Origin of the sequence: Clostridium sp. UBA4548 (genome assembly GCF_002387895.1) — a bacterium.
Lineage (GTDB): Bacteria > Bacillota > Clostridia > Clostridiales > Clostridiaceae > Clostridium_J.
Window position 1 is genome coordinate 1 of sequence record NZ_DGLI01000044.1, and the last position, 375708, is coordinate 375708.

General features: G+C 31.1%; 317 protein-coding genes, 13 tRNA genes, 5 pseudogenes, 2 riboswitches and 4 other annotated features. Of the genes and pseudogenes, 85 read left to right on the forward strand and 250 right to left on the reverse strand.

What is annotated here, in order from left to right:
- Nucleotides 1-468: 468 nt before the first annotated feature.
- The 4 genes from B3040_RS15440 to B3040_RS15455 all read right to left on the reverse strand — a co-directional run bounded on the left by B3040_RS15440 (nucleotide 469) and on the right by B3040_RS15455 (nucleotide 5649).
- Nucleotides 469-1248, reverse strand: coding sequence for a serine hydrolase (locus B3040_RS15440; RefSeq protein WP_017416676.1), 780 nt, complete (start codon nucleotides 1246-1248; stop codon nucleotides 469-471).
- Between the two features lie 303 nt (nucleotides 1249-1551).
- Nucleotides 1552-2676, reverse strand: a complete 1125-nt coding sequence (locus tag B3040_RS15445; RefSeq protein WP_291575075.1) for a hypothetical protein — start codon at nucleotides 2674-2676, stop codon at nucleotides 1552-1554.
- A gap of 326 nt (nucleotides 2677-3002) precedes the next feature.
- The gene (gene pckA / locus B3040_RS15450) at nucleotides 3003-4577 is read right to left on the reverse strand and encodes a phosphoenolpyruvate carboxykinase (ATP) (RefSeq protein WP_291575078.1); all 1575 of its coding nucleotides are present in this window, start codon (nucleotides 4575-4577) and stop codon (nucleotides 3003-3005) included.
- 208 nt (nucleotides 4578-4785) lie between these two features.
- The gene (locus B3040_RS15455; protein WP_291575080.1) at nucleotides 4786-5649 is read right to left on the reverse strand and encodes a DMT family transporter; all 864 of its coding nucleotides are present in this window, start codon (nucleotides 5647-5649) and stop codon (nucleotides 4786-4788) included.
- A gap of 322 nt (nucleotides 5650-5971) precedes the next feature.
- Between B3040_RS15455 and B3040_RS15460 the strand changes: the two genes are divergently transcribed.
- Both B3040_RS15460 and B3040_RS15465 read left to right on the forward strand, forming a co-directional pair.
- Nucleotides 5972-7330, forward strand: a complete 1359-nt coding sequence (locus B3040_RS15460; RefSeq protein WP_291575996.1) for a Mur ligase family protein — start codon at nucleotides 5972-5974, stop codon at nucleotides 7328-7330.
- A gap of 14 nt (nucleotides 7331-7344) precedes the next feature.
- On the forward strand, nucleotides 7345-8064 hold the full coding sequence (locus B3040_RS15465; protein ID WP_291575998.1) for a type 1 glutamine amidotransferase: 720 nt from the start codon (nucleotides 7345-7347) through the stop codon (nucleotides 8062-8064).
- 41 nt (nucleotides 8065-8105) lie between these two features.
- Here B3040_RS15465 and B3040_RS15470 read toward each other — a convergent pair whose 3' ends face one another.
- The 10 genes from B3040_RS15470 to B3040_RS15515 all read right to left on the reverse strand — a co-directional run bounded on the left by B3040_RS15470 (nucleotide 8106) and on the right by B3040_RS15515 (nucleotide 18426).
- Nucleotides 8106-9374: a helix-turn-helix domain-containing protein gene (locus B3040_RS15470; protein WP_291575084.1), complete on the reverse strand. Its 1269-nt coding sequence runs from the start codon at nucleotides 9372-9374 to the stop codon at nucleotides 8106-8108.
- Between the two features lie 6 nt (nucleotides 9375-9380).
- A complete protein-coding gene (locus B3040_RS15475) occupies nucleotides 9381-10694 on the reverse strand; it encodes a helix-turn-helix transcriptional regulator (RefSeq protein ID WP_291575088.1) in 1314 nt (437 codons plus the stop codon).
- 492 nt (nucleotides 10695-11186) lie between these two features.
- On the reverse strand, nucleotides 11187-11357 hold the full coding sequence (locus B3040_RS15480; protein ID WP_291575090.1) for a hypothetical protein: 171 nt from the start codon (nucleotides 11355-11357) through the stop codon (nucleotides 11187-11189).
- Nucleotides 11358-11468: 111 nt separating this feature from the next.
- Nucleotides 11469-12398: a ribonuclease H family protein gene (locus B3040_RS15485; protein ID WP_291575092.1), complete on the reverse strand. Its 930-nt coding sequence runs from the start codon at nucleotides 12396-12398 to the stop codon at nucleotides 11469-11471.
- 18 nt (nucleotides 12399-12416) lie between these two features.
- Nucleotides 12417-13439 (reverse strand): YkvA family protein, encoded by a 1023-nt coding sequence (locus B3040_RS15490; RefSeq protein ID WP_291575094.1) that lies wholly within the window; start codon nucleotides 13437-13439, stop codon nucleotides 12417-12419.
- Nucleotides 13440-13635: 196 nt separating this feature from the next.
- Nucleotides 13636-14694 carry an HD-GYP domain-containing protein gene (locus B3040_RS15495; protein WP_291575096.1) on the reverse strand — a complete coding sequence of 353 codons (1059 nt, stop codon included), beginning with the start codon at nucleotides 14692-14694 and terminating at the stop codon, nucleotides 13636-13638.
- A 216-nt stretch (nucleotides 14695-14910) separates the two neighbouring features.
- Nucleotides 14911-15309, reverse strand: a complete 399-nt coding sequence (locus B3040_RS15500) for a DUF6762 family protein (RefSeq protein WP_291575098.1) — start codon at nucleotides 15307-15309, stop codon at nucleotides 14911-14913.
- Nucleotides 15310-15795: 486 nt separating this feature from the next.
- The gene (locus B3040_RS15505) at nucleotides 15796-16221 is read right to left on the reverse strand and encodes a Fur family transcriptional regulator (protein ID WP_291575103.1); all 426 of its coding nucleotides are present in this window, start codon (nucleotides 16219-16221) and stop codon (nucleotides 15796-15798) included.
- A 177-nt stretch (nucleotides 16222-16398) separates the two neighbouring features.
- The gene (locus B3040_RS15510; protein ID WP_291575105.1) at nucleotides 16399-17859 is read right to left on the reverse strand and encodes an aminoacyl-histidine dipeptidase; all 1461 of its coding nucleotides are present in this window, start codon (nucleotides 17857-17859) and stop codon (nucleotides 16399-16401) included.
- A gap of 15 nt (nucleotides 17860-17874) precedes the next feature.
- Complete coding sequence (locus B3040_RS15515; protein WP_291575107.1) at nucleotides 17875-18426, reverse strand: manganese efflux pump; 552 nt, start codon at nucleotides 18424-18426, stop codon at nucleotides 17875-17877.
- Between the two features lie 172 nt (nucleotides 18427-18598).
- Here B3040_RS15515 and B3040_RS15520 point away from each other — a divergent pair, with 172 nt between their 5' ends.
- Nucleotides 18599-19537: a magnesium transporter CorA family protein gene (locus tag B3040_RS15520; protein ID WP_291575109.1), complete on the forward strand. Its 939-nt coding sequence runs from the start codon at nucleotides 18599-18601 to the stop codon at nucleotides 19535-19537.
- Between the two features lie 255 nt (nucleotides 19538-19792).
- Entirely contained in the window at nucleotides 19793-20527 is a 735-nt protein-coding gene (locus tag B3040_RS15525; RefSeq protein ID WP_291575111.1) for a DUF4397 domain-containing protein, read from the forward strand.
- Nucleotides 20528-20790: 263 nt separating this feature from the next.
- Here B3040_RS15525 and B3040_RS15530 read toward each other — a convergent pair whose 3' ends face one another.
- The 9 genes from B3040_RS15530 to B3040_RS15570 all read right to left on the reverse strand — a co-directional run bounded on the left by B3040_RS15530 (nucleotide 20791) and on the right by B3040_RS15570 (nucleotide 29851).
- Nucleotides 20791-22821 carry an ABC transporter ATP-binding protein gene (locus B3040_RS15530; RefSeq protein WP_291575113.1) on the reverse strand — a complete coding sequence of 677 codons (2031 nt, stop codon included), beginning with the start codon at nucleotides 22819-22821 and terminating at the stop codon, nucleotides 20791-20793.
- 3 nt (nucleotides 22822-22824) lie between these two features.
- Nucleotides 22825-24576, reverse strand: a complete 1752-nt coding sequence (locus B3040_RS15535) for an ABC transporter ATP-binding protein (RefSeq protein ID WP_291575117.1) — start codon at nucleotides 24574-24576, stop codon at nucleotides 22825-22827.
- Between the two features lie 301 nt (nucleotides 24577-24877).
- Nucleotides 24878-25327, reverse strand: coding sequence for a PadR family transcriptional regulator (locus tag B3040_RS15540; protein WP_291575123.1), 450 nt, complete (start codon nucleotides 25325-25327; stop codon nucleotides 24878-24880).
- A gap of 4 nt (nucleotides 25328-25331) precedes the next feature.
- Nucleotides 25332-26180, reverse strand: coding sequence for a DegV family protein (locus B3040_RS15545; protein WP_291575125.1), 849 nt, complete (start codon nucleotides 26178-26180; stop codon nucleotides 25332-25334).
- A 244-nt stretch (nucleotides 26181-26424) separates the two neighbouring features.
- Nucleotides 26425-26646 (reverse strand): DUF1450 domain-containing protein, encoded by a 222-nt coding sequence (locus B3040_RS15550; protein WP_291575127.1) that lies wholly within the window; start codon nucleotides 26644-26646, stop codon nucleotides 26425-26427.
- 132 nt (nucleotides 26647-26778) lie between these two features.
- The gene (gene cobS, locus B3040_RS15555) at nucleotides 26779-27528 is read right to left on the reverse strand and encodes an adenosylcobinamide-GDP ribazoletransferase (protein ID WP_291575130.1); all 750 of its coding nucleotides are present in this window, start codon (nucleotides 27526-27528) and stop codon (nucleotides 26779-26781) included.
- Between the two features lie 18 nt (nucleotides 27529-27546).
- Complete coding sequence (cobU, locus tag B3040_RS15560; RefSeq protein WP_291575136.1) at nucleotides 27547-28095, reverse strand: bifunctional adenosylcobinamide kinase/adenosylcobinamide-phosphate guanylyltransferase; 549 nt, start codon at nucleotides 28093-28095, stop codon at nucleotides 27547-27549.
- Between the two features lie 18 nt (nucleotides 28096-28113).
- Nucleotides 28114-28701 carry an alpha-ribazole phosphatase gene (gene cobC, locus B3040_RS15565; protein WP_291575138.1) on the reverse strand — a complete coding sequence of 196 codons (588 nt, stop codon included), beginning with the start codon at nucleotides 28699-28701 and terminating at the stop codon, nucleotides 28114-28116.
- A 220-nt stretch (nucleotides 28702-28921) separates the two neighbouring features.
- Nucleotides 28922-29851, reverse strand: coding sequence for a metal ABC transporter solute-binding protein, Zn/Mn family (locus tag B3040_RS15570; protein WP_291575140.1), 930 nt, complete (start codon nucleotides 29849-29851; stop codon nucleotides 28922-28924).
- Between the two features lie 239 nt (nucleotides 29852-30090).
- On the opposite strand from B3040_RS15570, the gene B3040_RS15575 reads away from it, so the two are divergent.
- Both B3040_RS15575 and B3040_RS15580 read left to right on the forward strand, forming a co-directional pair.
- Nucleotides 30091-30744: a metal ABC transporter ATP-binding protein gene (locus tag B3040_RS15575; RefSeq protein WP_291575142.1), complete on the forward strand. Its 654-nt coding sequence runs from the start codon at nucleotides 30091-30093 to the stop codon at nucleotides 30742-30744.
- A gap of 14 nt (nucleotides 30745-30758) precedes the next feature.
- Nucleotides 30759-31553 carry a metal ABC transporter permease gene (locus B3040_RS15580; RefSeq protein WP_291575148.1) on the forward strand — a complete coding sequence of 265 codons (795 nt, stop codon included), beginning with the start codon at nucleotides 30759-30761 and terminating at the stop codon, nucleotides 31551-31553.
- A 106-nt stretch (nucleotides 31554-31659) separates the two neighbouring features.
- Here B3040_RS15580 and B3040_RS15585 read toward each other — a convergent pair whose 3' ends face one another.
- The 5 genes from B3040_RS15585 to B3040_RS15605 form a co-directional block, all read right to left on the reverse strand.
- Nucleotides 31660-31806 (reverse strand): clostri-philic family protein, encoded by a 147-nt coding sequence (locus B3040_RS15585; protein WP_291575150.1) that lies wholly within the window; start codon nucleotides 31804-31806, stop codon nucleotides 31660-31662.
- Entirely contained in the window at nucleotides 31790-31948 is a 159-nt protein-coding gene (locus tag B3040_RS15590) for a hypothetical protein (protein WP_291575152.1), read from the reverse strand. Before B3040_RS15590 ends, B3040_RS15585 begins: the two co-directional genes overlap by 17 nt.
- A gap of 833 nt (nucleotides 31949-32781) precedes the next feature.
- Nucleotides 32782-33453 (reverse strand): tRNA (guanosine(46)-N7)-methyltransferase TrmB, encoded by a 672-nt coding sequence (gene trmB / locus B3040_RS15595; protein WP_291575154.1) that lies wholly within the window; start codon nucleotides 33451-33453, stop codon nucleotides 32782-32784.
- A 20-nt stretch (nucleotides 33454-33473) separates the two neighbouring features.
- Complete coding sequence (locus tag B3040_RS15600; RefSeq protein ID WP_291575156.1) at nucleotides 33474-34127, reverse strand: site-2 protease family protein; 654 nt, start codon at nucleotides 34125-34127, stop codon at nucleotides 33474-33476.
- Between the two features lie 155 nt (nucleotides 34128-34282).
- A complete protein-coding gene (locus tag B3040_RS15605) occupies nucleotides 34283-35659 on the reverse strand; it encodes a PhoH family protein (protein WP_291575159.1) in 1377 nt (458 codons plus the stop codon).
- Nucleotides 35660-35849: 190 nt separating this feature from the next.
- Between B3040_RS15605 and B3040_RS15610 the strand changes: the two genes are divergently transcribed.
- Together B3040_RS15610 and B3040_RS15615 are read left to right on the forward strand one after the other, a co-directional pair.
- The gene (locus B3040_RS15610) at nucleotides 35850-36266 is read left to right on the forward strand and encodes a Fur family transcriptional regulator (RefSeq protein WP_291575164.1); all 417 of its coding nucleotides are present in this window, start codon (nucleotides 35850-35852) and stop codon (nucleotides 36264-36266) included.
- 106 nt (nucleotides 36267-36372) lie between these two features.
- Complete coding sequence (locus B3040_RS15615) at nucleotides 36373-37317, forward strand: hypothetical protein (RefSeq protein WP_291575168.1); 945 nt, start codon at nucleotides 36373-36375, stop codon at nucleotides 37315-37317.
- A gap of 357 nt (nucleotides 37318-37674) precedes the next feature.
- On the opposite strand, the gene B3040_RS15620 is transcribed toward B3040_RS15615, so the two are convergent.
- The 12 genes from B3040_RS15620 to B3040_RS15675 form a co-directional block, all read right to left on the reverse strand.
- Entirely contained in the window at nucleotides 37675-38490 is an 816-nt protein-coding gene (locus B3040_RS15620; RefSeq protein ID WP_291575170.1) for a hypothetical protein, read from the reverse strand.
- Nucleotides 38491-38686: 196 nt separating this feature from the next.
- Nucleotides 38687-38911: a hypothetical protein gene (locus tag B3040_RS15625; RefSeq protein ID WP_291575176.1), complete on the reverse strand. Its 225-nt coding sequence runs from the start codon at nucleotides 38909-38911 to the stop codon at nucleotides 38687-38689.
- A gap of 67 nt (nucleotides 38912-38978) precedes the next feature.
- Nucleotides 38979-39215, reverse strand: a complete 237-nt coding sequence (locus tag B3040_RS15630) for a hypothetical protein (RefSeq protein WP_291575179.1) — start codon at nucleotides 39213-39215, stop codon at nucleotides 38979-38981.
- Nucleotides 39216-39388: 173 nt separating this feature from the next.
- Nucleotides 39389-39799 (reverse strand): hypothetical protein, encoded by a 411-nt coding sequence (locus B3040_RS15635; protein WP_291575181.1) that lies wholly within the window; start codon nucleotides 39797-39799, stop codon nucleotides 39389-39391.
- 436 nt (nucleotides 39800-40235) lie between these two features.
- Nucleotides 40236-40964 (reverse strand): CPBP family intramembrane glutamic endopeptidase, encoded by a 729-nt coding sequence (locus B3040_RS15640; protein WP_291575183.1) that lies wholly within the window; start codon nucleotides 40962-40964, stop codon nucleotides 40236-40238.
- A gap of 262 nt (nucleotides 40965-41226) precedes the next feature.
- Nucleotides 41227-41832, reverse strand: a complete 606-nt coding sequence (gene yihA / locus B3040_RS15645; RefSeq protein WP_291575185.1) for a ribosome biogenesis GTP-binding protein YihA/YsxC — start codon at nucleotides 41830-41832, stop codon at nucleotides 41227-41229.
- Nucleotides 41822-44155, reverse strand: coding sequence for an endopeptidase La (gene lon / locus B3040_RS15650; RefSeq protein ID WP_291575187.1), 2334 nt, complete (start codon nucleotides 44153-44155; stop codon nucleotides 41822-41824). Before lon ends, yihA begins: the two co-directional genes overlap by 11 nt.
- A 703-nt stretch (nucleotides 44156-44858) precedes the next feature.
- Nucleotides 44859-46550 (reverse strand): ATP-dependent protease LonB, encoded by a 1692-nt coding sequence (gene lonB / locus B3040_RS15655; protein ID WP_291575193.1) that lies wholly within the window; start codon nucleotides 46548-46550, stop codon nucleotides 44859-44861.
- 237 nt (nucleotides 46551-46787) lie between these two features.
- Nucleotides 46788-48080 carry an ATP-dependent Clp protease ATP-binding subunit ClpX gene (gene clpX / locus B3040_RS15660; protein ID WP_291575195.1) on the reverse strand — a complete coding sequence of 431 codons (1293 nt, stop codon included), beginning with the start codon at nucleotides 48078-48080 and terminating at the stop codon, nucleotides 46788-46790.
- A gap of 18 nt (nucleotides 48081-48098) precedes the next feature.
- Nucleotides 48099-48683, reverse strand: coding sequence for an ATP-dependent Clp endopeptidase proteolytic subunit ClpP (gene clpP / locus B3040_RS15665; protein ID WP_291575197.1), 585 nt, complete (start codon nucleotides 48681-48683; stop codon nucleotides 48099-48101).
- Between the two features lie 137 nt (nucleotides 48684-48820).
- Nucleotides 48821-50113 carry a trigger factor gene (gene tig, locus B3040_RS15670; protein WP_291575199.1) on the reverse strand — a complete coding sequence of 431 codons (1293 nt, stop codon included), beginning with the start codon at nucleotides 50111-50113 and terminating at the stop codon, nucleotides 48821-48823.
- Between the two features lie 203 nt (nucleotides 50114-50316).
- Complete coding sequence (locus B3040_RS15675) at nucleotides 50317-51126, reverse strand: hypothetical protein (protein WP_291575201.1); 810 nt, start codon at nucleotides 51124-51126, stop codon at nucleotides 50317-50319.
- A gap of 672 nt (nucleotides 51127-51798) precedes the next feature.
- Here B3040_RS15675 and pflB point away from each other — a divergent pair.
- From pflB to B3040_RS15695, 4 genes are all read left to right on the forward strand, one after another.
- Entirely contained in the window at nucleotides 51799-54027 is a 2229-nt protein-coding gene (gene pflB / locus B3040_RS15680; RefSeq protein WP_291575208.1) for a formate C-acetyltransferase, read from the forward strand.
- 199 nt (nucleotides 54028-54226) lie between these two features.
- Nucleotides 54227-54976, forward strand: a complete 750-nt coding sequence (pflA, locus tag B3040_RS15685) for a pyruvate formate-lyase-activating protein (protein WP_291575210.1) — start codon at nucleotides 54227-54229, stop codon at nucleotides 54974-54976.
- A gap of 266 nt (nucleotides 54977-55242) precedes the next feature.
- Nucleotides 55243-55692 carry a YbjN domain-containing protein gene (locus tag B3040_RS15690; protein WP_017416726.1) on the forward strand — a complete coding sequence of 150 codons (450 nt, stop codon included), beginning with the start codon at nucleotides 55243-55245 and terminating at the stop codon, nucleotides 55690-55692.
- Nucleotides 55693-55828: 136 nt separating this feature from the next.
- Nucleotides 55829-56914 carry an AI-2E family transporter gene (locus tag B3040_RS15695; protein ID WP_291575213.1) on the forward strand — a complete coding sequence of 362 codons (1086 nt, stop codon included), beginning with the start codon at nucleotides 55829-55831 and terminating at the stop codon, nucleotides 56912-56914.
- A 239-nt stretch (nucleotides 56915-57153) separates the two neighbouring features.
- Here the strand turns inward: B3040_RS15695 and B3040_RS15700 are convergent.
- From B3040_RS15700 to B3040_RS15775, 16 genes are all read right to left on the reverse strand, one after another.
- A tRNA-Arg gene (locus tag B3040_RS15700) sits at nucleotides 57154-57230 on the reverse strand.
- Between the two features lie 107 nt (nucleotides 57231-57337).
- Nucleotides 57338-57411, reverse strand: a tRNA-Gly gene (locus B3040_RS15705).
- A 14-nt stretch (nucleotides 57412-57425) separates the two neighbouring features.
- Nucleotides 57426-57501 (reverse strand) — tRNA-Pro (locus tag B3040_RS15710).
- Nucleotides 57502-57508: 7 nt separating this feature from the next.
- Nucleotides 57509-57585, reverse strand: a tRNA-Arg gene (locus tag B3040_RS15715).
- Nucleotides 57586-57590: 5 nt separating this feature from the next.
- Nucleotides 57591-57664 (reverse strand) — tRNA-Gly (locus B3040_RS15720).
- A gap of 3 nt (nucleotides 57665-57667) precedes the next feature.
- Nucleotides 57668-57742 (reverse strand) — tRNA-Gly (locus B3040_RS15725).
- Between the two features lie 31 nt (nucleotides 57743-57773).
- Nucleotides 57774-57857, reverse strand: a tRNA-Leu gene (locus B3040_RS15730).
- A 7-nt stretch (nucleotides 57858-57864) separates the two neighbouring features.
- Nucleotides 57865-57940 (reverse strand) — tRNA-Lys (locus B3040_RS15735).
- A 4-nt stretch (nucleotides 57941-57944) separates the two neighbouring features.
- A tRNA-Gln gene (locus B3040_RS15740) sits at nucleotides 57945-58019 on the reverse strand.
- A 5-nt stretch (nucleotides 58020-58024) separates the two neighbouring features.
- Nucleotides 58025-58100, reverse strand: a tRNA-His gene (locus tag B3040_RS15745).
- A 4-nt stretch (nucleotides 58101-58104) separates the two neighbouring features.
- Nucleotides 58105-58181, reverse strand: a tRNA-Arg gene (locus B3040_RS15750).
- A gap of 7 nt (nucleotides 58182-58188) precedes the next feature.
- Nucleotides 58189-58262, reverse strand: a tRNA-Gly gene (locus tag B3040_RS15755).
- Between the two features lie 13 nt (nucleotides 58263-58275).
- Nucleotides 58276-58351: transfer RNA gene (locus B3040_RS15760), tRNA-Pro, on the reverse strand.
- A gap of 543 nt (nucleotides 58352-58894) precedes the next feature.
- Nucleotides 58895-59368 carry a metallophosphoesterase gene (locus B3040_RS15765; RefSeq protein WP_291575215.1) on the reverse strand — a complete coding sequence of 158 codons (474 nt, stop codon included), beginning with the start codon at nucleotides 59366-59368 and terminating at the stop codon, nucleotides 58895-58897.
- A 16-nt stretch (nucleotides 59369-59384) separates the two neighbouring features.
- Nucleotides 59385-59981 (reverse strand): XTP/dITP diphosphatase, encoded by a 597-nt coding sequence (locus tag B3040_RS15770; protein ID WP_291575217.1) that lies wholly within the window; start codon nucleotides 59979-59981, stop codon nucleotides 59385-59387.
- Between the two features lie 121 nt (nucleotides 59982-60102).
- Entirely contained in the window at nucleotides 60103-61077 is a 975-nt protein-coding gene (locus B3040_RS15775; RefSeq protein WP_291575223.1) for an AIR synthase family protein, read from the reverse strand.
- Between the two features lie 101 nt (nucleotides 61078-61178).
- Between B3040_RS15775 and B3040_RS15780 the strand changes: the two genes are divergently transcribed.
- Complete coding sequence (locus tag B3040_RS15780) at nucleotides 61179-62558, forward strand: hypothetical protein (protein ID WP_291575225.1); 1380 nt, start codon at nucleotides 61179-61181, stop codon at nucleotides 62556-62558.
- 418 nt (nucleotides 62559-62976) lie between these two features.
- Here the strand turns inward: B3040_RS15780 and B3040_RS15785 are convergent, their stop codons facing one another.
- The gene (locus tag B3040_RS15785) at nucleotides 62977-64545 is read right to left on the reverse strand and encodes a peptide ABC transporter substrate-binding protein (protein ID WP_291575227.1); all 1569 of its coding nucleotides are present in this window, start codon (nucleotides 64543-64545) and stop codon (nucleotides 62977-62979) included.
- Between the two features lie 198 nt (nucleotides 64546-64743).
- Between B3040_RS15785 and B3040_RS15790 the strand changes: the two genes are divergently transcribed.
- A complete protein-coding gene (locus B3040_RS15790) occupies nucleotides 64744-64992 on the forward strand; it encodes a hypothetical protein (RefSeq protein WP_291575229.1) in 249 nt (82 codons plus the stop codon).
- Between the two features lie 164 nt (nucleotides 64993-65156).
- Here the strand turns inward: B3040_RS15790 and B3040_RS15795 are convergent, their stop codons facing one another.
- The 32 genes from B3040_RS15795 to B3040_RS15950 form a co-directional block, all read right to left on the reverse strand.
- On the reverse strand, nucleotides 65157-65426 hold the full coding sequence (locus B3040_RS15795; RefSeq protein WP_291575235.1) for a hypothetical protein: 270 nt from the start codon (nucleotides 65424-65426) through the stop codon (nucleotides 65157-65159).
- Nucleotides 65427-67424, reverse strand: a complete 1998-nt coding sequence (gene ligA / locus B3040_RS15800) for an NAD-dependent DNA ligase LigA (protein ID WP_291575237.1) — start codon at nucleotides 67422-67424, stop codon at nucleotides 65427-65429. It abuts the gene before it with no gap.
- 20 nt (nucleotides 67425-67444) lie between these two features.
- Nucleotides 67445-69685: a DNA helicase PcrA gene (gene pcrA / locus B3040_RS15805; protein WP_291575239.1), complete on the reverse strand. Its 2241-nt coding sequence runs from the start codon at nucleotides 69683-69685 to the stop codon at nucleotides 67445-67447.
- Between the two features lie 154 nt (nucleotides 69686-69839).
- Nucleotides 69840-70145: a YerC/YecD family TrpR-related protein gene (locus B3040_RS15810; RefSeq protein ID WP_017416737.1), complete on the reverse strand. Its 306-nt coding sequence runs from the start codon at nucleotides 70143-70145 to the stop codon at nucleotides 69840-69842.
- A 228-nt stretch (nucleotides 70146-70373) separates the two neighbouring features.
- Nucleotides 70374-70610 (reverse strand): preprotein translocase subunit SecG, encoded by a 237-nt coding sequence (gene secG, locus B3040_RS15815; protein WP_017416738.1) that lies wholly within the window; start codon nucleotides 70608-70610, stop codon nucleotides 70374-70376.
- Nucleotides 70611-70729: 119 nt separating this feature from the next.
- A complete protein-coding gene (eno, locus tag B3040_RS15820) occupies nucleotides 70730-72028 on the reverse strand; it encodes a phosphopyruvate hydratase (protein ID WP_291575242.1) in 1299 nt (432 codons plus the stop codon).
- 179 nt (nucleotides 72029-72207) lie between these two features.
- The gene (gpmI, locus tag B3040_RS15825) at nucleotides 72208-73737 is read right to left on the reverse strand and encodes a 2,3-bisphosphoglycerate-independent phosphoglycerate mutase (protein WP_291575248.1); all 1530 of its coding nucleotides are present in this window, start codon (nucleotides 73735-73737) and stop codon (nucleotides 72208-72210) included.
- 24 nt (nucleotides 73738-73761) lie between these two features.
- Nucleotides 73762-74508 carry a triose-phosphate isomerase gene (gene tpiA / locus B3040_RS15830; protein ID WP_291575250.1) on the reverse strand — a complete coding sequence of 249 codons (747 nt, stop codon included), beginning with the start codon at nucleotides 74506-74508 and terminating at the stop codon, nucleotides 73762-73764.
- Between the two features lie 22 nt (nucleotides 74509-74530).
- Complete coding sequence (locus B3040_RS15835; RefSeq protein WP_291575252.1) at nucleotides 74531-75727, reverse strand: phosphoglycerate kinase; 1197 nt, start codon at nucleotides 75725-75727, stop codon at nucleotides 74531-74533.
- A gap of 222 nt (nucleotides 75728-75949) precedes the next feature.
- Nucleotides 75950-76957: a type I glyceraldehyde-3-phosphate dehydrogenase gene (gene gap / locus B3040_RS15840; RefSeq protein ID WP_291575255.1), complete on the reverse strand. Its 1008-nt coding sequence runs from the start codon at nucleotides 76955-76957 to the stop codon at nucleotides 75950-75952.
- A 48-nt stretch (nucleotides 76958-77005) separates the two neighbouring features.
- Entirely contained in the window at nucleotides 77006-78049 is a 1044-nt protein-coding gene (locus tag B3040_RS15845) for a sugar-binding transcriptional regulator (protein ID WP_291575263.1), read from the reverse strand.
- Nucleotides 78050-78391: 342 nt separating this feature from the next.
- The gene (rpoN, locus tag B3040_RS15850; RefSeq protein WP_291575265.1) at nucleotides 78392-79774 is read right to left on the reverse strand and encodes an RNA polymerase factor sigma-54; all 1383 of its coding nucleotides are present in this window, start codon (nucleotides 79772-79774) and stop codon (nucleotides 78392-78394) included.
- Between the two features lie 336 nt (nucleotides 79775-80110).
- Nucleotides 80111-80854 carry a DUF429 domain-containing protein gene (locus B3040_RS15855; protein ID WP_291575267.1) on the reverse strand — a complete coding sequence of 248 codons (744 nt, stop codon included), beginning with the start codon at nucleotides 80852-80854 and terminating at the stop codon, nucleotides 80111-80113.
- Between the two features lie 196 nt (nucleotides 80855-81050).
- The gene (locus tag B3040_RS15860) at nucleotides 81051-81983 is read right to left on the reverse strand and encodes an ABC transporter permease (protein WP_291575269.1); all 933 of its coding nucleotides are present in this window, start codon (nucleotides 81981-81983) and stop codon (nucleotides 81051-81053) included.
- Nucleotides 81976-83052, reverse strand: coding sequence for an ABC transporter permease (locus tag B3040_RS15865; protein ID WP_291575274.1), 1077 nt, complete (start codon nucleotides 83050-83052; stop codon nucleotides 81976-81978). Before B3040_RS15865 ends, B3040_RS15860 begins: the two co-directional genes overlap by 8 nt.
- Nucleotides 83042-84586: an ABC transporter ATP-binding protein gene (locus tag B3040_RS15870; RefSeq protein ID WP_291575277.1), complete on the reverse strand. Its 1545-nt coding sequence runs from the start codon at nucleotides 84584-84586 to the stop codon at nucleotides 83042-83044. Before B3040_RS15870 ends, B3040_RS15865 begins: the two co-directional genes overlap by 11 nt.
- A 212-nt stretch (nucleotides 84587-84798) precedes the next feature.
- On the reverse strand, nucleotides 84799-85896 hold the full coding sequence (locus B3040_RS15875) for a BMP family lipoprotein (RefSeq protein WP_291575280.1): 1098 nt from the start codon (nucleotides 85894-85896) through the stop codon (nucleotides 84799-84801).
- 292 nt (nucleotides 85897-86188) lie between these two features.
- Nucleotides 86189-87352 carry a glycine/sarcosine/betaine reductase complex component C subunit alpha gene (gene grdD, locus B3040_RS15880; protein WP_291575283.1) on the reverse strand — a complete coding sequence of 388 codons (1164 nt, stop codon included), beginning with the start codon at nucleotides 87350-87352 and terminating at the stop codon, nucleotides 86189-86191.
- A 146-nt stretch (nucleotides 87353-87498) separates the two neighbouring features.
- Nucleotides 87499-89037 (reverse strand): glycine/sarcosine/betaine reductase complex component C subunit beta, encoded by a 1539-nt coding sequence (grdC, locus tag B3040_RS15885; RefSeq protein ID WP_291575285.1) that lies wholly within the window; start codon nucleotides 89035-89037, stop codon nucleotides 87499-87501.
- 197 nt (nucleotides 89038-89234) lie between these two features.
- Nucleotides 89235-90539, reverse strand: coding sequence for a glycine reductase complex selenoprotein B (gene grdB / locus B3040_RS15890; RefSeq protein WP_291575291.1), 1305 nt, complete (start codon nucleotides 90537-90539; stop codon nucleotides 89235-89237).
- A 94-nt stretch (nucleotides 90540-90633) separates the two neighbouring features.
- Nucleotides 90634-91101, reverse strand: a complete 468-nt coding sequence (gene grdA, locus B3040_RS15895; RefSeq protein WP_082206847.1) for a glycine/sarcosine/betaine reductase complex selenoprotein A — start codon at nucleotides 91099-91101, stop codon at nucleotides 90634-90636.
- 54 nt (nucleotides 91102-91155) lie between these two features.
- On the reverse strand, nucleotides 91156-92442 hold the full coding sequence (locus B3040_RS15900) for a glycine/sarcosine/betaine reductase component B subunit (RefSeq protein ID WP_291575296.1): 1287 nt from the start codon (nucleotides 92440-92442) through the stop codon (nucleotides 91156-91158).
- Between the two features lie 84 nt (nucleotides 92443-92526).
- Nucleotides 92527-92856 carry a thioredoxin family protein gene (locus tag B3040_RS15905; RefSeq protein ID WP_021281494.1) on the reverse strand — a complete coding sequence of 110 codons (330 nt, stop codon included), beginning with the start codon at nucleotides 92854-92856 and terminating at the stop codon, nucleotides 92527-92529.
- A 92-nt stretch (nucleotides 92857-92948) separates the two neighbouring features.
- Complete coding sequence (gene trxB, locus B3040_RS15910) at nucleotides 92949-93875, reverse strand: thioredoxin-disulfide reductase (RefSeq protein ID WP_017416818.1); 927 nt, start codon at nucleotides 93873-93875, stop codon at nucleotides 92949-92951.
- A gap of 13 nt (nucleotides 93876-93888) precedes the next feature.
- Nucleotides 93889-94266 (reverse strand): GrdX family protein, encoded by a 378-nt coding sequence (locus tag B3040_RS15915; protein ID WP_291575304.1) that lies wholly within the window; start codon nucleotides 94264-94266, stop codon nucleotides 93889-93891.
- A gap of 114 nt (nucleotides 94267-94380) precedes the next feature.
- A riboswitch (glycine riboswitch) is annotated at nucleotides 94381-94495 on the reverse strand.
- 372 nt (nucleotides 94496-94867) lie between these two features.
- The gene (locus tag B3040_RS15920) at nucleotides 94868-95719 is read right to left on the reverse strand and encodes a DegV family protein (protein ID WP_291575306.1); all 852 of its coding nucleotides are present in this window, start codon (nucleotides 95717-95719) and stop codon (nucleotides 94868-94870) included.
- Nucleotides 95720-95732: 13 nt separating this feature from the next.
- The gene (locus tag B3040_RS15925; protein WP_291575308.1) at nucleotides 95733-96200 is read right to left on the reverse strand and encodes a tRNA (cytidine(34)-2'-O)-methyltransferase; all 468 of its coding nucleotides are present in this window, start codon (nucleotides 96198-96200) and stop codon (nucleotides 95733-95735) included.
- A 136-nt stretch (nucleotides 96201-96336) separates the two neighbouring features.
- A complete protein-coding gene (locus B3040_RS15930) occupies nucleotides 96337-97173 on the reverse strand; it encodes a Cof-type HAD-IIB family hydrolase (protein WP_291575314.1) in 837 nt (278 codons plus the stop codon).
- A 10-nt stretch (nucleotides 97174-97183) separates the two neighbouring features.
- Nucleotides 97184-99550: a transglutaminase-like domain-containing protein gene (locus B3040_RS15935; protein ID WP_291575316.1), complete on the reverse strand. Its 2367-nt coding sequence runs from the start codon at nucleotides 99548-99550 to the stop codon at nucleotides 97184-97186.
- 24 nt (nucleotides 99551-99574) lie between these two features.
- Complete coding sequence (locus B3040_RS15940) at nucleotides 99575-100744, reverse strand: DUF58 domain-containing protein (RefSeq protein ID WP_291575318.1); 1170 nt, start codon at nucleotides 100742-100744, stop codon at nucleotides 99575-99577.
- The gene (locus B3040_RS15945) at nucleotides 100737-101687 is read right to left on the reverse strand and encodes an AAA family ATPase (protein WP_291575320.1); all 951 of its coding nucleotides are present in this window, start codon (nucleotides 101685-101687) and stop codon (nucleotides 100737-100739) included. Before B3040_RS15945 ends, B3040_RS15940 begins: the two co-directional genes overlap by 8 nt.
- Before the next feature lie 298 nt (nucleotides 101688-101985).
- Nucleotides 101986-103320, reverse strand: coding sequence for a VanW family protein (locus tag B3040_RS15950; RefSeq protein ID WP_291575322.1), 1335 nt, complete (start codon nucleotides 103318-103320; stop codon nucleotides 101986-101988).
- Between the two features lie 152 nt (nucleotides 103321-103472).
- On the opposite strand from B3040_RS15950, the gene B3040_RS15955 reads away from it, so the two are divergent.
- Complete coding sequence (locus tag B3040_RS15955; protein ID WP_291575328.1) at nucleotides 103473-104513, forward strand: M42 family metallopeptidase; 1041 nt, start codon at nucleotides 103473-103475, stop codon at nucleotides 104511-104513.
- 66 nt (nucleotides 104514-104579) lie between these two features.
- Here the strand turns inward: B3040_RS15955 and B3040_RS15960 are convergent, their stop codons facing one another.
- On the reverse strand, nucleotides 104580-105842 hold the full coding sequence (locus B3040_RS15960) for a magnesium transporter (protein WP_291575330.1): 1263 nt from the start codon (nucleotides 105840-105842) through the stop codon (nucleotides 104580-104582).
- A gap of 537 nt (nucleotides 105843-106379) precedes the next feature.
- Here B3040_RS15960 and B3040_RS15965 point away from each other — a divergent pair.
- Nucleotides 106380-108311, forward strand: a complete 1932-nt coding sequence (locus B3040_RS15965; protein ID WP_291575332.1) for a YgiQ family radical SAM protein — start codon at nucleotides 106380-106382, stop codon at nucleotides 108309-108311.
- A gap of 151 nt (nucleotides 108312-108462) precedes the next feature.
- Here B3040_RS15965 and B3040_RS15970 read toward each other — a convergent pair whose 3' ends face one another.
- From B3040_RS15970 to B3040_RS15990, 5 genes are all read right to left on the reverse strand, one after another.
- On the reverse strand, nucleotides 108463-109767 hold the full coding sequence (locus B3040_RS15970; protein ID WP_291575334.1) for a S41 family peptidase: 1305 nt from the start codon (nucleotides 109765-109767) through the stop codon (nucleotides 108463-108465).
- 151 nt (nucleotides 109768-109918) lie between these two features.
- Nucleotides 109919-110995 (reverse strand): ribosome small subunit-dependent GTPase A, encoded by a 1077-nt coding sequence (gene rsgA, locus B3040_RS15975; RefSeq protein WP_291575336.1) that lies wholly within the window; start codon nucleotides 110993-110995, stop codon nucleotides 109919-109921.
- 472 nt (nucleotides 110996-111467) lie between these two features.
- A complete protein-coding gene (locus B3040_RS15980; protein WP_291575344.1) occupies nucleotides 111468-112112 on the reverse strand; it encodes a hypothetical protein in 645 nt (214 codons plus the stop codon).
- A 66-nt stretch (nucleotides 112113-112178) separates the two neighbouring features.
- Nucleotides 112179-113066: a YegS/Rv2252/BmrU family lipid kinase gene (locus B3040_RS15985; RefSeq protein ID WP_291575346.1), complete on the reverse strand. Its 888-nt coding sequence runs from the start codon at nucleotides 113064-113066 to the stop codon at nucleotides 112179-112181.
- Between the two features lie 398 nt (nucleotides 113067-113464).
- Nucleotides 113465-113884, reverse strand: coding sequence for a CBS domain-containing protein (locus B3040_RS15990; RefSeq protein WP_291575348.1), 420 nt, complete (start codon nucleotides 113882-113884; stop codon nucleotides 113465-113467).
- Between the two features lie 206 nt (nucleotides 113885-114090).
- Between B3040_RS15990 and pssA the strand changes: the two genes are divergently transcribed.
- Nucleotides 114091-114603: a CDP-diacylglycerol--serine O-phosphatidyltransferase gene (pssA, locus tag B3040_RS15995; RefSeq protein ID WP_291575350.1), complete on the forward strand. Its 513-nt coding sequence runs from the start codon at nucleotides 114091-114093 to the stop codon at nucleotides 114601-114603.
- A gap of 14 nt (nucleotides 114604-114617) precedes the next feature.
- Here pssA and B3040_RS16000 read toward each other — a convergent pair whose 3' ends face one another.
- From B3040_RS16000 to B3040_RS16020, 5 genes are all read right to left on the reverse strand, one after another.
- The gene (locus B3040_RS16000) at nucleotides 114618-114947 is read right to left on the reverse strand and encodes a hypothetical protein (RefSeq protein WP_291575356.1); all 330 of its coding nucleotides are present in this window, start codon (nucleotides 114945-114947) and stop codon (nucleotides 114618-114620) included.
- A 107-nt stretch (nucleotides 114948-115054) separates the two neighbouring features.
- Nucleotides 115055-116155, reverse strand: coding sequence for a calcium/proton exchanger (gene cax, locus B3040_RS16005; RefSeq protein WP_291575360.1), 1101 nt, complete (start codon nucleotides 116153-116155; stop codon nucleotides 115055-115057).
- Between the two features lie 65 nt (nucleotides 116156-116220).
- Nucleotides 116221-117093, reverse strand: coding sequence for an L-serine ammonia-lyase, iron-sulfur-dependent, subunit alpha (gene sdaAA, locus B3040_RS16010; protein WP_291575362.1), 873 nt, complete (start codon nucleotides 117091-117093; stop codon nucleotides 116221-116223).
- Nucleotides 117094-117096: 3 nt separating this feature from the next.
- Nucleotides 117097-117777: an L-serine ammonia-lyase, iron-sulfur-dependent subunit beta gene (sdaAB, locus tag B3040_RS16015; protein WP_291575371.1), complete on the reverse strand. Its 681-nt coding sequence runs from the start codon at nucleotides 117775-117777 to the stop codon at nucleotides 117097-117099.
- 268 nt (nucleotides 117778-118045) lie between these two features.
- On the reverse strand, nucleotides 118046-119701 hold the full coding sequence (locus tag B3040_RS16020; RefSeq protein ID WP_291575374.1) for a nucleoside kinase: 1656 nt from the start codon (nucleotides 119699-119701) through the stop codon (nucleotides 118046-118048).
- A 124-nt stretch (nucleotides 119702-119825) separates the two neighbouring features.
- On the opposite strand from B3040_RS16020, the gene B3040_RS16025 reads away from it, so the two are divergent.
- The 3 genes from B3040_RS16025 (at nucleotide 119826) to fba (ending at nucleotide 122069) form a co-directional block, all read left to right on the forward strand.
- Nucleotides 119826-120536 (forward strand): DUF421 domain-containing protein, encoded by a 711-nt coding sequence (locus tag B3040_RS16025; protein ID WP_291575377.1) that lies wholly within the window; start codon nucleotides 119826-119828, stop codon nucleotides 120534-120536.
- 24 nt (nucleotides 120537-120560) lie between these two features.
- Nucleotides 120561-120959 (forward strand): DUF4363 family protein, encoded by a 399-nt coding sequence (locus tag B3040_RS16030; RefSeq protein WP_291575379.1) that lies wholly within the window; start codon nucleotides 120561-120563, stop codon nucleotides 120957-120959.
- 162 nt (nucleotides 120960-121121) lie between these two features.
- Nucleotides 121122-122069: a class II fructose-1,6-bisphosphate aldolase gene (gene fba / locus B3040_RS16035; protein WP_291575381.1), complete on the forward strand. Its 948-nt coding sequence runs from the start codon at nucleotides 121122-121124 to the stop codon at nucleotides 122067-122069.
- Nucleotides 122070-122244: 175 nt separating this feature from the next.
- Here the strand turns inward: fba and B3040_RS16040 are convergent, their stop codons facing one another.
- Together B3040_RS16040 and B3040_RS16045 are read right to left on the reverse strand one after the other, a co-directional pair.
- Nucleotides 122245-122559 carry a YciI family protein gene (locus tag B3040_RS16040; RefSeq protein ID WP_291575383.1) on the reverse strand — a complete coding sequence of 105 codons (315 nt, stop codon included), beginning with the start codon at nucleotides 122557-122559 and terminating at the stop codon, nucleotides 122245-122247.
- An 8-nt stretch (nucleotides 122560-122567) separates the two neighbouring features.
- Nucleotides 122568-123602, reverse strand: coding sequence for a nucleoid-associated protein (locus B3040_RS16045; protein WP_291575389.1), 1035 nt, complete (start codon nucleotides 123600-123602; stop codon nucleotides 122568-122570).
- Between the two features lie 367 nt (nucleotides 123603-123969).
- Here B3040_RS16045 and B3040_RS16050 point away from each other — a divergent pair, with 367 nt between their 5' ends.
- The 4 genes from B3040_RS16050 (at nucleotide 123970) to leuS (ending at nucleotide 129445) form a co-directional block, all read left to right on the forward strand.
- Nucleotides 123970-124518, forward strand: a complete 549-nt coding sequence (locus tag B3040_RS16050; protein WP_291575391.1) for a class IV adenylate cyclase — start codon at nucleotides 123970-123972, stop codon at nucleotides 124516-124518.
- Nucleotides 124518-125399 (forward strand): DUF5685 family protein, encoded by an 882-nt coding sequence (locus B3040_RS16055; RefSeq protein WP_291575393.1) that lies wholly within the window; start codon nucleotides 124518-124520, stop codon nucleotides 125397-125399. Before B3040_RS16050 ends, B3040_RS16055 begins: the two co-directional genes overlap by 1 nt.
- On the forward strand, nucleotides 125383-125961 hold the full coding sequence (locus B3040_RS16060; protein ID WP_017416849.1) for a J domain-containing protein: 579 nt from the start codon (nucleotides 125383-125385) through the stop codon (nucleotides 125959-125961). The genes B3040_RS16055 and B3040_RS16060 overlap by 17 nt, the downstream gene beginning before the upstream one ends.
- A gap of 800 nt (nucleotides 125962-126761) precedes the next feature.
- Nucleotides 126762-126963, forward strand: a binding site (T-box leader).
- A gap of 43 nt (nucleotides 126964-127006) precedes the next feature.
- Nucleotides 127007-129445 carry a leucine--tRNA ligase gene (gene leuS, locus B3040_RS16065; protein ID WP_291575401.1) on the forward strand — a complete coding sequence of 813 codons (2439 nt, stop codon included), beginning with the start codon at nucleotides 127007-127009 and terminating at the stop codon, nucleotides 129443-129445.
- Between the two features lie 191 nt (nucleotides 129446-129636).
- Here leuS and B3040_RS16070 read toward each other — a convergent pair whose 3' ends face one another.
- Entirely contained in the window at nucleotides 129637-130428 is a 792-nt protein-coding gene (locus tag B3040_RS16070; protein ID WP_017416852.1) for a GTP pyrophosphokinase, read from the reverse strand.
- A 399-nt stretch (nucleotides 130429-130827) separates the two neighbouring features.
- Between B3040_RS16070 and B3040_RS16075 the strand changes: the two genes are divergently transcribed.
- Nucleotides 130828-131730: a DUF2225 domain-containing protein gene (locus tag B3040_RS16075; protein ID WP_291575404.1), complete on the forward strand. Its 903-nt coding sequence runs from the start codon at nucleotides 130828-130830 to the stop codon at nucleotides 131728-131730.
- A 91-nt stretch (nucleotides 131731-131821) separates the two neighbouring features.
- On the opposite strand, the gene B3040_RS16080 is transcribed toward B3040_RS16075, so the two are convergent.
- From B3040_RS16080 to B3040_RS16105, 6 genes are all read right to left on the reverse strand, one after another.
- Nucleotides 131822-132508 (reverse strand): metallophosphoesterase, encoded by a 687-nt coding sequence (locus B3040_RS16080; protein WP_291575406.1) that lies wholly within the window; start codon nucleotides 132506-132508, stop codon nucleotides 131822-131824.
- 11 nt (nucleotides 132509-132519) lie between these two features.
- Nucleotides 132520-132783 (reverse strand): EscU/YscU/HrcU family type III secretion system export apparatus switch protein, encoded by a 264-nt coding sequence (locus tag B3040_RS16085; protein WP_291575413.1) that lies wholly within the window; start codon nucleotides 132781-132783, stop codon nucleotides 132520-132522.
- A gap of 175 nt (nucleotides 132784-132958) precedes the next feature.
- Complete coding sequence (locus B3040_RS16090) at nucleotides 132959-134596, reverse strand: hypothetical protein (protein WP_291575415.1); 1638 nt, start codon at nucleotides 134594-134596, stop codon at nucleotides 132959-132961.
- Nucleotides 134597-134875: 279 nt separating this feature from the next.
- Nucleotides 134876-136102 (reverse strand): tyrosine--tRNA ligase, encoded by a 1227-nt coding sequence (gene tyrS / locus B3040_RS16095; protein ID WP_291575417.1) that lies wholly within the window; start codon nucleotides 136100-136102, stop codon nucleotides 134876-134878.
- 306 nt (nucleotides 136103-136408) lie between these two features.
- Nucleotides 136409-136613, reverse strand: a binding site (T-box leader).
- Between the two features lie 69 nt (nucleotides 136614-136682).
- The gene (locus tag B3040_RS16100; RefSeq protein WP_291575419.1) at nucleotides 136683-137093 is read right to left on the reverse strand and encodes a hypothetical protein; all 411 of its coding nucleotides are present in this window, start codon (nucleotides 137091-137093) and stop codon (nucleotides 136683-136685) included.
- A gap of 343 nt (nucleotides 137094-137436) precedes the next feature.
- A complete protein-coding gene (locus tag B3040_RS16105; RefSeq protein WP_291575422.1) occupies nucleotides 137437-138585 on the reverse strand; it encodes a helix-turn-helix domain-containing protein in 1149 nt (382 codons plus the stop codon).
- Nucleotides 138586-138850: 265 nt separating this feature from the next.
- Here B3040_RS16105 and B3040_RS16110 point away from each other — a divergent pair, with 265 nt between their 5' ends.
- Nucleotides 138851-139018 carry a zinc-ribbon domain-containing protein gene (locus B3040_RS16110; protein ID WP_291575430.1) on the forward strand — a complete coding sequence of 56 codons (168 nt, stop codon included), beginning with the start codon at nucleotides 138851-138853 and terminating at the stop codon, nucleotides 139016-139018.
- Between the two features lie 352 nt (nucleotides 139019-139370).
- On the opposite strand, the gene B3040_RS16115 is transcribed toward B3040_RS16110, so the two are convergent.
- Nucleotides 139371-139937: an ECF transporter S component gene (locus tag B3040_RS16115; RefSeq protein WP_291575432.1), complete on the reverse strand. Its 567-nt coding sequence runs from the start codon at nucleotides 139935-139937 to the stop codon at nucleotides 139371-139373.
- Between the two features lie 434 nt (nucleotides 139938-140371).
- Nucleotides 140372-141970, reverse strand: coding sequence for a peptide chain release factor 3 (locus B3040_RS16120; protein WP_291575435.1), 1599 nt, complete (start codon nucleotides 141968-141970; stop codon nucleotides 140372-140374).
- Nucleotides 141971-142342: 372 nt separating this feature from the next.
- Here B3040_RS16120 and B3040_RS16125 point away from each other — a divergent pair, with 372 nt between their 5' ends.
- Nucleotides 142343-142930, forward strand: coding sequence for an AAA family ATPase (locus tag B3040_RS16125; RefSeq protein WP_017417135.1), 588 nt, complete (start codon nucleotides 142343-142345; stop codon nucleotides 142928-142930).
- Nucleotides 142931-143021: 91 nt separating this feature from the next.
- On the opposite strand, the gene trpS is transcribed toward B3040_RS16125, so the two are convergent.
- Together trpS and B3040_RS16135 are read right to left on the reverse strand one after the other, a co-directional pair.
- A complete protein-coding gene (trpS, locus tag B3040_RS16130) occupies nucleotides 143022-144029 on the reverse strand; it encodes a tryptophan--tRNA ligase (protein WP_291575446.1) in 1008 nt (335 codons plus the stop codon).
- 118 nt (nucleotides 144030-144147) lie between these two features.
- Nucleotides 144148-144382, reverse strand: a binding site (T-box leader).
- Nucleotides 144383-144502: 120 nt separating this feature from the next.
- Nucleotides 144503-144877 carry a desulfoferrodoxin gene (locus B3040_RS16135; protein ID WP_291575448.1) on the reverse strand — a complete coding sequence of 125 codons (375 nt, stop codon included), beginning with the start codon at nucleotides 144875-144877 and terminating at the stop codon, nucleotides 144503-144505.
- A gap of 237 nt (nucleotides 144878-145114) precedes the next feature.
- Between B3040_RS16135 and B3040_RS16140 the strand changes: the two genes are divergently transcribed.
- Entirely contained in the window at nucleotides 145115-145378 is a 264-nt protein-coding gene (locus B3040_RS16140) for a hypothetical protein (protein ID WP_291575450.1), read from the forward strand.
- Between the two features lie 296 nt (nucleotides 145379-145674).
- On the forward strand, nucleotides 145675-146205 hold the full coding sequence (locus B3040_RS16145; RefSeq protein ID WP_291575457.1) for a hypothetical protein: 531 nt from the start codon (nucleotides 145675-145677) through the stop codon (nucleotides 146203-146205).
- A 130-nt stretch (nucleotides 146206-146335) separates the two neighbouring features.
- Here the strand turns inward: B3040_RS16145 and B3040_RS16150 are convergent, their stop codons facing one another.
- Nucleotides 146336-147637: a M18 family aminopeptidase gene (locus B3040_RS16150; protein ID WP_291575460.1), complete on the reverse strand. Its 1302-nt coding sequence runs from the start codon at nucleotides 147635-147637 to the stop codon at nucleotides 146336-146338.
- Nucleotides 147638-147934: 297 nt separating this feature from the next.
- Here B3040_RS16150 and B3040_RS16155 point away from each other — a divergent pair, with 297 nt between their 5' ends.
- Nucleotides 147935-149119, forward strand: coding sequence for a cation diffusion facilitator family transporter (locus tag B3040_RS16155; protein ID WP_291575462.1), 1185 nt, complete (start codon nucleotides 147935-147937; stop codon nucleotides 149117-149119).
- A gap of 330 nt (nucleotides 149120-149449) precedes the next feature.
- Complete coding sequence (locus tag B3040_RS16160) at nucleotides 149450-150550, forward strand: PRK06851 family protein (RefSeq protein ID WP_291575464.1); 1101 nt, start codon at nucleotides 149450-149452, stop codon at nucleotides 150548-150550.
- 287 nt (nucleotides 150551-150837) lie between these two features.
- On the opposite strand, the gene B3040_RS16165 is transcribed toward B3040_RS16160, so the two are convergent.
- From B3040_RS16165 to lepB, 6 genes are all read right to left on the reverse strand, one after another.
- Nucleotides 150838-152991: a HelD family protein gene (locus B3040_RS16165; RefSeq protein ID WP_291575467.1), complete on the reverse strand. Its 2154-nt coding sequence runs from the start codon at nucleotides 152989-152991 to the stop codon at nucleotides 150838-150840.
- Between the two features lie 179 nt (nucleotides 152992-153170).
- Entirely contained in the window at nucleotides 153171-154262 is a 1092-nt protein-coding gene (locus B3040_RS16170) for a mandelate racemase/muconate lactonizing enzyme family protein (RefSeq protein WP_291575473.1), read from the reverse strand.
- Nucleotides 154263-154523: 261 nt separating this feature from the next.
- Nucleotides 154524-155915, reverse strand: a complete 1392-nt coding sequence (gene pepV / locus B3040_RS16175) for a dipeptidase PepV (RefSeq protein ID WP_291575475.1) — start codon at nucleotides 155913-155915, stop codon at nucleotides 154524-154526.
- On the reverse strand, nucleotides 155916-156317 hold the full coding sequence (locus B3040_RS16180; RefSeq protein ID WP_291575477.1) for a PqqD family protein: 402 nt from the start codon (nucleotides 156315-156317) through the stop codon (nucleotides 155916-155918). It lies immediately after the preceding gene.
- A gap of 136 nt (nucleotides 156318-156453) precedes the next feature.
- On the reverse strand, nucleotides 156454-158373 hold the full coding sequence (locus tag B3040_RS16185) for an OPT family oligopeptide transporter (RefSeq protein WP_291575483.1): 1920 nt from the start codon (nucleotides 158371-158373) through the stop codon (nucleotides 156454-156456).
- A 359-nt stretch (nucleotides 158374-158732) separates the two neighbouring features.
- The gene (gene lepB, locus B3040_RS16190; protein WP_291575485.1) at nucleotides 158733-159248 is read right to left on the reverse strand and encodes a signal peptidase I; all 516 of its coding nucleotides are present in this window, start codon (nucleotides 159246-159248) and stop codon (nucleotides 158733-158735) included.
- Between the two features lie 390 nt (nucleotides 159249-159638).
- Here lepB and B3040_RS16195 point away from each other — a divergent pair, with 390 nt between their 5' ends.
- Nucleotides 159639-160364, forward strand: coding sequence for a pirin family protein (locus tag B3040_RS16195; RefSeq protein ID WP_291575487.1), 726 nt, complete (start codon nucleotides 159639-159641; stop codon nucleotides 160362-160364).
- 85 nt (nucleotides 160365-160449) lie between these two features.
- Here the strand turns inward: B3040_RS16195 and B3040_RS16200 are convergent, their stop codons facing one another.
- Complete coding sequence (locus B3040_RS16200) at nucleotides 160450-161019, reverse strand: hypothetical protein (protein ID WP_291575489.1); 570 nt, start codon at nucleotides 161017-161019, stop codon at nucleotides 160450-160452.
- A 383-nt stretch (nucleotides 161020-161402) separates the two neighbouring features.
- A complete protein-coding gene (locus B3040_RS16205; protein WP_291575491.1) occupies nucleotides 161403-162563 on the reverse strand; it encodes a CD0519/CD1768 family membrane protein in 1161 nt (386 codons plus the stop codon).
- A 776-nt stretch (nucleotides 162564-163339) separates the two neighbouring features.
- Here B3040_RS16205 and B3040_RS16210 point away from each other — a divergent pair.
- On the forward strand, nucleotides 163340-165091 hold the full coding sequence (locus tag B3040_RS16210; RefSeq protein WP_291575498.1) for a phosphoenolpyruvate carboxykinase: 1752 nt from the start codon (nucleotides 163340-163342) through the stop codon (nucleotides 165089-165091).
- 81 nt (nucleotides 165092-165172) lie between these two features.
- Here B3040_RS16210 and B3040_RS16215 read toward each other — a convergent pair whose 3' ends face one another.
- From B3040_RS16215 to B3040_RS16245, 7 genes are all read right to left on the reverse strand, one after another.
- A complete protein-coding gene (locus tag B3040_RS16215) occupies nucleotides 165173-165919 on the reverse strand; it encodes an acyl-[acyl-carrier-protein] thioesterase (protein WP_291575500.1) in 747 nt (248 codons plus the stop codon).
- A 214-nt stretch (nucleotides 165920-166133) separates the two neighbouring features.
- The gene (locus B3040_RS16220; protein WP_291575502.1) at nucleotides 166134-166958 is read right to left on the reverse strand and encodes a polysaccharide deacetylase family protein; all 825 of its coding nucleotides are present in this window, start codon (nucleotides 166956-166958) and stop codon (nucleotides 166134-166136) included.
- A gap of 82 nt (nucleotides 166959-167040) precedes the next feature.
- Nucleotides 167041-168954, reverse strand: coding sequence for an LTA synthase family protein (locus B3040_RS16225; RefSeq protein WP_291575504.1), 1914 nt, complete (start codon nucleotides 168952-168954; stop codon nucleotides 167041-167043).
- 306 nt (nucleotides 168955-169260) lie between these two features.
- Nucleotides 169261-169776 carry a phosphatase PAP2 family protein gene (locus tag B3040_RS16230; RefSeq protein WP_291575512.1) on the reverse strand — a complete coding sequence of 172 codons (516 nt, stop codon included), beginning with the start codon at nucleotides 169774-169776 and terminating at the stop codon, nucleotides 169261-169263.
- Nucleotides 169777-170394: 618 nt separating this feature from the next.
- Nucleotides 170395-170970, reverse strand: a complete 576-nt coding sequence (locus B3040_RS16235) for a manganese catalase family protein (protein WP_017417113.1) — start codon at nucleotides 170968-170970, stop codon at nucleotides 170395-170397.
- A gap of 13 nt (nucleotides 170971-170983) precedes the next feature.
- Nucleotides 170984-171241, reverse strand: a complete 258-nt coding sequence (locus B3040_RS16240) for a spore coat protein CotJB (RefSeq protein ID WP_017417112.1) — start codon at nucleotides 171239-171241, stop codon at nucleotides 170984-170986.
- Nucleotides 171242-171244: 3 nt separating this feature from the next.
- On the reverse strand, nucleotides 171245-171433 hold the full coding sequence (locus tag B3040_RS16245) for a spore coat associated protein CotJA (protein ID WP_017417111.1): 189 nt from the start codon (nucleotides 171431-171433) through the stop codon (nucleotides 171245-171247).
- A 619-nt stretch (nucleotides 171434-172052) separates the two neighbouring features.
- Here B3040_RS16245 and B3040_RS16250 point away from each other — a divergent pair.
- Complete coding sequence (locus tag B3040_RS16250) at nucleotides 172053-173597, forward strand: M4 family metallopeptidase (protein ID WP_291575517.1); 1545 nt, start codon at nucleotides 172053-172055, stop codon at nucleotides 173595-173597.
- Between the two features lie 81 nt (nucleotides 173598-173678).
- Here the strand turns inward: B3040_RS16250 and B3040_RS16255 are convergent, their stop codons facing one another.
- Nucleotides 173679-174665 carry an HD-GYP domain-containing protein gene (locus B3040_RS16255; RefSeq protein ID WP_291575525.1) on the reverse strand — a complete coding sequence of 329 codons (987 nt, stop codon included), beginning with the start codon at nucleotides 174663-174665 and terminating at the stop codon, nucleotides 173679-173681.
- A gap of 503 nt (nucleotides 174666-175168) precedes the next feature.
- Here B3040_RS16255 and B3040_RS16260 point away from each other — a divergent pair.
- A complete protein-coding gene (locus B3040_RS16260; protein WP_291575527.1) occupies nucleotides 175169-176158 on the forward strand; it encodes a D-cysteine desulfhydrase family protein in 990 nt (329 codons plus the stop codon).
- 319 nt (nucleotides 176159-176477) lie between these two features.
- On the opposite strand, the gene B3040_RS16265 is transcribed toward B3040_RS16260, so the two are convergent.
- Nucleotides 176478-177233 carry a sugar phosphate isomerase/epimerase family protein gene (locus B3040_RS16265; RefSeq protein WP_291575529.1) on the reverse strand — a complete coding sequence of 252 codons (756 nt, stop codon included), beginning with the start codon at nucleotides 177231-177233 and terminating at the stop codon, nucleotides 176478-176480.
- 449 nt (nucleotides 177234-177682) lie between these two features.
- On the opposite strand from B3040_RS16265, the gene B3040_RS16270 reads away from it, so the two are divergent.
- On the forward strand, nucleotides 177683-178399 hold the full coding sequence (locus B3040_RS16270; RefSeq protein WP_291575530.1) for a lysophospholipid acyltransferase family protein: 717 nt from the start codon (nucleotides 177683-177685) through the stop codon (nucleotides 178397-178399).
- A gap of 138 nt (nucleotides 178400-178537) precedes the next feature.
- Nucleotides 178538-178927: a bacteriohemerythrin gene (locus tag B3040_RS16275; protein ID WP_291575532.1), complete on the forward strand. Its 390-nt coding sequence runs from the start codon at nucleotides 178538-178540 to the stop codon at nucleotides 178925-178927.
- A gap of 257 nt (nucleotides 178928-179184) precedes the next feature.
- Here B3040_RS16275 and B3040_RS16280 read toward each other — a convergent pair whose 3' ends face one another.
- On the reverse strand, nucleotides 179185-179823 hold the full coding sequence (locus B3040_RS16280; protein ID WP_291575538.1) for an HD-GYP domain-containing protein: 639 nt from the start codon (nucleotides 179821-179823) through the stop codon (nucleotides 179185-179187).
- A gap of 550 nt (nucleotides 179824-180373) precedes the next feature.
- Here B3040_RS16280 and nifJ point away from each other — a divergent pair.
- Nucleotides 180374-183898, forward strand: a complete 3525-nt coding sequence (gene nifJ, locus B3040_RS16285) for a pyruvate:ferredoxin (flavodoxin) oxidoreductase (RefSeq protein WP_291575540.1) — start codon at nucleotides 180374-180376, stop codon at nucleotides 183896-183898.
- A gap of 86 nt (nucleotides 183899-183984) precedes the next feature.
- Here nifJ and B3040_RS16290 read toward each other — a convergent pair whose 3' ends face one another.
- Nucleotides 183985-184152 (reverse strand): DUF3787 domain-containing protein, encoded by a 168-nt coding sequence (locus tag B3040_RS16290; RefSeq protein ID WP_291575541.1) that lies wholly within the window; start codon nucleotides 184150-184152, stop codon nucleotides 183985-183987.
- Nucleotides 184153-184354: 202 nt separating this feature from the next.
- Nucleotides 184355-186112 carry a helicase-related protein gene (locus tag B3040_RS16295; RefSeq protein WP_291575543.1) on the reverse strand — a complete coding sequence of 586 codons (1758 nt, stop codon included), beginning with the start codon at nucleotides 186110-186112 and terminating at the stop codon, nucleotides 184355-184357.
- Between the two features lie 241 nt (nucleotides 186113-186353).
- Here B3040_RS16295 and B3040_RS16300 point away from each other — a divergent pair, with 241 nt between their 5' ends.
- From B3040_RS16300 to B3040_RS16310, 3 genes are all read left to right on the forward strand, one after another.
- On the forward strand, nucleotides 186354-187022 hold the full coding sequence (locus B3040_RS16300) for a response regulator transcription factor (protein WP_291575545.1): 669 nt from the start codon (nucleotides 186354-186356) through the stop codon (nucleotides 187020-187022).
- Nucleotides 187023-187285: 263 nt separating this feature from the next.
- Nucleotides 187286-188626, forward strand: a complete 1341-nt coding sequence (locus tag B3040_RS16305; protein ID WP_291575551.1) for a sensor histidine kinase — start codon at nucleotides 187286-187288, stop codon at nucleotides 188624-188626.
- Between the two features lie 351 nt (nucleotides 188627-188977).
- Nucleotides 188978-189523, forward strand: a complete 546-nt coding sequence (locus B3040_RS16310) for a hypothetical protein (protein ID WP_291575553.1) — start codon at nucleotides 188978-188980, stop codon at nucleotides 189521-189523.
- Nucleotides 189524-189580: 57 nt separating this feature from the next.
- On the opposite strand, the gene B3040_RS16315 is transcribed toward B3040_RS16310, so the two are convergent.
- From B3040_RS16315 to B3040_RS16380, 14 genes are all read right to left on the reverse strand, one after another.
- The gene (locus B3040_RS16315; RefSeq protein ID WP_291575555.1) at nucleotides 189581-190522 is read right to left on the reverse strand and encodes an ROK family glucokinase; all 942 of its coding nucleotides are present in this window, start codon (nucleotides 190520-190522) and stop codon (nucleotides 189581-189583) included.
- A 259-nt stretch (nucleotides 190523-190781) separates the two neighbouring features.
- Nucleotides 190782-193157 carry a glycogen/starch/alpha-glucan phosphorylase gene (locus B3040_RS16320; protein ID WP_291575557.1) on the reverse strand — a complete coding sequence of 792 codons (2376 nt, stop codon included), beginning with the start codon at nucleotides 193155-193157 and terminating at the stop codon, nucleotides 190782-190784.
- 20 nt (nucleotides 193158-193177) lie between these two features.
- Nucleotides 193178-194653 (reverse strand): 4-alpha-glucanotransferase, encoded by a 1476-nt coding sequence (gene malQ / locus B3040_RS16325; protein WP_291576002.1) that lies wholly within the window; start codon nucleotides 194651-194653, stop codon nucleotides 193178-193180.
- 17 nt (nucleotides 194654-194670) lie between these two features.
- A complete protein-coding gene (locus B3040_RS16330) occupies nucleotides 194671-196830 on the reverse strand; it encodes a TIM-barrel domain-containing protein (RefSeq protein ID WP_291575559.1) in 2160 nt (719 codons plus the stop codon).
- A gap of 87 nt (nucleotides 196831-196917) precedes the next feature.
- On the reverse strand, nucleotides 196918-197745 hold the full coding sequence (locus B3040_RS16335) for a carbohydrate ABC transporter permease (protein ID WP_291575564.1): 828 nt from the start codon (nucleotides 197743-197745) through the stop codon (nucleotides 196918-196920).
- Nucleotides 197745-198611, reverse strand: coding sequence for a carbohydrate ABC transporter permease (locus B3040_RS16340; RefSeq protein ID WP_291575566.1), 867 nt, complete (start codon nucleotides 198609-198611; stop codon nucleotides 197745-197747). The genes B3040_RS16335 and B3040_RS16340 overlap by 1 nt, the downstream gene beginning before the upstream one ends.
- A gap of 171 nt (nucleotides 198612-198782) precedes the next feature.
- The gene (locus B3040_RS16345; protein ID WP_291575568.1) at nucleotides 198783-200135 is read right to left on the reverse strand and encodes an ABC transporter substrate-binding protein; all 1353 of its coding nucleotides are present in this window, start codon (nucleotides 200133-200135) and stop codon (nucleotides 198783-198785) included.
- A 195-nt stretch (nucleotides 200136-200330) separates the two neighbouring features.
- On the reverse strand, nucleotides 200331-201431 hold the full coding sequence (locus B3040_RS16350) for an ABC transporter ATP-binding protein (protein WP_291575571.1): 1101 nt from the start codon (nucleotides 201429-201431) through the stop codon (nucleotides 200331-200333).
- Nucleotides 201424-202461, reverse strand: a complete 1038-nt coding sequence (locus B3040_RS16355) for a LacI family DNA-binding transcriptional regulator (RefSeq protein ID WP_291575580.1) — start codon at nucleotides 202459-202461, stop codon at nucleotides 201424-201426. Before B3040_RS16355 ends, B3040_RS16350 begins: the two co-directional genes overlap by 8 nt.
- 604 nt (nucleotides 202462-203065) lie before the next feature.
- Nucleotides 203066-204397, reverse strand: a complete 1332-nt coding sequence (locus tag B3040_RS16360; protein ID WP_291575582.1) for an MATE family efflux transporter — start codon at nucleotides 204395-204397, stop codon at nucleotides 203066-203068.
- A gap of 163 nt (nucleotides 204398-204560) precedes the next feature.
- Nucleotides 204561-204659: riboswitch (guanidine-I (ykkC/yxkD leader) on the reverse strand.
- A 309-nt stretch (nucleotides 204660-204968) separates the two neighbouring features.
- Entirely contained in the window at nucleotides 204969-206015 is a 1047-nt protein-coding gene (locus B3040_RS16365; protein WP_291575585.1) for an anti-sigma-I factor RsgI family protein, read from the reverse strand.
- Complete coding sequence (gene sigI, locus B3040_RS16370; protein WP_291575587.1) at nucleotides 206012-206716, reverse strand: RNA polymerase sigma-I factor; 705 nt, start codon at nucleotides 206714-206716, stop codon at nucleotides 206012-206014. Before sigI ends, B3040_RS16365 begins: the two co-directional genes overlap by 4 nt.
- 254 nt (nucleotides 206717-206970) lie before the next feature.
- Nucleotides 206971-209100, reverse strand: coding sequence for a sensor domain-containing protein (locus B3040_RS16375; RefSeq protein ID WP_291575593.1), 2130 nt, complete (start codon nucleotides 209098-209100; stop codon nucleotides 206971-206973).
- Nucleotides 209101-209454: 354 nt separating this feature from the next.
- Nucleotides 209455-211215, reverse strand: coding sequence for a putative bifunctional diguanylate cyclase/phosphodiesterase (locus B3040_RS16380; protein WP_291575595.1), 1761 nt, complete (start codon nucleotides 211213-211215; stop codon nucleotides 209455-209457).
- 431 nt (nucleotides 211216-211646) lie between these two features.
- Here B3040_RS16380 and B3040_RS16385 point away from each other — a divergent pair, with 431 nt between their 5' ends.
- Nucleotides 211647-212177, forward strand: coding sequence for a GGDEF domain-containing protein (locus B3040_RS16385; RefSeq protein WP_291576004.1), 531 nt, complete (start codon nucleotides 211647-211649; stop codon nucleotides 212175-212177).
- A 525-nt stretch (nucleotides 212178-212702) separates the two neighbouring features.
- Here the strand turns inward: B3040_RS16385 and B3040_RS16390 are convergent.
- From B3040_RS16390 to B3040_RS16400, 3 genes are all read right to left on the reverse strand, one after another.
- Nucleotides 212703-213569 carry an anti-sigma-I factor RsgI family protein gene (locus B3040_RS16390; RefSeq protein ID WP_291575596.1) on the reverse strand — a complete coding sequence of 289 codons (867 nt, stop codon included), beginning with the start codon at nucleotides 213567-213569 and terminating at the stop codon, nucleotides 212703-212705.
- Nucleotides 213570-213985: 416 nt separating this feature from the next.
- Entirely contained in the window at nucleotides 213986-214498 is a 513-nt protein-coding gene (locus tag B3040_RS16395) for a hypothetical protein (RefSeq protein WP_291575598.1), read from the reverse strand.
- Between the two features lie 106 nt (nucleotides 214499-214604).
- A complete protein-coding gene (locus B3040_RS16400) occupies nucleotides 214605-215243 on the reverse strand; it encodes a DUF6398 domain-containing protein (RefSeq protein WP_291575600.1) in 639 nt (212 codons plus the stop codon).
- Nucleotides 215244-215439: 196 nt separating this feature from the next.
- Between B3040_RS16400 and B3040_RS16405 the strand changes: the two genes are divergently transcribed.
- Nucleotides 215440-216405 (forward strand): ribonuclease Z, encoded by a 966-nt coding sequence (locus tag B3040_RS16405; protein ID WP_291575608.1) that lies wholly within the window; start codon nucleotides 215440-215442, stop codon nucleotides 216403-216405.
- A gap of 23 nt (nucleotides 216406-216428) precedes the next feature.
- Nucleotides 216429-217382: a magnesium/cobalt transporter CorA gene (gene corA / locus B3040_RS16410; RefSeq protein ID WP_291575610.1), complete on the forward strand. Its 954-nt coding sequence runs from the start codon at nucleotides 216429-216431 to the stop codon at nucleotides 217380-217382.
- 33 nt (nucleotides 217383-217415) lie between these two features.
- Here corA and B3040_RS16415 read toward each other — a convergent pair whose 3' ends face one another.
- The gene (locus B3040_RS16415; protein ID WP_291575612.1) at nucleotides 217416-218726 is read right to left on the reverse strand and encodes a hemolysin family protein; all 1311 of its coding nucleotides are present in this window, start codon (nucleotides 218724-218726) and stop codon (nucleotides 217416-217418) included.
- A 1335-nt stretch (nucleotides 218727-220061) separates the two neighbouring features.
- On the opposite strand from B3040_RS16415, the gene B3040_RS16420 reads away from it, so the two are divergent.
- Nucleotides 220062-222038, forward strand: coding sequence for a diguanylate cyclase domain-containing protein (locus B3040_RS16420; RefSeq protein WP_291575614.1), 1977 nt, complete (start codon nucleotides 220062-220064; stop codon nucleotides 222036-222038).
- A gap of 255 nt (nucleotides 222039-222293) precedes the next feature.
- On the opposite strand, the gene B3040_RS16425 is transcribed toward B3040_RS16420, so the two are convergent.
- From B3040_RS16425 to B3040_RS16445, 5 genes are all read right to left on the reverse strand, one after another.
- A complete protein-coding gene (locus tag B3040_RS16425) occupies nucleotides 222294-222620 on the reverse strand; it encodes a DUF1904 domain-containing protein (RefSeq protein ID WP_291575625.1) in 327 nt (108 codons plus the stop codon).
- Between the two features lie 90 nt (nucleotides 222621-222710).
- On the reverse strand, nucleotides 222711-223580 hold the full coding sequence (locus B3040_RS16430) for a RelA/SpoT domain-containing protein (protein ID WP_291575628.1): 870 nt from the start codon (nucleotides 223578-223580) through the stop codon (nucleotides 222711-222713).
- A gap of 225 nt (nucleotides 223581-223805) precedes the next feature.
- The gene (locus tag B3040_RS16435; RefSeq protein ID WP_291575630.1) at nucleotides 223806-224843 is read right to left on the reverse strand and encodes a hypothetical protein; all 1038 of its coding nucleotides are present in this window, start codon (nucleotides 224841-224843) and stop codon (nucleotides 223806-223808) included.
- A 321-nt stretch (nucleotides 224844-225164) separates the two neighbouring features.
- Nucleotides 225165-225314, reverse strand: coding sequence for a hypothetical protein (locus B3040_RS16440; RefSeq protein ID WP_291575633.1), 150 nt, complete (start codon nucleotides 225312-225314; stop codon nucleotides 225165-225167).
- 193 nt (nucleotides 225315-225507) lie between these two features.
- Nucleotides 225508-227187 (reverse strand): glutamine--tRNA ligase/YqeY domain fusion protein, encoded by a 1680-nt coding sequence (locus B3040_RS16445; RefSeq protein ID WP_291575641.1) that lies wholly within the window; start codon nucleotides 227185-227187, stop codon nucleotides 225508-225510.
- Between the two features lie 76 nt (nucleotides 227188-227263).
- Nucleotides 227264-227528 (reverse strand) — a binding site (T-box leader).
- A gap of 155 nt (nucleotides 227529-227683) precedes the next feature.
- Here B3040_RS16445 and B3040_RS16450 point away from each other — a divergent pair.
- Both B3040_RS16450 and B3040_RS16455 read left to right on the forward strand, forming a co-directional pair.
- On the forward strand, nucleotides 227684-227971 hold the full coding sequence (locus B3040_RS16450) for a hypothetical protein (RefSeq protein ID WP_291575645.1): 288 nt from the start codon (nucleotides 227684-227686) through the stop codon (nucleotides 227969-227971).
- A 183-nt stretch (nucleotides 227972-228154) separates the two neighbouring features.
- Complete coding sequence (locus B3040_RS16455; protein ID WP_291575647.1) at nucleotides 228155-229006, forward strand: GNAT family N-acetyltransferase; 852 nt, start codon at nucleotides 228155-228157, stop codon at nucleotides 229004-229006.
- Between the two features lie 170 nt (nucleotides 229007-229176).
- Here the strand turns inward: B3040_RS16455 and B3040_RS16460 are convergent, their stop codons facing one another.
- Nucleotides 229177-230604, reverse strand: coding sequence for a potassium/proton antiporter (locus B3040_RS16460; RefSeq protein ID WP_291575650.1), 1428 nt, complete (start codon nucleotides 230602-230604; stop codon nucleotides 229177-229179).
- Between the two features lie 491 nt (nucleotides 230605-231095).
- Here B3040_RS16460 and B3040_RS16465 point away from each other — a divergent pair, with 491 nt between their 5' ends.
- Nucleotides 231096-232982 carry a S8 family peptidase gene (locus tag B3040_RS16465; protein ID WP_291575652.1) on the forward strand — a complete coding sequence of 629 codons (1887 nt, stop codon included), beginning with the start codon at nucleotides 231096-231098 and terminating at the stop codon, nucleotides 232980-232982.
- 114 nt (nucleotides 232983-233096) lie between these two features.
- On the opposite strand, the gene B3040_RS16470 is transcribed toward B3040_RS16465, so the two are convergent.
- The 9 genes and pseudogenes from B3040_RS16470 to frlB form a co-directional block, all read right to left on the reverse strand.
- Nucleotides 233097-235106 (reverse strand): sensor histidine kinase, encoded by a 2010-nt coding sequence (locus B3040_RS16470; RefSeq protein WP_291575654.1) that lies wholly within the window; start codon nucleotides 235104-235106, stop codon nucleotides 233097-233099.
- Entirely contained in the window at nucleotides 235084-235776 is a 693-nt protein-coding gene (locus tag B3040_RS16475) for a response regulator transcription factor (protein WP_291576006.1), read from the reverse strand. Before B3040_RS16475 ends, B3040_RS16470 begins: the two co-directional genes overlap by 23 nt.
- 213 nt (nucleotides 235777-235989) lie before the next feature.
- Nucleotides 235990-236592, reverse strand: a complete 603-nt coding sequence (locus B3040_RS16480) for an SOS response-associated peptidase (RefSeq protein ID WP_291575665.1) — start codon at nucleotides 236590-236592, stop codon at nucleotides 235990-235992.
- A gap of 154 nt (nucleotides 236593-236746) precedes the next feature.
- A complete protein-coding gene (locus tag B3040_RS16485; RefSeq protein WP_291575667.1) occupies nucleotides 236747-237442 on the reverse strand; it encodes a hypothetical protein in 696 nt (231 codons plus the stop codon).
- A 303-nt stretch (nucleotides 237443-237745) separates the two neighbouring features.
- On the reverse strand, nucleotides 237746-238516 hold the full coding sequence (locus tag B3040_RS16490; protein WP_291575670.1) for a GntR family transcriptional regulator: 771 nt from the start codon (nucleotides 238514-238516) through the stop codon (nucleotides 237746-237748).
- A pseudogene (locus B3040_RS19505) lies at nucleotides 238503-238679 on the reverse strand (PfkB family carbohydrate kinase); the annotation flags it as partial. The gene B3040_RS16490 and the pseudogene B3040_RS19505, both read right to left, overlap by 14 nt.
- 35 nt (nucleotides 238680-238714) lie before the next feature.
- On the reverse strand, nucleotides 238715-239287 hold the full coding sequence (gene frlD, locus B3040_RS16495; protein WP_349679183.1) for a fructoselysine 6-kinase: 573 nt from the start codon (nucleotides 239285-239287) through the stop codon (nucleotides 238715-238717).
- A 14-nt stretch (nucleotides 239288-239301) separates the two neighbouring features.
- Nucleotides 239302-240018, reverse strand: coding sequence for a GntR family transcriptional regulator (locus B3040_RS16500; protein WP_291575673.1), 717 nt, complete (start codon nucleotides 240016-240018; stop codon nucleotides 239302-239304).
- Between the two features lie 141 nt (nucleotides 240019-240159).
- Nucleotides 240160-241185 carry a fructoselysine 6-phosphate deglycase gene (gene frlB / locus B3040_RS16505; protein ID WP_291575680.1) on the reverse strand — a complete coding sequence of 342 codons (1026 nt, stop codon included), beginning with the start codon at nucleotides 241183-241185 and terminating at the stop codon, nucleotides 240160-240162.
- 395 nt (nucleotides 241186-241580) lie between these two features.
- Between frlB and B3040_RS16510 the strand changes: the two genes are divergently transcribed.
- Nucleotides 241581-242432, forward strand: a complete 852-nt coding sequence (locus tag B3040_RS16510) for a GNAT family N-acetyltransferase (RefSeq protein WP_291575682.1) — start codon at nucleotides 241581-241583, stop codon at nucleotides 242430-242432.
- A gap of 62 nt (nucleotides 242433-242494) precedes the next feature.
- On the opposite strand, the gene helD is transcribed toward B3040_RS16510, so the two are convergent.
- Nucleotides 242495-244780: an RNA polymerase recycling motor HelD gene (gene helD / locus B3040_RS16515; RefSeq protein ID WP_291575684.1), complete on the reverse strand. Its 2286-nt coding sequence runs from the start codon at nucleotides 244778-244780 to the stop codon at nucleotides 242495-242497.
- A 513-nt stretch (nucleotides 244781-245293) separates the two neighbouring features.
- Between helD and B3040_RS16520 the strand changes: the two genes are divergently transcribed.
- From B3040_RS16520 to B3040_RS16530, 3 genes are all read left to right on the forward strand, one after another.
- The gene (locus B3040_RS16520; RefSeq protein ID WP_291575686.1) at nucleotides 245294-245437 is read left to right on the forward strand and encodes a hypothetical protein; all 144 of its coding nucleotides are present in this window, start codon (nucleotides 245294-245296) and stop codon (nucleotides 245435-245437) included.
- Nucleotides 245418-246182 carry a MerR family transcriptional regulator gene (locus tag B3040_RS16525; protein WP_291575688.1) on the forward strand — a complete coding sequence of 255 codons (765 nt, stop codon included), beginning with the start codon at nucleotides 245418-245420 and terminating at the stop codon, nucleotides 246180-246182. Before B3040_RS16520 ends, B3040_RS16525 begins: the two co-directional genes overlap by 20 nt.
- Nucleotides 246183-246248: 66 nt before the next feature.
- Nucleotides 246249-246722, forward strand: a complete 474-nt coding sequence (locus B3040_RS16530; protein WP_291575690.1) for a flavodoxin — start codon at nucleotides 246249-246251, stop codon at nucleotides 246720-246722.
- 493 nt (nucleotides 246723-247215) lie between these two features.
- Here the strand turns inward: B3040_RS16530 and B3040_RS16535 are convergent, their stop codons facing one another.
- Nucleotides 247216-247986, reverse strand: a complete 771-nt coding sequence (locus B3040_RS16535; protein WP_291575699.1) for a DUF2087 domain-containing protein — start codon at nucleotides 247984-247986, stop codon at nucleotides 247216-247218.
- Between the two features lie 518 nt (nucleotides 247987-248504).
- Between B3040_RS16535 and B3040_RS16540 the strand changes: the two genes are divergently transcribed.
- Together B3040_RS16540 and B3040_RS16545 are read left to right on the forward strand one after the other, a co-directional pair.
- Complete coding sequence (locus B3040_RS16540) at nucleotides 248505-249146, forward strand: lactate utilization protein (protein ID WP_291575702.1); 642 nt, start codon at nucleotides 248505-248507, stop codon at nucleotides 249144-249146.
- A gap of 87 nt (nucleotides 249147-249233) precedes the next feature.
- Nucleotides 249234-249707 (forward strand): GNAT family N-acetyltransferase, encoded by a 474-nt coding sequence (locus B3040_RS16545; protein ID WP_291575704.1) that lies wholly within the window; start codon nucleotides 249234-249236, stop codon nucleotides 249705-249707.
- Between the two features lie 211 nt (nucleotides 249708-249918).
- Here the strand turns inward: B3040_RS16545 and B3040_RS16550 are convergent, their stop codons facing one another.
- The 6 genes from B3040_RS16550 to B3040_RS16575 form a co-directional block, all read right to left on the reverse strand.
- The gene (locus tag B3040_RS16550; protein ID WP_291575706.1) at nucleotides 249919-250746 is read right to left on the reverse strand and encodes an undecaprenyl-diphosphate phosphatase; all 828 of its coding nucleotides are present in this window, start codon (nucleotides 250744-250746) and stop codon (nucleotides 249919-249921) included.
- A gap of 13 nt (nucleotides 250747-250759) precedes the next feature.
- Nucleotides 250760-251497, reverse strand: coding sequence for an ABC transporter permease (locus tag B3040_RS16555; RefSeq protein ID WP_291575717.1), 738 nt, complete (start codon nucleotides 251495-251497; stop codon nucleotides 250760-250762).
- A complete protein-coding gene (locus B3040_RS16560) occupies nucleotides 251490-252410 on the reverse strand; it encodes an ABC transporter ATP-binding protein (protein ID WP_017416522.1) in 921 nt (306 codons plus the stop codon). Before B3040_RS16560 ends, B3040_RS16555 begins: the two co-directional genes overlap by 8 nt.
- Before the next feature lie 88 nt (nucleotides 252411-252498).
- A complete protein-coding gene (locus B3040_RS16565) occupies nucleotides 252499-253401 on the reverse strand; it encodes a sensor histidine kinase (protein WP_291575722.1) in 903 nt (300 codons plus the stop codon).
- 4 nt (nucleotides 253402-253405) lie between these two features.
- Nucleotides 253406-254107: a response regulator transcription factor gene (locus B3040_RS16570; RefSeq protein WP_349679184.1), complete on the reverse strand. Its 702-nt coding sequence runs from the start codon at nucleotides 254105-254107 to the stop codon at nucleotides 253406-253408.
- A gap of 367 nt (nucleotides 254108-254474) precedes the next feature.
- Nucleotides 254475-255047 (reverse strand): flavin reductase family protein, encoded by a 573-nt coding sequence (locus B3040_RS16575; RefSeq protein WP_291575728.1) that lies wholly within the window; start codon nucleotides 255045-255047, stop codon nucleotides 254475-254477.
- 442 nt (nucleotides 255048-255489) lie between these two features.
- Between B3040_RS16575 and B3040_RS16580 the strand changes: the two genes are divergently transcribed.
- Nucleotides 255490-256797 (forward strand): alpha-L-fucosidase, encoded by a 1308-nt coding sequence (locus tag B3040_RS16580; protein ID WP_291575739.1) that lies wholly within the window; start codon nucleotides 255490-255492, stop codon nucleotides 256795-256797.
- A 187-nt stretch (nucleotides 256798-256984) separates the two neighbouring features.
- Here B3040_RS16580 and B3040_RS16585 read toward each other — a convergent pair whose 3' ends face one another.
- From B3040_RS16585 to B3040_RS16595, 3 genes are all read right to left on the reverse strand, one after another.
- The gene (locus B3040_RS16585; protein WP_291575741.1) at nucleotides 256985-257326 is read right to left on the reverse strand and encodes a nuclear transport factor 2 family protein; all 342 of its coding nucleotides are present in this window, start codon (nucleotides 257324-257326) and stop codon (nucleotides 256985-256987) included.
- A gap of 1 nt (nucleotide 257327) precedes the next feature.
- Nucleotides 257328-258710 carry an MATE family efflux transporter gene (locus B3040_RS16590; protein WP_291575743.1) on the reverse strand — a complete coding sequence of 461 codons (1383 nt, stop codon included), beginning with the start codon at nucleotides 258708-258710 and terminating at the stop codon, nucleotides 257328-257330.
- Between the two features lie 440 nt (nucleotides 258711-259150).
- Entirely contained in the window at nucleotides 259151-259786 is a 636-nt protein-coding gene (locus B3040_RS16595) for a hypothetical protein (RefSeq protein ID WP_291575745.1), read from the reverse strand.
- A gap of 826 nt (nucleotides 259787-260612) precedes the next feature.
- Between B3040_RS16595 and B3040_RS16600 the strand changes: the two genes are divergently transcribed.
- The gene (locus tag B3040_RS16600; RefSeq protein ID WP_291575747.1) at nucleotides 260613-261788 is read left to right on the forward strand and encodes an MFS transporter; all 1176 of its coding nucleotides are present in this window, start codon (nucleotides 260613-260615) and stop codon (nucleotides 261786-261788) included.
- 393 nt (nucleotides 261789-262181) lie between these two features.
- Here the strand turns inward: B3040_RS16600 and B3040_RS16605 are convergent, their stop codons facing one another.
- The 4 genes from B3040_RS16605 to B3040_RS16620 all read right to left on the reverse strand — a co-directional run bounded on the left by B3040_RS16605 (nucleotide 262182) and on the right by B3040_RS16620 (nucleotide 266724).
- Entirely contained in the window at nucleotides 262182-264155 is a 1974-nt protein-coding gene (locus B3040_RS16605; protein WP_291575752.1) for an ABC transporter permease, read from the reverse strand.
- A complete protein-coding gene (locus B3040_RS16610) occupies nucleotides 264148-264915 on the reverse strand; it encodes an ABC transporter ATP-binding protein (protein WP_017416534.1) in 768 nt (255 codons plus the stop codon). The genes B3040_RS16605 and B3040_RS16610 overlap by 8 nt, the downstream gene beginning before the upstream one ends.
- Nucleotides 264916-265037: 122 nt before the next feature.
- Nucleotides 265038-266051 carry a sensor histidine kinase gene (locus tag B3040_RS16615; RefSeq protein ID WP_291575755.1) on the reverse strand — a complete coding sequence of 338 codons (1014 nt, stop codon included), beginning with the start codon at nucleotides 266049-266051 and terminating at the stop codon, nucleotides 265038-265040.
- Nucleotides 266029-266724 (reverse strand): response regulator transcription factor, encoded by a 696-nt coding sequence (locus B3040_RS16620; RefSeq protein ID WP_291575757.1) that lies wholly within the window; start codon nucleotides 266722-266724, stop codon nucleotides 266029-266031. Before B3040_RS16620 ends, B3040_RS16615 begins: the two co-directional genes overlap by 23 nt.
- A gap of 172 nt (nucleotides 266725-266896) precedes the next feature.
- Here B3040_RS16620 and B3040_RS16625 point away from each other — a divergent pair, with 172 nt between their 5' ends.
- Nucleotides 266897-267772, forward strand: coding sequence for a PHP domain-containing protein (locus tag B3040_RS16625; RefSeq protein ID WP_291575759.1), 876 nt, complete (start codon nucleotides 266897-266899; stop codon nucleotides 267770-267772).
- Between the two features lie 284 nt (nucleotides 267773-268056).
- Here B3040_RS16625 and B3040_RS16630 read toward each other — a convergent pair whose 3' ends face one another.
- Both B3040_RS16630 and fliB read right to left on the reverse strand, forming a co-directional pair.
- Entirely contained in the window at nucleotides 268057-268503 is a 447-nt protein-coding gene (locus tag B3040_RS16630) for a GNAT family N-acetyltransferase (RefSeq protein WP_291575764.1), read from the reverse strand.
- A gap of 22 nt (nucleotides 268504-268525) precedes the next feature.
- Entirely contained in the window at nucleotides 268526-269683 is a 1158-nt protein-coding gene (fliB, locus tag B3040_RS16635; RefSeq protein ID WP_291575766.1) for a flagellin lysine-N-methylase, read from the reverse strand.
- Between the two features lie 395 nt (nucleotides 269684-270078).
- Between fliB and B3040_RS16640 the strand changes: the two genes are divergently transcribed.
- The 9 genes from B3040_RS16640 to B3040_RS16680 all read left to right on the forward strand — a co-directional run bounded on the left by B3040_RS16640 (nucleotide 270079) and on the right by B3040_RS16680 (nucleotide 282215).
- A complete protein-coding gene (locus B3040_RS16640) occupies nucleotides 270079-270645 on the forward strand; it encodes a winged helix-turn-helix transcriptional regulator (protein WP_291575768.1) in 567 nt (188 codons plus the stop codon).
- Entirely contained in the window at nucleotides 270629-271864 is a 1236-nt protein-coding gene (locus B3040_RS16645) for an MFS transporter (protein WP_291575770.1), read from the forward strand. Before B3040_RS16640 ends, B3040_RS16645 begins: the two co-directional genes overlap by 17 nt.
- A gap of 144 nt (nucleotides 271865-272008) precedes the next feature.
- Entirely contained in the window at nucleotides 272009-273325 is a 1317-nt protein-coding gene (locus B3040_RS16650; protein ID WP_291575772.1) for a GNAT family N-acetyltransferase, read from the forward strand.
- Nucleotides 273326-274225: 900 nt separating this feature from the next.
- Nucleotides 274226-275365 (forward strand): GGDEF domain-containing protein, encoded by a 1140-nt coding sequence (locus B3040_RS16655; RefSeq protein WP_291575778.1) that lies wholly within the window; start codon nucleotides 274226-274228, stop codon nucleotides 275363-275365.
- A gap of 67 nt (nucleotides 275366-275432) precedes the next feature.
- Entirely contained in the window at nucleotides 275433-276590 is a 1158-nt protein-coding gene (locus tag B3040_RS16660; RefSeq protein ID WP_291575780.1) for a PucR family transcriptional regulator, read from the forward strand.
- A gap of 280 nt (nucleotides 276591-276870) precedes the next feature.
- A complete protein-coding gene (locus B3040_RS16665; protein WP_291575782.1) occupies nucleotides 276871-277788 on the forward strand; it encodes a DMT family transporter in 918 nt (305 codons plus the stop codon).
- A 443-nt stretch (nucleotides 277789-278231) separates the two neighbouring features.
- Entirely contained in the window at nucleotides 278232-280070 is a 1839-nt protein-coding gene (locus B3040_RS16670; RefSeq protein ID WP_291575784.1) for an acyltransferase family protein, read from the forward strand.
- 252 nt (nucleotides 280071-280322) lie between these two features.
- Nucleotides 280323-280943: a TetR/AcrR family transcriptional regulator gene (locus tag B3040_RS16675; RefSeq protein ID WP_291575786.1), complete on the forward strand. Its 621-nt coding sequence runs from the start codon at nucleotides 280323-280325 to the stop codon at nucleotides 280941-280943.
- Between the two features lie 18 nt (nucleotides 280944-280961).
- The gene (locus tag B3040_RS16680; protein WP_291575804.1) at nucleotides 280962-282215 is read left to right on the forward strand and encodes a cation:proton antiporter; all 1254 of its coding nucleotides are present in this window, start codon (nucleotides 280962-280964) and stop codon (nucleotides 282213-282215) included.
- A gap of 212 nt (nucleotides 282216-282427) precedes the next feature.
- Here the strand turns inward: B3040_RS16680 and B3040_RS16685 are convergent, their stop codons facing one another.
- Together B3040_RS16685 and B3040_RS16690 are read right to left on the reverse strand one after the other, a co-directional pair.
- Nucleotides 282428-282970, reverse strand: a complete 543-nt coding sequence (locus B3040_RS16685) for a GNAT family N-acetyltransferase (RefSeq protein WP_291575806.1) — start codon at nucleotides 282968-282970, stop codon at nucleotides 282428-282430.
- 350 nt (nucleotides 282971-283320) lie between these two features.
- Nucleotides 283321-283845 (reverse strand): dihydrofolate reductase family protein, encoded by a 525-nt coding sequence (locus B3040_RS16690; RefSeq protein ID WP_017416552.1) that lies wholly within the window; start codon nucleotides 283843-283845, stop codon nucleotides 283321-283323.
- 126 nt (nucleotides 283846-283971) lie between these two features.
- Here B3040_RS16690 and B3040_RS16695 point away from each other — a divergent pair, with 126 nt between their 5' ends.
- The 3 genes from B3040_RS16695 (at nucleotide 283972) to B3040_RS16705 (ending at nucleotide 287925) form a co-directional block, all read left to right on the forward strand.
- A complete protein-coding gene (locus tag B3040_RS16695) occupies nucleotides 283972-284919 on the forward strand; it encodes a helix-turn-helix transcriptional regulator (protein ID WP_291575810.1) in 948 nt (315 codons plus the stop codon).
- 223 nt (nucleotides 284920-285142) lie between these two features.
- A complete protein-coding gene (locus B3040_RS16700; RefSeq protein ID WP_291576008.1) occupies nucleotides 285143-285952 on the forward strand; it encodes a ZIP family metal transporter in 810 nt (269 codons plus the stop codon).
- Between the two features lie 284 nt (nucleotides 285953-286236).
- Nucleotides 286237-287925, forward strand: a complete 1689-nt coding sequence (locus B3040_RS16705; protein WP_291575814.1) for a YncE family protein — start codon at nucleotides 286237-286239, stop codon at nucleotides 287923-287925.
- Between the two features lie 155 nt (nucleotides 287926-288080).
- On the opposite strand, the gene B3040_RS16710 is transcribed toward B3040_RS16705, so the two are convergent.
- The 4 genes from B3040_RS16710 to B3040_RS16725 form a co-directional block, all read right to left on the reverse strand.
- On the reverse strand, nucleotides 288081-288446 hold the full coding sequence (locus B3040_RS16710; RefSeq protein WP_291576010.1) for a hypothetical protein: 366 nt from the start codon (nucleotides 288444-288446) through the stop codon (nucleotides 288081-288083).
- A gap of 387 nt (nucleotides 288447-288833) precedes the next feature.
- Nucleotides 288834-289235, reverse strand: coding sequence for a RidA family protein (locus B3040_RS16715; protein ID WP_291575816.1), 402 nt, complete (start codon nucleotides 289233-289235; stop codon nucleotides 288834-288836).
- 274 nt (nucleotides 289236-289509) lie between these two features.
- On the reverse strand, nucleotides 289510-290244 hold the full coding sequence (locus B3040_RS16720) for a MerR family transcriptional regulator (RefSeq protein ID WP_291575820.1): 735 nt from the start codon (nucleotides 290242-290244) through the stop codon (nucleotides 289510-289512).
- Between the two features lie 26 nt (nucleotides 290245-290270).
- Nucleotides 290271-291131 carry an Hsp33 family molecular chaperone HslO gene (locus B3040_RS16725; protein WP_291575822.1) on the reverse strand — a complete coding sequence of 287 codons (861 nt, stop codon included), beginning with the start codon at nucleotides 291129-291131 and terminating at the stop codon, nucleotides 290271-290273.
- Nucleotides 291132-292168: 1037 nt separating this feature from the next.
- Between B3040_RS16725 and B3040_RS16730 the strand changes: the two genes are divergently transcribed.
- Nucleotides 292169-293341, forward strand: coding sequence for a hypothetical protein (locus B3040_RS16730; RefSeq protein ID WP_291575830.1), 1173 nt, complete (start codon nucleotides 292169-292171; stop codon nucleotides 293339-293341).
- A 282-nt stretch (nucleotides 293342-293623) separates the two neighbouring features.
- On the opposite strand, the gene B3040_RS16735 is transcribed toward B3040_RS16730, so the two are convergent.
- The 17 genes from B3040_RS16735 to B3040_RS16815 all read right to left on the reverse strand — a co-directional run bounded on the left by B3040_RS16735 (nucleotide 293624) and on the right by B3040_RS16815 (nucleotide 310827).
- Complete coding sequence (locus B3040_RS16735; protein ID WP_291575832.1) at nucleotides 293624-296236, reverse strand: cation-translocating P-type ATPase; 2613 nt, start codon at nucleotides 296234-296236, stop codon at nucleotides 293624-293626.
- Between the two features lie 724 nt (nucleotides 296237-296960).
- Nucleotides 296961-298691 carry a beta-N-acetylhexosaminidase gene (nagZ, locus tag B3040_RS16740; protein ID WP_291575834.1) on the reverse strand — a complete coding sequence of 577 codons (1731 nt, stop codon included), beginning with the start codon at nucleotides 298689-298691 and terminating at the stop codon, nucleotides 296961-296963.
- 487 nt (nucleotides 298692-299178) lie between these two features.
- On the reverse strand, nucleotides 299179-299943 hold the full coding sequence (locus B3040_RS16745) for an ABC transporter permease (protein ID WP_291575837.1): 765 nt from the start codon (nucleotides 299941-299943) through the stop codon (nucleotides 299179-299181).
- Nucleotides 299944-300705 carry an ABC transporter ATP-binding protein gene (locus B3040_RS16750; RefSeq protein WP_291575839.1) on the reverse strand — a complete coding sequence of 254 codons (762 nt, stop codon included), beginning with the start codon at nucleotides 300703-300705 and terminating at the stop codon, nucleotides 299944-299946. It abuts the gene before it with no gap.
- Nucleotides 300706-300820: 115 nt separating this feature from the next.
- Nucleotides 300821-301009 (reverse strand): cysteine-rich KTR domain-containing protein, encoded by a 189-nt coding sequence (locus B3040_RS16755; RefSeq protein ID WP_291575843.1) that lies wholly within the window; start codon nucleotides 301007-301009, stop codon nucleotides 300821-300823.
- Between the two features lie 144 nt (nucleotides 301010-301153).
- Nucleotides 301154-301504: a DUF1048 domain-containing protein gene (locus tag B3040_RS16760; protein ID WP_291575846.1), complete on the reverse strand. Its 351-nt coding sequence runs from the start codon at nucleotides 301502-301504 to the stop codon at nucleotides 301154-301156.
- Between the two features lie 9 nt (nucleotides 301505-301513).
- Nucleotides 301514-301861 (reverse strand): DUF1048 domain-containing protein, encoded by a 348-nt coding sequence (locus B3040_RS16765; protein ID WP_291575848.1) that lies wholly within the window; start codon nucleotides 301859-301861, stop codon nucleotides 301514-301516.
- On the reverse strand, nucleotides 301861-302184 hold the full coding sequence (locus B3040_RS16770; RefSeq protein WP_021283817.1) for a PadR family transcriptional regulator: 324 nt from the start codon (nucleotides 302182-302184) through the stop codon (nucleotides 301861-301863). The genes B3040_RS16765 and B3040_RS16770 overlap by 1 nt, the downstream gene beginning before the upstream one ends.
- A 451-nt stretch (nucleotides 302185-302635) precedes the next feature.
- Nucleotides 302636-303157: a VOC family protein gene (locus tag B3040_RS16775; protein WP_291575857.1), complete on the reverse strand. Its 522-nt coding sequence runs from the start codon at nucleotides 303155-303157 to the stop codon at nucleotides 302636-302638.
- Between the two features lie 92 nt (nucleotides 303158-303249).
- A complete protein-coding gene (locus tag B3040_RS16780) occupies nucleotides 303250-304212 on the reverse strand; it encodes a helix-turn-helix transcriptional regulator (RefSeq protein WP_291575859.1) in 963 nt (320 codons plus the stop codon).
- Nucleotides 304213-304522: 310 nt separating this feature from the next.
- On the reverse strand, nucleotides 304523-305398 hold the full coding sequence (locus tag B3040_RS16785; protein WP_291575861.1) for an AraC family transcriptional regulator: 876 nt from the start codon (nucleotides 305396-305398) through the stop codon (nucleotides 304523-304525).
- 166 nt (nucleotides 305399-305564) lie between these two features.
- Nucleotides 305565-306710, reverse strand: a complete 1146-nt coding sequence (locus B3040_RS16790; protein WP_291575862.1) for an RNA-guided endonuclease InsQ/TnpB family protein — start codon at nucleotides 306708-306710, stop codon at nucleotides 305565-305567.
- The gene (locus tag B3040_RS16795; RefSeq protein ID WP_291575864.1) at nucleotides 306688-307311 is read right to left on the reverse strand and encodes an IS607 family transposase; all 624 of its coding nucleotides are present in this window, start codon (nucleotides 307309-307311) and stop codon (nucleotides 306688-306690) included. Before B3040_RS16795 ends, B3040_RS16790 begins: the two co-directional genes overlap by 23 nt.
- Nucleotides 307312-307487: 176 nt before the next feature.
- On the reverse strand, nucleotides 307488-307934 hold the full coding sequence (locus tag B3040_RS16800; RefSeq protein ID WP_291575870.1) for a DUF5946 family protein: 447 nt from the start codon (nucleotides 307932-307934) through the stop codon (nucleotides 307488-307490).
- A 68-nt stretch (nucleotides 307935-308002) separates the two neighbouring features.
- Nucleotides 308003-308182, reverse strand: a complete 180-nt coding sequence (locus B3040_RS16805) for a hypothetical protein (protein WP_291575872.1) — start codon at nucleotides 308180-308182, stop codon at nucleotides 308003-308005.
- A 126-nt stretch (nucleotides 308183-308308) separates the two neighbouring features.
- Nucleotides 308309-309922, reverse strand: coding sequence for an ABC transporter permease (locus tag B3040_RS16810; protein WP_291575874.1), 1614 nt, complete (start codon nucleotides 309920-309922; stop codon nucleotides 308309-308311).
- Between the two features lie 23 nt (nucleotides 309923-309945).
- Nucleotides 309946-310827, reverse strand: coding sequence for an ABC transporter ATP-binding protein (locus B3040_RS16815; RefSeq protein WP_291575876.1), 882 nt, complete (start codon nucleotides 310825-310827; stop codon nucleotides 309946-309948).
- Nucleotides 310828-311160: 333 nt separating this feature from the next.
- Between B3040_RS16815 and B3040_RS16820 the strand changes: the two genes are divergently transcribed.
- Complete coding sequence (locus B3040_RS16820) at nucleotides 311161-311757, forward strand: TetR/AcrR family transcriptional regulator (RefSeq protein WP_291575884.1); 597 nt, start codon at nucleotides 311161-311163, stop codon at nucleotides 311755-311757.
- A 340-nt stretch (nucleotides 311758-312097) separates the two neighbouring features.
- Here the strand turns inward: B3040_RS16820 and B3040_RS16825 are convergent, their stop codons facing one another.
- On the reverse strand, nucleotides 312098-312634 hold the full coding sequence (locus B3040_RS16825; RefSeq protein WP_291575886.1) for a DUF4256 domain-containing protein: 537 nt from the start codon (nucleotides 312632-312634) through the stop codon (nucleotides 312098-312100).
- A gap of 205 nt (nucleotides 312635-312839) precedes the next feature.
- The gene (gene ppsA / locus B3040_RS16830; RefSeq protein ID WP_291575888.1) at nucleotides 312840-315455 is read right to left on the reverse strand and encodes a phosphoenolpyruvate synthase; all 2616 of its coding nucleotides are present in this window, start codon (nucleotides 315453-315455) and stop codon (nucleotides 312840-312842) included.
- A gap of 371 nt (nucleotides 315456-315826) precedes the next feature.
- On the opposite strand from ppsA, the gene B3040_RS16835 reads away from it, so the two are divergent.
- Complete coding sequence (locus B3040_RS16835) at nucleotides 315827-316342, forward strand: DUF4825 domain-containing protein (protein ID WP_291575890.1); 516 nt, start codon at nucleotides 315827-315829, stop codon at nucleotides 316340-316342.
- A 414-nt stretch (nucleotides 316343-316756) separates the two neighbouring features.
- Nucleotides 316757-318034, forward strand: a complete 1278-nt coding sequence (locus B3040_RS16840) for a S8 family serine peptidase (RefSeq protein WP_291575892.1) — start codon at nucleotides 316757-316759, stop codon at nucleotides 318032-318034.
- Nucleotides 318035-318238: 204 nt separating this feature from the next.
- Here B3040_RS16840 and B3040_RS16845 read toward each other — a convergent pair whose 3' ends face one another.
- The 6 genes and pseudogenes from B3040_RS16845 to B3040_RS16870 all read right to left on the reverse strand — a co-directional run bounded on the left by B3040_RS16845 (nucleotide 318239) and on the right by B3040_RS16870 (nucleotide 324176).
- Nucleotides 318239-319027, reverse strand: a complete 789-nt coding sequence (locus B3040_RS16845; RefSeq protein WP_291575896.1) for an SDR family oxidoreductase — start codon at nucleotides 319025-319027, stop codon at nucleotides 318239-318241.
- Between the two features lie 485 nt (nucleotides 319028-319512).
- Nucleotides 319513-319635: pseudogene (locus tag B3040_RS16850) on the reverse strand (Hsp20 family protein); the annotation flags it as partial.
- Nucleotides 319634-321055, reverse strand: a complete 1422-nt coding sequence (locus tag B3040_RS16855; RefSeq protein ID WP_291575899.1) for a 4Fe-4S dicluster domain-containing protein — start codon at nucleotides 321053-321055, stop codon at nucleotides 319634-319636. The gene B3040_RS16855 and the pseudogene B3040_RS16850, both read right to left, overlap by 2 nt.
- Nucleotides 321056-321066: 11 nt before the next feature.
- A complete protein-coding gene (locus B3040_RS16860; protein WP_291575901.1) occupies nucleotides 321067-322239 on the reverse strand; it encodes a SpoIIE family protein phosphatase in 1173 nt (390 codons plus the stop codon).
- On the reverse strand, nucleotides 322239-323927 hold the full coding sequence (locus B3040_RS16865; RefSeq protein ID WP_291575903.1) for a [Fe-Fe] hydrogenase large subunit C-terminal domain-containing protein: 1689 nt from the start codon (nucleotides 323925-323927) through the stop codon (nucleotides 322239-322241). Before B3040_RS16865 ends, B3040_RS16860 begins: the two co-directional genes overlap by 1 nt.
- A 3-nt stretch (nucleotides 323928-323930) precedes the next feature.
- Nucleotides 323931-324176, reverse strand: coding sequence for a (2Fe-2S) ferredoxin domain-containing protein (locus tag B3040_RS16870; protein WP_291575905.1), 246 nt, complete (start codon nucleotides 324174-324176; stop codon nucleotides 323931-323933).
- A 134-nt stretch (nucleotides 324177-324310) separates the two neighbouring features.
- Here B3040_RS16870 and B3040_RS16875 point away from each other — a divergent pair, with 134 nt between their 5' ends.
- Nucleotides 324311-325279 carry a LysR family transcriptional regulator gene (locus tag B3040_RS16875; protein WP_291575913.1) on the forward strand — a complete coding sequence of 323 codons (969 nt, stop codon included), beginning with the start codon at nucleotides 324311-324313 and terminating at the stop codon, nucleotides 325277-325279.
- Here the strand turns inward: B3040_RS16875 and B3040_RS16880 are convergent.
- The 12 genes and pseudogenes from B3040_RS16880 to B3040_RS16935 all read right to left on the reverse strand — a co-directional run.
- A pseudogene (locus tag B3040_RS16880) lies at nucleotides 325277-325420 on the reverse strand (transposase); the annotation flags it as partial. The gene B3040_RS16875 and the pseudogene B3040_RS16880 sit on opposite strands and share 3 nt — an antisense overlap.
- A 384-nt stretch (nucleotides 325421-325804) precedes the next feature.
- Nucleotides 325805-326446 carry an NAD(P)H dehydrogenase gene (locus tag B3040_RS16885; protein ID WP_291575915.1) on the reverse strand — a complete coding sequence of 214 codons (642 nt, stop codon included), beginning with the start codon at nucleotides 326444-326446 and terminating at the stop codon, nucleotides 325805-325807.
- Nucleotides 326443-326925 (reverse strand): flavodoxin family protein, encoded by a 483-nt coding sequence (locus tag B3040_RS16890; protein WP_291575917.1) that lies wholly within the window; start codon nucleotides 326923-326925, stop codon nucleotides 326443-326445. Before B3040_RS16890 ends, B3040_RS16885 begins: the two co-directional genes overlap by 4 nt.
- Before the next feature lie 531 nt (nucleotides 326926-327456).
- Nucleotides 327457-329154, reverse strand: a complete 1698-nt coding sequence (locus tag B3040_RS16895; protein ID WP_291575919.1) for a molecular chaperone HscC — start codon at nucleotides 329152-329154, stop codon at nucleotides 327457-327459.
- Nucleotides 329155-329156: 2 nt separating this feature from the next.
- The gene (locus B3040_RS16900; protein ID WP_291575920.1) at nucleotides 329157-332510 is read right to left on the reverse strand and encodes a tetratricopeptide repeat protein; all 3354 of its coding nucleotides are present in this window, start codon (nucleotides 332508-332510) and stop codon (nucleotides 329157-329159) included.
- A gap of 830 nt (nucleotides 332511-333340) precedes the next feature.
- Nucleotides 333341-334117 carry a GNAT family N-acetyltransferase gene (locus B3040_RS16905; RefSeq protein WP_291575926.1) on the reverse strand — a complete coding sequence of 259 codons (777 nt, stop codon included), beginning with the start codon at nucleotides 334115-334117 and terminating at the stop codon, nucleotides 333341-333343.
- Between the two features lie 43 nt (nucleotides 334118-334160).
- Nucleotides 334161-334328, reverse strand: a complete 168-nt coding sequence (locus tag B3040_RS16910; protein WP_291575928.1) for a DUF5692 family protein — start codon at nucleotides 334326-334328, stop codon at nucleotides 334161-334163.
- Nucleotides 334321-334629 carry a nucleoside triphosphate pyrophosphohydrolase gene (locus tag B3040_RS16915; RefSeq protein WP_291575931.1) on the reverse strand — a complete coding sequence of 103 codons (309 nt, stop codon included), beginning with the start codon at nucleotides 334627-334629 and terminating at the stop codon, nucleotides 334321-334323. The genes B3040_RS16910 and B3040_RS16915 overlap by 8 nt, the downstream gene beginning before the upstream one ends.
- Nucleotides 334630-334681: 52 nt before the next feature.
- Nucleotides 334682-335626: an alpha/beta fold hydrolase gene (locus B3040_RS16920; RefSeq protein ID WP_291575933.1), complete on the reverse strand. Its 945-nt coding sequence runs from the start codon at nucleotides 335624-335626 to the stop codon at nucleotides 334682-334684.
- Between the two features lie 166 nt (nucleotides 335627-335792).
- Nucleotides 335793-336374: a histidine phosphatase family protein gene (locus B3040_RS16925; RefSeq protein WP_291575935.1), complete on the reverse strand. Its 582-nt coding sequence runs from the start codon at nucleotides 336372-336374 to the stop codon at nucleotides 335793-335795.
- Between the two features lie 133 nt (nucleotides 336375-336507).
- Nucleotides 336508-337671 (reverse strand): HNH endonuclease domain-containing protein, encoded by a 1164-nt coding sequence (locus B3040_RS16930; RefSeq protein WP_291575937.1) that lies wholly within the window; start codon nucleotides 337669-337671, stop codon nucleotides 336508-336510.
- Between the two features lie 108 nt (nucleotides 337672-337779).
- Nucleotides 337780-339150 (reverse strand): Sau3AI family type II restriction endonuclease, encoded by a 1371-nt coding sequence (locus B3040_RS16935; RefSeq protein WP_291575938.1) that lies wholly within the window; start codon nucleotides 339148-339150, stop codon nucleotides 337780-337782.
- A 111-nt stretch (nucleotides 339151-339261) separates the two neighbouring features.
- Here B3040_RS16935 and dcm point away from each other — a divergent pair, with 111 nt between their 5' ends.
- Complete coding sequence (dcm, locus tag B3040_RS16940) at nucleotides 339262-340545, forward strand: DNA (cytosine-5-)-methyltransferase (RefSeq protein ID WP_291575939.1); 1284 nt, start codon at nucleotides 339262-339264, stop codon at nucleotides 340543-340545.
- A gap of 57 nt (nucleotides 340546-340602) precedes the next feature.
- On the opposite strand, the gene B3040_RS16945 is transcribed toward dcm, so the two are convergent.
- The 7 genes from B3040_RS16945 to B3040_RS16975 form a co-directional block, all read right to left on the reverse strand.
- A complete protein-coding gene (locus B3040_RS16945) occupies nucleotides 340603-341733 on the reverse strand; it encodes a hypothetical protein (RefSeq protein WP_291575941.1) in 1131 nt (376 codons plus the stop codon).
- A 41-nt stretch (nucleotides 341734-341774) separates the two neighbouring features.
- Nucleotides 341775-342461, reverse strand: a complete 687-nt coding sequence (locus B3040_RS16950) for a nuclease-related domain-containing protein (RefSeq protein WP_291575943.1) — start codon at nucleotides 342459-342461, stop codon at nucleotides 341775-341777.
- 562 nt (nucleotides 342462-343023) lie between these two features.
- Nucleotides 343024-346941 (reverse strand): AAA domain-containing protein, encoded by a 3918-nt coding sequence (locus tag B3040_RS16955; RefSeq protein WP_291575945.1) that lies wholly within the window; start codon nucleotides 346939-346941, stop codon nucleotides 343024-343026.
- A gap of 418 nt (nucleotides 346942-347359) precedes the next feature.
- The gene (locus B3040_RS16960) at nucleotides 347360-348520 is read right to left on the reverse strand and encodes a DUF697 domain-containing protein (protein WP_291575947.1); all 1161 of its coding nucleotides are present in this window, start codon (nucleotides 348518-348520) and stop codon (nucleotides 347360-347362) included.
- 186 nt (nucleotides 348521-348706) lie between these two features.
- Complete coding sequence (locus B3040_RS16965; RefSeq protein ID WP_291575949.1) at nucleotides 348707-349681, reverse strand: helix-turn-helix transcriptional regulator; 975 nt, start codon at nucleotides 349679-349681, stop codon at nucleotides 348707-348709.
- 55 nt (nucleotides 349682-349736) lie between these two features.
- Nucleotides 349737-350321, reverse strand: coding sequence for a GGDEF domain-containing protein (locus B3040_RS16970; RefSeq protein WP_291575951.1), 585 nt, complete (start codon nucleotides 350319-350321; stop codon nucleotides 349737-349739).
- Between the two features lie 263 nt (nucleotides 350322-350584).
- Nucleotides 350585-351028: a hypothetical protein gene (locus B3040_RS16975; protein WP_291575953.1), complete on the reverse strand. Its 444-nt coding sequence runs from the start codon at nucleotides 351026-351028 to the stop codon at nucleotides 350585-350587.
- Nucleotides 351029-351101: 73 nt separating this feature from the next.
- On the opposite strand from B3040_RS16975, the gene B3040_RS16980 reads away from it, so the two are divergent.
- The gene (locus tag B3040_RS16980; RefSeq protein ID WP_291575954.1) at nucleotides 351102-352472 is read left to right on the forward strand and encodes a hypothetical protein; all 1371 of its coding nucleotides are present in this window, start codon (nucleotides 351102-351104) and stop codon (nucleotides 352470-352472) included.
- Between the two features lie 489 nt (nucleotides 352473-352961).
- Nucleotides 352962-353444 (forward strand): hypothetical protein, encoded by a 483-nt coding sequence (locus tag B3040_RS16985; RefSeq protein WP_291575956.1) that lies wholly within the window; start codon nucleotides 352962-352964, stop codon nucleotides 353442-353444.
- Nucleotides 353445-353630: 186 nt separating this feature from the next.
- Here B3040_RS16985 and B3040_RS16990 read toward each other — a convergent pair.
- Nucleotides 353631-353741: pseudogene (locus tag B3040_RS16990) on the reverse strand (transposase); the annotation flags it as partial.
- A 219-nt stretch (nucleotides 353742-353960) separates the two neighbouring features.
- Between B3040_RS16990 and B3040_RS16995 the strand changes: the two are divergent.
- The 3 genes from B3040_RS16995 to B3040_RS17005 are packed head-to-tail and all read left to right on the forward strand — an operon-like array spanning nucleotide 353961 to nucleotide 355142.
- On the forward strand, nucleotides 353961-354119 hold the full coding sequence (locus B3040_RS16995) for a hypothetical protein (RefSeq protein WP_291576012.1): 159 nt from the start codon (nucleotides 353961-353963) through the stop codon (nucleotides 354117-354119).
- Nucleotides 354073-354510 (forward strand): PD-(D/E)XK nuclease family transposase, encoded by a 438-nt coding sequence (locus B3040_RS17000; RefSeq protein WP_291575958.1) that lies wholly within the window; start codon nucleotides 354073-354075, stop codon nucleotides 354508-354510. Before B3040_RS16995 ends, B3040_RS17000 begins: the two co-directional genes overlap by 47 nt.
- Before the next feature lie 59 nt (nucleotides 354511-354569).
- Nucleotides 354570-355142 (forward strand): Uma2 family endonuclease, encoded by a 573-nt coding sequence (locus tag B3040_RS17005; RefSeq protein WP_414632545.1) that lies wholly within the window; start codon nucleotides 354570-354572, stop codon nucleotides 355140-355142.
- A gap of 61 nt (nucleotides 355143-355203) precedes the next feature.
- On the opposite strand, the gene B3040_RS17010 is transcribed toward B3040_RS17005, so the two are convergent.
- The 4 genes from B3040_RS17010 to B3040_RS17025 form a co-directional block, all read right to left on the reverse strand.
- Complete coding sequence (locus tag B3040_RS17010) at nucleotides 355204-355356, reverse strand: hypothetical protein (RefSeq protein WP_291575960.1); 153 nt, start codon at nucleotides 355354-355356, stop codon at nucleotides 355204-355206.
- A 6-nt stretch (nucleotides 355357-355362) separates the two neighbouring features.
- Nucleotides 355363-357102 carry an ABC-F family ATP-binding cassette domain-containing protein gene (locus B3040_RS17015; protein WP_291575961.1) on the reverse strand — a complete coding sequence of 580 codons (1740 nt, stop codon included), beginning with the start codon at nucleotides 357100-357102 and terminating at the stop codon, nucleotides 355363-355365.
- 649 nt (nucleotides 357103-357751) lie between these two features.
- The gene (locus B3040_RS17020) at nucleotides 357752-358693 is read right to left on the reverse strand and encodes a hypothetical protein (RefSeq protein WP_291575963.1); all 942 of its coding nucleotides are present in this window, start codon (nucleotides 358691-358693) and stop codon (nucleotides 357752-357754) included.
- A 140-nt stretch (nucleotides 358694-358833) separates the two neighbouring features.
- Nucleotides 358834-358968, reverse strand: a complete 135-nt coding sequence (locus tag B3040_RS17025) for a hypothetical protein (RefSeq protein ID WP_291575965.1) — start codon at nucleotides 358966-358968, stop codon at nucleotides 358834-358836.
- Nucleotides 358969-359217: 249 nt separating this feature from the next.
- On the opposite strand from B3040_RS17025, the gene B3040_RS17030 reads away from it, so the two are divergent.
- Nucleotides 359218-359490, forward strand: coding sequence for a hypothetical protein (locus tag B3040_RS17030; protein ID WP_291575967.1), 273 nt, complete (start codon nucleotides 359218-359220; stop codon nucleotides 359488-359490).
- Nucleotides 359491-359962: 472 nt separating this feature from the next.
- On the opposite strand, the gene B3040_RS17035 is transcribed toward B3040_RS17030, so the two are convergent.
- The 4 genes from B3040_RS17035 to B3040_RS17050 form a co-directional block, all read right to left on the reverse strand.
- On the reverse strand, nucleotides 359963-360709 hold the full coding sequence (locus tag B3040_RS17035; protein ID WP_291575969.1) for an alpha/beta hydrolase: 747 nt from the start codon (nucleotides 360707-360709) through the stop codon (nucleotides 359963-359965).
- 352 nt (nucleotides 360710-361061) lie between these two features.
- Nucleotides 361062-361643 (reverse strand): hypothetical protein, encoded by a 582-nt coding sequence (locus B3040_RS17040; RefSeq protein ID WP_291575971.1) that lies wholly within the window; start codon nucleotides 361641-361643, stop codon nucleotides 361062-361064.
- Nucleotides 361644-362200: 557 nt separating this feature from the next.
- Nucleotides 362201-363208 (reverse strand): hypothetical protein, encoded by a 1008-nt coding sequence (locus B3040_RS17045; RefSeq protein ID WP_291575973.1) that lies wholly within the window; start codon nucleotides 363206-363208, stop codon nucleotides 362201-362203.
- A 265-nt stretch (nucleotides 363209-363473) separates the two neighbouring features.
- Nucleotides 363474-363866 (reverse strand): YgaP family membrane protein, encoded by a 393-nt coding sequence (locus B3040_RS17050; protein WP_291575976.1) that lies wholly within the window; start codon nucleotides 363864-363866, stop codon nucleotides 363474-363476.
- 456 nt (nucleotides 363867-364322) lie between these two features.
- Between B3040_RS17050 and B3040_RS17055 the strand changes: the two genes are divergently transcribed.
- Complete coding sequence (locus tag B3040_RS17055; RefSeq protein WP_291575977.1) at nucleotides 364323-364787, forward strand: GreA/GreB family elongation factor; 465 nt, start codon at nucleotides 364323-364325, stop codon at nucleotides 364785-364787.
- A gap of 184 nt (nucleotides 364788-364971) precedes the next feature.
- On the opposite strand, the gene B3040_RS17060 is transcribed toward B3040_RS17055, so the two are convergent.
- The gene (locus B3040_RS17060; protein WP_291575979.1) at nucleotides 364972-365121 is read right to left on the reverse strand and encodes a hypothetical protein; all 150 of its coding nucleotides are present in this window, start codon (nucleotides 365119-365121) and stop codon (nucleotides 364972-364974) included.
- 255 nt (nucleotides 365122-365376) lie between these two features.
- Nucleotides 365377-365838, reverse strand: a complete 462-nt coding sequence (locus tag B3040_RS17065) for a pyridoxamine 5'-phosphate oxidase family protein (protein WP_291575981.1) — start codon at nucleotides 365836-365838, stop codon at nucleotides 365377-365379.
- Nucleotides 365839-366096: 258 nt separating this feature from the next.
- Here B3040_RS17065 and B3040_RS17070 point away from each other — a divergent pair, with 258 nt between their 5' ends.
- Complete coding sequence (locus B3040_RS17070; protein WP_291575983.1) at nucleotides 366097-367521, forward strand: PLP-dependent aminotransferase family protein; 1425 nt, start codon at nucleotides 366097-366099, stop codon at nucleotides 367519-367521.
- Nucleotides 367522-367596: 75 nt separating this feature from the next.
- Nucleotides 367597-367815, forward strand: a pseudogene (locus B3040_RS17075) (RidA family protein); the annotation flags it as partial.
- 194 nt (nucleotides 367816-368009) lie between these two features.
- Here the strand turns inward: B3040_RS17075 and B3040_RS17080 are convergent.
- The 4 genes from B3040_RS17080 to B3040_RS17095 form a co-directional block, all read right to left on the reverse strand.
- Nucleotides 368010-369929 carry a sensor histidine kinase gene (locus B3040_RS17080; RefSeq protein WP_291575985.1) on the reverse strand — a complete coding sequence of 640 codons (1920 nt, stop codon included), beginning with the start codon at nucleotides 369927-369929 and terminating at the stop codon, nucleotides 368010-368012.
- Nucleotides 369930-370431: 502 nt separating this feature from the next.
- Entirely contained in the window at nucleotides 370432-370632 is a 201-nt protein-coding gene (locus B3040_RS17085; RefSeq protein WP_291575987.1) for an Arc family DNA-binding protein, read from the reverse strand.
- A gap of 208 nt (nucleotides 370633-370840) precedes the next feature.
- Nucleotides 370841-371863, reverse strand: coding sequence for an SPFH domain-containing protein (locus B3040_RS17090; RefSeq protein WP_291575989.1), 1023 nt, complete (start codon nucleotides 371861-371863; stop codon nucleotides 370841-370843).
- A 44-nt stretch (nucleotides 371864-371907) separates the two neighbouring features.
- Nucleotides 371908-372096: a hypothetical protein gene (locus tag B3040_RS17095; RefSeq protein ID WP_291575991.1), complete on the reverse strand. Its 189-nt coding sequence runs from the start codon at nucleotides 372094-372096 to the stop codon at nucleotides 371908-371910.
- A gap of 153 nt (nucleotides 372097-372249) precedes the next feature.
- Here B3040_RS17095 and B3040_RS17100 point away from each other — a divergent pair, with 153 nt between their 5' ends.
- A complete protein-coding gene (locus B3040_RS17100; protein WP_291575993.1) occupies nucleotides 372250-374346 on the forward strand; it encodes a PocR ligand-binding domain-containing protein in 2097 nt (698 codons plus the stop codon).
- Nucleotides 374347-374616: 270 nt separating this feature from the next.
- Here B3040_RS17100 and B3040_RS17105 read toward each other — a convergent pair whose 3' ends face one another.
- Entirely contained in the window at nucleotides 374617-375459 is an 843-nt protein-coding gene (locus tag B3040_RS17105) for a nitroreductase family protein (protein ID WP_291575994.1), read from the reverse strand.
- Between the last annotated feature and the right edge of the window lie 249 nt (nucleotides 375460-375708).

Sequence of the window (375708 nt, forward strand, 5' to 3'; positions counted from 1 at the left end):
TTAATTTTCAAAGACCAATTTCTCAACCCATCGCCTTTAACTAAACTATGGATGACTTGTATAAGGTTATCATCAACCACTTAGTATATCAAGGTTTCTAGTAAAATTATTTGTTTCAATTCACTTGACTTTCTGACGACGAAATTTATTTTATCAAAAAATCAAAACTGTAGCCATCTTCTTTAATTTACAACACTAAGTTATCTTTTATATTCTTTAAAATACTAAAAATTACTTATTTTATCTATTAAAGATACACTTGGATGCATTGATGTTTACTATAAGTGTATAAATAGTAATTTTTATTCTAAATAAAGTTTTAGGGTTAAATAATAGCTTGATTATGAGACCCTCATAATCAAGCTATTATTTTCTAAGTCATTCAAGGAAAGTGTCAGTATTTATAACCTAAAATTAGTTTTTATATAAAGTTCAGAAAAAAAAGTATGAAGCTATAAACTTCACACCTTAATTCCAATCCTTATCAACCATATCAAACATCATTTTACCGCTACGTGCTATAGTGGTAATTCCGTATACATTAGTTGGTAAATTATTAGACATTACTGTATATACAAAATCACCTTTAGAGAAATTTAGCAGTGCTGTATCGTTTTCAACTGTTTCAAGTGTTCCAATCTTATTAGCAGTATTAGCTTGAATCTCTCTTTGAAAGTAAAATGGTATTCTTGTATTTAATTGATGTCTTTTTAGAGTTTCTATTATTAATCTACTATGCTCTTTACTTAAAGCAGTGTTATTGTGAAGTAATTTAAAACATTGAGATAAATCATAGCTTGTTGTAATATTTTCTTCATTATCACTCAATTTAACCTCTGATGGATACTTGTTAACTTTTGTGGACTTTAGTCCCATATCATTTATAAGGCTATTAACTTTATCCATGCCTAGTATATTAATAATTTTACAAGCTGCGGTATTATCACTTTGAATAAGCATAGCTACTAACAGTTCCTTTAATGTATATTGTTTTTCTGAAAATTCATGAATAATTCCGAAAAATCCAGAAACTTTATCTTCATCACCAATACTAATCAAATCATTTAAGGATACTTTCCCATTTTCAACTTCTTTCAATAATGCCATAGCAATGGGTAACTTTATACATCCTGCAGCAGGCATTTTGACATTTTCGTTAAACCCATAAATAAATCCACTTTTTAAATCCTCAAAATAAAAACTATAATTCCCTTCTCTTGATTCTAAATAGCGCTTAATCTCTTTCATAAACAGCCTCCAACCTCTAACCTAGTTAAACTAAAATAATTATAATTTTCTTTAAATATAATGTCAACTAAACATTGTTTACTTCTTTACTATAATCCTTTTAAATTATTCTTCATTAACTCTTAAATTCCTCTTTTAATTAACTAAATTATCAAAAAAATAACCCAGAACTTTCTAGGTTATTAATTTAATGCAATAAAACTGTTATTTCCAATAAAATTCAGTTCTAAACACATTATTGACATAGTTCTACAGTGATATTCATACTTAAGTCATTAACTTAAATTTTACTTGAACTATATATTATTTTTTATACTTTTCTAGTTCTACAGTTCTAATTGGAGCTTTTCCATCTAAAGATATTGAAATGCTTGTTATTCCCACTGGCAAAGACAAATCATAGTAATTTTTTACTGGAACATACTCTTTTCCATTTATACTTATATAGTAATCCTCAACCATATAGCTATTTATAAATGCGCCTACAGTAAATTTAACATAGTCTTCCGTATCATCCTTGATATTACGCTTGGCAAATATAATGTTTGGTATTTTGTCACTATTATCATTTTGGTATACAATTTCAGGATTAATATTAAACACATCATCTTTCATTACAAAAATAGTCGGTTGAATATATCCTTTTAAGGTTTCCAATTGAATATATTGCTTATCCTTTACAAACTCTATAAAAGAATTACTTTTATACTGTTCATCTCTACTATTATCAATTTTAATAGTATAAGTATATAGATATTGAGAAATTCCCTTTAAATACTTCGAAGCTTCTTTAACATTCTCTACAGTTATTCCATCTGTACTAGATTTTACTAGTTCTACAGCAGATAGCGGAATTCCCTCTCTACTCATAAAACTTTCTATAGTTCCATCTACCATTACCCATTTTCCATGCACTTTACTCCACACTTCTAAGACACTATAACTGCTATTGTTCTTAATTTTCAAATTATTACTTGTTCTTAACTCTCCCGTTCTTGCAATTATCCCCACAGATGACAAAGCTTCCTCAAGTATAATATTATAATCCTGAAGAGATATCACCTTATTACTTTGCAGTCCCATTAACATTTCATCCACACTTTTCTTCGCCTCCATTGCTGAAGGCTTAACTTCTGCTCTTCTATTAAGCCATTTAATTAATGCAATTGTCTTTTCAATTTCATTTGAACCCTCATTTACTACTTGCTCAAAATCATATTTGTTTTTAAGGTCTATTAACTTTGGATCATCCTTATTTAAATAATAAAAATGAATATTATTGCCTTCATATAAATTTTCCCAGTTTGTTACTTTGACATTGTAATCATAAGAACTTCCCTTTAAGTTATTTCTAAAAATTAGTAACACTATAGCCGATAGTACTATAATACTCCCTATAAAAAAGGTTAATATTCTTGAAGTTTTCATTTTTCCGCTCCTCACCAGCTTTATTTTATAATTATATACAATTATAAACTTTTTCTTATCTTTATAGCAATAGTTCTCATGAGTCAAGTAGTTTTTATTTTGTAAATGAAATTATTTCTTTAAAAAATCTACTTATAAACTATCAGAAGTATCTAAAACTAGCATGAAGTTTTAGAACTAACTTACAGTTTCTATCTTTGTAGTTTTTATATCAACAGAATAAGACTTTGTTATAAAATATTTGCTTTATCTAGCTTTATATTAAAACATGATTAAAGGCTATGATTTTATTCATAGCCTCCTTAACTAATCGAGTTTTATTAAAATTAAAATGTTTTTGGAGCAGCTTTTTTAATATCTTCGCTAACTTCCCCAAACTTTTGGAAGTTTTTATGAAATTGCTTTGCAAGCTCTCTTGCCTTAAAATCATATTTCTCTTTATCAGTCCAAGTATTCTTAGGATTTAATATTTCCTGTGGTACATTTGGTACTGACTTTGGAACATATAAATTGAAAATCTCATCTATTTCATATTCAACGTCTTTTAAATTTCCTTCTAAGGCTGCTTTAACCATGGCTCTAGTGTAATTTAAGTTCATTCTTTTCCCAGTGCCGTACTCTCCACCAGTCCATCCGGTATTAACAAGGTAAACTTCAGTATTATAGTTCACAATTTTTTCTCCAAGTAGTTTTGCATAAACAGAAGGTTTCATAAGCATAAACGGTTCACCAAAGCATGCTGAAAATGTAGCTTTTGGTTCTGTTATTCCCCTTTCAGTTCCTGCTAACTTACTTGTATAGCCTGACATAAAGTGGTACATAGCGCCTTCTTTTGTTAATTTAGATATTGGTGGTATAACACCAAAAGCATCAGCAGTTAAAAAAACAACTGTATTAGGGTGCTGGCCAACTCCACTTAAATCTGCATTATCTATATACTCTACTGGATAAGCGCCTCTAGTGTTTTCTGTTAATGAATCATCATCGAAAACAGGTCTATTATTCTCATCTAAAATAACATTCTCTAATAATGCACCAAACTTTAGTGCATTGTATATTTGAGCTTCTTTTTCTTTATCAAGCTTTATAGTTTTTGCATAACATCCACCTTCAAAGTTGAAAATTCCTTTATCGCACCAACCATGCTCATCATCTCCAATCAGTTTTCTATCTGGATCTGCTGATAAAGTTGTTTTTCCTGTTCCTGAAAGTCCGAAGAATACTGCTGTATCCCCAGCCTCTCCAATATTAGCAGAGCAATGCATTGGGAATACCCCTTTTAGAGGTAATAAAAAATTCATTACTGAAAATATTGATTTTTTTATTTCTCCCGAATACTGTGTTCCACCAATTAATATAATTTTTTTATCAAAGTTTATTATTATGAAGGCTTCTGAATTTACTCCATCTTCCTTGCCATTTGCTTTAAATCCTGGAGCTACTATCACATTAAACTGTGGAGAATGAGTTTTTAACTCTTCTTCACTTGGTCTTCTAAATAATTGAGTTGACATTAATGCTTCTGAAGCATACTCATTTACAACTCTAATATTCATTTTATATTCTTCCATAGCTCCAACATATCCATTAAAAACAAATAAGTCCTTATCGCTTAAATATTTTGTAACTTTTTCATATAACTTATTAAAAACATCTTCTTCTATAGGAAGATTTACTTCTCCCCAGTTTATTAAACCATTTATACTCTCTTGCTTAACTATGAATCTATCTTTAGGTGATCTCCCAGTATACTTCCCAGTATTTACAACTAATGCTCCACTTTCTGCAAGAGTTCCTTCTCCTCTTTTAACTGCATGTTCTACTAAACAAGCTGCACTTAAATTTTTGAAAATATTTTTAGAAGTGTTGATTTGTAACCCTTCTAAACTGTTTGAATTCATAATCCTTACCCCCGAATTTCAATGTTTAACGTTTACATATATTTCATGCTTGTACTTAAAAGCACTCTATAATTATATATTACTACTTTTAAAATAAAATGCAAGAAAAAATTTAATATTTAATAGTAAATTAAGGTCTTTTGAATGAAAGCCGTCAATGTTCCACCTGAAAATCTCCACTTTCTTTAATAATGTAGCACAATATCTCCTATTCTTTATTTTTTATTAAATATATAGAATAAATAACTATAAATACACCAAGCAATTGAGTAGCAGAAATGCCCTCTTTAAGCATAAAGTATGAAATAAGTATAGATGTTGGTATTTCCAGGTTAGAAATAACAGCTACCTTTACCGCTCCAATATGTTTAATTCCTGCATAAAGCAAAGTTAAAGGGATTATTTCACAAAAAACAGCTAATATTATTATATATCCATAGGTTTTAAAACTAATACTATCTGTGAAAACAAAAAGAGGAAACTTATAAATCATTAATGAAATTAATGAGAATAAAGTTGAATATGCATTCGTTGCTAAAGGTGAGACCTTTGAGAACTTAGTTTCAGAAAACACATTCATAAATGCATAAAATAGAGCAGCAAGTAATCCATAAAGTATACCTTTTATAGAGTACGAACCTCCAGCTGTTGTAATATTTAAAGTTAATATGCATCCTATAAACGCCATTATCACTATAATAACTTTTTTGCTATGCACTTTTTCCTGCCCCTTAATAATAGAGTAGAAAAATACCATTATTGGGTATGTCATTAGTAATACCGTAGTCATTGCTACAGGTAAATAATTGAAGGATAAGTAATAAAAAACCGTCATAAAAGTGTTTCCTACTACCCCTAATATGGCTAAATCCTTTAATTGGCTTAATGTAACTTTCAGTGACTTCTTATCTGTTACATATAACACGCCAAACATTATTGTTACTGCAATAATATATTGCAGTGTAAGAAGACTTACTGAGTCTAGCTCACTCTGTCCAAGCTTTACAAACAAACCAGCACTCCCAAAAAGAAATGCTGATACTAAGGCATAAATATATCCTACTTTCTTCATTTAACCACCTTCTACTAAAACTATTATGTATTATAGCAACAATTACTATAGGGATTTATTCCTTACTCATAGATTAATAATTGAAGTTCATGTTTTTTAGCCCAATTACTCTCCCAAACTTTCATAAATAAGTTTTAAATCTATCAATTATAGTAGGATTATTGTACTATATTATGCTATAATATACTACTGTAGATTTACAACTTAGGTTAAAATATAATCAGCAGTGATATTGATAGCTTAACAATTTAAACTTATAGATTTTTGTTCTTAAGCAAATATATTATTTATTTTAAAATCTATGAAATATACTACAAAGGAAGTGTCTAAAATCAAAATTAATTCTTTATTAGGTATCATTACTTCTAAAATAATTCTAAAAACTTCAAGACTCTTATTTAAAGGTGGCTCTAACTTTCCTGGAAAAATAGCACTACTTTTTGATAAGCATATTTTAAGTACTGTATCTAAAAGTTATATAACTATTCTAGTTACAGGGACAAATGGCAAAACAACAACAACCAGTATGATACATAGCATTCTAAAGGAAAGTGGAAAAGATGTAATAACTAATGATACAGGAGCAAATATGAATACTGGTATTATTACTTGTTTTATTTCTAATTATAACCTCTTTAAAAGGAACACAAAAAAGTATGCCGTTATAGAAGTAGATGAAGCTTATCTTCAAACTATTACAGAAGATTTAAGTCCTAGCATTATAACTGTTACAAACTTATTTAGAGATCAAATGGATAGATATGGTGAAGTATATACCACCTATTCAAAAATTCTACAAGGAATTGCTAAAACCCCTACTACCAAACTAATTTTAAATGGTGATGAATCTTTGCTTGGTAAATTAGAAGTTTCTAACCCAGTTGTTTATTATGGGTTTAACAAATCAATAAAAGAAAACACAAAAGTTGCTGTAAATGCAGATAGCAAATTCTGTAAAGTTTGCAAAAATCCTTATGAGTATGACTTTGTAACTTATAATCATCTTGGTAGTTATTATTGTGCTAAATGCGGCTATAAAAGACCTCCACTTAAGTATACTGTAAACAACGTGTTAGAACTTAACCCCGAAGGTTCTACTGTAGTTCTTAACGATGATACATATTTTATTAATCAAGCTGGAGAATATAACATATACAATGGCCTTTGTGCATATGCAGTTAGTAAAGAATTAGATATCGATAATGAAGTAATTAAAACTTCTCTGCAAAAACAAAGCACTAGTTTTGGGAGGCAGGAAACTATACTTATTGATGGAAAGGAAGTTAAAATTATACTAGTAAAAAATCCTGCAGGGTATGACCAGGCATTAAATACAATTTTATTGGATAATAAACCTATAAACCTTTCTGTAATGCTAAATGATAATTACGCTGATGGAACAGATGTATCCTGGATTTGGGATGTAAATTTTGAAAAGCTTAACACTCTCCATACAGAGGATATTATCATTTCTGGCACGCGACTTTACGATATGGCTGTAAGACTTAAGGTTGCAGGTCTACCAAAGGATAAATTTCTTCTTTGTGAAAATGATGAGTCACTTATAAGCGCTCTAAAAAATTGTAGTAATAATACTACTTATATTTTAGCAACTTACACTGCAATGCTTCATCTTAGAAAATTACTTCATAACGAAGGGTATATACAAAAACTATGGTAAGGAATGATGAATTAATGGAACTTAATATATGCCACTTATATCCAGACTTATTAAATGTTTATGGAGATATGGGAAACATCCTTGTTCTTAAGCATAGAGCTGAAGAAAGAGGTATTAAAGTAAATATTTTTAATATTTCTGTCAATGACAGTTTTGATGAAAACAATTATGATATAGTATTTTTTGGTGGTGGGCAAGACTACGAACAATCAATTGTTTCTGAGGATTTGATTAAAAATAAAAAAGAGGCCATAAAAAATTATATAGAAAATGGCAGGGTATTTTTAAGTATTTGTGGAGGTTATCAATTACTTGGAAAGTACTATACAACATTTGAAGGTGAAAAGTTAGAAGGTTTAGGAATACTAGATGTTTATACTGAAGCAGGGGATAAAAGATTCATTGGTAACACCATAATTTTCAATGAAGAATTTCAAGAAACTTATGTTGGTTTTGAGAACCACTCTGGTAGAACTTATATAGGAGATTTAAAACCTTTAGGGGTCGTAAAACTTGGCTATGGTAATAATGGTGAAGATAGAAAAGAAGGTTGTATCTATAAAAACTCATTTTGCACATATTTCCATGGCAGCCTTTTATCTAAGAATCCCGAACTTGCTGATAGATTAATTAAAATCGCTTTAGAAAATAAATATAACGAAATTTCCTTAACAACTCTTGATGACACTTTAGAAATTAAAGCAAAAGAAGCTATAATAAAAAGAAACCTTTAAACCACGATAAAAGCTACATANNTATGTAGCTTTTATCGTGGTTATATTTTCTTTTCTAACTGTAAAGCTAAATTTAAAAATTTAATTGCATCCTTTACTTCCCCAAGTTTGTGATACATACTTCCCATTTCTAAATACCTCTTATATATTTGGGTTTTAGTTCCAATCTTTACAAGGGTATCAAGTGATAGATTCATATAGGTTTCTGCCATAATAAAATTATTTTGACTTTGCAAAATTAATCCTTTAAAATAATATGCTCTTTCTATATAAACTAAATTATCTAAGGTAATGGCTAGATTAAGCATGTTATCACAATGCTCCTGTGCCAAATCTAATTCTTTGCTTTCTATTAATGTATCAATTATTAATACTAAGAAATCACATAATTTTCTCTTATCTTCCTTAGGAAATTCCTCAACTGCTATATTAATGTATTCTAAGGCTTTTTCTTTTAAATTGTTTTCAAACATGGATACAGCAAAGTTATGTAATGCTCTACATTTCTTATCGCTATTATCTCCATAACAGGCAAGAGATTTTTCCTTATAATCATAAAATTTATCTATTCCTAAGGAAATGCATAGCATAGCTAAAATCTGATAAGTTTCACCCTTGAGCACATTATCTTCAGTTAAACTTATTACTTCCTCTAGCTCCTTAGACATATTATATGCAGTTTCATCTTCTCTTAACATTATATATGATGCACATTCATTATAGGTAGCTTTAGCATATTGAATAGACTTTTTAAGATTCATTTCCTTCAATGTTTTTCTTACAGTAGTATAATAGCTACAAGCTTGTCCAAACTCTCTATTATTATATAAGTAACTTGCTATGGCCATATAAAAATCTACCATAAGCATCTCATTTTTTGATTTTTGGCACATGTCATAGTACCTAGGAATAATTACACTTAGGTCTTCGTATTTTTCCTTACTCAAATAAATTTTAAAAAGTATGTGTAGAAGTTTACATGCAAGGTCGTAATATTCATACCTCTCAGCATATTCTAGATTATATATTAACTCCTCAATGTTTTCAGCTATATCAGAATCTGTTTGAAATACTTTTATATTTTCTTCAATTTGTTCTTTAACATCATGCTTCAAATAATTCAAATCTAAATGGAGTTTTTCGCTAATATACTCTAAAATCCAATCTTCAGCAGCAACTTTATTATTTTCTATACAACTCATCTTTGAAACAGAAACCTTATTTTCACATATATCCTTTAAAGTTAATCCCTTATAAATTCTAGCCCTTTTTATTTTTTCCCCTGTTGATAATATTTCCAAACTTATCACCCACTATCAAAAGTCCTTTAATATATTTAAATCACTTAAAGCTTTCACTCCATCGCTCAGATATTTTGCCGCTTCACTATCTCTTCCGTTATCAATATAAAATTTACCAAGGATTATAGAAATTTCTGCACATTCTTTCTTATAACCCATTTTAGTTACAAAATTAAGAGTTTGAATTAATGTATTTTCTGCTTCATTCAGTTTACCTTCTAAAAGTTCAACTCTATATTTCAATAGATAATAATCACAAAGAGTTCTTTCATTTTTATCATTTCCACTTTCTAGATAACCTAATATTTCCCCTAACATCTCTTTAGAACCTTTTTCATCTTTAAGTTTAATATAATTCTCGCAAATATTACATAAAGTTTCCACTATTTTACCATCATTAGATTTCTCTCTAATTTCTTTAGCCTTAAATAAGTGTATAAAAGATTCTTCCAAATTATCAAATTCAGAAAATAGCTTACCAATTTCATTTTCAATCTCTGCAACATAGCTATTGTTATTAATTTCTCTGTATATTTTAATGCTTTTTTCTGAGTATAAAATTGCACTTTGCATGTCGCCTTTTTCTGAAAACCCCTTAGATAATTCCATCAAAGAAGCGGCATAAGCCTTTTTATTGTCTATCTTTTTAAATTTTTCTTGTGCTAAATATGAATATTTAATAGACTTGTCAATCATACCCAACTTAAAAAAAGTGCAACCTATGTAATAGTAGATTTGGCCAATTAAAAAATCGTCGCCTAAATTACTATCTTGAAAAACCTTTTCTGCTTGCTGAAAATAACTATAAGCTGAATGATATGCTTTTAAATTCATAGTAATGCTTCCAAGTAGAATAAATGTATTTATAACATCCTCACTTAAGTTATTCTTTATAAAAATACTATTTGCTGTTAGCAAAAATTGTTGAGCTAGTGCACTATCCCCTTTTTTTACGTAAATTGTAGCCTTTAAATAAAGATTTTTAGCTTTTCTAACTTCAAGTTCATATTTCTCTGCATAAAATAGAGACGTTTCAATGTTTTTTTCAGCTTGTACTAATTCTTCATTTAAAATATTTGATTCTGCGATATTTTCGTAATATCTACATATCTTATCTGCTTGTGTCTCTTCAGTTTCCATTAGATATTCCACACTAACATTAAGAGTTGCAGCTAAATACTCTAGCAAATCCATACTTGGATTAGATTTACTGGATTCAACAAGACTTATTTGCCCAGCTGTAATTCTATCACCAGCAAGATTTTTAAGAGTTAAATTAAGCTCTTTTCTTCTTAATTTAATTTTTTCCCCCAAAGATAAAATCTTCATAAAATTATCGTCCTTTTCTCTAAAATAGTTTTAACTATAATAATTTCTAAATAAGTTTTCACCATTGTACTGTGATTTATTATACCATAAAAACATACAAAATTGCAAAAATTTCTACATTTTATGGATTTACTTTTATTCAAATCATGATTTTTTTTATTTTTTTTATGAAAGCACAAGGTTTTTATATAAAATTTTTACAATTTGTTTCTATAACAATATTTAGATTATCGTAACATAACTAAAAAAATGAACTGATAGCCTATAAAAATTTGTCCTTGTTCAATTTACTCCAATGCGCTATGCGCTTTTCCGTAATAATACCTAAGTTCACAACACAAAGCATAAATTGTTTTATAAAGAATATGGCTTAATAATAAGCTTTGTATATTGAATGAAATAATATAAAATAATAATAATCCTAAAGAATTATTAAACTCTTTAGGATTATTAATAATTAAAGAAAGGTTATNNATAACCTTTCTTTAATTATTATCTTAATACTCCAACTAAATTGTTAAACATACTTCCCATCATTCCTTGAAGCATCCTTGCTTGTTTTCTAACTTTCTTTTTAGTTCTTCTATTCATCATTGGCATTCCATAATTAGCAGCTAATCCAACTGCTGTTCCTACCATAGCTAATTTCATTAACATCTTCATCAAAATGCACATCCTTTCTCAATTTATAATAATATAATGTGCATTTTCTATAAAAATAATCCATAAAATTTACTGTTTGTATAAATAATAGGACATTTACTAATGAAATTGTTAATATCCTTTACCTTTGATGAAAGCCCATAGCCTTTCTATTATTTGTGTCTTTCTATTATTATCAAGTGTATTAATGTATTCTAGCAAGCTTTCCTTTTCTAAAAAACTTAATATCCTTTCTACATCATCCCTAACTGTCTTTTCTCTCTCATCACAAACTAATTTTTTATCAATGTTTATATTTTCAATATATGAGGGAGATATTAATGCACTTATTTCATTTTTAATCTTGTCATTTAATACTTTAATTTTCAAATTTTTGATAAGCTTGTCAACAGATCCACTAATACTTAGTTCAGCACCTTTTTTTGCTTCCTCGTCTGCTAGTTCATTAAAAAAATCATTAGTATGGCTATCTACCTTTACAAAAATAATATTTAAATTGTTCTCATTCTTCATGCGGTTGATTTCCTCAAAATATAATTGTGAAGATTTATCTTTTCTGTCCCAACTTCCAGTAGCATGGTGGCAAATTCCTTCATAGTCATGAAATATTACCAACTCTCTAAAATTATGAGTAACTGCGAATTCAGTAGCTCTTATAGCCGCTTTAAGTTCTCCAGCAATTTGTCTTAGTGATTTTTCTGATTGATCCTTTGCAGTACCACTTTCAATGTGAATAATTACTCCATTTTGTATCACTACCACTCCGTAACCATACTTTCCAGTTGAACTGTTAAAGCTTCCATCCACATAAGCATGTGGTATTTCCAAAGGATAACTATCAATTCCTTTTTTCAATATTTTAGTATCTTCACTTAAATAACTTTTTACTTCCTCCAATGATTGAAAACTCTTATAAATTGCACCTTTAACGCCTTTTACGTACTTTAAGCATTCATCCCAACTTTGTACAATAATATTATTTATTTCTTGTTTATTTGAGGGATCAAGGCCCTTTTTAATTCCATAATATTTTTTAGCCATGTAATCGCTCCCTATTGTCTAATTTACGAAAAATTTATAACCTTTTTCCAAAGTCCTACTGCAAAAATGAATTAAACTATTGATTTTTTTAATACCTAAAACCCTAGATAATATCTCTACATATTTTTTAACTACTTCAATAATATTCTTTTCACCTTCCCAGTTGTCCAATATAACCTCTTCAGAGATGTTACAAAATATTTTATTTAATATAAATAACACCACTGTAATGTCATCAAAAGTTCCTAGTAATGGTATCCAATCAGGTAAAATATCTAGAGGACACAGCAAATAAGTTATTGCTATAGAAATTGTTAACTTAGTTTCACTATTAACTCTTTTATCTTTATACAATCTAAGAAGTAACGCTAAAATATCTGGCATTAAAAGTATAAATTCCTGCAACTTATTATATTTTTCAGGGAATCTTTTACTTATTTTTTCTCTAGCAGTAGAATAACTGTAAAACTTTTTTTCATTATCTAAGCATATTTTTTCCGGGTTATTTTTCAGCGCATATGCTGTGTTATCTAACAAACAATCTGCAACCTTATCATCTTTATCTGATTTAGCGTCTAACTCATCACTGCGGAAATTAAAGTTTTTAAGTTCCGCCTCTATACCACCTGGAATTAAATTCACACTTAATAAGTTAAAGTGTACTAATTGAATAACCTTACATACCTTATCTAAGTCCACTCTTACTATGTCATTAATTACAACAATACCAATTTGCTGGAACTCACTAATTACTCGTTTTAGTATAAATTTCTTTATGCTTCTGTTAATACTTATTTTCTTTATACTAACACTTTGTAAAAGAAGTGTTATCTTATTGTCAACTACTTCAATAATTGAAATTCTCACTTCAAAGGGAATATTAATTTTCATGGAATATGCCCCAGTAATGGTTATCTCATCATTTATTAATACCTTATTAATTTTTACCTCTTTAACTTTAGCAAAATTTACTAGTAAGTCATTAAAAATATTTTCTAAATCCTTTTCTGTAATTATTGCTTTTATATTTGAAACTTTCACCATAATCCCCCTTATTTTATAGCTTATATTATGTAACCTCATCTTATTTCAGAATTTATATGAACTATTAGATAATCTCTACTAAAAACTAATAAATCTTACTTTAACTTTACATCTATATGAAGTTTTAAACTAGCAAGTTACTTTGCTTCTTGCTAGTTTAGGCTTTGAAAATCAGTTATGTACTTATTATTAATTATATTACACTTTCTACTATTAGATTTGGAGTCTCTATGAGATTAATCTCATAAAACTTTATAGGTTTTTTTGTCTTGCTATCATAAAGTACCCTTAACACAGGTCTATCAGGGAAATTTTTATTCTGTCTTATTACATATCCCTCTACCCCATTTGAAAGTTTCACACAACACCCTAAAGGGTATACCGAAAAGGTTTCTTTAAAGGTTTTAACTATTTCAGGATCAAAGTTCGTTCCACATCCTGCTAGGATAAGTTCATAAGCATCACTTGGGCTAAATTTATTTCTATAGCTTCTATCACTACTTACAGCATCATAAACATCACATATACAAATTACTTTTCCAAATTTAGAAATTTCATTTCCAAATAATCCATAGGGGTAACCCTTTCCATTTATCTTTTCATGATGTTGTTCAATTCCTATAATAGAAGAATAAGGTATACTTATATTTTCCTTCAACATTTCTTTCCCGTAAATAGGATGTTTTTTCATTTCTTCGAATTCTTCTTCTGTTAAAGGGCCTTCTTTATTTATAACACTATAAGGAACTCTAATTTTTCCTATATCATGTAAAACTCCGCCTATTGTTAAATCTTTTATGCTCTGTTTTGTCATATTTAGGGATAACCCAAGAAAAGTACACATTATACCAGTGTCGATGCTATGCAAATACGTATAGTTATCATGAGTTTTTATATCATATAAGCTTTTGTTCACATCTCCAAGCTCCATAATATATTCTACAAGTTCATCCAAAATTGATAAACACTGTTTTACATAACTTTTATCTAACATTCCTGTATTTTTAATTATTACGGATAGACTTTTCATAGTTTCCTGTTTTAGCAAATTTAACTTGTCATCTTCAATTTCTATATCATCTAATCTATCGTCTTCCACGTATACATAATATACGCCTAACTGATGAAGTTTCCTTATATACTGATTAGTTAATTTCACCCCTGATCTTAACAAAACTCTTCCATCATTAGTGTAAACATTCTTTCCCAAAACTTCGTTTTCATTTACTCTATTAATGTATTCTAATCGCATAGTTCCCCCTAAAATTTGCTGCTTAAAATAGCCTATTCTTTGCATTAAATAATCTTAATAAATTACTATTATAATTGCATTTATTTTAATCACACTGTAAATCGTAAATTCTGCTTAAAACGAGAATATAATCTAACTATTTACTTTATTATATCTCACTATTTACAAAGAATGATATTTACTGTCATTAAATATAAATTTATAATACCACTGTTTTTATAAATATTGTTGCTTTTTGTCGGAAATATCTTCAAAAACTTTATCCATGGCATTGTTAATTAAGCTGCAAATTTCATTAATTTTATTTTTAACTTCATTATAGTCTTCGTCATATGCGAATTTTATAAACCAAGTTGGATTATATTCTTCATCATAAGGTTGCAAATCAAATCCACATGATTTAAAAATCTCTTCATCAAATAAATCAAATATGGCTGTGAATTCCCATTCCTCAACATCTTTATTAGTATCAAAATAAAGATTTATATTTTCACCATCATAAAATAACTTAGTAATATATTTAGCACCCTCACCAACTTCGTAACTTCCAATTTCCTTTGTTAAATAGTTAGTATCTTTGTCCTTTTCCATAAGAACTAAAGAAGAAAAATCCATAATCTCATCTCCTAATTGTAATTTATTGACATTTTTCCATTTTATGTATATTATAATATTATAGTTTTATCACCTTATTTATTTTCTGGAGGTGTACACCTTGAGTACAAAAATAATAGTAAAACCAAAGAATCAAAAAATTCAAAAGAAAAAGTTAGGGTTAAAAAAATTCAAAAAACTAAAGTTATCATTTTTATTAATAATTTTTATAACAATAGTATTTTCAATAATATGTAACAAATATACTGCTTATAAATGTAAAGATCTTGATTACGCAATAAAAAATTATACAACTACTGGATTATTTAACAAATATAAGCTTTATTCACTTGAAAACTATGAAATCAAATTTTCTGATGGAAACTTTGCAATTGTTGATGTGAAAGGCATAGAAAATAAATCACCTTATAAAGTTATAACTTACAAACTTCATATACAGAAAAATAATAAAGGAACGTGGAAAGTAAAGGAATACTATCCACGTTCCTATTGTTTTTTATTCTCTGAACTGCAATCCTTACATATTCCCCTATTTAAGTTAACACAACTATCTAATAATGTTAACCCAGTTTTTGCTTTTACATATTCTTGGACTTGTTGCATTGGACAATCTATTTCTACATGTTTATGGCATATTTCACATTCAATTAAATGTTTATGACCCTTTTCCTTTAATTTATAGTTATATTTTCCCTCACCTAAATCAAATTTATCTACAATTTCATGATTGTATAAAGTTTCTAGTGTTCTGTATACAGTTGAAAGGTCTATATCAATACTTTCTATATCTAATTTATTATAAATATCCATAGCACTTAAACACTGTTCCGACTGATAAATTATACTCATAATTTTAATTCTTGATTTTGTGGCTTTTAAATTATTTTCTTTTAGGCATTGTATTACATCCATAATATCACCCTACATTTAAATTCATTAGTACTAGTATACACTAAATGGATACATTTCTCAATAACATGAATTCAATAACTTTTTATTATATTAAAATGAAAATAAAACTAAAGTTTTCAGATATATATTAAAAGACTTCCTAAACACAGGAAGTCTTTATTTTTAATTTCTTTTAAATTACTTTATTTCTTTTAATACAGCTACTAAATAGTCATACATTCTTTCTACTGAAGATATGCTTATATGTTCATTTGGAGTATGAACATCGTATATATTAGGTCCAAAGGAAATTTGATCTATATTACCATTAAACTTATCACTTATTAAACCACACTCAAGTCCTGCATGGATAGCAGAAATATGAGGTTTATTTCCAAATGTATCTTCATATACTTTTTCAAATACGTTTCTGATTTGTGATTGAGGATTATACTGCCACTCTGGATAGTCGGACTCAAACTCAATACTTCCATCTAAAATTTCAGTAAGAACTATCATTTCATCACAAATTGATTTCTTTAAGCTTTTAACAGAACTTCTAACAGCACTGTCAAATACCACTGAATCATTTGTAGTTGTAACTACACCTAGGTTTGTTGAGCTTTGAACTAAATCTTTAATTGCCATACTCATAGATTTAATTCCATTTGGCATTAAGAATAGCATTCTTAAAACCTTTATTTTACTATCATCACTGAAAACTCTTGTAATGTTCTCATCTAACTTCTCAGCTTTTAGGCATAAATCTGGATCTATTCCTTGTAATTCATTAGCAAATATTTTGCTCCACTCTGATATTTTATCTTCAACTCTGCTAACTTCTTCTGCTCTTACTAAGATTATTCCATCAGCTTCTCTAGGTATAGCATTCATCTTTGCTCCACCATTTATTGAGGCTAATTTAAAGTCAACTACAGAGTTTAGATCCATTAAGAATCGTCCCATTAGTTTGTTGGAATTTCCTCTTTCTTTATTGATTTCCATACCAGAGTGACCACCTTTAAGTCCTCTAATTCTTATAGCTAAAGTACTATATTGCTCTGATACTTCCTCGTATTGAACTGGAACAGACATTTTAGATCTGATTCCACCTGAACAGCTTACAAGTAAAGTTCCTTCTTCCTCCGAATCTATGTTTATCAACATTCTACCATTTAAGTTTGAAGGGTCTAGATTCATAGCTCCACCCATACCAGTTTCCTCTTCTGTAGTTACAAGTAACTCAATTGGAGGATGTGCAATTTCTTTCGAATCAAGAATAGCAAGACCGAAAGCTACAGCAATACCATTATCAGCACCTAATGTTGTACCATTAGCTTTTAGGGTGTCATCTTCAACTATAAAAGCAATTGGATCTTTCTCAAAATCATGAACAGTTCCTTGATTTTTTTCACAAACCATATCCATATGTCCTTGAAGAATTACGGTTGGTGCATTTTCATATCCTGCTGTTCCTGGTTTTTTAATTATAACATTTAGGGCCTTGTCTTGTATTACCTCTAAATTACGGTCTTTAGCAAATTTAACTAGCCAATCACTAATAGCTTTTTCATTGCCTGAACCTCTTGGTATTTCATTCATTTCTCTAAAAAAATTGAAAGCTTCGTAAGATTTTAGTTCTCTTAATTTGTTAATCATTTTTTTCATCCTTTCTTAAAAAAATATCATCTTTAGTCCAAATAATATTAAAATAACTCCTCCAATGTAGTCAGCATATTTACCTACTAATTCTATTTTGCTTAAATATTTAGAAATTATGAAAGCAATTATACACATTACTAGAGTAATCGCTCCTATGAGTAAAGTGTATGAAATTAAAGTATAAACTGCTGCTATATTAGATAAAGTTATAAAACCAACAACAATTGCATCTATACTTACAGATATTCCTAAAACAAGATACATTTTAGGGTGGAGTATAGGACATTCACCTTTATTTTCAAGTCCTTCCTTTATCATCATGATGCCTACAATGGCAATAATAATGCCTCCTATTACTGAAGGTACTGATGCAACTTTTTCTGTGAAGAATTTTCCCCCTAATCCTCCTAACAACGAAAACAAAAATTGAAAAAATCCAAAAGATATTCCAAATAATAATTTTTGTCCTTTAGTGGCCTTGTCATTTAAGCCAATACAAAGAGCTACTCCAAAAGCATCTAAAGATACTGCTAGTGCAACTAATAAAAGATCACCTAACCCCATAAAAACCTCCAGTGATAATATACTTACATATTTTTATAAACTATGCAATAATAATAACTTATGTATAAATTTAATAACTTAACACTACTATTATGATTAATTAATTGCATATTGTCAAATATTATTGACAATATGGTTAATATTTATTAGCCTAAGATATGGAGGTGATAAAATGATTTCCATTTATAAAAGTGATGTATTAGGAAATTTGTGTAATATTGATGATATAGAGCCAGGTTCATGGATAAACTTGGTTTCACCATCTGATGAAGAAACCTTGCTTTTATCTCAGAAGTTAAATATACCCAATGATTTTTTACGTGCTGCTTTAGATGAAGAGGAAGGCTCCCGAATAGAAATAGAAGATGATTGTACATTAGTTATTTTAGACATACCCTTTACTGATATAGATGCAAATTCTCTGACCTATGATACATATCCATTAGCAATAATTAATGCTAAAAATGTGATAATTACTGTATGCTTAAAAAATAGCAAAATATTAACTGATTTTATAAATAATAAAATTTCATCTTTTTTTACCTTTAAGAAAATTAGATTTATGCTTCAAATTTTGTCCAGAATTTCAAACTACTATTTATTGTACTTAAGACAAATAAATAAAAAAAGTTTATTAATAGAAAAAACTGTTTATAAGTCTTTGAAAAACAGAGAAATTATTCAGCTTTTAGCTCTACAAAAGTCTTTGGTTTATTTTTCTACGTCCTTAAAATCAAATGAAATAACCCTAGAAAAACTTCTCAAGCTTGAGGTTCTCCAAAAATATGATGAAGATAAAGATATTTTAGAAGATGTTATAATTGAAAACAGACAATCTATAGAGATGTGTAATATTTACGCAGACGTATTAAGTGGTACTATGGATGCCTTTGCTTCAATAATATCAAATAACCAAAACTTAGTTATGAAGAATTTAACTTCAGTAACCATTGTCCTAGCTATACCAACTCTTGTTTCTGGACTTTTCGGTATGAATGTTGGTGGTGTTCCTTTTTCTAACTCACTAATTGGTTTTGGTGCTGTAACCTCTATAGTGTTATTTATAACAATAGTTGTCATAATATATTTGAGAAGAAAAGATATGTTCTAAACCCTATAATTGTAGATAGTTTTTATTGTTCCCTTAAATCAGTTATTAACTTTTCCAAAAATTTAGAGTTCTTATTTAACTGATTTTAAATCGCTGGTTAAAGAAAGTTTCGACACAATAAAAGCATATATTTAAATGCTTTTATTGTGTCGAAATTTATTATAAAATAAATTTATAAATTTTTTACTTTATGTATCACCATTTTTTAACTTTTCCATATATTAATTTTAGAAACATTCAATTGTGAGGTAAAAAATGTATTATCCACCTAATGGTTATTTTAGAAGTGATGATATAGTTAAAGACAACAGCACCATGGCTAATAATAATATGATGCAAAATAACAACACAAAAACTATCAGCAATATTCAAAATGAAAATATGATCTCTTATGTTAGGTTGTTACATGCAGCTCCAAAAGCTCCTACAGTAGATGTTTATGTTAACGATAATTTATTAGTTAGAAAGTTTAATTATAGAGAATTCACAGATTATGTTAAACTTCCAAGCGGAACATATAATGTTAAAATATATACTACTGGTGATAAAGCAGATCCCTTATTGGAAACTGACTTGTTTGTACCTCCTCAAAATGTAATTACCGTTGCTGCTATAAGAGATACAAACAATGACCTTTCCTTATTCCCAGCAGTAGAAAAACCGCTTACCAATACCACTGCAGGTAAAGCTAAGGTTAGAGTTGCTCATTTAATTTCTAATGCACCATCAGTAGATATAGCTCTTCCTAATGGAACTATTTTATATAAGGACGTGCAGTTTAAAGATTTAGAAAATTACATTGAAGTTCCAATTGGAAGATACACTTTAGAAGTAAGGCTAGCAGGCACTGAAATTGCTATTTTATATATTCCTAATATCAGGTTAAGATCAGATAAATATTATACTGTATATGCTATAGGATTAGTAGGAGACGAACCTTCTCCTCAGGTACTAATTCCACTTGATGGTATTAGTTATCTAAAGGTTTAATAAATTATTGCGATTACACATTCAATCTAATTATAGTTTGAGTGTTTCCCCCATAAATAACTTAGTTTGCTAGCATTATTATGCTAGCATTTTTTATTGCGTCAAAAACCTACCGCATTACTAAAGCCATTTAAAATGTAAGTTAATTAGCCTTAATAAAAGATTAAAAACCTCTAGAAATTTAAAGTATATAAATAAATCTATAAAAGTAAGTTTATACACTAAAATAAAAAGCAGTTGTGAAAAATTCACAACCGCATTTTTTATTGACCTTCATATTGCAACTTATAAAGGTTACTATAAAGTCCATTTTTATTAAGTAGTTCTTCATGATTACCCATTTCTCTAATTTTACCCTTATGAAGGACAATTATCTTATCAGCATTTCTTATGGTTGATAATCTGTGAGCCACTATTATAGTAGTTCTTCCATTAGTTAACTTATTTAAGGCATCTTGAATTAAGCTTTCTGTTTCTGTATCAATATTAGCTGTAGCCTCGTCTAAAACAAGTATTGGTGGGTTAAAAGCCAATGCTCTAGCAAAAGCTATAAGCTGTCTTTCTCCTTGGGAAAAAGTTGACCCTCTTTCATTAACTGGTGAATCATATTTTTCAGGAAGTTTCTCTATAAATACATTCGCATTTACATGCTCACAAGCTTTTACTACATCAGCATCTGTAATGTTTTCATTATTTAATCTCACATTTCCTTTTATGTCTCCAGTAAAAAGAAATACATCCTGCAATACTGTGGCAAGATTTCTTCTTAAATCTTCTTGTTTCATATGCTTTATATTTATACCATCTATTAATATTTCTCCCCTTTGAATATCATATAACCTACTTATTAAACTAATAATTGAAGTTTTTCCTGCTCCTGTAGCTCCTACAAAGGCTATAGTTTCTCCTGAGTTTATCTTAAAGCTTACATCTCTAAGAACCCACTCATCGCTATTATAAGCAAACCACACATTTTTAAATTCAATATTCCCTGTTAATCTGCTTAGTTCAATAGGGTTTTTAGCATCCTTAATCATGGTATCATTATCAAGTAACATAAAGATTCTTTCTGAGGAAGCCATTGAAGATTGCAAAATATCAAACTTTTCAGAAAGGTCAAAAATAGGTTGGAAAAACTTTTGAATATAGCTTATAAACGCATATAGCACTCCAAGATTTATATCCATTCCTAAAACTTCTCTACCGCCTACCCAAATTAAAATAGCAAGAGCTAGTTGGTAAACCATATCCATTAAAGGTCTAAAAATTGCAAAAACTTTAATTTGTTCCATAGCAGCTTGAGAGTAGGAATTGTTTATATTATCAAACTCTCTAAACTTTTTATCTTCCACTCCATAAATTTGAACAGTTTTCATTCCCGTTATATTCTCTGAAAGAGATGAATTTATTTTGGAGAGCCTACTTCTAACTTTCCGATAAGCTTCTCTATCATATTTTCTAAACACCATAGTCAAGCCTATTACTACTGGTAATGTAATTATAGATACTATTGCCAGCTTCACATCCAATATGAACATGGCAATTACTATTCCCACTAGCAAAAATATATCCTTAAATAAATATACTAAAACTGAAGTATACATTTCATTTAAAGTTTCTACATCATTAGTAACTCTTGTAACTAATCTTCCTACGGGATTCTTATCGAAGAATGATAGTGAAAGACTTTCCACATGTTTGAATATAGTGGCTCTAATGTTATAAACAATTTTTTGTCCAGTATATTGGAGGATAAAAATTTGAGTGTAGTTAAAAATAAACATAGCAATACAAATTGCTAAAACATAGATGGCACTTCTGTTTATTGATTTTAAATCTTCACCTCTTAGAATAACTAAGTCATCCTTAGTTATCTTATATGCTGTATATTCATTTTCCTCTTGAGTTACTTTATTATTTTCAATAGTTAGAGGTGTGTTTTCTTTTAGAGTTCCTTCTACAACATAGGGTTCATTATTAGAATTATAAACTATAGTTCCTTTTTTACCTTCTAATAGTTCTCCTCTAACAACAAACTTTTCACCTAACTTTACAGAGTTATCCTTTTCTGTTTCTGTAATTGTATAGGTTGCTTTACTCCAATTAATGTTATTATCTATAACATTTTTTATTATATAAGGCATTAGCAAATCAAGGCATATGACCACTAGCATTAATGCAGCAACAATAAAGATTAGTCCTTTATATGGATTTGCAAACTTTAAAAGTCTCTTCATAAGCTTGGAATCATATTGCTTTCCTAAACTTTCTTCTTCATAGTTTAAGTTCTCCATAATTTACACCTCCCCTTCAGCCATAATTGCTTGTTCAATTTGCTGCTTTTCATAAATTTCTCTATAGATCCCCTCTTGATTTTTCAATTGTTCATGGGTACCCTTTTGAGCTATTTTTCCTTGTTCTAAAACAATAATTTGATTTGCTTCCTTTACAGCTGATATTCTATGAGAAATTATTATGGAAGTTTTATCCTTCATGATTTTCTTTAAATTATCTAAAATTTTAACTTCTGTCTTAGCATCTACAGCTGATAGACAATCATCTAATATTAAAATATCTGGGTTTTTTATTAGCGCCCTTGCTATTGATGCTCTTTGTTTTTGTCCTCCTGAGAGTGTTACACCTCTTTCACCTACCATGGTATCAAACCCCTCTGGAAAATCCATTATATTATCATAAACATCTGCATTTCTAGTTGCCTCAATAACCTTATCCATATTAAGTTCATTGTATGCAAGGTTTATATTTTCAGCTAAGGTTGTGGAGAAAAGAAATGGATCCTGTGATACAAATCCTATATTATGTCTTAGAGTATCTAATGGTATCTTGTTTATATCTTTTCCGTTAATGAGTATTTTGCCATTTTCTACATTATAAAGCCTTAGTAGTAAATTTATTAATGTAGTCTTACTACTACCTGTACGTCCTACAATACCTAAAGTTTCTCCTTTTTTTATAGTGATATTTATATCCTTTAATGCTGCTAAGTCCGTATCAGGATAAGCAAACGTTAAATCTTTTATAACAATATCCCCATTAAGTGATTCAATTTTATCTACATATTTATCAAGGATTTCTGGTTGAGTGTTTAATACTTCTTCAATTCTTTCTAAAGATGCATATCCTCTTTGTAAATTATTTATTACCCAACCCATTGCCATCATTGGCCATACAAGATTTCCTAAGTACATATTGAAAGTAATAAATTCCCCTAAAGAAATATTACCTAGAATAACAAACCTTCCTCCTATTGCTATCAAAATCACAAAACTTAAAGAAGCAATTAACTCAATTAAGGGCGAAAAAATTCCCCAGACTCTTATAAAGTCCATATTAGCATTAAGGTTATTTTGATTTTCCTCTAGAAACTTTTCATACTCTTTTTCTTCTTGCACAAAAGATTTTACAATTCTAATTCCAGAAAAATTCTCTTGAACTACATCAGTAAGCTTTGAGAAACAACTTTGCACTCTTGTGAATTTCTTATGAATACTCCTGCCAAATCTCCTTGAAATAATTGCAACAAAAGGTAGTGGTATTAAAGAAATTAAAGTAAGCTTAGTGTTAATGCTTAGCATTATTATTAAGGTTGCAATTGTTAGTACAACAGCATCACAAAACATAATAACACCTTGCCCTAAAGCCATTCTAACTGCATTTAAATCATTAGTTGCCAGAGCCATTAAATCCCCAGTCTTATTTTTATTGTAGTAGTTAGTAGAAAGAGATTGAAGATGTTTAAAAAACTTACTTCTTATGTCATATTCTACATATCTGGCAGTACCATTAATATAAATTCTCCACATAAACCTACAGGTTGCCATTATGGCTGCTATTAATAAAATGCTAACCACAGCCACGGTTATCTTCCACTTTGTTGCAGTACCTTGTGCTAAGCTATCTGTAAGATACCCTAAAATCTTTGGTGGTGCTAATTGTATAAAGTCTACAATTATAAGAAATACAATACCAACAAAGTACCTCTTCTTATATTTCTTAGCATACTTAAGAAGCGAATTTAATTTTCCCATAGATTCCCCCCCTTTTTTATTCCATGAAAAAACTGTAATATTTTATAAATAATTATACACTTTAATATTTTATTCTTCTACCTGGAAAAATATTTCGTGTCTCGAAAAATATTTTCATAGATTTAAATCTTGAAAAAACATTAATAAATTCAGTAAGTTTTTAGTTATATATCTTCATCTATATTCAATAAGTTCCTTATACGAAAGATTAAAACCATGTTCATTATAAATATCATATGTATATATATAATAAAAAAGATGATTCTTGAATTATTTTTAAGTAATTCAAAAATCATCTTTACTATTCTTCATATAAATCTTTATAAATTATTTTAAACACTTCTAAGGCTTCTTCTATCTTACTTCTAAGCAAAATTTTCTTTTGTGTAAGCTCTTCTAGCCCTGATTCAGTTAACCTATAAATTTTTTGGGCTTTTTTCTTTGAATCATCCCAACTACCTTCTACATGTCCTTGTTTTTCCAATTTTTTTAGTAAGGGATAAATTCCTCCAGTACTTGGAAGCCAATATCCATGTGTTCTATCTCCAACTTTATGCGATATATCATTTCCATTTGTAGGTCCTAAACTTAAAATATACAAAACATAAATAGGAAGTAACCCTTTTGTAAAAACTTGCCCCACAGCCTCATTTTCTTTTTCAACTTTTCTGAGCTCATTGAGTTTTTTCTTATATTCCTCATATAATTGGCGTTCTTCTTCTTTTATATCTTTAATATGATGATGACCCATATTATTATTCTACCTCGTAGAAAATTACTCCTATAAGTCCTGGTCCTGAATGAACTCCTGAAACCGGACTCAGGTACCCATGAAAAGTTACGCTATTAACATTTGTTAGAGTTTTAAGTTGTTCAGCTACCTTTTGGGATTCTTCCTCTGCTTCTCCATGTATTATATGAATGTCATACTTTTTCTTAGATAATTTTTCTTTTGCTATTTCTAACATTCTATTAATAGATTGTTTTCTTCCTCTAACTTTGTCGTAAGTATAATATACTCCATTTTTATCAACAGATATAATAGGCTTAATATTTAAAAGTTCAGCAATTGTACCTGATACCCTACCTATTCTTCCGCCTCTTTTTAAGTATTCTAAAGTACCAACTACAAAGAATAATTCTGTTTTTTCAGTAACTCTTGGAATTTCCTTAACTATTTCTTCAAAACTCATACCTTTTTCAATCATCTTAGCTGCTTCAACTATTGGCAAGGCTTCTGCATAGGAAATTGCCTTACTATCATAAACGAAGGATTTAATTTCAGGATGATTTTCGCTAGCTAAGGAAATTGCGTTGTGAACTCCTGATAATCCTGAGGATAGAGTAACAATTATAGCATGAGTATAACCTTCACTTTTAAGTTCCTCATACATATTCTCTATATCTTTCATTGCTGGAAGAGAAGAAGTAGGTGCTTCAGTCTCTAAAGTATCATACACATATTTTGGAGTTATATCTACTCCATCACTATATTCTCTATCTTTATATATAATTCTAAAAGGTAATACCCTTACATTATATCTTTCTTTTAGTTCCTTTGTAATATCACTTGCACTATCTGTTACCAAAGCTATTTTTTGCAATATAATCCCTCCTAGTTTAACTATAATTTTATTATATATCACTAGTGAGCACATTATCAATAGTGATATATCAATTTTGATAACATTTCTTTATTTTTATTATGAATAAATTTTATTAATTTATTCTAAGGTGTTAAATAATCTTTCCTTTATACATTATTACAGATCTTTATAATAAATCTTAACAAAGAAAAAAAGCTACAAAAATGTAGCTTTTCACCAAATAGATTTAAAAAGTTTAAGACTAGCTAACTAACTCAGCTTTCACTAAATCATAAGCTTCCTCTATATTTTCACTTTCAATTAACTTTCCATCAACTCTAACAATGTATTTATACCCACATAAATTGCATACACCAATACACTTGTTTTCTGTAATAACAAAATCTCCATGAATTTCCTTAACTTTCTCAATTAATTTTTCATAACCTTCGTTACACATACAAAAACTAACTTTTTTACTCATTTGTTTCCTCCTTTGGTTAGAACATTGTTATGATTAACATATTAACCTTGCTCTCTTTAATCATGGAAATAATACCATGCCAATAACTGAATTATAAAAGAAAGTCTAATTTATACGTTACTTGAGTTCACTCTAATTGGTAATAACAAAATACATAATAAGTGTAAAGATTTCCACTATCTCATTATTTGCACCTAAGGTATCTCCACTTAAACCTTCAATCTTTTTCTCACAAAATTTATTAAATAAATAAGTAACTATTATTGATGTTATTATTAGTAATATAGCTATGTGGCCTATAAACATATAGGTTAATGCCACAGTAATAAGCAGGGTGTATATAAAGTTTATACCTTTAACCTTACCAATAAATAAATTACCAGTTCCTTGTGGTTTTGCACTTTTGCCTATGTAGGATAAGAACACAATAGAAAATCTTCCAATGATAGGAGCTGTTATTATAAGTAGTGGTGCAGTATTAATTGTACTGTTTATCAAGGATACCTTTAAAAGTATATTGAATACAATAGCAATACAACCAAAAGCTCCCACTCTGCTATCTTTCATTATTTCAATGATTTTTTCCTTGCCTCCCTTAAAGGAAAAAAAGCCGTCAGCACAATCTCCAAATCCATCTAAATGAAGAGCTCCAGTGATGATAATGGAAATAAACACTGTAATTATTGCAAGGGTTAAAGAATTTAATTTAGTAGATAATCCATAGTATACTGCATACTGAAATCCCCCAATAATCAGTCCTATGATAGGAAAAAATGGAGTTCCTTCAATGAAGTTCTTATCTTCACAATTTAATCCTTTGTTTATTGGTATACGGGTAAAAAATTGTATGTACAATAAAAAATTGTTAACTATATTTTTCATAATCTATTCCTCATTTTTCTATTTTAACTTTAATGGTAATCCACAGGCAGTAAAATACACTTCATCACACAACTTTGCTATATGTTGATTTGTAAATCCTGCAATATCCCTATAAATTCTACCTAATTTATATTCTGGAACAAGCCCACTTCCGACCTCATTAGTAACCATGACTAAATTCTTTTTTTCTTCTCTTGTAGCTTTAATTAAATTTGTAAATTGAATCTTTATTTTGTTCTGAAGTTCATCTACTTCTTCCATAGTCATATTATCAAAATCCAGATTTTTTTCAAACATTAGGTTGGTTACCATTATAGTAACACAATCTAAAAGTACATTATTATGCTTTGTATCCTTTATAACTTTTTCCAAATCTTGAAACCCTTCATAAGTTGTCCATTTATTATTTCTTGAATTTATATGTTTATTTATTCTATCTCTCATTTCTTCATCTGTAATTATTGCTGTTGCAATATATAGTACATCATCCGTATCTTTAAAAAGACTTTCAGCAAAGGTACTTTTACCACTTCTACTTCCGCCTGTTACTAAAGTAATTTTGTTCATTATAAATCCTCCTATATTTTAACAATGAGTAATAGAATCAATATATAAATTTCCATACTCATATTTAATTATTGCTAAGTCACAGTTTTTGCACCCAAAGCCCCAAAACAAATCTAAGTTACCGCCAAGAACATAACTATATATAGCTCTCATTGCTCCACTGTGTGAAACTATTAAAACATTATCATACTTTTTTTCTAAAAGATCACTCATAAAGCTACTAATCCTTTTGTATAACTGAGTGTAACTTTCGCCATTTGGAGGAGCAAACTCTTTCCAGTTGTCTTTCCATATTTCACATTCTGTTGGGTACTGTCTTAAAAGCTCACTGTAATTTTTCCCTTCAAAATCACCAAAATCAACTTCCATAAGCCTCTTATCCTCTTGAACCTTTAAATCCCTTAAAGGATTGATTATATCCAAAGTTTCCTTAGTTCTTTTTGCAGGACTTACATAAACACAATCAAATGCTATACTCTTCAAGTTCTCCTTCACCTTATATGCTTGAGATATTCCTTCCTCATTTAAACTACAGTCTATTGAGCCATAATAAGTGTTTTTTTCGTTTTGCTGAGACTTTCCATGTCTTAATAAATAAATATCCATTAATTATCACCACCCTATTATCTCATATCCTATATTACTTTTATTTTTATTAAAACTCAATAATAACTTTTTAAACTGAAAACCAAAGGATATTTCCATTGAAATTTGTTATATTGTTACGCCAATGTAAATAAAATCTTATGAAAAATAAAAGAAAGTCTTTATTTTGCAATAAAAACTTTCTTTACTTACTAGATTAATATATTTTTTTATAGTAAGTTTACTTTAAACTATTATATATAGTTTCTACATTGTATTTCATAGCTTCTACAAAAGTTTTATTTTCCTCATTGCTATGAAGAGTGTATATTTTCTCAGTTTTGCCCTTTACTTCTCTTGCCAAAGTTTCAGAAATTTCAGGACTTACTAGAGCCTCTGTAAAAATCACTTTAACATTATTCTTCTTTACATAACTTACAAGTTCTTCTAACTTCTTAGGAGAAGGTTCCCCTTCTGCAAAAACATCTTCTATACTGTTTTGCTCTAAACCTAAATCTTTACAAAGATACCCAAAAGTTGCATGGCCTGTAACAAAACTTTTATTAGTAAGTTCCTCGAACTTTTGCTTATAAGTATTCAATATATCATTCATCGAAGCTTCAAAAGCTTTATAGTTTTCTTCATAGTAGCTTTTATTATCTGGATCTACCTTTACTAAAGCCTCCATTATGTTCTTTCCTTGGACTTTAGAAGATTCTATCCCTAGCCAAGTATGTGGGTCATATTCCCCATGTTCATCCTCATTTTCTTCTTCTTTTTCTTCTCTATGTTCTTCAGCTTTTAATAGTTCCACACCCTTTGATGCATCTACAAGTTGAAGGTTAGAATTTTTTATAGACTTAAGAACCTTATTACTCCAGCTCTCCATTCCAGCTCCGTTTATAACAAAAATATCTCCCTGTTCTATATTTACCATATCTTTAGCTTTTGGCTCAAAATCATGTGGCTCTGAACCTTCTGGTACCACATTATAAATTTCTACTTTATCTTTTCCTATTTCATCTACAAGCGACTTCATTCCATAGAATGAGGTTACTACCTTTACTTTTCCTGAATCATTACTTGTTTTTACCACGTTATTATTGCTACAACCTATAAAGGTTGTCATAACCATTATAGCTACTATAGATATCAATGTCCTTTTTTTCATAAATACACTCCTTTATTGCAATTAATTTGCATCTAGTACTATTATAATTTCTTTTACTTATAATGTAAATATATTTTAAGAAATTAATGCAAATCATTTGCAATATCTTATATTTTTATTATATAATCATTAAGTAACTATTATCAAATAATGTATAATTTATTCATTATCTAGATAACTTACTTAATAAATTTGTTTTATTTGGACATTATTGTAATATACATGAAAGGAGTACTTGTATGATTGAAGTGAATAACATTTCTTTTTCTTATAATAATGCAAAACCTTATCTTATTAATAATCTATACTTTACTCTTCCAACAGGTAGTTATGTATCAGTTATTGGTGAGAACGGTAGTGCTAAAACTACATTAATTAAACTTATGGTTGGAATACTAAAGCCTATAAATGGCTCTATTAATATAAAGTCATCTAGTATTGGATATGTTCCACAAAAATTAGATAATTTTAATTCACAATTTCCCATTACAGTCTATGAAGTTTTAAATACTCACAGAAAAATTTTAAAGCTTAAAGATAAAACCTGCATTACAGATGCATTAAAATCTGTGGGGATGTTAGATTACACTAATAGCCTTATTGGAAACTTATCTGGTGGCCAACAACAAAAGGTTTTTATTGCTAAAGCATTGATTGGTGATAGGGATATACTTATATTAGATGAACCCTCTACAGGTGTAGATAATAAAAGTATGAAGGAAATTTATAATATCATCACACATTTGAATAAAAATCATGGCATTACTGTGATTTCCATAGAGCATAATTTAGATACTGCCATTAAAAATTCTTCTCATATTTTAAGTATGGAAAATGGTAGTGGTACGCTCTATCCCTTAGATGAGTATTTAAATAACCATCATATAATTTAAGTTGGAGGTTGCAAATGTTTCAATATGAATTTATGCAAAATGCTTTTTTAGCAGGAGTTTTTATATCTATACTTTGCCCCTTAGTTGGAGTTTTTTTAGTTCTTAAACGCTATTCCATGATGGGTGACACTTTAGCTCATTCATCTTTTGCAGGAGTTGCTATTGGCTTAGTTTTTGGGTTTAATCCAATAGTATCTTCCTTTATTTTTACAAGTATATGTGGTGTTTTAATAGAATACTTAAGAGATTATTATAAAAAATATGCAGAACTTATTCTTTCAATAATCTTGACCTTTAGTATTGGTGTTGGTATTACACTTATCAGTACTGGAAAAACTGGTGGAAATGTTAATACTTTTTTATTTGGAAGTATTCTTACCGTGACTAAAAATGATTTAGTTACTATGCTTATTCTTAGCATACTTTCTATAATATTGCTATCAACCCTATATCACAAGCTAATTTATATAACTTTTGATGAAGAAGGTGCCAAGGTTGCAGGAATAAATGTTAAACTAATTAATTATATTTTTGCTCTATTAGTTGGAGCAACTATTTCTGTTTCCATACGTATTATGGGTATTTTAGTAATGTCCTCAATGATAGCACTTCCAGTTGCAGCTGCTTTGCAGCTTAATAGAGGTTTTAAGGACACTTTATTACTATCATTACTATTTGGATTTATTGACATCATCACTGGCTTAATTTTGTCTTATTATATTAACTGTGCTCCTGGTGGAACCATTGCACTAGTTTCTGTATTTGTTCTTGTTTTTGTTATTGTTTTTAAAAAAGTCATAATAAAATAAAAGTTCCCCTTAAAGTATATAAACTTTAAGGGGATTTTTCTTTTATATAACTATTTAATTGTTAGATCAAGCTAAGTCATATCTTAATTCTTCTAATTCTGAACACCTATTTATTAGGATTTCCATCTAATTCATCATAATGTGGTTTTATTTTCTCGTCTCCTCTATTATTCTGATTTTTATGAAGCCTTTGCCTTCTCTCACCCTTTTGCATTCCTTGATTTTCTTTATGTTGCTTATTTAATTCTGTCATCTTCATCTCTCCTTTCATGAAAATTATTTTTTGCCGAAAGAGAGATTTCTATACAATATAATAGAAAGATACTTGTTACATGAATCTTTAAGTTACTCTTAATTTCATTACGACATACTATGTTTTTTAGATGATTACTCACTTTATTCCCTCCTAAAAATTTAAAAGTAACCAAAGTAGTCATATACAAATCAAAAGGTACCTTTGCTTTCCTACAAACAAAACTTCATAATTATCTAGATCACTTTATATTGTCTCATGACAATTGATTAATATTTATTTTTCCACAGGTCTAATATTGAGAATAAAAATACCTATTAGATTGCACGCTCTCTAATAGGTATTTTAAATGCTTTAATTTTAAGTAATTTTAATCTGACACAACTAACTGTACACTATAAAAATTGTTTTGAAAACCATCTACCATACAACAGCCTTCAAACCCTCATTCTTCCGTCTCCATTTTTCTTCCATTATAAATAAAGTTTTGAAAAAAATCTACTAAAATTCTCATATTAAATCTCTCAAACCGCTAATTTTATATAAAAAAAGTCTTTAAAAACCAATCATAATTTCTACTTTTCCTCTCTAAATTCCTATCAATCTTCTATCAAAACTCTATCTTTCATCCTACTATTTTCCTCATATTGATTCCCCAATTCTCTTCTTTTATTCCTACTTTTTCTCATGCGTCCTATCGGACTTTGTTCTCCCAAAGATGGCGTAGCCAGTGAGATTTCATAATAATTCTGTCTATTTTAAACCTATCTTCTTCTCTATCTTTGACTGATACACTGGGAGAGATGTAGTAGCGGAAGCTCTGGTTTATGCTTTGGAAAGAGGCTTGGGAGGTTGTACGGAGATATGTTTGAAATAAAAATAATCCACGTTAAAACCAATATATGGCTCGAACGTGGATATTTCTGTTCAAAACTTTATTTATATATTCAAGACTATTTTTTGATTTTCAAGAGATTATTTGTTGGGGACAACTAACTTTGCAACTAAGAACATAGTTTTCATTCCCATAGAAGTAAATTTAGCCTCATATTCAGTAACCACATTATTCTCGAAGCCACTAGAGTGAAGGTTATAGGTTAAAAAGTTTATTTCAAAACCACTTTCTTTAAAGTAATTGATAGAATCCTCAAATAAACCAGTATCATCAGTTTTAAACCAAATTTCACCGCCTAGTTTTAAAAACTTTTTATATTGTTCTAAAAATTTTGTGTGAGTTAATCTTCTTTTATTATGTCTTTCCTTGGGCCAAGGGTTACAGAAATTAATATATATTTTAGAGATTTCATCCTTTGCAAAAACATTATCAATAAGCATTATATTTAACGGCATTAGTCTTACGTTAATATCCTTATCTTGAAGTTTCTCCTCTGCTCTAAGTTTTTTAACTTTTCTTAAAGCATTAACTAGAACTTCATCCTTTAAATCTATACCTACATAATTGATCTCATGATTTTGCTTCGAGCGCTGCGCTATATGTCCTCCCATGCCACAACCTAACTCTAAGTGTATCTCATTATTGTTTTCAAAGTTTTCATTCCACTTTCCCATATGATTATATTGGTCAGTTATAACAATATGGCTTGCTTCCATTTCAGGTCTTGCCCAATGTTTTTTTCTTAAACGCATAAAGTTTCTACTCCTCTTGTTTATATTATTGATGTAATTATTTTAACTAAAAATCCAAATAAAGCATTTCCAGGTACTCCAACTAAAAAGTCTAAAATAGAGTATCCACCTATTAATGGAAGTATTAAAATAATAAAAATTATCATTTGATATCTGTAAAGCATAGTTGAAAACTTATATAAACCTTTTGGAAACAAATCATTTATTATTCTGAATCCATCAAATCCAGGTACTGGTATTAAGTTCAGAAAAAACCATAGACAATTTAACCAAGCAGTTAGATAAATTATTGTTGATATAATATTATATAGGTTTTCATTAGCTAAACTAAGCTTGCTAAATAATACTAAGGCTATCACTGCCAAAAAAGCAATTACTAAGTTAGCTAGTGGTCCTGCTAAAGATACTTTTAAATCATCCTTAAAATAGTTTTTAAACACCTGTGGATTTGTTTCTACAGGCTTTGCCCAACCAAAGCCAACAAGTAAAATCATAATAAACCCTACAATATCTACATGTGCAAAAGGGTTTAGAGTGAGCCTCCCTTGATATTTAGGAGTATCATCTCCAAGCTTAACAGCTACAATTGCATGTGCATATTCATGAAAGGTAAAAGCTAATAAAATAGCTGGAATTATTAATATTTTGTCTAATAAATAACTATTAACATCCATATAAAAGTCCTCCTTGAAGGGATAATTAAATCCATTATACCATATTAACTCATAATATTATTATAGTTATTTATTATTTAAAATCAAGTTAGTTAATTATTTATAGTAAGTATTGTTATTTTAAAAAGTTACATAAAAAAAGGCCTAAGGCCTTTTTATAATTTTTGTGCAGCTTCATATGCTAAAGGAGATCTTTCACACTCATCAAACTTAAGTGTAACTTGGTAACAAAGTTCGCTACCTTTCATTTTTTCAGATGCATAACATAGTCCATTAGACCTAGAGTCCATAAATGGATGATCAATCTGATCTGGATCACCAATAAGTATTAACTTAGTTCCTTCTCCAACCCTTGTTGTTATTGCTTTAACTTGCTTTGGCGAAAGATTTTGGGCCTCATCAATAATAACCCAGTTCTTAACTATAGATCTCCCTCTTAAATATGCCACTGCTTCTGTAGTTATAATTCTTCTATCAAACAACTCTTTTATTTTATCCTGCAATTCCTTTTCATTCTTATACCTTTCTTTTTCATCAGAATCAACTAATATCTCTAAATTATCAAAGATTGGCCTCATGAAAGGTGCTATTTTTTCTTCCTCTGAACCTGGTAGAAATCCAATTTCCTCATCCATAGTTACATTTGGTCTACAAACTAATATTCTTCTAAACTGTCCTGTATTTTCCTCTATAATCTTTTGTAATCCTGTTGCTAGAGAAAATAATGTTTTGGCTGTACCCGCTGGCCCCTTTATAATAACTAATGGAGCTTTAATTGGATCTGTGTACAAAGCTTCAAGCATGAATTTTTGACCTATATTTCTTGGGCTCAGTCCTAGAGGTTTAATATCCTTATAATATAATGGAACTATTTTTTTTCCATCAAATCTTCCCAAGGCAGTTTGTTTTGTATTTTCCATTGAATGCATGAGAACGAATTGGTTAGTGTATATTTCCGGTTTATAGTACTCCTCTCGTTCAATGGAATAGCATAAAGCGTCATCTGGACTTAAGGATTTTTTGGCATAATACTCTTCAAGTTTATAAGAGGGAACATATACTTCTAATCTTCCAGTATATTGGCTGTCGTTTTCTGGGACTACCTTTTCATAGTAATCTTCACTTTTTATATTTACCGTGTCCGCCTTAATTCTTTCAAATATATCCTTAGTAATAAGAATTACATCCTCACCTAAGTCTTTTAAGGCTTTGCATACCTGTAGTATTCTATTATCGGGTTTTTCTTTTTCCCATGCCGGTGGCATTTTAGTATCATAATGGTTCATTTCTACCCTTAAGATCCCCCCATTGGGAAGAAGAACCCCTTTACATAAATTCCCCTCTTTTCGTAATCTATCAATAGTTCTTGCTGCATGCCTTGCATTAGCGCCTAAATCAGTTTTATCTTTTTTAAAATTATCTAATTCTTCAAGAACTACTTCTGGTATTACTACATCATTATCTCCAAAGGATAATAATGCCCCTGATGAATAAAGAATAACATTGGTATCTAATACATAAGTTTTCTTCAAGCTACTTCTCCTCCTCTCCTATATTACTAATATATGTAAAACTTTTTATAATTGAATAAAAACATGAATAATTTAAAAAACTTTTTTTATCAAAAAAATACATAATTCCATGCTGTAATGATATAATTCCTTTGACAATGGATAATACTTATTATATAATAGATATAATCAAATAGTGAGGTAAATGCACATGGATAATTTTACACAGATTTTTAAAGAGAAAAAGTTAAAACTTACTCCTCAACGTATAGCTGTTTATAAGTACTTGATGTCTACCAAAGAACATCCTTCTGCTGAAACTATATACAATGCACTGCAAGAAGAATACCCAACTATGAGTCTTGCTACTGTATATAAAGCTCTTAAGGTTTTAGTAGAAGTAGGGTTAATTCAAGAAATAAATGTTGGTGAAGGAACTTTCCGTTATGACGGTAATATAGCTCCTCATCCTCATATTCATTGTATTAATTGTCTTAGAGTAGATGATATAGAAGGAATATCCTTCTCATTCTTAAACGATGAAGTAAAGAATCATACAAATTACAACATTCTTACTAATCAAGTATATTTTTATGGACTATGCCAAAGCTGCAATAAGGAAAAATAATTTTTAGGGATTAGCATCTGCTAGTCCTTTTTTTTATTTAAATTTGCAATTATAATTAATTTATTTTCCACATATAACATATACATTAATTAAGGGGGGTGTTTATATGAAATCTAAAAAGATATCATTTAATAGGAACTACTGTTTCAGTTTTATTATATTGGCTTTATTGTTATGTGCTTCAATTGCGCTTTTTAAATACTCTAACTCATCATCAGCAACTTTTTTTACCTCTGTTGAAGATAGCAAAACTATACAGGATGATTTGAATGGAGATGGCAAGAAGGATATTTTATATGTTAAAAAAGATGATAAAAATTATTATATTCAAATTAATCTCCATGATGGTACTAGCTATGCTTTGGATCCTAGTTCTAATTTTCCAACCCTAGGAGATTCCCTTGATTATTGGCCTATGAAAGTTACTACTTTAGATGCATCAAGAAATAATATAAAAGAAATTTTTCTGCAGTCTTCCTTTCATGGAAAACCTATTCAACACATGTTCCTTTGGAATGGGAAAAAGTATGATGATATTTTTTGTTCTAATAATAATATCTTCGGTTTTGTAGATAGTAAAAATAATAAAACTCCAAGAATTATTTCAGCAAATATTTATAATGGTGAGATATCATATAATAGCTATATTTTTGTAAAAGATAAACTGAAACAATTTAATTATAATTATCCTACAAATTATATAGGTATGGATATAATTACCAATTTCATTTCTTTAGTTCAAAGCTTTCCTAATGAATCTTTAACATTACCACCATACTTTTATCATAATATCAGTGGAAGCGACTTGAACTTACTCTATGGAACAGCTAACAATAGTATGTCCTATTCTTTTGAAGATGGATTATTTAAAGACTTAAGTTGGGATTCTAATGGAGTACCTCATGAGGTCAAGTGGTCACTTAACTTTAAAAGCACATCTTTATCTAATTCTAAGACTGCTAAAGCTATTACTTTTGATTTACTGCTTACAAAGTTTACCAACACTGATGGAACCTTCACTTACAAGATTACATCTTTAAATTTAAGATAAAAAAGGGACCTTTTAAGGTCCCAAGGGGGATGGGGGGGTTCTCTAAAATATAAACTTTAGAGATTATGGAGATTTTAACTCCTATTACATTTATTATTGTTACCCAGTTCTGAAGTTTTATTCATTTAAAGTAAAATTTTTATTTGAAAGTAAATTTTTTAATGCTTATGGCTCTATTTAAAATTAGTGTTATTAGTTAAAATGATTTTGTTTTCATATGATTTTAAAGTATTCATTACAAACTTTCATTTTAAAGTCACCTTTATCGATGTGGTGCTTAATTAAAATATGGCCTTAAGTTTCTTCAATTGTAAAATGCCCATAAATTATGTGATTTATGGGCATTTGTAATTTATTTTAAATTTTTAGCAGTTTTTCTAAAGTTTTCAATTTATTAGGATCAATTAATTTAATTAAAATATTTACCAATTCATAAAGTTCATTCTCGTTTAACTTTGCATTTGGTTTAAAAACATTTTCTTGTATAATTTCTCCATCCTGTACTGCTGCTTCTCCATTGCCTTCATCTTCATCGTTTTCCTCATCATTAATAGTGATATTATCAAAATCTATATTATTAAAGTCAATATTATCAAAATCTATATTGCTGAAATCTATACTATTAACACTATTTAAAATTGAGTTAAAATCCAAGTTAGATAGTATTTGTTCTATTGATTGTTCTTGTTTCTGATGATTACTAATTACTCTCTCCATTTTTTGCTCTGTTTTCTTATTGTCATTATTAAGTAAACCACTAAACACATCCCTTAAAGCGTCCTTATCTGCTTCACTTATGTTTGATAGTATATCCTTCAAGCTAGTTGCCTGTGGTTCAGGTTGTTTTTGCTGCGGTTGTTGCCCCTGATTTCCTGTTAATCCTTGAAGTGCATTCATTATTCCACCAATTCCACCAAGTGCAGAAAGAGGATCAGCTCCTCCTTGATTTCCTCCATTGCCACCCATTAAGCCTGATAGAAGGGAACCCATTCCATTTCCTCCTCCTCCTCCAAGTCCTCCTAAGGATGAAAGCAACCCTGCCATTCCATTCATGCCTCCGCCCATACCTCCACCTAGCATATCACCTAAGCCTCCAAATCCAGGCATTGGTGCAGGTAGCTGTTGATTATTGTTTGAATCACTATGTCTTCTTCTATGCTTATGTTTTCCCATAAACTCACCTCTTTTTAATATAGGAGGGCAACTTTACCCTCCTACTATTTTAAATATTTATAATTTTAAAAAGCAATCCATGTTTTCACATGGACTGCTAAAACTCTTATCTTTCTAGAAACCCCCCACCATGGGCCATGGTTTACACATCTCACTTATCTTTTGTTGAATCTTTATTTAGTTCTTAAGCTTCTGACTAGCAGCAGCATCCACCATAGTTGTTATTTCCTTTTTTATTGTTATATGGTGAATTTCCAGATCCATTGCATCCACATAACCAGTATAAGAATAATAATGTTAATGCATTCTTAGCAACTGGATTGTTATGAGTGTCTAAAAGGTTAAGGTTATTCAATATAGCAATTACTAATAAAATTGTACATGGTTCAAAATTAAATCTTTGATTTCCGCATCCACACATAGTTTATCTCTCCTTTTATAAGCATTTAGTATCTTGTAGCTTTTGTATTATTATATTCCTTCGTTAATTAGCAGCAGCAAACTTTTACTTTTCTTTTTCTACATCTGCAACGGTTCTCTCTATATGGAGCTACATTGCTTGCATTATTGTTATTGCATCCGCATAACCAGTAAAGAAGTAATAAAGTTAATGCATTTTTAGCTGTTGGTGAGTCATTTAGTAATCCTTGATTTCCTAATATAGCGATTACTAATAAAATTGTGCAAGGTTGAAAGTTAAATCTTTGATTTCCGCATCCACACATGGTTGAATCCTCCCATTTATAATTTATTTTTTTCTTAACTTTTGATCTTTTTACATTTTAAGTTTAGTTTGTTTTTTTCTTTGTCTTCTGAAATTATACATATTCATTCATTGTTTATTCACTTGATATTCTTTTGATATTCTAACTCTTTAGTTGTTTTATAGTTAATATCTTTAGCATCCTTTTCTAATTAAAAAAATTGCAGCTAATATGGCAATTGTGCAGATATTTATTCCACAGCCGCATCCACCAAGTAGACCTCCGCCATATCCACGGTTTCCGTAACCTGCATTACCGAAGCAACATGGGTCTATTTCTATACAGCAGCAATCTTTACATTTGTGTTTTTTGTGTTTCTTACAGCAGCAGTCATCATAATCATAATCATAATCACAGCAGCAGTTATTATAGCCATTGCCATAACCTCTACCATTGCAGTAGCAACTAAAGAAAATTAAAAATAATATTACCCATATTAATAACTTTCTATTGCCACCTAATAATGATGATATTCCTGATGTGCCTTCTGCCTGTGAAGAATCCATGCCCGCTAATAGGTTTAATAAACTTGAATAGTTTTCCATAGCTCTTCCTCCTTTACCAGAAGACTCAGTTAATTTTTATCTTTTGTATACTATATACTATGGATTAGCTTTCGTTTTTGACACTATTTTAAATTTTCCTTTTAAAAATTTTTAAAACTTTTTCTTATGTTTAGTTTACTTTTCATATTCCTTTGCTTAATAACATATTATTATTAAGTACTTTTTTTGTTACTAAATAATAAAAAAACAAAACCAACTTTNNAAAGTTGGTTTTGTTTTTTTACTGATTCTTGACATCAAGAATTTACTTATTAATTCACTATTTTATGGTATAAAGTGATTTATCACTAGTTACATTTACATTAACATACTAATAGATTGCATAATTTTTTGATTCTTAATCCCTCATTTCATAAGTAACTTCACTTACTTGTAGGTAATTTTTGTCCAGTATACTATACAAAATTACTCCAATCTAAACTAATTTTGAAACAAATAAAAATGTGGTAGTAAGCATATTAACAAAGAAGTGATTAAAAACAGCATACCAGTAACCTTTTTTCTCAATTAAGTAACAGTTATAGAAGCTTATAACAAACAACATTCCCAAAGCAGCTAAGTTATTATGAACAGTTGCAAATATTAAGCTTACTAGAAGGGCACTTAATATAAACCCAATACTTCCCTTAAAGACTTTTCTAAATATCTTTTCAAATAAAATATATCTAAAAACATACTCCTCTACAATCGGAGCAAAAATTATTACTGAAGGTGTAGCAATTAAAAATTTTGCAATATCATAACTAGCCAAACTGTCTATAACTTCTTGTGTTTTTAGTTCAATACCTAGAGCATTAAGTAAAAATTGTGTAATTAGTGAAACTAAAAACACCATTCCATATCCAACTAAGGCATACCTAACTCCACTAAAAAATTTAAATTCTCTTATAGAAAAACCATAGGTGAAGTAATCATTATCTCCACGGAAATTACCTTTCATTCTATACATAATGATCAACACAATAGCAAAAGGTAGCACATTTGATTGCATACTAGGTATTATAAAAATTAAGCCTAAGTAAGCAATCATAATAATAATATTTATACTCTTTGAGTATTTTCTCCATTTAACTGTTCTTACAAACACAATTAACGGAACTACGTACAACAATAGTACTATAAGAATATTTATTAATATCTCCATAAAAACCTCCAATTTATTTTTCGTACTACTAATATTATTCAATTCAACTACTTTCCATTCCTAAGAAATGTGATGAATCTTATATGTTATTATTGTTTTCTCACAATAATAACATGCTAATATTATTAAGATACATTTAACAGATTTTCACCTTAGTAAGTTTAAATTTCCATAATGTAATAAATTCATAATACTTATATAAGTATTATATCATACCGCTATAAAATAAAGAGTACCTATTATTTGTTAGGTACTCTTTATTCTAAACTTCAGTATTATCTTCTAGGTATATATCTCCGAAAACTTCTCCAAGTAGTTCTTCTTTCCCTTCCTTTTTTAAAGATGAGAAAAATAGAATTTTTTCATCCTTGTTAAGTTTTAATGCTTCTCGAATTACTTTTACACTTCTTTGAAGTTCATTTTTTGTAAGCTTATCCTTCTTTGTAGCTACTACAACAACTTCATAGCCGTAATGTTTAATCCATTCATACATAAGTATATCATCACCTGTTGGCTTATGTCTTGAATCTACTAAAAGCAATACCTTCTTTAATTGGGGGCGATTTATAAGATATTTTTCCATCATACTTCCCCAGCTGGCTTTTTCACTTTTTGAGACCTTAGCATAACCATACCCAGGTAAATCAACAAAATAAAATTCATTGTTAATTAAGAAGAAATTAATTAGTCTTGTCTTTCCTGGGGTTCCACTTACTTTTACAAGCTTTCTTCTGTTGGTAAGTGTATTAATCAAGGATGATTTTCCAACATTGGATCTGCCAACGAAAGCAATTTCTATTCTATTATCCGTAGGATATTGATCTGGCTTTACAGCCGACGTAATAAATTCTGATTGTTTAATTTCCATGTTCTATCTCTCCAATTAGTGCATTTTGTAGTACATCGTCTACTTTATCTGCAATTATAAATTTAATTTTTGACTTAACTGCTTTTGGCACATTCTCTAAATCCTTTTTATTATCTTTTGGAATAATTATTGTTTTTATGCCCATTCTATAAGCTGCTAAACTTTTTTCCTTTAGCCCACCTATTGGTAAAACTCTTCCTGTTAATGTTATTTCTCCCGTCATTGCTACTTTGTGGTTTACTTTTCTTCCATTTAAAGCAGAAATCATAGCAGTTACCATTGTTACCCCTGCTGAAGGACCATCTTTAGGAATAGCACCTTCTGGGATATGGATATGAATATCTTTTTTCTTATGGAAGTCTTTATCTATTCCATACTTATCTGCATTTGCTCTTACATAACTAAATCCGGCCTTGGCAGATTCCTTCATTATATCCCCAAGTTGACCTGTAAGTTGTAACTTACCGTCGCCTTCCATTACAGTAACTTCTACTGGTAAGGTGTCTCCACCGTATCCTGTCCAAGCTAGACCTGTTACTACCCCTATCTTATCTTCTTTATCTAGATCATCATAGGTATATATTACTGGCCCTAGATATTTCTTTATTAAATTAGAATTTATAATAATTTTATTCTTATCTTTCTCTACTAATTCTGTTATACCTTTTCTAATAACTGAAGCAATTTTTCTCTCTAGAGCTCTAACCCCAGTCTCCCTAGTATAATTTTCAACTAGTGTACTTATAGCATTATCTTGAACTAATAATTTGCCATCCTCCACATTATGCTCTTTTAATAACTTAGGAAGAAGATGTGCTTTTGCTATTTGAAATTTCTCTTCAGTAGTATATCCAGATACTTCAATGATTTCCATTCTATCTAATAATGGTCTTGATATGCCTTCTAAAGAGTTTGCTGTTGTAATAAAAAGTACTTTTGATAAATCAAAATCTAGCTCTAAGTAATGATCTCTGAAAGTAGAATTCTGCTCGCTATCAAGAACTTCAAGCAATGCATCAGCAAGACTTCCCTTAAAATCTGCACCCATTTTATCTATTTCATCAAGTAAGAATAGTGGGTTTTTGTATCCAGCCTGTTTCATACTATAAATTATTCTTCCTGGTATTGCACCAACGTAGGTTTTTCTATGCCCTCTTATTTCTGCTTCATCTTTAACTCCACCAAGACTCATTCTTACAAATTTTCTGCCTAAGGAGTTGGCCACAGATTTTGCTATGGAGGTTTTCCCCACCCCTGGAGGACCTACTAGACAAAGAATTGGCCCCTTTAGAGTTTTACTTATTTTTCTTACTGCTAAGTATTCAATTATTCTTTCCTTAACATCCTCAAGTCCATAATGCTCTTTGTCTAATACTTCTCTGGCATTTTTTATATCTAAATTATCTTTTGTAAACTTATTCCAAGGCAAATCTAAAACCCAGTCTAAATAGGTTTTAATTACTGCACTTTCTTGACTTCCTACGCCTGTACTTTTTAGCCTATTAAATTCATATAAAACCTTATCTTTTGCTTCTTTTGGGAGCTTAGCCTTATAAATTCTTTCTTCATACTGCTTTAATTCCTTACTTTCCTCATCATCTTCACCTAATTCTTCTTGAATCACCTTTAGCTGTTCTCTAAGGTAAAATTCCTTTTGGACCTTATTAACTTTATTTTTTATTTTACTTCCAATAGCTTTTTCTATTTTAAGAACTTCTATCTCATTCTTTATAATTAGTAATAGTTTTTCTAGCCTTTCTTTAACGTCTACTATTTCTATAAGCTCTTGTTTTGCTTCAGTCTTTAGCATTAGAAAGGCTCCAATAATGTCACAATATCTGCCTAGTCCACTTTCTTCTTCAAGCTCAGTGAATATTTCATTTAAACTTTCACCACTTAATTCTAAGTATTCATCAAAAGCTTTATCAATTAATTTTTTATATGCTTCGCATTCATTCTCCTCTTGGCGCGATATGTCCTCTAGAATTTCAATGTCTCCATAAAACATGCCCTTCTCATCAGCAAAATTACTTATTCTTCCTCTTTGTTCCCCTTCCACTAAAACTCTAAGTTGGTCCCCTGGAAGCTTCACAAATTGTTTAATGTGACATATAGTTCCAATATTATATATTTCATCAGCAGAAGGCTCTTCAACCTTTGCATCCCTTTGCGCAACTAAAAAAATCTTTTGATCCGTAGACATTGCTTCTTCAACTGCTGCTACTGATTTTTCTCTTCCTACATCGAAATGTAATACCATATGAGGAAAAATATTAACACCTCGTAATGGGATTACAGGAAGTTTTAAAAAGTTATTCTCCATTGTTCTTCCCTCTTTTCTACATTCATTTTAACAATACTTACTAAAATAAATATTATTAAAATGAGCAATTTTCTTAATACATTTGAAAACCATATTGAAATATTTGCTTTTTTCATCTCTAAGCTATTGAATCATCGAATTTCAAGTTTATAGCATATAATTACCTATGCTAACTCAAAATCTTGCTATAAACATCTAATTATATCACAGTTAAATAATATATTATATATAGTATTAACAAATATACATGCTTTTTTCTTTAATTGTATTATATCCTAATTATGTGTTGCTATAAGACTTATATATTATACCTATAAAAGTAATTTTTTTCAATTAATATTGGATTAATTTGTTTTACCACTTAACCAAATGTTAGTTTTTATTATGTATATTAACTTATATAGATGAATGAAAATTCTACTAGTATAAACTCCTAATTGTATTATCTTTAATACAACAATCAATAGTTATTCTAATCATTAATCTACTATTCCTTTAAAATAAAATACATTACCTGACTTTCACTTAAGTTCTTCAGTTTTGCAATTTATTTAACACATTAATCAATACAAAAAAGGTTTAGTAAATTAGCTTCATTATTTACTAAACCCTATTTGTTATTGATTTCTTATTAATAAACACTATAAAATATGCTATAGCTTTTTATTTCTTTCTTTTCTGATATTTATTGTTCCATATTTTTTTACGCATCAAGAGAAGTGGCAGATAATATATCTAATTTTTTCTCAATATTTTCAACAGTTATATGGAAAACTTGTTCTGTAATAATTGCTTCTTCAATGACTTCTTTAATTGAGGACACAGGAATTACCTTGATTCCTTCTAGTTCTGAAAAACTTTCTTGCCAGTTATCTTTAGGAATAAGAACTTTAGTAGCTCCAGCTTTTTTTGCGGCTTGAACTTTAGCATTTACACCTCCTACCGGCTTAACAAGACCATGAATAGATATTTCCCCTGTCATAGCAATCTTATTATCTACATTTTTACCTGTGATAGCACTGTATACTGCTGTAGTAATAGCTATCCCTGCTGACGGTCCATCTACAGGTGTTCCACCAGGAAAGTTTATGTGTATATCAAAACTATTAGTATCTATATTGTAGAATTTCTCTAGAACAGTAATCATATTTTCAGTTGAACACTTTGCAGTGCTCTTTCTTTTCATCTTTCTATTGTTTCCACTTATCTCTTCCTCTTCAACAATCCCTGTTATTTTAACTATTCCTTCTTTAGTTTTGCATTTTATTGCACTTGCTTCAATTTCCATCATTGCTCCCATATTTGCACCATAAACTGCCAATCCATTTACATACCCAACTTGTGGTCTTTCATTAATTTTCTTATCAGGACGTGGAGAATATTGGCCATTTTCAATTACCCATTCAACATCACTTACACTTACTATATTTCTCTCCTCATTAATTGCAATACCAGAAGCAAGTTGTATCAAATTAACTGCATCTCTTCCATTGGTAGCATACCTACCAACAAGTTTTGCAGCTTTATCCTCTAGGGATAATCCAATCTTATTCATTGCTCTTCGAGCAATTGTTTCTATCTCCTCTGGTTGCAAACCTCTAAAAAATATTTCTACACATCTTGATCTAATTGCTGGTATAATTTCTTCAGGACTCCTTGTGGTTGCGCCAACAAGTCTAAAGTCTGCTGGCAATCCCTCATCAAATATTTCCTTTATATAAGATGGCATATTGGGATCCTCGGCATTATAATATGCGCTATCTAAAAAAACTTTCCTATCCTCTAATACTTTTAATAGTTTATTCATTTCAATAGGATGTAATTCTCCTATTTCATCAATAAACAACACACCTCCATGAGCTTTCGTAACTGCACCTGGTTTTGGCTGTGGTACACCTGCTACTCCTAAAGGTCCCGCTCCTTGATATATAGGGTCATGTACTGATCCGATAAGAGGATCTGCTATTCCACGTTCATCGAATCTAATAGTAGTAGCATCAATTTCTACAAACTTTGCCTGGGGTCCAAATGGTGATGTAAGTCTTTTTTTTGCATCTTCTAATACTAATCTTGCAGCCGCAGTTTTTCCAACCCCTGGAGGCCCATAAATGATTACATGTTGTGGATTTGGTCCACAAATTGCTGCTTGTAATGCCTTTATCCCTTTTTCTTGCCCTATTATATCTTCGAACTTTGAAGGTCTGCTTTTTTCAGTTAAGGGTTCCGAGAGGGCTATACTCTTTAATCTTCTTAAATTTTCTACTTCCTTGGCATTTTCCTTATTAATAACCACTTTGGAACTTTGTTGTCCTTTTAAGGCATTAAAGAAGTATAAGCCGATTACCACTGTAAAAAACAGTTGAATTAACATAATTATTACTGTTGCTGATCCCATATTTTTTTTAGTTTAATACCTTATTAAACTAACTTCCCTCCCTATATGTTATTTAAATTATTGATTATAATATTATTCTTTACATATAAGTGGATTTATATTCTAAATTATAGAAAATTTTGCTACAATTCATATCTCTTCCATTATATAATAAGAAAAGATTAGCTAGGTTTACTGCTAATCTTTTCTAAATAATAAAACCCCTATGCTAAATACATAAGGGTTTTTGACTACATATTATGCTGGCTCTGATCCTCTTTTAGTTCTACTTTTACTCTCGATTTTAAGAGGTTGCCTTTTTCCGCTTTCTGCCAAAACGTATTCTGGTTTTTTGCTTAGTAAAGTATCTTCATGAATTATGATTTTTTCAATCTCTTCTCTTGAAGGAACTTCAAACATAATATCCTTCATCATTTCTTCTATTATAGCTCTCAATCCTCTTGCTCCTGTATTTCTTTTCATAGCCTCTTTAGCGATGGCTTTCAAAGAATTATCATCAAAGTCCAGTTGAACATCATCCATTTCTAGAAGTTTCATATATTGCTTAATTAATGCGTTTTTCGGTTCTTTTAATATACTAACTAAAGCTTCTTCATCAAGCGCTTCTAGTGTAACAATTATTGGAAGTCTACCAACAAACTCTGGAATTAATCCAAACTTTAATAAATCTCCAGGCATTATTTGTTTTAATAGCGCTCCAATATCCTTATTTTCCTTGGACTGCACTTCTGCACCAAAACCAATTGAAGATTTCTGGGTTCTTCTTGTAATTATTTTTTCTAGGCCATCAAAAGCGCCTCCACAAACAAATAATATATTAGATGTATTAATTTGAATAAATTCTTGATGAGGATGTTTTCTTCCCCCCTGTGGTGGCACGGAAGCTACTGTTCCTTCTAGAATTTTTAATAGTGCTTGTTGAACACCTTCGCCTGATACATCTCTTGTTATTGATGGATTTTCCGATTTTCTCGCAATCTTATCAATCTCATCAATATATATTATACCCTTCTCAGCTCTTTCCACATCATAGTCAGAGTTTTGAATTAATTTTAAAAGTATATTTTCAACATCTTCTCCCACATATCCCGCTTCTGTTAATGTAGTGGCATCTGCTATAGCAAATGGTACATTAAGCATTTTCGCTAAAGTTTGTGCTAAAAGTGTTTTACCTGAACCTGTTGGTCCTAATAATAAGATATTACTTTTCTGCAATTCAACATCTCCATCATTTATAGGTGAGTTAATCCTTTTATAATGATTGTAAACTGCAACTGCTAGGGACTTTTTCGCATCATTCTGACCTACTACATATTGATCCAGATATTTTTTAATTTCCTCTGGCTTTGGTAGTGCATCCATGTCAATTTGTACATCACCTTCACGCTCATCAATTATAATTTCAGAGCAAAGTTCTATACATTCGTCACAAATGTATACTCCAGGTCCTGCAATAAGTCTTCTTACTTGTTCCTCACTCTTACCACAAAAGGAACACTTAAACTTTTTCTTTTCATCATTTCTTGGCATGCCGACACCCCTTTAAAGCTATTTCTTCTTATCAATTACCTCGTCAATTAACCCATAATCCTTAGCTTCTTCTGCTGACATAAAATAATCTCTTTCTACATCATTACTAATTTTTTCGATTGGTTGACCTGTTTTTTCACTTAAAATTCTATTAAGTGTTTCTTTTGTTTTTAAAATTCTTTTTGCGTGTATGTCTATATCAGTTGCCTGGCCTTTAAATCCTCCTAATGGTTGATGAATCATTATTTCGCTGTTAGGTAATGCAAATCTTTTCCCCTTTGCACCTGCAGTTAATAAAAAAGCCCCCATCGATGCTGCCATACCTATACAAATAGTGGATACATCTGGTTTGATGTAGTTCATTGTATCATATATAGCCATTCCTGAAGTTATTGAGCCACCAGGGCTATTTATATATAAGTAAATATCTTTATCTGGATCTTCAGATTCTAAGAATAGAAGTTGTGCTACTACTAAACTAGCTGTTGTATCATTAACTTCATCTCCTAAAAAAATTATTCTTTCCTTTAAAAGTCTAGAATAAATATCATAAGATCTTTCACCTTTTCCAGTTTGCTCTACTACCATTGGAACTAAACTCATAAAATACCCTCCTTATTGCAATAAAATTTAAGCTACACTTAAATTTTATCCTTATTACATATTTTTAACCTATTTATTTAAAATTAATTGCCAGCATATACTGGCAATTAATTAGTTATTTATATCTCTACGAAATATTATAAGGATTTACTGTTTTCTAATATTAGTCCTTTTACTTTTTCATTGATTATTTCAACTTCTAAGTAATCTTTTTGAACTTGAGCTAAACGTTCAGCTGTTTTTTCCATTTCTTCTCCACCATAATATGCTGCAGCAATTTCTTTTGCTTTATTATTAATTTCTTCTTGAGAAACAGATACATTTTCAGCTTGTGCAATCTTTCCAATTACTAAATCAGTTTTCACTTTATTAGCCGCTACTTCTTGCATTTGATCTCTGAATTTTTCTTCTGTTGTGTTTGTAAATTTATAGTATGTTTCAAGATCTAATCCTTGATACTTTAATCTCGTCTCTAAATCTTGAACCATTCCATCAAGTTCTCTATTAATCATTGCTTGTGGAATATCTACTTTTGCATCCGCAACAACTTTTTCAATAACAGCATTTTCAAATTCTGTTTTTGCTTTTAATTCATTAGCTGATTCTATTTTTTCTCTAATGTCATTTCTTAATTCTTCTAAAGTTTCAAATTCTGAAACTTCACTTGCAAATGCATCATCGATAGCTGGTAATTCTTTTTTCTTGATTGCTTTTATAGCAACTTCAAATTTTGCTGGTTTACCATTTAATTCTTCTCTTCCATATTGCTCTGGGAATTTTACATTCACATCTTTAGTTTCTCCAGCTTTTAAGCCAACTAATTGCTCTTCGAAGTTATCTATAAAAGTACCAGAACCTATTTCTAATTCATAATCCTGTCCTTCTCCACCTTCAAAAGCAACATCATCAACGAAGCCCTTAAAATCTATTACAGCTATATCACCTTGCTCAACCTTACCATCTTCTTTTGCTTCTACTCTAGCATTTTGCGTTTGTAATTCTTTTAATCTGTTTTCAACATCCTCTTCTGATACTGTATATGTTTCTTTCTTTACTTCTATACCTTTATATTCACCTAGTTCTACTTCTGGCATAACTGGTACAGTAGCTGTATAAACAAAGTCTTTTCCTTCTCCAATTTCAACTACATCTATTGAAGGATAATCCACTGGATTTATATTATTTTCTACTAAAATCTGAGGATATGTAGTCTCATATATAAAGTTTATTGCATCTTCATACAATGCTCCTTCTCCATAAAACTTTTTAACTATGTGCATTGGAGCTTTTCCTTTTCTAAAGCCTGGTATGTTAAATCTATTAGCATTTTTAGCATAAGATTTCTTTAAAGCCTCATTAAATTTTTCTGCTTCTACTGTTACTTCAAATTTTACAACGTTTTTCTCTAATTTCTCCATTTTAACGTTCATTGTTTCTTCCTCCTAATAACTGACTATATATTCATTATAACATTATAACATAAATTGCATAAATTACATAGTATTGGTTCTACATATTTTAATTATTAGATATAATACTAGCTAATTTTGAAATTTATATTTGTATAGAAATACACTTAATAAATTATACAATAAGTTTATCCATATTTACAAGTTTTTTTCATAGATTATAATTACATGGTTATATTACCATGTATATCAACGTACATAGTTTTATTATCAATATTTAATGTAAGACCTTTAGATGTTATGTCACCAAACTGAATATTGCTTCCTTTAATCTTGGAATAGCTCTTATGCTGTGTTGTTGTTGTATCAATAATCCACAAATACTTTGTTCCACTATTATTAATCCAAGGCAAGTTGCTAACATATGCAATATGTGTGTCATCTATAAATGTAGGATTCTCTAACCAAATATAGCTTGGGAATCTCGTTAGTACTGTTTCCTTTTTAAAAATTTCCTTTTTAGTTGAAACATATTCCTCTTTGGTAATATTAGATATATTCTTATTTAAGTCCGCAATATATAAGTCCTGTGTCTTACTATCTGAAATTACTACCTTTTCTTTTGAAGGAGATATATTGTAACTAATTTTCCCATTACCAGTAACTGCCTTTATCTCTTTCTTATCACCATTTACTTTATACACTATATTTACACTTTCATTTGATTTTAAGTTTAAGACGAATTGTTCCTCAGCTAAAATTGGTTTTGTTTCAGCTTCCGTACTTGGAGCTACTTCATTTTCTTTTCCCTGTTCATTTGATTTGTTTGGATCTTCTACTGTTTTTTTATTTTCTTTTGAAAACACAGATATAATAGAAGTTTTGATATTTGAGGTAATCCCCTTAAAACTACTACTAAAAATTACAACTAAGAATATTATTATTATAACAGATATTGCTGTTGCATATCTAATCCTTCTTTTTCTTAATTGGTTACGATAATTTCTGCTAAACATACTAGGTTTTCTACCCACAAGAAATCCCTCCATTAAATTCATATTATACTTTCCCTTATGACTTTAAGAGTTTTAACTCATCAACATACCCTTAATATAGTAACATTTATAATATATGTAATCAAATTTATTATACCTCAAATTTATTAATATTAGTATTTTTTTAATGAATTACTTTCAAAAATAAACTTTACCCACTGTTTCACCTTTAATTTACCTTATATTAATTTTATTTATTCAATTTTATCCTTTTAATATTGCTGTATCAAAATTTAGTTATGCTGTTCTATTATGAACTAAATTCAATTTAATATTTTTTACTAATATCTTCATATATATATTTTTAAATAACACCTTCACATTTTATTTCTAAACAGACTGATGTTTCTAGCTTAATTTAAATTTATATTTGTTTCCATCTCATTTTATAATTGGCATTCATTTTAAAATTTTCTGAATATATTATTCTTGTAAAAAATACTTGAAAGAAATCTGTTTCAGTTATACAATTATAACAGACAGATAATTATTAAGCTAAAATACTTTATTTTGTATTTTATACTATATTAACTGTTATATTTAACAAGTAAACTGTTATATAAAACCCTTTACTTGTTTACATAAATAGGTTATAATAATAATTATTAACAAGTAATTATTATTAAATCACATTGCATAGGAGGAACACAAATGTTTAAACAATGGGAAGGCTTCAAAGGCGAACTTTGGCAAGAACAAATTGACGTAAGAGAATTTATTCAAAAGAACTACAGCTTATATGAGGGAGATGATAGTTTCCTTGTTGGTAAGTCAGAAAAAACTGCTAAAGTATGGGATAAAGCTCATGCTCTAATATTAGAAGAAATAAAAAAAGGAATTATAGATGTTGAGGTTAATGAAGTTTCAGGCATTAACAATTATGCAGCTGGATATATTGACAAAGACAACGAGGTAATTGTTGGACTTCAAACAGATGCTCCATTAAAAAGAATCGTTAATCCATTTGGTGGATATAGAATGGTTCAAAACTCACTTGAATCTTATGGATATCAAATAAATCCTGAAATAGATAAGTATTTCAGTAAATATAGAAAAACTCACAACCAAGGAGTATTCGATGCTTATACAGCTGATATGAAAGCTGCAAGAAGCGCAGGATTAATTACTGGCCTTCCAGATGCTTATGGAAGAGGAAGAATCATAGGTGACTATAGAAGATTAGCTCTATATGGTATTGATTTCTTAGTAGAAATGAAAAAGCAAGATGCTAAAAACTTAACAGGTCATACAACTGATGAAATGATAAGATTAAGAGAAGAACTATCTGAGCAAATAAGAGCATTACAAGAAATTAAAGCTATGGCTGCATCTTATGGTGTTGATATTTCTAACCCTGCAACTACTGCTAGAGAAGCAGTTCAGTTCTTATATTTCGGTTACTTAGCAGCTATAAAAGAAAATAACGGTGCTGCAATGTCACTTGGAAGAGTTACTACTTTCTTAGATATATTCATTGAAAGAGATCTTCAAAATGGTGTTATTACTGAAGAAGAAGCTCAAGAAATGGTTGATCAATTTGTAATTAAATTAAGACTTGCAAGACATTTAAGAACTCCAGAATACAATGATTTATTTGCTGGAGATCCTAACTGGATTACTGAGTGCTTAGGTGGAGTTAGTGTAAATGGTAAACCACTTGTAACTAAGACTTCATTCAGATTCTTACACACTCTAATTAACTTAAACCCAGCACCAGAACCAAATATGACAGTTCTTTGGTCAGAAAAATTACCAGAAAACTTCAAGAAGTACTGTGCTAAAATGTCTATTTTAACAGACTCAATTCAATATGAGAATGATGATGTTATGAGACCTGTTTACGGGGATGATTATGGTATAGCTTGCTGTGTATCTGCTATGGAACTTGGTAAGAGAATGCAGTTCTTCGGAGCTAGAGCTAACCTTGCTAAATCATTACTTTATGCTATCAACGGTGGCGTAGATGAAAAAACTTTCAAAAAAGTTTGTAACGTAGTATCTCCAATAACAGATGAAGTTCTTGATTACAAAACAGTTAAGGCTAACTATTGGAAAGTACTTGAATATGTAGCTGAATTATACGCTAACACAATGAACACAATTCACTATATGCATGATAAATACGCTTATGAAGCAGGTCAAATGGCATTACATGATACAAAGATCAAAAGATTTATGGCATTCGGAGCCGCTGGTTTATCAGTTGTAGCTGACTCTTTAAGTGCTATTAAATACGCAAAAGTTACTCCAATTAGAAATGAACAAGGAATTGCTATAGACTTCAAAATTGAAGGCGAATTCCCTAAGTATGGTAACGATGATGATAAAGTAGATGACATTGCTGTTGAAGTTGTTAAGAAATTCTCTGATGAGCTTAAGAAACATCCATTATATAGAGATGCTGAGCATTCATTATCAATATTAACAATCACTTCTAACGTTGTATACGGTAAGAAAACTGGTTCTACTCCAGATGGAAGAAAAGATGGAGAACCATTTGCACCAGGTGCTAACCCAATGCATGGAAGAGATGAAAACGGAGCATTAGCATCACTTAACTCAGTTGCTAAAATTCCATACAGAAACTACTGCCAAGATGGAGTTTCTAATACATTCACAATTGTTCCAGATGCTCTTGGAAAAGATGAAGATACAAGAATAAACAATTTAGTATCAATAATGGATGGATATTTCGGACAAAGCGCTTTCCACTTAAATGTTAACGTACTTAACAGAGCAATGCTTTTAGATGCTGTAGAGCACCCAGAAAATTATCCTACTTTAACTATAAGAGTTTCAGGTTATGCTGTTAACTTTAACAGATTAACTAAAGCTCAACAAATGGAAGTTATAAGCAGAACTTTCCATGAAACTATGTAGTTTAAATTAATTATTGTAAATATAATATATAAATTTAGGATGAATTGTCCTAAGTGTACAGTGCGAAGTACCTGTTTTAATACAGGTGCTTCTGCTGTATTAAAAATTTCATTTCATACTAAAGTAAAAATATAGTTTTTATTTCAGTATGAAATGAACCATGGACTCAAGTATTCCTATAAATAAGGAGGAATAAATTATGATTAAAGGAAGAATACATTCAATAGAAAGCATGGGACTTGTAGATGGTCCTGGTATTAGAACTGTAGTGTTTATTCAAGGTTGCAAATTAAGATGTGCATATTGCCATAATCCTGATACTTGGAATTTAAATAGTGGTATTGAAGTTACTCCTGAGGAAGTAATGAAAAAAATCCTCAGATTTAAACCATATTTCTCCCGTTCTGGTGGCGGAGTTACCTTTTCTGGTGGAGATCCTTTAGTTCAGCCAGCGTTTCTATTAGAAATGCTTAAATTATGCAAGGCTAATGGAATTCACACTGCAATTGATACTGCTGGATATGGTGATGGCAACTATGATGAGATATTAAAATATACCGACCTAGTACTACTTGATATTAAGCATATAAACAGCGATGGCTATGTAGTTCTAACTGGAAGAGACACAAAAGATGTAAATACATTTCTTGAAGCCCTACGCCGCTCTAAAACTAGAGTTTGGGTTAGACATGTAGTGGTACCTGGGTATACAGATACAGAAGATCATATGAAAAAGATTGCAGAAATAATTACAAATGAAGTTCCAAATGTAGATAAAATTGAGCTCCTTCCCTATCATGTGTTAGGCGTAAATAAATATGAAAAGCTAGGAATTAGCTACAGATTAGACGGAGTTGAACCAATGAATAAAGAAAAGGTAAAACAACTTCAAGATTATTTAGTATCTCTAGTTAACTCAGATTCTAAAACAAACACTAAAATATCTTAACAATAATATACTCTAAATAATAAAGCCATGACTCAAAGAGATTCATGGCTTTAACCATTTTTTTCCACATTATCCACAATTTTATCCACATTTTGGTAATAACTTTCCTTATATATAATATACTAGTCCACTATGACATTTATTCTTGGTGTTACTATTTTTTTGTTTACTTATATTTTTTTTTGTGAGATAATATGAATAAATAATATTTAAATATTTTGAAAATATTTAATAACTTTATACTTTCTAAGGGGGACTTTGTAATAATGAGAAACAACGCTTTAGCTTTTGAAAAATACATAGGTGAACATGAAATTCATATGAACAAAGGTATGAATGTAGAAGATTTTACTATTTTTACTTTTCCTGAAAAAGTAGTTATTGACGGTGTAGAGAGACCCGTATTAGGCGGTGGTGCTGAAAGAAGAGCTGTAATAGCCCTAAGAGATGATGACACTTTAGCAGATATATTCTGTTTTCATATCGCTACTGTTCCAAATGATGAAAGCAAAAAAACTTTATTATATAAGCTATTCAACGAATTGAATTCAACTTACAAATATATCAGTTTTTATGAAGATCAAAATGTTGTTAGTTCAAAAATATGTATACCGTTTAATAATAACTTTGATGCAGAATTAGTTTTTGAAATGCTAGCAGTAATTTTTCAAGCTGCAGAACAAGAATATCCAAGAATTATGGCACGTATAAAGTAATTTTTAGCTCATATTTGTATATGAGCTTTTATTTTTGGTTATATTTACTATTTTCTTCACTTTTACTTTGATTTAGTATAGGATTATAGGTTATACTTATAGTATTATAAACTTTATTGTACAAGGAGGTATTTAATTGTTTAAGAATGATAAATTAATTCCCGGATTAATTATTATAAATTTGTGTTTACTAATTATTTTCTTAATTAGTAAAATGCCCTTTATCTTTACACCCTTTCGAACTATTATAAGTGCAATGTTTATTCCAATGGTGTTAGCTATCTTTCTTTACTATATGGTAAGACCAGTCAAAAGACAACTTGAAAAATTCAAAATATCTAGTGTATGGTCTACTGCCATATCTATCCTTTTAATTATAGGATTGCTGATTTATATAATTACCTATTCATCTTCAATCATAGCATCTGAGGGACAAAGTTTAGTTAACACCTTAACAAGCTCTGTACAAAGCATTAACAATAAATATAGCTACATATACCCTCAATTAAACGAGTATTTTAATATTAATGATGCTATACAAAGAGCTATAAATTTTATTTCTAACTCTTTTGCTGACATTAGTAAAAATGTATTTGCTGTAGCAAGTTCTATAGGTAACTTTTTTACACAAGCCATATTAATTCCTATTATAATGTTTTATATATTAAAGGATGATAGAAGAATTTACGATACTTTTTCTTCTATGCTACCTTCTAAAATAAAGTCTTTTACCCTTAAAATACTACATGAAGTTGATACAGTTTTAAAACAGTATATTACTTCTCAGGTAATGGTAGCTTCTGTTATAGGGATCTTAATGTTTATAGGCTATATGATTATTAGAATGCCTAACGCACTTGTATTAGCGTTATTTTCCTTGATAACAGCTTTTATTCCCTTTTTAGGAGTAATACTAGGAATCCTACCTGCCTTGCTTATAGCCTTCAGTATGGGCTTTGGTATGATAGTTAAAATACTTATTCTAACCGTAATTGTTCAACAACTCGAAGGTAATGTTATAACTCCAAATATAACCGGTAACCAACTTCATATGCATCCACTTACAACAATTTTAGTAGTTACTGTTAGTGTCTATTTTGGTGGATTCTTAGCTGCCTTCCTCGCTGTTCCTATATATAATATTATAAAAATTATTATTAAAAATATATATGATTATTATTCTAGCAAGAATAATTCTACCATTGATATAGGAACTAAATAGCTAATAAAACTAAGGATTTTATGATAATCCTTAGTTTTATTTTTGCCTAAATAATGAATTAGTTAATTTTCTTCTAGAACTAACAAGCGGCTTTAACCTTAACAAAATAATGCTTATTAAGCCAAATAAAAAAGCTTATAATTATATATCAAAATATAATTATAAGCTTTTTACTCATATGTAATTTAAAGTTTATAGTATTATATAAATAACTCCTAAACTTTAATATTTATTCTTATTGGTGCACCCAACAGGGATCGAACCTGTCACCTTTGGATTCGAAGTCCAGCGCTCTATCCAGATGAGCTATGGGTGCATGACTATAAAAAAAAATTGCCGTAGCAATATGATATTTCTTTTTACATTAAAACTCATCTTAATTATTTCAAACAGAATTTATAATAAACCCCACAAAAAGTTAAATGGAGCGGGTGAAGGGAATCGAACCCTCGTAACTAGCTTGGAAGGCTAGCACTCTACCATTGAGTTACACCCGCATAATGTATATTTGTGGTCGGGGTGACAGGGATTGAACCTGCGACCTCATGGTCCCAAACCACGCGCGCTCCCATCTGCGCTACACCCCGATACATTTGGTGCGTCTTAAGGGATTCGAACCCCTGGCCCACGCCTTAGAAGGGCGTTGCTCTATCCAGCTGAGCTAAAGACGCATTTTTGGAGCGGGTGAAGGGAATCGAACCCTCGTAACTAGCTTGGAAGGCTAGCACTCTACCATTGAGTTACACCCGCATATGGAGCGGAAGACGAGATTCGAACTCGCGACGTTCACCTTGGCAAGGTGACGCTCTACCACTGAGCCACTCCCGCATATATTTTAATGGCATTTTTTAAAGTAATATGGTGCAGATGAAGGGAGTCGAACCCCCACGCCGTAGGCGCTAGATCCTAAGTCTAGTGCGTCTGCCAATTCCGCCACATCTGCATATTACTGGTGGCTCACCGGGGGATCGAACCCCGGACACCATGATTAAAAGTCATGTGCTCTACCGACTGAGCTAGTGAACCATATTGGCTGGGATAGCAGGATTTGAACCTACGAATGCCAGAGTCAAAGTCTGGTGCCTTACCGCTTGGCGATATCCCATTATTTGGGGTGAACGATGGGATTCGAACCCACGACAACCAGAGCCACAATCTGGTGCTCTACCAACTGAACTACGTCCACCATTTGGTGCGTCTTAAGGGATTCGAACCCCTGGCCCACGCCTTAGAAGGGCGTTGCTCTATCCAGCTGAGCTAAAGACGCATTTTTTTGGAGCGGGTGAAGGGAATCGAACCCTCGTAACTAGCTTGGAAGGCTAGCACTCTACCATTGAGTTACACCCGCATAATATATTTTGTGGTCGGGGTGACAGGGATTGAACCTGCGACCTCATGGTCCCAAACCACGCGCGCTCCCATCTGCGCTACACCCCGAAATTTGCTTTCCTTATCGTCGTTGTTTCTTAATTAGTAACCCCAGCGACAATAGTTATTCTACAACAATATATTTCATTAGTCAACACTTTTTAGCAACTTTTTTTCATAAAATTTTCTTTTGAAATCATCACAGGTTATTAGCCCTTGATTTTCCTAGCTTTCCACTACATAGTTTTTTATGTATTTTTTTCATTTTAATCTACTCATGTTGTAAATTAAAAAACTTATACCATCTTCATATCATTTAATTATAGATTTTTATTTTTGTCTCTTAATTATAAATAGTATTTTTTACATTATTTTTATATGCTTTTCTTCATGAACTTCAAAGATAACGTTATTTATTTTTTTCCAATACCACTACTAAATCTAAGGTATCAACTTCTTCTTTCAAATTGTCAACAACTATAAACCACCATAAATTTTAGAATTAAATTCCCTCCAAAATCCTCATCTTTGACATTTTATATTCAAAATAAACGAATACAAAACATTAAAAGCATTTAATTCCTTTAATGTTTTGTATTCGTCCCTTTAAATTTATATATGAATTAATCTTGGAATTATAGTTCTATTATTTATTTCAATAATTGCCACAGATGGTTTAGAGCCATCTCTTGGCTCACTTATACTTCCAGGGTTTATAAAGTATATATCTTCTTCCATATCTATCTTGCCAACATGGGTATGTCCATATAAAACTATTTTACTATCTGTTTCAAGTGCCTTAAATCTAAGTTTAAATATATTAAAATTAACTCCATAGTTATGTCCATGGGTTAGAAATATATTTACACCTTCTATTTTTTGTACTATTTCTAATATGCCTTCGTCCTTACTATCACAATTTCCTCTAATTGTAATCACAGGTATATTTAAATTTTCTTTTATGATTTTACAATCCCTTGCATAATCTCCTAAATGATATATAATATCACATTGACCCAGAGCTTTTATGGCTCTTCCCAATGAAAACTTATTTCCATGTGAATCACTTAAAACTCCTATTTTCATCTATTTCACCAACTTATTAAATATACTTACTCAATTCATCTTTTAGCATGTCAAGAGCGCGCCCTCTATGACTCATAGAGTTCTTTACCTCAGCTGGTACATCTGCAAAGGTTTCTTTTAGTTCAGGCACATAAAATAGTGGATCATATCCAAAAGCCTCCTTCTCTCTATATTCTTCAACTATATAACCTTCAACTTCTCCTTGAACCTTAACAACTGTAATATCATTTACTATCAGTACCATAGCACAAACAAACTTTGCTTTTCTTTCATTAAATGGTACTCCTTGAAGCTCTTTTATAAGCTTTTTATTATTTTCCTTGTCATTGCCGTGTCCACCACTATATCTCGCTGAATATATTCCTGGGAGGCCTCCTAAAGCTTCTACTGACAATCCAGAATCATCAGCCAAAACCATATCCCCATTAGCTACTGAAAATATTTCTCTCGCCTTAATTTCAGCATTTTCTATGAAAGTCTTACCAGTTTCATCTACGTCTATATCTATGCCGGCCTCCTTTAATCCAATCACCTCTAAACTAAACCCTTTTAGCATTTCCTTTATTTCATCTATTTTATGATTATTATTGCTTGCAACAATTAATTTTTTCATATTGTTCCTCCTTATGTATTATATTTTTTAGAATTATTTGTACTTAATACTTAGTTATTGATTACTACTATATAAATACTGCTACTTATCTTGACCGATTATAATTATTACCAGTTTAAAATTATATATTAAATAATTCGTCTGCTTCTGGCGGCTCTACTCCAATCTCCATGTTATTCTTTACTAACATTCCTTTAGATTTAGTAATTTTCCCAATAATAGTTCCATTGATTCCACCCTTTTTAAGTTCTTTAATTAGTTCATCTCCATTCTTACATGTTATTATCATACTTCCTGAAGATATAAATTTTAGTGGATCGATGCTAAACTTATTACAAAGCTTTTCTGTAATTTTTGTTATAGGCATTTTTTCTTCATAAACCTTAAAGCCAACATTACTTGCCTTTGCCAATTCCCATAAAGCACCCAAAAGTCCCCCCTCTGTAATATCATGCATAGAGTTTACCCCTACTTGTCCTGCTATAACACCCTCTTTTACCACACTTATACTATTAACATATTGCTGAGCTTCAATATACTCCTCATCTGATAATATTTCCTTACACTTATCTGCAAAATCATTTACTAATATTGTAGTTCCTTCAATACAAAGATGCTTTGTAACAACTATATCATCCCCTACCTTTGCTCCTGCAGTTGATATAGCTGAATTCTTTAAACCTTTTCCCATAGCTGTGCAAGAAACAATTATCTTGTTCACAGCTTCTGTTACTTCTGTATGGCCACCAATTACTTGAACATTTAATCTTAAAGCTTCCTCATGTATTTCTTCCATAACTTTATGTAATTCTTCTATAGTTGCTGTAGGTGGTGCAAGTATTGTTACTAATAATCCTACTGGCTCTACCCCACAGGATGCTATATCATTACAATTTATATGCACTGCAATCCTGCCTATATTTTCTGTTGCTCCTGTTACTGGATCAGTTGATATAACACATTCATAATCTCCATAATTAACTACAGCACAGTCTTCCCCAATTCCATTACTTATCCTAATGTCGTCTCTTCTCCCCCCCTTATGATTATCTATAACATATTTTAAATCATCCCAATTAAGTTTTCCCACTCTCATTTGAATTCTCCTTATATTTTTTTAAAGTTTTTGTGATTTTGGCACATTTTCAAGTTTCACATCATATTATTAAATATAATTAATATTTTGGTGGTGTTACGTTGAAATATATAGGACCTTTTTTAAGAATCAATGTATTAGACAATACAAACATAAAAAGTCAATTATTTTACTTATCTAAAGAATCAGTAAGACACATATCTCTACACTCAGGTTGTGGAATAGTATCTAAGAATGAAGAGTTAAAATCTAAATCTTTACCTAAAAATGATGATATCATAAATAGTACTATTTCTCCACTATTATGTGTTTACAGAAAAGCTGATGGAAAACTAGTGAATGAAAATAGTAAATTACACTGGAATCACCGTAAATTTAAGAAGGAAATAAATATCTCCTCAAATGCTTATATGACTTTATCACTTCTTCAGTTGGTAGAATACTACAGTAAATTCATAGATGTAGATGATAAGAAATATGCTTTAAAAAATTATCTACTTAATTTGGTTGGCGAACAACTTGAGTTCTATGCTGTTTATTGTAGAAATAACGAAGGTGTATTTATTGATAAGTATGATTCAACTGATCCAATGGCACAGGAATATAATTTAACTGATAAAGACTTAAAATTTAGTTTTTCAACTCAAGGACTTTTAATGGCTGCGTATTACAAATATTCACTTTATAAAGATTCGGATGAGAATCAATTTAAAAACTTCTCTTTAGATATATTAAATATGTTCAAGCAATTTAAAAATGAAATCTATAACATCCCTCATGATGAACTTGTAAAAGTTTGTTTTGCTTTTAATATTTTCTATAAATACTCTGACTTAGAAGATGCCAAAGCACTGCTGTTAGATTTTTCTGATTTAATGGCTGAAAATCTAAAGCACATTCCTTCATCAGTAATTAAAGATAAAATTGATGTGTCTTGTCTTGCTTATATTAACTGTATGATGGCCTACAACATTTCTCATATTTCTAAGTTTAAGGAAACTGCTAATAAAATTTATTTAAATTTAGAAAAGCTCTATCAAACTGATAAGGGTATATTTGTAAAAGATCTAGATGAGAAAGAAAATAAATTTAATTGCGATGAAATAATTCTTTATTTATATATGATGATGCTTCATAATGAATATGAAAGCAGTAAAGATAAAGAAGTGGATTATTCTAAAGTTCATAATATTTACAAAAATCAGGTGATTAATTCTGGCATAGTTTTAAGTTGGCCTGAAGTTCCTGACTTAGATAATGTAGAAAGATATAGAAACTTCACCTCTAAAGCAGAGGATCTTTTAAAAGATGAGTATTTTAGAATGCCATCAATGCCAAGCCCTGAAAGTAATGAATTAGCACCGATTTTTATAAAATACGTTACCTTAAATAAAAGAAAGGAAAGATATAAGCAGTATAAACATAGCTTTGATGCTTCTAAAAATATGTTTATCTTTTTCCTAATACTATTTCTTAATTAAAGAAAATATTGATATAGTTATCTTATCAAATCTTAAGTATTAGTATTTTTTCCTGTAAAGTACTTAAGTACTTATCTCATATGATTTAATAAAAACAACTGTGATACAAGTTAAGTTCACAGTTGTTTTATATTTAATACTACAATTTCTATTTTAGCAACCTAATTTAATTATTACTCTGCTAATTAGCTACGAAAGACTAGACATTATTCCTAATTTTCTAAGTCACGACACATAATCTACTTTTAGACTTCCCAAGGCTGAGTGAATTGTTTTAATATTTTTATTTTCCTGTTTAAAAGCATCAAAATAATTGAAAGTTTATGAGTTGCAATTTATAAATCTCATAAATCAAAATACAGTATGCTAGTTAGTCATAATTTTCACGTATTATAGGTATTTAGTCTTACATATATGGTTAATTTATTTTTAAATATTCCAATTTTATATTTCCTGAAGGAGTAGCATATACCCCAGTAATATTTGGCTTAATGCATAGTATAGTATTTATATAGTATATAGGTACTGATGGCAAATCTTCTCTTAATATGTCTTCACACTGCCTATAAAAAATACTCCTTTGTTCTTCATTCCATTCATATTTTGCAGCTTTAACAGTTTCGTCATACTTAGGATTACTATACCTTATAAGGTTTTCTTTAGACTTACTACTCCAAATATCATAGTATAAATACATATCATCGAATATAGGGTTAAATTTACTAAGCTGTATGTCATACTGATTTTTCTGTATTACCTGTTCTAATTCATCCTGGCTATATCCTTTAATCGATATATGTATGCCTAAATCTTGAAGGATGTTTTTAGCCAAATCTTCTGCAATTCTTTTATTTAAACCATCCTCTTCATAAACTAAAATTATAGTTTCATTTCCTGTGATGTTAGTTTTCTTTAAATACTCTTCACTTTGATTTTTATTTGCAAAAGTATCAAAAAGCTTTTTATCTGCATTGCCTTTTGGTACATAAAGTGATGCTGGTATTGCAAAATTTTTAGCAATTTGTTGAGAGTAATATTCTTTTGAAAGTATTGAGTTTAGAGCATTTCTAAAATTAATATCACCTGGAAGTTTATTGCCTTTTATATTAAAGTTCAGATAGTACACACTGTTACTAGGAAAACTCTTTAATTTCCCTTCATTCTCTAACCTGAAATATTCATTTACTGGAATGTCAGCCACAATCTGAATATTTTCTTCCCCCGCCTCATTTAGCTCAAAATTCGCCAATGCTTTTTCCTTATCTTCAACAAATGTAAATTTAATTATTTCATTGGTAACTTCATTACTGCCATAATAATTTAGATTCTTAGCTATAATTATATGTTTTTTTTCATCTATCTTATCAACAATAAAAGGACCTGTATATCTTATTTTATTATAGCTCTCATCAAATCCATTCATTAAAACGTTGTAATCTCTTAATGAATAAACTGGTTGACTAAGGATTTTTATGAAATATGGACACCTATAATTGAGCCTAATAGAAAGTATCCTCTCATCCTTTGCTTTAATTGCTACCTCCTCAAATCCCACTTTTCTACTTTTAAAATCCTGTACACCAAAAATGCAATTTAGCTGCTCTGCATAAATATTGTTTTTATCCTCTATGAAACTTTTAAAAAAATTTACAAAGTCTTGCGCAACAATTTTATCTCCATTGCTATATTTTGCAGACTCTCTAATTTTGAAAGTATACTCTAATCCATCTTCTGAAACAGTATATTCTTCTGCTATTCCATTGATAATTTCACCATTAGCATCCTCAGTAACTAATCCTTGAAATAAGGCTACTAAAATATCTTTTTTTCTAACATCAAAGTTATCAGTCATAACTAGATTATTTGGCCTCTGCCCTAAATTGTACGAAATATAATTGGTGGTATTAATAGCTTTATTTTCATCTTCAATAGACACTGAGCAAATTAATATTCCTATTAAGAAAATTATATAAAACAACTTTTTCACAGTAGCACCTCATTTCTCCAAAACCCCTATTATTGTACTTTTAAAATTATTTACAATTTCACATTAATTAATCCAAAATTTCAGCGATTTTTTATTAATTTATTATTACATCAATTTGATTTTATGCTATAATGTGTGTAATTGATTAAATTTATCCTTCTCATAATTTACATACTAATGTTTACTTGGAGGTAACCTATGTTAGATATAGTTTTAAAAATATTAGTTATTATATCCATAATAACCTTTACCTTTATTGGTATTTGGAGTTTTATACTCTTTAATTATCTCTACAATCAAATTAGATATAGGAATTATCTATTAGAAAAGGTTTCTCACAATATCCATACCTTATCTAACAACTTTAAAAAGATATATGATAAGGAAGACGTTAACCCGTCATCTTCTCCTACCGAATTTAAAGAAAATTCTTCTCCAAATGATTAGAATTTATATGTAATAAATTGATGTGTATATCCTATTAACTCGGCTTATTAGTAAAAGCTTCATCTTCATTAAAGATATAAACCTTATGAAATTATAACTTGCTTAACTCAATAGCTTATAAAAATAAAAAGATAGCTGGTTTGAAACACCGGCTATCTTTTTATTTATTTAACTCCCCATAACATAAACAGGAAAATCATATTGGCTAAAATAATAAAAGTTACTCCATAAAAAATGTAGTTTTTACCTTTTTTATTTATAATTATCTCCAAACTCCAAATTATAAGGGTAAAAAACAGTGATATTTGAAATGGATGATAATTATCAAAAAACTTGTTGTAGTGAATACTATACATAGATAAAATTGTTAATATTATTATTGTTGTTGTAATAACCATAGAAGTCCAAAGAATTAATTTTATACTTCTTTTCACTTAGTTACCTCCAACCATGGTTAAAAACTCTTCTTCTGCAATAACAGTTACTCCAAGTTCTAAAGCTTTATCATACTTAGATCCAGGTTCTTTTCCTGCAAGCACATAATTTGTTTTTTTGCTTACGCTACTGGAAATTTTAGCTCCTAACCCTTCTAACTTTTCCTTTATCTCATTTCTCGAATAATTTTCTAAGGTTCCAGTAACTACTACTGTTTTCCCCTTAAATATGCTTTCTTCAATTTGAATACTCTCATAGTAAGGTGTAATTCCTAAATCTAAAAGTTCCTTTATGCTATTTTTTACCTCCGAAGATTGAAAAAATTCAATTATACTATTGGCTACAACTTCTCCGATATCCTCTATTACTATAAGTTGTTCAAAAGTTGCTCCTTCAATTGTCTTTAAGTTTTTTAAGTTTTTAACTAAATCCTTTGCTGTTTTCTTTCCTACATTTGGAATACCAAGAGCATAAATAAAAGATGCTAACTCACAACTTTTGCTTTTTTCCAAAGCATTTATAAGATTATCTGCCTTTTTATCTCCGAACTTTTCCAAGCCTAAAAGATCATCTTTTTTTATCTTATATAAATCTGGAATTGATTTAACCTGTAATTTTTCGAAAAGTTGTTCAGCTGTTTTTTCACTGAAGCCTTCGATATTCATAGCATCTCTACTTGCAAAATGAACCATACTTTTAACCAATTGTGGCTTACAAGATAAAGTATTCTCACAGAATATATGTACTCCCTGTCTAAGAAGTTTTGCTCCACAACTAGGACATATTTCTGGTATTTCAATACTTTTAGCACTTTCCAAGGATGTGTCTACTACTCCTATTATTTCAGGAATAACATCATTGGAACGTCTAATGTAAACTTCACATCCTATTTTTACTCCCTTTCTATTAACATCATCCATATTATTCAAAGTAGCTCTCTTTACAGTAACTCCACCTAATTCAACTGGTTCTAGCAAGGCTGTTGGACTTACCCTACCGCTTCTTCCCACATTCCATTCTACATCTAAAAGAGTTGTTGTTGTCTCTTCTGCCTCAAATTTATAGGCAATAGCCCACTTTGGAAATTTAACTGTGTATCCTAAGTAATTTCTAGTATTAATATCATCTATAGCAATTACAACTCCATCAATATCGTAATCTAAACTAGCTCTTAAGGATTCTATATATTTTACACCATCTATTACCTCCTGGAACTTATGGCACTTTTGAAAATAGGAGTCAACAGGAAGTCCCATATTACGTATAAACTCCATCATTTCTTCATAAGTATTAAATCCTTCTCCCTCTGTGTATCCAACATCATAAAAAAATGCTGATAAATTACGTTTTGCAGTTTCTTTAACATTTAAATTTCTTAAAGCACCAGCAGCACCATTTCGTAAATTTTTTAAAGGCACTACTGCATTACTATTATATTTTTCAAAGGCTGCCTTTGTCATAATAGCTTCACCATGTATTTCTACTACAGCATTATTTAAGATTTTAAGCGGAATTGACTTTATAGTTTTAATTTGAGCTGTTATATCTTCTCCTACTTCTCCATTTCCTCTTGATGCCCCAGTAACTAGCACCCCGTCTTCATTATAGGTTAAGTTTATTGATAGCCCGTCAAACTTTTTTGTTAAAACGTAAACTAATGGTGGTAGCTGCTGGTCATGATTTTTATTATATTCCTCAATGAACTTTAAGTTTCTATTATGCCAATTCAATAATTCTTCCAGACTTTGTGCTTTATCTAAACTCCAAAGTGGAGATCTATGATAATGCTTCTTAAATTCTGGTAAAACAACATCTCCTACCCTCTGAGTTGGTGAGTATGGTAGTATTTCATCTAGCTCTTTCTCTAAACTTTTCAATTCATCGTATTTTCTATCATATTCAATGTCAGATATAGAAGGACTATCTAAAACATAATACTCATATGAATGCTTATTAAGTTCTTCCACAAGCTCTATCATTCTAGCTCTTTTTTTCATACTGTTTCCTCCCTCTAATGCTACAAAAGTTCTAATGGCGCTGATGATAACATAAGTTTTTTAATTCCCATACTGTTAAAAGCAATAGTTACGATAACGTCAGCATTATCTCCTGATACCGAAACCACTGTCCCAACTCCAAATTTACTATGTTTAACCTTTCTCCCTATAGTAACTTCATCCACTACTATAGTATCTTTTTTGTCACCACTATTTATTATAGAAGTAGCTACTTCCTTAGCATAATTTGATTGCATATTTTTCAAGGTGTGTGGATTATTATAGGATGGTTTATTTCCTGTATTCTTTAGGACATTTACAGCTCGTGACTTTCCACCAACCAACTCTTTTAAGCTTGGTGGAATTTCACTTACAAAATCAGACACCGAATAAGCAACAGTTCTACCAAATACCATTCTTTGTTCAGCAGAAGTTATATAAAGCACTTCTTTCGCTCTTGTTATTGCAACATAACAAAGTCTTCTTGATTCTTCCATCTCCGTAAAACTGTTAAGAGAAGACATTCCAGGGAATATTCCATTTTCCATACCAACTAAAAATACTACAGGAAACTCTAATCCCTTAGCACTATGAACGGTCATCATTACCACCGAATTTTCTTCTTCCTCTAAATTATCCAAATCAGAAACTAGAACAACTTTTTCTAAAAATGCAGCTAATGACTTATCTTCTGACTCTTTCTCAAAAGCAACTGCATCTGAAACTAGCTCTTTAAGGTTTTCAATCCTACTCTCATCTTCAGGGGTCTTGGAACCTTTTAGCATATTCATGTAGCCACTCTCATCTAAAATATCCATAATTAACTCTGATATAGGTGTTTCATCAGCCTTAGCAATAAAACTATTTATTAATCCTGTAAATTTATTAATTGATGCAACCGCTCTTGAAGAAATGCCTGGTATGAATTCAGCATCTAACAAAGTATTGTACATACAATCTCCTGTTTCACTGGCAAAGGTTTGAACTTTCTCTACAGTTGTATCACCTATATTTCGCTTTGGCTCATTGATTATTCTTCTTAGACTAATATCATCAAGAGGATTATTTACTAGCTTTAAATAAGCCATAATGTCTTTAATTTCTTTTCTATCGTAGAATTTAAGTCCCCCCACGATTTTATAGGGAATTTCACCTCTTCTAAAGGTTTCCTCAAATATACGCGACTGTGAATTCATTCTATAAAGAATAGCAAAGTCATTTAATGTTCTTCCCTCTTCTTTTATTAATCTTTTAATTTCACTAGCAACGAAACTTCCTTCATCGATGTCACTAAACCCTCTATATACCTTTAGTTTTTCTCCCGCTTCACTTTCAGTTCTAAGTTCTTTTTCTTTTCTTTGAGCATTATTCTTAATCACCATGTTTGCAGCCTGAAGAATATTAGATTTTGAACGGTAATTTTGCTCAAGTTTTACTACTTTCGCATTAGGAAAGTCCTTTTCAAAATCTAAAATGTTAGTAATGTCAGCTCCTCTCCAAGCATAAATGCATTGATCATCGTCACCAACCACGCAAATATTCTCTTCTTCATTGATTAAAAGTTTTACAAGTTCATACTGAGACTTGTTTGTATCTTGATATTCATCAACCATTATGTATCTAAATTTTCTTTGATAAAATTCTCTTACATCTGTATGTTCTTTTAAAAGTCTAACAGTTAAGAAAATAAGGTCATCAAAATCCAGTGAATTATTAGCTTTAAGTCTTTTTTGATAAAGGGTGTACACATCTGCAATTTTATTCTTTCTAAAGTCTCCTTCATTCTCTTTTTTAAAAGCTTCTGCAGAAATCATATTATTTTTTGATGAAGATATTTTCCCTATAATTTCAGAGTCTGTAATATCCTTTTCATTAATATTTAATTCTTTCATACATTGCTTAACCAATGTTTTTGCATCATAGGTATCATAGATTGTAAAGTTTTTATTATATCCTAATTTATCTATTTCTCTTCTTAGTATTCTTACACAGCTAGAGTGGAAGGTAGACACCCACATATTATCTGCCACGTCACCTACAAGAGTCCTCACCCTATCTTTCATTTCACCTGCGGCCTTATTGGTAAAAGTTATTGCCAATATTTGCGATGGAAATATTCCCAAGTTTTTTACCATGTGTGCAATTCTATAGGTTAAAACCCTTGTTTTTCCTGATCCTGCACCCGCCAATATCAATAATGGTCCATTTACATTAATGGCTGCCTCATACTGCTCTTTATTTAATAATTTTTTTAAATCCATTTAAATCACTCCTAACTTAAACTATATTTAGTTTAAATTTGCACTATCCTTAATTATATCATATTTTACTTAGATTAAACAAAAAAGCGACAGTGTCGCTTTTAAATTTAGTTCCAATACTTAAATTATACAATATATTAATGTAGCTTTTAAATTAGTCCTCTGTCCACTTAATTCTATTAAAGACAATTTTATAACCATCGTTACCATAATTTAAAGATCGGTTCACTCTACTGATTGTTGCTGTGCTTGCTCCTGTAGTACTTGCTATATCTAGATAGGTTCTTTTCTCCATTAACATTCTAGCAACTTGTAATCTCTGTTCTATAGCTTTTATTTCATTAATTGTACATATGTCTTCAAAAAACTTATAAAACTCTTCTTTAGTTTTTAAACTAGCTATACCTTCAAACAAAAAATCCATTTCTTTACTTTCAAACTTAGATTTAAATTCTCCCATAGTTAATCCCCCTAAAACTCATGCTTTTGTTCAATTTATACCTTTATTATAAGTTTAATGTTTTAAAGTGTAAATACAGAATATTTATTTTATTCAAATACTTTTTTCTCAACAGCACTTACAAACAGAATAACCTTAGCTAATTTGATAAAAGATTAAATTTATAGTTATACATTAGCTATAAAATATCATAATTGAAAATAAAAAGCTAAAGTAGTAATAACTACTCTAGCCTATTTGTATGTTTATTAAAATAACAGATAACGCAAATATAATTGATGAAATAACTGTTACCCTAGCTAAAAAAGCTTCACGAGTTTTAGTTTTATTTTTTGAGAAAAAAGTTTCAGAACTTCCAGTCATTAAGCTGTTTAATCCATTGGTTTTACTTGGTTGTAAAGCTATGGAGCCAATAACAACCAATGCTGATATAACAAGTACTGCCATAAGCACCTTTAACATCATATGTACACCCCCTTGCAACATTATTGCCATTTTACAAGAATATACTTTATTTTAACATAGTAATAATCTTTTTACAATAAATTAAGCAGAGAGATTTAGATCTCTCTGCTCCAAATCAATTATTTTCTTTTTATATTATAGAAAGATTTTAACCCTCTATATTCAGCCATCTCACCAAGTTCTTCTTCTATTCTTAATAACTGATTATATTTTGCTACTCTTTCACTTCTTGCTGGTGCACCAGTTTTAATTTGACCTGCATTCATTGCCACAACTAAATCTGCTACAGTAGTATCCTCAGTCTCTCCTGATCTATGAGAAACAACTGCTGTATAGCCAGCTCTAGATGCCATTTCTATTGCATTGATTGTCTCAGTTAATGTTCCTATTTGATTAAGTTTAATTAATATAGAATTGGCAACGCCTCTTTCTATACCCATTTCTAATCTCTTAGTATTTGTAACAAATAAGTCGTCTCCAACTAATTGTATTTTATTGCCTAATTTTTCAGTGATATGCTTCCAACCTTCCCAATCTTCTTCTGCCATACCGTCTTCAATTGATATAATTGGGTATTTGTCACAAAGTTCCACATAGTAATTAGCCATTTCTTCTGGAGTAAGTACTCTACCTTCTCCAGCCAAGTTATATTTTCCATCTTCAAAGAACTCAGAAGATGCTGGGTCTAGGGCTATAAAAATTTCTTCTCCAGCTTTATAACCAGCTTTTTCTATAGCTTCCATGATTACTTTGATTGCATCTTCGTTAGATGCTAAATCTGGAGCAAAACCACCCTCATCACCAACTGCAGTTGCTAGCCCTTTTGCTTTTAATATACCTTTTAAGGCATGATATACTTCAGCACTCATTCTAAGAGCTTCACTAAAGGAAGATGCTCCACATGGCATTACCATAAATTCTTGTAAATCTACGTTATTATCTGCGTGTTTACCCCCGTTTAGTATATTCATCATTGGAACTGGGAGAACCTTAGCATTAACTCCACCAATATATTGGTATAGTCCAAGACCTAAATAGCTTGCAGCAGCTCTTGCACAAGCAAGAGAAACTCCTAACATGGCATTAGCACCAAGTTTTCCTTTATTATCTGTACCATCAAGCTCAATCATAGTTTTATCTATAGCAACTTGATCCAATACATTCATTCCTATTAACTCTTCAGCAATGATGTTATTTACGTTGTCTACTGCATTCATAACACCTTTACCGTTATAAATGTCCTTGTCTCCATCTCTTAACTCTACTGCTTCAAATTGTCCTGTAGATGCACCTGAAGGTACTGCTGCTCTTCCCACAGTTCCATCTTCAAGAACTACTTCTACCTCTACAGTTGGAAAGGCCCTTGAATCCAATATCTGTCTTGCATAAACGTCAATAATTTCTACATACTGTTTCATAATTAATCCTCCTGACAATTTTCAAATTGTACTAGCTTTTAAAATATTCTGAACTTATATTTATAATTTAATGCACAATTGAGTTTAACTTAATTTTAAAAGCTTCACCTATTGTGCATTAATTCTAAACTAATTATACTTTAATGTTAAATCTTGCTTTAACACAAGAGTTATGATGTTTATATTATTAAAGATTTTCCTGTCATTTCTTCTGGTTGAGGTAATCCCATAACTTGAAGCATAGTTGGTGCTATATCTGCTAATATACCATCATTTCTTAATGGTGCTGCATTCTTTGATACATAAACAAATGGTACTAGATTATTAGTATGTGCTGTCATTGGTTTACCTGTAGAGTAATCAATCATAGTTTCAGCATTTCCATGATCAGCAGTAATAAACACTGTTCCATCTTTGTCTAACACCTTGCTTACAATTTTACCCAAACAATAATCTACAGTTTCTACTGCTTTTATTGCAGCTTCAACTATTCCTGTATGACCAACCATATCTGGGTTAGCAAAGTTTAAAATAATCATATGATATTTATCTTCTTCTAAAGCTTCTAGCACTTTATCTGTAACCTCATAAGCACTCATTTCAGGTTTTAAATCATAGGTTGCTACCTTTGGAGAAGGAACTAGAATTCTGTCCTCACCTTTATTTGCTTCTTCAATACCACCATTAAAAAAGAAAGTCACATGAGCATATTTTTCAGTTTCTGCTATTCTTAATTGCTTTAACCCCTTATCACTTACATACTCACCTAAAGTATTGACATAACTCTCAGCTCTATACGCAATTTTAACATTTTCTATTGTTTTATCATACTGAGTCATGCACACATAGTTTAAATCTAAACTTTTTCTTTCAAACCCATTAAACACTTTGTCATTGAGAGCTCTTGTAAGTTCCCTAGCTCTATCAGGTCTAAAGTTAAAGAAAATTACTGAATCTTTATCATTAACTGTAGCCGTAGGTTTTCCTTCAGTGAGAATCACTGTTGGAATAACAAACTCATCTGTTTTATTATCATGATAAGCAAGTTCTACTGCACTTTGAGGTGTATTCGCATAGCTTCCCTCACCTTTGACCATAGCATTATATGCAAGTTGAACTCTCTCCCAACGATTATCTCTATCCATAGCATAATATCTACCAGAAATAGTAGCAAATTTACCTGTTTCTTCTTTAATCATATGCTTTTCTAACTCATTAATAAATTGTAGCGCTGATGAAGGTGGTACATCTCTTCCGTCAAGAAATCCATGTACATACACCTTTTTTAATCCTTTATTCTTACAAAGAGTTATGAGTGCTTTAACATGTTCTATATGAGAATGCACTCCTCCATCAGATAAAAGACCCATTAAATGCAAAGAAGAATTATTTTCTATAGCTTTCTCGATACCATAGTTTAAAGCTGGGTTCTCAAAAAATCTTCCTTCTTTTATCTCTTTAGATATTCTGGTTAACTCTTGATAAATTATTCTTCCTGCACCTATATTCAAATGACCAACTTCCGAATTTCCCATTTGTCCTTCTGGTAAACCTACATCCAATCCACTTGCAGAAATTGCAGTACTTGGATAACTGTTTATTAAATTATCATAATTTGGTTTTTTAGATGCTCTAACTGCATTTCCATCTACTTTATCACTTAAACCAAATCCATCTAGTATCATAAGCATTACTGGTTTTTTTGGCATCCTAAATTATCCCACCCTTATAAATTAGTAGTTTACAATAGCACTAAAATCTTGTGCTTTTAAACTAGCACCTCCAATAAGACCACCATCTATATGTTCTTTTTCCATTTGCTCTCTTATAGTTGATGGTTTTACAGAGCCACCATATTGTATTCTAACACTATCTGCTACATCTTTTCCATAGATTTTTTCAATTACCGTTCTAATAAATCCTATAGTTTCGTTAGCATCCTCAGCAGTAGCAGTTTTTCCAGTTCCTATAGCCCAAATTGGCTCGTATGCTATTACCATATTTTTCACATCATCACTTAAAATTCCAGCTAAATCTAACTTAACTTGAGTTGCTAAAACTTCCTGTGTAATTCCTTTTTCTCTTTCTTCTAACAATTCTCCCACACAAAGAATAGGTTTTAACCCATACTGAATTGCAGCCTTTAATTTCTTATTTACTGTATTATCAGTTTCATTAAAATACTGTCTTCTTTCACTATGTCCTATTATAACAAAATCTACCCCTAACTCCTTAAGCATTTTTGGAGATACCTCTCCTGTAAATGCTCCTTCTGTTTCAAAGTGCATATTCTGAGCACCTACCATAATATTTGTATCTCTACACGCTTCTATTACTGCTGGCAAACTTAAAAATGTAGGACAAACCACCACATCACACTTAGCATCCTTCACTAATGGTTTTAACTCCTGAACTAAAGATACTGCTTCACTTACAGTTTTATGCATTTTCCAATTTCCTGCTATTATTGGCTTTCTCATAACCTTACCTCCATCCTCTATATTATCTATCATTTAACGCAACTATACCTGGTAACTCAATTCCTTCAAGGAACTCAAGTGATGCACCACCACCAGTAGAAATATGAGTCATCTTATCTCCCATTCCAAAGATATTAACTGCTGCAGCGCTGTCTCCACCACCTATAATTGTAGTACCACCACACTTTGCCATGGCTTCTCCAATTGCTTTTGTACCCTTACTAAAGTTTTCAAATTCAAAAACTCCCATTGGTCCATTCCAAATAACTGTCTTTGATTGAGAAATCCATTTACTATAATTTTCTCTAGTCTTAGGTCCAATATCTAATCCCATGTATCCATCTTCAATATTTTCACTTACTGTCTCCATAGGTGTAGCATCCTTTGAAAACTCATTAGCTATAACATGATCAAGAGGAAGAAGTAACTTTACATTTTTATTCTCAGCTTTCTTCATCATTTCAATAGCATAATCCAACTTATCTTCTTCAACTCTAGAGTTTCCAATTTTGAATCCCTTAGCCTTTAAGAAGGTGTATGCCATTGCTCCTCCAATAACTAAGGTATCAACTTTTTCCAGTAAGTTATTTATTACATTTATCTTATCTGATACTTTAGATCCTCCTAAAATAGCAGTAAAAGGTCTTTGAGGATTTTCCACTGCTTCGCCCAAGAACTTTAACTCCTTTTGTATTAAATATCCGCACACTGAAGTTTCTACAAATTTAGTTACACCTACAGTAGAACAATGTGCTCTGTGAGCAGTTCCAAAAGCATCATTTACAAATACATCACATAAGGATGCCAATTCCTTAGAAAAGTTCTCTTCATTTTTTGTCTCTTCTTTTCTAAATCTAGTGTTTTGAAGAAGCACACACTGTCCTTCTGTCATATTATTAACAGCATTAACTGCATTTTCTCCAACTACATTGTCATCATCTACAAAGATAACTTGCTTCCCTAATAGCTCAGATAATCTAGCTCCTACTGGTTCCAAAGATAGCTCTTTTTTTGCTTCCCCTTTTGGTTTTCCAAGATGAGAACAAAGTATTACCTTAGCTCCATTTTCTAATAAGTATTGTATAGTAGGTAGCGCTCCCACTAATCTATTTTCATCAGTTATAACTCCATCTACTATTGGCACATTAAAATCACATCTTAATAAAACTTTTTTTCCTTTTACAGCTACATCTTCTATAGTTTTTTTATTAAATACCATTTTTATTCCACTCCTATTTTATTAATTAAGAAACCTATTTAAAATTTTCCTCTATAATAAAACTAAACTGGTTTCCTTAAACCTTTAATATAATAATACACTATTATACAATATAAAGTCATTAAAATATAATTATTAACTAAATCAAAAATCTAGTTATGTAGAATGTGCTACAGAACTAGATTTTTATTAGTTATTTATATATATTCATCTAATTATATATTATAGTCTGTCAGCAACATATTTTGTTAAGTCTGCTAGTCTATTTGAATAACCCCATTCATTGTCATACCATGAAACAACTTTAACTAGGTTTCCATCCATAACCATAGTTGATAACCCATCTACTATAGAAGATCTTTCATCTCCTTTAAAATCCATTGATACTAGAGGCTCATCAGTATATCCAAGAATTCCTTTTAATTCACCTTCAGAAGCCTTTTTGAAAGCTTCATTTATTTCCTCAGCTGTTGCAGCTTTTTCTAATTCACAAACTAAATCTGTCATAGATACTGTTGGTGTTGGAACTCTTACTGCCATACCATTTAATTTACCCTTCAACTGTGGTAAAACAAGAGATACTGCCTTTGCTGCTCCAGTAGTTGTAGGTACCATTGCTTCAGCTGCTGCTCTAGCTCTTCTTAAATCACTATGTGGAGCATCCAATATTTTTTGATCATTAGTATAAGAATGAACTGTTGTCATTAATCCTTTAACAATACCAAACTCTCTATCTAGTATCTTTGCAAATGGCGCTAAACAGTTTGTTGTACAAGATGCATTTGAAATAATGTGATGTTTGCTAGCATCATATTTTTCTTCGTTAACGCCTAAAACTATTGTTATATCCTCATTTTTAGCTGGAGCAGAAATTAAAACCTTCTTAGCACCTGCTTCAATATGAGCTTTTGCTTTAGTTGCATCAGTGAAGAATCCAGTTGATTCAATCACTATTTCTGCGCCTTGCAATCCCCATGGAATATCCTTAGGATCTTTTTCAGCGAAAATTCTTATTTCTTTTCCATTAACTATTACAGAATTCTCAGTTGCTTCTACTGTACCATTAAATTTCCCATATAATGTGTCATACTTAAGTAAATGTGCTAGTGTTTTGGGATTAGTTAAATCATTTATTGCAACAACTTCTAACTCATTGCTATACTTTTCAACTAAGGCCTTAAAAACATTTCTTCCAATTCTACCAAAACCATTAATTCCAACTCTTATCATTTAAGTTACCTCCTAAAATTTATAATTAATCTACTTATATAACTTGATTTATGCAAGTAGTATTTTTCCCTTTAAAATATTAACTATTTCTCTTGCTGTTGCTTCATCGGTAATTAAAATACTGTTGGTTCTATTTTTTTCTACTGCTATAATAGCCTTTGATTTTTCTACACCTGCTGCCACTGCAATTATGTTTTCCACCTCAGATATCTGTTCTTTTGAAATCCCAACAAAAGGCATAGAATATACAATTTCTCCATCTATATTAAAATAATGTCCATAAGCTTCTCCTACGCCACCATTATCTTCTACTTTAATTTTAATTTCTTCTGGTAAGTTTCTTTTCTTGCATGCAGTTTCTGCAATTCCAATACCATGAATTAAAATATAAGAATGACTTATTTGTTGAAAAATTTCTTTTATATCATTTTCTTGAAGTAACATCTGAAAAGCACTGTGGCTTAAATTGTCAGGCATGTGTAGAAGTTCATAAGCTGCACTAAGCTTATCAGCAAACCTTTGTACTAAAGTGTTAGATTGTGTTTCAATATCCTTTGCCATTCCACCTCTTCCAGGTAAAACTTTAATGTTATTAAACTTACTTATTCTATCTAGCTCATCTATTACTTTTTTTACTGTATTACCTCCAGTTAGAGATATTACAATATCATCTTTTAATATATCTTTTATGTAGCTACTTGCAGCCTTACCTATCTCATTAAGTAAAGTTTCATCATTTCTCACATCTCCAGAAATAATGATAACGTCTTTTATCTTGAGTTTTTCTTTGATTTCTCTTTCTAAACCTTGAATACCATTAATTTCGCGAATAAATAGCTTTAATCCACTTAAAACCTCTTCACCTTCTGTAGTAATTGACATACCTATAGTATTGACTTCTATAAGATTTTGTTCCTTTAAAAAGTTTGTTTCACTTCTAACTACTCTTTCACTTAAATTTATATTAGTAGCTAATAGTCTTCTGCCAATTGGTTGATAGTATTTTATATTCCTTAAGATTTTATATCTTATTTTTAGAACCTCTAGTAGCTCAGGAATAAGTTTTTGTTGTAATTTTAATATGTTTTCCATATTTCACCTCTTTGGACAATTTTTGTCCCTGCGGTTAATTTTTATCCCTATATAAATTGTACAATATTTACCACTATTTGTGAAGGGCTAAAATAACATTTTTATATAAAAATTTAAAATTGCTAACATCTTAGAACTACCACGGCTCCATATAATTAAATAATGAATAAGTTTATTTTATGGAGCCGATTTGGAAACAGGTTTTTGCTGAATAAAAGTACACTTTGTTACGTCAAAGCAACTTATCTAAGCTGAGCAACTGCCGCTTAAAGAAGATTGCAGATTTCATGCTTCTATAACGTTATTAACCCACACTGTAATCTTTCTCTGTAGTTATATAACTTAAAATCTTTTTCTTTGAGAAGATGGCTTAATTCCCATTTCATCTCTGTATTTAGCAATAGTTCTTCTAGATATATCCAAGCCTCTGCTTAAAAGAACACTTCGAATACTAGAATCTGATAATGGCTTTTTATCATCCTCTTCTTGTATTATTTCTTTAATTATTTTTTTTATGTTTTGATTAGACAACTGCTCACTACTAATATTTATAGCAGTAGTAAATAAATCTTTTATTTTTATTATTCTACCACTATTTAGTGAAATATATTTATCTCTTATAGCTCTGCTCACTGTAGATTCATGCAAATTTAGCTTACTAGCTATATTTTTTATGGTCATTGGCTTAATATATTCTTCTCCATAATCAAAATAATCTATTTGATAATTAATTATTTCACTTATAACTCTATATAATGTTCTCTTTCTGTTATCAACACTTTTTATTAAAAACATAGCATTGTTAATCTTTTTTTTAACATACTCTACTGCAACCTTATCATCAGAACTATCAATTATTTCTTTATATATACTATTAATGTTTAGCTTTGGCACTATTTCCTCATTCATTAAAACTAAATATTCATCATTAACCTTCTTAATATAAGCATCTGGCAATATATAACTTATCTCATCCCCTGTGTAGAATCCTCTAGAGGGTTTGGGTTCTAGTCCTTTGATTAAGTCTCCATACTTTTGAACCTGCATAGGTGATATTTTTAACTTTTTAGCTATCAAAGCATATTTATTTTCCGACAGCAATTGCAAATGACTAGAAATTATCTGTTCAAGGTCTTCGTTGCATAGTCCTTTTCGTTTTATTTGAATAAGAAGACATTCACTTAGATTCCTTGCACCAATCCCACAAGGATCTAATTGCTGAATAATACTTAAGCATAACTCGCATACTTCCATAGAAATTGATAATTCTTTACAAACAACATCAAGATCCAAGGTTAAATAACCTTTGCAGTCTAGATTGTCCACTAAATAGTTGCAAATCATATTTTTTTTATAATCTATATTGCTTTCTGATAACTGTTCTTTTAAGTAATCGCTTAAAGTAGGTTTATTCCCAATAAAGGTGAAAGGTGATATTTCTTCTACATAATTATTTGATATGTAGTTTTTCCCCCCATAATTATCAAACTCTAAGTATTTTATCATTTGTTTATAATCAAATAAATCTTTTTTATTATTGTTATCATTAGAGGTAGCCTCACTGCTATCAGCATATTCTAAAACTATATTCTCTTGCACCTCATTATTAATATGTTGTAAAAGTTCATAAGAAGACATTTGCAAAAGTTTAACTGACAATTGCATTTCCGTAGTCATAATTAATTTTTGTTCTTGAGTTAATCTCAATCCAAAATCTAAGTGCATTTTTCCACCTCCACAACCTAATATATTATACCATATTTATAAATAATTTTATCTTTTTTTCATCAAGGTTGAAATTAATCAAAAGTTATAAATTTTTCACATTTATTATGCTAAGATAAAACAATTATCTCATTATCTTATAATTTACTTTAATAAGCTTAATATTTAATTTATATATTATATTTATGTTAATTCATGCCTATAGTTTTCTTATGTTGCAAATTTCAATTTAAATGGGACCTTTAACAAATTATATTTATTGCGGGGTATAAAAAAAGTCACCATTTTTAGTTTATGGTGACCTTTAAACTTATTTAACTATACTTCTTAATATTATTATATAACATCTTTACCGTAACTATATTCAATAGATTTTGGTATTTCAATCTGCATTTTAATATTATTTATATCATATTCTGGCTCCTCAGGCATAGGTATAAATCCATTTTTAAGCCCTATCATTCCATTTATAGCTAAGCATACAGCATCTAAAACGTTTTCAGTTTTAACATCTTTTCTTCTAAAAGTTTTTATGCTGTAGTCTAAAATCTCATCAACATTGGGGTAAACCTTTCGTAATACATCTCTTCTTTCTTTATAACCCGCTAAAACAGTTTTGCTATTCCTCATAAACCTGCCGCTAAGAACAAAAAAACCAATCTCACAATTACTTTCCTTAAACTTATCTCTGTACTCAATATGATTCAATAAAAAATTATCTAATTCTCTTATTTTTTCTATAACATCCCATAATCTAGTTGAAACATTTCTGCCTGTAAGTCTCTTATTAACAATATTAGCAACTCCAAAACTATTACAGTAAATTGCTTCCCTACAAGGAACAGCCGGCAAATCTAAATGACTAGAATCAAGAAGTTTTCTAGCTTCTATATCACATTTTCTCTCTTCTACCGACCCCTCTAAAAACCCCATAGGAATACTAACAAAAAATAAATCACTATCTTTCCATACATCTATAAGCTCATCAATGGTTTTAAAAATTCTTATACTCCAACAGCTATTTGAAAGTTTTACTCCAAGCCAGCCTCCATTACAGACATTAATACCAATTACATTCATTTTATCACCCCAATAAAATGTGTTATATAATACCTCATAATAAATTACTATATATTATATTATATACTGGTTTAGTAGATTTGTATTCAAATTATTTGAAAATTTTAAAATATTATTTTATAAATTAATATGATGCATTTGTTATTTTATGTGCAAAACTTACTTTTAAAATAAAAAAAATGGCCGAAGCCATTTTTTATCTTGAACCTTTTTCGTAAGGTGACCCACTTGCTGCTGGTGCATTTGTCTTTCCAACAAACCCAGCAAGAGCAAGCATAGTTAAAATATAAGGAATCATTGAATAGAATTCTGTTGGCACTGTCCAAGAAAAGCCTTGAGCTATTATTTGGAATGATTCCCCAAGAGCAAATAGCAAACATGCTCCAAGTGCCCCAAAAGGCTTCCAGTTACCAAATATCATTGCTGCCAAAGCAATAAATCCACGTCCAGCAACCATTCCCTCTCTATATAATGGTGTGATTCCTAGAGATAAAGCAGCTCCACCAAGTCCAGCTAAAACTCCAGATAAAATTACACATAAATATCTAACCTTGTATACATTTATACCAAGAGTGTCTGCTGCCTTAGGGTGTTCTCCAACAGCTCTAATTCTTAGTCCAATTGGAGTTTTGTATAGAACATAATGAGAAACAAACACAAGAACTATGGCAATTATTACAAACCAGTTTAATCCGCCTAAAAGCTCACCTATAAATGGAATATTTAAAATTCCCTGAGGTAAATTATACGGTAATTCCTTAACAATATCCGTTTGACCACCTTTACCATTAAATAATATAAATATTAAGAAACTGGCCAAAGCTGTTGCAAATAAATTTATTGCAGTTCCTGAAATAACCTGATCAGATTTAAGATTTATACTTAATGCTGCATGAACAAGTGCAAGTAAGCCACCTGCTACCATAGCAAATACCATACCTATAACTGGGTTTCCTGTTATAAAAGTTCCATAAACTGCAAAGAATGCGCCAATTGTCATCATCCCCTCAAGTCCTATGTTAACAACACCAGACCTTTCAGAAAACACACCCCCAAGTGCTGCAAAAATCAGAGGCGTAGCTATTCTTAAGGTAGCAGTTAATAATGAAATTAAATTAAAATCACTCATTCATTATCGCCCCTTTCTTCTTCTTATCACTGAAATATTTTACAATATAATCTGTAGCTACAAAAATTATTATTATAGATTGAATTAAAAATACTATTTGTTTTGGAATTCCGCTTATTTGTAATGCTCTTGAACTACTATTAAGCGCTCCAAATAGTATTGCAGATGCAATACAAGCCACTGGGTTGTTTTTAGCTAGTAGAGCAACAGCAATTCCATCAAAACCATAGGAAGGTAACACCATAAAATCTTGAGCTAAGTGTGTAACTCCAGCTACATGTGTTGCTCCTCCAAGTCCCGCTATAGCTCCTGATAAAACTATAGCTAAAACTGCATTTTTTGAAACATTTACACCACCATACTCTGCTCCAAGAGGATTTATTCCAACAGCTCTTATTTCATAACCTGTAGTTGTTTTCCAAAGGAACCAAGCCATAAATATAGCAACTACAATAGCAAGGAATATACTTACATTAGCTTGAGATGTAGTCATAAATCTTGCAAACTTTGCGCTGTTTTCAATTGTTGCTGTGCTAGCTTTTCCTGGAACCCCAAAACGAGTTCTTAGTATAACATAGTTTGCTACCGCAAGTGATATGTAGTTCATCATTATAGTATTAATAACTTCACTTGTTCCAAACTTTGCCTTAAGGAATCCTGGCACAAAACCCCAAAGTCCACCTGCTACTATACCGCTAATAATGATAAGAGGTATATGAATTACTGGCGATAGACCTGGTATTGTTCCGACCAAAGCTGCTGCAAGCATACCTAAAACAAATTGTCCACCTACACCTATATTAAATAAACCGCATCTAAACGCAACTGCATTGGCAACCCCTGTAAATATTAGAGGTGTGATTTCAGCAAGGGTAGTCATAGAGTTTCTAGTTGTACCAAAACTTCCCTTCCATATAGTACCTATCAAATCACTTAATGCTGAAAAATACTGAGTTATTGGATAGCCTTTTGCCCACATTACAAAAAATACGGACACGAAAAAGGATACCACAATAGCTAATAAGGGAAAGAGTAAAGAACTTAAAATCTGCTTTCCTTTATTGTTCATTACTTACAACTCCTTCCTTAACATCATGCAAAGTTCCGCCTGCCATTAATACTCCAAGCTTTTGTTCATCTGCATCTTTTCTATCTAACACGGCAACTATTTTGCCATCATACATTACTGCTATTCTATCTGAAAGTGATAAAACCTCATCTAGTTCTAGTGAAACTAATAAAACTGCTTTACCTTTATCCCTTTCTTCAACAAGTCTACCATGAATATATTCTATAGCTCCAACATCAAGGCCTCTTGTTGGTTGTGCTGCAATAAGTAACTCTGGATCTTTTGATATTTCTCTAGCAGCAATTAGTTTTTGTTGGTTACCGCCAGATAACGCTGAAGCAAAAACTTCATTGTTAGGAGTTCTAACATCAAACTCTTTTATTAATTTATCGCAATGCTCTTTAATCGCTTTATAATCCATTACTATACCTTTGCTAAAAGGCTTGTTTCTATGGATTCCTAATATAGAGTTTTCAAAAAGTGAATATTTAAGTATAAGCCCTCTTTTATGTCTATCTTCTGGAATGTGTCCAATACCAGAATCAATTATTTCTCTAGGTGACTTACCATATATATCTTTTCCATTTAACAGTATTTTACCTTTTGTCGGTTTTCTTAGTCCGGTTAAAACCTCTAAGAATTCAGACTGTCCATTACCATCTACTCCTGCAATTCCTAATATTTCTCCACCTCTTACAGTTAAACTTAGGTCTTTAACTGCTTCAATTCCTCTGTGGTCGTTAGTACATAAGTTCTCAATGGTTAGTATATCGCCTTTTATACTAGCCTCTTTTTTATCTACTACAAGGTTTACTTTTCTTCCTACCATTAATTCAGCTAATTCATCAATATTAGTTTCCTTAGTTTTTACTGTACCAGTTACTTTACCTCTTCTAATAATAGTAACTCTATCACTCATGCTCATTACTTCTTTCAGCTTATGAGTAATTAATATTACAGATTTTCCTTCTTTCTTTAGGTTATGAATTATTTTCCCAAGTTCTTCAATTTCTTGTGGTGTTAAAACTGCTGTTGGCTCATCAAGAATTAAAATTTCAGCGCCTCTATATAAGGCTTTTAAAATTTCTACTTTTTGCTGTTGACCAACAGATATATCCTCAATTACAGCATTTGGATCGATAGCAAAGCCATACTTTTCAGATAACTTTTTAACATTTTCAATAGCAGTTTTCATATCAATTGAAATGCCTTTTTTAGGTTCAGTTCCTAGTACAATATTTTCTGCTACAGTGAAATTATGCACTAGCATAAAATGCTGATGAACCATACCTATTCCTAATTTTATTGCTTCATTAGGATTAGTAATTCTAACCAACTGACCCTTTACATAAATATCCCCTTTTTCCTGTTGATAAAGACCATAAAGGATATTCATTAAGGTAGTTTTTCCCGCACCATTTTCACCAAGCAAAACGTGAGTTTCACTTGATAGTAATTCAAAGTTAACGTTATCATTAGCTACAGTGCCAGGGAAAACTTTGGTTATTCCCTTCATTTCGATTACCTTTTCCATTTCCCTTCCTCCTTAAACAAATTACCTAAAGATTAACCTATGATAGTAGAAGATTCGATAATTGCAGTTATGTATTTATTATACATTTTTTTTGAACAATAGGAAGAACTTTTTTTATTTTTAAGAAATATTGCCTTCCTATTCTTCAAAAAAAGCTAGATGAGTAAACATCTAGCTTCAATTATACTATGTTCGAATTATGTCGTAAAGATTTATTTGTAATCTTTAGCGCCTTGTCTAGTAGCTGGAACTACTACTTTACCATCTAAAATTTGTTTTTCAAAGTCTTTTGCAGCCTTTAATACATCTTCAGCAGTATTTTTTGAAGTTGTTTCAGCCATACCTACTCCACCTTCTTTAATTCCAAGGTCTTGATGACCTGGTTTGAATGTGTTTTCAACTACTGATTTTGATACGTTATAAGTAGCAACATCAACTCTCTTAATCATTGAAGAAAGAATAACATCAGCATACTCTGGAACAGAAACCGCTTGGTCCATATCTACTCCGATTGCCCAAACTTGTTTTCCAGAATCTTTTAATTCTTTAGCAGCTTTGAACATTCCGATACCAACACCACCAGCAGCATGATATATTACGTCACATCCACCTTCATATAGTGATTTTGCTAACTCATAACCTTTGTTTGTATCAGCAAAAGAATCAGCATATTTTACAGTTGTTCCAGGTGTTTTTCCATCTGGACTTAATAAACCTTCAGCAGCTTTTGGGTTAACTGCTTTAACTCCAGCCGCGAAACCAGCTTCAAATTTATTTATTGTATCAAAATCTTTTCCACCTATAAAACCAATTTTGTTAGTTTTTGTAGTTTTTCCTGCAATAACTCCCATTAAGAATGAACCTTCATGCTCTTTGAAAGTAATTGAAGCAACATTTGGCTGTTCAACTACAGAGTCTATAATTGCAATTTTAGCATCTTTATTGTTTTCTGCAACAGCTTTTGTTGCATCAGCCATTTGGAATCCAACAGCAATTACAAGATTTGAACCATCATCTATAAGTGATTGTAGGTTTGGTTGATAATCCTCTTTCTTTTGTGACTCAATAGGAGTATATTTTACTTTAAAATCTTGTACTGCTTTTTTAACTCCTGTATCTGCAGATTGGTTAAATGATTTGTCGTTTAGACCACCTTCATCAGTTGATAGTCCTACTATTACTTGTTTTGTGTCTCCACCAGTAGCTGGTTTGTTAGTGTCTCCGCCTTTATCTGCTGATCCACAGCCTACTAATAGTGAAGCTGTCATTGCAACTGTAGTTAACATTGCAACTATTTTTTTCATTTTCATAATTCTTACCTCCTATAATTTAGAAACCTTTAAGTCCCAACAATGTATTATTCTACACGATGTGTAAAATTCCTTCTTAATAAGATAATTTTTTAATTTTTTTCTCTAATATTTTTAGTAAAAACCTTAGAATTTATACATAATACCATTTAATTTTACTTTAATAACTACTACCCTTATTAATATGCTATATTTTATCATAATATGATTAAATATATAATTACTTTTAGCACTTTATAACTGTAGTTCAATAAAATAAATTAGCTGGACAAAATTATGCCCAGCTAATTCATTATGCCATATATTCGGCTTTTTTTAATATTTCCATTGCCTTTTCTGAATCTTCCTCTGCAACAAGAACTATTGGTCCTGTACATCCCATACCACTTTCGGAATAAATATCTTCTTTCCAAAGTGCTTTGCAAGCATTTTCAAGCTCAAGTATATCTATTCCAGCTATTGAGTATGTAACAACTTTTTTAGCAGGCATTTTTACTTCTTCTGCTACTTCTGTCTTAGCAGCTTTCTTAATTGTTTTTTCAATAACTTCTTTTAATCCAGCTTTGTTAGCTTTTTTAAACTCATCTCTAGCTATATCTAAAACTTTATTTTCAGCACAAGTAGCACAGTACCTTAAAGCTTCTGCAATAAGTGGTGCCCCTGAGGCTCTTGATACTATGTTAACTAGTTTATCATAGTTCTCCCCAATTCCTGGGCCATAACCTGCTCCCACAGTTTCATAACTTCCACCAGTAGTAAAAGATGAGAACACTTTAACAAGTAGGTTACCAGTTAAAGAGTCACAAACCATAACGTCAGGTGTTCCAGCTAAAAGGTCATTACCTCTCATTACAGCTCCACCATCAGCTCTTAAAGACTGAGTAAATTCAAAGTCATATCCATTGTCTTGAACTTCTTTTAATATTCTCTCAACCTGTCTAGCGCCATCAAGATTTAAAATTCCAACTCTTGGATTTTTTATTCCATTAGCTTTAGCCACTGAAATTCCTGATATTGCATTCATAACCATTCCTTCAACTCTATTTGTTGAAGTAGTTCCAGTAGTAGTAGCTATAATCATATCTCTACCTCTGCCTGGAGTAGCAACCTTACCTACAGTTGAAACTCCAATTGGAAAATCAAAGTGCTGAGTAACACAACCATCTAACTCTCCATTTTCAAGCATTGCAGTCATTTTTTTATGACCTTCCTCTGCAGTTTGCACTTCCACAACTTCAAATTCTCCATCAACCTTTGGTCCGATTAAAACTATATCAAAATCACCATACTTAGCTTTAGCAAGCTCAGCAGCACTCACCATCTCTTCGATGCCGTGTTCAGAACCTAATATAGTCAGTCCTATTCTAACTTTTTTCTTGAACTGTCCGCTTTTTATTCCATTAGCTATATCATTAAATACTTCAGCAATCATTGCTTTAGTAGAATCTTGGCTCATGTGTACACCCCTTTTCTTTACTATACTCCCCTTTGTTTAAAAGGGAGTATAGTATAATTATAAAAATATCAGCTTTTAAATAATTAATTCTTCTCTTTTATTATTAACGAATTATTTTATGTCCATTAATAAATTAAAATAATTAATTATTGATTTGCATTCGTTAAGAAAGTAGCAAAATCTTTCATTGCATCTGCAACCATTGATTTAACTTCCTCTTTGCTTATTCCGCTATTATTTTCAACTTTTCCAGTGTTTTTTTCTACTAGTATTGATACTCCATCGAAAAGGTTTGTCATTCTTCCTAAGAATAAGCTTCCTTTTCCAACTATCATAAAGTTATTTAATACACCATTCTTTATGTGTTCAATTCCATGTCCAATAATTGGCGCTCCTGATGGTATGTGTCCTTGTGTTGGAGCATATCCAGGGTATCCATGTTTTTTAATGAAGTTAGGAAGTTCCTTTTTATCTAGCTGGCCTTTTTTAACTGCTAAAGCACCTATCATTTTATAGTTCTGAGTTGGCACATCTCCAGCTCCTGCTGGTTCAGTTATATCCGGAGTTTGCATTTCTGGTGCATATTTCTCTACATCTGTAACCTTTAATCCATTAGCTACTAGTGGATCAAGAACTAATGCCTCTAAAACTGCTTGTGGAGAAGCTCCATGACCTATGGTATGTCTTCCTATTACGTCTGTTCTTAAAACTGGACTTACACCATCATTTTGAGAAACAAGTACAGCAAATCCACCTAAACAATCCTCAAGAACAGGCATGTTTTTCTTAACGTGGTCTCTTCCATTCATTCCAAGTTTAGCAGTAGCTCCACCTGCAATTACTACAACATTTTTATAGATTCCGCTTTGAACTAATGAAGCAGCAGTTATTAAAGAGTGAGTTGGTCCTGCACAGAAGCCTCTCATATCTGCTCCTGTTGCTCCTGTTAATCCAACTACTTCACCAATAGCTTTAGCTATGTTTCCGCCACCTCTTTGATTCATATCTCCAATTGCTTCTTCAGAACACTCAATGATATACTCTATTTCATTTACTGGTATATCTAAGTTGTTTATTAAGTGCATTCCAGCTAAAACACCTGAAGCTTTTACAGCTAAGTTTTCTAACATATAGTGAGCTGAAAGGTTTGGATCAAACTCATGTGCTCTTCTTACACATCCAACTAAGTTGCCATCTTGATATAAACCTTCTGCACCAGAGTTATTAACTAACTCTTGAACTTTTTCAATGCTATCTCCTACAATTTTTTCTGCTTTTGCAGCTATAAGTGGATGTTTAACTAATTTTTCTCTTACAGCATCTGCAAAGGCAGCTTCAAGTATTACAAGATCAAACACATCTGATATTTTCATTAATCCGTAGAATTCGTCTTGTGGCATAACTTCGCCAAACTTACCAAATCTATCTGCATTGTCAGCATTTTTTCCATACCATGGTCTTGGCATTTCACTTAATTGCTCTGGAGTTAAGTTACCTATATAAGTTTGGTTTGGCGCATATGCAACAACTTCTTCAAATGGTCTTAAATGATTTTTTAAATTTTGTAAATACTCAGAGTTTGGATTTGTCTCTCTCTCTAAAGTTTGAGTTGTTCCATTATGTATTACCATATCTGGAGTATTAACTAAAATGTATGATGCTTTTTTAAGTACTGGAAAATTCATTATATTTCAACCTCCCTTTTTAATGTGCAATAAATTATATATCATGCACAATTCAGAATATATAATTCTTAAATATTTTTTATTAAGAGAATTATACATTATGCAGTGTGCACCTAATAACTTTAATAAACAATTAGGGAACTTATGGTTCCCTAATTATTTATTATATTTTAAATTAAGATTTTATAGTTTATAAACTATTCAAAAATCTTTTGTCCATCTACTGGAGTTTCTAATGCTTTAAGAGCTCTCTCAACTAGCTTTCTTCTTAATGCATATTCATCTTCCTTGCTTAATGCAGGGTTTCCTAGTGGATGAGGAATTGCTATTGTTGGAAGTATTCTATTTGCTCCAACTGTTAGTGAAACTGGAGTAATTGTACACATGTGTACTACAGGTAATCCAGCTCTTTCTATTTCTTTAACTAGCGTTGCACCGCAACGTGTACAAGTTCCTCATGTAGAAGTTAGTATAACAGCATCTACACCGTCTGCTATTAACTCTTGAGCAGCGAAAGCACCATACTTCTTTGAAGAAGCAACAGCTGTTCCGTTTCCTACAGTTGAATAGAAGTATCTGTGTAATTTACCTATTTTACCTTCTTTTTCCATATTTCTTAATACGTCAACTGGAATAACTCTATCTGGATCTTCGTTAGCATAAACAGGATCGTGACCACCGTGTGCTGTTTCAAAGTTTTCAGATGTTAAATCATCTATTCCTTCAATGTCGTATTTACCAATTTTAGAAGCTGAAGAAGATTCTATGTGGTCTGGATTTCCTTTTGGAACAATACCACCAGAAGTAACTATAGCAATTGTTGCTTTAGTTATATCTACTATTGGAGCATTTGGCTCTACTCTATCGAAGTCAGGCATTTTAAACTCTGTTACAAACTCTTCACCTTTTAACTTCTTAACAAGCATGTCAACAGCTCTCTTAGATCCTCTTTCTGTAGCAAAGTAGTTCTTTCTGATACCTCTTTCGATGTATCCTTCTTCTGCTGGAGAACCTATTTCTTCATTTCTCATTAATTTAGTTGCTAATGCTGCAATTTTTGGTAGAGCATCTCTCATACCAACTGCACTGTTTCTAGTTGATACTATATGTACTTCTTTCTTGTACATATCAGCACCTGGGTTTTCTATATACATAGCTGTTAAAACTGGAATGTTTAATTCTTCTTTAACAGTTTTGCATATATCTCCGCAAGCTACACCGTATCTTCCAGCGTTAAAAGCAGGTCCAGCTATAAATAAGTCTGGGCTGTACTTTTTAACCATTTCTAATACTTCTTTTTGAGCTTCTTCTGTGTTCTCAGCATAGTAAGAGTCTCCGCATATAACAGTTGCAACTATTTCTGCACCCTCTTTTTGTAGTAAACCATTTAATCCCATTCCTGGTCCTACGAAACCTTCACGAACTTCTGGTTTAATATGTGCTTGTTCTTCTCCGCCTATTCCAGCGTAGAACTGGTTTATATAATGAACAATTTTTAACATGCGTTTTTCCCCCTTTCATGGGAATTGACCTACAGAAAGGTTAGATTCCTTCAGATCAATTATTATTTCAATTTATAATTTATCTATTTGCAAATTAAAGATATTTACAATGTTGATCTCTTACAGTCTTAACTTCTTTAATTATTTCTTCAACGTCAAGAACCATTTCCATCATTCCACATTGCTCATCGTAAACTGTTTCATCACACTCATCTTTAATTTCTGGCTCAACAACGTGGAAAACTGATAATCCTAAAGCAACGCCTGCTAAAGGACCAGCAAATGTTGGGTCTCCTGCTGCTACTGTTTCAGCTGATAATCCAGAAGCTTCTGGCTCAGCTCCACCGATAACAATTACCATGTTTTCAGCGCCATATTTATCTGTTAAATCTTTAACTCTTTGTTGGATCTCCAGATCCATTGCACCTGCAGCTGTTCACACGAAGCATTCTGTTGATGCGAATACTACGTCTGCTCCTGCTGATTTTAAACAAGCTTCAATAGCTGGTCCTGGTATTCCGTCTCTATCGCCTATACAAATGGCTTTTTTTCCTTGTAACATAATTCTATCTCCTTTTTATAAGAAATTTATATTTCCTTGTATAATAGTTTTATTTTAGTATCCTTTTGCTGTTAAGTAGTTAAATCCTACTTCACTTGTAGCTCCAGTAATAACTTGGATTTCAGCTTCAATGCTTCCATCTTCTCTTAAACTTCCTACGTGTCCTCCAGCAATGATATCCGCAGCTTCGATGTGTCCAATGATTTTTTTCATAGCTGGTAATATAACAACTTCATTAGCGTTTCCACCAGTTACTACAGCATCTCCTTTTGGAGTTGAGTCAGCTAATGATTGAGACATTCCATCTTGTCCTGCATACTCATCAGTTACTAGTACGGTTTTTATTCCTTTAGCAGTTACTTTGTTACAGTTCATAACTAAGTCGGCATCTGGATTTCCAAAACCTTCCTCAGATATTATAACAGCATCTGCTCCCATGAATTCAACTAATTTAGCAACCATGTTTGAAGATCTTTCTTTATCTGCAAGGTACACGTTTTCGTTTGTGATTACCACACCTAAGAAGTTGTAATCTTTTCCATGTCTCTCATATAAATCTGTAATTATTGGATGATTCATATGAACATAAGTTGGGTTCTTGTCACAAGCAGATACACAGTTTCCGCTTACAACAGCTCCATCAAATACCTCTGTAGGGTAAATAATTGTTGGTATTATTTTCTTAGCATCTACACCATAAACATATGTATCATGTAGTAAGCCTTGAGTTTGAAGCATGTAAACATAAACTACTTTTGGTAATTCTGGGTATTGTTTTACTTGCTCTAAAAGTGGTAATGTTTCGAAAGTTTTAACTTCATCTGGTTCAACATTTTTACCAGCTTTTCCAAGATAAGTAGCCGCTTTAAATCCTATCATTCTTACAGCTTCTTCATGATCATGTTGGTGTATTCCTTCTTTTGGCTCACAAATAATTACTAAGTTATTTGTTTTTGAGAATGGTGTATATTTAGCACCTTCTCCGCACATGTCAACGATACCTTCTTGGAATCCAACGATTTTTCCAGTAGTAACTACTGCAGCTCCCTTTAATACATGAGTTCTTCCTGATCCTACTGTATCAACTTTGTTGATGAAACCTGGGAATATTCCACCATTTCCTTCAACTTTTACTCTTGGTTCAATTACGTCCTTAACAGGAATTATTCTAACTTCCTCACCTGGTTTTGCTATGTCAAAATCTATGCTAGCAACTCTTTCATCTCCAGATACTTCTTTTAGTAATTCCTCTTTGTTTACATAAAGAACTCCATTCTCAACTTTTGTTTCTGGTCCGAATTGAAGATCTTTTATTATAATGTTTCCAATCTCTAGACGCAAAACATTCACCTCCTAGAATATATGGGTTTATTTAAGTTTATTAAAAGACGGGAGGTATATCCTCCTCGTCTTATAAGCATTTAATTATACTGTTTCGTAGTATGATTTAATAAAGTTTTCGATATCATCTAGTGTAGCAATCTTATCTGGAGTAATTGTAGCAACACACTCTCCACCATTGTATATTTTCATTGTTGGAAGCCCTAAAACTTTTTGTCCAATTGCCACTCTTCTAGCTCCACCAATATTTAAGCTAGCAAATTTAATTTTATCGCTGTATTTTGATTCTAAACCATGAACTCCTGGCATTAATTCGATACAAATTTCACATTTGTCTCCCCAAAAATCTACGAATACTGGTTTATCACTTTGAAGAACTTCAGCTTCAAAATTGTCTTTGTTTAATTCTAACATTGTAATTACCTACCTTTCATAACATAATTGCATAGTTTACCTAATGCTTATATTTTCCATAATTATTACTGTTTAATCAGTAACTTGAAATTTTAGTGTAAGTTTCCTTCTATATAATGCTCTGCATTTGTAGCAGCAATAGCTCCATCAGCAGCAGCAGTTATAACTTGTCTTAATGATTTTTCTCTAACATCTCCAGCTGCAAAAACCCCTGGTATATTAGTTCTCATTTCTTCATCAGTAATGATGTCTCCTCTTTCAGTCATTGTAATTTTACCTTTAAACAATTCTGAAATAGGTAAATATCCAACGAATACAAAACATCCATTTACAGGTAATTCGCTTTCTTCACCTGTTTTAACATTTTTAATAACTAAAGATTCTAATATTTCTTCTCCTTTAGCTTCTAGAGGAACTGAATCCCATATGAATTTGATTTTTGGATTGTTGAAAGCTTTTTCTTGAAGAGATTTAGCAGCTCTTAAAGAATCTCTTCTATGAATTACTGTTACTGTCTCACCAAATTTTGCAAGATATATAGCTTCAGTTATTGCAGAGTCTCCTCCACCAATAACAGCTATATCTAAATCTGTAAAGAAGTCAGCATCACATGTTGCACAGTATGATACTCCTTTTCCTCTTAACTCGATTTCATTCTTAAATCCACCAAGTCTTGGAGTAGCACCAGTTGCAATAATGATAGTTTTAGCTTGGTACTCACCTTTTCTACATTTTATAACTTTTACATCGCCTTCAAGTTGAACTTCTACAACTTCATCTTTAACAAATTCAGTTCCGAATTCTTCTGCTTGTTTTCTCATTCTTTGGCTTAATGAAGTTCCAGTACAATCTTCAATTGAACCTGGATAGTTTTCTAGTTCATCAGTAGTAGTTGCTTGACCACCGTATTTCGCTCTTTCAATTATTAACGTTTTCATTCTTGATCTTGCAGCATATAATCCAGCTGATAATCCTGCAGGACCTCCACCAATTATTATAGTATCAAAAATTTGTGACATGTGTATTACCTCCTTAATTTATAGCATGGTCTATTAGATCTGAATCTATTAGTTGAAAATCTAATAATATTTTTTCACTCCAATTAGGAGTTCTAAAATCCTTTAAAAATTTTTCTGTAGTTACTATGGAATTCTCTATGAACTCCAGGGATTGTAAGTCTAAATGTTGTAACTTTTCTTGAGAAACGCAAACAGTTCTGTAAGGTGTTTCATTAGGTTTTACACTACCCATTAGAGGATGTGTTAACAGCTTATGTCCCATATGTATAAAATCTCTAACTTTTTTTAATACTTCCATAGCTGGTCCATCCAAATAAATAACTTCATACTTATTATGAAATTTCTCTACTGACATTGGATTGTTTGTTACTATGAATAAGGGTTCTATCATAAAAACACCTCCTTTTACGCACAAAAAAACATATGACCAAAGTTGCCTTTGCCATATGCCCTGTATTTGAACCTGAGAGTTTTGCTCCTTCGGTGCTTTCGCTTTCCAGAGTTATGTCCATTTGCGGTCCTTTTGCCTGAGAGTTTCGTGATTATTTGGCTAAATAATCACTTGCTTCTTCGGCTATCTTTTGCATATTTGGCAACAGATTATCTCCCGAAAATATCATCCATTAGAATATTCAATTAACTTACAACGTAAGTATACAGTATTCTAATTTAAATTTCTACATAATTTTTAATTTTTTCTATTTGATTTCTCTATAGTTGTTATAAAAATATCAATCCTTTAATATTATTTGAAAAATAATAACATAATTTAAAATATTTCTAAACAATTTAAATATAATTATATAGAATCTAGGGCATTTATCTATTAAATTTTATACCTTAATAGTTTTAAATTGTTATATACTTTTTATTCCTTATTTGCAAAAAATAATTTAGCTTCTTAGTATAAAAGAGGTTCTTATATACTAAGAAGCTTTTTAATTTAATATACTTACACATAATAATATATAATAATTTCACAGCACCAAATCTTATGGGTTTTGAAGGAAAAATATTCCACAAGCATTTCTACCTGAATGTGTACCTACTACACATCCTACTTCTGCTTCCACATATTTAATTTCTTTTTCACTTAAATAGTTTTTAATCCCTTGCAACACTTCCATATTCTCTTTATCTGCAGCAGCATTCAAAACTAAGGGGCTTATTTCCTCTGAAATTCCTGTGTTTTCCAAATATTCGAGTATACATCTTAAAGCCTTTTTACTTCCTCTAACCTTATCTTTTACGGTCATTTCGCCATGTTCTACAGCTAAATTAAGTTTAATACCTAATAACCCACCTATAACTCCTTGAGCTTTAGAAAGCCTCCCCCCCTTAACTAAGTTATCTAATGATTCAAAGTTCAGAGTACTTTTAATTCTAGGGATCGTATTTTCTAATTCTTTACATATCTCTTCCGGGCTATAGTTTTCCTCCATTAACTTACAGCCTTTTAAGACTAACATACCAAGACCACAAGTTACATTTTGTGAATCTATAACATGAATTTTTTCACTAGCTAGCATCCCTTTTGCAATAAGAGCTGACTGAAAAGTTCCACTCATTTTAGAGGATAAGTGTATAGAAATTATAGTGTATCCTTCTTCAATGTATTTATTATAGATTTCTAAAAATTTTCCTGGAGTTATTTGACTTGTTTTTGGTGGTTCACTAGACTTTTCCATTTTCTCTAAAAATTCTTCCAGAGTTATATCAACACCATCTAGGTAAGTGGAATTATCTATTGTAACCGATAGAGGAATTACCTCAATATTTTTTTCTTCAACTAACTGTCTAGGCAAATCACAGGTACTATCAGTAATAATTTTAATTTTTTTCATTAATCCTCCACCTTTACTTCATATTTGGAAAATCTATCTGCCTAAGGGCTTCATATGCTATTAGAGCTACTGTATTAGAAAGATTTAAGGATCTTGAAGTAGTATTAATCATAGGAACTTTTATTAGAGTTTCAATATTTTCATTTCTAATATAATCAGGCAACCCCTTAGACTCTCTTCCAAAAACTAAGAAATCTCCTTCCTTGAATGCTGCTTCATGATAGTACTTTTCTCCCTTCGTGCTACAAAAATAAAAAGTACTATTTTTATATTTTTCTCTTAAATCCTCATAAGATTCATGAATTTCCAATTGAAGATGAGGCCAATAATCTAATCCTGCACGTTTTATTTCCTTTTCATCTAAACTAAATCCTAAGGGTTTAATTAAATGTAATTTGCAATCTGTTAGTACGCATGTTCTACCAATGTTTCCAGTATTCTGTGGAATTTCCGGTTGAAATAATACTATATTTAAATTCATAGTGCTACCTCCTAAAGAATTATCGTTTAGGATTATAATACTCTAATTAATGTATTTAGTAAAGTTAGTATTAAATTCATACCCCTATCGAGCCTACTATTAATTAGATAATTCTTTATATAAGTATTACAAAAACTTAAATACTATGATAATTTATTATGTAATTCTCAAGAACCTCAGCTACTCCATCTTCATCATTTGTACTTGTTACATAATCTGCAGCCTTTTTTATTTCATCATTGCTATTTCCCATAGCTACTCCTAATCCTGCAAACTTTATCATTGATAAATCATTTTCATTATCACCAATACATATAATTTCCTCTGGAGAAAAACCATAAAACTCTGATAATATTTCCACACCTCTCCCCTTAGATGTATCCCTACACATAACTTCAAAATTATTGTTGTGAGAGCTCACTACTTCTACTGAGCTAATTTTTCTTAACTCCCTCTTGGCTTGAGCTACTTTATGCAAATCATCGTCAACTGCTACAGCTTTTATAATTTCTAATTCATTATCTTGGAACACCTTTTCCCATTGGTCTGTAATTTTTATAGCAACCTGATTTTCCTTTTCTAACTTTTTGTTTTCCTCATTGTAATATGCAGAAAAGTATATTAGCTTTTCTGTATATATACTATCAGAGGTAAAGAAATGAGGCACGATGCCATATTTCTTAAATACCGAAAATATTATCTTACAATTTTCATAACCTAAAACAGACTTATATATAACTTCATCTCTATCTTTTTCACGAATGTAAGCACCATTAGAAGCAATAATAGGAGCTTTAACCCCTATTATCTCTCCATAATATTTAGCAGAAGTAAAGATTCTCCCAGTACAAATTGCAATCTTAACTCCTAACTTATGACTTTTTTCAATAGCTTCAAGGTTTCTTTGGCTTACATTCTTCTTAGAGTCAAGTAAAGTCCCATCCATATCTATACAAACTAATTTATAACTCATATTTTCCTCCTTAGTTAAAACCAAAATATTTCTTCATATAATATACTATCCTTTTATCTTTAGCTTTTAAATAATCCTCAATAAATTCAATATGGCTGTTTTTTTCTACTGTATTTCTAACAATACCTCCATAGAACTCTTCATAGGATAGCTTTACTAGAGTTAATACCCTTTCTTTAAGTTCTAAGTCTTTAAGACTATTGATAAATTCCAAATCCCCTAAACTATCTGGTTTTACAACCCCAGCAGTTTCCAATCTATCCATATAGTATTCGTAAAGTGGAATTATACTTGAGGATGCCAATATATTTTTTACCCCTTTTCTAAAACTTAATACCCTATACAATACATATAATAAGATTGTTGTAGGTATGGCTACTCCAGAAAATAATTTGTAATCAAGATTATATAATAAACTAACTGAGGTATCATCTCCAAATTCTTCTTCCATGGGATTTCTCTTATTTGGTTTTTCTTTGTTACCATTATTGTTATTATTATTTGAAGGTGTTTTTTCCTCGTCATTACTATTTGTGTTATTCAAAGCCTCGAATTCCGTAGGTGTCGGAGATGGGTCTACCACAATCCATAAATCCTTCTCTGGATTTATTAAAATTTCACACCAGGCATGTGCCTCTGCATTTGTTACAATATACTTACCTTCACTGTCCATCTTATCTGGAGTTTTGAATCCCTGAACGTATCTTGCTGGAATTCCTGCAATTCTACACAATATGGTAGTTGCTGAAGCAAAATAAGTACAATATCCTTTTTTCTCTTCAAGCAAGAAGTATGAAACAAAATCTTTATCTTCTGGCATTTCTGATACCTGTAGAGTATATGGATAATTTTTTGTGAGATAGTTTCTTATAGCTAAAGCTTTTTCGTAATTAGTTAACTTGTTTATATCCTTTCCAGTACCAGTTAAAATCTTATTTAATAAATCATACACTTGAGAAGAAATTCCTGTATCTAGTTGTAGATAACTTTCATAGTTATCTAAAATATTACTTAACTGACTTTTGTCATAGTTATTTAATTCTATTGAATCAATTCTTTTTTCATAATTTAGGTAAGGTTCGCTTTCTTCTCTAATTGGTAACTTATAATTTTCTTCCTTTATAGAAACTGATGAAGGTCGATTTTGAATACCCTCAACATAATTTTCATATTCCTTGTAGCTAAAAAACTTAACCATATATGGATTTCTAATGTCCACATCATTGATAAAAGTAGGTACTTTAGTATAAAAAACACCTTTGTAATCACTTATTACATCAAATCCGTTATTAGGAATAAAGAAAGAAGTTGAGTTTAAGTTACTTGTAGGAAATATTTCTATTTCTTTAGCTGAAGCACTAATAACCCCATTTGATTCACCTTCTCCAATAGCTTTGAGACCAGACCTTTCAAAGTCATAATCCTCATACTTAGGTAAAGGTGCTTCTCCAGTGTTTAACCAATAATTTTTAGAATAGTAATCCTTAACTGTACCTTTAAGGTAATAAGGTCTATCACTTTTCACTTTAAATACTTCTTTTCTGTCCAATGTTATTGGCCCACCTAACTTTACCTCTGTATCATTGTAACCAGATTGATTTAAATCAAATTCACCTAAAAGCGCATTTTTCAGGTTACCTATTCCTCGTTTAGGCGCAAACTTATTTTGAAATGAATCAGTAAGTTCTTTAATGTTTCTACCACTATAGTCCTGAGGAAGAATTGATGTTACTCTAACAATAACTAGCGTAATAACAATAGAATAAACAAAAATGTGCCTCATACTCAGACTAACTTTAATTTCCTTACTCTCAAACTCCTTTAATTTTCTTAGGAAGGAAGTCAAAGCGAAGGTAGCTAAAGATACTCCTAGAAAGTAATAAATATTTTTTATAACTGCTGTGTATAAAATTGTGTACCAAAATGAAACCATAACTAACAAATTGAACACAATAATACTATTTCTCCAAAAGTTATTCAAAACTATTAATAGAGAAACAAGTGCCGGAATTAAAACAAAAAATATTTTCTTATACTGATAAAAATAGGTAGGTTTATCCCTTAGCAAGGCAGCATTAATATCTAAAATATTATTAATAAAATCTTTTATAACATATACCGATATAAAATCTCTGTATTTGTACAATAAAATTGAAATTATAGCTAGTACCACAACTGTAAAAACTAATTTGTAAATCTTTTCATCCAAAATAAAGGTATAGAATAAATAAATTAGTATACCGAACATTACAAGCAAGGTAACAATAACATAATCGAAATCTTCAATTCTGAAGCTTTCTTTAAGTAATTTTAAAAATACTATGAAGTTTATTAATACAATAAATACGGAAATCATTTTTTCCTTAAGTCTATCCATAATCTCACCTAATTTCTTTTACGATTATTGAGAGCTATTCCCATTTATTAACTCTAAGATACTATAGCACTTAACACCTGCTGCAACTAACACATTAATATCCTCAATTATGCCTAAAGCTTGGCTATAGTAAAAAAGATTAATATCATATCCTTTGCTTTTCAAATCAATAAACTCATTTTTATTTTCATCCGTTATATCTGGAGTAACTATAGCAATATAACTTCTCCTGTTCACATTGTTCAAGTTTCCATGGATAAAATCGATAAAACTTCCTTGACCTTCACTTTTGTGAGTTAGTAGGAATTCCATTAATCCACTAAATTGTTCTTTAGTGTCAATATCAAATTTTTTATAGTCATTTCCACAAATAAACACCTTGGATCTAACACCTTCAGATATCATTTTATTTAATAAAGATACGGAAAAATCTACTAATAGTTCTTCTTTAGTGCCATCCTTATCAAAGTAGAAGCTATCTCTTCTCATATCTAAAAACAAATTACATTGGATTCCTGAAACGTAATCGTAATTTTTCACATATAAATCCCCATGTTTCGCACTAAGTTTCCAGTGAACTCTTTTTAAACTATCCCCGATTCTATACTCTCTAATATCTTTTATCAAGGTTAAATCTTCAACTTTACTCTCATTACTAAGCCTATTTTCTAGCTTTTCACTTCCTCCTAAAAACAAAGCCTTTAGCTGATATATTCTTGGATAAACTTTAATTCCTGCATTATTCTTATATTTTTTCGTATGATTAAAAACTCCAAAAATATCACTTGTTTTTATAGTAGTAATTCCAAAATCATATATTCCTCTTTTTCTGAATACTACATCCTTTTTTAAGAACTTACTACTATTAAGATTAAGAAAAAAAGCATCCCCATGATATTTCCTCAACAAATCCTCAAAGGTATCATTGACTACTTCTATGTATGCTACTGGAATTATTGAATCATTACTTATCTTGAGACTTATATCTTGAGTATCCCCTACACTAAATTCATGTCCCTTACATTTTATTTCTGAATTTATATGTTTACTTGTAAAGTAAACATATAGTACTCCTAAAAATAACACAAGAAACAAAGAATAAAATACAGCATAAGGTAAGTTTCCTCCTGATATTTTAGCAAAACCTAAGGCTATCACCGTTGTTAGAACAAAGGTTTTTTTAATCTTAATCATGTTTCATCACCTTTGGAACAGGTATTGTACGAAGAACTTCTGAAATAATAGCATCACTATCATTCCTATTAGCTCTTGCACTAGATGTTGGTATAATTCTATGACTTAAAACTAGTTTTACGTTTTCTTTAATGTCTTCAGGAATAACATAATCTCTCCCTTTTATAAGTGCTGTAGCTTGAGAGATTCTTTGTAATGCTAGAGATGCTCTAGTACTTCCTCCAAGAGCTAAACTCTTATTGTGTCTCGTTGCATTAATTATACTAATAATATACTTATTTAAATCATTGTTAATGTGAACTTTTCTTACTGCTTTCTGTAACTCTATTATATCCTCACTTGAAGCCACCGCTGTAAGTGTGTCTAATGGTTCTTCTTCTTTATAAATATTCAAAATTGATACTTCATCAGTTTCACTTGGGTAACCAATTTTCACTTTTATCATAAATCTATCTAGTTGTGCTTCTGGTAGAGGAAATGTCCCCTCATATTCTATAGGATTTTGTGTAGCCATTACAATAAAAGGTCTATTGAGAACATAAGTATTTACGCCTTCTGAAACTTGTTTTTCCTCCATAACCTCTAAAAGGGCTGATTGTGTTTTAGGTGAAGTTCTGTTAATTTCATCTGCTAATATTATATTAGCAAAAATAGGTCCTTTTCTGAACTCAAACTCACCACTTTTAGCATTATATATAGATACCCCAATAATGTCCGATGGCAGCAAATCTGGCGTAAACTGTACCCTACTAAAGGTGAGATTTAAACTTTTAGTTATAGCTTTAATTAAAGTAGTTTTACCAACCCCTGGCACATCTTCAATTAAAATATGACCATCAGCTATTAACCCCTTCATAATATTATAAATTTCACTTCTTTTTCCTATAATAACCTTTTCCACATTGTTAACTATTCTCTCTACTAGTTCTAAGTTATTATTCATTGAAACCCCATCCCTTCAATATTCTCTCTTATAAATCTAAATCTTTAACTTTTGATTCATAATTTTAAAAAACTTGAAATGTATACAATTAACTTAATATTAGTAAAAACATATATTAGCATTATCACATTTCCCCTGAAATAATCATACCATAATTTCTAACAATTGTAATTATTTCCTTATAATCCTTTTAATTTTTCTAAAATTTTCACATGCTAATTCTCCCAATTAGCATAAAAAACAAACTGCCGACAAGCAATTTTGCCAGGAGTTTGTTTTTAAGCTTAAAACTATTTTCTTAATTCCCCATTCTCACGAGTTTATCTCTGCCCTTATACTTACTAGTTGATACGAGCTCTTTTTTTAACATCTTACCTCCAACATAAGTAGTTCTATATACCTCTACTACATAGGACGCTTTACCTTCTTTTTCTACAATCATTTCACCATTAGTCAAACTTTCATCATGTGTTATATTTATTTTAGGCTCTATAGTTTTGATAATTTTGCTTTCTATGTTATACAAATTCCCTGTTAAATCCACATTGGAATAAAAATTAAAACTCACCACTGAGTTATTTACAACACCTTCAATATAAACGGGAAAATCTGTATCATTCATAAATCTCAAGTCTGAATATCCATAATATATCATTGCATCTTGACCTAAAGGTACATAAGCAATAGGCAGACTGTGATTTTTTCTTTCAACTACAGTAAGTTCACTTCTTATAACAGTGTTATACAAAGTTGTTGATACCTGACAAATCCCACCTCCTATGTCCTCTGCAAAATCATTTCCAAGAATGACTTTTGCGCTTTCATACCCCTTATCAACAGTAGTTTTACCTACAATTTTATTAAAGCTAAAGGTATCTCCAGGCATTAGGAGAGTGCCATTTATTGTTTCTGTTGCTATCTTTATGTTATTAACTCTTGATTTTGAGGAATTATAAAAAGAAGTGCTAAAGGAACTAATCTTAGTATCTATAGCTTTCAATTCTCTCTCTCTTATTTTAGGAATGTCCTCCTCTATAACCCCTTCAACCATAATTGTTTCTTGTGTATTCTTATTTATTTGTACAATTAGCTCCTTCATGATTCCATAGGTATTCAAATTTCTTCCTATGACTTCTGGAGTTATTTTAAACTCTTCATCTATTTTTTGCACTTTAGCATCTACTGATTTTTTCTCTACTTTTTTCCTCAATTTTTCTATTGCTTTGTTAAATGCAACTTCATCAACCTTCAACTTAATTTGTAGCATAATACTTTCAGGCCATTTGATTAGCTTGTGTTTTCTAAAAAAATTCAGGTTTTTACCATAACTAAAGGCACTATTTATTTCACTCTCAATATCATAGTTAATGTTAAACTCCTTATAATTTGTCTCATATATTAAATCATCAACCTTAATAACAACTTTATTATTTTCTATATTTTTAGTTGAATTCTCTAACAACTTTTTCTTTGCTTCTATTTTATTTAATCCACCTATACTAATATTATTTACATACACTCCTGGGTATATTAAATTTTCATATTTTTTAACTCTTAAATACATTATAGTGAGTGAATAAATTATAAATATAATTAGTGCTGTTACACCCCATAATAACCATTTTTTCTTCAACCCAATCCCCTCCATAGTAATAAGTATATGAAAAGGAATTCTATTAAATTATAAAATTACTCTACTCCTTTTGGCAAAATTGTGATACCATAATATCAATATATAATATTTAAAATATTTTTTATTTTAAAATAATCAAAAGAGGTGTTTTTATGAACTATAATTCAAGTCAAATTAAAGAGTACCTACAAAATATACTAACCATCCCAAGTCCAACAGGCTATACTGTTAGAATAATGGATTATATAAGAAAAGAGCTTGATAAATTAAACATTTCCTATATTACTACAAACAAGGGAGCAGTAATTGCTACAATTAAAGGTAAAAATGAGGATTACCAAAAAACTCTTTCAGCTCATGTTGATACCCTAGGAGCTATGGTTACAGGAATTAAAGGGAACGGTAGATTATCCTTAACTCAACTTGGTGGATTTATGATGACTTCTGTGGAAGGTGAAAATATTACTATTGAAACTGCAGAAGGAAAAACTTTTGAAGGAACAATTCAAACAGTAAAACCATCAGTTCATATTAGTGGTGGAGATGCTAGAGACCTTAAAAGAGTACCTGAGAACTACGAAGTTGTTCTTGATGAAAAAGTATTTTCAAAAGAAGATGTAACTAATTTAGGAATTAACGTTGGTGACTTCATTTGCTTTGATACAAGAACAAGATTCACGGAGAGTGGATATGTAAAGTCTAGACACTTAGATGATAAAGCAAGTGTTGGAATATTACTTTACACATTAAAGTACATTGTGGAGAATAAAATAGAGCTTCCTAATACAATTAATGTGTTCATTAGCAACTATGAGGAAGTTGGACATGGTGCTTGTGCATCCATTCCAGAAAAAACAAAAGAATTTATAGCAGTAGATATGGGTTGCCCAGGTCTTGATCAAAATTCTACTGAATACGCTTGTTGTATAGCAGCTAAAGATTCTTCTGGTCCTTATGATTTGGACTTAAGAGTTAGATTAACAAACCTTTGTAAAAAACACAACATTGATTATAGAGTAGATATATATCCTTTCTATGGTTCAGATGCTTCTGCCGCATTAAGAGCTGGTTATGACATTAAAACTGCTCTAATAGGAGCTGGAATATTTGCATCCCATGGATATGAAAGAACTCATATGGATTCAGTTTTAGCTACTGTTGATTTAATACTTAAATACGTAACTGAAGAATAATTTAAAAGCGTAGTGCTAAGCACTACGCTTTTTATATGAAATATTAAATTTACGGATAATCCTTTTTTAACTTGACCTTCTGATTTTCCTCTTCCAACTAGGTGATAACAACTCATCTATAATATCATTCATTACTGCTACTCCACAAACCTTCTCTTCTTCATCTACCACTGGCAAAGAATAAAGGTCATATTTTACAGCTAACCCAATAGCCTTCTCAATTTCATCAGTATCCCTAACTTTGAAGACCTTAGTATTCATAATTGATTTTAGCTTGCTATCAGGTTCAGATAAAATCAAATCCCTTAGAGACACAAATCCTTGTAATTTTTCATCCTTATCTATAATATAAATATAATGGGAAACCTCATCTTCTGGCTTTAATTCCCTCAAAATATTCATTGTTTCAGCCACGGTTATATCAATATTAAAGGAAATAAAGTCGGGATTCATAATACTACCTACTACTTCATCCTCATATTTCATTAAGTCTCTGATTTCATTTTCATCTTCATCATTAATATTTATTAGTACTTTATTTGCTATTTCCTCATCTAATTCATCTAAAATATCAGCTATTTCATCATTTGGTACAAGGTCTAAAATTTCTCTAGCTTTGCTTTCACTTAACAAGGTTAAGATTTCTTGTTGTATCTCCTTATCCAATTCCTCTAATGTGTCTGCAGCTAAATCATTATCAAGACCTTCAATTACTTTTACCCTATCCTCTGGGGAAAGATCAGCAATAATTTCTGCTATATCTGCTGGATGAAGCTGGCTCAATTTATTATATGGAGTTGTGAGTTGTAAACTATGCTCTGTCATTTCAAGGGACTGTACGCTTTCCCAAGTAACAACATTTTCCTTTGGATCTTTGCCAAACAAGCTGTATAATCTTTTTACTCCATTCTCAAAGCCTAACTTTCTTGCAGTAGCTAGGACCCCTGACTCTACCTCAACAACTTTGATTTCATCATTGCATTTAACAAGCTTTAAGTCCGTTACTTTAACAATTTTTTTACCGTTAATATCCACAATTTGCTTATTCAATAGGTTTTTTGATAAGAGATAAGAATATTTTCTAGGAATTATATCTTTTACTTGTCTAACTTTAATTAAATGATTTCCATTATGTTTATATACATCAATATCACGAAACTCAAAATTATATATATCTCTTCCTTTTCTTATTTGATATCCAATGGCCCTTGGATATCCACCCTCTGTAGTTACATATATGTCTTGAAGCTTTCCGATGCAGTCCTCAAACTCATCATAAACATATTTGTTCAAAAGGTTACTTAAGTGAAATTCTCTTAGTCTCTCCATTGTTATTCCTCCTCTTATATGAAGGAAGAACTACAAAACTAATATATAAAAGCTTTAATGTTTAGTAGCTTTCCTCCACCTATATTAAATTTTAAAAACTTTTTCGACTCTCTCATTGGAGGGCCACCATCCATTAAAACTCACCACCTAAACTTTAAATCGTTTTTTATACTTAGAACTTCTTATTAGACACATAATGTCCATTATATTTATATAATCATTATATTAGAAAAAAACCATTTTGTAACTATATTATTTAAAAAAAGTTCAAATTTATTCACTAGACCATATTATATTGAATTTTCACAGAACTATGAAGTTTATCTAATAAATCCTTTAAATTTCACTTTTACTTTAATATATTTGATTTTCTATTATATTCATGTTCATATTTTATCAGTATTATGTTAAGATAGTTATATTGCCCAAAAGCAATAAAGTTAATTTACTTGGGAATGTATTATAATAATTTTTTAAAAGTTTATCATATGTTTTGATTTTAAAATAAATATTTTTTCTCCTACAGGAGGTGTTTAAATGAATTTAAATAATAACTTTTTACCAACAAGCAAAGAAGATATGAAGAAACTTGGAATTAATCAGCTTGATTTTATTCTTATAACTGGAGATGCTTACATAGATCATCCCTCCTTTGGTACATCTATTATTGGAAGATTACTAGAAAGTGAAGGTTTTTCTGTAGGCATTATCGCCCAACCAAAATGGGAAAATACAGAGGACTTTAAAAAACTAGGTAAACCTAAATATGGTTTTTTAATAAGTTCTGGAAACATAGATTCCATGGTTAATCATTATACTGCAGCTAAGAAAAAAAGAAGAGATGACTTGTATTCTCCCGGCGGAAAATCAGGTTTTAGACCAAATAGAGCTGTAACTGTTTATTCTAATAGAGCTAAAGAAGCTTATAAGGATGTACCAATTATCCTTGGTGGAATTGAGGCTAGCTTAAGACGTTTTGCTCATTATGATTATTGGGATGACAAAATTAGAAAAAGTATACTTTTAGATTCTAAAGCTGACTTACTAATATATGGCATGGGTGAAAGGCCAATTATAGAAGTAGCTAATCTCTTAAGCTATGGTATGGATATTTCAAGAATAACCTCAGTTAGGGGTACTTCCTATGTTTCAAAGGACATATCAATGCTAAAGGATTATGTAACTCTACCCAGCTTTGATTCTATAATTTCCGATAAAAAAGCTTACGCTGAAAGCTATAAGCTTGCCTCTCAGGAGCAGGATGCTATAAGAGGAAAACTTTTAATAGAGCCTTATGACAATAGGTTCGTTGTTCAAAATCCTCCTCAACTCCCACTTACCACCGAGGAAATGGATAGAGTATATAATTTATCTTATACCAGAACTTATCACCCTTCCTATGAACCAATGGGTGGTATTCCTGCATTAAATGAAGTGAAGTTTTCAATTACTAGTCATAGAGGGTGTTTTGGAAGTTGTTCCTTCTGTGCTCTTACCTATCATCAAGGTAGAGTAATACAAAATAGAAGTCAGAATTCTATCATAGATGAGGCTAAATTACTTACTGATGATAAAGATTTCAAGGGTTACATTCATGATATAGGAGGTCCCACTGCAAACTTTAGACATAGGGCTTGCAAGAAGCAAGAAAAACATGGTGTTTGCAAAGACAGACAATGCATGTTCCCTACTCCATGTAAGAATTTAATAGTAGACCACACTGAATATTTGTCCCTTCTTAGGAAGGTTCGTACTTTGCCCAAAGTAAAAAAAGTTTTTATTCGTTCAGGTATTAGATATGATTATTTAATTCATGATAAAAATACAAAGTTTTTTGAAGAACTTTGTGAACATCATATTAGCGGACAACTAAAAGTTGCTCCTGAGCATATAAGCGATAAAGTTTTAACTCAAATGGGTAAACCTTCAAAAGAGGTCTATGAAAAATTTAAGAATAAATACTCAGATATAAATAAAAAATTAAATAAAAATCAATTTGTTGTGCCTTACCTTATGTCAAGCCATCCTGGTAGTACTATGAAGGCAGCGGTTGAATTAGCTGAGTATATAAATACAATGGGCTATATGCCAGAACAAGTTCAGGATTTTTATCCTACTCCTGGAAGCCTTTCTACTGCTATTTATTATACTGGAATAAACCCACTTACAAAGGAAAAGGTTTATGTTCCAACAAATCAACGAGAAAAAAATATGCAGAGGGCTTTAATGCAATTTAAAAATCCTGACAATCATAGCTTAGTTAAAGATGCCCTGATAAAGGCTCATAGAGAAGATTTAATTGGTTATGACAAACGTGCTTTAATACCACCTGTTCAGTCAAAATCTAGTGGTAGCATAAAAAATAAAGAAAAGAAGTTTAGTAAAACCACTCCTAGTAGCCAAGTTTCAAAAAAGTCTACTGCTTCATCAAATAATAAAACTACCCATGGTAAAAAAAATAGCAGGTAACCCCTGCTATTTTCATATTTTATGATTATTTAGTTATTAAAATATATTCACAAAAGACTTAATAAAATTTGTTCTTATGACTCTAGTATAATATTTATATATTGCTACATAAGTTTTTAATAAACCTGAAGTTGTTTTCCCAAAGTAAATATTAATTTTTTTCTATATAATCTATATATTTATTAAAAAGTATATCCCTGCTAGTATATTTACCTATATCTCCAGCTATACTCTCTTGGATTTTAAACTCTTTCTCCTTACTAAAGTCTATTACTATATCTGGTTTTATACTTTTTACGGTAAAGGACTGTCCTGAACCATCCACTAATTTACTATTACTTACTAGAATAGGCAGTTTACTCCTAGGCAAAATAAATAGAAATAAATCATCGTAAGTGCTAGTTTTACAAGTTATATTCTTGACTCCTATTATTTTCCCCAGGTTATTTTCTTTGATAAAATCAAGGAACATCATAGTTTCTGGAGAAACTTCCTCACTATCAATCAAAACTATAACTTTACCATTGTATTTTTCTTTATTATATTCTTGTTTTTTCCAGGATTCATAAACATTAAACTTATCTTCTGTATATTTATTTTTTATTTCTTCCGGGTATTTTTGAAATAGATTTTTATAGTTTTCAAACTCATCATCACTTTTAAATGATAAATAGTTTTCATTATAGTTATTTTTTGCAAACACCTTATAAGAAGTATATTTCACCTCCCTTCCAACAATAAAATTTAGTATCTCTTGCAGCCCATCTACAGAATTATTCCCCCTGAAATCTAAAATCATGGAATCATATTTATTAAGCATGTCCATATTTTCTCTAAACTCATATCTCCACTTTTCTTCATTGGGATTCACAACACTAAAATTCAATAATACAGCATTTTTACCCTCAACTGGATTTATAAAGCAGTTACTATTCTTATTTATAATCTCTATATTTGTTTCGTTCATTGAATTCAATTTTATTACTTCTTTAAATCCATATTTATCTTTATAAAGTTTCTTCCAATAATCTAATTTTCTATATAAATCTTCGTATTCCATTGTAGTAATTGGCACAAATTTCGTATCTTTATAGTAGTTCTCTCCCATAATATTGTTTAAAGCTGCTACTTCACCATGCCCAGTATATAAATCACCTAGAATTTCATGTATATTCCTTAAAAACTCTTCATCACTCTTTGTTTTGCTTATCTTATAAATTAGGTTATTTTTACTGTTATAAAAATCCTTATGGGTTATTTCTTTATCCTCTTCAAAGTAAGGATAGATGCTAGTTAATACTTCTATAAGATATTTACTATCCTGTAATTTTTCTTCATAGGTAAGTTGTCCAATTGGCGAAAACCTATTATCCTTTAAGATTAATACCCCCAATATAATTAATACCATAATAAATATGCCAAATATTATAGTTTTTATTTTTTTACTAACAGTCATACTTCTCTACCCTCCTTTTGAATTTTATTAATACATAAATATACTCTCTTTTAAAATTTATATGCACAATTGAACATATTTTTTAAAAAAAATCAAGCTAATATTCCCATAGTAGCCTGATTTAAGTTTAAAATATTAATAATTACTTTACTTATTTGTTTCCTTTTCTTTTTGCCTCTTTATGAATTTTACCCCAGTGCTTTTTATATTCCCTTGCCAGTGCTTTATTTACTTTCCTCTCCATAAATTCTGCTTCTTTCTTTAATTTAAAATAGCTTTCTAATCTATCTTCTGTAATTACACCTTCTTCTATAGCCTTTTTAACCGCACATCCCGGTTCAGATTTATGACTACAATCATAAAACTTACATCCCCTAGCAATATTACTTATATCTTTAAAGGAATCCTCTACACCTTCTATATTATTTAGAAGTTGAAGTTCTCTCATACCTGGGGTATCAATGATAACTCCTCCTGAAGGTATTAGTATTAGTTCTCGGTAAGTTGTGGTGTGCCTACCCTTACTATCACTTTCCCTAACCTCTTTGGTACCTTGTCTATTATACCCTAAAAGCGCGTTTACTAACGTAGATTTACCTACTCCAGAAGAACCAATAAATGCTACAGTTTCTCCTGGTTTTATATAATTTATAATATTATTAATCCCATTTCCAGTTAGAGAACTTATAGTAAATACTTCTATGCCAACAGAAATATTTTTCACTTCAGTAACTCTCATTTCTAAATCCTCACATAAATCAGACTTAGTTAACACAATCACTGGAGTAGCACCACTATCCCACACAATAGTTGTATATCTTTCTAATCTTCTAAGGTTAAAATCCCCATTTAGGGCCATACATATAAATACCTTATCAATATTAGCCGCTATAATCTGTTCATCACTTTTCACACCAACAGCTTTTCTAGCTAATTTGCTAGTCCTTGAAATAATTCCATGGATGATAGCTTCTCCAGCTCCATAGTCTTCTCTATCTAAAACTACCCAATCTCCCACTGCAGGATAATTACTTCTATGATGTCCTTCAAAGTTTAATTTTCCTGAGATTCTGCTATTAATCTCTCCTTTTTCTGTAACCACCTTATATAATGCTTTTTGCTCAATTATTACTCTGCCTAAATAATAAATTTTATAATTATTATTTAGCTCCTCAATTACTTTATCCTTTAATCCATAATTATATAGTTCTGTAAAATTATTAATCAACGTTTATTTCCTCCCTTAATTTTGGGTATAAAAATACCCTGAATTAGTCTATAACTACTCCAAGGTTTTAAATAAACATGTTAACAATACAGCAAAATACTATCTAACTTTTAAACTATGTTAAATAAGCAATACCATTCTTGGAGTAGTAATTATTAAAATTAGTCCCAACAAAAATAACACCTAATTTTTTCATATTACATCACTCCTTTCATTTTCACTAATATATTTATAATACCATTTATTGAAATAAATTACAATAGCAATCTTTCAATTTAATCTTCATGCTTTTTTATACCTTATGAGTATAAAGTTTCTAGTGCTTAATTTTCTCTTAGTTATTGAAATCCTATTAAAACTATTATAGCCAGGAATACTCACTATTTTGTCTAGCTTTTTATGATTATATAAAAATTAATTGTTCAAAGGCTTATACATAGCTAAGTTATCTCCTAGATGCTTACAAATTATATTATCTAATGAATTTTCGTAAACCATAATCTAAAGTTGCCATCCAGCATATTTCACCAGCAATAATAGCTCCTACAAAATCAGCATGTAATACTGAAATTATGGTTGCTATTATAGTTACTAAGGCTGCTACCATGGTCATAGTTACTCCTAATTTATTGGAATATTTAAAGCTATAAACTCTAAAACCTAAAATAAACACAAATGTGTTAATAAATAATAGAACTAGATAACTATTTAACCCATTTTTTAGTGTAATTGAGTATCCATATATAGCAGAAATATTAGTTATTAATGGAGCTTTTATAATCAAAAAGAAATATACAATAACAAATATTCCACACAGTAAATAGAAGAAACTTAATTTTATTTTATCATTTCTAGAGTAAATATAAGTGCAGATAAATATAATTATTGGCATATAAAATAGTTCTAGAAAAATTAAGGGTTTTAACAAGTAAACATACTGCATTTTATCATACAAAAACAATAGCAGTAGTGTTGAAAATCTTAACAATACTAGGACCATGGCAATTATTGTTATAGCTTTTATCTTTGTTGGTGCATAAGTAAAGGATGTAGTTATTCCTTCATAAATCAACATGAACATAATTAAAATTGCTATTAAATATATATAAGTAAACAAAAACTCACTCTCCAAAAATCAATCTTACTTATATATATTTTCATTGAATTACTTTTATGAACTAAATTAGTTTTCTTTGTAACCTAATATTTTTATAGCTCTTCTCTCACAGCTTATTGTTAGTGGAAAGTCTGGACCCCTTTCACCATCTATATCTGTTGCAATATCATCTTCGCACTCTACTGTTAATTTATCAGTTTTAAAATATAACACTCCATCCATATCAGCTACCATTCCCTTCTTAGCCATTATAAGAATGTTATTCAAAGCACTTTTTACTACATCTTCCTTTATAATTACCACATCTAAAAGTCCATCATCTGCCTCAGATAGATCTGTAAATTTAATATTACCAGCAGTCTGGCCATTAAAAACAAGAAGTGTATACATTTTGCCTTCAAAAGACACAGTTGGAGATTTGACTTTCATATATATTTTTCTTAAATTAGTCACTTCTTCTAGTCCTTTTAAATAATAAGCTAGCTTTCCCATAGTATTCTTAAGATGAGGATCGGTTTTCTGAGATATATCTGTGAAAATTCCTGAGCTTGCTACATTTACAAAATACTTGTCATTTATTTTTCCTAAATCAAACCTCTTAGGCTTGCTTTCTAAAATTTGCTTGCAAGCAGATACCACGTCACTAGGTACTCCTAAATATTTTGCAAAGTCATTTGCAGTACCCACAGGTAAAAATGCTACAGGAAGGTCTACCTTACTTTCCTTCATTTTGTTAATCACAGAATCAATGGTTCCATCTCCACCAGCAATTAATATATATTTATAACTATCATCCATATCTTCAAAGGCATCCTTAATATCTACACTGTTACTGATTCTAAAAGGTTCAATAACATGATTATATTCTTGATGGATTTTTATTACTTTATCTAAATTATTAACAATTAAATTGTCACCAGAATACGGATTATAAATAAATTTAACTCTCTTCATGCTTTATTACGTTAGTAAAATCTTATAAAACTTTTACGATAATACTGCAAAATGTACTATTCTTTCATAAGATTAATTATCTAACGAAATTCACCTCCTAGTTTTAGTTAATAAAGCTTATAAACTTCTTTACTTAACTTAATTATATATATAAATTCAACCTAAATATACCATATTTTTTATATTAATGCATTGTAATTCTTAAAAGTATAAGTTTTCAAGGTGATAATTTATTTTATTCACTATTAGAAGTATTAAGAGCACCAATATATCCTCCCTATATAAAGTTAGTTATACCTTTCTTTCATAATAAATAAAATATAGTTTATTAAATTTGTTAGCATATAATATCCATAAATAATGCCCCTTAAATTTTAATATTTAAGGGGCTTAATAGGTTAGTCTGGGCAGCAAGGTGTAGATATTTCTTTTAATGCTTCTCCTACTTCACTATTGGAAATATTCTCAACAGCTAAATCTCCTAAAGCCACCATTCCTACTAAATTGCTATTATCTACTATTGGTATCCTTCTAATCTGTCTTTCACTCATAATTCTTGAAACCTCTTCTACATCACTATTAGATGAGCAGGTCACTGGATTTGATGTCATAACATCTGCCGCATTCAAACTGGTATTTCCCTCAGCAATTGCCCTTATAACAATATCCCTATCAGTAATAATTCCAACTACCTTATCTTCTCTGCAAACTGGTACAGAACCAATATTATGATCCTTTAGAACTTTTGCTACATCTTGAATACTTGATTCAGCATTAACTTTAATTACACCCTTAGTCATTATATCATTTATTTTCATATTATCACCTCACCGTTATTGTTTGAAATAACCCTAATATTTATTCAAATAAAAATTCAACTAATTATTTCATGTAATCTATATCTATAATCATTTTTTTATGTTAAAATTACTATTATAAAAATGTGATTTTATATATTTTTTTATTCTAATATATAGGTTTTTATAATATAGTAGAATAATATATTTCTTTGTGGGGTGATTAAATGAACAAATCCTCAATACCAAATATAATGACCTTTGGAAATTTAGTGTGTGGTATATTATCAATTCAATATACAATGCTTGGTAACTTTAAGGTTGCTGGAGTGTTAATACTACTAGCAGGTGTTTTGGATAGATATGATGGTACTGTAGCTAGATTTTTAAAAGTTTCTAGCGAACTTGGAAAGGAATTGGACTCTTTAGCTGACTTAGTATCTTTTGGAGTGGCTCCTTCATTATTGGCATTTTCTCTTTATAACTTTCATAAATTAGGAATCATTGGTTTTATTTTATTAATTTTGTTTCCTGTAGCTGGAGCTTTTAGACTTGCAAGATACAATTGTTCAGACTTCAATAATGTATTCACTGGCGTTCCTATAACAATTGCTGGAAGTTTATTTGCAATTATTATGCTTTTAACTGAAACTAAAAATGTACCTCAATTACTTCCAATTGTAATTGTTGTATTACTATCATATCTAATGGTTAGTAAATATCAAATTAAAAAAAGGTGAGAACTTCTCACCTTTTAATTTTGCAATTTTAAATCCTCACTTATTTCTGTTTCTATATAAGCCATATGAATTTTAGTGTTTATAATTTCTGACTTTAACTTGCAATAACAATTACAATTTTCTGTACTTACCTCTAGTGCATCAATCACACCATCAATTATGTCTCCTAGTTCACTTGCTCTTTTTAAGGCATCTTTTATATCACCCTTACTAGCAAGTGCAATTCCATTTAATTCGTTAGCTCCACCAATTAGTAATCTATATGAATTTACAAGTTTATTTAATAAATCTGCTAAATTATTAACATCTTTATAATAGGTTTCCATAACTCTTCTATGTGCCATAACTGCCCACCCTACACATTATTTCACAATAAATATATTAGTGTATTTTCTTATTTATACCTAAAACTCAAATTCCCGCTATTATTCCGTGTATATATTTTTATTGATTAAACTATATAATAATAAGCTATAGTTATCAAAACATAAGTGGTAACTAGTATACCACCTTCTAACCAATAGGTTTTTCCATCCTGAAATACAAAATATGACATAGCCATTGATAAAACTAACATTATAATTTGAAAGGTTGAAAATAACAATGTCATACCAAGTTTCATAAAAAGTGATGATATAATAAGAGTTGGTATTACGAACATTGTAATTTGTATGCTTGATCCTATTGCTGTTTCTAAACTTACATCAATTTTGTTATTTAGTGCACACACTATGCTAGATGCATTTTCTCCAAAGGCTCCTAGAAGAGGTATTAAAATTATTCCAATAAATTCTTGGGAAACATTATACTGATTTACTATATTATTAATATTTTCTATTAACTTTTCGCTAGTAAAATATAGTAAAAGTGTAATAAATGCTAAAGTAATAAAAATTCTAATAGTTTCTTTTTTGTCGTTATTATTTAATTCAAGTTTTTCTTGTGATACAACAAAAAAATTGCTATGAGTATATAGAGAAAAAATTAACCCTAATATATATATAGATATAAGAAGTATGGAAACAATTGCGCTAATATTAACCATTTGTTGTTCTCTAATGAAACTATACTTATTAAGTGTAGCAATTATTATTATTGCGGAAATTGCTAATAACAACATGTTAAAATTAGTTCTTGCAATCATCTTGTTAAACTTCTGCTCTTTAAATTTTATTCCTCCGCAAAAAATAGCTATGCCGAGGCCTAATAGCATATTAGTTATTACAGCACCTAAAAGACCAGCTTTGGCCATACCTAACATTCCATATCTTATAGCCCATAGCCCCATCATCAATTCCGGTACGTTTCCAACTGTGGCGGAAAGTAACCCACCCTTTTTCTCACCAATGTAATCAGAAATTTTAGAGGTTTCCTTGCCTAATGTAATAGCTAAAGGAATAATTGAAATTGAATATAAAATACTATTTATCAAAGGTACTTTTGTATTAATAAATAGTATTGCTATTGAAAAAACTATGGTTAATTTAGATATAACTACTTTTTTATTTTTACACTTTAAAGATCCTATAAAATTCTTATGTGTTGCCTTCACTTTTTTCCTCCATATAATTTTATCTATAATAAATTATTCAAATTATATGAAATAGTGACGAACTATTATTTTAATATTTTATCCTTAAGTCTTAACCCTGCTGGAGTTGTTGCAAGACCGCCCATAGCTGTTTCTCTAAGTTCACTTGGAAGTGCCCTTCCTATTTTATACATAGAAATAATAGTATCATCGAAAGGAATTTTACTTTTCACTCCAGCCATGGCTACATCTGCCATAGTTAGTGCGCTTACAGCTCCAGCTACATTTCTTTTTGCGCAAGGTATTTCAACCAATCCAGCAATTGGGTCACAAACCAACCCCTCAATATTTTTAATTACCATTGCAGCTGCGTCAAAGGCCATTGAGGGCGATCCACCCATCATTTCCACCACTGCTGCGGCAGCCATTGCTGCTGCACTTCCACACTCTGCTTGACAACCACCTTCAGCTCCAGCTAAAGTAGCATTTTTGGCAATTAAAATACCTACTCCTGAAGCTGAAAGTAAGGCCATTATCAACTCTTCTTCATTTTTATTTAGTTTTTCCCCTGCTGTTATAATTGCAGCAGGGATTATGCCACAACTACCTGCTGTTGGTGCTGCAACAATTTTTCCCATTGCTGCATTTACTTCCGAACAAGATAGGGCCCTAGCCATAGCTTTAACTATAAAATCACCACATAAAGTGTTGTTTCCTTCATAATATTTTCTAATCTTAACTGCATCTCCACCAATTAGCCCACTTATGGAGTGTACTTCTTTTTCCATAGCCTCTCTTGAGGCATTTACCATGACTTGAAGATTTTTTCTCATTTTCTCTATAATTTCTTCTCTGGTCGAACCAGTGTTTTCCATTTCTTCTCTAATTGTATATTCTGCAATTGTCATATTATTACTTTCGCAGATATGTATTAATTCTGTAGCTTTATTTACAAACATTTGCTATTCCCCTTTCATAGGTGGTACAATTTCTTCTATATTTTTTATATTTCCTAATGCTTTAATTTTCTCAATGATATCGTCATCTACTTTACTATCAGTTTCAACTACCATGGAAGCCTCTGAACCTCTTGACTTTCTATAAACATTCATAAAGGCAATGTTTATATTCTCATTAAACAATAAAGTACTTACCTTATGAATCATACCTGGTACATCTAAATGAGTAATTATAAGAGTTGGATACTCTCCAGTAAACTCTACTCTTTGCCCATCCACATCGAAAATTAAAATATTTCCTCCACCAACAGAAGAACCTGTAATTTCAGTTTCTATTCCACTATGTGATTTTATAATAAACTTTACTGTGTTAGGATGCACTTCTCCAAGGTCTGCTTCCTCAAAAGTGAAAGTTATCCCCTTTTCTTCTGCAATTTGAAGGGAATCTCTTAGATTTTCATCCCAAGGATCCATACCAAGAATACCCGCTACCAAAGCCCTATCACTACCATGACCTTTATAGGTTTTAGCAAAGGAACCATGAAGTAAAAATCTTACTTCTTTAATATCATACTCTGCTATAGTTGCAGCAATTTTACCTAATCTCGCTGCCCCAGCTGTATGGGAACTGGAGGGACCAATCATTATGGGACCCAAAATATCAAATGCACTATAAGTTTTCATAAAATCCTCCTGTATATTAAGTATATTTTCTCAAAACCCAGTTATTTTCATATATATATAGTTGCTTATTGTAAGCTACTATATACTTATAATCATATCATTTTTTCTGTTCTAACCCTATTAGTAAGTTGCCCTAGATTATTAATTTAAAACCCTATTAAAGGTTTACATTTCCTCAATTCATTATTACTCTAATCCTTTCATTTTTAGAATTTAAAACATAAACCTTAGTATAAAAGTGCTAGAATTATCTCCTAGCACTTTTGTATTAATATTGATAAAAACAACTTCCACCAATAAACTCTCTAACTAGTGAGTTAGTTGGAACAAAATCCTTATCTACTTCCTTGAAGAAATGTAAGAAGTTTATTAACCTTCTAGCTTCATCATAAACTGGGCTATTCCATTGAATTTTATATAATTCTGCAAGAGCATATTTTTTAAGCACAGCTAATTCATAAATTAAGGCGGAGTTAAACATAGCATCCGCATCTTCTTGGAAAATAAAAATATTTTTATCTTCACCTCTTCTTATAGAAGGCCACATTTTAAGAGTATCTTCCACACCATATCCTCTTGATAAATAATCTCTAACTATTCTTCTTATCATTCTTACATCAGTAGTTGCAATTCTATTATGATCATCTAAATTAATTTGAGTCAAAGGACTAATATAAATCTTAAATTTCTGGTGGTGAGAAATTGAAGAAGTTAAAATTTCATTTAGCCCATGAATACCTTCAACAATAAGAACTCCATTCTCAGGTAGCTTCATTTTATTGCCATTCCATTCTCTCTCTCCAGTTCTAAAGTTGTAAGTTGGTAACTCTGTTTCACCGCCAGATAATAAAATTTTTAAATGCTCATTAAATAAAGGTAAGTCTAGTGCATATATTGATTCAAAATCATATTCTCCAAACTCATCCTTAGGAGTTGCATCCCTATTGACAAAATAGTCATCTAAAGAAATAGGCACCGGAACAAGGCCATTAACTCTTAATTGTATCCCTAACCTCTTAGAAAAAGTAGTCTTTCCTGAGGATGATGGCCCTGCAATTAACACCAATTTCACCGTACTTTTTTCGTGTATCTGATCTGCAATATAAGCAATTTTCTTTTCATGAAGAGCCTCTGCAACCCTAATTAAAGTTACAATATCCCCGCTTTTAATTACTTGATTTAAGGATCCTACATCCCCTACTCCTAAGATATTTCCCCATTGTTCTGCTTCATAGAATATTTTAGCTAATTTCTTATGTTCTTCAAATCTTGGAATTTCCGTAGGTTTTTCTATGATTGGAAATCTTAAAATAAATCCTGGCTCATAGTAGATTAAATCAAAGTACTTCAATACCCCTGTTGAATATGCCATAGGTCCATAAAAATAGTCAATAGTTCCATCTAATTCGTAAATTTTCGCACTCTCTCCACTTACAAATTCTAAAAGCTTAACTTTATCATCCATTCCATTCACATTAAAAATCTCAATAGCTTCTTTCCTATCATAAACAGATTTTATTATTCTAATATCCTGATCTATTATATCCTTCATTTTTTCCTTTATAGTATAAATATCATCTATTCCTAGTTTCGGTTCCTTGTGAATTTCACCAAATAAACCCTTGCTAAGTGAATGTTCTATAGTAACTTTCCCACTGGGAAATAAATCCTTAACAGCTTTTATTAGCACAAATTGAAGAGTTCTCATATAACACATCATACCAAGTTTTGTCGAAATATCTATAAATTCCAAAGTAGAGTCTTCTTCAATTCCCCTTGAGAGTCCACTAAGCTTACCATTAACTCTTACTAGCACCACTGGTATATTGGATTCAAAATTATATCTTTTCATTATTTCATAAGCATTTAGCCCTCGATTTACTTCAAATGTAATAGAACCAACGGTTATGTTTATTTTGCCCATACTTTCACCTCGATAAATTGATTACTATCATTATATTTGAATTTTTAAAAAATGTATCTATTATTTACTAATAATTTTATTTATTTTGGAAGAAAATATACATATTAACATAAGAGGTGATGGCATGTTTAATTTAATAATCCGAACTACAATTTTATATATATATTTAGTTTGTATAATGCGACTCATGGGAAAAAGACAATTAGGGCAGCTACAACCTGTAGATTTAGTAATTGCACTAATGATTTCTGAATTAGCAACCCTCCCTATGGAAGACAATAGAATTCCTTTAATTTATGCAATTGTTCCTATAACCACCTTAGTAGTTCTGCAAATTACAACCTCAGTAATCGAGCTTAAAAGTGAAACTTTAAGAACTTTATTAAATGGTGAACCAAGCATACTAGTTAAAGACGGTATAGTAGATATGAAAGAGTTAAAACATCTTCGCTATAATTTAGATGATTTACTAGAAGAACTTAGATTAAAAGGATATTTTAATTTGAAAGATATCCATTATGCGATGATGGAGACTAATGGTGATATATCCATAATACCCAAAAATTCTGCGTCACCACCAAACAGAGAGGATATAAGTCTGGAAATTCAGGATGAACCACTTCCAATTCCTGTAATATTAGATGGAAATATAAATTCTAGAAACCTACAGTTAATGAACAAGGATATAAATTGGTTAAATAAGAAATTAAAAGAAAATAATATTAAGGATCCACAGGATATTTTTATAGCAATTCTATACTCCAATTCAGAAAAATTATATTTTCAGCATAAAGATAATTCTTCCGAGGAATATAAAAAAGGGAACACTAAATAAAGCTACCCAAAGGAGATATTTGACATGAGAAATATAGTTGTAACTGTGGTTGTTTTCTTAATTATGTGCTTTTGTCTTTTTTTCGCTAGTCAATATATAATCTTAACAAGCGATAAATTATTAGACGTAGCAAACAAAATGGAAAACAACATCGTAGATGAAAAATGGGATGATGCTTACATTCACTCCTTTGAACTATTAGATATTTATGAAGGCCACGTTAGACATATGACAGTATTTGTAAACCACGCAAATGTAGATGTTATTTACAGTGAAGTAATTAAGCTTACCCAGTATTGCAAAGAAGAGGATAAGGCTGAAGCTCTTGCTACTCTTCATTTAATAAAAACACTACTTCAAGAAGTAAGACAAATGGAGAAGGTAACCATTAACAATATTTTCTTTATTAAATGCATTCCGTAAAATTATATAGTAATGCAATATATTTAACAGTGTTTTATTAATAAAATAACTTTAAACTTTTATAAATTATATCCATATTAGTAGAAATTGTAATAAACATGATTTATAATAAGGATATAGTAGTGGTAAACATTACATAAATAAATGAAGGGTGGAGTAATTATGGCATTAGTAACTACTAAAGAAATGTTCCAAAAGGCCTTTGAAGGTAAATATGCTATTGGAGCTTTTAACATCAACAACATGGAGATAATTCAAGGAATTATTGATGGCGCAAAAGCTCAAAATTCTGCAGTAATTCTTCAGTGTTCTTCAGGAGCTATTAAATATATGAGACCAGAATATTTAAGACATATGGTACTTGCTGCTGTAGAAGAAAGTGGTGTAGATGTAGCATTACATTTAGACCATGGTGATTCCTTTGAACTTTGCAAGAAATGCATAGATATTGGTTTTACTTCCGTAATGTTCGATGGTTCTCATTATGATTACGAGGAAAATGTAAGATTAACAAAGGAAGTTGTTGATTATGCTCATTCAAGAGGAGTAGTAGTTGAAGCTGAGCTTGGAAAACTTGCTGGAGTAGAGGATGAGGTTAAGGTTGCAGCTCACGAAGCTACTTATACTGATCCAGACCAAGCTGTAGATTTTGTAAAAAGAACTGGAGTAGACTCTTTAGCTATAGCTATAGGTACTAGTCATGGTGCATACAAATTTAAAGGTGAAGCAAAGCTTGACTTTGATAGATTAGAAACTATAACTAGAAAACTAGAAGAAGCTGGTATTTATAACTATCCAATCGTTCTACATGGAGCATCTGCTGTAGACCCAGTTTATGTTGAAATGTGTAATAATAACGGTGGAGAAATAAAAGGTGCAAAAGGTGTACCTACTGAAATGTTAAGAAAAGCAGCTTCAATGTCAGTTTGTAAAATAAATATGGATACTGACTTAAGACTTGCTGTTACTGGTACTGTAAGAAAAGTTTTTTCTGAAAAGCCATCTGAGTTTGATCCAAGAAAGTATCTTGGTGAAGCAAGAAAAAATCTTCAATCATTAGTTGAAGATAAAATTAAAAATGTTTTAGGTTCTGTTGATTCAATGAAATAATTAAAGAAACCTTAGTAAGTGTTCTTACTAAGGTTTCTTACTATGACCTAAAGCTATATATCAACTTATACATACCCCTAAAATTAATGCTTTGAAATTTTTGCAGATGATTAAAACAAACTACTTTGGAAACCTCTACATTTTTAATGATTTTTATAATTTCAACCTATTATCATTAAGATTTAAGAGATATTTTAAAATTGTAAATGCTACCCTCCATTATTCCTTCTTTAATCCCTGGATCGTTATTCATTAGATTTTTGGCCTCTTCTTCTGTATATGCCTTAATAATTACTAATTCAACATCACCTTTTTCAGTTACAGAGGTATCTCCAGCCATAATAAGCTTGCCCTCACTTAATAGGTTTTTAAGATACTTAAAATGATTTTCTAGAATTTTCCTATGATTCTCTCTCCAATTATCTTCTTCTCTTAACCTTGCAGTAACCTTAAGTACATAAACAAACTCTTTTTTACTATTTCTTAGCATTATCTCACCTACTTCTCAACATAATTAGAAATATGTTTTAATATCATATTAATGCTACCATCACCATTTCTTTGAATTTCAAATCTGTGAATATCGTGATATGCCTCTTCTGATATGTATATATCAATATCTTTATCTATTTTGAGTCTTATTCTCTTCAACTTTTTATCTACCCATTCTTTGTCTACAGGTATACTATCCCCTAGGCCTGCCTCTGTTGCAAAGTTAATAAAACTTTCCTTTATTTCCGGCTCTTTAAAAACCTCTTCTGAGAACTTTTGCACATCTATAATATCTTCTTCTTTTAGTTTTTTCTTTATCTCTCTTCTAACCGTCTCCTGTTTATCTGCATTTTCGTTTAAGGCACTTTGAGTCCATTTTTCTGCTACTTTTACAAAGTTTTTAGTTTGATCTCTTTCATTATCGATAACTGTGCAACCTAAATAACTATCTATAAAATAGTTTGAACCATAATCTTCATTGTTTTTACTTTTTTTCTGCTTATCAATTACCATTAAATCATACTCATTATCTTGGTTCATAGCTTTTATAAAAGCACATTTTTGGATTCTTGAACTACTTGCTGGTAACCCTGTAAACTGAGGAATAATATTAATTCCTATTCTATCATCTACATATTCTATATTGTGCAAATAATTCTTAATATAATCCATTTTAAAGATACCTAAAAACATTCCATACTCTGTTGAAAAAGATACAGTTACAAGATCACAAGAAGGGATGTTACCCTTTGACCTCATTAAAATAAACATCTGTCGCGCAAGTTCCTTTGAAACATCTAAAATATTGTTTTCTCCATTTAAATATTCTTGTGATAAATCCTTTACTATATTTCTTTCTTTATTAAAAAATGCATATTTCAACTCTTCATCCTTTAAACATCTTTGAATATGCTTTAATAAAAAATCATAGGTTTCTTCATTTAAATCTAATGCAAATTCATTTAAAATTGGTTCATCAGCATTATTATCCAAGATATGAATAACTGCTTCTCTAAGATTAACCTCTTTAATGTACTCCAAAAGTACCCCTCCTTAGTAATTATAGGGAACTAGAGTATCTTTATAATGTCAAAGATACTTTGATTCCTTTAAGGCTTTCAAACTAACCAATATTATAGTGTAGCCTTCTAACCAATACCAAACTTAATTATACATTTTTTTGTACTGATATTCTATAGTATTATAGCTATGTTTAAATTATATATGGTATAATGTGACTAATTTAAAATTTTTATTGGGCTATCCTTGGATTATTATAAAACACTAAAACAATACTTATACACCTTATGAATCCTTATATACTGATACAATTAATTATAAATCTAAGGTAGTGTTTGGTTCATATTTTAAACATTGAATATATAATAAAATTAAAGGAGTGTTTTCCTTGAAAGAAATGGAATTAAGAATAATCAAAATTGATGTAGATGGCATTAGAAAAAAACTTAATGAAATTAATGCAGTTAAAGTAAAGGAAGAAAATCAAATAAATAATATTTATGATTTTCCAGATAGAAGGCTTTTAAATAATAAAGGCTATGCACGAATTAGAGTTGTTGAAGATATGTTAAGCAATGACAACATCAACTATATGACAACTAAAAAGCTTTTGAGCCAAGAAAAATATAAGGTAATGGAAGAAAGAGAAAGTAAAATTGAAAGTGCTGAAGAAGGCGCTTTAATCTTTCAGGCTTTAGGATTAGAGCTGGTTCAATCTATAAAAAAGTATAGGGAAAGTTATAGATATAAAGATTCTTTAATTGAAATTGATATCAACGATAAAAGTTTTTGTCCTTTTCCTTACATTGAAATTGAATCTTCCTCTGAAGCTGAAATTGAAGAAATAGTGAATCTTCTTGGCTATACTATGAATGATACTACTTCAAAAACTATTTTTGAAATTTTAAATATGGAAGGAACAATAAAGGGACTATAATGTTTGGATATGTAATGCCATGTAAAATGGAGTTGAAAATAAAAGATTATGAAAAATTTAAGGCTTATTATTGTGGTTTGTGCCTTTCCCTAAAAAATAATTTTGGTAACATCTCTAGATTTGCTCTTAATTATGATATGACCTTTTTAGGAATTTTACTTGATTCTTTAGATAAAAGCAAAAATTCTTATATAAATAATGGTTGTATTGCTCATCCTATAGGTAAGAGACTGAAAGTTATTAATAACCATGCATTAAATTACGCTGCTTTTTGCAATACTTCTTTAATGTATTTTAAACTTCTTGATGACTATGAAGATAATAACTCTCTTCATAGTAAAATGTTATCTCTGCTAATTAAAAAATATGTTAATACTAGTGATAATGCGTTAAATCCACTAATAAAGTATATGGAAAGTAAGTTAAATGAACTTTATTCTTTAGAAAAATCTGCGGAAATCTTTAGTATAGACGAAATTAGCGACAAATTTGCTGATTTAACTGGTTTTTTAATTTCTTACTACTATAAAGATGAGGAGTTTAAAGATGCTCTATATAATTTAGGTTATAATTTAGGTCGTTGGATTTATATAATAGATGCTTATGATGATTTAGAAGAGGACATGAAAAAAGGTAAGTTCAATGCTATACATAAAGTTTTTAATACAGAAAACAAAGGTTATGAGGAATTTATTAGTTGCATCAGTGAAAGAGTTGAATTCAATTTAATTCTCAGTGCAGATAGTTGTTTTCGATGTCTAGAAAAATTACCATTGGAAAAAAACAAAGAATTATTATATAATATTTTACAATTAGGTTTAATGGAAAAAATGGAAAGAATTAAGATGAGGAGTGAAGTAAAAAATGAGAAATCCCTATGAAGTATTGGGTGTAACACAAGGTGCCTCTGAGGAAGAAATAAAAAGAGCTTATAGAGAGTTAGTGAAAAAGTATCATCCTGATAAATTTTCTGATAATCCACTTCAAGACCTTGCAGAAGAGAAGCTTAGAGAAATTAATGAAGCTTATGATGCATTAATGAAGAATTTTCAAGGTTCAAATTCAGGCTATGGCGGAAATTATGGTGGAGATAGTTCCTTCCAAGAAATTAGAATGGAAATTAACAGAGGAAATTTAAATGGAGCTGAAGCAAAATTAAATGCTATTTCAAACCGTACTGGAGAATGGCATTTCTTAATGGGCATGATCCACTTTAGAAAAGGCTGGTTTGATAGTGCCCATAGATTTTTTAATACTGCTTGTAGTATGGATCCAAACAACTTTGAATATAGACAAATGTTAAATGAGCTTAGTCAAAGACAAACTTCCTACAGACAGAATTACTATGGCAGAAAAGGTGGAAATGATGACATGTGTAATATGTGCTTTAAAATTTGGATGTTGGACACCTGTTGTGAATGTATGGGTGGAGACTGTATATAGGATTTTCAACCTTGTTAAATTAATGAATATATAACTTAAATTATTAGGTATTTAAGCTTTGGCATCTGAAGTAAGCTAGCACACTTAGAATAGCTAAGAACCTTTTACGAACTTTAAGGTTTTTTATCTCTCTGCTAGCTTTCCATTAAATTTAGTTAGCTTTAGGCTATACTAATTTCACGATGCCTAAGTTTTTTATTTTGGAAGGGATGGTAATACATTGAATAATAAGTCATCTTATATTGCCAAAGGTGGTCTTTTCGTTACCTTGACTCTAATAGTACTTTATTTAACCACCATCTTAAAATTTAACACCTTATTCATGTTAGGGGTAGCCTCTGCTATTATACCTCTAGCCCTAATAACTACTAGTTTAAATAATTCTATCTTAGTATTCATTGCATCCTCTATATTGTGTTACTTTTTAGTTCCTGTAAAGTCTGTATGGATGCTATATACTCTTCTCTTTGGTCCTTACGGAATAGTTAAGTTTCTTTTGGAAAGACTAAGAAATACAACCTTAGAAATTCTTTTAAAACTGCTTTATTTTAACTTATTAACCTTTTTAAATTTTTATCTTTACAAAAGATTATTTGTACCAAATTTCACTTTAAATTATAATATAGTATTAATACTAATTGGTGTTCAATTTGTCTTTTACTTATTTGATTATGCCCTTACAGTTTTTATTAATGCAATGAGAAAATACAAACTGTAAAGTCTATTCACCAATAAATAACCTTTAGATACCATTGACAATGTATAAGTTTTAATCTATAATTTTAATAACAATTTAACAAATTATTGCATTGATTAGAAGTAGTAATATCTTATTTATTTTCAGAGAGCTGCAGTTTGGTGTGATGTAGTAGTAGAGGGATATGAACTTGTCTATGAGCTTACTTGTGAAAAGCAGGTACGGTTTAAACCGTTATATTTTTAAGAGAGATTCTATGAATCTAATTAGAGTGGTACCGCGGAACTATGGCTTTCGTCTCTTCATTGAGACGAAAGCCTTTATTTTTTTATATAGGAGGAAAAGATTATGGCAAAATACGGAACAGCTGTTGATAAAAAGTGGCAGCAAAAATGGGAAGAAACCAACCTTTATAAATTTGATGAAAATAATATGGATAAAAAGCTTTATGTGTTAGAGATGTTCTCTTATCCATCTGGAAGCCAGCTTCATGCTGGACATTGGTTTAACTACGGACCAGTGGATTCTTGGGCAAGAATGAAGAGAATGCAAGGATATAATGTGTTCCAGCCTATGGGATTTGATGCTTTTGGATTACCTGCAGAAAACTACGCAATTAAAACAGGAATTCATCCAAAAGACTCCACAGAAAAAAATATTGAAACCATGGAAAAACAATTAAAAGCTATGGGTGCTATGTTTGACTGGGATCATGAAGTTGTAACTTGCAGACCTGATTATTATAAATGGACTCAATGGTTATTTGTAAAATTATTCGAAAAAGGGCTAGCTTATAGGAAAAATGCTCCTGTAAACTGGTGCCCTAGCTGCAATACAGTTTTAGCAAATGAGCAAGTGGTAGACGGTACTTGCGAAAGATGTAGTAGCGAAGTTACAAAGAAGAATTTAACTCAATGGTTTTTAAAAATCACAGATTACGCAGATGAATTGCTTGATATGGTTGATACACTTGATTGGCCAGAAAAAACTAAAGCAATGCAAAAGCATTGGATTGGAAGATCTACTGGTTCAGAGGTAACTTTTAAAGTTCAAGATTCCGATTTATCTTTCAATGTATTTACTACAAGAGTTGATACTCTATTTGGAGTTACCTATGTGGTTCTTGCTCCTGAAAACGAGTTAGTTGATATGTTAACTACTGATGAAAATAAAGCTGCAGTAGAAGAATATAGAGAAGCTGCTAAAAAACAGTCAGAAATTGAAAGGCAATCTATTACTAGAGAAAAAACTGGTGTATTCACTGGTTCTTATGCTATAAACCCTATCAACGGAAGACAAGTTCCTGTTTGGATTGGAGATTATGTTTTAAACACCTATGGAACTGGTGCTGTTATGGCTGTACCAGCTCATGATGAAAGAGACTTTACTTTTGCTAAAAAATATAACTTACCAATAGAAAGAGTTATCGAAGGTGGTGAAGAGCTTCCTTATACAGAGTATGGTCCAATGGTTAATAGTAGCGAATTCAATGGTCTTGAAAAGGAAAAGGCTAAAGAAGCTGTAGTTTCTAAATTAGAATCTCTTGGGTTAGGTGCTAAAAAGGTTAACTATAGATTACGTGACTGGTTAGTTTCCAGACAAAGATATTGGGGTGCTCCTATTCCTGTGGTTCATTGTGAAAAATGTGGTATTGTAGCTGTGCCTGAGTCTCAACTTCCTGTAGAGCTACCTTATGATGTTGAATTTGCACCAGATGGAAAGTCCCCACTTACAAAATGTGAGGAATTTATTCATACTACTTGCCCAACCTGTGGTGGTCCAGCTCACAGAGATGCAGATACTCTAGATACCTTTGTTTGCTCATCTTTTTACTACTTAAGATATGCAGACAACAAAAATACGGAAAAAGCTTTCGATACGGAGCTTATTAACAAAATGCTTCCTGTGGATAAATATGTAGGTGGCCCTGAGCATGCTTGTATGCATTTACTTTATGCAAGATTTATTACTAAAGCTCTAAGAGACATGGGTTATGTAAACTTTGATGAGCCTTTCCTATCTCTAACACATCAAGGTTTAATTTTAGGACCTGATGGCCTAAAAATGAGTAAATCAAAGGGAAATACAATTTCTCCTGACGATTACATCAAAGAATTTGGTTCTGATGTGTTTAGAATGTATCTAATGTTTGGCTTTGGCTACACTGATGGTGGTGCTTGGAGTGATGATGGCTTAAGAGCTATTGCTAGGTTTGTAGATAGGATTGAAAGAACTGTTGAAAATGGTATAGCAGAAGCTTCAAATCAGGTAAATAATAAAACTTCAATTGAATCACCAGAAAAAGAATTAAACTATTGGAGACATTTTGCTATTAAAGGTGTTTCAGAAGATGCTGAAAAGCTTCAATTTAACACTGCTATTGCTAGACTTATGGAACTTACCAATGCCCTTTCAAAATATCTTAATGAGGAAGTTAAAAATTCTAGTTTCTTAAAAGAAGTATTAGTAGATTATATAAAACTTCTTGCTCCGTTTGCGCCTCACTTTAGTGAAGAGCAATGGGAAGCACTTAAAATGAACTTCTCAGTATTTAATGAGAAATGGCCTATCTTTAACCCTTCTGCCTTGATTAAAGATGAAGTTGAAATTGCTATTCAGATTAATGGGAAAATCAAAGCTAAAATAGATGTCTCAACCACTTTAGATGAGGAAGGCATAAAGGCAGCATCTTTAGAAAATGACATAATTAAAGCTGCTCTAGAAGGAAAGACTGTAAGAAAAGTCATTGTAATAAAAGGAAGACTAGTTAATATAGTTGCTAACTAATGTAAAAAGGTGAGATTATAAAGTTTTATAATCTCACCTTCTCTATTTATTAATTATTTTCCACACCTACTGTATTGGTAAAATTGTCCACAGTAAACCCTCTATTGTAATTATATATTTCTTAAGATTTATCCAATGAATTTTTCATAGCCTATCTAATCTATACCTATAATCTACAATAATTAATTAGGCTATAGTTTGTATCTCTCCAAAACTCTCTTTGTAGCTTCTAGTAAGCTTGTCAATTCAAATACCTCTCCCACTTCCAACAGTTTATTTAGCTGTTCTGTAAATCTAGATGCTTCTGCAATTTTCCCCAGTGAAGACAAAGTTAAAATATTCTCCATTATATTAGTAACTAAAGAGGACTTTACTTCAAATAACTTTTGAGCATCCTTTATTTCATCTTTAATGGTAAGCATCTGCTGATCCAATTGAAAAGCTGCATCAGCTGCATTTTTAAGTTTTCCTCTAACATCCGTTGGAATATTATGCTTATACTTGTAATTCAATGAGTGTTCTACTGTAGCCCAAAAGTTCATGGCTAGAGTTCTTATTTGAAACTCTGCTAAAACCTCTGTCATACCATCTGCCATATTAACAGGATATTTAATAATCATGTGATAACTTCTGTACCCACTAGGTTTAACATTTGTCACATAATCCTTTTCATATATTATTTGCATGTCTTTCCTTTGCCTTATAAGGTCTACTACCTTATCTATATCGTCAACAAATTGACACATGACTCTTAATCCTGCAATATCCTCCATCTCAAAATGAATTCTATCAATGGGTATATTAAACTTATTAGCTTTTTCTAGGATACTAGAAACCTCTTTCACCCTTCCAGTAACAAATTCTATAGGTGAATATTCATTCTTTCTTCTTAACTCTCTTCTTATACTTCTGAACTTAACTTTTAACTCCTCTACTGCTTGTTCATAGGGGATTAAAAACTTTTTCCATTCAATTATAGCCATAACTTTTCATTCCTTTGCCAACTAAGTACTACAGGTAATCATAGTTAAAATTGTTTATATACTCTTATGATTACCATGGGACTTTGAAAATTACTATATTAAAATTTCTACAAACCCTTTAAAACTAAATACATAAAATATTATATCACAAGATTGACAATAAAAAATATAATTGAATATTTTTGTTTTAATTCCAATAATTATAATATTATAAATTGTACTAAAATATATACTAACTTTCATTATAATATTAACTTCTTATTAATTTATACGATAATTAATAGTATAATAATTATAAGTATATTAACTACCAATTATTTTACTTCATTAATTTTCTCACAAAAATTAATAATTACGTTTATACATATAAACTTGATAATATCATTACAGGAGGGTTCTATGAGTGAAATTTTTAATGGTCTAGAAGAACTAGGCTTTAAGGAAATAGATATAGACGATATTTATGGAAAAGACAAAGAAAAAATTAAAGCGGCACAAAAACACATCTCTGTAAAAAGCCCTTTATATCTTACTACTGTTTGTTGCCCAGTATGTGGTAATAACTTTAAAGAAAAGGCTGTTAAATCTTCAAGTTCTAGAATCGCATCTAAGGATACAGATTTATTTATAAGATATGATATTACAAATCCCTATTTTTATGATGTTTGGATCTGCAATAAGTGCGGTTACTCAGCTTTAAAGGTAGACTTTCTTAAAATAAGAGAAGGCGAAATTCAATTGATTTCAGAGAAAATAACTCCAAAATTCAAATCTAAAATATATCCTGAATTTTATGATTTAGATATTGCTATTGAACGATATAAGATGGCTTTAATCAATGCTGTATATATGGAATCTAAGTGGAGTAGAAAAGCTATAATTTGCTTAAAACTTGCTTGGATGTACAGACTTATGAATTCTGAGTATGGTAAAGAGATGGAAAGAGTGTTTTTAAAAGAAACAGTAAAAGGATTAGAGGAAGCATATATGAATGAATCTTTTCCTATTTACGGAATGGATAACCTTACAACCATGTATCTTATTGCTGAAATACATAGAAGACTTGGAAATCATTCTGTCGCATTAACTTGGTTTAGTAACTTAATCACCTCTAAAGGTGTAAAGCCTAATTTAAAGGAATTAGCAAGAACCCAAAAGGATCTGGTTAAAGAGGAACTTTTGCTTATGAAAAAGCTTGAGTTAAATGGGGAATTATTGAATGATGAAAGTTTTGACTTACATCATGAAGATAACACTAAAACGAGTACTCCAAAAAAGTCCTTTTTAAAACTATTTAAGTAGTCGGAAGCCTTAATATCTTCATGATTTCCAATTAACATTAATAAAAAAGATAATTTAACTAAAGAAGGACCAGTAATTTAGTCCTTTTTAGTTAAATTATCTTTTTTGGTGTAAAATTAATATAGTCACAGGAAGTGAGAATGTATTCTACCTCCTCCTTTACCCCTTCAAATACATTATTTAATCCATATCCATGCAGATGACCATAAATAACTTTTTCTACTTCATAATCTCTAAGTATATCAATAAACCCTGTATCTTCACAACCTTCATTAGTAGGAGGGTAATGTAGCATAACTATAATTTTGCTATACCCATCTTTTTTTGCCATATCTAAAGATAAGGTTAATCTTATGAGTTCTCTTTCATATACCTTTTTATCATGTGCAGTAAACTTAGATGAACTTGGTGTTATCCATCCCCTAGTACCACAAATAGCATAATCCTCATAGGTAAAAAAGTTATTTTGAATAAAATTCATATCCTTATACATAGAATTTAACTTTGTTATACTGGTCCACCAATAATCATGGTTTCCCTTAACAAATATTTTTTTACCTGGTAGCCTGTGAATGAATTCTAAGTCTTCTCTTCCATCTTCCATCCTCATGGACCAAGATATATCACCGGCAACCAAAACTGTATCTTCTTCTTTTACTATATTAATCCAATTTTCCTGAATTTTTTCGTGATGCTTAAACCACTTGTCTCCAAACACGTCCATTGGCTTATCACCAGTCAATGCTAAATGAAGATCTGATATTGCATAAAGTGCCATTATCCTATCACCTACTTTTTCATGTTGTTATCTATATCCATTACATATGCTATTACCTTAGCTACGATATCATAGAGTTCATAAGGTATCTCATCTCCAATATCAACCTTAGTAAGCATATCTGTTAATTCCTTATTATAAACTATAGGAACCTTATTTTCTTCTGCACTTTCTATTATTTTGTCAGCAATTCTACCCACACCTGAAGCAGTAACTCTTGGAGCTGAACTATTCAAATCATACTTCAGTGCAGCTGCTTTTTTTCTTTCATTCATTAAACCACTCCTATAAACAATAAAATACCAATGAGCATTTTATTTAATGAAACCAACCTTTTAATAACAATTATTTATTAACATATTTATTGCTACATGACAATATAATATTTTCTTTAATTCCCAGTAGCAACTCTTTATTAAAGATAAATATAAAAACTTAAATTGACCTTTTTTATACCACAATATTAATGGCCGTAATATCTTCATCAGAAAAAAACTCTCTACAATTACTCAAGGAAAACTCAACTTTACGCTGATTTACTGAAACATTGAAAACATGATTTTCATCTCCTAAATCCATTAAGAGCTTTTCCTTATACACATCTAAAGCTTTCACAAAAGTCTTATCTGCCTCTATCCGAATAGTTACACTATTGTTAATAACTGAAATATAAGCATCAACGGTATTCATATTAATTGTACTAATGCTAGTAGCAATTTTAATATTTTTTGAATCTAACTTTTTACCACTTGTTCTTTCATCCTTGATTACTAATTTACAATCATATTGATTCTCCTTAACATTCATAGGAATGTTTAAGTAATAATAGTCATTATTTAGGGTATTAAACATCTTAAACTCTTGAAATTTCCCTTCTAAGTTTTGAAATACTTTATTTACAGTATTATTATTTTCTTCGGTAAACTTTAATAGCTCTAAAAGATTGTTTTTCAACATTCCTAATTTACCCTTAATTTCCTCTTTCACCATGCCTTCCGTAGATAAGAAAGTCTTTTCCTCAATAGCTTTACCTTTCAATTTAAGTGGTGAAAGTTGCTCCTCTTGAGTCTTATCAGAAACTGAGTGTTTTGAAACTTCTATATCTTTATGATTCAAGGAAGTGTTTTTTAACGGTTCTGCACTGTCACTATCTGGAGAGCTTATTTTAGAAGCATCAATTTTAGCCACTTTACTTTCTTTTACTTCACTTGTTTCTTTATTATTTAAACCTAATGAATTGTCTTCACGTCCAACTGCTTTATTTTCCAGCCCAGCTTTATTTGTACTGCTATTATTATTTGTTATTTCCCCATTTATATTTGCTATAAAACTATTTTTCCCATTGTGGTTACCTGTTTGTCCTACTAAAGTTTTAATTTCCTCTAAATCTTTAAATATATTCATACTAGGGGATATGATTTTATTAAAACCCCTTAGATTATCTTCAGTCAAGGGAATCTTACTTTCCTTAAAAGTTAAAATGCTGTTTAAATCTAATTTTTTTGCCTCGTTAAAGAACCCCTTTAAAGTTTCCTTAATAGTCTGTCCTTTTAAACTATCTGATTGTACTCCTTTAGAATTTAAATATTTTTCAATAAATAAATTCTCTTCTTCTGGTGAAGACTTTATTTTGCTAATAAAATCTGAAAATGCCTTAATTTCTTTAAAGTTTTCCTCACTAATAGGAATATCAAACTTTATCATAGCTTTTATAATTCTTATATCTTCTTTTTGAAAAGAAAACTTTATTCTTCCTATTAAATCATTCAATACATTATCTTCATTTTGCTCCTTAATGAGCTCTTGATGTTCTGGTCTTCCCTCTAAAATTTTTATATTAAGTTTTCCATCCTGAAAACTATCTACTGCAAATTTTAATAAATAATTATCCAACGGTCCATTCATAGCACCTTCTATCTTTGCTGGGAAGGTTCTTCCATCTAATAGTCTTAATATTACTTCAGAAGTATTTCCATCAAGTTTTAGCACTCTAGCTACAAAACTATCTCCCTTTTTAAAAGTAAGCTTATTTAAATCTTGTTTGGTACTTTGATTTTGTACCATATTTATTTTCCAAATTCCAGACATAAAATCATCTCTCCCCCATTTTAGTATAATATATTAATCTAAAACTTCAAAGTACTATCCCTTTCTTTATCGTAATTCTATGTTTAATACTTGAATTTAATAGTAAAACATATAATTTTCAATTAGTTATTAGCATTTTAAATACTGAAAACATACTTAACTTTTACTTTAAATCTTCTCATCTTATAATATGATTGAGTAAAGGCTAAAGTATTTCTAGCCTACAAATAATAAAACTAGTAAGGTCTCACCCCCTACTAGCTTTATGAAAATATAATATTACTCAACAATTAATTTATAGAACTTTTTCTTACCTCTTTTAACAAGTGCAGATCCATCTACTAAAAAGCTTTCATTAAATAATGCATTAACATCTGAAATCTTTTCTTCGTTAATTGTTAATCCACCTTGTTGAATTAATCTTCTTCCTTCAGCTTTAGACGGCACAATTTCAGTTTGCACTAGAATATCTAAAATATTAGCATTTATCATTTCTTTAGAAATAGACACCATAGGTACTGTACTCATATCTACACCCTTGCCAAACAAAGCTTCTGCTGCTTTCGTAGATTTTTCTGCTTCTTCTTCACCATGTACAAGTTTAGTTACTTCATAAGCTAGCACAGCCTTAGCTTCGTTTATTGCTGCATCTCTTAAGGCACCCAATCTTGTAACTTCCTCCATTGGTAAGAAAGTAAGCAATGCTAAACATTTTTCCACATCTGCATCATCAATATTTCTCCAGTATTGGTAAAAATCATATGGAGTTGTTTTTTCTGCATCAAGCCAAACTGCTCCACTTGCTGTTTTTCCCATTTTCTTTCCCTCACTATTAGTTAATAGTGAACAAGTCATTCCATAAGCTGGTTTACTTTCTTTTCTCCTTATAAGCTCCATACCTGCTAGAATATTTGACCATTGGTCGTCTCCTCCAAGTTCCATAGTACATCCATATTTTTGATTAAGAACCAAGAAGTCATAACCTTGCATTAACATGTAGTTAAATTCTAAGAAGGATAGTCCTTTTTCCAATCTCTGTTTGAAGCATTCTGCTGTTAGCATTCTATTCACAGAAAAATGTATTCCAATATCTCTTATAAACTCAACATAGTTAAGGTCTAACAGCCAATCTGCATTATTAGCTAAAATGGCTTTGTCATCACTGAAGTCTATTAATCTTGATAATTGTTTCTTTATGCAGGAAATATTATAATTTATTTCTTCTTTAGATAACATTTGTCTCATATCTGTTCTTCCTGAAGGATCTCCTATCATAGCAGTACCACCACCTACAAGGGCAATAGGTCTATGACCTGCTCTTTGCATGTGTGCCATAAACATCATGGCTATAAAATGCCCTACATGAAGGCTATCAGCAGTTGGATCAAATCCTATATAAAATGTAACCTTTTCCTTACCTAAAATTTCTTTCATTTCTTCTTCATGAGTTAATTGCTTTAAAAATCCACGTTCTTTTAGTACGTCATAAACATTAATATTACTCATACTTTTTCCTCCTCATATGATTTCATTTTATTTTACATTATTAACTAAGTTATATATTTTTTAGTCCTATTATGTAATGAACAAGATTTCAAACTACTAAGAAAAAAGCTTTAAATCTCTAGTAGAAATGAACTAATTACACTTTGATAATGTGTTTTATTATCCTTGTTCATAATGTAATAATCATTATAATAAATAATAACCTTCTAATAAAACTCTTATTTTAACTTTTATAAGTGTTTTTAAAGCTAAAGGGTTTACGGTTTCAATAATAATTTAAATATAAAAATCCCTAGTGCATAAAACACTAGGGACGAAATTTTCCGTGGTACCACCCAATTTGATATAACTATCATCTCTTTCCTTAATAACGTCAGGAACCCGTTTCAGCTTACTACTACTTCAGCCTAAAGTTCAGGAATGTATTTCATCATGTTCCTCAACTGATTTTCACCAACCATCAGCTCTCTGAATGATTTCCATAATTACTTCTTTCCTTCATAACCTTTAACTTATTTTTATTATATCTATAATACTATTAACTTAATTAAATTACAAGTAGAAAATAAATAATTTGGCGCTAAGCTACATATTTTTTTATTACCTCAGGAATTTCTCTTTCATTACAATTTACATTTATATAAAAGTTTACGTTGAATTTTTTCACTAAATATTCTAATTTAGATAATAAAAGTACCATATCTTCATTAGATTTACATATATCATTAAGTACGCCATCTATAAATATAGCCTCGATATCGTAATCCTTTGAAATAATACCGCACATAAAACCATAAAAATCCTTATAATTGTGAATATTAAAGTCTTTAGAGCAAATAAATCTTATATCTCTATTTACTTCCAACATTACCCTTGTATCGTCATCAATATAAACTAAATTTCCTTTTGCTTCTTCTGTTTTTAAATTAGCCAAATTAACTAGAGCTTTTGTTTTTCCAGATCCTCTTTCTTTACAAAATACATGAATCATCTTAAACGCCCCCAAACTATTTTATTACTTATAATAATAATATTTGATAATACAGTTAAATATTATCATTTAGTTGATTTTCTATAAGTTTATTAATTACTTGGTAATTTGTTTTAGAAAATCAGTTTTAGCAAATGTACAAATTTACCTACTGGAATGCTTATAATTAAGCTCATTTAAGAAAGTTTATGAAAAACTTACTGTAATGAATAACCTAAGGTTAATAGCTTACAATGTCATTTCTAAATTTCATAGAAAATTAGTTGTTATAATAATCCTCCTTTATATTAAATAAATGTGATTATACTTTATATTATATAATATTCAGAATATTTTTACAACGTTACAAAGAAATATTTTTAATTCCCGGAAAAATAACTTTGAATATATTTTCCTCTAAAGAATTAATAAACTTGATTCTTCCTATATTTTTAAAGCCCCTTTTCATAATTGAGAATCCTGGATAGGGCTTTAAGTATCTTTTCTTATTATCTAAAGCAATAAGTTTATCATAAATCCACATATTTCTTTTAATGTAGCTGTGGTTTTTATCATTATTATTTAATATCATTGCTCCTGGACTTGATACTATAACACTATTTTCACTAATTACAATTTCAATAACTTTTCCATGGAGACTATAATCCCTATATAGTATTGCATTGTTTATTGCTTCACAAATACTGTTTACAGGATATTTTGATGGAAGAATAGTTTTCAAAAGATTTTCGCTTAACTCTAATAAAGTTAATAAACTCCCTTGAAGTACTGTTACACCACTTTTACGTCCTTCTAATCTGTTGATAACTTTAATCATATTATGAGGCAAGTATATACTATTCACATCAGAAAAAATTAAAAGGCCACCAAGGGTTACCATTCTATTTCCGCTATCCTTATCCATATAGGTAATAGCTGCAGCGTCCATAAATTCAACCCTATTTTCTTCGCTAATTTCTATTCCTTTTGAAGCAAAGTATCTGTCTATAGTACTGTAATTTAATATATTTATACTGCTATTTACTATAGGTGACACTTCTATATTAAAACTTAAACTTTCAGAAAGATAACTTATTACTTCTTCTTTTTTCATGGTATCAGTAGTGGATCCTCTTCTAATATAAAAAGCTCCATTATCTCTTATTTGATAAGGCTTTTGAGTACCTGAGAAAATTGTTATAACTCCTAATCTTTTAGCTCCATATTTAACAAGCTCAAAAGCTATGGGAATTGGTGGTACACATCTAGAGCTTATTACTTGTTGAATAGACTCTTCATTTAAATCCATGTCCTCTATGCCCATAATCTCCTTAGTCTTATCCTCTACTCCAATAACTATATATCCTCTTCCTCCTCGGGAATTTGCAATGGCACATACATCCTTTGCAAGCTCTTTTTTACCACTATCGGTGTAAATATCTATTTTTCGCTTAAAATCTAACTTTGTACTTTCTTCTTTTTTAAGCAGGTTTTTAACTTTTCGAAACTCCATAAATATTCTCCTCTAGCGCTTTATATTATTCTATGCTGTTATAATTTTATGTTTCCATATTACCACTAATTACAGTAATATTATACCATATTTTAAAAAATCCTATTGTCTTATAATTAAAATATGATATAATTAAATTAGAGTTAAAACTCTAATAAGTAAGATTAATTAACAGGCAATTATCCCCTCCTTTAGTCAAGAGGTAGTTTATGTGTGATAGTGTTCCTAGTTTAATTAGTCCTTAGATTAAAAGGAGGTCATTATAATGGCAGATAGAAACATAACATGTAAAGATTGTGGAAAAGAATTTATATTCACTGAGGGCGAGCAAGCTTTCTACAAAGAAAAAGGATTTGAAAATGATCCAGTAAGATGCCCAGAGTGCAGAAAAGCTAGAAAAAACACTAGAAACAACGGATTCAACAAAAGATAATAACTAACAGTTAAAACAAAGCATTTCTATTAATTAGAAATGCTTTTTATTTTGCTTCAAACATATTAAACCCAAGTCTTGTATTTCTTGTTAATTAAAATACCTGAATTCATTTTATTCATAAGTAAGGATTACTCTATTGTTAACTTTGGCAAATAACACAGCTTCATTAAGTAAATTCTACTATTCATTGCTTTCATGTAGTAAGCCACTGATTCCATTATATTTTATTTAAGCTATAGTTTTTTGCAATAGTTTAGCTATAGCTGAAACTTAGTAGAATAAAAAAATAGAAGCTTTATAATCTAGATTATACTTCACCCTAATCTAATATTCTAAAGCTTCTATTTTACTATAATTTCAATACTTTTTTTAGTGGTTCAGTTAAAGGCAATGCAATAGCGATTCCTGCTAAAACTTGAAGTCCATTAAAAGATATATCTTTTAATGCTAATGCAAATGCAGAAATTAAAGATGGAGCTCCATAAGCATAATAATTTAGTAATCCACCTGCAACAAAGTATCCAGCTATCATAAATACACCAGCAACAATAAATGCAAATAAATTATTTATAAAGTTCTTACCTTCATATCCCTTTCTATATGCAATAGTTCCTGCTATATAAGCCATTACTCCTTTAATTACAAAGGTAAAAGGTGCCCAAATTATATAAGGTGATAAAGCATCAAATAAAGTCATACCAATAGCTGCTGCTATAGCACCCTTCTTTTTTCCTAAAAGCACTGCTGCCAAGAAAACCACTGCATCTCCTAAATGAAGCACAGCACCATTTCCTACTGGTATGGCAATCATACTTGTGGCTACATAAGCTAATGCAGCCATCAATGCCACATGAATTAAGCCTAAAGTATCAACTGAAGACTTATTCTTCATTGATAGCTTATTTTGTTTTTCCATAGTCCCCCTCCTTAAAGTTTGATATGTAATATTAATAGTGCACTTAATTTAGCTATAAAATAACTTTTTCATAGTTTGAAACTTATAAACTACTTTATCATCTACCATTGTTTATAGTTCAATACATCCATTAATTGTACTGATACAATTTAGTTTTACACCAACATTTACACCAGTATTATATAACAATTTTTCATAATTTCAACTAATTTAGTTAAGAATTATAAATATTTTTTTCAAGCCGTTTTTTATCTGAAGTCTATCTTAATTCATATATTAGGATAATATATGATAATCATTTTTATGTTTTTAGAATTAAGCTTCTATTATTCACTGGTCAATTACACTGAATTAAGCTTAGATCTTTTTTAAAACTTTACTAGTATATGTGTTCAATAAAAAAAGGCTGAAGTCAATGACTTCAACCTTTTTAATTATTCATCACTTTTTCCAATATTCGATAGCACTAACCCTTTATTATGATCTAATGCCCAACTAATTCCCCAATCACTTTGGAATATTAACAAATCTCTATCTTTTAAATCTTTAACAACCTTAGTATCACTTGTTAAATTCAAAGTATCTACTGGCTTATCATAATTTTCTATCCATCTAATATTCTTATATGCTAACATATCCATTTTTATATCTACATTATACTCATTTTTTAATCTAAATTCTAAAACCTCAAACTGAAGTACTCCAACAACCCCTACTATTATTTGCTCTGTTCCAATATGAAGTTCCTTGAAGACTTGAATTGCTCCCTCTTGAGCTATTTGAGTTACACCTTTTATAAACTGTTTTCTCTTCATAGTATCAACAGTTCTAACTCTAGCAAAATGTTCCGGTGCGAAGGTAGGTATCCCTTCAAACTTAAACTTTTTACTTGGAGAGCATAAGGTATCTCCTATGCTAAATATACCTGGGTCAAAGACTCCTATAATGTCCCCTGCATATGCCTCTTCAATAATTTCCCTATCTTGAGCCAGAAACTGTTGTGGCTGTGCAAGCTTTATTTTCCCTCCACCTTGTGCATGGTAAACTTCCATACCTTTTTCAAAGGCTCCCGAACAAATTCTCATAAATGCTATTCTATCTCTATGAGCTTTATTCATATTTGCTTGTATTTTGAATACAAAAGCTGAAAACTCCTTATCAAAAGGATTTATATGACCTGCATTAGAATTTCTACCAAGTGGTGGTGTGGTTAACTTTAAGAAGTGTGCAAGAAATGGCTCCACACCAAAATTTGTTAAAGCACTACCAAAGAATACTGGAGTTAACTCTCCATTTCTAACCTTTTCATCATTGAACTCATCACCAGCTACGTCTAACAATTCGATATCATCAAGTAGCTTTTCATACAAACTATCAGTAATAGCCTCTCTCGCTGTTACTTCATCATCTATATTAATTATTGTTTCATGGACTTCTCTTTGCCCATGGTCACCTGAATCAAAAATTTGAATTTCCCTTGCATTTCTATCATAAACCCCTTTAAAATGCATTCCAGTTCCTATAGGCCAATTCATTGGATAAGATTTAATTCCAAGTTCACTCTCTAATTCTTCCATTAACTCAAAAGGGTCCCTAGTTTCTCTATCCATCTTGTTTACAAAGGTAAATATGGGTATCTCCCTTATGCTACAAACATGGAACAATTTTCTTGTTTGGTCCTCTACCCCTTTAGCTCCATCAATAACCATTACGGCACTATCAGCAGCCATTAAAGTTCTATAAGTATCTTCACTAAAATCTTGGTGTCCTGGAGTATCTAGAATGTTTATACAATATCCACTATAGTTAAATTGCATTACAGAAGAAGTAACAGAAATACCTCTTTTCTTTTCTATCTCCATCCAGTCTGAAACTGCATGCTTAGATGCCTTTCTAGCCTTAACCGAACCAGCAAGTCTAATTGCTCCCCCATATAAAAGTAGCTTTTCAGTAAGTGTTGTCTTACCTGCGTCTGGGTGAGAAATTATAGCAAAGGTTCTTCTTTTTTCTATCTCTCTTATGTAATCGCTCAAAGCTATCGCTCCTTATCCTCTATTAATTTATGTTACTTGTAATAAAAAGTATATTTTCACTATAACCTTTTATGTTATTAACAGTTTTACCTTACTAAATTTTATCTTGGTTTTACATACATCCTATATAATAACATAATAACTAAGTTAAAACAATTTTTTTATACAATATCAGGCTAAAACTTACATTATATAAACCTCTATTCTCTCTAGAAGCTGTATTTCCTATACTACTGAAATTACTACCCTCTTTAACATATGCCTTCCAATTATATTATGACGCATTTTTTGCTTTTTATTGGTATCCTGTTGAAAATTGTAATTATTATTGCTATAATTAAAAAGCTTATTAATTAATTTGGAGGTCATAAAATGACTACTAGAATAGCAATACTGGGCGGACCAAGATGTGGAAAGACCACTCTTATGCAACAGTTATATGTGGATATGAAAATTGCCGGATTAGATGTTGGATGTGCTTCAGAGTATAGTACAGATTATTTAAGAGAAAAGGGCATGATTGAAACTATTTCTGAACAATACGGAATATACTTAGGTCAGCTTAAGTTAGAAGAGGATCTATGCTCCTTTGATTATGCAATCACGGACTATGCTACTTTTGTACCATATATCTATGCTAGGTTTATGCTAGGAAACAGAAAACGTACAATTAAAGAAATTGAAATATTAAAAGACTTATACGGTCTTGCTATAAGAGACATTTCTAAATATGATTATATTTTTTATGTTGGGAGAGAGTTTGGATACTCTAAGGATGGAGTAAGATGGCAAGATGAAAAAGCTGCTACTGCAATTGATGATGCTATTTTACAATTTCTAGATACTGAGTCAGTTCCCTATTCAAAGTTAACCGGCAACACTAAGGAAAGAGCCAAGCAGATACTTGATGTTTTAGGTATTAAAGCAGAAGTACATAATTCTGATAATGAACTAGTATAAAAATACTTTTCATTTCTCTATTTAAAGGTTAAACCTAGTTTCTTTTATGGAAACTAGGTTTCTTTTTATTTTACCAGTTATTTTTTGCCAATTATTTAGATGTATTAGGAATTAGCCCAATTTTCTTTTGCATTTTTCTTAAAGTTTTCATAGCTACATAATTAGCTTTTTCTGCACCTGCTTTATAAATACTTTCTAGATATGACTTGTTGTTTAACAATTCCTTAACCTTAGTTTGAACTGACTCTAGTTCACTAACTATAGCTTCAGCAACATCTGTTTTAAACTGAGCATAGCCCATTCCCTCATATTTATTTTCAATTTCTTCAATAGTTTCACCAGTAATTGTACTTAATATTGTCATTAAATTTTTAACTCCAGGTTGATCATCACTGAATTTAACCACTCCCAAGCTATCTGTAACGGCCCTTGAAACTTTTTTTCTAATAACTTCCGGCGGATCCATAACTTGAATTGAACCATTTGGATTTTCTTCTGACTTAGCCATCTTTTTTGTAGGGTCTTGTAAATCCATTATTTTTGCCCCAGTTTTTGCTACATATGGTTCTGGAACTACGAAAGTAGGACTATAGAGTCTATTAAACCTTTCTGCTAAATCTCTTGCAAGCTCTAAATGCTGAACTTGATCCTTTCCTACAGGAACTAAATCTGTTCCATAAAGAAGCACATCTGCTGCCATAAGAATTGGATAATTAAATAATCCAGCTCCTATACTTTCTCCACCCTTTTGAGCTTTATCTTTATACTGAGTCATCCTGCTCATTTCTCCCATATATGCAATACAGGTTAAAAGCCAAGAAGCTTCTGAGTGGGCTGGTACATGAGATTGAATAAATAAGGTGTTTTTCGCTGGATCAATACCAGCTGCAATATAAATTGCAAGTATTTCTAAAGTTCTTCTCCTCACGTCAGCAGGAAGCTGCTGTACCGTAATAGCATGTAAATCAACTACGGAAAAATAACAATCATACTCTTCTTGTAACTTTACCCAGTTTTTTATAGCTCCTAGATAATTACCTAAGGTTAAATCCCCTGAAGGCTTTACTCCACTAAAAATTACTTTTTTCTTATCTTCCATATCTAACACTCCTTTTTAATATTTAATTTAACTACCATACAAAGATTTCACTATGTTTTTATTATTAAACTTGATAATTATCAACTGAAATTAAAAACGCCCTATGGATATTATTAATCCATAGGGCGTAAAATACGCGGTACCACCTAAATTTAAAACTATGATGTATAGTTACTCTTTCAGATACAAATTATATCCTATCTCTGTAACGTGAGAATCACGTGAAAGACTACTACAGTTCATCTTCCCTCTCCACGACCCATTCAGTTTAATCATAATTATGGTAATCCCACCATCTACCACTCTCTGTGAATTTGTTTTTAAACTTACTTACTTCGTTTCAATGATTTTAATAAGTGTTAATTTATTATATATTATGCAACTATTCTTAGATAGTGTCAAGAGTTTTTTCAACAAATATAAATTTAAAACTAGATTAAAATCTAAGTTGTAATATATACTTTAGGACTTTTCTATGATCTCCAAAGTCCGTGTAAATTACAATATTCTCTAGCATATATTAATTCTTCATTAATTTGAAACTCAGCCACTGGTTGTTCGTCAATTGATAAGAATTTTCTATAAACTCTATCCTTTGTATGAACTTCTATCCACTCAATATGATGTTCTACTGTCATTGGGTGCAATACAGAACCTACAGTTACTCTATATCCACCTTCTATCTTTTCTACTACTGGTACATGCTTTTCAACTGCTGCTTCTTGGGTATTTTCTTTTTTAAGAGTCATAGGCTTTCCGCAACATACTAAAGTACCTGCTGCTTCATGGATTACTTCAATTATGTGTCCACATACCTCACATTTGTATACTTGTCTTAATTCACTCATTTCTTTTACCTCCAAACTTTTATTGTCATTAATACTATAATACCATAATTTAGAAAAAATTACACATCATTATTATAATATGCACAAATTAAATTTTTATTAATTATATATCTTTAGAAAATTATTGATTTTTATTATGTTAGGTATTTAATTATAGTTTTTACACAAGATAGTCATAAGAAACTTCTTTCTATAGATTTTTCTTATAAATTATTTTTAATAAAAGGAGGAGTATTTATGGAAACTAAAAATAAAAACAACGAACCTAAAAAGGTATATGGCCCTAATCAAAGGGATTTTTTAGAAGTTAATCCTAAAGAAGTTAAAGCCTATTCATTAGAAGACTACACTCTCCTACCTGACAATGTACAAGATCCAATAGTTTCGAACAATATATCTTATATGGAGTTTGACTATACTTATAATGGTGGTGAAGATCTTCTTGGCTTTTCAAATGAGATTCCAGAAACACCTAAGAATCCTAGAAATATAAATAATTAAATTGGCATTAAACAAAATAGCTTACAGGTTTATATATATCATTAAATTCTAGAAACATTAAGAAAATTTATGTGGATTTGCATACAATTAAACAGTAATTTCTATTCTCTATGTAAAAGTATAATTTTAAGTTCCTTTATTACTCAAAAATTAATTCTATCTTAACAAAGGTCTACATAATTATATGTAACCTTTGTATTTTTTTGTAAATATTTTATGAACTTTCTCACCATAATATGGCATTATTTTAACATGTTTTCCGTTATAATTAGATTAATATAATTATGGAGGTTAATATGCGAAATTTAAAATTTGTACTTATAATTATCTTCATACTGAGTTTTTCACTTACAGCATATGGTTCTAAAATGAAACCTACAGAGGAGGAAGTATTTTTAGAATCCTTCTTAACTGAACTTTATACATTCAATAATAATGACTTGCAAAATTTATATTTTTATAAATTTATGTATCCCTATGATAAGTTCAGCTTAAATCTTAGAAATTATATGACTGAAAAAAAATTTGAAGATTTTAGTAACCAAAATTTATATTATGACTTTATAACCTCTTCTTACTATAATGGATTTAACAGTTCTATATACTACATTAATATAAAACCATTAAGAAAAAACATAACAGCCAATTCTTACGCCTATGTGGCTACTGTTGAATTGTTATACCCTCATAAAAATAAAAAAGAAGTATATAATGTAACTGGTGAAATAAGTATATCAAGAATTAATGATGTCTATAAAATAACAAATTTAAATAAAATAATTTTTCCCTATGCTGGTTTTTCCAATGTAGTTTCTAAGTTAGTATAAAACTCATGCTTTACAGACTTCTTAAGACCTTATAGTTTTTTATTATATGTTTATAGTCCTTAATATGAACTTATATATTAACTAAAAAAGATCCCAGCATTTTCTGGAATCTTTTTATTAATGGCTTATATTATAATTTATAGAATTCTAAAAATGACTTCATAACGTAGGTATGATCCATAACCCCTGCTAACTCTCTGATTGAGTGCATAGCTAAGGTTGGATTTCCAATATCTATTGAGCGAATATTTAAATGAGTTGAAGATATTGGTCCAATAGTTGAACCACCTCTTACATCTGAACGGTTTACAAATTTTTGATAAGGTATTTGCGCAGACTTGCAAAGTTCCTCATAAACAGCAGAGGATTCACTATCAGTTGTATAAGCAAAGTTTGCATTTATCTTTATAACAGGACCTTTATTTATAACTGGTCTACTAGTCGGATCATGCTTATCAGGGTTATTTGGATGTACTGCGTGAGCATTATCTCCTGAAATTATAAAGGATTTAGCTAACGCTCTGAAGAAATCTTCTCTTTCTTTTCCAAAGGCTAACACTATTCTCTCCAAAATGTTTGCTAACATGTCTGAGTCTGCACCTTGTTTTGTGGAACTTCCTATTTCTTCATTATCGAAGCAAACCATTACATTGGTAGCTTGAGCAACTGATGCTTCTTTAATAGCAGCTATTCCTGCATGTACCATTTGTAAATCATCTAATCTTCCTGCTGAGATAAACTCATCATTTAGCCCAATGATACTTCCTCTCTCGAATTCATATAAGAATAAATCAAAGTCGATTATTTCTTTAGCATCTATATTTAATTCTTTAGCAATAGCATTTAATAAATAATTTCCTTTTTCTAATTCATTATTAACTAATGAAAGTAAAGGTAAAGTATCTCTTTGAGCATTTAGCTCCACACCTTTATTCACTTCTCTATTCATATGTATTGCTACATTTGGAATTATTAGAATAGGTTTTTTAATATTTACTAAAGCAGTTTTTGGACATAATATACTTTCACCCTTTAAAACTACTCTTCCAGCCACTGATAGCGGTCTATCTAGCCAAGTGTTTAATATTGGTCCTCCGTATACTTCTGTGTTTAATCTAACATAGGTATTTTCTACAACCATTTCACAAGCAGGCTTAACTCTAAAAGTTGGTGAATCTGTATGAGCGCCAACAATTTTAAATCCATGGTTTTCAATCTCACCATTTCCAACTACGAAAGCAACTAGCGCTGATTGATTTTTAGTAGTATAATATTTCCCACCTTTTTCAAGATTCCACTTATCTTCTTCTTTTAACTCTTGAAACCCAGAGTTATCTAAATCTTTTTTCAGATTTTCAACAGCATGAAATGCTGTAGGGCTATCGTATAGAAAATCTATAAGTTCTTGAGCAAATTTTAATTCATTTGTCATTTTATATACCTCCCTATAATTGAACTTCTATAAAGTAGTATATCAAACTTTCACTTTCCTTTTCTACAAATATTTAAAATAAGTAGAAATTTTTTTATTGTTTGAATTCCCTTTCCTAATTTGTAAGTATTTATATTGTACTATTCTTGCATACTTACTTTGATTAAATCTTGGCATACCATAAAATAAAAGTATAAACATTGTAATTATGACTTATGATATAATTAGAAAATAGGTTTTAACTTACTTCTAAAAAAATAAAGCTTATATACATAATTTTATAGATGAGGTGCAAAAATGATTTCTAATTTCTTGATTAAAAAGTTTATAGCAAATTATTCCGATACGAAAAATAAAAAAGTCCGAGAAAAATATGGATACCTTGGTGGTATTATAGGTATAGTTGTGAACTTATTATTATTTGGAGTTAAATTTACTGTAGGACTAATTGTAAATAGTATTGCAGTTACTGCTGATGCTTTTAATAATCTTTCTGATGTAGGTTCATCAGTTGTAACAATTTTTGGATTTAAACTCTCCAGCAAACCTGCAGATAGGGAGCATCCTTTCGGGCATGGTAGAATTGAATACATCTCTGGACTTATTGTTGCATTTTTAGTATTAATGGTAGGCTTTGAATTTGTAAAAAGTTCTTTTGATAGAATCAAAAATCCAACACCAGTAGAATTCTCCTTTGTTCCTTTTATACTGCTTTTAATTTCTATCTTATTTAAAGTATGGCTTAGTAGGTTTTATAAAAATATAGGTGGTAAAATTAACTCTTCTGCGCTACAAGCTTCTGGAGTAGATGCACTTAGTGATGTAGTTTCTTCCTCAACTGTGGCATTTTCTCTCTTAATTTCAAGATTTACTTCCTTTCCTATAGATGGATATATTGGTATGGCTGTTTCTGCTGTTATACTTTATGCAGGTTATAACTTAATAAAAGACACCTTAAATCCCTTACTTGGTACAGCACCAGACAAGGAATTAGTTGAAAGTATTCAGCAACTTATGTTAAATTATGAACACATAGATGGTACTCATGATTTATTAGTTCATAATTATGGTCCCGGAAGAATTATAGCTTCTATTCATGCGGAAGTTCCATTAAATATTTCAGTTGTAAAAATTCATGAAGTTATAGATAGAGCTGAAAAAGAAATTTCTGCTGAGCTTGATATTTATTTAGTTATTCATATGGACCCTATAACTACAGATGATCGAGAGATTTTAGAGGCTAAAGAAGAACTTGCTGAAGCTTTAAAAGCATTTCCCCTTGTAAAGTCCTTTCATGATTTTAGGGTTGTTGGTGAGGGCGAAAATAAAAATCTAATTTTTGATGTGGTGATTGACGCTAACCATAAACTCACCGCTGAAGAGGAATTAAAAATCCAAAAGGACATAAATGTGGAACTGAAGAAAACCCATCCAAATCATAATGCTATTGTAACAGTGGATAAGGATTATTTAGGTGTGTAAAGTTTCAATGTAATGACTTATAAGGCTCTTTTAGAAATTATATATGCTTAAAATCATACGACTATGCTGATACTCCTTAACCCCAGAAAAATTTTAAACATAATAAAACTAATACTAGCTAAAATTGCTAATATTAGTTTTATTTTTCTTGTATTCAACATTAATGCATTTAAACTGTTATTAATACAAATCCCCAGTAATATTCCTTCTTATATCTATTCACTGTACTAATTAACATAAACTTAACACCAATAACTTAAAATTAGCAATAGCATTCTAATGAACTCCAGAATAGTATATATTACTATGAAAATATGGAGTGTGATTTTTATGTCCGGTAAACAAAGACATTTTTTCCCTGGTGGTAATACTTCTAAAGGTTTTTACTCTTTTTATAGGTATATCCTTTCTCAAGATGAAGCAAAGCGTATAATTTGTATTAAAGGTGGTCCTGGTACTGGCAAATCCTCACTTATGAAGAAGGTTGCAAGTATATTTTTAGAAAAAGGCTATGAAGTAGAATATCATCATTGCTCTTCAGATAATAATTCTCTTGATGGAGTTGTAATCAAAGGCTTGAATGTTGCTCTATTAGATGGAACTTCTCCACATGTAGTAGACCCTATAAATCCTGGGGCAGTGGATGAAATTTTAAACTTGGGCCAATGTTGGAATGAAGAAGGTTTTAAGTCCTTTAAACCCTTTATTATGGATACTAATAAAAAAGTTGGGAAAATCTTCAGAAGAGCTTACAGATTCTTTGGAGCTGCTAAAGATATTTATGAAGACTGGTCTACTTTTAATAGCGAAGCGCTAAGCCTAAATAAACTTAGCTTATTAAAAGAAGAACTTAAAAATGATATTTTACCTAATAGTGTAAGCAAACTTGGTTTTGATCGCCATCTTTTCGCTACTGCTTTTACTCCTAATGGAATTGTAACTTATATAGAAAATTTAATAAAAGGATTTCCAAAGGTTTATGTTCTCAAAGGTGGTCCTGGAACAGGTAAAACCAATATTCTTCAATACCTCTATGAGGAGGCAGTAAGGCGTGGTTATTATGTAGAAGTATTCCATACTCCACTTACTCCTGATAGAATTGAGCATGTGCTGATTCCAGCTCTTGGTGTGGCTGTTGTAACCTCAAATGAAATTAATAATCTGAATATTAATGGTAAAATCTATGACATGAATAATTTACTAAATAAAAATCTTTTAGAAAAAAATAAAGATGATATTGATGAAGTTAAAGAAACCTTCTACTTGCTTCTTAACAAAGGTCTTGCTTGCATTAAAAGAGCAAAGGGTCTTCACGATGATCTTGAAACTGGATATATTCCAAACATGAACTTTAATAAGATAAATGAAATTTCTGAGGAAACTATTCAAAGATTATTAAAATATGAAGAGGAGTACTTGAGAGATAAGTAATCAAAGGACCTCTTTCTTTATGGTAAGTTACCACTAGAGTGATAAATGTATTAAAGGTAGTCAAAAAATTAGTGTGGTGAATTCACCACACTTTTTATATTGTTATAATATTCTATATAAGCCTATCTCCCGTAACCCAAGTTTATTAATAAGTTTTCCATTACTAAATTTTGTTTTCTTAATTATTTAACCTTTTGAAATAAGTATTCATTAGCAATGCCCCCATAACACTAATAAGCTTATCTACAACAAATATTAGCTATGGACTTTAAAATAACAAAACCATCCTACTCATTAACTAATTCACTGGTTTTAATCACAAATAGATTATGAAGAGCTCTAGTACACATAACATACATTAATTTATCCTCAGTTATAAGTCCTTGTTTTTCTGTATTAACAACTACTACTCCATCAAATTCTAAACCTTTTGCAAAATAAGATGTAATTATTATTAATGAGTCTCTATGAACTACATTTTCCCTATCTATAATCTTTGCACTAACTTTACTACCGATAATATTTTTTACCTTGTAGGCATCTTCTAAATCTCTAGTAATTATAGCTATATTTTCTAACTCCTTATTTTTCATAGTACCTACATAGGTCTCTATAAATTTTGAAAGTTCTTCACTATTTTGAGCCTCCACCTCTACTACAGAGTCCCCACTTCTTACAAGTGGTACTATGTTTTGGGCCTTAAGGAACTTATTGCTATATTCCATAATTTCTCTTGTTGATCTGTAACTTTTATTAAGCTTAAACTCTTTAGTGTTAAAGTTATTGATGAATTCATCTACTGAAAGCATAGGAGGTTTATTATCCTTCATAGGAAGTATTCTTTGATTACTATCACCCACAATAGTCATGGACACAGCCCTTGTATACTCCTTAATAGCTATAAACTGCATTAGCGAGTAATCCTGGGCTTCATCTATTACTATGTGTTTTACTTCCTTAGGTGATTTAATTCCTTCTAATTTAACCTTTAGATATAATAAAGCTCCTAAATCTATTTCTGTAAGCTCTTTACAAATAAAACCACTATTTATTTCTTTATATAAACTTATTACATCTGGTGGATCTAAAAAGTCTAAAGTTTTCTTAATTTCTATTAGTTCCTGAATTAATTCTCTTATTTTAAGTTTTCTATTAAAGTCTAGGTTATTGATATGAAAAATTAATTCATCCTTTGGATAGGAAGCTTTTTCCTCATCATATTCCTTTTGAATTCTTCTGAATTCCTCATCTCTTACATCTTTCAATCTAGAAAATATAATTCTCTTTACCTTTTTACTTCTTCTAAAAAGAGGTAACATATAAAACTCATGGCTAAACATTTTTTCCATTTCTTCTGAAGAAATTACTTTACGTTTTCTAAATTCAATATTCTTGGATGAAAAATAAGCCTTATTTAATTTATCTACATAATCATCTATAAAGTCCTTATATTTAATAGATGTTTTGTAGCTAATTTCTTCTTCATAATTTTTATCTCCAATTAAAAACCTTTCCATAATATCCTTCAATGAAATAACACTATCTATATCTAAAATATCTAAAACAAAATCCTTAAAGGTAGTTTGTATTACTCCACTTTCCCCTAAACTAGGAAGCACTGTTGATATATATTCCATAAAAATATTATTTGGTCCTAGTATAAGAACTTTATCCTCTAGTATTTTTCTGTAATTATATAAAAGATATGCAACTCTATGAAGAGCAATAGTGGTTTTTCCACTACCAGCAACCCCATCAACTACTACAGTTTCAGTTCTTGACTGTCTTATTATATCATCCTGCTCCTTTTGGATAGTCATTATAATATCTTTTAATTTATCTGAAGAATTTTTACTGAGCATCATTTGCAAAATATCATCTTTTACATCTACAGCAGAATCAAATAATCCTTCTAGCTTCCCTTTTTTTATGATAAACTGTCTTTTTTGGAGAACAGATACTTCCACCTTTCCCTTTGGAGCTTCATAATAACCCTCACCTATACCACCATTATAAAAAATCGAAGATATAGGTGCTCTCCAGTCAACTATTAAAGGTTCAAAAGACTCCTCTGGAGTAACTCCAAATCTTCCAATGTATATTTGTTCAACTCCAAAATCATCTTCTCTAAAATCAACTCTACCGAAGTATGGTGACACTTTTAATATATTTAGCTCTTTTAGCCTTCTATCTATAGTTTTAAAAGCCTCTTCTTTTACATATCTTTCATGATCAAAGTATTCAATTACTTTGTCTTCATCATCTCTATATTCTTCTATAAACTTTTTTCTATAATCAAGTATATATTCACTTATTCCTTTTCGCTTTTCTATGTACTTTAATATTTCTTCATTAATAATCCTAATTGTATCAGCTAATTTACCCTCTTCTATTGAAATTTCTAGCTGTTTTTTTATTTCTTCATTAATCTCATTATTCACAGTTATATTTTCCTTCTTTCATACTCTTAAATTTTGTCTAATATATAAGTTCCAATAAGGTTACCTCATAATGATAATTTTATCTATTGACTAGAAAACTAAAATTTCGAAGTTACATTACTGGAACATATATTATTAAAATCAATTTTAAATTATAATTTTTACAAAAGCTATGCTATCTAAATTGTAATTTCTTCCCATCCTATTATATCTGTTATTCCTAAACCTGGCTCCTCGGATAGCACAATTCTATTACCTTCAATAGTAGCTCCACCAACAATTGGATCCTCTGAAAAATACAACATTGTATCTAAGTCTGAAATTATCATATTACTTTTAGCTGCAGCAAAACTTGCAGCTGCTGTTATTCCTACCTTGCTTTCAAGCATGCATCCCATCATACACTTAATACCCATAGTATCTGCCATATTATATATCTTCATGGCATTATGAATTCCACCGCTTTTCATAAGCTTTATATTAATTAAATCACAAGCTCTGTTTTGTATGATTTTAAAAGCTTCTGGAGTAGCAAATACTGATTCATCTGCTAAAATTAAAGTATCAACATTTTCCTTAACAAACTTTAACCCTTCAATGTCCCAAGCCTTCACTGGTTGCTCAACAAACTCTATATCTAGATCTAATTCTTCAATTTTTCTTATGATTTTCACTGCTTCCTTTGGAGACCATCCTTGATTCCCGTCTACTCTTACCTTTATTCCTTTTCTAATGGCCTTTCTTAACAGCTTAACTCTTTCTAAATCATGTTCAGGATCTTTGCCAAGCTTTATCTTTATATTGCTATAGCCATCTCTTACAGCATCATAAGCTGCACTTACCATATTTTCTACAGTATCATACTGTATTGTCATGTCAGTAAGTATCTCCGAGTTATATCCTCCCAATAGTTTAAACAGTGGTATATTTGCTCTCTTAGCAGCTAAATCATACAAAGCCATATCGAAGGCAGCCTTAGCGCTATTATTGCCTTTAATGCATTCATCTATAGTTTTTGTTATACACTCAAGACAGCTAATATCCATACCTTTAATATGCTGTGCTATATGTTTAATTGCCCCAACTATGGAATCTTCTGTTTCACCAGTGACTCTTGGAGCTGGAGCAGCGCTACCAAATCCTATTTCCCCTCCATCAGTAATTATTTTTAAAATAACTTCTTTTGAATAATTATATGGCCTATCTCCAATAAGAAATGGTTTTTTCAACGGCACAGTAATTTTACCAACTTTTACATCATTTATTATCATTTTAATTATACCTCTCACCATAAATTTTAATTAAATTATTTGTTTCTCTGCATAATTTAATTATATGCAACATTAAATTGGATTTTTCTTATATTTATCTATTATTATACCCAATTAAAATACTTTTTCAATGGAAATAAGATTTTCAATTTAATTTAAACTGAAAAACATAGAGAAGAGCATGCTCTTCTCTATGTTTAAATTAAGCTGTAATTAATCGTATTCTATTTAACTCACTTACAATTACAAAAGGTCTATTTTCTATTTTGCTAGTTCATATAATGCATGAGTATATATTTTTGTCATTTGAATTAAATCTTCTATTACAACATATTCATTTGGTTTGTGGATTACATCTGGATCCCCTGGGAAAGTTGGTCCAAAAGCTAAAGTATTTGGCATCTCCTTAGCATAAGTTCCTCCACCTATTGATATTAAAGTACCCTCTTTACCAGTCTGCTCACTATAAACCTTTTGAAGAGTCTTAACTAGAGGATGATCTGGTGAAAAATACAATGGTTCTTGATGAGTGAAGTTTTCAATAGCAAATCCTGTATTTTCAAGAGTTCTATTAAATGGTGTCATCATATCCTCTAAAGTTTTTGTTACAGGATATCTTAAATTTAAAGTAACTACAACTTTATTCTCATCTATACTTATTTTTCCTAGGTTGAAAGAAAGTTTTCCTGAATCCTTATCTTCTAATAGTACTCCGAAGGTTTCACCATGGATTTCCATACCTACGTACTCAGCTAAGAATTTTATTGAACTTGATATGCAATCATCACCAAGTGGTAATACATTTAAGAAAGTTATAATTTGCATTATAGCATTTTTACCAAGTTCAGGCGTACTACCATGCGCAGAAACTCCTACAGATTTAATAGTAACTCTATTTTCATTAGCTTCTGCTTTCATGTCATAACCATTTACTTTAGCAAAACCATTTAATTTATCTATTAAATCACTTGTATTAGCCGTTACTACTAGTGCCTCTGCATAATCAGGAACCATATTTGGAGCTACTCCACCTTTTACATATTCAACTACGAAGTCACCTTGCGCCCTAGTTTTTACGTCCTTAACTATATTGAAAGTAGTTATGCCTTTTTCACCATTAATAATTGGGAAGTTAGCATCTGGAGTAAATGCAGCAACTGGTGGCTTTTCTTTTTGTAAGTAATAATGTAATTCATTACTACCAGTTTCTTCATTTGTTCCAAATATTACCCTTATTCTTTTTGTAAGTGGTAAATTAGCATCCTTTATAGCTTTTAATCCGTAAAGACAAGCTACAATTGGTCCTTTATCATCTAAAGTACCTCTTCCAAAGATCTTATCATCATGAATTTCTGCCCCATAAGGAGGATGTATCCATCCATCACCTTCAGGTACAATGTCTAAGTGACCTAATGCAGCTACATAATCTTCACCTTCACCAATTTCAGCGTACCCAACATAGCCATCAACATTAACAGTTTTTAATCCTAATTTCTCAGCATTATCTAAAGCACATTGTAAAGCCTTAGCAACTTCTTCTCCAAAAGGCATTCCTGGCTTTGCTTCACCTTCTAAACTTCTAATCTTAACCAACTCTTGGGTAGTTCTTATTATGTCTTGACGCATTTCATCAATTCTTACATTTAAATCCATTTAATTCATCTCCTTATTTTCTTCATCTTTGGGCTCTAAGGTTTTTACCTCTTTGAAATGAATCCAACCCTTTCTTGATAAGTAAGTTGAATAGGTAATTAGTTTTTCAATTGCAGTTTCCTTTGTTTCTCCAAAAACTTTTGACATTTCCATTGCAATTTCATAAATATTTTTTTCTCCATCCATTAATAACCATGCAGTGGAGCCTTGCTGATCTAAAGTTAAATCACTAACATTATTCTTTCTAACAAGCCAACTAGCAAATTTTTCTATTGGCTTATCGTGTTTAAAGTATAAAGTAACAAGACCATCCTTTTCAGTAAAATTAGTATGTTTAATCACTGGTACATAGAGAAGAAAATTATACTTATCATTTTTTGTCTCAGTAGAACTTTTTTTCATAAAATCACCTACAAAGTAGTTAAGAGCCCAACTAAGGGCTCTTAACATTATTATTTGTCTCAAAATTATAAGTAAAACCCTTAATAACTTTGATTATATCATTATTTATATTATTTGCAATAAATAGTAATTTATTCTACTTAGATTTAACTGAGAAATTGTAAACCCATAATCCTAGTAAGAAGTACATTGCTGTTGCAAATATTGCATTTCCAGTTAAAGCTGGAATGAAGTTTGCACCAAAACCAATGTTTAATCCTATTGTAGCTGCACCTGCTACAACGATACCCATTAAGGCATCTCCAGCAACAAGTCCAGATGCAAGTAATATACCTGTTTCAACTTTATCTTTCTTAACAGTTTCATCATTCTTGAATTTTCTTTCAACTAAAACTCTTACGATACCACCAACTAGTATACCAGCATTTAAGTGGATTGGTAGGTATAGACCAAGAGCAACTGGAAGTATTGGAAGTCCAGCAAATTGACAGAATACAGCTATTGATGCTCCAACGAATACTAGAGCCCATGGTAACTCACCTGTCATAATTCCTTTAATAACCATTGACATTAATGTAGCTTGTGGAGCAGCAACTTCTTTTGTTCCTATTCCATAAGTAGTGTTAAGCATGTTGATAACTAATGCTGCAAACACAGATGCTATAACTAAACCAATAAACATACCAACTTGAACTTTTCTAGGAGATCCTCCTATGATGTAAGTTGTTTTTAAACTTTGTGCAGTACCACCTGAAACAGCTATAGCCACACAAACTATACCACCAATTAATACAGCTACGATCATAGCCTCTTGGTTTGTTTTTCCTAATGCTTTTAAAGTACCAGCAACGAAAAGTAATGTTGCAATTGTCATACCTGATACTGGGTTATTAGAAGCTCCAATTATACCACACATTCTTGCTGAAACTACAGCAAAGAAGAATGAGAATACAACTGCTAGTATAGCTCCAAAAATACCTGCTTCTCTAAACATTGGTAGTAACCAAGCTAATGCAAATACAATTACTGCTGCTCCAATTACCCAAGTAATAGGTGCATCTTCTTCTGTTCTTTTAACTGAACCAGCACCTTTAGCACCAATTCCAGCCATTGCAGATTTGAAAGATTTAATGATAGTTGGTGCTGATTTACCTAGAGATATAAATCCTCCAGTAGCAACAGCTCCAGCTCCTATATATCTAACATATTTACTCCAGATGTCCCATGCTCCCATTTCTGATATTAATTGTGTAGATGGGAATAATGGTGCTGATAATCCTGCTCCGATAAATTTAATTAACGGAATTAGACCAAGCCAAGCAATTAAAGAACCACCAAACATGAATGCTGATGCTTCTGTACCAACGATAAATCCAACTCCTAATAATGAAGCTAATGTATCAAATCCAAATATTGAACCTTGATATTTAGTTATAACCCATTCTGGTTCTTCAAGCCATAGCTTAAATCCACCAGATAATAATTTATAACCTGCTCCTACTCCTAAACCAGTCATAACTGTTTTAAATCCAGCTCCGCCTTCGCTTCCGTTTACTAAAACTTCTGCTGCAGCCATAGACTCAGGATAAACTAAATTTCCATGTTCTTCAACAATTAAGAATCTTCTTAATGGAGTAACAAAGAATACTCCTAGAAGTCCTCCTAGTGTAGTTACAATAACTACTGTCCAAATACTTAAGTCAAATCCCCATAATATAATTGCTGGAAGTATGAATATAATACCACCAGCTATAGATTCTCCCATAGCAGCAACAGATGCAACTAAGTTAGCCTCTAATATATTATTTCTTCTAAATATTCCTTTTAAAATTCCTGTTGCAAGTATTGCTCCTGGGATACCAGCAGAAATAGTTAATCCTACTTTCAATCCAAGATAAGTATTTGCAGCTGCAAAAATGATTGCGAATATGATTCCTAGAAAAATAGAATATCCAGTTGATTCTGGCATTGCTACTGTTGTAGGAACAAATGGAAGATAGTCATCACCATGAACACCGCCATAAGCGTTATGGGATAATTTTTTTGTATTTTCCATCACTTTACCTCCTCTTAAATTATTAAATATGTGCTATTAAAGAATATCACATTTCGACAAAAATATTAATTCCAATTTTGGCTGTTTTACCAAATTATCCAGCTAATAGTTCATTTTTCATTAGATTGCTACATTTTTCACACATTTTATGAATAATTTTAAAATATATAATTAACAAAATGTAAACAGGTTTACCATTGCTTTAATATGTTTAATTTAATTTATTTTTTTTACAAAACCACTTAAGTTACTATGTCTATTATTATCCAAAATCAGATGAGTTATTACTATTTTTCATAAAAAAACAAAATCTTTGCAAAAGCTACAAAGATTTTATTAAACTTCCTTAGCAATATTAGTTATTTTAGAGCACCAAATCTATTGAAAGGTTTTATAATAAATTTTGCTTCTCCCATAATTTCATCATAAGGTATGTATGGATTGCTCCAGTACCTTGAATCTACCGAATTTGCTCTGTTATCACCTAAAAACAAATAGCACCCTTCGGGAACCATAAAAGTACCTACTTTGTCACTCTTGTATTTAACGTAAGATTCCTCTAGTTGTATATCATTTACAAAAACTGTTCCATCAGACTTTATCTCAACCTTTTCATTTGGAAGACCAACTAACCTTTTAATTAAATCTTCATTAGCTTCTTTTGAATGAAAAACTAAAATATCTCCCCTTTTCAAAGATGAAGGCCTGTAGTTTCTTAGCACAAATATTTTATCTCCTGGTTTAATAGTAGGATACATAGATTCTGTTGGTACACTAACATTGAAAAATATAAATTTATTAATAATAAAGGCTAGGATTATAGCACATATAATTGGTATTGCCCATTCCTTTACAAACTTCTTTACTATGTCCATATATATCACCTCATAATAATTCATAAAATTTATTTTATCACACTTGGAAATCTTTATCAAATTCTCTTTACTTTTCATAGACTTATTTAATAACTTCATATTTCTAAACCAATATTAATATGTTAATTAATATTTTAAAATTTATATTTACTTATACCTATTTTAAATTTTAAAAATATATTTGTAATTTTAAAACTAAAATATATGTAATATGCCTAATTTTTAACTGTTTAGTAAAATTAGAGCTTGCTATATAACTAATATAATCTCACTTGCAAAATAATAAGGTTATTATAGTAGAATTGTGAAAAACATACCATCTATTATTATTTAAAAAATACTAATAATAATACTAGTAGTAAAAATAATTTCATAGAAGGAGGGGAAAATATGATAACTAAAAAACCTTTAAGTAATATGGCTGAAAGTAATATTGGTTGGATTAAAAGTACTCATCATTATTCATCTAGTAAACATTCAACTTCCAAATATAAGAGTTTTGGTGTTCTACAATTATTAAATGATGAAGTTATCTTACCAAGAAGTGGTTTTCATAATCATCCTCACTATGATATGGAGATTTTGTCTTATGTGGTTGATGGTGAGTTAACTCATGGAGATAGTTTAGGAAATGAAAGTATATTAAAAAAAGGTGGAGTTCAATATATAAGTGCTGGTTCAGGTGTAACTTACGAGGAGCATAATTTTGGAATTAACCCCTTAAGATTTATTCAATTGTGGATTTTGCCAGATAATAAAACATCTAATCCAAATTATATGAGTTATGATTTTTCTTTAAAAGATAATAAAAACCATTGGATTTATATGGTTAGCAGTAAAAATGGACTAGCTCCTGTCAAAGTTAACCAAGATATAAATATTTACAGTGCAATGGTAGAAAAAGAAAATAGTGTAGAATTTAATATCCGTGAAAACAGGCAAGCTTATCTTATTCAAATTTATGGTAAGTCATTTGTAACAAGTTTAGAGGAAAAAAACCACAAAGTTCTACTGGAGGAAAAGGACGCATTAGAAATATATGAAGATGAAATAAAAATTAATACTGTTGAAAATTCTCATTTTCTGTTGGTAGAAATGAATGAGTATGTTAATTAAAAGTAAAGCATGATTTAACTTAACTTTTTAAGCATAGGCAGTTATAAACTAATGATCAAAGTTTATAACTGCTGTTTTTTATGTTTTAAATCTCTATACACCCTCTTGCAAAATTGTAAAGTTCATAAATAATATAATTGTTGGTTTCTTTTATCAACTTTTCTTCATCTATTACAACTACAGGTAATTTCGTATCTTTAGAAAGTTTATCCGCAATTACATCAAACTGAAGTTTACTATATTTCGTCTTCACTCCTAAAATGATATTAAAAGAATTTTTAACTTCCATCAATCTATTAATAAACTTATCAAATTCACCAAGTTCACTTAAATTATAAAGAAAAACATTAAGATCCCCTTTATTATGCTCTTCAAGCATATACTCATCTAACTCTGAAAGTAAAAAACTATTTAAATACTTTATTTTCCTTTCATTATTAGATTCTTTACATGATTTCTCAAAATTTAAATTATCCTTATTCCATCTATCATTACACTTGCAATATTCTATGAAGTATTTTCCTAATTGTCCCACTCCAACAATATTTATAAAACGCTTACTCTCTTTAACTATATTTAAATTAATATCCTTATATTTTTGTAATAAATGTTCTAACTTTTTATAATCTATGTAGTTAACGTGATTGTTTAACATATTAGTCCCCCCTACACCTTAAATTAAATATAATACTATTATGACATAATTTTATAAATATTCAAACTATTTTTCTTAAACATATTTATTTTATTACATTTTGTTTTATTTCATGTTGCAACTAAAAAAAAAAAAAAAAAAAAAACACAAAAGGAATTGTATGTAGAATGTAATAATGATATTGCATAAATATATCTAATTCTAATTTGTACTCACTTTAACATAAGTTAGTTAAAATTTTTAGAGTAATATGGAAATAATATTCCAACTCACATAAAAGAAACACTATAACCTTAAAATATGTTGTCAAATACAGTAAAAGAGTTAAATTTCTAACCTGCTTTACTATATAGTATGTCATATAAAGGCTATAGTGTTTTTTATTAACTTATTAATAGATATAGAAAATGTGCAACAATTCCAGCTGCAATTCCCCCAAAGGTATGGCTAATTATAGCTTTACCAGTTAATTCTCTGCAATTTAAGCTATCCATCATAGCAACGTGTGTACTTAAATACCCACTCCAACACATTCCCATAGCAGTAAATACTGCTATTTCATTTCCTCCAATTAACCCTTGTTCTAACATCTTAGGAACTAATCCCATTGCAGCTCCTACAGCCCCTAAAGAGGTAATTGGAAAAGCAATAGCTTCTGAACTTTGGAATCCAAATAAAGGACTAATTATAAAACTTAATTTGCTTCCTATCCAAGGAAGTAACTTTACGCCTTCGTAAGCTGCCCCAGTATATTCCCCTGTGGCTGAGGGTCCATTTGTAAGCATTAACACTATGGTGCAAATTATTAATACTCCTGGTATTATGGCTAACCCCATTTCTACGCCTGACTTCCCCCCCTCTAAAAGAGCATCCATAATCCTTCCACCTGCACTACCTTGTCTAACTTCTCTATAATTTATCATATCAAAGCTTTCACCATCCTCAACTACACAATACTCTTTTTTACCATATATTTTCGATGTAAACCTTAACATTATCCTCGTACTAACAATACTACCTACTACCGCACCAATATTGCCAATGATTCCAGCAAGAATAAAACTTTCTCCTACAGGAGACTTTTGGCTAATCATAAAGGTTGTAACTATAAGTCCCATCCCAAAGGCAGTCCCTAAGTTTGTAAGGGCAGGTATTTGGTATTTCTTAAAATAGCGCCTAAAACCCTTATCATCTGCTAGTGTTAAAATCGCAGGATTATCTGATAGATAGGTTGCTAAAACCGCTATAGTTGCTGCTCCAGGCAAATCATAAAGTGGTTTCATTAATGGCGATAGTATTTTATTTATTATGGAAACTACTCCAAATTCGGAAAGAAGTGCAGATATTGCTCCAGCTAAAACTGCTATGGCTAGTATATAAAATACTGTATCCATCAGCAATCTATAGGCTGTGTTCATTAGAGTGTTAAACATATTTATTGTACCCATAACACTACCTATTCCCAAGAAAACCCCTATAAAAATTACTAAAAATATAAATGCTTCTGTACTAATGGCCTTTTTTAACGGCTTATTTTGTGACACTGATTTCTCCCCCTCTATTAATGCACATAACCTAATGACTAAAATTTCCTTCTTAATTATGTGATATTTAGTAAAGCTTGTCAATTATTAAATCAAAGGGGTAAACTATGTTTATTTTTCATTTTAATGAATATATCAATAAATTATTCACTATACTTCTTTCATGGTTGGTTTTCATTTATTTTTTGCATAATTGTGTATTTTCTCAATAATCTGTTCAAAAAATGTTTACAACATTTACTTTTAATAACCACCTCCATAGTGCCATATCCACTTTAAAAAACTATGTTCAAGGTATTACTACTACCATATACTTTATTAAGCTTCTTTTTGTTCATACAACATTTAACAACATTTCAGAAAGATAATTCACTGATTCACCTTTAGTGTTCACTGTAACTTAAGTTTTAAAATTAGTTAAGGTAAGAATCTTTTTCTAAAAATAAAATTTTGGTGTAATGAAATATTTTTGTACACAAAGGTGGTTTTTCTTAGTTAAATGTCCTTCCAAAGATTTTTTTAAAATGAACTTGTTCATTAGCTAAGAAGAGTTTGCGAAATAATAATTTGAAAATTGCATTATAGTATAACTTAAACTTCATTTTTATCGCTTTTTCTATTCCAAATCTCAATAAAATGTATTATACTTATAGTAACTCCTGCATATTTTATATGTAATATATTATGGAATATATTGTTTTAAAAATAATACTATAAAAAAGCATCTTAAACCCTAATAAATTAGAAGTTAAGTTACTTAAGTTGGAGGTGAATATATGAAAAAGGAATTTTCAATAAGTAATGACAAGGTAATGATAAACTTTTCTGCCAAGTATTGTAACACCATAGAAAACCTACTAAAAAGTGAAGGCTTTAGAAGAGTACTTTTATCTTATTATAATAGAGTTAAAAGTAGAAATTCTAATGTTTACAAATTTCTATGTGAGAATATAGAAAACACTGATAGTGAAGAAATTACTGATGAACTGGTTGACCTTTTCAGATTACTAACAGTTCTTAAAGCTACGGAAATTGTACGACTTAATACTAGGTATGAGAAAATTCTTAAAGATAAGTATGAATTCTTTGAACTTGTAGAAGATTTTTATGGTTTTTGGAGACGCTTGGAAAGATACTCCATAATACAAAACAACAAAGTCACTGATGGTCTAGCTTCTGTAAGTTTTATAGAAGCAAATAATAAATTCACAAAACTGATTTTAGACTTTTACAGAAAGATTCAAGAAAGCATCCTTTCTGCTGAACCAACTGTTTATCGTCAACTTGCTTCTGGAGCTAACGCGGGGTTGATATTAAATAATACAGTTTGGCCTTGTCCTTATGAATATGAGGTTTTAGAGGATATCCCTTTTATTAATACCATAATGCTAGAAGCTCCTTTTATAACTTATCCAAAGAAAAACACTAGAGATGGGTTCTTTACTGAGACCTTCAAAAACCCTCTGAATGATTGCTATATCAATACCGATCACTGGTTTTGCTACCCTGCTTTAGTAGGTGAAGTTTTAGCCTTCATTTATTTTCATAGAGATTTAATGGCTCACGGTGTTACCCTTTGTAATCTATTTGAAATGGCAAAAGAGGATGATTACAGAGGTAAAAAACCAGATATAGTTTATGTATTTGGAGCCAAGGATGACTATGACAGGATAAGAACTATTTTTTATGATGATGTAAAAAATGGCATAATGCTTGGTTATGTTAACTATGATGAAGCCATAGATTATTTTGGCTACATGAAAAAGATGACTCTTACACTTCATAATCTAATCATGATAAAAAAAGGTTACCTTCCCATCCATGGCGCCATGGTCAACATAATTATGAAAAACGGAAAATCTGCCAATGTGCTTATCATGGGTGATAGTGGGGCTGGAAAATCTGAAAGTTTAGAGGCTTTTAGAAGTCTTAGTGAAGATTATATAAGCGATATGACTATTATATTTGATGATATGGGCTCCATAAAACTTAGAAGAAATGGTCAAAAACCTAAGGCTTATGGCACAGAAATAGGAGCCTTTGTAAGACTAGACGATTTAGATCAAGGTTATGCTTTTAAAGAAATTGATAGAAGTATATTTATGAATCCTGATAAAACTAATGCAAGACTGGTAATGCCTGTAGCTACTTATAAGGATATACTGAAAGGTTATCCTATTGACTTATTTCTTTACGCAAACAATTTTGATGATGTGACTGAAAATACAAAAGCTATAGAATACTTTAATTCTGTTGAAGAAGCCATACCTATCTTCAGAGATGGAGCTAGAATGGCTAAAGGCACCACTTCTGAAAAAGGACTGGTAAAATCATATTTTGCAAACCCCTTTGGTCCTTACCAAAGAATGTCAGAGACAGATAAATTAATTGACTTATATTTTAATGAATTTTTTAAAACCGGCGTAAAGGTTGGCCAAATAAAAACTTGTCTTGGAATCCAAGGTAAAGAGAAGGATGGTCCAAAACAAGCTGCTATCGAATTATTTGAAATTATTAAGGAGTTGTAAGGAAGTATTCCTAACTTTCTTCTTATCACAGTATATTTTATCCTTTAACCTAAAGGATACTGTAGAAATTAAGCTTTATAATTACTCTTCTATAAATGTAACTTTACACTGAAAGAACTGAGTCTTAGTCTCTTTCTCTAAGCCTTCAATATAATATGTATTGAGGGCTTCTTTGTGTACATATTTATTTAAAATCACTTCATCCCCATATTTAGCTTCCTTTATAAAATTTAGCTGAAGAGAAGCTATTCTCTTATTTTTATAATCTTCAAGATTAAAAACATCTTCTACCCAACTAATATACTTAGCATTATTTACATGCATATTTAAATCAATATCACTATAAGTCACTACTCTCTCTATAGTTCCTACTAACTCATTAGGCATCTTAATCTTATCTAATTTTTTCTCTTCTCCAAATCTATTTTCTATGCTATCAACCCCTAAAGAGATTCTAGTAGGTCTTTGTGGAAACTTAGAGTTTACATCCAATAAAAGATAATATGCTATTATATTTCCTAGCTCATTTTCATTTGCATCTATAATTCTAAAATTACGCTTAAAGAACAGTTTGTCTATACCACTTGGCCAAGTCTCCATTATTATTTCATCCATATTTTTAGGATATTTAATCATATTTACTTCAAGTCTTGAAACTACCCAAAATAGCCCTTCACTAATCAAATGATTATACCCAATTCCTATGCTATTTGAATGTTGCTCTGAAGTTTCTTGCATATAGTTTATTAAGGAAAAGAGTTTAACCTTACTTGTAAAATCCGTATCATAAAATTTAACTTTAAAAAACTCTCTATGTATGTTTTCCATAAAATCAACTCCATTTTCAATTAAAATTCTTTTTTATAGTACCCGCATTATGCAGTAGGGTCTTTGTATTAAAATATATCCATAGAACCTTTTGTGATTATAAATACTTTACAGTTTATCAATAATTTAAGATTTAATTTTAATATAGTTATTATATCATAGGTAATTACTAAAAAAATTAACCTATTATGAATTTTTCATAATAGGTTAATTTTTATTTATTAACTTGTTTATCTAATTTCTTTTCATGTTTATTAATAAGAGCCCTTTCCTCAAGAATTTTTAACTCTTTTTCATCTATGTCATTAAAATTCTTGAAAACATACCCCTCCTGTTTTAAAGTTTTTATTATTTCCTTTAAAGTTGGTACAGTGGTCTTATTATAATAAGAATCATGCATAAGAACTATAATCCTATCTTTTTTATTATTTTTAAACTCTCGATAAAACTTATTTATCAATGTACCTGCAGGCTTATTTCTAGCTAAAGAATCGTCAATTGTAATATTCCAATCCACATAATATAATCCTTTATCAACAACCTCTCCCCTTATTTCTTTGAGTACAGGCTTTCTTGCCATAGTAGTACTTGACCCTCCTGGAAATCTCATGAATTTTAATACCTCGTTACCAGTAAGTTCTTTTATAGCAGTAGAGCACTTACGGTAATCCTCCATAAAGGTCTCAGTATTTTTGTATATTTTATCTTCATGAGTATAAGTGTGAACACATATAGCATTACCTGCCTCCTTTACTGCTTCAGCAATATCTTTGTTTTGTTCAACTAATTGGCCAATAACAAAAAATGTTCCTGTAACTTCTTCTTCTTTTAATACTTCTAGAATTTTTTTAGTAACTACAGTAGGCCCATCATCAAAAGTAAGGTACACTATTTTTTCTTGTTGCACCAATGAATTCGGTTCCTCTTCTAATGCAATTGCTTTTTCATCTAGAATACTAAAATTAAGCGTAAATAAAAGCACAGTAAAAAAAGTAAATAATGAGAAAGTTGAAATAAACTTCTTTCTTTTTCTAATCATAAAATCACCTTCTTAAAATACTTTTCAACTCATACTTTAGTATTTGAAAAAGGTGAAGTTTTAATTCTAAAATTATATTTATTTAATTCCCATGTTTTAGGAAATAATTACTTCTTATTATTTTTTCTGACAGAATTAAGTAATTTTTATATTTCTCCTTCTCAGCCTTAGTAATATTACCTCTTACTTCAAAATTAGATAAGATAACAAAATCTTTGTTTGTATTTAATAAATTTCTTCCCATTGCAGTTTTATATTTTTTTTCATCTGCACCCATTAAATAACCTAAAGTTGGAACCAAATCTACTGGTCCTCCATAGGTGTTGATTATTTTAGCAGAAGAACTCTTGTTATAAATTAATAATGGTATTTTGTTATTGTTATCATTCCACCAATTTTCTTTATTTTTCATACCATTAATTTTATCTTGAAAATATTTATGAACCCCTGTATGGTCACCATAAAGCACTACCACAGTATTATCTAAAATGCCCTCTATTTCAAGACTTTCTATAAAACTACCTATCTGTTTATCAGTATAATGAATTGCCTGAAAGTACCTTCCTATTTCTGTTTCTTCTAAATTTTCATCAAGGTTTAAAGCTTTATCTTCCTTTGGAAGGTTAAAGGGTGTATGACTAGTTATTGTCACTGTCATACCATAAAAAGGTTGTTCTTGCTTTTTAATGATATCGGTTGCCTTTTTAAAGTATTCCTTATCACTAATTCCAAGTCCAATTTTTTCTTCTACTCCTAAGTCTTCTGCGAAATAAAGTTTATCAAATCCCATAGAGGAAAGTGCAGGTTTGTAATTCCAGTACATTGAGGTGTCAGGATGTACTACATAGGTATTATAGTCTAAAGTTTTCATTACATTCGGAAGGGAATGTGGATAATAGTTATTAGGATATCTATAGAAAGTAGTACCTTCTCTTACTGGATAAACAGATCCATTTACTAACAAATCACAATCTGAACTATTTCCATTCCATACCTGTTCATGAAAATTATCAAAATACAAGGAGTTATTTAAGAGCTTATTTATATTGGGTGTAATTTCTTGCCCTTGTACTTCTCTATTTATAACAAAGTTTTCAAGAGACTCCACCTGTATTAAAAGTAGATTTTTACCTTTAAAATACCCTTTATATGCATTATCCTTTAAGTTCTCTTCTTTATCTTTATAGAATTCTTCTATATCCTTTAATTCCTTTTGAGAAAGGTTATAGGGCTTTTTATTAGAATAATAGCTATATCCATCATATATATGATATCCAATTGGTCCTAAAAGAACCATTTTGTCATTTGGCATGTGAACTTTATCTAATGTGGATTTCACAAAGTATCTAGTAGTTTTTTCCCCAATATTAAAATCAGTATAATATATCACGAGAAGAAAAGAACTTAAGGCTATTAATAAAAAGAAAATTTTAGGTTTTCTCATAGTATTTCTATAATGAGTACTTTTTCTTTTTATTATAAAAGGTAAAAGTAAAAAATCTAAAATAAATAAAATATCAATACTCCTAAATAGTGCAATAATAGAGCCCCCTAAATCTTCTGTCATAGATAGTTGGTCTAATAAGTAAAAATTAACGTAACTAGAAAATCCCCTATAGTAAAAAAGATCAGAGATAATAATTAAGGTAAGAGCTATATCTAAAGTTATCACAATCTTCCATTGAAGCTTTCCTTTAATTAAAAAAATTATAGCTAGTATTATGGTTGAAAAAAGTATATACGGAACACAATTCAATGCTGAAATTTTCAAATTAGAGCTTTGAAGCATAGACGCACCTGAAGATTGAATTAGAGCTGTAAATAAAATATTTTTCATTGTAAAAATAGCTAAAATAAAAAAGAATACCCTATATTCTTTTAATAGGCTCACACCTATATTTTTAATTTTGTTACTGTTTTTATTTTTAGAATTAAAACTCAGCATATCCTCATTCCTCCCCGAAAGTAAAACTGTTATGAATATAATTCTCTCCAAGCTTCAAATCTCCTCTAATTTTCGAATTATTCTTAAAAGCCAACTTAGTTTTAATATTCTTAATTATAAGGAGGCATTCTATAGTGTTAGAAGTTATCTCTAAGAATGTCTCAACTAAAAAAATCAAGTCCCCTTAGAACAGATTTTTTCTAAGAGGACTTAACACTCTATAAACTAGATTTTTAGTATTACCTAATACCCAACTCTAATACTATGATTTTTAAATTTGTATTTATTCTGTATGCTTAAACACTTTATTAACTGGATTTCAAAGTTCAAAGACAAGAAATCCTATTAAGTAATCACTTACAAAACCAGGAACATACAATAAGAACTGAAGGTTCCTACGAAAACTCCTGCTGCAACATCAGAGGGATAGTGAACTCCTAAGTACACTCGAGAAACCCCCACTAGTAAAGATAAAGCTAAAGCTATAATTGCTATGCTTGTATAACATAAAGCTATGCTTACTCCTATTGAAAATGCTGCAGTGGTATGTCCTGATGGAAACGAGTAATCGTCTACTCCAATTTTTTTGATATTTAAATGAGGAAAGTTTATATAAGGTCTGATTCTATTAATAAATCTTTTTATAAAATGTGTTATAAATGTAGAGGTTAAAATAGAAAGAGACGTTAGAATTCCTAAGTGTTTAATATCCTTATTTTCTGATAACAAAGTAACTAAACAAAATATTGCACTAAATGTAACTGAACCTAAGTAAGTAACTATTGGCATAACTAAATCTAAAATCTTGCATTTAATTGAATCATTTAGCCAATGTAATAAAAATACATCTCCATGTTTTAATTTTTCAATCATTAAGGTTCCTCCTAGGATAAGATATGTTAATATTATATAAGACTTTTTTCAAAATTTAAAGGTTCTTTACAGGATTTTTAATTTATAATTTTTTACAGGCACTTTTTTTACTATAGGGTTCCATGATAGAATTTTAACTTCTTCATCTTCATAAACCCTTAAGAGAACCAGGGTAGGACTAATGTATAAGTTAAGTTTTAACTCTGGTTCCCTATAATACTCACCTATATGAACCTTCAGTGTTGTTGCTTTTGAATGTAATATGATTTTCTCAGTATAGGCTTCCCTAGTCAATTATCAATTCATTCATGATTAATTTCGTTCATATTTAATAATCCTTAAGAGAACCAATATAGGTTCCACATATAAGTTTAGTCTTGGATTTGGTTTCATATAATTCTTTATTAAAACACAATAAAAAAACTAGAAGTTCTGCAAAGTCTATGATTTAAAGTAAACACACCCTGCACCTTCTAGCTTTTTATACAAAATATAATTTTAACATGGAAACCAAGAATATATAACTTTCAAATTAATCTTGGCTTCCTCAGAGCTTTTATTATTTTAAATTAAAACTTAATTATAAAAGCCTGTATTATATTGTATCAATCTTTAATTTTAGTAAACTCTTTTCTTATTTAAAAAATTGTCCTGAACATCAACTAAAGCTTCTCCAAATCTTTGGAAGTGTACAACTTCTCTTTCTCTCAAAAATCTTAATACATCTTTAACATCACAGTCATCGGTTAATTTTATTAGGTGCTCGTATACAGTTCTTGCCTTTTGTTCAGCAGCCATATCTTCAGTTAAATCTGTTACAGGATCTGCAGTTGCTTGAACATAAGCAGCTGTCCAAGGTACTCCATTTGCATCTGCGGGGTAAATTGCCTTCCCATGTTCTGTATATGCTGCTCCGAGTCCAGCTTCTCTTAATTCTTCAGGAGTTGCGTCCTTAGTAAGCTGGTAAATCATAGAAGCAATAATTTCTACGTGTGCCAATTCTTCAGTGCCTATGTCTGTCAACAATGCCTTTGATTTTCCTGTTGGCATTGTATATCTTTGACTTAAATATCTAATGGAAGCACTCAATTCCCCGTCAGGGCCACCGTATTGAGCAAACAAGTATTTTGCCATATTAATATCTTTACTTTTTATTACCACTGGGTATTCTAATTTCTTTTCATATATCCACATAATCCGCTACCTCCTAACATTTGCCTTCCCATGGCCATGGGTCGTTAACATAGTTCCAATCTCCACAAACCTCACCATAAGCAAAGTTAGCTAGGGTACCATATTGCATTTCATATTCTTTTTTTAGGTTTTGATAAATTTCAGTAACCTTTTGGTAGTCTCTCAATGCTTTTCTATTATCAGGGAAATTATCCAAGTATAAATTTATTTCAACTGCATAAAACCCATATTGTTGTAACAACAACATTAATTCACTTTTGCTTTTTGCCATGATTTATTCCTCCCTTTTGTGTTTGTAATCAGTTATATCACTGTAGTAAGGTAGCTTCAAATCTTCGAATATGGTCCCTTTCCAAAGTGCCTTATCCACTGGATATAAATTTTCATAATCTTGGGGAAGAACATAAGCTCTAGCATATCCTAATTGTCCTAAACATTTCTTTAGTTCATAACAAGTTTCCACTTAAATCACCTCATAATAATTTGTTTTTTGTAGATGCAAAGCCAGAACTTTAAACTGACTTTTTTATCAAATTCTGATAATACTTTATATCTGATAGTTTCTAGACCAATCTTTTGTGCCTAATAACATATTATTCAACAACATAATTGTGGTGATAAGGAAATCAAATTTTTTATTATTTTTTCATCTGAAGTTTAAAAAAGAATTTTAAAGTTCTCCTTTAGAATTTTTTTGTGCAACTACTTTCATAACTTTTATAGTCTCAATTATTATATAATTGCCTGTATTAAAGACTTTTAGCACTACCTTAAATAAGACTCTATTCACCCAAACTTTTCATGACTATCATGTTCATATTTACTCTTTACTACTTTTTATTACAAATTTAGTATGATTTTACTGGATCTCATGCTAATCACTACTATAATTAATCCTGTACTTACCAATTGTATAAGGTACTTTTTCCATAGGTTTCTTAGCTTTCATATAACACTACGAACTAACCTAAAAACAGAATAAAATGACACATGTTTTTTAGTTTTTTCCGTTACATATCAAGAATAATTGTTTAAATCTATGAATATATTGTAACGTCAACAAATTATTTAGGAGATGTGTTATGAAAAAAATTATTGCTCTTGTCACCTCTGCGGTGATTATTTCTTCTTTTTTTGCTACTTCTTCAGCTACAGCTAAAGTAAATGGCCATGATTTCAAGGTTGAGAAGTTTGGTAAATATTCCACTGATCTTAAAGGTGTAAACCAATTATTTAAGGACAATAATGACAAATTTAAAATCAAAAATGCTGAAGATGAATTTACTACTAAAAGTTCCAAAAAGGATTCCTTAGGTTATACCCACTTAAAATTGCAGCAAACAGTAAAAGGTGTACCAGTTTTTGGACATGAGTATATAGTACATTTTAATGATAATGGGGAAGTTTATTCTGTAAACGGAAATTACAATCCTAAGGCAAAAGAATTCAAAAAATCTAAAGAATACATTACTCCAGGTGAAGCTGAAAATAAAGCTTTTGGAATTATTGATTACGACCCCAGCAGTTTAGATGCTGACTTCCCTAACAATGGAAAAGCAAAGCTATATTTATATAATTTGAACAATGAATATATCCCAGTATATTTAGTACAAATTAACTATTTACTTCCTACGCCAGGTAACTGGAGTATCTTTGTTAATGCTTACACTGGTGAAATTGTGAATAAGTATAATAAATTTGCAAATGTTACTGCTACAGGCAGTGGCAAAGGTGTTCTAGGTGATACTAAAACACTTAACCTAGATAAAGTTACTACCTCAAAGGGCACCTCCTATAATCTAACAGATTTAACTAGAGGTGCTACAATCTCCACCTACACAAGTAACTATGGAACCCGAACTCCAGGAACTTTAATATCTTCTACAACAACTACTATCAATGATCCTGCAGCAGTTGACGCTCACTATTATGCTGGAGTAGTTTACGATTACTATAAAAACAAATTTAATCGAAACAGTATAAATGGATCTGGCATGGCTATAAAATCTAGTGTCCATTATTCAAGAAATTATGTTAATGCAGGTTGGACTGGAACTCAAATGGTTTATGGTGATGGCGATGGTGTTAATTCATTAGCCTTATCTGGAGGTCTAGATGTCATCGCTCATGAAATTACTCACGGAGTAGACCAATATGAAGCTGATTTGATATACCAAAATCAATCAGGTGCTCTAAATGAGTCAATGTCAGATGCCTTTGGAGTTTTTGTAGAGTACTATGCTCAAAATAGTAAGTTTGACTGGCTAATGGGTGAAGATATTTGGACCCCTAAAGTTGCAAATGATGCCTTAAGAGATATTTCAGATCCTACTAAATACGGTGATCCTGCTCATATGAATAACTATGTTAATACAACTCAAGATAATGGTGGTGTTCATACCAATAGTGGAATACCTAATAAAGCTTGCTATCTAATAACAAATAATCTTGGTGTTAACAAAGCAGAGCAAATTTACTATAGAGCATTAACTCAATATATGACTGCCTCCACAGACTTCTCTGCTGCAAGAGCATGTCTTGCTCAAGCTGCAGCTGACCTTTATGGTTCAGGTAGTGCTGAAGTTACAGCAGTTCATAATGCCTTTAGTGCAGTAGGAGTAAATTAACCAAAATAAAAAAAATTAGCAGGGACTTCCTTGCTAATTTTTTACAATTACAACTTAATTATTTTAATCATTATTTATAAATTATAATACAACCTCTTCAACAAATAAGGTTAAGTTATCCTTATTGTTTAAGTCAATATATTCTCGTTCACCATTATTCTCCACCATTACAACTGGTCTAATAGGAAAATTTCTATTTTGGAGAATTAATATTCCAACCTTACCATTATTTAACTTCACCTCTACACCAACGGGGTATAAATATATAGATTTGTTGAAAGACTTATAGACTTCCTCATCATACTTTCTTAAGGTTTCTGCCTGAACCTTCTCCATAGCTTGGTGAAGTAACATTTTCTCATTATTTATTGCATTTAAATATCCATTACATATACTTACAATTTTAGCGAACTCATGAATTTTGCTTCCCTTTAACCCCTCAGGGTATCCAGTTCCATTAACATTTTCATGGTGAAGTAGAACGGAAATATATGTTGAGGTGTCAAAAATGTAATTCTTTTTTAATAAATTATATCCTTCTAAGGAATGTTCTTTCCCCTGTACTAAGAGCTTTCCTATATCATGAAGTAACGCCCCTACTGCTAAATTAAATAACTTTTTATAATTATATCCATAGTTAACCCCTACCATAATGGAAAGTATTGCTACATCAATTCCATGAATGCACATTTCAGTCATTTCGTCAGTATGCCCAAAGGTATTGATAAACAATGCATTTTCTGACATATCAATTTGTGCAATAATTTCTTCAACCATTTCTTTTATAATTTTATCATTTATTTTTTTTGTAGCTTTAATGGAATAAAACTCTGCTTTCAAAGTTCTTATCATTTTTAGTTTTGTTTCCGAATCTAACACTTCTTTAAGCACAATGTCACTTATGCCATCATCTGTATATACTAAATTAATTTTCATATTTTGAATTGATTTAATATATTTTTCGTTTAATTTTATTCCCCTATTTAAATACATTACCCCATTATCCATGTAAATTGGAAAAGCTAGTTCTTTGCCTATTATTTTATTGCTTACTATAGATAATTTCATTTCTTCCTCCAATAATTTTCTTTTGTTGTCTTAATATCTTCTTAATATTATTAAATATAATCCTTTTAATTTCATGGTTAAATTTCTATATGTAAATAAAGATTTTATATTGTTAAATTCATTAACATTATTAATTATTATAACATGAAACAGTAAATAAATTTTAATTAATTCATATTTTTTTAATATGTTTTAATTTTTATTTTATAAATTTCACTCTAAGTAATCCACAAAATTTCATATAAAACTAAAAGGAACTTATATGGAAAACTCTAACTTTTTTCTTATATCAATGGATAATACTTGCATAATAAATTATAATTAATAATATGAGTCTTTTTGTTTTAACTATTAAGAATACCATAAACCTTCAATTTAAGGTATCCTTGGTATCTCTTGAACAAACTTTTATATGATTAGTAGCTTTGTTTTAACAAATAGCAATCCGCATAGTTAAAGTGTATAGCCTATTTTATTATTTAGTAGATTGGAGAGATGATTTTATGTTTAATATTCCTGAAAAATTAAATATAGCAAATTTGCCTACTAAGATTCAAAAATTAGAAAGACTCACTAAGGAACTTCAAGGTCCTAATATTTTTATTAAGAGAGATGATGAAACTGGTTCAGAAATCTCAGGTAATAAAATAAGAAAACTAGAATTTTCTGTAAAAGAAGCTTTAAATCAAGGTTGCAACCTATTAATAACCTGTGGTGGTATTCAATCTAATCACTGTAGGGCTACTGCTGCTATTGCTGCAAAGCTTGGATTAAAGTCTTCCCTTGTTTTAAGGGGATCAGAAGCAACCGATATTGATGGGAATTTATTTTTAAATAAACTTCTAGGTGCAGATATAAAGTTTATAACAGCTGAAGATTATAAACACAATAGAATGTTGATAATGGAAAACCTTAAAACTGAATATGAAAAACAAGGATTTAAACCATACATTATCCCCGAAGGTGCCTCGAATGGCATAGGAACTTTTGGTTATTTTAATGCTATGGAGGAAATTCTTAATCAGGAAAAGGATATGAATATACGTTTTGATAAAATAATAGTTGCTGTAGGTTCAGGAGGTACCCATGCTGGTCTTTTACTTAGTAAAAAAATCTTAGGCTTTAATGGTGAAATCTACGGTATAAATGTTTGTGACAATGAAGATTACTTTAAGAATAGAATTCTTAATATTTTAGATGAAAGCATTAATTATTTAAACATGGACTTAACTTTTAATCTTGATGAAGTTCATATAATTGATGGTTATGTTGGAAGAGGATATGCTCTAAGCACTCCTGAAACTTTATCATTCATACTCCATATTGCTCAACTTGAAGGCCTAATATTAGATCCAGTTTATACCGGCAAAGCTATGTATGGATTAGCTGAGGAAATTAAAAAGGGAACTTTTAAAAAGGATGAGAACATCTTATTTATCCATACTGGAGGTCTTTTCGGTCTATATCCTCAGAGAGACTTATTTAACTTTTAAATCAATAAGTAGATTAACACATGATTTAACACTTAAATTAGATAAGATTTTCATAATTAGTTAGAAATCCTAATAACTTATATAAACTGAAAGCACTATGGATACAACCTAATTCATAGTGCTTTCAATGTGTTAAACTATTCAATTAATCATAAGCCTTTCTTACTTATGCTAAGTTTAAATTTGTGAAAAATCCCTAAACAACCTTTTAATTCATTAATATATATAGACTTATTTAACATAGTGTTGTATTTATATTTAAATTGAGACTTACTTTATTCAATATATGTTAATTCAAAGCCTTAGTTCCTTTACTCTATTATAAAAAACCTAGATTTTTCAAAAACTTCAGAGACTCAGCTAGCTGATTTATATCAAAAACTTCTATAGCCCAGTTAGCTTCAGGGCAATAAAGCTTCAACATTTCCAAGGTTTTCACCATATTAATTTTCCCATTGCTAAGCCCATTATGATTATCCAAAACCCCTTCATTGTTATGTAAATGCACATGCTTCACCCTTTTATTAAGACCTTTAATCCAATGGTCAATTGACTTAGATGAGCAGGTGTTAACATGACCTATATCTAAACAGGCAGAAAAGTTAGGGTTGTTTACTTCATCAATAATTTCACCCATAAGTATATAATCATCATCATATACATTTTCAATATGTATTTCCATCTCCTCAAGTTTCCCCTGTGTAAACTCTTTCCAAAAACCCTTGGAATGTTCAAGCCATTGTTTTTCCCAATAAGTATGTGGAATACATCCTGTATGGTATACTATACGCTTAGCTTTAAATTGTTTTGCTACCTGAAATCCTTGTGTAAACCTCATATTAGCAACCCTTCTGATCTCAGGATCATTGCTTCCAGGAATTAAATCTGAAAAAGGCCCATGAAAAGATATCTCCTTTACTTTATGAATATATTCCCTAAGCTCTGACACATACCTTTCCTTATCATCTAGAACCATAGCATTAGCAAACATAACAACTTCTAATCCTACACCGTATTCTGTTACTAAATGTTCTAACTTGCTAAATTCATCTAATTGTGAAATATATACTTTCATTTTATTCTCCATTTTCCTATGTATTCTTTATAATGTATAGTAAAGAAACCTCTTAAATTCATAGTTTACCATATAATTTTCAACAGCTTCTTGTAGAACTATATTAGTATATCACTTGCACTAAAACTTCCCTATAAAACAGAATTAAGTTTATGATATTTATAATTTCTTTTTAATAATATAAATTTACTTACACATATTTTTTTATAACTTTATATGGTCTTACATATTAAATTTATTTTAAAATACCATTTTTATATGAATTCTACAATATAATTTATTATAGTTTCAAAATATTTAATAGATATGCACTTTATAGTCTTGCTAAATATGTATATAATGGAATAAGAAAATAGATGAATTTATGTTTATGCTAATCTATTGTAAAGTCTGTAACTAATCTTGCAACTTATACTTAAAAAGCATATAAAATAAAGTTGGAGGGAATTATGCTAAGAACAATTGGATGGTATATAAGTTTTGCTGGTAGCTTAGTAGCTAAATTGCCACAAATGTATATTGTAAAGTCCTTAGAGAAAAAAGGTGAACTAGCTCAGCGCGATGAGTATGTACATAAGACTACTTCAAAGTGGGCACTGAATAGAGTTAAACTCAGCGGTGCAAAGGTTCAAATTTTCGGCGAGGAAAACATTCCTAAAGATAAGCCTGTAGTGTTTATAAGTAATCATCAAGGCAATTTTGATATAGCTTTATTTATGAGTTATATAGACAAGCCTAAGGGATATGTTGCTAAAATTGAAATGAAAAAAATCCCTATACTTCGTGATTGGATGACTTATATGAACTGCGTTTTTATGGATAGAAGTAGTATAAGAAAATCTGCTGAGGCCATAGTTGAAGGAGTAAATATAATTAAAAAGGGATACTCTCTTGTAATTTTTCCAGAAGGAACAAGAAGTAAGGGAGATAAAATTGGAGAATTTAAAGCAGGAAGTTTTAAACTTGCAACAAAGGCAAAAGTTCCTATAGTTCCTGTAACCATAATAGGTTCTTATAAGCTCATGGAAGCCAATGGAAATAAGATTGTGCCTTCTCAAGTGGAAATGTACATTCACCCACCAGTGGACACTGCAAGTATTTCTAAAGAAGATTTAGAAGCACTTCCTGATAAGGTAAAGTCTATTATCGAAAGTAAACTTTGCTAAAATTACTTGGGGCCTTTAATATATCTGTGCTTATATTTCACAGATTTTTATAAATTTTGCTATATTGATTTCTATAAGATGTCTGTAGCATCTACACTTGTTCAAATGTGTACTATAAACATTTAGGGAGGATTTATTATGTTTGAATGGAAAGATGAATATGAAACTGGTGTACCTCATGTAGATGAACAACATGTGAAGCTATTTGAAATTGGAAATAATGCTTATGATTTACTAACAAACAATTTATCTATTGATAAGTATGATAAAATACTTGCTATTATTGAGGAATTGCGAGATTATGCTATATTTCACTTTAAATCTGAAGAAGATTATATGTTAAGTATCGGTTATAAAAAATTCTTATCACACAAAGTGCAACATGATGAATTTATAAAAAAAGTGAATAGTATTGACTATAGCCGCATAGATTATGGCCAAAATGAATATATACTAGAATTATTACAGTTTGTGCACAAGTGGATATGTGAGCATATTTTAATAAGCGATCAAGGATATACACAGTAAAAAAGTATGGCTATAAAAGCCATACTTTTTTGATTTAAGAAAAATAGGTTGTCATACATAGTTTGGGTTACTTGTATGATTATTTAACTATTTATATTATTATCTATCCAATTCATAAATATACTTAGAATTATAGTTTAATTTACTAAAACAACCTTTCAATAAAAACTAATCCCATTAAATAGTTTTATAGATCAAACTTGAATTTATGAAATCATATTTAACCAAATCATAATTTATATAATAAAAGGATGTCTTTAATAAAAGACATCCTCTATAATGTAATAATTACCATCTTCAATCAATCCATGTTCTTCTATGAACTTTACAAATAAAGGAACCAACTCTTTATCAAATTGCTTTTCTACATTATCCATAAGTTCTTGAACCGCTTCTTTTATAGTCATACTTTTTTTGTAAGTTCTTTCACTAACCATAGCATCAAAAGAATCACATATACTTAGTATCTTACATAGTTTATTAATATTATTATCATTTAATTTATGGGGATAACCCATTCCGTCAACTCTCTCATGGTGATGAAGTATTAATTCTAATTCCTCGTTGAAAATCCCTGTATACTTAACAATGTCATAACCATAGTAGGAATGTTTTTTTATTATTTCATATTCTTCTTTTGTCAATTCTTCACTTTTATTAAGTATATCATTTGGAATTCTAATTTTTCCTATATCGTGTAATAATGCTGCGTAATGAAGTTTAGTAATATCCTCTTTTTCACACTGAATATATCTAGCAAAACTTGTAGCGTAATTAACTACATTATAACAATGCGTTAACGTATCTTTGCTTTTTCCTTCTAATTCTCTCAGTAGATTTTTCAAAATACTAGCTTTTGTTTCTTCTAAACAATCACTACACATAAATTTCATCATTCCCCCATTTTAATTTATTTATTTTCATTAAAGTAAATTTATTTTCAATAATAATATAACATGTGATTTTCCAATATTCAACATTTTTCTGCATATTTACTTACATTTCACAAATTTATAACATTTTTACCAATTAATTCGACATATTTCTACCAACCTCTTAGTCTTCACACTAAAAATAAGCCCTTTCTCCCTATAAGTTTAATTCCAAACTATAAATTCATATAGAAACCTTTAAATACTTAAGCTCTCTTGTAAACTTTCTTTAAGAAACCCTGCATAGATGAGACTTGTAAAACATCTCAATATGAATACTTAATTCATATTTTCTCATCAAATGTTCCTGGTTAACGAAGGAGCAATCTATATTTAAACCTTAAAATTCTTCTCATCAACTGCTATTTATATCTCTTTGTATTACTTTATAAAATTTTAATGTATGGACTGTGTATTCCTAGTAAATAATAGAATAGGTAAGATTTAATGTAAGGTACTTACTCACTCATAAATCTTGTAGGTGCTTAAATCATTATAGAGGAGGATTTTATTAATGGCAAAAATCATGAAAACCATGGATGGAAACCAAGCTGCTGCAGAAGCCTCTTATGCTTTTACAGAAGTAGCTGCTATCTATCCTATAACCCCGTCTACACCTATGGCAGAACTTACAGATGATTGGTCTGCCCACGGTAGAAAAAATATGTTTGGTCAACCAGTAAAAGTTGTAGAAATGCAATCAGAAGCTGGTGCTTCTGGCTCTGTACACGGTTCTCTAGTTGGAGGAGCACTTACAACAACCTATACTGCATCTCAAGGATTATTGTTGATGATCCCTAACCTTTATAGAATGGCAGGAGAACTTTTACCAGGAGTATTACACGTAAGCGCCCGTGCTGTTGCTGCTCATGCCCTTTCTATTTTTGGAGACCATCAAGACGTAATGGCTACTAGACAAACGGGAGTAGCCCTTTTAGCTGCTTCAAATGTTCAAGAAGTAATGGATTTAGCAAATGTTGCTCACCTTTCTTCTATAAAATCTAGAGTTCCTTTTATACATTTCTTTGATGGATTTAGAACCTCACATGAATATCAAAAAATAGAAATAGTAAATCCTGAGGATGTTATTAAGCTAGTAGATCACAATGCTATTAAAGCTTTTAGACAAAGAGCTCTAAATCCTGAACATCCAACACTAAGAGGTACAGCTCAAAACCCTGATATCTACTTCCAACAAAGGGAGTCTTCTAATAGATATTTTGAAGCAGTACCTGATATCGTAGAAAATTATATGAGAGAACTAGAAAAAATTACAGGAAGAGCATACCATCCCTTCGACTATTATGGTGACCCAAATGCTGAAAATATAATTATAGCTATGGGTTCTGTATGTGACACAATCGAAGAAACCATAGACTATTTAACTAACCAGGGTGAAAAGGTAGGACTTATCAAAGTTCATCTTTATCGTCCATTCTGTAGTACATATCTATTTAATGTTCTTCCAAAGACTGTTAAGAAAATAGCTGTACTAGATCGTACAAAGGAGCCTGGCTCTCTTGGTGAACCATTGTATCTAGACATTTGCAATGCCTTCTACAATGATTCTGAAAAGCCATTAATAGTTGGTGGTAGATATGGCCTTGGCTCAAAAGATACTAGACCATCTCAAATTTTAGCAGTTTATAATAACTTGAAAGCTCCAAGGCCCAAAAATGGCTTCACCATTGGAATTGTAGATGATGTTACTAATACTTCACTACCTGAAGAAGAAATAATCGAAACTTCTGCTGAAGGAACTATTAGTTGTAAGTTTTGGGGACTAGGTTCAGATGGAACTGTTGGAGCAAATAAATCTGCAATTAAAATTATAGGAGATAATACAGATCTTTATGCTCAAGCTTACTTTTCTTATGATAGTAAAAAATCTGGTGGAAGTACAATTTCACACTTAAGATTCGGTAAAAAACCAATTAGGTCACCATATTTAGTATACAAAGCTGATTATATAGCTTGCCATAATCCATCCTATGTTTATAATTTTGACTTAGTAAAAGGATTAAAGAAAAATGGTGTGTTTGTTCTTAACTGCCCTTGGAGTGATGAGGAATTAGAAACAAGATTGCCTGCTTCTTTAAGAAGATATATTGCAAAAAACAATATTAATTTCTATACCATAGATGCTATTTCTATAGCTGGGAAAATTGGTCTAGGTGGTAGAATTAATATGATAATGCAGTCTGCCTTCTTTAAACTAGCTAATGTTATTCCAGTAGAACAAGCCATCGATTTACTAAAATCTTCTGTAGAAAAGACCTATGGTAAAAAGGGTGAAAAGATTGTTAATATGAACAAAGAAGCCATTGACCAAGGTGTAAATGCATTACACAAGGTTAATGTACCCGAATCTTGGGCTAATGCAGAAGATGAAAATCTGCCAATTAAGGAAGAACCTGATTTTATTAAAAATATTCAAAGACCTATGGAAAGACATGAGGGAGACGAACTTCCTGTTAGCGCTTTCAACGGTATGGAAGATGGTATTTTCCCAACGGGAACAACTTCCTATGAAAAACGTGGTATAGCAGTTACCGTTCCTGAGTGGCAAATTGATAAGTGTATTCAATGTAATCAATGTGCTTATATATGTCCTCATGCAGTAATACGCCCATTATTACTTGATGATACTGAGAAAGAAAAAGCACCTGATACCTTTAAAACTAAAAAGCCTACTGGAAAAGGCTTTGAAGACTTACATTACCGTATACAAATCAGTCCACTAGATTGTACTGGTTGTGGAAACTGTGCTGATATTTGTCCTGCTCCAGGAAAAGCATTAATCATGAAACCAGCAGAACATGAAATTGAAATGGAATCTGAAAATTGGGAGTATGGTACAACAGTTACTTCCAAAGATCATATTATGGATAAGAAAACACTAAAAGGAAGCCAATTTGTAAGACCACTTATGGAATTCAGTGGTGCTTGCCCAGGTTGTGGAGAAACCCCATATGTTAAACTTCTAACCCAATTATTTGGTGATAGAATGATGATAGCCAATGCTACAGGTTGTTCATCAATTTGGGGTGGTAGTGCACCTTCTGTTCCATATACTACTAATGCATGCGGTAAAGGACCAGCTTGGGGTAACTCTCTCTTTGAAGATAATGCGGAATATGGCTATGGTATGTACTTAGCGGTAAAACAACTAAGGGAAAAACTTGCTCAGCTAATGAAGGAAGCATTAAACTCAACTTTAAGTGCACCTGTTAAAGACGCATTTGAACAGTGGCTAGCTGGTATTGATGATGGTGAAGCTTCTAAAGCTGCTACCTCTAAGATTCTTGAAGCTATGAAGACTATAGACTATGAAAAAGACCCAATTCTTAAAGAAATTATGGAGAATAAGGATCATTTAGTTAAAAAGTCTCATTGGATGATTGGTGGAGATGGTTGGGCTTACGATATAGGTTTCTCTGGACTAGATCAAGTTCTATCAACTGGCGATGATGTTAATATCTTTGTTATGGATACAGAGGTTTATTCTAATACCGGTGGTCAATCTTCTAAAGCTACGCCTACAGCTGCAGTAGCTAAATTTGCAGCTGCTGGTAAGAAAATTAGAAAGAAAGATTTAGGCTTAATGGCTATGAGTTATGGCTATGTATATGTAACTCAAATTTCTATGGGTGCTAATATGAACCACACAATAAAAGCTATTGCAGAAGCTGAAGCATATAAAGGACCTTCCTTAATTATTGCTTATGCACCTTGCGTTAACCATGGTATTAAAACAGGAATGGGCACAAGTATTGCCCAAGAGAAAAAGGCTGTGGAGTCTGGATATTGGCATCTTTATAGATATAATCCAATGCTTAAGGAAGAAGGAAAGAATCCATTTGTATTAGATTCTAAGGAACCAACAAAATCCTTTAAAGAGTTTATCTTAAGTGAAATTCGTTACACTTCTCTTGCAACCGTATTCCCAGAAATTGCTGATCAAATGTATGATGTAGCAGAAAAGCATGCCCGTGAAAGATACGACACATACAGAAGATTGGCTGAAATACAATACTAATTATAAAACTAAAAATTTTTTCATAAAAAGAAGCTTGATNNATCAAGCTTCTTTTTATGAAACTATTGCTTTCTCATTTTTAGATACTATTTTTGATTTGCATCTACCCAATCTTTTGCATTTCTAATCTCGTTATTATTAGGAATATTTACTCTTGTTCGTGGTTGTAGCTGATCCCTATTAGCCAATGGTGCTGTTGCAAAATTTTCAATTGGCATTGCCATATGTTTTTCTTTATACTTGTTTTCTGCCATAATAATCCCTCCAATATTGTTTTTTATTGCTTTTGCCTAAAACATAATAATTTTAAATTTATATCTTTCTCTATATTAGTTTCTACAATTAAACTAATTCTATAAGAGGTAATTTATTTGAAAACTTCAAATGTTTATCATTTGTAATATTTTATATGTTTATATTACCCCAGTTTCTCTTAAAACTTTTAATAAATATTAATTATATGTCCAATAATATTTTATTTATTTCTTCACTTACCCTAGCTCTTTCCTCCTGTACCCAATGCTCATCATATTCTAGTTTGAAAATTTTCGAAAAACTATAGTATAAATTCACCTTTTGATAGTAAATTTCAAGTTCATATAATTCTTGTAATGAATAGGATGGTTTTGATATACTATCCATTTTTCCAATGAATAATTGATCAACATAAATTAAAAAAGCTTCCATTAACTTAGGATTTGTTACATCAAAAGGAATTCTTATAAGTTTCCATTGATCCTGTTCATGAAGTTTATAGCTTTTAAGATGATCAAGAATTATTAAATATTCATTAATATCCATTTTTCTATAAAAAGGTACTTGTTCTTCTCTAGTACTCCACAAAGCAAGCTTTTCCCTTAAAGAAAGGCTTTTTACTTTTAAAATTGCTTCGCTAGGCCCCACTACTGCTTCTTTTATTTCTCTATCTTCTGAACTTAGCATTTCATCTAGGAAATCTTGATTTCCACCAATGGATGCCACATAACCAACTTCATATATCCCCTTTCTCCCTGCTCTACCTGCTATTTGCTTTACTTCATGGGAGTTTAAAAATCTAAATTCATTTCCATCGTATTTTTTTATGTCCATAAATATTATTCTTTTAATGGGAAGATTAACTCCCATGCCAATAGCATCAGTACAAATTAATATCTTTGTCTCTTTATTAATGAATTGTTCATATTGTTTTCTTCTAACTTCAGGTGGTAAATCTCCATAAATTAAGCTGGCCTTAATGCCAAGGTCTGCAAATTCATATGCTAGCTCTAATACTCTTTTTTTCGAAAAAACAACTAATGCATCTCCTTCTTCTATATTTCTATAGGAAAAGTTCTGCTGTTGAAGTTGAAGAGGTATTTGCCGTTGATATAGCTTTAAAGTATAATTTTCTTCACAGTCTTCTAGGATTTTTATTATAATATTTTTAGCATTCAAAGACCCACAAAGATGAACTTCCTTGCTTTTCACCCCAAGCAAAGCTCTGGTCCATGCCGCACCACGTTGATCATCATCTATCATTTGAACCTCGTCAATAATGGCAACCTGATACTCTTCTTCAATATCCAATTTCTCAATAGTACAAGATATATGAGTAGCTCCTTCTACTATAATTTCTTCTTCACCTGTGAAAAGACTGCATTTAACTCCCTCATTATTTAACCTTTCATAATTCTCTAAAGCCAAGATTCTTAATGGGGATAGATAGATACCTCTGCTACTCCCCTTTAACCTTTGCATAGCATTATAGGTTTTTCCTGTATTTGTTTCTCCTAAGTGAAGATAAAACTCCCTTTTCACTCTTCTTGTTTCTCTATATTCATTCTTAGGATTCATTGGAAACACTCTATCAAATTCACTAGAAATTAATCTAGGTATATGATTGGAAATTAACACACTAATTATTCCTGATTTTAAATATCCTTCGTAATTATCTTCTATAATGTCTCTGAAATTAAACTTTGTATCGTTTTTATTGTTATAATCATTAACAAGTCTCTCAGAAATATACTCTAAAATTTCTAAATAACTTTGGTAAACTTCTTCATAATCTCGAAGGCCCGCACCTTCAAATTCCTTTAGCTGCTTAAGCTTTTTTCTAATAGAAGCCTCATGCTCCCATAAGGAATTAGTTTTTGAATTTTTTACTATCTCATTTATCTGATGAATTTGGTTTTTAATCTTGCGAAAATTTCTTTCAATAACTCCTCTTTTCATCTCAGTCTCCTTTATGAAGTACTTGAATTTTTCAAATACTCCTCTTCTTTGATGACCATATATTATTTATTAAATATAATATTTGCATATTTGAGAAACTTTATAACTGGATAAAAGTTATAAATATACTTATTAGTCTATAATTCTTTACTTATTGGTTATTAACTTTAGTGTAGAAAAAAACTTTGTTTTATTATATTATTGTAATATAATGATAATCAACCTTTAAAGGAGTGAGTTTATGAAGGGTAAAATACTTATTGTTGAAGATGAAACTAAACTTTCAGAAGTAATGACCTTATATTTAGAAAAAGAGAATTATGAAGTAACTTGCATTTCAGATGGTAAATTAGCTGAAGACGCTATTTTTACTGAAACTTTTGATTTGGTTATCTTAGATGTAATGCTCCCTAATAAAGATGGTTGGGCCCTTTTAAGAAAAATTAAAACCTTAGGAAACACCCCAGTAATTATGACTACTGCTAGAGGTGAGGAAGATGATAGGATTTTTGGTCTAGAATTAGGGGCTGATGATTATATGGTGAAACCTATTAGCATGAGAGAGTTAATATTAAGAGTAAACTTGAGAATGAATAGCAAGGTAGATAATAGTACAACTCTTGCTTTCAATAAATTAACTATTTCAGAAAACAAGAGAGAAGTAATAGAAGAGGATAAAAATATAGTACTAACTCCAAAAGAGTTCGATCTTCTAGTGTTTTTCTGTAAGAATCCTAGTCAAGTTTTTAATAGAGAACAATTACTTAGTACAGTTTGGGGATATGATTACGCTGGAGATTCTCGAACTGTTGATACTCACGTGAAAAAGTTAAGAGAAAAAATTAGTTTTTGCGAAAATCATTTGGCAACGGTCTGGGGTGTAGGCTATAAGATGGACTTTAAAAATTAGTATATGCCAATCTTCTCACTAAATTTAAATGAACCTTATTTTGAAATATATAGAATGCAATAAAAATACTGAATAATTATATCTAATTCTGTTTTGCATTCTTTTTTATATAAGTTGCTTAAAATTACCTTGCAATGTAAAAATAATATCGTAACTTATATATTATTAAATATACTGAAAATCTCATTAGTCAATTAATCTTCTGCTAAAATATAAGAACGTAATTTTCTTATTTATAATTAATAACTTTGTGGAGAGTAAATATGAATAAAATAACAGTAAAGCTTTCAAAATATTTCTTAGGCATAATTACTTTTGTGGTGATTTTATGTTTTATTGGTAGCAGTATCTTTTTATCTAAATTTTATTTGTCTCAACAATACACTTATCTAGAAAGTTCAGCCAAGGAAATTTATGAGTATCTGAGTACATCTACTCCCCTTCCAAGTCTTGAAGTTAGCGCTATCCTAATTAAAGATGGAAATATTACACCCTTAACTCAAGGTAAAATGAGAATGATGTCTTTTCTACAAAATGTTAAAGAAAAAGATTTTGTGAAAAAGGGAAAGTTTAAAAATATGATGGGATCAGAATTTCTTTATTACAAGTTTGAAACCTCATTAGGTGATATTGTGGTTTTTCAAAGTAATAAATACTCTGAGGATTATTTGAAAGGTATTTATATAATATTATTTTTAGTTTTTGTTGTAGGAGTATTATTATCACTCCCTCTCATTTCTTATATTGGGAGAAAGTTTACTAACCCTATACTGCAAATAGAAAATGCAGCTAATGAAATATCAAAAGGAAACTTTGACTTAAAGTTAGATATAAATACAAAAGATGAAATTGAAGCACTATCTTATAGTATTGAAAAAATGACTCTTGAACTTAAAAAGAAAAATCACCTTCAGCGGGAATTTGTGGCTAACGTTTCCCATGACTTTAAAACCCCTCTTAGTGTGATTAGAGGCTATAGTGAAGCTATTTATGATGGTTTAGTAACTGAAGAAGCTAAAGATAAATATTCTCTTGAAATAATTAAAGAAGTAGATAGATTAAATAACTTAGTTGTAGATTTGCTTCAACTTTCTAAATTTCAACAAGGAGCATTTACTTTAAATAAGAGTTCTATTAACCTTCCACTGCTACTAGAGGATGTAATTAATAAGCTTCATCCTATGATTATTAAAAAAAATCTTTCCATTTATTGCAGTTCCCTCCCCATAAATATAGAAGCTGATAAAAAACATCTAGAAAGAGTTCTTTATAATTTTCTAGATAATGCAATTAAATTTAGTAGGGAAAATAGTGAAATCAAAGTCTTAGCTAGTAAAGAAAATACACATATTAAAGTATCTATTTTAGATTATGGAGTGGGAATACCTCCAAATTTATTAGAAGATATCTGGCATAGGTATTATAAAACTTCTGAAAGTGGTGGCATGGGTCTTGGTCTCCCAATTTGTAGCGAGATTTTAAAACTACATGGCTTTGAATATGGAGTTAATAGCTCCCTAGGAAAAGAAACAGAATTCTATTTTATAATTCCCAATAAGTTTATAAGAAAATGCGATAAAACTACGGAGGAAGTACCAGAGTAATAAATAACTTAGTATAGTAAGTAACTTAGTATACTAAGTTATTTCTAAAGACATAAGGAAAAATTTAAAATTATAAAAATCCTTTAACTTAATATTTCACAAATTTATCACAATTACCCCATAGTATTATCAAAGTTTGTAGGTATTATTTTAATATAAGCTACTGAGATATAAAACATATTAACTTTCAACTATTTAATCTATTTTTGGAATACCTAAGTATTCCTTAGTTAAACAGAGACCTAACTTGTTTCTCTTATAGATTGGAAAGATAAATACACTTAAATTTCCTGTTGGAAGCCTGTGTTGTAACTCAGTAAAAATGCAAATAAATTTATGGAGGTAATGACAATGAAAAAGAAAAATCTTATGATGGTATTAGCACTAACATTAGCACTTGGTATTGGAGCAACTGCTTATGCAGACTCAGCAACAACTACAGCTAACACTAATAACCCTACTTCTCTTTGCCAAGGTTCTGGACTTAGAGGAATCGCTGGTATAAAAGGTTATGATTTTATGACAAGGTTATTAAAAGAAAAGTTTGGTATAGAAGAAGCTGATATAACTGAAGGCAGAGCTGCTGGTAAAACAATGTATGATTTGGTAAGTGAAAAAGGAATTACTGCTGAAGAGTTTAAGTCAACTATGGTTGAGGAAAAAATCAAATCTATTGATGAAGCTATAAATAATGGTTCAGTAACAAAAGAACAAGGCGATGCCATAAAGGCTAGAATAGAAGAAAACTCAGCCGCTTGCACTGCTCCGGGTGAAGGACAAAAGGGAAAAGGTAATGGGAACATGGTCGGAAGAGGTGCTGGCAAAGGTATGGGTAATGGTGCTGGTATGAAATCTGGTGCACGAGGTACTTGCGGAAACTTAGGTAGTGGAAATTAACAAATTATTTAGCCTCACAGGTATTTTTCCTGTGAGGCTAAACTTTAAACTTATTTCCTACATACCAAGAGCTGCTGCTCCAATAATTCCCGCTTCATTTCCAAGTGTTGCAAGAACTATCTTTCCTATAGGAATCATTTTCATATACCTTACTCTTTCAACTTCCTCCCGAACTTTTGCCAAAAGAAAATCTCCTGCTCCTGAAAGTCCTCCACCTAATGCTATTATCTCTGGATCAATAATGTTTATGATATTTGTAATTCCAATAGCTAGGTATTTTACTAACCTATCTACAGCTTTATTAGCTACATAATCTCCTTCTTTTGCAGCTTCAAAAATAATTTTTCCATTAATGTCTTGTAAACTGCCCTTTGCTTTATTAACTATGGAGGTCTCATTCCCCTCACTTATTAATTTTATCGTATAGTTAATTAAGGCAGTTGAGGAAGTGAAGGTTTCTAAACACCCATTGCGACCACAATTACAAGGATAAAAGTTTTCTCCTACTATCATGTGTCCAATTTCAGATCCTACACCATTAAAACCTGACCTAACCTTACCATTGATAACAATACCTCCACCAACTCCAGTACCTAAAGTTATGAACACACCACTTTCACAATTCCTCATAGCGCCTATCTTATACTCTGCAAGTCCAGCAACGGTGGCATCGTTGTCTACAAATACTGGAATATTTAGCTCTTTTTCAAGGTCTTGCTTTAAAGGTACATTATTCCACCCTAAGTTGACACAGTAAATTACCTCTCCAGAATTAGGCTCTGCAATTCCTGGCACACCTATACCAATGGCTTTAACTGTCTCTTTATTTATGCCATAGTCTCTTATTGTTTCATTGATTAGCTTAATAATATCTTTAGTTACTTCCTTTGAACCTCTTTCTGCCCTAGTTGGTGTAGACTTGTGATATTTTAAAATACTATTTTCATCTACTAGGCCAACTGCAATATTAGTCCCGCCTAAATCTACTCCTACATACATGGTGCTCCTCCTTGCTTTGCTCTTTGTACAAATACTCTAAACCTCTTACATAAGTTGTAATATTACTTATAAATTTAGGCACTTATGTTAAAGAGAATGAAAAATAGACTTATCTATATTTATACAGTACGTTTATTGCATTCTATATATTATAATTATAATTCATTTAATTCATCCATTCTACAAAAATTTAGGCACACAAGACTAAAATAATTAGAACTCTTGTGTACCTAAAATATAATGGGTTTTATCTGGCTTTTTATATTTTCTTTGGCTCAATATACCAAATTTCTCTTGCATACTCTTCAATGGTTCTATCACTACTAAACTTACCAGCGTTAGCTATATTCTTTAGACACTTTTTAGCCCATAAAAGTCTATGTCTATAGGCCTTATCCACCTTTTCTTGTACTTCTAAATAACCCATAAAATCCTTAAATATAAAATAATGATCTGGCTTATGCCAAGCTGCACCTTCAAGAAGAGAGGTATAAATTTCTTCAAACATTCCTGTATTTCCATCAGAGAAGGTTCCATCTATTAAGGTGTCTACTACCTTCTTTAACCTTGGATTATTTTCGTAGTACTCTTTTGGATTGTAATTATCCTTAATTTTCTCTATTTCTTCAACCCTAGCACCAAAAATAAAATTATTTTCTTCTCCTGCTTCTTGTACTATCTCCACATTTGCACCATCAAAGGTTCCTAAGGTTGGAGTTCCATTTAGCATAAACTTCATATTTCCAGTACCTGAAGCTTCTTTACCTGCTGTAGAAATTTGCTCAGAAATATCTGCTGCAGGAAATAGCTTTTCCCCATAGGATACCCTATAGTTTTGAACAAAAACTACTTTAATTTTTTCCATAACCTGAGGATCATTGTTAATTAGTTTTCCTATTTCATTTATAAACTTTATTATCCCCTTAGCTCTTATATATCCTGGAGCAGCTTTTGCTCCAAAAATAAAAGTTCTAGGTACTATATCTATTTCTGGATTTTCCTTTAGTCTAAAATATAAATCCAAAATTCCAAAGGCATTTAGAAGCTGTCTTTTGTACTCATGTAGTCTTTTTATTTGGATATCAAATAAAGAATTTGGATTTATTTCGACCCCTTCATGAACTTTTATATATTCAGCTAACTGGTGCTTTTTCTCTGCCTTTATTTCTAAAATCTTATTTAGCACCATTTCGTCCTCTAAATATTTTTCAAGATCTTTAAGTAAAGTAAGTTCATTTATCCATTTATCAGTTCCAAGAAGTTCTGTAATCATTTGTGCTAATTCCCTATTGCAAAGTGCAAGCCATCTTCTTGGTGTAATTCCATTAGTTTTATTTTGAAACCTATTTGGATAAAGCTCATACCAATCTCTAAGCTCTTGAAATTTCAATATATCTGTATGAAGCTGAGCTACTCCATTGGTAGTATGAGTTCCATGAATAGCAAGAAAAGCCATACGAATCATGTCCCTATTAATAATAGCCATAGAATTTATCTTTTCTGGTTCATAGCCCTTTTGTGAAAGCTCAATAACAAATCTCTTATCAATCTCTTCAATAATTTCATATACTCTTGGAAGCACCTTTTTATAAAGGCCATTCCACCATTGCTCTAGAGCCTCTGCTAAGATAGTGTGATTAGTATAAGAGAAGGTTTTTACGGTAATATCCCAAGCTATTTCCCAAGCTATATTTTCTTCATCCACTAATAACCTCATTAACTCTGGTATTGCAACTACAGGGTGAGTGTCATTAAGCTGAATTGCGTGAAACTCTGGAAAGTCCTTGAAATCTCCCCTATGATCTTTCTTATATTGTTTTATTAAATCTTTTAAGGAAGCTGATACAAAAAAGTATTGCTGCTTTAATCTAAGTATTTTTCCCTCTTCAGTGGAATCATTAGGATATAACACTCTTGATATATCCTCTGCCTTATTTTTTTCCTCTACTGCCTCATTATACTTTTGGTCATTAAATAGATGAAAATCAAAATCCTTAAAGCTTTCTGCCTTCCATAATCTAAGAGTATTTATATTCTTTGTGCCATAGCCAATGATTGGTGTGTCATAAGGTACTGCCTTAACCTTTCCATCAGCAAATTCAACAATTACAGATTCCTCTTCTTTTCTTATTGACCAAGGATCTCCATATTTAAGCCAATTGTCACCTTCTTCCCTTTGAAAACCATCTTCAAAACTTTGCTTAAATAAGCCATGACTATATCTTATACCATAGCCTCTTACAGGAAGATTTAAAGTTCCACAGGATTCCATAAAACAAGCTGCAAGTCTCCCAAGACCACCATTTCCAAGACCAGCATCTTCTTCAATTTCTTCAATATCATTGATATTTATATTCATGTCCTTTAATACTACTTTTACATCTTCATAAATTCCTAAGTTCAATAGGTTGTTACCTAAGGCTCTTCCTATTAAAAACTCTGCAGAAAGATAATAAGCTACTTTTCCAGTAGAGTAAGTCTTCTCTGTTTCATTCCAGTTATCAACAATTGTTCCCATTATGACTTTAGAAAGGGCATTATACTTCTCATGAGTTTGAGCTTTAGCTAAAGTTTTGCCGTAATCTGTTTTAAGAATTCTTTCTATGTTTTCTCTTAATTCTTTAGTATCAAACATATTTATCTACCTTTCCTTTTTTATCTTCCATAAAGCTTTGTGAGTTTATTTATCTTCTCCGCCAACTCTTCTGTAAGAGCTTCTTTTTTAATTCTCCACTGCCAGTTATCTCCTAGGGTTGATGGAATGTTCATCCTTCCCTCATCTCCAAGTCCTAGATAATCCTGCATCTGTGCAATTGCTAAACTCCCTACAGAGCTTAATGCCCCTCTAATAAATCCCCAGTTATAGCCTTCCTTTTCACTCAAATTTAAGTACCTAACTGCATAATCTACATCTGCTTTATTAGTGTTTTTAAACCACCCATTTACAGTATAATTATCATGAGTTCCTGTATAAACCACACAGTTCTTTTCATAATTATGTGGTAAGTAATCGCTTTCTTCTCTAGAATCGAAGGCAAATTGAAGCACCTTCATTCCTGGATACCCAGATTCTATTCTAAAATTTATAACTTCTTCAGTTAAAAAACCTAAGTCTTCAGCAATAATTTCTACATGCCCTAAGGCTTTCTTAATGGCGTTGAAAAGCTTTATTCCAGGTCCTTTTACCCAAGTTCCATTTATAGCTGTTTCTTCTCCATAAGGAATTTGCCAATAGGATTCAAAACCTCTAAAGTGATCTATTCTAATTACATCATATATTTTTCTGCTTGCGTCAATTCTTTCAATCCACCACAGATATTCTTGTTTCTCTAAAGCCTTCCAATCATAAATAGGATTACCCCAAAGCTGACCTGTTTCTGAAAAAGCATCTGGTGGACAACCAGCAACTACTGTTGGAGTTTTATTTTCATCAAGTAGAAATATGTTACTATTTGCCCAGGTATCAGCACTATCTTCTGCCACATATATAGGAATATCACCAATAATTTTAACACCCTTGGAATTTGCATAAGCTTTTAATTCACCATACTGTTTATAAAATAAGTACTGCAAAAATACCCAATACTCTATTTCTTCTTTTAATTCTCTCTTATAAGTTTTTATAGTACTTTCTTTTCTTAGTTTAATATCCTCATCCCAAAGCTTCCAAGGCTTTAATTGAAACTTTTCTTTTATTGCCATATAAAGGGCATAATCTTCTATCCACTGGGTATTGTCCTCTTTAAACTTCTTTATATCCTCTAAATGTTTGTTCTTTGCATTGTTAAAAGCAACTTTTAGCACCTTCATCTTATTTTTAAATATCTTCTCATAATCTACATTTTCAGGATCATCTCCAAAATCTAAAACCTTATAATCCTTTTCTTCAAGAATACATTCCTTATTTAGAAGGTCCAAATCTATAAAATAGGGATTTCCTGCGAAGGCAGAGAAAGATTGATAAGGAGAATCTCCAAAACTTGTAGATCCTAGCGGCAGTATTTGCCAATATTTTTGACCTGCTTTAACTAAGAAGTCTACAAATTCATAGGCCTCCTTTCCAAAGGTTCCTATTCCATAAGGACTTGGTAAGGAGGTTATGTGCATTAAAATACCGCTGCTTCTCTTCATCATTATCCTTCTCCTTTTTAGGTTTCAACTGATAGGATTTTCTTATGAACCCTTCCATTTGTATCAATTATTTCAAGGTTTATAACCCTTACCTTTGTATTTCCTTTATTTTTTATCTCAATAGCAAAGTCATTTTCACCACATTTTTTTATATTAATAATTACTTCTTCATGGTTTCCTGTCTTATAGTCTTTAGTAGTGCCATCATCATCATAGTAAACATAAGTTGTTTCATTCTCTACAAAGGCTATGACTTTAAGCTCTTCATTATTTAAACTATCCACATTTTTACTGTGGTTTCCTAAAATAAAAGCCTTGTCTTTTCTCAAAAATATTGGTACTTCATTTAAGTCTACATCAATATAATGATGACCACCTTTCACAACTTCATAGATTCTTTCCTGGTAATTCTTCACCTTCAAAAGTACCATGTCCTCTGGTAAGTAAACATACCTACCTAATGAATTCTCCTCATACACTGGAGTTATCATTAAAGATTCCCCCACAAGTAATTGATTTTCAACTCTTTTAGCAAAATCATCTTTGTATTCAAAACCTAAGGGCTTAAAGTACATATCCTTATTCTTTAAGGCTTTCATGTATTCACAATAAATATATGGTATTAATGCATAACGCAATTCGATAGTATTTCTTAGGGTTTTTATTGTTTCTTCTTCAAAGGAGAAAGGTTCTTGTTTTCTCGTTCCCATAGCTGCATGATTTCTAAAAAGAGGAGTAAATATACTAAACTGTGTCCATCTTGTTATAAGTTCAGGGTTGGTGTCTCCTCCAAAACCACCTGTATCTGCACCAATGTAAAGAAACCCGCACATATTTAAGGATGGCATCATCTTTATATTCAAAAGTAGGTGTTCCCACCAGGAATGGTTATCACCAGTCCAAATGCCTCCGTATCTATGCATTCCAATATAAGAGGCTCTAGAGAACAGTAAAAATCTCTTACTTGAATCTATGATGTTTAAACCTTCACCTGCAGCTCTGGTCATATTGTAGCCATATAAGTTATGAACTTTATAATGATTTATTTTTTCACCATTTATATTGTGATAAAAGCTTTTATAATCCTCTAAACTATTAGACATATTGTTAAAGTAGTCTTTTAACTTAAAGAAGGAATAAATATCTAAGTTTGCATTTTCTGATACCTTAGCTAAGCTAATTGCTTCCTTTAATCCTCTATCTGTATAAAATAGGGCTGGTTCATTCATATCATTCCAAAAACCTTCAATACCTAAATCTGTTAATACCTTGTACTTTAATCCAAACCAGGTTCTAACCTGAGGATTTAAAAAATCTGGAAAGTGGCAACGCCCTGGCCAAACTGCTGCCATAAAAGCCTTTCCTTCCTCATCCTGGCAGAAATAATTATTTTCTAAGCCTTCTTCATATATGTCATAGTCCTTTTCTATTTTCACTCCTGCATCAATAATTGGAATGAGCCTAAAACCTTTATCCTTCATCTCTTTAGCAAAAGCTTTAAATTCTGGAAAAGCTTTTTGATCTATTGTAAAATCTTTAAATCTTTCCATATAATCTATATCTAAATAAATGGCATCACATGGGATATTACTTTCTATAAATTTATTTGCAACTTCTCTCACCGATTCTTCATTAGGATAGCTCCACCTTGATTGTTGATATCCAAAAGCCCATTTAGGTGGAGCATAGCCTTCTCCAATTATACTTAAAAACTCTCTTACAATTTCTAAAGGCTTTTCTCCAGTTATTATATAAACATCTACATCTTTTTCTTCAATGGCTATTATGAGAGAGCTTTCTTCTGAGAATCCAATATCGAAAATAACCTTTCCTGGATAGTCAATAAACACTCCAAAGGTTTCCTTACCATCTATAACCAAAAAGTTATGAGCTCCATATAAGGATTTTTTGTCTGGAGTATGTCTTGGGTCATCACTGCAAAAGGACTCATAAATTCCTCCTCTTTTATTCATACCTTTTAGATTTTCTCCTAGACCCCAAACTACTTGTTCCTTAGTCATTTTATAGGTAAATCTCATTCCTTCAGTATCATCTATATTAAAATATCTTAAAGATTCCTCTTTTACTTTTTTACCTTTAGTTACTACAGCCTCAGTGTTAATGGGATTTCCAAAGGAATATTTAAACACCTTATCTGATAATTCATATAAGTTCATATACTTACTCCCCCCTCTTATACTGTTTTTAGACTTGTTCAGTCTATATAATTTCTTTTATCACCCTAAATCTACTCCCATATTTTATTACTTTATAGACCCTTGAGTAACACCTTTAACAATATGCTTTTGAGCAAAGAAGTAGAATATAATAATAGGAATCATACCAATTACAAGCCCTGCAAGAGCTAAATCCCATCTTTTTGAGTACTGTCCAAAGAAATAGAACATTTTTAATGGTATAGTGTGCCACTCTGGTTTATTTATAACTAATTGAGGGAGTAAAAAGTCATTCCAAATCCACATTGCATTTAAAATAGAAACTGTAACGGTTATTGGTTTTAATAGTGGAAATACAATAAACCAAAAGACCTGAAATTTATTACACCCGTCAATCAAAGCAGCTTCCTCAAGTTCCACTGGTATTCCTTTAATAAATCCATGATATAAAATTATGGATAAACTTGAACCGAAGCCTAAATATGCAAATATTAATCCAAAAGGATTTAACATCTTAAGCTTTCCCAATAAATTAATTAATGGCAGCATAACTGATTGGAATGGTATTAGCATGGCCGCCGCAAACAAGAAGAATAAAAAAGTACTGAACTTCGATTTGCTTCTCACTAGCATCCAAGCTGCCATTGAAGCAAAAATTACTATCAAAACTGTACTTGTAATAGTAATAAATAAAGAGTTAGCTAAGGAGTGAAGAAAGTTTAAATCCTTAAAGGCCTGAATATAGTTATTTACAGTAAAGGTATCCTTTACTGGTAGACTAAGTACATTTGTAAAAATTCCCTTAGCTGTTTTAAAGGAGTTAGTAAACACAATGTATAGAGGTGCTAAAAATATTAAAGCCACTGAAATACCTAAAAGGTTCCAACCTAGCTTTCTAAAAAACTTTTCTTTCATTACATTTCTACCTCCCTTTTCTTACTAAAATAAAGCTGTGTAAGTGATATAACTGCTATGGTTATTAAAAATATAACTGCCTTTGCTTGAGCTAATCCAAATTGGTTAAAGGTAAAGGCTGAATTATATATGTTAAGTGCTAACATTTGTGTGGAGTTAAAAGGTCCTCCTCCTGTTAAAGATAAGTTTTGATCAAATAGCTTAAAAGAATTTGATAAAGTTAAGAACAATCCTACTGTAAAGGCTGGTGCCACTAAGGGAAGAGTGATATGTCTTAATCTTTGGAATCCATTAGCTCCATCAATCTCTGCAGCTTCATTTAAGGCTTCTGGAATTCCTTGAAGAGCCGCAATATATATAATCATCATGTAACCTGACATTTGCCAAGACATTAATATTACTAAGGCCCAAAAACCTGTGGTACTAGTTGCGAGCCAGCCCTTTAAAAACTCTATTCCTAATTTAGTACCAACCCAAGAAAAAGCCTTTGTAAAAATAAACTGCCAAATAAAACCTAAAATCAAACCACCAACCATATTAGGCATGAAAAATATACTTCTTAAGATATTGCTTATCTTCATTCCTCTAGTTACTAGTAAAGCAAGTGAAAATCCAAATAAGTTTATTGCAATTACTGATGCTATTGCAAATTTCGCTGTAAATATAAATGCTGGTATGAAACCACTTTCTTTATTAAACACTTGTTTATAATTTGTAAGTCCAACCCAAGTAGCATTATTTTCTATACCATTCCAATTAGTGAAGGAAAAGTATACTCCTGAAATCATAGGAATTATTACAACCATTAAAAATGCTAAAAGTATAGGACCAACAAATAAGCTAAACCACAACTTTGAATTTTTCATATTAACCTCCTTTTACATTTAGTCTTAAATTTTTTCCCAAGTTCTTAAGAAAAAAAGTGAATAAGTATATAAATTAAGGAGGGAAAAACCCCTCCCCAATTTCATTTTCATATTTAATCAATGTAATAGCTATTTAACAAGATGATTTTATAGTGCCTTTTGTTTCTATTACTATTTTCTCATTTCTTCCCATTTAGCTTGAGAATTTTTCATTACTGCATTCCAATCTTCTTGTCCAGCTAGATATTTTTGAATTTCTTGTCCAAGAACTTCCATTCCCCATCCTGTTGGATATCCCATAAATACCCAAGGTGTGGTTTTTCCAGCTTCAGCATATCTCTTAACTGCAGCACCTAGTGGATCTTTGGGTTGTAAACTTTCGTAACCTTTAAATGGAGGAATAAAGAAGAATTTATTAACTATATAGTCCTTACCTTTTTCTGAAGTGTAAAGCCAATTTAAGAAATCTTTAGCTGCTGCTTGCTCAGCTGCAGTACCTTTGTTGTTAACTGCCCAATACATTGGAACTCCCATTGGAATTGTGTCTTCTTTTCCACCCTTAACTGACATTGGTAATATATCAAGTTTATCAGCTACTTTTGGATCTATTTTTTGAACTCCGCCATAAATCCAGTTACCCTGTTGAACCATAGCCACACGTTCAATAGCAAGTCCTTGGTCTACTTGAGTTGCATAATCTACTGTGCTTAACTTCTCTTTTGATTTTGCACTTGGAGAGTAATTAGCTTGTAAATCTATTAATGCTTTTAGAGCTTCCCCATTTTTGAAATCGATCTTTTTAGCTGCAAAGGCATCTAATGAACTATTAAACTCTTGTGAAATAGCTGCATTTGAAGTATGAAGTCCAGTTACCCAAGTTTCTTTTGCTGGTAACTCAAAAGCTGCTTCTAGGTTTGGATATTTGCTTTTTAATTCACCAGCTTTTATTTTAGTATCTAAATCTTTTACTGCTTTTTCTAAAGAAGCATAGTCTTTAACTCCTTTAGTATCAATTCCTGCAGTTTGGAATATTTCTTTGTTATAAACAAAGCCATAACCTTCTACTGCAAAAGGCATTGCATAAACTTTATTATTTACTGTAACTCCTGATAAAACTCCATCAAGAGCTTGTTTTGTCCAAGGTTCATTAGTTAAATCAACTAATCTAGATTCCCAATCCTTAACATCTTGTGGTCCCCCAATATTGAATATAGAAGGCTCTGTTCCACCTTGAATTTTTGCTCTTAGAGCTGCACCGTAGTCAGCACCACCACCTACAGTTTCTACATTAATTTTTACATTTGGATGTTCTGTAGTGTAAGCTTGTGCTGCCTCTTTAAACTCCTTATCAATCTCCACTTTAAACTGGAATATGTTTAAAGTAACATTTTCTTTCTTCTCCTCTGCCGCAGGTTTCGTTCCCTCATCTGTCTTTTTATCCCCATTTGCTGCACAACCAGTTAAAGCTGAAGTTACCATTAAGGATGAAATTGCTAAAGCTAAGATTTTTTTAACTTTTTTCATGTTAATAATCCTCCCCTGTAATGTTATGAATATATTAAAATTAAATTGATAACACTTTTTAATAATCACCAAGTTCATTTTGAAGAGCCACATTGGAATGAGATGATATTTCCAACTATGTTTGTTTTTAAATAAAGCTTCTTACCCAAATGAAATGATAGAATCACTATTGAAATATTTTTAAGGACCTAGTATTTATAGACTTATATTCTCTTCACTTTCATAATCAAAAATATGACAGTTTTCCAAATGAAATATAAAATCTTCTGCTTTTCCTGTTTCTAACCTTCTTGACTCCATAGAATCAATTTTTGCAGTTAGCTGTAACTCCCCTTTACTAAAATAAACAAAAGACTCATTTCCCATATGTTCAATTACATCTATACTTCCATTTACTTTTGATGAGTTCTCCTGATCTTTTAAATTAATGTGTTCAGGTCTAAGTCCAAACCAAACTTTTTTTCCTATATGACTTTTAACCTTACTTCCCTTATTCTCTGGAAGCACTAATACTTCTCCACCTATTTTCACAGCAACTTTTTCCTCTTTGCTTACTAACTCTCCCTCTGCAATATTCATAGCAGGAGAACCAATAAAACCAGCTGTAAACTTATTCTTAGGATAATGATAAAGATTTAGAGGTGAATCCACCTGCATTATCTTTCCAAAATTCATTACGCAGATTCTATCTCCCATAGTCATTGCTTCCACTTGATCATGAGTTACATAAATCATAGTAGACTTAAGCTTCTTATGAAGCTGTGAAAGTTGAACCCTCATATGAACTCTTAGTTTTGCATCTAAGTTTGAAAGTGGTTCATCAAACAAGAAAACCTCTGGGTCACGAACAATGGCACGCCCCACAGCTACCCTTTGTCTTTGCCCTCCAGATAACTCCTTTGGACGTCTTTTTAATACCTCTTCTAAATCTAATATTTTCGCTGCTTCCCTTACCTTTTTATCTATTTCATCCTTTGGAAGCTTTTTTAGCTTTAATGAAAATGCCATATTTTCATACACTGTCATATGAGGATAAAGTGCATAGTTTTGAAATACCATGGCAATTCCTCTATCCTTGGGTGGAATATTATTTACCACCTTATCTCCTATAGAAACAGTTCCATTAGTGATTTCCTCAAGCCCAGCTACCATTCTTAAAGTTGTAGATTTAGCACAGCCTGAAGGTCCTACTAAAACCATGAATTCCCCATCGTTAACTTCTAAATCAATGCCATGCACTGCTTTAAATCCATTAGGATAAACCTTTTCAATGCCCTTTATAACAACATTAGCCATGTGAAGCCTCCTTTAAAAAATTTTTACAAGATTCTCTTTCCTCTAGTTGAGTTTCTAAAACTATATGCTGATGCTCTCTTTTATTTTTTAATATTTCAAAGAGTAAATCTATGCTTTTTTTACCCATTTCCTCTACCGGCTGTACTACTGTAGTAATTGATGGATGGAAATATAATGAATAATCAATACCATCAAAGCCTACAATGGAAATGTCTTCTGGAATTTTAAGTCCTCTAGCCAAAATCGCTTTGGAAGCACCTATAGCCATAATATCTGTTGTAACAAAAACTGCAGTTAAATCTAAGCTTTTATCCAAAAACTTATTCATTGCCCCAAAACCAGACTCAAAGGTATATTCCCCTATCTCCACATAATCTTCAGCGAACTTTATAGAATTTTCTTCTAGGGCTTTTTTGTATCCTTCAAATCTTAGTTTTCCAATAGTTCTATCTTCTTCTCCTGTAGTAATAATTCCAATTTTTCTATGCCCAAGTTTCGCTATGTAATCTACTGCTTTAAAAGCTGCCTTTTCATTTTCTATAATTACACTGGAAAATAAAGTCTTGTTTGCTTTTTCTATAACATAAGTTGACGCTAATACAATAGGAGTCTTTAAATTAATAAGCTCTTGCTTGTCTAGATTTTCGAAATCTCCTCCAAGACAAATTAAGCCTTTTAACTTTTTCTCCTTGATAAGTTCAATTGCTGCTTCTATATCATTATTATTACTTTCATTATAGTGAAGGATCATAGAGTATCCTTCTTTATCTATCTCTTCTTCAATGGATTTAATCATTTTTGAAAAGAAAGGATTATGAATTCCCTTAACTAACACTCCAATATTATTAGAAGTGTTTCTTTTTAAGTTTCTTGCACTGTTATTTGGCACATAATTAAAGTTATTCATAACTTCTAGGATTTTCTGCCTTGTTTCATCTTTAACATCAGGATGGTTATTTAAAACTCTTGAAACCGTAGTAACACCAACACCTGCTATACGAGCAATATCTTTTATATTTAGATTTTTCATAAAAAACCTCTTTTCTCAAAAGTATGAGTAACGTTTTCGGTAACGTTTCCAATTAAAGAATTAATTATGGAGAATAGAATCTATTACTTTAATTAACCTACTCTATTCCCCTATAGTAAAATCATTTTATGTTTACTTATGTATAATTTAAAAAATCGTTTTCGGTAACGTTTCCAATCTTAAAAACATTATATCATAACTTTTTAAGTTTTCAAACATTTTAAAAAATTTTTATTAATTAATGAATAAGTTCTTTTTGTTGAGCTACTTTGGAAACAGCTTAAAATTAAACAAAGGTACTTTGTTATATCAAAACAAATTACTTAGGTTAAGCAACTGCCACTTAAAGATGATGGAAGAATTAAGCTTTCAAAATGTTATTAAATTAGTTTTACCTTCTAAATATATGAGTTTATTTTCTTAGTTATTCAAAAATTTATATTATTATTTTCAATAATATAAATTTAATACTCCAATTAGTCTTTATCTATTATATACATAAGAATAAAGATTATTTCTCCATGTTACTTATAAAACTTAATTCTATAGTAGCTATATATGAAAAAAAAGACTACATCTCATAAAAGATGAAGTCTTAACCCCCCTAGGCTATTAGACATTTTCTCTTGATAAAAACGTATACTAGGTTAATAATTAAAGTGATTATCTCAGCAAAGGTAGCAGTAAGCCAAATCCCATTTACTGAAAATATCTTTGGTAGTATAAATAATCCAACTAGTATAAATATTACTCCTCTACTTAAGGATGAAAAAATAGAAATCTTGGATTTTTCCATTGATTGAAAATAAGAAACTAGAGTAATATTTACCCCCATAAATAAGAAAGCAGTAAAATATATTTTTATTCCAGTAACTGTAATATTCATTAATTCCTGATTGTCACTATTAAAAATCAGTACAATAGGTTTTGGCAGCACTAGACCTACAATATAAAAGACTACTCCTAAACTTATAGACGTAATTAGAGCATAAATCAATGCTTTGTTGATCCTATCTGTCTTTTTAGCTCCAAAGTTTGTACTTATAATTGGTTGAATAGCCTGGGCAACTCCAGTGAATGCTGCAGCACATATTAAATTTATATTTGCAATAATACTATAGGCAGATAATCCTATATCTCCTATTAAATTAAACACAGCCTTATTAAAAGCAAATATAACAATGGCTCCTGAAATCTCAAGTATAAAGCTTGCAATTCCATTTTTAAGAATTCTAGTTATTAACCTTATATCCTTTTTTAATCTCACTAATTTTATAGTGTTCATTTTTCTGATGAAGTGAAAACTTAAGATGATCAAAGTAATAATTGGAGAAATAACTGTAGCAACTATAGCTCCTGTCATCCCCATATTGAATCCAATAATAAATAACCAGTCTAAAAAAATGTTGGAAATGCATCCTGAAAGCATGGCCCACATGGCAAGCTTTGGATTTTTATCATTTCTAACCATTGCTACCATTGTTCCCGATAAGATGAAGGCCCAAGTAAATTTAGCCATTACTTCTAGATATTCTTTAACTAGTGGAAATAGAGTTCCTTTTCCCCCTAAAAAATAGCATAGCTCATCAATATATATAACCTGAATTAAAGTAAATACTATTCCTAAAACTATTGCAATAATAAAAGAAATGGTAAAGGCCTCATTAGCTTTATGGTAGTTTTCCTCTCCATGATAGATTGAAAGTACCGTAGCTCCACCTACCCCAAGTAGTAACCCAAGAGCATTATATACATTATACATAGGTATTGCTATACTAAGGGCGGCAAGTCCATCACTTCCTACCCCCTGTCCTACAAACATAGTATCAAAAAAGATATATAATGATAATCCAATCATTCCGCCTATGCTTGGAAGCAAGTAATGAAAAAATATGCTCCTGATATTATGTTCTAATAAATTTAATCTTTTGCTCATAACGACACTCCTTTTGCTATTAACCTAATTATTAATACTAATTATTAATCTTAAACTAGCTACAAATTAACTTTTATTAAGCGTATCCTATTTGTGAAATTAACCAATTTGCACTAGTTATCATTAGTGCAATAAAATAAGCCTAGAAGATATCTCTTTTGATATCTCCCAGGCTTTTATCCTTCCGTGTACACAATTTCATGTGCGTTTTCTCTTGGACCAGACCAACATTTACTACTGCGGAACCCTAGAAAACCTTTTATCTATATGAATTTAATTAAGTAATTTAATACTCTTGAAGATTATACATGATTTCAACTCAATTTGCAATTATAATTATTCTTAACTAGTAATAAAGCAGCAAACCATATTCCTATAGATCACTGCTTTATGAAAGGTATATTTGTTTGTAGGAGGTAATTTCATTATGCTAAATTATAATATTAAGCATAATGAACTATTAAACTAACTTTTGATTTTATTCACTTAAAAAATCTCAAAGGATCTATTGTATATTAATGTATACATTTTAAGTTTCACCTTAAATTAATATATTGCTATAATTTAACCTTTACTTCTCTTTATCCTTTTTAGGTTGATTTTTATCCTTATTTACTTGAGATTTATTGTTCTTATCTTCTTTTTCTTTTTTATTTACTTTACTATTTTTCTGTTCACTATTATAATTCTTATTTTTATTTTCCTTCATGCTATTGCCATTGTTCTCTTTACTATTATCATTAGGACCTTTTTCTTCCTTTGTGTCATCTTTCTTCTCTAGGTTATTTGCTGGTTCTTCCTGTTTTTCTTCATTACTTTCCAACTTTTCTTCTACAGAAGCTTCTTTTTTAGTATTCTTAATAGCTTTCATAATATCTTTTACAGATGTATTTACATAATCCTCTTGATTTATTTCTGGCATAACATCTTGAAGCTTATCTATCAAATTAAGTTTCCCTGGAGAAATTCCTAGTGCTTCAGCTTCTTTATGTCTATTTAAAGTGGCAACAGCTGTGGTAATTGGAACTTTCACTAAATTATCTTCTTCAAGCTGTTCCTTTACTAATTCACCTAACTGACTCTCCATACCTTTAGCTATAGTTTCATCTTTTGCTGAAACTGTAACTAACACTTGATTTTCTAACTCTTCCTTTAAATATCCTTCTTCTTCTACTTCAGTAATAACTAATTTTATAGCTTCATTTACAGGCTTATTCTTTAACGATAACTCTTCTAAAACCCTTAAACCATCCTCATTTAGGCCTACAGCCTTAACAACTCTATTAAATCTATTAACTCTTAATTCCACACTAGGATTTATATCTATATTCACATAATTTGAAGGTATCATATAGGCATAAGCTACTGTAGACATACCAAAAATTAAAAATATAGAGGCAAAAGCAGTAGCTATCCTTTTGTTAAATCTTGTGCGATTTACATTGTCACCAGTACTTATAACATTGGAAAACAGTTCACTTAATCTTAACAATCCGGTTTTTCCTTCATATTCATCTCCAATAGAATAACCATTTTCACCTCTTACCTTAATAAATCTTCCATCTTTCGTTATAATAATAAAACGTCCTTTTTCCTGCTGAACAATTACACCCTTCATATTTCTTCCTCCAAATTAATATAGTCATTTAAATACTCATAGTCACCTAAAATTATTAATACTACTGATATTATATATTTTCGTGCTCTCTCTATCTTTTTCCGAGGTACTAAAGTATTTTTTTCAATGTCTGAAATAGGAATGGTTTTTTTGCTCAGAACATAATTTAGTGACTTTTCATCATTTAAAATATATTTAATTATAACATTGTATGTTTTTCTTGTAGAAGCTCTTTTAGGTGAAGCCTTTACTAGATCCTTAAAGTTAATATCCCACTTTGCTAATTCCTCTGTTAGTTGTCTAATTTCAATTTTTCTATACTCATTAAGATTTTGTTTTTGATACTCTTCAATAGCCTGTTTTTCTGATAAATCTATCTCTTCATCTTCTTCTAACACTTTGCTTATGTACAACATATTTTTATGCTTTGATTCTTTTCTATAATAATCAATTAATCTAGCTTTAATTACCATTTTTGAAAAAGCTAAAAAACTTCCTTTTTGTATTTCATAATTTTGTATAGCTTCATTAAAAGCAAGTAGTGCTACACTCCACTCTTCATCATTTTTACAATCTATATATCTATTTAAAGTTTTTTCTGCTGTAGAAATAACAAAGGGCTTGAACTCTTCCATAAACCCATTTAACTCCTCAGTATTTACTCTTATTTCTAAAACTCTTTGGTTTATATCCTTATTCATAAAACTCACGTCCTAACGTTTACCTACAGTACATATTTAAATTATATCTATATTTATTCGAAATTATCATGTACTTTTTTGAGGTAGGTCTAGAAAATTATTTTATACAACCTTGATTTATTTAAAAGTTTACTTACCAATATATTTTGTATGTAATAGAAGTTTTATATGTAAAAAATAAAAGGAGCTCCTCACCTGACATATTTATACGTTGCGAGACAGCCCCTATTTATACAGTGAATTCATTTATATTTTTATGATGATATATAATGAGTTGCGATAAAATCTTTTAACTCTTTTGGTGTAAGAGGTTTGCTATAATAATATCCTTGAGCTTCATCACAACCATTTTCCCTTAAATATTGTACTTGTTCCTTTGATTCTACTCCCTCTGCTATAACCTTGAAACCTAAGTTTTTAGCCATATGAATTATGGTTTTAGTTATTATAGATTCCTCAAAATCTGTTTCTAAATCCATTATGAAGGATCGATCAATCTTCAATTTATTTATAGGTATCTTCCTCAAATAACTTAAAGAGGAATATCCTGTTCCAAAATCATCTACTGCAATCTTTAATCCCATTTCCTTTAAAGTATTAAATATCTCAATGGACCTTCCTATATCTTCCATCATAGTAGTTTCAGTTAGCTCAATTTCAATGCTATCTGGACTCAGTCCTACCTGTTGTAATATATCTTTAATAATCATACAAACATTGTCATGTTTTAACTGCACTGAGCTAAGGTTTACCGCAACTTTACTAACAGGTAATCCATCTAACTCCCATTGCTTAGCTTGAATTGCTGCAGTTTTTATCACCCATTGCCCAATAGATAAAATTGCTCCTGTTTCCTCTGCAATTGGTATAAATTCATCGGGTGATATCATTCCTAAGGTAGGATGCTTCCATCTTAGTAAAGCCTCTACTCCTATGGGTTTTTCATTGAGTAACTCCATTTGAGGCTGATAAACTAAAAACAGCTCATTATTATAGATAGCAGTTTTTAAATCATTTTCAATCTGAGCTCTTCTAGTAAGTTTTCTATCCATTTCTAAGGTATATACTTGCATACAATCTCCACCTTGGTTTTTTGCTTTTAGGATAGCTTTCTCAGAATGACTTATTAAGTCTTCACTGCCTTTACTTTCTCTTCTATAAAAACTTACTCCCATACTGCAAGTAATATAAATATAATTTTTATCGAAAACAAAGGGTCTACCAATTGCACTCTTAATTTTCTGGGTTATGGCACATACGTTATTCATTCCTGTGATTTGATCTAACAGTATGCCAAAATGATCTTCGCCAAGATATGCTACAGTAGCTGCGCCTTTTAAAATGTTTTTTATTCTATAGGCTACTGCTCTTAAAAGTTTATTTCCCATTGAAAAACCATAACTATCATTTACATTTTTGAATCTATCTAAGTCCACCATAATCATTGCAACTTTACCCTGAGGATCTTTATGGGTTTTTATTATTTGGCTTACAGCATTTTCAAAAAATTGACGATTAGGTAAATTTGTTATGCTACTATAAGTGGCTAAATAGTGTATTTTTTTTTCTACTCTTTTCTTTTCTGTTATTTCATTTAAATTTGCTATATAATTAGTTACTTGTCCATCTGAATTAATGATTTTATTTAATGCCAGCTCAGCAACATACTCTTCCTTGCTCTTTTTTATTCCTCTAATTTCTCCTTGCCAAAAGCCATGATTTTCTACTTGATACCACATATTCTCATAGAATTTGCTATCTTCTGGACCACTTTTTAAAAAGTCTTTTTGCTCCTTTACAAGTTCTTCTTTGCTAAAACCAGTTATCCTCATCATAGCTTCATTTACATACAAGATATCGCTTGGATCAGTAGATGTAAAAATTACACCATCATTAGCAGCAGAAAGGGCATAAGATACTAAATTTAGTTTATTATAGGCTTCCTTGAACTCTGTCACATCTGTGATCGTTGTAATCTTGCATTTCTCACCGTCCTCTTGCTCTAATAATGTGGAGGTTACGTAGACACTTAATAATCTTCCATCCTTAGTAATTACTGACCACTCGTTGCTAACTTCTACTTCTCCTGAAACAAAAGCTTCATGTGCTCTTATAGCATTGTCATGATTTTCTTCTGGAATCACTATAGTAAAGTGCTTGCCTATTAACTCTTTTTTATTATATCCATATAGCTTACAGTAAACTTCATTTACCATTTGGAAAAATCCCTTTTCATCTGTAACACATATACCAATATTAGTAACTTGAAAAATTGCATTTATTAATTTTTCCTTATTTTTTAGCTCTCTTTTTAAGTTGGTGTCACACTCACATGATTCTATTGGATATTCCTTGTGCTTTTGCAGTATATCTAATTCTCTCATTTCTTCACCTACAAATTCTTTTATTAAATAATGAACAAGTTCATTTTGTTAACAACTTTGGAAACAGCTTTGGACTAAACAAAGCTATTTTGTTACACCAAAGCAATTTGCCTAGGCTGAGCAACTGTAAGGCTGGTCAACAGTCCCTTACAGAAGACGGCAGACTTGTATCTTCCAGAATATTGTTAAATTCTATAAATTCTTACTACATTTTATAAAAATTGAATCCTAAATCTATGCCATTTTGATTTTTAGAATTGTACTAACAAATTCATTATGACAATAAGAATTGTAATATCACTAATATCGAATCAAAAGCTTGAAAGTTAACAGGCTTTCAAGCTTTTTATATTTTTACTTTCTAAAGAATTCTGCAATCCTATCAACTTCAACTGGTTTACTAAAATAGTATCCTTGTATCCTGTCACAGCCTAGTGTTTTTAAATACTCATACTGTGCTTTATTTTCCACACCTTCAGCTATTACAGTAATATCTAAGCTATGCCCAATTTCTATCATTGCCTTTATAATACTTCTATCACTTCTATTTTTTAAAATTCCATTCACAAAGGATTTATCAATTTTTAGAGTATTAATAGGTAACAGTTTAAGATAATTCAATGATGAGTATTCTATTCCAAAATCATCCACAATTATACTTATACTTTCATCCCTTAATAAACGTAATCTTTCAATACTCTCCTCTAAATTTTTCATAATGGAACTTTCTGTTATTTCCAGCTCCAAATTTTTTGGTTCAAAATTGGTCTTCACTAAAATATCTTCTAAACTATTTACTAGTTTGTTTTGCTGGATTTGTCTTGCAGAAAGATTTACAGCCAACTTAATGTCCTTTTGTTGTGGTTTTATCCACTCATTATACTGCAAACAAGCATTTTTAAGAACCCATTCCCCTATGGGCACTATGAGTCCCGTTTCTTCTGCTAAAGGTATAAAAATCTCTGGGGATATTATCCCCTTAGTAGGATGGTTCCATCTAATAAGCACTTCAAAAGAGCTAACTATTTGTTGTTTTATATCTATAATTGGCTGAAAATTAAGAAAAAACTCTTCCTTATTTATTGCCTTTCGAAGATCATTTTCTAGCTCCAATACACCTAATTTATTATGGTGTATACTTTTTGAATATATCCAAAATCTATTCTTACCCTGCTCCTTAGCCATATACATAGCTGAATCCGCATTTCTTGTTAGTGTATCTACATCATTTCCGGCCTCAGGATACCTTGCAATGCCAATACTGGTAGTTGTATAAATTTCTTTATTATCTATTATCAGTGGCTTTTCAAAGGACTTAATAATAGTTTCTGATAAAAATATATCTTCTTTGGATTTCATATTAATTATTGTAAATTCATCTCCACCTAATCTGTATATTATTCTATCCTTATTCTCCAATGCTCTTAACATTTCAGCTACTCTTATTAGTACTAAATCCCCCACGCTATGGCCAAAGGTGTCATTAACATGTTTAAATCTATCTAAATCTAAAAACAAAACAGATATACTTTTTTCTTCCATGCTGCAAAACTCTAAAGTCTCACTCAAATCCTTAACAAAGGCTGTTCTATTTCTTAGCCCTGTAAGATTGTCAGTAACAGCTTGTCTAAGAAATTCTCGAGAAAGCTTCTTCTCATTTTCCAATCTTGTCTTTACTGTGTTATAACTATAAGCAAAGAAGTAAAGCCAATACATAGCTAGGGAAATGTTTGCCATGGCTATAATAGTTATTATATTTTCTATCAGAATAATACCATCCACATTGAAAAAATTAACAGCTAATGCTAACCAGGAAATTATTATACTATACCAACTAGTAGTTATCATTCTTACCTTTACTTTTTTACTTTCACATTTCTTTAAAAAATCATAGCTATAAATTGAACACATATTTATGAAATTCATTGAAATTACTCTTAGTATTATTACCTCATTATTAGGTTTTTCTCCCCAAGGTAACTCCAAGAACTCACTAGTTCTAGCCAATTCTAACAGCTGAACTATACATAAAATTAACAAAGTGCTAGTTATTAAAACTATGGTCAATCTTATAAATAGACTTTGTCGTTTCCATAATAACAACAAATATTTCACTTAAATCACCCTTCAATATGAAGCAAATAAATGTTTAAGAGATAAAGCCTTATGATTTATTTGTTACAACCGTCCACTTTCCTCAGATGCGCTACTTAAAATATCCTTAAGGTTAAAAATATAAAGCTTTTCCTTAATATTATAATATTACTTGCCACTATGCACTGTTACATTTAACTCAAATAATTACAGCTGTATATATTACAAATTTAACATTTAACCTATACATAGTAACTATATAGGTTCGCTTAAAGCTTTTTGAAGATTAATTTATTCATCGTGAATGAAGTTCATGATGAATAAATTAACCTTTGACTAAGGAAGCCTATGCTTTAAAATTATTCAATAATTTATTTTCACTAACCAGTTTAAATCTTCATATACTGATATATAGTCACCATTGCTTTATGAGAAAAGAGGTGTTTAAATTGATGGCTATTATGAATAACTCCACTAATTCTATAGTCAATACTAAATCAGAAAAAGATTTTGTCACTGGCATTTACAATAGATGGTATGTTGATACTTTACTCACGAGTAAATTCCCATACCTGTGGCTCTGTACTCTTATGCTCCTAGATATTGATAATTTTAAAGATATTAATGAAAAGTATGGTAAAGCTGATGTAGATAAGATTTTAAAAGAAGTATCAGAAATAATTCTAACCACTGTAGGTGAATCAGGAATTGTAGCCCGTTCCCATAACCATGAGTTTATAGTAGTAATACCCTTATTAAGCAAGAGAGCTAGTTTTATTCTTGCAGAAAAGATAGCAACCACCGTAGCGAGAACTCCTATTTTATTGAAAAATGAAAAACAAAGCTTAACTATTTCCATCGGTACTTGTACTTTTTTAAAAGAGGAAAATAAAATCTCCTCCTTAGACCAATGGGTTAAAGCAACCGAAAATGCATTGCTAAAGGCTAAGACTCATGGAAAAGGCATGGTAATTCAGCTTTAATATTTATGTATATATAATGTAATAAAGATACTACGCTAATAATAAGCCTACTTTTACATTTTATTTCATGTAGTTGCTTTTAATTCATTGAGCATGTAGAAATACTATTTCAACTTATATTTTATGAAATTTTCATATTTTAAATATTGTTTTAACTCAAATTAAAGAAAAAAATCTCAGGTTAATATCTTGGTTTCCGTTACCAAAATTTTAACCTGAGATTTTAATATATTTTGAAAAGCAGAGCATCTTACCCTCTGAAAGTGGGGGCACTATCCAGAAAGTAACACCTTGGTAGGAATCTAATCCCCCTCCAAAGTGGCCAAACAGAATGAATTTGTTTATTATTTTATTAAAAGCCTTTGATAAAAATGTATATTTTTTTATTTCTTTTATTCTTTATAGTTGTTATAGGATTTTAAGGTAGTAATTTTCGTACAAGTGGCTTAACCTATACTAATTACTTGTTTATTTATCTTTATCTTGCGTTTTGTATAATGAATACGCTAGATACTTTTTCAATTATTAGTTTTTGTTTCCTTTTCCTTGTCCATTGTTTCCTTTGCTATTACCATTATTACCATTTCCCTGATTTCCATTGTTTGTTTTTTCTTCTTTTACTTTTTCCTCTTTAACTTTTTCTTCTTTTACTTTCTCTTCTTTAATTTTTTCTTTTTTAGCTTTCTCTTTTACTTCTGTACTTTCAACTGCTTTATTTGCGTCTTCAGTTGTTACTTCAGTTTCAGTTCCAGTTGTTTCTACCTTTTCTGATTCTTCAACAGTATTAGTAGTTTCTTTATTACCTTTTCTAATTTCTTTAATTTCTTTCATGATATCTTTTACTGGTTTTTTTGCATACTCTTCATAGTTTATGCCTGGGTTAACTGCTTCAAGCTTCTGAATTAAATTCATTTTTCCTGGAGATATTCCAAGTCTTTCAGCTTCTTTATGACGTTCCATATTAATATTTTCAGTTGTCACTGGCACTTCTTCTAGTTTTTCTTCAGTAAGTTCTTCCTTAATTACTTCTTCTAAATCTGTTTGAGTTTTTGCAGCTTCTTCCTCATTATTTGTAGCTACAGTAACTAATATTTCATTTTGAAGTTCTTCTTTTAAATACCCATTATCAATAGCGGCTTGTGTTAATAAATCTACAGCTTCTTTGATATCTTTATTTTCTAAATCAAGGCTTTCAAGAATCTTTATACCATCTTCATTTAATGCGCTTGCTTTAATAACTTTATCAAAAGTATTAGTTACTAATTCCACACTTGGATTAATATCAAAACTTACATATTTAGTAGGTGCTGTATAGCTATAAGCCATACCTGACACTCCTAGAGCTAAAGCTACCCCAGCGATAATAGTTGCAATTTTCTTATTTTTTAACATAATATTTCCTCCATACTTCAATTCTTTTTCTAAGTTTAATTAATAACATCCTGTTTTTAATATTTTGTTACACTTTTAAACATAAGTACTTATGCATTTATTTTTACATCCATGGATTTGTTTTGCACATGTTATAAAGTACGAAGGACTTATTAAGGTTTTTAGGGTATATTTCAAAAAAATTATTTTATATATAAAGGTCATCCCAAAATTCATGGAATGACCTTTATATATATTGAACCACTTCAACCTCGAAGTGATTTTCCTAACTTGGTTCTCTTAAATCCTTTGAAAAACTAATTTATTCATCATGAATGAAATTCATCATGAATAAATTAATCTTTGACTAAGAAACCCTATATATGCACATTTATAATAAATTAAGATTCTGTTATATAACTTTAGGATTCTGTTTTTTAACTTTCACTATCTGTTCCTTGGTGAATTTTTGAGCCTCTGTCCCCTTTTATCTTGTTGCCTTTCTCTGGTCTTACCTTATCAAAATTGTTGTTTTCAATTTTTGCTTTTATTTTAGTTTTTATTTCTTCACCTTTTTCAGCAGTAATTTTCCCGTTTGAAACCGCTTCATCTATAGCGGCATTATGTTTTTCTATTAAAGCTGCTCTAAAGTTCTCTAAGGACACTCCCTTTTCTGTTAAAAGGGTATTTAAAGTCTTTCCTTCTTTCCTAGCTGCAGTTAACTCTTCTTTAGTTATTCCAAACTTTTCGCTTAGCACTTCATCCATTTTAACATGCTTTACTGCCCTGAAATTCTTTTTCTCTTTACCCTTGTTAGGTGCAGTAATTTCCGTACTTTGATTATTGTTTGCTTTGTCTGTTGAGTTATCAGTAGCATAAACCGAGGTTCCTATACCAATGGATAAAGTTAAAGCTAAAGCAGTAACAATTAAATTTTTTTCATCATTCATTCCTCCATATAATTTATTTTTATATTTATTTTTTTATTTATCTTATGGTAATATACTACCCAAGTTATATGTCAATGAGGTGTCAAAAAAGTGATAAAAGTATTAATTATAATCTTTCTTCGCTTTCACTTTTTTTCTTGAGTATTTCAGAAAATTGTATTATTTTTCCCCCTTTATTCCCTTCTGTATTTTCCTCCATTTGTTTTCTATCCTCTGGTATAAAAGGAATGACGCCTTCATTGAAGGCTAGTTCTTGTAATTCCCTTGGAGCATCTCGTAAATCTACTGTAACCCCATCAATTGATACTAGCCATGCAAAAGGATTATCATAGATTTTACTTGGCAATGTCCACTTAGGGTCAAAGGGAATTATATCCATAAGTTCTTGGACTTCCTTAGATTTTGACGAACCAGTACTGCTACTTATTCCAAAACCTTCATAAAGTTTATTTGCCTTAAGATGTGGACTTTGGCTAGGGTCAAACATAAAATTCACTGTTCCAATTGCATGAACTATGCCACAAGCCCAAGTCTTACTTCTGCCTCTTAAAAGTGGCGATGGTCGCTTCCTACATAGGGCTGCACATAATTCTCCAGAAAGCTTTGCATACTCTCCATTCAAATTTTCAACACAAAAATTATTTATAAGAGCCATTATATCTCTATATTTTTCTTCCATGGATTTTGGCACGTTGTTTTTATTCATTTTTGTCTCCTTAGTACTTCTGCATAAAATTTCTCTCATACTAAATCATTCCTTATTTTATAAAAATTAAACATGTAAAAAGAATTAATATCTTTGAATTTATTAAGTAAAGCGAGTCAGTGTATAATATATCTAGGACCATTTTCAATGTCTTTGCCGTGAATTGCACTTTAAAAATGTGGTTAAGACTAATGGTATAAATATAAATTTTTAAAATGAAAGTAGGCGTTTTGTCATGATTGATATAGCTCTTTTAGGTTGTGGTGGCGGCATGCCAATTCCAGAAAGATATCTTTCTTCCTTGCTTATAAGTTATAAAGGGAGAAAACTTCTAATAGATTGCGGAGAAGGCACACAAGTCTCTATGAAACTTTTGGGTTGGGGATTTAAGTCCATTGATATAATCTGCATCACCCACGGTCATGGAGACCATACTGTTGGACTCCCTGGATTATTAGCTACAATAGGAAATAGTGGCAGAACTGATCCATTAACTATTATTGGACCTGAAGGAATAACAACTATTGTTAATGGCCTTAGAGTTGTAGCTCCTTATCTTCCTTATGAAGTAAATATCATTGAAAATCCTTCTAATTCTTTTTATTTATCTGTAGATAAAGAAGGAACTAAAGTTTCCTTTGAAGAGAGTTATTCCCAAAGTACCTCTAGTACTGATATGGTAATCTCAACATTGCCCTTAGATCACTCCTGCCCTTGCTTGGGCTATAATTTTTACATTAAAAGAAGACCAAAGTTTAGTGTGGAACAGGCTGTGAAAAATGAAGTTCCTAAAATTTTATGGAATAAACTTCAAAAAGGTGTTAAAGTAATACATGATGGCAATACTTATGATCCAAAAATGGTACTTGGTGTAGAAAGAAAAGGCATTAAAGTTAGTTATATCACAGATACAAGACCCATAGAAACCATTCCAGAATTCATTAGAAGCAGTAACTTTTTCATATGTGAAGGTACCTATGGAAATGATGAAGATATAGAAAAAGCTATAAGAAATAAACATATGACCTTTAGAGAAGCAGCAGCTTTGGCTAAAAAGGGTAATGTAGCAGAACTACTTCTTACTCACTTTAGTCCTGCCATGGCTAGCGCGGAAATGTATGTAGGTAATGCTAAGGAATTATTTCCGAACACCTTATTAGGTGAGGATAGACTTATAAAAACCTTAAGCTTTATTGATTAATTTTCATGTTTGGGGGAATAAACTTGCTTCGTATATTTGCAATAGATAAAAACTTACAGTTAGTAAAAAATTTGACCATAAAAGATTTAAGCAAAGCCAACTTAGCTTGGTATTGGGTAGATTTTCATAATCCAAGTGAAAAGGAAATAAAACTACTATCTACTTATTTCAAATTCCATCCCTTGGCTATTGAAGATTGTATCCATGCTTTAAATAAACCTAAACTAGATTACTATGAAGGCTACAACTTTTTAATACTAAATGCCTTAAATAAGAATGACTTAGCCCCAATAGAAGTTTCTCTTTTTGTTGGTGATAACTTCATAGTCTCTTATCATGATACAGACCTTTTAGAAATGGACGAAGCCTTCAACAGAATTAAAAATACTCCTCAGCACTGGGATAAAGGACCTATGTATGTTAATCATCAAATACTAGATGAGATAGTAGATCAATTTTTTCCAGCAATCTATGAAATAGAGGATGCCTTAGACAAAATTGATAATAATCCTGAAAATAAATCTATTCATAAACTCATAGATGAGATTTTTGCTATTAGAAGTGATTTATTAAAATTAAGAAGGGTTATTTATTCTATGAGAGATTTGTTGTATAGAATTTTAAATTCTGAACGCTTAAATAGCTTTAAGGATCACAAACTTTACTTTTCAGATGTTTACGATCACCTTCTAAAACTATCTGATATGGTAGAAGCTAGTAGAGATATGACTTCAGACATCAGAGACAGCTATATTTCCATAAATTCTAATAGAATGAATACTAATATGATGTTGTTAACAGTTATAACCTCTGTATTTATTCCTATAACTTTTATTGCAGGAGTTTATGGAATGAACTTTAAATATATGCCTGAACTAGAATGGAAATATGGGTATTTTATTGCACTTGGTGTCATGTTTATAATTAGTATATCCATGGTATTATGGTTTAAAAGAAAAGGCTGGTTTGACAAGTAAAAAAGGAAGGCTGTTTCGCCTTCCTTCTAATTTTTATCTTACTATAGAAACTCTAACTTTTTCAATTCTCTTTTCTTTTACATCTTCAATTTTAAAAATTAGGTTTTCAAATTCAACTATTTCATCTTTTTCATCATTTGGAATACTTCCCAGCAGGTTTACTACAAATCCACCAATGGTTTCCGAATGTTCACATTGTAACTTAGTGTCTAAATAATCATTAAACTCATCTATAGATAAAAGACCATTCACTATAAAAGTGTTATTGTCTATTTTCATAATATCGCACTCTACTTCATCGTACTCATCAAAGATATTTCCCATAACTTCCTCAATTAAATCTTCAATGGTTACTATTCCAGAAAACCCGCCATACTCATCAATTAGAATGGCCATATGATTGTTGGATTTCTGTAATTCCTTAAATAAATCATCAATATTTTTAGTTTCAGGTACAAAATACGGAGTTCTTAAAATTTTTCTAATATCCACATTGTCAAAGCCATGTCTACTAGCTTCTAAGAAATAATCCTTCATATACAGTATCCCAATAATATTATCTGAGTCTTCTTCGTAAACTGGTATTCTAGAATATTGTTCTTCAAGCAACTTTTTAGATATTTCAGTTGATGACCAGCTTATATCTATTAAAAACACCTCTGTTCTAGGCATCATTATTTCTTCTGCTCTTTTATTATCAAATTCAAAGATACTCTCAATCATTTCTTTTTCAGTTTCATTTATAACCCCATGCTCCTGACCTACTTCAATTAAAGATTTAATTTCTTCTTTAGAAACCTTCTCCTCTAAATTCTCTGTTTCATGACCTGTGAGCTTAACTAGTAGATTTGTTGAAAAAGAAAGAAACCTTATAAAAGGTTTAGTAACCTTTGAAATAAACATAATTGGTGTAACTGCAAACATAGCAATACTTTCTGCTCGTTGTAAGGCTATCCTTTTAGGATATAATTCCCCAAATACTAAAGTAATATAGGAAAGTATAATTGTTATAACTACAAGAGCTATTTGACTACTATAAGGAACTCCTATTCCTTTTAGCACCATGGCAAAATCGTCTGAAATTCCTGTTGCAGCAGATGCACTAGAAAAGAACCCTGCTAGAGTTATTCCAATTTGTATAGTTGATAAAAATTTGCTTGGTTCTTCTAGAAGCTTCTCTAAAAGAATAGCTTTTTTGTTGCCTTCCTCTGCTAGCATTTTCAGCCTATTTTTATTTAATGACACTATTGCCATTTCAGCTGCAGCAAAGAAAGCATTAATCATTGTAAGAATTAATATTAATAGTAGTTGTAAAGTTATACTACCATCCGGACCTGAATCCATTAGTATACCCCCTCGGTGGTTTAGTTTTATATAAATGATAATAACATAGTTTAATTTTTTTTTCAAATTCAATTAATTATTATTACCATTAATGTAAAAATACTATTATAATTTATATTTATTAACATGGATAAATATGAACAATTTCGTAAAAATAAGGAAAGGTTTTATCCTTTCCTTATTTTTATACTTTAATTTTTATATTCAAATTTAAACCAAGTCCGCATTGTGGTATATTTTCTCCTTTTTATCAAAGAAATTTAAGATATTATCTAGCATAGTTTCCTTGTTAGTATTTATATACTCTATCTGATTTTTGGTATAGTTTGTCCCAGAAAAATGAAAAGTTGGTACATTATTAAGGCACATGAGACACAAAATAATTGTTAGTAATTTTTTCATCTTGCACCATCCTTTCTATTTATCTTTAGTTTAGGATATTCTCTGATGAAATTGAATGCACTTTGTTTTTATATGTTATTAATAGTTTCTGCAAATTTTGAAACTATATGTTGCAAAATTACTAGTAAGATTTCTATAATAATCTACTAAATAAAATTATTGATATGAATAATGAAAAAAGCCTTCAGATTATATGAATAATTTTACAGATTAATCCACCATTAGCTAAAAGTATTGATATTTCTAACGTTGAATGTTAGCACTTCTTTATAAATGGATATATAATCCATTCCATATTTTTAATTTTTTCATTTGTTTTCCATATTAATTTCCATTTTTATAACTGATTTTAACATAAAGCTTTCTTGCAAATTTCTTTTTAACTTTCGTTATTTATAAATAATTTATATTTAAACTTAATAGCTATTAATTGACTATTAAAATCTATTTACCATTTTAATGCTCTTGTAGTATAATTATTATGATTTTACAATGGCTCAAAAATATTTTGAAGGCATACTATTTCTGAATTTTTTACCTAGAAATACTTCATTAAAAATAGCTCCTAATTAATTTGAAATCTGATTTAAAAATTCTTTAATTAGATTTTACTGAATCTATTGTTGAAATTCTAAATTTATTAATTCATTATATTAAAATAGAGGAAATAAAAGTTATAAAACTTATAATTTTATAACTGCTAGAGATATTTAGATGTAAATCAAGGCTTATTTAGATGATTTTTATCATTAAACTAGCTTTAATTTTCACGAATTTTTAACAACATTTTGGAAGCTTCAAGTCTGCCATCTTCTAAAGTGGCAGTTGCTCAGCCGAGGTAGGTTACTTTGGTGTAAGTCTTAATTTGCTTCCAAAGTTGTTAACAAATGAACTTGTTCATTATTTAACATAAATATTTTATAAGGAGATATCATGATACATAGCTTATTTGCAAATCTTGCTATTATAATAACCTTTGTGTTTTTAGGATTACAGTTTCTATTGAAATTTGATAAATTTAATAATAATCCAAAATTAATTATTTTATTTATAGGTTTGGCTTCTGGCATAAGTGGATCCCTACTTATGTTTTATTCTATCAGCATTGCAGATAAGGTGCTGGTTGATTTAAAGCATATTATTATTGCCGTATCTGGACTTTATGGTTCTTACCTTTCTGCAATTATTAGCAGTGCTATAATTGCCACTGCTAGACTTTTTATCTTTGGAATTAACCCCGCGTCTATTATTGCCTTTATTGGCATAATTTTAATGGGAATTTTATTCAGCTATATAAGTAGTTTAAATAAATCTAAAGCCTTTAAGTTAATCCTTATAAACTCCATAAGTGCTATATACATGCTCTTTAGCCTTTACATAAACTTAGGGTTTACTAAAACCTTTGTGAAGGCTTATAGTTCTTTTATAATTATATCCTTTATAACTTGTATTTTATCCTACTATGTATGTGAATATCTTTATAAATCCTATGAGAATTACAAACAATTATCTTGCTATGAATTAATTGTAAATAACTCATTAGATTTAATATGCGTTCATGACCAAAATTCTAAAATTAAATATGTTTCTCCTTCTATTAAAACCCTATTAGGATTTTCATCAAATGAGGCAATTGGAAAATATGCTTGTAACTTTTTGCATCCAGAAGATATAGATTATATTAAGGAACAGCATGCTCGCTTATTAGAAACCAGAAATATAACTACTAAAGCTTATAGGTATAAAAAGAAATCCGGTGATTATATTTGGTTTGAAAGTAAAATCCATGCTCTTACAAATAAAGACGGCTCTGTTAATAAGATTTTGACTATTTCTCGTGATGTGACAGCTAGAGTGAAAATGGAAGGAGAATTGAAGAAAACTAATGATAGGTTGATTGCTATACTTGATAATGGTGGTACAGGGATTACTATTAGAGATACAAATGGAAAACTTATAGACTCTAATAACACATACCTTAATATGCTTGGTTATGGCAATAAAAAAGAGGTGGAGTCATTAATTAATTTTGTTCCTTATGAAGAGCGAAAAAAAGATAAGGAGCTTATAAATGATTTATTGTCTGGGAAAAGATCTTCTTATAGAATTGAGAAAAGATATATAAAAAAAGATGGAACCACTCTATGGGCAGATGCAGTTGTAACCTTATTGCCACCTGATAACTCTAATGGTGCTCCACTTATTATAGGAATGATGAATGATATTACTAGTAGAAAAGCCTTTGAAGAAAAACTATTAACTATGGAAAGTCAGCTAAAAAAAGCTAATGAGGAATTAAAAGAAAAAAATAAAGTTCTAACTGGATTATCCTTTTCAGACGGCTTAACTGGAATTGCTAATAGAAGGTATTTTCAGGTGTCTCTAGAAAAAGAATGGAAAAGAGCTCAAAGAACTTTTAAACCCTTAACTTTACTAATGATAGATATAGACTACTTTAAAGCCTTTAATGATACTTATGGACATGTTCAAGGCGACGAATGCTTAAAAACCATTGCTACAACTCTGTCAAATACAGTAAATCGTAGTACTGACTTAGTATCACGACTTGGTGGTGAAGAATTTGCTATAATCTTACCCGATACAGACGAAGTAGGCGGAAAAGTCATTGCTGATAAGTTAGTTCAAGCTATAGAAGAGCTAAAAATTCCCAATGAAAATTCTAAAGCTATGCCTTACATAACAATTAGTATTGGGCTTTGCTGTGAAGCTCCAAATCTAAGTTCTGTTTTTGAAGACTTTATTCATCATGCTGATATTGCCTTATATAGAGCTAAAGCAATGGGCCGTAACAGAACTGAAGTATACACCAAAGCTCTAACTCCAAAAGATATAATACACCCAGAGTTTGATTTGTGGAAAAAAATAGAAGGAATAGCGGCAGATAAGTAATCCCTGCTGCTATCCCTTTTTTATTTTTTCTTATTAGGGTTGGCTTTATTATTTTCATTTTTGCTTAATCTATCATATTTTCGTTTCGAGATCCTAATAATATCAATAATTGATATTATTATTACGATTCCTACCGCTCTAATTATGCTTAAATTATCAGAACTAAAAATAAGTCTATCTAATAAAAATAATACTACCAATAGTACATTGTATTTTACAAAATAATAAGCTATATTTTTCAATTACGTCACCTCGTTAAAAATGTTCCCCATTTTCATAATACTTTTCTTTTTCTAGTGCTGTAAATATCACATCCACATTTGGGTAATCAATAGAATTAATATGTTTTGTAATTATTTTTGCAGCTTTATCTTGTATTTCTTGTCCTCTATCAAACCAATCTACTTCAACTCTAGGACTCACACCCACAAACTCTCCATCCTTTATGTATAACCTTTGCACCACTTCTAAAGTAAAGTAATCTCTAGGGCATTGTAATAAACTTTCTAGTTCATCAACTAACTCCTTACTTATTGCGCAAAGCTTTTTAGCCTCAACACCATTAAATTTTAACATTGGCATAATACTACCTCCTATTTTTTATATTTTTACATATAGATAAATAACTTCCATAGTTGCTTATACTGGCTGACTCAAGTGGCCTTTCAAATCTCACAATTTTTCTATCATAATTATTCTATCTAAACTTAGTAAAACTTCTTGTTTTTCCAAAGAGTCCATAGAGTTAGATTTTTCTATTTTTTCTCTCAGGGTCAATATTTCTTTATTTTTTGAGTGGATTGCTTTTTCCTTCTCTTCAGTTTCCATAAGACTTCTATTCAAAAGATTAATCACTGAAGCCATTTCATCTGAGCTACCTACTATTCTATTTAAAAGTAATAAATTTAAAGCTAATACTTGAGGAATTTCATCTCTAGTATATCTAAGTTGATGATCTATTTCTCCATAACCTTCCTCAAATATGGTTCTTACTTGTATTTCTGCAATAACCCTTTGATTAGTAGGAAATGACTCTATTAAGTAATGTACGGAACGATACCCTGTTTTTCTAGAATTAATTTCTATATTAAGTTCTTCAAATCTATCCGTGTCGTCTCCTTCTCTTACATTGGCAGTTATCTCAATTACCTTCCAAGTATTGCTTATAAAATTGTGTATATCTTCCCAGTCTTCCTTGAAAATATGGATGGCACGAACTCCGATTAAATCCGTTATTTGGTCTTTATAATTGTCAGTAGTAAATTGAAAATCCCCTCCATAGGCCTCTTTTCTACTGGCAGTTTTTCTAATAATCTTTTCTATTAAGTGTTCAGAATCTTTTACTCTAGATTTAACAGAATGAATTTTTTTATGATTTCTTAAGGTACTTGCAATAAAATCTGCCTGGGTTTGATATAAAGTTCCATATTGATTAAAATCCTCATATATTTCGTTTAATATGTTCCAACTAATATTATATTTAGTCAGATCCTCTTCTAAAATATTGTATTTACTACAAAAACTCGCCTTATGTAAGCTCATTGCCAAGACCTCCATTAACACTATTTAAAAAAACGCCTTATTTATGGATTTTTAATATAAAACCCTTATTATTTTTTATTTTTTCTTCCAGAAACCAAAGTAAGTATATATAATTTAAGTGTTCACTGTATTTCCCTATAAATCAATCCAAGGCATATTATAACATTTACCGATATAAAAATATAGCTTCAGGATTGATTTCCTGAAGCTTTTTTACCACATAGTTTATTTCAAAGCCTTTGTTTCCATAAGAATCTCCTCTACATAATATACAATAGAGTTCATATTTGAGGTGACTCTATTACCATTAAAATCTTCATCCAAGGTGGATATTATTTCTAAATTATGCTTAAGGGATTTTATTGTGATAAAATCTACTGAGTTTAAGGCATCTATAACCTCCTGTAAAACCAGCAGTATATTATCCTCTAATTTTAAGTTATTTCCCTCTCTCCATATTGTATAGTTTATATCGTAGGTTAAATGATTAATATCCTTAAAGTGCTGAAGGATTCTATGGATTCTATCTAATTTCTCTGGTTCTAATAAATGAAAAAGAAATTTAGATTCTTTAACCATTATTTCCACATTAGCATGAACCAAGTCTAAATCATTGAAAATCCCTGGGAAAAGTCTTATATATGATCTATCTCTCTCTTTTGATGGGTTTTTAAGTTGATTTAAAGTATATTCTAATCCTAAGAGCACTGATTTTTTACCAAATTCTAACCTTTTATTTGCCATATTATTATAATAAAAGTGGGAAAATACATAATTATAAAAGATTGCAATTATAACCCCCAGACCTAAAGCTGCAATTCTTAATCTAAAGGTTAACCAAATACTTGGCACTCCAAATACATCCTTTTGTACATACTGAGTCATATAGATACAGGTGAAAATAGCTACCGGCGATACCATTCTCCAATTTATTTTGAGGGAGACATACAAGGTTAATGCCATTCCTAGAGCAATAGTAACCACATTAATTCCAAAAATTAATATTAAAATTCCTGTGCAAGCAGCTCCTATGGTGGATGCCACCAGCTGACTAACACCGCCTCTTATTCCCATTACGTTAATGGGTTCTAAGTTATACATTACACCTAAAAGTACAGATATCATATCTAATCTAGTAATAGGAAAAAATATTCCTATTACATATCCCGTTGCTATGGCTAACATAGCTTTTATTATATATAATTTAGCATCAAATAAAACTGCTTCCTTGCTTAATCCTAAGAACTTAATCGCCTTTTGCATAGGTACCTCCTAAAAATCTTTACTAATATATATGTATTATATGCAAAAGGAAAAAATTATATAAAAACATGAGTCTATGCATATAGAAATTGCAAATTCTATGTGCATAGACTCATGGATTTTTAATTTTAAAAATTATAGTGTACTAAATCCAACTTCTAAACTTATTATAGATTTTTAAAGTACACTTTATTTCCTTTCTCCCATAGCCTCTTATGTAAACTTACTTAAACTTATGTATAAGTTAAGGCTATAGTTATTATGAAAGAATTGTTCCGCTATCTTTGAACCCTATAAATAAATCTATAGTTAAGTATTTTCTTATTTATGAGTTATTATATTTAATGTTTCGTTTGTCGTATTTCTCGCTAAATTGCCCATATTATCTGCATTGTAAATAATAGTAGCAGCTATTAAAAAAAACACAAAGCAAACTGCCACCTTTGGAAAAATTTCATTTACTTTACTCATTATTCTCTATCCCCCTTACCCCTTCAATAATAAGTTTAGGAAAACCCTGAGGAGTATTTTAATTTTTCATACCTTTAATTATACGTTATTTCTACAGAAAAGTTAGTTCCAAATTATTAAATAATTCTTAAGAATTTCTTAAAATTAAAGAATAGAGAATATGAGTTTATCCTTGAAAGGTTATTATATTATTTTACCTTTTATTTTTCCATGAATCCTTTAGTGGAACAATTCTATTAAAAACAATGCTATCTTCTGTAGAGTATTTTTTGTCTACAACAAAATATCCATGTCTGATAAATTGATACTTACTTTCTGCTGCTGCACCATTTAAGGCTTTCTCTACCAAACAACTTTTTAGTATTATTAAAGAATTGGGATCAATCTTTTCCTCCCAAGTTTTTGAGCTATCCTTTAATAACTCTTCATTTGAAACTAGTTTATCATAAAGATTAACCTGTGCCTTTATTGCATGATCCTTGGATAACCAATGAATAGTTCCTTTTACCTTTCTCCCTTCAAAGCCAGAACCACTCTTAGTTTCTGGATCATAGGTACAATGTAGTTCTATAATTTCTCCCTCTTCATTCTTTATTACCTCATTACATTTTATGAAATAAGCTCCTTTTAAACGTACTTCCTTTTGTGGAGCCAGCCTATGAAATCCCTTAATAGGGCTTTCCATAAAGTCGTCCTTTTCAATATAAATAACCTTTGAAAAAGGAACTTTCCTACTTCCCATTTCAGGATTCTCCATGTTATTTTGAATGTCTAATAGTTCTTCTTTACTTTCTCCATAATTAGTAATTATAACTTTAAGAGGATTTAAAATTGCCATAACAGAAGGCACTTTTACTTTTAAGTCATTTCTTAGACAATGTTCAAGCATTGATATGTCTATGGTACTTTCACTTTTTCCAACACCAATTTCTCCTAAAAAGGCTTTAATGCTTTCTGGAGTGAACCCTCTTCTTCTAAGGCCTTTTAAGGTCGGTAGTCTTGGATCATCCCAACCATCCACAAATTCATTAAACACTAAATCCCTTAAATATCTTTTACTTGTAACAACCCCAGTTAGATTAAGTCTTCCAAACTCTCTTTGTCTTGGAGGTTCCACAAAATCTAACTCTTTTAAAAACCAATCATAAAGTGGTCTATGATCCTTAAATTCCACGGAGCAAAGAGAATGGGTTACGCCTTCAATAGCATCTTGAAGAGGGTGAGCAAAATCATACATAGGGTAAATACACCACGTATCCCCTGTTCTATAGTGATTTGCATGTTGAATTCTATATATTACTGGATCCCTAAAATTAATATTTGGAGAACTCATATCTATTTTAGCTCTTAACACCTTGGAGGAAGATGGGAACTCACCCTTTCTCATTCTATAGAAAAGATCTAAGTTTTCTTCTATACTACGATTTCTATATGGGCTATCTACTCCGCCTTCAGTTAAGGTTCCTCTATATGCTCTTATTTCTTCTGGGGATAAATCACAAACATAAGCTTTCCCTTTTTTTATAAGCTTCACAGCTAGCTTAAATATTTCCTCTGAATAATCTGATCCATAAAAAATTCTATCTTCTGGATCATAACCTAACCATTTCATATCTTCAATTATTGAGTAAACATACTCCATATCCTCCTTAAGAGGATTAGTATCATCAAAACGTAAATTAAAAAAACCACCATATTTTTTTGCTATTGTATAACTAATATTAAAAGCATAGGCACTACCGATATGAAGATACCCATTTGGCTCTGGTGGAAAACGAGTAGTTATACTTCTTGTAAATACTTTCTCTTCAATATCAGTTTCTACCATTCTTTGAATAAAATTTGACTCCATATTTAAATTCTTTTCACACATATTAATACCTCCTGGTTAATAATTGATGAACCTAATTAAAAGCAATAAAAAAACTCTCACCTCCAAGACTTTTAGTCTTGGGGACGAGAGATATTGCCTTCGTGGTACCACCCCAGTTTATTAATATGTTGCCATATTAACCTCTTCGGGTACTACAAAACGTTAATACCCTAGCTCTGTAACGGGAGCAAACGCCATAGCCTCCCCTTTACAAATATATTTATAAAGCTTCGGTATGGAGCTCAGAGGCTTGTTTCAATATATATTTCTCTGCTCCTTCTCAGCTACCAGAGCTCTCTGTAAAAGTCCTATATGTTTACTCTTCTCATCATCGCTATTTATGATTTTATTTATATTATATTATAACAACTTCATTAAGTTGTCAACAAATTAAAAAACTTATGCCCTCGCCTAAACTTATCTTTGTAAAACTAGTTCTATAAAGGAATTTGGCACATAAATTTATAGAAAAATATTTATGCAAAGGAGAATAAAAATGATTAACTTCCCACTATATATTCCTGAAAAAAGAGAAGCTGATAAAAGGGTATTCTACCGTTTTATTAAAAATGAATTTAATAACAAGAACTATATGTTATGCCTAGACATTAAGCCAACTGAAGCTACCTTAGATGTGTTAGGCTTTAATAGTTTTAAAACCTTCGAAACCGAAGCTGAATTAAAGGATTTTTTTGGTCTTGTAAGTAACGTTGAAGAATCTATTGAGGGCATTATGTTATTTAACGAGGAGGGTCAAAAGTTTTTAAGTTTAAAATCATGTTAGCCTTCAAAACCCCTAACTATTAACTGCAGATAATTGGCTACTTGTTAATTTAATAATCCATAAGAAGTTAATTAAACCTTAAATTGTGAACATATTAAATTCGCATAATTGTAAACTTTAAGTTTTACCTATATACAAACCACTTTTACATTCTGATTAACACTATTTTAGGGGGAATTTATTGTGATAAGAGAGTTTAATGCAGAAGATAAGGATAATATTATAGAGCTTCTAAGAAAGGGGTTCCTATTAAATCAAAGTGATATAGATAGTTTTTTTCAAGACCCAAACAGAAAATTAATGGTTTATGATGAAGGTGGTATCTGGGGGTTTGGATATTTAAAAAACACCAATAAAGAATCTAAGGAATACTGCATATTAATTTATGTTCATCCTCACTGGAGAAAAAAAGGTATTGGTACTGCTCTTTATAATAATCTTACCTCTTACCTAAAAAAATTAAATCCAAATCTTTTAACCACTTATTTTAGAGTAGGTAAGGAAGACTTTCAAGGTTTCTACAGAAAATTAGGCTATAAAAGATGGTGGGGCTGTCACGAAGCTTATTATACTGGTTCCTATCAACCTAATGTGGCTTTAAATTTTATAAACTATGAAGATAAGTACTTTAATAGTTATACAAAACTTATTCAGGAAGGTTTTTATGAGTTAAGAAAAGAAAATGATATAAAACCCTACAAATGTGATTTTAATGAAAAATATAGAGAATACCTGCTAAATAATAAAAGTGATATATACTTATTACTTAATAAAGATCATATTATGGCAACAGCAGTAGTTCAACAGGGATATTTGGATAATATTGTAGTTGCTCCTGAATATCAAGGACAAGGACTTGGCAAAAAGGTTACTCAATTTGCAATAAATAAAGCATTGGAAAAAACTCCTGCAGAATCAATCCACCTTACAGTCCTAACCTGGAATAAAAAAGCTCTAAAACTTTATATGGACTTAGGCTTTGAAATTCTTCATACTGTAGATTTTTATAGACAGTTTTGTGATAAACAGCTTTAAGTTAATCTTCAAGCTGAAAAGCCTTAGGGATTAGGGAATACTTGGTACTGGTTGTTCTCATTATTCCATTATAAAAGTATAATCACAATATTAATTCTAAAAAAGAGTAAACTTAATTCTAACAAAGAAACCTTAGGTAGTAATTTTTCCACCTAAGGTTTTCTCATTTTTTAGATTACAGTTATATCTTTAAGCAACTGAAAATTATTTCCAGTAAGCACAAGGGTATCCCCTTTTTTAATTACAGAAGAGCCTTTAGGAGTTATGACTTCATTTTTCCTTTTTATCATTACAACTAAAATTTCTTCAGGTATATCAGCATCCATTATCATTTTATCTACCCAAGGACTATCTTCTTTAATAACCATTTCTATTAACTGAGTGTAAGTTTCATCTTCATAGTCATTGAATACTTTAAACTGAGATACTTCCTCTTCCACTAAATCTAATTTATTTGCTAATTTTGGAAGAAGAGCCCCTTGCACACTAACAGAAAGTAATGCAATTATAAAAACAGTATTAAATATTTCATTTGCAATTGGAATTTTATTAGTTAAGGCATAGGTTGCAAATACGATGGATGCTGCTCCCCTAAGACCAACCCAAGACACTAACAATTGTTGCTTTATTGGAGTTTTAAACCATATAAGTATACTGCTCACTGCAATAGGTCTTGCTATTACTACTAAAAATATTGCAATAAGGATACTGCTACCAAGAACTGATGAAAATTGAGAAGGAAAAACTAATAATCCCAAAGTGAAGAATAATATAATTTGCATAAGCCAAGATACACCATCAAAAAAGTGATCCATGCTTTTCTTATGAGGAATTTTATTATTCCCCATAACAATTCCAATTATATATACAGCTAAAAATCCATTTCCACCTGTAAAATCACTTAGAGCATAGCCTAGAATTACAATAGCTATAACTAAAATTGGATATAAGCCATCAATTTCGAACTTAATGTGCCTTAAAAGAAATACGGATATTACTGCTAAAATAACCCCAATTATTAAACCGAAGATAATTTGTTTCACTAATAACTGTAATATAGATTGTCCTCCGCTACTAGTAATTAGAGATAAAATCACCACCGTAAGCATATAAGCAACAGGGTCATTGCTACCACTTTCTATTTCTAGCATAGGTGCAAGACCACCTTTTAAGTTCAATTTTCTTGATCTAAGAACTGAAAACACGGAGGCTGCATCTGTAGAAGAAACAATAGCTCCTAGAAGCATTCCTTCTAAAAGTGTAACCTTTAAAACAAAATGAGCAAACACTCCAGTGAAAATTGCTGTTAGAACTACTCCCACTGTGGATAAGAGTATAGCTTGTGGTGCTATTGACTTTGCTGACTTCCAGTTAACTCCAAAGCCTCCATAAAACATAATAAACACAAGACCTATATTAGAGATTTGCTGGGTGAGTACAGAATCGTCAAAATATATACCACCTATGCCATCATAGCCAAGGAGCATACCTAAGGTAAGAAAAATTAAAAGAGTGGGGATTCCAAATCGATACAATAATTTACTAGATAATACAGAGGCTAGTAATACTATACCTGATAGTAGTAAGATTTCAGTCATTATCATCTTCCTTTCTTAAAGTAATTATATTGTTGTATGAAGGTGACTACTTTTCCATGAAAAACTTTATAGTTACTAATATGAATTATTTTAATAATGCATTATTTTATAATATATGAATTACAAACATATGTGATTTCTCTTAAAATAGATTGTATTTATAAACTGTATTTTAAATGATCTTTAAAATAAGACATGGTTCCATATATTATTATACATTTTTTTGCGGTAATGTGACTAATAATTTAGAAATATTAAATAATTGTTTACATTATGAACGATTATGAAACACTTCTACATTTCTCTCATGATTTTTAAATACTGTATCTTTAAATAATTGTAAATTATCCTCATTGCTTTCCTCGCTGCTTTTGAAGATGATAAAATAAGTTTTTCTTCCATATTTCCTATGTGAACCATTAGCTTATAAATTAATATACTAGGAGTAAAACAATGTATTAAGGTGATAAAATAACATGAAAATTCATAGCATGGATTGTTCGAATAATAGCTTTAGAGAATTAGGTATAGAAAACAAAACCGTATTGTCCACAAAAGCATTTAATGAATACTACACCAGTGGTAATTATGAGACTTACTTTATAGAATACTTTGGCGATATTGCTTCTGCCTTGTCTAAAATTAACTATGCTGATGTGTACCTTACTGATAAATTCTTTGCAATACTATTTGTAGAAAGAGGCATGCTTAACACACTACTTCAAAGTGTTCCTGAAATTACTGAAATACAACAAAATTTCATTTATACTCTTTCTGAACTTATAATTGATAAGGATATTAGCAAGGAGTCTATTTTTTATCCAGATAGTATTCCCCTCAATGGTGAAGGTGTGGTAGTTGGGATTGTTGGTGCTGGTGTGGATTACTTAAGTCCAAGATTTATTACAGAAGCTGGGGATAGTAGAATCCTATCTATATGGGATCAAACCATAAATACAGGTCCTAGTCCTGAGTTTTTTCCCTATGGCACAGAATACACTAAAGAAGACATAGATACTGCACTTAAAACCAGTACTCTTGGAAAATCCCCCTACGAAATAGTCTCCCATAAAGATGATATTGGTCATGGAACAGCAATAGCAGGTATTATTGGTGGTAGAAATTTAGGTGGCGAGGATAGCTTAAAAAGCATTGTTCCTAAGTGTGAATTTGCCATTGTTAAACTTCAGGAAGCTCAGGAATCTGTACTAGAATTAGCTGGCATAGAAAAAGGTGCTAAAAATCTATACCAATCTACTACTATATCTTCAGCAATAAGATATCTTTCTGATTTACAAGTAAAGCTAAGAAAACCTATGGTGGTGTACCTTCCCCTTGGTAGTAATTTTGGAGGTCGCGATGGTGAAAGTATACTTGAAAGATATATTGATAATTTAACACAAAGAAGAAACTTTCTAGTGGCTACAAATACAGGTAATCAAGGAAATGGTAGAACCCATACCAGTGGGACCATTTCCTCTACTGGAGATACAAAGGATATCTTTGTAAATATAAGTGAAGCTCAAAAAGCTTTAAATATATCAATTTTTACTAGAAGACCAGATATTATATCCATAAGTATAACTTCTCCAAAAGGAGATACTATAAGCAAAATTCCTATACCTTCCATTACTGAACAAAAAAAATACTTGACCTTTGAACAAAATAGTATTAATATTAACTATTTTGCACAAGAAACCTTAACTGGATCAATAAATATAAATATTTTAATTAAGAATACCATTGAAGGCCTTTGGAAAATAAGTCTTTTGGGAGATTATATTGTAAGTGGTATCTATGATGCCTGGATACCACAATCTGAATTATTAAAAGGTGATACCAGATTTTTAAATCCTGATCCTTACACAACTTTATTGACTCCATCTACCTCAATAAATGCTATGGTAACTTCTTACTATAATCAAATAGAAAATACTATAGCTGAAAACTCCGGAAGGGGTTATCCCAGGAATGGAAGAATTGAACCTGCTATAACTATTGAAGGACTAAATTTACTAACCTGTGGCTTAGAAGACTCATTAATACTTGGTAGTGGTGCAGCTATGGCTGGTGCCATATTAGCTGGAGCAGTAGCATTAGTTTTTCAGTGGGGTATAGTCCAAGGTAATTACCCAGAGCTCACCCCTCCACGAGTTAAGAATTATTTAATTGCTTCTGCAGTTAAAGATGATGACAAGATATATCCAAATCAAGAGTGGGGCTTTGGAAAATTGAGCCTAGAAAGATTGTATGAGGTATTATACAGAACTAGCAATATTAATATTCCTAGAAACCGTAATTTATCCAATAAGGATGAATTCAGTAGCTACTTGTATATAAACATTCCTGAAGAAATATATAAGAATATCAATAAATAAAATTTTCATATCATAATTTAATTTATGTTTTATAATGAAAACTGTCCTCATATGCATAAAAGGAGATTACCAGTCCTTGGCAACCTCCTTTTACCTTTATATTTATATTTATATTTATATTTGTTTTGCTTTTGGAAAAGTGACTTTTAGCTTGAATAAGTCTCCATCCACCTCTATATTTAAAGTTCCCCTTTGAAGTACAATTAAACTTTTAGCAATAGCTAGACCTAATCCTGATCCTTCAGTATTCCTTGCTCTATCCCCTCTTGTGAAACGCTCTGTAATTTCCTCTGGACTAAAGTTCATTTCATAAGATGAAATATTTTTAAAAGTAAAACTTACTTCTTGCTCATCCTCTACAATGGTAATATAAACTCTAGTGTTTTCCATAGAATACTTTAAGATATTAGTCATTATGTTCTCAAATATTCTATAGGTTCTTCTTCCATCTAAGTTGCATAAGATTTTATTTTCTGGTGCAGCAATTTTCATTTGCAAGGTACTGTTATTTATCTTTTCTTCTAGCTCTCCTAGGGTCTGTTTAAACAATGCTACTACATCTAATTTTTCTAGCTGCAATTCTACATTTCCACTACTTGCCTTGCTAGCTTCAAACAAATCTTCTATTAAACCCTTTAACCTTTTAGATTTTCTATCTAAAATATCAATATATTCTTTTCTATTTTCCTCCGTAAGGTTCTCACTCTTCAATAAGTCTACATAGGTGATAATTGAAGTTAAAGGGGTTTTTAAATCATGAGAAACATTGGATATCAGTTCGGTTTTCATCTTTTCGCTAGTTATTTCCTTATCTATAGCTAGTTTAAACCCATTTTTAATATTATTTAGGTTTGTAGCTACTGGGCTTAGAATTCCAATATTTTCATCTACCACCACATCAAAATCTCCCTGAGCCAGTTGCTTACTGCCTTCATTTAAAGCTTTAATTCTATTAATTACATTGTGCAAATATCTAAATAAGAAAGCTGTATATCCAATTGCTATCATAACACCTATAAAAGATGTGGCAGCAATAATCCATAAAACAAACAAATTAATAACAAGGACAAAAAGAAGTTTTTCATCCTCTTTCTTATTTAAATCTAAAGAGAATATTCTTTTAACTAAACTCCTTAGTTTTCTAAGGGTATAAAGGGCCAACCTACCAAAAATACTATTTCTAATAAAGCCATTTTTAAAGCCATTGTAATAAATATACTTAAAATACACAAAGGTTAGATATGTTAATAAGAATAGTACAAAGGTTACTGGTATACCAATAAGATAAAAATATTGATTTCCACTATATATTATATTAACTAAATCTAAGGGTCCATTTGCACTAAAATTATTATTTAGTTCCCTTAGCCCCCCAAGAAAAATTATTCCCAATACCATCCAAAGGAAGAACTTAAGTTCTAAATACATTTTGTTATATAGATTACAAATATCCACCTTTTCCTGATAGGAATATGGAACTGAGAAAGCTATAATCATTAAAATAAATACACTAATTGCTCCAATACTCATAATTAAAATTATATTTGGTTCAATACTGTTACTTTTTATGTTTTGAACGAAAAAATCATTATAACTCTCTAAGTTTTTAGGAACTATATAAGTAGCCTCTAAATTAAAAAGAGCTTTGTTATTAAGGTTATTTTTATTTTTTAATCCTAAGTTATTTAAAAAATCATTTTTATCAAACTTAGTAGTTGAGGAAGTTTCAACTGTGGCATTTCCAACTTCATCTACTTTTAATTGAAGATAAAACTCACCATTTTCTTTTTCTCTCTCCACAGCTTCCTTTGAAATATCCTCCATATTAGTAAAGGTATTAGTGCTTTTCTCTTTACTAACAATATACTTAATGCTTTTAAGGTCTTCGTATCTATTATCATACCACTCTGGACTAGTAAAATACGTTGTTAACTGGGCTAAAGTATTTGAAAAATTATAACTCTCTAAATATTCTTTGGTATTGTCTTTATGAGGTAAAAAAGTACTTTTCAAAGGCAAATAACTACCCACTGCAATGAAGGCCAAAAGTAGTATTGAAATTAAGGTGCCTAAGGTAGATTTAATAAACTTATTTTCTTTGTTATTGTTCGAATTTGTATCCAATGCCCCACACCACCTTTAGATATTTTGGTTCCTTAGGGTTTATCTCAATTTTTTCCCTAATTCTCCTAATATGAACTGTAACTGTATCAGCACCACCATATGCCGGCTCCTGCCAAACTCTTTCGTAAATTTCATCTATAGAAAAAACTCTATTAGGATTGCTCATAAGCAAATAAAGAATCTTATACTCTAAGGGAGTTATTTTTACTTGAGACCCATCTACTAATACTTCCTTATTGTTATCATTAAGTTCAATTCCACCAATTTTTATACTATTTTCTTTAACCGTAGCAGCAGTGTTAATATAACTATTGCATCTTCTAAGATTTGAATTAACTCTTGCCAGTAGTTCTAAGGGATTAAAAGGTTTAGTAACATAGTCATCTGCCCCAATATTAAGTCCCCATATTTTATCCATATCCTCAGATTTTGCAGAGAGAATTATAATAGGCACATTGCTCTTCTCCCTTATTTTCATAATAGCCCCTATACCATCCAACTTTGGCATCATGACATCCATAAGTACTAAATGAACTTCTTCATTCTTAAAGATTTCCACTGCCTCTTCACCATTAAAAGCCTTAAGCACATTATAATTTTGGTTTCTTAAATATATTTCTATAGCATCATTTATTTCTTTCTCATCTTCGGCAACAAGAATATTATACATAGCATTATTCACTCCTAAATTCATCATATAATAAACATTTTATATATTTATAATAGCATAGACTTTCTAAGATTTAAGTATTATATTTATTAAGAATTTCTTACAAAAGAAAAAATGTACCTTCCAGTGAAATTCCTATTGTAGTTACTTGTACAAAAATTAAAGCTCAACAGAATTAGATTTTCGCTAAATACTTTTGCTTTGCCATTAAATTTAAAATAAAGAAAGCTGCTGAGCATCACTAAGCGCTGTAATATTTAATGTATTCTTGGTATAGGGTTTCAGCATTGTTCTAAGACATTCTTTGTTAGCTTTAGAATTTAAAAACTCTCTTTCTAAATCTCTATCAATAATCAAAGGCATTCTATGATGAAGAGACTTTATTTCTTCATTTGCTTCTGTAGTTAATATTAAAAACCTATCCTCAAATGTTCCATCCTTCATTACAAATCTTTTAACTATACCTCCAAGAGAAAATATAGGCATGGTTTTTATACTAATGGAATGTTTATCCCCATTCTTCCACTCATAAAAACTATTCACTGGTATCAAACATCTGCTATGTTCCATGGCATAGGAAAACATAGGCCTTTGAAAAATAGTCTCACATCTCCCATTAATCATAAGCTTATCCTTTGTTGGAAAACCCCAACTCAAAGCTTTTAGTTCATTATTGTACATCACTAGAGAGGCATTTGATGGGAAAATTTCTCCCTTACTATATTTATTTTCATTGTTATATTGTACTTCCCTAACTATATTATAATATTCCTGTAAATCCTCTAAAGAGGTGTTTAAAAGAAACCTTCCACACATAACTATAACGTCCTTTCTAATAACTAAGTTTTCTTATGCAATAATTCTATCATACTTAAAAAACAAAAAAGAAGATGCTATATGAAAAGCATCTTCTTTTATAATTAAATTTATTCCTGTTTAAGGTAAGTTACTTTAAGCTTCAAGCGAACTATTAATTTGCTGAAGAAGTAACTTTCTTAGAGTTATTTAATTCTTTCTTAAAGTGTTTATACCCAATTAATACTATCCAAACATAAGCTAAAGTCTTTGGAATCATTAGTATTCCCACAGGTCTATAAATTGTTCCCCAAAGTACTACTGGTATATATAAGGCAAAGGAAAGAAATACAGCTAAGGCCATGAACTTATAGTCCTTATCCTTGTGTTTCACTGCTTCTCTATACATAATGTATATCATTATAATACCCATTATTGCAAAAGGAATATTTCTATATATTCCCCAAGAAATTGGCGAATTATATATGAACCATTGATTTTGTGGGAAGAAACAAAGAATTATCCTAATAGCTGCTAATACCCCAATAACTGCTCTTAAATTCGTAGAATTCTTAATATCAAAACGAAGTTCCCAAATTCTATATAAAATCACATAAAATATGGTCATAGTTATTGATGTGACAAATTTTCCAAAACCAAGGGCTCCAGCATGAGATTCAAGGCCTGTTGTAAGTAGTGCATAGGATCTAGGAACTAGATGAAAGGCATCCCCAAAGCCTAAAAGTACGGACATATATCCAAACAATTTAATGTACTGATTGTTCTTACCTTTAATTATCATTTGTAGTCCTAAAATAATAACACTGGACAGATAGATAGCATCAAATAAAGTTTCCATGATGGCTTGCATAAAAAAACCTCCTTAAATTTTTAATAATGAACAATGTTCATTTGATTTTAATAAAAAATTATATCCTGAGATATAAAGTAAATTTAGCTATAAAGTTTATTAGTTTTCAAATGAACCATGTTCATATCATATTATAATTTTGGATCTTTGTCAATAGTATAAGTAAGAAATCTAAAAACAATTACTACAACTACTGAATAAAGAAACCCTGAAAGTTCTCATAATAAAAGCTTTCAGGGTTGTTATTTTTTTTGCTAGAGTTATTTTTTGCTATGCATCTTATTCATGTGTATCCTTATATATTTAATTCTCTCTTTGAAAGTGTACAGTAAAATCACACTTATCTCCTCGAGTATAAGTTCTGCTAAACTCAATTACTCTATTGTTTTCATCATAACTCGTACATTCAAACAACATTACAGATAAGTTGCCCTCAATACCAAGCATTCGTGCATCCCTTTGATCTAGCTGAGTCAATTCTAAGGTTTGATAGGCCTTTGAAACTTTTATCCCATAAAACCCATATATATCGTAGATTGAAAACACTCCTAAGTCTATCTCCTCTAGATTTGGTATTAAATATTTAGGTATAAGTACTTCCTCTAAGGAAATAGGTTCCTCATCAGCATAGCACATACGCTTTATGTAATAAACCTGATCCAAGGGATTAATTTCAAAAACTAATGAGTACTTCTCCCCAGCGGGGCGCAAAATCTTTGTTATAACCTTTGTTCGTGGCTTAGCATTCTTCTTTTTCATGGTTTGATTAAAGCCTTCTAAGGTTTCTAAATCCCTTTCCACCTTCTTTCCAACTACGTAAACGCCCTTGCCTTTAACTCTTTTCAATATTCCCTCATTAACTAAGGCATCAATACCACTACGCACCGTCATTCTATTTATTCCATAGGTTTCAGCTAAGTCATTTTCAGAAGGAATAGCCATGGCTGGAAGAAATTCTCCCTCTTCAATCTTATTTCTAATTACTTCTCTAAGCTGTAAATATATTGGAGATTCATAATTAATTTTTTCTTTACTCAACATATCACCTCCGCCTAAGGTATTACCACGCACCATTATATTGCAAGGTAATGGCTGCATTTTTAGCTCCTTCTTCCATAGCTTTCTTTAAACCTTCTTCTTGAAGAAGGCCTTTTAAGAAGCCAGCTATGTAAGAGTCCCCTGCTCCCATGGTATCCTTTACTTTGCATGGCACAATGCCACAAGTAAGGAATTCTTTTCCATCATAACATAAACTCCCTTTATCTCCAAGGGTTACTGTGACAACCTTAGGCCCTTTTCATAAATCTCTTTCATAAATTTTCGAATAAATTCATTATCTCCATCATCATAGGCAAAAAAGGCATAATCCACTTGATAAATTGCCTTTTCAACAATAGGGTGAGAAAGTTTATTAGCAAAGTCAAAAGCAACTAAAGCACCTTTTTCTTTTATCTTATGAAGGTCATCCTCTATCATTCCCCAGATTCCTGTAACTACCATATCATGGGAACATAAAAATTCAATATCCTCTTCTGAAAGTTTAAACTCTCTCAAAACACCTTCCTCGTAATCTCCAAATACCCGTTCTCCATTAATCAGCTCTACTTGAGCTACTGCTGTTTTCCCAGACAATATTCTTACATGAGAAATATCAATATTCTTTTCCCTTAAAGACTCCAAAATTAACTTTCCATTTTCATCATTTCCTATTACTCCTGTATAAGAAGCTTTTCCACCTAATCTTGTAAAATAAACTCCCACATTAACTGGGTTTCCACCTGGGAACCCTTTGTTAAGACACTTATAATAATCTACACAATTATCCCCCACAGTTGCAAGCTTCATAATCTCCCCCCTTTTTAAGTTAGCACACTTGAAAACTTAATTTTATCAGATGTGACAATGGACTTAAAATACTCAACTGGATGATTCTCTCCATCATAAACTGTTCCTGAAACATAAAACATTGCTTTGCCAGGCTCAATATTTAACAGCTCTGCTTCGTAATTTGTAGCGTAAGTAATTCCTATACTTTCTTCTCCCTTTATGAGTTTAACCCCCTCCTCCTCAATTACAGAGTATAAAGATTCCTTAGAGAAGTCATGGTTAGTTAGCATTGAAAATCTGCCATAGTCCATAAAAGAAGTCTCAATCGTGACAGGTTCTTCGTCAATGTAGCGCAGACGTGTTAACACAAAAATTTTACTCCCTAAAGTTAAATGGAGTTTTTTAGTAGTTTCCTTATTGCTCTCTATTACTCTATAGTCCAATATTTTGCTAGTAAGCGTTTTATTATTGCTTCTAACTTCCTCAGATAAGGAGCTTAAATTTTGTAGGTTTCTTATGACCTTAGGTTCAGAAACATAAGTTCCAGAACCTTTCTTTTGATAAAGTTTCCCTTCAATAACCAATCTTTGAATTGCAAAGCGAAGGGTTGTTCTATTAAACCCCCACATTTCACAAAGATCTCTCTCAGATGGAATTTTTTCATGGGGCCTTATTTTATTTTTAATAATATAATATTCTATTTTTTCAATAGCCTCATCTCGAAAATGATTTTTATATTTTTCCTCCATAAATGCCTCCTAAATTTAGATATACCCTTTAATTAATTGTAGTATTATACCCACCTGAAAGCAATACATTATTGTACAGGTGGGTATACAGAAGTTTATATCAAATTATAGAGAGGTAAAAGTATTACAAATGCGAGTAAGTTAATACTTCATTAATCCCCCATAATAGCGTCTGTCATCTGGATTATGATCTTTACTAATTGATAAATAATAGTAAAAATACTCTAAAGGTACAAATAAAACCATAGGTGAAAGCATCGGATGCAAATCACAGTTTAACTCTGCATAATCAAAAACTATGTAGTCATCAGTAAGTTGTTTTACAAAGTTAATTGTTCTTTCTGTTGTATGTCTTGATTCATCTGTGCCAAGGATAAATACATAGGGTACTCCTTTTTCTACCACTTCTAATGGACCATGTCTAAATTCTGCTGCATTAAGCATACATCCATGAGTCCAAGTGAATTCTAACATAGTAATAATTCCTTCTTTATATGCTAATGGGCGAAGTGGACCTGCTGCCACAGTATAAATAAAAGGCCACTTGCTTGCTTTCATTCCTAGTTCTTTAGATTTTTCTTCAACAGAAACCACAAGATCAGCTAAAACCTCAGGTAGCTTTTTCATATCTTGAAGAATCTTTGTTATCTCAGCATTTTCCTTTATAGCATTTATATATCTGCATGCAAGGTAATAAGTAGAAATTAAATGAATTTCCCAAATACATTCAGCTCCATAACCAATTACAAATTCTGCTGCCTCTGATAGTGGTGTATTGGCAGCATCGCGAGTAATTCCTAGGGTTAAAGCGCCCTTTTCCCTAGCACGATTTATAGCCTCAAAAACTTCTTCAGTTTTTCCATAATGTGAAACCCCAACTACCAAGGTTCTTTCATCAAGTTTTGCTGGAAGGTGGTCTAAGAAATCAAAACCGCTATATGCTTCACAGGAAATTCCCGAGTACTTTTCAAATAACATTTTTGTAGTTTGACAAGCACAAAGTGGTGACCCACAAGCTACAAAATAAACACGATCTATTTTTCTTTCTATCATCTTCCTAACAATAACATCAATTTTAGGAAAATCATTAGTCATTAAACTTTTTACTTCAGTAACCATGTTTTCAGTCACTAAAAAATCAACGGTATTTTTATCAATATTTAACATACTCCCTTATCCCCTTTTCTACCTTTAAATAACTATACAAGTTAACCATATTTTTAAACCACTTTTATTGTACCACCTTTTAGAATATTTTGTCAATTGTTAATAAATTATCTTTTCACACAATAACCATATTTTCTCGAAAATAAGTGTTATAATTCTTTTATAGGTTGAAACTGTATTAATTAAGTAACGAACAAGTCCATTTAATCTATGTCTTCGAATAAGTGTTTTTTCAAAATATAGGCACAAAAATGTGAATTCTTTTCAAGTTCAATTAATATAATTAGCTAAGTTTCTATTAATATTGAGGAATTGTTAATTTTAAACACACATAAAGTTTCGAACTTCTTTATCTATAAACTACTTAATTTTAGTGCTGTTATGGGGGGATTACTATGATAAGAGATTTTGAATCACAAGATAGTGAAAGGATTAAAAAATTATTAGAACAGGACCATATCTTAGAAAAAGAAACTATAGATTTATTTTTGGAAGATGAAGATAAAACTCTTAGAGTATATGAGGATACAGAGATAAAAGGATTCTTTTATTTTAAAAAAACTAATAGTGAAGAAAATGAATATAGAGTTTTAGTTTATGTGTGTCCTGAAGGGAGAAGAAAAGGAATTGGGACTATTTTATATAATAGTGCTTATGATACTTTAAAAGAGTTAAAAGCAAATATATTAACTACTTATTTCAATGTGACTTTAGAGAATCCTAATAAATTCTATAGAAATCTAGGATTTAGAAAATGGTGGGTATATCATGAAGCCTACTATACGAATAAAAAGTCTATGTTTGAGGTGGATTTAACTTTTATACCCTATGAAGATAAGTATTTTCCTTCCTACTCAAAACTTATACAAGACTGTTTTTATGAGTTAAGAAAAGAAAATGATATTAAGCCTTATATTGTTTCTTTCACTGAAAAAGATAGAGAAAATAAGGCATCAACTAAAGATTCAACTTACCTTTCCTTTGAAGGTGAAGAGCTAGTGGCAGCAGTGGTTGTAAAAGATGGTTACATAGATACTATAGTTGTTTCTCCTTCTCATCAAGGAAAAGGTTTAGGGAGAAAAGCAACTGAATTTGCTATAAATAAAGCTTTAGAACAAAACCCAAATTCAGTCCATCTTTCCGTGTTAGGTTGGAACAAAAAAGCCATAGAGCTTTATAAAAAATTAGGGTTTAAAATAACAAAAACTGTGCACTTTTATAGACAGTTTTGTGATAAAGAATTTTAAAATATAAAAAGATGCTTAATTAAAAGCATCTTTTTGTTATATCTCTTATAATATTAAACATTTTAGTATGACTTGGAACCCGTATATAATCTTGGGTCTATGTCCTGAATAAATCTTGATGGCTTATTAACAAAATGAATATGAAGCCTATGAAGAGCCCTTGTACAAATAGTATAAAACAATTTTCTCTCCCCTTCTTCCTTATATTCTTCCTCATCTCCATCAACTATTATAACCCCATCAAACTCTAATCCCTTTGCTAAATAAGAAGGTGTTACTGTTATTCCTGAGTTAAACTCTGAGTCATCCTTTTGAAGTAAATGTATTTCCTCTTCAATATTCCTCATCTTCATAAGATGTTTGTAAACCCTTGAGGCCTTAGAAGCAGTTCTGCATATAATTCCTATGGATTCCATTCCAGAGGCTTTCATTGCCTCAACATCATGAATTACAGCTTCCATCTTCCCTTCCTCATCTAAAGACTTAATTATCTTAGGCTTTTCCCCTTCACGATAGGTATTTTCAAAATCATAAGCCTTTAAAATTTCCCTTGTAAAGTTAGATATTTCTGTGGTGCAGCGATAGCTTTTTGTAAGATTCATGATTGAGGATTTCCTATCCCCAAAAATATCAACAATTACATTATAGTCTAAGGTATTTACATTAGGATTAATAGACTGATTTATGTCTCCTAAGATGGTGAAGCCAGCTTTAGGGAACAGTTTTTTTATAATTAAATACTGGAAAGGTGAGTAGTCTTGAGCTTCATCTATGATTACATATTTTATGCTATTCATTGCCCTTTCACAGCCAAGGGCATAATTTATATAAAGCAGTGGAGTAATATCCTCATACTTTATAATTCCACTTTGAAGAAAATTAAAGGACTGGGTTAGGATTTCCTTAATGTTTGAAGGCAAGTCTAAGCCTTGAGCTAGGTTTAGGAATAACTTATCATTACTCAAAAGGTTCTTGTAGCTTCTTAGAGGATTTATTGAAAGTGTACGTCTAATATAACCTTTTAAATCCTGTAGTTCGCTTTTAAGCTTCACTCTGCTCATTGACTCAATATCATCATAGAAATCATCACTTTCACTAAGCTCTTCTTCTATTTGCTTAAGCCTTTCTTTTTCCACAGGTTTAATCCGCTGTTCTATATCCTGAATAATCTCCTTAAATCTGTGATCCATTGGCCATTTGCTGTAAGTGGTGTAAAACAAGGACTTAATTTCCTCTCCCTTAATAATTGGGAAGCCTTTGAAATTAATATCTGAAAACTTTACACCCTCTCTTTCTATATAGTCCACATATCTTTTTATAACTTCAGCAAACAAAACTGAGGTTTTAAAGGTAATATTGTCTTTTCTCAAATAATAATCTCTATTTCTTTTTGCTGAAAGTATATATTCCATTTGCTCACTAGAATCTTCTATTCTTAAATTTCCCTTTAAAGAATTTCTCACATATTCCATAAAGGTAGTTTGGTACGCATTATTTTCTCCTAGCTCAGGAAGAACCCCTGAAATATAATCATTAAAGATATCATTAGGAGAAAAAATCACTACATTCTCGGAGGTTACATTCTTGTTGGCATACTTATAAAGAATATAGGCAACTCTATGAAGGGCTATGGAAGTTTTTCCACTACCCGCTGGTCCCTGAACAATAAGCACAGAGTTATCTTCATCACGAATTACCTTGTTTTGTTCCTTTTGAATAGAAGTTATTATGGTCTTCATCTTTTCATCGCTACTTTTGCTTAAGGTTTTTTGAAGAATATCATCATCAATTTTAAGACTGCTATTAAACACATAGTCAAGATGTCCCTTTGAAATTCCAAACTGTCTCTTCAAAGTGACTTCCCCAGCTATTGTTCCTTCTGGACATTTATAAGAAGCCTTCCCCTCTTCATTCTCATAAAATAAGCTGCATACTGGAGCTCTCCAGTCGTATATAAGCATTTCATAATCTTCATCAATTAAAGTTCCAACACCAATATAAATATTATCTTGAAATCTTTCTCCCTGCTCTAAAAAGTCCACTCTACCAAAATAAGGTGATGATAGCAGTTTTTTAAGCTTCTTAACTGCAACATTTTTTGTTTCTTGCCTTTGTTCTTCTCTTTTAACAGCACGAATATTTTGAGTTATATCTACTATGGTATTTAAGTCAGACATGCTTTCAGGCACAATAGGTTGTGTTTCCCAGAAACTTTTTTTAATTTCCTTAGCTTCATTTATAGCTCTTTCTTTATCATCCTCAGCCTGTGCAAGTTGCTCTTTAATAGTATTAATAGTTTTCTTTAATCTCTCTTCTTCATAGATTCTTTCTTCAATAGAAATACTCATATAAACCTCCATAATAACTTAATTTGAAATAAAAACTTATAAAGTATAACCTCCCTGGAATATATTTTGTATATAAATTTACATAGTAACTAAAATGTTATCCAAAAATTTTTATGTATAGCAATCAGCTATCTTTGTAAAGTCTTGATTTTGGTTCACTATAACATAATATAGGAAAAGTTATCAAAGTGTAAGACTGTTAAATAAATTTTATTTATGGTATAATATAGGTGAGGGATAGAATTAAATATTAAGCTTAATAAAAGATGTTTATATATAAAAGGAAAGTCAGCTAGACTTTCCTTTTTACTTTATACTAAATTAAACCTTTATGCAAATGCTAATAATATAAGTTTTTTATGAGAATTTTTATATTACACTTAAGGAAGCTATATGAGTTCCTTTTTCATTTTACATTTTTACTTAGAATTATCCCTTGACTACAACCTTACGTCATAGTTTACAATATAAAATATAAGTACAAAAATAAATATAAAAGCATTCTCTTCTTCAATGATTTACGTAAATTATAAAAATATCCTACTATTTCCTAAAAAAGATAACGTTGAACTATCTGTAATTGAGGCTGTTATTTCACCTACTAATTTAATACTAGAAGAATCAAAAGGAGTTTGGCATGAAAAAGCAATCATTTAATGTTAAAGACATTGTTAGGATAACTGGGGTAACCACAAGAACATTACACTATTACGATAAAATAAACTTGTTAAAGCCAAGTGGTAAATCCGATAATGGTTATAGAGTATACTGTATAGAGGATTTAGAAAATCTTCAAACCATTTTGTTTTTCAAAGAAATGGACCTAACCTTAAGAGAAATATCGGATATTATGAGGCTTTCTAAGGAAGAGCAGCGTAAAGTCTTAAATCAGCATTACCAAACTTTAATACTTAAACAACAGAGATTAGGAACAATTATTCATGCCGTAGAAGATTATATATCTGGAAAAGATATATTTAACTTGAATATTTTTAAAAATTCAACGGTGTTGCCACTACAAGAACAATATAATCGCGAGGCCAAAATAGTGTATGGTGATACAGAAAAATATAGGGAATATGAGAAAAATCTAGAAAAACTATCTGATGCTGAAAAAGAAGTTTTTAAAGATGAATTTGCACAAAACATGGAAAACATATTTAAAAAGTTAGCCTTCCGGATTAATGAAGCTCCTTCATCAAGCGAGGCTCAAGAATTAATGGAAGAATGGAAAAGTTACCTAGAGAAGTCCATGGTTTGCGATAGAGAAATACTAGAATGCATTGCACATACTTATAAAAATGATAATAGATTTAAAAAATATATTAATCAATTTAGTGATAAAGATTTAAGTAGCTTTATTTACGAGGCAATTATGCATTATGCCAAAAATGTTAAATAGCCTATTGGTAAATAGCTTTATAAATAACTTTATAAACTGAAATGCTAAAAAAGGAAGTGACAGATTATGAAAGATACACTAATTGTTTATTATTCTCTTTTTGAAACCACAAAAAATTTGGCCTTAGAAATAGCAAAACAAACTGGTGGCACAATAAGAGAACTTATACCAGATAAGAAATACTCCTTTGACTATAACACTGCTTGTAAAGAAGCTAGGAGTGAAATTTCCCGTGGATATTGCCCAAAACTATTAAGTGGGAATGAATCAATAGATGATTATAAAACAATATTTATTGGATCACCTAACTGGTTTAAAACATTTGCTCCTCCAGTTATGAGTTTTCTTAGACAACATAACTTTTCTGGAAAAACAGTAATACCCTTTTGTACTCATGGAGGTGGTGGATTCGGTAAAATTGAAGATGATATAGCTAAAGAATGTTCAGAATCCATACTTCTACCTGGTATTGCTGTAAATGGCATTGTTGACCCTGAACAGGTGGCAAATTGGCTTAACTCAATTGGCTTTGAGTTATAATACATTCACATTTGTCAGAGTAATAACTAGTAAGTATAATTTGAAAATTTGAGTATATTGTAGGCTTCCAAAGTGAAAACCTACCTTGTTTATCTTCTATAAGCCTTAAGGTAACTAATAGAGGACCATAACTACAAATTAACTTGTAGTTATGGTCCTCTATGTGTCCTTATGTTGTTTTGTGAAGCAATATTTTATGCTTCAACGAAAAACTCTAATGGAACCAAGTTAGGAATACTAAAAAGTTGCTTTCTGACTTTGGTTCCTTTTTATAGGGAACCAGAGTTAAAACTTAACTTATACATGAGTCCTACCCTGGTTCCCTTAAGGGTCTCAGGATATGAATAAGTTAAAATTCCATCAAGGAATCCTATAAAAACAAAGGAAGTCATTATGATCTTCCTTAAAAGTTTGTATGCTTTTAGCATTATAGACAGAATAGCCAAAGCTAAGAATAAATACTCTTCGCTATTTTAAACCTTCCACTTAATTACTACTCCTTAACCCAGTAGCTGCTACAGTCATCCTTTCTATCAAAAAATCCGTATTCAATTAGAGCTCTTCTTATGGTTACATGGTCTTCATAAATTCTCTTTAAAACCCTATTAACTTCTTTCTCAGAATACATCTTTCCCTTTGAAAAACTCTTAGTTATTTCCTCAAGGACAATTATCTTCTTCTTCGCCTTAACTGGGAAGTTTTTCAAGGCTCCATTTTCATCCATATAAGTTTTTAGTGTGTCAGCCTTCTCTTTATCTGTAATGTTATACCTATCGTCTAGAGCAGTTGCTGACTTGTGAGGATCACAAATAGTTTCCTTTTCAAGAGTACTTATTTTCTTACTTGAACTTTCAGAAAGTAGGTCCATCATAGCTAAAAATAACCTAGCTTGTTTTTCCTTTTCTCTCAGTTTATATCTATGGTTTCTAATAGTTGATCCAGCTACTCCTAAACTTGCTGCAATTTCCTTGTCTGAAAGTCCCTTTGAGATTAGCTTTACAATTTCTCTTTGAACCCCTGATACCCCTGTAAAAGTTGAATTCATTTGGAGTAAATAACCAAGCATAGATTCATGAGCCTCTGCTATATGAAGTTCTGCCGCCTTTTTTGCATCATATAAATTAGAGTCTATTTCATATATACGTCCTTTTTCAAAGATTTTCTCACAAACTACACATATATACTCCTTTTCAGTTTCTATAATTCCACTTTTCACCTCTTCTATGGAGGCTTCCCAAAACAGTTCATTCAATTTTGTTTCCATAATTCTCATCACCTTTTCAATTAATCTATATTATATATATTATGCTATATTTCATTATTTGTCTATATATAAATAAACATTTTTATATTATGTTTATTTATATATAGACATTTTCTTGTTTTTCTTGATTAGGCGTTAAATACTTTTTACTGCAAAAACCATAAAAATTACCTTTAAATTTTAATAGACCCTATAAAGCATTAAGTAAAAATACTATAATAATGCTTATAACTTATATTGTTACTGAGTATTCCGCATGCTAAAATGCAAATAGATGAAAGTATAAAGACTTATAAGTTTATTCTAACAAAACTACATGGTATTATAGAAAAATAACTTCTACAGCTGTGGAAGAAGTATTTTATTGTTTTAATGATGTAGAGCAAATAAAAATACTAATACTATCTATTGATATCGCAAGTAATTAGCTGGTAGTAACAAGACCTTCTATAAGATTTTTGAACTACCAGGATTTTTAGAACTTTTCAAACTTAATATTAGAAAGGATATTTACTTTTATGGATAACAACGTTTTATGGTACTTAGAAAAACAAGTTGAAAGAACTGTTAGTAATTTGCAAAAACGTAATATGGAGGGCTTTTTCGTAAAGAATGAAAATGAGCTAAAAGAACTGTTAATCCAGCTCATTGCTGAAAACTCAGTAGTGGGTGTTGGAGATTCCATGACCTTATTTCAAACTGGTGCTATAGATTTTCTTCGTAGTAGAGACTATAACTTTTTAGATAAGTATAAAGAAGGTATTACCAGTGAGGATAAAAAGAAAATTTATATTGAAAACTTTTCTGCAGATACCTTTATGTGCAGTACTAATGCCCTAACTGAAGAAGGAGAACTTTATAATATCGATGGCAATGGCAGTAGAGTTGCTCCAATGCTCTATGGTCCTAAACAAGTTATTATAGTAACTGGAATAAATAAAATTGTTAAGAATATAGAAGAAGCTGAAAAAAGAGCAAGAAACTTTGCTGCTCCAATTGATGCTAAGAGATTAGGAAAAAATACTCCTTGTACCAAATTAGGTTATTGTATAGACTGTAAAAGTCCTGAAAGAATCTGTAATGATTTCACTATTATTAGAGGTCAATTTATTAAAGGAAGAATAAAAGTAATAATCCTTGGAAAAGCCTTAGGCTATTAAAGAATTTCTACATAAATTAAATCATACTAGGAAAATTTTAAAATAAAAATTATAAATAAAATAAATAACTCTAAATGGGGTGGCATTGTGATAAAAACTGAAAGATGTATTGTAAGGGATTTTGAAGAGAAAGATTTAGATTTATTCATGGCCTACAGAAATAATGAAGAGTGGATGAAGTATCAAGATTTTAAGAATCTAACAAAAGAGGAATATAGAAAAGCTTTATTAAAGCCTCTAAATATTGAAAAAGGAATGCAACTTGCCATTGCTGATAAAACCACAGATAATCTTTTAGGAGACTTATATGTGGCAAAAAAAGATAAAACTATTACAATTGGATATTCTATTAATCCTCTTTATTCTCAAAAAGGATATATGGTAGAAGTTTTAAAAGCCTTATTAACAAAGCTAAGAGTAGATTATGCTGATTGTGAAATCGTTGCTATGACTGATAAAGAAAACCTTCCATCAAAAAACTTATTACTTAAATTAGGCTTTGTCTATGATGGTTGGATAGAGCAGTGGCAATCAGAGGTTTATATATATAAGCCTAATTAAACCTTTAAAATTATTGAATTTTACTTATGTTTTCTTTAGTTTTATAGACTAATAATTATAAATAAAAACAAAGGTATAAAACTCTCACAAGTTTTATACCTTTATATAAGGAACCAAAGTCAGCATATAACTAATATATTGCTCCTACCTAGGTTCCATTAAAGCTATTTTCTAATAAATAAAATAAAATTTTATTCTGTAAAATTAAATATTATACCATCCAAAAGTATAGTAGCACTATAATTCCAAGAACTATTCTGTACCAACCAAAGATTTTGAAATCACGGTTTTTAATGTATTGCATTAAGAATTTAATTATTACAACGGACACTACATATGCAGTAACCATTCCTACTAGTAAAATTATTGCCTCTGACCCTGTAAAGGCAAGACCGAATTTTAATAATTTAAGTAAGCTTGCACCAAACATTACTGGTACTGCCATGAAGAAGGTAAACTCTGCTGCAATGGTTCTGCTCATGCCTATTAAGATACCTCCAAGGATAGTTGCTCCTGAACGTGAAGTTCCTGGGAATACTGCGGCAATAAGTTGGAAGAATCCAACCATTAAAGCTGCCTTAAAAGTAATCTGAGAAATTGTATTAATCTTTGACTTTTTACCTTTGTTTCTGTTTTCAACAACTATGAATAAAACTCCAAACAGGATAAGCATTATAGCTACAGTTTTATAATTGTAGAATAAGGCTTCAATCTTATCATCCCATAACACTCCAACTAAAGCAGCTGGGATACAAGCAACTACAATTTTAATCCACATTATAATGATATCTTTTTTAACAAGTAACTTGCCTTTACCTAGGGTAAAAGGAAATAACTTTTTCCAATAAGTTACTACAACGGCCAAAATTGCACCAAGTTGTACAACAACTAAAAACATTTCCATAAAAGCTTCAGATACGTTAAGTTTTACAAACTCATCTAATAAAATCATATGTCCTGTACTACTGATTGGTAGCCATTCCGTTATTCCTTCCACAATACCAAACAAAATGGCCTTTAATATTTCAAATATTTCCACTTTCTCATTCCTCCTATTTTATGTCCTGTTTTTTGAAGTATAAAATGCTAGCAGCAAATCCTACTACAAAAGTAATTAATATAATTGTTATGGCAATGCCAATACCATAGCTGAAATTTCCAATAAGATCCATTGCAATTAAATACCCAGATGACCAAGGAAAAAGCACAGCTAAATCTTCATTGGATAAAGCCACATTTCCTAGGGCAACAGCAGCTACTGCAATTATTGGTGGCACTAAATTTTTAACCCATAAGGTAATAAATACAAAGGGTGACATAGTTAAATACAAAAGACTTGCACCAATTATATACTGCCTAAGAGAAATTAATAAAATGGTAAAACTAAATTCCTCAGCCCTTCCTAACACTCCTAAAAGCAAGGTTCCTACCCACCCTACTAGGGTCAATAAAATAATCCAGATGAAAAGCATTAAAAACTTTCCTAAAATAAAGGAAGTTTTAGACACTGGAATAGTTATTATGGATTTTAAGGTATTTTCAGTGTACTCACGACTAAAAAGATAAGCTGCAATAACTCCATAAACAATTAAACCAAAAAGTAAAAGCACATAAAGGCTTGTTTGGTCAAACAAATCCTTATAGGTTATAATCATCTCTGGTTTACTAATTCTAGCTTTAATAAGTCCTGCAAACACCATAATTGGTGCAACCATTCCCCCTAAAATGCTGATTAAAAACATTTTAGAACGTTTTAGCTTTAAAAATTCACAATACAAAATATTAGCCAATGGTGCCACCTCCTATAAGCTTTGAGAAGTAATCTTCAAGTTTTTCCTCACTTAAATTAATCTTACTAACTTCAATTCCGTTTTCTATAAATAAACGATTGAAATTACTTCTTAGTTCAAAGTCTGAATATAATCTGAGGTGTCCATTGTCATGTACGCTATAATCATGGAAACCATGCTTTTCTTCTAAAAGTAGTGCAGCCTTATTTTCATTAGAAACCTGAAACTCCACATATCGCCTATTTCTTTTATGTAGCTCTGCCATAGAAATTTCTTCGAGGAGCTTTCCTTCATGCATCACCCCTATGGTGTCAGCAATTTGCTCAACTTCACTTAAAATATGACTAGAAATTAATATGGTGGTTCCTTTTTCTTTACAAAGGTTCTCCAAGTAATTACGAATTTCACTAATGCCTACAGGATCTAGTCCATTGATAGGTTCATCTAAAATAAGGAGCTCTGGTTCATGCATTACTGCTGCTGCAATACCAAGACGCTGCTTCATACCAAGAGAGTAATTAGCAAAGACCTTTTCCTTCTCTTTATGGAGTCCAACAGTTTCTAGTGCCTCCATAATTGCTCCTCTCTTTTGTGTCCCACGAAGCTTCTCCATAATTCTTAAGTTTTCTTCTCCTGTCAAGTTTTCATAAAATCCTGGTGTTTCAATTATTGAGCCAATTCTACGATAAGTTTGTTTTGGATTTTTTCTATAATCCTCACCAAATAATAATATCGCACCTTCAGTAGCTCTGGCAAGACTTAATAACATTCTTATTGTAGTAGTTTTGCCTGCCCCGTTTCTCCCAAGGAGTCCATAGATGGTTCCTTTTTCAACTTTTATATTAACTCTATCAACACTAATTTGATTTCCATATACTTTTGTAAGATCTTGAGTTTCAATTATGTATTCCACTATCATCGCCTCCATAATTAAATTATACAGAAGAAAACTTACACATAACTTTAGAAGTTCTTACTTTTTTCTTAATTTTTGGAAGCATCTAATCCTTTGATGGAAATTCTATTATAAACTTTGTATATTCACCAACAAGACTTTCAGCAGATATATTTCCTCCTTGAGCCTCCACAAGCCCTTTAACAATGGAGAGTCCAAGACCACTCCCTCCACTACTCCTAGCACTATCACACTTGTAAAGCCTGTCAAATATATGTGGAAGTTTATCAGAATCGATGCCTTCTCCATTATCACTAATAATTACTCTAACACAGCCATTAGTATTTTCTATAGAAAGGCTTAACCGCTTCCCACCATGAGCTATTGCATTTTGAATTAAGTTGGATAAAATCCTTGTATATGCTTCTTTATCTAAACTTACAAACAAATCATCATCAGATATACTTCCTTCAAGGCTTATGTTCTTTGCTTCAAACATTGGAAGAAAATCAATTAATATCTCTCTGGTTACTTCGTTAATGTCTATTTTCTCTAGATTAAGCTTCATTTCATTAGAGTTAATCTTAAACCACTGAAATAGTGCATCCACAAAGTTTTTCAAGTCATAAGCTTTCTTTTTAGCAATTTTTATATATCTTTCCTTTTCTTCTCCAGACACAATGTCCTTTTCTAGGGCATCTAAATATCCCATTAAAGAAGTAAGAGGGGTTCTCACATCATGAGAAAGACTTGTTAATAGTTCCTTATTAGATTTCTCCACGGCTTCAAGCTTTGAAATTTGATTTTGATAACGAGCTAAAATCTCATTGATTTCAAAGCAGACTTCTGAAGATATTCCGCTCCCCTGAGCAAATGCCTTGCGATTTTCACCTTTTTTTACAGATCTTAAAGCCGCTAAAATTTCCTTAGATTCTTTTCTTTTCTGTAGTGAATGGAAAATGAGATATAGGTTTAATAATAGTAGCAAAACAAGTATAGCTGTTGTCATAACCCTACTCTCCTCCAAACTTATAGCCAACACCCCATACTGTTATTATAAAAGCAGGCTGATCAGGATTTAGCTCTATTTTCTTCCTTAGTCTACGAATATGTACCATAATATTGTTATCATCAAAGGCATACTCATCTTCCCAAACATTTTTATAAATTTGTTTTTTTGTAAATACCCTTCCCTTGTTCTTTGCTAGAAAAGCTAAAAGGTCAAATTCTTTAGCAGTTAAATCAACCTTTTCTCCTTTCACTAGCACTTCCCTTGTAGGTATATGAATTTCTAAATTTTCAAATACTAGCTTTTCTTCTTGCTTTTCAGTGCCAAAGGAATTTAAGTGGGTATATCTTCTTATAAGGGATGCTACCCTTGCCACAAATTCACTGGTACTAAAAGGCTTTGTTAAATAATCATCTGCGCCAAGGCGAAGTCCAAGTACCTTATCCACTTCGCTATCCTTTGCAGTAAGCATAAGCACAGGTACACCACTTACCCTTCGTATTTCTGAAAGCACATCAAAGCCATTGATTTTAGGCAGCATAATGTCTAGGACAATTAACTGATAATTATCCTTTAAAGCCTCATTTAGACCCTCTTGCCCATCATGCTTCACCTGAACTTTATAGTTTTCTAGCCCCAAGTACTTTTTAAGAAGCTGGCTCAGTTCAACATCATCATCTATAATTAAAATATTATGATTCAAAATTGCACCTCCAATAAACCCTTATGCCTTACAGTGAAAATTTCACCTTAATTATATTATTGCCATTTTCTACTAAACGGCCTTTTGAAGAAATCATTGGTATAATAAATAAACTAAATTGTTCCTAAAAAGTAATTTTCAGTTTTATTTAATACCTCTACGGTTTCTTCCAAATTCAAGGTTAATTATAACACTATTACTTCCCCTTTTAAAATCCATAAATTACAATTAATTAGCACTTACACCACTTTAAAGGTACATAATATAAAATAAAAAAGGTACAAGCTTACCAGGAAGCTTATACCTTCTAATATTAATTGTAATATAAAAACTTGCGAAATAACTCCATCAGCCACTTAACCCTAAAAAACTACTTTAGGAAAGCTTTAGAAAAGTTTTTAGTTCTTTTCTCTGTATATCTATATGCACGTTTTGCACTATCTCCAACATAAAGAACTGGATCTAGACTTTCATAAATTAAATGTCCTTCTTCATCTAAAAGTTCATTAGCAACACATCTGCCTTTAACCTTTGCTAATATATTAGTGATGTGAGGATATTCATCATTTTCAATTACATCTGTTAAAGAACATTCAATAGCCACCAAACATTCATCAATTATTGGTGCATTTACTACCTCTGATTTTATAGGAGTTAGGTTTAATACCTCAAACTTATTCACATTACGCCCTGAAGCAAAGCCGCAATAATCTATTTCCTCCATCATTGTTCTATCTGGTATGTTAATAACAAAATCTTTAACCTTTTTAATTTCATTTATGGCAAAACCTTTTCTTCCAAAACCTAAGGCTACCATATCCATTAAACTATAGGAAGATGATATTGTAGTAATGTTAGGAACACCCTTTTCATCATAAAAGCTTACAAGAAAGACTGGAAACCCATAATACATCTTACTAAAATCAACTCTTGTTTTTTCCATTTCTACTCCTCCTCATTTATATAGAGAAACCAAAGTGAAGACTTACTTCATGAGAGGAACTCTTAGGTTCTCTTAAGCTTTTTCAAGCTGAATTATGTTCGTCATGAATATAATTCATGATTAATAAAATAAACTTTCACCTTGCTATCTATATTTAACCCTACTTTACTTAGGTTTAACTAATCTATAGGTATTATAACAATTATTAAATTGCAACACTGTGACTTTTATCACACCTTGGTAATTAATGGATAAAAGTAGTATATTTATCTTCTATTACAAATTAGTATTCTTAGTAAATTAATCAAGTATGCTATACAACTTTATGAAGGTATGGCATATTTTAACTTTTAACTATTGAAAAGTCTAATGCCTAGCATTACTATTATATTTATTACTATATAATTAACATGGGATTATTAGTTTAATTGGGGGAATTAAAATGAGCATTATTAAAGATAAAAAGCAACGTATTCAGTGGTTTCAAAATTCACGATTTGGCATGTTCATCCATTGGGGGCTATACTCAATTCCTGCTAGAGGTGAATGGATTAGATCTTCAGAAAGAATTTCTAAAGAAGATTATCAGCAGTACTTTGAGGAATTTAATCCAGTAAATTTTAATCCAAGGCTCTGGGCTAAAGCTGCAAAGGAAGCTGGGATGAAATATGCTGTAATGACCGCAAAACATCATGACGGCTTTTGCCTCTTCGATTCTAAGCTTACTGATTACAAAGCTACTAATACTAAACTCAAAAGGGATTTTATAAAAGAATTCCTAGATGCCTTTAGAGCTGAGGGCCTTAAAGTAGGCTTATACTATTCACTTCTTGATTGGTATCATGAGGATTATCCTGCTTATGGTGACCGCCACCACCCTATGCGTGGTAATGAGGCTTATAAAGATAAATCTTATGATTTTCATAGGTACCTTGATTATATGCATGGTCAAGTCCGTGAGCTTTGCACTAACTATGGAGACATAGACATTATGTGGTTTGACTTTTCTTACGATGATATGGCAGGTGAAAAGTGGCGTGCCACAGAACTGGTAACCATGGTTCGTTCACTTCAACCTGGAATAATTTTAGACAATCGTCTTGAAGCAAGCGGTGAAAGCTATGGAAGTATTAAAACTTTAAATCCCAGTATTTATTCTGGAGATTTTGCCTCTCCTGAGCAAATAATACCTCCTGAAGGAGTTACAGATGAGGTAGGAAATCCAATTCCTTGGGAAGCTTGTATAACCATGAACAATCACTGGGGATATTGCTCAACGGACAAACTTTATAAACCTGCTAAGCAAATTATAAGAAAGTTAGTGGAATGTGTAAGTAAAAATGGAAATCTTCTTTTAAATGTAGGTCCAAATGCCCTTGGAGAATTTCCTCCAGAAGCTACACAACTCCTTTCTGAAATAGGCCAGTGGATGAAGGGAAATAACAAAGGTATTTACAACTGCAAAAGGTCACAATTTGAAAAACCTGAGTGGGGTTATTATACTCAAAAGGAAAATCTTTTGTATGCTCATATCTTTGAAGGTAATATCGGCGCCATTCCTCTTATAAGCCTAAAAGATAAAGTAAAAAAAGCAAGACTTTTGTCCGATGGTTCTGAAATAAAGTTTTGCAATGGCTGGAACACCAAAGAGTTTGAGAAGGATTTATTTATTAACTTCGGGCCTATTGACACTGCAACTTATCCCCTTCCTAACCCAATTGATACAGTGGTGGAGCTAGAGCTAATTTAACCTGTAGTGTTTTACAATAGTTTTTAATAAGATGATGTTTTCTCCTGTATAGCTAGGCTGAAATATAAATAGTCTAATATAACTTAGTAACATTAATTTAGAACTCTTAGAAAACCCACAAAATTTATGTATTATATTATAAAAAGAAGGTATAAAATTCTAAATGAATTTTATACCTTTTCTATAGCTACTCTCTTGCAAACCAAACATTAATAATTAAATCATCTTTAACTTCATACATGGCTATAACGCTACTTTTAACTTCTTCGTCTCCTTGAAGCACAGTAACATTTTCATGGTCTATAACATAATTACCTAAAGTAATTCTATTAGAAATATTCGCATGTAACCCTGGAGTTTTAAACCTTTTAGCATACCTTTCACGCAAGGTTTCTATGCCGCTTAAAAATGGAGTAACTTCTCCTAGGTTATAAATTTTAATATCCCTGCTATAGGTTGAGGCAAACCCCTCTAAATCATGATTATTATAAAAACCTAATTGTTTTTGAACTACTTCTACTGCAGTCATTCTAATCCACTAACCCTTTCTTTCTCCACTTACCCTTTTTAAAGAAGATGGTGGTTATAATGGCTCCTAGGGTCCAAGAAACTAATAGAGAAATAAAGGTGGATTCAGGTCTTCCAGTAGGATAAAGATCGCTACGAGTTAAGTAAGCAATACCATAAGCTACAGGTACTCTAAGAACAACTGTAGTAATTAAGGAAATCCACATTGGTGTCATGGTATCACCAGCACCACGCATTACTCCAGATAAACTTTGAGTTACTGCCATGGCAATATAACCTACTGCAAGAATTTGCATCATATGCATACTTAAATCAACTAGTTCCTTTGTGTCAGTAAACACTCCCATAAGAGGCCTACCAAACATTAAAATCAAAATAGTTATTGTAGTGGAAACTGCAACAGCAATCTTAGTTCCAGATTTAGTTCCTTCATTTACCCTGTCCATTCTTTTAGCTCCAATATTTTGACCTGCAAAGGTGGTCATGGCACTACCAAAAGTAAAGTTTGGCATCATGGCAAAGCCATCTACCCTCATTACAATAACATTGCAAGCTATAACCATCTCACCAAAGCTATTAGTAAGAGATTGAACTACAATCATTGCAAGGGAAAATATAGCCTGAGTAAATCCTGATGGAAGTCCAAGTTTTATAAGCTTAACAGAAAACTCCTTATTAGGCTTTAGCATTTTTAGGTTTAAATCAAAAATATTTCTCATCTTAAGTAGCTTAATAATACAAAGTACCGCTGATACCCCCTGCGCAATTATAGTAGCTAGTGCAACCCCTGCAACTCCCATATTAAGTCCTGCAACAAACCAAATATCTAGAATTACATTAAGTACAGTTGCAACAAGTAAAAATACTAATGAGGATACTGAGTCTCCAAGTCCTCTAAGAACTCCTGCTAAAATGTTGTAGTATGCAAAACCTGCAATACCTACAAAATAAATAATTAAATAATCTGCACACCAATCAATTATAGAAGCTGGTGTATTCAGAAAAGAAAGCAATGGCCTTGTTACTAATGGACCAACAACCATAATTATTACAGATGCAATAGCAGTAAGGGTAATACACACTCCAATAGTATGGGAAAGTTTTTCCCTATCCTTTGCACCAAAATATTGAGATACCATAATTCCAGCACCTGTAGCTATTCCAACGAAAAGTACTAATAAAAGATTTAGTATGGGAGATGCACTCCCCACTGCGGCAAGGGCATTATCTCCCACATATTTTCCTACTATAATAGAGTCAGCAGTATTATAAAACTGTTGTGCTATATTTCCTATTAGCATCGGTACTGAAAATTCCACAATTCTCTTCCAAGGAGTCCCTTCTGTCATATCCTTGGCCGTAAATAAACTTCTAAATTTCCCCATTTCTACCTCCTAGACAAATTTTAAATTATAATAATTAAAACAATATATACCCAAAGCTTGTCTGCTACACGTCCACCTTACTTCAACCAATAAATTCATTTTTTCATGACCCATAAGAGCATAACTAAATATTATTAGACTTTTTCTCTTGAAAACACTACAAACAAGCCTTCTTGTTCATATATATGAATTTTATCCGAACTAAATTTAAGCTTATCTTAATTATAATAGTTTGTCAATTTTCATCTTATCGTATAAAACCAGAGCCTAGATTGTTGTAGAGGCTTCAATTTTCCCTATCCCTTATGTAGAAATTGTATTTATGCCTGCCTTAGTGATTTAGCTATCTTAGAAGTTGCTACATACACAACTAGCTTAGTTAACCTCTTCTAAATTTCATAGCCAAAAGAGTTTGAAAGCACTTACATCTTTGTTAGATTTTAATATAACTTCTCATTTAATAAAGTTGTAATCCTTCTCAGCATGAACTTATTACCATTAATATTATTGAATAAGGTTTCTATTTCTTCACAGCTAAGCCCCATCATATCCTCTAGCTCATCAACCATGTCATCCTCTTCATATTCCTTTATTAAAGCACTTCCTACAGAGCTTATATTCTCATATACGCTAAGTTCAAGAAATAAACCTTCCCTAAAATCATTTTCCAAAGATATTTTACTTAAAAAGTTTTTAATTTCATTAAAAGTTGCATCCTTATCCTCTAAGTTGTTCACTTCTTCAAACCATCTAATATAATCTTCTACAGCTTTTTCATAGCCCTCTTGTGCTGCATTCTCTAATATTCCTATGGTTTCATTATATTCACACACATCTATATAAACTTCTCCATCCTTAAGCCCCATATTCTTTGAGATAATAATTGATGGTATAAGCACATACTTAATAAAGGCATATAAATTTTTCTTAGTAGTGCAACATATCCAATGTCTTACCCAATTATTGCTGTATTGATTTGCTAAGGTATATCTAACTATATAACCATCTTCAGTGATGGGAATTTCCTGTTTATTATTAATCCAATTTCGCCAATAAGCTATTTGATTCTCACTCATTTATTATTACTCCTTAATTAGGCATCTGGAAAAAAATAATTAGTCAAAGATGTGAAGGATATTTTGAGTTAGACCAGGAAACAGGTTCCTTAGATAGTTGGGCTATCTAAGGGTTCTGTTGACGCAGTATAACACAAAATAGACAAGCATACTGACTTATTTATTTTTTGAAGATGCCTCATGTTAATTGATTACTATTTCCACAGTTTATTCTAGCACTTTCCAGTGGTTTTTCCTATATGATTATTTTATTCTTCCTTAAATTTGTTGCTTTTTCATTGTAGTGAATCACAATTATGTCTATCCTATAAGCATCTTGCTTCACTATTGCTTTAGAAATTAATAAAATTAGCTATCATATAGAAATTAAGAGATGAATAGGTTTAAATATTTTATAATTTTTGAAGAGTTTGCTTAATAAATAAATTGGAACAAATAGATAAAAATTTATAAACCTAAATTAATTTCTATGAAGATTACACGAATTTTTGTTTATAAAGTCTTATAAACATATAAGTTGCTGAAGTATACTGAAAATGCTAATATGTTTATATAGATATTAAATAACAATAAAGTACTGCTCTCAACTATTGCGGGCAGTTTTACTCTATTTAATAGATAAAAGATAAGATATTTAAAGGGTTCCATGATAGAATTTCAACTTATTCAGCTTCATAACCCTTTAAGGGAACCAGGGTAGGACTCATGTATAAGTTAAGTTTTAGCTCTGATCCCCTATAAAAAGTAAAAATTCAAAACTTATTATTTTACCTTGAGAACCTAAAACAAAAATATTTTTATTTAGAATTTAACATGAGGTGTTGTCTTGAATAAAAAAATAATTTACTTAACCTGTACCATGTTTCTTATGAGTCTTCTAGCTAATATGGGACATCCTGTTACTCCTGAGCTGGTAGTAAGCCTAAAAATGTCCTCCTTCATGTATGGAGTAATGTTTGCTGCTATGTCTATTGCTGGCTTTGTTATGTCGCCCATCTGGGGCAGTCTTTCAGATAAATATAAAGATAGGCGACTATTTATGTACATACCTACCATAGGCTATGGCCTTGCTCAATTAGGTTTTGGCTTCTCTACTTCAGTTCCTATGATAATCTTCTTCAGAATCCTTGGAGGGGCATTCTCTTCCTCTGTGTTCACAAATGCAATTGCTTATATTATAGATGAGACAAATCTTGAAGAAAGAAACAAAGCAATTGCAAATTATACAGCTATAACTGGTTTTGGTGTATCCATAGGGTATTTAGCTGGAGGTTATATTGGCGCAAAGGATTATCATTATGCTTTTGCTTTTCAAGCAGCAGGACTACTTATTCATGCTGTACTCATGAGGCTATTTTTACCAAAGAGTCAGGTTCATAGTAAGGCCCAAGAAACTTCACAAGAAAACTTAAAGGGATCTTTGAAAGCTAGCTTTAAAACTTATCTTTCAACTTCTTTAGGAGTTTTACTTTTAATAGTGCTTTTAACTTCCTTTTCAAATACAACTTACTCAAATGGTATAAACTATTACCTAAAGAAATATCTAAACTTAAATCCACTACAAATAGGCTATTATATGGCCTTTACAGGTATCATCGGAATGATAGCAAACATTTATCTAACTCCAAGACTATCTAGAAAAATTGGGGATAAGAAATCTTTAAAATACGTTTTTCTAGCAATTGGAATATCTCTTATGATCATTGGTATGCAGGCAAATATACTTGCTAAATCAACTATTGGTGTGTTTGTGTTATTTATCTTTGTACTTTCCATGTTTAACCCCTTACTTCAAGCAATGGTATCTAAACATAGTGAAAATGAACATGGAAGAATAATGGGACTTCAAAGTTCCATAAACTCTGTGGGCATGGTGGGAGGTTCCTTATTTTCTGGTGCTTTAATGGATTCCTATCCAAAGGTTTCTTTCATGGTGGCAGCAGCACTATTTTTAATTTCCTATTTAATAGTTCAGTTTAATAGAAGGTTGAGTAACAAATAGGTTAACTGTAAAATATATTTAACGTTATGAAATCTGTAAGTTTTATAATAAGGATTTTTTACTAACGTCAATAAAGCTATGTGATGATCACATAGCTTTTCTTAATTTAACTTAGCATTTCTTCAACATATCTATAATCTTGTTCCTAACACTTTCAGGAGATTTAACCACCACATAAGGTCCTAAGGATAAAATTCTTCTTATAACCTTACCCATGGATATATTTAACAGACAAAAACTTTGCAAAAAAGAAAGCCCTAATGAAAATTCATTAGAACTTTTAAAATTTCTACTAATATAATTTAATACAGTTTTTGGTGAAGTTACTACTAATATTGCATAGACAATGGGATTCTGACATGGTCCTCATTCAATCTTAAGCTTCTGAATAAATCAACTAACAATTTTGTAGTAAACTTTTGAAGTAAGAACATACACAATACCATAAAAAATAGTAAAGACAAAAATTGTTCCTGCTGTACAATATACAAACAGTGTAACATTAGTGAGATTTAATACTTCCAAAAGTTTTATTATAACTTTAAAGGCAAAAGCAATATGTATAATAGCTGTGAAAAGCGGAAGGAAAAATACCATAAGCACTTGGCTGTTAATTGATTTCTTTATTTCGGCCTTGCTCATTCCAACCTTTTGCATAATTTCAAAGCGTTCCTTATCATCATAGCCTTCTGAAATTTGTTTGTAGTAGATAATAAGCACTGTGGCCATAATAAAGAGTGCTCCAAGGAATATACCTAGGAAGAAAAGACCTCCGTAGACAGAAAAGAAAGATACTCTAGATTCTTCCAAACCTTCACAGTTCCCATCAACAGATAACTCTTTTATTTTGCTATTAATCTCTTTAGTCAATGCAATTTCCTCTTCAGCATTGCTATCAGTATCAAAGGCAAAGTAATAAGATAATTCACCAATATTTTTAGAAGCCTCCGTACTTGAACTGAATATTTTTTTAATTGTATTTTCGTTAGGAACCACAACAAAGTAACCATTTGAAATTACAGAAGAAGCAATTCCATCTACTGTCATAGTATTTATATGTTCCTTTATTTTAAACTCATTACCTAAGATATTAATACTATCTTCAGCTATTTCGCCTCTGTAAGTGTAAAGAAGCACTTCATCTTCCTTTAAAGTAATAGACTTATTTTCCATTTCATTATATTCACTTAGAGGTATAAATTCTAAGAAGCCTACATTGTTCATGTCCAATTCATTGCGGTTATCTGTAAAGTAATTTTTATCTTGTATTACAGCTAAATCTAAAGATCGATATTTAACTATATTTTTCACAGCAGCGCCCTGTTTTTCTGCCTGCTCTTTTATCATAGAAGTAAGTTCTTCTGACTTATCTTTTGAAATGTTTTTTGCGCTTATTGAAATATCCCTTGGGTATCTTGTTCTAAGCACATCCTCCATACCAATATATAAGGATACTGTAGTGGACACCATTACTAGAACAGTGGTTGAAAGAATACAAATGTTAGCAAGTCCTATTGCATTTTGCTTCATTCTATAAATCATACCAGACACATTTATAAAATGATTGGTCTTATAATAAAATTTCTTATTCTTTCTAAGTGCTTTTAAAAGAGCTATGCTTCCTGCAGTAAATAGAGCCCAAGTTCCTACCATAACAAGAATTACAGCCATAAAAAAGCTACTTAGTGCTGCTAAAGGAGATTCTGTAGTTAGGGCAATATAATAACCTGTTCCTAGACTCAGAAGTCCAATTATGGTAAGAATCCACTTTGTCTTTGGCTCTTTTTCCCCAACTTGACCGCCTTTGAGAAGTTCTACAGGGTTTGAGAGATGGATCTGTCTTAGATTATTCATAAGGATTAAGACAAAAGTAACCCCAAATAAGACAGCGGTTTTAAATAAAGACTGTTTTGAAATAAAAAAACCCATGGGTACCTTAAAATTCAAAATCTTAAGAAGCACTAAAAACATCAGCTTGCTTAATGCAATTCCTAAAAGAAGTCCTAATGCCATAGTTATAAGGGCTACGAAAAAGTTTTCCCAAAACAACACTTTAGCAATATGCTTTTTCTCCATACCTAGTATATTATATAGCCCAAGTTCCTTTTTACGCCTTTTAATAAGAAAGCTATTGGTATAAAAAAGAAAAACTACGGAGAAGAACCCAATAACATAAGTTCCAAATTTCAGTATAGTTTTAAGTTGGTCTCCCCCAGACATAACTTCTAAGCCTTGATTTACAGATATAAACTCCATAATATAAAACATAGCAGTAATACAGATACAAGTTAACATATATGGAAAGTAGGTCTTTCCATTCTTTTTAATATTAGTTACAGCCAACTTTTCATAGAACATCTTACTCAAATCGATCACCGCCTGTAGCAATTATAGTAAGGGTATCAGAAATCTTTTGATACATTTCTTCCTGACACATGGAAGCCCTATAGAGCTGATGAAATACTTCTCCATCCTTAATAAAAAGTACGCGACTTGCATGACTGGCTGCTTTTGTACTGTGAGTAACCATTATTACAGTTTGGCCTTCTTTATTTATATCATTAAATAAACGCAAAAGCTCATCACTAGAGTGAGAATCTAATGCTCCTGTAGGCTCATCTGCAAGGATAAGCTGTGGACTCGTTATTAAAGCTCTAGCAACGGCAGCTCTTTGCTTTTGACCTCCAGAAACTTCATAAGGATATTTTTCCAAAATACCATCTATGCTAAGCTTCTTTGCTATAGGTTTTAACCTGTCATTCATTTCATCAAAGGCTTTCCCAGATAAAACAAGGGGCAAAAATATATTATCTTTCAATGAAAAAGTATCCAGAAGATTAAAATCCTGAAATACGAAACCTAAATTATCACGACGAAATTTAGATATTTCCTTTTCCTTGATGTTCCTGCTACTTATGCCATTAAGAACCACCTCTCCATTTGTAGGCTTATCAAGAGCTGCAATAATATTTAGCAGTGTAGTTTTACCTGATCCAGACTCCCCCATGATAGCTACATATTCACCTTTTTCCACTGAAAATGATACATCAGATAAGGCTTGAACATGATTTCCTCCAAAACGACTGGTATATATTTTTTTAAGTTTTTTTACTTCTAATATTGACATTATTTATTCAACCTCCAAAATTCTTATCCTGTTCAGTATAACAAAAGGAAGAAATGTCTACCTTAACTTTGGCTTACACTTCTTCCCATAACCTTACGTCTTCGTAAGGTTGAAATAAAAATTTATTCTATACCCACCTGAATTGTTTCTAAATTAATTTTTACCTTTGTGCCTTCATCAACCCTTGATTCTATGCTTATACCGTGGGAAAGCTTATTTAGAATCTGCTTACAGAGGTATAACCCAAGACCCGTAGACCGCTTATCCCATCTCCCATTATAACCTGTAAACCCTCTTTCAAATATACGCGCTAAATCCTCTTCCTTTATACCAATACCCGTATCTTCTATAACAAGAATCTTTTCAGAAGCACCATCCATATATATTGAAATAGTGCCTTCCCTAGTATACTTCAAGGCATTTGATAAAAGCTGCTCAATAGCGAATAATAGCCACTTTTCATCGGTTAAAACCTCACAATTTAGGTCTTTAAAGTCCATCTTAATCCTCTTCCTTATAAACATTCTTGCATATTTTCTCACTGCTTGCTTTACTATATTATCAAGACTTTGACTTTTTAACACAAGATCAGATGACATGCTTTCAAGTCTCAGGTACTGCAATACAAATTCTACATACTGTTCAATCTTAAATAGCTCCGTAGAAAGTTCTGAGCTTAATTCGTTGTCTTCTGTCTGAAGGATTAAGTGTATTGCTGAAATAGGGGTCTTAATTTGATGAGCCCATAAAGTGTAATAATCTATTAAGTTACTTTGATTTACCTCTGCATTATGAGTAATTCCAAGATTTTGCTTATAAATAATAGTAAGCAAATCGTAGTAATCTCTTTCAATTATGTCCTTAGGCTGAGGAAGATTATCAAAATTCAAAGCAATACTCTGTTTTAAGTCCTGAAGTAGTTTATGCTTCCTGTATAGACTTAGCAAATCTATAATTAGAAGAACAACTGCTACAATTGCGCAGAGAACACTAGCATAGACTACGGGTTCTGTAGGAACATTATATAAGAAAAATACCAGTGCGAAGGTTAAACAGCACAAAATCAAAAGAATACTTCCTTTTAGTCGAGCTTTTAAATAAAAAAGCACAAGATTAAAAACGTCTTTTTTCTTCATATGATTCCACCATATATCCTACACCTTTTTTAGTTTTAATAAAATCCAATAATTCTATATCCTGCAATTTCTTGCGCAGCCTTGTTATATTGACAGTTAAGGTGTTGTCATCTATATAACTATCTGTTTCCCAAAGCCTTGTCATAATAGTATCTCTTGACACAGTCTTGCCTTTGTTTTCTATAAGAACCTGCAGTATCCTGTTTTCATTTTTCGATAGCTCAATTTTATTTCCCTTAAAATTCAAAGTGGAGTCGCTGGTATTAAGTATTGCACCTCTATGCTCAAGAAGATTAGTCTGTCCTGCAAAATCATAAGTACGGCGTAATAGTGCCTGGACCTTTGCAGTTAGCACATTAAGGTCAAAGGGTTTTGCTATAAAATCGTCTCCACCCATATTCATAGCCATAACTATATTCATATTATCTGAAGCAGATGATATAAAGATAATAGGTACCTTTGAAACCTTTCTAATTTCATTACACCAGTGAAAGCCGTTACAAAAAGGCAGAGTAATATCTAAAAGAATAAGCTGAGGATCATAGGAAGCAAAAAAAGAGAGAACATCCTTAAAGTCAGTTATACATTCTGCTTCATATCCCCAGGACTTTATATGATTTTTTACTGTTTTAGCAATTATTAAATCATCTTCTACTATAAGAATTTTATACATTTATTTTCTCCTCAAATACTCTTTTTTTCAAATAACAACCTAATTATACCATATTTAAAATTAGCGGTTAAATTCTCATAATAACCCTTCATAAACTTCTTGTTTCTTGTATTACCCTTTAAAGTTATATAAAATTAAATATGTAATTATAAATAAAGGAGCTACAAAAATTATGATAGATTTACATATACATACCACAACTTCAGATGGTTCCGATGAGCCTAAAGATATCCTTATTAAAGCACAACAACTTGGGTTAGAATATATTTCTATTACAGACCATGACTCCATTGGAGCTTATAAAAAGCTAAGAGATATTAATATTCATAACTACTTTCAGGGTAAGATTATCCCTGGTTGTGAATTTTCAGCTGTACACAAGGGAAAACCAATTGAAATATTAGGCTATGGCATAGATTTTGATATGATAAGCTCAATGGCAATAGTTTCAGATGATAAATTTTATGAGAAGGAAAATGATCATCTAAAAAAACTAGTAGAAATATGCAGAAATCTTAACCTTAAATGCAGTGATAATTTATCAATTAAAGGGAAATATTTTGCAACACAAATAATCCATAATGATCTTAGAAAATACCCTGAAAATGAAAAATATCTTGGCAAGGAAGTCTATGAAAGCATTAATGTATTTTATAGAACTTGTGTAAATAATGTAGATAGTCCATTTTATATTGATATGCTGAAGGATTGTTTCACAGTGAAAGAAGTCGCTGCACTAATAAAACAGGCAGGTGGAAAATCCTTTCTTGCACACCTTTATGGATATTACGCAGATAATCATGAAGATTTTTTAAACTCAATAATATCCTTAAATGCTCTTGATGGAATAGAATGTTATCATTCTCTTCATTCTATTGAAAAAACAAAACAATTGCTTAATTATTGCAAGAAACATAACCTTTATGCCTCTGGTGGAAGTGATTATCATGGAAAGCTGAAGCCTACTGTGAAAATGGGAGAAAGTGTTATTGATACAAAGATACCTTTTGACATATTAAAGCCTTGGCTTCCAAGTAATGTTATATAATAACTGCCTTATTTTCTCCTTTACATATAGAGAAATTGCTTTAATCTCCACACAACGCTTTCCCCAAAGTGGCTTATCTATATGTAGATGATAAAGATTAGAAGTTAATTTTTATATGAACCTACCTATTTGCTTAAAAGGTTTATAAATGAATAGATTGAAATTTAACTAGCAAAATTACACTATTCTCTCGTGGTCAATTAATCTAAAAATTTATATAACACAATAGAATTGTGTCATGATGGTATTAAATAAGGACTAAAAAAAGCCCTAATCAAAATTGATTAGGACTTTCTTTGCATATATAAGGTATTTGGATAGAACCCAAATTTCGAGTAAAACCTTATTGTAGATTCATTTTCCTGTGATACTGTTACCCCAATAACTTTACAGTTCTTTTCATTCATCCATTCTATATGTTTATCTACAAGTTTCTTTCCTATTCCATTACCTCTGTAAGTCTCATTAACGTGAAGTGATTGTATCTCCCCCGTACCATCGATTGCCGTTGATATGCAATACCCAATATATTCGTCATTTCTTTTCGCAACAGATATTTTCATTGTATCCTTATTAAACACAGAAAAAGCTTTAATTCTCTCATCAAAGTTCATTATGCGGTATGATTCCTTAAAGTATTCTGAACTACTTTCATGATACTGTCTATTTTTTTCCCAAAGATCTTTAATTACTTCAATTTCATCATAAGTAATATCAATTATATTATTCATGATTATCCCCCTTTAATTTTTTCTAATTCATCACCATAATCAAAAGTTCCTCTAATTTAAACACAGGATTAATTTTAAAAAGTTCTGCTAAGGTTTCTATATTTTCTTCTAAATGTTCAATATCTTTGGAGTACATATGCATTATGTTAACTGCATCCTCAGCAGTAAGTTCTCCATTTTGTGCCCACCTAAATACAAACAATTCCTTAATCATTAAGTAACTCACCACTGCTGTGTTTACCTTAGCAGCCACATCACAATCAAAAACAGCCTTCATAAAGTATCTAAATATAAAGTAAACTAATAGATTTTCAAACTTATACATATTATCTTCATAATACTGGTTAAACCCTTTATGTTTGTCTAAATAAAACTGTTCCTCACCATTGCTTTGCCAAAAACACTTTAAAACCTCCTCTAACCCCAAAGGATCATTAGGGTTTATATGTTTTAATTCCTTAAAGACTTTAAATAATTCCTCAATGTTATGGTATTTAACCATCTTTTTATCTTTATACTTATCCAAGCTATTAATAAAGTTTTTTATAAAATCCTTATCTAAGTATTTCTCCATAACAGGTTTTATTCCCATTAGATTTTCTTCATCAATTCTTTCTTGAACTTCATCAGTAAATTTAAGCACTGTAGAAATTCTATGTTCCAGCTTAATATTACGGTTTTGAAGAATATGAAAAATTACTTTTCTGCATTGCAGAAGATTCATGAAGAGTAGAGCATCAATATCATTATAGGAAGTGATTTCTTCCTGAATTTCACTGACTTCAAATTCCACTTTTTTATTATGTCTTAATATTAATCTTGCTGCTTCTGGACAAGATAAGGATATGCCTATCTCACGAAGACTTCCAAATTCCTCTATATGTCTTGGATACATTTTGCAGGTATAGCAAAGACTATCCTCTCCAAGTTCGATATATAAATCACACATTTTATTTTCATTTAAAAAGGCACAGTTATCCCCTTTTAAAGTGAATATGTTTTCTCCCTCACGGTAGATTATCTCACTACGGAGCCTCTTTCCGAATTCGCCCTTTGCTTTTTTATATTTTTTATAGGAATCCTCATCAATTACAACTTCCCACCCAGCACAGCAGGTGTCTTCGCATTGTGAAGCTATACATTTGAATTCTTTTAAATAATCTGGTACCCGAAGTTTCATTTTTTATCCCTATCCTTTATATTTTAAAAATTTAATAAATTAATTCATTCTTAAGAGGCTTTGTTAGGAGCTTTAACCTCTCTAAAGGATACTTTTACTCAAGGACTCTTCTTATGGTATGAAAGAATTTCCTTTTTAAGTATTCTTAAAGTCATTACTTAATTTTAGTACCAATTGAAAATATCATCAAGTACCTAAGAAGCTTGACGAGAAATTTTTCAACTAAAACACTTCTGAGCCTCTACAATAGCTTATTAAAAATCGTAAAGTAGTTAGTAAAATAATATTCAGAAAATTTCAAAATAACTGTTTACAAAGATAAACATTATGCATATAATAAAAATATATTACTCGATAAAATTTATTTTATCGATAAAATTTATTTGAGGTGAATTATGCGAAAAGAAAAAGTATTAAGCACATTAGAAGAAATAAAGGTGATTTCCGACCCTTTCAGATTTAAGATACTAGTTTTATTTAATAAAGAAAGTGGATCTTTAACAGTAAAGCAAATGGCAGTGAAGCTTAAGGAAGTACCTTCGAAGGTTCATTATCATGTGAAGGAACTAGAGAAAATCGGAGTTTTAGAAATTGTTGAAACCAAAGAAAAAGGTGGCATTATAGAGAAGTTCTATCTTCCAACAGCAGAAATATTTAAAGTAAAAAAAGATATTGGGATACTTGAGGAAGACGAATATGAAAAAGCAAGTGAAAACTTGATTTCCATAATGCATGAAGATTTTTTAGAATCAATGAAAAGTAAAACTAAAGGTGAAAAGAAGCAATTAAACTATGGATTAACTTACTTAACAGATGAGGAAGTAGAAGAGCTTACTGAGCTTATTACAGGGTATATGAAAGATAAGGAACAAAGAGAGAATGCGAGAGCCTATATGTTTGGCTATGCATTATTTAGAAAGCATGATGTTGAGGGGGATATTGAGAATGGAAGCGAGTGTTGAAGTAACTAAAAAGAATGGGTTTATAGTTTTAAAAGAATATCCTGATTTTTTAAAGGTTTGGATAGGTAGAACAATATCTAGATTTGGAGATGCCCTAGACGGAATAGCCTTTATGTGGCTTATGTATAAACTTACAGGCTCTACACTTTTAATGGGGTCAGTAATGGCAGTTAGTGCTATTCCTTCTTTATTTGGAATGGCTGCTGGTGTTTTTGTGGATAGAATGGATAAAAAGAAGGTAATGGTGTTAATGGATTTCCTTAGAGGAATTTCTACAGCCATAATTGCAATTTTATTTATGGTGGACAGTTTGCAAGTGTGGCAACTTTTTGCCTTTGCCTTTTTTAATTCAATTTGTGAGGTATTCTCCTCCCCTGCCCGTTCAAGTGCAATGCAGGTATTAATTAAAAAGGAACACTACCTAACAGCAAATTCCTTAAGTCAAGCCTCTGGGGCTATTGCTGAAATCTTAGGTATGGGAATTGCTGCTGCCATAATCGGGCTTTGGGGCGTAGGAGTTGCAATTTTAATAGATGCAGCAACCTTTATAATATCAGGTATAACTGCTTTAATTGCAAAAATAGAAAAGGTTATAAGCAGTACTGAAAGGCTTAATTTTTCCAAGTTTTTTTCAGAACTCTTTGAAGGGTTAAAGGTTATAAAAACAAATTCACTAATTTTTATTAATATGATAATTGGTGCAGCTATAAACATACTTTTGGCTCCTTTTAATGTGCTTATGCCAGTGTATTCTGATAAAATCTTAAATTCTGGAGAGCAAGGCTATAGCATAATGGGAATAGGTGTAATGGTAGGAACTGTACTTGGTTCACTTCTTGTGGGTCAAATAGGTCATAAATTTAAGAAAAGTACTGTTATAATAGCTGGTTTCTTAGTTTTTGCTGGAAGTATTATAGCACTGGGCTTCGTTAATACCTTATTTTTAGCTGTAATCTTTAGTGCTCTCATGGGGGTTTGTCTACCTATAATTTCTGCAACAGGCATGTCAGTAATACAAACTCATACCCCAAAAGAAAAAATGGGAAGAGTTATTTCCACCATGCAAACTATTGGATTGATTGGAATGCCAGTGGGCTTTGCTGCCTCAGGAATTATTGGCGAAAGTTTAAATGTGCAGTATACCTTCATAGCCATTGGAGTAATTATGTTTATTATTTGCTTGCTCCCTCTTTTTAATAAGGAGTTTAGAAGCAATTAAAATATCTTTCACGAAAAAATTAAAGTAGTGTTCAAAGCCTTTCAAAAATAACTTTGAAACCACTAATCTAAATGGTAGAATTATACATATGTGGACTTTTTAAAGAGTCTACCCAATGCTGGTTTAATTTATGGGGGGATACATATGATAATTAAAACTACCTATGGAAAGCAAATATATGAATTTTTAAGTAAAAATAAACTTATAAATCTTAACTTAATTGGTTTTTTAGAAAATGTACCTGATGCTGAAGTTTATGTTGATGATGAAGCCAACCCTACTGGAGTTGTAGCAAGAAAAGATTATTTTAGTAGCTTATATACGGAAAATGATGATTTTCTTAATGAAGTTCTTGATACCTTGTATAAAGAGGATGGCTTCTATGGCTTCAGAGCAGTACACAGGCCTATAGCTGAAAAAATAAGAAGTAATTTCTTGGTTAATTGGGAAAGCTTGAATGCACTTTATTATTATCCTGAGAAGGAAGTTGATTTAAGTAGAATTAAAAATCAAGTGACGCCAATTGATATAAAAGATGCAGAAATTATAAACCATTACTACACTTACAAAGACGAAATAAGCCTTGACAAAATAAAAGATGATATTGAAAACAGACCTTCTTCTGCCATATATGTTGATGGTGACATTGCTTCCTGGGTACTTATTCATAACGATAATTCAATGGGTATTATGTACACTAAGGAAGAATACAGAGGAAGAGGTTATGCAGAACAGGTTACTCTTGACCTTACTAACAAGATACTAAAGTCAGGTCATGTGCCCTTCCTTACAATTGTAGATGGGAACAACATGTCTCCAGGACTTGCAAAAAAATGTGGATTTATACATGAAGGAGTTTACACTGATTGGTTTGGAATAATTTCAGGAACCCCTAAAGTGTTTACAGATTGGCAAGATGAATGTGATAAGAAATTCCAAGAAGCTACTAAAGCTTTGAGAGAAGATTTGCCAGCTATCACTGAAGAGTCCCACTGCTTGTATATTCTTAATGGAAATGAAAGTGACTCCATAGAAATTTCGGAAGATTTCAAAACTGAAGTTTCTGACACCATGGAGAAAAAGCATATTTGGTGTACAACCCTTGCAGAAGGATTAGATATCAATGTTGATAGAAGAAGTGAATTCCTTGATAAATTAATGGAAATTGTATCTAATGAGGATTATGAATTTAGGTTGATTTTAGGAACTATTAATGGGAAACCAGTTTCTACCGCTGCCTTTTTAAGATTATATGATGATCTTTGCGGTATATATCTGGTTTCAACAACTGAAAAAGCTCATAAGGATGAGTTTGTTGGAGTGACCTTAACACAAGCACTTAAAAAGGTAAAAGAGCATGATATGTATTTATGTTTTGTTAATTCAGTTGAATCAGAATTGGAGCTATACATTAAAGTTGGCTTTATTCACTGTGATTTTAGTAAAGAAGAGAAACAATAAAATATCATTTAGTAATTTCTTTAAAAAGGTACAATGACTGAAGTATGGCTTTTCACTGAACTTTTGCATATTGGTATATTTTTGTAAAGAAATATGTACTGTTATTTATATATAAGATAATTTTAGATTACTTATATTAAAGAAAATGCATAATAGAATTAGCTATATTAATGAAGTAACCTAATTTCATTGTATGTAACGAAATAAGGCTTATCTTACTGAGATAAGCCTTTAAATTTTATTCATTTTCTCTTTTCATTTTTAAAATAATTCCTTGTATACTTTTCATTGATAAAAAGTACATCTCAGAAAGTGATTTTATAGATACACCCTCTTGGTATTTCTTTTAGATATTTATATTTCTATCAGTGGTTTCCTTTTTACTCTTAGTAGTTTCTCCCCAGGCTTTTCTACTTCCTTCCCTTCTAGGAATATTAATAAAATCTTCTTACTTATACTTATTTGCTTGTTTGAAGATGTCTAAAGCTTTCCTAAGAATTTAAGCTAAATATTTCAAAATACATTGATTGAAAAACAAAAACATAGGGTTGAAATATATTTTATCAGCTTTATATAGTACCGAAAACCTCACTCTTATTTCATAAAAAAGAATGAGGCGGTTTAAAATACCTTCTCTATCCTCAGTATACCTTTCCATTGGAGTTAAATATCTTCCACTAATCTAACCATCTAGTGATATTACTACCTAATATATTCCAAAGCTAAAGATTCTTTCTAAATAGCCGAAATTTATTTTGTAGACTTTATCCACAAAGTATCTTTTTAAACTACGTCTAATGTATGCGCACAATAAAAGGAGGTCTAACTTTAGTGAAAATTAATTTTAAAACAGTCTTATCATATATTACTTATCTTTTTATTCTTTCGGGGTGTTTTTTTGTGATTAAGAAAATTCCTTCATTCACACCTCCTGTTATACTTGTTATTAAGTATTTATCATATGTTATTTTTGGGTTAGGAATCATCTTAAGCATTCGCTTTAATCGAGGAAGGGTTTTTTTGATAATTTTGCTACTTACCTTATCTCAATTATTTTTAAACTATTATTCAAAACTTTCAATAACCAATACAAATTATAATCAAATCCTTTACCCCGCCATGTGCATTCTTATACCTATTAATATTATTATTTTCTCGCACTTAAAGGAGAGAGGCTTATTCTCTATGTGGGGAAAAATACGTATTGCGTTTATATTAATCGAGTTGTTTGTTATACATAAAATTGCTATACTAGCCAATTCATCAATACTTAAGATTTTGAATTTTAAATTCATTAATGCCCCTTTAGAAAAAACTTTAATGAATCAAACAGTTTTACTAACATTCTTTTTAGCTGTAATATTTTTAATAATAAAAGCATATGTGAAAAAAAATGTCTTTGCAGTGCAATTAATAGGTGTCCTTATTTCCGTTTTCATAGCTCTCTTTTTCAGTAATGATAAGTTATCTTTTTCTATATTTTTAAGTGCTGCTGGTTTAATGTTAATTATCAGCATCATTGAGGACTCCTACTCTATGGCATATCTTGATGAACTTACGGGAATTCCTTCTCGTCGTGCCCTTAGGGAGGACTTGCTGAAACTAGGAACTAAATATGTTATTGCAATGGTGGATATTGATTTTTTTAAAAAATTCAATGATAAATATGGACATGATGTTGGAGATGATGTTTTAAAATTAGTAGCTTCCAACTTAGTACAGGTCACAGGTGGTGGAAAAGCTTTTCGTTATGGTGGGGAAGAATTTACAATTCTGTTTCCAGGTAAATCTATAAATGACGCATTACCCCATTTGGAAAGCTTACGCGAACAAATTTCTAAAGCAGCATACACAAAAAAATCCTCAAAAGGTCAAAAATCCAAAGCTAAATCTACAAATTCAAGTAAATTATTTGTTACTATAAGTATTGGAGTATGTGAAAAAAACAGTAAATTTAAGTACCCACAGGATGTAATAAAAGGAGCTGATAAGGCTCTGTACAGAGCTAAGAAAAAAGGTAGAAACTGTGTAAGCAAATAAAAACTCCCTATAATTTGAACACCTAATTGATTTACTACAAAGCTTCTAATGGAAAGGAGAGTTTTACATGGCTATAACTATAATTGAAGCAACAAAACTAGAAACCTTTAAAAACTTTAGATTAATTTCAGGCATCAGTGGGCTAAACAGGGAAGTTGAGAAAGTTGGCATACTTGATTGGGAATTCTTCTCCAAATCAGAGTGGGTCTTTAATAAAGGGGAATTTGTCCTTACTAGTCTTTTATTTGCAAGGGATAATCCAGAGTTTATATTGGAAGCTGTTAAAGAATTAATTAAAGATGGTGCCAGTGGTTTAGCCTTCAAGAATATTTATTATAAGGATCTCCCCATGGAGGTTATAGATTATTCAAATAAAAATTCCTTTCCTATATTTATCTTTGATAATAGTGTTTATTTTGAAGATATTATTACGGAGGTAATGGATAAAATAAGGTTTTCAGAAAATCATGAACTAATGGAATCGAAAATTGATATTCTTATTAAAAAGAGTCTAAATAAAACCACTGTAAAGGAAATTGCCTTAGAAATTAACAGCAGCTTTAAAGAAAACTTTTTTGTGGTTTATTGCAAAAATATAAAATATATTCATAGCGATATTATAATAAGCTCTATTGAGAGGCTAAAAAGAAAAAAGATAATTGGACTTCACAGCACTGCTTTGAAATACAGAAATGGGTTATTGATTATTTTTACTGAGGATAGGATAGATCTAAGAAACTTTAAAAACAGTGTAGATCATCTAATAAATACCCTTGGCATTGAGGTTTTAGATTACTATATTGGAGTAAGTAGCCTCCACTCCACCCTTGTGGAATTAGATCAAGGAATAAAGGAGAGCCTTTTTGCTCAAAAAACTGGTGAGGTTTCCACTCTAACCTTCAACTATTTTAATGACATTGGAATTTTCAGCATCCTTATGCCCTTTGTAGATGAGACTTGGATGCAAGGCTTTTACAATAGAATACTACACCCTATTAAAAGTTATGATGAAAAATACAATAGTGAGCTGTTTCATACAGCCATAAAATATATTGAAAACGATGGAAAAATAATTGAAACTGCAAACACATTGTTTTTGCATAAAAACACAATTAGATATAGAATCGGTAAAATAAAAGAACTGTTAAACATGGAGGATTGTGAAGGAAGCTTCTATGAGCAGCTGTCAATTGCAGTAAAGTTGTATAAGATATATAACCTGTAGACTGAAGTAAAAAGTTCTACGGTATTTGAAAAAAATGATAAGCCTAATATGTGAAGTATTATTTCATACTCACTGTAAACTCTTAAAGTATTTAAAGAACCTATAGAATAAGCATATTTCTAAGGTTCTTTTTATATTACCTAACTTTATAAAAGCACTATTGTACAAAGTACAAAAATTCATCACTATATTTATATTTCGTACAAATAAATTCAAGTGAAAAAAATGGTATTATTAAAGTAATGAATAAAAAATCTTGTGTAATAAAGGAGATGATTAAATGAATAATAAAAGATTAATTGCTAATCTGCTTCTAATTCTTACCGCTGCAATTTGGGGCTTTGCCTTTGTTGCACAAAGAGTAGGTTCCCAATTTGTAGGAGCCTTCACTTTCAACGGAATTAGGTTTGCTCTTGGAGCTCTATCACTAGTACCTTTAATTATTTTTTTAGATAAAAGAAAAGAAAATAGTGAGGAAAGTACAGAAAAACCAAATTTAAAAGCCACGTTACTCCCTGGAATATTGGTGGGTTTGATTTTATATGCTGGTGCAACCCTTCAACAAGTGGGACTTTTCTATACAACAGTAGGAAATGCAAGCTTTATAACAGGGCTTTACATGGTGTTCGTTCCAATTATAGGCATATTTTTAAAACATAAAATTGGTAAAAACTCCTGGGTTGGAGTTATACTTGCAATTATAGGACTTTATCTTTTAAGTATAAATGAAAATTTCAGCATAAGCTATGGTGATCTTCTTGAGGTTATAGGCGCAATTTTCTGGGCTGTACACATATTGGCAATAGATAACTTTACAAAACGAATAGATCCTTTAAAGCTTTCCTTTATGCAGTTTGCAACTTGCTCTATTTTGAGTCTTATAACTGCTTTCATATTTGAAGATATAACAATCAGTGGTATTTCAAGTGCTTTTATACCTATACTTTACGGCGGTCTTCTTTCAGTAGGAGTAGCTTATACCCTTCAGGTAGTAGCACAAAAGGATGCTAAACCTTCCCATGCTGCAATTATATTAAGTATGGAATCGGTTTTTGGTGCCATTGGTGGTGCAGTTCTTCTTGGAGAAAGTATGAGTGGCAGAGGATATCTTGGCTGTGCTCTTATCCTTGCAGGAATACTTGTATCACAAATAAAATTTTCTCCAGAAAAAGCCCTCGTCAGTGAGGCAGTAGATTAAAAAACGCTCTAATAGATAAATATTCAAAGTTACAAAATCCCTCAATTCCTTTTTAGGATTGGGGGATTTTTTTAATTATATAACTTGAAACACTTAAAATGCTGCGAATTATTACATTATTCGACAAATAATTTCATTTTTCACCCCAATTTATTAACTTGAAATTTCGTATGTTATAAATGGTTATTTTTAGCTTAACTAGAATATTGTACTTACATGGATTTCAGTGATACTTCTGTAAGAAGTGGAAGGCCTTAGTTAAAATTTAATTTTTATGGAAGCAAAATCCCCTTCCAAAGTCACTATATAAAATGAACTTGTTCATTATTTAAAGAAATAAAAACTTTTTTTAGTACTTCTATGTGATTGTTAGGACAACCAATAGGTATGTAAATATTTATTAAAAATATTTTAAGACAGTTAGTTAAGGAGTTGTTATTTATATGTTGAAAAATATGCAGAATGGTCAGTATATACCTGGCTTAGATGGACTTCGTGCTTTTGCAGTATTAGCAGTTATTAGTTACCACTTTAATTTAAGTTTTGCTATGGGTGGTTTCTTAGGAGTGGATGTGTTTTTTGTTATATCTGGTTATCTCATAACCTCAAAAATACTACCACAGTTAGAAAGCAGAGATAAATTTAGTTTACGAGAATTTTGGACTAAGCGAATTAGAAGATTGCTACCAGCTGTATTGACAATGATTACCACCACCTTTATATGGGTAACACTTTTTAATAGGAAATTCATAACTACAGTTTTATCAGATGGGCTCTCCTCTATTATCTACGGAAGCAACTGGTGGTTCATTTTTCACAAAGTTTCTTATTTCGATAGTTTTAATTCCCCTTCTCCACTGAAAAATCTTTGGTCCTTAGCTATAGAAGAACAGTTTTACATTATTTGGCCAATTGCTCTATTAATAGGTCTTAAGTTCTTTAAAAGCAGAATTAAGTTTGCTAACTTTGTTTTTATGCTAGCTTTAGGTTCAGGAATACTTATGGGTATAATGTATAAACCAGGTTTGGATCCTAGCCGTGTATATTATGGCACAGATACTAGAGCCTTTGAATTACTAATAGGCTGTTATATGGCTATGCTTTTTCCAATAAAAAAAGTTTTATCCACTAAAACTAATACAAAAAAAATAAAAACCTTAAATATTACAAGTATGATTACCTTCACAGTGTTTATTCTCAGTGTAATCTTCGTCAATGAATATGAAAGCTTTTTATATAGAGGTGGTATGCTTCTACTTAGCTTAAATGCAGCAATACTTACAGCTTGCATATGTAATCCTAAAAGCTACTTAGGTCACTTACTTTCCTGGAAGCCTCTTAGCTTAATTGGTAAAAGATCCTATGGAATTTATCTTTGGCATTATCCTATTATTATTTTAACTACACCAGCTGCTGAAACTGGAAATTACACTGAAATTCGTATATTCCTCCAAATACTTTTTACCTTTATTATTGCCGAGGTTTCTTATCAGTACATAGAAATACCTATACAAAAGTATGGGTTTAGGGAGTTTTATAAAAAACATAATCCAATTAATAAGTTAAAGTTAGATAAGTTAAAATTTAAAAAGATATCTTTTTCTAGGAGCCTTGCAATTACAGTAGTATTTTCTATGTTTATAATGGTTAACCTTTTTAGTTCAGTTGTTGCAAGAGCTAAACAGCAAGCCTATGTAGCTGAATTACTTAAACCTGAAATCATTCCAAAACATACAAAGGAAATCAAGGTGATTGAAGATCCAATTATAACTGAAATTGCACAAATTGAGCCAATTTCTCCAGTTAACACTAAATCTTATGATGAAATACTAGCAATTGGAGATTCTGTGATGCTAGACATTGAGGAAAGTCTCCATAAAATACATAATAACATCACCATAGACGGAAAAGTTGGAAGGCAACTCTTTCAAGCTATTGAACTTGCACCTACATATTCAGACTTTAATGCTGAAAATAAAGCAGTAATTATAGGACTGGGAACAAATGGTTATTTCACCGATAGTCAAATTAACACCTTACTTGATGCCTTTGATAAAACTGATATTTACTTAGTAAACGTTCGTGTTCCACGTCAATGGGAAAAACAAGTTAACAACGCTTTGAGTAAAAAAGCAGAAGAAAGAGATAATGTAACTTTGATTGATTGGTATTCCACATCAATTAGCCATCCTGAGTATTTCGCAGATGATGGTGTGCATCTTCAGCCTAAAGGAGTTGAAGTTTTAACTACTCTTATAGAACAAGCTATAAAAGAAAATTAAAGTTTAAAATAAACTATAAAAGACCATGGAAAACAACTTTTTTACCTTGATTAAGATACAAAACCACCACATTAAGTTCATGCTTAATGTGGTGGTTTATTAATTTAATTTATCCTTAGGCGATACAGTATAGGATTAAAGGTTAGAATTTATAATCTTCATCTTTCAAAATCCTTCCACCAAAAATCATTGACCACATGGTTTGTTTTTGATAAAATAAAAACAGACCACATAGTTTGAAAGGTGATGTATATGAATAGAGAAGAAAAAAATGAATTGAGTAAAGAAAAAATTATAAATGGCTGCATTAAAGAATTTGGCACTAATGAGTATGTATCTGCATCCTTAAACAATGTTTGTAAAAACAATAATATCTCTAAAGGATTGTTGTTTCATTATTACAAGAATAAAGAGGAATTATTTTTAATTTGTGCTGAAAAATGCTTTCAGGAACTAAGTAAGTATTTGGAGAAAAATTTTCAGTGGCAAGGCAGAGGAATAGATGTGGAACTAAATAATTATTTAAATAAAAGATTAGAGTTTTTTAAAGAAAATAGTTATTATAACCAAATCTTTATATCAGCAGTATTCAACCCGCCAGAAGGTTTAGAGGATGATATAAAAAACTTAAAAAAGGTACTAGATGATACAAATAAAAAATTTTTAAATAGAATTCTTGATGGTAGTCAGTTAAAGGACACTATATATAAGGACAATGCTCTAAATATGATTTTAGAATTCGGTAATTATCTTCAACTAAAATTTAAATCTATATATAAAGAAAGAAAAGATAATTACGCTGATGTTATAGCCCAGCAGGATAAAGCTTTTAGTCATATGTTAAATATAATTTTATATGGAATTATTAAATAAAACTTTGGAGGAAAGACTATGTTAAAACAAGTAATTTTATTAATTATCTTTGTGTTTATGGCAATTTTTGTTGGTAAGCTTGTGGCAAAAGTTAAATTACCTGCAATTTTAGGGTGGTTAATCACAGGTATGATTATTGGCCCCTATGCCCTAGGATTTATGAGTAATGATATGATGAATCAACCTTGGTTTCATATTTTAATTAATCTTGGGGAAGTTGCAGTAGGCCTTATGATAGGAACTGAGCTAATATGGAAGGACTTAAAGGAGTCTGGTAAGCAGATATTAGTTATTTGCTTTACTGAAGCTCTAGGAGCCTTCCTTGTTGTAACCCTTGCCTTTGGGCTTTTATTTATCTTTATGGATATTCCCTTTTATTTAGCCTTTATTTTTGGTGCAATTGCTTTAGCAACAGCCCCTGCCCCTTCTCTATCAATTATAAATGAATATAAGGCTAAGGGCCCTGTTACCAAGACTTTAATCCCTTTAGCAGCACTAGATGATGTTATTGGCTTATTAGTATTCTTTATTGTAATGGGAATAGTTACTAAACTTGTTTCTGACACAAGTTTTCCTATGTATTTTGTGCCATTAATGATTTTGCTACCTATTGTTGTGGGAACAATTACTGGCTTTATATCAGGAAAAGCTCTAAAAAAAGAAAGTAATAGAAAAAGTACAACAATAATTGCTTTAAGTTGTATACTAGGAACGGCTGCAGTGGGCATCTTTATAAATAACTATATACTTCCTTCTCCAGTTATGAACCTAATGCTGGTTGGAGTAACTTTCTCTGCAGTATTTTCTAATATGATTTCAAAGAAAAGGTTAAATCAGGTAATGGAGGCTGTTAATCCAATCATAGCTATAGCTATGATTATAGTTATATTAAACCTTGGAGCGCCACTAGATTATCATTTAATAATAGGAGCTGGTCTGTTTACAGCAGTTTATATAATTTCTCGTGCCATAGGAAAAATTGGTGGTTCTTACTTTGGAGCTGTTACAAGTAACGCTCCTGATACGGTAAAAAAATATTTAGGCTTAACTCTTTTACCCCACTCAGGAGTATCTTTAATTTTCACTGGAATAGCTGTGAACACCTTAAACGGACCTGCACCAGAATATGCTGAAATTATTCAGGGTACTATAGCTGCTGCTGCTGTTATAAACGAAATTTTTGCTGTTATTTTAGCAAAGCAAGGTTTTAAATATGCGGGGGAATTAGGAGAATCTGTAGAATACAAAGATAAAATAATTACTAGCAATTAAATGTCAGTGATTATTTTGCAAGAAAAATAGCCCTAGTCATTTTGATTAGGGCTATTTATAATCAAAGAGTATCATTTTTCGCAAGTATGTTTTTGGTAATGTTTGGTTCTTCTTTGAAGCTCTTTAGAAGCTCCTGCAATTTCGCATTTTTTTCTTTTATAAAAAGACTACTCTTACATCCAATGAACTAAATATAAACGATTTCTAACTATCTATTTGCTATTAAATTTACCATAAAGTAATGCTCCATAGTATTGATCTTCTATATAAAAATGATCTTTTAAATTCCCCTCTAACTGAAACCCGTTCTTTTCTAATATTTTAGCAGAGCCAATGTTTGCATCTATTACAGTAGCGTGTAGTTTATGTAGTTTAAGAGATTCAAAGGCAAAATCACTCACTAAGGATAGACTGTCTGCACCATATCCTTTGCCCCAGTGGTTCTTATGAAAAACATAACCAATTTCAGCTTTATTTGCTATTTTATCAAAGTTAAATAACATTACTGTACCTATAACTTCATCTGTGGATTTTAAAGCAACAGATGCGTATAGATGAGTATCAGCTTCCTCACGTTTTATCATAGTTCTAACAAATTCAGTGGTTTCTTCAAGGGACTTCATTAAGTTCCAACCAATATACTTCTTAACTTCCTTATCTGATGCATAATCATGTACTTTATGAGCATCCTCAGTTTTTAAAGGTTTAAAGTAAATGTTTTTACCCTCCAATGAATGAAATAACTCTTTATTCATTATTATTCTCCTTATCTATTTAGTCTTATCTATGGTGTTATAACTTATATAATTACTATTATTTATTTTTTATTAGAAAAAAGCAATCTTCTTAGTAAAATTCATTATATAGGAAACCAAAAATTAAACTTAACTTATACATCAGTCCTACCCTGGTTCCCTTAAGTGTTTATAGATATGAACTTCATTTATAATGAACAAGTTAAAACTCCACCATAGATCCCTATAATATACGTTTTAATAAGTAATTTAGTTATACTTTTTAAAAAAACTCTTGCCTAATTCTAATAGACAAGAGTTTTTTAGTATATTCACATACCATAGCTAATTAAGTGAAGTTTGAAAACCTCCTAGACCTTGCTGTATCTTAAAATAACAATACCATTGTCCGTAATGTACTCATCCAAATGTAATCTTATTGTTGGATTGTTTCCTAAAAATAGTGGTCTTCCTTTGCCTAATATTATAGGAATTATGCCAATGATATATTCGTCGATAATGTCTGCTTTAATAAAGCTATCAACAACAACTCCACCACCATACAAATATATGTCTTTGCCTTCCTTCATTCTTTCCTCTTCAATTACCTTACATATATCTCCACTTATAAAGTGAAGATTGTCGTGATTTTCCATATTTTCTGTGGTTGCTATATATACTTTTTTACTGCTATAATCTTTGTGCATATTTTGATCATAACAATTTTTACCCATAATTACAGTATCCACTTCTTCTACAAACTTTTCAAAGTCATACTTTTTTTCAGTATTTAATGTATCATCACCATCTCCTACTATCCAATCATATCCACCATCTTCCGAAGCTATATAACCATCAAGACTCACTGCTAAATTTAAAATTATTTTTCTCTTCATTATAAATTCCTCCCCTATTTGAGTATTGTATTTTTAGTTTTACAATAATAACTATTATCCTTTGATTCATAACTTATTATACGTTATAATAGTTGACATCCTATGTCATATAATTGGAGGAAATTTATGAGAGCAGACAGATTAATTTCTATATTAATGTTACTACAAATACATAAAAAGTTAACTGCTTCTGAGTTATCAAGAAGACTTGAAGTATCTGTTAGAACTATTTACAGAGACATTGATACTCTTAGTGGTATTGGAGTTCCAATAGTAGCTGATAAAGGCATCAATGGAGGAATTAAACTTATTGGAGACTACAAAACCTCTATTACCGGAATAAATAAAAATGAACTTTTCTCTTTATTTCTTCCAACTGGTGATAAAATTTTAGAGGATTTGGGTAAGGAAAAGCTTAAAGACTCTACAATTCTAAAGATTTTAGGAGACTCTTCCTCAGATGAACTAAAAGAATTTGAAAACCTTCAAAACTATATTTATGTAGATATGAATACTTGGAACGAGCCTAACACTATCTTAAATACAGATATTCTTTCATTACTTCAAAATTCTATCTGGAATTCCAACACATTAAAAATATTATACAGAAAAAAAGATGAAGTAAAAGACGTAGAAGTAAATCCACTGGGATTAGTTTGCAAACGTGGCACTTGGTATTTAGTTGCAATAAACAATGACATTATTAAAACCTATAAAGTTACTTCTATTGAGAGTGCTTTATTAACATCCCATATATTTACTAGACCAAATAACTTTAATTTGAAGATTTACTGGATAGATTCTACAAACAACTTTAAAAGCTTAATTCCAAAATTTACTTTTACTTTTAAAATTAATCCCAAGATATTAAATAATATTAAAGAAAGACAATTTATAACTATATCTGAAATCGTAGAAAAGGATGACAATACTTATCTTATAATTAAATTCGATTCCCTTTGGCAAGGTGTAGAATTTGCCTTTGGATATGGTAAGTCAATAGAAATAATTGAACCAATTGAGGCTATCTCTGAAATTAGAAAAAAAGCTGAAGAAGTTCTTGAGTTGTACTAACGGTGAGATTACAATAAACACTCCATTATTTTTTATTTCTATATATAAAAATTTTTAAGCAATTATTTCCTAGGGAATATTTAATAAGCATAATTAAATGATAATTATTATTGATTAAACAAGAATTTTTTGGTAAACTATTTATATAAAATAGATATATATATTAATAGTTAATGATTTTTTTAATGGAATAATATTTTTTTAGTTTGGAGGTTTTTTTATGATTAATTGGTTTACAGGGCTAGACCCAGTGATTCAAGCACTTTTAGCAACACTTTTCACTTGGTTTGTGACTGCATTAGGGGCAGCTTTAGTTTTTGTTTTTAAGACTATCAATAAAAAGGTACTTAATGGAATGTTAGGTTTTGCAGCTGGGGTTATGATTGCTGCAAGTTTTTGGTCTTTACTACAACCTGCTATTGAAATGGCAGAGCAATCAGGTACTCCTGCTTGGTTACCTGCAGTTGTCGGCTTTCTAGCTGGAGGGGCTTTCCTATGGACTGTAGATAAAGTAATACCCCATCTTCATAGTGGAACCCCCACTGATAAAGCGGAAGGTGTAAAGACTGGTTGGCAAAGAAGCGTTTTATTGGTACTTGCAATTACCCTTCACAACATTCCTGAGGGATTAGCAGTAGGAGTAGCTTTTGGAGCAGTAGCTGCAAATTTACCATCAGCCTCTCTAGCTGGTGCAATAGCATTAGCTCTTGGAATAGGACTTCAAAACTTTCCAGAAGGAGCAGCAGTTTCTATACCTCTTAGAAGAGAAGGGTTATCTAGAACCAAAAGCTTTTTATACGGGCAAGCATCAGGGGTTGTTGAACCCATAGCTGGTGTAATAGGTGCAATTGCAGTTATTGGAATGAAATCTATACTTCCATATGCATTATCCTTTGCTGCTGGAGCAATGATATATGTAGTAGTTGAAGAATTGATACCAGAATCACAGTTAGAGAGAAAATCTGATATAGCTACAATAGGAGCCATGATTGGATTTGCTGTGATGATGTTTTTAGATGTAGCTTTAGGATAATTAAAAGGAATTAAGGATACAAATCCTTAATTCTTTTTATTTGCAAAAGAACCCCTTTTTCTCGTGACCTTACTTATTTAAAACTTTAAAAAAGCTTTATAATATGCTTTGATGTTTCATGATTTATTACTGATTTGTTAATGCAATTACTCCTTATATAAGTCCATAAATTACCTATAACTTTTTATAGTCTACAGCTCCTAAAACTATTAACTTATTGCTATGTCCAAGCATATATAATAGTAAGAAAATAAATTCAGGCAAAAATATAGGAGATGATTAGTATGCCTACATTTGCTTATGTGGCAAATGATAATAATAAAGTTTCAGTTATAGATACAAGTAACAATACAGTGATAAATACTATACCTGTTTTATCTCCTGATAATATTGTAAAAGCTATTGCAATAACTCCAGATGGTAGGTATCTTTATGTGACAAATCTTTCTAATGTGGTAGCTGTTATTGACACCTGCTCTAATACTGTTGTAACAACCATAACTGTTGGAGATTTCCCTGCAGGCATAGCAGTAACCCCAGATGGTAAATATGTCTATGTTGCAAATTCTGGCCTTGCAACCTCTACTTCAGGCACTGTTTCTGTAATTGACACTACTACAAATTTAGTTATAGCCACCATACCTGTTGACAGAGATCCTGTTGGAGTTGCAATAACTCCAGATGGAAACTTCGTTTACATTACTAATTCAAAATCAGATAATGTTTCTGTGATAGACACTGCTACAAATACAGTAGTAACCACCATTGCTGTGGGAGATTTTCCTCAAGGTATAGCAATAACCCCAAATGGTAACTTTGCTTATGTGGCAAACCAAGGTCAAAGTTCTTTATCTAATACAGTATCTGTAATAAATTTAAGTACCAATACAGTAATAGCAACTATCACCGTTGGACTTGGACCTACTAATGTAGCTATAACTCCAAATGGGAATTTTGTTTATGTTACAAACGTTGGCGATAATACGGTGTCTGTTATAGATGTAGGAACAAATACAGTGGTAAAAAGTATTCCTGTTGGCCCCTGCCCTTTTGGCATAGCAATAACACCTGATGGAAGCTTTGCTTATGTGACAAGAGCCTGTGATAACAATGTATCAGTGATAGCTACAAACACCAATACAGTTGTAGATACTATTCCTGTGGGAGATCTTCCCCTTGGAATAGCAATAGGAAATATTAACTTTCCATGTCCAGCTCCATTAGATAGAATGTGTATTGAAACCACAAGAATCTTTGACTCCTGTATGTTCGAAGTTGAAAAAACAATAAAAATTCCTACTTCAAATAAAACCCAATCACTTCAATGCCAGGTTTTAGAAAGTAAATGTTCTGTATTAAGTATAACTAAAATAGATGAACAACAGGATTTAGTTGACGTTAAATTGCAAATAAAAGTAGTTCTTCGCATAACAAATAACGGTTGTAATAACAGTTGTTTTAAAAAAGTAATAGATTTTCATAAGAATGTTACCCTTATGTTGCCTGAAGGTGGAGATTTAAGCTGTGAAATTAATAATGCAACTTGTGGTTGTAGTGAAGTTAGTGAAGGCACAAGAATATGCTGTAATAATAATTCAGACTGCACTGTTAAAGTAACTGCAACAGTTAAATCTAAAAAGCTTGTTCAAGTTGAAGTGCCATTTTTAAGAAGCTGTGAATCAAAACAATGTACTTCTAATGGTGGAATAAGAATAGCCCCAGGTAGAAGCTATCCATTACCAAGTGTACCTTCAGAGATAAACAGCATTATGTTCCTTGCAAAGACAGACACAGGTATGACTTCTCAGGTTGTAGTACTTCTTAATGGTCAACCTTTGACTTTTGTAACTGTAACCGAGGAGCTAAAACCTTATAAACTAGTTTTGCCTGGTGGCCCATACCCTGTTGGAAGTGTCTCATTAAATAATCTAGGAACTTCCAGTATCTATATTCGTAATTTAACTACCAAATAATTTTCACAGTCTAAAATATTATATTTAAAATAACTAGCAGAAACCACCTAACATCAGTAAATATAAACTGTAAATAATTAAAAGTTCAAAGCACCCTAAGGCAATACTTTAGCCTTGGGTGCTTTATTGTGGATAATTCTTATAAAAACTAAGATTTAACCCCTTTTACTAAGTTCCTCTTCTATTAATGCTTTTGAAATATACATAGCTTTTATTATTTTCTTTAAGCGGGTATGATGATAGGTTCCCTCTTGAAACTTTTGGTGTGCTTTTTCACATTTACTCATAAGAGAAGTTACGGGGGGTAATGCTTCTCTTAGCTCTTCTTCTGTATATTTGTCTACAATATTTTCTTCCCCTATTAAGGCTTTTGAAATATACAAGGCTTTTATCCTATTCCTAAGGAGTGTGTGTTGAGAAGTACCCTCTGGAAACTTTGGATGTATTTTTTCACTTTCATTTATAGCTGAAGCTATAGCTTCTAAGGCTTCTTTCAATTCTTCCCTATTATATTTTTCCATACTTTTCACCTCAAATTGTATTTTATAATAATTTTTTGTTAAATACTCTTCATTAACTCTATTTGGATTTTTCTCTCTTTTCTTACTTCCTCTAAATTGTCTGTATACATAAATTGTCTTTTCATTATAGCACACTACTAAAACCTTGGTACCACAGTGTAGGGTTTAATAAAAATCTACTTCTTAGGCTATGTGGTTCTCCTAAAGATTAAAGTTGCAACCTTCTCAGATTAAAAAAAATACCGTAAAATCCATTTATGAACTGCTACTCTAAAGATAGCATATCATTATGGATAGTACGGTATTTTTATATTACTTTATTACTACTTTATATTATAAAAAGATGTTTTGTTCTTCATTAAATTTTAAAAAGAGTGATAGCAAATATTAGCCAGCAGCCCAAACTTCAATCTCTATTTTTAGAGAGGTCAAGCCTAAAGCAGAAACATAAGAAATTGTCATTGATGGATAATCCCTTTGAAAAAAATCATCCCAAATAGAATCAAAATATACCCAATCAATTTCTTCTGTAGCCAATATATTAACTTTAATAATATTACTTGAACTTAAATTTTGTGTTTTAAGAATAGTATCTATGTTTTTAATTGTATTTTTTACTTGTTCATTCATATCTAAAGGAATATGATCATTAGAGTCAATTCCTATTTGTCCTGAAAAAACAAATAAATCAGCATCCTTTGATACCCTCGTTACATGACTATAATGTCCTACTGGTTTAGGAACTGGTTCCGGATTATATCTTACTACTAGCTTTTCTTTATTATTCATTTTAAATGTCTCCTCTAAAATTATTATTTTATCATTTACTGGTAAAAAAGGGCGCACTTACCCCTTAAATAATAAATTTTAGAAAAAAACAGCAGTAGAATACCCTATGCCAATTGAAAGACTATATAATGCTCTTTTTTTCATAAGATATTCCTCCTTTAAAATAATTTTGTATCCTAATTTATCCTATCATTTATATTAATTATTGTCAATTTTTCTCATCTAATCTCAGGTTATTTATACCATTTAAATATGACGAGCTTATTAGTTTCATCTACTCAACACTTATATTTGCTAATGCATCTTTCATATATTTATAAAGCTCTCCATTGATACCACTTCCTTTTGCTGCATGTGGATTGTCTGAGTAATATCGTTCAGCTGAACTTATAATTTCTGTATCTCCCCCTGTAAAAAAATCCATTGCTTCCTTCCACTTTCTTGCTAGGCCAACCACTGTTGGATTCTCTACAGATGTTCCCTTTTCCATTTCATATTGAAATGAAGAAATTAATTCGCCCCAACTACTAGCATACTTATCTGCTTCATTATTATTTAGTTCATTATATTGTTTTTTTATAAGGGTGATTTGCTCCTGTGTAAAGTATTTCTTTTGATTTTTTATTAATTCAATGGAATTAATAAACTGCTCTAAATTTGGTTTTCTCCAAGAGTTGAAAACCTGCCACAGTTCCTGTAGCTGACCCTTTAATTCTTCTTTGAGTTTAATTTCCTGATTTAACCTTTCAATTTGCATCTCTATAATTTCCTTGGGATTATGCTCAGGGTTCTCTAAGAACTCTTTTATTTTATCTAAAGAAAAATCCAATTCCTTCAGTGACATAATTTGCTGTAGTTTTATGATATCCCCTTCATCATATAAACGATGTCCAGAGTTGGTTCTAGAGGTTGGACTCAAAAGCCCAATTTCATCGTAATGGTGAAGAGTTCTTATTGTAAGCCCTGTGAGCTTAGATAGCTCACCTACCTTCCAGGTTCTATTCTGCACTGTGATCACATCCTTCTAACTTTCATTTAATGTATAAGATTTTTTATATCCTGAGAACTAAAAGAGTATTTCTTACCACAAACATTGCATACAATCTCCATGGACTTTTTATTTTGAAATGCGTCTTCCAGCTCATCTTTACTAAGGGAGTATAGCATAGGGTAAAAAACTTCTTTCGAGCATCCGCAAAGAAATTGAACTGGATATTTCTCAACTATTTCAATATCATTAAATAATAAGTAAGGTATATGTTTTAAACTCTCATTGTCTCCTAAGTTTGACAAAATTGAGTGATTTTCAAAAATAGTTTCTCTAATGGTATCAATAAGACCAGTAGGTGCACCAGGAAGCAATTGAGCCATTATACCTCTACATAATACAACTTCATTATTATTATAAACTATATTTATTGAAAAAAATGAATCAGTTTGTTCACTTTGTTTGAAATAATAGGAAAAGTCATCAACAATATTTCCATAGGGCATATCTGTTATGCCAGTAAAAATACTATGCATTCCTAAATCCTTCAATACTTGGATGCAGCCTTTATGTCCTATTACTTCTTTAATGGATAAACCCTCTATATTATCTATTGGTACATTTAATAATTCATCACTTATATATCCTCGGATATTTCCCATGGAATCAGCGTCTGCAAAAATTTTATGCTTTCTATTGCTTGCACTAACCTTTATACTAACTCTTTGATTCCCTTTTAGGGTTGCAGATATTAAAGTTGCAATTGATACAGTTTTTCCTAGTGCATCTTTTAAAGTCTTGCCAATATTTTTATGATTACAGATTTCCTTTATCATATCTGTACCATCCAAGAAGAAAATTCTAACTTGCTTGTTATAGGCTAAGGTTTTTAATATATAATTGTTCATTTTATTTCAGTCCTTTCTTAGTTTTTTTAGTTTTCTCACAATTTTTCTATTGAAAAGTTTCTAAGTTACTTCTTCATATATAGAGAACCAAAGTTAATACTTAAACTACACATAAGTCCTTCCCTAGCTCCCTTAAAGGTATATGACCATGAATAATCTTAAAATTGCATGATGGAATCCATATCTTACGTAAGGTTATATAAGGTAGTAAATAAATCTTACAACCTAACGTAAGGTGAGGTGCAAGAGTTATTTTTTATTTAACCCTTTTATTCAACCGTGGTGCATCTCCAATAAAAAAGCTCCTAAACCTTTAAGTTTTAGGGGACATAAATCATCTTTCATTATAAGTTTGAGCTATTTAACTTCAAATAAATTTGCAGAAGATAAGTTGTGGCCTGCAAATTTTACGTATTTCTGTGATAAAATAACTTTTCTTCATTTTCAATATGCTTCTTTTAATTTTTATTTATTATTAAAAATTAAAAAACTAAGGAGATGTTTAATTATGTCATTACAACTTATTCCTTTCATTTTAATGAATGGAAGGGCAAAAGAAGCATGTTCTTATGGTTTTAATAAAACCTAGGAACCTATTTATTTGAAAATTAATATATTAAACCAAATGAATAAAATAGGGTGATAAAATATTATGAATCACAGATACTTAAATTGTTCAACTAAAAGAGAGAGAAGTTGCCGATTCCACTGTAAATCCCCTATACGGAGAAGAGTTTTAAAATTATTACTTTAATCCAGACTATGAAGCGCATTTTATAGAATATGTAGGCGATATAAGAGCGGCATTGGCTAATATTGGCTATGCCAAGGTTTATGTAACGAAGAAGTTTTTTGCAACACTTCTTGTACGAAAAGGTATGTTAGGAGCCTTACTAGAAAATATTCCTGACATTATTAATATTGAAAGAAATCATGCCCTATGGAACTGAATATAACAAGGATAAGATAAAAGATATATAGACAGTATTACAAATAAAGCAAACTTTTCAATAGTTACGGAAACTAGAAATCAAGGGATGGGGTATACTCATGCCAGTGGATTAATTAGAGCTTCGGGACAAACTGAAGAAATTTTTATAAATGTTGGGGCTGGTCAAAGAGCTTTAAGTGTGGAAGTTTATACTAAAAGGCCAGATATTATTACAATAGGAGTAACTTCACCTTTAGGAAATGCTATAACTGGGATTCCTGTACCTCTAGGTAACAAAACTAACGAATATATAACTATGGAGGAAAATGGATTAATCATTGATTATTTAGCTAGAGAAAATGTTACTGGCACTATGAGTGTAAATATGATAATTAGAAACACTACTGAAGGAATTTGGAAAATAAGTTTGTTTGGGGAGTTGGTGGTCAGTGGAATGTATGATTTATGGATACCTCATTCCCAGCTATTAATAGGGATCACTAGATTTTTAACCCCTAGTCCCTATACAACTATATTAACTCCTTCCTCCTCAACTAATATAATTGTTACAGCCAATCATAATCAGCTAAATAGTAGTATTATAGAAAGTTCAGGCAAAAGATTTCCTAGAGTTGGGGTAATAAAACCCTCCTTCACCACTGGAGGAATGCATTTCCTCACTGCGGGGCTAAATAACTCCTTAGTTATAGGTAGTGTCGGTGCAATGCCTGGTGCCATATTAGCTGGTGCTGTAGCCTTAATATATCAGTGGGGGGTTGTTGAGAACAAATATTCAATGCTGGACCCACCAGTAGTAAAAAATTTTCTTATAGTTGCAACAGATAAAGATCCCAATATAATGTATCCAAATCGTGAGTGGGGCTATGGAAGATTAAATATTAATAAATTATATGAAGTTATGCTTGCTACCAGTAATGCTGCCAATAACAATAGTACTTCTAATGCTAATTTTACCATTAATAGCAATGTCGGCAATACTAGTGGTGCTATGAATACTAATACCACTAGCATTGCTAGTAGCGCTACTGAGAGCTGCATTAAGGGTGAATCTAAAAACTATTTGTATATAAATATTCCTTTTGAAATATACAAGGCTTTTATTCTATTCCTAAGGAGTGTGTGCTTAGAAGTACCTTCTGGAAACTTAGGCTGTATTTTTTCACTTTCATTTATGGCTGAAGCTATAGCTTCTAAGGCTTCTTTCAATTCTTCTTTGTTATATTTTTCCATACTTTTCACCTCAAATTGTAGTTTATAACACTATTTTTTGTTAAGCACTCTTCATTAGTTATATTTGGATTTTTCTCTCTTTTCTTACTTCCTCTAGGTTATTTGGTTACATAAATTATTTTTTCATTATAACATAGAAGTAAAACTCTGGTGCCACAGTGGAGAGTTTTAATAAATCAAAGGAAACCCTAAGGTCAAACCACAGGTTTCATCTCGTAATATAAACAATAAAAACATATAACCTAATCCAAGTTTAGAAAAACACCACTTCTATAAAATATATATTAAAGAAGTAGTGTTTTTTATTTTTCTATTCTCTATTATACTTAACAAATATCAACTTATAAATTTGTACCAATATCAGCGGCATAAAGGATAAGCCATAAACCATTGAATATTGATTGAAGTTAAGGGCAGTTACTTCAAAGATTCCCATTATAGGCTCAAAGGTTAATACTGCTTTTAGAAGCAGATAGCCTATTATTACGGCAAACCACAGATATTTGTTAGAAAAGATACCTATTTTAAATATGGATTCCTTTGACCTTGAGTTGAATCCATGAAGAAGTCTTGATAAACATAAGGTTGCAAAGGCCATGGTGCTTGCAACTGTTACATTTCCACTTGATAGCCCAAAGTGGAAAGCAATCATGGTGCCTAAGGCAACTAATAGTCCTTCTAAAATAACCTCTACAGTAAAGGCTCCATCTAGTATTGGCTCATTTATTCCTCTTGGTTTTTCTTTCATTATATTTTTACTGTGAGGTTCAAGTCCAATGGCAATGGCTGGTAAGCTATCTGTAACTAAGTTTATAAATAGCAGGTGTACTGGAGCAAAAGGTACAGGTAATGCTAGTATTGAGGCATAGACTACGGATAAAATTCCTGCTGTATTTCCTGATAATAAAAACTTTATGGCATTTCTAATATTAGCATAGATGCTTCTTCCGTTAGAAATAGATTTTACAATTGTAGAAAAGTTATCATCAGTTAATACCATTGAAGCTGCATCCTTAGCCACCTCTGTACCTGTAATTCCCATGGCAATTCCAATGTCTGCTTGTTTTAGTGCTGGAGCATCATTTACTCCATCTCCAGTCATGGCAACCACATTACCTTTTTCCTGCCACGCTCTTACAATTCTTATTTTATGTTCTGGGGAAACCCTAGCATAAACTGAGATGTTTTCCACTGTATTTTTTAATTCTTCATCACTAAGACTTTCTAGTTCGTAACCTTCCATAGCTTCTGATTCATTTTTTAAGATTCCTATTTCCTTGGCAATAGCTGCAGCTGTGATTTTGTGGTCACCAGTTATCATTACAGGTTTTATTCCAGCATTTATACAATCCTCCACTGCCTTTGCAGATTCAACTCTTGGTGGATCAATCATGGCAATAAGACCAACAAAGGTAAGGTCATGTTCATCTTCAAGAGTTAACTCTATATTCTCATCCACTTCCTTAAAAGCAAAAGCCAAAACCCTTAGTCCATTTCTGGAGAAATCCCAGTTGGTGTTTTCAATGTCTTTTTTTATTTCTTCTGTGATTGGTGCAACTCCCTGTGAGGTTTCTATATTTATAGTTCTAGCTAAAAGCACGTCCAAAGCACCTTTAGTTATCATGATAGTTTTTCCCTGAATTTTATGCACTGTACTCATAAGCTTTCTGTCTGAATCGAAAGGAAGCTCTTTAAGCCTTCCAATTTCTTTTCTTATATGCAGCTCATCTAAATCATAAATTTCCCCTAAGTTTACTAGAGCAATTTCTGTTGGATCACCAATTTCCCTATCTTCTACCGTTACAGCATCATTACATAATAAAGACATTAATACAAGCTGTTTCTCTATTTCTCTATCATGGTCTAGTTCATCATGGTCAACGATTTTACCATCCACAAATACCTTTTGAACAGTCATTTTATTTTGAGTAAGAGTTCCTGTTTTATCTGAACAGATTACAGATATACTTCCAAGACTCTCTACTGCATGAAGCTTTCTTACAATGGCATTTTCCTTTGCCATCTTTTGAGTACCTAGCGCAAGAACTACTGTCACTATTGAGCTCAAAGCTTCTGGTATTGCTGCCACTGCAAGGGATACAGCAAACATAAAGGCATCAATAATTAGCTCTCCTCTAAAGATACTTAAAGCAAATATCACTGCTGAGATAGCAAGTATAATAAGAGCAAGCTTCTTTCCAAAGTTATCAAGTCCAACTTGCAGTGGTGTTTTTCTTTCCTTTGCACTTTCTAAAAGGTTTGCTATCTTACCTATTTCAGTACTCATTCCAATACCAGTAACTAAAATAGTGCCTCTACCATAGGTGACAAAACCCCCAGAAAATACCATGTTTTTTCTATCACCAATGGCTACATTTTCTCCCTGAATTATATCAGTTATCTTATTAACTCCTTCTGATTCTCCTGTAAGAGAGCTTTCATTAACTTGAAGGCTGAAGCTTTCAATAATTCTTCCATCTGCACTAATATAATCCCCTGCATCTAGGTACATGATGTCTCCTACCAATATTTCCCTAGATGGAATTTCAAGTTTTTCTCCATTTCTTAAAACTTTAGCATTTGGAGAGGATAATGCTTTAAGACTACTTAGAGATTGTTCAGCCTTCATATGCTGTACCGTTCCTAAAATTGCATTAATTATAACCACCACTAAAATTACTGCTGTACTTTCAAACTTGCCAAGAAAAGCTGAGATTACTGCTGCAGCTATTAGGATTATTACTAGAAAATCTTTAAATTGCTCTAAAAATACCTCTAGTGCAGTTTTCTTTTTTCCTTCAGTTAACTCATTATAGCCATACTGTTCTCTTCTTTTATTTACTTCTTCCTTACTTAGTCCCAGTGAGGTTACTCCCACAGTTTTCAGGACCTGATCTATGGTTTTGTTATAGAAATTTTCCATATTTTAATTGCTTCCTTTCGTAATAAATATCTTAACTAAATCTACTCTTTTTAAACACATAATTACTGTTTTATTTTGCTTTGCATTTAAGTTTTATATTCTTCAACTTAGATTGCATATATAGTGAATTGCTCTAAAAAAATATGAATTATTCTTAATAATCCCCTCCTTTAAAGAATTAACAAGTTGGTTTTGAGCTAGCTCATTATGAAAGTTCAATTTAACAAGCTCACCTTGAACAAGTTACTTTTTCAAGCTATTTAAAGAAAAATAAAAAGACCCCACAGCTAGAATAAATCTAGCTGTAGAGTCTTACAAAACTATAGTAGTTATCAAAGCCGGGATTTTCTCCGAAGTGACGACTTTGATTTCTGCTAATTTAATCAACAGGTTTATTAATATAAATTGATTATCAACAAGGTCCTTGTGAACAAGTTGATTTCAATAATCTCCTATTGTTAATTAACAGATAGTTACTCCCTCTACAAAAGTTATTAAATTTATATTAAATATAATATGAAGTTTCAATTATTCTGTGAAAGTTGTTCTAGAAAGTCATGGTGAAAACACTCTATAGAAATCTTCCACCAAGTCCTTCTAAGTAAGTTTTACTTCCTAATATCTAAAACTTCTTGTACATCTATATTATTTTATTTTTATGTTAATGTCAATTAACTTAACAAGAACTTAAACAAGATTTAAAATAATACTAAAGATGACACCCCTAATGTAAATACTTATTTAGAAGGTCAGCAATTAATTTATTTATGCCATTTATGTCTGGACTTTCAACCTTCTCATCCTTAATACCATACTTTCTTTTTAACTTAATAATTCTTTCCACACTTTCATTTATTCTTTGCTGCGAGATTTCTCCTTTTTCAATAGCGGATTTTAAAGCAGATTGAATTTTATCAACATTATCATAGCCATGGCCTACTAAGATAATGTCGCTACCTGCCTTTACTGATTCTACTGCTGCTTTGCCAATATCAAAATGTTCTACAATAGCCCCCATTGTCATGTCGTCCGTTATGATTACCCCAGTAAAACCAAGTTGTCTTCTAAGAACATCCGTCATAACCACCTTTGACATGGATGCTGGATTATTTTTATCTAATTCAGGTATTAATATATGGGCTACCATGACAACCTCTGCTCCCTCATCAATGGCACGCTTAAATGGGATTAACTCTAGTTTCATAAGTTCCTTAAGGGTTTTATTTACAATTGGCAGTTCAAGGTGAGAGTCCACTGCTGTATCTCCATGGCCTGGAAAATGCTTAATTGTTGGAATAACCTTTTGAGACTGTATCCCCTTCATGGTTTCAATGCCAAGTTTACTTACTATTTCTAGGTTGTTTCCAAAGGATCTGTCACCAATCACAGGGTTATTGGGATTGCTGTTAATATCAAGAACAGGTGCAAAATCCAGATTTAAGCCAAATTCTTTTAATTCATAGCCTAAAAGTCTTCCAATTTTATAAGAAAATTCAGGGTTATTTACCTCTCCAATCTGTTTGTTTGGTGGAAAATTAGTTAGTGCCCCAGGTAATCTTATGACACGTCCACCCTCTTGGTCAACACCTAGAAATAGGGGTGTATTAGAACTATTTTCAGCTTTTATTTGATTCACAAGTTCAACAGTTTGTGTAGGGTTTTCAAAGTTATTCTTATAAAAAATAATTCCTCCAACATGTAATTGGTTTATTAATTTTTGTGCTCCAGTATCCATTGTAGTTCCAGAGACCCCAGCAAAGATCATTTGCCCAATTTTTTCTTCCAAGTCCATTTTAGAAACCTCCTCAGAAATAGATTGATTTCCTTGTTCATTAGATTTTTCATCAATCTGTGCGTAGAGTGAACTATGGTCTACCTTTGGGTTTGGTTCTTTATCTGTAGGTCTTGGCAAAACCCATAATAAATCAGTGGAAGTAGTTATATGATAGACAAGTATGATTTGATCATAGGTTGAATCCTTATAATATCTAAGATCATTAGGTTCTCCACCAATTTTCTTGATTTCCTTTAAAGAAATGGCTTGTAGTTCAGGATTATAATTTCTTATATCATTAACAATGTCATGAGTATAACCAAGAGTGACATGACGATTTTCATACTCTTCATATCTACCTTCAGCTGTTTCTGAAATATGATTTGATTTTCCCCACTGTTCATTAACTTCCTTCCACTGTGTTTTCCCAGAAACAAAAGAAATATTAGGAACTTTACCTTCCTTAGCTAAGGAAAATGTTTTCTTCACTAATTCCTCAAGTTTTGAAATCTCATCCTTATCCACATCTAATGGGTTCCCACTGTTGTGGTCAGTTATATTTGGCTCTTCTTTAACTGAACTCTTTTCTTTTAAAACTCTAATACCAATCACCAAGGCTAAAATCAGGAGTAGAACTGTAAAAATAAATAGCTTAAGCCGAGAAGTCCTTTGTTTATTCATTCTCCTCACCCCTTTTTATCATATTATTTTTAGTATTTACAATTTCCTTAACAAATCTTCAACTATAATTAAAATATGTTTATGGTACTCATGCTTTTTTATTACAAAGATCTCAATTGCCTTTTAAAATGAAGTATTAAATTTATCCTTCTCTTTCACCCTATGTTCCGTACTCAAGGGTACGGTTATTTATATTACTAAGCATGGGAACTTATAACCTTCTGAAGAATATGCAAGGGTAAATGGTGGTAGTAATCCTAGTTTTTATATTTTTACCCCAGCGTTGGAATAGAAATTCAAAGGTGTTTGAATCTCTTTATCTCTCCTATTTCAGTAATGAAATATGCTTTTTTCTTTTGATAATATTCTAAACTCATCCATACCTCTCCAAAGAAAATCCCCTCCATATGTCCCATAAAAACATGTGGAGGGGTAAAATTCAGTGAAAATATTAACTTTTATATATGAGTGTTGTGAAACCCAGTACTTATAATTTTTTATAAGCCCTCATGGCAAAGCTATAAGCTACTAACATTATTACAATACACCAAGCAAGGGCAACCCAAATATCATTTCCTACTGGCTTATTTGCTAATAAATTACGAATAGCTTCTACCATAGGGGTTACAGGTTGATTTTCTGCAAAGACACGTACTACCGAAGGCATAGTATCTGTTGGTACAAAGGCAGAGCTGATAAAGGGTAGGAAAATGATTGGGTAAGAGAAGGCCCCTGCACCATCTGGTGTTTTAGCAGCAAGTCCAGCAATTACAGCCACCCAAGTCAAAGCAAGTGTAAAGATCCCAAGAATTCCAAAGACTCCTAACCATTCTAAGATTCCTGCTGAAGAGCGGAAGCCCATTAATAATGCAACAAGTATAATCACTATTACGGAAATTCCATTTGAAATTAATGAAGTTAATACATGCCCCCATAATACTGTAGAACGAGCTATAGGCATAGAGTGAAAACGCTGAAAAATACCACGTTCTTTATCTATAAACAATCGGTAAGATACATATGCAATTCCACTACCAATAGCCATTAACATTATACCTGGTAATAGGTAATTAACATAATTCTCTGTACCAGTCTTAATTGCACCCCCAAATACATATACGAATAATAGCATCATAGCAATTGGTGTAATACAAACTGTAATAATTGTATCCATGCTTCTAAAAATATGACGCATAGAACGTCCAAACATAACACTTATATCTTTTAAAAAATATTTTTTTATTGATTCCATTTATTTCTCCTCCTTTTTACCAATGATTGTTAGGAATATCTCTTCTAAGGTAGGTTGCTTCTCAACGTATTCAACTTTTGCAGGTGGAAATAATTTTTTCAACCCCTCTAGTGTATCTAGAGCAATGATTTTTCCTCCATGAAGAATAGCAATTTTATCTGCAAGTTGTTCAGCCTCCTCTAAGTATTGTGTGGTTAAAAACACTGTAGTTCCTGTAGCTGATAATTCTTTTACAATTTTCCAAACTTCTAAACGTGCTTCTGGATCAAGCCCTGTTGTTGGCTCATCTAGAAAAATGATTTTCGGATTTCCCACAAGACTCATTGCTATATCAATTCTTCTTTTCATACCCCCAGAGTAAGTACCCACTCTGCGATCTGCAGCTTCTGCCATACCAAAACGGTTAATTAACTCATCTGCTACCACCTTTGGATTTTTAAGATGTCTAAGTTTTGCTATCATTTGAAGATTTTCACGACCAGTCAAAATTTCATCAATAGCAGCAAACTGACCAGTAAGGCTTATGGAACCTCTAATGTTCCCTGTATTTTTTTCAATATCAAAACCATTGATCTTAGCATTTCCAGCATCTGCTTTAAGTAAGGTAGCCATAATTCTAATCATGGTTGTTTTTCCTGCTCCATTGGAACCTAGTAGTGCAAAGATGCCCCCCTGCTCTACTTGAAAATCCACTCCCTTAAGTACTTCTAAATCTTTATAAGCTTTCTTTACCCCTTTAATTTCTATGATATTTTTTTTCATTTTCTTTTCCTCCCCTACAATATAGTGACCAGTCTCAAAGCTGCGTCAAATTTTTTCAATGCAGCTTGAGGAATTATCATAAAAAAAGAGCCGACAACAGTGATTTTACTCACGGTTATCGGCTCTGCGTCTTAGCGTCTGGCTCTTTGATAACTGATATATTCATTTGTTTTACATTAATTATAGTTTCCAGTTTACACTTAGGACAAAATAACGGAAAGTTTTCAATTACCGTATCAACCCCTATCTTCACCTTTGTTTTATTGCCACACACCGGGCATAATATCCACTCATATTTACACACTGTACCATCCCCTTACTTCAGGTTGTTGTTGATAATTATGCTTTTAATGCCTGCAACCATTAAGTTGCTTTTCAATGTACTCCCACATTGGGAGGAGTGCAGATTTTTCTATTTTAATTGCCTTTTCATCCACTGCTTTCATTTTTACTTTGTTTTATCTATTACCTTTTTCATGGCCTTGTTAACTTCTTGGTTAGCAGATTCTTGGTAGATGTCAGCATAAGTTTTTGAATCTTTAATTAAGTCATCGCAAAATGCTGCTACATCTCTGCCTGTCACCTCAAGGACACCTTTACCCATGGCTACACCCTCTTCAAAAAGATCTATAATCCCTGATAACAAGTCTATGCCATCAGTTAACTCAACAGGCCCCACCTTAAAGAGATACTTTTGAATTTCTTTATAAACGATCTGATAATCTTGTGGAAGGGTTTTTACACGTGCCACATGGGCTTTCCACTCTTTTTTGCCTTCAATTATATCTTGTATTCTCATTTTCTCCTCCTATTTACCTAACTTTTTAGCAATATTATTATTAAGTTGCTCTCGCCACTTGCCACGATAAGTCTTTGCCCCATCTTCACCCACTAAGGCTAAGCAGAAGCCTTTGATATCGTTACCCAAAACCTCCTGGATGCTCTGTCCATCCGCTGCCGTTTCTTCCAGTAATCCAAGAACACCGTCAAGGATTGGCATAAGGTTGCGACCAGTGAAATCTGAGTGGGACCAAAGATTTGCTTTAATTATTTCCCATGCCCCTTGATAATCAGCAGGTAGCTTTTTCGCTCGAGATTCAAAAGTTTTAAATTCTTTAGTAATGTCACTTCCCGTGATTTTTTCCCAAAAATTCATTATTTCTTCTCCTTTAACTCATTAATTTTTGATGATACGAACTCCCATTTTTCCCAAAACCTCCTCAGTTCCTCACGCCCCGCGTCATTGAGGGTGAAAAACTTTCGCGGTGGTCCCATATCCGATGGTTTCTTCGTAATTTCCACTAGCTTGTTTTTTTCAAGTCGTACTAATATGGTATAAACTGTGCCGTCTACAACATCTGAAAATCCCAGTGCATTCAGCCTCCTAGTAATCTCGTAGCCATATATTTCTTCATGGCTGATAATTTCTAGAACACAGCCCTCTAGCACTCCTTTAAGCATTTCTGTAAGGTTCTCCAATGTAACCACTCCTTGCTATTCTGTATTACTGGTATTCAGTATTACTTACTACAGCTATATAGTATCACGTAGTAGTGCTGCTGTCAATATACTTTTTTTATTTTTATCAGCAAGATTTAAAATAATACTAAGGATTATATAAATGAAGTTGAGTATTCTCAATAACCTAGAGATAAAACAGTTTAACTTTCCATAAAGTTTCTATATATATTACTGCATATGAATTGGGTTAATAGCAATTGGACAAGTCCTTAACCTTAAGGGAAATATCCCTAGTCTGAATAAAGTCTTCTACATCATTTTCATTTGTAAAACTTCTTAAAAATTAAAAACACATTGATAAAATCATCAATGTGCTTTCTTAATTTTTTTGTGTTCAAATTATATCCATATCAATGAACAATGCATTATGTCTACTTGGTAATTTCCACTTCTAATTGAATATATAGTTTTACTTTTCTACTTTATTAAAGCTATCAGCCCATTCTCTTACTCTACGGCTGCTTTCTTCTTCTGATAAATCTTCGATTCTAGTCATGATGGTCCATCTTACGTTAAAAGGATCTAAAATGCTGCCAAATCTATCCCCTGAAACAAAGTTAGCAATGGGCTCTCTAACCTTTGCCCCTCTTTCTACTGCACTTTGAAATACCTTATCTACTTCATCAACATAAATTGCCAAAGAATAGCAAGCTTCATCCCCTATTGGCGGCAACATTAATTTATATGCTGGGTTAGCTGCACCTAACTGTAAACAGCCATTTCCAAAGTCTAATTCAGCATGAGCAATTATTTTATTTCCACTTTCATCAGTAAATTCAGTAGTATCCTTAATCCTAGCGTTAAAAACACTGCTATAGAACTCTATTGCTTCTCTGGGATTCTTTACTACAATAAATGGTGTTATAGTTGTAAAGCCCTTTGGGATTCCGTTCTTTGTGTATTTACCAGTTACTCCAATATGTTTACTCATAATTCTTCCTCCTTTAAATTCACGAAATACCTTTCTTCATTGTTATACTTATTATAAAACAGCTTCACTGACAACTGCTGTCAGTGAAGCTGTTAACTTTGATAATATTCCATTAATTCTGCTGTAACATAAACCAATGCCTTTTTCAAGGTTTCAGGCTTTATCACCTGAATAGCTTTACCATAGGATAAGAGAAAATATGGTACGTATTTATGAATTACTCTTTCATCAAGTAAAAAAGTAGCTTCATTTAAAGTCCTTTCTTCAAGATGATGCCCTAAAAACCAATGATTGCACAGATCGTCCAAGGCTTCTGCCCTGCCACTTATAACTAATGAAACCATTTCTGCCTTACCTTCTTGATGGGATAAAATGCTTTGCATAAAAAACTCTCTTGCTGAAAAGTCTTCTGGACGCATAAAGGCCCTTTTAATATGTTTTATGTCTAAAATCCTCTCAACTCTAAAACTGCGGATTTCATTCCTAAGATGACAAAATGCCACAGTGTACCATTTATTATTCCAATAAAGCACTCCATAAGGGTCAATAGTTCTTTGTTTTGGTTGTTCTTCCTTACTTGTTCGGTACCCAATTTCAACAGAATACTGATTTACTACAGCTTGCTCAAGCTCCCCTAATGTAACCTTAACCTTAGGGTCAGAAACGCGATTTATTACATCAAAGGTAGCTAAATGATCATTGAGTAGTTTTTCCTGTTCCACATTAGAATACATCTTTAACTTTTCTGTAGCTTTGTCTAAGGATTCACTAAAAGGATATCCAGCTTCTTTTGCAAATGTAGCCGCTTGAAGTATAGCCTTTTGTTCTTCAACTGAAAAAAACAAGGGTGCTCTGATAAAATTGTTCAATAAACTATAACCACCCTTCTGACCTGTGTCGGATACTATAGGTACCCCGCTGGCGCAGAGAGAATCTATATAGCGGTAAACTGTTCTTATATTTATTTCTAATTTTTCTGCTATTTGCTTAGCCGTTATTTTTTCTCCTGAATTCAGCATCCACAGAATGGCTAGCATATTATCGTTTTTTGACACAGCACCACCTCTTTTCCTTACTCATTCCAATTTAGTATGTTCCTTTAGTTTTATCTCTATTTTCATTATTAAATCTCTATTCTGTAATTATAACAGGATATCTTGGGATTAAATAGAATAACAGGAGGCTCAACTTCAATTTTACTTAAATACTTGTAATATCTTTAAGAAGTTTTCCTACCTGTTCTATGCTTCTATAGTTTTAATAGATTTACTAATTAAGTTCTCTAGTACTATAAATTTATGAGAAAGATTATAACAAGAGAAAGATTATATCAAGATATATATAATTCTTCATTTTAATTAGCAGCTACTTTCTTTTCTTCACCGGTATCCATATTTCGCTTTTGAAATTTGGAGAAGTTGTATCTTTGCTCTCATTCCACAGTATCTCAGGTCCTTCTGCTATTTCATAATTTGAACCTGGAAACCATTCAGAGTAAATGCGTCCCCAGACATTTTGCAGTGTTTCTGGGAAGGGCCCTATTGCCTCAAATACAGCCCAAGTTGAAGGTGCCACTGTAAGCTCAGCTAAATCCCTTGGGCACTGATTATTTGTTGCTACCCCAATATAGTGATCAAAGTCACCCTTCTCTTCCATTCTTCCCTCTGAAAAGTTCACTGATGCACTTATTAGGCCCATTGGCTCCACGTTTGAAAGTTCTTTAAGTGTTTTAATCATCTCCATGTTTAGGCTTTGCCACATAGCAGCAATTTCTGGATTTACTCCATTAAAAACTATTGGCACCCTTTTTTTTATGCCAATTATTGAAAAGGCTTCTTTTTCTTCAATTCGATAATTCATTTCATTTCCCCCTTGTATTGATAATTGGAAGGTCATTCTTGGATAGGATTTTAGACATTGACCCTTGTTTCTAGCTTCAGATGGAGTTATTCCATGTAACCCTTGAAAAGCTCTTGCAAAGGAGTCCGCTGAGCTGTAGCCGTATTTTACTGCAACATCAATAACTCTTATATCACTGTTATTAAGTTCAAAGGCTGCAAGAGTAAGTCGTCTACGCCTAATATATTCTGATAGGGTTACTCCTGCAAGGAAAGAAAACATCCTTTGAAAGTGATATTGTGAGCATAAAGATATCTTTGCAACTTCTTTCAAATCAATGTCATTATCAAGATTTACTTCAATATAACTAAGTGCTTTGTTCATATTTTTAATTGAATCCATGTTATGACCGTTACATAAAATCTACTAAAGTCTACTGTTTAGAGATTTTTTCCTTATTCAACGCAACCTGTTTTGTCATAAGACTACTCCAGTTTCTTATGTTGCTCCAAAGGCTTAAATTCCTGTGTAACGAACAGTACATGTCAGCATTATCTTTTTAGTGATACTATGCTGATTCCTTGTATTTTGAAAGATTTATTGATGCATTTTTATCTCTATCAATGCTACTATTGCATGATGGACAGATAAAAACTCTATCTTTAAGTTTTAAATCTTTCTTTATTGTTCCACAACAAGAACAGGTTTTGCTTGAAGGATAAAACCTATCTGCTTTAACAAATTCAATTCCATTAAATTTACTTTTGTATTCTAAAATACTAATAAATTTATGAAAACATTGTTCGCTAATGGCTTTTGATAAGTGTTTATTTTTAAGCATACCTTTTACATTTAAATCTTCAACAACTATTCTGCTTGGCTTGGTTTTCACTATTGCAGTTGTTGTTTGATGAATATGATTTAAACGTATATTAGAAAGCCTTCTTTGGATAAGTTTAATTTCTCTTTCCAGTTTTTTTATATTATTAGTTTTAGTGAACTTATAACGGTTTTCACCTTCCTTTCCTATTTGAATTTTACCTTTTTCATATTTTTTTGAAACTTGTCTTTGCTTTCTTTTTAATTTCTTTTTTAGTCTTTTAACTTCTTTAGTTTTATTTATATTTTTAAACCGCCTATCTATATTTGAAACTATTGCTAAATCTTTAAGTCCAAGGTCCACACCTATTGATATACCTGTATTTTCAGGTATGGGTTCTCTTTTCTCAATACCTACAGATATATACCAAAACTTCCCGTCAAAACTTATTCTTGGATTAGTATATTTAGTATCCATTGGTATCTGCTCTGCTGTTTTTATCCAACCTACCTTTTCAACCAATACTAAGTTCTCTTTTACTTTTAATTTGTGTGTATCATTATAGAATGATGGTTTGCTTTTTCTTCTGCTTTTAAATTTTGGTTTATCCGCTAACCCCTTAAAGAAGTTTTTATAAGCATTACAGGCATCTTTTACAGCCTGTTTTGCAACATTATTAGATACTTCACTGAGCCAGTTAAGTTCTGATTTCTTTAAGATGGTTAACTCTTTTCTCAAATCTTCATCTTTTATAAACTTACCACCATTTTTATAATTTTCATCTTGCCTTCCAAGTGTCCAGTTATATATAAATCTTGCAGTTCCAACTGATTGCCATAATTTTTGTTCTTGCTCAACGTTAGGGATAATTCTAACTTTCTTCGCCAGTATCATTTTCTAATAACTCCTTAATCATTTTCTTAGCTTTATTTGCCCTCTTGCCTTGCAATCTACAACTAAAAACTGTAACAATTTGAATTAAATCCTCAACTAACTCCTGTTCTTCATTTTTTTCAGTATTATCTATAATCTCAATAGTAGTTCCATATTTGTCACATAGGTTTTCTATAATTTCAAACCCAAATCTTAATAATCTATCTTTATATAAAATTACTATCTTTTCAACTTCAGAATTAGTTATCATGTCTATAAGTTGATTTAATCCTTTTTTATTGTAATTAATGCCACTTCCTATATCAGTAATAACATGAAATTGGTAACCTTTAGCAATCATATATGTTTTAACATTTTCAATTTGTCTTTCAAGGTCATCTTTTTGCTTATTACTTGATACTCTACAATAACCTATTACTTTTCTGTTTCTCTTAACAAGTGGCACTTGTAAAACTTGATTAATTTGTTGTTCAGAATAATAACGGTGTCCACCTTCTGTTATATGGTGTGGTTTTAATTTCCCCTCATTATCCCATAGTCTTAAAGTTTGAATACTTTTTCCTACTAACTTTGAGAATTGACCAATTGTATAATATTTCATGCTATCACCTCTTTATACATATTATGGCAGCATAAAACTAATAATATACAAATATATTTTATTAAGTTTTAGTAGTTACATTTAAGCTGTTGCTCCCCTCCTCATATCAATAGAATAACAGAGATTGAAACTACCTATCCGACATTTCTTGCACCATTATGTGGGATAGGTCTTTATTACCTAAGCTCATTTCTTATTTGGTCTTTCCATTTATTAATATTGGCAATTGCATTTTCCTCACCGCCTAAGTATATGTCTTCAATTGTCATGGGCCATTCCCTTAGTTCACGGTTTCTTTCTAAATTTGGAATGGAGCTTGTTATTTTACCCAATGATTTTACCATTTCTCTGTTTCTCTTAAGAATATATGATGAGTCCCAGTTGTTATCATAGGCCTCAATAAATAACTTTATTAAGTGCTTATATCCTTCAGCTGTGTAATTTGAAGGATGTTGTATCATATAGCAGGAAACAAGCCAAAAGTGCAAGGCATATAACTTAGGATCATTATGCTCCCATACAAGGGGAAATCCAAATAGTTCATAACAAGAAAAACCATCAGTTTCTCTTGCACCACATTCCATACATCTTCCGTCTTTCATAACTGTATTATTATCAACCATTATTACCGCCTCCTTTATAACCTTTAATTATCTTTCCCTAATAAAAAACTTTTCAATAACAGCTTACACTATGACGCAACGTAAAGGTCAAATAAATTATTATTATTTATTGTAAAATGTAAAAGTAACTTCTTGATTGCACTACTTAATTCGTGTTTAGCGATTTTAGTCTTGCAAGTGCTTAAGTCGTAATTTCTTAGGATTCTTATATTTTCTTTTCTACGGTTTATGGACTGCACTCTTGCCATAAACAATTGACTCCAGTTATGAAACCCTTAGCTAACTTTCATTACCAGATTATTATACATGCTAGGCGCACAAAAACAGCTCCACTGACAACTATTGTCAATGAAGCTGTTAATTTTCTTGAGCCACTAAGCACCCTCAACCATATCTCGTTTTACATATCCAATATAACCAAGTACTATTAAAATAATACTAATCACTGTTATAGTAGCAAAGGTTGCCCCATCAAATTTTTCTACTGGCATATGTGGAATCCAGCTTTGAATAGCTGTTTTTGAAAACCAATCTGGTAAGTCTAAAATTCCCCCAAAGTAGTTTAGTGCAAAAGAATAGCCAAGATATACATATACAAGCTTACCTAGTTTTGGTGCAAAGCCCAAAGCCAAGGTAGCAAGCCCTACAAAGAACAATACAGATGGAAGAAAGTTATAGCCTGCTGCAATAAAGTCCCCTATACTCATCACTGAACTGTCTCCCATTGCAGAAATTGCTGTACCACCAAGTCCTACTGAAGCCAGTAAAATTCCTACTACTCCAGCAATGATTGCAATTATAACGCTAGTAAAATATAGCTGAGTTCGAGTGACTTTTGTTGAATAAAGCTGGCTCAAATGTAATCTCGACTCTTCTGAAAAAAGCTTATTAACTATAGCAATTGGTAAAATAGAAACTAATCCAATCATTACCATCATAATAGTTCCAGTAAAGGATTCTTCCAGTGAAACCCCTGCTAGCATAAACATTTTGCTTACCATTTCATTTCCCTCAATAAAAGTCTGCATATCTCCATAAATAGATCCATAGGCTGCCCCCATGATTACGAAAGCAACTGACCAGGAAATTATTACACCTTTATTAAGCTTCATAAACAAACCAGGTATGGATAGTAATGACTTTTTCGCTGTTGCACGTCCTTCTCTTTCAGGTAAATAACCTGCTCCCATATCGCGGCCACCTTCAAGAGCAAAAGCCATAACCACAACAAGTATACAAAAAACTATAGCGTAAATTAGCGGATACCAGTTGTTTTTAGTAAAGGGATAAGTTAGATAAGTCCACCCCATTGGATTCAGCATTGATAAATTAACATTTGACACATCTGTACCAGCACGAACAATGTAGAGCAAACCTACAATTCCAAGAGATGAACCAGTTGCACCAGATGATGTTGGCATAACTTGTGCCATAACTAATGCAATGGAAGCTCCAAGAATTCCTGCTATTCCTATTGATGCACCAAACAAAAATGATCCTTCAGTGGAAATTGTAGCTGCACTAAAGCTAGTCATAACCACACCAATAGAAAGAGCTAACAAAATATTGATAATAACTATTTCCATCATCACAGCAAGAGAATTAGCTTGACGTCCTACTTGGAAGGAACGCACTAGTTCAGTAAGCCCATGGTCTTCTTCCTTACGAGTATGACTAACAACATGGAGCGCTGCCATAATCATGGCAAACAAACCACAAAATAACAACATTTCATTGGCATACATTGCACCCAAAGTATAGTCTGCTGCCTTATCTATTGGTGTGGGACCAACCATTGAAATCATGGCAGGGTTTTGCATGGTTTCATACATTCCTATCAAGCCTTGTCCCTTCCCAATTTCCTCAAAAGCTGGAACATAAGCACCTGCAAATAAGCCTAACCCTAGAATCCAGATGATATTTTTTTTCCAATCACGTTTAAGATATTGCACAAATAGTACATTCCAACGTGCAAATTTTTCTTTCATAATAAATTCCCCCCTTCCAGCTCTTAGACTTCATAATGTCGCATGAACAAGTCTTCAAGGGTTGGTGGCACAGATTCAAACTTCTTAACACCTAATTTTACAGCTTCGGATAATATATCATTGATAAATTCATTATCTGCTGAGAAGGTAGCTTCCTTGTCCTTATGCTTAAAATCATGAACACCCTTAACAGCTGCTATCTTAGCCACATCACCTTCTGTTTCTATAGTTACTGTAGAACGAGTTAAATGACGTAATTCATTTAATGTGCCAGTTTCAACAACCTTACCCTGACGAATAATAACCACCTTATCTGCTAAACGTTCAACTTCACTTAATATATGGGAGGACAGTAAAATTGCTTTCCCTGCCTTCTTAATCTTTTCAACTTCCTCTTGAAACACTGCTTCCATCAAAGGATCAAGTCCAGAAGTGGGCTCATCGAAAATATATAAATCTGACTCAACTGACAATGCTGCAATCAAGCCAACTTTTTGACGATTTCCTTTTGAATAGCCTTTTGCCTTCTTTTTAGGATCTAGTTCAAAACGCTTAATTAAATAGTCACGCTTATCCTTATCTCCACCACCATGTAATTTAATAAATAAATCAATAATTTCACCACCAGTTAAACTGCTCCAAAGAGCCACATCCCCGGGAACATAAGAAATTCGCTTATGAATCTCAAGGCTATCCTTCCAAACATCTTTATCAAAAATTTTAACTTCCCCAGCATCTCTCTTGATAATTCCCAGCAAAGTACGAATGGTTGTTGATTTACCTGCGCCATTTGGCCCAATAAAGCCAACAACTTCTCCAGCCTTTACTGTGAATGTCACATCATGCAATGCTTTAAATTTACCGAATTTTTTTTGCAATCCTTGGACTTTTACGATTTCTTGCATAATACAAATCTCCTTATTAAAATATTTTGAAATAGTTTTATAAGGTGCTTTCTAATTTAAAACAGCGTTTATATTTTAAATGAATTTATTTGAACTTCAATATACGTTTTAGTTCATATTATCTTATTTGCAAGCATATTTTAAACTAAAATTCACTTATTAATTCGATTATATTCCTTTTTTATCCCATAGTCAACAAGTAAAATGGTATTTAAAACTATATATATGCTTGATGATTCATAACTTTTACTATATAATAAAAAAAAGTATAATTATGAACTAAATCTTCTTATAAATATTTTAATCATCATATATAGAGAGTAGGAATAATTAATGAATGGTTATGAAAAACGGACACAAGAGAAGAAAAATCAAGTTTTAGAAGCAACTTTTTATTTGATGAATACAGCTACAGGCATAGAAAACTTAACAATGGATGACATTGCTAAGAATGCAAATGTTGGTAAAACATCCATCTTTAAATATTTTGGTAGTAAAGAAAACCTTATCAAGGAGGTTTTTGAGTTCTTTTTAAATAAAATAAGGGAAACAGCTCTAGAAATAATGGCAGAAAATAAACCTTTTGAAGAAACCCTTATTGCCATGAGCCAGAATAAAATCAATTACTTAGAAAAAATCAATAAGCAATTTTATTTGGATCTAATGGATTTTGCTACCAAGAAGGGTGATGATGGTTTATCCATCATGATGCAGCAATACATCAAGGAAAGCTACAATATCATGTTGGATTTATTCCATCGCGGTCGTAAAGAAGGAAAGGTTGATTTGAAATATTCTGACGAATTTCTTTTAGTTTATTTTCAAGCTCTTGTTGAAGGGATTTCCAGCCCACATATCTACCGAAAAATTCTTCCTTATACAGCCCAATGGACAGAACTGCTGGTTAAAGGTATTGCACCAAATAAATAAATTCAATGAAACTCACCTTAGGTCATTGATAAAGATGAGTTTTATTAAGGAGTATATAACTTAAGCATTCTCCCAGTTCTTTGTTTACGAAGCATTAATAACGTTTTAGTTTCAATATAAAAGCATAAAAATCACACTAAATTAAAATGTAAAAAACACCACTACTTTCAAATAAGTAGTGGTGTTACATATTTTTTGCTAATGTTAATTATTGAGGCTGAATTACAAAATCAACCTTTTCATTTGCATAAGAGGTTCCATAAACCTTAGATTACTAAAAAGTAGTGAGGCTTCTTCAAATTGCAAATTAATGGGGTATCACCGTTCTTCACCTTCAGAATTACACTCTAAGGGAGCCACGGAATCCCCTGGTTCCATAGTAAGACTCTGCACCATTATGATACACAAAAACATTACCATATCTAAAATCAGCAAAGATGGCACCGCCTAGGTTTCTGATCTCAGAGGGTGTTTTTAACCAGCTAGAGGTCTTCATATCAAAATTTCCAAGGCTTTGAAGTTCCCTATACTGTTCTTCTGTCAATAGTTCAATGCCCATAGCCGCTGCCATATCAATAGCGCTATTTTCAGGTTTGTGTTGTTTCCTTGACTCAAGTGCTTCTCTGTCGTAACAAACACTCCTACGACCTTTAGGACTTTCCACTGAGCAGTCATAAAAAATATATTCTCCTGTAGTTTCATCATACCCAACCACATCTGGCTCACCGCCAGTTCTCTCCATTTCACCAAGTACCAAAAGCTTTTCTGTATTAGCTTCCAACTTTGCTTCCACTTTAGCCCATTCAAGGTCTTTATGACGATTCATGTTTCTTTCAAAACGCTCCTTTAGAACATTCAATATTTCACTATTTGACATAACTCATTCCTCCATTTAATTTACTTTAAATTTGTAGTGAAGTTATTACTATAATAGGTAAATTGGCTAATTACTACATATGTTTTTTAGCGTGTAGCCCATATAAAAACTATTTTCACATTTTTATTTGGTAAAAACTTTATTTGGTAAAAACTTTATTTTATCTAATCCTAGGATAAAATATTTATTTCTATTATATATCACATTACAAGATTTCTACATACCCTTCTGTTCCATGAACACGAATTTGTTGTCCATCCTTTATTAGTTTCGTAGCATTTTCAACTCCCACAACTGCTGGTAAGCCATATTCTCTTGCAATAACTGCTCCATGGGTCATAAGTCCACCAACTTCAGTGACTAAGCCTTTTATGGAGACAAATAGTGGTGTCCAGCTAGGGTCAGTAAAGGAAGTTACTAAAATATCTCCCTGTTCTAGCTTAGCATCTTCCATGTTTAAAATTACACGTGCACGACCCTCTATAACTCCAGAGGAAACTGCTAGACCTACCATTGTACCTGCTGGGAGATCTTCACGGTTATACTTACCAATAATTACTTCCCCCTCAGAGGTCATAACTCGTGGTGGAGTTAATTTTTCATATAATTTGTGCGCTTCTTTTCTCTCACATATAATTTTATAATCCAGTTTGTTTGAGGCTACCACTTCACGAAGCTCTTCAAAAGTGAGATAGTATATATCTTCTTTTTCATGGATAACCTTAGCCTGAACTAGCTCTTCAGCTTCTTTTAGCAAAGCCTTTTTATATAGGAAGTAGCGATTAACCATGCCGTATTTTGGATATTCACGATAACCAATGAAGTTTCTTATTAAATCAATTTTTTCCTTTGTTGCCTTAGCTTTTTCCTCACCATCAGGTAGCTCCTTCAATCTCTTTAGTAGCTCTTGTTCTTTTTTCAAAGCTTCCTGTCGTCCCTGTTGAAACTTTCTCTCACTAGCCTTAGGCTGAAAGTTTTTAATATTACTAAGAATCATAGGGATAAGTGTAGTTGGATTTTCACTAAAACGAGGTCTAGTAATATCAATTTCTCCACTGCAACGCATTCCATATTTCTTTAGATATTCATTAATAGCATCTTTTGCTTCCTGTCCACCCTGAAACATTACTATTTCCTCTAAAAAGTCATAATTCTTTAACTGCTCTAGATAATCAATTACTTCTGGATAAGGACGAATTGCATCTGCAACATCCATTAGGGCCAGGCCCATCTCAGAAGTAACGTTGTTTGGTACAGATTGAGAAAGAATATCCGCTACATTTTTCTCCCCTAACCACTGCTGGATTTTCTCATTAATCCAGGCTGAAGCATTTATTGCAGCCATAAATACTGCTGAACTTTGTGGGTCAAATAAAATCCTCTTTAACTCCCCAATATCTTCTGAAATAAAATCAAATACCTCTGTTCCAGTCTTACTCTTAATATTTTGTTTTAACGCTTCAACAGAAGCTTCACATTTCTTAATCAAATCAGAAACTATGTTAGGATCACTATCCATCTGTGGCTCCTCTTTCCTAGGAGCTTCACTTTTATTATCCTTGTTTAAGTTCTGATGTTCCTTCTCCTCTGGTAAGACTTTTATGAAATCCCCTCGCTGCAAAAGGGTTGTGATTGCATCCTTTATAAGAGGGTCATGTTGTCCCATGCCCTTTAATAACATCTCTCTACTTTCAGGTGAAGCCAGCATTTGTGCCACATCAACGAAGAGTCTTCCTCCAGCTTTAAACCTCTTTCCAAAGGATATTAGTTGAAAAAAAGACATTCCCAGTGGTTTTAAAGGATCCGTCATCATTTGTTGATGTCCCACAGAAATATATACATGGTTTTCTTCATCCTCCACTTGAGGAACTGGGTATAAAGTAGTGATTGGACGGCTTTGTACAAGGTAAAATTTATCATCAGCGAGACACCATTCTATATCCTGAGGGGAGGTAAAATGATCTTCCAGGTTTCTACCCATGATCTCAAGGTCCAAAATTTGCTCATCAGTTAAGGCTTGCTTATTCTGAAGTTTAGGTTCAATGTGTTGCTTCTCCGTCCCTCCATGTTGTAAAGGGTAAATAGCTAGCTTTTTAGTTGCTATATTCTTGTGAATTATGTTACCTTCACGAACTTTATACATATCTGCATTTACAAGGCCAGAAACCAAAGCTTCACCAAGGCCATAGCTTGCATCAATAGATAAGACTTTTCTATTGCCTGTAACAGGATCAGCAGTAAACATAATACCTGAAACCTGTGGAAAAACCATTTTTTGAACCACCACAGATAAATATACTTTTCTATGATCAAAGCCATTTTGTATGCGGTAAATTACAGCTCTATCTGTAAATAGGGATGCCCAGCATTTTTTTATATGGTTTAAAATTGCTTCTCTTCCCCTAAGGTTTAGATAGGTATCCTGCTGACCAGCAAAGGAAGCAGTTGGTAAATCCTCTGCAGTAGCACTTGAACGAACAGCGTATGCATTATTTTCTCCAAGGGTTAAAAAATGACTTAGAATTTCCTCAATAATATCTTTTTGGATAGTTACCTCTTCAATCCTTCTGCGTATTTCACTAGTAATTTCAGCGATTTTATCTAGCTCTTCCACCTTTAAAAGGGCTAACTCATTAAGCAATTCCTTAATAAGTGGTGTTTCCCCTATTATTCTTTTAAAGGCCTCAGTGGAAATACAAAAACCCTCTGGTACGGCAATTCCTTCAATCTTACATAGCTCTCCTAGATTGGCACCTTTTCCCCCAACCATGGAAATCTTTGATTTGTCGATTTTCTCAAAGCTAAGCACATATGAATTCATAAACATTCTCCTCCCTCTCTTTTAGGTCTAGGTGAAGCAATTATCTCTAATAACGTCTGTTCCTATAATACACACAATAATCCTAAATTATAAGTCTGTTATCTAAAAATTACATATGCTATAATGAAGAGGGGGAGAAGTTTCCCCCTTTGTTTTAAGATAAAAGCAATTTGTGTGACTTTAATTTAAAATAACTCTCCTATGAAGTGATTCTTTTAAAGTTCCATAGACACTTTACTTAATTAACAATCTAGCTCCTATAAGATAATCATTTCATGTCTTTCAGTATCCAAACAAAAAAATAGAAGCAAGCCATTACTTAATTCAATATATATTTGGAACATAACATGCTGTAAAACAGGAGGATTTATATGAAGAATAAATTTAAAGTATTAGTACCTGTAATACTAACTGTATCATTAAGTTTAATAGGTTGTGGGAATAATTCTGATAAAATATCAAATCAGGATGGTAAAACTACTTCACAAATTGAAACCTATGATTTGATAAAATACAAAGACTCTTATGTAGGTGATAATAGTTCAGTAGGAAATATAATAGCAAAGTTACCTGGTAATGAATATAATGCAGGATTTAGTTTGCAAACTGATAAAGAGCCTTACGGAATAACTATTAACTATAAAGCAAAGGAAAGTTTGGGTGAAGATAGTTATAATAAATTTTGGAGTGATAAAAAAGTTACTGAGTTTTTAGAAAAAAATGCAGTAGTATTATTATCTCTTGTTCAAAATGCTGAGGTTATAGAATTTAATGTAGATAGCATAGGTGAAGTAAATTATAAATATGATAGAAAAAGTTTAGAACAGAAATATGGTGGCAATTTAAAAGATTTATTTAAAAATGATAATTCATTTAAAAATTTTTAAATAATTAGTATTTCGCAGCCTATAAAATATATTAAGAGAAGTCAGATGACTTCTCTTATTCTTTGCTATATTATCTGAACTAATGCTAGTCACCCCGAGGAAATTTCGAAAAACCATAACTTAGCCCGTACTATTTCTTAAAGGTTTTATTAAAATATTGTTAGAACCTTAGTTTAAACCTAATCGAACAGTTGGAAATGGATATATGCTCTGATTTTAAACTAATGATTAACAGAAAATGAATTTTGTAAACTTATCACTTAATATTTGAACATAAGTTTATATTTGTACTTTGCAATTGAAATTTTTATTAACAATAATTTCAATTATGTGAATTTACAGTTATTTTGTGGTAAAGTATATTTATTCAATTATTTTGTATGAATTGCAATTTCTTAGGGGGGTTAAATATTAATGAAAAGAGCGTTATTAGTAGCTTTATTGCTTATGTCACTTACGGTAACAGCCTGCAGTCCAAAAGCCAAAACAACTGATGTAAATGGTGAAACAAAACAAACTGATGTAAGTCCAAGCACCCAAGTGAAAATTACTAAACATCCAGAACCTGCAACTTTCAATCGTGAAAGTGTAAGAACCTTGCCACCACCAAATCCCGCTTACGAGGGCGATAAGACCCTAGATCTTAGGAGCTATGATTTAAGTTCCCTTGATTTAAAAGATAAAGCAAAGGATTTAGAATATGCAGAGTTTGATAGCAAAACAATTTGGCCCAAAAGTTTGCCTGATAAGTTTGACCCTAAAAAGCAGATGGACCTGTGCAAAAGTCCTGGGCTTAATGTAAAAAAGCTTCATAAAAAAGGAATAACAGGAAAAGGTGTAGGCCTAGCAATAATAGACCAAACACTCTTAGTAGACCACATTGAATACAAAGATAATCTTAAAATGTATGAGGAAATTCATAATTTTGGTGATCAGGCACAAATGCACGGTCCTGCTGTAGCTTCAATAGCTGTAGGAAAAAATGTAGGGGTAGCACCTGATGCAGATTTATATTATATTGCGGAAACTCATGGAGAATATAAAAATAACGATTTTGAATATGACTTCACCTGGGTTGCAAAATCTATTGATAGAATCCTTGAAGTAAATAATACTCTTCCTCAGGATAAAAAAATTAGGGTAATTTCTATTTCCCTTGGTTGGGATAAAAGCCAAAAGGGTTATGAGGAAGTAAATGCAGCTGTTGATAGAGCAAAAAAGGCAGGAGTATTTGTAGTTTCCTCTTCCCTTATAAACACAGATGGATACATGTTTAATGGTTTAGGCAGAAATCCTTTAAGTGATCCAGAAGCTACTTCTTCCTATGAACCAGGTTTGTTTTGGAAAGACAGATATTATGAATATGGTAATGAATTTTATACTATGATGGGAGAAAAGGCAGGAGTAAAAATTGATGAAGTTTTACTAATTCCAATGGATTCAAGAACCACTGCAAGTCCTACAAATCCTAAGGATTATGTGTTCTACAGAGAAGGTGGCTGGAGCTGGTCCATTCCATATGTAGCAGGGCTATATGCTTTAGCCTGTGAGGTTAATCCAGAGGTTAATCCAGAAATATTCTGGTCAACAGCCTTAAAAACTGGAGATACAATTAAAGTTCAAAATAACGGAAAAGACTACGAAATGAAGAAGGTAGTAAATCCTGTGAAACTAATGGAAGCCTTAAAGTAAGCTATTAAGTACAAGTCTTTCAATTCCCAAATAAGTGAAAAAATTAAGCCCTATTAATTTAGGGCTTTTCTTCTAATAATTTATATTTATTCTCTATAACTTTTTATTTTAACCATGTTTTGAAGAGATAATTCTACCCTCCTCTTCATGGTGAAAGCCTTTTTAGACCACGGGATTAGTCTTATAATTGCAATAATTTTATGCTTACAATAGCTCTCTCTTTTTAAAGGGTGACATGATAAATCTTTGAGCAGACTTTGTATTTGTAAGCCACTGGATATGAGCACTTTGTTTTGTATTTTCTAAGATTTTAGGAATAAAAAACTTTGCAACAGTTTCAGGCTTATCTGCTAAAATGTTAAATACTTTCTTAAATTGCTTATCCTCAGTAACTGTAGAAACCTCTCCTGTAGGGGCTTTAGTGATAAACTCAGTAAGCATCATACCTGGAGATAATCTACCTACCTTAACTGGAGAATTTTTAAGTTCCTTTGCTAAACCCTTTGTAAAATAAGTAAGTGCACGCTTTGAAGTTCCATATAAAATGGTTTTTTCTATAATCATATCATTTGAGCCTAAGCCTTCCATGTTCCAAACCTGACCATAGCCCTGCTTAAGCATATTTTCAACAGCTACCTTGCATCCGTACATAATCCCTTTTATATTGGTATCCACCACTGCTTCAATATATTCCGCTTCAGTATCCCACATAAACTCATGAGGAACATTTTGACCTGCATTATTAATCCAAATATCAACGGTTCCCCACTTTTCTATAGATTTAGTCCACAGGTTTTTAACCTCTGATATATTTCTTACATTACAAGGTACATAAATAAACTGTTTTTCAAAGGCTTCAACCTGATGGTTTTCTCTATTAAAGGAATTTTCCCTTGATCCAGATATAGTAACATTACACCCTGCTTTTAAAAATTCTTTAGCCATTTCAAGGCCCAAGCCCCTAGTACTACCAGTAATCACAACATTTTTCACTATAGATCCCCCCTCTTACCTTTAGAAATTTTCAAAAATAACTAATCAGTCTACTGGCCTATTTTGCTTAATACTACGTGCACAGAACCTATTAATAGCCCAACTATAAATAGAACCTGCGTCTTTGGCTTACGCAAAATATTTTTCGCATTTTTAATTATTTATTTTTTACGATGCTTCACTCAAAATATCCTTCATATCTTTGACATATTTTCAGATGCCTTATCTAATTTTATTATAACAGAATATTCCATAAAATGGAGGTTTTTTGAATACTTCCTAACCCATAGTTTTTTAATATTGCACAAATAATATAGATAGTTTAAAGGATAGAATTGAATAGTATTAAGCTAATATGACATAAACACAAAACAGCACCGACCTTAAACTATCCGTGCTGTTTTAATAAACTTTTTAAATTTTATTGTCCTGATATTAAGGGGAATCCTTTAGTTAAACTAACTTAGCTACTTTTATATTTCTTATTAAATGTCTATTTTTTTCTTCTTGTCATTTCCCTTTGCTAGTTTTGGAAGAGTTATCTTTAAAACGCCATGATTAAATGATGCATTAGTAATGTTCTTCTCCACGTTATCTATATAAAAACTATACAAAGTTCAAAATTTCAATTGCGTCCTTGATTGTCTTTTCCATAGCCTCTCTGCCATAATCATCAACTAGCCTTCTATCTTTCGGATTGTGGGTTAAGCAGGCGGCCCCGCCTATACACCCATCGTTGCAAGCCATGCCTTCAATAAAGTTTTCTTTTAATACACCTTTACTAGCTTTTAAAAGTGCAATTCTACATTCTTCAATTCCACTACAAGAAATTGGAGAAGCTTTAAAATCTGTTACCCCTTGCTCTTTTAGAGCCTCCACTACTGCATCTGATAAACCACCACTTCTTGCAAAAATTCTTCCAAAGTAAGAGGCATTATCTAGAACATCATTTGGTAGCTTTGAAAGATTAATATTTCTACTATCAAATAGCGCTTGAAGCTCTTCAAAGGTTAAAACCACATCTACATATTGTTTAACTCTATGTTTTTTAACTTCAGCTTTCTTTGCAGTGCAAGGTCCAATAAATATAACCTTACTATCAGGGTGAATTCTTTTAATATATTTTCCGATTTCAGCCATGGGGGATAGATTATGAGAAATATGTTCCTCTAAATTAGGAAAATTTTTCTCAATGTAAGCTACAAAGGCAGGACAACAAGAACTAGTTAAGAATTCTTTTTCTACCAGTTCCTTAGCTTCCTTGTGGGCCACCATGTCCGCACCAAGGGCTACCTCTACAACATTGTAAAACCCTAGCTGTTTAAGTCCTGAAACTACTTGACCTATGTTAGCATTTTGAAATTGTCCTGTAATAGACGGAGCAATAATTGCATAAATTTTATTTTCACCATTGCTCTCTCGTAGAAGTTTTATGGCCTCAAGTATATAGGATTTATCCATAACAGCACCAAAAGGGCATTGATATACACAAGCACCACAGGCAATACATTTGGACTCATCAATATGAGCTTTTTTATTTTCATCCATAGAAATAGCATGGACCTTACAGGCATTTTCACAGGGTCGAACACTTTTTATAATTGCATTATATTGACAAGCATTTAAACATTTCCCACAGCTAATACATTTTTTATGATCTATAACTGCTTTATGAGAAACAAAGGAAATAGCACCTCTCGGACAAGCATTTTCACATCTATGAGCAATGCAGCCTCTGCAAGCAGGGCCAACAGAAAATTCAGTGATAGGACACTCGTCACAAGCTATATCTAAAACTTCAATTACATTGGGATTATTTTTATCTCCACCCATAGCAAGTTTTATACGTTCATTTAAAATAGCACGCTCTTTATAAATACAACAACGAATAGAAGGTTCTGGACCTGGTACAATTTTTTTAGGTATATCTAGCATTCCACCCTCTAAATTATCCTCAAAAGCAAGCTTTGCAACTTCTTTTAACACATCATATTTAAGAGCTTGAACATTAGTATCAAATAATCTCATGATTCTACCTCCTAACATAAGCTTATTTTAACTTTTTTATCCATTTTCATTAAAAGACTTTTTAGTTCTCTTATAAATTCCATTTTTATTGATGAATTAATCTGCATACCATCTATTTCATGACCAGGATTAATTGCTTTACCAATAAAGAAATTTATATCTGTAGCTTCCTCAAAGAGCAACTTGGCAAGTAGAGAAGCACCATCAGTTTTATTCTCTAAATCAAGGGAAATTTTACTATCCTCTAAGTACTTTCTACCTAGTTCTACTACCTTACCAAGGGTAATAACTCCTTCAGTAACTAAATCTACACCCTCTATGTGGGCAATGGCAGGTATTTCTTCATTCTGGGAATTAGCAACTATTTTTATAGGTTTATTTAAATAGTTACTAACCATTTTTGAGGTACTCCCACCACATACTATCTTTTTACCTACCTTAGAAAAAAATAGTTTTAGTATTATATTATCCTCTTCTTTTTTCTCAGGAGGGCCTATAATAAGGTTTACTACCTGTCTTTTTCTTATCTTAAATACTGCAACCGTTGAGTCATCCTGAGGAGTACCAAGAGATAAATCCATGCAGGCATCAGCAATGGTGGAGGCCATTCTTTGGGGTGACATATTAGGTGTATACCATAGTTCTATATATTTAATAACTTCATCACGCTTCCAACCATTTGTAGTAACTCGCCCTAGACCAGCACTAGTAATGCCATCTGTAAGTAAAATAACCATATCTCCAACTTGGAGTTTTATATTGCTTTCATAGATTTCTTTTTCTCCAATAATCTTGCAGGTGGAGGAATAGGAATAATTTTTACCCTCTCTCACTATAATTGCAGTAGGATTATCAAACTGACCTAAATAAGCATTATTGTCATAGTGATAAAATTGAAATATTGTAAAGGTGGAATAAGCAAGATTTCTAACCTTACATACAGGTAAGGTTTTTGCTACAGTATGCACGCTATGTTCAATAGACATATTTCCAGCCATCATGGTACTTAAAATTTTCGAAGTTAGTGTGGCCAAGATATTTGCTTTAATTCCACTACCAAGTCCATCAGAAAGTACAATTGTGGTGGTATCCTCCTTCTTTACCATGGTATAATAATCTCCACAAATCTTTTCACCATGCTTATTGAGGCTTACAAATCCACACTCCATAAATATGTTTTTCACTAGTCTTCATCCTCCTCAAACATAGTGTTTTTTAACTCATTTAAGGCAACTTGTGTTTCAGCTGTGGTTTCACCAAGTAAAGAAGCGATTTCGTGAACAATACCTATTTGCTTTTCTAGTATTATATCAGCAATATTCTTTGCGTTATTTCTTGAAGCTAGAAGTTTTTCTCTCTTTAACTGTTTCTTAGTTATATCCTTCATTATGCAAATTACTACATGGCTATTTTTATCATACACTAGCAACTCTTCTATATATTTTTCATATTCTGCTAAATAAATCTTCTTGCTTATTCTACCTTCCTCTTTAGAAATTACATTGACAAAGTCAAACTCGTCCATAATTCTTGACACAGGTACACCGATAATATCTTCACTTTTGGATATCCCAAAGATATTACAGGCAGCTCTATTAATTTGTTGAATCTTTAAATCCATATCCACAGCTAAAATTGCATTTGGAGTTGCACTTATAATTTTGTCAGAGAAGGATTCTGCTTTACTCCTCATATAAGGAAGACACATGGTTATTTCGGCTTTACCAAAGTAAACAGCAATAGCTTTTTCTCTACAGGTATGATATCCACAGGTGCCACAATTAAGTTCATCACTGAGACTATTTCTACCCATTTTTTTAAGTATAGCTGCAATATCACTTTTGCTAGGAGGAAGGTAAACAATCTCTTCACTCTTAATTTCCTTATAGAGATTCATATCTATGTTTAAATCATAATCACAGAAAGTTTCCCTATTAAAAGCAAGTTCCTCCACCTTTATTTGTGCATTTATAAGATTTAATTTATTTTTACCTTTTGCAGGACCATTAACACAACTGCCATTGCAAGCACTCATTTCGATGAAGCAATTTTCAAAATTACCTTCCTCTATTTCATTAAGTGCATCAATACAATTATCTAGTCCGTCTATAGGAATGTATTTATAATTTGTATCTATATTCATGGTCCTAATTATTCCACCAGCCACTGGAAAGAATCTAGATAAGTATTTTGAGGAGGGTATAGCCTCCGTGTTAATTACGTTAATCTGTTCTTCCTCAAGCCACTGATTGAGCTCATCAAAGGTCAAAGCTATATCTATTATTCCAGGATAGTTTTCAACCTCATCTTTTTTAGAAATACAAGGTCCGATAAACACCACCTGTGAATTGGGATTCTCCTCTTTTATCAACTTTCCATGAGCTTGCATAGGAGATAAAACAGGGGCTAAATTTCTAAGAGTATTAGGATGATGCTTTTGAATTAACTTAACTACTGTTGGACAACAAGAAGAAATTATTGTTTCCCCAGTGTTTTTAGCTATGAGTTTTTCATACTCACTCTTTACTAAAAATGCGCCTTGTGCAGTCTCATAGGCCTCTGAAAAACCTAGTTTTTTTAATATATCTTTAAATTCTTCAAAGGTTGAAACATTGTAATTTGCAATAAAAGAAGGAGCAACACTAGCAATAATATCCTTATCTCCTCTAATTAAATTTTTAACAATTTCTAAGTCATTCCTAACTTCTTTAGCATCTTGAGGGCAGGTTAAAATACAGTTTCCACAAAGTATACAGTCTCTTTCTAGGATTTGTGCCTGATGGTCCTTAACTTCAATAGATTTAACAGGACAATTCCTTACACACTTATAACAATTTTTACAATTAGCCTTTTTTAATTTTAAAATGCTCATATGCTAATCAACCTTCTTTAAAACATATTTATCAAAAACCTCTGTTAAATTTTCCTTTGTTACGCCTGTTACAAGCTGTTCATCCACTTTTATGGTTACTCCTGCTTTACAATAGCCAAGACAAAAGGCAACCTTAACCTTAACCTGACTATCTAAGTCTTTTTCAGTTATCATTGCCTTTAAATTATTCATTATTTCATAAGATCCTCTAACATGACAACTGCTGCCTATGCATACTAAAACATCCATTTTAAAGCCTCCTTTAGAATGTTTATTCATAATTTTAACTAAAATTTAACTACTGAAATTGATAAAACATTCACATTGTCTTCATTGTAACATTGAACTTCAGTAGTGGGTAATGTATAATTTATATATCTAATATGTTTAATAATGAATGGATGATAGTAATGAATTTATTACACCTAAAATATATTGTAGAAGTTGAAAAGACTAACTCCATAACTAAGGCTGCTCAGAATTTATTTATGGGACAACCTAATTTAAGCAGAGCTATTAAGGACCTTGAAAAGGAGATCGGAATAACTATTTTCAAGAGGACTGTTAAAGGGGTTGAACCCACTAGAAAAGGTGCTGAGTTTTTATCCTATACAAAGGCAATTTTATCTCAAATTAATGAGTTAGAGTCTTTATATAAACCTTGTGAGTCTGATGTCATAGAATTTAATATGTCTGTGCCTAGGGCAACCTATGTTTCTGTTGCATTTTCTGAATTTCTTAACTCCTTTAAAGAGGAAAGGGCAATAAATATATTTTTCAAGGAAACAAACTCTATGGGAGCAATAAATGATGTGAATAACGGGGATTCTAATTTAGGAATTATTCGTTATCAAAAACTCTATGAAAGCTACTTTCTATCCTTTTTAAAGGATTCAGATTTAGAGTATGAACCCCTCTGGGAATTTGACTTGTGCTTGCTTATGTCAAAAGACCATCCTCTTGCTCACCATGAAGATATACCTTATTATGACCTATGCGACTATACAGAGATTGTCCATGGAGATTTTCAGGTACCTTCGCTTTCTCCTAATGAACTTAAAAAGGATTTTAGAGCCAAGTTACCTTCCAAACGGATTTATGTATATGAAAGAGGAAGTCAATTTGACTTATTACAAAGGGTAAAGGGTTCCTTTATGTGGGTATCTCCAATTCCCCAGGATGTTTTGGACCATCAGAATATGATTTTGAGAAAATCTTCTGCTGGCTCATTAGTTAATAAGGATATTATAATTTATAAGCAAAATCATGTGTTTACACCCTATGAAAAGTTGTTTATTAAAATGTTAAAGAACTTTACAAAAAATGAAAAAGCAACCTGTGGGTTCAGGTAAATACTCAGTTTCTCTGTGTTCATATAACTTTCTAAGAATTTTACCTATATGAACTTTAATTTTTCCATATATCACTTGCTTACGGTATTTTGGTGTAAAAACTATATGGTATTTACAATTCCACTTACTATGTGCTAAACTTTAACTATCCATACTGGATGACCTCCTTCGTTATTGATACGGTTGGCGAACCTGTATCTATTTTAACAAAGGAGGTTTATTTTTTTCTACTCATAGCTAAAAGCTTTTTAGAACCAAAGTTTGTCCCGTTGTATTGGTGATACAACGAAAAGCTGTATTTCCCATCCACTGTTCCTCATGAACAGGTACAATTACTTTCTCGAAGGTTTTGCCTTCATTTTCAGTTCTATAATAACAATATGAATTCAGCGAGTATGAGTTAAAGGATGCAATTTATTACTATTGAATTAATATAACAAAAACTCAAAACAGCACCAACATCAAACTGTCAGTGCTGTTTTAATAAATTTTAATTTTTTAATGTTCTTTATTTACCATTGCATGTTAGAGATATGGTCTATCCAACCTTTTTTCATAGGCGTTATGCTTTTTCATTTCCCTATGCCAAAATATATTGTTTATACCTGACCTTGTAACCACTTTAAGAATTCCAAGCATGGGCTGTTTTATCTCATAAGGCTTTCCAAGGTTATTAACCAGTTCTTTATGAAAAGCACCTGTTTCCTCATAAAAAGTACCTAAATCAGAAACCATTTTTAACACCTTCTTAAACATCTTTGGCATCATATAAGTAGCAGCAGCTTCTCCCTTGCAAGCTGTACCTAAATAGTTATAGTTAAGCTTTTTTGTAAAGCTCTCCAAATATCTTACAACAAATCTTTCCTGTGAGGTTTCTGTAAAACCAGCTTGAATAATAAAACCTAGAGACTTTCCTTCCACTGCAGGCTCCATAGCCTCGAAAAACTCCATTACAATTCCCGGCATGGCATGAATATAAAGAGGCATTATGATAATAACTGTATCAAAAGCTTTTATATACTTAGCTAGCTCCCCTTTATCACTATTTACTATATTCCTTATTTCACAAGGATTTTTCATATTATTTACAAAGTGCTGAGCAAAAATCAAGCTATTACAGTTTTTAGAATCTCCTTTAGGTGAACCGTTTAGAATTAATGTTTTCATAGCTGGCTCCCTCCTTCTGAAACAAATTCTTCAATAGGCTTTACAGTAACGTTTTTGTTATGAAACTGATAAAACACCCTATTTACATAGTCTACAAAAATCTTTCTGCTATCTTCGTCTTCAAATTCACCCTCATAATAAAACTCAATATCTGGATATTTTTCATACCTCTTTACATGCATGGATTCTCCTGTATCATAAGAGATATAGGGTAAATATAGTGGCAGCATTCTGTCAAACAAAGTTTTCAAATTGCTACTTACAAAGCCCCTTGAAACCTTTGCAAGATATATAGCTTTATCAGCAGTTATATACTCGTGATAAAAATCCTCCAAGTCCTTAAAAGTGCATCTTCCTGGTGTTGTCCACCAACAGGTCCAACATCCAATACAGCCTTTAACCTTTCTTTCTGTAAAGTCCAATGTAAAAGCAGCTTCAACACTCATACTCTCCAATTCCTTGATAACTACAGTCCTCATTTTCTCTCCCCCCTAAAATTGTAACTTGACGCACCAAAAGCTGTAAAAACAATTAATTCTTACAGCTCAAAATTATGATTATTTAATTTTAAACTCATTTGCCTTATATACAGTATACACTACATTTTAGTAATATATTACCATATCTTTAATTCACTTTATTATTGGCAATAGTTAACCATTAAAGTATTATTATCTACTATAAATTTTTGAACTTATTAATATTACTTAAATAAGCAATTTCTACCTATAGTTTTACTTAAATAAATATATTATAAGTAGGTGCCACAAATTACTCCACTTTCAGCACTCTTATACTTTAAAGATTATTTTAGGCATTTTCAAAAAATAAATAAGTCAGTATGTTTGTCTATTTTGAGTTATACTACGTCAACAGAACCCTTTGATAGCACCACTATCTGCGGAACCTGCTTCCTTGTCTGCACAAGCTTGCTTGTGAACTCAAAATATCCTTCACATCTTTAACTTGTTATTTGTTTTCAAATGCCTTATGTTCTCTTTTTATAACTTTTATAAATCTCTCTCAGCAACTATCTCATCAATTATTCTTTGAAGCCTTTTACTTGCATCTTCGATTTTGATTTTATTTCTGCTATTTAAAACACTATCAAATTTCATCAATTCAAGCTCTAGTTTACGTCTTAGATCTCCAATGCTCTCCTCGTATAATCTTTCAGCTTTTAAAAGTAACAGTTTGTTTGCTTCCTGCTCTCTTGGATGAATTTTCAAATATGAAAGCTCTTCCATTCTTTTTTCAATTTCCTCATCTGTCATATCAATATTTTGCCCTTTTATAATTGTCTTTTTACTCTCACCATTGGAAATTACTTTTACTTGAACTTCTAAAATTGAGTTTATATCATAAGTATAAGTTACATCAACGGCTTCTTCTCCACCCCTTGCTTTTGGTACTTCTATTTCAAGTTCTCCTAAGCTTAGGTTATTGGAAGAAAATCTACTTTCTCCTTGAAGCACCTTGATGGATATTTTAGTCTGATTATCTCTTACAGTATAAAGCCTTTCTGTTCTACTAGCAGGGATAACAGTATTCCTTTCAATTATTGGGCAAAAATACCCTGATTCATAGCGATTTTCTTCAATTTCTTTTACCACTTCTGTTCCAAGAGTGAAAGGACATACGTCTGTCAAAATTACTTCCTTGATAGCTGTGTTTCTTTCTTTCATAGCGCCTTGAATTGCTGCACCTAAGGCAACAGCTTCATCTGGGTTTACCGAAGTGTTTGGAAAGGTTTTAAAAAGCTTGCTTACAAATCTATAGATTATAGGAAGCCTTGTTGCACCACCAACCATTACTACTTGATCTATATCAGAAACCTTCACGTTAGCGTCAGTTAAGCTTCTTTTAATTGGTTGTCTAATTCTCTCAAGAAGCTTTTCACACTGCTTTTCAAATTTATCTAAATCCACAGTAAGCTCCATAAGCTCCCCATTTATCTTACAAGTCATAGTAGGAGCTTTTTCTGATAAAAAGCTTTTCTTACAGAGCTCTGCTTGCTTTTTTATATGTGCCAAAGTCTTAGAATCTAGTTCCTCAGCCTTAAGCCCCTTTTCACCTAAAAACACATCCATGAGAAGTTCTGTAAAGTCCTCCCCTCCAAGGAAATTGTCTCCTGCTACTGCATGAACTTCCAAGATGTTTTGAAAAAGTTCTAAAATAGACACATCAAAGGTTCCTCCACCTAAATCGAAGACTAAAAATCTTGTATCTTTGTTTTCTTGATAAAGACCATAAGCAATAGCAGCTGCAGTAGGCTCACTAATAATACGTTCCACCTTAAGGCCCGCTAGCTCCCCTGCCCTTTTAGTAGCTTTTCTTCTAGCATCATTAAAATAAGCAGGTACACTAATTACTGCTTCTGTAACTTCTTGTCCTAAGAAAGCTTCTGCATCTTCTTTTAGTGATCTTAGGATAAAGGATGATAACTCCTCTGCAGTAAAGGTTTTATTCCCTAAGTTGAATTTTTTATCCGTACCCATATCTCTTTTAAAAACACTGGCACTGGTGGTAGGGTGTAGCAGCATGCGTTCCATAGCTGTTTCCCCTACGTATATTTGCTCATTTTCATCTATACTCACTACAGAAGGTGTCAAATTCTTTCCCAGTCTATTTGGAATTATTTTAGGGCCATCCTCTGTAAAATAAGCAGCCAAACTGTTAGTTGTTCCTAAATCAATACCAATAATCATAGTTATCTCTCTCCAATTTTTTCTTTTAGTTCTTTTACTTTATACATTAAATCCATATTACTTGGTTCAATATTTAAGGCTTTTTCATATTTTTCAAGTGCACCTACATAATCATTTTGAAGTTCTAACATTTTTCCCTCTAATTTCATATATTCATAACAAGCACTATATTGGCACTGCGCACAATTTATAGTTTCACCCATAAGTTCCATATATGTTTTTGCCTCTTCATATTGTCCCACATTGAAGTTGTATAGCGCCATCTTATATAGTCTTATTTTGGCAAACTCTTTGTTTTTCAACCAATTTTCAATGCTAACATAGCGTTGATTTTTAAAGCTTAGGAGTTGTTTTAAATACTTAATACCCTTATTTTCCTTCTTTAAAACCTTATATGCTTCAATTATGCCTTCTATAGCTTCTTCCTTATCTTCAGAATTATATTTTTTAGCAACTATATATGCCAATTTATAATATATTAAAGCGCTTCTCTTCTTTCCTGCTATCCAAAGTAGGAAGTTTGCATATTTAATATAAGGTAAGCTTTCTTTTGGGAACTTTCTAAGAGCTTTTTTATAAAACTGTAGAGCTTTAGATTTATTTCCCATTAAAGCATTTATTTCTCCATTGAAAAATAAGTACTGCATCTGTCCATTCTCTCCAAAGTTCAATAACTTTCTTGACTCCACAAAAGCCTTGTCCCATGCTCTCATCCTTATATAAATTTCTAGGATACTTATTGTAACTCTAATGTTATTTTTCTTCTCACCTATAAGGTTATAAGTTTCAATTGCTTTTTCATATTGTCCTAAAACACTATACAAATCAGCAATGTTCCAATAAGCTATTAAATTACTCTCATCAGTACGCTGAATTGCTAATTTATAGTTTTCATAGGATTTATCTATTTCTCCTAAAACCTTATACACATACCCCATATTATTGTATGGATATAGACTGGTATCATCACGTTTACTTGCTTCTTCAAAGGCTTCAAGTGCTTCTTTTAAATCATAACCTTTTAAATACACAAGGCCTAAGGAATTATAAAAATAATAATCTGGATTTATCTCTATTTGCTTCTTCCCATGATAAACTGCTTTTTCATAATCCTCTTTATCATAGGTTTTCTCATAGCGACTTTCATATATTTCCATAATATCATAATTAGCATTTGTATGCTCTTTGTCCTTTTCAATTGTCTTTAAAAAACAATCCAGGGCTTCTGCTTCCTTGTCAAGGCGGTTATAGCAAAGACCTATTTTATACCATAGGTTAGCATCCTCTGGTTCTTCTTTAAGAAGTTCCCTATATACTTTTATACTTTCTTCGCATCTATTTAGGTAATATAATAGATCTCCTTTAAGCACCATACTTATAAAAGTTTTTTTCAAGGCAAGTTTTTTCTCAATAATGTCCAGTGCAAGTTGGTCTTCATCCATGTAATAATAACAAAGAGCCTGTTCATGAAGTAAATTTGTAATTTCTTTTAAATCCCCTGCTTCCTTTTGTGCAGCATTATATAGCTTGTCTAATTCGTCTGCAATTTCTTTTCTCTCCTCATTAGTAGTTGACATTAACCTTCTTGTTTTAAGGTCTAAAAACTTAAGTTCATTGCTTACTATTTCAACCTCTTTAGCTCTATTGATTACTATTTCTGCATCCTCCAGTCTGTCATATATGTGATATACCTGAGTTGCAAAAAGATAAGGTTGTACTCCAAGAGGATAGATTTCAATGGCATCAAAATAATCATCAATGACCTCTTTACCCATTTTTAGGTTAAAGTAAGCTTCCATTCTAAGAACATAAGCTGGATAATAGCCCTTATCCATTTCTAGGATCTTATCGCATACATCAACCGCAAGCTTATTTTCTTCTAGCTTTAAAAGTACATAGGCCTTTGATTGTAAATACTGAAGCACTTGAGTTGTATTTTTCTCAGCCTCCACTGCCTTATCAAGATATTCAATGGACTTTTTAAAGGCTTCTTCTTTATGATTTATATCTTGTTTTTCCTGTGCAAAATGATAGTAGCATCTATACATATAACTATAGGCAAGTCCTAATCTATCAATTCTGCGTGACATCTTTTCTGTTCCGTCATCTTCTGTTTTTAAAATTTCAGTTATCCATTTTTCAATACATGGGAAACCTTTTTCAAAGTTTCCTACTTCTATGTAAGCACGGCTGGCCAAATTGTAATAATCATAATAAATTTCTGAATCTACTTCTAAGCTTTCAAAAAGGTCAATGCACTGTTCACATAAGTAATTTTGATAGTAGCACCATGCCAGTTCCAATTTTGGAGACTTATTCTCAGGTTCTTTATCTATTTGCTCTTTTAAGCTTTCAATAACTCCAATATTAGCCTTTTCAAGTCCAATTCGAAGTGTATCATTATAATTGTCTATTTCTAGAAGTTCCAAATATCTTTCTTTTGCTTCATTATAGTCCTTCTTCTTTAAGTAGTACTCACTAAGAAGAACCTTAGCCCCAAAATAGTTTGGATTAACTTCCAATATAGAGTTACATTGTTCAAAGCACTTGTCTAAATCCTCTAATTTCAAATAAAGCTCAGCCATATAATACTTTATATGAAGATTTTTAATATGTTTTGACCTTAAATTTTCTGCAATAGTTTTAGCTTCTTCAAGGTTATTATTAGCAGAAAAGTAGCGAATTTTCTCGGCTTCAAGGTATGGATGCCATAGGTTTATTTCCTCTAATTTTTCGAAAATCTCCTCTGCTCCCTCATAATCTCTCTTCTCATTCATTTTACCCAAATCTAAGCTTAGTCTTATGAAATCATCTATGTTACCTTCATCTTCTCCTTCAAAGAGGGAAAAATCAAACCAACCTTTATTTTCAGCATCTTCCGTGATGAAATTCACAAAATTTACTGGAAACTCCTCGTATAACTCTTCCTTTGAGTTAACTAGCTCAAAAGTATCTTCAATAAGCTGCCAAACCTCTTGTGGTAAACGGAAATTATCCATTAAAAATACAAGTAAAGCATCTCTTGCTTCTAAACTTGTATCAAAGTCTAAGCAAACCTCTTCTTTAAATAACTCTCTCCAACAATCCACATTACTTCTAGTAGAAAGCCTTTTATAAACAGTCTCCACTTTCTTTATCCACTGAGTAATAGGAGTATCTTCAGTCTCAATCTCCTGTTCCTCTTTAACATTTACAAGTCTAATTGCTTCTTCGTAAGCTTCTCTAAGCATCTTAAACCCTTCTGGATCATCCTCTGGATTTACTTGTACTAATTTTCCTCTATAGGCCTTTTTAATAATATTGGTATCTTTAGTTTCCTCAATCCCTAAAGTCTCAAAGACTTTTCTTTTCTCCATGTTACACCCCACATATTTTTATATTTTATATTTTATATTTAATGAACAAGTTCATTTAATTAATCTTCATTTTAATGAAGCACTTTATTTTAATGAAGAACTTTAGAAGCAGGTTTTGTCTGCTACTAATGTATTTTTTCTTAGCTAGACAACTGCATGGCTGTACAACAGCCCCTTATAGAAGATGGCTACTTGAAGCTTCTAAAATGTTGTTAAGTTTTTTTATTTTGTTGCGCACAATTTTACGTGTGCATCATTGCACCCGTAAAACTACTTGTAAGCTGCCGTTATTATAACTATATAATCCACCTTTTCATGGGTTCTAGTGTCTAAATTTACAATCCAACCTGGTGAAATCCCTGCTTCACAGGTACAGTTGAAAACATAGGTACCACCTAACTTTTTAAACCAAATTCATTGTGAACATGTCCACTGAAAAAGTATTTAGGCTTTTTTATCATTTGATTAATAGAAGTACTTCCATAATGAACTCCATTACTTGCATTATCTAAGCACTTATAAGGTGGAAGATGTTGTATAATATTGGTTTCATTATCTATATGAGATTAGATAACTTATACCTTATTTCCACTTCATCACCCTCACGGTTAGTACCATGGGCAATGAGATTCATATATTTATTATCGGTAAATTTTTCAAAAACTTCATCCCTATTATAAGGTAAATAAGTAATATCAGCTTTAGGTAAAAAGTTTATATTTAAAGTAAGCAACTTAATTTATCTATGCTTTTACCTTCCTCTAAAAATAAAAAGAGGCAAGCTAAGCTCACCCCTACACTGATAATAATTAATTCTTCACTTTTAATAACTAATTTAATCTAAAGAATATATCAGTTCTTTCGCCTACCTTATTAAAGCCTAGTTTCTTATACATCTCTTTTGCAGTATCATCCTCATCTGTAACTAGATAAATAGTATTACACCCTTCATTTGTTGCTATTTGAATTAAATGCTTAAGAATTGTAGTTCCATAGCCTTTACACTGACACTGTGGTGTAACTGTAAAATCCTCTATTTTTGCAGTACCATCATGAATAAACAAATCACAGATGCCAATTCTTTCCCCATTATGATAACAGATGTAAGAATTTACACCCTTGTCTAAAATGTACACCTTACCGCGTCTATGACATCTTCTAGTGCAAAAATCTCTTCCTAAAGTTGCCTCATCTAACTGTAAGTCACAATATAAAATATCTTCAACCATTTCCATATTACATACTCTTTCAATGTTACAATCTTTCACCGAAGTCATATTTGAAAGCTTTGTAATATCGAAGGAATAATATCCATTTCTTGACACTTCACCTTTATACTTTAAATCCTTTAACAGGGTTTCATTAATTGTAAAGTCCAACAGAATATTGCAAAACTTCTTTCCTGCATTTATAGCAAAGGATATTTCATTTTCTATACACTTTTCAACTTCATCATTGCCCAGGTTATCTCTTATATATGTGTAGTTGTGGTAATACATATCCTTTAGTTCGTCATCTCTATATCTAATAATATTTTCATCTTTATAATATTCACAAAAGCACTTAGTGTACTCAAATTCACATTGTTTTATATTTTCCCCTACCATGATTAATCCTCCTAATTATCCCCTTTGTTATAAATTATGTCTCTCAAATTTCCTGTCTATTTTCTTGAACAATAGTTTTGTAAGCCTTTCTTTCACCATAAATATCATCTTTCAACGGATTTAGTTTGTTTTTTCTAATCATATTAAACTGATAAATTGCAAGAATAATATTTGCAATTAAAGAAGCCAACTTACAATTTATCTTACTCAACGGTTTTTAAGAATACTCCTTCTTTAAAGCCTCCACGAGCTTCCTTTTTTTCTTCTCTCTTTTTAAGAAGGTCCTCTTCGCTATAGCCTAAATTCTCTGCAAGACCAAAGACAACTTCCATAATATCTGCAAGCTCTTCTAGGTTCTTATCCTGCATAAATTCATTAACTTCTTCCTTAAGCTTATCTTCAAGAAGTGGTAAAAGCTGCTCCTTTGAAACTATTGAAGTTTCACACCTTCTTCCATCCCCTTCAATAACCTGTGGAATTTTATCACGAACTAATTTGTTATAAACTTTCATTTTTAATACCCCTTACTTCCAAATTCTATTTATCTCAACTTCATTCATTTCATTATGAAATATAAGCCTTTATTTCCCTTGCAATATTTAAGTATTCATGATCATGTACATAATGACTACAATTAAGATAAATGATCTTACCCCCTGATATCTTATTGATAAAATTTTCTTGAAATTGTGTCCATTGTTTTTCACTCCAACCAGTACCAGTACCATTTGAAGAAAACATTAAAATTGGAACCTTTGGTAACTTACTATTGTCCACTATTTTTGCATTATTTTTAATTTCTTCTAATTCATTTAGCATAGTTTTAGTTGTAGTTCTTCTGAAAAATACAGCTCTATATATGTCTTTTTCACTATTGCTTAAAGTGCCATATTTAATAGCTTCACTTTCCGCAATTCCAGGTAAAATCCTAGTTATTCCTATGTTGTTAGCAAAGGCTGCAGCTTTTGCTAAGGGCATATTTAATTTATAATTTTCATAGGTTTCTGGCACTGCCATATCTAGTCCTATAATAGCACTCACTTCTTCTGGATATTTCTGTGCCCAATACAAGGCTTCAATGCCAGACATAGAATGAGGACAAAGGATAAAGGGTCCTTCAATACCAGCTTGTGTTAATGCTGCTCTTGATTGATTTAATATTGTATCAATATCTCTTTTTTCATCAACTACATCACTAAAGCCATAACCCAGCTTTTCTATTACAACTATTCTATAGTCATCACTTAGCTGAGAGAACAAGGATTTAAAATCTAGAATTGGAGAAGAAGTGCCTCCACCTGACATAAACACAAGGGTTTTCTCTCCATGACCTTCTGTATAAATACTGATTTTATGACCATTAACTTCCACTATTTCCCCCAAGGGTTTAAACAGCTTAGCTTCTCTCTTTAACTGAATTTTATTATAAACATATATTATTGTTATGATGATCATTAGTACCAATAAACTTATAAGTAATATTTTCTTTGCTTTTCTTAATACTTTCATTTAATCCCCCAAATACATTGCCATATTCCCACTACAAAGGCTTATTCATCTATGGTTAATTATACCATACACCCTTACTGTCTGCCCTATGTTTATAACATTGTAATAACATGACTTCAACTTCTGCCACGAAGTAATTTGCTATAGACTTATATTACTAATATCCTTACTTCCAAATTCTATTTATCTCAACTTCATTCATTTTATTATCCTTAAAAGTTAGCACATACACATCTGGATTAGTTAAGCTTTTCCAGCCTTCATAACCAAATGAACTATCAAAGTATTTAATAATCAATGAAAAAAGCTCTCCATGAGTTACCACAGCAATGTTACTTTCTTCCCTTTTAATTAAATCCCTTAAACCCTCTATAGCTCTAGAGGTAGCTTCCCTCGAGGACTCTCCACCTTCATATTTTAAATCCATATCCTTAAAGGCAGATTTTAACAGTGGAGTAAAATCCTCCACATCCTTTGAAGTTAACACTTTCTCCTTAAATCTTTCATCAATATTTATAGATAAATTAAGCTCTTTGCTTAATGGAGTTATGGTGTCTACTGCTCTCACATAAGGACTAGAAGCTATGTACTGAATATCATAAGGCTTTAAAAACTCCATAAGGTCTTTAGCTTGCTTTAATCCAAGGTCAGTGAGCTTTGCCTCAGCAGGTTGTCCCTCTGCTTTGCAGTGTCTGATTAGGTATATATTTTTAGGGTTATTGTTCTTGATTAAACTCATAGTTCTCATACCTTTCTTTTAGAAATAATTTGTTACAACTCCGTTTTATTCTTTAAGTGTTGATAAACTCTTATAGTAATAACTAATGAAATTGTAACTGCAACTTACAAAACAATATAACTTGATCTTTACAATACTTTAATTAAAGCAATTTTTCTCTCACTTTAAACCCTTGATTAGCAGCAATTTGGTACAGTGGAGAAATGCACTTTTTAAGCTCTTGACTAAACATTTCCTTGGTACCACTTTTGTAGAATTCATAGATGTTCTCAAGTCTAAAAGCATCAATATATTCCTCTGCAATATCATTAACCTTTTTCTTACATACATGAGAAAAAGCTTCATACTGTAAAGCACAAAAATCAGCTATGTACTTATCATAAAGTAACAAGTCATCACTCTTTTTACTATTAATATTCTTAAAGGTAGGCACTAAGTTCCAAATCTGATCATGTAGTACAAAACTCCATGGAATAAAGTGATCTATGCTTAAGCCTCCATGAAGATCGTAATTTTCTTCAGTAAAATATTTTCCTGTGTAGATATCAATAATTTTAGAATTGCTAATTACATCTTTCCAAAGCTTTGTTGCCTTTGAAAGCTTTCTCTCCTTAGGTGCTTCTAGCTTAAAGGCTATGGCAGGTACATTAGGATTTCTCTTTTGAAGAAAACATACTAGCTTATAATAGGCCCAACCTTTTATTATCCTGTAGTTATATTTTAAATAGTCTATCCAACCATCTTTCATCCTAATAAAACTCTCATTTTTATCATCTTTATATACGCCATAAATGCAGTTATCCTCTACCCTAGATAGCTCCTCTAGCTCCTTCATAGGCTTCTTCTTATCAAGAACTTTCTCATTAAGAAAAGGAGATAAAAATCTATAAGGAACATTTAAGGTTAAATCCTTTAGCAGCTTAACTAAGGCTTTGTCTTTCGTACTGCATAGAAAATTAAGAAGCTTAGTTTCCTCATAATTGTTTTCAAAGCCATAAGTATCAGCAATGTAATTAACTACTGTAACTAAATTATCACAATACCCAAAGCTCAGCTTAAAAGCTCTTATTGGATACCAAGCATTAACTACCATTCTTGAAACTAGCTTTTTAAATGGAATCTCCACACTACCTAAAGAAACCTCATCAAGTAAAGCAATTAGCCAATACATCTTATAACTTGCAACCACTTTATTATCATCTAACACCCTTGAAAAGGTCGAATAATCTACTTCTCTGCTATAAGGTATCATCTCTACTGACTTAGGCAGTATTAATTGGTTTTTGGGTATTATTATTTTATTCAAGGTTATTCCCCCTAACCCATAGCTTTTGTTTTATTATAATAAGTTAGGCATAACAGTACCTAATTACTAATTCTTTTTTATCAATTACATTTTTGTACATACTTATCACTATCCTAGTAAGCTCTTTATTTGCTCTAATATATAAGTATTATTTAACCAAAAGCATTGCTTTGTAAGCCTTCTACCATCTGGTAACTCATATGTGTCATTAGCATCTCTTCCATGGGGTCTTACATGACAAACATAGCTTTCACTCTTTGAAGGCAAGTTATTCTTATGCCTAATTCCACTTTTGGTCAGTTTTTCTTTTATTTCTACACCATCTTTAATTACTTCTACGGTTTTTATATATACCCTTTCTACTTCATTTAAATCCTCATAGGGTATATTCCAAAACTTAAATCCTTTAAATACTAAATCACCATTTTTATTTTCTTTAAAAACTATAAATAAGTACTTTTGCTCTCCTAAAATTCTTTTCAAATCTGAATCTTCCCAGGAAGTTTCTATAATATCTTTAAATTTAAATGTGGGAAAAGACATGCTTTCTTTGATTTTATTGTTTTTATCTACTGTTATAGTCTTTAACTTTAAATTAGCTTTTTCAAATTCTTGTATTTTTGAAAGGTCTGTTCCTTTTATATTGAAAATTTTTGATACAAGAAGCTGAACTGAATTTTTTGCACTTGATGCTTGTCCGTAAACTTCACATAATTCTTCATAGCTCTTATTAATTAATGGTTTAAGTACCTTTTCTACATATCCTCTAATTGAAAAGTTACCATCCTTAATAAGCTTTTCTGATGATTCATTATTTAAATTATTTCTCAATATATGAGTCATATAAGATTGTTTAAAAGAATAGGCCCTTTGCATTGCTGGAATATTTGAAAAAGGCTGCTCTCTTAAAGATGAACTATCTTTACCCTTTGTGCATGCACCTAAGTAGAAGGTGTCCCCTTCAGATAATTCATGAGCTTTTCCGTTTTTAATTTTATCTATTATTGTTTCCCAATCTTGAATTACCGTAGGTAAATCTTCTTCTGGAACTTCGTATAAAATTGTATTTGTAATCTTATACTCCCCTACACTTTTTTCCTTTTCATAGTTATAAAATACAATAAGTAGCTTATTGTTCTTCGTCCAGAAGGAACTAGTATAAAAGTCTTTATAAACCTCTTCCATATAATTAATTATATTTAGAACTAATCTTTCCTTTGCAGATATGCTTCCATTTTTGTTCTTTTTATATGGTGTTACTTTTAATTCTATATTAAGATTCTTAAAATCAGCCTCAGGTTTGGAATTTATTTCATAGCCAAAGTAGCTCTCTTCAATAATCTGCCCAAGTTTTCCCTTTGCCTTTTCATTTATAATTCTATTAGTTTTATCTATTTCACTAAAAGTTTTCCCTTCAAGACCTTTAGCATAAGTAAGTAACTCCTCTTGTGTTTCATAAGTGATTTTTTTGTTTCCCATAAAATTTCCCCCAAAATAAAAGTTGATCTTTACTTTTGTTTATATTATAATTATAATAGTATTTATAGGTTTTTACTAATAAAAAATATCTAGATATTATAGAGGTGAAAGATGAGAAAAACCGTATGTGAACTATTCGCTGGTGTTGGCGGTTTTAGAGTTGGTCTTAATGGTGAAAAGGATAATAATGGATGGGATTTTGTTTGGGCCAATCAATGGGAGCCAGGGAAAAAAACTCAACACGCATTTGATTGCTATACTCATCACTTTGGAGAAAGTGATTGTCATGTAAATGAAGATATATCAACAATTAGTGCAATTGATATTCCTAATCATAATCTCTTAGTTGGTGGTTTTCCTTGCCAAGATTATTCTGTAGCTAGAACTCAGGCAAAAGGAATACAAGGTCATAAAGGGGTTCTTTGGTGGGAAATAAATAGAATTGTTAAGGAAAAAAGACCGCCTTTTATACTCCTTGAAAATGTAGATAGATTATTGAAGTCTCCTGCCAAACAAAGAGGTCGTGATTTTGGTATTATGTTGTACTCACTGTGGCAATTAGGCTATTCTGTTGAATGGAGAATAATAAATGCAGCGGATTATGGATTTGCCCAAAAAAGAAGAAGGGTATTTATCTTTGCATTCCACAATGAAACTCAATACTATAAAAAACTTGGAAAATTAGACAATCTTGAAAAGTGGCTACTCTCACATGGCTTTTTTCAAAGTCAATTTCCTTCTAAGTTTTTACAAAGTAACTTATCTTGTAATTTAAATGAATTTGAAGATATAGTTGAAATATCTGATTCTTTTAAGTTTGAATTTAAAAATTCAGGAGTTATGAGTAATGGTTTAATTACAACTATGGAAGTTAATGCTGATAAATTCATACCTAAAACCCTAAGAGAAATCCGTATCGAGCAAGAAGTTGATGAAAAATACTTTATTGACAATAATGAAAAAAAACTAGAGAAGTTTAAATACCTTAAGGGATCAAAAAAAATACAACGCGTAGACAAAAATGGTTTTGAGTATTTTTATTCTGAAGGTGGTATGAACTTTCCTGATTCTCTTGACTTACCTGGAAGAACAATGCTTACTAGCGAAGGTAGTGTGAATAGGAGCACCCATGTAATTGAAGATTTCAAAACTGGAAGATATAGACTGATTACCCCTGTTGAATGTGAGAGGCTAAATGGTTTCCCTGATAACTGGACAGATACTGGAATGCCCGAAAATTTCAGGTATTTCTGCATGGGAAATGCTCTAGTTGTAAGCTTAGTTGAAAAAATGGGTATTACTTTGAATAATATTTTTGAAAAGGAAAAAGAGCTTAACCTTGATTACTTTGTAAAAGATGATGTTGCTTATGATCAAATATGCCTATTTGATTAATATTTTCTTTTTAACCAGTTCATCTATAGTTTTAATGTAGATGAACTGGTTTTTTTATTAATTCACTTCTTCAAACTCTAATTCGCTGTTTTCTATGTTATATTTGTATTTTACGAGTCGAAGATTTGTCCAAACTTTTGAAATAATTGGTCTTCTCCCTATGGTAAAATTTCTAATAGCAACATTATTTTTATAAGCTATTACTTCTTTAGAAAAATCATAAGCTACAATAAAAGCCTCAATCATTTCATAGTTTCCAAAAGTATATTCTTGGCTTAACCAATCAACATATTTAATTACTTGATCTATAGCATCAAATACAGCTTCATCTTTTTTTATTTCTAAAACGAGATACTTTGAAATCGTATCAAAACCACTTATATATCTATAGCCAAATATATCCATCTTATCCATGTAATCTATAGCTTTGAATGGTGAGGCAATAACTTGATGAGAAATATAATCCCACCTTCCAAATATAGTATTATTACTTCTTGATACCATACTAGTAATAGCTGCTTCTATAGCCATTTCATGTTTAATCTTACCTTCCTTATGACTATACATTAATATAGCTTTCTCATTCACAAAATAGTTATTGCTAACTTTGGTACTAATACCATTATGAATTTCCGTATTAAAGTTATATACATCATGTTTTCTGTTAATTGATTGTTCATTCCTAATTAATATAATATCTTTTAGCGCTTTATTTTCATTGTCATCTACCTTTATAAAAGAAAGTTTCCAAAATGCTCTTAAATTTTTGAAACTATTAGGATTTGACGATAAAACATCATCCATATCAATTCCCTCTAAGAAAAAGTTGGGGCTTGGCTCAAATATGCATAAAATTCTATTATTAGTATTCCCATTGCAATCTTTCATTAACATTTCATCATTTATTTCTTCATTATTGAAATTATTTGGCTGAAGTGCATTGGGAAAATTAAGAAGCTTGCATTCATTTTTAATACTAATCAACTTCCCAATACCATAAATCTTTCTCTTGATAAAGAAATAAACATTATCACCTGGCTTCATACTCAAATAATCTGCAAATGTACCTTCATGGTGTACTCCCCAAGTATTATTTCTTGGAGAAGTTAAATTAGTGCTATAAACTCCATTTTCAATGCATTGTCTTAAAGAATTAATACTATCGAGACTAAAAATATATCCTGCCATATTTCCTCCTTCAAATTTAACTAAATTTACTTAACAATTCTTTATCCTCTCATCTCCCTAACTTCCTCCACATGTCTCCTCTTAACTTCCTCTGACACATTGCTATAGCTCTTCAATCTATTATAGATTTCATCTATCTGCTCTCTTCCTAAGTAGCAACAGCTACTTAGTATCATCCTGTTCACAGTTTTTTCTAATTCATTTCTATTTATCACTCTTATGCTCTCAGAGTATACCTGTAGCTTTTTCAAGGTACACCTTTCACTAAAGGCAATGATTGACTTCATTATATTTTTTTCTTCTATATTAAGTAGCTTTGAAAGATGTCTGATGTGACTTTGGTTTTGCCAAATTGGGTTGTAGAATTTTTCTTTTCTTCCGTTTTTAAAGCTCTGGGTCCAGTTTTTATTCTTTTCATCTCCAAAGATCCAGCCACTGTAGTTCTTTGATTCAATTACAAAGATTCCCTTTTCATGAATCATTACAACATCTATTTCTGTAGTCCCACCTTTTTCCTTTGGCACATAAACATTGGCTAATATTCTCTTGTGCCCTTCTATTTTATTTAAGATATTAAAGGATAGGTATTCCCCGTATAATCCTGAGTTAAATCTAACTTTAGTATAGGAGTATCCAGTTTCTTTTTTGTAATTACTTTTATTATAATTTTTCACTTCTATGTACTGAACTAAGGCTGCAAACATCATTATTAATATAAGAAATCCCATAATTAAAATCCCCTTTATAAAAACTTGCTTATACAAGTAATTATAAGATAATTTACTTACAAACTTAACAAAAACTTTGAGAAACTTGTTGAAATTTCAGCTATTTTTTCATCAGAATGACTTTTTAAATTAATAATATAAATTAACTTGAACTTTGCTAAAATTATATTCAATATATTGTTTTATATCGACATATTTATCTATTCCTTTACAATAGTAACTTGCAACTACAGTTCCTCTTTGAGTAACAAGCTATAAAAACTGTCCTATCCACCTCTAAAAACAACAGATTTATAGTCTTCTCAAGATTTAAAGAAAAGAATATAACCATAAAAAAATATATGAAGCCTTCAATATATCCATATATCAATAAAAGAATAAAAAAATAAGAAAGTATAGTGATCATGGGGGTTTGCGGGTATTAGGGTGGTTTTTTTACTTAGAAAAGCCTTATAAATTGATAATGAAAAGGGTCATGTAATATGTACATGACCCTTTAGGCAATTATTAGCAAAATAATCTGTGCTGGTAATTTGTTAATTACCCCAAAGTTAACTTAATGCTATTCATTAACTCTCTTTATTTCATTTAAAAGCCTTTGTACTTCACCCTTAGGATTATTCCACCAGTTATAGCTCCAGATTCTAGTTATTTTCCATCCTCTAGATTCCAGATAGCGTTGTCTATGGACATCTCTTTCCCTTGCTGATTTAGAGCTGTGGTAGGTTGCTCCATCACATTCTATTCCTAGAATATACTTAGATTTTATTGGATCATAAATAGCTAAGTCTATTTTGTACCCTGAAACTCCAACTTGAGTGTGAACTTCAAGGTTATGGAGTTTATCTTTTAAAGCTTCATAAACTTCACCTTCAAAGTCGCTGTCATGGTGTATTTCCTCTTTACTTTTCATCTTGGTGTCCATCACAGTTTTTAAAATATTCTCTGCTTCAGTTTTGTTTCCACTTGATACTGCTCTAACATATTGGAGATAATTTTTGAACAGCTTTGGTCCTTGATTTTTAGTGTTATCCACTTGAAGCTCTTCTGGTTCAATGGAAGTTACCACATAAATCTTTTTCTTAGCTCTACTTATGGCAACGTTTAGTCTGTTTTCTCCACCATCTTGGGATAAGGATCCAAAGTTTACGGAAATCCTTCCATTTTCCTTCTTTGCATAGGCAATGGAGAAAATGATTATATCTCTTTCATCACCTTGAACATTTTCTATGTTTTTTACAAATAAGCTTACATCTTCATTTTCATCCATTCTGTCAATTTCAGCTAGATATAGTTCCCTAAATTCACTATCTTCTCTAGCCTTTTTATCTAGCAGATCTTCTATGGTAGTTTTTTGGTTAATGTTAAAGGTGATAATTCCTATGGTTTCCCTGTTTTTTCTTTCCTTAAGAATCTGATGCACTAAAGTTACTACTCTTTCAGCTTCTTCAATATTTGCTCTGTTAATCCATTTTCCAGGTACCATTATTCTTTCAATTGGAACTCCATATTCCCCTTGAGTATGAACATTTGGTGAAATTCTAAGTCTTCCTTCGTAAAAGGCATAGTTAGAAAAGTTAATTAGCTCTTCAAAGGAAGAACGATAATGGTAGTTTAAATGAACTCCTTTGTAGTTTACTTTTGCAAGGTCTAGTAAGCTCTCCTCCTCTAGTGCTGCTGTGGTGTCATCCTCCACTTCTTCCTCTTCCTCTTGGTCTAAGAACCTATTGGAGAAGGTTCCATTTGGTCTTAACTGCTTATCATCTCCTGCAATTATTACGCTGCTTCCTCTAAAGATGGTTGGAATAGCATTTTCAACATACATCTGGGAAGCTTCATCAAAGATTACAATATCAAAAAGCTCCTCTTTTAAAGGTAGTATTTCTGAAACAGTTTCTGGACTTAATAAAAAGCAAGGAAAAACCTTCAGTATCATGTCACTATAATCTTCAAGATACTTTCTTATAGGAAGCAGTGCTCTTTTTTTGTTTGCTTGCCTTTTAAACTCTTTAAAGCCCTTTTCACCTTGAAGGGTTTCTATATTACAGTTCCATTTATTTAAAATGAATTCTCTCACTAAGTTTTGCTTCACTTCAATATTAGAGTTTATCCCTTGAACTAATTTATCGAAACCCCCTAGGTACTGCACTGCCTTTTGAAATTCTTCTTCCTTTTCTATTTCTCCAATGTGATAAAGCATAATAAACTCTAGAAGCTTCTCAGTTGAGTTTCTCATTTTCTCCACATCTTCATTTAAAGCATAATTCATGATTTTAAATTGCAGCTCACTAAGCCCTTTTGTGGTTTTAAGTTCAGTTTTATACTCCTCAATAAGATGAAGAGCTTCAATAACATCCTTAAAATATTCCGTTAAATCCTCACCCTTAAGAAGCTCTACCACCACAAGGTTATAAACTCTTTCATTTAAAGCCTTCTTTACAATGGAAATCTCCTGAAAGGAAGCTTCAATTTCACTGTGCAGTGTAATCATAGATTTTTGGAGCTGTGAATATCTATTTTCATATTCTACTTTATTTGCTTCTTCCTGTTTCTTGTTTTTTGAATAATTCATCCAATACTTAAGGCTCCACCATCTGCCATCATTGATAGGCTTAAGCAAGTCTCCACTTTTCTCAAGAGAAGTAGCCTTAATTACTTCCTCTAACTTCTCCCCAGTTAAAACATAGCAATTTTCCTCAAAGGCTTCCATTAGTTTATGGTATAGGTCCCCTTCACTAATAGCTTTATCAGTGATTTTCTTAATGGGGTCTATGATATTTTCCACCTTCATAGAAAGCTCATCTATATCCATAAAGCTCATATTTAAATCCACATCATCCACAAAAGGATTTTTAGTAAGCAAGTTTCTATAAGTTTTGTAACTTAAAACCTCTTTGTGTTGAAGCCCTTCTACTGCTTCCCTTAGGTTTTCATAGGTATAAGTTTTAAAAACATTTTCCTGCCTAAACCTAGAAAAATCAGAATATCTACTGTCTTCTCTGCTTTTAATGCCCTTTGTCTTACTATACATTTCTTGAAGAGTTAGTCCAAAGTGTCTTTCTTTATGGAGTGCATAAGCTAGTTTTTCTAATTGCTCTATTTTACTATCAATATCCCTAGACACCTGAAGTATATTTTTCTCGTAGTCCTCATATTCTCCACCTAAAACCTCTAAGGACTGAGCCACAGTACTATAAAAGGATTTCTTATCCCCTTCAATATCATGGATTAAAAGTGCTTTGGCATTAAGCTTTGCAAGTCTGTTATAAATAACATCTAGTGCTGCCCTTTTTTGAGACACCATGAGAATAGTTTTATTTCTTGCTAAGGCATTGGAGATAATGTTAGCAATGGTTTGTGACTTACCTGTACCCGGTGGTCCATATATAACTAATTCTTCTGTGTCGTTGGAAAGCTTCACAGCCTTTTCTTGACTATAATCTAGAGCTGACATTAAATAAAGCTCTTCTTCACTGAAGGATAACTTACCATGTTCTTCTTTATCCTCTAAGGAATTTGTCTCCAAAGCAGAACTGGTCTTAAGTAAATCCTCTAAAAGTTTATTATTAATATCCATTTGGAGTAAATCTTCATAATCATTATAAATAGAATTTGCTATAGGAAACTGACCCAGAACTAAATTATAACTAAGCTTCAGTTTTCCCATTTCAAAGTTTGGCAAAGTATCCTTTTTATATTCTAAGAATCTAACAACTTCACTAAGATTATTTTCAATTACAATATTGTTTTCTTTCAACTTTTCTAAGGCTTCAGTAATAAAGTTTTCATCAACCTTAAGAAACTCTGTTTCAATATCCTTAACCTTTATTTCATTATGCTTACAAATAGCCAGTAGCAACACCTTGTTAAGATAAATTACTGCTTCATCCTTATTTTCTAAGTAGTAGCTGTCCCCATCCCTAAGCAGTGACACTGGAAACATAAAAAGAGGTGCTCTAACAAAGGTATCATCCTTAAGTTTTCCCTCCACAAAAGGATAGCCCACATAAAGCTCATTTCTACCTGTTTCCTTAACAATGCTTGTGATTTCACGAAGAAGAGCTCTAAGACTCACTGAGTACTCAATTAACTTATCTCTTTTGCCACTAAGACTCTGCTGTTCCCTGTCCAGCTTTTCTCTATATTTAGCTTTGATTTTCTCCTTTAACTCCTGAACCTTATCCACATCTAAGGTACTATCAATACCTGATAGCTCAAGCTTTTCTTCCTTTGCTATATCCTTTTTTAAAGTACTCTCGCCCTTTAAAAAATAGGCAGAGTAATCAGGAAGAATTAAAAACTTCTTATCCTCTCTACTTATAAGGTAACTTAAAATATCACTAATAAAACCCTGAGAAAACTCCCCTAACTTATATAAATCAAAAGCCCTTTTATTAGGTAACTTCTTACTCACCAAGCTTCTGTTTCTTCCACTTAAATTTATTAAACGTTCCTTGTACTTACTTAAAATTTCCTCCACCGTAACACCTCTTAAAAAGCTCTAGTTATCTATGTACTTAAATAAATCATAGTCTAAAGCTTATTTATTTTAAAATCTATAGAAAATTAATATTAAATAATGAACAAGTTCATTAAAGATAAAATATTAATGTGTTTATTATAAAGCAAAATAATTGCACTGCCTTATTATATGCAATGCAATTATATTATACTGTCTATTTATTATATTTGCCATAAAGATGTGGATATTACATCTAACTTTTAAGATTTGAGCCTTGTAGCATTACTCTTTAAAAATAGTTAGGCTTTAAGGCGTAATAGATGTTTAGCGGATGCAATATTGCACTTGTAGACTTTATGATTTAGCTAAATAAAAGCGCATGCCTCAGGGGTGATAACGATAAACTGTGGTCTAAGCTTGCTGCTAGGACAGCTACTTACTTACTAAATTCTTTGAAAATACTGGCAACTATTTTCCCAATATTTTTTGCATCCTTATCTTTAAGTTGCTTTCCTAACTTATCAATATACTTACCAACCTTTTTCAGAAATTCAGCCTCAGCAAATTTTTTCATCCAATCAAAATTATTAGGGTCTAACTCTCCCTTTACAATCTTCTCCATTATGGCAATTGTTATTTCACCGACAACAGCTGTAATAACTGCTGCTACTATGGCATTCATTAATGCTGCTGCAATATTCAGCCCTGGAATCACCTTTAACATCGAAATAACTGTCTTAGCTCCTAAAGTTACTGCGCCGCTTTCCACTATAGCATTTCCAATGCTATTAAAGTCTGTATCCTGTTTTTTAATGCCATAAATTTTTGAAATACCAATTATCAAACCACTTTGTATTGGCATAAGGATAAGTGAGTCTGCAAGCGGTATGGGAACTGCACCTATAATTGCTGCTCCTGAAGTAGCGGCAGTAGTCAAAGCATTTGCATTAGCGCGTTTAATTCTTAAATTAAAATCAAATACAGCTTCCTTGTTTATTTTAAATGCTTCCGGTATAACCTCATTTGTCTTTTCAATTAGTTTGTCTACTCCAGTAGGTGGAATAATAGTTTCGTTATTAATAGAGAATTGACTCGAAATAACTGGTATTATATCAACGACATTTAGCGATTTATTGTCTTTATATTTTGTTAGACATTTTTTTACCATGCTAATATTATCTTCTGTTTCTGTTTCTGAATATGACTTTGTTAACACAATTATAATAGGAACATTCTTCCACATTTTTGACACATTTTTAATTGAATCTAAGTTTTTGTCAAAAATTCGCTTTGATGTTGCATCTATACAGTACCAAATGATATGTATATATTTAGCTTCATTATTATTCTTTACACTATCCTTAGACCATTTTCTTATTAAATTTTTTGTATGCATTTGTGCCAATATACCATATTCTAAGCCTTTTGTATCTATTGCACGAAAATTAACATATTCTGTTTCATATATTTCCATCTTTTTAGTAACCGCGTCACCACTACCAACTGCTGCCCGTTCAAATTTAAACACCGAATTAATTAGTGTACTCTTTCCTGCTCCTGAATTACCCATTACTAAAACATTTGCTTTTTCTTTCATTTAAAACACCTTCAATTATTTATTTTTGTATTGATTACACTTATGTTACATAACATTATTCTACCTTTCCTTCTTAATTCCTTTAGTTTTTGACACAAAAATACCTGTTATTATTGCATGACCTTAAAAGGTTTCTGAAGGCTTCCTTCCCTTCCGAGAACTCCACCCAGACATTTTAGCAAACTTCTATAAATTATAGTTTCCTTGCATATCCCTAATAGCCTTTATTATTTCCTCCCTCAACTCCACTGGTTCTAAAACTTCTATAGCAGCTCCTTGGCTTAAAATCCACATTTTTATTCCACTTCCAAAAACCTTAGCTCTAACAGTAAATACTCCATTACTTTCTTTAACTACCTCTGCTGTAGGGAGTCTATCTAGCACGGCTTCTATAGATCCTCCTTTAAACTTAAATACTACATTTTGTAGCTTTCCTGAATGCATGAATTGAATTAAGTTTCTAAACTCACCAGGTTTAAATCTTTCACTATAATCTACTTTAAAACTTTCCCCTAGAATCTTATACTTTTTTATTCTATCAATCCTATAAATCACTGGATATTCAAAATCATAGCCCTTCATATAAGCAACTAGGTAAAAATAGAATTCTGAGAATATTATCCCCTGTGGTTCTAGTATCCTTTTTGATATTTCTTCTTGAAGCTTTCCATTTGTACCAACTTTTTTATAAGCAATTTCTATAAGTTTTTGATTTTTAATAGCTTCATTCAGTGTCCAAAGCTTGTCTATAACTTCACCACTATGTTTTGGTGAAATATATGTATCTAACTCATTATCTATAGATAACTTAATTTGTTTTTTATCTTCACCATAACAATTTGATGTGAGTTTATTTATTAACTCATTTACTTCCTTTTTACAAAAGCCTCTACTTTCTAAAAGCACCTTTGATATGGCTAAAATATCTTTACTATTTAAATTAGAGTCCTTTTCATTAATTAAAACATGTCCTTTTCTTTTTTTACTGTAGCTTATTTTCGCATTAATATTGTTTTCACAAAAGTACATATTAATTTCTTTTATATATCTGGAAATTGTCTTGTCTGAAACACCAAATTCCTCTGACATTTCTTTTTTATTTATTAATCCACCCTTAATTAAAATATCATAAATATGCAATAGCATTTCCGTCTTACTCATCCTTTTAACCCCTTATCCCTTGCTTTTAGGCATGTATCTATATAATTAAACAAGTTTATCCATTTTCCTTCTTTTTTCTCTTATGTTTGTACATTTCACTATCTGCCATATCTATTAATTCCTTTGGCGTGTTATATAAATTATTATTGTATTGTGCAATTCCATAACTTACCCCAATTTTATAGGGCAATATTCCTGTTTTGTTATAGGCTTTTATTCTATTTGTCATCCTATTACAGACTTTTCTAACTTTTTCTAAATTACCTTCAGTAAAAACTATTACAAATTCATCTCCTCCACATCTAAATACAGAGTCAGTTTTTCTAATTGTGCCTTCTATTAGTTTAGCTAGCTTTTGTAAGAGTCTATCACCTTCTATATGACCATAGGTGTCATTAACTTCTTTAAAGTTGTCTATGTCTAGAAAGACTATTGTTATCTTTGAAGACTTATCCTCACAGTTTCTTATAGCTTTATCTAAAAGCTCCATGCCAGCTCTTTTATTTAATACACCAGTTAGACTATCTGTTTTAGTTAATAACTTAAGCTCTTCTATTTGTCTTTCCAAAGCCTTTATTTTGTTTTCCTTCTCCATTAACAATTTAAAGACCTCAGCTGAATCAATACTTTTATTATTCAAACTTCCCACCTCATGTGTTATTATCAATACCTTTAAATATATTTTATTCATAAGAGTGGACATATTCTGTCTACTTACATTTTAATTTTCAACTTTTTCATTTTAACAACATTTTGGAAGCTTAAAGTCTGCCATCTTCTTTAAGTGTAAGTTCCTCTGCCTAGAGAAATTGCTTTGGTGGTAGTCAAATCTGCTTCCAAAGTTGAAGTTTCTATACAATAAAAAAGGACTATGCTTCAGGCATAATCCAAGAATATTTATATTTATAAATCTGCAAGCTTATCAAACTCACCAAATATCTTTTCTTCTAAATTATCAGAGGTAACTTCAAATAAATCTATTGATTTTGTGGTTATCTTTTTTAGACCCCAATAGGTTTTTGAACTTTTTTCGTTTTTAGGAATTGATATTTTATACTCCCCTCCTATAGTAAAATCCATGTACTGGTCGTATCTTAATGGGAAGTAAAAAGCCCAGTGATTTGCTGGTGAACAGCCCTCATTCCAACTATTTAAATCATGGTATTCAAACTTTGATAAATATATTAGTGGAAGGTTTTCGCTGCCCTTTTCCCCTAAACATATTTCTAAAACATAAATAGGTCCCTTGCGCCAACCATTTTCACTTTCACATTCTCCGTCATTTCCATTTTTAAATAATAAAATAAGTAGTATAGTTTTCAGAAATATTTTTAAAAAGTGACACATTTTGACAACGTTTTCACTAAGATCCTAATATAATGTAGATACATATAACATAATTATTTTATGGGGGAAAATCATGGAAAACAACTTAAAATCGGAAAACACTTACTCCTTACCAATGAAAGTTTATTCTAAACCGAAATTGTGGCTGACTTTATTAGGAACTGTACTATCCCTTTTATTTATTGGTATGACCTTTATCCCTTTTGAAGAAGAGGGTGAACTATTATTGAAGATTTTTATGATTTGCTTAGGTATTTTTTTCCTTTACATTACTGTAGTTATTCATCTTTTCAAAATTCAATATTTATACCTAACAGAGAGTTGTATTGAGTATAATTCTGGTCTTAGCAAAAAAATCAAAATAAGCTATAGTGATATATACACTATGAATATATATGAACTAAATAGTCATACTATTTTAGGTATTATATCAAATAAAAGGGCTAAAGAAATAAAGGCAGGTAATTTTGGCTTTGTTAAAAGACTCTTTGTTAATGAGTATTCAATGAATATACAAATGACTTACTTCTCTAATTTGGAGCTGGATAAGCTTTATACTACAATTAAAGACAAGGTGTGTCAGGTTAGAGAGGAATTTGGTGAACTGTCCCAAGAAACTTTTGATGAGGACTCCCTTATCAATGAATTTGAAGGCTATGAAGAGAAAACATCAGGAAGTTTATCAATTGCTATAATAAAGACTCTGGCTGTGACACTAGTTGTTGGAGTTTTATATGGTCTTTCACTTCATTTTTTTAGAAAAAACATCTTAATTATTCCAATATTAGGAGTCATGGCTGTTTTGTATACCTATAACAAAAGTTATGTTGAGGAAAGGATTAACTATGTTGTTAGATTTTTTATAGGGATATTTGCTGCCTGTCAGATATTTATTGCTGTAATTGTAGATGGCTTTTTCTGGAATGGACTATCTTTTAACCTGGTAAACCTAACAAGGCTTACAGGAGATGTTTTCAAGGAAATTGTAAGAGATCCTATGGATCATTTAGTCATTATTTTAATTGCTGTGGTTAGTTTTTACTATGGATTCGTACAAGGAAAAACCTTCAAGTTTCAGAGAAGCTTTAATAAGTTATTTATGAAAAAGCATGGAAATTACTATTATAAGCGAGATGGAAAAATTGTTGATATTTTTCTTAAGGACCCAGCAAATTATGATGAAGATGAAGAAAAATATACACTTAATATCAGTGAGGGCTGTTTAATTGAAAGGAATAAAAACAAGGTACTTAGCTTTTTAATTCCTGAGAAGTATCTAAAAGAGTACTCAATTACACTAAACAGTGACATATTCAAAGTTGGAGAAGAAACTTATAAGGAAATAAATCTTGGGGGAAGTGGCAACTACAAAGAACTCTTACTACCCTGTTCAGTAATCTTCAATGCTAACAAGGAAGCTGAAGTTATTCGAATTCAATTATAAAACCTTTATTAAATAAAATTACAAAAGGCCCCAGAGAATTCACTAACACCTCTGGGGTTCAAATTTTGTTAATCATCTTAATGGAAGATGAAACGAAGCTAAAATTAACAGAGGTTCTAGAAATTCACTTTATCGAACTTAGTATATTTCATTGATTTAAATGTAAAAATTAACACCTAAAATTATGTAGGTGTTAATTTTTTTATTTCCCTTTTACTTCACTTGCAAAACAAGTCCTATTTACAATTTGTTATTGCCTCCAAGGTTGGTGGGAGAAACTGAAGATTTAATCTTGCTAATCACTTTTCCATACTCGGACAAAAGTATGTTGACAAACTACACATTTCTATGATATACTAATATAGTTGCGAAAGAATGCGCTACATAGCGCAAAATAATTTTATCCATAAATTAAGATATTATTTGACTCTTGTGATTTTGAAAGCAAGAGTTTTTTGTTTTTTTATAGCAACAGAAATCGGAGGTAAAATGGAAATTTTAATAGTATTTTTACTAAAACTACTGGACAATACGCTAGGCACAATGAAGAATATATATCTAGCCCGTGGAAAGTTCTTTTTTTCTAGCTTGCTAGCAGCCTTGTCTACAACTATATATATGATTGCCGTTGTAAAGATGGCAAGTTCAGATGGCATCCTAAGCATCGTAGCTATATGTGCCGCTACCTTTATCGGGACTCTGGTTCCAGGGCTTGCAGTTAAAAAATCTGAGAAGGAGAAGCTTTACATCTTTGATATCACAGCGGACACCCTGCACAGTGGCAAAGAGTTTGCAGATATTTTAAGAAGTGAGAACATCGCCATAAAAACCAGCGTTGTCTATGACAATACCATGATAAAGACACTTTCCATAAAGGCATACTGTACTAGCAGGAAAGAAAGTAAAATGGTTAATGAAATAATATATCCAGCTTTCAAATACAATGTCTATGCACCAATGAGCTTAGACTAAACTCATCCTTAGAAAAACAACTACTGTTCTCCATTTATTAATCACCCCTGGGGCAACTTTCTCATATTATTTTCTAATTAACGCTCTCCTTAAAAGGCTTTTCAACTTGCTCCTCACTTAAGCCAGTTAATTCTACAATAACCACCTTATTAAATCCCTTACTAGTCATATTTCTCGCAATTTCTACTTTAGCCTATCTGATACTTTATCATCTACAACTTTACTCCTATACTTTATAACTAATACTAAGTGATAGTTTAGCAAGAATACTGAATGATTATTACTATCTAATTTTATTGATAACACTACCTTTCAATCTTTACAACTGAATATAGTTTATTATTTCTGTTGCCTATCGGCAAGTGCTATCCATCTCCCTCCTATAGAGGACGGGAGAATTACGCACATGGAGGTTAAATCCTACTTGAGCACTTTACTCACCGCCAAACATTTGTTTGTATATTTATATTTTTCTTGTCAATAATTGAGATATAAGTTATAGAAAGGACTGGTTTCATGCATTATAATAGTGTTATAGAGAATTATTTCGTTAGAGAAAACTCAGATAAATATGAAGAGTTTTTACTTAAACCAAAGAATGATTTTGTTTTTAAGAAAATTTTTGGTGATGCTAAAATTAACACAGGTTCTAGAAATTCACTTTATCGAACTTAACAAGCTAAGGAATGTTAACAATATGGATAAATTATCACAATGGATGAATTTTATAAAAAGCGATTCAAAGGAGGTTATTTTAGAAATGGCGAGGGTAAATAGTGAAATAGAAAAAGCTTACGATATTTTGAGGACTATGAGGCAAAATAGAGAGGCTCGTGCCCTCTACCTATCAAGAGAAATAGCTCTTCGTGATGAAGTAACTAGACGTGAGGAAGCATTAGAGGAGGGAAGAGTTACCTTATTACTAGAGCTACTCAACAGAAAATTTAAAGGCTTATCTGATGATTTAGAGAAAAAAATCAAAAAGCTTCCTGAAGAGAAATTTAAGACTTTAGCACTAGAAATTTTTGAACTTAATTCAGTAGAAGATATCTATAAGTACCTGTAAGAATCCATTTAATGAATTTAGTATGGTATAATTAGAAATATAAAAACTTCAATAAAGGGGTGAAAAATTTGAGCTTACCACAAGAAAAACTTATGACGCTAGATGAATTTTATAGATACAGGGAGAATAAAGAAGGTATTATTGAATACATTGATGGAATTACTTATATGGCTCCATCTCCTTCAACTAAGCATCAAAGAATATCTATGAGATTGTCTAGCAAATTATATGAATTTTTAAAAGGAAAAGAATGTGAAGTTTTTTCTGCTCCCTTTGACATTAAATTGAAAAGTGATAGAGTTGCTGGAGATAAGATCGTTATTCCTGACCTCTCTGTGATATGTGATAAAAAAGGTCTTGGTGATAGTGGATATGAAGGTGTTCCTACAGTAATTATAGAAATTCTATCCCCTTCAAATCAATCTCATGATTTGGTATTTAAATTAAATTTATATATGCAATACGGAGTAAAGGAGTATTGGATAATTAACCCAATGCTTAACACTGTTCAAGTCTACGTTTTAGATGAAAATTATCAATATGAGCAGGCAGTGGTAAAAAGTGATGTCGGAAAAGTTTCTTCCCATATTTTAAAGGGATTTTCTGTAGATTTGGAAGAACTTTTAACATAGTAATATTTTGAGTTTATGCTGGATATTTTTATAACTAAATTAGTACTTTAAATTATAAAAGTCATGTGTCAAACACATGACTTTCTTTGATGTAGTTAGCAAACAAATTGTGTTCATATTTGCTAACTCTCTCTTTAATAAGCTTTTCAACTTGCTCTTCACTTAATCCAATTAATTCTACTATAACCCGTTTATTAAAACCTCTAATAATCATATAAAATTATAGTAACTTAATCAGCTCTTCTAACTCTTCAGATAACTCTTTTGCAAGGATAAAATCAGTATTCTTTAAAGCCGATTCTATTTTTGTTTCAACTAACTTTTTCTTTTGTTCTGTTTCTAAATAATCTTTGTCAAAATGACTAGCATAAATCATCTTTTTAAATTTCTTTATTTTCGTTTTTCTAATTGTTTTATCTTCAATGATTAAAACTGAATCCATACAGTTTACTACAGTGTAGAAATCATGAGAAATCATTAGTACGGCACCCTTATAGTTTTCTAGGGCTTTTTCAAGTGCTATTTGTGAATAGGTGTCTAAATGACTTGTGGGTTCATCAAGTAGCAACATATTTCCTTGACTTGCTGAAACTTTAGCGATTTGAAGTATGTTCTTTTCTCCACCAGATAAAGATCCTATCTTTTGATTAAGGGCTTCTTCCTCAAAACCATAGTCTGAAATATAATCTGTAACATCTTCATAAGTTTTAAGCCCAGCTTCTAAGAACTCTTCCATTATGGTGTTAGACTCATTTAGTGTTTTACCTGGAAGTTGAGATAAGTAAGCTACTTCCATGGCCTCATTTATCTCAATGGAAGGATTATTATTTTCAAAGATTTCCCTAAGTAGCGTAGTTTTTCCGGTACCATTGGGACCTATAATGGCTACTTTCTCGTTGGATTTAATTTCAAAGTTCACATTTTCTAGAAGCAACTCATCAAATGAAACACTGTAATCACTAACTTTTAAAGCAATGGTTTCTTCTATTTTATTATTTATAAAAAACCTGAAATTCGGATGTTTAATATCTAGAAATGGCGCTTTAATTCTACGCTTTTCTAATCTTTCATGAATTTTAACTCTAGCCCTTAGAGACTTTCCTCTAGCACCTTCAGCATCAGTAGTTGCCCTATCTCTTAGTTTCTCTATTAACTTTTCATTTCTCTCAAGTTCTTCATTATCAGCAATTGCTAGTTCCTGCATCTCAATTTTAGTTTGAAGTAATGAGAAGTTATACTCTATATAGCTTCCCTCAAACTCTTGGAGTTCCATGTTTTCAAGGTGCAGAATTTTGTTAAAGCAATGATTCAGTAAATATCTATTGTGGGTAATAATTAGCATTGTACCCTTGTGTGAATTAATTAGATTTTTAAGAGAATTAAGGTTTTCAAAGTCTAAAAACACATCAGGTTCATCCATAATCATTAAGTCTGGACTGTTTAACATTTCTTTAATTACTTGAATAAGCTTGAATTCTCCACCACTAAGTTGGGATATCATTAGATCTTTACACTTCATTAAGTTTGCAAGATTTAGGTTTTTATTAATGTTTTTTTCGAAGTCATCTCCATTAATTGCAGCAAAGGCATCCAAGGCTTCTTGGTACTTTTCTAGTAAGGGCTCAATATCAGAAGCTGTTTCCATTTCACTGCAAATAGCTGCTATTTCATTTTGCAGTTTAATAAATTCTTCCCCTATATACTCAAAAACTGTAGTTTCTTCTGTTTCATCTAGCTGCGAGAACTGACTCACATAACCAATTCTACAATTTGGTTCTTTCTCTACCTTACCCTCGAAGATATATTTTTCAGGGTCCATAATTATATCTATCAGTGTACTTTTTCCACTGCCATTTCTTCCTATAAAAGCACAATGCTCTCCATCTTCTAAGGTAAAGGAAATGTTATTATATAAATCCTTTTGCGGAAATGAGTAGGACAAATTTTCAACTCTTATCATATTAATACCTCTCTTTATCATAAAAAAGAGCTTATAAAAATAAGCTCCTAAATCTATTAGGCATCTGAAAATAAATAATAAGTCAAAGATGTGAAGTATATTTTGAGTTCACAAGCAAGCTTGTGCAGACAAGGAAATAGGTTCCTTAGATAGTAGAGCTATCTAAGGGTTCTGTTGACGCAGTATAAAACAAAATAGACAATCATACTGGCTTATTTATTTTTTGAAGATGCCTTACTTCTTAATTTTAATTTTTATTTAACTTTTATTTGCTAAACATATTCTACTATGTTTACCTTTGATAGCATAACACTTTTTATCACTAAGTTCAATGATTAAAAAAATCCATTAATAGCACAGAGAACTTGCCCTCTAGTTTCCTAGATTATGTTTGCATCTTCGTTAATCACCCCTGGGGTACTATCTTTGTCCTCAAATTAAGATATAAATATAATGTGATATCTCAATTTGAAGATAGCTTAAAAAAAGATAAGAAGATATAGTGTTCATGCGGGTTTGAGGGTTTCTAGTAACATTTTCCCCTTTTAAAACACTAATAAATTGTACTATGTAGAATTGCTATGAACACTTGATAAAAAGGTTGTTAAATTATGAAGCCATGTGGTATCATTCCACATGACTTCATAATTTAATTCATTATTTCTTTAGCTATTTCTTTTACTCTTTCTATACTTAAACCAGTATTTTTTGCAACAATTTCACAACTAAGTCCATCTCTAAGAAAGTTCCTAGCTATATTTTCTTTTTCCTTTTCTGCTCCAATTCTCATACCTCTTTTTTCAACTTCTGGATCATAAAAACTCTTAAACATAGTTTCCACCTCCTTACTTAAACCATCATAATAATTATAATTACTTATAAAATAGTCGTTTAAATTCTTAATCACTACTAACATTTCACTATAGTCTTCTAAATTAATTTTATCACATCTATAGGCTTCACTGATAGCTTCAAGGGTGTTTTTTATTGTGATCAATATATGTTCATTTATCTTTTCTACCTTTGCCTTTTTTTCTTCTTCTGGTTCCTTGCTTTCCCTTAACCTTTCCATAAACCTTCTATAATTAAAAAGCTGTAGAGGATATAGCAGGTATTTATTTTCTTCATGCAACTTTTGAAGATCATACTCCCAATATTTTAGCACTTTTACTTCATAGTGAATGCCTTCTTTCTTTGGAAAATTAATTTCTAAAGTAATCTTATCTTCTAACCCCTTCTCTTTTTCTAAAACAATGAGATATGGTTCTGGAAAGTTAATAATTATAGTATTTTTGTCTAGCTCGGTAAAGTTTTTAACAGCTTTATCAAAGCCATATCTAAAAATCCTTATGCCCATGTCCTTTTCATATTTAGTTTGAAATTCAAAGGCATAATCATATAATTTATCTTTATAAGTAACTTCAATATATAAGTCTGCTCTAAAGCTTAAAAGACCATTATTTATATTTCTGTTTAGATTTTCCACATTGGGATAATAAACCTCTGCATCATCTCCAATATCATCACCATAAATAGAATTAAGAAAATCAATAATAGGCTTCTTATTTTTAAGGGTAAATAATCGCTTCATTATACTATCCATATCTAGGCATTTTCAAAAAATAAATAAGTCAGTATGTTTGTCTCTTTTGAGTTATACTGCGTCAACAGAACCCTTAGATAGCTCTACTATCTGCGGAGCCTGTTTCCTTGTCTAGCTCAAAATATCCTTCACATCTTTGACTTGTTATTTATTTTCAAATGCCTTAATGAAGTCTTTTTAGAATTATTATTTGTATCACTTTCATAATTTGAATCTTCTTCTCTAACTAAAGTTATTACATTACCGTGTTTTAAGTAATACATAAATTCACTTCCTTTCATTAAATATTATTGACTAAAAACTAAATTGTAAACATATGTTCGCACGTTTCTCAAAGAAAAATACAATATTTGTTTAATAAGATAAACTGGTTAAGATTACAATTTGCTTATTATCACTATGATTTTTTTAAATGATCTTATAAAAACAAATTTATTACAGATTTATGTATTACAAAATCCTACTTGGTAATAATTTAGAATGTTATCCAAAATTAATTTAAAGGTGAATATATGAGCAGTTATAGAATTTTAAATTGTGGTAGTTCTATGGAAAATTACTATATTTGTATTAATGAGAAAGTGGCAGGATTTACACAAAGAACTGCAGATGTAGGTGACACAATCTTTTTCTCGGTAAAATACAACAAAAAAATCTTTGCGGTGCTAAAGGAATTTTATCTGAGCATACAGATTACAAGCCTTGGGAGGATTCTCATAGATATGTTCAATGTTTTAAGGTTAAAAATATGGAATTTTGTACACCTTTTGATATTAGTATCTTAAAAGAGTATGGTGGAGCTTCAATTCTTTGAAATAAAGCACGTTACCTTGTAGAAAATCATTTTAATTTAAAGACATAATGAATCAAGAACATCCTGAATATTTTCTAAACACATGGGATGATGGTTGGTATCAAATAAAGTTGATATTAAAAAAATATTTAAAAGAAGACTTATTAGATTTTAATGAAAGCACTAATAAATTGTACAATATATAATTGCTATGAACACTTGATAAAAAAGTTGTTAAATTGATAAAAGCCATGTGGTATCTCTCCACATGACTTCATAATTTAATTATTATTTCTTTAGCTGATTCATTAACTTTCACTAAATTAATTCTGTTGTTGCTGTCACAATTTCAATATTATGTCCCTTAGAATAAGCTCCTTGCTCCTATTAATACTTAAGCCTTATTGGTGTAATAGAGTTTAGTGCTTTTTCATAACATTTAAAGTTTAAGTCAATGACTGTACTTATTTTAAGCTATCTAAAAGCTTTATAATATAGTTTGATGCTTCATGGATTTGTTGCTCATTTGTTATAGAAGCTTCTCCATCCCCCTGTTGATGTCCATAATCTCCAAAACCCCCATGGTTTCCACCTTTTATTTCTATGAACTCTGAATCCTTTGGCACAAGGTTTTTAGCTTCTTTTACCTTACTTAAATCTGCCACTTTATCATTACTTCCCCATAGAGACAACACCTTTAACTGGGTTGAAGTTAAATCTTTACTGCTTTGTGGATAGGAAGCTAATAAAACCAGCCCTTTTATTTTATCATGATCAAAGGCATAATCTGCTGCCATAACTCCACCTAAAGAATGACCTCCTATAACCCAGGTATTTATATCACTATACTTATTTATTATAGCATCTGCCTTATTAGGAGAAAGCACTGCTAGATTAAAGTTCATTTTAGCAATTACAACAGTATATCCCTTGGCAGCTACTTCTTTAGCTAAAGGAGCATAGGCTGAAGCCTCTACTTTTCCTCCTGGATAAAAAATAAACCCTATATTTTTATTCTTAGAAACTGGACTAAATATTATGTCACCATTTTCTTCTACAGTTACAAGAGAATCAGATTTCAAAGTGTTAAAAGCTAAAGAACTAGCTTTATAGTAAGAACTTACATAAATAAAAAAAGCTGAGACTATTACTGCTAAGAAAACACCAAATCCAAGAAAAATTTTAAACTTCAAAGACTTTTTTTCCTTCATTCCATTTCTCCTCGTATAATTAATTTTGACTATATATTTATATTATATATCTTCCATAAAGAGTAGGTAAGAATTTTTCAATAGTACTTTTGATTTTTTTATTAGTATATCTATATTTTATATATGAGCATCTCATATGCTAAGCAACTTATTTATGCGCTTTTAAAGCAGGCACTATATACCATAACAGTTTTGTATTTACCTTCATGCTTCTAGCAAGTTCTATAGGTTCTCATTGAATACTTTCTTCTTTAATTTCCTAAATTGTATTTTAAATTGTAGCATAGAGGCAAAACTTTGGTAATTTAGTGGAGATTTCTAACCTTTTACCTTTCTAAGGCATAGAGTTACTTTAATTCAGTTCATCTGCTACCAAAGTATTATCTATCAGCATTCCACTTATATTAACCCCTAAGTTTTCTAGCTCAGCTATGTCAATATAAATACATCTGCTGTTTATATCCTTTTTCTCACTTTCATCTTCTCTTAGAAGTCGTACACTAAAATTTCCTAGGCAATATTCTTTATGTCTAATAAGTCTTCCTAAGTCGTAAGGTTTATTTTCATCAAAGCAGCACTGATAGCCTAATTCTCTGCACTTTTTTATAAGCTTATTAAATAAGGATTTTATGTTAATTCTCAGAACATACCTTGCATTTTTATCTATAATCGCATCATAGTGATGTTTCCATTTTATTTCTCTATCCTTTGCCATGGTGTTCATGATTTCAAAGATTTTTTCTAGGTTGTTGAAGGTTATTTTATTGCTGCCACTGTAGCTTCTTGTTAGTGATGCTTTATTAAAAATTCTTTTTAAGTCCTCCTTAGCAGGCTTATTATCCTTTGATTTTTCTTCTGTAATAACTTGTTCACTTAATATAATTTCATTCTTTAGGTTTTTAATAGATTCTTTTTTATTGCTATAAATCTCCATAATTAACTCCCCCCTGTTATTTTAGAATTTATAATTAGGTTGTATATTGGTTTCAAAGGTGATAATGTATTTTATTCATCATGAGCAAACCTTAAAGGAACCAATGTAGGTTCCATGGATAAATTCAGTGTTGAATTTATTTCCCTTTATAATTAAACAAGCTGAAAGTTTTATCTATCCTCCACCTATGTAAATTTCCACATTTTATGGATAGCCTAAATATTTATAGTGCACTCAGCATGTCTATCTCTTTATAGAAACCACTTTTTAAAAGTAATAGTTTAGGTGATGTAGTGGTTTCTCTGTAGTAGTTTATTTTATTATTGTTGTAGTATATGTCAGGGGGTTGGTAGGGGGTGAAATTTATATCTTGAAAGAAACCTAAAACACTATAATACGAAGGTGGAGTAAGTGAACACCAACAAAACAAAGTATTCTTAGACTTCATATATAATAAAAAAACACCTGCCAAATGCCAAGCGTTTCCCTAATTATTAGATTTATTTTCATTATTTAGTAGTGACATCTAGTGCTTATTTCCATTGAAATATTTAATTTTAATTCAATATAAAGCCTAAAGCTGTATCCAGTTTATTCTCCAAATCATCTGGATACCAATGGCCTATACCATGATTAATAATATAATTGCAAGACCCTCCAAAGTTATTAAGAATTTCAATCATTTCTTCCACATCTTGCACTGGCGCATCTTTTCCCCCTTCCATAAATACCCACTTAATATGTTTTTCAGCAGCATTCTTGGCACTCTCAACTGTAAAAGACTTAGGTCTTTGAGAACACAATAAAATCGCACCTTTTATAGGAATTCTACCAGATAAGGACATATCTATAGCAGCATGAGCACCTCCTGAAAATCCCCCAATAATTATTTTCTCATGATCTATGGAATACTCCTGTGTTATTGAATCATAACATCTTTTTAACTCTTCTCTCATAGAGCTGTACATTTCAAAATTTTCAATATCAAATATATTTTCTTCCATTTCGTATTGAAAGTATAATTCTTTTATGTTCCAAACATAACTATTATGTGCAATTCTTTGTGATGATTGAGGACAAAGCACAATAAAACCTCTCTTAAGAAGAAATTCTGGCTCCCAAAACCTATTATGATATTCTGCATCCTCACCATCTCCATGCAAACTTATAAATAGAGGATATTGTTTTTCTTTAACATATCCCTGTGGAACATATACTTTGTATTTAAGTTCTGATTCTTTTTCAGCAGCTCTCCTTAAAAGGTCATTTTTAACTTTTAATTCCTTATATCTCAGGTTATTATTTAAAGGCCCAAATCTCCATAATGAACATATAAACCCGCTATTAATAAGACTTTCTATTATATCTAATGCTTCATCGTATAAATTACACCTAAAAAGAGCCCTAGCTTTATCTATCATAATGTTGTAAAAATTCCTTTTTATTTCATCCTCTGAAATAAGAATTTTAATGTTCTCTAGCATTTCTAAGGTTTCCTTATACTTTTCATCTCTATATAATTTAGAATAAACTCTCTCTACTTCCTCAAAACTTTTATATCTCATTTTTATCCCCCTCATTCTTTCCCTTGAATAAACCTTTATTACTTTAATTAATACTCTAAGATTTTCCCCTGTAAGTACCCTTAATGATTTTATCAGTTCAAAATCCATTTTATATCCATTGGTTCTATACATCTTGATTATACCTAATATTTTCTTAAATGGAAATTACTACTTAAATAATACTACTCTTTGAAAATTATTTACATATATACAATGTGACAAAATTAAAAGAATGCCCTATTTAGTGCTAGGCATTCTCCAATCTTTATAATAAATTCTTTAGTGCTTCTTTTTCATAATTAATTTCAGAACAGGTTCTAAATCCCATTCTTCTAAAGACCTCTAAGGGTGGGCACCAACCTTGAAGAGCATGCTGTAATAAGAATCCTCCCACTGCTCCTGCCCCTAAAAACCATTTCTTATTTACTGTAAAGCCCAAAGCTGTAGTTACAATAATAGCACTTGCGGCATTGGTTTCAAGGACTCTTTCAATATCCCATTCTGCTTCCAATTCTTTTAGCCTGTGTTTAATTTCATCTTTACTCCTATCTGCATAGCTTAAAACATTTTCTAAGGTTTCTTTCATAATTTTATTATTTATTTCCCTAGTAGTATGTAACTGCACTCTCTTCATTGTATGTGGAAAAATAGCTCTCATATATTTCCTCCTATATAGTTTTTTAGCTGTTAAAAATATTATTTGTTATAAAAATAATGTTTTTCCTAATAATATAAGGCTCTAGGGTAAAGACTTAATTTATAGCTGAGCCTACCTTGGCTCCCTTTGGACTTTTTCATAATGAATTATTTGCAAAAATTTAATTCATGATGAATAAGATGCTTTTATATCATGGATGCCTATATTGTTCTCTAAAATAAAAAATTATATTTATTAATCCTAATGAAAATAAATTACATGCACACTTTGCTAACAATCCCTAAACAAATTTTTTTAATATGGAATTTTCTTTTTAAGTGATGGTAGTTGAATATGCAAATCTATGTTAATATGTATTATAATATTAAAGAGAATGCAAAACATAATTAGATATATATAGCGAGTATCTTTATTGCATTTCATATATTATAAAAATTCTTGTGAGGTATTTTGTATATGAATAACAAATTGACTAAGGAAAACTTAGAAAAATTAAAAGAAGAATTAGATTATAGGCTTACGGTGAAAAGAGCTGAAATTGCCAAGGAAAAGATGGAAGCTGCTGCCCATGGTGATAGGTCTGAAAATGCAGAATATAAGGAAGCCTGTGCAAACTATAGAGAAAATGATAATAGGATTCAATATTTATTAACTATGATTTCAACCTCCACAGTAATAGATGAAACTTCTTTAGATAGCTCGGTTTTAGGGGTTAATAGAAAAGCTAAGGTTAGGTTTGTAGAGGATGATTTTGAAACTGATATTACCTTAACAACTACTTTGGATGCAGATCCAGAAAAGATGTTTATAAGTATAGAGTCAGATCTTGGAAAGGCCTTGGTTGGTAAAAAAGCTGGGGATGTAGTAGAGGTTAATGCTCCAGATGAAACCTATGAAGTGGAGATTTTAGAGCTACTGTAATGTTTTAAATGTAAATTATATTTAAGATTTTTAAAAGCTGTTTCAAAGGTATAGGAATTCCTTTTGAAACAGCTTTTATACTTAACTTCTCTGCTTTTCCTTGAAGCTAAAGGCATAGGAAACACTTATTTTATCATAAAATTACTGTGGTTCCTTTAAAATTCTTATAATAAAACTAAACTTTTTACTTACCAGTTGTAACTCCTTCAGTTAACTTCTTAAGACCTTCGCTATCTATTTCTCCTCTATTACTTGACCCTTTAGTACTGCCACCTCTCTGGTTTCGAGTAACAGCTTCTGTTTCTGATTTAATAACTTTATTAGCCTTTTTCATAAGAATATAACCTCCTAAGATAATTTGACTTACATCTATTATAATTTCATTAATTCAATTAATTATGTAAGAAATTTTACTATAGGATCATGCCCATGGTGGAGTTATCCTTTGTGGTTATCCTTGAAAGATTCTCTGATTTATACTTAGATTGAATACTTTTTAATGAACTTTCACTTTACTCTTTTGTAGCTACATACCTTTTGTAACCATCAGTAATATTGTACTTACTTCCTGTTCATACTTATTTCTAATTTAATCTTTAGATTTCTTCCCTGTAATTTCTTCAATTTCAATCTTAATAACAGCCACTCTTTTTAAGGCTGCTTCAGGAAACTTAAAATCAGCTTTTCCTGAATACTTTTCCATTATTGTATTTAAAGCTTCTGCTTTTTCAGTTAGATCCTCCACAAAATATGCTTTACCAAAGCCTATTACACTTAAATATTTCATAGACCAACCACAAGGATTTTCAGCTTTAACTACTTCGGTCTTTACATCCACTTCAAAACAAACCTTATTATTTTTCTTTAATATTTCAATCTTTTTACCTTCTAAGGCAGAATGAATATATAGATAGTTATCCTTATATCCAAAATTCATGGGTACAATGTAAGGTTTATTATCCTCACATAACCCAATTCTACATTCTAAAGCTTCTTTCATTATAGAGTTTATTACCTCTAAATCCTTAATTTCTTTTTCACTTCTTCTCATTTTTATTCCTCCCTATTTATAAATCATTGTGTTTGACAGAATCGCATAAGCATGTTTAACTTTAAGAGTTTCCTATGTTTTGTGATTCTATATAATTAACCATAATCTTTAACAACAATTCCCCCAAAACAGAAAATATGAACTTTTCTCATTTTCAAATTGACTGCTGTTTAACATAATATTACAATGAAACTGTACTCATTATAAGTGCCAATTTATGATAATTTAAGGGTGCCAGTTTATAAGGGGAGTGATACTATGATGGTGCTAGATGAAAATTCATCAGAAACTTTATGTGTTCAAATATATAATAAGATAAAGGAAGAAATTCTATCTGGAAATCTATCTGTGGGTAGCAATCTTCCCTCTACTCGTACTCTTGCAAAGTCCTTAAATGTAAGCAGAAACACTGTAGAAGCAGCTTATCAACAGCTTTCTTCTGAAGGGTATATTAAAAGTAAACCTTGTAGTGGATATATTGTTGAAGAAATTCATAACTTAGAAATTACTGCTTCTGAAGTAAAAAGTAATAAACCTAATATGGATTACACGCCAGAGGCAAGCTTTAACAAAGCTAATGAGGAAACTTATTTATATGATTTTAAATATGGAGCTCTAAGTTCTGGGAATTTCCCTTTAAATACTTGGCGTAGGCTTACAAATCAATGTCTTTCCTCAGTTAGTGCTGAGAAAATATTGTATTACAATGACCCTAAAGGTGAAGTTGAATTAAGAGTTGAAATAATGAAATATTTAAGCAAATCTAGAGGAGTTCACTGCAGTCCTAAGGAAATTATCCTTTGTGCAGGTGTACAAAACTGTGTGGAGCAATTATCCGTGCTATTTAGAGAACACTCAAAAAAAGTGGCCTTTGAAGAACCTGGGTATATTGGCTCAAGAGATGTGTTTATTAATAACTCCTATGAAATAATTCCTATTCCAGTAGAGGAAGATGGACTTGATCTTGAAAAATTAGAAGCTAGTGATGGAAAAATAGTCTATGTAACTCCCTCTCATCAATACCCAACTGGTGCTGTAATGCCTATTCAAAAGAGGTTAAAGCTTCTAGATTGGGCAAAAAGAAAGGATGGAATAATAATAGAAGATGACTATGATAGTGAATTTAGGTATAATTCTAAACCTATTCCCTCCATACAAAGCATTGACTCTAATGGACAAGTAATATATATTGGAACCTTTTCAAAATCCCTTGCTCCAAGTCTCAGGATGAGTTATATGGTGCTCCCAGAGAAATGGATTAAGAAATATGATAAAGTCTTTGGAAGCTACAGCTGTCAGGTACCTTGGATGCAACAAAAGGTCCTTGAAGAATTTATGTCCTTAGGCCATTGGGATAGCCACTTACGAAAAATAGTCCATTCTTATAAAAAGAAGCATGACACATTAATTCAGGGTATTAATACTCAAATGGAAAACAAAGTTGTTGTTCATGGCAAAAACGCAGGACTTCATATACTGCTGGAGTTTGAACATGGATTAACAGAAATAGAAGCAATAAACAAAGCTAAAGAGGTTGGGGTTAAGGTATACCCTGTAGGACCCTATTTTATAAATCCCAATAACTATAAAAATAATATGGTATGCATTGGCTTTAGCGGTATGAGTGAAGAATCCATCCTTCAGGGGATAGCTCTTCTTAAGGAAGCATGGTTTAATAAGTAATTCTACTTAGAAAATAAAACATAAAATACTAACACCTTCCACTTAGAGGTGAATGTTTAATTAGCCCAAAATGCTAAAGTGTTAACTAATATTAAGTTAATACTTGAAGCTGCAGACGCATCTCTGGACAACATTGTTAAAGTAATCTATCATCATTGGAAATTGGATGACTTTGCTGAGTATAATAACTCGTATGAGAACTTTTTTAATGAACCATTACCAGTTAGAACAACTGTAGGAAGTAATCTTTGTGATGTTAAAAAAGTTGAGATAGATGTGATTTCAGAAATTTAGGAAGAAAACAAATATCTACTATAATTATTAATTTAACAGAGCCCTGTGGTAACCTGCCACAGGGCTTCTAATATTAACTTCTTTATCTATTATAGTTTTTACTTTTAAATAAGGTATTTTTCAGTTCTTTTTCTCCATTTCTACACACAATTAATCCTAATGTTTTCATAAAGATATTTTTAACTGTTAACTCCCTAATCAAAGTATATATCGCTAAATTCTATGGACATGGCCTGCACTATACGTTCATCCCCAGATATCAACTCATAGTTTATTGAACAGCTTACTTCTTTCTCTACAGATGAGGGCTTAACTACAGGGAGTAAGATTGTAAAAGTGCTTCCTTTTCCAGGTGAACTTATTAATGATATTTCCCCCTCCAATGCCTCCAAAAGCAGTTTAACAAGGTGTAGTCCCAAGCCCGTACCCTCTGCCTGACGTGAAAGACTTGTGTCTACTTGACCAAACCGATGAAAAATAATTTTCTGCTTTTCAACAGGTATTCCAATACCTTCATCCTTTACACTTATACTAATATAATCTTGGTTATTGAGGTTCTTTACTGAAAGCATCACGGTTATATTCTTCCCCCTTGGGGTAAACTTCATTGCATTGGCAAGTAGATTTAGCATTATACGCTCAAATTTTTCCTCGTCTATGTAAATTTCCTTTTTTGTGAGTTCAGTTACAAAGGTTAGGTTTATCTGCTTTTGCTTTGCATAAGCCTCCACAGAATTAACTATGAACCCTGATACATGCACAATATCAATACAGTGGTTATTTACTTTTATATGACCTGAGTTTAATCTTGTAATATCAAGTAAGTTATTTACTAATCTTAACTGTCTGTATGTATTTATCTTTATCATATTCAGGTATTTCCCAAGTCTTTCATTTACATCAGTCTTAAAAACACTATTAATTGTCTGAAGCACCGAGCTTATAACTGTTATTGGGGTTTTAAACTCATGAGTTATTAGATATATAAACTCATCTTTCACCTTCATTGCCGCTTCAATAGTTTCTCTTTTTTCCTGTTCCACCTTTATTAGAGCTTCTTGTTGCTTCTTTATTTCCCTCTGTTGCTCTACTCTATTAGAAATATCCTGCATAACACAGGCAAATTGTCCCTGCTTTGGTGAAAAGACTTTAATATTAAAATGTCCATTTAAATTTTCGAAAAATCCCTCATAGTTAACTGGTTCACCTGTGTTTGCAACCTTTCCAAAGGTATTGATCCAATGGCTAGGAAAAAGCTGAATGCTCTCACCTGTATTTCCTATAATAGCTTCACTATTTAGTCCCATAATATTTTCTAATGCCGGATTTGTTGCCAGATAGAGATAATCTACTGGATTACCTAAATCATCAGAAATAATTTCAGCCAGAAAAAAACCCTCGTTCATATGCTCAAACAAGGTTCGGTATTTCCCTTCACTCTCCCTAAGTCTATCTTTATACTGAACTTGCTCAATGATATCAGCTGCCTGCCTCGCTAATACATCCAAGAGCCTAAGGTCTCTTTTAGAAGGTTCATGCTGTTTTGACCAGTGTGTGGATATGGTTCCAATCATTTTACCATTGCGAGAATAAAGTGGAGTTGTCTGAACTGCATGAATACCTGTTTGTAGATATATTTCTAAATCTTCTGTTCCTTCCATGAAATCACACTGCTCTACGTTTGGCGCTATAACCCGCTGTCCAGTACGCAATGCTTCACCGCAGGTAGAGCCAGCATCCTCTGCATATACCCATTCCCAAAACTTTGCTGCCTTAAGATTAAATCCACGAAAAGCTAGAAGTTGAAGCTTATCACCTTTTATCTTATCAGTATGTAACATCTGCATGCTTGCATATTCTGAATCCATTATTTTAATTGCTGCATCCATAATTTCTTCATATAATGTCTGTATGTTATCCCCACAAATAAGTTTCATACTTATATTCTGAAGTAACTTTGCATCCTCAAGGTCAGCTTCAAGCCGCTTTTTATTATCTCTTAGTTCCTCCACAAAGGGATGAAGTAATATCCCCTGTTCAAAATTTATACTTTCGTGTCCTGGTTTAGATAAATCCTTATCAGAATCTTCTTTGCCAGCATCTATAAGATTCAAAACTATCCCCCCTTATTATTTGTACAATAATATTAAACCTACTAGAAAATGTTAATCAATTTTCTGTTTATATTCTAAAGTTATAGCTATTAGAATCTTACAGAAATCATACTCATTATGAATAATACCTAATTACACAATAGTTAGATTATACTCCAAAACTTTACATCCATCTATAAGAACTATAATAAATCTTACGTTTCATAAAAATTTACAGCAATTTATAATATATATCAAATAAATTCAAGGAAACATTTTACCATATTGAAATATCTATCTTCTATTACAATTCATTATATTAATGGTTATTATAGGCTAAACTTACTTTAGGATAATAATATTGTCCAATGAAGGTGCCCTTGTATCAGTAGAGGGGATAGTGCATGTAAAACTAAAAGTAGCAATGAGTTTCATAGAATAACATTATCATGACTGTAAGTAAATTAAACCCCTAGAATTTCTAAAAATCCTAGGGGTTTTAATTATTTCTCGAAAAGAATACTTATTTCATTAAGTCTTCTTCACCTTTTCTATCCTTATCAGTTCTTTTACGCTTTTTTACGCATTCTGTCAGTAAATATTCTATTTGCCCATTGATGGATCGAAAGTCATCCTCAGCCCAAGCTGCTAGCTCATTCCAAAGACTTGGTGATAGTCTTAATAAAACCTGTTTCTTATCTTTTTCTTTTGACTTCTTATCCACTATCTCTCAAGCCCTCTTCCTAATTATTATTTTAACATCCTTTTGGAAGCTTCAAGTCTGCCATCTTCTATGGTGCCTGCTTAGCAGTCTTGCAGTTGCTCAGCCTAAATAAGTTGCTTTGGCGTAACAAAGACAGTTTGTTCACAAATATCCATTTGTTTAGTCTAAATCTGCTTCCAAAGTTTTAACAAAATGAACACGTGATTTCTTAATAAATTGAACCACTATTTACTATTGGCTGTGCATCCTTGTTTCCACAAAGTACTACTAGTAGGTTACTTACCATAGCTGCTTTTCTTTCATCATCTAATTCAACTATATCATTTTCACTAAGCTGATTCAAAGCCATTTGAACCATACCTACTGCACCTTCTACAATTTTTTGTCTTGCAGCAATGATAGCAACTGCTTGTTGACGTTGTAACATAGCTGAAGCTATTTCTGGTGCGTAAGAAAGATGTGTAATACGAACTTCTAAAACTTCCAGTCCTGCAATATCAACCTTTTCTTGTAATTCTCTTTGCATAATAGAAGCAACTTCTTGACTGCTACCACGTAAAGATTTTTCATTGTTATTTTCATTCTCTTGTCCAGCTTCATTAGTATCATAAGGATAGCATCTTGCCACATTACGAATTACAGAATCACACTGAGTAGAAATATAGTTTTTGTAGTTATCTACATTAAATACTGCCATAGAAGCATTTTTTACCTTCCATATAACAACAGCCCCTATTTCAATTGGGTTACCAAGTTCATCATTAACCTTTTGTTTTCTATTCTCAAGAGTTATTGCTTTTAAAGAGATTTTTTTACCAACAGTATCATGAGTCATATTTTCATGGTCTTTATTCCCAGCAGTTTGATTTGGTGTAACGCCTACATGTTTTGCAGTTGGATTTATACCAGTACAGAAAGGGTTTACCCAATAAAAGCCCTCTTTTTTTAATGCTCCTTTATATTCTCCAAACAAGGTTAAAACTAAAGCTTCATTTGGATTTATTACCTTAAGTCCAAAAAGCATTATAAATGCAGTAAAAATAACAACAATTGATAATAATATAATACAAACTCCAAGGGCTGTATTATTTTCTACCACAAGGCTAGCACTTAGTATAAGAGCAGCTATTGCTAATATAATTATTGCCATATTTCCAATGAGCATCCCCATACCACTTCTTGCTTGCATTTCTTTTTCTTCATAAAGGATTTTCTTATCCTCCATAACCATTCACTCCCCTAAAAATATTGATATGATATCAAATCGATATCATATTAATATTTTACATCTCTTTCAATATATTTACAATAGTTTTTATACATTTTCTTATCAGCTAGATTTATTAGTGCTGTAGCTGTTTTGCATAAATTATTATCATATTCTGATATACCAAAGCTCACATCAAATTTATAGGGTAGTATCTTTATTTTACTTTGATAAAATAGTTGATTGTAAAATTGCATGATTATTCAGATAAAATAACACATTTTCTTTTTAGAAAAAGGGTTTTTATACAACACATAGAATATATTAAGAAATTTATTAGAATAAGGGGTTATTTTGTATTAATAACAGAGATTATATATTAACTTCATTTGAATTTTTGGGGGGATATCATGAAATACGAACTAACAGATCTTGTAGATATTAATCAGCTCAGAAAGTTGTTAGATAGCTTTTATCAAGCAACTAATATTGCTTCTGGAATCGTTTCAAGAGATGGTACTATTCTCACCTCAACAGGTTGGAGAGATATGTGCACAAAATTTCATAGAGTAAATCCTAACTCTAAACTCCTATGTATTGAAAGTGATGTATTCATCCTAGAAAAGCTGAAAAATAAAGACATTATTGTGGATTATAAATGCAAAAATGGGTTGATAGATATCGGAACACCTATTGTAGTAGATGGAATTTTTCTCGCCACTATCTTTAGTGGTCAAATTTTTTTTGAAAAACCAGATAAAGAATTTTTTCGAATGCAAGCAAAAAAATTTGGTTTTGATGAAGAAGCTTACCTAAAAGCTTTAGATGAGATCCCAATTGTTAATAAAGAAGAACACGAAAAAATCCTTATTTTCCTTAAACACCTCTCAGAAATGGTTGGGGAATCAGGTTTGCGCCAATTAAAAATTCTAGAATCACAAAAACAACTTATGCTTTCTGATGAGCGATATGAACTTGCGCTAAAGGGTTCTAATGATGGAATGTGGGATTACAAAATCAAAGATGGTACTTTTTATGCTTCAGATAGATTTCTTCAGATCTTAGGTTATACAAAATCTGAATTTAACCTTTACTTCCCCAATTATAAGGAATTTATTCACCCTGAAGATAGAGATGATTTCGTAAAAGAATTATCCTACCACTTCCAAGGGCATAATAGACACTTTATACAAGAGGTTCGAATTAAAGCTAATTTCAATAACTATAAGTGGGTTTTAATTCGTGGGGCTGCTATATGTAATGATGAAAATGTTCCTTTAAGAATGGCTGGTTCTTTAACAGATCTATCTTGCCGAAAAAATGCTGAAGAACAATTAAAGAAAGTACAAACTTTTTCTAAAACCATAATCGATAATGCAAATGTTATAATTTGTGTTTGGAACCAAGATGGTTTTCTAGTTCAATTTAATAAATATGGAGAAAAGCTTTCAGGGTATTCTGCTAAAGAAGTTTTAGGTTATAACTGGAGAAATACTATCTTTGAAGAAGAAGATGGCAATGAAATATTAAACTACATTCGTTCACTAAGTCCGGAGATAATCTCAACACAAATAGAAAAATCTTTTGTTAATAAGCATGGCTCGCTGGTTACTATACTTTGGAATACTCAAATAATAAAAGATGAAGAAGGCACTATTAAAAATGTTATTGGTATTGGCTTAGATATAACAAAAAGAAAAAATGAAGAGAAAATCTTAACAGAATTTTTTGCAAATATCTCTCATGAGCTGAAAACCCCATTGAATATAATATTTTGCTCAATACAATTAACTGATTTATATAATAAAAATTCACCTAATGATAATAACCTTCAATTTTTAAATTGCAAAAAAAGTATAAAGCAAAATTGTTATAGATTACTGAGATTAGTGAATAATCTCATTGATATTACTAAACACGATGCAGGCTTTTTAGAACTGAGTATGGGAAAGTGTAATATTGTTAATTTACTAGAGGATATTTCGCTTTCTGTAATACCATACATTCAAAACAAAGGATTAGAGTTGGTTTTTGATACAGATATTGAAGAAAAAATTATGTATTGTGATCCTGATAAAATAGAAAGAATTGTATTAAATTTACTTTCAAATGCAATTAAATTTAGCAGTGCACCTGGAATAATTTGTATATATTTAAAAGACATGGGAGATTTTATTTCCTTTTCTGTGAAAGACACAGGTATAGGAATTAAAGAAGATCAGCTTGATATCATATTCGAACGTTTTAAACAGGTAAATAAATCTTTTACAAGGGAACAGGAAGGTAGCGGTATTGGATTATCTCTTGTAAAAGCTCTTGTAGAACTTCATAATGGTTCTATTGAGGTTAATAGCAGCTATGGAAAAGGTAGTGAATTTATAGTTAACCTTCCTTCTAACATGAATTTCTGCCCTAATAAAGCTGAAACTTTAAATGATAAGCATATAAGCCAGCATTCTAATGCAGAAAAAGTAATCATAGAGTTTTCTGATATTTATTTTACTTAACATATAACTTGTATGTTTTATTAACTTTAAGACTAATTTACTAATAATATAATTGTTTTTATAGATAAATTTCTTTTCAAATATATCTTTGCTTATTATTATAAATTAAAACCCCTAGGATCTCTAAAAATCTTAGGGGTTTTAACCTATTCCACATAAAGAACACTTTTCTTATTAAGTCTTCTTCGTCTTTTTTATCCTTTTGAGTTCCTTTGCACTTTTTACACATTCTGTCAGTAGCTATTCTATTTGCCCATTAATGGATTGAGTTTAGTTTTCTTTCCAAGTAACTATATATTTTAGCTTACCAGCCTGAACCTCTGGCTTTGACTTTATCCATTGACCAGTTATTCCAAGTTCCCTTGCTGCTAGTTCAAAATGGCACATTGCAATACCCATGTCTATGTTTTGAATTTTAATTCCACTAAAGGTATTGTTATACTTTTCATCTTCCTCTAAGAAAATATGATATAACCCCTGAGAGTCTTTAATAATTCTCCAAGGCTGTTTATTGGATGCAGAAGGAGCTAATCTCAAGGCTTCTAATACCTTACTGTATGATCCTATGGTGTCTAAATTTAATGAAGTGTTAAAGTTATTTTCAAAAAATAACACTTCAGGGTTTTTCCTCTTTTTAGCCCCTACTAAGGTCCTGATGAAATTTTCTTTTAAAGTTCTTTTATCAGCAGTATAACCTATAGGAGTGATGCAAGGTAACAGCTCTTCACCAGATAGGTTTACTTGTTTTGCAAAGCCACCTCTATTAAAGGTTCCTCCAAGCCAGCAAGTTCCAAGGCCTAACTCCGAAGCCTTAAGAATTAACTTTTCCATGCAGTAGCCAAAATCCTCCATAGCATATTCTCCCGGTTTAACAACCCCTACAATATAACTTGTTGCCCCACTTATCATGCCATAGGTAATTAGTGATTTTAACTCCGCTTTATCGTGTTCTGAAGCATCAATAAGATGGAAGGTAACTTCATTGCCCATGGGACCTTTTTTATTTTCTTCTATAAAAGTTTTAATAATGTCTAGTTTTTCCTTTTCAATTGGTTTGTCTATATAATTTCTTACAGAGTACCTTGACTCTATGGTTTTCATTACATTATTCATAAATAATAACTCCTCTTAATTTCTTATTTGTATAGATAAACAAGCTTAAAACTATATATATCTTTCAATATTGTTATTCCTTGATATTAATAGAAACTTAGATAATTACATTAGTTGAGCTTGACAACAATTAATATTTTTTTGTAAAAAGAACTGCTATTTTTTGTCCCTATCTTTTTTGAGAAACTACTTCTTGAAAGATATAAATTAAACGTTGAAGTGTTTCTCTATAGGGTTCCTTGGCGAATG

Excerpts from the sequence above, each read along its gene's own strand:
- B3040_RS17015 (WP_291575961.1), bottom strand. The coding sequence starts at position 357,102 with ATGATAAGAGTTGAAAATTTGTCCTACTCATTTCCGCAAAAGGATTTA.
- B3040_RS16695 (WP_291575810.1), top strand. The coding sequence starts at position 283,972 with ATGAGAGCAGACAGATTAATTTCTATATTAATGTTACTACAAATACAT.
- B3040_RS15855 (WP_291575267.1), bottom strand. The coding sequence starts at position 80,854 with ATGAATGTAATTGGTATTAATGTCTGTAATGGAGGCTGGCTTGGAGTA.
- B3040_RS17040 (WP_291575971.1), bottom strand. The coding sequence starts at position 361,643 with ATGGAGATTTATAGCAATAAAAAAGAATCTATTAAAAACCTAAAGAAT.
- dcm (WP_291575939.1), top strand. The coding sequence starts at position 339,262 with ATGAGAAAAACCGTATGTGAACTATTCGCTGGTGTTGGCGGTTTTAGA.
- B3040_RS16255 (WP_291575525.1), bottom strand. The coding sequence starts at position 174,665 with ATGAAATTATCTATAGTAAGCAATAAAATAATAGGCAAAGAACTAGCT.
- B3040_RS16275 (WP_291575532.1), top strand. The coding sequence starts at position 178,538 with ATGTTTGAATGGAAAGATGAATATGAAACTGGTGTACCTCATGTAGAT.
- B3040_RS16030 (WP_291575379.1), top strand. The coding sequence starts at position 120,561 with ATGAGAAATATAGTTGTAACTGTGGTTGTTTTCTTAATTATGTGCTTT.
- B3040_RS15915 (WP_291575304.1), bottom strand. The coding sequence starts at position 94,266 with ATGATAGAACCCTTATTCATAGTAACAAACAATCCAATGTCAGTAGAG.
- B3040_RS17095 (WP_291575991.1), bottom strand. The coding sequence starts at position 372,096 with ATGCAATTTTACAATCAACTATTTTATCAAAGTAAAATAAAGATACTA.
- B3040_RS15925 (WP_291575308.1), bottom strand. The coding sequence starts at position 96,200 with ATGAATTTAAATATAGTATTATTTCAACCGGAAATTCCACAGAATACT.
- lon (WP_291575187.1), bottom strand. The coding sequence starts at position 44,155 with ATGGAGAATAACTTTTTAAAACTTCCTGTAATCCCATTACGAGGTGTT.
- B3040_RS16945 (WP_291575941.1), bottom strand. The coding sequence starts at position 341,733 with ATGGCAGGATATATTTTTAGTCTCGATAGTATTAATTCTTTAAGACAA.
- B3040_RS16355 (WP_291575580.1), bottom strand. The coding sequence starts at position 202,461 with ATGAAAAATCTAAATATAAAAGATATTGCTCGTATAGCAGGTGTTGGT.
- ppsA (WP_291575888.1), bottom strand. The coding sequence starts at position 315,455 with ATGAATTCATATGTGCTTAGCTTTGAGAAAATCGACAAATCAAAGATT.
- B3040_RS15640 (WP_291575183.1), bottom strand. The coding sequence starts at position 40,964 with ATGGAGATATTAATAAATATTCTTATAGTACTATTGTTGTACGTAGTT.
- eno (WP_291575242.1), bottom strand. The coding sequence starts at position 72,028 with ATGAAACAGTATGTAGAAATTATTGACGTTTATGCAAGACAGATATTG.
- B3040_RS15810 (WP_017416737.1), bottom strand. The coding sequence starts at position 70,145 with ATGGGAGAATTTAAATCTAAGTTTGAAAGTAAAGAAATGGATTTTTTG.
- B3040_RS15865 (WP_291575274.1), bottom strand. The coding sequence starts at position 83,052 with ATGAACAATAAAGGAAAGCAGATTTTAAGTTCTTTACTCTTTCCCTTA.
- clpP (WP_291575197.1), bottom strand. The coding sequence starts at position 48,683 with ATGAGTTTAGTTCCAATGGTAGTAGAGCAAACTGGAAAAGGTGAAAGA.
- B3040_RS16195 (WP_291575487.1), top strand. The coding sequence starts at position 159,639 with ATGATAACTAAAAAACCTTTAAGTAATATGGCTGAAAGTAATATTGGT.
- B3040_RS16070 (WP_017416852.1), bottom strand. The coding sequence starts at position 130,428 with ATGGCTATAATTGAATGGAAAAAGTTTTTAATCCCCTATGAACAAGCA.
- B3040_RS16400 (WP_291575600.1), bottom strand. The coding sequence starts at position 215,243 with ATGAGAGAAATTTTATGCAGAAGTACTAAGGAGACAAAAATGAATAAA.
- B3040_RS15970 (WP_291575334.1), bottom strand. The coding sequence starts at position 109,767 with ATGACTGTTAGTAAAAAAATAAAAACTATAATATTTGGCATATTTATT.
- B3040_RS16310 (WP_291575553.1), top strand. The coding sequence starts at position 188,978 with ATGAAAAAGAAAAATCTTATGATGGTATTAGCACTAACATTAGCACTT.
- B3040_RS16375 (WP_291575593.1), bottom strand. The coding sequence starts at position 209,100 with ATGAGAGAATTAGATATACTGCAAAAGCACAAGGAATATCCAATAGAA.
- B3040_RS15550 (WP_291575127.1), bottom strand. The coding sequence starts at position 26,646 with ATGAGTAAAAAAGTTAGTTTTTGTATGTGTAACGAAGGTTATGAAAAA.
- B3040_RS16645 (WP_291575770.1), top strand. The coding sequence starts at position 270,629 with ATGGAAGCGAGTGTTGAAGTAACTAAAAAGAATGGGTTTATAGTTTTA.
- B3040_RS16280 (WP_291575538.1), bottom strand. The coding sequence starts at position 179,823 with ATGATGAAATTTATGTGTAGTGATTGTTTAGAAGAAACAAAAGCTAGT.
- B3040_RS16960 (WP_291575947.1), bottom strand. The coding sequence starts at position 348,520 with ATGAAAGAAAAAGCAAATGTTTTAGTAATGGGTAATTCAGGAGCAGGA.
- lonB (WP_291575193.1), bottom strand. The coding sequence starts at position 46,550 with ATGGGATCAGCAACAGTAATAATTATGTTAATTCAACTGTTTTTTACA.
- B3040_RS16885 (WP_291575915.1), bottom strand. The coding sequence starts at position 326,446 with ATGAAAACATTAATTCTAAACGGTTCACCTAAAGGAGATTCTAAAAAC.
- B3040_RS16490 (WP_291575670.1), bottom strand. The coding sequence starts at position 238,516 with ATGGTGCGTGGTAATACCTTAGGCGGAGGTGATATGTTGAGTAAAGAA.
- B3040_RS16715 (WP_291575816.1), bottom strand. The coding sequence starts at position 289,235 with ATGAATAATAAAGAAAAGCTAGTAGTAAGATATAATCCGGAACCAGTT.
- B3040_RS16520 (WP_291575686.1), top strand. The coding sequence starts at position 245,294 with ATGATTTACGTAAATTATAAAAATATCCTACTATTTCCTAAAAAAGAT.
- B3040_RS16395 (WP_291575598.1), bottom strand. The coding sequence starts at position 214,498 with ATGAATGATGAAAAAAATTTAATTGTTACTGCTTTAGCTTTAACTTTA.
- ligA (WP_291575237.1), bottom strand. The coding sequence starts at position 67,424 with ATGAAAAAAAGAGCTAGAATGATAGAGCTTGTGGAAGAACTTAATAAG.
- B3040_RS16080 (WP_291575406.1), bottom strand. The coding sequence starts at position 132,508 with ATGGCACTTTATGCAATATCAGATCTTCATTTAGCATTGACTGGTGAT.
- B3040_RS16785 (WP_291575861.1), bottom strand. The coding sequence starts at position 305,398 with ATGGATTCAATTAAAAATATGAACAAAGCACTTAGTTATATTGAAGTA.
- B3040_RS16250 (WP_291575517.1), top strand. The coding sequence starts at position 172,053 with ATGAAAAAAATTATTGCTCTTGTCACCTCTGCGGTGATTATTTCTTCT.
- B3040_RS16895 (WP_291575919.1), bottom strand. The coding sequence starts at position 329,154 with ATGATTATTGGTATTGATTTAGGAACAACTAACAGTTTGGCTGCTTAT.
- B3040_RS16340 (WP_291575566.1), bottom strand. The coding sequence starts at position 198,611 with ATGAAAAATTCAAAGTTGTGGTTTAGCTTATTTGTTGGTCCTATACTT.
- B3040_RS16650 (WP_291575772.1), top strand. The coding sequence starts at position 272,009 with ATGATAATTAAAACTACCTATGGAAAGCAAATATATGAATTTTTAAGT.
- B3040_RS16170 (WP_291575473.1), bottom strand. The coding sequence starts at position 154,262 with ATGATAATAAATGATGTAAAAGTTGGTAAAATTACTGTGCCGTTGAAA.
- B3040_RS16905 (WP_291575926.1), bottom strand. The coding sequence starts at position 334,117 with ATGGTAGGGGAAAATATAAAACAATGTGAATTTGAGTACACTAAGTGC.
- trpS (WP_291575446.1), bottom strand. The coding sequence starts at position 144,029 with ATGGAAGATAAGAAAAAAGTAATTTTTAGTGGAGTAAAGCCTTCAGGG.
- B3040_RS15440 (WP_017416676.1), bottom strand. The coding sequence starts at position 1,248 with ATGAAAGAGATTAAGCGCTATTTAGAATCAAGAGAAGGGAATTATAGT.
- B3040_RS15500 (WP_291575098.1), bottom strand. The coding sequence starts at position 15,309 with ATGGATTTTTCTTCTTTAGTTCTTATGGAAAAGGACAAAGATACTAAC.
- B3040_RS16815 (WP_291575876.1), bottom strand. The coding sequence starts at position 310,827 with ATGCAAGAAATCGTAAAAGTCCAAGGATTGCAAAAAAAATTCGGTAAA.
- B3040_RS15940 (WP_291575318.1), bottom strand. The coding sequence starts at position 100,744 with ATGATTAAGATTAAAAAAACCTTTGTTCTAACAACGGTGATAGCCTTA.
- B3040_RS17025 (WP_291575965.1), bottom strand. The coding sequence starts at position 358,968 with ATGTATTACTTAAAACACGGTAATGTAATAACTTTAGTTAGAGAAGAA.
- B3040_RS16615 (WP_291575755.1), bottom strand. The coding sequence starts at position 266,051 with ATGAAGAAAAAAGACGTTTTTAATCTTGTGCTTTTTTATTTAAAAGCT.
- B3040_RS16210 (WP_291575498.1), top strand. The coding sequence starts at position 163,340 with ATGAAAAAGGAATTTTCAATAAGTAATGACAAGGTAATGATAAACTTT.
- B3040_RS16790 (WP_291575862.1), bottom strand. The coding sequence starts at position 306,710 with ATGATACTGGCGAAGAAAGTTAGAATTATCCCTAACGTTGAGCAAGAA.
- B3040_RS15515 (WP_291575107.1), bottom strand. The coding sequence starts at position 18,426 with ATGGGGTTAGGTGATCTTTTATTAGTTGCACTAGCAGTATCTTTAGAT.
- B3040_RS16530 (WP_291575690.1), top strand. The coding sequence starts at position 246,249 with ATGAAAGATACACTAATTGTTTATTATTCTCTTTTTGAAACCACAAAA.
- B3040_RS17050 (WP_291575976.1), bottom strand. The coding sequence starts at position 363,866 with ATGAGAGCTATTTTTCCACATACAATGAAGAGAGTGCAGTTACATACT.
- pcrA (WP_291575239.1), bottom strand. The coding sequence starts at position 69,685 with ATGGATTTAAAAAAATTATTAAATAAAGAGCAGTATGAGGCAGCCATT.
- B3040_RS16420 (WP_291575614.1), top strand. The coding sequence starts at position 220,062 with ATGATACATAGCTTATTTGCAAATCTTGCTATTATAATAACCTTTGTG.
- B3040_RS16665 (WP_291575782.1), top strand. The coding sequence starts at position 276,871 with ATGAATAATAAAAGATTAATTGCTAATCTGCTTCTAATTCTTACCGCT.
- B3040_RS16900 (WP_291575920.1), bottom strand. The coding sequence starts at position 332,510 with ATGGAGAAAAGAAAAGTCTTTGAGACTTTAGGGATTGAGGAAACTAAA.
- B3040_RS16775 (WP_291575857.1), bottom strand. The coding sequence starts at position 303,157 with ATGAGTAAACATATTGGAGTAACTGGTAAATACACAAAGAACGGAATC.
- B3040_RS17035 (WP_291575969.1), bottom strand. The coding sequence starts at position 360,709 with ATGAAGGAAAAAAAGTCTTTGAAGTTTAAAATTTTTCTTGGATTTGGT.
- cobC (WP_291575138.1), bottom strand. The coding sequence starts at position 28,701 with ATGGATATTTATTTATTAAGACATGGAAAGTCTCAGCAAAACGAAAAA.
- B3040_RS16985 (WP_291575956.1), top strand. The coding sequence starts at position 352,962 with ATGGAAATTTTAATAGTATTTTTACTAAAACTACTGGACAATACGCTA.
- B3040_RS15475 (WP_291575088.1), bottom strand. The coding sequence starts at position 10,694 with ATGAAGATTTTATCTTTGGGGGAAAAAATTAAATTAAGAAGAAAAGAG.
- frlB (WP_291575680.1), bottom strand. The coding sequence starts at position 241,185 with ATGTTAAATATTGATAAAAATACCGTTGATTTTTTAGTGACTGAAAAC.
- B3040_RS16750 (WP_291575839.1), bottom strand. The coding sequence starts at position 300,705 with ATGAAAAAAAATATCATAGAAATTAAAGGGGTAAAGAAAGCTTATAAA.
- B3040_RS16855 (WP_291575899.1), bottom strand. The coding sequence starts at position 321,055 with ATGAGATTATTTGATACTAATGTTCAAGCTCTTAAATATGATGTGTTA.
- grdD (WP_291575283.1), bottom strand. The coding sequence starts at position 87,352 with ATGAGCCAAGATTCTACTAAAGCAATGATTGCTGAAGTATTTAATGAT.
- B3040_RS17055 (WP_291575977.1), top strand. The coding sequence starts at position 364,323 with ATGAATAACAAATTGACTAAGGAAAACTTAGAAAAATTAAAAGAAGAA.
- B3040_RS16685 (WP_291575806.1), bottom strand. The coding sequence starts at position 282,970 with ATGAATAAAGAGTTATTTCATTCATTGGAGGGTAAAAACATTTACTTT.
- B3040_RS16055 (WP_291575393.1), top strand. The coding sequence starts at position 124,518 with ATGTTTGGATATGTAATGCCATGTAAAATGGAGTTGAAAATAAAAGAT.
- B3040_RS16935 (WP_291575938.1), bottom strand. The coding sequence starts at position 339,150 with ATGGGAAACAAAAAAATCACTTATGAAACACAAGAGGAGTTACTTACT.
- B3040_RS15620 (WP_291575170.1), bottom strand. The coding sequence starts at position 38,490 with ATGGGAAAACATAAGCATAGAAGAAGACATAGTGATTCAAACAATAAT.
- B3040_RS16485 (WP_291575667.1), bottom strand. The coding sequence starts at position 237,442 with ATGCAAGCCATCATGGAAACTTTATTTGATGCTATCTATCTGTCCAGT.
- B3040_RS17105 (WP_291575994.1), bottom strand. The coding sequence starts at position 375,459 with ATGAATAATGTAATGAAAACCATAGAGTCAAGGTACTCTGTAAGAAAT.
- B3040_RS15845 (WP_291575263.1), bottom strand. The coding sequence starts at position 78,049 with ATGGAAAACATATTAAAATTACAACAAAAACTTATTCCTGAGCTACTA.
- B3040_RS16240 (WP_017417112.1), bottom strand. The coding sequence starts at position 171,241 with ATGGCAAAAAGCAAAAGTGAATTAATGTTGTTGTTACAACAATATGGG.
- B3040_RS16300 (WP_291575545.1), top strand. The coding sequence starts at position 186,354 with ATGAAGGGTAAAATACTTATTGTTGAAGATGAAACTAAACTTTCAGAA.
- B3040_RS17070 (WP_291575983.1), top strand. The coding sequence starts at position 366,097 with ATGATGGTGCTAGATGAAAATTCATCAGAAACTTTATGTGTTCAAATA.
- B3040_RS16795 (WP_291575864.1), bottom strand. The coding sequence starts at position 307,311 with ATGAAATATTATACAATTGGTCAATTCTCAAAGTTAGTAGGAAAAAGT.
- gpmI (WP_291575248.1), bottom strand. The coding sequence starts at position 73,737 with ATGCCAAAAAAACCAGTAATGCTTATGATACTAGATGGATTTGGTTTA.
- B3040_RS16575 (WP_291575728.1), bottom strand. The coding sequence starts at position 255,047 with ATGGAAAAAACAAGAGTTGATTTTAGTAAGATGTATTATGGGTTTCCA.
- B3040_RS16585 (WP_291575741.1), bottom strand. The coding sequence starts at position 257,326 with ATGACTGCAGTAGAAGTAGTTCAAAAACAATTAGGTTTTTATAATAAT.
- B3040_RS16060 (WP_017416849.1), top strand. The coding sequence starts at position 125,383 with ATGAGAAATCCCTATGAAGTATTGGGTGTAACACAAGGTGCCTCTGAG.
- gap (WP_291575255.1), bottom strand. The coding sequence starts at position 76,957 with ATGATAAGAGTTGGAATTAATGGTTTTGGTAGAATTGGAAGAAATGTT.
- B3040_RS16995 (WP_291576012.1), top strand. The coding sequence starts at position 353,961 with ATGCATTATAATAGTGTTATAGAGAATTATTTCGTTAGAGAAAACTCA.
- pssA (WP_291575350.1), top strand. The coding sequence starts at position 114,091 with ATGAACAAATCCTCAATACCAAATATAATGACCTTTGGAAATTTAGTG.
- B3040_RS15540 (WP_291575123.1), bottom strand. The coding sequence starts at position 25,327 with ATGGGTCATCATCATATTAAAGATATAAAAGAAGAAGAACGCCAATTA.
- B3040_RS16040 (WP_291575383.1), bottom strand. The coding sequence starts at position 122,559 with ATGCTAAGAAATAGTAAAAAAGAGTTTGTTTATGTACTTAAGGTTACT.
- B3040_RS15870 (WP_291575277.1), bottom strand. The coding sequence starts at position 84,586 with ATGGAAAAGGTAATCGAAATGAAGGGAATAACCAAAGTTTTCCCTGGC.
- B3040_RS16980 (WP_291575954.1), top strand. The coding sequence starts at position 351,102 with ATGGAAAACAACTTAAAATCGGAAAACACTTACTCCTTACCAATGAAA.
- B3040_RS16405 (WP_291575608.1), top strand. The coding sequence starts at position 215,440 with ATGATTGATATAGCTCTTTTAGGTTGTGGTGGCGGCATGCCAATTCCA.
- B3040_RS17090 (WP_291575989.1), bottom strand. The coding sequence starts at position 371,863 with ATGGTTATGGAGGATAAGAAAATCCTTTATGAAGAAAAAGAAATGCAA.
- B3040_RS15960 (WP_291575330.1), bottom strand. The coding sequence starts at position 105,842 with ATGGAGAGACTAAGAGAATTTCACTTAAGTAACCTTTTGAACAAATAT.
- sdaAB (WP_291575371.1), bottom strand. The coding sequence starts at position 117,777 with ATGAAAACTTATAGTGCATTTGATATTTTGGGTCCCATAATGATTGGT.
- tyrS (WP_291575417.1), bottom strand. The coding sequence starts at position 136,102 with ATGAGTAATATTAATGTTTATGACGTACTAAAAGAACGTGGATTTTTA.
- B3040_RS17000 (WP_291575958.1), top strand. The coding sequence starts at position 354,073 with ATGCTAAAATTAACACAGGTTCTAGAAATTCACTTTATCGAACTTAAC.
- B3040_RS15625 (WP_291575176.1), bottom strand. The coding sequence starts at position 38,911 with ATGTGTGGATGCGGAAATCAAAGATTTAATTTTGAACCATGTACAATT.
- nifJ (WP_291575540.1), top strand. The coding sequence starts at position 180,374 with ATGGCAAAAATCATGAAAACCATGGATGGAAACCAAGCTGCTGCAGAA.
- B3040_RS15775 (WP_291575223.1), bottom strand. The coding sequence starts at position 61,077 with ATGAGAGTGGGAAAACTTAATTGGGATGATTTAAAATATGTTATAGAT.
- B3040_RS16445 (WP_291575641.1), bottom strand. The coding sequence starts at position 227,187 with ATGTGTGAAAAGAATTTAAATATGGAGTCAAATTTTATTCAAAGAATG.
- B3040_RS16390 (WP_291575596.1), bottom strand. The coding sequence starts at position 213,569 with ATGTTAAAAAATAAGAAAATTGCAACTATTATCGCTGGGGTAGCTTTA.
- fliB (WP_291575766.1), bottom strand. The coding sequence starts at position 269,683 with ATGAAACTTCGGGTACCAGATTATTTAAAAGAATTCAAATGTATAGCT.
- B3040_RS16440 (WP_291575633.1), bottom strand. The coding sequence starts at position 225,314 with ATGAGTAAAGTAAATGAAATTTTTCCAAAGGTGGCAGTTTGCTTTGTG.
- B3040_RS16535 (WP_291575699.1), bottom strand. The coding sequence starts at position 247,986 with ATGGAAACAAAATTGAATGAACTGTTTTGGGAAGCCTCCATAGAAGAG.
- B3040_RS16610 (WP_017416534.1), bottom strand. The coding sequence starts at position 264,915 with ATGTCAATATTAGAAGTAAAAAAACTTAAAAAAATATATACCAGTCGT.
- B3040_RS16145 (WP_291575457.1), top strand. The coding sequence starts at position 145,675 with ATGCGAAATTTAAAATTTGTACTTATAATTATCTTCATACTGAGTTTT.
- B3040_RS16625 (WP_291575759.1), top strand. The coding sequence starts at position 266,897 with ATGATAGATTTACATATACATACCACAACTTCAGATGGTTCCGATGAG.
- B3040_RS15935 (WP_291575316.1), bottom strand. The coding sequence starts at position 99,550 with ATGGATAGACTTAAGGAAAAAATGATTTCCGTATTTATTGTATTAATA.
- B3040_RS15445 (WP_291575075.1), bottom strand. The coding sequence starts at position 2,676 with ATGAAAACTTCAAGAATATTAACCTTTTTTATAGGGAGTATTATAGTA.
- B3040_RS15505 (WP_291575103.1), bottom strand. The coding sequence starts at position 16,221 with ATGGATGTAATACAATGCCTAAAAGAAAATAATTTAAAAGCCACAAAA.
- sdaAA (WP_291575362.1), bottom strand. The coding sequence starts at position 117,093 with ATGTTTGTAAATAAAGCTACAGAATTAATACATATCTGCGAAAGTAAT.
- B3040_RS16565 (WP_291575722.1), bottom strand. The coding sequence starts at position 253,401 with ATGACAACAGCTATACTTGTTTTGCTACTATTATTAAACCTATATCTC.
- B3040_RS15765 (WP_291575215.1), bottom strand. The coding sequence starts at position 59,368 with ATGAAAATAGGAGTTTTAAGTGATTCACATGGAAATAAGTTTTCATTG.
- B3040_RS16640 (WP_291575768.1), top strand. The coding sequence starts at position 270,079 with ATGCGAAAAGAAAAAGTATTAAGCACATTAGAAGAAATAAAGGTGATT.
- pflA (WP_291575210.1), top strand. The coding sequence starts at position 54,227 with ATGATTAAAGGAAGAATACATTCAATAGAAAGCATGGGACTTGTAGAT.
- B3040_RS16160 (WP_291575464.1), top strand. The coding sequence starts at position 149,450 with ATGTCCGGTAAACAAAGACATTTTTTCCCTGGTGGTAATACTTCTAAA.
- B3040_RS16710 (WP_291576010.1), bottom strand. The coding sequence starts at position 288,446 with ATGGAAAAATATAATAGGGAAGAATTGAAAGAAGCCTTAGAAGCTATA.
- B3040_RS16760 (WP_291575846.1), bottom strand. The coding sequence starts at position 301,504 with ATGAGAATACAAGATATAATTGAAGGCAAAAAAGAGTGGAAAGCCCAT.
- B3040_RS16510 (WP_291575682.1), top strand. The coding sequence starts at position 241,581 with ATGATAAGAGATTTTGAATCACAAGATAGTGAAAGGATTAAAAAATTA.
- B3040_RS16305 (WP_291575551.1), top strand. The coding sequence starts at position 187,286 with ATGAATAAAATAACAGTAAAGCTTTCAAAATATTTCTTAGGCATAATT.
- B3040_RS15930 (WP_291575314.1), bottom strand. The coding sequence starts at position 97,173 with ATGAGTTATAAATTAGTTTGTATAGATATGGATGGGACTTTACTTGAC.
- trxB (WP_017416818.1), bottom strand. The coding sequence starts at position 93,875 with ATGTCACAAATTTTTGATACTATAATAATTGGTGGAGGTCCTGCAGGA.
- pflB (WP_291575208.1), top strand. The coding sequence starts at position 51,799 with ATGTTTAAACAATGGGAAGGCTTCAAAGGCGAACTTTGGCAAGAACAA.
- B3040_RS16630 (WP_291575764.1), bottom strand. The coding sequence starts at position 268,503 with ATGAATAATATAATTGATATTACTTATGATGAAATTGAAGTAATTAAA.
- B3040_RS16725 (WP_291575822.1), bottom strand. The coding sequence starts at position 291,131 with ATGAACAATTATATATTAAAAACCTTAGCCTATAACAAGCAAGTTAGA.
- B3040_RS16105 (WP_291575422.1), bottom strand. The coding sequence starts at position 138,585 with ATGGAGTTTCGAAAAGTTAAAAACCTGCTTAAAAAAGAAGAAAGTACA.
- lepB (WP_291575485.1), bottom strand. The coding sequence starts at position 159,248 with ATGGACATAGTAAAGAAGTTTGTAAAGGAATGGGCAATACCAATTATA.
- yihA (WP_291575185.1), bottom strand. The coding sequence starts at position 41,832 with ATGGAAATTAAACAATCAGAATTTATTACGTCGGCTGTAAAGCCAGAT.
- B3040_RS16430 (WP_291575628.1), bottom strand. The coding sequence starts at position 223,580 with ATGAGCTTACATAAGGCGAGTTTTTGTAGTAAATACAATATTTTAGAA.
- B3040_RS16110 (WP_291575430.1), top strand. The coding sequence starts at position 138,851 with ATGGCAGATAGAAACATAACATGTAAAGATTGTGGAAAAGAATTTATA.
- B3040_RS16155 (WP_291575462.1), top strand. The coding sequence starts at position 147,935 with ATGATTTCTAATTTCTTGATTAAAAAGTTTATAGCAAATTATTCCGAT.
- B3040_RS16595 (WP_291575745.1), bottom strand. The coding sequence starts at position 259,786 with ATGAGTGAGAATCAAATAGCTTATTGGCGAAATTGGATTAATAATAAA.
- B3040_RS15770 (WP_291575217.1), bottom strand. The coding sequence starts at position 59,981 with ATGAAAAAATTAATTGTTGCAAGCAATAATAATCATAAAATAGATGAA.
- B3040_RS16825 (WP_291575886.1), bottom strand. The coding sequence starts at position 312,634 with ATGTCAAATAGTGAAATATTGAATGTTCTAAAGGAGCGTTTTGAAAGA.
- B3040_RS16975 (WP_291575953.1), bottom strand. The coding sequence starts at position 351,028 with ATGTGTCACTTTTTAAAAATATTTCTGAAAACTATACTACTTATTTTA.
- B3040_RS16090 (WP_291575415.1), bottom strand. The coding sequence starts at position 134,596 with ATGTCTGGAATTTGGAAAATAAATATGGTACAAAATCAAAGTACCAAA.
- B3040_RS16385 (WP_291576004.1), top strand. The coding sequence starts at position 211,647 with ATGGCTATTATGAATAACTCCACTAATTCTATAGTCAATACTAAATCA.
- clpX (WP_291575195.1), bottom strand. The coding sequence starts at position 48,080 with ATGCCAAGAAATGATGAAAAGAAAAAGTTTAAGTGTTCCTTTTGTGGT.
- fba (WP_291575381.1), top strand. The coding sequence starts at position 121,122 with ATGGCATTAGTAACTACTAAAGAAATGTTCCAAAAGGCCTTTGAAGGT.
- B3040_RS15510 (WP_291575105.1), bottom strand. The coding sequence starts at position 17,859 with ATGATTAACAAATTAAGAGAACTAAAATCTTACGAAGCTTTCAATTTT.
- B3040_RS16590 (WP_291575743.1), bottom strand. The coding sequence starts at position 258,710 with ATGGGGAAATTTAGAAGTTTATTTACGGCCAAGGATATGACAGAAGGG.
- sigI (WP_291575587.1), bottom strand. The coding sequence starts at position 206,716 with ATGAATAAGGATATAAACCAAAGAGTTTTAGAAATAAGAGTAAATACT.
- B3040_RS16020 (WP_291575374.1), bottom strand. The coding sequence starts at position 119,701 with ATGGGCAAAATAAACATAACCGTTGGTTCTATTACATTTGAAGTAAAT.
- B3040_RS16230 (WP_291575512.1), bottom strand. The coding sequence starts at position 169,776 with ATGATTGAAAAATTAAAACATGGAGATGTATTTTTATTACATTGGCTA.
- B3040_RS16220 (WP_291575502.1), bottom strand. The coding sequence starts at position 166,958 with ATGATTAGAAAAAGAAAGAAGTTTATTTCAACTTTCTCATTATTTACT.
- B3040_RS16660 (WP_291575780.1), top strand. The coding sequence starts at position 275,433 with ATGGCTATAACTATAATTGAAGCAACAAAACTAGAAACCTTTAAAAAC.
- B3040_RS17020 (WP_291575963.1), bottom strand. The coding sequence starts at position 358,693 with ATGAAGCGATTATTTACCCTTAAAAATAAGAAGCCTATTATTGATTTT.
- B3040_RS16085 (WP_291575413.1), bottom strand. The coding sequence starts at position 132,783 with ATGAATGAAAGAAAAAAAGCAGCTGCACTGAAGTATGATTTGAATAGT.
- B3040_RS15965 (WP_291575332.1), top strand. The coding sequence starts at position 106,380 with ATGAATTTAAATAATAACTTTTTACCAACAAGCAAAGAAGATATGAAG.
- B3040_RS16680 (WP_291575804.1), top strand. The coding sequence starts at position 280,962 with ATGTTAAAACAAGTAATTTTATTAATTATCTTTGTGTTTATGGCAATT.
- B3040_RS16475 (WP_291576006.1), bottom strand. The coding sequence starts at position 235,776 with ATGTATAATATTCTTGTTGCCGAAGATGAGAAAGAAATAAATGATGCT.
- rpoN (WP_291575265.1), bottom strand. The coding sequence starts at position 79,774 with ATGCACTTAGATTTTGGATTGAGATTAACTCAAGAACAAAAATTAATT.
- B3040_RS16915 (WP_291575931.1), bottom strand. The coding sequence starts at position 334,629 with ATGAAAGTTTATAACAAATTAGTTCGTGATAAAATTCCACAGGTTATT.
- B3040_RS15985 (WP_291575346.1), bottom strand. The coding sequence starts at position 113,066 with ATGAAGAGAGTTAAATTTATTTATAATCCGTATTCTGGTGACAATTTA.
- B3040_RS15955 (WP_291575328.1), top strand. The coding sequence starts at position 103,473 with ATGAACTATAATTCAAGTCAAATTAAAGAGTACCTACAAAATATACTA.
- B3040_RS15575 (WP_291575142.1), top strand. The coding sequence starts at position 30,091 with ATGATTGAAGTGAATAACATTTCTTTTTCTTATAATAATGCAAAACCT.
- B3040_RS16295 (WP_291575543.1), bottom strand. The coding sequence starts at position 186,112 with ATGAAAAGAGGAGTTATTGAAAGAAATTTTCGCAAGATTAAAAACCAA.
- B3040_RS16200 (WP_291575489.1), bottom strand. The coding sequence starts at position 161,019 with ATGTTAAACAATCACGTTAACTACATAGATTATAAAAAGTTAGAACAT.
- B3040_RS16705 (WP_291575814.1), top strand. The coding sequence starts at position 286,237 with ATGCCTACATTTGCTTATGTGGCAAATGATAATAATAAAGTTTCAGTT.
- B3040_RS15600 (WP_291575156.1), bottom strand. The coding sequence starts at position 34,127 with ATGGATGTTAATAGTTATTTATTAGACAAAATATTAATAATTCCAGCT.
- B3040_RS16425 (WP_291575625.1), bottom strand. The coding sequence starts at position 222,620 with ATGCCAATGTTAAAATTTAATGGTGTTGAGGCTAAAAAGCTTTGCGCA.
- B3040_RS17065 (WP_291575981.1), bottom strand. The coding sequence starts at position 365,838 with ATGAGAAGAAGTGAAAAAGAAATTAAGGATTTAGAGGTAATAAACTCT.
- B3040_RS16835 (WP_291575890.1), top strand. The coding sequence starts at position 315,827 with ATGAAGAATAAATTTAAAGTATTAGTACCTGTAATACTAACTGTATCA.
- B3040_RS15570 (WP_291575140.1), bottom strand. The coding sequence starts at position 29,851 with ATGAAAAAAAGGACATTGATATCTATAGTAGCTATAATGGTTATGACA.
- B3040_RS16365 (WP_291575585.1), bottom strand. The coding sequence starts at position 206,015 with ATGAAGGGTGTAATTGTTCAGCAGGAAAAAGGACGTTTTATTATTATA.
- B3040_RS15905 (WP_021281494.1), bottom strand. The coding sequence starts at position 92,856 with ATGTTAGAATTAAACAAAGACAATTTTGAAGCTGAAGTTCTTCAAAGT.
- B3040_RS15495 (WP_291575096.1), bottom strand. The coding sequence starts at position 14,694 with ATGCGATTAGAATACATTAATAGAGTAAATGAAAACGAAGTTTTGGGA.
- B3040_RS16345 (WP_291575568.1), bottom strand. The coding sequence starts at position 200,135 with ATGAAAAAAGTTAAAAAAATCTTAGCTTTAGCAATTTCATCCTTAATG.
- trmB (WP_291575154.1), bottom strand. The coding sequence starts at position 33,453 with ATGCGTTTAAGAAAAAAACATTGGGCAAGACCTGAAATGGAAGCAAGC.
- B3040_RS16125 (WP_017417135.1), top strand. The coding sequence starts at position 142,343 with ATGACTACTAGAATAGCAATACTGGGCGGACCAAGATGTGGAAAGACC.
- B3040_RS16675 (WP_291575786.1), top strand. The coding sequence starts at position 280,323 with ATGAATAGAGAAGAAAAAAATGAATTGAGTAAAGAAAAAATTATAAAT.
- B3040_RS16335 (WP_291575564.1), bottom strand. The coding sequence starts at position 197,745 with ATGAAAGAAAAGTTTTTTAGAAAGCTAGGTTGGAACCTTTTAGGTATT.
- B3040_RS16320 (WP_291575557.1), bottom strand. The coding sequence starts at position 193,157 with ATGTTTGATACTAAAGAATTAAGAGAAAACATAGAAAGAATTCTTAAA.
- B3040_RS15610 (WP_291575164.1), top strand. The coding sequence starts at position 35,850 with ATGGATAATTTTACACAGATTTTTAAAGAGAAAAAGTTAAAACTTACT.
- B3040_RS15690 (WP_017416726.1), top strand. The coding sequence starts at position 55,243 with ATGAGAAACAACGCTTTAGCTTTTGAAAAATACATAGGTGAACATGAA.
- B3040_RS16525 (WP_291575688.1), top strand. The coding sequence starts at position 245,418 with ATGAAAAAGCAATCATTTAATGTTAAAGACATTGTTAGGATAACTGGG.
- B3040_RS16540 (WP_291575702.1), top strand. The coding sequence starts at position 248,505 with ATGGATAACAACGTTTTATGGTACTTAGAAAAACAAGTTGAAAGAACT.
- B3040_RS16965 (WP_291575949.1), bottom strand. The coding sequence starts at position 349,681 with ATGAGTAAGACGGAAATGCTATTGCATATTTATGATATTTTAATTAAG.
- leuS (WP_291575401.1), top strand. The coding sequence starts at position 127,007 with ATGGCAAAATACGGAACAGCTGTTGATAAAAAGTGGCAGCAAAAATGG.
- B3040_RS16730 (WP_291575830.1), top strand. The coding sequence starts at position 292,169 with ATGGGGTATACTCATGCCAGTGGATTAATTAGAGCTTCGGGACAAACT.
- B3040_RS16480 (WP_291575665.1), bottom strand. The coding sequence starts at position 236,592 with ATGTGTGGAAGGTTTCTTTTAAACACCTCTTTAGAGGATTTACAGGAA.
- B3040_RS16265 (WP_291575529.1), bottom strand. The coding sequence starts at position 177,233 with ATGAAAGTATATATTTCACAATTAGATGAATTTAGCAAGTTAGAACAT.
- B3040_RS15835 (WP_291575252.1), bottom strand. The coding sequence starts at position 75,727 with ATGGTATTTAATAAAAAAACTATAGAAGATGTAGCTGTAAAAGGAAAA.
- frlD (WP_349679183.1), bottom strand. The coding sequence starts at position 239,287 with ATGAAGCTTGCAACTGTGGGGGATAATTGTGTAGATTATTATAAGTGT.
- B3040_RS17100 (WP_291575993.1), top strand. The coding sequence starts at position 372,250 with ATGAAATACGAACTAACAGATCTTGTAGATATTAATCAGCTCAGAAAG.
- B3040_RS16140 (WP_291575450.1), top strand. The coding sequence starts at position 145,115 with ATGGAAACTAAAAATAAAAACAACGAACCTAAAAAGGTATATGGCCCT.
- nagZ (WP_291575834.1), bottom strand. The coding sequence starts at position 298,691 with ATGAATAAACAAAGGACTTCTCGGCTTAAGCTATTTATTTTTACAGTT.
- B3040_RS16875 (WP_291575913.1), top strand. The coding sequence starts at position 324,311 with ATGTTTAATAATGAATGGATGATAGTAATGAATTTATTACACCTAAAA.
- B3040_RS16580 (WP_291575739.1), top strand. The coding sequence starts at position 255,490 with ATGAGCATTATTAAAGATAAAAAGCAACGTATTCAGTGGTTTCAAAAT.
- B3040_RS16670 (WP_291575784.1), top strand. The coding sequence starts at position 278,232 with ATGTTGAAAAATATGCAGAATGGTCAGTATATACCTGGCTTAGATGGA.
- secG (WP_017416738.1), bottom strand. The coding sequence starts at position 70,610 with ATGATGTTAAAGGTGCTTATGGCAGTACTTGTTATATCAGCATTGGTT.
- B3040_RS15530 (WP_291575113.1), bottom strand. The coding sequence starts at position 22,821 with ATGGAGAACTTAAACTATGAAGAAGAAAGTTTAGGAAAGCAATATGAT.
- B3040_RS15580 (WP_291575148.1), top strand. The coding sequence starts at position 30,759 with ATGTTTCAATATGAATTTATGCAAAATGCTTTTTTAGCAGGAGTTTTT.
- B3040_RS16150 (WP_291575460.1), bottom strand. The coding sequence starts at position 147,637 with ATGACAAATGAATTAAAATTTGCTCAAGAACTTATAGATTTTCTATAC.
- B3040_RS16215 (WP_291575500.1), bottom strand. The coding sequence starts at position 165,919 with ATGGAAAACATACATAGAGAGTTTTTTAAAGTTAAATTTTATGATACG.
- B3040_RS15635 (WP_291575181.1), bottom strand. The coding sequence starts at position 39,799 with ATGGAAAACTATTCAAGTTTATTAAACCTATTAGCGGGCATGGATTCT.
- B3040_RS15790 (WP_291575229.1), top strand. The coding sequence starts at position 64,744 with ATGTTAGATATAGTTTTAAAAATATTAGTTATTATATCCATAATAACC.
- B3040_RS16360 (WP_291575582.1), bottom strand. The coding sequence starts at position 204,397 with ATGAGCAAAAGATTAAATTTATTAGAACATAATATCAGGAGCATATTT.
- B3040_RS16460 (WP_291575650.1), bottom strand. The coding sequence starts at position 230,604 with ATGACTGAAATCTTACTACTATCAGGTATAGTATTACTAGCCTCTGTA.
- cobU (WP_291575136.1), bottom strand. The coding sequence starts at position 28,095 with ATGAACAAAATTACTTTAGTAACAGGCGGAAGTAGAAGTGGTAAAAGT.
- B3040_RS16745 (WP_291575837.1), bottom strand. The coding sequence starts at position 299,943 with ATGGAATCAATAAAAAAATATTTTTTAAAAGATATAAGTGTTATGTTT.
- B3040_RS16925 (WP_291575935.1), bottom strand. The coding sequence starts at position 336,374 with ATGAGAACTATGAGTTTAATCAAGAACAATAACCCTAAAAATATATAC.
- B3040_RS16180 (WP_291575477.1), bottom strand. The coding sequence starts at position 156,317 with ATGAAAAAAAGTTCTACTGAGACAAAAAATGATAAGTATAATTTTCTT.
- B3040_RS16735 (WP_291575832.1), bottom strand. The coding sequence starts at position 296,236 with ATGGAAAATTTCTATAACAAAACCATAGATCAGGTCCTGAAAACTGTG.
- B3040_RS15535 (WP_291575117.1), bottom strand. The coding sequence starts at position 24,576 with ATGGGAAAATTAAATTCGCTTCTTAAGTATGCTAAGAAATATAAGAAG.
- B3040_RS16330 (WP_291575559.1), bottom strand. The coding sequence starts at position 196,830 with ATGAACTTATATGAATTATCAGATAAGGTGTTTAAATATTCCTTTGGA.
- tpiA (WP_291575250.1), bottom strand. The coding sequence starts at position 74,508 with ATGAGAAAGCCAATAATAGCAGGAAATTGGAAAATGCATAAAACTGTA.
- B3040_RS15860 (WP_291575269.1), bottom strand. The coding sequence starts at position 81,983 with ATGAGTGATTTTAATTTAATTTCATTATTAACTGCTACCTTAAGAATA.
- B3040_RS16100 (WP_291575419.1), bottom strand. The coding sequence starts at position 137,093 with ATGATTCATGTATTTTGTAAAGAAAGAGGATCTGGAAAAACAAAAGCT.
- B3040_RS16185 (WP_291575483.1), bottom strand. The coding sequence starts at position 158,373 with ATGGAAAATACAAAAAAATTATCCCATAACGCTTATGGCGGTGTTCAT.
- B3040_RS16800 (WP_291575870.1), bottom strand. The coding sequence starts at position 307,934 with ATGGTTGATAATAATACAGTTATGAAAGACGGAAGATGTATGGAATGT.
- B3040_RS16690 (WP_017416552.1), bottom strand. The coding sequence starts at position 283,845 with ATGAAGAGAAAAATAATTTTAAATTTAGCAGTGAGTCTTGATGGTTAT.
- B3040_RS16290 (WP_291575541.1), bottom strand. The coding sequence starts at position 184,152 with ATGGCAGAAAACAAGTATAAAGAAAAACATATGGCAATGCCAATTGAA.
- B3040_RS15480 (WP_291575090.1), bottom strand. The coding sequence starts at position 11,357 with ATGAAGATGTTAATGAAATTAGCTATGGTAGGAACAGCAGTTGGATTA.
- B3040_RS16765 (WP_291575848.1), bottom strand. The coding sequence starts at position 301,861 with ATGAATTTTTGGGAAAAAATCACGGGAAGTGACATTACTAAAGAATTT.
- B3040_RS15630 (WP_291575179.1), bottom strand. The coding sequence starts at position 39,215 with ATGTGTGGATGCGGAAATCAAAGATTTAACTTTCAACCTTGCACAATT.
- B3040_RS15920 (WP_291575306.1), bottom strand. The coding sequence starts at position 95,719 with ATGAAAAAAATTAAAATTATTACTGATAGTACCTGTGATTTGCCTAGA.
- pepV (WP_291575475.1), bottom strand. The coding sequence starts at position 155,915 with ATGGATTTAAATGTAAGAATTGATGAAATGCGTCAAGACATAATAAGA.
- B3040_RS15615 (WP_291575168.1), top strand. The coding sequence starts at position 36,373 with ATGAAATCTAAAAAGATATCATTTAATAGGAACTACTGTTTCAGTTTT.
- B3040_RS15520 (WP_291575109.1), top strand. The coding sequence starts at position 18,599 with ATGATTTCCATTTATAAAAGTGATGTATTAGGAAATTTGTGTAATATT.
- B3040_RS16805 (WP_291575872.1), bottom strand. The coding sequence starts at position 308,182 with ATGGCAAGAGTGCAGTCCATAAACCGTAGAAAAGAAAATATAAGAATC.
- B3040_RS16435 (WP_291575630.1), bottom strand. The coding sequence starts at position 224,843 with ATGCAAAAGGCGATTAAGTTCTTAGGATTAAGCAAGGAAGCAGTTTTA.
- B3040_RS16075 (WP_291575404.1), top strand. The coding sequence starts at position 130,828 with ATGAGTGAAATTTTTAATGGTCTAGAAGAACTAGGCTTTAAGGAAATA.
- B3040_RS15525 (WP_291575111.1), top strand. The coding sequence starts at position 19,793 with ATGTATTATCCACCTAATGGTTATTTTAGAAGTGATGATATAGTTAAA.
- B3040_RS16000 (WP_291575356.1), bottom strand. The coding sequence starts at position 114,947 with ATGGCACATAGAAGAGTTATGGAAACCTATTATAAAGATGTTAATAAT.
- B3040_RS15875 (WP_291575280.1), bottom strand. The coding sequence starts at position 85,896 with ATGAAAATGAAAAAAATAGTTGCAATGTTAACTACAGTTGCAATGACA.
- B3040_RS15485 (WP_291575092.1), bottom strand. The coding sequence starts at position 12,398 with ATGGCTAAAAAATATTATGGAATTAAAAAGGGCCTTGATCCCTCAAAT.
- B3040_RS16270 (WP_291575530.1), top strand. The coding sequence starts at position 177,683 with ATGCTAAGAACAATTGGATGGTATATAAGTTTTGCTGGTAGCTTAGTA.
- B3040_RS15990 (WP_291575348.1), bottom strand. The coding sequence starts at position 113,884 with ATGAAAATAAATGATATAATGACTAAGGGTGTAATTAAAGTTAATGCT.
- B3040_RS15465 (WP_291575998.1), top strand. The coding sequence starts at position 7,345 with ATGGAACTTAATATATGCCACTTATATCCAGACTTATTAAATGTTTAT.
- B3040_RS16870 (WP_291575905.1), bottom strand. The coding sequence starts at position 324,176 with ATGGATGTTTTAGTATGCATAGGCAGCAGTTGTCATGTTAGAGGATCT.
- B3040_RS16810 (WP_291575874.1), bottom strand. The coding sequence starts at position 309,922 with ATGAAAGAAAAATTTGCACGTTGGAATGTACTATTTGTGCAATATCTT.
- B3040_RS16135 (WP_291575448.1), bottom strand. The coding sequence starts at position 144,877 with ATGAGTGAATTAAGACAAGTATACAAATGTGAGGTATGTGGACACATA.
- B3040_RS16315 (WP_291575555.1), bottom strand. The coding sequence starts at position 190,522 with ATGTATGTAGGAGTAGATTTAGGCGGGACTAATATTGCAGTTGGCCTA.
- pckA (WP_291575078.1), bottom strand. The coding sequence starts at position 4,577 with ATGAATTCAAACAGTTTAGAAGGGTTACAAATCAACACTTCTAAAAAT.
- B3040_RS16450 (WP_291575645.1), top strand. The coding sequence starts at position 227,684 with ATGATTAACTTCCCACTATATATTCCTGAAAAAAGAGAAGCTGATAAA.
- grdC (WP_291575285.1), bottom strand. The coding sequence starts at position 89,037 with ATGAATTTTCCAGTACTTAAAAAAGCATCATACATTTTAGTTAATACT.
- B3040_RS16820 (WP_291575884.1), top strand. The coding sequence starts at position 311,161 with ATGAATGGTTATGAAAAACGGACACAAGAGAAGAAAAATCAAGTTTTA.
- B3040_RS16115 (WP_291575432.1), bottom strand. The coding sequence starts at position 139,937 with ATGGAAAAACAAAATAAGCTATCAATGAAGAATAAGTCTTCAGTTGAT.
- B3040_RS17010 (WP_291575960.1), bottom strand. The coding sequence starts at position 355,356 with ATGATTATTAGAGGTTTTAATAAACGGGTTATAGTAGAATTAATTGGA.
- B3040_RS17030 (WP_291575967.1), top strand. The coding sequence starts at position 359,218 with ATGAGCAGTTATAGAATTTTAAATTGTGGTAGTTCTATGGAAAATTAC.
- B3040_RS16235 (WP_017417113.1), bottom strand. The coding sequence starts at position 170,970 with ATGTGGATATATGAAAAGAAATTAGAATACCCAGTGGTAATAAAAAGT.
- B3040_RS16260 (WP_291575527.1), top strand. The coding sequence starts at position 175,169 with ATGTTTAATATTCCTGAAAAATTAAATATAGCAAATTTGCCTACTAAG.
- helD (WP_291575684.1), bottom strand. The coding sequence starts at position 244,780 with ATGAGTATTTCTATTGAAGAAAGAATCTATGAAGAAGAGAGATTAAAG.
- tig (WP_291575199.1), bottom strand. The coding sequence starts at position 50,113 with ATGAACGTTAAAATGGAGAAATTAGAGAAAAACGTTGTAAAATTTGAA.
- B3040_RS16415 (WP_291575612.1), bottom strand. The coding sequence starts at position 218,726 with ATGGATTCAGGTCCGGATGGTAGTATAACTTTACAACTACTATTAATA.
- B3040_RS15455 (WP_291575080.1), bottom strand. The coding sequence starts at position 5,649 with ATGAAGAAAGTAGGATATATTTATGCCTTAGTATCAGCATTTCTTTTT.
- B3040_RS16465 (WP_291575652.1), top strand. The coding sequence starts at position 231,096 with ATGGATTGTTCGAATAATAGCTTTAGAGAATTAGGTATAGAAAACAAA.
- B3040_RS15585 (WP_291575150.1), bottom strand. The coding sequence starts at position 31,806 with ATGACAGAATTAAATAAGCAACATAAAGAAAATCAAGGAATGCAAAAG.
- cobS (WP_291575130.1), bottom strand. The coding sequence starts at position 27,528 with ATGAAAAATATAGTTAACAATTTTTTATTGTACATACAATTTTTTACC.
- B3040_RS16890 (WP_291575917.1), bottom strand. The coding sequence starts at position 326,925 with ATGAGGACTGTAGTTATCAAGGAATTGGAGAGTATGAGTGTTGAAGCT.
- B3040_RS16350 (WP_291575571.1), bottom strand. The coding sequence starts at position 201,431 with ATGGCTAATGTTGTTATAAAGGGCATTGAAAAGGTTTATCCTAATGGA.
- B3040_RS16865 (WP_291575903.1), bottom strand. The coding sequence starts at position 323,927 with ATGAGCATTTTAAAATTAAAAAAGGCTAATTGTAAAAATTGTTATAAG.
- B3040_RS16500 (WP_291575673.1), bottom strand. The coding sequence starts at position 240,018 with ATGGAGGAAAAATATAAAAATCATTTTCGAGATGAGGCTATTGAAAAA.
- B3040_RS16840 (WP_291575892.1), top strand. The coding sequence starts at position 316,757 with ATGAAAAGAGCGTTATTAGTAGCTTTATTGCTTATGTCACTTACGGTA.
- malQ (WP_291576002.1), bottom strand. The coding sequence starts at position 194,653 with ATGAAGAGAAGCAGCGGTATTTTAATGCACATAACCTCCTTACCAAGT.
- B3040_RS15945 (WP_291575320.1), bottom strand. The coding sequence starts at position 101,687 with ATGAATAATAACTTAGAACTAGTAGAGAGAATAGTTAACAATGTGGAA.
- B3040_RS16620 (WP_291575757.1), bottom strand. The coding sequence starts at position 266,724 with ATGTATAAAATTCTTATAGTAGAAGATGATTTAATAATTGCTAAAACA.
- B3040_RS17045 (WP_291575973.1), bottom strand. The coding sequence starts at position 363,208 with ATGAGATATAAAAGTTTTGAGGAAGTAGAGAGAGTTTATTCTAAATTA.
- B3040_RS16950 (WP_291575943.1), bottom strand. The coding sequence starts at position 342,461 with ATGGGATTTCTTATATTAATAATGATGTTTGCAGCCTTAGTTCAGTAC.
- B3040_RS16920 (WP_291575933.1), bottom strand. The coding sequence starts at position 335,626 with ATGAAAGTATTAAGAAAAGCAAAGAAAATATTACTTATAAGTTTATTG.
- B3040_RS16025 (WP_291575377.1), top strand. The coding sequence starts at position 119,826 with ATGTTTAATTTAATAATCCGAACTACAATTTTATATATATATTTAGTT.
- B3040_RS17060 (WP_291575979.1), bottom strand. The coding sequence starts at position 365,121 with ATGAAAAAGGCTAATAAAGTTATTAAATCAGAAACAGAAGCTGTTACT.